This is a genomic window from Planococcus sp. YIM B11945 (assembly GCF_050864155.1).
Taxonomy (GTDB): Bacteria; Bacillota; Bacilli; order Bacillales_A; family Planococcaceae; genus Planococcus.
Genome location: NZ_JBOZWR010000003.1, coordinates 230,687 through 692,059, shown reverse-complemented (window position 1 = coordinate 692,059; position 461,373 = coordinate 230,687). Strand labels below are relative to the sequence as shown.

Below are 461,373 nucleotides of genomic sequence, written 5' to 3'. Positions count from 1 at the left end.
AGCAAACGGCCTTGCTCGTCCATTTCGTAATGGGTGATGCCTTGTGCGTAAACCCATCCGTGCGGCAATTTCAATCCGACGCGGTGAGGGCTGTCGCCAACCACTTTTCCAAGTTCGTAATTGATGACCACGTTGCGGATAAAAGCTCCTGCATTAAAAAATGCTTCGTTAAAATGCGTGGCGTACGAGCCGTTGGTGGTTTCCAGGTGCAGGTAGACATCTTTGCCTGCAAAGGCATCCAGTTGAACCTGTAATTTTTTCACTTCTACTAATTCCATAATGCTCCTCCTCAACAATCCTTCTTTTTTTAGTATAGGCAAAAAATCGCAGAAATGCGAAAACGATGCTTTACCAGAAAAGAAAGAATGTTAAGATAAAGAGAAACTTCATTTAGTGGGATTTCTTCCCACTAAATGTTAGTTGATCCAATCGGGTTTTTAGGGTCAGTAGAGCTCCCGCTTGAAATAAGTGGGAATCTTACTGACCGTTAAAACGGGATAAAAAGGAAGAATTAAACAATAAGAGAACTAAAGGATGATTTTGTGAAATTATTAATGAAATTTGTGTTTTCGGTTGTCGGTATTCTGCTTGTCAGCGGGCTTCCGACCTTATTGACGGGCATGCTTGCAGGAGAATTTCCTATAGCCGAATATTTCCGGACACTGGGAATGGTACTGAGGGATTTATGGCCGCTTCAAGACCTTTCCGTCTATAATTACCGGATTCAGCAGGAAATGCCGGTATTCCCAAAAATTCTTGAATACATAAGCTATTCGCTTCAAATTCTATTTTTGGCGCTTGCAGCAGCGGTATTTTTTGCAATTGTCTTTACGGTAGGGACGATGCTGCTTGGAGAGAAGCTGCGCGACCGCGTGAAAATGGCGCTTTATTTTTTGGAGTCGCTTCCGGATTTGTTGATCATTATGCTGATGCAGCTAGCGGTCATTTTCTTTTTCAAGCAGACGGGCATACTCGTTTCCAAAATTGCGGTGCTTGGGGATGACCGGATCTACTGGCTTCCGGTTTTTTGTCTCGCTTTATTGCCGACGATTCAGCTTTACCGGCTATGCATGCTGACGTTTCAAGAAGAAGAGCGGAAAATGTACGTGGAATTGGCGCGTTCTCTCGGATTTTCGAGGGTCTTCATCGTGTTGGTTCACATGTTCCGAAACGCCATTATCAGCGTTTTTTTCCAGTCCAAGAAAACGATGTGGTTTATGCTGTCGAATCTTTTTGTCTTGGAATTGATGTTTAATTTGCCGGGAATTATGTTGTTTTTGAAAGAGAATATGACGCCCCAAATGTTTATCGTAACGGTTTTCAGCTTTTTCTTGCCTATGTTCTTACTATATAACATCGGTGAATGGTTTTTCCTTCGCCGCTTCCGTGGAAAGGAAGTGGCGTAAATGTGGAAGCAGCCTTATTTTATCATCGGTTTTTCTATTCTAGCCTTTTTTCTGGTTGGCAGCTTTGCTTATGAATGGATTTTTGGGTCAGTGCCAAGGCAAATGCGCTTTATTATGGAAAACGGCCGCACGCTAGAAGGCGCGCCGATATCTCCGAAATGGGCGTATCCGTTCGGGACCGACCAATTCGGCTACGATATGATTGGGAAATTAATCATTGGAGCCAAATACACAATCATTGCCGCGCTGGCCATTGCCGCACTACGCATGCTGATTGCGGTGCCGCTCGGCTATGTGCTTGGTACGTATTTGCAGCGGCAACGTTCATGGATCGGCGGCTTGGCCGATTCGCTGCATTACATCCCGCTGTCTATTTTTGCGTCGTTCTTGCTGATGCCGGTTTTGTGGATGCCTGAAGGCGGATTTACGACGACCATTTGGGAGCGAATCGCCCTGCAAGTGGTGATCATGGCCGTTCTGACCGTACCGATTGTCGCTGTCTTGATCGGCAATGAAGCAACGCTTTTATACCGGCAAGAATACGTGGAAGCTTCACGGGTGCTAGGCGCCAGCCGCTTCCGCATCATCCGCAAACATCTTTATCCGCAAATGAGAGAAAAGATGGCTGTTCTTTACGGTCAGCAAGTGATAGAGACGTTTATCGTGCTTGCACATTTAGGCTTGCTGGACTTATTTCTCGGCGGCACAAAAGTCAGCTACGAGCCGATGTTTGGCGATCCGCCTATGTCCATATCGTATGAATGGGCCGGCATGTTCGGTTCGACGTTCCGCTATCTCCAAAGCGCCCCGTGGATGCCGCTCGCACCGGTGTTGTTTATTGCACTGGCGATTTTAGCTGTCTCCTTCATGATGGAAGGCTATTTGCGCTCCAAAAACCCAAGAGTGAAAAAGCGCCGCTTGGCTCCGCAACGAGAAGAAACAATCGAATGGAACCGCCAACAGCTGCGCGAAAAAATGGTGCAGCTAAAAGACCTTCACGATGTGTGAAGGTCTTGTTTTTTGTGGCGGATCCAAAAGTTTTTCTGAACTCCAGCTCTTTGTAAGTGGATTCCTTATCAATATAAAAAAGAGGCCGCAACAGCAGCCTCTTTTCAAATGTGCTTAAACTTCTGTAACTTCAATTTTAGGTGTTTCAAATTTATTGGCAGCGCCGTGCATAACTGGGCCGACATATTCGTTCAATTTCCAGCCGTGCTGGATGGCAGCAGAAACAAATGTTTTCGCATCGATGACTGCATCTTTGACGGATTTGCCGTTTGCCAAGTTCGCTGTGATGGCAGCGGCGAATGTGCAGCCGGCGCCGTGGTTGTAAGTGGTATCCGTTTTTTCAGAAGTCAACAAGTAATGGGTCGTGCCGTCGAACAGCAAATCTGCCGCTTTTTCATGCTTCAGCTGTTTGCCGCCTTTGATGACCACGTATTGTGCGCCTTCTGCATGGATTTTTTCAGCAGCTGCTTTTAAGTCTTCGACCGTTTGCAGCGTGCCGAGGCCTGACAATTGGCCGGCTTCCACCAAGTTTGGCGTCACGACTTTTGCGATTGGCAACAGATGCTTGATCATGGCGTCGACGTTTTCAGGGAACAGCACTTCATCTTCGCCTTTGCACGCCATAACCGGGTCGATTACGACATCGGTTAAACCGGACGCTTTGATGGCTTTGCCGGCCATTTCGATAATATCCACTGTCGGAAGCATGCCGGTTTTCAAGGCATCAACGCCTGTAGAAAACGCCGTTTCCAATTGAGCGTGAAGCGTTTCAACAGGAATCGGGTGGATGCCGTGGCTCCAGCCGTTTTCCGGGTCCATCGTGACGATGACCGTCAAAGCGTTCATGCCGTAAGTTCCGTGTTCCTGGAACGTTTTTAAATCTGCTTGTATGCCGGCTCCGCCGGAAGTATCCGATCCTGCGATCGTTAATGTCTTTTTCAGTGTCATCGTTCAAACCCCTTTTAGATAGATTGTCTTTATACTATTATTTTATCAAAAATCAGAACATTTATAAAGAATCCGGCTTTTGCGGAAGCATCAAAACGGCGGCGGTTCCGGCGCTCAAAGCAAAGAAAACGAAAACTGCCGAAGCCATCAGCCAATTGCCGCTTATGAAAAGACCAATGGACAGGATCAATGTTAGAATGGAAACAGCTAGCACGAAGAAGGCAAGACACCCCATGCCGGCTCGTTTTGCTCCTTCAGAAGCACTAGAACCATTAGTTGAAGATATCGTTTTTATTTTTTCACGCCAGTCGGCCATCGTTATCGCCCCTTTTTCCTATCCTATCATGGGGCGTTAATGAAATGAATAGAAAGAGGGATGCTATTTGGCAAAAGATCCAAAGTTGACAGAAATTGAGCGTTTATTAAACGAAGTAAAAGGAAAAGAAGGTACGAAGGAATCCGGTTTTTGGCGCTCGGCCAAAGTGATGATGGGCGTCTTCCGCAATTCGTTTTTAGTGCTGATTGTGGTTCTCCTGCTGCTTTTAGTGGCGCTGCCGCTCGGCACGTGGTGGATGATCCAAGGCTCGACCGCGACCGAAAGCAAAGGCGTGTTTTTGGAGCAGATCCAGGATTTGAATGAATTATCGACAGCCGAAGCATTTTCGAAAGTGATCATCGAGCGCCAGGACAATAAGCTCTTTGGCAAGGAAATCGGCATCGACTTGCCGGGCACTAAACGCCAGCTGCTCGTTGTCGTTCCAGGCTCGGTGCGCGCAGGCATTGATTTTTCGGAACTTACGGAAGATGACATAAAGCTGGACGAAGAAGCAAAAACAGCTACGCTGACATTGCCGCATGCGAAAATTCTGGGCGGCCCTGAAATCTTCATGGACCGAGTGGAGGTGTATTCGTACGATGGGCTGTTCCGGGAGAGCGCTGATATTTCTGAAGCGTACGACATTGCGGAAGAAGCACAAAAATTAATAATTGAAGAAGCGACCGGACAAGGGGTTTTGAAGACGGCGGAAACCAATGCGGCCCGTTCGGTGCAGGAAATGTTCACTTTGGTGGAGTACGATGTGAAAGTTGAATTCGAAGACTGAGGAGTGTCGTCTATGACGAAGCAGATTTTTCACAATGACTGGCAGGAAGTCGTCGGGCAAGAATTTGATAAACCGTACTATTTGAAGCTGCGTGAGTTTTTGAAAAAAGAATACGCACAGGAAACAGTCTACCCGGTTAAAGAAAACATTTGGTCGGCGTTTGAACATACGGCTTTTAAAGACGTTAAGGTGGTGATTTTGGGGCAAGATCCGTATCACGGACCTGGCCAAGCGCACGGCTTGAGCTTTTCGGTGCAGCCGGGTGTGTCGCATCCGCCAAGTTTGCGCAATATGCTGAAAGAATTGGAAGAAGACCTCGGCTGCCAAAAGCCGAAAGACGGCACGCTGACGAAATGGGCGGACCAAGGCGTCATGATGCTAAACACGGTATTGACGGTTCGCACTGGCCAAGCCAATTCGCACCGCGATCAAGGCTGGGAAACGTTTACAGATGAAGTGATTCGCAAGTTGTCGGCGAGAAAAGAACCGGTCGTATTTGTGTTGTGGGGACGTCCCGCCCAAAAGAAAAAAGCGCTGATTGATTTGGAGCGTCACGATGTCATCGAAGCGCCGCACCCGAGCCCGCTCAGTGCGAGCAGAGGATTTTTCGGCAGCCGCCCATATTCAAAAGTGAACGAATTGTTACAAAAGCGTGGGAACGAACCGATCGATTTCTGCTTGGCTTGATGCGGTTTTTGCCAAGCGTGTTAAAATAGTAGGGACTAAAACGAAGGGGGAGGTATCATGGCTGTCGCACCTGCGCGTATTTTGAGTGAAATCGAAAAGCATGCACGCCAAGCACGGACAGAAGATCCGGCAAAAATGCGTGAATCCGTCGCTGCCATTCGGGCTTTATGCAATTTGCTGTTGGACGAAGACGACCGCAGCCAGGACAAATTGCCGCGTGCTATGCCGCTAGCGTCCCCATCTCCGGCGCCTCCCATTTCATTGGCTGAAAACAAGCTGAAGGAAGAAGATGCGAATGGAGATTCATTGTTCGATTTTTAAACGGAAAGAGGAGTAAACATGAAGTTTTTCTTGATTGCCGGAGCGGTTAATGCTTTTTTATCGGTCGCTTTAGGTGCATTCGGTGCGCATATGTTAGAAGGCCGCGTTGCCGATAAATACATTGCCACATGGCAAACAGCGGTGCAATACCAAATGTTCCACGCCTTAGGGCTGATTGTTGTGGCATTATTGATGGGCTCTGCGTTTATCGGGCCGATTGCCTCGCTGAACTGGGCAGGTTATTTATTGCTTGCCGGAATCGTGATTTTTTCAGGAAGCTTGTACGTATTGAGTTTAACAGGCATTAGCATTTTGGGCGCCATCACACCGATCGGCGGGGTTGCGTTTTTGGTTGGCTGGATTATGTTGATCGTTGCTGCAGCAAAAGCATTATAAGAAATGGGGCGGCTCGCTTAAGCGGGCTGCTTTTTCTATTGGAAATTGTCTTTGGAAAGTATTTTGGTTGTTTTGGAAAGTATTTTGCGTAGATTGGAAAGTATTTTGGTTAAAACGGAAAGTATTTTGATCAAAACAGAAAGTATATCCAATTAAATGGAAAAACAGCGTCAGAGACAGGTCATTTTATTCGAAAAATAACATGCGGATAGTAAATATGTGGTTCCGGACAGTATTTCGCCCATTTTAGACAGTATTTTAATGAAACCGGACAGTATATCCAATTAGTTGGAAAACAGGACGGCCTATGCAGTAGAAAAGCAGCTTAAACCCAACAAAAAAACCGCCCGAGGGCGGTTTTTAATCATTACACTTCCAAAAATTTAGCCAAACGGTCAGCATCTAAGCGGGTCCCGACGTAGAATGAACCGAATTCAGCGTAGCGAGCGCTCACTTCGTCAAAACGCATTTCGTAGATCAATTTTTTGAATTGAAGAACGTCGTCAGCGAAAAGTGTAACGCCCCATTCGTAGTCGTCGAATCCGACAGAACCGGAAATGATTTGTTTTACTTTGCCGGCGTAGCTGCGGCCGATTTTGCCGTGGGACAGCATCAATTCTTTGCGCGTGTCCATTGGAAGCATGTACCAGTTGTCTTCGCCGTCGCGGCGTTTGTCCATCGGGTAGAAGCAAATGTATTGTGAACGTTGAAGTTCAGGATACAAGCGCGCGCGGACATGCGGGTTTTGGTATGGATCTTCGTCGGATTTTCCGGCCAAGTAGTTGGAAAGTTCAACAACCGATACATAGGAGTAAGTCGGAACTGTATAAGCGACCAATGTCAGCTTGTTGTATTCCGTTTCGAGTTCGCGAAGTTCGTCCATCGTTTCGCGAAGCAGCATCAACATCACATCGGCTTTTTGGCCAACGATTGAATACAAGGCATGCGCTCCGGTTTTATTTTCATCCGCTTGGTTGACTTTTTCCATAAAGGCTTGGTATTCGTCAATTGCGAATTGGCGTTCTTCGTCCGTCAACATTTTCCATGAAACCCAGTCCATCGAACGGAAATCATGCAGGACGTACCAGCCATCTAATGTAATTGCTGCTTCATTCATTTCTAAACACTCCTTTTAATCTTGCTCTCTCCAAAATAGTTTATCACATCGACCTGGCAACTTCTTGCATAACAAATGGCTGTCACTAATTCGTCAAGGGTCTGGCGCCTTTTCAGCGGGGCGCGAGTCGGGTAAACTAAGAGGAAGCAATTGCTGAATAAGGAGACATTATTATGCCAGTATTTTCAGAAGAAACCGAGTGGCGGTTCTGGGACCAATCCTTGAGCGCCAAAAACCGCTCAGCACTCGAATCATTCGCTGCAGACGATACGCTTTGCGAGCTTGTAGGCTCAGGCAGAAGCTTGCCGACCGTCCGCACATGGGTCCACGATGACACTGTCGTGCTGGGCATCCAAGACCACCGTTTGCCGCATGTTGAAGCGGGTATGGAATTGTTGAAGGAACGCGGCTATCAGCCAATCGTCCGCAACTCCGGAGGTTTGGCAGTTGTGCTCGATGCCGGAGTGCTGAACATTTCACTAGTCTTATCGGAAAAAGAAAGCACGATCGATATTTCAGCGGGCTATGACTTAATGCTGGAACTGGTGAGGGCGCTGTTTCCCGAAGCGCCGATCGAAGCCTATGAAATCGTCGGATCGTATTGCCCTGGCTCGTACGATCTTAGCATCGGCGGCCAAAAATTTGCCGGCATTTCCCAACGCCGCATCCGCCGCGGGGTCGCGGTGCAGATTTACTTATGCATAGAAGGCAGCGGCGCTAAACGTGCGGAATTGATCCGCGATTTTTACGAAACCGCTCTAAAAGACGAAGAAACCAAATTCAGCTACCCGGAAATAAAACCCGAAGTGATGGCGTCGCTCAGTGAACTATTAAATAGAACGATTACCGTACCCGAAGTCGTGCTCGATTTATACGGCCTGATTAACATGCCACCGCCGCAGCCTCTGCTTCCAGAAGAAACGGAGCTGTACGCGTTTTACTTGAACCGGGTCGTCGAGCGCAACCAGAAAATGCTGCCGAAGCCTCTTGAGTGAGGAGAAGCGGCTCAAGTAAAATACAAGCTGGACGCTAAAACAAAAATCAACTTCATATAAAATATTTGTTGGAGGTGTGCCATGGGCTACGCAACACAAAAGTTAGCGGAAGAAAAAGTGTTTAAAGATCCTGTTCATCGGTACATCCACGTACGCGACCAAGTGATTTGGGATTTGATCAATTCGCGCGAAGTCCAGCGCCTGCGCCGGATCAAACAGCTTGGCACTTCGTATCTCGTGTTTCACGGGGCGGAGCACAGCCGTTTCAGCCATTCGCTTGGCGTCTATGAAATTGTGCGCCGAATTGTGGATGATATTTTTCATGAACGGCCGCAATGGGACGAAAGCGAACGCCTTGTTGTGTTATGTGCAGCGCTTTTGCACGACCTTGGACATGGGCCGTTTTCGCATTCGTTTGAAAAAGTGTTTCACGTGGACCATGAAGTGTTCACCCGGAAAATTCTTTTGGGGGATACTGAGGTCAATAAAATACTGTTAAAAGCAGCGCCGGACTTCCCGGGGAAAGTGGCGGAAGTCATTGCCAAAACGTATTCGAACAAGCAAGTAGTGTCGTTGATTTCCAGCCAGATTGATGCCGACCGCATGGATTATTTGCAGCGGGATGCTTATTATACCGGCGTTTCCTACGGCCATTTCGATATGGAGCGGATTCTTCGCGTCATGCGCCCGGTAGAAGACCAAGTGGTCATCAAATCGAGCGGGATGCACGCGGTTGAGGACTATATCATGAGCCGCTACCAAATGTACTGGCAGGTTTATTTCCATCCCGTTGCCCGAAGCGCAGAAGTGATCTTGCGCAAAATCTTGCAGCGGGCGAAAGAACTTAGCGAAAGCGGCTATCAATTCGAACAGCCGCCAACGCATTTTTTGGCATTTTTCAATAAAACCTTTACCTTGAAAGATTATTTGGCGCTGGATGAAGGCGTATTAATGACGTATTTTCAGCTATGGATAGGGGAACGCGATCCGATTTTATCGGATTTAAGCGACCGCTTCGTCAATCGCCGCCTGTTCCAATATGTCGATTTTGATCCCGGCAAAGATTACCGGAAACTCGGCGAGCTGGCTCAGCTTTTCCGGAAAGCCGGAATCGACCCGGATTACTACTTGATCGATGACTCAACCTCCGACCTGCCCTATGATTTTTACCGTCCTGGCGAAGAGGAAGAGCGCTTGCCGATTCATTTGCTGATGCCGACAGGAGAAATCAAAGAATTGTCGCGCTCTTCCCAAATCGTTGATGCCATTTCTGGCAAACGGCGCACGGATTATAAATTGTATTTTCCCGCAGAGCTGCTGATCGACGGCAAGAAAAAAGCCGTCAAGCAGCAAATCCTGCAAATGCTTCGAGAAGGAGGAGTATAATTGCTCCAGGAACACGCAAAAATAGTGGATTTTATTTCGTTGGCGGAAGGTGTAACCGGCCGCAAAAAACTGCAGAAGATGATTTACATACTGAAAAAGATGGGCGTGCCGTTTCAAGAAAAATACGAGTTTCATATTTACGGCCCGTATTCAGAAGAACTGACGGCGCGCGTTGAAGAATTATGCGATATGGGGTTTGTATCCGAAGAACGTGAAGACAAAGGCTCGTATGTGCAATACAAATACAGCGTGACTCCGGAAGGACTGGAATTCCGCAACACACTCAGCAAATCCGTGCTTAGCACCCAGCAGCAGGCGGTAAAACTGAATGAAAAAAGCGGCCGCTTTTTGGAATTGACGGCGACGCTTTTGTATTTTGACCATTTGGACCGTGCTGAACAAATTGATAAGCTTCACGTGGTAAAAGCCAAATTGAATTTCACGGAAGAAGAAGTCAGCCAGGCATTTGAATTTATTGAAGAACTGTCCCAATTGCAATAAAAAAACTCCCATCATGGGAGTTTTTGTTTACCTGTAAGTTAATAGGGATTTCTTGTTTTATTGATCGGAAAACAATTTTCCTTTTGTGCCGTAATCGGTTTTTTTCATGTCTTCAATAAAGACAACGACGTTTTCGATTGGGGCGCCGGTCGTTTCAGAAACGGCTTCTGTCACTTTTTCGACAAGTGCGCGTTTTTGGTCTTCCGTGCGGCCTTCGAGCATTTTAACAGTCACATATGGCATAATGGATACAGCTCCTTTTTTTGAGATTACCACCATCATATCAGAACGGAGGAATTGTACACTATGGCGAACGAAGAAAAACCAAAACAAAAAGTAGGCTTCACCATCATAAAAAACGATCCGACCGACGGGCATAAAGGCTACGGCATCGGTTCGTTATCATTGGAAAACGTCTCGCCGCTATTTATCGACGTGGCTGAACAGCAAGCCTTTATTGATATCGGTGCGATGCATGCGAGAAGCGAAGTGGAACGGGGCATTAAATTTACGGTCAACCGTGAAGATTCCGCTGGCGGCAAAGATTACTGGCTTGTCTGGATCACCATCGATTTCAATCCCGCCGGACCTTATTATGCGGGAGTGGCGGCGTGCGAAATGGTCGTCAACCGGGAAAAGCGGCGCGGCTATAAAATTTTGGCGGAGCACGTCAACTTGATGGACAAATCGATGAAGCGCAAAATCATCGTCGAGCACATGGACGCTTCGTCTAAAACAGTGCTGCGCGACTATTTGATGAGCCACAACGAAGAAATGTGGAACCGCAGTTCTGATCAGCTTCACGCGGATTTAAACGTTTAATTTCAATGGAAAAAAGAACGATTTGTGACAGTTGAAAATGCGTTCATTAGCAGTTGAAGTTGGGTGGAAAAGGAAGTACACTATACGTAGCTTTTAAATAGAAAGCTAGGACACCTGATCTGCGAGCAAGAGGTATGAGCCATTGCGATAAAGAGAAACTCAATCAGTCGGGGGTTCTCACCCCCGACTGATTGCTAGTTGATCCAATCGGACTTTTACGGCCAGTGCCTCCGCTTGGACAGTGGGGACTTATTGGCAGTTAAAGTATGACAACCCAAGCCAATGCCTCATGTCTCTTTCTCCGCTCCATCAGGATCAAAAAGGTTTTCTGTGAAGGGAAAAGGTTCCCTGTACAGGAAACCTTTTTGTTTTGGGGAATAATAGAGCGGGCAGCGGGTAAAGAACGGTGTAGAAAAAATTATTGCACTTTCTGCGAAAAGACTTATACTTTTAAAAGTATGTGAAAAAAAGAACATTACATAATAGAAATTATTCTGAACGATAAAGGAGTTTGATTATAGATGGCAGGATTTTGGTATACAGAAAAACAAACGGAAAACTTCGGCATTACAATGAAAATCAACAAAACGCTTCACACGGAACAGACGGATTTTCAATACTTGGAAATGGCTGAAACTGCGGAGTGGGGCAACATGCTGTTTCTTGACGGCATGGTCATGACTTCTGAAAAAGACGAATTCGTTTACCACGAAATGGTCGCGCACGTTCCATTGTTCACGCACCCAAACCCAGAAAACGTCTTGGTTGTAGGCGGCGGAGACGGCGGCGTAATCCGTGAAGTATTGAAACACCCATCTGTGAAAAAAGCTACGCTCGTCGACATTGACGGCAAAGTGATCGAGTACTCGAAAAAATTCTTGCCATCTATCGCGTCAGGTCTTGAAGACGCACGTGTTGAAGTGATTGTTGGCGATGGCTTTATGCACATTGCGGAATCTGAAAACAAATATGACGTCATCATGGTGGATTCAACTGAACCGGTTGGCCCTGCGGTGAACTTGTTCACAAAAGGCTTCTACGCTGGAATTTCACGCGCATTGAAAGAAGACGGCATTTTCGTGGCACAGTCTGACAATCCGTGGTTTAAAGCGGACTTGATCGAGCAAGTGCAAAAAGACGTAAAGGAAATCTTCCCGATTACAAAATTGTACTTGGCGAACATCCCGACATACCCGTCAGGCCTTTGGGCATTTACAATTGGTTCGAAGAAATACAATCCATTGGAAGTGCCGGCTGAGCGTTTCCACGACATTGACACGAAATACTACACGAAAGAATTGCACAACGCAGCATTCGTTTTACCGAAATTCGTGAAAGATTTGGCAGGCGAATAAGCGATGCGATTTGACGAGACGTATTCTGGAAAAGTGTTTATCAAAAGCCATCCGAATTATGAAGAATCCAAAGCGGTTCTTTACGGCATGCCTATGGACTGGACGGTCAGCTATCGTCCCGGATCCCGTTTCGGCCCGAATAAAATCCGTGAAGTGTCGATCGGCCTTGAAGAGTACAGCGCGTACTTGGACCGTGAACTTGGCGATGTGAAATTTTTTGACGCAGGCGACATTCCGCTGCCTTTCGGCAATCCAGAAAAAAGCTTACTGGAAATTGAAACGTACATCCATACATTGCTGAACGACGGCAAAATTCCAATGGGCATGGGCGGCGAGCACCTTGTTTCCTTGCCGGTTATGAAAGCTGTTGCCAGCAAATACGACGATTTGGCTATCATCCATTTTGATGCCCACACGGACCTTCGCGAAAATTACGAAGGCGAAGAATATTCCCATTCTACGCCAATCCGTAAAATTGCCGACCATATCGGACCGTCGAATGTGTATTCATTCGGCATCCGTTCTGGCATGAAGGAAGAATTCCAATGGGCAAAAGAAAATGGCATGCACATCTCCATGTTTGAAGTGCTTGAGCCGTTGAAAGAAATTTTGCCGACGCTTGCTGGGCGCCCTGTCTATGTAACGATCGATATTGATGTCTTGGATCCGGCGCATGCGCCAGGAACAGGCACAGTCGATGCAGGCGGCATTACATCACGAGAACTATTGGCATCAATCCATGCTATCGCGGCTTCTGACATCAACGTCGTCGGCTTTGATTTAGTGGAAGTGGCACCGGTTTACGATCATTCCGATCAAACTGCAAACACTGCAAGCAAGCTGATCCGCGAAATGATTCTCGGGTGGGTAAAATAAATTCAAGAAAAGCAGGACTGAAGCAAAATTCAGTCCTGCTTTTTTTAATGGCTATAAAATCGAGGCAAGAAGGTTTTATTTTGTTCTGAAAATAGGGAGTGGAAAGTATTTTGGCTTGTTTGGAAAGTATTTCGGGCAAAACGGAAAGTATTTTGGTGCAAATGGAAAGTATTTGGCCGTTTCCGGAAAGTATATCCAAATAACTGGAAAACTGAAGACTGAAGTGAGTGGCTAGCCGAGGGTCTTAATAGATTCTTCACAGCGAAAACGATAAGATGAAGTGGAATACATAATTGGAAGAGGTGCTCGCAATGGAATTGTATAAATGGATAGGACATCGAGACCAAGGCGTAGCGATTCTCGCTGCCTTGCCGAACTCGCGGCTGATTTACTTGATGAACGGCGAAGAATCGGTCATTCTTTTTGAATCGGAAGGAAGCCAGCCTGTACAAGGATTTGAAGGGTACGAAGTGCTGGATGCGGTCGGAGATATAAATGACGGGTTTTATGCAGTGTTCAATAACATTCCGGTTACAGAAGAAGGGCGCGAAGTTTTCGAATCGCGTTTTAAAAACCGGGCAGGAAAAGTGGAAGAAGAACCGGGATTTGCTGCGATCCGCGTTTTGCGTCCGAAGAACTCGGATACGTATGTCATCCTGACTTTGTGGAAAGACGAGCAATCGTTTAAGGACTGGCAGCAATCACAAGCCTACAACCATGCCCATGCGAAGAGAGGCACCGAAGACGGCATCGACAAACAGCCGAATATTTTTGCGCGCCCATCGTTCGTTACAACTTATACAAGATAATAAGTTAGCTGAAATAAACGGCTGCGCCAGACCGGTAATGGTCAAAAGGTGTGGCCGTTTATTTGTTTTGGCCGTTTTTTCACAGGAAGTGAATTTGAAACTTCATTGAAAAGCTCAGGGGATTCACGCTATAATAAAAAGGTTATAAAGAGACGGGGAGGCGGAGCGCATGCAGAAATCGGTGATGATTAAACTGACAACGATTATCCGCCAGCCGGATGTGGACGATCAAGTGATGGAGTTGCGTTCGGAAGGCACGTTGACGGAGAAAAACAACCGGCGCTATTTGCAGTATGCGGAGCAGCAGGAAGAACTAGAAATCCGGACAATCGTGAAACTGAGCGACGATGAAGCGGTGATCATAAGAAGCGGCGGTTTGCAGATGCGGCTTCCGTTTTTATTACATAAAGAACAGACGGGCAATTTGACCAATGCACAAGGATCGTTCATGCTGACGACCTATGCACATGAATTAAGTGTCAGCGAGACCCGGTTTAAAGTCCGCTATGATTTGGCGATGGGCTCTGCCCATGCTGGAGAATATGAAATGGAAATACAATTTACGGAGGGCAAACAATGAATGCAGTAGAAAAAGTGCAGCACGCCATAAAAATGGCCATAAGCGAAGCGATTGAAAAAGCGGAATTAACGACAGAACCAGTGGTTGTCCAATTGGAATCGCCTAAAGACAAAACAAACGGCGATTATGCGACGAATATTGCGATGCAATTGACGAAGCTTGCGAAAAAGCCGCCGCGTGCGATTGCGGAAGCGATTGTCGCTAATTTGGATAAAGACGCAGCGAATATCGAAACGATTGATATTGCAGGCCCGGGGTTTATTAACATCACGATCAAAAAAGATTATTTGCTGGATGTTGTAAAAACCGTTCTTGAGCAAATTGAAGATTATGGCCGCAGCACTTCAGGCGGCGGGGAACGAATTCAAGTCGAGTTTGTTTCAGCCAATCCAACTGGCGACTTGCACCTGGGACACGCCCGCGGAGCTTCCGTTGGCGATTCGTTGTGCAACGTGCTTGATTTTGCAGGATATGACGTGTCCCGCGAATACTATATCAACGATGCCGGCAACCAAATCAACAATTTGGCTTTATCAATCGAAGCCCGTTATTTCGAAGCGCTCGGAAATCCAGACTCCATGCCGGAAGACGGCTACCGCGGGCAGGATATTAAAGACATTGCCGCAGCGTTAGTTGCAGAACACGGCGACAAATTTGCCCACATGACGCATGAAGAGCGCTACCAAGCGTTCCGCCAGCACGGCTTAAAAGTGGAACTGGCAAAATTGCAAAAAGACTTGGCGGATTTCCGCGTGGAATTTGATGTATGGTTCTCAGAAACGTCGTTGTACGAAAAAGGCGAAATCGAAATTGCGCTGAACAAACTGCGTGAAAACGGCCATATTTTTGAAGAAGAAGGCGCGACTTGGTTCCGTTCGACCACATTCGGCGATGACAAAGACCGCGTGCTGATCAAAAACGACGGTTCGTTTACGTATTTGATGCCGGATATCGCTTATCACGAAGACAAGTTGTCCCGCGGCTTCGGCAAATTGATCAACATTTGGGGAGCCGATCACCACGGCTATATTCCGCGCATGAAAGCGGCCATCCAAGCAATGGGCTATGACCGTGAAACCTTGGAAGTCAGCATCATTCAAATGGTGCAGCTTTACAAAGACGGCGAAAAAATGAAAATGAGCAAACGTACCGGCAAAGCTGTGACGATGCGGGAATTGGTTGAATTGGTCGGTCTTGACGCGGTCCGTTATTTCTTCGCGATGCGTTCCGGCGATTCCCATATGGACTTTGACCTTGATTTAGCGGTTTCGCAGTCAAACGAAAACCCGGTTTACTATTCGCAATATGCCCATGCACGCATTTGCTCGATTTTGCGCCAAGCGGAAGAGCAAGGGTTTGCGCCATCGACAGAAAACTTGAACTTGCTGACGCACGAAAAAGAAATCGACGTTTTGAAAAAAATCGGCGATTTCCCGCAAGTGATCGCAGACGCCGCAAAACTTCGCGCGCCTCACCGCGTGACGACATACATCCAAGACCTGGCTTCCAATTTCCACAGCTTCTACAATGCCAATAAAGTATTGGATGCTTCAAACGAAGACTTGACGCGTGCGCGCATCGCTTTAATTACTGCGGTGAAAATCACGCTTGCCAATGCATTGAAAACAGTTGGCGTAGCAGCACCGGAAAAAATGTAAGAGACAAGAAATCGTTTTGGTGTATAATAAAGGCGAAATACAAATTTCATAGCCCATCATAAAGGTGCTTATGTCTAAGAACATGAGTTAAAAGGGAAGCCGGTTTGATTCCGGCGCGGTCCCGCCACTGTAAGTGATAGCAATCTGCAACATGCCACTGAAGCAACGCTTTGGGAAGGCGCAGAAAGCGTTGATCACAAGCCAGGAGACCTGCCTTTATGAAACACCCACACGCTTGCGAGGACAGGCCGGGATGCGCATGTTTTTTATGTCGTCCTTTCAATCCCTCGCAGGTTTAATGCGGGGGATTTTTTTTATAGAAACGGAGGATTTCATTTATGGTGAAGAAGTATTGGAAATTTGGAATTAGTGCAGGACTGGCAGCGGCGTTATTAGCAGGCTGCGGAGAAGAGGCAGCTCCGGCTACAGAAAAAGAGACAGCAACGGAAGCACCAGCTGCAGAAGCGGCATTTCCGGTAACGTTGACGGATGAAGTAGGCGAAGAAATTGTCCTTGAAGAAGAACCGGATGCAATTGTGTCGATGGTTCCTTCAAATACGGAAATTGCGTATGAACTTGGCTTAGGCGAAAAAATGGTCGGCTTGTCCGATTTTGATAATTACCCAGAAGAAACGGCCGATGTTGAAAAAATCGGCGGGCAAGAATTCAATGTAGAAAAAATCATCAGCCTTCAACCGGATATCGTTTTGGCCCATGAGTCAGGTCTTGGTGTAGGCGATGCCGGGCTTCAGCAATTGCGTGACGCAGGCGTAAAAGTTTTTGTGGTCAATAATGCTGAAACTTTTGAAGAAGTGTATGAAACGATCGAGACAATCGGAAAAGCCACAGGAGCGACAGAAGAAGCACAGGCTGAGATTGCGGAAATGAAAGAAGAAGTGGCTGAAATCGAAGAGCAGGCTAAAACTGTTAAAGAACCAAAATCCGTTTTTGTGGAAGTAGGGGCAGAACCTGAGATTTACACTACGGGAAGCGGCACGTTCATGGATGAAATGCTGACGATGATCAATGCTGAAAACGTAGCGGGAGATCTTAAAGGATGGGTAAGCATGGATCCAGAAGCGATTGTTGAAAAAAATCCGGATGTTATTTTAACAACGTACGGCTACTATACGCCGGATGCAACTGAGAAAGTTCTTTCGCGCAGCGGTTTTGGCGAAGTGACAGCGGTAAAAGAGAAAGCTGTGTTTGATGTAAACTCGGATATGGTGACCCGTTCCGGTCCTCGTTTGACGGATGGCTTGATGGAAATGGCAAAAGCGATTTATCCAGAGGTCTTTAGTGAATAAAAGCTTTCTAGCCTATATTGTCTCTCTCTTGCTTTTGGGTGGGGCTGTGGTGCTGGGTGTAACGGTCGGAACGGTTTCGATTTCTCCGAGAGTGATATGGAATCCAGGATCGGATGAAATGGCTGCCAATATTTTATGGAATATTCGCATGCCTCGAGTTGTGTTGGCTGGTCTTGTTGGCGCTTCTCTTGCGATTGCGGGGGCTGCATTCCAAGGCCTGCTGAAAAATCCGTTAGCGGACCCTTACACTTTAGGAGTGTCATCCGGTGCATCAGTAGGCGCCGTAATGACGCTCTTTTTCGGCATTTCAGTGCCTTTTTTAGGAATGTATACACTGCCGGTCATGAGCATGATCGGCGCGCTGTTGACGATGCTTGCCGTTATGGGTTTTGCGCGGCTCGTCGACCGGTCGATGAAAATGGAAACCGTCATTTTAACAGGAATCATTTTCAGTTCTTTTCTTGGTTCGGCCATCTCGTTAATGATCGCTTTATCGGGGGAAGAACTGCGCCAGATTATCGGCTGGCTGTTAGGCAGTGTATCAATGCGCGGCTGGCCTTATGTTCAAATGGCGGCTCCTTTTGTACTGATTGGCTCATTTGTTTTATGGTGGAACCGGCGTGAATTGAATGTCATGTTGTTCGGGGAAGAACGTGCGAGGCATCTCGGTGTCGACGTCAAAAAAAGAAAAGCGATGATTTTGATCGGTGGTTCGGTATTGGCGGGCGCGGCAGTTTCCGTTTCTGGAACTATTGGATTTGTCGGCTTAGTGGTGCCGCATATGACCCGGCTGTTATGGGGATCTGATCATCGGCATGTGCTGTCATTATCGTTAATTAACGGAGCGGCATTGCTCATTCTTTGTGATTTGGTGTCACGGACTATCATTTCGCCATCAGAATTGCCAATTGGCGTTATCACTGCATTTATCGGAGCGCCAGTATTTGCGTTAATCTTTTTCCGCCAACGAAAAGGGAGGGTTTAATATGCTGCAAATCACCAATTTATCTGGAGGCTATGGCGAGAAAAACATAGTCAATGATGTATCGTTCCAGGTCGGAAAAGGCCAAATGCTCGGGATTCTAGGGCCGAACGGCAGCGGGAAATCCACGTTAATGAAACTCATCAGCGGGATTTTGCCACCAAAAAGCGGAACAATAGAAATCGGCAGGAAACCGCTCAACGAATTTTCGCCAAAAGAACTGGCGTGCAAAATGGCCGTTTTGCCGCAGCTTCACGCCCATGCGTTTGAACATACTGTCCGTGAAACCGTTTCTCTTGGCCGCTACCCGCACCAAAGCGGCTGGTTTTCTTCGTGGTCAGAAGAAGACGAAGCGGCCGTCAAAGAAGCGATGGAATTGATGGATATCGAGCAATATGAACACACGCTGATCGACCGCATGTCTGGAGGCGAGCAGCAGCGCGTTTTTGTGGCACAGGCGCTGGCACAAGACGCTTCGATTTTGCTGCTCGATGAACCGACGAACCATTTGGACATCAATCACCAAAAAGAACTGCTTGATACCATCAAAAAACAAGCCATCGATAAAGAATTGACCATCGTATCGATTTTTCATGACATCAACCTCGCTGCGATGTATTGCGATGAGCTTTTGCTGCTGGATCATGGCCGCGTCGAACGAATGGGCGAGCCGCATGAAGTGGTCCGAGAACAAGACATCGAAGCCGTTTACAAAACAAGGGTCAGCAACCATCCCCATCCGGAACTGCCAAAGCCGCAAATCACTTTATTGCCGGGCATTGAACGGCAAGTTGAACCGTTTGTGATCAAAGCACATGATTTTGCTGCTTCTTCGGAATTTGTGTTATACGAAAGCCCGATTCCGTTAAAAACGATTTCGTCCGCAGTCGTCAATGCAGGGGCGGGCTGGTACCGCACTTTTATGAATCGCCACGTGCCGTATGATTATCATATTGACGACAGTGTGCGGGAAATGGCGGACTTTATTGCCAAACGCGGCTTTAAAGCGACGGATACCGTGGGCATGATGACAGCGGTCCACACTGAAGACGCCGTCATCCGGGAATATGAAGGAACTTTCGGTTCGGTGATCGTTGCCATTACGGCAGGTGTCGGCAATGCGGTCGATGTGTCCAAGGCAATTGAACGCGCAAGCCAAGTTGGCACCATCAACACATGGATTTTTGTCAACGGCCGCCTGTCAGATGAAGCGTTTATCCAGGCTATGGTCACCGCAACGGAAGCAAAAACGAAAGCGCTGCATAACGAAGAGGTAATGGACCCTCTGACAAATACGATTGCCACAGGCACATCGACGGACAGCTGTTTAGTAGCAGCGACGCAGCAAGGCGCCGATTTGCCTTATGCCGGTCCGATTACGGAACTTGGAAAACTGATCGGCTACGGAGTTTTTGAATGCACTACCCAGGCTATTCGGCAATACCGAGTCGTGAAACAGGCATGGTAACGCATATTGCGGCGATTGCCCTTGGACTTGTCTTAGACCGGCTCATCGGAGACCCGCCGGAATGGCCGCATCCTGTGCGCTGGCTCGGGACGCTTATTTCAACGCTGACGAAGAAGCTGAATAAAAGCCCGAAAGCATTTCGCAACGGATTTTTCCTTACGATGATTGTAGCCGGCTTGGCTTTTCTGGCCGCCTATTGGATTGTTTCATTCGGCTATTCGGTTCATTGGCTTGTCGGAATGCTTGTGGAAGCGCTTTTGATTGCGTCAGGCCTTGCCCAAAAAAGTTTACGCCTTGCGGCAGAAGACGTGTACCGGCCGCTTGTTGAAAAAGATATGGTCCAGGCGCGGCAAAAATTGTCCTGGATTGTCGGCCGCGACACGGAACAATTGAATGAAAGCGAAATCACCAGAGGCGTGGTCGAAACGGTTTCGGAAAATACGAGCGACGGCGTCACCGCGCCATTGTTCTGGGCATTTCTTTTAGGTGCTCCGGGATTGTGGCTGTATAAAGCGGTGAATACATGCGATTCTATGGTCGGCTACAAAAATGCGGAATTTGAACGCTTTGGGTACGCCTCTGCCAAAATAGATGATGTTTTAAATCTCATTCCAAGCCGCATCACCGGATTGCTTATTCTAATAATGACCAAAAACGAACGGTCATTGCCTATCGAAAAACGGATTTCTGAATGGCGCCGCGATGCCAAAAAACATCCAAGCCCAAACAGCGGCTGGCTGGAAGCGGCGACGGCGATCCAGTTGGGGGTTGAACTCGGCGGCATCAATACATATAAAGGCATCCGGTCGAACCGGGCGAAAATGGGGACAAAAGTAGTTGAACTGGAAGCGGACCATATCCGGGAGGCAGTCCGGCATATGCATATTGCCACTGGCTGGTTTTTTATTATATTTGCAGTAGGAGGGCTTTTGCTTGAACTTACCTGACCACGGGGCAAACCCCCATCTTTTATACGAGAAAGCGGGAATGGAACAGCCAAAACGCATCTTGGATTTTAGCGAAAACGTCCATCCGTTCGGGCCGCCTGCTTTTATTGAAGAAAGTTGGGCAGAAATGCGCGGGCTGATTGGCCGCTATCCGGATCCCGATGCAGAACCGTTTCGCAGCGCAGCGGCGAATTTCCACAGCGTTTCAGCCGAACAAATTGCAGCAGCGAACGGAGCGGCGGAAGTTTTTACGTGGCTTGCGCGCCGGTACCGGGGCAAACGGGTGGTATTGATCGAACCTGCCTTTTCAGAATACCGCAAAAGCCTAGAAGCAGAACAAGTCGAAATAAAGGCGGTGCAGTTAACGGCGGAAAGCGGCTGGCACTTGCCGATTGATGAAATCGCGCGTGCGGTTGCAGGCTGTGCCGCTCTTTATATTTGCAATCCCCACAATCCAACGGGTGTGAAAGCGCGTGTGGAAGACTTGCTGCAGCTCGCGCAACGTTGCCGGGAAGTCGGTTGTGAACTAGTCGTCGATGAAGCATTCATCGATTTTATTGGCGAACAAGCATCGATTATTCCCCATTTGCCCGAATTTCCGAATTTGATTGTTGTCCGGTCGATGACCAAGATGTACGCAATCCCCGGATTGCGCCTCGGATACGTGATTGCCGAGGCACCCTTGTTAAGCGAATTGACCAAAGGCGCAGCGCATTGGAACGTCAACGCGTTGTCCGCGAATATTGGCGCCTGCTGTTTTTCTGAATTTGAATACCGTGATAACGTAATCCGAGCGGCAAATCGTGAGCGGCAACAGATGACGGAATTTTTAGTGGAACATGGATGTTTGGTGACGAATGCTGCTGCGAACTTTTTAACGTTCCAGCTGCCGCATCCGGAACAATCCGAAGCGTTTTTCACGGCTATGCTGAAAGCGGGCATCGTGCTTCGGCACACCAAATCGTTTTGCGGCATGGACGGGCAGTGGTTCCGGATCGGCATGAAATCCGAAGAGCAGATGAAGGAGCTTCGGAAGGAGATGGCGAATTGGCTAAAGGGGCATTGATTTTCATCAGCGGCGGCGTCAGAAGCGGAAAAAGCGCATATGCTGAGCAAATCGTTCTTGCGTCCGGTGCCGCCCGCCGTATTTATTTGGCAAGCGGCCGCGCTGAAGACGCAGAAATGAAAGCGCGCATCTTGCGCCATCAACAGGACCGCAGTGGACATAGCTGGAAAACGATCGACCAGCCGGTAAATATGGCTGCCGCTGTCGGGGAAATCCAATCGGGCGACGCCATTTTATGGGATTGTGCCACAACTTGGCTTGCGAATGAACTGTATGAAGGCTGGGAACAGAATAATCCGTGTATTGCCCGCCATGGCTGCATGGAACAAAAATGGCTGGATTTGCAGGGGACATTAGCCGCTATGCTGCAACAGGCACACTTGCTGGTCGTGGTTTCGAACGAAGTGCTCGATGATTTTGTGCGTGACGAAGCATATCAAAAATGGCTAGGAACGATACATAGATGGTTAGCTGCAGAAGCCGGCCAAGCCATTGAAATGGAAAACGGGATCGCGTATAGAAGGAAGTGATTTTATGCGGGGAGTAATGATTCAAGGAACGGCTTCTGATGTCGGGAAAAGCATGATTTGCACAGCGTTTTGTCGGATCTTATCCGATAATGGCGTCAAAGTGGCCCCGTTCAAATCACAAAACATGTCGAACAACTCCTACGTAACTGTTTTGGGCGAGGAAATTGGGCGAGCTCAAGGCATACAGGCAGAAGCCGCCCGTACCGTGGCCACAGTCGACATGAACCCTATTTTGTTGAAACCTGAAAGTGGCATGAAATCTCAAATCGTTCTGTTCGGCAAAAAGCTTCAGACGATGGACGGCATGGATTACCGCTCCAACTTTTACGAAAAAGGGCTGGCGGCGATTGATCAAGCGCTTGGGAACTTAGCGAAGAATTTTACGCATGTAGTCATCGAAGGTGCAGGGAGCCCGGCTGAAGTGAATTTGAACGACAGGGAAATCGTCAATATGGCGGTTGCGGAACGCGCTGATGTACCCGTCATTTTAGTCGCCGACATTGAACGGGGCGGAGTTTTTGCTTCCATTGTCGGAACGCTTGCTCTCATGCCAAATCCGCAACGCGTCAAAGGGATTGTAATCAATAAATTCCGCGGCGACCTTCGGCTTTTTGAAGACGGCGTCGCTTTTTTGGAATCGTATACGAAGCTGCCCGTTGTGGGTGTCATCCCTTATATGGCGGATCATGAAATCGAGCAGGAAGATTCGCTGGGCGTCGCAGCTTTAACGAGAAAACAATCAGATTGCCCAATCGATATAGCGGTATTGAAACATCCTTTTATTTCAAATTTTACGGATATCGAACCGTTGCTGGGCGAATCGGATGTGGGGGTTCGCTGGGTGGAGTTTGCAAGAGAAATCGGCAACCCTGATATTCTTATTCTTCCTGGAACGAAAAGCACGATTGCGGACTTGCGCTATTGGAAGCAGCAAGGCATTGAAAAAGTCTTGTGGTCCTTAGAGAAGAATACGCAAATTGTCGCTTTGTGCGGAGGGTTTCAAATGATTGGTAGTACGTTATCGGATCCCAATGGGTTTGATGGAACGAAAGCGGAACTGGAACTTGGTTTTGGGCTCATTCCTGAAATGGCTACCTTTTTCACAGAAGAAAAATTCGTCAAAAGGCGCCGAGGTTTCGTGCAGATTCAAGGGAAAGAAGCCAAAGTGGAGGGATATGAAATCCATAACGGGAGATCTTCTGCTGTATCGAATCCACTGATTATCTATGAAGACAGCAGTGAAGGGTTTCAGCAAGGCAATATTTTTGGCACACATCTCCACGGCTTTTTTGACAGCCCGGAATGCCGGCAAGCTTTTTTAGCCCCTATTCGAGCAGAGAAAAAGTTGCCGACTCCTAAAGTGAAAGAGAGCCCGGACCGCTACAGCCGCTGGGCGGAGCATGTTAAAGCGCATATCGATTGGCGCAAAATTGAACAAATGATGGAGGAAAGCGGATGAGCCATCTAGGAACAGGCATGTTATTGGTGCTTCAGTTTTTCTCGGTCTTTCCGGTGAAAAAAGAGTTGCCGCTCGAGAAGAATGACGTAACGGCAATGTACGGCGTGCTGCCGGTTTTGGGTGCGTTGTTTGGCAGCCTTATCAGTGGGTGTGTGTTTGTTTTGTCGGATTACACCGATTTGAGTTCATTGCTGATGGCATTTGTGGTCGTTGTGCTGTCGCTTGTGTTGACTGGCGGCTTGCATATGGACGGCATGGCCGATGTTGGGGATGCGTACTTTTCTTATCAGGACCGAACCAAGCGCCTCGAGATTATGGGAGATCCAAGAATCGGTGCATTCGGTGCGATGGTGCTGATTTTGGCGATTGCAGGAAAAGTGATCGTGATAGCTGAAGCGATTCCGCATCTTTCTTTATTAGCGATTGCCGCTGTTCCTATTCTTTCGAGAACGGGCTTGCTTCTTTTATTCAGCGTGACGGAAAGCGCTAAAAAAGACGGATTGGCGGCTTTTTTTCAAAAACGGTCGAATCGAAAGCTTCTTTTCTTAGTGAGCATAGGCTATTTAGCAGCCGTTTTGGTTTTATTAGGAGTCGGAGCAAGCTGGGGAGTATCACTCGCTTTGATCGGAATGCTTTTGGCGTCATTTAAAGCGTATCGCCAGTGGTGCTTGCGGAATTTCGGCGGGATGACCGGTGATTTGTTCGGAGCTTACGTAGAAGGGACGGAGCTGCTGTTATGGACGACGCTTTTATTCTTCATTTGATTCGCCACGCACCGACGCGCGGGAATAAGTTGAAACAGTATATCGGCTGGACGGATGAACCGGTGTTGGAGTTTGAGGCAAAAGTGTTTCCTGACGTTGCGGAAGTGTGGGGCAGTGATTTGCTGCGCTGCCGGCAAACGGCAAAACGGCTGTTTCCGAATGCCTGCTACCAGGCAAATGCCGATTTTCGAGAATGCCATTTCGGTGAATGGGAACAAAAAACATACGCGCAGCTTGAACAAGACAACGCGTATCGAAAGTGGATTGATGATCCGTATTCGTATTCGCCTCCTGCTGGCGAAAGTTTAGCGGAAATGGCAGCGCGTGTGGAACGGGCCGTGCTGGCGCTTCCGGCAGGATATGAATTTACGGTTGTTGCGCACGGCGGCCCGATCCGTTATTTAATGGCACGAGGGAAACAGACGATGTTTCAGCAGCAACTTGCGCTTCACGGCACGCGCCATACGCTCGTGTGGCAAAACCGCCAAGCGTTTAAGGAGGGAGTAGCATGCATATCGTGTTCGGCGGAGCCTTTAATGGCAAACGCGACTTTGTAAAAGAACAATTGAAAAATCGCGACTGGGTTTGGCATGAAGCCGAACTGCCGAAGCCGTCTACTTCACATGTGGTAATTGCAGGAGTGGAAAATTGGGTGAAGCGCCGGTTGGAAGAAGGCATGGCGGAAGCCGAAATTTTGCAAGCGGTTCAGTCGCATGTATTAGAAAACACTCATCAAATATGGATTTTAACGGATATCAACCGGGGCATTGTGCCGCTTGATCCGATCGAACGCCAGCAGCGCGATACGGTCGGCAGGCTGTATCAATGGTTATTCAAACAGGCGGCGAGCGTGACTCGAATCTGGTACGGGATACCGGAACTTTTAAAAGGGGATGAAGGCATTGAAAATGTACACGAAGACCGGCGATAAAGGGCAGACAAGTTTAATTGGGGCGCGCGCTGATAAAGATGCGCCGCGCATTGAAGCATACGGGACGATTGACGAAGTGAATTCATTTATCGGCAAAGCGATGACGGAATTGGACCCGGTAAAATTTGCGGATATCCTTGTGGATTTGGAAGCCATTCAAAACGAATTATTTGATTGTGGCGGCGACTTGGCGGATGTCCGCAACACGCCAAAATTTAAAATGACTGATGAACCGGTTGAAGTGTTGGAAAAACGGATGGATGAATTGATGGAAGAACCGCCGCTTTTGGAGCGCTTTATCTTGCCGGGCGGATCACCGGCTGCAGCGACATTGCACATTGCGCGCACCGTCACGCGTCGGGCAGAGCGCCAAACGGTCACGTTAATGAAATCGGGCGAAGTGTTTCCGCAAGTCGTGCAGCGCTATTTGAACCGGTTGTCCGATTATTTATTCGTGGCTGCGCGCGTTGCCAATTCACGTACGGGCGTCCCCGACAACGAATACGTCCGCAGCGCCATCGTCTTTAAAAACAGCGGGCGCTCAGCGCAAAAAGACTGATGGATACTAAGAAACTGGCTTTGGCGGCAATGTTCATCAGTTTGTCGGCTGTCGGCGGCATGATTAAAATTCCGCTCGGCGTCACTTCCATTGCGCTCGACGCCATGCCGGCGCTCGTAGCCGTGCTGTTTTTTTCAGCGCCGCTTGCTGGTGTGATTGCAGCTCTTGGCCATATTGTCTCAGCGTTGATCGGCGGTTTTCCGCTTGGGCCGCTGCACGTAATTGTTGCACTGGAAATGTGGCTGGTCGTCTGGCTTTTTGCGAAATTGCATCAACAGGGGCGGAGCGTTTGGAAATGGCCAGCGTTTATTATTGGCAACGGTGTTGTTGCCGCGATTCCTTTTTACTTCTTGCTGTCGCCGGCCTTTTTCTACGCAACGGTTCCAGGGCTTCTGCTTGCCGCATCGATTAACGCGCTCGGCGCCCGGCTCGTCATGCCATTTATGGCAGCACGTTTCAGGGAGCGGGTGAAATAATGCGCCATGAATTAACTCTGGGAGAGTGGGTCGTTACTTCCGATAATTCAGCAGCCATCGGTGAAAAGCCGCTGGATGCGGTCCAAGCATCGGATGAAATGACCGCGAAATTTGCTGCGCGTGTTGCGCTGTTGGAACAATGGGCGGCTGGCAGCGAACCGGCTGCCGTGCTGCTCCATAATTTTAGCGGCGAAACACAATGGGCGCGCTATGTGGCAGGAATTGAAGAATTGTTTTCGGAGATTGGATTGACTTCGATTCAATTGGCGGGCAGTTCAGAGACGAATATGGAGACGATGCAATCCGGAGTGGCGGTGACGATGATGGGGAAACGGATTCGAGACCGGGTTGCGGAACCGCTCGAATGGTTTGTGTATGGCATGCCGCTCGCCGGACAAGAGGTTATTGAGAAAAAAGAACAAATCGCAGATCTGAAAAAAATTCAGCAAGCACAGGAATCGGGATTGATCGAACGCGTCTGGCCGGTCGGTTCAAAAGGCATTGCGATTGAAGCGGAAAGGTTGCTTGGTAAAACCATCGAAGCATTGCCTGCGATTGATGTTTTTGTTTCCGGCGGGCCGTCGACGTGCGTGCTGATCGGCGGACGAGAAGAGAAGATAGACGAAATGAAAAATCATTTCGGTGAGTTTTTTATTCCTTTACGGTAAACACCACTTTCGGGTGGTGTTTTTTTATTGAGTAGTGGAGTCCGCACACAACTGTCACTTCTTCTCCAGATTGCTTAAAGATGGCATGTTAGATGTTGAAAAATCACATTATCCGTTTGAGTGGTCTAGTAATTCATAACTAACTCTTGACGAAAGCGTGAAATTGCTTTTGAATAGATGAAAACCCTTTCAAATTTCCTATTGACTGAATGCTCATTCATATTTTATGATGAGAGCAGATTTATTATACTTAAACATAGTCCGCAGGAAACAATTTCAGGAATTTTTTAGAATACACATACCACAAGGGGGATTACCACATGGAGCCATTGCTCATAGCAAACTGGGTGTTATTTTTGGCAATAACTGCATATGCAGTTTTCCTGTTTCTTTATTTGCTGAAGACCAGGTACGACTTTATCAAGCTCGGCAAGAAAGTGGAGTTTGAGGAAAACTTCAACGAGCGCTTGCGGAAAGTAATGGTCAACGTCTTTGGCCAGAAAAAATTGATGAAAGACAAGAAGAGCGGAACGATCCACGTCATGTTCTTCTACGGATTTTTACTTGTGCAGGCGAGCGCCATTGATTTTATCATCAAAGGATTGGTGCCAGGAGCGCATCTTCCACTAGGGCCGCTTTACCCGGCGTTTACGTTTTTCCAGGAAATCGTTACGCTGACAATTTTGGTGGCTGTGGTGTGGGCGTTCTACAGACGTTACATTGAAAAACTGGTCCGCTTAAAACGCGGCTGGAAATCAGGCCTTGTGCTGATTTTCATTGGTGGTTTAATGGTTTCCGTTTTGATCGGAAACGGCGCAGGCATGATTTGGCAAGGACATGAAACAGCTTGGACTGAACCGGTTGCATCATTATTCGCAACGTTGTTCTCTGGGCTTCCAGAAACCGCTGCCGCTGCTATTTTTTACGTAATGTGGTGGGCGCATTTATTGTTCCTACTAACTTTCTTGGTGTACGTGCCGCAATCCAAGCACGCGCATTTGATCTTTGGGCCAGTCAACACGTGGTTCCACCGCGTCGACCATGTCGGCCGCTTAAAGCCGATCAATTTTGAAGAAATGGAAGACGAAGAAGACGAAGATGCCGTTCCATCGTTCGGCGTTGGGAAAATCACCGATTTCAATCAAGCGCAGATGATCGACTTCTATGCATGCGTAGAATGCGGACGCTGTACAAATATGTGCCCGGCAACGGGAACCGGCAAAATGCTTTCGCCGATGGATTTGATTACGAAACTGCGCGACAACTTAACAAACACCGGCGCAGTTACGACTCGCCAAAAACCATGGGTGCCGGCTTTGGCATTCAATAATTCAAAAGGCAATCAGCTGGCAATGGCTGCAGGCGCTGAAGGCATCTCAATCGATGAACTTTACAGCCCGAGCTTGATCGGCGACGTTATCACAGAAGAAGAGATTTGGGCATGTACAACTTGCCGCAACTGTGAAGACCAATGTCCGGTAATGAACGAGCACGTTGACAAAATCATCGACCTTCGCCGTTACCTTGTAATGACGGAAGGGAAAATGGACAAAGACGCTCAGCGTGCGATGACCAACATCGAAAAACAAGGCAACCCTTGGGGCCTTAACCGCAAAGAAAAAGAAAACTGGAGAGATGCACGTCCAGACATTTCCATTCCAACAGTAAAAGAAATGAACAAAGCAAAAGAAGAATTTGAATTTTTGTTCTGGGTTGGATCGATGGGTTCATTCGACAGCCGCTCTCAAAAAATTGCGTTGTCATTTGCCCGTTTGATGAACGAAGCAGGCGTCAAATTCGCGATTCTCGGCAACAAAGAAAAGAACTCAGGAGATACGCCGCGCCGCTTAGGAAATGAATTCTTGTTCCAAGAACTGGCAACTGCGAATATCCAAGAATTCGAAAAAGCGGGCATCACGAAAATCGTTACGATTGACCCGCATGCGTACAACATTTTCAAAAACGAATACCCGGACTTCGGATTTAAAGCGGAAGTTTACCACCATACGGAAATGCTGTTTGAACTGGTCCAAGAAGGCCGTTTAAAACCGCAATTCCCGGTCAATGAAAAAATTACGTTCCATGATTCTTGCTACCTTGGCCGCTACAACGACGTATACGATGCGCCGCGCGAGATTTTGAAATCAATCGAAGGCGTAGAATTGGTCGAAATGGTCCGCAATCGCCAAGACGGCATGTGCTGTGGAGCAGGCGGCGGCTTGATGTGGATGGAAGAAGACAAAGGCCACCGCATCAACGTAGCGCGCACAGAACAAGCGCTTGAAGTGAACCCGACAATCATCTCTTCCGGATGCCCGTACTGCTTGACGATGCTGTCAGACGGAACGAAAGCGAAAGAAGTCGAAGAAACAGTCGGCACATACGATGTGGCCGAGCTCTTGGAAATGGCCGTAATCGGCAATTCATCCCCTGAACTCGAGCCAGCAATCGTGCAGTAAGAAATAAAAATTGCAAAAAGCCCGAAAATTGGTTAAGATTCACCTATAGAGTAAAAAATTAAAAGGGAGTATAGCGCTCCCTTTTAATTTGGTTTAAAACCGAGCGAGCGTTCAGTCAATCATTCTGGCGCCAAGAAATGGCGCCAGAATGATTTGCCTCGAAGCTAGCGAAGCGATGCAACGCCCTTTCATGTTTCGAAGCTAGCGAAGCGATGCAGAAACTGGAGCAATGTTTTGTGGAATAACGACACCAAAATTTAATTCTTCTTAAACCTCAATATTTTTTTATTAACCACTGTAACCGTTTACAAAAAAGGGAGGAAAAAAGATCATGGCAAAAACAGTTATTCTTGATGGGGCACGTACAGCATTCGGTAAATTTGGAGGCAACCTTAGCACATTGACAGCAAGTGAGCTTGGAGCCGTCGCGATCAAAGAAGCAATGAACCGCGCGGGCGTTCAGCCGGAAGAAATTCAAGAAGTCATTATGGGGAACGTTTTGCAAGCAGGCCAAGGACAAATCCCTTCACGGCAAGCGGCTAAAAAAGCGGGAATCCCTTACAACGTTAAATCGGAAACAATCAATAAAGTTTGTGCATCCGGTATGCGCAGCGTGACACTTGCGGACCAAATCATTCGGCTTGGCGATGAAGAAGTGATCGTCGCTGGCGGCATGGAATCGATGTCAAACGCACCTTACTACTTGCCGAAAGGCAGATGGGGATTGCGCATGGGAGATGCTCAAGTGATCGACGGCATGGTCCACGACGGCTTGTCTTGTTCCTTCCACCCGGACCGCGTCCATATGGGAACTTACGGCAACTCGACAGCAGAAGCTTTTGCGTTGACGCGTGAAGCGCAAGACGAATGGTCTGCCCGTTCTCATGAGCGTGCGATTGCAGCAAAAGAATTGTTCGCTGAAGAAATCGCACCGATCGAAATCCCGCAAAAAAAAGGCGATCCGATTACAGTTGATTTTGACGAAGCCCCACGTGCCAATTCAACAATCGAAGCATTGGCAAAATTAAAACCGGCCTTCGGCAAAGATGGTACCATCACAGCCGGCAACGCGCCTGGCATCAATGACGGAGCGGTGGCGCTGGTCTTGATGAGCGAAGAGCGCGCAGAAAAAGAAGGCAAACAGCCGCTTGCACATATTTTGGCGCATACTGAAGTGGCCATTGACCCGCACCGGTTCCCGGAAACACCCGGAATTGTCATCAATGAACTATTGAAGAAAACCGGCAAAACGCTGGATGATGTCGATTTGGTGGAAATCAATGAAGCATTTGCAGCAGTGGCGCTAGCGAGTTCACAAATTGCCAAACTTGATGCTGAAAAAGTGAACGTCAACGGCGGTTCGGTCGCACTTGGCCACCCGATCGGTGCAAGCGGCGCACGCATCATTTTGACGCTTGCTTATGAATTAAAGCGCCGCGGAGGCGGCGTTGGCATCGCGGCCATTTGCTCAGGCGGCGGCCAAGGCGATGCAATCATGATCGAAGTTCCAAAACAGGAGGCAAACTGACAATGGCGATTCAAAACGTAATGGTAATTGGCGCCGGCCAAATGGGTTCCGGCATTGCACAAGTGTGTGCGCAAGCAGGGTTTAACGTGAAACTGAACGATATGAAACAAGAAGCATACGACCGAGGAATCGGCAACATTACGAAGAACTTATCCCGCAACGTTGAAAAAGGCCGCATGACAGAAGAAGAAAAAACGGCGGTATTGAGCCGCATTTCTTCTTCCCTTGATTTGAACGATGCGCATGATGCGGACATCGTCATCGAAGCAGCGGTTGAAAACATGGAAATCAAACACAGCATTTTCAAAACACTCGATGAAGTTGCGCCGAAACATGCAATTTTAGCGTCCAACACTTCATCACTTCCAATCACGGAAATCGCGGCAGTGACCAACCGTCCGGAACAAGTGATCGGCATGCATTTCATGAATCCGGTTCCGGTCATGAAACTGGTTGAAATCATCCGCGGCCTTGCTACAACGGACGAAGTATACAAAACTGTTGAAGAAATGACCTTGAAATTATCGAAAACACCGGTCGAATGCAACGACTTCCCAGGATTTGTTTCAAATCGGATTTTGATGCCGATGATCAACGAAGCGATTTTCACGCTTCAAGAAGGCGTAGCAACAAAAGAAGCCATTGACGACATTATGCGCCTCGGCATGAACCACCCGATGGGGCCGCTGCAACTTGCTGATTTTATTGGCTTGGATACGTGCCTGTACATCATGGAAGTGCTGCATGACGGTTTTGGCGACAGCAAATACCGGCCAAGCCCACTCTTGCGCCAGTACGTAAAGGCTGGATGGCTTGGCAAAAAAACCGGACGCGGATTCTACGAATACACTTAATATTTAGGAGGAACCGCAATGGATTTGCGATTCACAGAAGAACAGATTATGATGCGCGATATGGTGCGCAACTTTGCAAGAGAAGAAATTACACCATTTATCGACCGGATGGAAGCAGGGGAATTCCCGCGGGAAATCTTAAAGAAAATGGCTGACCTTGGGTTGATGGGCATTACCGCTCCCGAAAAATACGGCGGCTCCGAAATGGATTTCACTTCGTACATTAGCGCCATCCATGAATTGTCAAAAGCGAGCGCAGTCATCGGCGTTATTTTATCGGTCCACACATCGGTCGGCACAAACCCGATCTTGAATTTTGGGACCGAGCAGCAAATTGAAAAATACATTCCGAAATTGGCATCGGGCGAATACTTGGGCGCATTTGCTTTGACCGAGCCTTCTGCTGGATCAGATGCGGCAAGTTTAAAGACGAAAGCGGTTAAAAACGGCGACCATTATGTTATTAACGGTTCAAAAGTTTTTATTACCAATGGCGGCGAAGCTGATACATACATCGTATTCGCATCGACAAAGCCGGAAGCAGGTTCGCGCGGCATTTCGGCCTTTATTGTAGAAAAAGATTACCCTGGCTTGATCATTGGGAAAGATGAAAAGAAGATGGGCCTTCACGGTTCGCGCACCGTCCAATTGACGTTCGACAACATGCATGTGCCGGCTGAAAACTTGCTCGGCGAGGAAAATAAAGGCTTCAGCATCGCGATGGCCAACTTGAACGTCGGCCGCATCGGCATTGCAGCGCAAGCGCTTGGCATTGCAGAAGCCGCTTATGAATATGCAGTGGCTTACGCAAAAGAGCGCGAGCAATTTGGCAAACCCATCGCTGCTCAGCAAGGCATCGGCTTTAAATTAGCAGACATGGCGACTCAAGTAGAAGCGGCGAAACTGCTCGTTTACAACGCAGCAGATTTGTACGCACAAGGCAAAGACTGCAACAAAGAAGCATCCATTGCAAAATTGTTTGCGTCAAAAGCGGCGATGGACATCACGATCGAAGCGGTCCAAGTCTACGGCGGCTATGGCTACACCGAAGATTACCCGGTTGAGCGCTTGTTCCGGGATGCGAAAATCACTGAAATTTACGAAGGCACAAGCGAAATACAGCGAATTGTTATTAGCAAGCAATTACTAAAGTAATAAATTTATTGGAGCTAACAGCAGTCTGAGGCTTACATGAACAATAAACTAAACGATAACTAGAAGAAATAGCGGAAGGCGGCGAACAAGTTGGACAAAAGCATTTTGTTCAACTTGTTTGCGACGAAGCAGCGCAGCGATGCAGGAGCAACGTTTTTGCCGCGGAAAGCGTCCGCCTGGAGCGATTTCTTCAAATTGGAATATAACATATCCAAAACTAATGGAGGAATTAGACAATGAACTTTCAACTATCTGAAGAACACGAAATGATCCGCAAAATGGTGCGCGACTTCGCAGAAAACGAAGTAGGGCCGACAGCAGAAGAACGCGACGAAGAAGAACGCTTTGACCGCGAAATTTTCGACAAAATGGCTGAACTTGGCCTTACCGGGATTCCTTGGCCGGAAGAGTACGGCGGCATCGGTTCTGACTACTTGGCATACTGCATCGCAGTGGAAGAATTGTCACGCGTTTGCGCATCAACAGGCGTTACGCTTTCAGCCCATACTTCACTTGCTGGATGGCCGGTTTACACATTCGGTACGGAAGAACAGAAGCAAAAATACCTTCGCCCGATGGCTGAAGGAACAAAAATCGGCGCATACGGCTTAACAGAGCCGCAATCCGGTTCTGACGCAGGCGGCATGAGAACGACTGCGAAAGAAGACGGCGACGCTTACATCTTGAACGGGTCGAAAATCTTCATCACAAACGGCGGCATTGCCGATATTTATGTGGTATTCGCAGTTACGGATCCAGAATCAAAACATAAAGGGACGACTGCTTTTATTGTTGAAAAAGATTTTGAAGGATTTTCGGTCGGCAAAAAAGAGAAGAAACTCGGCATTCGTTCGAGCCCGACAACTGAAATCATTTTCGACAACTGCCGCGTGCCTAAAGAAAACATGCTTGGCGAACTTGGCCAAGGCTTTAAAATCGCAATGCAGACGCTTGATGGCGGACGCAACGGAATTGCTGCTCAAGCGGTCGGAATTGCACAAGGCGCAATGGACGCTGCAGTCAACTACGCAAAAGAGCGCGAGCAATTCGGCAAGCCGATTGCGGCAAACCAAGGCGTTTCGTTCAAATTGGCTGACATGGCGACGTCGATCGAAGCTTCACGTCTGTTGACTTACCAAGCTGCTTGGCTGGAATCAAACAAATTGTCTTACAGCAAAGAGTCGGCAATGGCGAAATTGATGGCTGGCGATACAGCGATGAAAGTGACCGTTGAAGCGGTTCAAGTATTTGGCGGATATGGCTACACGAAAGATTACCCAGTGGAACGTTTTATGCGCGACGCGAAAATTACGCAAATCTATGAAGGCACACAGGAAATCCAACGTCTCGTTATTTCCCGTATGGTCACTAAATAACCGGAGGTAATGGCGATGAATAAAAAGCGTGAAATACAGTCCTCCGTAAAAGACGAAAGCCTGATCGAGAAGCGCCGTGCGCAGATGATCCGCGGTGCTGTCACGCTTTTTAAACAAAAAGGCTTTCACCGGACGACGACACGGGAAATCGCAAAAGCAGCCGGCTTCAGCATCGGCACGCTGTACGAGTACATCCGTACAAAAGAAGATGTGCTGTATCTGGTCTGTGACTCGATTTACGATGAAGTCCACGTGCGCCTGGATTCACTCGACATTGAAAAAGGTTCGTTGGAAGTATTGGTTACAGCGCTCGAGCATTATTACGGCTTGATCGATGACATGCAGGACGAATACGTTGTCATGTATCAGGAATCCAAGTCGCTGCCGAAAGACGCGCTGCAATACGTATTGAAAAAAGAATTGGAAATGGTGTCGCTGTTTGAACGCTTGCTGACGGAATGTGTGGAAAGCGGCGAATTAACACTTTCGCCAAAAGAAATCGTTCTCGCGTCCCATCATTTATTCGTCCAAGGGCAAATGTGGGCGTTTCGGCGCTGGGCGCTCCGCGATTTCACCATTCAAGAATTTATTGCTATGCAAACTCAATTTCTTTTGCGAGGGATGGCAGGAGAAAAAATCTCGATACAGGGGGCTTAATAAATAATGGCGACAATACAAGAAGCAACAACTTATAAGCCGAAAAACCACATCCGGTTTGTTACGGCATCAAGCCTTTTTGACGGCCACGATGCATCGATCAACATTATGCGCCGCATTTTGCAAAGTGCGGGTGTCGAAGTGATTCACCTCGGCCATAACCGCTCGGTTGAAGAAGTGGTGAACGCGGCCATTCAAGAAGACGTGCAAGGCATTGCGATTTCTTCTTACCAAGGCGGACATGTGGAGTATTTCAAATACATGCACGACCTGCTGCAGGAAAAAGGCGCTGGCCATATCCGCATTTACGGCGGCGGCGGCGGTGTCATTTTGCCGCGTGAAATCGAAGAACTGGAAGCTTACGGCATTGCCGGCATTTTTTCTCCAGAAGACGGACGTAAAAAAGGGCTTCAAGGCATGATTCAGGAAATCGTGGAAGAAAGTGATTTCTCGACGGTTAAACCGAACCAGATTCCGGACAATTTATCGACGGAAAATCCGGTAGTGCTGGCAAACGTCATTACGGCTGTTGAAGAAGCGCATACACGCGATACAAACGTGGAAGAATTGCTGAACGCGGTTCGCGCGAAAAGCAACAATACGCCAGTGCTGGGAATTACCGGCACAGGCGGAGCGGGAAAAAGTTCGCTTACGGACGAGTTGATCCGCCGCTTTTTATCGGAACTTCCGGACAAAAAAATCGCGGTGCTGTCAATTGACCCGACGAAACAAAAAACGGGCGGCGCGCTTCTGGGCGACCGCATCCGCATGAACGCGATTTTCAACAAGCGCGTATTCATGAGAAGTTTAGCAACTCGTGGTTCCCGTACGGAAATTTCAAGCGCGTTAGGCGATGTCTTGGATGTCGTGAGAGCGGCTGACTTCGACTTGATCGTCGTGGAAACAAGCGGAATCGGCCAAGGAGATGCGGAAATCGCAAACTTCTCGGACGTTTCGATGTACGTCATGACGAGCGAATTCGGTGCGCCTTCACAGCTTGAAAAAATCGACATGATCGATTACGCCGATTTGATTGTCATCAATAAATTCGAGCGCAAGGGTTCAGAAGATGCACTGCGCCAAGTGCAAAAGCAATACCAGCGCAGCCGCGAACTGTGGGACCAGGAAATAGACAGCATGCCGGTATACGGCACCATTGCCAGCCAGTTTAACGATAAAGGCACAAACGCGTTGTTTGCCGCTTTGGTTGCGACCGTCAACGCGAAATGTGACACTGATTGGCAGACCGATTACGAAAAATTTGCAAAAACACAAAAAGAAAATTTGATCATTCCAAATGACCGCCGCTATTACCTGCGGGAAATTACTGACGCAGTCCGCGGCTACCACGCAAAAACGCAAGAGCAATCCCAATTTGCCCGCCGCTTGTTCCAACTTGAAGGCGCAATCGAAGCCGTCAAAGAAAAAGCGCCGGACGATGCACTCGTAGCATCGCTTGAATCGTTGGCAAACGGCGTCCGCGATGAATTGACCGTTGAGTCGAAACGGATTTTGGACAACTGGAAAGCGATGCAAGAAGCATACGCTGGCGATGAATTCGTCACACGCGTACGCGACAAAGAACTTCGGACGATTTTGCGCACCGAAAGCCTATCAGGCATCAAAGTGCCAAAAGTGGCGTTGCCGAAATTTCAGGATTACGGCGAAATTATCAAATGGGTTTATTTGGAAAATATTCCAGGTTCATTCCCTTATACGGCTGGGGTATTTCCGTTCAAACGCGAAGGGGAAGATCCGAAACGCCAGTTTGCAGGGGAAGGAACACCGGAACGGACGAATAAACGCTTCCATTACCTATCAAAAGACGACGACGCCAAACGCTTATCGACGGCGTTCGACTCGGTAACGCTTTACGGCGAAGATCCGGATCACCGCCCGGACATTTACGGAAAAGTCGGCGAGTCAGGCGTTTCCATCTGTACGCTGGACGATATGAAGAAATTGTACGCCGGCTTTGATTTGTGTGCGCCGTCGACATCGGTATCGATGACGATTAACGGGCCAGCACCGATCATTTTGGCAATGTTCATGAACACAGCAATCGATCAGCAAGTGAAGGTGAATGAAGAACGCCTTGGCCGCACGCTGACGCTTGAAGAATTCACAGAAGTCCGTGAAGGCACTTTGCAAGTGGTGCGCGGAACGGTTCAAGCGGATATTTTGAAAGAAGACCAAGGGCAAAACACATGCATCTTCTCGACTGAATTTGCGCTGCGCATGATGGGCGATATTCAGCAATACTTTATCGACCACAAAGTGCGCAACTACTATTCAGTTTCGATTTCGGGCTACCATATTGCTGAAGCGGGTGCGAATCCGATTTCGCAATTGGCGTTTACGTTGTCAAACGGCTTCACCTATGTGGAGTATTACTTGAGCCGCGGCATGAACATTGACGATTTCGCACCGAACTTGTCGTTCTTCTTCTCAAACGGCTTGGATCCGGAATATACGGTGATTGGCCGCGTGGCTCGACGCATCTGGGCAATCGTTATGCGCGATAAATACGGCGCAAACGAACGCAGCCAAAAATTGAAATACCACGTGCAAACGTCAGGCCGCAGCCTGCACGCACAGGAAATCGATTTCAACGATATCCGCACAACGCTGCAAGCATTGATGGCGCTGCAGGACAACTGCAACTCGCTTCACACAAATGCTTACGACGAAGCGATCACAACGCCGACGGAAGAATCCGTGCGCCGTGCGATGGCGATCCAAATGATCATCACAAAAGAGCACGGCTTGTCGAAAAACGAAAACCCGCTGCAAGGCGCGTTCATCGTTGAAGAAATGACGCAGCTTGTCGAAGAAGCGGTGTTGGCTGAATTTGACCGCATTAACGACCGCGGAGGCGTTCTTGGCGCGATGGAAACGCAATACCAGCGCGGAAAAATCCAGGAAGAATCCATGTTCTACGAAATGAAAAAACATACGGGCGAACTGCCGATTATCGGCGTCAACACGTATTTGAATCCGAACCCGCAGAGCGATGACGACATCAACGCTATGGAAATCGCCCGTGCGACAACGGAAGAAAAAGAAACGCAAATCAACAACTTGCTTGCTTTCCAAGCACGCAACAATTCCGAAGATGCGTTGGAGCGCTTGAAGCAAGTGGCTAAAACTGGCGGCAACATCTTCGAAGAATTGATGGAAACCGTAAAAGTGGCAAGCCTTGGCCAAATCACGCAAGCTTTATACGAAGTAGGCGGGCAATATCGCCGAAACATGTAAGGAAAAGCTGGAGCGGTCACATCTTGCTCCGACATGAAGACAGAATGCGCAAAATTCGTTGAAAAACGGTTTTGCGCATTTCCTTATGGCGAGAAATACGCACGCTCAGGAGAAAATACGCACGCTCGGCGAGAAATACGCACGCTCAGCGAAAGATATGCACGCTCAGGAGAAAATACGCACGCTCGGTGAGAAATATGCACGGTCAGGAGAAAATACGCACGCTCAGGAGAAAATACGCACGCTCGGCGAGAAATATGCACGGTCAGGAGAAAATACGCACGCTCAGGAGAAAATACGCACGTTCGGCGAGAAATACGCACGCTCAGCGAGAAATATGCACGCTCGGCGAAAAATACGCACGCTCGGTGAGAAATATGCACGGTCAGGAGAAAATACGCACGCATAGCGAAAATTCTCTGCTATAAGGGATAAAAAGTATAATTTATTTGACGAAAAGAAAATATTTTTAAAAAAAGAAGAAAACCCGCAAACCAATTAATTTCTTCTCTAACCGAACTCAGCCGGTCGTAATGGCCAGCTATCTTCGGTATAATAAAAGAAAGTTGACTGCAGACAAGCGGAGGATGATGTTCCATGCCCAAGATGATCCACTACATAATATTTATTCTCTGCATTGCTTCCATTGTCTTTTTATATGGAAAAGCACTTGGTTCCATTCCTTTTTTAGTTTTGTCTTTTTACCTGTTTTATTTTGGCTGGACGCAGTTAAGCAGTAGAAAAAAGAAAACACGCTAGCGTAGGGCTAACACTTTGTATATAATGAATTAAGTTAAGAGAAGAAGGGACGTGCACATATGAAAATCCGTGAATTATCGAAAGAAGAACTAATAGAAGAGTCATTCGTTGACTTGACATATGCAATGCTCGAAGAAACACATGAAACAAAAACGTATGCTGAACTAGTGGCAGAAATCGCAAACTTGCTTGACTGGTCTCAAGAAGAAATGAAAGAGCGCTTAGTTCAGTTTTATACGGACCTCAACATTGATGGCCGCTTTTTAATTTTAGGAGAAAACCGTTGGGGACTTCGCGAATGGTATCCTGTAGAACAGATCGAAGAAGAATCGGCTCCAACCGTTAAAGCACGCAAGAAAAAAGCGAAAACGTCGGATGACGACGATTTCGATGACATGGATCTTGAGTTGGAAGATGAATTGGAATTTGACGATTTTGATGAAGAAGATGACGAAGATGAGGATGAGGATGGCGGCATCACAATTGATCTTGGCATCCCAACTGACGAAGATGAAGACGAAGAAGACGAAGAAATCAAATTGCCGGAAGAAGTTGAAGTTCTCGACTTTGACGTAGAAGACGACGAAGATGAAGTGGACGTCGATGTTCTGGTTGAAGACATGGATGGCAACATCATCGACGAAGACGAAGATGAAGAAGACCTAAAGTAATCTGACTATTTATTTACCTTGACTTCTGGAGCTGAACTGGATAAGATTTTATTGGGCTCCTTAAAATCAGGAGAAATGATTCGTACAGTTTACGCGCTCCCTCTGCATGCAGCAGGAGGGGCGCTTTTTATTTTTTTAATCACGAGGAGGAAGCAAGCATGACAAAGTATATTTTTGTAACCGGTGGCGTTGTATCTTCACTCGGCAAAGGAATTACAGCCGCTTCACTAGGGCGTTTATTGAAAAACAGAGGGTTGAGCGTGACCATCCAGAAATTCGATCCTTACATCAACATTGACCCAGGAACAATGAGCCCGTACCAGCACGGAGAAGTTTTTGTAACGGAAGACGGCGCGGAAACGGATTTGGATCTTGGGCATTACGAGCGCTTTATCGACATCAATTTGAATAAATACTCGAATGTGACGACGGGGAAAGTCTATTCGACGGTAATTCAAAAAGAACGCCGTGGCGATTATTTGGGTGGAACGGTCCAAGTTATTCCGCACATTACGAATGAAATCAAAGAACGGTTGCTGCGCGCTGCGAAAACAGCGAAAGCGGACGTTGTGATTACGGAAATCGGCGGAACGGTCGGCGACATCGAGTCGCTGCCATTTTTAGAAGCCATTCGCCAAATGAAATCAGATTTAGGCCGCGAACACGTGATGTACATCCACTGTACGTTGATTCCTTACTTAGGCGCAGCCAAAGAAATGAAAACCAAACCGACTCAGCACAGCGTGAAAGAATTACGCAGCCTTGGCATTCAGCCGAACCTGATTGTCGTACGTACAGAACACGAAGTGCCGCAAGACATGAAAGACAAAATTGCCTTGTTCTGCGACATCAAGTCGGAAGAAGTTATCGAATCACGCGATGTTGACGTGATTTACGAAATGCCGCTTCGTTTGAAAGAGCAGCATATGGACCAAATCGTTCTTGACCACTTCGGCATCAAAGCGCCGGAAGCGGACATGACGGAATTGATCGCATTGGTCGACAAAGTGAAATCGTTGTCGAAAACTGTGCGCATTGGCCTTGTCGGGAAATACGTAGAACTTCAAGATGCCTACATTTCAGTTGTTGAAGCGTTGAAACACGCTGGGTTTGCCCACGATGCTGAAATCGAAGTGGATTGGATCAACGCGGAGCACGTCAATGCTGAAAATGTTGCTGAAATTTTAAGCAAGGTCGACGGCATCCTAGTGCCAGGCGGATTTGGCGATCGCGGCGTTGAAGGAAAAATCGTCGCTTCGCAATACGCGCGCGAAAACAACGTGCCGTTTTTCGGAATTTGCTTAGGTATGCAATTGGCTTCAGTTGAATTTGCCCGTAACATTATGGGATTGGAAGACGCGCATTCATCAGAATTGAATGGGAAAACGCCTTACCCAATCATCGACTTGTTGCCTGAACAAAAAGACATCGAAGATTTAGGCGGCACACTTCGTCTAGGATTGTACCCAGCCAAATTGGAAAAAGGTTCAAAAGCTCACGAAGCATACGGCGAAGAAATTGTGTACGAACGCCACCGCCACCGCTATGAGTTCAACAATGAATTCCGCGAGCAATTCGAAGCAGCCGGATTTAAATTCTCGGGCACTAGCCCGGATGGCCGCTTGGTGGAAATTATCGAACTGGCTGACCACCCATGGTTCGTCGCTTGCCAATTCCACCCGGAATTCATCTCACGCCCGAACCGCCCGCAGCCGCTATTCCGCGAATTCGTGCGCGCTTCACTTGAAAATAAATAATACAAAAGCCTTCCTGAGTTTTTTCAGGAAGGCTTTAACTGTTTTATGAATGATATTTTAATCAAAATAGAAAAGGTTCAGTATAGATATTCCGCAAAACAGCTCTGCGAAAACCGTGTGCTCCTGCAGGGTCTCCGCTGTCTTGCTCCATATTTTAAATAAAAAAATCATCCTTTCTGAAATGATGGTGTTAAAAAAGCTAGTTAACAGAAAAGGTGATTTTGCATGCTTTTTAAATGGATAGCTGCTTGTAGTGGAGGCGGCGACTCCTGGGGGAGCAGTGAAGGAGCAAAGCGACTGAGCGACACGGGCTGGAGCCACTGGACTGAGCGCAGGCGAGGGAAGCGGCAGAAGCCGTGCCCCCCGGAAAGCGTCCGCCGCAACGGAAAGCAGCCCTTCTCTTTCGTTCGTCCATTTCTCACTCAGCAAGCATTTCATCAATCACCAATTTCACCGCGTGATACACATACAGTGCACCCATGGCATGCGGCACGAGCGTGCGGCTGCCGTCGTCTGTCGGAAGCAGGCCTTTGTCGATTTTCAAAGACACGAATGCATCGGCCAAATCGGTTTCTTTGGATTCGGCAACGAGCATGGCGACGGGCAGGTGGGCGTCCGCAAGCCGTTGGGCAAGTTCGTCGCCTTCGTCTTTTTTCGCCAGGATCCAAATCCGGTCGGCGCTGGTAACGATGCTTTCGGGGCGCCATTCAGCGGCGCGCGGCAAGGGCTCGGCACCTTCGATGGCGGCTGCGAGCACGGCTTTCATTTCACCGAACGCGGCGATGTAAATCGTTCCTTTGCCGACTGCGGCCTGCGCCAAGACGCGGGCAGTGTCTTCGATCGCTTCTTCTTGCTGGGCGATTCGCTGGAACAAGCCAGTCAGTTGTGTCGTCATCATTTTCAAATGGGCTCACCTCAAAGATAAAGTATAACAGATAAGCCGAAAGATTAATAAAAAGCCCCACAATTTGGTAGAATGAAATAGAACAATCCCAGGGAGAGACGAAAGGGTGACTTTTCTTGAAAACCATATTAATTGTAGACGATCAGCCGGGCATCCGGCTTTTATTGGATGAAGTTTTTTCGCAGGAAGGTTTTCGGACAGTCACGGCAGGGAATGGCAGAGAAGCTTTGCAAAAGGCGGAAGAAGTGCGCCCGGACATGGTCTTGCTGGATATGAAAATGCCTGGAATGGACGGCATTGAGATTTTGAAAAAGCTGAAAATCGAACAAAATAAATTGCAGGTAATGATGATGACAGCATACGGGGAGCTCGATTTAATCGAAGAATCTATTTCTTACGGAGCCGTCCGCTACTTTACAAAACCGTTCGATGTTTTTGAAGTGCGGGACGCTGTCAAGAGCTTATTGGAAGGCCGATAGCTTCGGCAGTGGCGAAGCTATCCCAATTTTGTTATGATAAGAAAGATATTTATGTGATATCCAAGCTTAGGAGGAATTCGTAATGGCATTAGTTTCAATGAAAGAAATGATGATAAAAGGAAAACAAGAAGGCTACGCAATTGGCCAATTCAACTTGAACAACCTCGAGTTCACTCAGGCAATTCTTCAAGCAGCACAAGCGGAAAATTCTCCAGTCATTTTAGGTGTATCTGAAGGGGCAGCTCGTTACATGGGCGGCTTTACGACAGTTGTACATATGGTGAAGGGCTTGATGCACGATTATAAGATTACAGTACCGGTGGCAATCCACTTGGACCACGGATCCAGTTTTGAAAAATGCAAAGAAGCCATTGATGCTGGATTTACTTCTGTAATGATTGATGCTTCCCATCACCCATTCGAAGAAAACATAGAAATCACAAAACAAGTGGTTGAATACGCACATGCCCGCAACGTTTCAGTTGAAGCGGAACTTGGAACTGTCGGCGGCCAAGAAGATGACGTTATCGCTGATGGCGTGATTTATGCAGATCCACAAGAGTGCAAACAATTGGTTGACGCAACAGGCATTGATTGCTTAGCTCCAGCACTTGGTTCAGTTCACGGTCCTTACAAAGGTGAACCGAATCTTGGCTTTAAAGAAATGGAAGAAATCGCGAATCTTTGCGATGTCCCTCTAGTTCTTCACGGGGGAACAGGCATTCCAACAAAAGACATTCAACAATCTGTTTCTTTAGGAACAGCTAAGATCAACGTGAACACTGAAAACCAAATTGCATCTGCAAAAGCAGTTCGCGAAGCATTGAACAACGACGCAAATATGTATGATCCTCGTAAATATTTGACGCCAGCACGCGATGCCATCAAAGCAACTGTCATTGGGAAAATGCGTGAATTTGGTAGTTCAGGAAAAGCATAATCTAGTAGCATCATAAAAAACGATGAAAAAGAGAAGCGTCCGATAGGTCTCTTCTCTTTTTTACCTTAAACTAGCCGATAAAGCGGCAATACAATAATTGGAGGAAAAAACATGAAATTTTTTATTGATACAGCAAACTTCGATGAAATCAAAGAAGCTCACTCATGGGGCATTCTTTCAGGCGTTACAACAAACCCAACGCTTGTTGCAAAAGAAAAAAACGTGTCGTTCCATGACCGTTTGAAAGAAATTGCAGCACTTGTAGACGGTTCAATCAGCGGCGAAGTAATCGCCCTTGATGCAGAAGGCATGATCAAAGAAGGCCGTGAATTGGCAGCACTTGCGCCAAACATTACCGTGAAATTGCCAATGACGCCAGACGGCTTGAAAGCTTGTTCGGTTTTGGCTAGCGAAGGCAAAAAAGTTAACGTAACGTTGATCTTTAGTGCCAACCAAGCACTTTTAGCAGCTCGTGCTGGTGCAGCTTACGTATCGCCTTTCCTTGGACGCTTAGATGATATTGGCCACAACGGCATGGATTTGATCGCGACAATTTCCGATATTTTTGCGATTCACGACATTCAATCTGAAATTATTGCAGCCTCAATCCGCCATCCGCAGCATGTTACCGAAGCAGCACTTAACGGTGCCCATATCGGAACGATGCCATTTAAAGTAATCAAACAATTATTCCACCATCCGCTGACTGACAAAGGAATCGAAGCATTCTTGGCTGACTGGGAAACACGCACTGCTGAGTAACAGCAAAGGCGTGCTGCCCTCAAGCGAACGCATTTTGGCGCTTAGGTCTGCTGAACCAATCGAACTTTAACGGACAGTCCATCTCCCATTTGTAAAAGTGGGAGCTCAACTGTCCGTTAAAGCGGGATAAAAGGAGAAATTATATCTGATGGATGTATACAAAATAAAAGGCGGCAAACGCTTATCGGGTACGATCAAAGTGAATGGAGCAAAAAACAGCGCAGTGGCATTGATTCCTGCGTCCATTTTAGCGAATTCGCCTGTGAACATCGAAGGCTTGCCGGAAATTTCTGATGTCTGGACACTGAAAAACATTTTGGAAGAAATTGGCGGAGAAGTAACGTTTGAAAACGGCACGATGAACATCGATCCGACGCATATGATCGACATGCCGTTGCCAAACGGCAATGTGAAAAAGCTTCGGGCTTCTTATTACATGATGGGTGCCATGCTTGGCCGTTTCAAACATGCAGCGATCGGCTTGCCAGGCGGCTGTTTCTTAGGGCCGCGCCCGATCGATCAGCACATCAAAGGCTTTGAAGCACTCGGAGCAAAAGTAACGAATGAACACGGCGCGATTTATTTGCGTGCCGACGAACTGCGCGGCGCCAAAATTTATTTGGACGTTGTCAGCGTTGGGGCGACCATCAACATCATGTTGGCAGCTGTTTTGGCAAAAGGGCAGACGACGATTGAAAATGCAGCGAAAGAACCCGAAATCATTGATGTGGCGACTTTATTAACCAATATGGGCGCGAAAATCAAAGGTGCGGGAACAAATATTATCCGAATTGACGGCGTTGAAGAATTGCACGGCACCAACCATACAATCATTCCTGACCGCATTGAAGCGGGTACGTTCATGATCATGGCTGCCGCAGCTGGTGACGGCGTGACAATCGACAATGTCATTCCATTCCACATGGAGGCTTTGACAGCGAAGCTGCGTGAAATGGGCGTCGACGTTCAAGAAGGCGAAGAATCCATTTACATTCCGAAGTCGGAGAAATTGCAGGCAGTCGATGTAAAAACCTTGGTCTACCCAGGCTTTGCTACCGATTTGCAACAGCCGTTCTCGGTGTTAATGACGCAAGCAGAAGGATCGTCGATGATTACGGATACGATTTATTCCGCACGTTTCAAACACGTCGACGAACTGCGGCGCATGAATGCGAGCGGCCGGGTGGAAGGCAGAGCGGCGATTATCACAGGGCCGACGTCATTGACTGCAGCAACCGTAGTGGCTTCCGATTTGCGTGCAGGAGCGGCACTTGTGATTGCGGGGCTGCTTGCTGAAGGCGAAACCGAAATTCGTGAAATTTACCACATTGAACGGGGCTATTCTTCGATTATCGATAAGCTGCAAGGATTGGGCGCCGATATTCGCAGAGAGACAATCGACCCGGTTGCTACTGGGACTAAGCCTGCGCAAGATGCAAATTAAACCCTTTTGAGTCGTAAATTTATGCTACAATAATTGATATAAAGCGAAGCTTCAAGTGGAAATGCTTCCTCAAACTAAAGAAGAAGAAGAAAGCTGCATAAAAAATGGACTTAGATGTCAACAATGTGCTGAGATGGACGGCCTTGTCAAAGAGACCGCCGCGATTTTTTGCATAAAGCCATACCTTGGTTATGCCCGCAAAATCCGGAATCGTGCGTTTTGTTGAAAGCTGTCATAGCCTAGAGAAAAAACGGATTCTGGAATGAGCGAGTCCTAATCAAACTTCTAATTTGAGTCCGGCGACAGCCGGGCTCCTTCTTTACAATCTTTCCTAATCATTTTAAAGTGATCCTCATTTATAAAACCCAAAAAAAAGAATAAGAGTGGTGTCTGACGCATGGCAACAATAACAATTTCCGCTTTGGAAAACATGACGCTAAAAGAGCTTTACACTTTAGCGAAAGAATACAAACTGACGAATTACAGCAAATTAACGAAAAAAGAATTGATTTTTGCGATCTTAAAAACGCGTGCTGAACAAGAGGGCTTCTTCTTCATGGAAGGCGTACTTGAAATCATTCCTTCTGAAGGCTTTGGTTTTTTGCGTCCGATCAATTATTCGCCGAGCTCACAGGATATCTACATTTCCGCGTCGCAAATCCGTCGCTTTGACTTGCGTAACGGCGACAAAGTTTCCGGAAAAGTGCGTCCGCCAAAAGAAAACGAACGTTATTTCGGATTGCTGCAAGTTGAAGCAGTGAATGGGGAAGACCCGGAAGTTGCAAAAGAACGCGTCCATTTCCCCGGGCTTACACCACTTTACCCAGACCGGCACATCCGTTTGGAAACGACGCCGAAGCACTTGTCGACGCGCATCATGGATTTGGTTGCACCCGTCGGTTTTGGCCAGCGCGGTTTAATCGTGGCTCCGCCTAAAGCTGGAAAAACGATGCTTTTGAAAGAAATCGCCAATTCCATCACCACTAATCATCCGGAAGCGGAATTGATTGTGCTGTTGATTGACGAACGTCCAGAAGAAGTGACGGATATTGAACGGTCGGTTGACGCCGATGTGGTTTCTTCCACATTTGACGAAGTTCCTGAAAACCACGTAAAAGTGGCGGAACTTGTTCTTGAACGGGCAATGCGCCTAGTCGAGCACAAACGCGACGTCATCATTTTGATGGATTCGATTACCCGGTTGGCGCGAGCATATAACTTGGTTATTCCGCCTAGCGGGCGTACACTATCAGGAGGAATAGACCCAGCGGCATTCCATCGGCCGAAGCGCTTTTTCGGGGCCGCCCGCAACATCGAAGAAGGCGGCAGCTTGACGATTTTAGCTACGGCATTGGTCGAAACCGGATCCCGCATGGATGAGGTCATTTACGAAGAGTTTAAAGGAACGGGCAATATGGAGCTGCATTTAGACCGCAGCTTGGCAGAACGCCGCATTTTCCCTGCTCTTGATATGCGCCGTTCAGGCACGCGGAAAGAAGAACTGCTGATTGACGGAGCACAGCTTGAAAAATTATGGGCGATCCGCAATACTTTCTCAGATTCTCCGGATTTTGGAGAGCGTTTCTTGAAGAAGCTTGGGCAAACCAAGTCAAATGAAGAATTTTTTGAGCAATTAAACAACGAAATGAAAGTTCATCGAAGCAATAAAAAGATGATCTAAATAGTTGCAGAATGCCAAAGATTTTGGTATGATTATGAGAGTGAATTAAAACAGAGCTATTGCATATATGGCCTAAAGAGCCATGTAAGGCAATAGTCAAAATAGATTATCAAACTCTGTTCCAGATGGTTCAGGGCGGGAGGAGAAAACATAATGAAAACAGGTATTCATCCAGACTACAAAACAGCTACAGTAACTTGCTCTTGCGGTAACTCATTCCAAACGGGTTCTGTAAAAGAAAACATTTCAGTTGAGCTTTGCTCAGAATGTCACCCATTCTATACTGGACGTCAAAAATTTGCTTCTGCAGATGGCCGCGTAGATCGTTTCAACAAAAAATACGGCATCAAAGAAGAAATCAACGAATAATAATAACAAATATACCTGCCCCGCGCGAAAACGCAAGGCAGGTATTTTTTTTCGTTTTAAATGCGAAAAACGCCTTACATAATGAAAAAAATGACTGGAATTTTGGTAAGATAAAGAGGAAAACAGCAACAACTTTTGTGCGTTGCCGAGCGACATAAATCGGGATCCGTCGGGAAACAAGCTCTGGCGAAATGCTGAATATAAACTAATTTAAAATGATAAAGTGGTTGAAAGGGGTCTCTATATGTACGTCATGAAACAATCTGGATGGGTAGAATTGATCTGCGGAAGCATGTTTTCCGGGAAATCGGAGGAATTGATCCGCCGCGTTCGCCGTTCACAGTTTGCTAAACAAAAAATTGCGGTGTTCAAGCCAAAAATCGATAACCGCTATAGCGAAGAAGCCGTAGTTTCCCATAACGGCGCCACCGTTATCGCCTTGCCAATCAGCCACTCCGAAGAAATGTGGAACTATATAACCGATGAATTTGATGTAATTGCAGTGGACGAAGCGCAATTTTTCGACGACGGCATTGTGGAAAACGTTCAAAAACTGGCAGACCATGGCTACCGTGTCATCGTAGCCGGACTTGACCAAGACTTTAGAGGGCGTCCATTCGGACCGATGCCAACTTTATTGTCGATTGCTGAGCAAGTCACAAAATTGCAGGCGGTCTGCACAGTTTGTGGTTCTCCAGCTAGCCGCACACAGCGCCTGATTGATGGAAAACCGGCCGGGTCAGACGATCCAACGATTTTAGTCGGCGCTTCAGAAGCCTACGAACCCCGCTGCCGCCACCACCACGAAGTACCGGCAGGCGTTACGGTTTCTAAATTGTGAAATTCTGATAGATTAAAAAGGAAATGATTTTTATTTTGCTTTTAATCACTGATAGAGGATAAGCCGCTTCGGTCGCTCTGGGCAAAACTCTACGCGATTTATGTAGCGAGTAGTACTCCTGTCTCTGCATCGCTGCGCTAGCTTCGAACCAAAGGAATTGCCCCAAACTCCCTTTGAGGCAATTCCTTGCCTAGCCCCTGGACGTGCCGAAGCTAAGAGATTTCTTACTAGCAGAAGAGATGATTAGCAGAATCGTTCTACTACTGCTGGTAGGCTAGAAGATATGGAGCAAAACAGTATACCCGTGGCAAAATATGGCCAAAAGGTAGTTTTGGCAATATCTCTGCGACGAAGCAGCTGTTATGCAAAATACCGAGAGTTGAGAAAATGATTTAAAATCTACAAACAAGAATGACCAACAAAATAGAGGTGAGACCATGTTTGATCGATTACAAGCAGTTGAAGACCGATATGACCGTTTAAATGAACTATTGAGCGACCCTGAAATTGTCGGCGATACGAACAAGCTGCGGGAATATTCCAAAGAGCAGTCCGATTTACAGGAAACGGTGGAAGCCTACCGTGAATACAAAGAATTGACGTTACAATTAAATGACGCAAAAGCCATGTTCGATGATAAATTGGATGCGGACATGCGTGAAATGGTGAAAGAAGAAGTAAATGACTTGGAAGCACAATTGGCAACCGTAGAAGCGCGCCTGCATATTTTATTGATCCCGAAAGATCCGAACGACGACAAAAACGTCATTATGGAAATCCGCGGAGCGGCTGGCGGCGACGAGGCGGCGCTGTTTGCCGGCGACTTATACCGCATGTACAGCCGATACGCCGAGTCAAATGGCTGGAAAGTGACCATTATGGATTCAAATGCGACAGGCCTTGGCGGCTTTAAGGAACTGGTCTTTATGGTAACAGGAAAAGGCGCTTATTCGAAATTGAAGTACGAAAACGGTGCACACCGCGTGCAGCGCGTTCCGGAAACAGAATCGGGCGGGCGCATTCATACATCAACCGCAACTGTTGCTTGTTTGCCGGAAGTCGAAGAAGTTGAAGTGGAAATCCACGACAACGATATCCGTGTCGACACGTACGCTTCATCCGGAGCCGGCGGACAATCGGTCAACACGACAATGTCAGCAGTCCGGTTGACGCACATTCCAACCAATACGGTTGTAACGTGCCAGGATGAAAAATCCCAGATCAAAAACAAAGCGAGCGCGATGAAAGTATTGCGTGCGCGCGTATACGATAAATTCCAGCAGGAAGCACAAGCTGAATACGACGCAGTCCGGAAATCGGCTGTCGGCACCGGCGACCGCTCTGAACGAATCCGCACATACAATTACCCGCAAAACCGGGTAACCGACCACCGCATCGGATTGACGATCCAAAAGCTGGACCAGATTCTCCAAGGCAAAATGGACGAAATCATCGAAGCACTAATTGTGGAAGAACAATCAGCGAGAATGGAAAGCTTGAACAATGACTAATAAACGAATTTTTGAGGCCCTTAACGGGGCTTCTTCTTTTTTAAAAGAAAATGGACGGGAAGAAGCAGTGGCGCGGATTCTTTTGCAGCATGAACTGGGCATGTCGCATGCGGGGCTTCTCGCTTCAATGCGGGATGAAATAAGTGAAGACATGTACGAGCGTTTTTGGAACAAAATCCTAAAGCACGCGGCAGGGACACCGGTTCAGCATTTGACAGGCGTCGAAGAATTTTACGGCCGCACGTTTCACGTAAACGAAAACGTCTTGATTCCGCGGCCGGAAACAGAAGAATTAATAGAAGAAACTTTGCAGTTGATTAAGCGGTATATAACCAGTCCAACCCCTTCGATTGCTGATATCGGCACGGGGAGCGGCATCATTGCTGCAACGATGAAATGCGAAATGCCGAAAGCAATTGTAACTGCCACCGATATTTCTCCCGATGCATTAAAAGTGGCAAAGGAAAATACGCAGCGGCTCGGAGCGGATATTGCATTCAAACAAGGCGATTTGGCTGAACCGCTCTATGATCAAACATGGGACGTGATTTTGTCAAACCCACCTTATATCGCACACAGCGAAGCGCCGGAATTAGCGGACAGCGTTCGAGATTTTGAACCTCATTTGGCGCTGTTTGCGGAAAATGAAGGGCTTGCTTTATACGAAAAACTGGCACAGCAATTGCCGGATTTATTAAAAAAACCAGGAATTATTGGGCTGGAAATCGGGCATACACAAGGAAGAGCGGTTGAAGCAATGTTAAAAGCTGCATTTCCGGAAGCGAAGGTGTATGTTAAAAAAGATATCAACAACAACGACCGAATGGTTTTTTGTATAAATGCCTAATTGAGGATAACTTGTGCACAATATCGCCGATTTATCCACAAACGGTGGATAAATAAGTGAAAAACCAAAGACAATAGGAGATGTTCACATGGAAACGAAAACCATTCTTGTGGATAAGTATGTTAATAAAGAAGAAACTTATTCCCAAGCTGTGGAAATGTTAAGAAATGGCGAAGTTGTCGCTTTTCCGACAGAAACGGTTTATGGGTTAGGGGCGATCGCCACGAATGCGGAAGCAGTTGACAAAATTTTTAAAGCGAAAGGCCGGCCAGCGGACAATCCGTTGATCGTGCATGTGGATTCAAAAGAAACGGCCATGAATTATGCTGTGAACGTGACTCAAAAAGCCGAAAAATGCATGGAGGCTTTTTGGCCAGGTGCACTGACGCTCATTATGAACGCCAAACCGGAAACGTTTGCGAGCAACGTGACGGCTGGGTTGGATACAGTAGGCATCCGGGTTCCAGACCATCCCGTGGCTTTGAATTTGCTGAAGCGCCTGCAGCTGCCGATTGCGGCGCCGAGCGCTAACACGAGCGGCAAACCGAGTCCGACACTTGCGGAACATGTTTTCCACGATATGAATGAAAAGATTCCATTAATCTTGGATGGCGGAGCGACATCTATCGGCATCGAGTCAACGGTGCTGGATATGACGTGTGAACCACCTTGCATTTTGCGTCCCGGACAAATCACAAAAGAACAAATCGAAAACGTTATCGGCTTAGTCCGCTCGTCTTCGGATATAAAAAGCAATGCCCCGAAATCTCCAGGCATGAAATATTTGCATTACGCGCCGGAAGCACCGGTATACTTGATTGAAGAAGATGTGCGGTTAATTGAAATGGCCATCGACCACCTTCATAATGAAGGGAAAAAAGTGGCAGTTTTGAGCCACCATGATTTTCACGATGCGGACTATGGTTTTCCGTTAACCGCTGAAACGCTTTACGGCAGCTTGCGGAAATGCGATATGCTTAATGTCAATTTGATTTTAGCTGCTGTATCAAAAGAACGGAAAAACGAAGATGCGATTTTAAATAGATTGGAAAAAGCGGCTGACCACAAATGGTTCAGCTAACTTTCAGAAAGCGGGTTGTAAGATGAATATTTTCTTTGTATGTACAGGAAATACGTGCCGAAGCCCGATGGCTGAAGCTATACTGACAGCAAAACAATTGCCGGAAGTAGAGGTCCGTTCAGCCGGCCTTTACGCGGCGCCAGCCCCCTTATCTCGTAATGCTCAGGCTGTACTGGCTCAGGAAAACATTTCGTTTGAGCACATGGCCAAATCGGTTCGGCCAGAAGATGTGGAATGGGCAACGCTCATCTTGACGATGACGTCAGGGCATAATCAGCTGTTGATGCAAGGCTATCCCGAAGCAGCCAGCAAAATTTATACTTTAAAGGAATTCGTAGATGGTTCGCGGGACGATGTGTCGGATCCATACGGCGGATCATTATCCACTTATCAACAGACGTACAACGAATTAAAGCAGCTAATTGACAAACTGGCAGTTAAAATAGCGGAATAACCTCCAAAACATACAGGCCCGGAGCGGCTTGTATGTTTTTTTGCATAAAAATGATAGAATTAAAATAGGTAAGAACAAATTTGATAGGAACCGATAACAGTAAAAGAAAAGAGGGTTTTTATATGAAAATCGCAATTTCATCCGATCACGGCGGGAATGTCCTGCGCAAAGAAATCGTGAATTTATTGAACGAACTAGGCATGGAATATCAAGATTTTGGACCACATACAGACGACTCTGTCGATTATCCGGATTATGCAAAACCAGTAGCTGAACGGGTGGCCAGCGGCGAATTCGACCGCGGCATCTTAATTTGCGGCACGGGCATCGGGATGTCCATTTCAGCCAATAAAGTCAAAGGCATCCGCTGCGCGCTTGTCCATGACGTATTTAGTGCAAAAGCGACAAGAGGCCACAACAATTCAAACGTCCTGGCAATGGGCGAGCGCGTAATCGGCCCTGGCCTAGCGCGTGAAATCACTAAAACATGGCTGTCGGAAGAATTCGAAGGCGGCAGACACCAAAACCGCGTTCAGAAGATTTCGGATATCGAAAACCAAATCAACTGACTTAAAGGAACTATCTAAGTTGAACTTAAGAATCATCATTTCGTATACCGCTTCGGTCGCTTAGGGCATGGCTCCCGCAATAAGCCGAGAAGACCACTCGTCTTATTGCTTCGCCTAGCCCGTGGGCGCGCCGAAGCTAAGAAAGTTTTAACTATCAGAAGAGACGACCAGCAGGATCACTCTATTACTGCTAGCAGGCTAGAAGATATGGAGCAGAACAGCGGAGAAAAGCATACTGTTTCTGCATCGCTACGCTAGCTTCGAAACATGAAAGAGCGTTGCTCCTGCATCGCTTCGCTGCTTCGTCGCAAAGACATCGACCGAACTACCTTCGGTCAATGTCTTGCCCGCGGCAAGCGCAGCTGTTTTGCGGAATATCTCTAAAAATCGGGAACCGAATTTATATAAAGGGAGTGGCTGAGATGCAAACGTTATGGCAATTGCAGCTTGAGGAAACTTTGAGTGAACTGGAACAGCAGATTCAATTCAGAAAAGGCCAAGTGTTTGTAATCGGCTGCTCCACATCGGAAATAGCAGGAAAGCGCATCGGAACTGGGGGCGGGTTGGACATTGCGGAAAGCATGTTTGAACCGCTTGAAAAATTCGCTGCCCGCCACAAAATCTTTTTGGCGTTTCAAGGATGCGAGCACATTAACCGTGCATTGACTGTCGAACGCCAAGCTGCTGAAAAATACGGCTGGGACCCGGTTTCTGTCATTCCGGTCGCTAAAGCAGGCGGTTCGATGAGTGCTTATGCGTTCATGAACATGAAAGACCCGGTCGTCGTAGAAGAAGTCCAGGCGCATGCCGGAATCGACATTGGACAAACAATGATTGGCATGCATTTAAAAAGAGTCGCCGTTCCAGTGCGAACTTCTGTTAAACTAATAGGGGATGCGATTGTATCCGCTGCCACTACCCGTCCGAAATTAATCGGCGGAGAGCGGGCGAGCTACACAAGGGAACTTGTTCAAACACAGGAGGGGTATATGAATGGAATTGATTAAGGCGCAAGATGAAGCAGTATTTGAAGCAATGAATGCAGAAAAAAATCGGCAAGAAGCGAATATTGAATTGATTGCCTCAGAAAATTTTGTATCTCAAGCAGTTATGGACGCACAAGGTTCAGTATTAACGAATAAATACGCAGAAGGATATCCAGGCAAACGCTATTACGGCGGCTGCGAATACGTGGATATCGTCGAAAATATTGCAAGAGACCGCCTGAAAGAAATTTTTGGGGCAGACCATGCAAACGTTCAGCCGCATTCTGGCTCTCAAGCGAATATGGCTGTTTATACAACCATTTTAAAGCAAGGCGATACAGTACTTGGCATGAACTTGAACCATGGCGGCCATTTAACTCATGGCAGCAAAGTCAACTTTAGCGGTATGACTTATAATTTTGTGGAATACGGCGTAGACGAAGAAACGCAATTGATCAACTACGACGTTGTCCGCCAAGCGGCAATTGAGCATCAGCCGAAATTGATCGTTGTTGGTGCCAGTGCGTATTCCCGCGTCATCGATTTTGCGAAATTCCGTGAAATTGCAGATGAAGTCGGTGCTTACTTGATGGTGGACATGGCGCACATCGCAGGACTCGTTGCAACGGGTGCACATCCAAGCCCCGTGCCGCATGCGCATTTTGTGACGTCTACTACGCACAAAACGCTTCGCGGGCCTCGCGGCGGATTGATTCTTTGCACAGAAGAATTTGCGAAAAAAATCGATAAAACCATTTTCCCGGGCATTCAAGGCGGGCCATTGATGCATGTCATTGCGGCAAAAGCCGTTGCATTTGGCGAGGCGCTGGAGCCGGAATTTACAACGTATATCGACCAAGTAGTAAAAAATGCCAAAGCTTTGGCTCAAGGATTAATGGAAGAGGGCATTCAAGTCGTATCAGGCGGCACCGACAACCACTTGTTCTTAATCGATCTTCGTTCATTGAACTTAACAGGCAAAGTAGCTGAACATCTTCTTGATGAAGTCGGCATCACGACCAACAAAAATACCATTCCGTTTGATCCGGAAAGCCCATTTGTAACGTCTGGCATCCGCATCGGAACACCGGCGGTTACTTCGCGTGGCTTCAAAGAACCGGAAATGAAAGAAATTGCAGGCATTATTGCGCTGCTGTTGAAAAATCCAGAAAATGAAAATGTGAAAAAAGAAGCAGCGGAGCGCACTGCGAAGCTGACCGCAAGTTTCCCATTATATAAATAAGCTAAATATAGCTGCTTACAAGCAAAGAAATTGTTGGCAGCTGTATTTTTCTCCGTGTTGATTGGTTTCAAAGTTCTACAGCTGAAGTTTCCCCTTATTGAATACATAGATGAAAGAGGTGCAGTAGGTGCACACACGTGGATTAGAAAATGAAAGGCGATTGATCATGGACTGGCTGCGCCGTCTTGGCGTGGAATTTCATACAGGTTTCATCGTTGTGAATTCCGGCAAAGACGACCATCCTGTCGTTTATGCGAATGAGGCTTTTTACAAGATGATCGGGTACACCGAAAAAGAAGTTCTTGGCCAAAATGGCCGTTTTTTGCATGGAGACAAAACCGATCGCTTTATTAGCCAAGAAATTCGGAAGTGTTCGGAAACGCAAACAGCTGGAGTTTTTGAAATCGTCAATTACCGGAAAGACGGATCTCCATTTTGGAATGAAATCACCATTCAGCCGCTGCCTTTTCCGGAAACCGATCTGCAGTTGACACTGATGCTGCAGCGCGATATAACAGACCGAAAGCGTTCTGATGCGCTCATTAAATTGCAGCAAGAAACGTACGATGGCATTGAAAAAGGCTATATGCTGAGTGCTTTGTTGCAAAAAGCGTGCAATACGGCAGAGTCGTTTTTCCAGGATGGCACAAAATGCACGATTATGCTTGTCGATGAAGACAACCGCTTCCGCATTGGAGCGGGAAATTCCATGCCAAAAGAATATCGCGACGCTGTCGACGGCATGCTGGCGGAAGAGCAAATGGGGACATGCGGCGCTGCTTTTCACAAAAAAGAATTGGTTGTCGTAGAAAACATGAAAACGCATTTCTTGTGGCGAAATCTTCATGATCTCGTCGATGAATTCAATTTGATTTCGAGCTGGTCGATGCCCATTTTAAGTGCAGCGGAAACACCCATCGGCACATTCGGCATTTATTTTTCGGAGGCAAACAAACCGCATAAAAAAGACTTAAACTTTCTTCAGCAAATTGCGTCGATTGTGGCAGTGACTATAAAATATTCCCAGCAACAAGTGGAGATTTTGCAATTAGCGTATACCGATCAAGAAACGGATTTGCCGAACCGCCATTATTTCAGAAACGAACTGGCCGAAATGATCAAAGAAAAAAAAGAAGGATTTATTGCCTTTATTTCAGCCGATGAATATACGAAAGTCATCGACCAATACGGCCACCGGGCAGGGGATGCACTTGTGTTCGAGTTCGGCAAGCGCTTTAGCCGCCTTAATTTGCCGGGCGAGCCGCTTTTAGCCAGGTTCTCAGATTCTACACTTGCGTTGTTTTGCATGACGCCATTGGATAAGGTACCGGATTACCTCGAGATGATTGCCCAAGCAGCAGCAGAGCCTGCGGTGATTCGGGATTTGGAACTGTTTGTTACGTTGAAAATAGGAGTAGCGCTCATTACGCCGCAGCAGCAGGATGGCGAAGAGCTGATCCGTTATGCGGACAGCGCCCTGTCAAAAGCCAAATTGCGGGCGGGCGAATCGTTTTGCTATTACGAAAATGAGCATGATGAATTTAGTATGAAAGACTTGCGAATTGCCAATGAATTGACAGCGGCGCTCCGGAAAGAAGAAATCAGCGTTCATCTTCAGCCGAAAGTGGATTTGGCAACTGGAGAAATTCTCAGTTTTGAAGCGCTGGCACGCTGGTATTCCGCGGAATTGGGCTTTGTAGCTCCGGATCTTTTTATACCGGCTGCGGAGAAAAACGGCAAAATCCACTTATTGGAGCAATCCATTTTAAAGCAAGTGTTGACGTGGCTGAAAAAACGCCAAGATCAAGGAATCCGGATGTATCAAGTGGCAATCAATGTCTCGTCCGACCATTTTTTCCATCATTCTTTTATTCCGCATCTTGTGGACGCCATGGAGCATTATGGAATTGATCATCGCTGGATCCAACTCGAAATCACTGAACGCATTGGGTTTGTTGATATTGAAACGGCTTATAAAGTTTTCAAACAGTTGAAGGCATACGGCTTTTCCAGTTCGGTTGATGACTTTGGAACCGGCTATTCATCGCTTAGCTATTTGCAAAAATTGCCGGTCAGTGAAATCAAAATCGATCGGTCGTTTATTTCCAATATGCACGAACCCGCAACATTGGCGATTGTCCGCACTATCGTTCAATTAGCGGAAAACTTAAACATGTTGGCGGTAGCTGAAGGAATTGAAACCGAACAGCAGCGGAAGCTTCTTGAGACGCTTGGATGCAAAGTAGGCCAAGGCTATTTGTTTTATAAACCAATGCCGCTTGAAGAAGCAAATCGATTGTAAACCGGAGCAAAAATGCTCCGGTTTTTTGTTTGGATGCATTCACCCCCAAAAAAACTGAATACTTGTAATGCTTCTCTCAATCACTCGGAGGGCTAAATTTCTGATATACTATTTAAGATAATGTGTGAAAAGGAGAGATTAGCCATGGGTAAAGTTTATGTTTTTGATCATCCGTTGATCCAACACAAATTGACGTACATCCGCGACAAATCGACTGGAACAAAAGAGTTTCGGGAATTGGTTGATGAAATAGCGACGTTGATGGCTTTTGAAATTACGAGAGATTTGCCGCTGAAAGAAATTGAAGTGGAAACTCCAGTTCAAATGGCAACATCAAAAGTTTTAGCGGGAAAAAAATTGGGCATCGTTCCTATTTTGCGCGCTGGCATTGGCATGGTAGACGGCATTTTGAAACTGATTCCAGCTGCGAAAGTTGGCCATATCGGTTTGTACCGCGATCCTGAAACCTTGCAGCCGGTCGAGTATTATTTGAAATTGCCATCCGATGTGCAAGAACGCGAGTTTATCGTAGTAGATCCGATGCTGGCAACAGGCGGTTCTGCGATTGAAGCGGTTAATTCTTTGAAAAAACGCGGTGCGACGAAAATTCGTTTCATGTGCATCATTGCGGCACCGGAAGGCGTCGAAGCATTCCAAGAAGCGCATCCGGATGTGGACGTTTACATCGCCGCATTGGATGAAAAGTTAAACGACCATGGCTATATCGTTCCAGGGCTCGGCGATGCCGGAGACCGTTTGTTCGGAACGAAATAAAAAAAAGAGGTTGATTAGGTTGACGAAAAAGTGGAAGGTAATGACGATATTCGGCACGCGTCCGGAAGCGATCAAGATGGCTCCGCTCGTGCTGGAACTTCAAAAGTATCCGGAAACGATTGAGCCGCTTGTTACCGTTACTGCCCAGCATCGGGAAATGCTCGACCAAGTGCTGGAAACGTTTCAAATTACGCCAGATTATGATTTGAACATTATGAAAGAACGCCAAACTCTCAGCGATGTTACTGTCCGCGGATTGAATGGGCTGGATGAAGTCATGAAAACAGCACAGCCGGATATTGTATTGGTGCATGGTGATACGACAACAACATTTGTCGCTAGCCTTGCCGCTTTTTATAACCAAATAGCTATCGGGCACGTGGAAGCAGGGCTTCGCACACATAATAAGTACTCACCGTACCCGGAAGAAATGAATCGCCAGTTGACCGGCGTCTTAGCCGATATCCATTTTTCGCCGACTGAAAAATCAGCGCAAAATTTACTGGCAGAAAACAAAAAGCAAGAAACGATTTACATTACGGGCAACACGGCGATCGACGCACTCAAAACAACGGTTCGGGAAACATACAGCCATCCGATTCTTGAGAAGATCGGCTCGGACCGTATGATTTTATTAACGGCCCATCGGCGTGAGAACTTAGGGCAGCCAATGCGTAACATGTTCCGTGCCATCAAGCGGCTCATCGAAGAGCACGAAGACATCCAAGTGGTCTATCCGGTACACATGAATCCTGCTGTCCGTGAAGTGGCGGACGAAGTGCTTGGCCGAGACCCGCGCATCCATTTGATCGAACCGCTTGAAGTGTTGGATTTCCATAATTTCGCTGCGCGTTCTTTCATTATCTTGACGGATTCCGGCGGGGTGCAGGAAGAAGCACCTTCGCTTGGCAAGCCGGTTCTGGTGCTGCGCGATACAACGGAGCGCCCGGAAGGCATCGATGCGGGTACGCTGAAACTGGCAGGGACTGAAGAAGAAAATATCTATGGTCTTGCGAAAGAATTGCTGACTGATCCTGCTGCTTATGAAAGAATGTCGCGTGCGTCCAATCCGTATGGAGACGGAGAAGCCTCCCGCCGAATTGTAGAAGCGCTGCACGAATACTTTAGAGGGAAATAAAATTTTGAGCGGCTAATACAGCCGCTTGGACATTAGTTAACAAATTTGTCAACAATATGTCGGCGTGAAATCGCTTGTGAAGTTTTTCACGTCTACTAATTGACATGATTTTACCCCTATTGTATGCTTACAAAGGGTATGCATGAGAAGGTTTTCATACATAAAGATGTTGTTCTGAAAGCCTGATGCGACTGCTCTTTTTTAGAGATAAAATGTCAAATCAAAACGAATTTCGAGGGGTTTATCATGCGCCCAACAAAAAGTCCCTTACAAGCAATGGCGCTTTACAGTGCCATTCTCTCACAACTTGTCGGGTCCGTGCTCATCGGTCTATTCACAGGTATGTGGCTCGATGAACAATTCGGAACCGCCCCGCTTTTCTTAATCATCTGCCTGCTCGCAGGTCTAGCCATTGGCGTGTGGGCGATGCTTCAAACCGTCCAAAAATTCGAATCAGGAGACAAGTGAAAAAATGGATGGACTCAGGGAGATTTATACAAGACTCAAAAGAATGATTTATTTCATCCTGGCGGCTTTCGTCATAGGTTGGGGATTTACTCCATATCAGACGATTTTTGCAGGTCTTATAATCGGAACTTTGTTCGGCATTTATAATATGTGGATCCTGGTGCGGAGGATGGAAAAGTTTGACCGGGCGGTGGCAGAAGGCTCGAAGGTTCGTTCGCTTGGAACGGCATTACGGTTTGCTTCGGGGGTTGCTGCTGTGGCGATAGCACTTTTATTCGCAGAGCACATCCATTTGATCAGTACGGTCATCGGCTTGATGGTTCCGTATGTTCTGCTTTTGGCAGAACGAATTGTTTATCACGTGAAACACTATTAGATTGTGGAAAGAGAGGTGAAACTATCGTGGATCATGGAGCTCCTATGTATCATGTGTTCGGTTTGTGGTTTAACTTATCGAACGTAATGATGCTTATTGTAGCCGCTCTTATCGTGTTCCTAATTGCATTTTTTGCTACACGGAGATTGCAGCTTAAACCGACAGGTATGCAAAATTTCATGGAATGGGTCATGGATTTTGTAAAAGGCCTTATCAAAAGCAATATGGACTGGAAAACAGGCGGACGGTTCCACGTTCTTGGAATTACGCTGATCATGTTCATTTTTGTTTCGAATATGTTAGGGTTGCCGTTTTCAATTATTATCAATGGAGACCTTTGGTGGAAATCGCCAACTGCTGACCCAACGATAACAATGACGCTTGCTGCAACAGTCATCCTTTTAAGCCATTATTACGGCATTAAGATGAGAGGATTGAAAAGCTATGCAGGGGGTTATCTTAAGCCGCTGCCTTTCTTATTGCCGCTTAACATCATTGAAGATTTCGCAAATACGCTGACACTTGGTCTGCGGCTTTACGGAAACATTTACGCCGGGGAAATCTTGCTAGGTTTATTGGCAGGCCTTGGCGGCACCGGTATTGTAGGATTTGCTTCAGCTATCGTTCCGATGATGGCATGGCAAGGGTTCTCGATCTTTATCGGGGCAATTCAAGCATTTATTTTTGTTATGTTAACGATGGTTTATATATCGCATAAAGTAAGCGACGACCATTAAGTATAAAACGCTCAACCTGAGCACAAAAAAACAACTATCCTGAGGAGGACACATTAAATGACAGGTTCATTAGGTTTATTAGCAGCAGCAATCGCAGTAGGTTTGGCAGCACTAGGCGCAGGTATTGGTAACGGTCTTATCGTATCTAAAACAGTTGAAGGTATCGCTCGTCAACCAGAAGCACGCGGAGTACTTCAAACAACAATGTTCATCGGGGTTGCATTGGTTGAGGCATTGCCAATCATCGCTGTAGTTATCGCGTTCATCACAATGAACCGTTAATAACGAAAAGCGCCAGCGCCCGTAAAGTCTGGGCGCTGGAGTCTGGACACTGAATTTGAACAATAAAAAGGGCTAAATGGCGAGGATGCTTCGGTGTATTTTTCGCCATTTATGCTTATCTCTTTTAACTTGATATTTGAAAAAACATCTTAAACTTTAGATCTTACTATAGAAGAATGTGAATTTAGGCTCTTGAAGGGAGTGAAACAATCGTGTTTTTTGATTATCTTGTACTTGGTGCAGCAGAATCGCATGCGCCTAAGTTTTTGAATACTGGAGACATCATCGCAACACTCGCGGTCTTCATCATTTTGATGCTCTTGCTGAAGAAATTCGCTTGGGGCCCGTTGATGGGTGTTATGCAAGAACGTGAAAACTTGATTGCTGGTGAAATTGAAACGGCTGAAAAGAGCCGCCTAGAATCACAAAAATTGCTTGAAGAGCAGCGCAACTTGTTGAAAGAAGCGCGTACACAAGCTCAGCAAATCGTAGAAAATGCTAAAAAACAAGGCGAAGTTTCGCGTGAGGATATCATTTCGAATGCTCGTGCTGAAGCAGGCCGCATGAAAGAATCGGCAGTCCAAGAAATCGCGAACGAAAGAGAACAAGCGCTTTCTGCAGTCCGTGATGAAGTTGTGGCATTGTCAATGCTTGCAGCGTCGAAAGTATTGGGCAAAGAAATTTCTGAAGAAGACAACCGTCAGTTGATAAACGAAACGATTGCGAAGGCAGGCGACGGTCGATGAGCCAAGTCTCAGAACGTTACGCACTAGCATTGTTCCAAACCGCACGCCAGCACAGCGTTATCGAATCAGTGGAGCAGGATTTGCGCGAAGTGAAACAAGCGTTCATGGCAAATCCTGAACTTATGGAACTTTTGAAGTCCCCTTCACTGGCAGCAGATAAAAAAAGAGCAGTCATCACGCAATTATTCGGCCAAGCAAATGAGTTTGTGTTGAATACGCTGCTGTTGATCGCAGACCGCAAACGGTTGGATGAAGTCGTTGGCATTGCAGACGCCTTTATTCAATTGGCTAATGAAGCAATGGGCATTGAAGATGCGAAAGTTTATTCAATCCGTCCGTTAACAGAAGAAGAACGTGCCTCTGTCTCCTCCGTTTTTGCAAAAAAAGTTGGAAAACAAGCATTGCGAATTGAAAATATCATTGACCCGTCTCTTATTGGTGGCATGCGCATTCAAATCGGAAACCAGATTTATGACAGCAGCATCAGCTCGAAACTTGAGCGCCTACAGCGTCAATTGATCGGTTAATTTTAGAAATTATGAGAGGGTGACATACATGAGTATCAGAGCTGAAGAAATCAGCGTTTTAATAAAGCAGCAGATTGAAAACTATCAATCTGAGATGAAAGTCGACGACATCGGTACAGTAATCACAGTCGGTGACGGTATCGCTCGCGTTCATGGCATCGACAACGTTATGTCCGGAGAACTTGTTGAGTTCCCGAACGGCGTAGTTGGTATGGCACAAAACTTGGAAGCCAATAACGTTGGTATCATTATCCTTGGCCCATACACAGACATCAAAGAAGGCGACGAAGTGCGCCGTACTGGCCGCATCATGGAAGTTCCAGTAGGTCCGGAACTTATCGGCCGCGTTGTAAACCCAATCGGACAGCCAGTTGATGGCCTTGGCCCGATCCACACTACAAAAACTCGTCCAATCGAAAGCCCAGCTCAAGGCGTTATGGCCCGTAAATCGGTACATGAACCGCTTCAAACTGGTATTAAAGCAATCGATGCATTAGTGCCAATCGGCCGTGGACAGCGCGAATTGATCATCGGTGACCGCCAAACAGGTAAAACTTCTGTAGCGATCGACACGATCTTGAACCAAGCTGACCAAGACATGATTTGTATCTATGTAGCAATCGGACAAAAAGAATCGACAGTACGTAACGTAGTAGAGACTTTGCGCAAAAACGGCGCACTTGACTACACAATCGTTGTAACGGCATCAGCTTCTCAACCGGCTCCATTATTGTACCTTGCTCCTTACGCAGGTATTTCAATGGCGGAAGAGTTTATGTTTGATGGCAAACACGTATTGATCGTCTATGATGACTTAACAAAACAAGCTTCGGCTTACCGCGAATTGTCACTTCTACTTCGCCGTCCGCCAGGCCGTGAAGCATACCCAGGGGATGTTTTCTACTTGCACTCCCGGTTGTTAGAGCGCGCTGCAAAATTGAACGAAACTCTTGGAGCAGGTTCAATCACAGCGTTGCCATTCGTTGAAACACAAGCAGGGGACATCTCAGCTTATATTCCAACAAACGTAATTTCAATCACTGACGGACAAATCTTCCTTCAGTCTGATTTATTCTTCTCGGGTGTACGCCCGGCGATCAACGCGGGTCTTTCTGTATCACGTGTTGGTGGTTCAGCACAAATTAGTGCGATGAAAAAAGTTGCGGGTACATTGCGCCTTGACTTGGCAGCGTTCCGTGAACTTGAGTCATTCTCTCAGTTCGGTTCTGATTTGGATCCAGCAACTGCTGCGAAACTTGAGCGCGGGAAACGTACTGTTGAAGTATTGAAACAAGACCTGAACAATCCGATCAAAGTTGAAAAACAAGTTGTTATTTTCTACGCTTTGACTCGTGGATTCCTTGACGATATCGCTATCGGCGACATTCAACGTTTTGAAGCTGGATTGACTAGCTGGCTGGATTTGAACCACACAGAAATTTTGGATCATATTCGCACAACGCAAAAATTGCCATCTGATGAAGCATTTGCTGCTGCAATCAACGAATTCAAACGCACATTCGCTTAATTAGACCAATCCTTTCGTTCGAATAAGAATAAAAAATAATAAGGTGGTGAAATACCAGTGGCATCTTTACGCGATATAAAAAACCGAATTACCTCTACTAAGAAAACAAGCCAGATCACAAAAGCTATGCAAATGGTTTCTGCTTCGAAATTGAACCGTGCGGAAGTAAACGCGAAAGCGTTCGTTCCTTACATGGGCAAAATTCAGGACGTCGTATCTGCAATTGCTGCAGGATCGAGTGACACTAGCCACCCGATGATGAATACACGTCCGGTTCAGAAAACCGCATACTTAGTCATCACATCGGACCGTGGATTAGTAGGCGGGTACAACAGCAACATTTTACGTACCGTAATGGCTAAAATCCGCCAACGCCATACATCCAACGATGAGTTTGTTATTCTTAGTATTGGCCGAAAAGGTCGGGATTTCTTTGCAAAACAAGGAATGACGATTCTTGAGAGCAAAATTGCGCTTCCGGATCATCCTACATTTGCAGACATTAAAGAAATTACGCAAAAAGCTGTTGGTATGTTCTCAGAGGGTACGTATGACGAAGTTTATATGTACTACAATCACTTTGTCTCAGCAATTCAACAAGACGTTACTGAAAAGAAAGTTCTGCCGTTGACGGATATCCAACCATCAACGTCTACTGCTTCGTATGAGTTCGATCCATCGGCAGAAGCGATTTTGGAAGTTCTTCTTCCTCAATATGCAGAAAGCTTGATTTTCGGTGCGGTTCTTGACGGCAAAGCAAGCGAACATGCTGCTTCTATGACAGCAATGAAGAGTGCAACCGACAACGCAAGTGATTTGATTAACGGATTGACACTTGTATACAACCGTGCGCGCCAAGCTGCGATTACTCAAGAAATTACAGAAATCGTCGGCGGAGCTGCAGCTTTAGAATAAAGGTATACATGTTGAACTGGGAAAATGATTCTATACACCGCTTCGGTCGCTTTAGGAAGAGCAAAGAATATTGCTCCTGCGCAAGCTCGTCGCCAAAGAGGTCCCCAAATCCTTTGGGTTCCTCTTTGGCTCCCGCAATAAGCCGAGAAAAACACTCGTCTTATTGCTTCGCCTAGCCTTTGGACGCGCCGAAGCTAAGAGATTTCTTACTATTAGAAGAGTTGATCAGCATAATAGCCATATTACTGCTAGCAGGTAGGAGATATGGAGCAAAATAGCGGAGAAACCCGTACTGTTTCTGCATCGCTACGCTAGCTTCGAAACATGAAAGAGCGTTGCTCCTGCAGTGCTGCGCACTTCGTCGCAAAGCTACCGGTCGAAGTACCTTCGACCAATAGCTTCGCAGCTGTTTTGCGGAATATCTATAAGTGGGGATCATTAGTTCAACATATATAGTAAAATATGCAGACAGTCCTCCCACTATTCAAGCGGGAGTCCTGCTGCTGTAAAAAAAGAATGACCGATAGACAAAAGTAAGACAGGAGGGAACAGCATGAACACAGGACACGTTCTTCAAGTTATGGGTCCGGTTGTAGACATTCAGTTTTCAGAAGGCCATCTTCCAGAAATCTACAACGCCCTAACTGTAACTATTAATCGTCCCGGACAAGCGCCTACTACTTTAACTTTAGAAGTGGCACTACACCTTGGTGACGATGCAGTACGCACAATCGCGATGGATTCCACTGATGGATTGCAGCGCGGTTCAGTAGTAACCGATTTGGGCAGCGCAATCACTGTTCCAGTTGGAGATGTAACATTAGGCCGTGTATTTAACGTACTTGGCGAAGTAATCGATTTAGGGGAAGAAATTCCAGCGACTGAACGCCGCAACCCGATTCACCGTTCAGCACCTACATTCGAACATCTTTCTACACAAGTTGAAATCCTAGAAACAGGTATCAAAGTAGTTGACTTGCTTGCCCCTTACATCAAAGGTGGTAAAATCGGTCTTTTCGGTGGTGCCGGTGTAGGTAAAACAGTTCTTATTCAAGAATTGATCAACAACATTGCTCAAGAACACGGCGGTTTGTCTGTATTCGCTGGTGTTGGTGAGCGTACGCGCGAAGGGAACGACTTATTCCACGAGATGAGCGATTCCGGCGTTATCAAGAAAACAGCAATGGTCTTCGGCCAAATGAATGAGCCGCCTGGCGCACGTATGCGTGTTGCTTTGTCCGGTTTGACAATGGCTGAATATTTCCGTGACGAACAAGGCGCGGACGTACTCCTGTTTATCGATAATATCTTCCGTTTCACTCAAGCAGGATCTGAAGTATCAGCGCTTTTAGGCCGTATGCCATCTGCCGTTGGTTATCAGCCGACTCTTGCTACAGAAATGGGCCAATTGCAAGAACGTATTACAACAACTAGCACAGGTTCAGTAACTTCTATCCAAGCGATTTATGTACCAGCCGATGACTACACGGATCCGGCTCCGGCTACAACTTTCGCTCACTTGGATGCAACAACTAACCTTGAGCGTAAACTATCAGAGATGGGCATCTATCCTGCGGTGGATCCTCTTGCTTCGACTTCTCGTGCATTGTCGCCTGAAATCGTTGGAGAAGAACATTACGGAATTTCTCGTCAAGTGCAAGAAACGCTTCAGCGCTACAGAGAGCTTCAAGATATCATTGCCATCCTTGGTATGGATGAGTTGAGCGACGAAGACAAGCTAACGGTTAACCGTGCACGCCGCGTCCAAAACTTCTTATCTCAAAACTTCCACGTAGCTGAACAGTTCACGGGCCAAAAAGGTTCTTATGTTCCAGTACAGGAAACTATTAAAGGATTCAAAGAAATTCTTGAAGGCAAATACGACCACTTGCCTGAAGATGCATTCCGCTTAGTCGGGCGCATTGAAGAAGTAATCGCTAAAGCGAAAAGCATGGGCGTAGAAGTTTAAAATAAGGGACCAGGAGGGAAAAAAATGAAGACCATTGCAGTCAATATTGTCACTCCCGACGGCCCGGTATACGATTCAGAAGTCTCTATGGTAATTGGGGTTACCGCAACAGGTGAAATGGGAATTTTGCCTGGCCATATCCCGACAGTTGCTCCTCTTGGGATCGGAGCAGTCCGGTTGAAGAAAGACAACTCAACGGAATTGGTTGCTGTAAACGGCGGATTTCTTGAAGTTCGCCCTGAAAAAGTAACCGTTCTTGCCCAGTCTGCAGAACGCGCGACAGATATCGATCTTGCCCGTGCACAAGAAGCTGCCAGACGTGCCGAAGCGAGACTTCAGGCGAATAAAGACGAAGTCGACTTTAAACGAGCTGAACTTGCTTTAAAGCGTGCGATGAATCGTATCAACGTTTATGAGGGTAACATTTAAGAAAAACGAAAACGGCCGTTCAGCTTAAGTTCGAGGAGTTGGCCGTTGGAGTTTGGACACATATGAAACGAGCGGGCAGAAGGGCTTTTAACTTTTGTCCGCTTTTTTTATTAACAATTGAAAAGGGGTGCTTTCCGTGGAAACAATGATTGGACAGCAAGCATTAGTTTCGATATTCAGCCATATCTTTTTTACCGGTGTTGCATTTTATGCGCTGCGTGCCGTGATGTTTGAAAAATGGATTCGGAAACAGCATGTCCTGCAAGCGCAGATTCTATATATTTTCTTAAGCATTGCCATTGGAACGATGGTCTCGACATTTTTCCTTAATATTTCTACATGGTCTCGACAATTGCCATATTTATTCTAAGATGCGGTTTTGCCATGGACACGAAAATCGCATCTATGGCAAAACATCACCTTCCAGATATTCCCCGGGAAATATTTTAAATTACAGGTTTATACAGGAGAATGCTAGGGAAATAAACCTTGTAATGATATTGTAACAATTGCTGAAATTTCTTTTGGAAGACGGACATAAAGCGGGTTGTTCCTACGAATATTATGGTAATCTCAAAAATTTATCAAGAGTAGGCGCAAAGATACTTGTTTATTTATTAAAAAACAGGTACTATAAGTAAGGTTTTGTTTCTAATAAATGACATTGGACTTTTAATGTACATAAAGTACATATATATATTATTAAACATATGGAGGGCATACCAGTGGATCAGATTATTGTAAAAGGCGGTCAACAATTAAAAGGGAAAGTTCGAGTGGAAGGTGCTAAAAATGCAGTATTGCCAATTTTGGCAGGTGCGTTGTTAGCTTCTACTGGAAAAAGTTACTTGAAAGAAGTACCTAATTTAGCGGATGTTTATACCATTCAAGAAGTTCTGAAAAGCTTAAACGCAACAATTGAGTATTCACCAGAAAAGAACGAAATGGTAATTGATGCATCCCAAACATTATCAAGTGAAGCGCAATTCGAATATGTAAGAAAGATGCGTGCTTCAATCTTGGTAATGGGACCGATTCTTGCACGTAATGGATTCGCTCGTGTTGCTCTACCAGGCGGCTGTGCAATTGGATCACGTCCAATAGACCAGCATTTAAAAGGTTTTGAAGCAATGGGTGCACAAATTACTTTCGGAAACGGCTTTGTCGAAGCTAAAACAACGGGCCGTTTGCGGGGAGCAAAAATCTATTTGGATTTCCCAAGCGTAGGGGCAACTGAGAACATCATGACTGCTGCTGCTTTGGCTGAAGGCGTGACCATCATTGAAAACGCAGCGAAAGAACCGGAAATCGTTGATTTGGCTAACTACATCAATGAAATGGGCGGCCGCGTTGTCGGCGCTGGAACAGATATTATGAAAATTGAAGGCGTTAAAGAACTTCATGGCGCAGAACACTACATTATCCCGGATCGCGTTGAAGCTGGTACATTTATGGTAGCGGCAGCGATTACAGAAGGCGATGTTATCATTGAAAATGCCGTTCCTGAACACATGGCAGCATTGATTTCGAAGCTTGGTGAAATGGGCGTCGATATTCAAGAAGTAGAAGAAGGCCTACGCGTTCGCGCTTCTCGTCCTCTTCGTTCAATTGATATCAAGACAATGCCTCACCCTGGCTTCCCGACAGACATGCAATCGCAAATGATGTCGTTGATGCTGACTGCTCAAGGAAACGGAATCTTGACGGAAACTGTATTTGAAAACCGCTTCATGCATGTGGAAGAATTCCGCCGCATGAACGCTTCTGTAAAAATTGAAGGCCGCTCGGTTATCATGGAAGGGCCATCGAAATTGCAAGGCGCTGAAGTTGCTGCTACAGACTTGCGTGCTGCTGCTGCATTGATTCTTGCTGGACTTGCTGCAGAAGGCATTACACGCGTCAATGAGCTTTACCACTTAGATCGCGGTTACGTTAACTTCCATTTGAAACTTGCAGCGTTGGGCGCAGATATTGAACGCGTAACGACTGAAGAAGCAAAGGTAGAACAACTGGTCTAATTCCATTTAATTATTCAAGCCTGTGAGCGATTCAGCCCACAGGCTTTTTAATTTATTTAATAAAATTAAAATATTTTAAGTTGAACTAAAAAATCGATTTTACAATCCTCTTCGGACGCTTTAGGCAGGCTGAAGCTAAAAATTTTTAAATACGAAAAGAGAAGACCATCACAATCGTTCTATTCCTGCTAGCACGTTAGACGATATGGAGCAAAATAGCGGAGACGCCTGCGGAATATCGTCAACCTAAGATAGTAAGTTCAATTCATATAGGTGCAACTTCCTTTCTTTCTATTCAGAAAATGACCATAGACCCTGAAATAATAATGTGATTTCCATCTCGTCTATGCTAAAATAATCAGTTAGAGAGCCTTTTTTATACATATAGCGGCATAGAGATGGAAGGGGAAACGAAATGATGTTTTCAAGAGATATAGGGATTGACCTCGGGACGGCAAATGTCCTGATTCACGTAAAAGGCAAAGGGATTATTTTAAACGAGCCTTCAGTCGTGGCAATGGACCGGAACACAAACCGTGTGTTGGCTGTTGGAGAAGAAGCGAGAAAAATGATTGGGCGTACACCGGACAATATTGTCGCCATCCGACCGTTGAAAGATGGCGTCATTGCCGACTTTGACGTAACGGAAGTCATGTTAAAACATTTTATCGATCAATTGAAAGTAAAAGGCTTCATGAACAAGCCGCGCATTTTGATTTGCTGCCCGACAAACATTACGAGCGTTGAGCAAAAAGCAATCCGGGAAGCAGCAGAAAAATCCGGGGGCAAGCGCGTCTACCTTGAAGAAGAACCGAAAGTGGCGGCAATTGGAGCGGGCATGGATATTTTCCAGCCAAGCGGCAACATGGTCGTGGATATCGGCGGTGGAACGACAGATGTAGCGGTTTTATCCATGGGCGACATTGTCACTAGCGAATCGATCAAAGTGGCAGGAGATGTCTTTAACAACGATATCCTTCAATACATAAAACGACAATACAAGCTGTTGATCGGCGAACGTACAGCTGAAAATATAAAAATTGAAATCGGTACCGTATACAAAAACAACCGCAAAGAAGAAATGGAAATCCGTGGCCGTGATTTGGTAACGGGGCTTCCAAGAGTCATCACCGTTCATTCGGCAGAAATCGAACAAGCGTTGAAAGAATCCGTCAGCTTGATTGTAGAAGCAGCGAAAAGCGTTTTGGAGAACACACCGCCTGAATTGTCGGCAGACATTATCGACCGGGGCGTCTTTTTAACAGGCGGCGGCGCGATGCTGAACGGCTTGGATCAATTGCTGGCGGAAGAATTAAAAGTCCCTGTCTTTATTTCCGAAAGCCCAATGGATTGTGTGGCGCTTGGTACTGGCATCATTTTAGACAGCATGGACAAAAATTCCCGCAGAAAATAAGCGGATGGACCGAAAGTACAAAAGCCGAACAACGAATTATGGACCGGACTTTTACTATTTAAGTTGTATTAAGTTTGAAGGTATTGATATTCTTTAAAACAGCCGCTTAAACCCGTGTACTCTTGATTTTTAAGTTCAACTCACATAGATAAAATTTAGCATAGGACAGAAGCGCTTTTTCTAGTATAATGGCAAGAAACGAAACTAGAGTTTGCTTGGCTTTTCACATAAGAATTCTTGACAATGAAATGCGAAAGCCACCAGTGGCGTGCATCAATAGAAAGGTTGACTAAACGAATGGCTGAAACGAACAAAAAGACTTCTCTTCGGAAACAAGCTAAAGAAGAACGGCCAAAAGAAACAAAACCGAAAAAAACGGGTTGGGTCCGCATCCGCTTGATTCCAATATGGCTGCGCATCATCATCGTCCTCTTGCTGCTGGCTGTAGCCGCAATACTTGGCGTCATGGTCGGTTATGGGATTATTGGCGACGGAGAGCCTCAAGATGCCTTAAAATGGGAAACGTGGCAACACATTTTAGATATCATGAGCGGAAAAAAATAACTTCCGCTCTTCTTTTATTTTAAAAAGGAGTTGGGTTATATGTTGACGGTAGAACAAATTCAAGCGATCTTGCCGCATCGGTATCCATTTTTGATGGTGGATCGCATTTTGGAAATTGAAGCTGGGAAAAAAGCGGTGGGGTTAAAGAACGTCACGGCGAATGAAGAATTTTTTAACGGGCACTTCCCGGGCTATCCGGTGATGCCAGGAGTGCTTATCGTGGAAGCGTTGGCGCAAGTGGGCGCTGCAGCGGTATTGCAGTTGGAAGCCAATAAAGGGCGCTTGGCGTTCTTTACAGGCATCGATAATTGCCGCTTTAAACGCCAAGTTGTCCCCGGCGACCAGCTTCGTTTGGAAGTAGAACTGACGAAACTGCGCGGTTCGATGGGCAAAGGCCATGCGATTGCAACAGTAGACGGTGAACTGGTTTGCGAATGCGACATTTTGTTTGCACTCGGGCCAGTTGCCGAAAAATAAAAAAAGCCGTTTGGAAGTGATTTCACTTCCAAACGGTTTTTTTTTATTTTTTTTACGAAGTAGCCTCGTCTTTTCGCAAGCCGGGGCGTGTCCGCATATCTTCTTCAAACCGGTTCAGCAATTCTTCTCCTTCGAGCCCATCTTCAAGCAGCTCCGATAACAGCATTTCGGCGTATTTCCGGCGGGCGCGCGTCAACGTGCCATGCATCAAGACAGAAAGGTGCTCGCCCAGTTCTTTGACGGAATGGATGGTTACGTGGAAAGGTGCCGGTTCATTGCCTGGATAAGAAATGACCACTTTCACGTCAAAACCATCGCCTTTTTCATGCAATTGTTGAAACGTTTCCAGGTGTTCCAAATCCATAAGCATTTCCAATAGCCAAGACCGTTCATTGTTTTCTTTATTAATAATGATTCCGTCATGGAGCGGAAAATCCACGACATTTTCATTTTCGACAACTCCAAGCGACATCATTTTAAACGTTTTCACGTATATCCCTCCAAAACATGCTTTTTTCAAGTATAGCATAGCCGATATTTTCAGGGCGACAATTCAGAGAGTGTAGACTTGTTGGGCAAAAGTTGCCAAAATCCATTTTTAATTGCACCTGTCTTTTGGCTGAAGAACCCAAGGCAGTTCAGGAAAAAACGCGAAATTCTTTTTGGGCAGTGTTGAAAAACGAATTATAGGACGCCATTACTGGGCATAAATTGTTTTTCCGGTTTTGCGAAAAATTCAATCTTCTTAGTATGCTTAAGGCATTCGAAAGGAGGTGAATTGATGAACCAAGTCGGAATTGTAGGGCGCTTGACGAAGGATCCCGTCACGCGCGTACTTAATGAAGGCCGTGTACATACTTCCTTTATCGTCGCGGTCTCGCGGAATTACAAAAACCAGAAAGGGGAGGTGGAAACCGATTTTGTGCTTTGTTCGACCTGGGGCCGGCCAGCTCACAATGTATCAAAATACTGCCATAAGGGCTCGCTTGTGGCGGTGACAGGACGTTTGCAGTCCCGGCATTACGACAAAGAAGACGGCACCCGTGTTTACGTCACGGAAGTGCAAGGCGACCAAATCCGGTTTTTGGATAAACGCAAGCAGGTAGAAGAAACCGCCCACCAGCAGCCGGAGCCGCAGTCTGTAGAAGACTTTGACTTCCAGCCGCCAGGGACGGAAGAAATAAGAATATAACATTGGATTAGGAGGCACTTAGAATGCCAAAAGATGTGCAATTGCAATTGGAAGTGCATATGGAGCAATTGATCAAATTGACCGCATTGCTTCATCGGCGCTTGTCAGAGGCGGAGCGGGAACTAAGTGAATTAAAGGCATTTTTCCGTTCCGCTGAAAAGGGCGAGTAAGGTTCATTTCTAGTCTAAAAAGGGGAATTCGGCCAGGTGGGGACCTGGCCGAATTATTATAACGTATACGTAAAGAGATCTTTCAGTTCGTTATCCGACAACTCGGTCATCCATTGGCTGGATTGTATAAATTGATCGGACATTGTTTGTTTTTGGGTTAACAAGGCATCGATTTTTTCTTCAATCGTCCCGATTGTCACAAATTTATGGACATGGACAAATTGCGTTTGCCCGATGCGGTAAGCACGGTCAGTCGCTTGGTTTTCAACAGCTGGGTTCCACCATCTGTCTGCATGCAAAACGTGAGTCGCAGCTGTTAAGTTAAGGCCCGTGCCTCCTGCTTTTAGCGACAAGATGAAAATTGGAAATTCGCCAGCTTGGAATTTGGCTACGAGGGTATCACGCTGCTGTTTCGGCATGCTTCCGGTCAAAAATGGAACTTCATGGCCGTACAATTCATTGATCGCCTGCTGCAGCAAATGCCCCATGCCGATGTACTGCGTAAAAATCAAACATTGTTCTCCACGCTCTGCAATTTCCCCAGCCAGAGTCACAATGCGCTCCAGTTTTTGAGAACGGGGCATGATTTCTTCGGCGGAAGAATACGGCTCTTTCAAGTAAAGCGCCGGGTGGTTACATAACTGCTTTAATTTGCTAAGCATCTTCAAAACATGGCCTTTTTTCTCGAATCCTGTGAGCGTCTCCATTTTTTGCACCGTATCTTGCACCAAGCCTTCGTACAAAGCGGCTTGTTCCGGCGTCAGCGGGCAATACTCCAACTGCTCTAGTTTTTCAGGCAAATTGAGCTGCAAGTCCGGATCTTTTTTCGTGCGGCGAAGCAAGAAAGGCTGGATGCGTTGGCGCAATTTTTCTTTATGCGCTTCGGAATCATCGCGCTCAATCGGGATCATGAAGTTTTCTTGGAATTGCTTGATCCGGTACAAATAGCCTTTGTTAATAAAATCAAAAATTGACCATAATTCGGACAAGCGATTTTCAATCGGCGTCCCTGTCAATGCGATATGGTGGTCGCCTTTGAATTTGCGGATGATGCGCGATTGTTTCGTATACATGTTTTTGATGTTTTGTGCTTCGTCGAGCGTGATGCTGGCCCAGTGGAGCCCTTGAATTTCTTCAGCGTCGGACGCGGCAATGCCGTAAGTTGACAGCACGACATCCGGGTTTTCCACATGGATAGATTTCGTGAAGTCATCGCCTTTCGGCCGCGTTCCGCCGTAATGGGTCGCGACTTTCAAATCTGGCGCAAAACGGGCCAATTCTTTTTGCCAGTTGCCCAGAACAGACGTCGGGCAAATGATCAACGACGGCTTGTCCGGATTTTTTCCATGGATATGCAGCAAATAAGCAATCAGCTGAACCGTTTTTCCAAGCCCCATGTCATCTGCTAAGCAAAGGCCAAAGCCTTCTTGGCGCATAAAGACCAAATAATCGAATCCGGTTTTTTGGTAAGGGCGAAGTTCAGTCTGCAGATTTTCAGGAATCGGCGTTTCAGGCAAGTCGCGTTTGTCGAGAAGTTTATCCAACAAAGTTTTAAGTGATTTGTTCAAATGGAATTCAACAAGCGGATCTTCCTCATCGACTGCGTCATCCAACATGATTTCCGGTACGTTCTGGAACAGCATGTCTTTGATCGTCCAATCGGCGTCTTCCGCTTCTTCGATCAGTTTCCGGAGATGCAAGAGCAAATTCGAATCAATGCGAACCCATTCATTGCCGACACGGATAAATTCCTTGTTTTCCGAAACCAGCTGTTGGAAATCCTGCATGCTTAATTCGTGGCCATTCAATGAAAACTGCCAGTCAAAGCGAATAATTTGATCCAAGCCGACTACAGACGCTTTCCTGATCGGTGAATGGACATTGGCTTTCACCCGAACTTTTGCTTCCTGCACGGCTTGCAGCCAAGAAGGGATGGAAACTTCAATGCCAAATGCCTGCAAAATTTCCGCGTCATTCCGCAAGAATTCCAGCACTTCGGCATCCGTCCATTCGCTGTGGTACAAGCGGTCATCATCAAAACCGTCAACGGAAGGGCACAAGCTTAAAAGAAGTGCTTGTTTCGTCCGAATTTCATTGGTATGAGCCCGCCATTTTTCCGGCAGCACTTTGCTGATCGGTTCATCTGCCCGGCGCTTTGACGGCGACCAATACACGGCGCCGCGCTTTGAACGAAGCACCACTTTAAACGACCACAACGGCGTAGTATCGGGTTCGCTCAGCTGGACGGCAATCACATAGTCGTCGTCGGTTGGCAGCCCGTCCCAGCCCGCGTTTTGGATGAAATGCTGCAGGTACGGCAATTGTGCAGGAGATAAACCTTTTTGGCGAAGCTGATGTTGAATCGTATCGCTCAAAAAGCTTCGCGTGTCTTCATCGCCGTATCCGTTATCAATCAGCACTTCTTCTCCAGATACGCTGACATGGTCCCATAAAGCAGGATCGTTCAGCGAATCGGCGACTTTGCCGGCAAGGGACAGCCAAGCTTCGTCTTCAGCCCGCTGCCCAGTAAATGCTACATAATGGTGAGGTTCACGCTGAAACAAGCGCACAAAATCTGCTGGCGTCAACACAAGATCCAATCCGTCGGTGACCGATTTCAAGCCGAAAAAGCTTTCCTTGTCCAGAAAATACAAATAAGGGCTCCAAATCTCGGGGGGAATGCGGTTGCCGACTTCATTGACCGCTTGAATGCGAAATCCTTCAGTCCGGGTGATTTTCAGGTAATAGGCGCGGCTTCCTTCTGTTTGGAATTGATTCATAAGAGATTTCCTTTCTCGATTTCTTCCTGGAGCGCACGAAGGCGTTTGTTTTGCGTTTGGATTTCCGTCATATACGCAGTCCAAAAGTCCATCTGGCCGCTTTTCTTGCACGCGGCTTTCATCTTTTTCCAGATCCGTACGGCTTGCTTATAGCTTGTGCGGTTGCGTTCTTCAAGATGCGCAAACGCATAGCGATGGTAAAGCGGAAGGGCGAATTCCGGAGCGGCGTGTTGCACTTCCTTCAACCCGCATTCTTCTGCAAAATAAAGCGGCGAATTATGCATGTGATGAAGTTCCGCCCATTGTTTATACAGTTGTTTTTCAATTAAATAAGTGGAATAAGCGGGCAATCCGTAATGGCCAAATTGCTTGAACAAGTCTTCCCAATCCGCTTCGCTCAGCTCGATCAATGAAAACAGCCGGCTCAGCGTGCGGACGTATTGCTGGCGATACTGGGTATACAAGCCTTCAAACAAGAACGTACGCACATATGGTTTGACTGCCATTAAGATGGCGGATAAAGCTTGGCTATGATCTTCGCTTTCGGCAAGAACTGCCAGCTGCACCCAATCGTTTGTTTCATCCGGAGCAATTTTACTGACCGCAACCTTGTCTTTTAGCAAAATGGCGAAAAAAGCCTGGATGCGTTCATCCGGTTTTGAAAAAGCGGCCACTTCGTCGATCCGCAGTTTGTGATTTGTGAACAGATTTGTCCAAAACAATTGATAGACCGCAAAACGCTGTGAAAAAGAGCCGCCGTTCGCTTCGGCAAATGAACGGACCAGTTTTCTCAAAAAATCAAAAAAAGCATCCGATTCAAAGGTTCGGTGCTGCAGGCGCAATTGGGCCAACAGCTCTTGCAGTTCATGAAGTTCGTCATCAAACCAAGTTTTAAAGAACGAATGGTGGACTTCTTTTGTTCCGCTGATATACGTATCCCATACTTCCGAGAGCGACAGAAAGTGGGCAAATGTCCGGTATAAGACTTTCCATTCCCGCTCAAGCGGAACGTAAGAAAGCGCATTTTTCAAGCGGCCTTCGTACATTTGCTCAAAATAAAAGTAATTGCGTGTCGTGTAGTCGGGAATCGGATCGCGCCAAACGCTGCGAATTAACGCCGTCCATTGCTGAGGCGACCGTTTGTCCGAAACGAGCGACAGCTGCTCGTTTTGCCGGCTGCGCCAAGAGGCCACCCATTCTGAGAGTGAACCAATTTTTTGGTACAGCGCGAAAATGACCGCGAGCCTGTGCCGGCACATGTCGTCTTGCGGGCAGGCGCAAATTGCCGTGAGGTTATCAAAATTGAGGATAACCTTAACAGCGTGTGCGTCTTTAACAACCGCTTCTAACAGCAGCCGTTCTTCATTAAACGAAAGAATCTGTACGCCGTCATGGCGCACTAAAAAGACTGCTTTTCGAACCATTTCTTCATCCATCTCTCGCGTTGGATGAAGCGATTTGTCGATAGCAGCCATATAATTGTGAATCGTATCATCGAATCGTTGTGCCAGGGATTGAACCGTAGCCATATGCATCGCCCCAAAATAAAACTTTCCTTCTATTATACGGCTTTCGCATGGCTCCGTAAACGTTAAAGGAAAGTTAATCGCCGTCTTTCTGTTGAGATGCAGTTAATAATCATTCGATATCTTTTGTGATTTTTTTGAAGGCCGGGGTTAATTGAGCGGGCGGCATGGCGGAAAGGCAGACAAAGAGGTAGCGGAATGGTTCCGAATCTAAAAGCTCTTTATTAGAAAAATAGAGGGCAATTTCTTTTTGTGAAACGTTGATGTTGGCTCGAAAAGATTTCAAGGACTCGTGAAACTCCAGGACAATTACCTTCCTCTTCATTTCTATGTACGAAAAAATGAAGAATGGCCGGCATAAAATGCTAAATTGACATTTTATTTATTTCTGTCCCCAAAATATGTAAAATAAATGGTGGAAAGTGGATTTGGGTTGTCGACTATGGAATTAGGGATGGGAGAATGGCATTGAGCGATTCATATGTATTGAAAATAGCAGATTTGCATACTGTGTTGAATCCAAAAGAAATTGTGCATTGGGAAGTTTTTTTAAAGGGAGTTTCTTCCCGCTACGAAAAAATTGACTGGAACGTCACTGCATCGGCAGACGGATTAACACTCGAAAATGTTCATCTGTTTTATGGGCAGCTGCATGCAGTAGAAATTGATTTTCGAAAAGGGCAGATCGTTTTTTATAAAGGTGGGGCGGCCAGCAAAGAATTTACGGAATTTCTGACAAACGCCCTGGCGAATATGTTCGTCCACATCAATTCAGATCAACTGCATTTTTTGGTAGCATCAAAATACTCGTTGCAAAAATAGCGAAACGAAGGCATTCTTTAGGGAGAAAAACAAAGAGCCAACACCAAAAAATTAGAAAAGCGCAAACAAGTTTTCCTTGCGCTTTTTTATGTTATAAACAAGATAAATGTGGTATAGTAGACGTAGTAAGAATATTCTAAAAACTGGGAAAGGGGGAAAAGTCATGCTGCAGATAAAAGTGCTTAAGCCGTTTTATACAAAAAGAGAAGGGCATTTGGTGAAGTTTGTATTCGCCTACCAGTATTTCTCAATTTTAAAAGACGATGAGCTGTTTCATTTTATCCCAGTTGAAGGAAAAGAAATCATCGTCAACTTGAATACCTTCCAAGTAGAAAACCTTTCAGAAGTGTTTGTCTTCCAAAAAGGCAATAGATTTATCCGCTTGCCGCTTTATCAACTGCTGCTCGTCTCCGATATCCACATGCATCTACAAACCATTTTGCAGGAAGAGAAGTCGGGAGTGACCGAAGTGAACGATTCAATCAAAACAGAAGCTATGGACGCAATCGAATTTTTGGAACATGAAAACTTTGAACGAATGATAGACTACGCCTTGTCGATTCGAGATGAAGCCATGTTTCATGACTTGCTCGAACAACAACAAAATATTGGAGGTTTGTAAAGTGAAACTAGCCTATGGATAAAAACGTCTGCCGCCGAGAAAGATAAAGCAGGCGTTTTTGCGTGGGATAAAATACAGCAAAAAGCCCTTTTCCTCACTAGATGGAAAAGGGCTTTTAAAAGTTGTAGTTACTCATAAGTCACCTCTACATTAATGTGAAAAAGTTCAAGATCATCATAAATACTGCTGAACCGACCAATCCCAATGCAAGATCTTCTCCGCTTAATTCCAATACTTTATCAAAATTCATTGCCATCCGCTCCTTTAATAGGGATTTAATAGTAAGAAGATCTTACAAAAGTTATAAGATGGGTGTTTTTATAACTTGTTCTTAGTATAAGGTATATCAAAATTTTATCATGATTCAAAATAACTAAAAATTCTAAAAAAATCAAAAATATGTTTAACTAGCAAGTACGAAAGGAATATAGGCGCAATCAGTACATTGCATTGAAATAATCGCCCTATCTTGCTACATTGATAGTAAGTTCTTTGCATAGTGAAGAAAGCAGCATCAAAAAGAGGAGTGGTTGGTTTTGCGGACATTGCCAAAACGGTTACAAATAGGGGATACGGTCGGCGTCATTGCGCCTTCAAGCCCGCCGAACATGGATGACTTAAAGAAAGCGTTGCTTTTTTTGGAAGGCATGGGATTGAACGTCAAGCTTGGCAAGTCGGTCGGCGCAGAAAACGGCTATTTGGCTGGCGAGGACGATGCGCGCCTAGCGGATTTTCATGACATGTTCGAAGACAAGTCCATCACAGGCATTTTCTGTGCACGCGGGGGATACGGCTCCAGCCGGTTTACCGATCGCATTGACTTTGATTTGGTCAAAGAAAACCCGAAAGTGTTTTGGGGCTACTCGGACATCACGTTTTTGCATACGGCAATTGGGGAATACGCAGGTTTGGTGACGTTTCACGGGCCGATGCTTGCAACGGATGTCGCGTTAGAGCAATTCCACGAACGGAGCGCTCGCATGTTCGGGCAATTGTTTGCGCCGTTTGAACTGCATTACAGCGAAGAAATTGCGCCGCTTACGACAATTCGCGGCGGCGTGGCCGAAGGTGAATTGGTCGGCGGCAATTTGTCGATGATCCGCGCTGGAATCGGCACGAAATTCGAGCTCGACACGAAAGACAAAATTTTGCTCATTGAAGATATCGGGGAAGAGCCTTATAAAGTAGATGAACGGCTCAATCAATTGAGAATGGCACGGAAATTAGAAGGCGTAGCCGGCATTGTGATCGGGGATTTCCAAAATGCGGAGCCGACCAATCCAGATGCTACGTTAACGATGGAACAAGTATTCAATGATTATTTCAGCAAATTGAATGTGCCAGTCGTCCATGGCTTTAAAATTGGCCATTGCGAACCGCATTTCTCGGTGCCGCTCGGCGCAAAAGCGCGCCTTGATGGAGACGCCAAAACCTTGACAGTGTTGCCAGGAGTCGAGTGATAAGAAAGGCCCAAATGTCTTTTCAGGGAAGATAACCTAAAGGCGCCGCTTCCTGCGGCAACGGTTATCTGATCCACCTCCTGTGTCCATCCGGCTGGCACTGGAAGCTAGACACCGGGCCGGCTTATAATGCCGAGGGTCTAATCTACAGAGTCTGAACAAGGAAGAACAAAGCCGTTTTAATTTGTCCCTGCGTTATAGGTGAAATCAGCCTAAAATTGTGATATAATAAACTGATATTGTCACAAAGAGAGGCGTGGATAACGATGGCATTTCAACCGCATGAAAAAGAAGTATCCGAATTTGTTGCAGCCCGTAGAATTGGTGAATGGATTTCTTTCACTCGCAATGGAGTAGAAGTAAACGGCACCATCTTTAAAATTATGGACAACTCGGTAATCGTTGAGATTTCACCGGAAGATGCAAAAGAGATAGGCGCGGCTTCAAACATGACCGTGATTTCCCATAAGAAATACACACCAATCGAAGCTTAATCGAAACTCCCGCTATGCTGCGGGAGTTTTTTTATGCAGAAAAGCGGGATTCTCCACAGAAAATGAAGGCAGTGAATAGCTATTTCTATGCCATTCGACTCAAAATGTGAAAATACTAAAAAATCACGTTGTCCGTTCGTTTCAATGCTTCCTGTTTTTTGGTAAAGTAAAGTATGCAGAACAAACGATGCACTGAAAGGACTACAGCAAATGATATTTGACTTTAAATTTTGGCATTATTTTGCCCGACAGGGAGAACTCATACATAATCTGCAAAACGCGAAAATGCATAAATTCAATTCTCGGCTTTCTTGGATATTGTTACTGGGTGTCCTGGTATTTGTGCTGCGCGAAATTTGGGGGATGGACACCGCAACGTTGACACCGCTTTTAGCTGCAGGTCAATGGGATGAATATACGCTTGCCCGGTGGATTTCGCTTGCGGGCACATTGATTTGGGCCGGGATATATTTGGCTTTTCATTCGTACGGCGTCGCTTTTTTGTTTGCAAAACTCACCAAAATGACGTGGCAATCCGCTATCGTCATGCAAAGCTTTGTGGTGGCAATTCTCGTCATTGAAAAAGCGCTTATGCTGGTTTTATTTTTAATGGTCGGCTATACAACGGTATTGTCGATGTTTTCATTCGGACCGCTTGCCGCTACGTTTATTGACATTCCGTTTCTGACGTATTTTTTCAACCAATTGACTGTTTTCACGGCGTTGATAATTGCCATTCAATATCGTTTTGTCCGGAGCTTCACCGAATATTCGCCAAAACGGATTTTGTTCATCTTAATTTTGCTGCATGTCTTCGTCGCTTTGATCATTGCTTCGCTTAGCTATGTTCCAGTCACTGATATGCTGGAAGGCTTTACGAGAGAGGGGGCGAGTTTAGGTGAATAAATTCTTTTTCATCGGATTGTCTATTGCCATCACTGCCTTTTTAGCTGCCAACGCGCTGCTGTTGTTCGGGGAAAAAAGCCTCGTAGCCAAAGAAGTATACGTCAGCGAATACGAACGCACTTATGCGAATGCATACACGGAGAAAATGGCCAAAGAAGCGGTGGCAGCACCGCTTGCCACTACAGAAATTTTCGTGCAAGACACTGAAGCGATCGACCGCTGGCTTGTAAAAGAAGGCGACTCCGTCGAAGCGGGGACCGAACTGGCTTCGTTAAATGAAGCAGAATCCGAAGAACAGCGGACCATTTGGGAAGCCGAACGCGACGCGCTTCAAGCAGAAGCGGACGAAGTGCTGCTGTCGCTGAGCAATTTGGTGTTGGAGCGCCCGACTTCGGATGTGCCGTTTACGGAAAGCAATACATCCACCGACTCAATTACGACGCCTGACGGAGATACCGTCGATTTGGATATTAACCTGGACTTCGGCGTGGAAGTGCCGCAAGACGCTCCATATGCCGCAGCCATTGCTGCAGGCGAACAGCGCTTAGCGGCGATTTCCTCGGAATTGGCGGTCGTCGAAGCCCAGTTGAACCAAAGCCCGGGGAACCCCGCGCTGATCAGCCCGGAAGCCGGCATCGTCTCGTCGATCAACCGGGATTCCGAACCGATGAGCATCGAAATCTATTCGAACGACAAAGTCTTCGTCACGTATGTGATTGAAGATGAATGGCAAGACGTCACCGCGCAGGACCGTGTGTTTGTCCATGCGGAAGGCGTAGGGCAGGCCGTGCCCGGGACAGTATTGAGCGTTTCGCAAATTCCGGCCGAAGACTCGAAATGGCTGGAAGCGTACAACGCGCTTGATCCCGTCAAGCAGAACAACCCGATAGCCATTTACGAAGTTCAAATTGCAACCGACGCGCCGCTTGAAGCCAACCTTCCATTCGGCAGCACGGCGAACGCCTCGATTGTGACGAATGAAGCCGCGGATGCCGTGGCACTGCCCGAACCGTGGATCTTTGACCGAACTGAAACAGCAGGCTTCGTCCATACACTGCAAGGCAACGGCCGGGCTGCAACGGCTCCTGTCACCATCAACTTCCAAGTGGACGGCAAAGCGGTGCTAGCTGAAGGCGTCACACCGGGAACCATTGCGGTGCACGAAGATACGCTCCAAAACTTTAAATCTGCACCGAAAGTATTTATGCCGTTCATCAGCGAACAGCCAAATATCGATCTCGCCAAAAACACCAACTGGCGGAAATATGTGGAATATTTGTTGACTAGATAAGAATGTGAAAGCCCCTTGGAAGTTACTCTTTCCAAGGGGCTTTCTTGTGGGTTGAGTTACGACAAAAACGCAGCGAGTTACGACATACTCAGCTCGAATTACGACATCCGGCACGAATTACGACCTATCAGTTGTGAATTACGACATACTCGGCATGAATTACGACAAACAACTAGCGAGTTACAACAAACCAAGTGAGCGGACCCGGTGCCGAGTTTCGACAAACGGGCGACGAATTACGACGTACCCGACTTGAATTACGACAAACGCCACGTGAATTACGACGTACCCATCCCGAATTACGACAAACACCTCTCGAATTTCGCCCTCACAACCCTTGGTTCGTTTCTACACCCCTAACCCAAACCCCAAATGGATGCTTTTCGTCATGGCGAAAAGCGAAAAACCGAAGCAGCCTTCGACTGGAAATAATTGCTTCATGAAGTTTCCGCGTTTCTACCTGCATTACCCCTCTCTCTACCCGCATTATCTCACTCCATACCCGGCAAATCAGCTCCACTACCCGCATTCTCGCCCCAAAACCTGCATCGGTTTACTTTTCTTCTCTAACAGAGTAAAATGTACCATTATTTCAATTGGCGAAAAGAGGAAAAACAGCTTGAAACTTTGGAGAGTTTATGTGATTTTGACGCTTGTGATGCTGGTCTGGGGATTTAATTTGCCCATGGTCAAATACTTGGTCAGCTATGTTGAACCGGTGACGCTCACGGCATTCCGTATTTTTGCGGCGGGCGTTTCGGTTTTTATTTTGCTTGCCGTGTTCCGGCTGCTGCGCTGGCCGACAAAGCGCGAATGGAAGTTTATCGTGCTCGGTTCATTGTTAAATGTTGTGGTGCACCATTATTTTGTGTCGCAAGGGCTGGCGCTGACGAGCGGTTCGAATGCAGGATTGGTGTTGGGGACAGGGCCGATGCTGACGGCGGTCCTCGTGTCGCTAATTTTGCGCAATTACCCGTCTAAACTGCAATGGATTGGTGTCATCATCGGTCTCGTCGGCGTCTCGTCAACAGTTTTAGTAGGAAGCGGCGGAGCGAGCGGGATGAATCTGGGCGATGTGTTTGTCTTTTTGGCCATTTTGTCGCAAGTGTTCAGCTTTTTGGTCATTTCAAAAATTGCGGGAACACTGGATCCGCGGTTGATGACCGGTTATATGTTTATTGTCGGATCGGTATTTTTATTTGTTCTTTCTCTCATTCAGGAACCAGGTGAAATTCAGGCATTTGCCGATGTGCCCAATCTGTTTTGGGCCGCTTTTGCGTTCTCGGCGATGTTCGGCACCGCGGTCGGCCATATGCTGTACAATTATTCGATCGGCCAGGCCGGACCGACAAAAGCCGCCATTTTCATGAACCTCAATACCTTGTTTTCGCTCGTCAGGGCAAACGTGATTCTCGGCGAAGAAATCACGGCGCGCCATCTTTTCGGGCTCGTGTTGATCGTCATCGGCGTGCTGTTTGGCTCCGGTGCAGCGGAAGATCTTATGCGCAACCGGAGAAAGCGGCTAGGCCATTAAGCTATTTTTTTATTAAAACCACTTGTATTTGTTTTTTTTGGTACTAATATAAGAAATAAGAACGCTACATTAGGAAATGGGGATTAGCATGCCTTTAACTTTGAATCCACGCGCCGAGGCGCTTGCCGTATCGGGGATCCGCCAATTTTTCAATCAGTTGGTCGACTATCCCGATGCGATAAATTTAACAATTGGCCAGCCGGATTTTCCGACGCCGGAAAAAGTGAAGCAGGCGGGAATAGAAGCCATCGCCGCCGATTTAACGAGTTATTCCCACAACGCGGGGCTGCTTGAACTGCGCGAGGAAATCGCCGCTTTTTTCAGCGGCCGCTACGGGCTTACATACGAGCCGAAAACGGAAATCATCGCAACCAATGGCGCGAGCGAAGCGTTGGATTCTGTTTTCCGGACAATTTTAGATGCGGGCGATGAAGTGATCATTCCAGCACCCTGCTATACCGGCTACGTGCCGATTGTCTCGTTGAACGGCGGAAAAGCGGTGCTGCTCGATACATCGGATACGGGACTTGTGCCGACAGCAGAGCGGCTAAAAGCCTTGATTACGAATAAAACCAAAGCAATTCTTTTCAATTTCCCTTCCAATCCGACAGGGGTGACCATTTCGAAAGAGCAAATGGCTCCGCTTGTCGACGTATTAAAACAGCATGAAATTTTCCTCATTTCCGATGAAATATACAGCGAAAATTCCTTTGAAAGCAATCACGAATCATTTGCGTGCTTTGATGAAATAAAAGACCGGACATTTCTTGTGCAAGGCTTGTCCAAATCGCATTCGATGACCGGATGGCGGATGGGTTTTTTATTGGGGCCAGCCCAATATATGGCGCACGTATTGAAAGTCCATATGTACAATTCGGTCTGTGCTTCATTGCCCAGCCAGCATGCGGCGATCGAAGCGCTCCGGAACAACCGCGACGCGCCGGAAGAAATGAACCGGGCGTATAAAGAGCGGCGCGATTTTGTCTATGGGAAATTAATCGATATGGGGCTCGACGTCGTGAAGCCGAGCGGCGCATTTTACATTTTTCCATCGATTGAAAAATACAATATGACTTCATTCGAGTTTGCGACGCGTTTATTAAAAGAAGGGGGAGTGGCGGCTGTGCCAGGTTCGGCGTTTACCGAATTTGGCGAAGGCTTCCTGCGCATTTCCTATGCTTATTCAATGGAAACATTGGAACGGGCGATGGCGCGCATGAGCGAATGGATCAAGACACTAGAGTAGAGAAAAAGGAGGGCTTACAAGTGGCGACATTATGGGGGACACCAGACAAACTGCAAGAATTGCTATGTGAACTTGTTAGCTGGAAAAGCATGACCTTATCAGACGGAGAAGTCGATTTTGCTGAACGCTTAAAAGAGAAACTGAATTTATTGCCATACTTCCAAGAAAATCCGGACTATTTAGCGCTCGGCGAAGTCAACTGGGGCCGCCAGTATGTGACCGCACTCTACAAGCATCCCGAAGCGGTCGAAACAGTGGTGCTCATCAGCCATTTTGATACGGTCCAAACCGAAGAATACGGCGACTTGGAGCCGCTCGCATGTTCACCGGTCGAACTGACGGAAGCGTTCAAAGCAGTAAAAGATGAGCTGGACCCGGACGCGCAAGCGGATCTGGAATCCGGCGAGTATTTATTCGGCCGCGGCACGATGGACATGAAAGCGGGGCTTGCGCTCCACATGGCGCTCATCGAAAAAGCGGCAGCGGAAAAATGGGAAATCAATTTGCTTCTCATGACCGTGCCTGACGAAGAAGTAAACTCAGCTGGCATGCGCTACGGCGTATCCAAATTGCTCGATTTGGAGCGGGAGCACGGCCTTGAATATATTTTATTCCTAAACGGCGAACCAGTATTTGCCCAGGAGCCGGGAGATAAATCGCATTACCTTTACACCGGCACCATTGGCAAAATCATGCCGTCTGCCTTGATCTACGGCAAAGAAGCGCACGTCGGCGAACCGTTGAAAGGCATTACGTCGAGCTATATTTCGAGCTATTTGACGCGCCGCATGGAATGGAACGAAGATTTCCAGGAAACCGTCTACGGCGAAACGACGCCGCTGCCCGTCACGTTGACGCAGCGGGACATGAAACTGCATTATTCCACGCAGACCCCTTACCGGACGTCTGCGATGTATAACGTCTTTTTGTTCAAGCGCAATGCCGAAGAAGTGTTTGACATTTTCGAAAAAGCCGCAATGGATGCGGCAGCCGAATGCTCGCGCGATTACCGGGCGATGTGCGAACGCCAAAACGTCGAACCGATCGGCGACATCCGCGTGCTGCGTTTTGAGGAGCTCATGAACTACGCCATCGAAAAATTCGGCATCGACTACGTCAACGAATCGCTGTACGAAACGATGATGCATCCGGAATGGGACGTCCGCGACAAATCGCTGCATATCGCCAACGACTTGCTCGTCAACTGCCAGGAACTCACGCCGGCCGTCGTCACGATGTTCGCGCCGCCGTATTACCCGGCCGTCAACTCGTCTGAAGACGAGCTTGTCCAAGCCTGCGTCAAAAACGTAACCGAAAACGCTATGAATAAATTCGGCCTTGAAATTGAACAAGTCCACTTTTTCAACGGTATTTCCGATCTCAGCTACGTCAACTACAACGATGAAAACGAAAGCTTCACGGTGTACGAAAACAACACGCCAATCTACGGCGACACCTACAGCATCCCGTTCGAAGCGATGAAACAGCTCAACGCGCCCGTCCTAAACGTCGGCCCATTCGGCAAAGATCCGCACAAACGCACCGAGCGCCTGCACATCAAAAACACATTCGAAGAAATGCCTGTATTGCTAGAAGACATGATTCTTTCCATAGGAGTGAAAAGCCGCATTTGATGCGGCTTTTTTTATTTGGGGGTGAGGGGGAAGACTGTCTGTTAAATTGATGAAACTGCCTGTTAAATTGCTAAGAGTGCCTATTAAATTAGCCGAACTGCATGTTGAATCGGCAATACTGCATGTTAAATCATTGAAACTTCAAGAAGCAAATTTTTCCAATACACGCTCCCTATGGTTTAACGCTTTTCGCCAAGGCGAAAAGCATCCATTCAAGGGGTTTGATCAAAGAGTGAAGCTTTTTATGGGAGTTCATGTTAAATTGCGAAGACTTCATGTAAAAAACGTAAAACTGCCTGTTAACTTGTGAGAACTTCATGTTAAATCGTCAACAATACATGTTAAATCCGTAAAACTTCATGAAGCAACTTTTTCCAATACACTCTTTCCATGGTTTAACGCTTTTCGCCTTGGCGAAAAGTATCCATTCAAGGGTTTTGCAATGGAGCAGGAAGTGAAGAGGAAATCTAAAAAACAATTGGATGCATTTCGCTTTCGCGAAATGCGAAAAAGCAGAGAAGGCGTAACTCATTGCCTGTTTGTCGTAATTTGTGCTAGGTATGTCGTAACTCGTTTTCCATACGTCGTAATTCACCTCAATTATGTCGTAACTCAGTATCCAATTGTCGCAATTCGGCGTTTTTTCCATTTATAAGATTTGATTCAATCTCATCCACTCAAAGTGAGAAAACTGCATCAAATCTCATTTTTGCCCCTTATAGAGCATCCAAAAATAGAATTTGTAAATTTATGGAATTTATTAAAGGGAGCTGATAGAATGGGGAAAAGGGGTGGGAAAGTGATTATCAAACATCGAAATAAGCCGGCAAAAATCGCGGGCTATGAAGCGCTGTTAAAAAGGCTGCCAGCTCATCATGAAAAAAGAAGAGCAATTCAAGACCACTTAAACAATGCGCGGGCAGGGCTGGGAGGAGAAGAACGCGTAGACCGGCTAATGAAAGCTTTTGATCCGCCGTATCCGTACTTATTGCTGCAAGATGTCGAATTGCCAAACGAATGCCAAATCGATTTGTTGCTCATCACGCCCGGGACACTCGTTTTGATGGAAGTGAAAAACATTGCCGGGAGGCTGCGTTTTAGCGAAAATCCGAGCGCACTGCACCAGCTCGCGCCGACGGGAGAACTCAAAGGATTGAAAAGTCCCGTCGTCCAGATGGAAACCGCCGAAATGAAAATCACCAAGCTGCTTGAGCACCTCGACTTTCCACTGCGCATCCAAAGCGTTATCATCATTGCTTATCCCTCTCAAATTGTTGAAAACGTCCCGCCGGGCACCAAAATATGGAGCGCCGATGAGGTGTTGATTCGGCTAAATCAATTGGAAATGCCGAAAAAAAGAATCACCACGGAACAAATGAAAACGGTAGGCGAGTATTTTCTTTCGGTTCAACAACCATACAATCCGTTTCCGCTCGCGCCGAAATTCAGCATTCTGCTGGATGAAATCGAAAACGGGGTCTATTGCCCGCGCTGCCGGCTGAGAAAAATGGACCGCTTTGTGCGGAAATGGGAATGTAAAAGCTGCTACTTGCTGAGCAGCGACGCCCATTTTGACGCCATTGAAGAATGGTTCATGATCTGCAAACCTACCATCACCACAAAAGAATGCCAAAAATTCATCGGTATCGCTGATCTCGACACCGCAAAACGCATACTCAAACGAATGGGGCTTGCCGAAATCGGAGGCAGACGAAACCGCCAATACACACTAAAGTATTTAAATAAAACCGAATGAGAGGAAGGCTTTTCGCCATGGCGAAAAGCCTATTTTTGTTTTGTGGGAGATGAAATATGAGGAGTGCATGTAGAAATGCGAAAACTGCCTGTTAAAAGGGGAGAAGTGCATGTTAAATATTCAAACCTACATGTTAAATCGTTAAAACTACATGTTAAATCGTCGAAACTTCATGAAGCAAATATATCCAGGTGCAATTCTCAAGTAGTAAAAGGCTTTTCGCTTTAGCGAAAAGCTTCCTTTTGGCATTTGGGTTTTGATCTGGGGGTGATGCAAATTTAAGAAGTGCATGTAGAAATGCGGAAACTGCCTGTTAAAAGGGGAGAAGCGCATGTTAAATATTCAAAACTACATGTTAAATCGTTAAAACTGCATGTTAAATCGTCGAAACTTCATGAAGCAAATATTTCCAGCCAGCCACCCAAGCCGCCCAACCCGCCAACCCACCAACTCAACCTAACCAAGCTATCCCCAATCCCCCTTCACTCAACCCCGCATCCACGATACAATAAAACAATACACACACCGAAAAGGGAAGTGGCCAACTCATGAAAATCAGAAAAGCCTCCATTCACTCTGTCGAATTTCCATTAAAAGAACCGTTCATTATCTCGTACGCCACCTATCCCACCATGCCAGCCGTCATCATCAAACTCGAAACCGATACCGGACACATCGGCTACGGAGAAGCGGTGCCGGATGCCCATGTGACAGGCGAACACGAAACGGCAACTTTTGAAGTGCTGCGAAACGTTTTAATTCCAGCAATCCTCAACGAAAGTCCGTTCGATATCGAACACATCCATCACAAAATGAACGCAGTCATCGTCGGCAATCCCGCTGCCAAAGCGGCCATCGACATTGCGTGCTTTGATTTGATGGGCAAAGCGGCGAACCAGCCCGTGTACAATTTGATCGGCGGACGCGCGCATGACAAAATCGAATACGCGAAAGTATTAAGCATCGAAACGCCGGAAACGATGGCTGAAAAAGCAGTGGAAGCTGTCGCACAAGGTTTCAGCAGCCTCAAGCTGAAAGTGGGAACGACGGATTCCACGCAGGATATCGCGCGCATTTATGCAGTGCGCCACGCAGTGGGCCCGGATATGCCGATCCGGGTCGACGTCAACCAAGGCTGGAAAACGGTGGGGCATGCGATTCAAACAATCAACCGCCTGACTGATGCAAACTTGGCTTGGATCGAACAGCCGATCCGCATGGGCAATATTCAAGGACTTGCAGAAGTCCGAAGAAAAACCGCAACGCCGATCATGGCGGATGAAAGCGTCCACTCGATGGAAGATGTCCTCGACATCATCCGGTTCGAAGCCGCTGATTTTATTAACATCAAACTCATGAAAGCGGGCGGAATCTATCCCGCGGTTGGGATGGCGAAAGCGGCAGAAGCGGCAGGCATCATCGCGCAGATCGGTTCGATGGTGGAGTCGTCCGTCGGCTCAGCAGCTGGCTACCACGCCGTCATGTCGCGGCGCAACATCGAATCCGCGGAACTTACCGGACCGCTTCTGTTCAAAGAAGAAATCGGCGACTTGCACTTCGCACCGCCGTTTGTCCATTTGACCGACAAACTAGGGCTTGGTGTCAGAGTGGACGAGCAGCAGCTGAAAAAACTCACCAAAAAATTTGCAGCGATTGACGGGAGCGAAACAAATCATGGACGTTAAACAACAGATTCAGGAATATTTTAATCATTTCCACGCCCATCCTGAAACCAGCTGGAACGAAGTCGAAACGACCAAAAAACTGGCGAGCATCATGGAAGAGCTGAATATCAAGCATCAAACCTTCTCTGATGTAACGGGATTGATTGCAGAAATCGGCGAAGGGCCGGAAGTTGTAGCCGTACGTGCCGACATCGATGCACTTTGGCAGGAAGTGGGCGGTGAGCTGCGTGCGAACCACTCATGCGGGCACGACGCCAACATGGCGATGGTGCTCGGTGCGCTTCTTTACTTGAAAAACGAAACTTTGACGAAGCGTATCCGGTTTATTTTCCAGCCGGCAGAAGAAAAAGGCAACGGCGCGTTGTCGATGATTGACCGGGGAGCAGTCGAAGGAGTTACCCATTTATACGGCGTCCATTTGCGTCCGATTGAAGAATTGCCGTTTGGCAAAGTGGCGCCGGCGATTTACCATGGTTCGGCAGCCTTCTTCAACGGGAAAATCATAGGAGTTGATGCACACGGTGCGCGTCCGCAGCAAGGCAAAAACGCCATCGACGTCATTGCAGCCATTCACCAATTCCTAAAATCCATTTACTTTTCACCGTTTGAATCCTATTCCGCAAAACTGACGAATATCCAAGCGGGCGGCGAAAGCTTGAACATCATCCCGGGAAGCGCATCGTTCGCGATTGATGTGCGGTCGCAGAAAAACGAGCTCATGAGCGAACTGAGAACGCGGATCGAAGACGGCATCAACGCTATCGCGTCGCTTTACGGTGTCGAAATCACTTATAACTGGAGCGATTTCACCCCGGCTGCCGAAGTGGCCGAAGAAGCGTTGATGATTGCGGACGCTGCCATCCGTTCGGTTATTGGCGATGCCAATACAGCGCCGGCAGTCGAAACGACCGGTGCAGATGATTTTCATTTTTACACGATCAAAAACCCTGAACTAAAAGCGGCGATGCTTGGCATTGGTGCCGATTTGGCTCCCGGTTTGCACCACCCCGATATGAACTTTAACCACGGCGCGCTGGATATCGGTGCCCGTGTCTTAGCCGAAACTTTAAAAGCAACGTGATGCCGCCCTTTGTCTATTTCTTTTGGAATAGATAAAGGGTTTTTACATATCCTAACAATTCGAACTATGATTTTGCCATAACAATCCCAGCTTTTTCGTGTTACAATTTCCTTATGAAAAAATTAATCGTCGTTCTTATATTGCTTAGTGTTTTATTCGTTTCTTCGGGACAGACATACGAAGAACAAACCCTTATCCCGACTTTGGAAAAATATTTGGCGTTCAAGCCATTCGAAGGCTTGTTGAGCTATTTGCATATTCCGTATTACGGAACCGTTATTTCGATCGAAGAAAGAGGCTATTTTGCGTTCGTTGAATTTTTAATTCGAAAAGGGGCGCATTTCTTAATGTTTGCGGCATTGGCTGTCGCCGTCTTGATTTTATTGCCGAAACCGCGTTTTTGGCTAGCTTTTTCAATTACGGTCGTTCTGGCCGTACTTGATGAATTTCACCAATCGCTGACCGGCGGGCGGACGCCGACTGTGCAGGACGTCATGCTCGATTCATTCGGGGCTTTTGTGGGGTTGAACGCCTGGCTGCTTTTTACAAAATTTTTGTTTTTAAAAAGTAAAAGATGATTCAGCAGACATAACTTGTTATTTTTTCACAACAACTGGAAAATAAGCAGAAGGAATCTTCTTTTTATTGTTAAAGCCTTGTAAAATTAGGGTGGAAAACTAAACAATTCCTTAATATGGTCTATGTTAAACTAAGAGAAATCACATAAATAGAAGCGATTCACTATAAAAATATCAAGAAATTATGTATACTTATTAAAGTTTGCAAAAAGAAAATCTAAAACAATTGAGGCGAGTTTATGAAAAAAGTATGTGTAGTAGGATTAGGCTATATTGGATTGCCGACGGCTGTCATGTTTGCCAATCACGAATACATGGTCCACGGTGTGGATGTTGATGCAAAAACAATTAAATTGCTGTCTTCTGGACAGATTCATATTGAAGAACCGTTTCTTCAAGAATATTTAAATAGCGCTCTTGAAAAAGGGACATTTACAGTTTCCAACAAACCTGAAACTGCAGACATGTTTATCATTGCGGTTCCTTCTCCAATTGCTGAAGACAAAACAGCAAACATGGATTATATCAAAGCAGCGACAAAATCCATTGTTCCTTTCGTAAAAAAAGGCGACTTGGTTGTATTGGAATCGACTGTGCCGCCGCGTACTGTACTGGACGTCATGATGCCAATCCTGGAAGAAACCGATCTGGAATTAGGCACGGAACTGCTGATTTCGCATTCTCCAGAACGTGTTATCCCTGGAAAGGTATTTGAAGAGCTCGTTAAAAACAACCGAATTATCGGCGGATTGACAGAAGAATCTGCTGAAAGAACGGTTTCGTTTTACGAAAGCTTCGTAAAAGGCGAATTTTATTTGACGGATGTAACGACAGCGGAAATGGTGAAAGTGATGGAAAACACTTACCGTGACGTCAACATTGCATTTGCCAACGAAATTGCCAAAATCAGTGAAAGCCTTGGAGTGGATGCGTGGGAAGCGATTTCGCTGGCGAACCAGCATCCACGCGTGAATATCCATACGCCGGGCCCTGGTGTAGGCGGGCATTGCATCGCCGTCGATCCTTGGTTCTTAGTGGAAAAAGAAACGGAATTGTCGCGGATTATTCAAATGTCCCGTTTTACTAACGACAGCATGCCGAGTTTTACGGCTGATAAAATCGAAGAAATGGTCCACGATATTCCGAATGCGAAAATCGCCGTTTTCGGTCTGGCGTTCAAAGGCAATATCGATGATATCCGCGAAAGTCCATCAATGGATGTTTTGGCCGGACTGCGGGCAAAATCGTTAACGTACAGTGCATTTGATCCGCACGTCAAAGAAAACAAAGTGCCTTTCCAAACGCAATCCATGGAAGAAGCGCTAAAAGACGCGGACGTAGTAGTCGTCTTGACAGACCACAACATGTTCAAAAAACTAGATCCAAAACTTGTGGGCCGTGCTATGCGCCACCGCATCGTATTTGATACAAAAAATGCGATTGACCGCGTGGGCTATGAAGCAGCTGGCTTCCAAGTATTCCGTCTTGGCGACGGGAAACGCAACCCTAAAAAAATATTGAAAAACGAGTTTACAAGCAATTAAAACGGTTTTTTGCGTGTGGGGAGATGATGAATAATGAAAGAGCAGATATTAGGTGTGAACGTCAGCGAGCAATCAGAAGAGGAGCTTCTTCGATTAATCAATGATGATATTGTTCATGGAAGAAAATCACGTATTGTGGCCATCAATCCGGAGAAAGTGATGATGGCTTCCCAGGACGAGCAACTGAAGGCGCTTCTGAATGAATCAACGTATCAAATCCCTGACGGCATCGGCATTTCAATCGCTTCTCGGATTTGCAGGGGCATGGTAAGAGGCAGAGTGACGGGCATTGGGATGATGGACGGGCTATTGCGCCTTGCCAATCAACAACGGTATCGGATTTTTATGTATGGTGCTAAACAAGAAACTCTGCACTTGGCAGCGGCTGCTATCCAAAAAAAATACCCAAATCTCGAGATTTCTGGCCTTTTGGACGGCTATGTCCAAGACCGGCAGCAAATCATCCACTCAATCAATGCGGCACAGCCGCATATTTTATTTGTTGCGCTTGGCAGTCCGAAACAGGAATTGTTCATCCGTGAAAATATGGGCAAATTAAAGGTGAATATTTTCCAAGGGGTAGGCGGCAGCTTTGACGTCTACAGCGGACAAGTGAAACGGGCTCCGGAAGTGTTTCAAAAAACAGGGACCGAATGGCTATACCGCCTCTTGTCCCAGCCATCTCGAATCAAACGGCAAATGGCATTGCCTCAGTTTATTTTCAAAGTCATGCGTGAGAAGAAGGTGAAACCGCTATGAAAGTGCTCCACGTTATCAGCGGCGGCGAAACCGGCGGCTCCAAAAAACATTTGATCCAACTATGCCAAGGAGCTCCGTTTGATGCGGAGCTTCTTTTATTGACGGAAGGGCCGTTTGCGGAAGAAGCCAGAAGCCACGGAATCAACGTGACGGTTATTTCCCAGAAAAGCCGTTTTGACCGTTCTACACCCCAAAAAATTCTGGCGTTTATTCAGCAGAATGGCTTTTCGCTCGTCCATTCGCACGGGGCACGCGCCAACTTTTTGATCAATTCCATCCAAAAGAAATTAACGGTTCCTTGGGCGGTAACGGTCCACAGTGATCCTTCGCTGGATTTCCTGCATCAGCCGAAAGTGGTCAACCAGATCTTTACCCATTTGAACAAGCGGGCGCTCCGAAATGCCGGCCACTTGTTTGCGGTATCGGAAGAATTTAAGAACATGCTGATGAAAATAAATATTCCTGCGGATAAAATCACGCCGGTTTTCAACGGCATTGAATTTCATGAAGCAGTGCCAAGCTATAACCGAAGCGAAATTAGGAAATCGTTAAACACGGAGCTTACCGATTTTGTCTACGTGATTGTCGCGCGCCTTCACCCGGTAAAAGGGCACAATTATTTGTTGGATGCGTTTAACGAGCTCTCCGTCCCGAACCGCAAACTGTGGATTGTCGGAGACGGGGCGTTGCGGAATGCATTAGAAGAACATTCCGAAAAACTGGGGCTCGAAAACCGAGTACAGTTTCTAGGGCCGCGCAAAGACATCAATGAATTGCTCTTTGCTGCAGATGTGTCTTTGCTGACTTCATACAGTGAGAGTTTTCCGTTAGTGTTATTGGAATCCGCGGATATGGCAACACCGGTGATTGCAACAGATGTTGGCGGCGTCAGCGCATTGGTGAAGCCAGGGGAAACTGGCTGGATCATCGCGCCCGGCAACAAACCCGCTTTGATCCGGGCAGCAGAAGAAGCTGCTGCGGCTGATACCGACGGGATGGGACGTTCGCTTCGGGAATTTGCAAAAGAAAACTTCTCGAATGTGAAACTGCAGCAACATTTATATAGCTCTTACCTAAAACTTATAAATAAAGACTAGGGAAATTTACCCTTTTTTGTTTGTGACTGTCCGATTGCTTTTTCGGGACAAAACACCTAAATATCAATCTTTTTAAGGCCTCCAAGATGTTTTTTGGAGGTTTTTTTGCGTTCTTGTAATAAAACTGTAATGTTTATATTATATTTTTAATGTTAAAATCGAAAAAGCCTAATAATATGTTTAGTTATTCCAGAAAAGGGGTAAAACGCAGCTCGTGAAAAAAAGAATCATTTTAGGGACTTCGTCTTAGCGTCATGGTCTATTTTACGTAACGTCTGAAACTTTATTGGAATGAGAGCTATTAATGCAATACCGGAACCGATAGAAAAAGTTTCATGCAGTGCGTTTGTATCCGGAGTAATAAATAAATATCTTTTTAGTCATTTTTTGTTTGCAAAAAGAACTAAACCGAATATACTAGGTAAGAACAATTAATGATTTGTAAAAAATAGCAAATAACGGGGGAAACATTTTGAAAAAATTAACAAAAATTATGACGATGATCATGCTTTTTGGACTTTTATTTACAGTAGTACCAACAGTGCCAACAGAGGCTGCTTCGGATGATTTTACAGTGAACGTAAAATTGATGAACAAATTAGGGTTATCAAGCACCTTCTACTTTACGCCAAAAGGCGAATCGGTATTGAAAGAAAATAAGAATGTTGTATTGACTAAAGATAAAAAATACACGGTTCAACAAACATTAGGGCTTTTCACGATAAAAGATGGCAGCAAAGTAATTGCTTCCGCTCTGGCAAAAGTAACGATTGAACCGAAAGTTTATTCCAAAGCCAATCATGTAATCTTGGCGAATACAGAATCTAAGACGGTTTCTTATCCGCATATCGGGACAATTGTGTTCCGCGCTTCAGGGCTAAAAATCCAAGCGGTCAACAGCTTGTACTTTGAAGATTACTTAAAAGGCGTCGTGCCAGCGGAAATGTCCGCAAGTTGGGGAAGCCCAACTTCTAAAGGAATGGAAGCTTTAAAAGCGCAAGCTATAGCGGCGCGTTCATACGTGTTTTCAAAAATGAACCAAACTTCGTTGGAAATCGATGACACGACAACCTATCAAGTGTATTCAGGGTTTATTTGGGATAAATTATCTCCGAGCTATAATGCCAACTACCAATACTCAAATCAAGCGGTCGATGAAACAAAAGGACAAATCTTGACCTATCAAAAAACGGCTACGACAAAGGGGTTTGTCACTGCGTATTTCTCTTCCAGCAACGGTGGCCAGACTGAACTTCCGGAGCAATATTGGACGGGGAAATTGCCGTATTTAACAGAATCAAAAGAAGATGCATTTGATAAAACAAGCGTTACGTGGAAACTGAACTGGATGAAGCAGCAGCTGCCGGCAACGGTCGATTTAGCAAAACCGGCTGGATGGTGGACGACGGCCAGTGAAGCAAACTTAGCAAGCGCAGTCGATTTGAAAAGCCGCACCGCGTTCGAATCATACAAAAACTATGTGCTAAAAGAGTTGAAAAAGAAAGACCCGGCGATTGACTCCATTAAAATTGCTTCAATCGACAATATCCAAACGAAAAATTACAGCAATACCGGAAAAGTTGCCGAGACAAAAATCGATCTTTCTTATTACGTGAAAAACACCAACGGCAAATTTGATATGGTGCCAGGAGCAGCTTCGCAAACTTTATCTGGCGCAACTCGCTATGATACTGCCGTTGAAATTGCAAAAGAATACGTAGGAACGGGGAAAGCCAACACACTTGTCATCGGCCGTGGCGATGTTCCGGCAGATGCGCTGGCAGGAACAGTACTTGCCCATAAACACAAAGCACCGATTTTAATGGTCAAGCAAAACAGCATTCCGGCAAGTGTTCAATCCTTTATGGAAGAACAAACAAACAAAGGTGCGACCGTCTATCTTCTTGGAGGGAAGGTTGCCATTTCCGCGGAAGTGGAAGAGGAAATCCAATCAAAAGGATTCAACACAATTCGGATTTCCGGCAAAGATCGGACTGGGACATCGCTAGCGATAGCGAAAGAAGTGGGAAGCTTCAGCAAAGTGATTTTTGCAACAGGCGATGATAATTCTTCGGATGCGTTGTCTGCATCCTCGTATGCAGCATCAAAACAAATCCCGATCATCATTCAAAAAGGACAAAAAACAGCTGCTCAAACAAAAACGTTCTTAGCTGAAAACGGCACGTCTTCCGCGATCTTAATCGGAGGAACGGCAGTGATTTCAGAAACGGTAGAAAATGAATTAGGTCTAGCGGGTTTGAATACCAAACGAATTAGCGGGACAACTCGTGTTGATACTAGCATCGCCATTAACAAAGAGTTGCCATTAACAGGTGCCAACATTGTGATCGGAAACGGCTACCAGTTCATCGATGCTTTGGCTGGTTCGGTATTGGCTGCTAAAACAGGATCACCAATTTTGATGGTCCATCCGGAAGTGAAAAACTTGCCAGTTGATTTCTTTGAAGCATTGGCGACAAAACACCAAGCCTATTTCCTTGGCGGTTCACTTGTCATTACCGATGATTTGAAAACTGGCATCAACAAATTTATTGCAGGGGCGTTAAAGGAAAACAAAAGCACGATTGAATTTAAAGGATCCACGGGATCAACAATGACCACTTTCCGCACAACTGTCGGGGGCACCAATTTAATGAGTACCGATTTTGATATTCTTAACCAATCTGACCGTTTCGTCATGGATGGTGCAGGGTTTGGCCACGGAATCGGCATGAGCCAATACGGCGCATTATACAGAGCCAAAGCGGGCCATTCAGCAAAAGAAATTCTTGACTTCTATTTCCAAGGCGCCGCGATTCAACAAACGACAAGCTTTATCAACTAAAACCAAAAGACCGGCTGCGCAGATTTCCAATGCGCAGCCGGTCTTTTCACTATCCGATCAAAATGTTATGATAAAAGCAGTGTGAAAAAAAGGAGTTTATTATGACAAAACTTTCTCGTTCTCAACCCATTGCCGTTAGTTTAAGTGTTGTTTCACTATTATTGCTTATAAAATTAGCCGTCTTCCGGCATCAGATCTACGGGGACCTTTCGGTGATCCGGTTAGTATTCGTTGAATTTCCGATGTGGATGCTCATACCAGCGCTGGTGTTTGCAATATCTCGGAAAATCAACTTTCTCGTTGCGCTGGTCTACAACCTGATTGTTTCGGCATTGCTTGTGGCCATCCTTTGGTACGACCGCTATTTTATGACGATTCCGTCATACTTTGATTTAAAGCAAAGCGGACAGGCTGGATCGGTCATGGAAACAGTCAACTTGTTATATTCTCCATGGGATGCGCTTTTCTTCTTGGATATTTTCGTCTATATCGCGGTGATGATCACCGTGCGCAAAGTGGCCGTAAAAGCGTCGAGCCGGAAAAAGCTGGGAGCTGCTGCAGGTGTTCTGTTGCTGTTTGTTGCAGTTACCACGATATTGGCGCTTCAAAAGCCGATGCTGGATGTGGCGCTGTTTGCCAAAGAGCAAGGTTTTGGGCAAACTCAGCTGGCACAAGCCTACCACCGGGGCATTGGAAAAGGGTCAGCTCAAGTTATTACGCTGACAGATCCGCAGCTTGAAGAGTTAAAAGGCAATAAATTTGTGCCATATGAACAGCATGACCAATTTGGCGTTGCCGAAGGCCGCCATTTATTTACAATTCAAGTGGAATCGCTTCAAGGGTTTGCGATCAACCAAACCATCGATGGCCAGGAAATCACACCGCACCTCAATGAATTGTTAAATGACAGCCTTTATTTCAATCAGATGTTCCAGCAAATCGGAGCGGGCAATACGTCTGATGCCGAATGGCTGCTGCACACATCGCTTTATCCGAAAGGAATGGAGCCGACTGTCAATTTCCTGAATGGCGAAAAAATCCCGTCGCTTGTTCATTTGCTAAATGACCGGGAGTATTACACGACCACTTATCATGCTGACAAGCTGGACTACTGGAACCGGAAAGAATTGTATCCGTCTCTTGGCTTTCAAAAAGCTTACAGTAAAGTGGACATTCCGCAAGAAGACGTTCTGGGATTAGGGACGTCTGATAAAGGCATGTTTAAATTTGCTGAAGAAGAAATCAAAAAACAGCATGGCGAAGGCAAGAACATTTACGCAAACTTGATTACCTTAACGAGCCACACGCCGTTCGCCATTCCAAAAGATGAGCAGCTGCTGAAGCTGCCGAAACAGTTTGAAGACACGTATACCGGCAATTATTTACAGTCGCTTCGGTATGCGGATGAAGCAATTGGCCAGTTTATCGCATTTTTAAAGCAAGAAGGCTTGTATGAACAATCGGTGATTGTCGTAAACGGAGACCATTCGGGGCTTCATGGTACGCCGATGACAACAAAAGACAATCAATTGATGGCGGAGCTTTTGGGCCGCACTTATACGATAAAGGACCGGTTTACATTGCCATTTATCGTTGCAGGACCGGGCCTGTTTGACGGAGAAATTGTTTCTCATTTTGGCGGACAAATCGACATGATGCCAACCATCTTAAATCTTTTTGGAATCAAACCGGAAACGCCAATGATCGGCCATAATATGCTGCAATACGAGAATAATTTGCTGACGATGCGCTATTATTTATCGGGCGGCTCGTTGATGACGGGCGAAGAAATCCTGCTCGGAGAAAATGCCCGATTCCCGAAACGGTATTACAATTTTGAAACTATGAAGCGTATAGAGGCTATTCCAGATAGCGTAGACGAAAAGAGCAAAAGTATACAAGAAATTGTAAATTATTCGGATATGCTTTTAAAACAATACTTGAATGAAGAAGAAGATGACGTAGTACCCGGATCTAAGTAAAACTTAGATCCGGGATTTTTTTTCCTGTTTTTTCAAAAGGAAGTGGTAAAGTCCTGAGAAGTCAATAGTTAATAAGTAGAGCTATAGGCCCGTTAATTGACTTGTATTTACTAAAAAATTATAGGAAATATGGGTAAATCCTCTTTTACCCACTTTAATTATGAGATAAACTCATTAGAAGGGCTCATTTTTCCCTTAAATGGTAATATTCTCTTGTTTACATCAAAAAATCACTGTAGTATAAAAGATAGAAAGAGGGGAATTGAGATTGAAGAAAAAAGTTCTACTTGCATTCGTACTGCTATTTGCACTTGTATTTAACCAAAACCTTCCAAATGTAAAAGCAGCTACAACAAAACCCACAGTCGTTCTTGACCCAGGCCACGGAGGAAAGTATGGAGGTACAGTCGGTTATTCAGGTAACCGAACCGGTTATTATGAAAAACACGCAAACTTGGAAGTTTCTAATCGTTTAAGAGACGAATTAGTGAAACTTGGCTTTCAAGTGAAAATGACCCGTTCAACCGACAAGCTATTTTCAAGTTCTTCAGCTAGCACAGACTTAAAAGAACGTATGAAAGTTGCGAATGGTTTTGTAGCCGGAAATAACGACAATTCAATCTTTATTTCGGTTCATCATAACGCAACGTCTTCTCCGACATACGGAGGATACGAAACATATTATTTCAACAGCAATTACCCAGATCGTAATTATCCGGCAGACCCTATGCAGACCGCCTATTCACCTGAAAGTCAACGCCTTGCAAATTTAACGCATAGCACGGTATTGTCAAAAGGCGTGAAAGAAGGGCGAGGAATTGTTCCTGGCGTCCTGTATGTTACAAGATCCGCCCAAATGCCATCTATACTTTTGGAAGTTGGCTATATGTCCAACCCGACAGAAGAAGCAATGATCAAAACATCAGCTTTCCAATCAAAAATCGCTAAGGCCGTTGCGGAAGGCGTCAACAAATTCTACAACGTCTATGTTGTCAATGACGCAAAAGGCAAAGCTTTAAAAACATTTTCATCCAAAACAGATGCGCTGAACTTCTCGAAATCGGTCAAGTCCAGCTATGTCATCTACAAGAAAACGGGTGAAGTGGTCGGCAGTACACCACCGCCAACTAATCAACCTGCACCGCTTCCAACTCTTGCATTCGGTGTTTATCACTCTGCAACTGAAATGAAAGATAATTTGTTTGCAACTGAAAAAGATGCAACAGCTTACGCGAAAAAATGGAAAAATACGCGCGTTGTCAATTTAAAAGATGGCACCGTATTATGGTCTAATTATTTGCCGCAAAAATACATCGTCAAAGATGGCAGCGATAAAGAACTAAAACGTTTCTACCAAGAACAACAAGCCGTTGACTATGCGAAAAAACAAGCAAAAGCATCGGTGATCGACAGCTCAATCACGGGTGGAGATGCATTCATTATTTGGTCTGATGCCAAAGCGAAAAACTTTATCGTGCGTTCAAAAGACAAAGGCGATATGGTCGCACTTTACAACCGCGAAGAAGCGAAAAGCTATGCGGCTCTTTGGCCGAACTCGGAAGTATACGATGTTTGGGCGAAGAAAGCCATTTACACAAATGCCAATAAAACAAAATACTCGTACAGCGCCAAAGACATTTACGCAAAAGATCGCCTTTTGACGGCAATCGAAGTTTCAAAACATCTTTATCCAAGCGGTTTTGCTTCGTCGAAAAAACAAAAGACAGTGGTCATCGCAACTTCCCATGAATACGCAGATGCTTTGTCGGCTGGTCCGCTCGCTTCTTACTACGGCAATGCGCCGATTTTATTAAACAAAAAAGACAAATTATCTGATGCGGTTCAAGCAGAATTGAAACGCTTGAAAGCCAACCACGTGATTTTGGTGGGCGGGACAGTGGCGCTTTCTGCAGATGTAGAAACCAAAATTAAATCATTGGGCATGAAAGTTGAACGCCTATCCGGTGCGACGCGTTATGAAACCAATGAAAAAATCAACAGTAAAATGCCGAATGCTGATGGTGCCTTAGTCGCTTCAGGCGGCAACTACCCAGATGCACTGACAGCGGCAAGCGTTGGTGTTGTGAAAAACTGGCCAATCGTGCTGGTGAAAGATAAAATGCCGGCAAGCCTTCAAAAAGCTTATGGCGACCAAGTTGTAATTGTCGGTGGAACCACAGCGGTATCGACGCAGCTTGAAGAAGAAGTTGGCAAAAAAGTCGGGAAAGACAATGTTGTCCGATTGTCCGGCGCAACGCGCTATGATACATCCAATGCCGTTGTTTCATATTTCAGTGAAGATTTTGTTTCCAATGAATTGATTGTGTCAGTCGGAACCAACTACCCGGATGCTTTAGTGTCGTCTGCTTTGTCGGCGAAATACAAAGCTCCGCTCATTTTGACAAAAGACGCCAGCATTCCTGAAACAGTTAAGAGCTTGGTGAAAACACAAAGTACGGAAAAATTGATCAACCGCACGAATTATGTCGGGGGAACCATCTCGAATAGCGTGAAAACAACAATTAACGGATTGCAAAAATAAAGAGGTGGAAAAGATGAAGAAAATGAATGCAGTGCTTATCGCTGCTCTTTTATTAGCTGGCTGCGGCACCGCTGCTCCTGAGGCAGAAAAACAAGACGCAGTCAACGGATCAACCAATGAAACAGCAGAAGTAGAAGAACAAGAAGCAGTGGCAGAAGAGGCAACAACTGAAGCCGCTATTCCAGAAACAATCGATCCAGAATCCATCGAAGAAACCGAAGCGGCAGAAGAGGTGGAAGTGACCACTCCTTCAGGAATTCAAGTTTATATGCCGGAAGCCGGATTGGTGAAGAAATTCACCGTGGATTCGTTTGATTTGGTCCGCGAAGTGAAAGAAGTACAAGGCAATAAAGTGCTCGAAGAAGTGGCGTTCGGCGACATGAAAGCCGTTCAAGTAACCGAATGGACAGAAACGGGCATGAATATGCTGATCGATACAGCTGAACTTTCAGGCATCAAAGACATTTCGATTGAAGGCCTTGTTCCGACAAGCGCTCCGATTAGCGTGATTAACGAAGAAAACAACGAAGCATCCGAATGGCAAGTAGTCGGGCCTGCCGAAACACTTGAAACGCCGGCTGGCACATTGGAAGACGTAATCGCTGTTTCGCAAGTGACAACTTCCGAAACATCCGATCAAGTCACGACCATTACTCAATACTTTGCGCCTGGCCTCGGCTTCGTCAAAGAAACATCAACGGTTAAAAACGGAGACAACGAGCAAACTTCTGTCGTGGAACTCGTTAGTTACGAATAAAAGTGCATTAAAAACCGCCTGCAGTTATGCAGGCGGTTTTTTTTTCGGGAAAAAAGAAAAATAAACACACAAACTTCTTTAGATCTTTATAACTAAAATAAACCGTTTTAAAGTTATCAGAAAATATAGAATAAAACAGTGTTATTACACGTTATTTCATGAGAAAAAGAAGAATCCCCTTAATTATACGGAAAAAATTTCAAAAATAATCCATTGATGTAATACAAAAGTTTTTTTGAAAAGTTATTGACACAATTGCAAGACTATTGATACTATTTAAATAGTGGAGAAATCATACATATTGTGGAAACATGTGGTATCTATTTCTCTATAAAAAACTATTGGGAGGCAATACAGTGCATAATAGTTCTAAGAAATGGAAAAAAATCGCATCAGTCGCTATGGTCACAAGTCTAATTGCGAGCAACGGCGTAATGACAGCTAGTGCTGCCACAAATCAGAGTGCAAAAGATAGTGAAAAAGATCTAGGTGCAATTAATGTGTTGTCCAATGCAAAAGCGGAGTTAATTAAAAAGCTTGAGAGCTCTAAAAAGACAGACATTGCTAAAGAAAAGGCAATTGAGCCTAACAAAGAAGTTCGGGTTATCGTAGAAGTAGAAGGAAAATCCGCTGTTGAAGTAGCTTCTGAAAAAGGTGTTCAATATAAGGAATTGGCTTCTGCCGATAAAACAAAAATCGAGAAGCAATTAGTCAGCACACAAGCTGCGGTTAAAAAGACGATTACAACTAAAAATATTGATTTTAAAGCTCAACACGAATATACAACTACATTTAACGGATTCAGTGGTGTCGTTAAATATAGCGAAGTAGAAAAAATCAAAAACTTGCCAAACGTTAAAAACGTTTACTTGTCAAACGAGTATGAAAGACCAGAAGTTACTCCTGATATGACAACAAGCCATGACTTCATCCAGTCTCGCCAAGCATGGGCGGACAGCAAATTGAAAGGTGAAGGAATGGTCGTAGCGGTTATCGACACAGGAATTGACCCAGACCATAAAGATTTTAACATTACAGATGCATCAAAAGTGGATCTGACAAAAGACAGCGTATCTAGCATCGTTTCTGCTAACGGCTTAAAAGGCGCTTATCAAAACGAAAAAGTTCCTTACGCTTATAACTATTACGATAAAAACGACGAAATCAGCGACAGCTCACCAGGCGCTTCTATGCATGGTATGCACGTAGCTGGTACAGTTGCGGCTAACGGCGACGAAGCTAACGGCGGCATCAAAGGCGTGGCTCCTGAAGCTCAAGTGCTAGGCATGAAAGTTTTCAGTAACGACACAAACTTCCCATCTACATTCTCTGACATTTACTTGGCAGCGATTGACGATGCAATCAAATTAGGCGCAGATGTATTGAACATGAGCTTGGGCTCGACTTCTTCATTCTACGAAGAAGACAGTGCTGAAGACAAAGCCATTTCAAATGCAGTAGCAAACGGAATCGTTGCTTCAGTTTCTGCAGGCAACTCAGGAACAATCGGCTACGGCTACGATAACGCTCATTACGACAACCCGGATTACGGTGTAGTCGGCGCTCCGGGATTGAATACTGACACAATCCAGGTAGCGGCAACTGGAAACTTAGTAAACCACTTTACACACGAAGTTGACTTCGGCAACGATTTGAAAGTCACTGGCTACGGCGTAGATGACTGGTCAAACTTGAAAGACATTGATGTAGTAAGCTTGAAAGGCCTTTCTGGAAAACCGGGTGCACTTGGCGGACCGGCTGATTATGAAGGAATTGATGTTAAAGGCAAAGTTGTATTAGTTGAACGCGGTGAGCATACATTCATCGACAAAACAAACTATGCTGCAGCGGCTGGCGCAGCCGGAATCATCGTTTACAACTCAGCAACTGCCACGAACTTCTATAAAGACCAAGGCGGCTGGGATATTCCGTTCATGAACATTGAACGCGCAGGCGGACTTGATTTAGAAAAAGCATTAGGCGCTAATGAACTTGACGGTGCTGTTAAACAAACGGCTAAAGAAGAAGGGCCTGAAGTAGGGCGCGCAACTGATTTCACGTCTTGGGGCGTAACTCCGGATCTTGAATTCAAACCGGAACTTTCTGCACCGGGCGGAAACATCTACTCGACTCTAGAAAACGACAAATACGGCGTTATGAGCGGAACTTCAATGGCAGCTCCTCACGTATCTGGTGGAGCAGCATTGGTTCAGCAGTACTTGAAAAACGACGATCGTTTTAAAGGCTACACACTTGATGCACGCACGAAACTTGCGAAAAAATTATTGTTGAACACTGCCGACGTAACGACAGGCGAAGGCGGAGACACAATTTCTCCACGCCGCCAAGGCGCTGGTATGATGCAGCTTCATTCAGCTGTAAATACGCCAGTCATTGTTACTGAAAAGCAAACGGATGAAGCAAAAGTAAACGTCAAAGACTTTACTGATTCATCATTCTCGTTCACCTTAACTGCTGAAAACTTAACAGGCAAAGCGGCTACTTATAAAGTAGACACTTCTGTATTGGCGGATATGTTCGCAGAAACAGGATCTGTCACTTATAACCAAATGAAATCCGGAGACTTGAAAGGCGCTAAAGTAACAGCTCCTGCAACAGTGACGGTGCCAGCTAACGGCAAACAAGAATTCACTGTTAAAATCGATATCAGCGAAGGACAAGTCCAAGGCGTTGATAAAGACGGCAAAGAGAAGTTCAAGAAAATCGAACAAAACGTATTTGTTGAAGGTTTTGTAAAACTGCTTGCTGAAGATACGGTTGCGCCGGATCTAGTTGTTCCTTACATCGGCTTCTACGGTGAGTGGGACAAACCAGAAGTATTGGATGCTTTCGGACCTGAAGAAAAAGACGAAGTGAAGTTCTATAACGACATTTACAAACAACTTGGTATTACAACAGACGCTGATGATGGCAAATATTTATTAGACCTAGTAGAAGTTGATGGGAAACTTGTTTATCCAATTTCTCCAAACGGGGATAACTTGTCTGATAAGATCAACGGTATCTCAACATTCTTGCGTAATGCTAAAGAATTCGAAACAAATATTTTGGATAAAGATGGCAAAGAGTTGACGACTGTCAACGTTGAAAACAATGTCATCAAAAACTATTACAATGGTGGAACTGGTTCATACATCAGCTACAACGATGACCGTGCTTGGAACGGAACAGTAGGCGGCGAAAAAGTGGAAGATGGTTTGTATCAATATGAATACAAAGCAAAAATCGACTACGAAGATGCTGAATGGCAAAGCAAGAAATTGCCAGTTTACGTCGACACAGTTGCTCCAACTGGAACAGTATCAGTAGATGAAAAAACCAACACATTAAACTTAACCTTTACTGATGAAGGGGTAGGAACTTCTTATTATGAAGTTTATGTTGATGGAAAACGTTTAGGCGGAGACAAAGGAACATTCGATGCTACTCAAAAGTCAATCAAATTGTCTGATTACGATGTAGATGGCAGCCAAGTCAATGTAGTGAAAGTAGTTGCAGTCGATTATGCGTACAACGCTGGTTTGATTGCCAACAACATTGACGACTCAGCTAAACCGGTTATTTACTTGGATGATGCGGGCCCAGCTCCACTAGGCTTGTATGGCACTACTAAGATTCCGGTATCTGGTTATATTGATGAAGAATTATTGGCTTCATTGACAGTAAACGGAAAACCAGTTGATTTTACTGAAGGAACTGGAGAAAAAGACTTTGTTTTCAATACAGTTGTTGAAGTTTCAGGTGAAGGCCGCCATGACATTAAGATCAAAGCGACTGACGTAAACGGCAATGTTTCTGAAATCGCACGTCCGGTCTTTGTTGACTTGACGAACCCAACTATTGGAACAACAGCTCCTAAAGTTGTAGACAACGACAAAAAATCAGTTTCATTTGACGTAACAGTTAAAGATAACTTTAACTTGGTTAAATTGACGCTTGATGGCGACGTTCTTTACAACCAAGACGTTTATGATGAAGTGAAAATTCCTAATCCAATCGCGAAAACTGTTACAGCAAATGTTGATTTGGAGCCAGGCGTTAACACATTCACACTTGTTGCTGTAGATGGCGCTGGCCACAAAGTGACGAAAGAAGTGAAAATTGAACGTTCTGTAAACGATCTTCGCGTAGAACGCGTTAAAGGATCTGACCGTTATGAAACTGCTGTGGAGTTGAGCAAAGAAGGTTGGGAAACTTCTAAAGTAGTAGTTCTTGCACGCGGAGATAACTATGCCGATGCATTGGCGGGTGTTCCTTTAGCTAAGAAATACGATGCTCCATTATTGCTTTCACGCACAAGCAAATTGCCTGGATCAACATACGATGAAATCAAACGTTTGAAAGCTGAGAAAGTTTATGTTCTTGGTGGAACTGGAGCGATTTCTGACGCTGTTATCAAACAATTGAAATCTGATGGAATTACGGTTGAACGAATCAGCGGTAAAGATCGTTTTGAAACGGCAGCGAAGATTTCTGAGAAATTCGGTAAAGCGGATTCTGCAATCATCGTAAGCGGCGAGAACTTCCCAGATGCATTGAGCGTAGCAAGCTATGCTGGATCTGAGGGGCTTCCGATCTTGTTGACTCGTGAAAACACATTGCCGAATGCTACAAAAGCAGCATTGGTTAAACTTCAAACGAACCGCAGCCTAGTGATCGGTGGTACATCTGCAGTTGGCAAAACCGTTGCTGACAGCTTGCCGAATGCTTACCGCATCAGCGGAGATACTCGCTACGATACTTCTCTAGAAGTAGCTAAATACTTCGGAAAAGATACGGATAGAGTTTACGTGGCAACTGGCACATCTTATGCCGATGCTCTTGCTGGCGGACCATTAGCTTCTCGCCACGAAACGGGCGTGTTCTTAGTAGGAAAATCAATTACACCTGAATTGGGTGAATACCTGCAAGACCACCATGTTGAGTATGCGAAAGTTATCGGTGGAACAATGGCAGTATCAGATAAAGTTGTACAAGAACTTAACGACTACTTGAAAGACAAATAAGAACGAAAAAGAGGCAAAGCGCAAAATGGCGCTTTGCCTTTTCTTTTGCCATCCGGCCAATACTCTCTATTAATAGAATAAAGTAAAACTTAACATAATTCATATTGTTCAAAAAGAAGGATAATGATAGAATAAATAAGGAAACGTTTTCAATTTTTTATCATTTATTTCCACATATTTACTGCTTCATGGTTCAAGTGGGTCTAAAGTAACAATTGCTTTCGAATTGGTCTCCAGTAGGAAAGCGCAACCAATAAAAAAACACAATGGGATGGTGTACAATGCCGAAGAAGATTTTTTCAAGCGTAATGGCTGCTGCTTTAACGTTAACAATGGTAGGAGTTCACGAAACAGCTGCGGAAACAACGAACGCTGCAGGAGATTTTAATTTAACGATCATGCACACAAACGATACACATGCGAATCTTGACAGTGTTGCAAAACGAGTTACACTAGTAAACCAAATTCGTACCACGAACCCAAATAATCTTCTTTTGGACGCAGGGGATGTTTTTTCTGGGACGCTTTACTTTAACGAATTCCAAGGACAGGCAGACCTTGATTTTATGAATTTGATGAAATACGATGCCATGACTTTCGGAAACCACGAATTTGATCTTGGCGCTAATGCCGATGGCCATAAGGCGTTAAGCGAATTTATTAAAGGGGCGAAATTCCCATTCGTTTCGGCAAACGTTGATTTTTCAAAAGATGCAAATATAGCTAGCCTTCAAAACGATGAATACACAGCTGCAGCAGAGAGCGGCGAAATCTTTAACGGGATGATCAAAGAAATCGACGGGGAAAAGGTCGGAATTTTTGGTTTGACTACGGAAGAAACTGCTTCGATTTCAAGCCCGAAAGATGTAGCCTTCACTGATTACATCGAAGCTGCAGAAGAAGCAGTCGAGTATTTTGAAAAGCAGGACGTCAACAAAATCATCGCTCTTTCTCATTTAGGCTATGATGACAACAAAGAAATCGACAATGACCAAGAATTGGCAAAAGCGGTTCCTGAAATCGATGTTATTGTAGGCGGACATACGCACACGAAAATAACGGATCCTGAAAAAGATAAAGAAGGCGTGCCGTTAACAGAAGACAAAGCTAAAATCGGAAATACGGTAATTGTACAAGCTGAACAATACAGCAAATTCTTAGGTGAATTGGACCTAACATTTAACGATGAAGGAGTAATCACTTCTTATGCTCGCCAACTTCACGAAGTTGCTATGGCAGAAGCTAATAAAGAAGCGGCTGACAAGCTGGCTCCTTATGCTGAAAAAATTGCTGGCTTGAAAAATCAGCCAACAGGCGCAACGGCATCCGTTGCACTTAATGGCGGCAGAAATGAAGGCGGCGTACGCCAAAGCGAAACAAACCTAGGCAACTTAATCACGGACGGCATGTTGGCTGGAGCGAAAAAAATCGATCCTGAAACAGTTATCGCGGTTACAAACGGCGGCGGGATTCGCGCTGGAATCGATGAAGGAGAAATCACGGTCGGCGAAGTATTGACGGTTATGCCATTCGGCAACTCGCTTGCCATCATGAACTTGACTGGAGCTGAAATTAAAGAAGCTCTTGAAATCAGCGTAAAATCATATCCAGCAGAAAGTGGCGGATTCTTGCACGTTTCTGGGTTGTTCTACAACTTTGACGGAAAAGCGCCAGCTGGCGAACGTGTCTTGACGGCTTACTTAGACAATGGCGAAGAATTGACGCCAATTGAAGATACTAAAATGTACAAAGTGGCGACAAACACATTTACTGCTAAAGGCGGAGACTTCCACACGTCTTTCCAAAAAGCGTATGAAGATGGGCGCGTAAGTGAGCCGGGCACGATCGATTATGAAATGTTCATTGACCACATCAGCAACCTTAAAGAAGTAGCACCTGAAGACGAAGGGCGCATTACACAAGTTCGCTTCTCTGGCGACAGCCGCTACGAAACAGCAATCGCGGTCTCTAAAGAAGGCTGGAAATCATCAAAAACAGTAGTCATTGCACGCGGCGACCAATTTGCTGATGCATTGACAGCTACACCACTTGCTTATAAAGAAGACGCTCCAGTTCTTTTGACGCGTTCAAACAAATTGGATGCAGGAGTTAAAGAAGAACTGAAACGTCTTGGCGCTGAAAAAGCGATCATCCTTGGCGGCACAGGGGCCCTTTCTAAAGAAGTAGCAGATGAAATTAAAGATACCTTAGTCGGAAGCCAAAAAATTGAGCGCATCGGCGGAAAAGACCGTTACGAAACGGCTCAAAAAATTGCATTCCGTTTAGGGTCATCTGAATCGGGAGCAATCGTTGTAAACGGATTAAACTTCCCGGATGCATTGTCTGCAAGCTCATTTGCAGCGATGAACGAACTTCCAATTTTGTTGACAAGAACAGACAAAATCCCGGCAGCTACAGAAAAAGCGCTTGAAGATATTGACTCAACACTAATTATCGGTGGAACCGTAGCCGTATCTGAAGCGGTTGAAGAATCACTTCCAGATGCAGACCGTTTAAGCGGCGCAAACCGCTACGAAACATCTGCAGTCGTTGCAGCAACCTTGTTTGAAGACGCAGCAGTTGGCTTTGCCTCAAACGGCACTGGCTTTGCGGATGCATTGACAGGCAGCAGCTTGGCAGCGCATTATGAAGCGCCAATGCTATTAGTTAAACAAAACTCAGTCTCTGCAGAAGTCGATGAATTGGCTTACGACTACTGGACAACATTCACAACAGGCGGAACAAAAGCTGTTTCACCAAAAGTCGTAAAAGAATTGCACCAATAATAAAATAAAAGAAGCTGGGGCCATACCGCTATATAGCGAGGTGGCCTCTTTTTTAGCGTTTTTAACCTTGCGGACAATATTTCGTTGATTCCGGATAGTAAATGAAAAAAGCAGACGCGTATGGATCGTGTTTGATGGGAAAAAAGGCTAAAAGAAAGTATTTGCTCCGAATTGGAAAGTATTTGTGCTAAAACGGAAAGTATTTAGGCCGAAATGGAAAGTATTTTGCCCAAAACAGAAAGTATCGCCAAAAACTAGGAATTCAAAAGTGATTTCTGCAAGAGGAGATGTCTTTTTTAGCATTTTTAACTTTCTTGGACAGCCAATAAATGAAAAAAGCCGAAGCGCCCACTGCGCTTCGGCTTTTTCTAATAGGAATCGACGTCTGATTGGGACACATGCCAATCAGACATGCTTCCAGCGGCTATATTGTCGTCTAAAGTTTTAATGACGAACGGCATCGGGCTGTTGATGTGGCGGAAGCCAGCTTGTTTCAACGCCTGATATCGGAAACTGCCGTCAATCGCCCAGCAATTCAGCGCATCGCCGCTAGCGAATGCACGAACTGCGCGAAGCATGTCAGCGAGCGCCTTTTCTTCGTTTGCTCCCCAAATGTCTACAACCGTCGTAAACGCGACGCCTTTTTGCTTTTCGGTATGAAGCACCACAAATGCAGCAGAGTCACCACTACGCTCAATCACGCACACTTGATAATCCTTGCTGGGGTGCATCAAAAAGCGGCGTTTGATGTAATCTGCGCCGCGCACCGCGTGAAGCGGGTACTGGCCGGAAAAGCGCTCGTACAAGCGATCAATCACATCTAAATCAGCAGAACCGATTTCCCGCACGGAATAGCTGCTTTTCAAGTTTTGAAAAAGGGAATAAACGGCATTGACTGGTTTATTCAAAATCGACAGCGCTGGAAGTTTCGACGCAATCAAGGCACCGGGTTTATTGATGGCCAAAAACCGAGGCACATTGCCGAGGTCCGCGCCTTTTGACACGGCGATGAAGACGTCTTTCGCTTTTTGGGCAGGGAAGCCGTAAAGAACATCAATCCGTTGCAACTGGCATTCTTCGAGCATGCGCGACACGATTGCTTTGTAGATGCCGCGGCCTTGGTAAGCGGGATCGACCATGATGTCGACGCGTTCGCCGAGGAGAACGGGCTGGCCCTGGCGGCGTGCCGGGATTTTCAAGCACGCCGCATGTCCGACAAGGTGGCCGTCAAGTTCCGCGACGACGATGACCGGAGCGCCGTAAGAAAATTGTTCGAACTTCCATTGCCATTCGACGAGGCTGCGGGTTTTTCCAAAAACCCGCTGATAAAGCGCATTAATGGCTTCCGCATCGCCGTCTTGGTACGTGCGGATCATAAAAGGTCGCCGCCTTTTTTAACTAAATCCTCTCGTCTGGAGGCTACCGCCAATAAAGCAAAGAACGACAGCGTGAAAATATCGGATTCCCATAGGTTGTAGATAATCCCCATAAAGTACGCGCCGAGCAAGATGCTGGCGGTGATGGTGTACAGGTAGCTTTCTTTATGTTTTTTCACAAATCTGAACAAAATCGACAACAAAAACAACGCGAAAGCGAGTACGCCGAGCACACCGGTTTGAACGATGATCTGGATATATTGGTTATCGGAATAGAAATTGCGTCCGATTTCGTATTGCGGGTAAATTGGCGATGATTTGGACAGCGTTGTGGAATCGCCGAAAGTAGCGAAACCGGTGCCGATGATCGGGTAATCCATGAACACTTCAAATCCTTTTTTGACGATGTACAAGCGGCCGGAGCTTTGGCTGCCGGTTACGGTTTCTTGGCTGAACGTGCTGCCGATGCGGTCGGCGAATCCGGACTGGCCGCCAACGTCAAACTGCTGGATGTTGGTCACTTGTTGGGTGCCGGCATCGGTGCTTTCAATGTAATTGGTCAACAGGTTGATCGGCAAAACGATAATGACGAGCGCTACTGCCAAGTATTTTACAAAGTCCAGCGCAATGAGCCATTTACGGGTCAAGACGACAAACGCCACAGCGGCGATGAAAAAGCCAATCCATGTGCCGCGGGAATAGGTCAAGACCAAAATCGCGATGGCGAAAAAGTTCAAAATGTCCATAGAGCGGCCGCTGAATTCCGTCAGTTTCTTTTTGGCTGTGTAAAATAGCACAAAGGCGAACAGCAAGTATATGCCAAGCACGTTCGGGTTGCCGAGCATGCCGTAAATGCGTACGCGGTTTTTCGCCGAAAGCGGCAAGGCTTGCCAGCTTTCCGGCAAGAACAGATTGCGGATGGACAGTTTTTCAGTAATTGCTTGGATGATAATCAAAATAGTCGTCCAAACAAAAATCCATACCAAGTTGACGAGGTCGACCCGCGTAATGTTTAAGCGGTATACGATGTAATAAACGAGGTAGAAAATCGTAAACGCCCGCAATTGCTGAATAATGTTGACTGGGCTGACTCCCATCCATAGTGCGGAAACAGCGCCGATTAACAAGAATGCGAAAAAGGCGTATTCGAACAGTTTGAATTGGAACAGCGATTTGAGTGATTTTCGGTTCATCCAGAACACCTTGAACAACGCACCAAAAACGATAGCGTCGGTGACAAATTGCAGCCCTGGATTGTATTCGATGACAAAAACGCGGATCGGGATGTAGACAAACAGCATTAAAATCCCTTTTTTCGGATTTAAAAACGCATAGACGAACAAAGCGAGCGTCAATACATAACCGAGTATCCTGATTTCAGTATAGCCAATTACCATAAAGGCCAGCAATGCCACTAGCCAAAACCATTTTTCATTTGTTTGTTTAAAAAGATTCATAATGCCCTCCACCTGCAAAGTAATTTATCGGCTCTCATAAAAGGCCCGTTTGAGTTTAATGTTTTTGAATATCGCCCACCAAAGCGTGATAGTTCGGTTAGCTTGTTTAAAATAGCGGTAATACTCAAGATCTTTCTTTTTCAGATTGCCTGCTGATTCGATAAACCGTGCAGGAGTGCTTTCGATAAACGTTTCTACATATCGGACGTTTGGATCTTTGACAAGCGAGGCTTTAATGTTCGCCAGCGCCAAAAAGCCGTCAAACGCAATTACTTGCGACTTGAACGCTTCCGTCGCTTTCTTCTTCGCGCCAAACTCCTGCGTAATGTCCATAACGCAGTTAATAAATTCCGGCGGAACCGGGCAATTAATTTCATACTCCCGCACGAGCAGCGGCTTATGCGCCGTCGTTTTCAAAGCATCTGCCAACAAATGGGCGCTGAAGACATGATCCGGGTGGGCATCGATCAAACTGGTCGTATAAATAACGTCTGGCTTTACTTTTTCGATCAATCCCCGAAATGCATCGGATGAGGCGACATCTTTCATGTTGCCATCGGCATATTCCATGTAGGTGATTGCAGAAATGCCGAGCAGGTCTTTAATGGAAAGAAGTTCTTGTTTCCGGACGTCCGCCAGGCTGGGTTTTGCTTGACCGTCTGCGGAGTTGCTGTTGTTGCCGTCGGTAATCACTGCAATATGGACGTTTGTGCCGTTTGAGGCGTATTTGCGGATCATGCCGCCAAGGCCGATCGTTTCATCGTCAATGTGCGGCGCAAAAATCAGCACTTGCTTGGCGTTCTCGAGCGGAGTTGCGCTTTTGTCGGAGCGGTAAAAGCTCTTTAACGACAAGGCGACGGCGGGAGCCATCACCGGCGTTGCAGTATTCATAACCAGTTGCTTCATGTACGAAAAACTCCTTATTTCTTTAATTTTGCCAATAAAAGCTTAGAAATCGAAGTGCGCATCATTAAAATCGCTAATCCATAAGACGCAGCGCCGATCAGAATAGTTACAGCAAAACGGATGTAAACGTTCCAGGCACCGATGACAAAGTGAGATGCCCACAGCGCGAGCAGCATAACGATTGTAGCCGCAACGATTTTTGTGGAATCTTTCAGCAAAAAGCCGACATTCAGACGGCCTTCCGTTTTCCAAAACACCACCAAGTTCAAGAAGAAATAAACAAGTGCCATGACGGATGAAGCGAGCGGTATGCCAAGATAGGAATCAAACAGCTCGATGAACAAGAAGTTCAACGCCACGTTCAGCGCAACGGAAAACAAACTGATGCGCAAAATGACATGGCCTTTCTTTTTCGAGTAGAACGCTTTGTTCAAAATGTTTTGCAGGCTGAAAAACAGCACCGATCCCAAATACAAATAACCGACTTTCGCGGTTGCAAGCGTCGCATCCGCGGTGAAAGCCCCACGTTCGTAGACGATGTGGATCAAATCTTCCATGAGCCACATCATACCCGCAATCGCGGGCAAAAGAATCATCAGCGTCAGCATCAAGCCGTTTTCGATGCCTTTTTTAAAGCCTTCTTGGTTGTTCGTGGCGATCGTTTTGGCGAGCATCGGGAAAATGATCGTCCCAATCGTCACGCCGATGATAGCTTGCGGGAAATGCACAATATTTTTTGCGTAATTTATGTAGTTGATCGCCGCCTCGTTAAACTGGCCGGCGAAAATATTGTCGATCGTCAAGTTGACTTGGCCGACCATGACCGTAATGGCCACAGGAATAAAGACGATGGAAAACGGTTTAAGTTCGTCCCAATCGATTTTGCCGATGATTTTGTGGCTGCCTTTTGGAATGAACCAAAAGCGCTTGATCACATACGACAACAGCGAACCGGCGAGATAACCGTAAGCAAGCGAGAACGCGCCAATTTGATCGGAAAACAAAATTCCGCTGAGAATTGTACTGCCGATGACCAGGATTTGCGAAACGACGGAAAGCGAGAATTTATTCTCCGCATCAAGGTACGCTTCGTAAACCGAGTTCAACGAAACAAGAAACACCGCAATAAAGAAAATGACGGACAGCGACACACTTAAATCGATTGCTTGTGCAGAAAGCTCGGGGTACATGAACGGCAGCAAGACTGGACTCAGCAATACCCCAAGAGCCGAAACTACGAATCCAAGGATCATCGTTCCCCGGATGATTTGAGAGAAATGGTGGTGCCCTTTGTTTTCAGCAGCAGCATGTATGTAACTTGGGACAAAGGCATTTTTCATGCCTGTGGCAAAAAAGAGAATAAACATATTCGGCAGCGTAAAGGCGGCAAAATACGCCATGGCCTGATACGAATCGCCAAAGTAAAACGCGATGATCATATCGCGGGCCAAACCGGAAATTTTTAAAAACAGTGAAGCGATGACAAACAAAATGCTGGTTATTGCTAGTTTTCTACCCAAACCAAAATCCTACTTTCTAAAAATATTCATTATAATAGGAAGGAACACTGCGCATTGCAAGCCACACCCTATATTTTATCATGAACGGCATGCCAAAAAATGCCCAATTCCATATCTTTTACAGCAACTTATTGAAAGCTGCTAGTTGTGAAAAGAACATCCTTTCATTATACATAGCTTATCACGGTGCGTAAATAATTGTTCGGTAGGAGAGGGGAAGTCTCATAAGCTAATTGAAAACCAGTATTTACAAAATTATTCGGTCCTTTGGTCAATAAATTGAAAATTTAGACAAAATATTATCAAAAGTCCCGGCTCTTCTTGTATAATGGTTTTAATTACCTAAAGTTTTGGAGGTGGGAGCAATTTGACGAGAAAATCGATAATGAAAATGCTGGTGTGCTTATTGCTGGTGGGGGCCATCGTCTTGCCGCAGGCAGCTGTTGCGAATGCCTCAGGCGGCGACCTCGTAATGGTGCAAGTAGGCGAACGGGGGCCAGGCGTACCAGGCAAACAAGAAGCGGATCCGGACTTTTCCGGCAGCACTGCGGTTTTGGTTGCCGGCCAATCGGATTTAAAAGGCAATTTAGCAATTCATTTTACCGATGTAACGGTGGCCAAACTGCTCATTAGCAAAAAACCACTCAAACTGGACATGGTGCCGGCCGATTTGACCTTGTCTGCAGCGAACATTAAAGAAATCGCCTCAAAAACCGGCAGAGTCTTTACCCTTCAAATCAAATACGAAGATGCAGCGAAAGTCGGCGGCCGTACAGCCATCACCGACCAAATCGAATTCGGCTTTAAAAACGTCGACGGCGACAAACAAGCCGTCAACTTCACTGGCGCTGCGAAACTAAAATTCAACGTCAACAGCAGCGCGGCCAACTGGTACGGCGCCAAAGAAGAAAGCGGCCAGTGGAAAACAGTCAGCGGCAAAAAAGGATCGAATTTTTTTACCATCAACATGAAAAAGCCGGGCAATTACGCCGTTGTATCGAATTAAAGAAGAGAGAGCAGTCTGCATTCGTGTGGGCTGTTCTTTTTTGCGTAGGTGCGGGTAAAAATGGGAATGATGCGGGTAGAGCGGTTAAGAGTGCAGGTAAGAACGTAATAGTGCGTGTTAGAAAGCAAAAACTTCATGAAGAAAATTTTGGCAATTGTATTATGCCATATTGCATGCTTGATTTGTTATTAAAATGATAGATTTTTGATGTGCGGGAAGCAGAATAACGGCTGGATGAAATATTATTTAGAATCCGGTCCTTTTAGTACGGGAACTTTACGGCCAAATTTGGTAAAGTGGTTAAGATTGATTATGCAGCGGAAAATTAATATACTTGAAACAAACGTATTGGTTATTTTTTGCTAAAATAATTAAGAACTGGATTTCCTTGCCAATCATTACTTTTTCCAAAAGAGTTGAAACTCTTCCCATTGTCATACGTCTATATAATGACCATTCTAAAGAAGTGAGCTGAGTGAATGAATAAACGAGTTAAGAACAAAAAAGAATATGCGCAAGCACGCAATCGAAAGCTTATGACCGTGTGGTCGCTGGTTTTATTAATAGCCATTGCTTTTGGCGGCTATTTCTTAGTAGCTACGCCGGATTCGTCAGCGGAGCTCATCAGCAAGCATGAAAAGTTTGCCGGAAAAACCTATGCCGGCTTTGATATCGCATCAGAAGACATCACGCTGACCAAAGAACCGGAAGCGCCGGTCGTGGGAACCGTTGAAGATGTTCGTGAAAAAGTGGAAGAGCCAGTAGAAGTGCCGGAAGAAATCACAGAAGAAAAAATTGAAGATGTAACCGAAAGCGCGGCTCCGGTCGAAGCTCCTGAAAAAGACAAAGAGCTGATGATCACCAACGCGAAAACGTTCGTTTACACGATCTACACCGACTTGGAACAAGGGTCCGGATTTTTGTACAACACGAAAGGCGACATTTTGACAAACGCCCACGTGGTGAAAGACGCTTCGTATATCACGTTGAAAAACAGCGCTGGCCAGGAATTTAATGGCCAGGTCATCGGGATTTCCGAAAAAACCGACGTCGCACTCGTGCGTGTGGAGGAATTGGCCGGCAAAGAGCCGATGAAAATGGAAATGTCGAAAGTCGACAGCGGAACAAAAGTATTCGCACTGGGCAGCCCGAATAACGTCAGCAACACCGCCACAGAAGGCGAAATCACAGCGACAGGCAAAAGCTTCACAGACGACTACACATACAGCGATTTATACGAAATGAACGCCTTGATCAAAAAAGGCTCGAGCGGCGGTCCGCTGATCGACGCGGATACCGAACGCATTTTAGGCATCAACTCCATCATCCTGGAAGAAAACCCGAAAATCGGCTACGCGATCCCGATCTACACGGTCGCTGACCAGTTGAACAAATGGGTGAATGACCCAATTACGTACGAAGAAGAAGAAGTCGTATTGCCGGATGTCAAAGACGCTTATTTCTCGAAAGACATCTTGAGCGACTTTATCAAAGGCTACTACGAGCTGCTGCCATATTCACTGAATGACAAAGGCTTGGAATACTACCGTTCGTACTTGCTTCCTGGAAGCCAAGGCGAACAAGAAGGCATCAAATTGGTGGATGAATATGGCGTAGAAGGACGCGTCTTTGATGTTGTCGAAACGGCCATCCAAAACGTCAACATTGCCGAAAAGGAAGCGACCGTCGAAGCGGAAGCAGTCTTCACTTACCACGATCCGAAAACCAAGAAAATCACTGCCATCACGCATCAAAAAGTGTATACCGTCGTTATTGATGAGTACGGAGATTACCAGATTAAAACGATTGAGAATAAATGATAAAGGGCCGGGAGATGTTCTCCTGGCCTTTTTTTGTTTGAGTTTCTTCTATATAAATGGGTGAGGGTGTTAGGTGAGTTAGGCGGGGTTTGGGTTGGCGTGGGCTGGGAAGAACGTAGGGCGTAATTCAGGGGGGGTGGGGCGTAACTCAGAGGCCGTACGTCGTAACTCGTGTTTAGTTTGTCGTAACTCAGGGCTCGTATGTCGTAATTCATGCAGCGTACGTCGTAACTCATCCGAAGTTTGTCGTAATTCGCTGAGATGGGCTCGAAAAAACCAGGAATGGATGCATTTCGCTGAGGCGAAATGCGAAAGGGCAAATAAGGATAATAAATCTCTTAGGTTCTCAGGTGATGATGAAGATAGGTGGATATGCCGTAATCCATATGGAGTATGTCGTAACTCGTGGGGCGTACGTCGTAATTCAGACGCCGTACGTCGTAACTCGAGAGGCGTAGGGCGTAACTCAGGCCATGTTGATCGTAATTCACGCCGATTACGTCGTAACTCGCAATTCCTCGTTCACGCCCTAATAAAAAAAGGCACTGAATCAGTTTGATTCAGTGCCTTTTCCGATAATAATTAGTAGCTTCTGTAGCTATGGAAGTGTGATTTCCAGTAGTTTTCGCTCAAGCTTCTTACTTCTGATTTAGCGCCGCCTGCATGGACGAACTGGTTGTTGCCGATGTAGATCCCAACATGTGAGATGCCAGCGCGGTATGTGCCTGCGAAGAAGACCAAGTCTCCTACTTGAGGTGATGAAACTTTTGTTGTTTCAGCGTACTGAGACAAGGTAGTGCGTGAAATGTTTTTGCCGGCTTTTTTAAATACATATTGCGTGAAGCCGCTGCAGTCAAACCCTTTTGTTGTTGTTCCGCCGAACACATAAGGAATGCCTTTAAGGCCAAGTGCGATATCAACAACTTTTGAACTGGAAGCGCTGTTTGACGCTTTCTTTACAGTTGAAGTAGTAAGCAACGTGCTAAGTACCCAACCTGTTTTTGAACCGGTTTTGACTTTGTACCAAGTTTGGCTGCCGGCTTTCTTTTGTTGTGAAGCAGTAGCAGTCGCGCCTTTTTTAGCAGTTACAACAATTTTATATTTCGTGCCGGCATCAGTCCGGACATTGGTGTTTGATTTAAACTTAAACGTTCCAGATTTAGCAGTCGCTTTGCTTGAGCTCGCCGCTTTTTTCGCGGTTGTCGCTTTTTTAGCAGTTGTAGCAGTTACCAATGAGCTAAGTACCCAACCTGTTTTTGAACCGGTTTTAACTTTGTACCAAGTTTCCTTGCCGACTTTCTTTTGATGAGTTGCTGTAGCCGTTGCGCCTTTTTTAGCAGTTACAATAATTTTATATTTTGTGCCCGCATCTTGGCGGACGTTGGTGTTGTATTTGAATTTATATGTACCGGATTTAGCAGTCGCTTTACTCGTGGCAACTTGCTCAACCTCTGTGTTTGTTTCTTGGCTTACTTGAGCAGTAACTTCTGATTTAGAGTGGATCGCTGCTTCTACATCCGTGGCTGAGTTAGATAGTATCAATGAACTTGCGGCTAAAATTGTAAAGATTAATTTTCTCATCGTTTTCCCCTAACATTTTTTGTTATCCAAGAATAAGGATTTGTGCTCTCTCTCTGATACCAACTATAGGGACTATAGATACAAAAAACAATGTCCAAACGATTGCAGTAATGTTACATTTTTATTACAGAGAAAATTCAAGACCGGAAAGCCTGCTATATCAACGTTTTTGGCATGAAAATAAATTCCTGAAATAGGTTTAAAAAAATAAAAAAACGGAAATATAAGGGTTTATTTTTAAATATGAGTACTTATTTAGATAGAAAAACTGTAAATGATTTCTATAAAAAGAGACAGATTAACTTAGTAAAAGAGAAAAATGATTCATTCGGTGATGAGAAAGAGGAGAGGAAATAAAAGCTTTATACCTGAGTGGGGATCTTCCGATATATAAGGATGAGCATTTTGAGTAGCTGGGTATTATAGATTATATGCTGAGTAGTAGTTTAATAATGCTTAAAAATTAAATCACAAAAATATTATTTCGATAAATAATTATATGATTTAAAAGTATATTATTGATAGATAGCTCAAAGGATTTGCTGGAATTAAGATTATCGCTGCTGCCAGACTGTTGTGAGCGCCTCTACAATGGCAGTGAAAGCAGTTTGCGTCAGCAAACTGTTCCATCTGGCTTTTGAACTGGAGCGAGTGTGAAGTGGAGTTAAGGGGAACAAGCACGATTGTCGTAATTCAAGCTGGGTTCGTCATAACTCGTCCAGCAGCTATCCAACCCATAAAACCAAAACTGGATGCATTTCGCTAAAGCGAAATGCGAAAGAACAAATTCCGGTTTGGTGATTTTCTTTTTAAGCAACTACTCCTTAAAAGCGTTTGTCGCAATTCCGGGGACATTTGTCGTAACTCACAAGCTGTTTGTCGGAACTCGTGGGGATGCGTAGTAAATCATGGGGGTAAGGGTTGTATTTCTGCTTACTGATTGGCAGAGGCGTGCAGAAGGATGAGTCAGTCGGAGCTAATTCGTCGTAACTCACAAGCCATTTGTCGCAACTCGAGGAGGGTAGGGCGTAACTCGGAAGATTTTTGTCGTAGCTTACAAGTGATACGTGGTAATTCAGGGGTAGAAGGTCGAATTTAGAATTACCGCTTGGCAAAGCGCGCAGAAGGGGGTGCGTAGTCATTTGAAGCTAATTCGTCGTAATTTAAAGCACTTGTGTCGTAATTCACGGGGGATATGTCGTAATTCGGGTTAGGTTTGTCGCAACTCCAAAAAAACACCATACAAAAAGGGCATTGAATCGATGGATTCAATGCCCTTCATCATTTATTAAAATGTTCTGTAGCTGTGGAAATATTTTTTCCAGTACGAGTCGTTTACGCTTCTTACTTCTGACTTAGCTCCGCCAGAGTGGACAAATTGGCCGTTCCCGATGTAGATCCCAACGTGTGAGATGCCAGCGCGGTATGTACCTGCGAAGAAGATCAAATCACCTGGTTCAGGAGTCGTGACTTGCTTCGTTTCAGCAAATTGCGTAAGCGTTGTGCGTGAAATGTTTTTGCCGGCTTGTTTGAAGACGTATTGCGTAAATCCGCTGCAATCGAAGCCTTTTGTAGTTGTTCCGCCGAACACATAAGGAATTCCTTGAAGTGAGAGGCCGATTTGAACGACTTTTGCATTTGAAACAGTGTTCGCAGCTTTTTTAACAACGAGTGGTGTAACCAATGAGCTCAATACCCAGCCTGTTTTCGAACCGGCTTTTACTTTGTACCAAGTGGCGCTGCCGACTTTCTTTTGGTGAGTAGCAGTAACTTTAGCGCCTTTTTTAGCTGTCATAACGATGCCGAAGTTAGTGCCAGCGTCTTTGCGGATATTAACATTAGATTTAGTAGTGAAAGATCCTGTTTTAGTGGTTACTGCAGGAGCAGCTGCAACTTTGGAAACCAATGAGCTAAGAACCCAGCCCGTTTTCGAACCAACTTTAACTTTGTACCAAGTTTCTTTGCCGACTGTCTTTTTGTGGGTAGCGGTAACTGTCGTGCCTTTTTTAGCGACTGTGACAACTTTATATGCTGTGCCCGCGTCTTGGCGAATGTTTGTGTTTGCTTTTGTTTTATAATTACCAGACATCGTAACTGCCTTGCTTGCTGCAACTTGCTCAATGTCCATTGTGTAATCGTTGTTTGTAGCTTCATATGCGACAGCAGAAATTTCTGCGTTTGACTGAGGGTGGTTTGCTGCTTTTATATCCGAGGCTGAGGTTGAAAGTATCAATGAACTTGCTGCTAATACAGTGAAGATTAATTTTCTCATTGTTTTCCCCTAACGTGTTTTGTTATTCGAGAATAAGTATTAAGTACTCTCTATCTGTTATTTACTATAGGGACTTTAGTTGCAAATAACAATGTCAGTTTGATTGCATTTATGTTACATTATTGTTACAGTTCTATTTTATTAAGAGAAACCCAGTCGTAGCAAGGGTTTTGAGGCAATCAAATAAATGATAAAAATGTTTAGAAAAACAAGAAATAGGTTAATTAAATAAGTTTACGACTGAAAACGTATTAAAAAATGTCTCTTTTATTGTAAATTATTTCTAATAAAGAAGTAGAAAAAGCTCTGTACAGTTGGTGAATTTATTTTTTAAGATGAATGGATCCGAAACAGACTACTTTTTTTGCTCTATAAAGGGAGAATTTGTGTGGAATTTATTTTGTAATATTAGGTGGGTATAAATAACCTATTATTAAATAAAGAATTATAAATTAGAAGATTAATAAACTACTAAAGAATTATTAAAACTATAGTAATAAATAATAATTTGATAATTTAGAAAGTAGAAGAAAAGAATTTATTTCTATTGAGCTTTACGCAGGGGAACGACGAACATTTTGAACAAAACCTATAATTGAAGAGAAATGGAAAGGGTCATATAAAAAAATTGACTCGTTTCTCTGTGGAAAACTGGATCATGAAAATCTTGAACAAGAACATACAGCAATCCGTGCGGTAAAAAACAAATTTACAGAACAAATTGGTTGGTGATTTACTTTTCAATTTACGAGTTCCTTCTATATAAATAGGAAACGATTTAAGATAGGGAGCTTTTTGCCGTCCGTGCTAAACTTTCCAGCGGAATTCAAAGCGAGAATGTCGTAATTCCGACGCTGTTCGTCGTAACTCGATTTAAAGTATGTCGTAACTCAAGAACTATACGTCGCAACTCGTATCCGATAGGTCGTAATTCAATCTAGGTTTGTCGTAATTCACTAAACGATTGTCGTAACTCAAGGGTTATTCGTCGTAACTCGGAGCGACGGCACGTTGTCCTCTGACTATGCCATTAGGTCGTAACTCAATCCGAGTAGGTCGTAACTCAAGGGTTGTTTGTCGTAACTCAATCTGAGTATGTCGTAATTCGTGGGGGATACGTCGTAATTGGGCGACAAAAAAGGCATTGAATCAAAAGATTCAATGCCTTATCTATTATAACTTCTTAGAAAGTGCGGTAGCTGTCGAAGTATTTCTTCCAGTAAGAGTCGTTTACGCTTCTTACTTGGGATTCAGATCCGCCAGCGTGGACGAATTGGCCATTGCCGATATAGATCCCGACGTGCGAGATTCCAGCGCGGTACGTGTTTTTGAAGAAGATCAAGTCTCCGGCTTCTGGAGTTGTTACTTTCTTCGTTTCAGCGTATTGCGTAAGAGTTGAGCGTGAAATGGATTTTCCAGCTTTTTTGAATACGTATTGCGTGAATCCGCTGCAATCGAATCCTGCAGTAGTTGTTCCGCCGAATTTGTACGGAATGCCTTTAAGGCCGAGAGCAACATCTACAACTTTTGAGTTTGATGTTGAGTTTGAAGCTTTTTTGACAGTTGCTTTTTTAACCAATGTGCTAAGAATCCAACCTGTTTTGTTGCCGGCTTTTACTTTGTACCAAGTTTGTTTGCCGACTTTCTTTTTGTGGGTAGCTGTAACAGAAGTGCCTTTTTTCGCCATTTTGACGATTTTGTATTTAGTGCCCGCATCTTGGCGGATGTTTGCGTTGACTTTCGTTTTGTATTTTCCAGACATCTTAACGGCTTTGCTTGATGCAACTTGCTCGATGTCTAATGTGTAGTCAGTAGTTGTAGCTTCGTATGTGATCGCAGAAGTTGCTGCGTCTGAGTTTGAGTTGTTGGTTGCTGCTTGTGCATCCGTGGCTGAGCTAGATATGATCAATGAACTTGCTGCTAATACGGTAAAGATTAATTTTTTCATTGTTTTTCCCCTAACATTTTTTGTTATCCAAGAATAAGGATTAGGTGTTCTTTGCTCTGTTCCTTACTATAGGGACTCTAGGCCTGAAAAACAATGTTAATTGGGTTTCAATAACATTACATTTGTATGACAAAAGGATTATATGCTTAGAAACGTTGATATACCAGTATTTTATAAGGATCTAAAAACCGATAAAAAAGGTTTAAAAAATAAAAAAATGGATAAAACCCTGGAAATTGAGCGAAAATAAGTTTTCCTTATGTTTAAATATATGGATTTTACTTCAATATTTATAAAGAATTCATCCGTTAATTTACTTTTATTAGTGGTTTTAGGAACTCGATTTCAAAAAACCTTATAGATACTTCCAATAAAATTAGGGTTTTTTCAAATTATTACCTTTAAATCCTATTAAAAGACATTCCATCACCATTCTTAAACAACTAGGCAATCCTGAAGAAAACAGGAGTTTCGGCTGCCTAACTCCGAAAAAATTAAAACAGGATAATATGACTACTTGGAATATGAAATTAAGAGAATTCTGAATATAAATGTTAAGATTTAATTATTCAGAATATAAATAATAATTTATTGATATAATGAGATATTTTTATTATCATATTAAACCTTTTGACATGTCCATTTCTGCTGCTTTTAAGGTAAAATATTCAAGGCATGTCTGCATGTGAAGGTTAAGAGAGAGAGGGAATAGAAGCATGGTGATTAGATACGATTACATGGACTGGCTGCGGGTATTGTCCATTTTTGTCGTCGTAGGCATTCATGTAGTGTCGAAAATTACAAGTTCCGTACCGCCGGATGAATGGGCGTGGCAATTTGCGAATGCGATTGCGGTTGGCCTTCGCTGGTGTGTACCGGTCTTTTTTATGTTAAGTGGAGCGCTTTTGCTCACCCGGAAGAAAGAAGAATCCATCCGGACATTTTTAAAAAAGCGTTTGATGAAAGTGGTCATTCCGCTGTTGTTTTGGAGTTTCGTTTATATCGCGTTTAACGTGTTTGGCAAAGACGCTTCCTATACATTTATGGAAATGATCCAAGCGATTTTGAACGATGAAGTTTATTTCCACTTGTGGTTTCTTTACGTCATCATCGGCCTGTACTTGATGGCGCCGTTTTTAAAAATCTTGGTCCACAACATGACGCAAAAAACCTTTTTTTGCTTTTTGGCGTTTTGGTTTTTATTCTCCAGCGTTTTGCCGTTTCTCCAGAAGTTCTGGGATATGAAAGTGGCGGTTTCGCCCGGCCTGTTTGAATCCTACATCGGCTATTTTATGCTCGGTGCGTATTTGATGCTCTATCCGATTCACCGGAAATGGCTGCCGCTGCTCGCGCTGCTTGCGGTCGCCGGCTATTTTGCGACGCTTTTTGGCACCGAGTATTTGGTGGGAATCGACAACAAACACGACGAATTCTTTTACGGCTACTACCGGCCGAACACGCTCGTCATTGCCATTTTCATTTTTGTTTTATTCCAAAACCTGTCCAATCGAATAAAACCGAATGCTTTTGTTACGCAATTAAGCACTGCGACCCTCGGAATTTATTTGCTGCATCCGCTTGTCCAAGCGTATCTTTACCGGATTTTCGGGATTCATGAAATGACGATCCATCCGACCGTGGGTGTGCCGCTGACTTGGATCCTCATTTACTCCATATCGTACGGCATCATTTACGCGGTGCAAAAAAGTTCGGTGTTGAAAAAGCTGGTTCCGTAGAAAAGTTTTAGTAGTGGAAGAGAAGGGGAAAGTAAAGGAAACCCCTATTAGAAAGGAGGGCAGCTATGGCAAAACGATATGATTATATGGACTGGCTCCGTGTGTTGTCCATCTTTGCTGTGGTTGGCATTCACGTCTCATCGAAAATCATCAACAGTGCCCCTCCAACTGAATGGGCTTGGCAATACGCACATGTCATCAATTCGGCGCTCCGTTGGTGTGTGCCGATCTTTTTTATGCTCAGCGGAGCGCTTTTGCTGACAAGGCGGCCGGCCGATTCGATTTGGGATTTTCTTAAAAAAAGACTGACGAAAGCGTTCATCCCGCTCCTATTCTGGAGCTGCATTTATATTGCGTACCGCGTGTTCGAGCAAGGGCATTCTTATACCTTATGGGAAATGGTCAAATTGATCCTCAGCGAAGATGTCTACTACCACTTGTGGTTTCTCTACACGATCATCGGCCTGTATGTGATGGCGCCGTTCTTGCAAATTCTCGTCCACAACATCAACCAAAAAGCCTTCCTCTACTTTTTAGGATTCTGGTTTCTGTTTTCCGGCGTATTTCCGTTCTTCCCGAAATTCTTCGAGTTCGAAATGGCGTTCACCGCCGGCCTGTTCGAGCCGTATATCGGGTATTTTATGCTGGGCGCTTATCTCATGCGCTATCCGATTTCGAAAAAACGCTTGCCGCTCCTTGCCGCGCTTGCCGCAATTGGCTATGTGGTGACTTGGTACGGAACCCTTTATGTGACCGAACAAGAAGGCAAATTTGACGATTTCTTCTACGAGCATTTTTATCCGAATAACGTTGTCATCAGCTTGTTTATCTTTGTGTTATTCCAGCACCTGGCACCGCGAATCAAAAGCAGCCCGCTTATCACGCGGCTCAGCACCGCCACACTTGGCATTTACGTCATCCATCCGCTCGTCCAAATATACCTAAACAAATTGTTTGAGTTCAACGAACGCGCGATCAACCCAGCCATCGGCGTCCCGCTAGCTTGGGTTGTCATTTACTTTGTCTCGTTTGGCATCATCCTGGTACTGCAGAAAATACCGGTGGTGAAGCAGATCGTGCCGTGATGCGGTGTTCGAGTTACGACAAAACGTCTGCGAATTACGACGTACTCGAACTGAATTACGACAAACTGAACGAGTTTCTTCTATAAGAAGTAAAGTTAATGCAAAAGGAAGCAGCCCAGGGGAGATGGGCTGCTTCCTTTTTTGATGTGGCGAGTTAGGATGAAATGTGTGTGAATTACGACAAACTAGGCACGAGTTACGACAAAGTGTCCACGAATTACGACAAATGACTAGCGAGTTACGACAAACAACTGGCGAATTACGACGAACAAGCCACGAGTTACGCCCAACCCCTACACATACTCATATACAGTCCCACGCGAACACCCCCTGCGCGTCAACTTCATTTTCTTCAGCAAATAACGGGCAGCGTGCTTGTCTTTCAACCGCAAAAACGCGCGGCACTGTTCATTGGAAATCTCCGGCGAGATAAACTCGAACCAATCTTGCAAGGCGCGTTCGCGGCCGTCTTTGAATTTCACTTGGCACACCGCGCAGCCATAAACGCGTTCGCTCACTTTTTTCGCCTGCGCACCGCAAATTCCACACAGCACACCGGTCTTCAAATCGTCTTTATTAAACTGAAACTTCTGGGCGTAATCGATCTTGGGGAAAGGGACATGATGTTCCAGTAGGCGTCTACCGGCGGAGGCCGCGTTGATCGGCTCGCTATTACGGGGAATATTAGAGATAAAACGATTTAACGATTGTCCATAAACGATGGGCACATTAACCGGCGCCTGAACAACCAAAGTCGCGGCATTGGGCAGCACAATCACCGGAAAAACCGGCAAAGCAATATGCAATCTTTGAAATAAAACCTCGAGTTCCTCACACGCGCCAAGCACTTGGGAGATGGGGGAGTGATAGCCATTCGGCTGGCCATCGCCAAACGTCTGCTCCAGATGAAACGTCTCTTCATTAAACTTAAGCGTGCCGTTAAAATTCTTCACTTCCAACACGAGCGCATAATGCGGCGTAAGCACAAGCGTATCAATCTGGCAGCCGCGAACTTCCGTCTGAAACTGAAAATCGCAAATAATGGCGGCCTCCGTTTTCCCTCGCATCTTCCTCAGCCGCTGGTCAATCGACACTTCGCCTTCATACCCCATCTTCACACGATACAACTCTTGCTCAACTTTCTTCCAGCTCGCATGCCTCTCTGGAATCCGCTGCAGCAACCGGGGCAGCGTCTCCAACAAATACGGTTTTTCTCGCCTCTTCAAAATCATAGCATTCCTCCTTTTCACCAGTATACCAACAAAATCTATTTCCCGGGGAATAAAATCTAAATAATCAGATATCTATTTCCCGGGAAATAAAAAATGAGTTTTTTCTATAGAAGGTGTGCTTTATTCCCTTAAACGACACCTTCAGTAATAAAAGCAGTTCGCGCAGGCGAACTGTTCCATATAGCCCTTGATCTTAAATAAGCAGAGAAGAAAAATTCAAAAGACTGATTGGATATGCATTTCGCTAAGGCGAAATGCGAAAAACCCTATTAGTTATTGAGTAGAAGGGAATTATGTCGTAATTCAATACTCGTTTGTCGTAACTCGGAACTCGCACGTCGTAATTCGCACATATTTTGTCGTAACTCACATCCATTAGGTCGTAATTCAACTTCAACTTGTTGTGAGCCAGAAAGCAACTTCTTCTATAGAAGGAACTTAAACAAAGATCGTAATTCAACCCCCATTTGTCGTAACTCATCACTTGTACGTCGTAATTCGCAGACGCTTTGTCGCAATTCGCGGACAATACGTCGTAATTCGAGGACACTTTGTCGTAATTCACTCAGATTAAGTCGTAACTCGTCTCACTTATGTCGTAATTCGCCAGAGCCAAGTCGCAATTCGCCCACCCCACATCCCCGACAAACCCCACCAAAGACCCACAAAAAGTAAAAAACAAACAAAATATTTAGAAAAATGAATTATTTAACCTAGTTTTAACGTACTCTCACTACCATAAGTACTAGTATCCATTAAAAAAGGGGTGTAAGTATGAAAGGGATCATTTTAGCAGGTGGAAATGGTACGCGGTTATACCCGATCACGAAAGTGATTTCGAAGCAGTTGCTGCCGATTCACGACAAGCCAATGATATTTTACCCGATGTCGGTATTGATGCTGGCGGGCATAAAAGACATTTTGATCATTTCCACGCCATCCGATTTGCCACGCTACATCAAACTGTTCGGCGACGGCAGCGACTACGGCATCAATTTGGCGTATGCAGAGCAGGAAAGTCCGGACGGGTTGGCCCAAGCGTTCATCATCGGCGAAGAGTTTATCGGCGACGACAACGTGGCGCTCATTCTCGGCGACAACATCTTCTTCGGGCAAGGCTTCACCAACATGCTCCAGGAAGCATCGGCGCGTCCGACCGGAGCCACGGTATTTGGCTATAAAGTAAAAGATCCGCAGCGCTTCGGCGTCGTGGAATTTGATGAAGAGCAAAACGTGCTTTCTGTCGAAGAAAAGCCGGAGTTCCCGAAATCCAATTTCGCCATCACTGGCTTGTACTTCTATGACAATAACGTCGTCGACATCGCCAAAAATATTAAACCATCGGCACGCGGCGAGCTCGAAATCACCGACATCAACAAAGAATACTTGATTCGCAACCAACTCAAAGTCGAACTGCTCGGCCGTGGGTTCGCATGGCTCGATACTGGGACGCACGAATCGCTAATGGAAGCGTCCAACTTTATCGAAACGGTCGAAAAGCGCCAAGGCTTTAAAGTGGCGTGCCTGGAGGAAATTGCATTCCGCATGGGCTATATCGACAAATGGAAACTGCTCGAACTTGCAAAGCCGCTCATCAAAAGCGATTATGGCCAGTATTTGGTGGACATCGCCGAAGAGGAGTATGAACATACGCTGGACCTCGGAGGTGTAAGATGAGCGCGAAAACGATTCTTGTCACAGGTGGCCTCGGCTTTATTGGCTCAAATTTCATCCATTACATCCTGGCCAAATACCCGCATTATAAAATCGTCAATATGGACAGCAAAACGTACGCGTCCGATCCCGACAACTTGCGCGCGTTGGAAATGAACCCGCGCTACACGTTCTATCAAATCGACATCCGGGATGCCGGAGCGGTAAGAAAAGTGTTCCACCACGAACAAATCACGGACGTCATTCACTTTGCGGCTGAATCGCATGTCGACAACTCCATCAAGAACCCGGGCGTTTTCGCGGAAACCAATGTGATCGGCACACTGAATTTATTGGAAGCAGCGCGGGGCTTGTGGCAAATCGGGCCATACGAACCGAAAGAGCCGTTTAAAAAATCGCGCTTCCACCACATCTCGACCGATGAAGTGTACGGCACGCTTGGCGACAATGGGTTCTTCACTGAAGAAACTCCGTATGCGCCGAACAGCCCGTACAGCGCAAGCAAAGCGGGATCGGACCTCCTCGTCCGCAGTTTTTACCATACGTACGGGCTCAATGTCGTAACGACCAATTGCTCGAACAATTACGGTCCGATGCAGCATGACGAAAAACTGATTCCGACGATTATCCGAAAAGCGCTTGCAAACGAAGAAATCCCCATTTACGGCAATGGCCAGAACGTCCGCGATTGGCTATATGTCGGCGACCACTGCGTGGCGATCGACAAAGTGTTCCATACCGGCAACGAAGGCGAGACTTATTTGATCGGCGGAAACAACGAAAAAACCAATATCGAAATCGCCGGACACATTTGCGAATACTTGGATGAGCATTTGCCAAAAGGCGAAAGCTACAAAAACCAAATCCGGTTTGTCAAAGACCGGCATGGCCATGACTTTCGCTACGCCATAGACGCAACGAAGCTGCAAGAGGAATTCCAATTTTTCCCTGCTGAAACGTTTGAGTCAGGGCTTGAAAAAACGATCGAGTGGTACATCGAAAAATACAAAGGTGCGGATGTCTTATGGAAAATGGGTTAGTTCACTTTGATGTAATAAAAGACGAGCGGGGAAGCCTCATTTCGCTCGAACAAATAAAAAACATTCCGTTTAATTTGAAACGGGTTTATTACCTGTACGACTTGAAAGACAGCGAACCGCGCGGCTTCCATGCGCATAAAAATTTGCGGCAGCTGATGGTCTGCATGAGCGGGTCGTGCCGGGTGGTGCTGGATGACGGCAAAACGAAAAAAAACGTGGTGCTGGACAGCCCTGAAAAAGGCTTGTTGATCGATTCGATGGTTTGGCGCGAAATGCATGATTTTTCAAATGAATGCGTGTTGATGGTCATGGCCAATGAGTATTACGAAGAAAGTGACTATATCCGGGATTACGATGAGTTTAGAAAAACGGCTAGAGGTGAAGCAATTTGATCATTCCACAAGAAGTTGATATGGCTATTCGTGTATTCAAATATGAAGATCAGGATAAGGAAGACTGGGATGCGTTTGTCGAGCGTTCAAAAAATGCGACATTTCTTCATAAAACTGATTATTTTCATTACCATAAAGATCGGTTTGACGATTGTTCGTTGCTGTTGAAGCGGAATGGACAAATACTGGCGTTGTTGCCCGGAAACATTGAAGGCACTACATTTTACAGCCACAAGGGCATGACGTATGGCGGTATGCTGCTGTTGCCGGAAACGGAAATAGAGGATGTCGTGGAGTACTTTAATACAGTAAACCGCTTTTTACAGGAAAAAGGCATTGAACGTGTCGTTTACAAGGCAATACCGCACATTTACGCTGATGTGCCTTCTCAGGAAGATGAATATGCGTTATTCCAGCTCGGTGCAAATCTTATAAGCTGCGGCATTTCGACCGCATTCCAATCGAATGCAAGACTTCCTTATCATTCAAATCGAAAAAAAGCGATCAAAAGAGCGCATAATCAAAATCTAGAAATTCGTCATGAAGGATCTTTGGAAGATTTTTGGCCAGTATTAGAAGAAAATCTGCAAAAAACCTTTTCTGTCAAACCGGTCCATACATTAGAGGAAATCAAGCACTTGAAAAAATTATTTCCGGACAATATTAAAGTAGTTACGGCATACAAAGATAATAAATGTGTCAGCGGCCTAATTATGTATTTAACGGACAATGTAGCCCATTTGCAATACTCTTCGGCTAGCCCGGAGTGGAAAAAGATTGGGGTTCTGGATCTTCTTTTAGACGTTGTCATTAATGAAGCCATGGCGACGAAAAGATATTTCGATTGCGGCGTATCCGTTGAAAATAATGGGCACATTTTAAACGAAGGGCTCCTTGCTTATAAAGAAGGCTTTGGCGGAAGGGGCATCGTCTATCAGCAATACGAATACCTTACAGCCAATCAAATCTGCGATTTGGAGGAGGGGTACGGATGATTCCTTTTTTGAATTCGAACATCAATGCCCAGCCCGAAACGGAATTAAAGCAAGCCGCGTTTTCCGTCACGCAGTTTGAGGACGCGGACCGAGCGGATTGGGACGCATTTATCGAGCGGTCGAAAAATGCCACGTTCCTACACAAAATCGATTACTTGCATTACCACAAAGACCGCTTTCCTGATTGTTCACTCCTGCTTTGGAAAAAAGGCAAACTGTTCGCATTAATGCCGGGCACGACAGAAGGCAATGCGTTTTACACCCACAAAGGGCTGACGTACGGCGGGCTTTTGCTGTTGCCGGACGCGAAAATGGAAGACGTCATTGAATGCTTTAACGCCGTCAACCACTTTTTGCAGGAAAAAGGCATTGAACGAGTCGTCTACAAAGCGATTCCGTACATCTATGCTCAACTGCCGGCGCAAGAAGACGAATATGCGCTGTTCCGCTTGGACGCCAAAAGGATCAGCAGCGGCATTTCGACCACCATCCAGCTTGATGCGCGTTTGCCTTACCACGCGATGCGGAAAAAAGCGATCAAACGGGCGGTGCAAGCAAACTTAGAAATCCGGCTTGATGCGCCGATCGAAGATTTTTGGCCGATTCTCGAAGGCAATCTCCAAAAAAACTTCGGCGTCACCCCGGTCCACAGTTTGGCGGAGATCAAGCAGCTGAAAGCGGCGTTCCCGGAAAATATCCGCGTGTACACGGCGTACAAAGACGATGAATGCGTCGGCGGCCTGCTCATGTACTTGACCGACCGGGTCTCCCACTTGCAATACTGCGCGGGCAGCGACAAAGGAAAAGAACAAGGCGCGCTCGATCTGCTGTTCGACTTTGTCATCACGGAAGCGGCAAAAGACAAAAGCTATTTTGATTTTGGCGTATCGGTGGAAAACGGCGGACATTATTTGAACAAAGGCCTCATTGCCCAAAAGCAAGGATTCGGCGGAAGAGGCGTCGTCTACCAACAGTTTGAATACCGTACAGCCAATCAAATTGGCGATTTGAAGGAGGAATGCTGATTGATCCCTTTTCTGGATTTGAAACAGATCAATGCCCAATACGAATCGGAACTAAAACAAGCGGCTGCCCGTGTCATTGACAGCGGCTGGTACATTTTAGGGAAAGAAGTCGAAGCGTTTGAACAGGAATTCGCCGCATACTGCGGCGTCGATCATTGCATCGGCATCTCCAACGGGCTCGATGCCTTGAAGCTCATTTTAAAAGCGTACGATTTTGGCGCAGGAGATGAAATCATTGTGCCGTCAAATACGTACATCGCCTCGATCCTCGCCATTTCAGAAGTCGGCGCAACGCCGGTTCTCGTTGAGCCGGACATCACGACATATAACTTGGATCCAAAGCTCGTAGAACGGGCCATTACAAATAAGACAAAAGCGATTCTTGCAGTGCATCTGTATGGCAGAGCTGCCGATATGAAAGCGCTCGGTGAAATCGCTAAACGGCACGGATTGAAACTGATCGAAGATGCCGCGCAAGCACAGGGGGTTCACTATAAAGGACATAAAACCGGGAATTTGGGCGATGCCGCAGGCTTCAGCTTTTACCCCGGCAAAAACTTGGGCGCACTGGGAGATGCCGGAGCAGTGACAACAAACGACCCGGTACTTGCCGCAAAAATCCGCGCGCTCCGCAATTACGGCTCAACCGTCAAATACGAAAACCTGGAAAAAGGCTTCAATCACCGTTTGGACGAAATGCAGGCAGCATTGCTTCGCGTAAAACTGCCGCATTTGGACAGCGAAAACGCCCGCCGCCAGGAAATCGCTGCACAATACGCAGCGGAAATCCGCAACCCGGCGATCGAATTGCCTGCCATGCCGGATGATTTTCAGGAAAGCGTCTGGCACGTCTTTGTCGTCCGGACCGAAAACCGCAAGCAATTGCAGGAGTATTTATTGAAAAACGGCGTGCAAACGATGGTCCATTACCCGATTCCGCCGCATAAGCAACAAGCATACAGTGAGTGGAACGGCCAATCGTTCCCGGTTTCCGAAAAGATCCACGCCGAAGTGCTGAGTTTGCCGATTTCACCGGTGCAGTCAAAAGAAGACACGGCTTACATCATTGAAACAATCAACCAATACCAACTAGAGGAAGCAGCCGAACGGAGGGTGGAGAATGGTCATAGCATCTAACGTGAAAAACGCCTTAGCCGATACAACTTCGATCAAATCGATTGCGCTGATTCACCGCAATATGGAATATGGCGGAATCGAAACCTTGATCGTCCGCATGGTCAAATGGCTGTGTGATAACGAATTCGACGTCACGCTGTTTTTATTCAGCAAAGGCGGGCCGCTTTTGGAGCAGCTGGAAGGCGTCCCGAACTTGAAAATCGTCGCCTACGAAAACAAACTCGACTCCCGCTTCAACTCACGATTTATGACGAAGCTCGTGTCGATGAAATTCAAAGACAAATTCGATTTCATCTATTCGTTCAGCCCGACGTCGTTTTTGCTGTCGTATATGCTGCCGGGCAACAACCGGCTGTCCGGCGTCTACCATCCGGAAACGTACCACAAAGACTATATGGAGAGTTTGAAACGAACCTTGAAGCTGCTGGACAAAGACTATTACTCGAAACTGGTATTTATGACGCCTTCCGTGAAAATAAAAACGGCAGAGCGCTTTAAAGAGCCGTTGAACGATTATATTTTCCCGCTGCCAATCGATTTGTACGAAGTGGAGGACAACTACGGAAATTACAAATCCCGGCGCATCGTATCGATTGGCCGGTTGACCGATTTTAAAACCTACAATTTTTACATGGTCGACATCATGGAGCGGCTCATTCAAGTGGATCCGACATTCACTTACCACATCTACGGCTACGGTGAAGACGAAGAAAAACTGAGAGAACGCGTCAATGCGTCTTCAGCAAAAGACCATATCTTCCTCCACGGCAAGCTGAAATACGAAGACATTGGAAAAGTTATGAAAGACACGTTTTGCTTTGTTGGTATGGGCTCGAGCCTCATCGAAGCGTGCGGCTACGGAGTGCCAGGCATTGCCGCAAAGATCAACGACTGGGACGCGATCACGGAAGGCTATTTCCACCAACTGCCGGCTTACGAATGCGGGGACACGTTCCGTGACGAGTTCAACGTCTACAAAGTGGAAGACTTGATCCTCCAATTGATGATCAATCCAAAAGAAAAATACGACCAAATCGCCAATCAATGCAAAGAAAAGATAAAAGAATTCGAAAGCGACAGCGTCATGGAGAACTTTATCCGGCTGGCCGAATCACAAAAGGGGCGCAATTAAATCGTGTGAGTATGACAGGGGTTGCTGATATTCCGTAAAACAGCTGCGCTTTCCTGCGGGCGAGCGCCAAGCCTCCTCAGTCGCTGCGCTCCTTGCGGGGTCTCGGCTGTCTCGCTTTCCCGCGGGAGTCTCCGCTGTTTTACTTCATATCTTCTAGCTAATTAGTGGTAATACGTTGCTATTAAAGAAAATCTATTCTATATAGTAAGGAATCTCTTAGCTTGGACTTGTCAGCAAAACCATTCACCTTACGCAAAACCGAATTTGAGGGAAATCAGATGAAAAAAACCGCTGTGTTCATCATATTATTCGCGCTCATTTCCAAAGTGCTTGGCTTTTTTCGGGATATCTTATTGTCGTATTTTTACGGCGCATCGCCGATCAGTGATGCGTACCTCATCTCGCAAATCATACCGAGCACGATATTCGGCCTCATCGCAGCCGGGATCGCCACCAGCTACATCCCGGTGTTCTCGCGGGTCGTCAACGAAAAAACCGAACGTTCGGCAAACTTGTTCAACAACAACGTCGTCAATTTCCTGATGATATTGTCGACCATCATCATCCTGGGCGTCGGGATTTTCACCGAACCGCTCGTCAAAGTGTTCGCTTCCGGATTTACCGACGAATCGTTTGAACTGGCCGTCCGCTTCACAAGAATCAGCATCATCGGCATTTACTTTACCGGCCTCATTTTCCTTTTTTCCGGTTTTCTGCAATTCAAAGATAGCTTCCTGATCGTGGCGCTCAGCGGCATTCCGCTGAACTTAATCTTCATGCTGTCGATCGCGCTCAGTTCAAAAATGCACTCGGACATTTTGCCGATCGGCTACGTCATCGCGCTCGCCGTGCAATTTGCCGTACTCGTGCCGCTCATTTTGAAAAAAGGCTACCGTTATCGGACCGTGTTTGACGTCAAAGACCGTTACATGAAAAGCATTCTGTTGCTTGCAATGCCGGTCATCTTGGGAACGTCTGTCGACCAAGTCAACGTTTTGGTCGACATGACGCTCGCTTCCCGCATCTCTGTCGGGGGCGTCACCGCGTTAAGCTACGCAAGCCGCTTGAATTACTTGATCCAAGGCATTTTCGTCTTATCAATTGCAACACTCATATTCCCGCAGTTGTCCCGCATGGCTTCCGTCCGGAACATTGACGGAATCAAAGATTCATTAAAGCAATCGATCGTCGCTATCAACCTGCTCGTTATTCCGACAAGCATCTTAATGCTTTTTTTCTCGCAAGAAATCGTCGAATTGCTGTTCGGGCGAGGGGCATTTGATGGGGATGCGCTTGTCATGACCACCCAGGCGCTCTTTTTCTATACGATTGGCATGATCGGCATCGCGCTGCGCGAAATTTTATCAAAAGTGTTCTACGCACTGGAAGACACCAAAACACCGATGATCAACGCCGCCATCGCCATGGTCTTGAATATTGTCTTGAACCTCATCCTGTCACGCTATATGGGTATAGGAGGCTTGGCGCTCGCTTCCAGCATCGCTGCACTCATCGCCGTTTGGCTCATGGCGCGGAGCTTGAAGAAAAAAATCGGCGTGTTTGCCGACCGGGCGCTTTGGGCCACTTCAGGAAAGATTCTCTTGGTGTCGCTCGCCAGTGTGGCATTGGCGAAAACCGGCTATGTAATTTTAGGCAACGGCAACACCATTGCGCTAATTGGGTTCTTGGCAGTCGCCGGAATCGTTTACGTGGTGATACTTTTTGTATCAGGGATAAAAGAACTAGAAGACATAACTAGATTAGTTCAAAGTAAAATAGGAAGAAAGTAGTCTTTGTTGATAAATAGCACAATTCTATCAGCAATCCAGTTAAATTTACTAAATAGTCGGAAAATTTATCTGGGAACTATACGAGAAAAGAACTATAATTAATTTGAAGAAAGCAAAGAGTTATCAAAAGAGCGAGAAAAATTCGGGGGAAGAGGGTAGATCGTGTGATAATGGACTATGAATTCTATAAAAAGAAACTCGAAAAGAATTACAGCCGGGACTTAAAAGACATAATCGCGCAAGCCTATCTGACCGACGATCTTGGCCCCTCAATGGGAGCTAAACAACTCGGCATCCCACGCCAAGTTTTTGTCTATTTTGTTAATCACTACGAACTGCGCGACCTGAAGCTTGAACAAATTAAGAAAAAAACGTTTGTATAGAACAACGCTTCTATAAGGAAAGTCTTCCGTACAGGGAAGGCTTTCTTTTTTGGTAGAGTAAGGAAAACTGTTTTGGTCGTAATTCGCTGGCCGTATGTCGTAATTCTCGGCCAATACGTCGTAACTCATCCAACTCCCAACCTCTCTACCACCCCCATACGTCCCCACCTTAATATGTTATTTCTGTAAAATCAAATTTCTATCTTTCAATTATTGGAACCTTCAAATATAATAAAAAAGTTAGACAACACAAAATTTTAAGGAGATGGAACATGTCGATTCAAAAGAAAGCGGCTTTAACAGCATCGGTAGCAATTCTGGCGTTCAGCGGATTTGTCACAGCTTCAGCAGACAGCAAAGTGGGAACGAAAACGGTTCACAATCACTACCCGTACCACACCTACCATAACTACAAATCAAAAGGTGCAGCTAAGAAAGAAGTCTCGCTCCGCATTCTGGGAACATCCGACTTACATACAAACTTCGTCAACTACGATTACTACCAGGACAAAGTTTCCAATAGCCTCGGCTTAGCAAAAACCGGTGTATTAATAGAAAAAGCGCGCGAGGAAAGCAAAAACACTTTGCTGTTCGATAACGGCGACCTGATCCAAGGAACCCCGCTTGGCGGCTACAAAGCAACCGTCGATCCGATTGAAGAAGGCGAAATGCATCCAGGATACGCAGCACTTGAATCTCTTGACTTTGATGCCTCAACTCTCGGCAACCACGAGTTCAACTTTGGCCTGACGTATTTGGATGAAGTATTGGACGATGCACCATTCCCTGTAGTGAATGCAAACGTTTACAATGCAGAAACCGGCAAAAACCAATTCAATCCATATACCATCATTGAAAAAGAAGTTACCGACAAAAAAGGCAAAAAGCAAACGATCCAAGTAGGGGTGATCGGAGTTGTTGCTCCACATATCATGAAATGGGACCGCGTAAACTTGGAAGGCAAAGTCGTAGCAAAAGATGCGGTTGAATCCGTGAAGAAATTCTTGCCGGAAGTGAAAAAAGCGGGAGCGGACGTCGTCGTTGTTCTTTCCCACTCAGGCATGGGCGATGAAAACTACGAAGTTGGGGAAGAAGACATCACGTACCAACTGACTGAAGTAGAAGGCATCGATGCCATCATCACCGGCCACAACCACGAAGTATTCCCAGGCGCTTACAAAGACCTGCCAAATGTTGACCAAAAACAAGGGACGATCAACGGCACGCCAGTTGTCATGCCAGGCAAGTTCGGCAGCCATTTGGGAGTTATCGATTTGACGCTTGCTCCAAAAGGGAAAGAGTGGGAAGTCGTGAAAGAAAAAGCGGAAGTGCGCGCAATCGATGCAAAAACCGATGAAGTTTCTGAAGAAGTCGTCGAAGCGGTTCAAGAAGCACACAAAGCGACAATCGACTATGTCCGCAGCCCAGTTGGCGAAACAACAGCGCCAATCACGAGCTATTTCTCACTGGTAAAAGACGACCCATCGATCCAAATTGTCAACAACGCGCAAACGTGGTATGCGAAACAGCAGCTAGCGGGCACAGCTAACGCAGACTTGCCAATCCTGTCAGCAGCAGCTCCATTCAAAGCAGGTGGACGCAACGGCGCTGAATACTACACCGATATCGCAACCGGTGAAATTGCCATTAAAAACGTGGCCGATCTTTACGTATTTGACAACACCGTCTTCGCACTGAAAATGACCGGAGCGGACGTCAAAGAATGGCTGGAAATGTCAGCTGGCCAGTTCTACCAAATCGATCCGAATAAAACCGGCGAACAAGCACTCGTCAACAACGACTACCGCACATACAACTTTGACGTCATCGACGGTGTTACGTATGAAGTCGATGTCACGCAGCCAGCAAAATACGACATTGACGGAAAACTAGTTAATCAAACCGCAAACCGCATCAAAAACCTTTCGTATAATGGGAAAGCAGTAGCGGCTGACCAAGAATTCCTGGTCATTACAAACAACTACCGTGCAAGCGGCACGTTCCCAGGAGTTCGCAACGCATCCGAACGCATTGACTTTGCATACGAAAATCGCCAAGCGGTCATGGACTACATGGTCGAATTCGGCACGATCAATCCATCGGCCGACAGCAACTGGAACTTCGCTCCAATTGAAGGCAACCCAACACTTGTTTTCGAAACAGCACAAAAAGCACAAAACATGATTCCAGCAAACAGCGGCATCACGTATATGGCACCAGCAGCAAACGGATTTGCCCAATTCAAACTCGAAACCGAATAAATAGTAAAAATTTAGCCACCCACATTAATGGGTGGCTTTTTTGATAAATCCAATTTTAAAACCTTTTAAACTGGGCAAAAAGAACCGGAAATAATAGGGTTTCAACCGAAAAAATAAAACGCCATAAAAAAAGTCGGGAATTATATGAAAAAACTACTAGTCAAAATGTCCCTAAGGCTATATACTAATAATATCCAAAAGAATTCCAAATAAAAATTTACTACTAACTTATAGAAGGCGAGTTGAGTTCATGGAGAACTACGAATACTATAAAAACAAACTCGAAAAGCAACTAAACCGCGACATAAAAGACATCATCAAATCATTCTACATCGATAATCAGCAAGGCCCTTCTGTAAGCGCAAAAGAACTCGGCATTCCGCGCCAAGCTTTCATGTATTTTGTCCAACAATTTCAGTTGAAAGATCTTCGCTACGGTGATTCCAAAAAAAAAATTCTAATTTAAACGAATAAGCATCACACAAATGCATTCTCCCAAAAAGAGAATGTTTTTTATTTAAAGAAATCCATTCCCACTCTATTCCAACCGATTATTAATTTATAGGTTAATAAAAGAATAAATTACAATAAATTCTAAATAATTAAACTTTTTAACCTATATCTATTTACGATTCTACAAAGTTTTTATAAAACTTGAATAGGAATACGCAGTTACTTCCGGTACAAAGAAGGATATATTATTGGTAATACCTTTAGGGAGTGATTCTTATTATTATTAAAGACTTATACAAACTACGGTTGACATGGTTGGAAATAATACACGATGATGCCCAATGCCCGGAAATGAAAGAAAAATTGCGACTTAAAATGGACTTTTATCGCCAAAGATTATCAAGTTAAAAGTGAGCGTTTACAAAATTGAAGAGCTGCATCTGGAAACCTAATAAGGTTCTCGGATGCAACTCTTTTTTTGCTGTACGCTTGAGCGGGCAGTTCCATATTGATCTTTTCTCTTGAACCGCCTAGGAAGTGAAGAAAAAACAGTTCTCATCCTAAAGTGAAAAGAAAAATGGATGCATTTCGCTAAAGCGAAATGCGAAAGAGCAAGGGATAAGCTGCTTTTTGACAATCTTGCATATAAAAGTGGGGATGTTTGTCGTAACTCACTTAGAGTATGTCGTAATTCGTGGCTCGTTCGTCGTAACTTAATGAGCGTATGTCGTAATTCAGTACCAGTACGTCGTAACTCAAGCCCCATTTGTCGTAACTCATGATCAGTCACTCCAACCACAAAAAAAAGGCATCCCCTCATAAAGAGAGAACGCCTCATCAAATTACATACCCAAATGCTCTTTCAATGCACCTTGGATTTCAGCCAATTCGGCATCATCCATCATGTAATACCAAATCCCATTAATCGTATCTCCATAGCCGTCTTCGACAATGATCTGATCCACTTTGCCAACCGCATCACGGTAATTGCCTTGAACCTCAACCATTTCATCAAACGTCATATTCGTACGAACGTTGTTTCCAAGTGCATTGAAAATGTCTTTATAGTTCAACAAACTATTCACCGAAGCGCCTTCACGAAGCACTCCTTGAATCACTTGCTTCTGGCGATCCTGGCGTCCAAAGTCGCCGCGTGGATCTTGTTTTCTCATCCGGACATACTCCAATGCTTTTTCACCGGACAAGTGGAGATTCCCAGCAGCAAAGCTGTCAAAAGCCATCGGGCTGTTAATATCCACACCGCCAACCGCATCAACAATGTCCTTAAAGCCTTCCATGTTCACTTGCACAACATAGTCAATCGGAATATCAAGCAAATTCTCAACTGATGCCATTGACATTTCAATGCCACCAAAAGCGTAAGCGTGGTTAATCTTATCCGTCGTACCATGTCCAACAATTTCCGTATACGTATCACGCGGAATCGAAATCATCTTCGTCGACTTTTCCGTCGGGTTGACCGTCATCACAACCATTGTATCCGAGCGGCCGCTGTCGCCTTCGCGTTCATCAACGCCAAGCACTAGGACTGAAAACGGATCTTTTTCATCAAGAACAACTTCCTCAGTCCGTTTCTCAGAAACTTCTCGCTTGATTGGTTCATGTATTTCCTCAAGCGTATTCGTCAAGCTATTATAAACCGTAAACATATAAACGCCGATCCCCACAACGATTAATCCCAATATCCCGACAATCCAAGGCCATTTTTTCTTCTTGGCTTTTTTGTTTCTTCTGCTCATCTTGTTTCCTCCATCATTCGGCTATAAAATAGCTCGATAAACTGTCCGCCCAAATTGCGGCGCCCTCACCATTCGGATCTGAGTCCTCAGTCAAGTAATCTTCAAGGGCTGGGTCCTCTGTATCCGGCCAATTGGACCAATGATTAATATAAGCGTAATCGTTCAAATTTGCAAACTCTTCCAAAGCTTCAACTTGCGCTAAATAAAACTTCGCTTGAAATATCGGCTGTGGGGGATGAAGGACCAGTGCCGCATCACTCACTTCAGCTTGTACTTTACCTAAAAATTTCTCGATCACAAATTGTTCATCTTCAATCGTGACATTTCCATTATCCTTCAATGTGAAAGGCTCCATTAATACAACGTCATAGCCTTTGGAAAGATCCACATCTTCTTCAAGAAACTCAAGAGAAGTTCCATCAAACGAAATCGTTTCCGCTTCCACAAAATCACCATAAGCTTCCTCCAATGAATCCATAAGCAATTTCGCATATCCGGGCTCGCCGTCTTCCATAACAGAAGAGCCAACGATCAACAGCTGGACTTTTTCGCCAGCTTTGTTGCGGTTTACAAAAACTTCTCGGACTTGCTCATCCATAGCAGCGGTCAACTTCTCAAATTCTACTTGAGAACTGCCTTCGCTTACAGGTTCTTCCGCTTCAGCCGGTTCTTCTTTTTGTACTTCAACTGCAGGTGCAGAAGAATTACCACTTGCAGAGGCTAACTTGTCTTTCCATATAATGTAGCTAAATACTAAAACTGCAAGGCACAATACAATTAGAACAAATGCTCCTAAATTTCTCAAATTCATACAGTTCTCCTCTCCAAAACGTTATTTTCTACACACTAACATAGCATAAATCCATCCTTTAGCCTATAAATCTTTTTAAAAATGGAAGTTCCTAAAGTCTTGCATTATGCTATACTAGCATAAGTTGTTTTAAAAGACCCTAAAAGGAGCCACCAATTAAATGGAAGAAACCATCAGTTTACAAGATTTATTTAAGACATTAAAAAAGCGCATCGGATTGATTGCGCTGTTAACCGTTTTAGCGATTACCATTGCAGGTGCTGTATCGTTCCTGTTGCTGACGCCGATTTATGAAACATCGACGCAAATTCTTGTTAACCAAGAAAAAACAGATGCTGCAACAGCAATAAACCAAAATATTCAAACCGATTTGCAATTGATCAATACATATAGTGTAATCATTAAAAGCCCGGCTATCCTTGATCAAGTCGTAGAGCAACTCAACTTGGATATGTCAACGGATGACTTAAATGGAAAAATCACGGTTGCAACAGCCGAACAGTCACAAGTAGTTAACGTATCTGTTCAAGACTCTAACCCGGCAGTTGCAGTTGACATCGCCAATACAACAGCTGCTGTTTTCCAAGAGGAAATTCAAGAATTGATGAATGTCGACAACGTCTCGATTTTGTCTAAGGCGGTATTAAAAGACAACCCAGCTCCAGTAGCGCCAAACCCACTGATGAATATGGCCATTGCAGCTATTGTCGGTTTAATGCTGGGTGTCGGAATTGCGTTCCTGCTTGAATATTTGGATACAACGATGAAGAACGAACAAGATGTAGAAGATATTTTAGGGATTCCGCTCTTAGGAATTATTTCTCCTATTAAAGAAAAAGCGGAATTGACCGAGAAAACACCGGAAACATCCAGAAGAAGGGCAGGATAAGTTATGGCAAGAAAGAAAAAAGTATTACAACAAACAGCACGCAAACTGATTACGTTCACGACACCGCGTTCTTACGTAGCGGAGCAATTCCGGACGCTTCGGACCAACGTTACTTTTTCATCACCTGATGCAGATATACGCACGATGGTCATTACATCAGCTGCTCCTTCAGAAGGAAAGTCAACAACTTCTGCAAACTTAGCGGTTGTTTTCGCACAAGAAGGCAAGCGGGTATTATTGGTAGACGGCGATATGCGCAAACCGACAACCCATTACACATTCCACATGGGGAATACGATCGGCCTTTCAAGCGTTCTAACTCGCCAAGCGAAAGTGGAAGACGCTGTACGACCGACTGCAGTAGAACGTTTGGATCTGATGACATGCGGACCGATTCCTCCGAATCCGGCAGAATTACTTGGATCCAAATCGATGGATGCGCTAATTCATCAGTTAAAAGATATATACGACTTAATCATTTTTGATGCACCGCCTGTATTGTCCGTAACGGATGGCCAGATTTTAGCGAACAAATGCGAAGGCGCGATTTTAGTGGTCAGTTCAGGAAATACAGAAAAAGAAATGGCATTAAAAGCGAAAGAAGCACTTGCTTCATCTAATGCACGCATCATCGGAGCGGTCTTGAATAACTATGAACTTGCGAAAGACAGTTACTACTACCAATATTACGGCTCAACTGAGTAAAAAGGATTTCCTTTTTACTCTTTTTACTGGCATAAGGAGGAATTGACAACAATGATTGATACACACGCACATATACTGGCTGGACTTGATGATGGCGCTGATACGATGGAACAAACGAAACGATTGCTTGAAAAAGCGGTCAACGAACAAATTACTGGCATCATTACTACCCCACATGCTTTTCATCCGAATTTCACAACCGATATACCAGCTCTTCAAAGGCAGTTAAAACTGACCAATGATTATATAGCAGAACAAAATCTCCCTATTACTCTTTACAGTGGACAGGAATGTCGATTGACTGAAAAGTTACCTGACCTGCTAGCTACAGGTGGAGCGTTGACGTTAGCTGGATCGCAGTTTGTATTACTTGAGTTGCCTTCTTCAGGAGTTCCCGGCTATACAGTACCGATAATCCAGAAATTGATCACTGCAGGCTATGTACCGATTATTGCGCATGCAGAACGCAACCAAGGAATTATCGAAAAACCGGAACGATTAAAAAAATTGTTGCTTCACGGCGCACTTGCTCAAGTGACAGCTGGATCTATAGCAGGAAGCTTTGGAAAAGCAATCCAGAAAACTGCAATGACGCTGATAGATGCAAATTTAATTCACGTTTATGGATCTGATGTCCACAATTTGGAAACACGTCCATTTTTATTTAATGAAGGGTTAGATTATCTCGAGAAAAAGAACCGTCACGAAATTATTGATATTATGCTTGAAAACAACGATAGAATTTTGTTGAATGAAAATATGCATGTACTAGAACCTCAAGCTATTTCGAAGTCTAAATGGTGGAATATGTTTTCTTAAAATACTTGTAATTATTAGAAAGGTGTCGAAAAAAGTCGAATACTTTTTTGATATTAAGGACTATATATGATAAAAAAACCCTATCATTTCCAAATACTTGTGTGCTAAACTTGGAAAGCAGTTAATACATACTGTGAATAAAGTAATAGTAATTGAAAGGGTTGACCCATTTGTCACTAAAGCGAAGAGCGCCATTTTTAGTAATAGTCGATTCATTTATTGTTTTTTTCTCGATTTTCCTCGGCTTTTTCTTGCTTCATCCATTAACAAACGTATTTGAAAATAAATTTTTAATGACGAGTGCACTGACTATTTTTGTAGCTCATCATGCACTAGCCATATTTTATGGTCTTTACCGAAAAGTTTGGGAATATGCGTCAATTGGAGAGTTAGCATCGATTTTTAAAGCTGTGACATGGTCGATTATTGCAGTAGCAGCTGTGCAGTATTTTGTCAGTGGAGATATTCTATTCCGAGCATTAGCAATTACTTGGATGCTCCATCTATTATTAATCGGAGGGTCGCGTTTATCTTGGCGTTTAGGTCGAGATATAGCATATAGTCGAAAAAATCCCGAACTAAAAAATACTATGATTATTGGAGCTGGAAAAGCAGGTACTTTAGTAGCTCGCCAATTATTAGATAACCCGGAAAACGGTTTGATTCCGATTTTATATATTGACGATGATATTAGGAAACAAGGATTTGAAATTTTTGGTATTCGTGTAGTACGTGGAGGTATAATTGATATTGCTGATATTGCAAAAGTAAACAATATCGAACATATTATTATCGCAATTCCTTCGTTAGGCAAGCTTGAAACTGCTGAATTAATACAGAAATGTTTTGACACTGGAATTCATACGCAGACCATTCCTCGAATAGAAGATATTATGACTGGTAAAGTTTCTGTAACAGATATCCAAGATGTGAAGATAGAAGATCTTCTTGGTCGTGAAGAAGTAAATTTGGATATGAATAAAATAGCAGATCAGTTAAATGGAAAAACTATACTCGTAACTGGGGCTGGAGGTTCTATTGGTTCCGAAATTACACGACAAATTGCTCGCTTTGGACCCGAAAAGTTATTGCTTTTAGGACATGGGGAAAACTCAATTTATCTAATAGACATGGAATTACGTAAGATTATTGCTCCTGAAACTGAAGTAATTCCAATTATTGCAGATGTTCAAGATCGAGAACGGATTATGGATATTATGGCAATGTATCAACCGGATGTTGTATATCATGCAGCAGCTCATAAACATGTCCCGCTTATGGAGAAAAATCCTATGGAAGCAGTGAAAAATAATATTTTTGGCACAAAAAATGTAGCAGATGCCGCTCATATCCATGGTGTTAAAAACTTTGTAATGATATCTACTGACAAAGCGGTTAATCCGCCAAATGTTATGGGAGCTACGAAGAGATTTGCTGAAATGATTGTTCAAAATTTGGCAAAGCGCAGTGATACAAAGTTTGCTGCAGTACGTTTTGGCAATGTTCTTGGTTCACGAGGCTCAGTGATTCCATTATTTAAAAATCAAATAGCAGCAGGTGGGCCTGTTACAGTAACTCATCCTGATATGACTCGATATTTTATGACCATTCCTGAAGCATCCCGTTTAGTAATCCAAGCAGGTACGCTAGCAGAAGGCGGAGAGGTCTTTGTACTTGATATGGGGGAACCTGTGAAGATTGTAGATCTTGCTAAAAACTTAATCCGACTATCGGGATATACTGATGGGGAAATTGGAATTGAATTTGCAGGAATTCGTCCTGGAGAAAAGATGTTCGAAGAGCTTTTGAATTCTGATGAAATTCAGAGTGAAATGGTATTTCCTAAGATTTATATAGGGAAGGCTAATCCGGTAGCAGAAGGAGAATTAATGATACTTTTACAAAATTTTCCTGAAATGAATAATAAAGAAATAAAAGAAGTACTTGTGAGTTTAGCTAATCGTAAAAATGTAGAAACAATGAGTTTTTAAATTAAAGTGACTTTTATATGAACTATATAATTATTAATATTTCGATATTTTTCTTTTAAATTCGAATTCCTAGTAAAAGAAATTTCTTTGATTAAATAGTCTTAAATCAAGTGATATCAAATGGATATTAACAATTATGATCTAAACTAGAATTTAAGTAGGTGTAAAGTGAATAATTATATTAAACTTTTAAAAACAAATGGTACGCGCCAGATTGTTAGAAAAATTATGAAGCGAAGTTTAAATAAGCTTATATATATAAAATATAAGCATTTCTTTAAACAGAAAAAGTTTAAGAGAAAAGAATTTCTTACTCATTATACAAGTCAAATGAATTTTTTTTATGATATTAAAACAAAAAAAAATATTAAACAATTTTATATAAAAAATCCTTTAATATCTAATGAAGTTTTAAAAGAAGCAGAAACAGTTTTAAATCATGAATTTGAAATATTGGGTTCAAAAAGGATCCCTCTAGGAGAGATTATAGACTGGAATAAAGATTATATTAATAGTTACATATGGGAAAAAAATTACTACAAGGAAATTGAAATTATAAATTACAATAAAACTTTTGATGTGAAATATCCTTGGGAATTATCACGTTTTAATCATTTGTTTGTGTTAGGAAAAGCATATTGGATTACCGATGATTTGAAATATTATATTGAATTTAAACAACAAATAAAGAGCTGGATTGAACAAAATGAATTTAATTACTCTGTTAACTGGACTTCTACTATGGAAGTAGCAATCAGAGCAGCAAATTTAATTCATTCTTACTATCATTTTAGCGATTTAATAGAAAATGATTTAGAATTTAAAGAAATGTATAATATAAATTTATATTTACATGGTAAATACATTGCTGATAACTTAGAAAATTACGATAGTATAAGAAATAATCACTATATTTCCAATTTGGTGGGATTAATTTATCTAGGTTTTTATTTTAAAAATGGTAAGACTTTAAGAGAAGCAACAACATGGCTGGAAAAAGGCATTAAAGAACTTGAAAAAGAAGTTAAGGTGCAAATAAATACAGATGGAAGTTCTTTTGAAACATCAACATCATATCACAGACTTGTTTCTGAATTTTTGTTATACAGCTATATTTTGTGTGAAATAAATGGAATAAAATTAAGTGAAAATTATAAGGAAATACTTTTTAAAATGCATAAATATTTAATTTATGTTACTAAACCAAATAACCAGTCTCCTCTAATTGGAGATATAGATAATGGGCGGTTCATAATAATTTCAAATTTATTCTGGGATAAAAGAAATTTAAATCATACATTAGATTTATTTGGAAAATATTTTAATTATGCTCTTCCAAAATTCTTACATATTTCAAAAGAAGAAAGTGTGTGGATAAATAAAAAAACGGAAGATTATGGAATTAAGCCTTCAGAAAATCTTATTAAAGAAAATGAATCTTATTATGATGCAGGAATTTATAAACTGACAAATAATATCTTCTTTTGCTTAGTTAGGTGTGGAGAGCTCTCAATGAGAGGGCAAGGCGGTCATAGTCATAATGATCAATTAAGTATCGAATTAAATATAAATGGAGAAGATTTTTTTATTGATCCTGGTTCTTTTACTTATACTGGGTCAGTAAAAGAAAGAAACAGAGATAGATCAACTTCTAATCATAATACGTTGGTAATAAAAGGAATAGAGCAAAATACTTTTGATGATAATTTGTTTTTAATGCAAGAAGAAACATTTTCACAAGTTCTTATGTTTAATGGAGTTTTTTTTAAAGGTGAACATTATGGTTATGTCAAAAAGGGGCATGGAACTCATACTAGAACCATAGAAATATTAAATAGTAAATTTGTGATAATGGATAATTTGAGTAATAAATTGGATCATGAAAATGTATTTCAACATTTTATTTTAGACCCTAATATCACAATACAAAAAGCTCTAAATGGAATTATATTGAAAAAAAATAAAGTTAGAGTATTTTTAGAAGTGAAAAAAGTGATTGTAGAAGATACAACTGTGTCTTATGGATATGGGAGTAAAATACCTACCAAAATACTTAAAATTCCTTTTCAAAAAGAGATTTCTCTAATAGTGTTATAAATTATTTAGCGCTTGAAAAAGCCTTTAATATTAGAAATTATTAAAAGGATGAATACTATCAAAAGAAAAATCGCATTTTTATTGCCTACCCTAACATATTTACTTGCTCCTTTACTTAGCATTTTATTACTCCCTCAAATTACAGCAATGATTTCACCAGGACAATATGGAGAATACAATTATTATTTAATTATCACAAATTTAATATTAATGTTTTTAATTATTCCTTCAATAAATACTGCAAGTTCCAGATTCTTAAATAAAAGTTTCTTGGACTATGAAGAAGATAAAGCAAAAATTAGTGTTTTGTTAATTATAGTAAGTCTAGTTTTTTTAATAATATTATTTCTTTTTTCTTTTTTCATCACTCATTCAATTCTGTTTATCTTTGTAGGATTTTCTTTACTATTGATTAATTTAATCAATATTAGAAAAACTATATTGAGAACAAATGGGGATACTGTTATTTTCTCTTATTTAAATATTGCAACGCTATTGTTTCAATATGGATTTATTTTTGCAGCAATTGTTTTAGATAAGTTGAATGTTTATTTGCTTATTTCAGGAGCATTGATATTTAATGCTGCATATATTCTTTATTATATCTATACAAATAAACATAGTTTCATTAAATTATTTTCAAATTTACCCAAAGACTATTCCAAATTGAAAAAGTTTATACTCCCAGGTATAGGTATAAGTATATATGGGTTATTGTTATCACAAAGTGACAGACTAATGATTAAGTGGTTAATCGAAGATGGAGAAAAGTACGTCGGAATTTTTTCAGTTAACTATGCAGTATATGCTCAATCAATTGAAATAATTATTGCCCTGTTTTTCTTGTATATCCCAAATATTTTATATCCAATCTACGAGAGTAAAAAACTAAGTTCTTTTTTAACAGCATTAAAACTTTTTCTGAAATTATATATTATTGTTGCAGGGTTTGTAGTGATCTTTTTAATTTTTAATTATGCGAAAATCAATGCATTAATTTTTCATGAATCCTATTTTTTACAATCTAAAATTTCTATTTATATTCTTTCAGGGCAATTTTGTTTTGGGATGTACAGAATTATTACAAACTATTATGCAGTAACTAACAATTTGAAAAACTTAAATAGAATATTGATGTTAACTACTATCATCAATATTCTCTCAAACCTAATATTGATTCCAATTATAGGTTTTGAAGCAGCGGCAATCACTACCCTGGCTTCATATTTTTTCCTTTTTGTTATTTCTTATTTAAAAGTAACAAAAGCCGGAAAGGTGAAGTTATTAGATAAGCAAGATTTCTTTTTGTTGATTTTAATACTAGTACTTTTAATCTTTATTAAACCAGCGGAAAATTATGAAATAAACTTAAAACTTTTTATCGAGATTTTTTCTAGCTTTTGTTTAATATTTATAGCTTTTTGTCTTATATATGGAAAAAAAATGATGAAAATATTTAAAGAAATAAAGTCGAGGAGGATAATATGAAAGTATTATTTATATCGTCACAGATATTTAAAAAATCTAGTTCTGCCTCTATTAGAAATAATTCTCTCCTAAACGGTTTCATAAAAAATAATGTGGAAGTAGACGTTTTAACCTTAGAATACCCAAGCGCATTTGAAGATGAATACTTTCAAGAGAATATAGAGAACAAAATTAAAGTCTATCAATCTAAGCCGAAAATTTTATATAAATATTTAGAAAAATCTTCTTTACCAGTAGAGCGAAATTTGAAATTAAATAAAAGAGAAAAAACTCTAAATAAATTAAAAATTAAAATCAAAGATTTATATTTTTTTCCTGATATGGATAAAGAATGGATTAAAAATTATAATAAAAAAGTTTTAAAGAATAATTATGATTTTGTTATTTCTTCTTCAGATACTAAAACAGCTCATTTTATTGCTCGAAATATTTTGAAGGAATTTAATAATGAAACGAAATGGATACAAATATGGGGAGATCCATGGGCAAATGACATTAATTTAAATAACAGTCAAAAGAAAAAAGCTATGTATTGGGAGTCATTGTTTATTAAAGAAGCTGCTCAAATTTATTACGTATCAAAACCGACTTTTGAAATGATGACTAATAGCTATCCGAAATATTCTAGTAAAATGCATTATATGCCAAGAACCTATTTGACAGAAGTACAAAATAATAATTTGAAGAAAAATGCCAGTACATTAAATCTCTTATATACAGGTTCTTTGAATAGTAATAGAAATACATTAAATCTTTTAAATGCAATTAAAACAGAAAATGAAAAATTAAATAAATATATTAAACTTAATATTTTTGGTGTTTGTTCTCCTGAAATTAAAGCCGAATTTAAAGAATACAAATTTATTACATATCATGGAATTGCTAGTTATAAAAAAATAATTACAGAATATTCTCGTGCAGATATTTTGTTATTTATTGATAATGGCAATAAAACTACCCAAATTCCGGGCAAACTATTTGATTATTTTGGAACTAACATTCCTATTCTGGCGGTAGTTGAAGATTTAGAAAGTCCTGTAACCAAGTTTATTGCTTCTACGCAACGGAGTTTAATACTTAAAAATACTCCTACAGATCTTAGAATAGATACTATTTTTAATCTCAGTGAACAACCTATATTAAAAGAGTATTCTGGTGAAACATGTGCAAAAAAGTTAATTATGAATATGCAGAGTTTATAAGGGCAAATATTTTTGAGCTATAATTAAGTGGGGAAAAGGATTTGAAGTTAGATATTCTTCATTTTTAAGTTAAAAAAGGGGTATTTTATGAAAAAAATTTTACTTTTAGATAGTTCTTATCCGTTAAATAGTAGAAATACAAGATTGTTAAAAACTTTGGAAAAAAATTATGAAGTTTCTTTCATTACTTGGAATAGAGATGAATCAGTAATAGAAGATAATGAGTTTGAAAATAGGATATTTAATAAAAAATCATTATATGGGAATAAGAAAAGTAAATTACTAAATCTCTTATCATACTATAAATTTATAAAAAAAGAGATTAGAGCTAAAAAACCTGATATTCTAATTACCTCACACTGGGATATGTTCTTTATCGGCAGTCTACTAAAAACAAAAAAAAATTATAAAATTATTTATGAAAATTTGGATATACCAGAAAGCAAAAATAGAATTGTAGAAATATTTTTAAAGAAAGTGGAAAAGTTTTTTTTGAAAAATGCTGATGGTATGATTGTAGCTTCAAGATTTTTTGTTGAAAAGTATAGTTTTAAAAATACTTTAATATATGAGAATTATCCTTACAAATATAATTTATTAGAAAATAAAAAAGAAGTATTTAGTGGAGGTAAAAGAACTATTGCTTATATTGGAACGGTAAGATATTTTGAAGTATTTAAAAACTTTATATTAGCTTTTGCCAATGATTCTAATATAAATATGATGATTTACGGTGGAGGGCCAGACGAAGAAAAAGCAAAGAAGTTTTGTGAAAAAAATTCAATACTTAATATAAAATTTAATGGTCCTTACAACTATAAAAATGTAAATAGTTTTTATAATCAAACAGATTTGGTATGGGCAGCATATCCGAGTGATTCTGAAAATGTGAAATTTGCTATTTCAAATAAATTTTTTGAAACCTTATCATATAAAACAGTTGGTATCTTTTCTGAGAAAACTGCTTTAGGAGATTTAGTTAAGAAAGAAAATATAGGTTTAGTCGTAAATCCGTATGATCCAGTAAGTATAAGATCAGTTGTAAGTAACGTGATGATAAAAGACTTAGAAAATATAAAAGAAAATATTACAGAGTATACACAATGGGGAAATATTTTTTGGGAAGATAATGAAAATCGTTTACTTTATTATATTAAGGAAATTGAGAAAATATGATTTGGCTGATGCATTTTATTATTGTTGCTTCTTTATTTTTACTATCAAAAAAAGTTGGAAATAAAAACTTTTATACAATCAGTATTTTTATATATATAACTTTTATTTTTGGGCAACGTTGGATGACCGGTGAAGATTTTCCGGGGTATTTATTATATTATTTAATTAATTTTCAAGGTACGGAATATGGATATGATTTAATTCAAGAATTCTTCGTAAGTAATAAATTATATTTTGGGCTTTTAGTATTTCTTATTTATTTAATAACGCAAATTAATTTTTTTAACTTATTTAGGAAATTCGAACAAAAAGATTTGCTGATTTTTTTATATTGTTTAATGGAAATATTTTTTATGGAAATGTCACAAATAAGACAATGGCTTGCTATAAGTTTCTTTGTAAATTCCTTTTATTATATTTATACGAATAAAAAAATAAAGGCAATAATATTTTTACTGATAGGAGCTAGTTTTCATAGTTCAATCCTATTTTTGATACCTTTTCTTATTTTTAAACCGAAATTAAAATTAAATATATATCTATTTATGTTTTCAATATGTTTAATTCTTCCATTTATCAATATAAAATTATTTTTAGGTCCTTTTGAAGATGTTTTTTATTCGAACTATTTTGATAGTGTGTATGATGTGAAATTAGGTTTTTCTCATTCTATAAGATATTATACAATTCTTTTTTTAACATTATTTTATTTATATAGAATAAAAATTGATTTAAAAAGACATTTGAGCTATCAAATAATAAATGGTCACTTATTGTATTTCATACTTTACGGTTTAAGTTTCTATTTTGCTCCTTTTATGAGATTATCTTATTTTTTTAAAGTTTACGAAATCTTTTTTTTAATTTATTTTATTCCTTATATTACTGTGATAAATAAAACTTTAATTAAAAGATTAGTGGTGTGTATTACATTATCTCTATATTTAGTTATTTCTATTCTAGATCCATATAATATAACTCGCTATGAATTTAGAATGCTTCAATTACATGAAAATAAAAGTAAAACAGAATTATTTAGCGAAATTGAGTTATTCTATTTAAATTAAGACTCTTATTTAATAATTTATTAGGGGTGTAAAATGCTAGTTTTAAAAAGAATCATCTTTTATTTCCTAGACAATCTTTTTAGGAGTTTACCGTCAAATTTTTTATCTAATAAAATTAAAACATATATCTTAGTAAAATTAGGTGCAGAAGTAGGCAGAAATTTATATTGTGAACCTGATGTGCTTATTAAAGGGCACAATTCTCTTTTTCTCGGAAATAATGTAGTAATTAGTTCATTTACAGTTTTAACAGCAGGTGGTGGAATAAGAATTGATGATGATGTGATGATTGGATATGGATCAAAGATACTTTCACAAAACCACCTAATACCAAAAGACCGCAATATGAATATTCGAAATACTGGTCATGTAAACGGTGAAGTAAGTATTGGTAATGGAGTTTGGATAGGGGCAAATGTGGTTATTCTTCCAGGAGTTAGGATTGGAAAAGGAGCTGTCATTGGAGCTGGAGCTGTTGTAACAAAATCAGTTGAAGAGTTTTCGATATATGTCGGTAATCCAGCAAAACTTATAAAACGCAGGTAAATTTATTATAAGGAAATGATTATGTGAAAATTTGGCTTTGCAAGCACAGTGAACCAATACCAGTTGATTTAAATAGTAGGTTGTATCGAGTAGGTATGATTGCAGATTCTTTAAGGAAAAAAAAGCACGAGGTTTTCTGGTGGACATCTGATTATAATCATGTGAAAAAGAATAGATATACCAATATAGATATTTTACCAAATGGAACTGCATTAATTTTTGGTAGAGGAATAGAATATAAAAAAAATATTAGTTTCTCCCGAATAATAAATCATACTCAAATAGGTTCGCAGTTTACTAGAAGAATGAATAAAGTTGAGTATCCAGATGTAATCTATACTACGATACCAACATTAGATTATGCATATCGAGCTGTGAAATTTGGTAAAAAAAATTCTATACCGGTAGTTGTAGATATTTTAGATCTTTGGCCAGATGTATTCTTAGATTTAATACCTTTAGATTTTTTGAAGAAGGACTGGATGTTTTATTTGAGCAATAAGAAATTGGAATTCATATTAACCAATGCTGATTATATTATAGGGATAACCGAAGAGTATTTAATGTGGGGATTAGATAAAATTAATGCAAGGTTTGATAAGGATAAGCATAAGGTTTTCCCAATAGGTTATAAAAGGGAGAAAACAAATATAACTAGTGAAAAAAAAGGTAATAAATTTAAAATTATTTTTGCTGGAACAATTGGTTATCATTTTGATTTAAATACTGTTTTTGAAGCTGCAGCACTTTTAGAAGAAGATAATATCGAATTTAATATTTTAGGTGATGGAGATCTTCTAGAGCAATATAGAGAGAAATATTTAAAATACAGTAACATAAATTTTTTAGGATGGACAGAAGGAGATATTACTACTTCTCATTTAATGGCCAGTGATATTGGAATTGCACCCTATAATAATTCTAAAAATTTTATTCTTAATATTCCTAATAAACCATATGAATACATTGCTTATAACTTGCCGGTTTTAACTTGCTTAAAAGGAGCTACAAAAAAATTTTTAGAAACACATGATATTGGATACTTCTATGAAGAAAAGAATTCAGAGAATCTTGCGGAAAAAATTATTGAAATCAAAAATAATAAGGACTTGTTAAATTTAAAAAGAAAGAATTGTGAAATTACTTTTAAGAATAATTATAATGCCAGTACGATATATGATGAACTTGCTGAGTTTCTTGAAAAAGTATCTATGGAAGATAAAAGTACAAAAATGAAAAAGGAGAATTTAATTTGAAAAAAATGTGTGTTATTGGTTTAGGGTATATAGGTCTTCCTACTGCAGCAATGTTTGCAAATAATGGATGGAATGTAGTCGGTGTTGATATAAATACAGAGGCAGTTAAAGCAATTAACTTAGGTAAAATTCATATTGAAGAGCAGGGTCTTGAAATATTAGTTAGTAATGCTGTGAACAAAGATAATTTGATAGCGAAATTTGAAGCTGAAGATGCAGATTGCTTCATAATTGCTGTGCCTACTCCTCATCACGCAGATAATACTGCCAATTTAGATTTTGTAGTTGAAGCAGTAAAATCAATAGTTCAATATGTGAAAAAAGGAGATATTATTATAATAGAATCAACAATTCCACCACGAACTATTAATGACGTAGTAGCACCTATCTTCTCGAAAGAGCAATGGGATGTTGGTAATGATATATTTTTAGCCCATTGTCCTGAAAGAGTTTTACCAGGGAAAATAATAAAAGAGTTGGTAGAAAATAACAGGATTATTGGTGGGATAAATAACATATCTACTGAGAAGGCTGCCGAAGTTTACGAATCATTTGTGACTGGTTCTATTTTAAAAACCTCTGCTTTAAGCGCTGAAATGTCTAAACTTATGGAAAATACATATCGTGATGTAAACATTGCATTGGCTAATGAGTTAGTCAAAATTTCTGCTGAATTAGATTTGGATGCGTTAGAAGTGATAAAACTTGCGAATCATCATCCTAGAGTAAATTTACATTCTCCAGGACCTGGAGTAGGAGGACATTGTTTAGCGATAGACCCATATTTTATTATTGAGAAAGCTCCAAACGATTCAATTTTAATTTCCAGTGCTAGAGCTATTAACAATTCTATGCCGGAATTTGTAGTTGAACAAATTAAAAAATTAGTACCTAATAAGTCAGCTAAAATTTCGATTTTAGGATTGACTTATAAGGGGAATATAGATGACGTTCGAGAAAGTCCGGCTATGGATATTATAAAGTTATTACAAAATATAGGTTATAATATAGGGTTCTATGATCCACACGTAAAACAGGAACAAGTAAATTTTTATTTAGGCAGTTTTGAAGAAGCAATAATAGATTCTGAGTGTCTGATTGTTTTAACAGATCACAATGAATTTATAAGTTTAGATGAGCATTTAATTTTAAGTAAAATGAAAAATAAACTTATTTTTGATACTAAAGATTGCGTAAACATAGTTAATTCTTCAATTAATTATATTAATTTTAGCAATTTAGGTTCATTAGCAAAAAAATGCAGAATAAATAGCCTGTTGTAACAAAGATATTTTTTAAAAATTAAGTAAAAGTTGGTTGATTAAATGAATAAAAAAATAATGACAGTTTTTGGTACACGGCCAGAAGCGATAAAAATGTGTCCCTTAGTACAAGAACTTAAATTAAGAGAAAATTTAGATACGGTAGTTTGTGTAACCGGTCAACACAGAGAAATGTTAGACCAGGTATTAGACGTTTTTAAAATTGTGCCTGAATACGATTTGTCAATTATGAAAGATAAACAGACTTTATTTGACGTAACAGTTAATATTCTTGAAAAAATGAAGGTTGTCTTAGAAGAAGTGAAACCGGATGTAGTTTTAGTACATGGTGATACTTCAACAACTTTTGTTACAGCATTAGCATGTTTTTATTTAAAAATCCCAATAGGTCATGTTGAAGCAGGACTTAGAACATACGATATTTATTCACCATATCCTGAAGAGTTTAATCGTCAAGCAGTTGGAATAGTAGCAACATATAATTTTGCCCCCACTCAAACGTCAAAAGAAAACTTGTTAGCTGAGGGAAAAAAAGCTTCTTCTATTTTTGTTACTGGTAATACAGCAATCGATGCATTAAAAACAACTGTTAGAGAAGAATATTCTCATAACCAGCTAGAATGGGCTTCTGATAGTAGACTCATAATGATTACTGCTCACAGAAGAGAAAACCAAGGCGATCCTATGAGAAATATGTTTAGAGCTATTAAAAAAATAGTAATTGAAAATCCTGATATTAAAGTGATATACCCTATCCATATGAATCCAGTCATAAGAGATGCTGCATCCGAAATATTAGGAACTCATAGTAGAATTCGAATAATCGAACCATTAGAAGTAGTTGATTTTCATAACTTTCTATCAAAATCATACTTAATTCTTACCGATAGCGGAGGCATCCAAGAAGAAGCTCCAAGTTTAGGGAAACCAGTATTGGTTATGCGTAATACAACAGAGCGTCCAGAAGGAATAGCAGCTGGAACATTAAAATTAGTAGGCACTAATGAAGAATCCATATATTTATCCTTTAAACAGTTATTAGAAGATAGAAAAGAGTATGAAAGAATGAGTAAAGCTAGTAATCCGTATGGGGATGGATTCTCAAGTCAAAGAATTGTGGATATATTATTAGAAAATATTTGAAAATCACTGATGATGAATTATTCACATAAAAAAATTTAATGGAAAAAAGAATTATTTAATTTTACAAGAGAGTAGAGAAATGCCACATATGAAAAGGTTATTTGATTTTACTATAAGTTTTCTTGTACTAATCAGCTTGTCCCCGGCTATCCTTTTAATTGCTTTTCTGGTTAAGAAGAAAATAGGATCGCCTGTCCTTTTTAAACAACAAAGACCTGGTTTAGAAGGTAAGCCATTTGATGTTTATAAATTCCGCTCAATGACGGATGAAAGAGATGATAAAGGTGCTTTATTGCAAGATGATGTTCGGTTAACTTCATTTGGTAAATTACTTAGGAAGTTAAGCTTAGATGAATTGCCGCAATTATGGAATGTGCTGAAAGGCGATATGAGTTTTGTGGGTCCACGTCCTCTATTAATGCACTATCTAGAACTGTATAATAAGACCCAATTGAAGCGTCATGACGTACGTCCAGGCATAACTGGTTGGGCTCAAGTCAATGGAAGAAATACGATTTCATGGGAGAAAAAGTTTGAATATGATGTGTGGTATGTAGAAAACCAATCATTTTGGCTAGATATGAAAATATTGTTTTTGACTGTACTTAAAGTTTTTAAATCAGAAGGAGTTTCACAAGATGGGCATGTCACAATGACTCCGTTTGAAGGAAATGCAACTTCTAGGGGGACTGAAAAGTGAAGATTATTTTGATCGGCGATAGCGGACATGCGAAAGTTATCTCCGATAATATTAATTCGACTGGAAACCAAGTAATCGCGAGACTTGATGATAAATACAAAGAACTTTTTCAAGAAGATGGTTGTTGGTTTGGACCTTCTACTGCAGTACATGTCCTTCTTGAAAATGGAGATGCTAAAGTAATAGTAGCTATTGGATCTAATTCAGTCAGACAAAAGATTGTTAAGCGACTTTCATTGGAAGAAAATCAGTATGCTACCGTAATCCATAAAGATGCAATTGTGAGCCCGAGTGCTACAGTTGGTCATGGAACAGTCGTAATGCCTGGTGTAATAGTGAATGCAGCTGCAGTCATAGGGAACCATGCTATTTTAAATACTAGGCTTGTAATTGAACATGATTGCATTGTTGGAGATTATTCCCATGTTTCTCCTGGTGTAATGGTGACTGGTGGAGTTCAAATTGGCGAAGGTGTTCATATTGGAGCTGGTGCTACCGTCATCCCTATGAAAAAAATCGGATCATGGAGCACTATAGGTGCTGGGTCTGTTGTTATTGAAGATATAGAAGATTATTCAACCGTAGTCGGAGTTCCTGCTCGCGTAATTAAAAAAGAACAAAATGCAGTGGATACTGTTAATCGATAAAATTAGGAGCGATTGCACTTATGTCAGAACGAATATTTCTATCTTCCCCTCACATGAGCGGGAAAGAACAGTCTTATATAGAAGAAGCTTTTACTACAAACTGGATTGCTCCTTTAGGTCCCAACGTTGATGCTTTTGAAAGACAAATTGCAGATTACGTCGAAGTGGCAGATGCAGCTGCAACTAGTTCAGGTACTGCTGCGATTCATCTAGCATTACAATTGTTAGAGGTAGGGGAAGAAGATACTGTATTTTGTTCGACTCTTACTTTTATTGCAAGTGCAAACCCTATTCTTTATACTAGAGCAACTCCAGTTTTTATCGATTCGGAAGAAACAACTTGGAATATGTCACCAGTGGCGTTGGAAAAAGCGTTGACTGAAGCTAAACAAAACGGCAAGTTGCCTAAAGCTGTTATTATAGTAAATCTATACGGCCAAAGCGCAATGATGGACGAATTGGTAGCTTTATGTGACAAGTATGGTGTTCCGATAGTGGAGGATGCTGCTGAATCGCTAGGATCTTTTTATAAAGGAAAACCAAGTGGAACATTCGGCAAGTTTGGCGTCTTTTCCTTTAATGGAAACAAAATCATTACCACTTCCGGTGGCGGAATGCTAGTTTCTAATGATGTAGAAGCTTTAAAACAAGCTCGCTTCTTAGCAACTCAAGCCAGAGATGCAGCGGTTCATTACCAACATAGTGTAGTGGGCTATAACTATCGCTTAAGTAATATCCTTGCAGGTGTGGGCCGTGCGCAGTTGGAAGTATTAAGTGAACGGGTTTCAGCGCGGAGATCCGTATTCAATCGTTATGTAAAAGAACTTGGTGAAATTGATGGTTTCAATTTCATGCCTGAACTTGAAGATACGTATGGCAATCGCTGGCTGACTACTCTAACACTTGATCCATCTAAAGTGAAGATTTCTCCTTATGAACTAATAGAAGAGCTGAGTAAAGAAAATATCGAAGCGCGTCCTGTTTGGAAACCGCTTCATATGCAGCCATTATTCAAAGGATGTAAATTCTATGCGCACGACGAAAAAGATATCGTAAGTGAACGGTTATTTGAGCAAGGTTTATGCTTGCCTAGTGGCTCGAATATGACTCAAGAGCAGCAAGAGAAAGTAATCAGCAAGATTAAGCAAGTTATTGGAGTAGAAAAACCTTCATTTCAGTCAGCAGAATAATATTTATATATAAATAAGCCAATCAATTAGTAGTTAACTAATTGATTGGCTTATTTTTTTGAAATCTTTACTCATTTTTAACTTCTATGCACTACTCTTATTCTTAGAAGAAAGATTGAAGCGGAAATGAAGGTTCCTTTTTAGAATATTTCATTGAAGAAAAGAGGTTAGGATAATGGATAACCTGCATACCTTTCAGAACTATGATCAAAAAGGGGGGAATTTAAAAAAGGATAAATATGAAGTGTTTAACTATGAACATAATTCCGGCACTATTAAGCATACATTCATAAAAAGACAAATCCCGCTAAAAGTTGAAGGAGTTACTTATTATGACCTTATAACTCCTGGTGTTTGCGGTGGTCCGGTTATAGCCGAATGCCAAGAAGATGAGAAGTGGGATTTAGTATATGATTTTGTCCAAGCGTTTGAAGAGTACTGTATAAAAAATAATATCGTAAGTGAAATTATCCACTTTAATCCTTTCTTATTAAACGCAGTAGATTTCTGTGAGTATTATGAGATACAGTGTACAAAAGAATTTATGCTGTTTTTGAATAAACAACCTATTGTTACAGGGAATTTTAAATATTGTATAGGAAAAAAGATTTGGAACGAGAAGATATACAGAGAATTGTGTATCAAGGCCAATATGGGAGCTTCTGCAGATGAATTTCCAGCTTATAGAACAAAATATTAATGCATTGTTTGAAAAAACTTATTAATATTTGTCGATTCTAATAATGGTGTAAACGCTAAACTAGAGAGAGCAATTTTTCACAATTAAGACAGAGCAGTTTTCCACAAATAAGATTGACCAATTTCCCAACAAATATGACACTTTTAATAGGCTACAGCTAGTTTATTGAAAGTGAGGAAATTGGAGTGAACAGATTCATGAAATACGCAGAAGTTCGACAGCTAGAAGCAGCAGGGTTTTAGATAGTGAGTTTGCATATTCACTAGAAAACTTAAGTAGTGATAATTAAGCGAACATAGGCAAAATTTAGGGAGTGCTTTTAAAAAGGAGATACAGGGAAATCAGGTTGCGTCGTATTCGGAACCATCAATGCCGAGCCGCCTATTTGCTTTATTTTTTCGTAATTAAATCATCTTGACCGATTTCATTTTTCCGGCGCCCTCCTATCCGAGTCTTAACCAATATCTCTTGGAGTTTCTTAAAAAGACCTACATAAGAAGCGTAATTTTAAAGCGCGATCCATTGGACTGGTTTTTCGTCCAGTGGATTGCGATTTTTTTAGTTGCAGTAATGCATGACTACCATCTTTTTGTAAAGAAATAAGACAAAAATGATCCAGTGAAGCAAAGAAAAATATTAGATAGAAAATATTTCAAAATAGTTAGACAAATAAATGGGGTTGCCTATATAATTAAGTAGGTAATAGGGATTAGTTTGGAAGGAATGGCTAATATTGGGGGATTAATGCGATTCAGGATTTGGCTGTTAGCTGTTAGAGAGCTGACTTTGATCGTTGGTGTAGAGAGACAACTGGGTATTGCGCAGCTGAAAACAAGAAGGAGGACCCTCCGTTATGGGTAATGAGCGAGGGCGGCACCGGTTTTATTAAAAAAAAGTGGTTTTCAGGCACTGGGTGCTTTAAGGAGGTGAGTGAGATGTGAGCAAGCGGACAAAAAGAAATCCCCGGGTGTGTTAGTCTGGCCGACCGACACCCGGAGAACGAGTTGGAGTATACCAACTAAGGTTAGTATACTCCTTTTTTATTGAAAAAAATAAGCTTTTAGTAAAAAGGGGGAGAACGATTGAGAACGAAACGAAAACAAACAGTGAAATTGAAAAAAGAATACGCGATTTTGCAGGAGACGGTGGTCATTTTGCCGGAGTTTGACGAGAACGGGAATTTGCATGCGCTGCTATGCAACCGTGAAGAGATTGCGACGGTTGGCATGAGTCCGTTTAACTTGATCGACCATAACCTGCGCTATCTTGGATCGAGCCACCGCGGCGCGATTGTGGGAGCCGGTGCGTTGCTTGGAAATGTCAGCATGAGTCCGATCGTCTTGAACAAAGAACTAGACATTATTCTTTTCCCTTGCACATCGCCGTCGCGGGAAGACTGCGTCTGGTTTTCCTTGCAGCATGTCGTCGATTCGGTAAACCTTGGCGAGAAAAGGACGCAAGTGAACTTGAGCAACGGCAGTTCGGTCATCGTTCACGTCAGCAAATACACATTCGACAAAAAGGTCCAGCGCGCCTACGAGCTGAGGTATAAGATGCAGGAGCGCCAGCGGGCATTCGGCAATCTCGTGAATGAGCCGGCGAGTACATATCATTTGACGAAGGACGTGCATGCGTTGAATTACGTGAAGGGCGGGCGGCGGAAGTGAGTTTGGGTGATTGTGGGGTAAGGTGAATAGATGGAAGGAGAGCTGCGTTCTGGGACCATTTAGGTTTCTGGGGTGTGGCTTTTTTGTGGGGATGGATGAGGTTCGTGGTAATTCGATTAGGGTAGGGCGTAATTCATTGGGGTTTTGTCGTAATTCGAGGGCGATAGGTCGTAACTTGTGAGGGATTTGTCGTAATTCATAGCGATTACGTCGTAATTCAGCAAGAGCTATCAAGTTTTAAGGAGATAAGGCGTTAGCCTTCTTTTAGCTGGCCGCGTTAGCGGACAGTTCCATTATGGGGTTTAGGGGTTAGGGTAAGGAATGACGTGGTTGGTCGTAATTTGGAGGGGGTTAGGCGTAATTCGAGTGACTTATGTCGTAATTCGTGGACGGTTTGTCGTAATTCTGGCAGTATGTCATAACTCGGAGGGGGTACGTCGTAATTCATTTGGAGTTTGTCGTAACTCGAGGTGATGGATGTCCATTCCCGCTTCTTTTGAGAGAAATGAGAGCGAAGAAGGTTTAATGTGGTGTGTATTCAGGGAACAATCAGATTAGCACCACTTTCTGTTCGAGGAACTTTATTTAAGGAGGTAGAGAAGATGAACAACGCAAGCCAAGTAAAAGTAATGGGAGACCAGCAAGTTATCTTTTTCAAAAGCCAGGACGATTTTGCGAAAGCGCTGAGAGAAGGTACAGGGTTAGTGGAGCAAGTCGATTTTACTGATGAACAAGTGGAAGAATAACAAGACAGGGCAGCTCCTATGTGGAGTGCTTTTTTTATTTACATAGAAGTTTTTAGAACCTACATGAATACTGAAACCAAAGCAAGAAGATTGTTATACATAAGAAGGGGAGTTTATCAAAGCGCTATCCATCTGACGGATTCATTCGTTGGTTGGGTAGCGCTTTGTATTTTGCTGGCGAGAACTTTATTAAAATTTAATAAAGGAAGCATAGCCATTTCATAAATTAATCATACAATAAAACCATATATTTACTTATATGGTGCAAGCGTTTAGAATTAGGTGAGCAATTGTGATAATAGAATTATTTTACAGAAAATGAAATGGCAAACTATCAATATGATATCATTATAGTTATATGTTTATTAAGGATGAGGAGTTGCAGAAGTTCATGGAAATGAAAAGGCGGATTCGCCCAGAATTGGAAGGGTTGCGCACCATTGCGGCGTTGTTGGTAGCAATCTATCATATCTGGTTTAATCGGGTGTCAGGCGGAGTGGATGTTTTCTTTGTGGTGTCGGGGTTTTTGATTACGACGTCGCTATTGTCGATGTACCGGAAAAACGGAAAAATCTTGTATTTCTCCTATATTGTGAAATTGATGAAGCGGCTGTTGCCGACAGCGTGGCTGATTGGCATTACGACGGTCATCGCGAGTTTATACATATTGCCGGTTTTCAATAAGCAGCAGAACATCAGCGAGTTTTTGGCTTCTGCGTTTTATTTTCAAAACTGGCGCCTGTCGATCGATTCGGTTGATTACTTAGCACAAAACAATACGGCTTCACCGTTCCAGCATTTTTGGGCGCTGAGCATTCAGTTTCAGTTTTATTTGGTGTGGCTGCTGGTATTTTTTGTGGCAATCAATCTCTTGCGTTTTGTCTCAGGCAACAACATCAAGCGCATGCTGATTGTCGTGATTTCGGTTTTGGCGGTTGCCTCGTTTGGCTATTCGATTTACTTAACCGCAGTCAACCAGCCGGTCGCGTATTACCATACGTTCACCCGTGTGTGGGAGTTCGGCATCGGCGGGATTGTGGCGCTGACGATCCACAACCGGGTGGTGTCGCCGCGAGTGGCCTGGTTCTTCGGCTGGCTCGGGTTGATCGGACTGATCAGTTGCGGCATCTTGCTGCAAGTGTCTTCGCTATTCCCAGGGTACGCCGCGCTTTGGCCGGTCATGTCCGCGGTATTGATCATTGTAGCGGGGAATTACTCCACGAACTTCAGTGCATTCCGGCTGCTTAGCTGGAAGCCGCTGGTGAAGTTCGGCAGCATTTCTTATGCATTTTACTTGTGGCATTGGCCGCTGTTGATTTTTTATTATGCATTGTTTGAGACCGAAACGGTTTCATTGCCGCATGGCTTAGCCATTATGTTGGTCGCCGCAATTTTTGCGTATGTGACGATTTACGGCTTTGAGCTGCCGATTCGGAATGTGCAGCTGTCCGTCTGGAAGACCGCCAGCGTTATCGTGGTATTGTCAGGCGTGATCTGGATGTCGACATTTGCGTACCAGGAAAACTATATGGTCAATCCGATGAACTCGGAGCTGTTGGGCGAGAGTTTTGCGACGCATCCGGGAGCGGCTGATTATTTGGACGACGGCCGCTTGACGCCAGCCAATGAATTTGACGAAGCTTATTTGCCGAGCTTGGAGTTTGTGAAGCAGGACCGCTCGGAGATTTACGAAGACAAATGCTTGCTCGGGAAAGGCAAAACCGAGCCGAAGCTTTGCGAATACGGCGAGCTGACCGACTATGACTACACGGTCGCGCTTGTCGGCGGATCACATTCCGCCCACTGGCAGCCGATGCTGGTGGAGCTGGCAAAAGCGCACAATTTGAAAATCGTCACGTACTTAAAAGGCAATTGCCGATTTACCGAAAACAACGGTGCGCCTTATGAAGACTGCGACGAGTGGTTCGCGAACGTGAAAAAAGAACTCGTGAAAGACAAGCCCGATTTGATTTTCACCATCGGCGATGTCGGCAGCACGAAAGATAAGTTTGATCAAGTGGATGACGGGTTTATTGACGCGTGGAAATTTGCGGAAAATGAAGACATGCCGTTGTTCTTGGTGCGCGATACGCCGTGGTACGACGAAGTGGTGTTGAAATGCCTCGGTGAACATGCAGACGACCCGGAAAACTGCAAAGCGAAACAAAGCGACGTCATCCGCGACGTCAACCCGCTGACGCAAGTGGACTACATGCCGGAAAGTGCGACGACGATCGACTTGACGGATTATTTCTGCGACGGGGAATCGTGCCATTATGTGGTGGGCAATGTCGTCACGCATTTTGACAGCAACCATTTAACGGCCACGTTCTCCCGGAGTTTTGCGTCGGTGTTTGAAGAGCCTGTGCTTGAGGCATTGAGGAAATAGGATGATTTGGAGCTGAGTTGATGGCCTGTTTGGGCTGTTGGCTTGGCTTTTTTTATTGGGGACGGGAATAGGGCGTAATTCGGTAACCATTTGTCGCAACTCGTGATGTATTGGTCGTAACTCAGTGCGCGCTGGGCGTAACTCGTGACTGGTTTGTCGTAATTCGAGCTGGTTACGTCGTAATTCAGAGGGAATCGGCGTAAGCCTTTTTTAGCTGGCCGCAATAGCGGACAGTTCCAATTAGGGTTTGGGTGAGGGAGTGAAGAAAGTTCTGAGAAGCTAACTATAGAGAGGGAAAGATGGATGCATTTCGCGAGTCGCGAGTCGCGAAATGCGGAAGGGCTAGATGGTTTGTCGTAATTCAAAGCTGATTGGTCGTAACTCATCTCTCGTTTGTCGTAATTCGAGTGGATTAGGTCATAACTAGTTAGGAGTTTTGGAACGGCGTCAGCCTTGTTTTGGCTGACCGCGCTAGCGGACAGTTCCAATTGGGGGTGGGTCGGGAGATTATGCTTGTTGGTCGTAACTCAGGGCGATTAGGTCGTAACTCGGCGTGCAAAGGTCGTAATTCGGAATTTATGTCGTAATTCAGTGGCGGATGGTCGTAATTGGGGATGATTATGTCGTAATTCCATGCGGGTTAGTCGTATTGAGCAGCACGATTTTTTTAACGGTAAAAAAAGAAGGGAGAGTTCTAGTGAATTATTGGTAAAAAAGTACTGTTTATTCTAAATAGAAAGCCTTATAATCGTGAGATAAAGGGATTTATTAGAAATTCATCCTTGTTTTGATAGATAGCTTTCATCTGCCTTAGCGAAGAGGAGAATGAGCCAGTGAAAAAGATAGCGGTAGTGGTTGTGGTTTTATTGGCAATGGCAGCATGCAACACGAAAGAAAATGTGAAAAGCTCCTGAAAAACGGAACTGAGGGCAGTGGCATTCGAAGTTCATGTACCAACAGATGCCTTAAACGACTACGGCTATCTTGATGCTTTTATTACCTTGGAAAATTCTGGCGATAGAGTGGCGGTAGTGAACGAGGGTGATTTTGCCTTGTACAAAAAGGCGAGCGATGCAAAGTTTGACATCGCAATCGACTTTGTCGGCGCTGATGGAAAACCTTTCGACGTAGCATTAGAACCATATGAGCTGGCTTATGTTTTTGGCTCTTTTGATATGTCGGGGAAAAAACCAGCGGGAGCAGCGATTAATCTAGAAGAATACGAAATGCGTTATTTGGGGGATGCAAAAGTCAAAGAGGATTCCGTTGCGGTGCAGCTTGATCTGGAGAATAAATTTCCGGACCTGGTCGGTTCTTCTTCAAGCGTCATTCTATCCGCTTCAACGGTAGATGCAATACCTTTGAATGCTGATGGGGGTTTGTTTTTTACTGTCTATGGTCCGCTTGATGATAAAACCGCTTATGTGCGAGTGGAAAATGCAACGGATAAAAAGCTTTCTTTCGATCCCGCGAATTTGTATGTCTACGACTCGACAAAGCATTACGGAATTGACCCAAATGCGGCAAATAGAGCAGTTGAAGGAACGATCACGTTAAAGCCAGGAGAGATTGTCGATTATAGCGAGGTCTTTCTATTGGAAAATGCATCCTATGAAAATATGGCCGAAATTGATCAGAATCTTTTCGGGGCAATGTATTCTCCGGAAGATGCTGGGGCTGTTTATGGGATTTATTATGCTGATGAAGCCTTGCCTGAGGATTTTGGAGATTATGAGTGAGGAGAGAAATGGATGAAAAAAAAGTTATTTTTATTAGTGTGTTTACTGGTTGTGAGTTTAATGGCGGCAGGGTGTTCTTCGAGTGAAAGCAAAGCAGGGGGAAGAGAAGTGGATTCTTCGGTAGCGAAGGAAGCGATCGATCAAGGGAAGTTGGCTTTGGCGGATGCGGATTTAGAAAAAGCTAAAAGCAATTTCAAGCTGGCTTTGTTAGAGGATGCAAAAAATGCCGAAGCTAAACAGTGTATGGGGCTAATAGAGAAGTACGAAAAATTTGTGGCGGCAGTGGATGAAAAGGACACAGACACTGCAGCTAATACTTTGGAACAGCTTAAAGCAGATGACAAGTTTGCGCTAATTGAAGGAATGGCGAAAGAGCCGGAAGAAAAGCTGAACGGTCTTGTGGCAGAGTTGAAAGAACTGGATGCTAAGATTGCGGCGTTGGGCGAGTTGTATAATCCTGAGGATGAGAATTCGATGCCTGACGAACTCTATCTTGTGAAATCAGAAGAATTATTGGCAAATCCGCTTCTTACACCAAAACAAAAAAAGACAGTGGAAAATTTTAAAAATGCTGCTACGGATAGAGCGAACAAATTATTAGCGATAGAAGAAGAGAAAATGAGAGCTGCGGAAGAGGAACAAGCTGAAGCGGCGGCAAGTGAAGCAACAGCTGGAGTGGATATGCCCTTCCCGATTGGCACGTCGCTTAAAGAATTGATAGGTTCTTATGGTGATCCAACGTATGATGATTATTTTATGGGGGCAAGGCTCGTCGTCTTTAACAACGAGGATGGCTATTATTTTGGTGATGCTACAGAAACCGTGACGGGATTCATGATCGCCAATCCCAATATCGGCGTGTTCGGAACCCATGTCGGGATGACACCGGCAGAAATCAGCGGCATTCTCGGTGAACCGTCAGGGTCTTATTTGGATGAGAGTGAAACGCAAAGCTTCGTTGTCGACTATTATATGGAAAACTACAAGATCTTCTTCTTTTCAGATGAAGAGGGAGGTCCGACTACGTCGGTTAATGTTATTAGTAATTAAGGCTAGCGTTTTGAAAAGCTAGCGTTACCCGTAACGGCATTGTTGAAGTGAAGCTGCAGTCTAAAATCTTTCGAGATTATAGACTGCAGTTTTTTATTGAATATAGAATCTCAGTAGCGGACAATCGGCTCACGAAGTTTAGTAAATATCGAATCCGGCAATTCCCCCTGTAAGAAGAATTACAGAAAGGAAGCGGTGAGGCATGCGGAAATTCTTTTTAGGCATGGCGGATGAATTGCTGATTGTCGAAGAAACGACTGAAGGGTTTGCGGCATCCGCTCATTTGCAAGGGACGCAGCCCGTTCATTTGGCTGTGGATCCACAGGACGAACAGGTGCTGTATTGCGCGGCTTACGGGAACGGACTTTGGAAAAGCGAGGACGGCGGGAGAAACTGGCGGGCAATCGGGCAGCCGAACCGTTATCACGGATCCGTAAAAGGGCACGGCATAAGTTCGCCTTTTCTTACCTTTGTAGCTGTGCATCCGAACCGGAAATCGGTGGTTTATGCGGGCACCGAACCGAGCGCTGTTTATTGTTCAGAAGACGGAGGAGTGAAATGGACTGAGTTCAAAAACATTCAATTGTTGCCTTCAAAAGATACGTGGCAATTTCCGCCGCGTCCGTTTACACACCATGTTCGGTGGATTACCCCGAGTCTTCTGAATGACAATCATCTTTATGTATCGATTGAATTCGGTGCTTTTATTCGAACGACTGACCACGGCAAGACCTGGCAGGACCGGCCATTGGTGAGTCCGCTTGATACGCATACGCTGCTGACGCATCCCGAGGCACCAGGTCGGCTTTATGCGGCAGCTGGGGATGGCCTGCTGCATAAAGGGCATTCGTATGCAGAAAGCGAAGACGGTGGAGCAAACTGGACGTACAAGAGCGAAGGGTTGGAGGCGCATCCTTATTTGTACAATATGGTGCTGCATCCGGAAAACCCGGATGACCGCCTCGTGTCCGCTTCAAAAAATGCCCAGCAAGCGCATGCTTATCCTCAATATTCCACGGTCTACCGGAAAACCGGGGATGGCCCGTGGAAGGAATGTGCTGCTGGACTGCCTTGCGAAGGTTCATACAGCCACGAGCTTGCGGCAGACCCGAAAGAGCCAGGCGTCTTTTATGCTTTGAACAACCAGGGGCTGTACCAGTTGCGGCCGGAAGATTCAGAGTGGCGCAAGTTGGACTTGGAGTGGAAAGGGAAGTATGATAGGCAGCATCCTTCTTTTTTGGTGGTGTTGGGTTGAAGATGAGGTGGGTATTGAAAGGATGGTCGTAATTCGTGGAGTGTAGGGCGGAATTCGGAGGGGATAGGTCGTAACTCGCTGGGAGTTGGTCGTAATTTGAGAGCGATATGTCGTAATTCACTGCTTGTTTGTCGTAACTCGGCGAAGCCCACGGTTTTCAGCTGACCGCTTCAGCGGGCAGTTCCAATTAGGTTTTTTGGGTTTTGTCGTAACTCGTGGAGCATAGGGCGGAATTCGGAGGGGATACGTCGTAACTCGTGAGGAGTTGGTCGTAATTCGAGAGCGATACGTCGTAACTCAGGAGTGGTACGTCGTAATTCGCTAGGATTTGGTCGTAACTCACTCCTACTATAATAGTTTGAAATGAAAAAGCCTATTTCCTCTCAGCTATAAAGGGGAATTAGGCTTTTTGCCAGCTAAGCCTTATCGAATTTTTTATTGATCGATTCCTGGTAGATATCCGCGTACGTGGAGGAGTCACCAATTAGCGCATCGCAAAAGGCAGCGACATCGGTTCCCGTGACTGCCAATACACCTTTTCCGGCAGCGGCGCCTTCTTCGAAGAAGGCGAGAATTTCGGAGAGGAGGCCGGTGCCTTCATTTAATTCCACAGGGCCGACTTTGAAGAGGTATTTTTGGATTTCTTTGTAGACGATTTGGTAATCGTGCGGAAGTGTTTTGACCCGCGCCACATGGGCTCGCCATTCTTTTTTTTCTTCGATCAATTTTTTGATGCTCATGATAGCCCTCCTAATTTTCGTGCGACGTTGTTGTTGAGTTGGTCACGCCATTTGTCCCGGTACGTTTTTGAGCCTTCCTCGCCGACAAGTGCTGCGCAGAAGCCTTTGATGTCATCTCCGAGTACTTCATTAACGCTTTGGCCGTCTGCAGACGTGACTTCGAGAAGTTCAAGGGCATGATCCAAAATCGGCATCAAGTTGCGGCCGGTGAAATCTCCGTAAATCCAGAGGTGGTTCATGATTTTATTCCAAGCTGCTTGGTAGTCTGCCGGCAAAAGTTTTGCCCGTTCTTCAAATGCTTTCATTTCTTTTGTCATATCGCTTCCGGTTATTTTTTCTAAAAAATTCATCGCTATTTCTCCTTTCTATTTTGCTTGTAAGTCGCTTAGCTTCATGGATATGAAGTTCCACTTTTTCCAAAAAAGTTCAAGCTGCTCCTGGCCAGCTTCGGTGAGCGTATAGAACTTTCTCGGCGGTCCCACTGTGGATCGCTTTTTCTCGATGTCTACGAGTTTGTTTTTCTCAAGCCGCATTGTAATCGTGTAAACCGTGCCTTCGACGACATCCGTGAAGCCCAGTTCCCGCAGCTGCCGCGTAATTTCATAGCCGTACGTTTCTCCGCGGCTGATAATTTCTAGCACACAGCCCTCGAGTACGCCTTTTAGCATTTCTGTAATGTTTTCCATTGGGATCACCTGTTTAGATTCTGATTTTTAGTACGTTTTATCTTTGTTATTAAGTAATACTTATTACTAGTATATAGTAATACTAACTAGTTGATTTTGCAAGTGTAAATAGTTTGATAGAGGCAACTTTATTACGTAGAGGATGGTAAAAGTAGGAACTCGAGAGCGGTAGGTCGTAATTCAGAGGAAGTTTGTCGTAATTCATGGGGGGATGTCTTAATTCGGGGGTGATTGGTCGTAACTCATGGAGGTTATGTCGTAATTCAATTCGCGTTTGTCGTAATTCATGAAGCTAGCTGATCCGGCTAGTTGGAGGATGCTGCAAGATTTGTTTTGGTTTTAAGCTGGCCGCTTTAGCGGACAGTTCCATATGGTCGTTGCGAAGTGTATGAATAGGTGAAGAACGCGAAGAACCCCATCCGGCGATTGCGAAAATCGCCGGATGGGGTTTGTTAAGAGATTCTTTCAATAATACGGACAGCCGCTTCCCACTGTTTAAAGCGGGTTCTTCATTCAGTAGACGGTAAGCAGATCCGGTTTTTTGCCTTTCATCAACTGAAGGTTCTCCAAGGCATAGGCCACATTCAATACTTTTTCTTCTTCAAATGCAGGGCCCATGATCTGCAAGCCAATCGGCAAGCCGTCGCGCACGCCGCATGGAATGCTCAAAGCCGGCAACCCGGTTAAGTTTCCAGGGCCCGTAAAGCGGATCACTTCATCCAGGAAACTCAGCGTTTGGCCGTTGATGTCTACCGTGCTGTCGCCGATCAGCGGCGGCAAGAACGGCAGCGTGGGGCTGATGATGACATCTACTTGCTCAAATGCCTGCGCAAACTCATTGCTTAGTTTCCGGCGGATTTGCTGGGCTTGCAAATAATCCACGGCCGTCACCAATTCACCAAACTCCAGCAAGAAGCGGGTATCTTCTCCAAACATTTCGGGATGCTTGATCAAATTCTGGTGATGGATGGCGCTGGCTTCAGATGTAATGGTGACGAGTTCGGCATATTCCGCTTGCGAAAGCGACGGAATTTTAACCGGTTCAATCCGTGCCCCGAGCTTCACCAATTCGTTTATCGCGTTTCGCACAGCTTCATCGACGCGTTTGTCGACATTGCGGAAAAAGTACTCTTCATTGATGCCGATCACTTTGCCTTTCAAGTCGTGGGATAGCCCTCCGCTGTAAATTTTGTTCGGCTTGTTGACAGAAGTTGGATCTTGCGGGTCATAGCCGGCCAAGGTTTCCAGCAGCAGCGCGGCATCATAGACCGTCTTGGTCATGGGTCCGATATGATCGAGGCTCCAGGCCAGAGGGAAACAGCCAAACTTTGAGATTCTGCCGTGGGTCGGTTTCAACCCGATAATGCCGCAGCTGGCAGCGGGAATCCGGATGGAGCCGCCTGTATCGGTTCCGAGAGAGGCGATGGCCATATCGGCGGCAACGGCGGCTCCGGAACCGCCGCTTGACCCGCCCGGAATTTTGCTGAGGTCCCACGGATTGCGGCAAGCACCGAAATGCGGATTGGTGGTCGTTGCACCCCAGGCATACTCGTGCATGTTCAGCTTACCGGTAAAAATCACACCTGCTGTTTTCAACTTGGATACGACCGTTGCATCATAATCAGGCACAAAATTTCGGTGGATGCCGGAGCCCATGGTGGCTGTTTCGCCCTTGAAATACATAATGTCTTTCAACGCCATCGGGATGCCGTGCAGGGGACCTCGGTAATGACCGTTTGCCATTTCGCTTTCTGCCGCTTTTGCCGCCTGTCTCGCTCCTTCGGCTTGAATTTCGATATAAGAATTCACGTGGCCGTCGTATTGGTCGACATTTTTCAACACCGCTTCTGTTAACTCAACCGGGGAAATGTCTCTGTTTTTCAACAGCGGAGCCAGTTCACCAATCGATTGTTTCGCTAAGTCCTGCGTCATTTCCCATCACCTCCCGGCACATGGGTCAAGCCGATGTCGTAGTCGGCAAGCGCTGCTTGGTCCACTGTTGCGCGCATTTTTTCGAATACAGCCCACTGATTCACCAACATTTCCTCATGGTGCGCCGGTACGTCGATTCCTTTGTCTTTCAGGATTTTTAAAATGTTCTGTTCCATTCTTTTTCCTCCCATTCAAATTAGGTTGAAAGATTATGTAAGAACTAAGATGATATTATCTACTTTACCATATTAGTTAGAATATTTTGTCTATTTAAAAAATAATGAGATGAACAGTGGACGGCCGGTTCTGCCCATAAACTTGGAATCGCATCCCTATGTGGAAAACGATTTGAGCCCGTTTGACTTGATTGGCCTAGCCTACGCTGCTTATATCCGTATTTGCCCTTGCTATTATATGCCAATATTCTTAAAATATAGGTAGAAGTTGTAAATAGACAGGGGTGCAAAAGATGAAGCTAAATGTAGAGCAGCGCCGGATCGTGGAGCTGGAGCCCACAGGGCCGATGCTGGTAAAAGGGGTGGCGGGGTCTGGGAAGACGACGGTCGCCATACGGAGGATCCAGTTTTTGATGGATCATTATTGCCACGAAGAAGATGATCGGATTTTGCTGGTTACGTATAACAAGACTTTGCTTCATTACATTAAGCACCAGTACGAGCGGTTGGCGGATAGTGCGCAGGAGGAAGCGGAGCGCTTTTTTGCGTCGGATGCAGATGTGGAGATTGTGACAATCGACAGCTTGATGTATAAGGCGTTTAAGAAATACCAAAAACGGACCGGCAAAAAGCTTGAAATTGCTTCTATCGAAAAGATACATAAAACGATGATTTTAGCGATTCATGAAGTGAAAAAATCTTATCCGGATTTGAAAATGCTGTCGCCGAAAAACAGCAAATTCCTGCTAGATGAGGTGGAATGGATTTATTCGTGTGCCATGGAAGATGTGGAGACGTATCAAGCGGTGGACCGCATCGGCCGGGCATCGGGCAATAGCGGGACGCCGCAGAAATTGTTGAAGAATTCCCAAACGCGTGCGGCCATTTTTGAAGTGTCGCAAATTTTTTGGCAGCTGCTTGAAAAAGAAGGGTTCGTGACGTTCAAGCAGATGAACCTGCAGGCGCTGACGGAAGTTCGCCGGAGCGATTCGGGCCTTTACACGCATATCATCATTGACGAAAGTCAGGATTTGACGCGCGTTCAGCTGGAGTTTTTGAAAGAACTGTATAAGGAAAAAGCGCATTCGTCGCTTATGTTTGTGGCGGACAATACGCAAAGCATTTACCCGCTGTCGTGGCTCGGAAAAGGCCGGCCCTATACGACGATCGGATTTGACATGAGCGGAAAATCGAGGACGCTCAGCAAGAATTACCGGACGACGACGGAAATTTCGACGGCGGCATTTCATTTGATCGAAGCGGACGAAACGATTCAGTCGAATGTCGATTTCGTCAAACCGGCTTTGATTGACCGCCACGGCCATCCGCCGATTTACCGGTTCTTTTTGACGCCGCAGCAGCAAATTCAGTTTTTGGCGAATGAAATCAATAGGTTGAAAAATGATTATGCACTGTCAGATATGTGCATTGTGGCACGCAGCAACCGCAATATTGAAAGCGCAGCTATTGATTTGGACAAAGCGGGCATTCCGTGTGAGGTGCTGCAAAGCCACGATCCGGATTTTGAATCGGATAAAGTGAAGCTCGTGACAATGCATTCGATCAAAGGGCTGGAGTTTAAAGTGATTTTTCTCATCGATTTGAACAGCGGGTTGATTCCGCAGGATTTGTATGCGGACGCAGAGGACCAAAAGACAGTAGAGTCGGATGAGCGCAAATTGTTATACGTCGGCATGACGCGGGCCAATGAGCTGCTGTACATGTCGTCGGTGAAAAAGCCGTCCAGTTTTATTAAAGAAATTGACTTCCGCCATTTGCGGATGACCAAAGACGCGTCGCTGCGCCCGTTCGAATCGATCAGCATGACGGATTACCGGTTGACGGAAGGGCTTATCGATCTGCATTCGAAAGAAGAGCGGACCCGGCAGTGGCTCATGCGCGAGTTGAATGAAACCTATGGCTATCCGTATGAATTGATGCAGCTGGAATTTCCGGTGCAGCAGTTTTCGAAAAAAGGCTATTGCGACATTGGAGTGATGGTGCATTCTGACGGGGAAGAGCGTCCTTATATCATTGCAGAAGTGAAACGCTTCGGCAGTGGCATTGAAGATGCGGTGACGCAAGTAAAGTCGTATCTGGCAGCGGAAAGCCGTGCATTTTATGGCATCGCGACCGATGGGCTGGAAGTGAAAATCATCGACCGGCAAGGCGAAGAAGTACAGGACTTGCCGAAATGCCGCGCGCAGTTTTTGCCGGATACGAAAAGCCGGCGCGTGTATATGAATTTCAAGAACGGCCGGCAGTATGAGTATGCGGAAGATCAAGATTCAGGTGGCGACATTGAAGTGAAAGAAGCGGGACAAGATGTGTTGCTGCAAGTGCACGAAATGGTAGAAGTGCCGCTCGTCGGAAACGTTGCGGCCGGCCTTCCGACGCTCGCAACTGAATCGTACGAAACGATGCATGTCTTGCCGCGCGAGTGGGTGGTGTCTCCGAGTGAGACGTTCTCATTGACCGTCACCGGCGACAGCATGACCGGCGCCGGCATCGACAAAGGCGATATCGTGATTGTCCACCGCCAAAATTCTGCATCAAACGGCGACATCGTCATCGCGGTCATTGACGGCGAAGCGACGATGAAAAAATACATGCCGATGGGCAGCGAGATTTTATTAGTGGCGGAAAACCCGAGCTATGAGCCGATTATGATGCGCAGTGAAGATGTGTATATTAACGGACGTGTTATCGGGGTTTTGAAGAAATAGATAGGTCGAGGCGTGATCGGATTGGCTGGAAATGGCTGATTGGGTTGCGTCTTTTTTTGTGTGGATTTTGGGGATTGCAGGTAGAGATGGAGGGATTGCGGGTAGAGCGAGCGATTTGTTAGGTAGGGATATGGAAAGTGCAGGTAGAAACGTGAATAATGCAGGTAAGAATGCGAAAACTTCACGAAGTAAATATTTCCAGTGGGGAATTTCTGAGATTTAAAGCGATGACCAGCGTTTTTTAAGCTGGCCGCTTTAGCGGGCAGTTCCAATTTGAAATTGCTCAGGGAGTGAAGAAAATTAGGTGAGTTAAAAGATTGATGGATGCATTTCGCCAAGGCGAAATGCGAAAGGGCAGGAAGAGGTCACATTTCAATAGCTGTTTGTCGTAACTCAGGGAGTGTATGACGTAACTAGGGAGACGAAGGGCGGAATTCGTACCCGATTGGTCGTAATTGACCCTTACAATAATGCGTAGCATAAAAACATACTTAATTTAATGACATTTCATTCATTAAATTGTAATGCAAATGTATTGCTGTCGTCATTACAATCCGTTATAATTTTAAGTAGAGCGAAGGGGGCATTTTAAATGGTTACAAAAACAAAAAAAGCCACTGTTCAAGTTCGGGTTGATGAAGATGTTAAAAATCAGGCAGTAGAAGTATTGAATGATTTAGGAATGGATACGAGTACCGCAATCAATGTATTCTTGCGGCAGGTTATCGCGGAAAATGGTTTGCCTTTCCAGCCAACAAAAGCTCGTTTTAATAAAGAAACCTTGAATGCGATTCAGCAATCAGATGAAATGGTTAAAAATGGCGTTATAAATCGAAGCAAGTCAGTAGATGATTTATTCAATGAAGTGCTAGGGGAAGAAGAGTAATGTTGTCAGTGGATTTTCCCACTCAATTTAGGAAAGATCTTAAACGATTAAAGAGACGCAATTATGACATGGATGAGTTGAAAACAGTTATGAAGATGATTGAAGAAGAGGTCGAGCTTCCAGAAGAAGTATACCGGGCTCATAAGCTGCATCCGACAAAAGAGTACCGCGATTGCTGGGAATGCCACATTAGCGGACGAAATAGCGATTGGCTTTTAATTTATAAATTTTATCCGGCGGAAAATTTGGTGGTGTTTATTAGAACAGGAACACATGCCGATTTGTTTTAAGGCAGGTTCACGATACAGAGAGATTATGTTGGCAGGCAAAGAAAGCCGCAGCTAGAAACCTTAAAGGTTACTTGCTGCGGCTTTCTTCGTTTATGGAATCGTGTAAGAGTTGGAATTGCTTTTTGTGGTCAACTCCATATGAAGAATGTGGTGAGCAGCTGTAGGGTTTGTCGTAACTCGAGGAATGTAGGGCGTAACTCGGAGTGGGTTAGTCGCAATTCGTTGAGCATAGGTCGTAACTCAATGCTGATATGTCGTAATTCATGACTAGTTTATCGTAACTCATGACGTCCGATTAAGCGACGCCCAGCGTTTTTTAGCTGGCCGCTTTAGCGGGCAGTTCCAATTTGGGGTTTGGTCGTAACTCAGTGGAAGTTTGTCGTAATTCGAGGGGCATAAGTCGTAACTCGCCCAGGTTACGTCGTGATTTGAGTGGCGCATGTCGTAATTCACAACTCATACGTCGTAACTCGCCCCAGCTACGTCGTAATTCAGTAAGCAAGGTTAACACCATCAACCAAAAAAAGAGCACGGTCCGCTCAATTGCGGACCGTGCTCTTCCCCATCATCCAAGTGAAAAGCCCAAGTACATCAAGCCATTTCTTGCTCTCGACGCCATCAGCATCGCCAGGCGTTCGAGTTCTTTTTGCGTCATTTGGTGCTTCCGGAGTTCGCCTTCTGTGGCCACTTCTTGTTGCGTGTTGATGACCTGCACGAAACTTTTTTCCAACTGTTGGCGCAGCTGGAACGCACGGAGCATCAGGATGCTTTGCTGTTCTGATTTTTCGTAGCCGAACAGCTCTTTCGACTGCCAGTAGAGGGCTTTTAATGCGCCATTTTCGGAGTCCCGGATGAAAGGCTTGAGCGGTTTGGTCGGATGGTCGTCCTCGAACCAGATGCGCTGCATGCTTAGGCGCTGTTCGGGCACGCCGAGTTTGTAGTAGTGATTCAGGAAAGATGCAATTTTATCGAACAGCGAAAAGGCTTGCCGGAAGACGTTCTTCAGCTGTTCGGTTTTATTCGGCTCCTCTGCTTTTTGGTGGAGCGCTTCGAACAGCGTCCAGCGAAGTGCCGTGTATTCAGAAACCAGTGCATCCATATGGCGGATGAGGAAAGCGTCCTGATTTTTGTCAACGCCTTTTGGCTTGTAGCGGAGCGCGTCGACTTTCATCATGCGCCCCGGATCGATTTCATTTGTGCCATTCAGCAGCAGCTTGTGTTCTGCACACCAGTCGCGGTAGTCTTTCTCGCGGCCATCAAAGAAGTTCGGTTTGTAGCCTGTCACATCGACTGGCCCGAGTTTATTCAGCATCGTCTCCGCAAGCTTCAAGCGTTCCGCGTAAAACGCGCGGCCGCTTTCGTCGTCGATTTTCTCATGCGAGCGCCGCAGCAAACTTCTAGCGGCATGCAGCGCCTCAGCCTTCTCAACCGGATCCCGCAGAAACGCGGAATAAAACACGAGACCCCATCCCCGTTCGCCTTCTTTTCGTGAAAACGCAGGATCATCGTCCGCTTCAATCATTTCCTCGACCACTTGAAGCCCTTCGATGGAGCGGCCCAAGTGAATCAGCGTCTCAGCATAATTCAAGCAGATTTGATTCCAAATAATCGGCGGCACTTTGCCGCGGAACTGGAAATGAATGCTTTCAAACAAAAACAGCTGGCGCTGCTTGAGTGGGCTGTTCCATTCCTTCAGCAGCTGATGGCGAATGCCAAGCTGGCCGCATTCGAGCAGCACCGCAAGCGGATACGCCGCCTGGCCTTCAAGCTGCTTTTTCAAGTGATCGATCAGTTTCTCGAGTTTTTCCGGTTCCTGGTTCGTCTTCTGAAACTGCTGCAAAAGCAGCTGTGCTGCCTGATAGACTTCGTTCGTCTCAAATTGAGCGTAATTATCGGATTGGATAATGTCATTTAATGTCGCCATGGGAACCCTCCTGGAATTATGCTGTCGATTCGTTTTGATATATCTATTGTATAGGAAAGAAGTGGAAGGTTCATCCTTGTTAGGTGTCGGCGGATTTGGAAGTGCTTGTTAAATTTCGAAAACTTCATGTAGAAGAGATGGAAATGCATGTAAAGGGTTCAAGAATGCAGGTAGAAATGCGAAGAGTGCTTGTTAAGGAGCGTAAACTTCATGAAGAAAATATTGGCAGGAGAAATGTCTCTCTTTTTGACAGGAGGCGCGCGGGGAGTACCAATCAGTCTTTTGGTTTTGAGCAGGAAGTGAAGAAAAATAAGTTAGCTAAAAAAATGATGGATGCATTTCGCTGGAGCGAAATGCGAAAGGGCGGAAAAGCTCGTGGCAGTTGATCGTGCGGGAAGGGAATGTCGTAATTCAGAACAGGTAGGGCGTAACTCAGCGGCCGTTTGTGGTAACTCGCGAGCTGCAGGTCGTAATTCGGAATGAGTTGGTCGTAACTCACGAGCATTATGTCGTAATTCGAGAGCCGTTTGTCGTAATTCAGCGACACCCAGCGTTTTTTAGCTGGCCGCGCGAGCGGGCAGTTCCAATTTGGGTTTAGGTTTTGGCCTTGGTTTTTTGTCGTAACTCGGACACGAGTTGTCGTAACTCACCGTTCGTTTGTCGTAATTCAACCCGGATACGTCGTAACTCGTGATTTTGGGCGTAACTCGAGCCCGGTTTGTCGTAATTCGCATCGATTAGGTCGTAATTCGGCGGAGGGCTAGTTAAATTTATCGGTCTTTTATAGTCCTGTAATTATTTCTTTTTTATGATAGAAAAAGACTATCTATTTCCAGTTTAATGGGCAATAATGGATATTACAAAGGTCGTTTGAATGGGGTAAAACGAAATGTTTAAAAGGCTTTATTCAAAAACTTTTTCAAAAAAGAATGAGGATGTGGAGACATGCAGGTGAAAAAGACTTTCCCGTTAATGGTCATCAGTTTTTTGTTGTTTTTCTTTGTTTTATCAACTGATGTGGTGGCGGACGGCTATTCGATTGAGCCGGAAATTGCTAAAACAAACACGAGCTTGCTGTTCGATAGCAAAAAGGAATTTGACAGCCAGGAATTGATTGTGAAATTCGAAAAAGATACAACGGCTGATCAAAAGAAAAGGCTATTAGGCCCGGTCCGCGGAACAGAAATTTCGAGTTTATTGGGCGGCGAAGTTTCGCTGGTTTCATTGCCAAAAGGCGCTAATTTGAAAGCGGCGGCGGATCTTTTGCTGAAGCAAAAAGCGATTGAATTCGTGCAGCCGAATTATGAAATCGAGCAAACGTACACACCGAAAGATTCGGGCTTTAAAAAACAATGGCATTTGAATAAGATTCAGACGCCGAAAGCGTGGGATTCAACAAAGGGGTCATCAGGCATCACGGTCGCTGTGATTGACAGTGGCGTCCAAACGAGCCACCCGGATCTAAAGGGGAAAATCGTTTCACCTTATAATGCAGTGACTGGTGGGAAGACGTTTCCTGTCGATGAGCACGGGACGCATGTTGCTGGCATCATTGCCGCTTCAATCAATAACAAAGGCGTAGCCGGAGTTGCGCCGAATGTGAAAATCATGCCGGTTAACGTATTCCAAGGTTCAGGCGCATACTCGTATGATGTGATAACTGGCATCGTATATGCGACGGACAAAGGGGCAAATGTTATCAACATGAGCCTTGGGGGTTATTATTACGATTATACGTATGATCTGGCGACGGCCTATGCGAAGGACAAAGGGGTCACTGTCATCGCCGCAGCAGGAAATGACAATACTTCCGCCACTGTTTACCCGGCAGCTTATTCTTCGGTGATCGGGGTCAGTGCGACGAATAAAAACGACCGAATCACGTATTTCTCAAATTACGGCAGCTATATTGACGTTTCAGCGCCTGGAGAAGATATTTATTCCACTGTCACTGGAAGCTCTTATGATTACATGGATGGAACGTCTATGGCAGCACCGGTAGTTTCGGGAGTAGCCGCATTGGTGCTGTCGAAAAATCCATTGCTGAGCCCTGACCAAGTGGAAAGCATTTTGGAGAGTTCTTCTAAAGATTTAGGGAAAAAGGGATGGGACAGTCTTTTTGGTGCTGGACGTGTAGACGCTGCAAAAGCGCTGAGCAAAACGACTGCGCCGTTGTCCTCTATTACTGGATCTTCAACATTTACCGCTTCTGGAAAAAATAAAACCGGCATTAGCTTCACTGCCCAAAAAGGCAAGACAGTTTCGGTTTTTGTCGAGGATTCTAAAGGCAAGCTTGTTAAAAAGCTAATCAACCCGAAAAAATGGGGCGGCGGCAAAGCATCGGCTTCATGGGACGGTAAGATGGAAAACGGGCTTTACGCACCGAATGCGACATACACTGTAGTCGCGAAACTGACGAACGGCAAAGAAAACGTCTACAAAAAGAAAACGGTCAAGCTGACCAACAAAGTCAAGCCGACGATCAAAGTTGGTTCGTCCGCTGTGTTCTCGCCGCCTGTAAAAGGCAAACTTGCCGTATCGTATGAACTTAACCAAAAAACTTCGGTTACGGCAAAAGTCTACGACAGCAAAAACAAAGTGGTCAAAACCCTCTTTACGAACAAATCCGTCAACACCAAAACCGGCAAAGCGGAGTGGAACGGCACCAACAGCAAAAACCAGAAAGTGAAAGACGGCACATACAAATTGGTGTTGTCCGGTGTTGGAGCCAATAAAATCAAATTGGCCAATGCCAATATGTCGATTAAAATCGATACTACTAAACCGACTGCATCAACTTCTGTATTAGCTTCTCCGTTCAAAATGGACGGCAAGTCGAAAGATGCTGTAAAAGTCACGTTTAAAGAAAAAGTGACGATGACTGCCTATGTCACGACCGACAAAGGCGTAAAAGTAAAACGCTTAACGAATAATAAATCCTATAATGCAGGCGTGACAACGCTTAAATGGGACGGCAAAAACGACAATGGAAAATGGGTTGCAGAAGGCAAATACTTATACCAAGTGGAAGTGAAAGATGCAGTAGGCAATTTATTGACGGCCAAGTCGAAAATCTTTGATTTGCAGGATTGGCAAAAGCCGGTTATCACAGCTGCGAAAGAATTCGCATTGAAGAAAGAAGGAAATGCTTCATTCAGCTATACGCTCAACAAACCAGCTTCCGTGACAGTCGAGATCTTAAAAGACGGCCAAGTTGCGAGAACGATTGAAATGGCAGCAGCGAAAAAAGCCGGAGCGAACGCATTCGTCTGGGATGGCAAAAGCCAAGACGGTGTGCTGCTTGCAGATGGCACGTATCAATACAAAATCACAGCAGTCGACAATTACAAAACATCTGTTTCTGCGACAGGAACTATGAAAGTCGTGTTGACCGAAGTGGAAGTTGAATACCCATCAGTCGTCCAGCTTTACGACGACTACGGCAGCGATGTTTTCTATAAATTGTCGCAAGACGCAACGGTCACGGTTGAAATCCGTGACAGCTACGACGATCCTATTCGGACCATCCAACTCGGATCGCAACAAGCCGGCAAAAATTCTTTTTACTGGGACGGCTTGGATGAAGACGGATATAACTACTGGTACAGCGATTGGTTCACTTACGTCATCAAAGCGACAAACGCGGCCGGCAACGTAAAAACCGTAACAGGCAAAATCAGCAATGACGAATTGCCAAACTGGCTCGTGTCCCAAACCTATTCGTTTACGCCGCTTGGCGACTACTGGTGGGAAAATACAAAGCTGAACCTGGAAATCGACGTAAAAACGCCGGTTACGATGGACTTGTTTGTGTTTGATGAGTATTATAGCGATGCCGTAAAAGATTTCAAAACGTACAATTTGGTAAATGAGATGAACAAAAAAACCTACACCAAATTAGACACCGATCTCGATTATTACATCATTTTATACACAGACGCGCTAGGCAATGAGTATGTGTACGAAATTGACGAATACGACTACACGCCTTACAGTTCACAGAAAATGAAGGCTGCTGAAGTTAAGGCGATGCGCGAATAAGATAGAAGGGAGAGGAAGCCGATTGCTGGCTTCCTTTTTTTGTTTGGAGTGGGAATGGCGTAATTCGAGGCAATTATGTCGTAATTCAGCTGGCTTTTGTCGCAACTCGCGAACTCTAGAGCGGAACTCGAGATGGATTGGTCGTAATTCAAGAACATTTTGTCGTAACTGAACGTCGCCCAGCGTTTTTAAGCTGGCCGCGAGAGCGGGCAGTTCCAATTTGGGTTTAAGGTTTTTGTCGTAACTCACTAGGAATTTGTCGCAATTCGTTTTCATTTTGTCGCAACTCGCAAGGGATAGGTCGTAACTCGCACGTTTTGTCGTAATTCAGATTAGGTTTGTCGCAATTCATCACTATTTTGTCGCAACTCATCCCACAATATTCTCCTCCGTGGTAAAATAGAGAAATACTGTAAAAGGAAAAGGATGTTCAATTCATGGGATTTCTGACTAAAGCTTCGCGCTTTTTGATAAGGCAATTGGATGTGGCGCTTCTTGTGGTGCTGCTTTTGGTGAAAGTTTATATTTTTTCTGAAGAAAGCGGGACGCTCTTTATCACGCTTGAGCCACTGGAGTACATAAAAGAGTTTTTTGCCTGGCTGACCGGCAAAGAAACGGAATTGAATATTTTTGAAGGGGTCGCCATGATCAGCCTCGGCACGATTTTATTGGCAACGTTTTGGATTGTATTTTTGCGGGGCAGAAAACGCCTTGTCGCGATTTTTATCATGAACTTGTTGCTGTCGTTTGTGATTTTGGCAGATGTGATTTACTTCCGCTATTTCGGCGACATCATTTCGATCACGGTGCTTATGCAGATGGGGCAGATGGGCGATGTCGGCGACAGCGTCTTTGCACTGTTTAGCTGGCGCGATTTGATTTTCTTGGCGGATGTTCTGTTGATGATTCCGCTTCTCATCTTTTATTTCCGGAAGACGAAAGGCATAACCCCTCCGAAACATTCGTTTGTTCCGAGACTCGTCACGGGTCTGCTGGTTTTATTCGTAGGTTATCAGTTGACGTTTGTGCCATTCAACAAGTCGATGGAAAATGGCGGCGAGTGGCAGTTCAACAAGCTGATTTCGAACATGCGCGTGTACAATTTCACGGGGCTGCTCGGGTTTCACGTCGCCAATATCGACCGCTACATCAACGACAATTACATCAATAAAAAAGTATACAGCGACGAGGAAGTTGACGCTGTTGAAAAGTGGCTGGGCGAACGCACGCCGGCAGCGAGCTCGTATTCAGGAATGGCTGAAGGAAAGAACGTCATCGTGCTGCAAGTCGAAGCGCTGCAGAATTTTGTTATCGACCGGAAAATCAACGGCGATGTCATTACGCCGAATTTAAACCGGCTTATTAAAGAGGAAGCGTTGTACTTCCCGAATTTTTACGAACAAACGGGGCTGGGGCGGACGTCTGATGCGGAATTTCTGTTGAATACGTCGCTTTATCCGACTGCTAAAGGATCAGCTTATATGCTTTATCCAAAAAACACATTCGACAGTCTGCCGAAAGCGCTAGAGGAAAAAGGATATAACACGAACGTCTTCCATGCGTACGAGCCAAGCTTTTGGAACCGGTACATCATGTACAATAACTTTGGCATTGATACATTCTTCAGCCAAAAGGATTTTGGGAAAGATGAAAAAATCGGCATGGCAATAAACGACAACGATATGTTGAAGCAATCATTGGCGAAAATGGAAAAGCTGGAGAAGCCGTTTTATTCGCATATCATTTCGTTGACGAGCCACCACCCGTTTGAAATGCCCGACCAATACAACGTGCTCAATATGGAAGGCTATGGCCATTACGACAAACGACATTTCCGCAATTACCTGCAGTCGATCCATTTTGTGGACCAGGCAATCGGGAATTTTGTCCAGGACTTGAAAGACAAAGGCATGTGGGACGACACGATGCTGGTGATTTTCGGCGATCACAGCACTGGGCTGACGAAAGACGACCCGGCATTCGGTGAATTTGCGGATGCAAAAGAAGCGCTCAGTTATTTTGAAGCGGACAAAAACGTGCCGCTCATTATGCACGTTCCGGGTGTAGAAAAGCCTGAGAGGTTTGACCAAATCGGCAGCCAAGTCGACATGGCGCCAACGATTTTGGATATCATCGGCGGCCCAGTAGAAGACCAGCACTGGCTCGGCCGCAACCTATGGGATATGGACAACCGGCAAGCTACGTTCCGCGATGGCTCGTTTGTAACGGAAGATCTGACATTTATTGCCTCTTCTGACGGTGCCTTTTCAAAAGGCGCCTGCTACGACCGTGCTGCCGGGAAAACGGTGGACGTGGAAGCGTGCAAACCGATTCATGCGAACGGTGTTGAGGAATTAAGAATGTCGGATGATGTGCTTGATGGAGACATGATTGAACGATTTAAGAAATGAATAAAGCAGTTTGAAGAGCTGTATCTGGGAGCCAAGGTGGTTTCTGGATACGGCTTTTTTGTGGTTTTTTTTTTGAGATGGAAAGCTGAGTGATGAATGTTGGAATTCCAAGTAGATGCATACTGCCGGCTGGCCGCAACTCAGGGCCGGGTAGTCGTAATTCAGGAGGGGTTTGTCGTAATTAAGGCGAGTTTTGTCGTAACTCGGTGGCCGTTTGTCGTAATTCCGATATAATTTGAGCTTTAGAAGCTGTACAAATGAATGATAATAAAATGAGAATTATGGAAATATTAATCTGAGTTGTTTTTCTTATTATTTTTTAATATTAACCATATAAATGAGTACATAGTATTATATTTAGTACCTGACTTATGTTATATAGTTAGTCCTGCAAGTAAGAAATTGATGAGAAAAACAGAAATCGATTCTTTATTTGAAAAAGGCAAAAATGTCGAAAGATGTTGACGCAAAGCTACAGGTCTACGGTTATACAACTATGACGGCTGGGTTGCTAAGAGTGAAGGGTGAAAACGCAATTTTTCATTTTAATAGATCTTCTACCCCACCCGCAATTTGGGAGGAAAATATAATGACAACAATGTTTAAGAAATTCGCAACAGGAACGGCTGCTTTGGCTTTAATGACTACGGTGTTTGCTTCTACTACGATGGCAGCAGAAGGTACATCAACTACTGAAATCCAAGGTGCTGAAAATGTTACGATGACTGGCGTTTCAACATCAAATTTTGGAATGGTGCAATTATCGGGTGCCACTCAAACCACTACTGCACAACTTGATATTGCAAGCATCATTGATGCAAGAGGAACTGGCGATGGCTGGAACGTAACAGTAAAAGCCCAGCCACTTAGCCTCACAGAAGACGGAAGTGTATTAAGCGAAAACAAACTGACTCTTGCTGTGCCGACAGTCCAAAAAGTGGATGGCGGTTCATCCGAAGTAAGCACGATCGCAACAAGTGGTGGAAACATCGACAATGCAAATGGAGTGAACATTTTAACTGCTCAAGGTAATGGCGGTATGGGAAGCTTTACAATTGATCCGATTGCAATGACGTTAACTTTGCTTCCGAAAGAAGTTTTTTCCGGCAATTATTCAACAACTGTTTCAGTCGAATTAACGAATGGTCCACAATCTTAATTTAAATTCCGTGCCATGTCTTTGGGACATGGTTTTTTTTTGAAAATTATTCGAACTACAACATCCAACCATTCAGGAGGAATTTCATGTACATACGTATTTTTGCTTTTCTTATATTTTCACTTATGCTGCCAACCTTGGCGTTTGCAGAGGAGTCTTCGCTTCAAGTCGAACCGATTTACCCCGAAAACCAAGTGCCAGCCACTAAAGGCTACTTCGATTTGAATGCCAAACCGGGCGAGCAAATGACGTTAATGCTGAAATTGGAAAACACCAAAGACACGCCAATCAACGTACGTGTCGAAAAATCAAATGCGTACACATCTCCGGCCGGCGGCATCTTTTATGAAGCTGAAACAACTTCAGAAGATACCGAGTTGCTTGATGGCGGCATTCACTTGGTTGATTATATGGACGTGAAAGAAACAGTAACGATTCCGGCGAATGAAACCATGGAATTGCCGATTCAACTGACAGTGCCGGAAATTTCTGGTGAGACGGTTCTTGGCGGTATTAAAGTGACTGAAGAAACAGTGAAGGAAGACAGCGAAGAAGTGGGAGAAGACGAAGCAAACTTTGTCATTAATACAGAGACAACGTATGCGGTGGCGATCCAGCTGAATTTACCTGGTGAATCAAAAGCGGATTTCTCTGTTGGCACTGCCGGTTTTATTCCCACTACGGCTCAAGTTTTTGTTGAAATGGCAAACAACGCAGATTTGATCCAAGGCAATGTGTCGGGCACGTACGCTGTACAGGACAGCGAAGGAGCGGAAATGTTCAGCGGCACGATGGATTCGTTCATCATGGCGCCAAAAACCAAAATCCGTTATCCGATTGCGTGGAACAATAAACAGCTTGAAGATGGCGACTACACGCTGGTCGTTAACGGCAAAGCCGGCGGCCAAGAGTTTGCGGTCAATGAAGCATTCTCGATTTCAAATGATGAAGTGCAGGAATTTGCAGAAACGACAAATCCAGTTGCTGAAACAGACGAAAAAGAAAAAGGCGGCATACCGACTTGGGTATGGATTGCTGTTGCTGTGCTGTTTGGACTGGCGATGTTCTTGTTGGGGAGAAGAAAGAAAAAGTAAACAGATTGGCTTTGATAGAGGAATGCAGAGGCTATATATTCATCTATTTTTAAAATGAAAGTAAAGTAAAATCCACATCCGGCTGCCGGATGTGGATTTTATATTGAAGATAGAACGTGAGCTTTTTGATATAAAAAGAGAAAAAATTTAATATGGTGAGTAAGAGAGTACTGTCGGAAGCGGCTTTATTGGTGCTTCGAGGCGATACTTAAGCATAGTTTTAAACTGAGCGCTTTAGTTGGCAGTTTGTGCCTTTGATGCTGATTGGGAAGTGAAGAAGCTAAAGTAATTTTGAGAAATGCGTGTATATTAAATTTCTCGTTGTTCAATGAAGATGACTTTAAAAACTCACGTATGCTGATTTAATTATTCTGAATAGTCTGTTAATTTGTTAATAATAATGATAAAATTAATTCGAAATAAAACAAAGCGAAATAAAACAAAGCTTTCAAGATAGAAAAAGGGTACAGCAAGTGAACAAAAAGCGGCTGGATTAGATAGGAAATGAAGAAATAGTCCATTTTTATGTTTTTTCGGAGAAGTATATGCTGCGATTAGTAATATCATAATCCATTAGTTGATAGAGGAAGTGAATGAAGTAATGGATATTTTGCATTTGTGTCTATGTGGTCCAGTTACGGATAGTTGGAATTACCAAGAAAACTTGCTTACAAAATATCATAAAAAACTAGGACATACTGTTACGATTATTACTTCCCGATGGATTTGGAATAATAAAGGAGAAATGACTTTAAGTGAAAAAACAGATTACATTAATGAAGACGGAGTTAGAACGATACGTCTGCCCATACGCGGAAAGAATAGGTTGGATAAAAAGTTTAAGAAATATGATAAATTATACGCCTCTATCTCTCAGGTAAAACCAGAGATAATTTTTATTCATGGATGCCAATTTGTCGACATGAAACAAGTAGTTAAATATATAAAAAATTTTCCGGAAATACAAGTATATGTAGATAATCATTCTGATTTTTTTAATAGTGCTACTAATTGGGTGTCAAAAAATATTCTCCATAAAATAATTTGGAAGAAATATGCCAAAGATATAGAACCATATACTGAGAAGTTTTATGGCGTTTCACCAGCTAGAGTTAATTTTCTTATTGATATGTATAAAATAAATAAGAAAAAAGTCGAATTATTAGTCCTAGGAGCTGACGATGAAAAAGTCGAGGAAGCAAGAAGTACTAGTGTCGTCAATGAAGTTAGAGCTAAATATAATATAAAACAAGATGATTTTTTAATAATAACCGGTGGAAAAATAGATAAAAACAAAAGACAAATTTTACTTTTAATGAAAAGCGTTGCTGAAATTAAAAAGCCTAACGTTAAACTTCTAGTATTTGGATCAGTTGACCCTCAATATAAAGAGGAGTTTAATAGTTTGTTAAACGAAAGTATAGTATACACTGGCTGGATTAATCCAGAGCACACCTATAGATACTTTTATGCAGCAGATTTGATAGTATTTCCGGGATTGCATTCAGTTTTTTGGGAACAAGCAGTTGGTCTCGGTAAGCCCTGTGTATTTAAATATATTGAAGGTTTTGATCATGTAGATTTAAATGGTAATTGCCGTTTTTTGTTTAGTGAGAAGATCAGTGAAATGAAGGAATTAATTATTGAAATTATAAACAATAAAAAAATGTATAAAGATATGGAACGGATAGCGATGAGTAAAGGCATCATACAGTTTTCTTATAAAAATATAGCTGAAAAAAGTATCCAGAGCAATCAGGAGTGAAAAAGAGTAAACCAATCGAATTAGTTATGGGGGAAACAAAAAAATTTACGCCTATCTATAAAATTTAAGTTTAAAAGAACGTGTTTGGAAATAGGGAATATACCTAGACGATTACGATAGAATAGCAAGGAATAGTGAAAATGCATGCTTGAATAAAAAGGATAGGCCAAAAAATCATCATACATGATTTTTTGGCCTATCCCTTTTGCAGCGAGTCTCTGGCCGCTCTAGTTTGTCATGTTTCGTCATCCACTTGAATTTCAATAATATAAGTTAGCCCAAATATAATCAAAACTTACTAACAGTATAAAGCAAGAGGAGAAAAATAGTTATTCTTTATTTTTATCTCTTGATCAACTAAATTGCTTATTTTATACAGCTGCAAAATTAAGTAGATAAATGCTGCGAAGTAGTATAAAATTTATTAATAATAAACTGAATATTCTGATATATAAAAAGTGAATCATGTATTTATCAGTGTAATCAGTGTGGAATTTAAGATTAAATAAGTGCGAAAAGAAAATCTGGGGGGAATAAGGATGATTTTAGTTACAGGAGGGGCAGGTTATATAGGAAGCCATGCAGCAGTGGAATTGTTAAATGCTGGATATGAAATTGTAGTGGTAGACAACTATTCTAATAGTGAAAATGGTTCTATTCATCAAATAAAGAAACTGACAGGAAAAGATTTTCCTTTTTATCAAGTTGATTTGCTGGATTATGACTCGTTGGATAGGGTCTTTAAACAGCATGAAATCAAAGCAGTCATGCATTTTGCCGGTTTAAAAGCAGTTGGAGAATCGATAGAAAAACCGTTGGAATACTATCGCAATAACCTCACTTCAACCATACAGTTATGCGAAATTATGAAAAAACATAAGGTTAAAAAATTAGTGTTTAGTTCATCGGCTACTGTATATGGTACCCCTCAAAAAGTACCAATTGATGAAAGTTTTCCATTATCCGCTACTAACCCTTATGGGCGCAGTAAATTGATGATTGAAGAAATTTTAAATGACCTTTACCATTCCGACTGTTCGTGGCGAATTACGATTTTACGGTATTTCAATCCGATCGGCGCCCATGAAAGCGGAGAAATTGGTGAAAATCCCATTGGCACCCCCAATAATTTAGTGCCTTATATTACTCAAGTGGCTATTGGCAAAAGAGACCAACTTCAAGTGTATGGCAATGACTACGAAACAGTAGATGGAACTGGAGTCAGGGACTATATTCACGTGGTTGATTTAGCAAAGGGGCATTTAAAGGCGCTAATTTATTTGTTTGAAAATAAAGGAATTGAAACTTTTAATCTAGGAACGGGACAAGGCTATAGTGTTTTAGAGATAATCGATAAATTCACTGCAGTTACGGCAAAAGAAATACCCTATCAGATTGCTGCAAGGCGTGCAGGAGATATTGGTATTTGCTACGCAAATCCAGAAAAAGCAAAAATCCTTTTAGGATGGCATGCTGAAAAAAGCTTGGAAGAAATGTGTATAGATGCTTGGAGATGGCAAACAAAAAATCCAGAAGGTTTCCAATCGTCTGTATACAGCAAACAACAATTTTCTTTTGGAAAAGGCGACAAGAAAGGACGCAATTACGAAACAAAATCTTTATAGAAGAATTGATTAAATGAATGTGGGGGGAAATTAATGAAGGTTCTCCAAATCAACTTTGTATGTGGGATTGGAAGCACTGGAAGAATTGCGACAGATATTCATTCACTACTGGTGGAAAAAGGATACGAAAGCTGGATAGCTTATGGCCGAGGTGAACCCCGAAATTGCAATAATGTTTTAAAAATTGGCAGTAAAGCAGATACGTATTTGCATGTTGCAAAAACAAGGATATTTGATAAACATGGATTTGGATCGAAAAAAGCGACAGAAGTATTTATTGATAAGGTAAAACAGCTTAACCCAGATATCATTCATTTACACAATATACACGGTTATTACATTAATGTTGAAGTTCTATTTAATTATTTGAAAGAATCAAACAAAAAGGTTTTTTGGACTTTGCATGATTGCTGGGTTTTTACCGGCCATTGCAGTAATTTCGATTATATAGGGTGCAATAGATGGGAAACCGGGTGTTATGAATGTCCTCAAAAAAAAGAATATCCTAAAAGTTTAGTAAAAGATAATTCTTTTGAAAATTATATAAAGAAAAAGGAACTCTTAACAGGAATTAAAAATATGACTATTATCACACCCTCCAAATGGTTGTCAGCATTAGTAAAAAAATCGTTTTTAAAAGACTATCCTGTAAAGGTCATCAATAACGGCATAGACTTAGCTATTTTTAAACCAACGCCTACTTCGTTTAAGAAAGAAAACAACTTGGAAGAGAAATTTGTCATTTTAGGAGTCGCCAATGTATGGGGAGAAAGAAAAGGATTGCATTATTTTATAGAATTAGCCAATAAAATTGAGCCAGATGAAGTTGTGGTATTGGTAGGTCTCACGGAGAAACAGATTAAAAGTTTACCAAAAAACATAATAGGTATAAGAAATACAGAAAGTGCCAAACAATTAGCGGAAATTTACACTTCTGCGGATATATATGTAAATCCAACCTTGGAAGATAACTTTCCGACAACAAACCTAGAAGCATTAGCTTGTGGAACTCCTATAATAACTTTTAATACCGGCGGGAGCATCGAAAGCAGCTTAGAGCCAATAGGTACTATTGTTGAAAAAGGCAATATTGAAGAGCTAATAAAAGCCATAAAAAAAATAAGGAATAATGAGGAATTAAATTACACAGATAAGTGCATTGATTATGCCTATAGAAACTTTAACAAAAATGATCGATTTAATGACTATATTTTTGAATATAACATGGAAGCAGAATGACTTCATTATAAAACAGCTATTTTAAAAATAGAGAACATAATAAAATGCTGCATATGGGAGGCCAATATGAAAAAAGCATTAATAACAGGCGTAACCGGACAAGACGGCTCTTTTTTAGCAGAATTTTTATTGGAAAAAGGATATGAAGTACATGGTATAGTTCGGCGGAGTTCTTCCTATAATCAAGAGCGATTAGAAAAGATCATAAATCGTGAAAAATTGTATCTGCATTATGGAGACGTCACAGATACATCAAGTGTTATTCGCATTATTAATGAAACAAAGCCTGATGAAATTTATAACTTAGCGGCTCAATCTCATGTGCGTGTTTCGTTCGATATGCCCGAATACACTCAAGATGTCGACGCTGCTGGAACCCTGAAGATTTTAGAAGCTGTAAGAATGCTGGGATTAACAAGTAAAACTAGGATTTATCAAGCATCTACTTCGGAATTATTTGGAAAAGTTCAAGAAGTTCCTCAGAAAGAAACAACGCCGTTTTATCCGCGATCCCCTTATGGAGTTGCAAAAATATACGGGTTTTGGATTACCAAAAACTACCGTGAATCTTACAATATGTTTGCAGTCAACGGTATTTTGTTTAATCATGAATCCGAACGGCGTGGGGAAACTTTTGTTACACGCAAAATCACTCTTGCTGCAGCACGCATTGCACAAGGAAAGCAACAAATACTAACTTTAGGAAACTTAGATTCGTTGCGTGACTGGGGATATGCTAAAGATTACGTGGAATGTATGTGGTTAATGCTACAACATGAAAAACCTGAGGACTTTGTCATTGCCACTGGTCAAATGCACACGGTTAGAGAGTTTGTTGAACTAGCATTTAAACATGCTGGTATTGAAATTGAATGGTCAGGAAAAGGGATAGAAGAAAAAGGAATTAATAAAACTACTAAGGAAGTAATTGTAGATGTGGATGCGAAGTTTTTTAGACCAGCCGAAGTGGAGCAATTGCTGGGAGATCCAACAAAAGCACAAACGCTGTTGGGGTGGAATCCTACAAAAACTTCTTTTGGAGAGTTAATAAAAATTATGATTGAAGCAGATTTACAAAAAGTGGCCAAAGAGGTAGAAATTAAGAAAATGTTCGAATGATTAAAAACTATTAAGTGCTTTTTCAAAGATAAAAAAAATAGGTGAGGGAAATGAGGTTGAAATATGCGGGTTTTATTCGTAACGCATTATAGTAATCTTTACGGGGCTAACCTTTCATTGCTTTACCTGGTCGAAGAACTAAGAGATTTTTATAACGTGAATCCGCTTATCGTATTGCCTTCAAAAGGGCCGTTACAACAAGAATTAGTGAATAAGAAAATTGATTATGAAATTTTTCCGTTTAAATCATGGGTATCTACTAAACCGCATCATTTGAAAGGAATCGTTAAATTTGAAATAAATAAATATTACGGAAGGGAAATTAGCAAAATAATTAAAGAAAAAAAATTTGATATCGTTCATACCAACTCGAGCGTAACTCCAGTTGGGGCATTGGCTGCTAAGTACTCTGGAGTAAAACATATTTGGCATATACGTGAGTTCTTGACAGAAGACTACGGATTATATTTTGAAAGGATAGGATTTTCTACCAATTTCATTAATAATTATTCAGATAAGGTAATTTTTATTTCTAAAGCTTTGTTGCACAAATACAAAGATAAAATTGACAAGGAAAAGCAAGATATGATTTATAACGGAATAAAACCTTTAAAGCTTCAAGGAATAAAAGAAACGGTTAATGACTCGGTAATAAAGTTATTAATTGTAGGTACATTAATAAAACAAAAAGGGCAAAGAGAAGCAATAGAAGCGGTAAAACATTTAGTGGAGACAAAGAAACAATCCTATATTTTAAATATTGTAGGAGATGGACCTGATAGAGTTGAATTAGAGAGATTGGTCCAGTTATATAAGTTAGAAAATCACGTGGTTTTTCATGGATATCAAAAAGACACATCTATGTTTTACATAAACAATGACATAACTTTGATGTGTTCGGATAAAGAAGCTTTTGGTAGAACTACTATAGAATCTATGTTGGCTGGAACGCCGGTAATCGGATCAGATTCAGGAGCAACATCTGAAATAATTAGAAATAAAGAAACCGGCTTATTATTTAACCCTAAAGATCCCAAAGACTTAGCCAGTAAAATTTTAAGTTTAAGCGAAAAAAAAATAATTGGGAAAATGGGTGAAAAGGCAAAAAGGGAAGTGGAAGCTCATTATTTATCTAATATAAATACAGAGAAAGTTTTCAATTTGTATATGAAAATAATGAAGGAAAATTAGTATGCTTGATAATATTTCTTAACAAAGGAACAAAAACAGAGGCACCTTAATAAAACGTCTACTGAAAAGAGTGTTCTTATGAAAATAGCTTTTTTTGACGTAACTAATACCGGCCATCATTGGTTTTATAATTTAAATTTAATTCTATATACAAAGGAAAAGTACGATGTTGTTTACATCACAAAAAACATTACAGAAGACCAATTACGAATCCTTAAAGAAAACAATATTGAAATAGATTTAATAAAAGAGAGCAACAATTACAAATTTCTCCCGAAACTAATGAAACAGTTAACTACATGTAAAGATTATTATTTTGCGAAAAGTGTAGCGAAGAAAAAAGGCGTCGGTATTTTTGTGAACTTATATTTTGATCAATATATTTTACCGTATTATTTCGATTTTAAAAAAATTAAAACCATTAATATTCTTCATTGGTATCCACACAACAAGCTCAAAATTAAGTTCTTGTCTTTATTAAAGAAAGATAATAAACATCATTTCTTAGTACACACTAATGAGACGAAAAAAAATCTAGAACTAATTAATAAAGAATTAAATGTGACGAAGCTAGATTACCCCATCAAAGAAAAGATCAGTATTAAATGCAATAGAAATCAAATGATAAATGCTCTTAAATTGCCGATTGAATTAGTTGACGCCAGAACACTTCTTTATTTTGGTGGTACTCGACACGACAAAGGAGTAGATATATTAATAGAGTCCTTAAAATTCGTAAATTCAAATATATCCCTTTTAATTGTAGGAAAAGAAGAAACTTTTACAAGAAATTTTATACAGAGTAAAATAAGTGAGCTTAAGGTGGACGTTAAGGTCTATATGGTATTGAAATATATTCCAGAAGGAGATGTACTTAAATATTTTTATATTGCTGATGCTATTGTTTTGCCATATCGCAAATATTTTAATGGAGAAAGTGGAATTCTCACTGATGCTATGCAACTAGGTAAGCCAGTTGTTCTGCCAGATATAATTCATTTTCCTCTTATTAAAGAAAAATATCGAAATTGTGAGATTTTCCAAGCAGAAAATCCATTAAAGCTGGCAGCTGCAATAGATGAAGTGTTTCTAAACTTAAAGGAATATTCGATAAAAGCAAATAAAGCTAGTATTACTTTTAGAAGAGAAAGAAATCCAAAAAGTTTTGCGGAGAATTTTATAAACGTTTTAAAATAAAAGATGTATGTTTAAAGGTGCATAGTTAGCGTTGATTTTTTCATTTGACCACCAAAGCAGTAAAGAAGAGTGTATGGAAGCTGCCTAAACAATAAACTTGCAGGGAATATGAAGACACCATAAAATCACAAAATAAAAATACGTTTGAAATAGCCATCCTTTAATTTTACATTTAAAGGGATGGTTTTTTGAATTTAAATAAGTTGGTTAATCTTAGAAAGAAAAGTCTAATATCAAATAAATACATATTGATAAACAATTCATATTAAGGTAGGATAAAATAAAAAATCTGATAATTTAGAAAATTAAAAAAACTAATTGTTTTTTCATTTTCTTATTCAGTATTAAAACATAAAGGCATGTAGAAAAACTAAAAAGATATAAATTTCAAAAAAAATGAGGAGGTTCTTATGTTTACAAAAACTTTCTTAGCACTGATTATCTTTCTTCTTCATCTTCTGCTCTTTCCATATCTAATTGTAAAAGATGATCCTTCTTTATCCTATAATACAGTTTCAATAGTAGCATATATTATCATCATTTATTCTACTTCTAAGCTTTGTTATCTTACATTGAAAAACAACCAAAGAGTATTAGAATTATCATTTTGGGTATTTACCTACGTATTTATGGGGTTAACTCCTTTCGCACATAGTGTTTCTAACCATTATTCATGGGAAGGTAATTATACTGCTCTTGAAGAGCTTACTGGATTAAGCATCGTCCTTATTGGGATAGCAGCATATGAAATCGGTATATTAATTAGCAGAATATATCAAACTACTAGTCAAAAAAAACAAATGATGGATACTTCCCAGATTAAAAAAATTATGGTGATCAATAAAAAAAGGCTTTATGTTATGGCTTTTTTATCATTGACTTTAACCGTTTTATTATTGCTGAATTTTGGTGGCTTCTCTACGTTATTTATTACAAGGTTTGAAAGATCTGCCCAATACAATGAATATGGTAAAGCTGGATCTTTAATATTAACTAATTTGCTTAGAGTCCCACTTTTTGTGTGCTTAGTCATTACTATTTTTATCTACAAAAATGAAATAGATAGCAAAATGAAATCAAAGTACTATTGGATAGTGTTTGCTTTAATTGTCTTGAACTTGATTATTAGTAATCCGCTGTCGAATGCAAGATATTGGTTTGGAACTTTAATTATTGCTTTATTTATGAGTATGTTCAAATGGAAAAAATACTTCTTTGGTATATGGACAATCGCTTTATCTATATTTTTAGTGGGAGTATTTCCATATTCCGATATATTTCGAGTTTCAAGAGAAAATAGTATTTCTTTAAATACATTCCTTTATCAAATAACACAAAGTGGAGATTTTGATGCTTTCCAGCAGATTTTGAATGCTGTTCAGTATACTAAAGAGTTTGGAATTGCCGGTGGCACTCAACTTATAGGAGCTCTTTTATTCTTCGTTCCTAGAAGTTTGTGGGAAAGTAAGCCACTTGGTTCTGGTCAATTAATATCTGAAGCAATGGGCTATGAATATACAAATTTGTCATTGCCGTTATGGGGAGAGAGTTTACTTAACTTTGGATTTTTAGGCGTGTTCTTTGTCTTTTTCTTATATGGGTTTCTTACAAGTAAATTACAGAAAAAATTTATCAGAGATTTAGAATTTCCAAAGGTAACATTTATAAAAATATTAATTCCTTTTTTGATGGGTTATCAGCTGTTTTTATTAAGAGGAGATTTAATAAACGGAATATCTTATATGTCCGCTTATATTTTATTTGCCTTTTTATTTACTAAATTTTTGAAATTCAAATAATCATTCTAAAAAGAGGGGGAGAAGTATGAATTTAGAATCGAAAATATACGTTGCAGGGCATAGGGGGTTAGTTGGATCGGCAATAGTGAGAAATCTAAAAAAAATGGGATATCGAAATTTAGTTCATCGGACAAGCAAGGAACTTGATTTAACTCAACGTAATAAAGTAGCTCTCTTCTTTGAGGAAGAAAAACCTGAGTATGTATTTTTAGCCGCAGCTAAAGTGGGAGGAATTGCTGCCAATAACAATTATCCTGCTGAGTTTATAAGAGATAATTTATTGATTCAAACAAATGCAATTGACGCTGCTTATCAAAACGATGTGAAAAAACTTTTGTTTTTAGGAAGCACTTGTATTTATCCAAAGAACACTCCTCAACCGATGTGTGAAGACTCTTTATTGACTGGAAAACTAGAGCCAACTAATGAGCCATACGCAATAGCCAAAATAGCAGGGATTAAAATGTGCGAGGCATATAACAAACAATATGGAACTAATTTTATATCTATCATGCCGACTAACTTATATGGGCCGAATGATAATTTTGATTTAGCAAACTCTCATGTTTTGCCTGCCTTAATTAGAAAGTTTCATGAAGCTAAAGTTAATGAATCTCCTACCGTTGAAGTATGGGGAACGGGTTCTCCAAGAAGAGAGTTTCTTTATTCGGATGACTTGGCAGAAGCAGCAGTGTATTTAATGAATACCTATAACGACAATGAAATTGTCAATATAGGTATTGGACAAGACATTTCTATACACGAATTAGCTGAAAAAATAAAAAAAACAGTTGGGTATCGGGGGGATATTGTGTTTGATCCAACTAAGCCGGACGGGACTCCTAGAAAATTAGTGGATGTTACTAAGTTAACCCAATTAGGATGGAAAGCTTCAATTTCACTTGATCACGGTTTGCAGTTAACGTACGAGTGGTTTTTAAAGAATTATAATCTTGTATCTCCTCATCCGAACTAATTGAGAAAAATGAAATTACCTTTGATTATATCGGTTACTGCTCAATAATACTTTTTAACAAATTTGATTATAGAAAGCAGGGGTTAAATGAGTGCCCGTAAAAAAATAGTTTTCGTCGTCAACTACTTTTATCCTGATTTAGCCTCTACAGGTCAACTAATGACTGAATTGTGCTTAGAGTTGCAACAGGATTTTGAAATAACGGTAATTGCTGCTCAGCCTGGATATGCAGGAGAAGTGATCAAAAAAGATCTGTTTTTTGAAAAAGATAAGTTGGAAAATATAGAAATCATTCGCTTAAAGCTTCCGCCACTTAACAAAAATTCAAAGACAAGTAGATTGAAGTACATCACCTCTTATTTTTTTTTAGCGACCTCTGCTCTCTTGAAAGAACGGAAGATAGATATTATATTTACAATTTCTCAGCCGCCTGTTTTAGGTGGTTTAATAGGTTCAATAGGGAAACTTCTAAAGAGGTCAATTCATATATACAACATTCAAGATTTCAACCCAGAACAAGCAGCTGTTGTATCGTATACAAAAAACCAAACAGTTTTGAAACTAGCTAAGGCAATCGATAAATTAACTTGCCGTTATGCTGATAATATTATATTGGTTGGCCAAGACATGAAAGAAACATTAAAGCATCGTTTTAAAAATAAAAATGTCCCTAAACATTCTGTAATTAATAATTGGACTGATGAGTCAGAAATTCTACCGCTCCATAAAAGTCATTCCGTAGTAGCTGGGTTTTTAATGAAATATAATTTACTAAATAAATTTGTGGTGATGTATTCCGGGAATTTGGGGTTATTTTATGATTTGGAAAATATCATGAAAGTTGCAAAGGAATTTGAAAAAATAGATGACCTAATGTTTGTATTTATCGGAGAAGGCGCGCTAAAACAAAAAATGGAGGAATATGCGAAAATAAACCAAGTTACTAACGTCTTATTTCTTACATACCAGCCGAAAGAATTTATTCGTTATTCATTAAACGCAGCCGATCTTCATCTGGTTGTAAATCAAAAAGGTATTAAAGGAATTTCGGTTCCAAGTAAAATTTACGGTGTCATGGCTGCAGGCAAGCCCATATTAGGCGTTTTAGAACAAGGAAGCGAAGCGGCAAGACTAATACTGGAAAGTCAAGCTGGAGTTGTAGTAGAACCTCAGGAGTATAACGGAATTATTAGTTCAATTGATTATTTTTACAAGCAAGACAAAGAAACTCTTGAAAAAATGGGAAGAAACGGGAGACTATATTTGGAAAACTATTTTACGAAACAAGCATCTATAAATAAATACCGTATTTTATTTAAATCCTATTAAATATTAGGGAAAGATTAGGTCAAGAAGGTAAGTAAGTATGACAAGTAACCTTAAGAATTCATCACAATTCGTTAAGCAATTAATGGCTACCGGTAAAGAATTACGTTTTTAATAGCGCGTTATTAAGGAAATTCCCCAGCAATGCTGCGGTAAATGATTCTGGTGATGTGCCAGAGTCTTTTTTTGTGCTTTCAAAATTGTTGATTAGTAGGATTAGATGAGTTGAAACTTATGAGAGATTTTAAAATTAAATTAGTAAGATCCCTGCTTATAAAATGTTAATGATCTCTAAGGCAAGATTTAGTGGAGGACAAGCGATATCCTCCGAAGAAGTAGACTCTTTTTTTCTCGATATTACTCTAAAAATCTCGAGTTTCTCCACTAGTTTTTCAAAAAAAAATATTTTTTTTATTATATTAGTTTCATAATATTAGAAATGCGAAAATTAGAAAGATATTATTAAAATATTAGAATTATAAACGCGAAAAAATATTACCGTAAATTGGTAAAAACGGATATACACGTTCTTTACGTTTTGGGAAATATTAGAGACTTTTTAGGATAAATTAGTGACGATAGATTAAGAAAAGCTTATAAAAAATAGTTTAGTAATCTACTAAACTAAAGTGAAATGACGAGGCTTTTTGAAAAACTATTATAATAAATTAAATAGACTGAATATTCTAAAATTATAGAAAATTTATATTGTATTTTTTTTGGAATTAAAGTATTATTCAATCATCGGTTTTATACTTTGTATTTTTAGAAAAAAGCTTTGGGTTTTACTAAATTTTTATTCTAAATTCTAAAAAAAAACGCTTTTGAATTTTATAATTCGAGGGAGGTTATGATATGAGGTTGGTACTTTTATCTGGTGGTTCTGGTAAACGACTTTGGCCACTTTCAAGCGATGCGAGATCTAAACAATTTTTAAAAGTACTTAGCGATTCAGATGGAAACAAAGTTTCTATGCTACAAAGAGTTTGGGGGCAATTACAAGATGCGAATCTAGCTGAAAAATCTATTGTTGCTACCAGTACTTCGCAAGCTGACATGATTAAAACGCAGTTGGGAATGGATGTAGAAATCGTAATGGAACCGGAAAGAAGAGATACTTTTCCAGCTATTGCTTTAGCAGCAGTGTATTTATATTCCGTCTGTAAAACTAGTTTGAATGAAGTTATCGGCATTCTGCCTGTTGATCCATTTGTTGAAAATCATTTTTATCAGAAAGTAAAGGAAATGGAAAATGCATTGCTTACTTCAGAAGCTGATTTAGCTCTTATTGGTGTAACTCCCACCTATCCTTCTACAAAATATGGATATATTGTATCTGAAAAAAATAACAGTATACACTATTCAAATGTAGATTATTTTAAAGAAAAACCAACAGCAGAGCAAGCAGAAGATTTAATAAGTAAAAAGGCTTTATGGAATTGTGGTGTTTTTGCTTTTAAGCTAGGTTACATCATTAAGTTTTTAAAAGAAAAAAATATACCTGTTGAGTATAACAAGTTATTAAAGCGCTACCACACTTTGGTTAAATCTAGTTTTGACTACGAAATTGTAGAAAAAGCCAAACGTGTTATATCGCTCCAATATGATGGATATTGGAAAGACTTGGGGACATGGAATACCTTAACGGAGGAAATGGCAGGATGTATTACAGGAAATGGAATTATCGATAAAGAAGTGGAGAATTCACACATTGTCAATGAATTGGATATTCCAATCACTTTACTAGGGTTGAATAATATAGTGGTTGCTGCCAGTCCAGATGGGATATTAGTAGCTGATAAGGAAGCGAGTACTAAAGTTAAAGAATACTCTCAAAAACTGAATAATCGCCCGATGTATGAAGAGCGGAGATGGGGATGGTATCGTGTACTTGAATATACCAAATACCCCGAGGGGAACCAGGTTCTTGTGAAACGGCTAGGCGTAAATGCGGGAAAGCATCTTAGCTACCAAATGCATTATAAACGCAGTGAAGTATGGACGATTATTAAAGGCGAAGGAGTCTTTGTTTTTAACGATCAACTGAGCCACGTAAGAACTGGCGATGTTCTTCATATACCACTTTCAGCTAAACATACCCTTCGTGCCACTACGGACATGGAGATTATTGAAGTACAAACAGGAAGTGAATTAGTTGAAGAGGATATTTTTCGAACAACTGATAAGTGGGAAGAAATTGAAGCCTTTTGCAGAGTAAAAGTCACTGTAAGACCTACATGAAAATAGTGTATTAAAATTTATTAGTTTCTTTTAAGGGAGGGATCCGCTATGACAGAAGAAGCTTTTCATTTAAAAAAAGTTATCAGTGTATTAAGGAACAATATCTTACTAATATTTTCAGTAATATTGCTTTCTATTTTAGTCGTTGCAATATATTCGTACTTAATAGTGAATCCGCTTTATCAATCTTCTACTGAAATTTTAGTGAATCAAGATCGACAAGATATTACGCAACTGCCTGAAGAAGTGATTCAAGCAGATTTACATCTTATTAATACCTATGGCGATATTATGAAAAGCCCAACAATTCTTAACCAGGTTATAGAACAAGTAGGATTGAATTATTCTGCTGAACAGCTTAGTGGAAAAATAACTCTTCAAAGTACCGACGAGTCACAAGTTATCAAAATTTTAGTTGAGGATGTAGAGGCAGAAGCCACTTTATCCATTGGAAATGAACTAGCCAATGTATTTCAAGGTGAAATTGAAGAGCTAATGAGTGTAGATAACGTTTCTATATTATCACCAGCCGTCCTAAGCAATAATTCTTTTCCTGTAGAGCCAAACCCGCTTTTAAATCTTTTTATAGCAGCGCTTGTTGGAACAATGCTCGGCATAGCACTAGCTTTCTTAATGGATTATTTTGATACTACGCTAAAAACTGAAAATGATGTGAAGGAAGCTCTTGATATTCCCGTTTTAGGAGTTATTTCACCTGAAATAAACAAAGACAAAACAACTAAACGTAAATCCGTTACTTTAGAACGCAGGGAGGCTTGAATATGGATAAAAAAAAGAGTGGTTCATTGAAATCCACTAATAACCTAGTGGTTCAGCATACCCCAAAATCTTTTATATCTGAGCAATATAGAATCTTACGAACAAATCTTCAACTCTCTATACCAGACTCTACTATCCGTACGATTGTCTTTACTTCTGCATCTCATTCAGAAGGGAAATCAACTACTATCGCAAATTTAGCTACAGTCTTGGCCATGGAAGGCAAGCGAATATTGTTAATTGATGCAGATATGCGCAACCCTCAGTTGCATTCTATTTTTCATATAGAAAACTTCAGAGGGCTTTCAAATGTTTTAGCATTGCAAGTTCCTATAAAAACTGCAATTCAAGCAACAGAAATAGACAACCTTGATTTGCTGCCCGGTGGATCAAATCCGCTCAATCCTTCAGAATTGCTAGGCACAGAAGCAACGGCTTCATTATTGGAGCATGTTAAATCATTATACGATCTTGTGCTAATAGATGCTCCTTCAGTCTTAGCGGTTGCAGATAGCAAAGTACTTATAAGCAAATGCGATGGCACTATATTGGTAGTTGATTCAGGTAAAACTGATAAAGATCTAGCCTTAATGGCAAAAGAAGCAATTCTATTATCGAACCCCAATTTAATTGGAGCGGTAATCAACAATTTTAAATTGTCTAAAGAAAGAGGAAGTTTAATGTATCAAGGCGCTAAAGAAAAGAGATGAAGTGTAGAAGTGTTCCACTGTTGTTTCATTTGAATTTAAAGAAGCTTAATTTTGGACAAAAAGTAAAGGAAACAAGTATATCTACTGATTATTTGGAAACTAGATTTCCACCTGTAATGAAAGCACTGCTTTAAGAAATGCAGTTTATTTTAAATATAACTCCCATTCAACGTTATGAAAAAGATAATGGCTGATGGTAATCAAGATCTAATATGACACTTGTAGGCTGTTACATATTAACTCTAGAAATTTATGTGTTTCTTTATAAATTCGAAATTGAAAGAGGAGGGGACTTAAACTAACAGATACATGTGATCAATTAAATCAACTAAAAAATCTATGCTAGTAACAGTTTTTTAAAAAAGAGCGGTGACATAAAAGATATGTTACTGACTTCTTGGCGAATGAGCCTTGACTCATGAAGAGGGGAAAAAAGAAGTTAGAGAAATGAATAGAAAACTCTTTGTTTTGAGAAACGCCTCGATATTCTAATATTGGAGGTCACCTTATGAATATTACAATAGTTGGAACAGGCTATGTTGGTTTAGTAACCGGGGTTAGCCTTGCAGAAATTGGCCACCGTGTAAATTGTTTCGATATAGATGAAGATAAAATAAAGAAATTGGGTCAAGGAATCTCTCCAATATATGAATGCGGATTACAGAGGCTAATACTCAAAAATATTAATGAAAATCAGTTGTTTTTTACAGCAAATAAACAAGAAGCATTTTTGAATGCCGATGCAGTGTATATTGCAGTGGGAACTCCTGAAAATGATGATGGCTCTGCTAATTTAACTTACGTCGAGGAAGCAGCAAAAGTCATTGCAAGCCAATTAGAGAAAGATTCAGTAATCGTAATAAAAAGCACTGTACCGGTAGGGACAAATGAGAAAGTGGAGAAAATTATTAATGCCCACCTTGTTAATAATATTCAGATAGATATGGCCTCCAACCCTGAGTTTTTAAGAGAAGGCTCAGCCTTGGATGATTCTTTCTATGGAGATCGGATTGTAATTGGAACTTCTAGTGAAAAGGCAGTAACAGTCTTAGAAGAAATTAATAAACCGTTTAGAATCCCTATTTATAAAACAGATATTAAAAGCGCAGAGATGATTAAATATGCTTCCAATGCATTTTTAGCGACAAAAATCAGTTTTATAAATGAGATATCCAATATATGCGAATTGTTGGATGCCAATATCGAAGATGTAGCAAAAGGAATGGGGATGGATAAAAGAATAGGCAGCCAATTCTTAAAAGCAGGAATTGGTTATGGAGGTTCTTGTTTTCCGAAAGATACCAAAGCTTTAATACAGATTGCCGGGAATTTGAATTACGATTTTGAATTGTTAAAAGGTGTAATTAATGTAAATAGAAATCAGCAAGTATTGTTAATTAAAAAGCTTAAAGCTATTTACCCCACTTTAGTTAACAAAAAAATTGCTGTATTAGGTCTTGCATTTAAGCCAAATACAGACGATGTAAGAGAATCGCCAGCCATATTGGTGACTGAAGAATTGATTAAGCATGGAGCGAAGGTTTTAGCCTACGATCCCATTGCTATGGAAAAAGCGAAATTAGTTTTAAATGCTAGCGTTCAATATCGTTCTACTATAGAAGAAACTATTTTAAACAGTGAGGCAGTGTTAATCCTTACTGACTGGGATGAAATTAAAAATATGAATCTAGAGTTATTTAAAACGATGAAAAATCCGCTTGTTATTGATGGACGGAATTGTTTTTCTTTAAATGAAGTGAAACGATATGCTATTGACTATTATTCGATTGGCAGACCTTCAGTGGAAAGAATAATCACAAAAGCTTCGGTTTGATTATTGGAATACTGAAAAGTTGAAGGTGGGGAAAAACTTGTCAATTATAAATATAAAGAAAGAGCCTGTAGTCGGGGAACAGTCGGCTAATTCCTTAGAGAATTTTTATGTTCGTCGAACAAATTTTTACATTTATTCAAAAAATTTGATTGATATAATGGGTTCTTTTTTTGGGATCCTTTTACTTCTGCCGTTCTTTATTGGTATTTCGATTTTGCTGAAATGCGAAGACAATAAAGCCTCGGTCATTTTTCGCCAAAAACGAATCGGTCAATACGGAAAACCTTTTTACATGTACAAGTTTCGTTCTATGGTGGATGGAGCGGATGAAAAACTTAAATGCAATAGTGAATTATATGAAAAATATCTTAGAAATAATTACAAGCTAAATCCAGAAGAAGATCCGCGCATTACAAAGGTAGGAAAATTTTTAAGGAAAAGTAGTTTAGATGAATTACCCCAATTAATAAATGTATTGAAAAGAGATATGAGCTTAATTGGGCCACGTCCAATAGTGGAAGTGGAATTAAATGAGTATAACGAGAAAAAAACGATATTTCTTTCGGTTAAACCTGGAATAACAGGATATTGGCAAATAAGAGGAAGGAGTTGTGTGGGATATCCTGAAAGAACCGATTTAGAACTGTATTACATTTATAATCAGTGCTTATTATTGGATTTAAAAATATTGCTTATTACAATAATAATAGTTTTTATTAGAAGAGGAGCATACTAAGTTTTAAAGGAAGAATTGCTTTTGTAAAAAAAACTAAAGGGAAACTATTTGGCAAAGGAGAGAACCGCATGGTCTCTCAAATAGAAAAATTAGTTAATAAGCCTTTTATTAAAAACGTAGTAATTGTAATGACTGGTACAGCGTCAGCCCAAATAATTTCAATGCTTGCTTCGCCGATCATCACTCGGTTGTATGGTCCTGAAGCATTTGGTATTATGGGTACTTTTATAGCGATAATGGGTTTATTTACACCGGTTGCTGCATTAACTTATTCCAATGCAATTGTCTTGCCAAAAAGCGATGCTGATGCAAAAGCATTAATTCGTTTATCCATAGGCATTTCGGTGATTTACGCCTTTGTTTTAACAGTGCTTCTCCTAGTTTTTAATGATCGTATTGTCTCGCTTTTTAAGATGGAAGAAATGGGTGCTTTTATATACTTATTACCTATTGTTATAATTTTTGCAGGCTTAACACAAATAGCTGAGCAATGGCTTATTCGAACAAAACAATTTAAAATAACGGCAAAAGTAACATTTCTTCAAGTATTAATAAATCAAGGCAGTAAAATTGGAATTGGTTTTTTTGTTCCGATAGCGGCAGTTTTAATTTTTTTAACGGCTATCAATGATGGGATGAAAGCTTTTATGATGATTGGATTTGCAAAAAAATCAGCATATGAACCTAACTATGGTGAAAATGAAAGTTACACATCCGTTTTAAGTGTGGCAAAAGAACATCTTGACTTCCCATTATTCAGAGCTCCTCAAAGTTTAATTAATGCTGTTTCACAAAGTTTGCCTATACTATTATTATCAAGTTTTTTTGGGCCGGTAGCTGCAGGGTTTTTTGCTTTAGGTAGAACTGTCCTTTTTTTCCCTTCTCACATAATTGGGAAGTCAGTGGGAGATGTCTTTTATCCGCGTATAGCAGATGCAGCCAAAAATGAAGAATCTTTATCTTTTTTAATTAAAAAAGCGACAATTGCATTAGCGTTGATTGGTACCATTCCTTTTGGCACTGTAATAATATTAGGGCCGTGGCTTTTCAGTTTGGTGTTTGGGGCAGACTGGGGCATGGCTGGTGAATATGCAAGGTGGATTGCATTTTGGTCATTTACGAATTTTATAAACCGGCCAAGTGTAGTTGCTCTTCCAGTTTTATCTGCCCAAGCTTTTCACTTGGGATATACAGTTTTTATGCTAGCTGTATGGTCCACGTCAATGGCTACCGGATACTATGTGTTTTTAAACGATGTAACAGCTGTTGCTTTTTGGGGAGTAACGGGGTCCTTGTTAAACCTAGGGCTTATTTTGATTACTGCTCGCATCAGCAAAAAATATGATGCGAAAAAATCTATGAAGAATGAGTAAGGGATATTTAGTTTAATAGAAGATACGATGAGGTGACTCTGGTATTTTGCTGAGTCGCCTTCTATTTATATTGTTTATATGAGGAACTGAGTAAAGCTTTTTGTCGTAAGTGAGCATCTGTTTGTTTATCGTAATTCGCGATGGTTGTTCATTATGCTATGCTAAAAGAAAACGAACGGATGATAGCATGAAAGCATATATACTAACTATCCAAATGATCGATATGGAACCGCCGGTTTGGCGGCGCATTGTCCTGCCGGCTGGGGTGACGTTTCAGCGGCTGCATGCGGTTATTCAAAATGTCACGAATTTTCAAAGTGAATACATGGATTTTCCCCAGCATTTTCATGAGTTCCGGCTGCCGGAAGAAAATTTATTGATTACCAATGAACCGGACATTTACGAAAAAGCGAAAAAGAAGAAGACGGTGATGGTCCGTAAGCCGCAGTCGACAAAGATTGATGTGTTTTTGGAGAAGTATGGCCGTCTTGAGTATCGATATGATTTTGGGGACAATTGGGAATTTGAAATTCAGCTGGAGGAAATCGTCGACGATTTCCATTTCGGCTATCCGGTTTTATTGGACGGGGCAGGCGATGCACCACCGGAAGATGTTGGTGGGGTTCACGGATTTCGGCACATGCTTGCTGTACTCGCGGATAAAACGCATTCTGATCACGAGCACATGCTTTGGTGGAGCAAAGAACAGCGCTTCCGGCCATATGATCGTGGCAGGATTAATGGCTTTTTGCGTGAGATGAAGCTGAAAAAGACCGAATGGGATAAAATCAACCATGAGAATTACCGGATAATTTCGGATAAGTATTATGTGGAAGATGAGAAAATAGCGCAGAAGCCGCTGCCTGATGGTTTCGAGCCGAAACTGTTTTTGTCATATGTTGATGCCTGCACAAATTTATACGGTGTGGTGCCGCTTCAGAAAATCATCGACATATTTAATAAGCAAAACTCGAAATGGTATTTGAATCTTAACCAAGTTTTCCAAGTGCTCAATGGGCCGGAGCGGGAAGAGCGGGCGAAGACGTCGATTGCTACATTAAACGGGTTGGAGTTTGCGCATGCTTACGTCTTGCACGAAGATGCGAAAGACCAAATTTTGAAAGAACAAGGTGAGAAAGATTGGCATGTGCCGAATAAATCCGAGCTGCTTCGTTATGCAGATGCTTTCTATATAGAATAGACGCCAGTTTACACTGCGCTTCGCCGCGTGCTGGAACCGTATTTTCCGAAGTTTCACTCGACCGGCGTGGACAGTGCCATCCATAAATTTGCGATGAACATTCAATTGGACACCGGTTTTAATAACTCGTTGATGGGTTTATTGGCCGAAGTTCAAGTCTCAGACGAACGGGACATCAAAGAAATCGCCGGAAAAGCCATCAACTTCTCGAATCATCACCGCCTCTGGGCAAACCGCGGACATTCGCCGAAAGAACTTTCTAGTAGTGGAAACTTAATGCCGCTTCCGAAACACGAATTTGTCATTCAGGGAACCGAGTCAAAAGTCGGACGGAACGATCCTTGCCCGTGCGGGAGCGTGAAGAAGTATAAGAAGTGTTGCGGGAAGTGAATAAATGATTGTAGAACCCAGAGAGCGGGAACGCTTTCTGGGTTCTTTTTTATGAGGTTGTGATTTGGCGGGGAGTGAAGAAAGTGCGGCGAACTTTCTTGCGTGAAAAGAAAGATGGATGCATTTCGCTGGCGCGAAATGCGAAAGGGCAGAGCGCGGTTTGTCGTAATTCAAGGCACGTACGTCGTAACTCGAGCCAGCTATGTCGTAATTCGTCCGGGCTATGTCGTAATTTGAGGCTGGTACGTCGTAACTCGCTATCGTTTTGTCGTAATTCAAACCCCGTTTGTTGTAACTCGGCTTGCGTTGATCGTAATTCGCCAGCGACGCCAGCGTTTTTTTAGCTGGCTGCGATAGCAGACAGTTCCAATTATCTTTTAGGGTTTTGGTAAGGAAGTGAAGATATATGAATAGTTTGTCGTAATTCAAGACGCGTATGTCGTAATTCATTATCGTTTGGTTGTAACTCGTCTCGGCTATGTCGTAATTCGCGGCTGGTACGTCGTAATTCGAGCAAGTTTGGTCGTAACTCGCCGCCCAGCCAACTAACGCCTTAGTCGTAATTCGTCCGAGCTATGTCGTAATTCGCAGCATATACGTCGTAACTCGAGCGCAATACGTCGTAATTCGCGCACATCTCACACAAAAAAAGCCCGATCCCTCATAAGGAGAACCAAGCCCATCTACAATATCGCTTGCACAAAAAACTGCGACTGCACGTAATTATACGTCACTTTCGAAAAATCGAACGGTTGGCCGTTGGTCAAATGGAATATCGATTCCACATACAGCTTCGGATCGCCCGCTTCCAAGCCCAAATACTCTGCTTCTTCTTCGTTTAACTTATCCACATGCAAGAACGTGTCGGCAAAACCGATATTCAATCCCAATCCTTCCGTAATGTAGTTAAAGATCGATTCCGAGATGATCTCGTTGTTCAAGTACGTAATGATGGATTTATTGAAATACGATTCTTCCAAACAAAGCGTCTGTCCTTGGATAAACCGGACTCTTTTTACGTAAAAGACATCGTCATCCAGGTTGACGTTTAAATTCAGCGCCGCTTCTTTGGTCGGCTTGCGGACGTCTAGGACGATCACTTTCGACGTGATCTGAAATTCTTCCAATGTTTTTTTGAATCCTTGGTTGGACAGCAGGCTGATATAGCCTTTGCGTTTATGCCGCCGGACAAAAATGCCACTGCCCCGTACTTGGAAGACGACGCCTTTTTTCTCTAAAAGCTCCAACGCTTTGATGACGGTGCTTTTGCTGACGCTGAACTGGCTCATCAACTCCTGCAGCACCGGCAGTTTATCGCCTTGCTGCATTTTGTGTTCTTCAATGTAGTTTTCAAGTTCGTCGGCGATGTGTTCGTACTTTAACATAAACATTCCTCATTATTTAAGTGATAAACAGATTACGCAAATTATAGCATAAACTCGCCGTTAGCTCTCTCCTTAAATTATAAACACATAATATTTTTGTTAGGTACTTGATTAATTGTACCGGTACAATTAGAATGAAAGCGTGAACAAAAAAGGGGGGCTAGCAATGGCTGAAAAAATTAGAGATTATTCAAAACTTGCGAAAGATATATTGGAAGCTGTAGGCGGAGAAGAAAACATCGTCAGCGCAGCACGTTGTGCGACTCGGCTTCGGATTGTGTTGAAGCGTTCGAAACCGGAAGCGAAAGCGGCGGTTTCGGAAATGCCGGGCGTCATTACGGTAGTTGAAACCGGCGGACAATTCCAAGTGGTCATTGGCCAGCACGTGGGGGAAGTGTACGAAGCGTTTTCGAACTTGGTCCAGCTGGATACATCAGCGGAACCCAATGAAAACAAAGGAACCATTTTAAATCGGGTCATTGCAACAATGTCCGCTGTTTTTGCACCGTTTGTTTATATTTTGGCCGCAGCAGGTATTTTGCAAGGGGCATTAATATTAATCAATTTATTATTTCCGAGCTTCTCATCGACAGGTACATATGAAGTGTTCAGTTTCATTTCGTGGGCGCCGTTTACGTTCTTGCCGATTTTTATTGCCATAACGGCAGCAAATCATTTTAAAACCAATCCGTATATCGCGGTAGCAGCGAGTGCAGCACTCGTCAGCCCGACGTGGACGGAAATCGCAGGGAGAATTGCTGCGGGCGAACAAGTGACGTTTTTGGGGCTTGCGTTGTCGGAAACGGTTTACACTTCTTCAGTCTTGCCGCCGCTTTTCTTAGTGTGGCTGTTGTCGTACGTTGAACGCTTTTTGAACAAACGCATGAACGAAGTGATTCGGCCGTTATTCGTTCCATTTTTGTGTTTGGTCATCATGGTGCCATTTACGATTCTGTTGATCGGGCCGCTTTCCACAATGGGAGCAAACGGCATTGCCAACGGCTACAACTTCTTGGCTCAAAACGCACCGGCTGTAGCGGGTGCATTGATCGGCGGATTCTGGCAAGTGCTCGTCATTTTCGGAATCCACTGGGGCGTTACGCCGATGGTCTTGGCGAACTTTGATTTGTATGGCCGGGATTCGTTCCAGGCATACCAGACGATTGCGGTTATCGCACAAATCGGTGCGGTGCTCGGCGTGATCATCAAATCAAAAAGCCAGGAAACGCGCAAGCTGGGTGTGTCCGCTGGAGTGACCGGAATTTTCGGGATCACCGAGCCTGCTATCTACGGGATTACATTGAAATTCAAGAAGCCGTTTATTTTCGGCAGCATCGGTGGTGCAGTTGGTGCCATTACGGCCAGTTTCTTTAATCCTAACTACTTTGCGTATGCCGGGCTTCCGGGGCCGCTGACAATTGTCAACGGCATCAGCTCTGAAGTGCCATCGTCGATTTGGGGGATTTTGATCGGGACGGCGATTGCCATCGTGCTGCCGATTGTCTTGATTCAAATTTTTGGATTTGGCGAGAACCCGGTGAAAGATGCAGCTGCAATTCCGGAACAAGACGTGGTGAACATGAACGAGGAATTGATTCATGCGCCGCTTAGAGGCAAAGTCATTCCGCTTTCGGAAGTGGCGGATGAAGTGTTCAGTTCAGGGGCAATGGGGCAAGGAGTTGCGATCGAGCCGCTGGACAATAAATTATACGCGCCATTTGACGGAACGGTTGTCATGATCGCGTTGACGAAACACGCAATCGGCTTGCGTTCAAATTCAGGCGTCGAACTGCTTGTGCATATCGGAATCGACACGGTGAAGTTGAACGGCGAACCGTTTACGCTGCACGTGGAAGATGGTGCAAAAATCAAAAAAGGCGATTTGCTGATTACATTCGACCGGGAATTTATTGAAAACGAAGGCATTAAAATCACGACGCCTTTGATCATCACGAATACGCAATCGTATAAAGAAATCATCGTTGAAAATATTAAAGACAGCTTGGTCAGCCAGAAATTGTTGACGGTTGTCAAATAAGGAGAGATTTGAATGGGTAAATTACCAAACAATTTTTTATGGGGCGGCGCGCTAGCCGCTCACCAATTTGAAGGCGGATGGAACCAAGGCGGAAAAGGGCCGAGCGTTGTCGACGTTATGACGGCGGGCGCACACGGCGTGCCGCGGGAAATCACTGAAACGATCGAAGAGGGCAAATTTTATCCAAACCACGAAGCCATCGATTTTTACAATAAATACAAAGAAGACGTTGCACTGTTTGCTGAAATGGGCTTGAAATGCTTGCGCACGTCGATCGGCTGGAGCCGCATTTTCCCGAAAGGCGACGAAGCGGAGCCAAATGAAGAAGGCTTGCAGTTTTACGACGATTTGTTTGATGAATTGCTGAAGCACGGCATCGAGCCGGTCATCACGCTGTCCCATTTTGAAATGCCGCTGCATTTGGCAAGAGAGTATGGCGGATTCCGCAGCCGGAAAGTTGTCGACTATTTTGTGAAGTTTGCGGAAGTAGTCTTCACCCGCTATAAAGACAAAGTGAAATACTGGATGACATTCAACGAAATCAACAACAAAATGGACGTCCGCAACCCGATCTTCTTATGGACCAACTCAGGTGTTACGGTCAAAGAAGGCGAAAACGCCAAAGAAGTGATGTACCAAGCTGGGCACCACGAATTGATTGCGAGCGCATTGGCAGTTTCCACTGGTAAAGCAATCAACCCGGATTTCCAAATCGGAGCGATGGTTTCGCATGTGCCGATTTATCCGTATTCGTCCAACCCGGCGGACGTCATGCTGGCTGAAGAAGAAATGCGCCAGCGTTACTTTTTCCCGGATGTCCACGTACGCGGGTATTACCCGAGCTACGCGTTGAAAGAATTTGAACGCGAAGGCTACAACATCCAGTTTGAAGAAGGCGACGAGGAAATTCTCATGAACGGCAAAGTGGATTATTTAGGCTTCAGCTATTACATGTCCACAACCGTCAAAAGCGACATCGAAAACGACAATTCAGGCGATATCGTCAACGGCGGCTTGCCGAACGGCATTGAAAACCCGTACATCCAATCGAGCGACTGGGGCTGGGCGATCGATCCAACAGGATTGCGCTACGCCTTGAACCGCCTGTACGACCGCTACCAAATCCCGTTGTTCATCGTCGAAAACGGCTTTGGTGCCATTGACACGATAGAAGAAGACGGCTCGATCCACGATGTGCAGCGAATTGATTACTTAAAATCGCACATCGAAGCATTGGAACAAGCGGTTATTCACGACGGCGTCGACTTAATGGGCTACACGCCATGGGGCATCATCGACATCGTGTCGTTTACAACCGGCGAAATGAAAAAACGCTACGGCATGATCTACGTCGACCGCGACAACGAAGGCAACGGCTCCATGAAGCGAATGAAAAAAGGTTCGTTCGAGTGGTACAAGAACGTGATCGAGACGAATGGCGAAGAGTTGGAAATCAAAGTGAAGAGCAAGTGATTGTGGGCTGTATCCGGGACCTTTTGGGGTTTTGGGTATGGCTTTTTCTTTTGATGGAGTGGAGAAAGGATGGATGTATTTCGCTGGGGCGAAATGCGAAAGGGCGGGGAGGGGTTGGTCGTAATTCATAGGCGAGTGGGCGTAATTCAGGAGGCGTAGGTCGTAACTCGTTGTTGGATTGTCGTAATTTGAGAAGGTTGCGTCGTAACTTGTGAGCCGTTGGTCGTAATTCATCGCAAGTATGTCGTAATTCGCCGGTAGCGATCAAGTTTCCAGTGGAAGCGGCGCCAGCCTTCTTTAAGCTGGCCGCGCAAGCGGACAGTTCCATATGGATTTTGGTTCGGGTGGGGAGTGAAAAAAGTGCTTTTAGCCTTCTCATAGGAAAAGAAAGATGGATGCATTTCGCTGACGCGAAATGCGAAAGGGCAGGGCGGTTTGTCGTAATTCGTAGAGCGTAGGTCGTAACTCAGTGCTCGTTTGTCGTAGCTCAAGTCTAATACGTCGTAATTCACGCCCCGTTTGTCGCAATTCAAGTCCAATAGGTCGTAATTCGCATCGGCTATCAAATTTTGGGCGATCGGCGCCAGCCTTCTTTTTAGCTGGCCGCGCGAGCGGGCAGTTCCATATGGGTTTTGGATTTTGAACTTGGGGCGGCGAGATAATTTGTCGTAACTCGTGAGGCGTTTGTCGTAACTCAAGTTCCGTAGGTCGTAATTCGATGCTCGTTTGTCGTAACTCGTCGCTATTCTGTCGTAATTCGCTGACGCTTTGTCGTAACTCAAGCCCCGTTTGTCGCAACTCCCCGCACGTACGTCGTAATTCAACGCCGATACGTCGTAACTCGCGACCAAACCCCAACAAAAAAGAAGCCCATCCCAAATGGGACGAGCTTCAATAATCACCGTACGTGCATTTCGTTCGGATGTGAGCCGTTGCGGCGGTCTTTGTTCAATCCGTTGATTTGTTCCACTTCTTCGTCAGTCAATTCAAAACCAAAGACGTCGAAGTTTTCTTCGATGCGTGAAGGTGTTACGGATTTTGGAATAACGATCGAGTTGTTTTGCAAATGCCAGCGCAAGATGACTTGGGCTGTCGTTTTGCCGTGCGCTTCGGCAATTTTAACAATAGTTTCGTCTTTCAGCGCTTCGCCGCCTTGGTCAAGCGGGCTCCAAGCTTCAACAAAAATATTGTGTTCTGCGCAGAATGCTTTTAATTCCGCTTGGTTCAAGTACGGGTGGCATTCGACTTGGTTCAAGACCGGTACCACTTCGCACTCTGCAAGCAAACGTTCCAAATGCTCGATTTCAAAGTTGCAGACGCCGATCGCTTTCACACGACCGTCTTTGTATAATTTTTCAAGCGCCTTGTATGTATCGATGTAATTATCGAACTCAGGCGTTGGCCAGTGGATCAAATACAAGTCCACGTAGTCCAGTTCCAATCGCTCCAAGCTTTCTTCGAACGCACGCAATGTGTTTTCGTAGCCTTGGTCGCTGTTCCACACTTTTGTTGTGATGAACAATTCGCCGCGGGGAACGCCGGCTTCTTGAATCGCTTTGCCGACACCTTTTTCATTTTTGTAGATCATTGCCGTGTCGATGGAGGTATAGCCGACTTCAATTGCTTTCGCTACTGCAGCTGTCGCTTGGTCGTCTTCCACTTGCCAAACGCCAAATCCGAGCTGAGGCATTTTTATGCCGTTGTTTAACGTTACATAGTTCATACTGAATGGCTCCTTTTCTCTGTAAATTGAATTAATTGCCAACTGGCTATTTTATTGTAAACGATTCGAGTCTAAAAGTAATTTCACAAGACTCGAATCGTTTTGTCGAAACTCGCTAAAGGGTATACTAGCAAGAGATTTTATTTTCTAAATATATACCCAATTTGGGCAATCCGATATAAAATAGAAAACAGAACTTATTCTTACACCTTAGAAAAGGGGCGTACACGTGGAAAAAATCACATTTGAACTTGAAGAAGCAACGATCTACGATATCCAGCAAGCGTTTGAAAATAACGAACTGACTTCTGTAGAATTGGTGCAGGCCTACTTAGACCGCATTGAAAAATATGACAAGCACGGCCCGAAAATAAATTCAGTGTTGACGCTCAATCCGGATGCCTTGAAAATCGCGGAAGAGTTGGACGGGATGCGCGGGCAGGAAGGGCAAGGCCCGCTGTACGGGATTCCGGTTTTATTGAAAGACAATATCGACACAACGGACGATATGCCGACGACGGCCGGAACAATTGCGCTTCAAGAAAATTACGCGATCGAGGATTCGTTTGTGGCGACGCAGCTGCGCCAGGCAGGTGCCATCATCCTTGGCAAAGTGAATTTGAGCGAATGGGCGTATTTCATGACGGAAAACGTGCCAAGCGGCTTTAGCAACCTCGGCGGCCAAGTGAAAAATCCGTACGGGGTGGAAACGTTTGAAGCGGGAAGCGTCGGCGGTTCAAGTTCCGGCACGGGCGCAAGCATCGCATCGAACTTTGCAGTCGTCGGCATTGGCACGGAAACGTCGGGTTCCATTTTGAGTCCGGCCAGCGCCAATTCGATTGTCGGCATCAAACCGACTGTCGGACTCATCAGCCGCACGGGCATCATTCCGATTGCGGAAAGCCAAGATACAGCGGGGCCAATGGCGCGGACGGTAGCAGATGCAGCGATCCTGCTTGGCGTGGTGACCGGAGTGGACGAGCGCGACCTAGCGACGGAAGCGAGTGTCGGCAAAGGATTGCTTGACTATACGCCGCATTTGAAAGTGGATGCGTTAAAAGGCGCACGCATCGGCCTTGACCGCTCGTTCTTGAGCGATGAAGGCAAAGACGAGCGCATCGTCATGGAGCAGGCAATCGGCGAGCTGAGATCGCTAGGTGCGATCATTGAAGAAGTTGAGATTCCGAAGCATGAATTTGATTCGAAAGTGTTGTGGTACGAGTTCAAGCGCGGCGTCAACGACTACTTGAGCCGCGTATCAAGCGACGTGCCGGTGAAATCGCTCGAAGATGTCATCGAGTTCAACCGCGAAGACCCGGTCATCCGGATGAAGTTTGGCCAAGTGGAACTTGAAAAAGCGCAGGCGTTGAGCGACGATCCGCAAGATCCGACTTATTTGGAGCATCGCGAAACAGACCTCCGCACGTCGGCTGCGGAAGGCATCGACCGTGTCATGGCGGAGCATAATTTGGATGCGTTGTTATTCCAAAACAACCACGGCGCGGCAATGCCGGCAAAAGCGGGCTATCCGTCAATCACCGTGCCAGCCGGCTACACGAATAAAGGCATGCCAGTCGGCATCACGTTCAGCGCCCTCGCATGGAGTGAGCCGCGTTTGATTGAGCTGGCGTATGCATATGAGCAAGCAACGAAAAAACGAGTCGCTCCTAAATTTGAATAATAAGCAGCCGACCTCATTGGATTTGAGGCCGGCTTTTTTTGAAGCGTGCACAAGTTTCGCTGAACGTGCGTATTTTCGCGTGAGCGTGCATAAGAATCGCTGAGCGTGCGTATTTTCGTGTAAGCGTGCGCAAATTTCGTTGAGCGTGCGTATTTTCGCGTGAGCGTGCACAAGATTCGCTGAACGTGCGTATTTTCGCGTGAGCGTGCACAAGTTTCGCCGAGCGTGCGTATTTTCGCGTGAGCGTGCACAAGTCTCGCCGAGCGTGCGCAATCTCGTCAGCCTTTCCGCTTTTCGCTTGCGAAAAGCATCCATCTTCATACTTGCCTTTGTTCTGAGGACAACAATTCGTTTAGCTCAAAAAGAAACGGGAACACTATAGGTGAACTGGAAAATGGAGGAGGAAGTCGCATGAAGCAAAACATTGGAACGATTGATTCAATGGTTCGCATCACCTGTGGATTGACGCTGCTTGCCTGGTCGATCGCCAAAATGGCAAACAACAAGCCGTCAGGAGGGCAGCTGTTTGTTTCGATGATGGGCGCGCAAAAAGTTGCTGAAGGGATTGTCCACTATTGCCCGTTAAAGGAAGCACTCGGCATGGACAAATCCCAATCGAGAATGGTGTAACCGGTTTTATTTCTCTTCATGAACAATGCAACTGATAGTGAAAACTAAAAGGAGGCAATAAATCATGAAAGTTACTGAAATTATGACGACAGATGTAGAAACATGCACTCCCGACACGCCGATCCAAGCAGTGGCCACACAGATGATGACGCTCGATGTCGGCTCGATCCCGGTTGCTGAAAATGGCCGGCTCGTCGGCATCGTTACCGACCGCGACATCGTTGTCCGCGGAATCGCCGCCCAATTTGCGCTCGACACGCCAGTCGGCCAAATCATTTCATCTAACTTAGTGACAGGCACAGCCGACATGGACATTGAAGACGCCGCAACACTCATGGCGTCTAATCAAATCCGGCGCCTGCCGATTGTCGAAGACGGCGATCGATTGGTTGGCATCGTGGCACTTGGCGACGTAGCGGTAAAAGATCCGTCCGACCAACATGCGGGAGCTGCGATAGAAGACATTTCTAAACCTGCTGAACCGAATGAATAAGTGAATCTTAAATGTAACAGTTTTGATTAAACAGCCAACCGTGAAATCGAAAGATTTCACGGTTGGCTGTTTTTGTTTGAGCTGTTGCTAGACTAACAAAACAATTTTTTTACTCCTGCATTTTAAAATCAGTAATCGCTTTCAATGGCTTAACCGCAATGATTGAAGAAAAAAGAGAAGAAATCGCCTCTACTAAATTATCTGAAAAAATAAAAAACTTTACGAAAAAGTATTGATTAATTTTCTAAACATGGTATTTTAATAAAAAGACAGAATATTCGAACTACTGGTTCGATTATCGAACCGGAAAGGTTGAGGAATAATGACTTCTAAAACGGTTGATAAAGCATTAAGCATACTGGATGTTTTTACAGTAGATTCCCCGACCTGGGGATTGCGGGAATTGTCGAGGCGCGTAGATATCAATCACACAATTGTTCATCGGATTCTCACGACATTTGAGGAAAAAGGCTATTTGTATTGCAATCCAGATACGAAAAAATACGAATTGGGCATTAAATTTATCGAATTGAATAATGTAGTGGAAGAACATTTGAATATTTTTGATTTGATTCAACCGATTATGAAGAAAATCGCAATGGATGCAGGAGAAAGCGTCGTCTTCACCATTCTCGACGATGATGAAGGGGTGTTCGTGAAAATCGCTGAAAGTGAACAAAAAGTTCGCTTTGCGGAATCAGTGGGAAAACGAAATCCTTTGTATATTGGCGCTTCACACAAAGTGATTTTGGCGCATCTTCCTATAGATCACCAAGTGAAAATTATTGATCAAGGCATTCAAGAAGAAGACCGGCATATCAGCTCAAAAGAAGAATTGCTGGCCTTGCTTGAGGAAATAAAGCAAAAAGGCTGGTGCTACACAGCGGGAGAAACGTTTGACGATGTTGCTGCTTTTTCCGTTCCGTTATTCGATAACAAGCAAATGATAATGGGGTCTTTATCAATTGCTGGACCGCGTTATCGGTTTTCATTAGAACAATGCGAGGAAATTCTTCCGATGCTAAAAGAAAATATCGATAAGATGAATTCCATTTTAAGCAAAGTCTCTTTTCCTTCTAGAAGGAATTTTACTAGCACAAAAAACCTGTAAGAAAGGGGTGAACAAAATTTGGATAAGATTTTGGAAATCAAAAATTTGGTTACAGGCTACCAAGGAAAAGATGGATTTGTAAATGCGGTCGACGGTGTGTCCTTTGATATTCAAAGAGGAGAAACAGTATGCATCGTTGGAGAGTCGGGGAGCGGAAAGAGCGTAACCTCCATGAGCATTATGCGGCTAGTTGAATTTGAGAACGGAAAGATCCTCGAAGGAGAAATAAAGTTTAACGGCGAGGAGTTAGCTGCGAAAAGCAATGAAGAGATGAGGCAAATACGCGGGTCGAAAATTTCGATGATTTTTCAGGAACCGCTGACAGCCCTCAATCCCGTTTTTACAATTGGCAAACAGATTACGGAAGCCATTCTCTTTCATCACAAAATCGGGAAGAAAGAAGCTTGGAGGCGAGCGGAAGAATTGGTGCGCCTTGTTGGGATTTCAGATCCAAAATCCCGATTAAAGCAATATCCCCACGAACTTTCTGGAGGAATGAGGCAGCGCGTGATGATAGCCATTGCACTCGCATCTGAGCCCGAACTCCTCATAGCAGATGAACCTACAACTGCACTGGATGTCACCATAGAAGCGCAAATTTTAGAATTGCTGCGCGGTTTGCGCAAAGAACGAAATATGTCCATTATGCTCATTACCCATGATATCGGAGTAGCAGCAGAGATGGCCAATCGCATCATTATTATGTATGCCGGAAAAATAATGGAAATAGCAAAAACGGAAGATATTTTTGATCAGCCGTTCCATCCGTATTCCCAAGGGTTATTGGAATCCGTTCCGCGAATGGACGGAGAACGCGGGGTTCCGCTTCATTCCATCAAAGGTTCGATTCCAAGGTTGAACGAAGTGCCAAAAGGCTGCAGGTTTTCGCCGCGCTGCCCTTTTGCCACTGAAAAATGCCATAACGAACTTCCTCCCCTTGAAACGAGAGGGGATCGGCAAGTCGCTTGCTGGCGGGTCGACTATCTTTTGGAAAACAACTTATTGCATCACCAAGCCAGAGGAGGTGAGTTGAATGGATCGCAGTCAAGAGAATTCTCTTATTAATCAAGCAGAACCTTTGATAAGAGTAGAGGATTTGCAAAAGCACTTTACGATCAAAGGTGGACTAGGGCGTTCGAAAAAAGTAGTCAAAGCAGTAGACGGCGTCTCTTTCACAATTTATAAAGGAGAAACATTGGGGCTTGTCGGTGAGTCGGGCTGCGGGAAATCCACCCTAGGCAGAAACATTTTGCGGCTGCAAGAACCGACTGGCGGCAAAATTTTCTTTAACAATCAAAATATATTGACCTATAAAAGGCATGAACTCAGAAAGCTGAGAAAACAGCTGCAAATCATTTACCAAGATCCATTTAGTTCACTAAATCCGCGGTTTACCGTGGGTGAAATTATAGGTGAAATGTATGACATCCACGGAATAGCAAAGGGGGCGGAGAAAGAAAAGAAAGTAAAAGAAATGATTGAACTGGTTGGCCTGGATCCAAGCCGCTATAACAGTTACCCGCATGAATTTTCGGGCGGCCAGCGCCAACGGGTCGGAATTGCAAGAGCTTTGGCGTTAAATCCGGAATTTGTGGTAGCAGACGAACCTGTTTCGGCGCTTGATGTTTCCGTCCAGTCTCAAGTCATCAATTTGCTGATGAACTTGAAAAAAGAATTGGGATTAACCATGCTGTTTATTGCCCATGGTTTGAATGTTGTCCGCCATATTTCTGACCGGGTTGGCGTGATGTATTTAGGAAGAATCGTAGAGCTTTCGGAAACCGATAATATTTTCGAAAGTCCTGCTCATCCTTATACTGCGGCACTTTTATCAACTGTTCCTGAAGCGGATCCCCGTATGAAAAAAGACCGGATTGTGTTGAAAGGAGAAGTTCCTTCTCCGGCAAATCCGCCATCCGGCTGCCATTTTCGGACAAGGTGCCCACTGGCAACAGAAAGATGTGCGCGGGAAGCCCCGCCATTGAGCGAAGTCCGTGAAAACCATTTTGCGGCCTGCCACTATCCGCTGCAAAAAGGCCAAACCCTTAAAGCAGCAATAGAAGCGAAAACGCAGCAAAAAGAGCCAATTCCACTTTGATTCAAAAAAATAAAACCACTAAAAGGAGACAAAAAACTATGACACAAAAAATTGAAAAGCAAGGAAATCCAAAAAATTACGATGGGTACAAATCATTTCAATACTTAGAAGCCGGAACAGATTACAAAGAATACAAATTGTCGAAAGAAAACGATCGCGTCACTCCTTTTGTTTATCCGGTTTCAGCTGATGAAGAAGAACAAGTACAGCGCATCATGCAAGAAGATTACATGGTGTCCATGCATGAGCATACGTTCATTATGCCGGACAACTTGCAGCAGTTTTATGAATTCAGACGGCAAGGGCGCGATTGGACAGCCTTTGAAGCATTAAGCCAATCAGGACTTGATGTTATTTTTGAAAACTTTATGGACGGCACCGCAATGGTCACTTCTCAAGCCGGCTGGAAATGGTCAGACGTGATTCATGACATCGGCATCCGGTATAGCGATATTGCCCATCAAGATATGGTAATCAAAGCAGAACGCATATCCGATTTGTACCGGGCGAAAAAAGAAGGGAAAATTGCTTTTGTCGGCGCTTTGGAATCTTCGACGATGATTGAAAACGAACTGGATCGTTTGGATATTTTATACGGATTCGGCATCCGGACGATGGGTATTGTGTATTCGGAAGCCAACCAATTAGGCGCTGGGTTGAGAGAGCCGAGCGACGGAGGCTTGACTGTATTTGGCAAGCAAGCCGTGCGCCGGATGAATAAACTCGGCATCACGATCGATGTTTCCCACGCCGGTGACCAAACCTCATTGGATACGATTGAAACGAGTGAAAAACCAGTGACCATCAACCACGCGGGAGCGCGTGCTTTATGGAACACGAAACGATTAAAGCCGGATGATGTGCTGATTGCTTGTGCGCAAAAAGGCGGAGTGATTGCGATTGAAGCGGCTCCGCACTCCACCATTACTGAAAAGCATCCAAGACACAATATCGAATCGTTTATGGAGCATTTTGAATACACGGCGAACCTAGTGGGCATTGACCACGTGGCGTTTGGGCCAGATACGTTATTTGGAGATCACGTCGGTACCCATGATTTGCTTTCAGGGCAATTATCAATCAAAAGTGCTCAAATGGCCAATATGCAAAAAGTGGAGTATGTAGAAGGATTGGAAAATCCGGCAGAGTGTTTCCCGAACATCATCCGTTGGCTCGTGAAAAAAGGCTACAGCCGCGAAGATATCCGCAAAGTCGCAGGGGGCAATATATTCCGAGTGCTTGAAGCTACGTGGGCAAAATAATTTAATATCTGGGGGGATGATAATAATGAGGAAAACAAAATGGTCTAGTTTGTGGCTGCTGCTAATTTCGCTTGTTCTTCTTGCTGCTTGTTCTTATGGAGGAGGGGATACGGCTACTTCCGGTAATGAAAGTGAAGGAGGAGCAGCCGCTGAACCTAAAAAGGGCGGGAAGGTGTCCATTCCGATTGTGGCCGACCCTACCTTTAACCCGTGGCATCCGAATGCTTATGCTGAGTCCAATGTAGTAAACCGGGTTTTGTTTTCAGGATTAACCCAGCCCGGAGAAAATTTGGAGCCTGTCGCTGACTTGGCGGCTGAATGGGAAACATCAGAAGACGAACTGGAATGGACGTTCCATCTAAGAGACGATGTTCTATGGCATGACGGTGAAAAATTTACTGCTGAAGACGTTGCTTTTACCTTTAACGAAATTGTATTAAACGAAGAATTGGGCGCAAACAATACGTCTTATTTCCAGAATTTAAAAGAAGTTCAAGTAGTGGACGAATATACAGCTAAGTTCGTATTAGAGAGTCCGCTGGCTGCATTGCCGGCATACTTGAGCTTTAATACAGAAATCATTCCGAAGCATATTTTCGAAGGGCAAGACCCGTGGGAGCTGACTTCTTTCAATAAAGAAAATCCAGTAGGCACTGGAGCATACAAATTGAAAAGTTATACTTCCGGACAAAATGTCGTTCTGGAACGCAACGAAGATTTCTATGGAGATGAAGCGCTTTTAGATGAAGTGGAATACAAGGTGCTTGCCGACGTTAATACACACGTGGCTCAGCTTCTAAGCGGCGAATTATCCATTTTCGCATTGGATGACCTTTCTTCAATCGACAGAATCGAAAATGCGGACAATGTCAGTGTTTTTGCAAGAGAAACTCCGCGCTTTTTCTGGATCATCACCAATCAAAACGAAGAAAAGTATCAAGATGTCCGTGTCAGACAGGCAATTCTTCATTCGATTGACCGCCAAAACATTATCGACACCGTTCTAAAAGGCTATGGAACCATTGCAGATGCGGGCATCGCGCCAGCGCTTGAAGAATACTATACAGACGATGTAACCCGTTACGACTATGATCCCGAACGCGCCAAAGAACTGCTGGCTGAAGCAGGGTGGGAAGATACGGACGGCGATGGAATTGTCGATAAAGACGGAGAACCATTCACCATTGATTTTGAAATCGGCATCCAAGGAGACTTGGAGGCTGTGTCTCAAATGGTCCAGCAATACTTGGTGAAAACAGGTTTTGATGTCAAGCTGAATGCGATGGAATGGAACGCCATGATTCAAGACGTCGTTGTCAACCGCGACTACGAAATGAGCTTGAACTGGTGGAGATATCCGGCAGATCCGGATTTATCAGCTTACATGCATTCCAATGCGGTAAAAGGCAATAATATCCCAGGCTACCAAAACCCTGAACTGGATAAACTGCTGGAAGCAGGGGCGCAGACCAGCGATGTAGAAGAACGCAAAAAAGTCTACGTTGAAGCCCAAAAACTGATGGCAGAAGAGCTTCCGTACATTTTCCTTTGGTACCCGCAAGAAGCGCAAGTGCGTGCCAATAACTTAAAAGGCGTGCCGGATATGGCATTTGGGGATGCTCTCCATTATATCCATAAATGGTACATCGAAGAATAAAACCAAAGAATGGAAGTGTGCTGAAAAGTGCACTTCCATTTACTAAATATGGAGGGAGAAGGAGATGAAATGCTAAGATTTCTGCTTAATCGATTGGGACAAAGTATCGTATTGCTGCTGATCGTTTCAATCATCACTTTTTTTCTGATTAATCTTGCTCCGGGCGGACCGGCCAGTACGATGCGCATGGATGCAACTCCAGAAGAGAGGCAAGCGATGGTTGAGAAATTAGGACTGGATCAACCGATCATGGTCAGGTATGTGGATTGGATTACCAATGCGGTTCAAGGAGATCTTGGCACTTCTTTTACTTCAAGTGAACCTGTTCTTCAGCGAATTATGGAACGCCTTCCTTATACCATTGAATTGACGATTTTCACAATTATTATTTCGGTATTTTTTGGAATTCTCTTTGGGGTCATGTCCGCGATCAAACGCGGAAGGGCGCAAGACCATGTCATCAACTTTGTCAGTGTTATCGGCTTATCTGTTCCAGCCTTTTGGCTTGGCCTCATGCTGATTCTGCTGTTTTCAATCACGCTTGGCTGGCTGCCTTCATCTGGAGTAGGGCCGCGTGGTGCTGAATTTGATTTATGGGGATGGATTTCCCATTTGCTGCTGCCGGTTCTGATTTTGACGACGACGGTGCTGCCGCATATTGTGCGCTTCACGCGGTCCTCGATGCTTGAAGTCATTTCACAGAACTATATCCGTACAGCACGCGCAAAAGGAGCAAAAGAATCGATTGTTTTGTACAGCCATGCACTGCGGAATGCGCTAATTCCCATTATCACGATTATCGGAATGCTGATACCGCGTTTATTGAGCGGAGCGGTCATCACAGAAGCAATTTTTGGCTGGACGGGCATCGGAACGTTGATCATCGAAGCGGCTAGAGGACGCGATTACCCGCTTGTTATGGGAGTTACCGTTGTCATAACGATTGTCGTGGTTGTTTGCAATTTGCTCGTGGATGTTCTTTACTCCAAAGTTGATCCACGCGTTAAAAATGTTTAAAGCCAGGAGGTGAAACAGAATGGTAGTATCTACAAAAACGACGTTGACTGATGAAATCCCATTAAAGCCGAGCCAAGGAAAACCCAGCATTGCTAAAGCTTTGCGTAAAAATAAAGTGGCTAGTTTTTCTCTTTGGTTTCTGATTCTCATCCATGTAGCCGTGTTTCTAGGTCCGGTGCTTTGGACAGTAAGCCCTGAGGAACTGCAGGAAGCAGGTGCACTGGCTGGTTGGTCTTTAAGTCATCCATTTGGGACGGACGATTTAGGGAGAGATGTCTTGGCACGAATGCTTCATGGCGGAAGAGTTACATTAATCGTCGGATTGGCGGCTATGCTTTTTTCCTTATTGATTGGAACGGTTGTCGGAGCATGTGCCGGTTTTTTTGGCAAAGTGGTCGAGGCGATCCTAATGAGAATAACAGAAGCCATGATGGCGATTCCAACTTTTTTCTTCATTCTGGTCGCACTTACTGTATTGGGAACCAGCCCGGTAATGGTGGTAGTGGTCATTGCGTTGGCCGGTTGGATGGAAATCGGAAGGGTAGTTTACGGCGAAACCTTAAAATGGAAAGAATATGAGTTCGTGGAAGCCGCCAATGCTTCCGGAGCGACACCGATACGTATTTTAACCAAGTACATTATTCCTCAAATTGTTCCATCCATTATCGTTTCAGGAACATTGACGATTGCGGCGGCTATCTTAACAGAAAGCGCGATTAGTTACCTCGGCTTAGGAATACAAGCTCCGACAGCGACTTGGGGCAATATGCTGCAAAACTCGCAGCAGTACATTTGGACAGCGCCCGTACTCGGAATTTTGCCAGGAGCTGCCATCACTATTGTGGTGCTTGCCTACAACTTTTTAGGAGACGGATTGCGCGATGCGCTCGATCCGAAATTTGTGAAAAAATAAAAAGAACTGGAGAGATGCGATTTGTTTACAACAATCAATGGCAACAAGCTTTATTATGAAATTCATGGAAATCCAGACGGCGAGACAATTTTCTTTATCCACGGTGCTCCGGGGCTAGGCGATTGCCGCGGCGATATAAAAGCTTTTTCGCCTCTGGGAGATCTGTATCGCCTAGTATTTATGGACATGAGAGGCTCCGGAAGGTCAGAAGGAAATCCGCCGTTCACTCATGAGCAATGGACAGCGGATATTGAGGAAATGAGAAAATCGCTTGTGGGTGGACCGATTAAAATTTTGGGCGGTTCTTATGGAGGATTTTTAACATTGGAATATGTGTTGCGTTATCCCGATAATGTGACGCACGTATTGCTTCGAGATACGGGGTCAAACAGCAGCTTTGACCACCTTTCGGTAGACCGTGCATTAAACAGCAATTTGCCCGGAATAAAAGAAGATGCCATTCGCCGTTTGTTCGCGGGGAAAGTGGAATCAAATGAAGAATTAAAGGAAATGTTTGCCGCCATTCAACCGCTCTACACGGTGAAATTTGATGAAGAAGCGGTGAAAAAACGATTGGATTCTATTTATTACCGGTATGAAACGCATAATTTTGCGTTCCGCTACAACAAAGCCGAATTTGATTTGGACAATGATTTGCATAAAATTGCCGTGCCGACTTTGGTGACCGTGGGCAGGCACGATTGGATTACGCCTGTTGAATGTTCGGAACTGATAGCCGAGAAAATTCCAAACTCCCAATTGGTGATTTTTGAAAATAGCGGACATTCTCCTCAACAAGAAGAAAATGAAGCCTACTTGCAACTGGTTCGTGAGTTTTTAAGCCAAGTTTCATCGCCGATCGGAAAATAGCCATTTCAGCTCGGTTAGTAATCGTCGGCAATAAAGGAGGCAACCAATGGACAAAAAAATACGCATTGCTGCAATAGGGGATATCGCCGTTTTGCAAAAGCCTAAAAAAGACATTTGGAAAGGAATCATGGGACAAGCCGATTTTTGTTTGGCAAATTTAGAAGCGCCGATCGTAGAAACGCCTGGTCCACCGGCAGATAAAATGGTTCGCATGAAGCAGCCGGCAGAAACTGCTTCTTGGCTGAACGATTTGCATATAACGGCTGTGTCGCTGGCCAATAACCATATGCTGGATTGGGGCGTGGAAGGGCTAAAACAAACGTGCCGTTTTCTCGAAAAAGCGGGAATTCGCCATACGGGAGCAGGAGATAATCTAGCTGAAGCGATAAAGCCCGTTTTAATCGAAAAAGATGGTTATAAGATTGCGTTTATCTCGTGGTCTTCAGCTGTTCCGCCCGGATTTCGCGCGATAAAAAATCGGCCAGGAATTGCAAGCGTTCGGATAAAAACGTCTTTCCATATTGATTCAAGCATCTTGGATGAACAACCAGGTACACCGCCATGGATCCAGACGGAACCGATTGAAGAGGATATGGTTTTATTGGAAGAAACCATAAAAGCCGTGTCGAGGGAAGCAGACTTCGTTATTTTAGCCATGCATTGGGGAGTGCCTCCTCAATGGAGCTCTGTACCTCAAGATCCCATTGCCGAATATCAAAAGATAGTTGCCCAGCGTGTAGCGAATGCCGGAGTGGATGTTGTGATCGGCCATCATTCACACGCGCCTTATGGTCTTGAAACCTTTCAGCCGGAAAACGGCGAGCAAAAAGAAATGCCGGTTTTATACAGCTTAGGCAATTATATTTTCCATCCTGAATTTTTTGAAGGAGGCCTTGATGTTTCGCCATTCCCTATTCCTTATAAGATGGAAATGGTGCCTGAAAATCACCAAAGTTGTTTAGCGGAACTTGTGCTTGTGCCAAATGGCCAGAAGTTGAAACTCGAAAAGATTGTCTTATACCCTGCTATGTTGGATGAAATTGGCGAGGCGATAGAAGGAACGGCTCAGCAAAAACAACAAGTAGCGGAAAGGCTTCAGCATTTTTCGGCCATACGAGGAGCAAAAACAGCATTGGAAAATCAAAAGCTTGTCTTAAACTTCGATTAAAGAGGGGTTAAATGTCTGGAATCATAAAGGAGGAGTATGATGGAAGAAAATTTAGCCGCTTCTGGCGTTGGCTATGGGCTGAACACCATTCCTGAAAAAATGAAGGCGGTCATTATCCGTGAACATGGCGGGCCAGAAGTGCTTTCGATTGAAGAAGTTGAAACTCCGAAACCAGGACCGAATGAAGTGCTGCTGAAAGTAGAGAATACGGCATTAAATCATTTGGATGTATTTGCGCGGGAAGGATTAAAAGGGCCAGGTGTCCCTAAAATGACTTTGCCGCATATTACCGGAGTGGATATTGTCGGAAGCGTCGCCGCATATGGGCCAGGAGATGCCGATCAACTAGCGGTAGGGAAAAGAGTGTTGGTCAATCCGTCATTTGGCTGTGGTTCGTGCAGGGCGTGCAGAGCCGGCGAACTCAGCATGTGCCCGGATTATAAAATTGTCGGGGAGCATGTATGGGGAGGCCTTGCAGAATATGTGGTTGTGCCTGCACGGAACATTATTTCAATTCCAGACCATATCCCATCAGAAGTGGCCGTCGCAGTTCCGGCTGTCTATACAACCGCTTGGCGAGGCGTCGTTACGGTTGGAAAAGTCAAACCGTCGGATACCGTTTTAGTGATCGGGGCTTCTGGCGGATTGGGATCAGCCCAGCTTGATATTGCTGTAGCGGCTGGCGCCACAGTGATAGGAGTTGCAGGAAGCGAGGAAAAGCGCAAGAAATGCTTGGAAATGGGAGCAAAGGCCGTGTTTGATTCTCATGGCGATTGGCAAGAGGAAGTGATGAAGTGGACGGGAGGCACCGGAGTTGATCTTGTCTTGGATTCTGTTGGCAAGCCCACTTTCCGAAAAAGCTTAAATTGCTTGGATTTTGGCGGCAGACTGGTGCTGTCCGGCGCTACTGCTGGCGATTTCCCTGAAATCAGCATCCGCGAAATTTACCAGTGGCACCGCCAAGTGCTTGGAGCTCCCATGGGCAATTGGGAAGACTTTTTGCAAGTGACGGAATGTGTATGGAACGAGAAATTGCATCCACAAATTCATGCCGTCTATCCGTTAGAAGACATCGCAGCTGCCGAAGTAGAATTGGATAAAAGAAAGCACTTCGGGAAGATTGTTATAAAAGTAAGCAACTAAAAAATAGCCGCTTTCGAAATCTATTGATTCCAAAAGCGGCTATTTTTAGTTCACCGAACCATATACAACCCAGCAATCGCCGCATAACAAATTCCCCACAGCAAAACCGCAAACCCCGTATTGTTTTTCAGACTGATTTCAAACGGGCTTTTCCGGCTCAGCGCCGCCATGAGCAGGTTCACTCCAGAAAACGGCGAAATCAAGATGGCGGCCATCCAGCTGGAAAGCAGACCGAGGCTCAAGTAAAGATGGTCTTCTAAAAATAGCGGAGAATCACTCAGTGTAATCGCCAAGATGGTGGCCGTGATGACCGGATGCAGCCCGACAATGGACGGAACAATCATAAGAAGCGCGATCAACGGGATCAAAAGCAAAACGTTGGTTATGTTCAAAACGTCGAGCAAGTCCAAGATCCATCTGTCGGCTCCGTTGTTCAAAAGCGCAGTGCCGAAAGCGCCGGCGACGATGAACAGCGACAACTCGTTGCCCATGCCGGGAATCCGGGCTTCGAAAAAGGACCGGTAGCTTTGAATAAATTCTTGTTTCGTGCTGAAAAACAGCGTCCAGACAACCGACATGACGATCGATACGAGTGGAATGACCGTCAGCACCGACAAGCCGGTTGTGTTTTCTACAATCATGATGATTGCGGTGATAAAGGCGACGACGAGTGCCAGTTCCGCCACTTTTCGTTTCGCTTTGGCCAATTCCATAGGATTGGTCGCAGGCATATCCATCGGAATTTCTTCGCGAGACTTTCCTTCAAGAAAAAAGCCGGTCAGCAAAATGATCAAGGCAAGCGTGATGCCGACAGGGGCGAGCTGCAGCCACGTAACATTGAAATAAGCGAGAATGAGCCCGACGGAAATGAAATAAGGAGACCACAGAAACGCCAGCACGAATCCACGGCTCATCGCTTTGATTCGCAGCATGGAATAAGGCTCGAACGATTTCGTGTCAGTCAGCTGATACAAAATGGGCAAGGAGCCTACGTTCATGATGGCGCCGATAGTAGCAGCGGAAACGGTTGAAAATAAATAAAGATGATTGGTTTTCTTAATGTAATAAGAAAAAATCACTTCTATGTATTTCAAGTAGTTGCCTTGCTTGATCGGAATGGCGAGAAGCGGCACGAAAATAAAAATGGCGAGTACGTTGGCATTCGTCTGCAAGCCAATGAAAAACGCGTGCATGCCGAAAGGGCTCAAGTCCATGAAAAGCGCACCAAGCGTCAGTGCCAAAATCAACGCTTTTGGTATCCGGTTCAAATAAGGAAAAAATGACAACAAGGCAATCAGCGCAAATAAGCTGACGAAAGTGGCGGCATAAGAAAACGGAAAAAAGATTGCGAATAAATACGTCGCGCCCATAAGCAAGGTGCTAAGAGGTCTTAGTAGCGGTTTCATTTTGGCACACCTTCTTTTTTTGATTGTTTTTATTTTGCCAGATAAATCGGCGGACGTCTTGTGCAAGGCTCGGGAAAAAATATGTTTGCGCGATGTGAATGACGGGTAATTATAGTTAGCATTCAACAGAGGCCAATGAACTGTACTGTGCAGGACGTGGTCTTTTAATTTGGTTTTGTAAAGTGGTATGATGGTTTTTTGAGAAATTCGCAGATTTTCTTAAAGCTTTTATTATCATAAAAATCCAAGTGCAGGATAGGAGCATATAGAGCATGAGAAAGCAGCAAGAAATTGAAATTCCGTTTTTATTGGCACTTCTTCCGCTGATCGTGATGATCGGCATGATGGCTTTTACGATTGTTAAGTTTGAAGGCAGCCCGCATATTCCGCTGGCGGTTGGTTCGATTGTGGCGGCATTTATTGCCTGGCGCCGCGGCTATCGATGGCAGACAATTGAGGATGGCGCCTATAAAGGGATCCGCCTTGCGCTGCCGGCGATTTTGATCATTATCGTGGTCGGCATGATCATCAGTTCGTGGATTGGCGGCGGTGTGATCGCGACGATGGTGTATTATGGTTTGCGAATTATCACGCCGTCTTTGTTTTTATTGACAATCTGCGTCATTTGCGCGATTGTGTCGCTGGCGATCGGCAGTTCGTGGTCAACAATGGGGACAATCGGTGTTGCAGGAATGGGCATTGGCATGAGCATGGGAATTCCTGCTCCAATGGTGGCCGGTGCGGTCATTTCGGGTTCGTATTTTGGAGATAAGATGTCGCCGTTGTCGGATACGACGAATATGGCAGCGGGGATCACCGGAACGGACTTGTTTGAACACATCAAACACATGGTGTACACGACGATTCCGGGCCTAGTGATTGCTTTGGGCGTTTACTTTTTCTTGGGGCGCAAGTTTGCGGGGGCGTCGATTGACGATGAGAACATTCAAGGGATTTTGACATCGCTGAGCGAGCAGTTTATCATTTCGCCTTGGCTGCTGCTTGTGCCGGCTGCACTCGTTGTGCTCGTGGTCATGAAAGTGCCAGCTTTGCCTGCACTAGTGGCGGGTGTGTTCTTGGGCTTCTTGTGCCAGATTTTTGTCCAAGGCGGCAACGTCGGGGATGCGGTCAATACGCTGCATGACGGCTTTGTGATTGCATCAGGCAACGAGATGGTCGATGAGCTGTTCAACCGCGGCGGCATTGAATCAATGATGTTCACCGTGTCGCTCGTTATTTTCGCGATGATTTTTGGCGGGATTTTGGAGCAGACGGGCATGCTGAAATCGATTGTCACGCAAATTTTGCGCGTGGCCCGTTCAGCGCGAAGCTTGATCATTGCAACGATCGCTTCGGCATTTTTCACCAACGTCACCGCATCGGAACAGTATATTTCGATATTGATTCCGGGACGGATGTACGCAAGGGCGTACCAGGACAAACGGATGCATTCGAAAAACTTGTCGCGGGCGCTTGAAGACGGCGGAACGTTGACGTCGCCGTTTGTTCCGTGGAACACGTGCGGTGTGTTTATTTTGGCAACGCTGTCGGTTCATCCGTTTGCATATGCGCCGTACGCGGTATTGAACTATTCGGTGCCGATCATTGGGATGCTGATGGCGGCAGTCGGCTATAAAATTCAATTTTTGTCAGCGAGCGAGCTGAAAGAAACGCGGGACCGGCAAGCACGGCTAGACCGGGAAGCTGCGGAAGACCTATAGGAAAGAACGTGCAGCGGCTGATGGCCGTTGGGCGTTCTTTTTTTGTTGGTCGTAATTCGGGTGGTGTTGAGCGGAATTCAGAGGTGGTTTGTCGTAATTCGTGGGCAAATGGTCGTAACTCGGGAGCGTTTTGTCGTAACTGCTTGTAGAAACGCGAATAGTGCATGAAAGAATGACGATACTGCATGTTAAAGAGCCAAAACTGCATGTTGAAAAGCAAAAACTTCATGAAGAAAATATTGGAAAATGAAAAGCAAAAGCCGATTGGCTGGCATTTCGCTTCGGCGAAATGCAAAAGTTCTTGTAAACTATCCTAAAAAAACGTTAACTTTAATGATGTTTTGATGCTATAGTATCTTTATATAGTGAAAATTTGGGAGTGAACAAGGTGTTAATGAAAATAGTAGGATCGTTGTTTAGCAAGAAAGCAATCGATCAACAAGTCCCAGAAGGATATATGATATGTCCATGCTGCGATGGTACAGCCATCGATGATTTCCGGAATGATTGCAATGAGTGCAAACATACGGGAGTGATAAAGAAACCGAATAAAACGCTTCAGAATGTATAAGGTGTATTGATGCTGCTCTAGCGTTTGTCGTAATTCACCATGGATAAGGCGTAATTCCGCGGAGGTATGTCGTAACTTGTTGGCGGTTGGTCGTAATTCAATCCTCGTTTGTCGTAATTCGGGCCGAGTATGTCGTAATTTAAGAACGGTTCGTCGTAATTCAGGTGACGCCAAGCGTTTTTAAGCTGGCCGCGCGAGCGGGCAGTTCCAATATGGTTTTTATCTTTGGGCTCTTATGCCGTAATTGGCTGCTCGTTTGTCGTAATTCGAATGAGATAGGGCGTAACTCGTGGCCGGTTGGTCGTAATTCAATCCAAGTATGTCGTAATTCGCGGACGTTTGGTCGTAATTCGCTCGCTTTTAAAAAACCACACTGCCCTAAACACTTTCGAAAGTGTTCGTGGCAGTGTGGTTTTTTGTCCATTCCTGCTGGTTTTATTCGGAGCGCCAAGGGTAGAATGGAAGAAAGCGGTCTATTACGTTGAGGAGGAAATTCCTGTGAATAAAAAATACATTTTATCGATCGACCAAGGCACAACGAGTTCGCGCGCGATGTTGTTTAACCACGAAGGCGAAGTGGTGGAGACGGCGCAACAGGAGTTCCAGCAGTTTTTCCCGAAACCGGGCTGGGTGGAGCACGATGCCAATGAAATCTGGACATCGGTTTTGGCATGTATCGCAGAAGTGCTGCGAAAAGCCGATGCGGACCCGGGCGAAATCGCGGGGATCGGCATTACGAACCAGCGTGAAACGGCGGTTGTTTGGGACCGGACGACCGGCAAGCCGGTGTATAAGGCGATTGTTTGGCAATCCCGTCAAACCGATGCGATTTGCCGGGAACTAAAAGAGCAGGGACATAATGATTTGTTCCGCAAGAAAACCGGGTTGTTGATCGATGCGTATTTTTCGGGGACGAAAGTGAAATGGATTTTGGACAACGTCGACGGCGCCCGTGAAAAAGCGGATAACGGCGAGTTGATGTTCGGCACGATCGATTCGTGGCTCGTCTACAAACTAACCGGCGGCAAAGAACACATCACCGATTACAGCAACGCATCGCGGACGCTGATGTACAATATTTACGATTTGACGTGGGACGATGAACTATTGGAGATTTTGACGGTGCCAAAAAGCATGCTGCCGCAAGTAAAGCAGTCATCTGAGATTTACGGGCATACCGTCAACTACCATTTCTTCGGCTTTGAGGTGCCAATTGCGGGCATTGCCGGCGATCAGCAAGCGGCGCTGTTCGGGCAGGCGTGCTTTGAAAAAGGCATGGCGAAAAACACGTACGGCACTGGCTGCTTTATGCTCATGAATACCGGCGAGCAAAGTGTGCAGTCGGAGCATGGTTTATTGACAACACTTGCATGGGGAGTCGACGGCAAAGTGGAATACGCCATCGAAGGCAGTATTTTTGTAGCGGGATCCGCAATCCAGTGGCTGCGCGATGGGCTGAAGCTGATCGACAGCGCGCCGGAAAGCGAAAAATACGCGGCGTCCGTCGATTCGACCGAAGGCGTCTACATGGTTCCGGCGTTTGTCGGACTCGGCACGCCTTACTGGGACACCGATGCGAGAGGCGCGGTATTCGGCTTGACGCGAGGGACAACAAAAGCGCATTTCATCCGAGCGACGCTTGAGTCGCTCGCGTATCAAACAAAAGACGTTGTCGATGTCATGATCGAAGAAGCGGGCATCGAAATGAAAACATTGCGCGTGGACGGCGGGGCTGTGGCGAACGATATGCTGATGCAATTCCAAAGCGATATGCTAGATGTCCCAGTGGAGCGCCCGGGCATCCAAGAAACGACGGCGCTTGGTGCAGCTTACCTGGCAGGCCTTGCGGTCGGATTTTGGAAAGACAAAAAAGAAATTGCGCAGCAATGGAAAGTGGAAAAAACCTTCACTCCGCAAATGCCGGCCGAACAAAGCGAAGAGCTTTACGACGGCTGGAAGCGTGCGGTAGAAGCTACTCGGAGCTTTAAAAAATAAAACAAGCTGATAGTGTGAAACTTTATCAGCCTCAATCCTCGGACTTCGCAGGAGAATGAGACAGACCAAACTAGTGTAGCAGAGATATTCTGCAGCTGGCTTTGGTCTTTTTTGTTGAGAAGAAGAGTGCTGAAGAAGTGTGGAAAATGCATGTTAAAAGTGTAGAAATGTATGATAAAATGCGAAAATTGCATGTTAAAACCGGAAAACTTCATGAAGAAAATATTTCCAGCAGATAAAATAAGAAGTTCCCCAAATCAAGGAATTTATTTGGAAATAAACCAATAAAAAATAACTATAATGTAAATATATGTGATATTATTTATCTAGTATTTTTATCCTATAGCAATTCTCCTAGGTCAGCTGTTTCACAATTTATAAAAAGTTGTAAAAGTAGCCAAAGGTTGAATAGTTGTGGTGTAGAAGTAAAAAAGAGAAATTAGGGGGATTTAAAATGAAATGCGAAAACTGTGGCCACGAACAAGCTAGTGGCAAGTTCTGCGGAAAATGCGGAAACGTTCTTACAGCAGGTGGGACTCCTTCTTATCAAGCTGTACAGGAGCAACCAATAAATACGGCTCAGTCGGCAGCAGCGGCGCCTGCTTATCAAGCACCGGCTGAACCAAGTATCCATGTTGAAAAAGTAAAAGAAACGTCAAAGCAGTATTGGAATTATTTTTTAGTGCATTTGAAAAAGCCATCTTCCATTCTTGAAAACCACCATCAGCACTTTATCAATGGATTAATTACTTTTGGGATTCTTGCATTACTGACGGCATTAGGGTTATACGATATGGTTAGTTATTTTTTTGGACCTGTCGATGATTTTGGAAGTGTGTTCGAACAAGAAAGCTTAAAGCCTTCATTCTTTAAGATTTTACTTTATACAGTCATTTCAGTGGCAGTAGTTTTTGCACTGTCTATCGGTTCGCTATTTGCCATTTCTAAGTTTTTTGGCCCCCAAACTCAAATTAAATCTCTTGTAGCAATGTTTGGTACTTACCTTATTCCAGTAATATTAGTTATGTTGGCTTCTTATCTTTTATTATTAATCGACTCAAGAGGCGTTGGCAGTAGCTTATTCTTTTTAGGTCTTCTTTTCAGCATATTCATTTTGCCTTTGTTTTTGATTACAACATTGGTTAGCCGAAGCGCTCACCACATTGATGCTTTCTACTCGTTTATTGCTTATATCGTTCTTTTTACTGTGGGTCTTTCAATTGTTCTAACTATATTTGCGGACTCATCGATTAGTAATTTTATGGCTGAGATAATGGACTACTCGTCCTTTTAAGATTTAAGGCAGAAGAGGTGAAAAGAAATGAAGAAATTTTGTACAAATTGCGGACACGCCAATAATAGCTCCAATCAGGTTTGCATTGAATGCGGAACTCCGTTTGCCAAAGAACCAAACGGGACTCAGCACAATGGTCCCAAAAAACCGATGCCATTCAAGACGAAACTGATTGCCGGCATCGGGGTTGTTTTACTGGCGTCACTCATCGGATTATATTCATGGGGCACGAAAACAGCCACAGCCGAGACAACCGTATCCAAGTTTTTTGAAGCATTGCAGGAAAAAGACGCAGCCGCATTAACGAAGTATGCTGCTTTATCGAACGGCGAAGAAATAACCGAAAAAGAAGCTTCGGCGTTTATTGATTTATATCAGAATTTAACGCAGATCGAGTTGGAAGATATGGCGACAATCGAAAAGAAAGGCAAAGTTGCCGGGATTTTCGATGCTCACAAAGTCATTTTATCTACTCAACAAGTTTCCTATTATTTTCCGTATGAAGGCTTAAGCTTAAAATTAAACGGCAAGAATGTTCCATCCGTACAAAATGAAGATGAATATGTTTTCTCGGGGATTGTCCCTGGCAATTATAAAGCAGAATTTATTTTTGATGATGAAAAAACCGAATTTGCTTATCCTTTTGACTTGACTGTAGAAAGCCAATGGGATTCTTCCAACATAGCGTCACTTGAAGAAGAATTGCCAATCGGCTCAACGACTTTCCAAGTGACGGTTGGGGATTATTCAACAGATTATGAAAGCAAAATTATCGTCGGAGATAAAGAGTTTGAGGTAAACGAATACGGTGAGACCGAATCCGTTGGACCATTTCTTTTGGATGGAAGCATGAAAGTGCTAGCGAAAGTTGAGTTTCCATGGGGAGCCGAAACTTCAGAAGCAGTTCCGATCGACGATGACTACATCAGCGTCGACATCCCTAAGTTAAATGAAAAAGCTGAAAAGGAATTGATTGATCAATTTGCCTTGTTTATGGAAGAACATGTTGAAGCGAGGGGAACTCGTAATGCTTCTGTCTATACGACATTAACGCCGGGGAATTTAAAGTCAATGGCGGATGAATTTGACAGTTGGAAAGACTCGGAGTACTTTTTTAAAGGCTCTTTAACAAAAATTAACTTAGACGGCGAATCTATTCAACTTTCGTCTGAAGGCGTTAGTGTCGATGCTGAAGTAGTGGGAAATGCCGCTTATTACTATCAATCCGATACACCGGAAATGGAAACGATCAAATCCCAAATCCACGCCGTATTTACTTATGATAGCAACAAGAAAAAATGGTTGGTCGATGAAGTTTCGGAGTATCAAAATTATGACAGGGAATTTATCGTTGAACCGTTGCAGTCTTTAGAAGGATCGAAAAAAACTTATGAAGTCAAAGGTTCTACAGATCCTGTAAACCGCAATGCAGAGGAATCTGTACAATCCGCGGATTTAACTAGCGAAGTTGAGTATTTCATGGGTGAATACAATGCTTCTAGTGTCATAGCCATGAATGCTGGTGATTTTTCTTATGTTTCTTTCTTAATAGATGAGAATGGCCCGAAATGGAAAGAATCTGCTGATTACATTGATTATGTATATTCAAAAGGAATTACTGAAGAATGTCTTGGAACAACTGTAGAGAAAATTGAAACAATCGATGACGCGACGATAAAAGTCACGACAATCGAAAAATATCATATTTACGGAACCGAAAAACCCGGAGAAAAAACTTTCCGGTCGGTCAACCTTCTTAAAAAAGATGGAAGCAGCTGGCTAGTTAATAAGCTCATTTCTACTACTGAAATCTAATTACTTAATTTGTCTATCACTATGGTGCACAGAAAAAGCTGCCTCGGGAAACATACTCGAGGCAGCTTTTTTCACTTATTCTTTATAATAGGTTCCATTAAAGGCGACAGCCGTGCCGTGCCAATACGTGCATTCGAACGATTCGTTGATCTTGATCGCATCATCAGATATGGAAAACTCCAATATACAGCCTTCGGCATCGTTATAATAAGCGGTATCGCCTTCGATTGTGGAGGTCCCAGCGATATCACCTACATGTCCTCCGCTTTCCACATGAAGATTGAAATCGAAACTATCATCTGCAGTTTGGTTAATCGATAGATTTCCATCAAATCCCTCTACAATTGACCAGTTTCCAGTTAAATTAGCAGTGGCTTCTTTCTGATACTCTTCTGGAAGCCATTCGTTTGGAACATCATAAACAATTTCAGTACTATCAGCATAGACGCCTTCAAAATACCTGGCATCTTCATAAGCTAAAATATAAATTTTTCTGCCGTTTTGAGAAACTTCATTAATTATATTCGCTTGCATTCCGGTTTTTTGGATATAACTTCTGTATTCTTCTTCTGTAACTTTCATGTCTTCATTGTCTGGATCTACCACTTTTAATCCGTCTAGCAGCCAATTTCCATCTTCTTTTACAGCCGTAAAGTATGCGGTGCTTCCTCGGTTGTTAATAACATCGCCAAATTCGATCGTAGAAATCACCAGTTTGTTGTTGCTGTTTTCATGAATGGTAAAGCGGATGTCAAAGTCGACAATAGGAAAGACGGGCGTGTCGCATTCGCAATAGAAATATTCAGCGCTTTCTTTAAGTGGACCATCAGCAAAACGCGTGGTCGCAAAGGGCAATAACTCCGGCCGCAATATGCTGAAATCTGGCGGGTTGCTCCCAGCACTCCATTGGTACTGCTCGCCCATATCATTATAGGCATCAAAAACGCCCTCCCATAGCTCGGTTATAATTTCTTTTGCTTCTTCATGCACCAATTCTTTTTGGATGCTCGCCAGTTTTTGAGGTGTAGCTTTTTCCTCTTCTTTTAGTTCTAATTTATCGCTTAATACCGTTTTAGAGTCTTGAATAATAAAGTGGTCATAAAGAAAAATGGCAGCTCCTCCTATTAATAAAACCATCAAGACATTTAAAGTGAATTTTTTCATTGTATCCTTCTTTTGTTAAAAAAACCATTTATATAAGTTGATTATACTAGTTTTTTACAAATTTAATATATACTTTTTCCTATAAAATATTGTGTGATGTTAAATAAAGAAGGGTTTTATTCAATTAATTATGAGAGGGCAAAGGAGAATAACAAAAGAAGCATCATAGTTTATGTATTCTACAAATTGCCATCTTTCTCGATATTCGGTATCTTTTTACTAGGTGATAAAATTTGCGGAAAAATTTAACTGTTCTTTTAATATTTACTATAAGCATTTTCTTTTTATATAATGTATGGACTCCGCCGAATTTATTGGCTAAAAATCAATTTCTGGTGATTGCTCACCGGGGAGCAAGTGCCGAGGCGCCGGAAAATACAATTGCTGCGTATAAACTGTCGGAGAAAATGGGCGCAGATTATATTGAAATTGATTTGCAAATGACGAAAGATGGCGAGTTGGTGGCGATGCACGATTCTTCTGTAGACAGAACGACCGACGGCAGCGGCAAAGTAGCCGAGCTGACTTTGGCTGAAATTAAGCAATTAGACGCGGGATCTTGGTTTTATGAGGCGTTTCCTAAGAAGGAAAATAAGGCATTTGAAGGGGTTCAAGTGCCGACGTTGCAAGAGGTTTTCAAGGAATTTGGCAGCGACGCCAATTATTACATAGAAACGAAAAAAGGTGACAATGCATTTGAGATGGAGCGGGAATTAATCAAGCTGCTTTCGCAATATGGATTGCTGGATGGTTCACAGAATAAAGGCCAAGTGGTCATTCAATCGTTTCACAAAGAAAGCTTGAAGTTTATCCACAAACTTAATAGCGACATTCCGTTGATTAAGTTGGAATACGATGAGGAAATAGCTGATATGTCGAAAGCGGAACTCGAAGATATTTGCGAATACGCGGTTGGGATCGGTGCTTCTTATACGAAAATTGACAAGGGCTATATTAAGAAGGCAAGAGCAGAAGGCTTGCTGGTTCATCTTTTTACTATCGACAATGCGAACGACGTTAAAAAGGTGAAGTCGTTGGGAGCGACCGGTATTTTTACGAATGACGTTCAGCCAATTAAAGAAGCTCTTGAAAGGTGAAGCAGACAAAAGCAGCCCAGGCTATTTTGTCTGCATTTTTAATTTCCTTTTTTATTTAGTCACTCTAAACTTAGTGGAATCGAAAGGAGAAGGAGCGTCCCTTGGAGAATATTACAAGACGAAACTTATCAGAAATGAGGGCGGTTATCATAATGAAATTTATGCTTGCCTTAATATGGGCGGTTTTTATACTAGTGGCCACGTGCAATAGCGATGCAGCTGCATTCCTATACGAACAAACCGTGAATTTCAACGTGAACCCGAGACCGAATTTTTCCAATCTGTTTATTCTCTATGACATTGACTTTGGGGATAATTTTTATTTGATCCAAAAAATCGGACATACGCTGGCTTTTGGCATTTTGTATGCGTTAGTTTTTGGGTGGCTGAAAAACTTGAACAAAGCGTTGCTTGTTTGCGGATTGTTCGCGCTTTTCACTGAAGTGGTTCAATTGTATTTCGAGCGCAGCGGCCGGTTGTTTGATGTCGGAGTTGATTTCGTGGGGATCTTATTGGCTTATAGTTTGTGCAGATTATTGAATTCGCATTCCCAATCGGCAGCGGTGAAACGATAGAACTCTTTATCAGTCATTGCAATAAGTTAGGTGATATAATATCATTTGTATCTTTATCGACGAAATTTGAACAGAAAAGGAATACTTATTATAATGCAAAAACACCAATTATATTCATGGGCCGCGGTTCTGCTTTGGATGGCCTTGATTTTTACTTTGTCCCATCAGCCGGCTATTGAATCGAGCCAGTTGAGTTCAGGGATTACCGAAATGGTGATCGCTGTATTGAGGAATTTCATGTCTGATGCACGAGAACATGTGGACCTGCTTCAGCACATTGTCCGAAAAAATGCGCATTTCCTGATTTATCTGGTGCTTGGAATGTTGACGCTTTATGCGCTGCGAACGGGCGGTAGCCGAGGCATCCGCTGCTCGCTTGCTGCTTTTGGTATTTGCGCGCTGTATGCCATGACGGATGAATTCCATCAATTGTTCATCGATGGCAGGAGCGGGCAAGTGAGCGACGTGCTCATCGACAGTTCCGGCGCTTTGATTGGCATTGCCGCATTTCTGTGGTGTAGGCGGCTGTTGAAAGCGAACCGGAAAAAAGAAAAAATTATCCATAGCTAGGATTCAGAAAGAAGCTTTTTCGCTGCGGCATAAAGCTTCTTTTTTTGATTGCGTGAAGAAAAGTGAACAGTGCTTGTAGCGAGCTTGAAACTGCTGGTAAAGATTGAACTAGTGCATGTAGAAATGGGGGAAATGCAGGTAAAAAGAAGAAAACTAGATGAAGAACATATTTCCAGCTGCGCGTTTTTTAGTTTTAAGAGTTTATTCGCCCCTATTGCCTTATGTTCTGTAGGGAACAAAACCGGGTATAAGGCTTGTAACAACCTAATAAAGGAAGGTGTTTCGAGTGGCAGAAGGGCAAAACATACCGCGTGCAGGGACGATCATTTTTACGGATTTGACGGTGGATGGAGCAGATGAGGCACGGGATTTTTATAAGAAAGTGATCGGCTGGGAACATAGCGACCTCAGTATGGGGGAGTATGATGATTACGTGATGACGGCTCCGGGCGGCGAAGGAGTTGCGGGCATTTGCCATCAGGCGGGTGCCAATCAGGGATTGCCGCCTGTATGGCTGGTTTATTTTGGGGTCGCGGATTTGCAGGCGAGTTTGGAAGCGTGCCGGACAAATGGCGGAAAAGTGCATACGGAACCGAAAGAAGCCATTGGGCCGGGCAGTTATGCGGTCATTGAATACCCGGCGGGGTCGTTTTGTGCGCTTAGCCAGTTGTGAAAGGCGGTAGGGCGTAACTCGTGGACGGTTTGTCGCAACTCGCGGATAGGTCGTAATTCAGTCGGATTAGGTCGTAATTCGCTCCGTTCGTCGTAACTCGTTGGTGATTGGTCGTAATTCACGCTCTGTTTGTCGTAATTCGCAAGGCAAATTGATCGCAAAGCAGGTGAGATTATGGCAGGGGAACTCATTTTGGTGCTGGAAGAGTATGAGACGTCGTTTACGGTGCGGTTAATCGATCGGAACGGAAAAGTGTATAGCCACAATTACTTTTCGGAAATTCCGGACATCGCGAATGTCCGGACATTGATTGCGACGCTGACGCATATTTTCGGAAACTTCAATCGGGTCACATACAGCAAAGACATCAAGTCGATTTGGGACCATGAAGCGCGTCCGGATGCGTTCGGAAAATTTATGGCGGAGCTGTTCGCTTCGCAAAACAATTCCAGCAACAAGTACCAGGCATGGGAACAGTTCAGCAACTTTTTGGAGGAATTGGAAAACGAAGCGCACCGTGATTATACGGCAGATTTGCCATTTTAAAAGGCCCACGCAATAAGCGTCGGCCTTTTCTTGTTTATTGCCACACACATTTGTATTTATTCGAAGAAGTTACTTCGATTTCGAAAATGCTGATCAATTCGCACATGCAGTAAAACGCGCGCAAATTTTTGGCGGTAAAGTTCCGGATGCGATTGTCGTCTACATATACGACTGTTTTATCTTCTTTATCGAGAAAGCGTTTTTCGATATAAAGCGGAGCATTTTGCAAGCGCCCTATACCTTCCTTAGCTTTAATATACGTGGAATACTGGTAAATCGATCCTTCAATATATTCGTCTTCCCAAGAAAAAATCAAAATCAAATCGTATTTTTCCATGAAATGAATGGTTTCTTCTCTTGTTTCCAACATCGACTCCAGCGTTTGGGCAATAAATTTTTTCATGACATCTAAATTCTCAGAAACCTGTGTTGGTTTTCGTTTAAAAATAAACATTTAAAGCCCCTCTTTCTGAAGAACGACAGCAGCATGGAGTGTTGCTAGTTCATCGTTCTTACGCATGAATAGATTTTATATGAATTACTTTTATTTACATCTACATAGATATTATATACTTTAATCACATAAAGAAAAATAGGTTAATTTACCTATATAAAATAAAGTTCTTTTTGACTAATGCAAAAAATAAAACACCGCATTTTACATCTGCGGTGTTTTCATCTTTGCTTATTTGATTTCATTTAATGATAGCAGTTCTTCAAGGGATGTTGTGAACGTCGCGTGAAGGGAAGTGTTGAGCTCATGCAGCCGCTTGGCATGTTTTGGCTGCACGCCTGTAATAAAGACGTGGACGCCCATTATTGAAAGCGACTGGAACAAGCTGTGAAGGTGAACCAAGCCATCTGGGCAAATTTCGTCCATAGCCGTTAAATCAAAAATGGCTTTGTTAGGGTCGGCTTCGTATACGGTGGCGAGTATTAACGGTGTGATGATCTCCATTTTTTTCGGATCGATTCGGCCGAACATTGGGATTAGAATTTGTTTTCTGCCAAGGCGAATGCAAGGAGCGGATAGTTCTTGGACCCTTTTCAATAATTCGTCAGTGCGTTCTTTTTCCATCAGCAAATCGTAATTGGTTTCATTGAGCCGCGTGCGAAGATGAGCCAATTGTTTCGAGACCCGTTCAAACTGGCGGTCTTTTGGAATTGCAATGACGTGGGCAATTTCGCTGTTCTGCCATTTGCAGTAGACATCCATTAACAAAAGCTTGCCATCTGGCAATTGGAAAGTCAGTTCGACGCTTTTTTTTCCATCTTGTCCGGGGTGAAGAAATTCCACTGCTTTTTGGCGGCTTCCTTCGTCTAGAAGGCCGGTGAAAACAGGGGATTCGCCAAACAGCGAAAGCGCTTGTCCGGAACTGCCAAGAATAGAAAAATCACGGGTTAACTTAAAAAACGGCAATGGCCATTCTTCATAATCTTGTGGTTCCTTCATCGTTTCGCTCCTTCCTTGTCTGAATCCATTGTTGAAGCTGATCCAAACTTTTCAGCACAACGGCTCCTTGAGCTTCCGCTTCCGACAAATCAGCAAGGCTAACCGCTCGGCCCCCGATTAGCGTAGTGGGAATTTTTTCGAGCGTTTGAAACGCTTGAATGTATGATTTGATCAACGGCAGCCGGTTAATTAATGCGGCGGATAAGCCGACAACATCCGGCTGCCATTCCCGAGCTGCATCCAGCGCATGGGCAAGCGGCAAGTTTGGGCCTAAATACCGAACGTTCCAGCCATTCTCGCGGAACAGGCAGGCAACCATTTTTAATCCTAAATAATGGTCTTCGCCTTCAAAGCCCATAATCATCGCTTTGCCAGCCGCTTCTTTTTCTAGTTGGCTTCGTTCGTCAGTGGCTGAGATGACAAAATCACAGACCGCAGTCCCTAAATGTTCATCGGCTACACTGATTTCATTTTCCTGCCATAACTGCCCAATGCGGTACATCGCAGGAGTCAATAAATGATGGAAAAGCTCATTGCGTGAATGGGTAGTTAAATATGTGCGGACGATGCTGAGAGCATGGTGATCATCTCCGGATAAAAATACATCCGCTAATTCTTCTGGTGTTATCGACATATCGTCCTCCTTAGTTGTTGCCAAGTAATTGAATGGCTTGCTCCAGGCAGTGAAGCATAAACGCTTCTTCATCGAGCTCTGTTTTTCCGGGGATGATGGCAATCAGCCGTTCAAAGTTGTCGATGATCAAATGTGTTCCTACGTTGCGGCTCGAAAGAACAGTTTCCAACCATTTTGTATAGTCTAAAAACAGCTGGACTTGATTTAACGAATAGGCGCTTTCCAAATGGTCCAGGTGGTGCATATTGTCTTTTTCGGTATGTATGATGCCGTTTTCGCCAAACCGTTCGATCAGCTGAGGATGAGCGGCATAGATGCTTTCACGAGCTTCTTTGGCGATTTGCTGCTTCACAAGCGCTATCATTCTGCGACCACTTCGTATTGGTGGACTTTTGGGACGATGCCTGCGAGTTGCTGGTCGGGATACTGCTTTTCCAAGTCATGGATTTCTTTAAATTCCGCGCTTTTGACCCAAGCAAGGTAAGCGGCTTTTGTTTTCCATTCTAAAAAAACCGTCAATTCGTTCGGTTTTTTCGCGTTTTGAATAAGGCGAAAGGAGTGAAAACCTTCTGCTGCATCGACGCGTCTGGAACGATTCCGGTAAATATCGATCACTTCATTAATTTTTTCATGAGGCACAACTACAGTCGACGTTACAATGTACATCTTACGACCCCTTTGCATGCGAATTCTTTCATAATTATAACACTTTGAAAATGTAATAAAAAGAAAGCGCCTCGGGACGATCAAATGGCTGTAAATTAGGAGAGAGAGGAGGCGATGGACAAAGAGACTAATAGACATAATAGAAAAAGGATGATTTTGTTGATAAATTTAGGCGATTACCATTCTTTTTAACCTAGTTTTAACCTACCCCCAGTAATCTGGAAAGACCTCTACGTATTGAAACATTCACTGGCTTTAACCTCCATACCATCCGGAACATCATGCAACTTATGAGATTACTTAGGAAATCAGGTTAGATCTGATTTATTAAAAACTGAGAGGGGAAAAGAAATGAGCAAAATGCAAATGAAGATTTACAATTACTCTCCGATTCCTGTTCAAAATCTTCTAACCATGATCGATGGATACCGCAAAGGAAAAAACCGCTACGGCAGCGAGTATTATTCCGTGTTAAAGGAGTTGGACACGTATAATTACGGCGACATGCAAGTTCAGCAGGCTTATCAATTGAAAGAAATGCGACGGCTTATTCGGCATGCGAAAAAAAACAGTCCGTTTTACCAGGAGTTTTATGCGGGCATTGATGTCGAGTCTATCCAGACGTTGGAAGATTTAAAAAAGCTGCCAGTTTTGGAAAAAGCGATGGTCCGAAACAATGGGAAAAAAATGTTTACCATTTCGGAAGAAGAAGGAGTTTCCTCATCGACGAGCGGCACAACAGGCACTCCGCAAAAAGTAATTTTCACTAAAAACGATTTTCAGAAACGGATGGCGTATTTGGACCATTTTAAAAAACAGCACGGCGTGATTAATTTGGAAATGAGGCGGGCGTCTTTCAGCGATCAGCAATTTGTTCCCCAAACTCAAAAATCATCGATTTACTGGCGGGATAACCTGTCTGCTAAACAGCGCTTGTACTCAGCGTTTCATTGCCAGACGCATACCGCAGAATATTTGGCTCAAAACTTAAACGAATATAAGCCAGAGTTTATTGACGGATTGCCTTCATCCATTTATGCAATCGCCCAATGGATCAACCAAAACAATTTTCAACTCTCCTATCGCCCAATTGCGATTTTTCCTTCCGGCGAGACGCTTTACCCACATTACCGGGAAGAAATCGAAATGGCGTTCGGCTGCCCCGTACGGGACCAATACGCTTCGTCCGAAGGGGCGCCTTTTATCATTGAATGCCCAAGCGGTAATCTTCACTATCATTTAATGACAGGGATTATTGAAACCATGCCGGACGGCAAAATGCTTGTCACATGTTTCCATACGTACGGAACCCCGCTTATCCGTTATGAAGTAGGGGATGTCTTGGAGTGGGAACATCCACATAAAACATGCGAATGCGGTTCCGCTCACCCGCTTGTGAAAAGCTTAAAGGGGCGGACTAATGATTACCTGATCTCCAAAAAAGGAGAACGGTTTACCGGCGTCTACATGGCGGTCAATAGCGAGTGGGTTGTCCGGAATGTCCAAAAAATCCAGTATATCCAACACGATGAAGAAACAATCGAGACGTTGATTGAAGTGGTCGAAGGAAATAAGAATTTAGCTGTAGAAGCCGTCCGTGACAAGTTGGAATACTTGTTCGGTGATGAGATGAATTTAATTATCCGGACTGTCGATCAAATCCCGCCTCAACGAAACGGCAAACACCGCCTCATCATCAATCATCTGGCTCAACAGGCCGGGAAATAAAGCAAACAAAAAAGGTCGGCTCTGAATTTTGAGCCGGCCTTTTTCATCTGTCCCTTTATGCGGTTGCATAGTCCTGATCCCATTCTTTCGGGTTCGGGCCGTATATATTCGTTCCAGCTTGGCTATCTAGTACCGAGAAAATAAACAGCACAATCCAGCCGATAATCGGAATCAAGCACAGCAAAATCCACCAGCCGCTTTTGCCGATATCGTGCAGACGGCGGATTGTCACGCTCAAAGTTGGAATAATAAGAATCAAAGAAAATAGTCCGGACAGCAATCCTGTGTCTTCCGTGATATCTAAACCGAGCACCATATCAAGAATGGTCAAAACGATGCTGATGATGGCCGTAATCAGAATGAACATCCAATATTCTTTCCGTCTTGACCGGCCGCTAAACACAAACGTCTTTTTAAATACATCTACGAATTCCTTCATAAAGTCACCTCCTGTCATAAGTATAAACTCCTGCCAATTATATCAATTCCGTGACTATTTTCATAGACTCAAATTTTGAATTCTAGCTAATTTATAAAATTTTCTAAAAATGCTTTTCACAAAGTGGTATAGTATGTGGGAAGTTACTCTTTTTAGAAAAGGATGGGTGCCAACATGGGTGAAACAAATCAAATTACTGAAACATACGGCCGCACGGTTTATCAATTGGCGGGACATGGCAAGCGGAACTTCGCAGTTTTAATGGAAGCATTTCAAGCGGTGGACGATTCGTTCGAAGGCGATCGATATGGCACAGGAAAAGTAATTGAGGATTTTCAGGACAAAATGGCGAAATTGACCGGCAAAGAAGCAGCTGTCTTTTTCCCAAGTGGCACGATGGCGCAGCAAATTGCATTGCGCATTTGGTGCGATGAAAAAAGGCTGAAGAAAGTGGCATACCATCCGCTTTCACATTTGGAAATTCATGAACAAGATGGCTTGAAAGAACTGCATGGCATCCATCCGGTATTATTGGCAGACAAAGACCGGGTCATCGAGCTGGAAGACATTACGGGAATGGAAGAAGAAGTGGCGTGTGTGTTATTGGAATTGCCACAGCGGGAAATTGGCGGACAGCTGCCGAGTTTTGAAACACTGGTGAAAATTTCCGAGTATTGCCGGGACAAAGGCATCCGCCTTCACTTGGATGGAGCGCGTTTGCTGGAAATCTTGCCATACTATGAAAAAACGGCGGCTGAAGTATGCGTGTTGTTCGACAGTGTGTACATTTCGGTATACAAAGGAATAGGTGGAATTACCGGTGCGGTTCTTGCGGGAACCGAGGAGTTTATGGCCGAATCAAAAGTCTGGAAGCGGCGGCACGGAGGCGATTTGTTCAGTTTGTATCCGTACATCGTCACAGCAGATTATTATTATGAGCAGCGTGCCGGCAAAATGGGCGAGTATTACGAAGCGGCGAAAGAACTAGCCGAGTTGTTTAATGCGGGTGAAGGGGTTTCAACTGTGCCGGAAACACCGGTTTCCAACATGTTCCATCTCTATTTTTCAAAATCGAAAGAGCAGATGATCGCTATTCTAGCTGAAGTGCATGAAGAAACCGGCGTTGGCGTTGTACATTATTTAAATGAAGTGGATGATCAAACTTCTTCGTATGAAATGACGCTTGGCGACTTGTATTCGGCCATTCCAAAAGAGCGCGTTACTCAAGCCATACAATTGCTGAATGAAAAAATGCAGCGTGCGAAGTGATAGGGGGAATGGCGATGAAGTTTTTTGCAGTGCTTTTGCCCATGCTTGATGCTGAAAAAAGCAAGGAGTTCCGGCCTCAGCACTTGTCTTTTTTAGACGGGATGAGAAAAGAAGGGCATGTTTACGGAAATGGCCGATTCACCGATGGTTCCGGCGGGCTCGTCCTTTACCGAGCGGCTTCTTTTGAAGACTGCGAGGCATTGGTGAAGAAAGACCCTTATATCCAGCATGGAGCCAGGCGGTATGAAATTCATGAATGGGACGCTGTATGGGCAGATTAATAAGAAAAGACCAAGCGATTTTGTCGCTTGGTCTTTGAACTTTTCGACAAGGTCCCATATTGAATGAATAACCCCAACCGGACCGGCCACTCCGCTTTCCGTGGGCACGGCCTTAGCCAAGTTTTGACCGAAGCCTGCGAGGACAAGGCTTTGCGACGAAGCTAGCGCAGCGATGCAGGAGCACAGGTTTTAATTCACTCGCAAGGCTCGCTCCAGGGTCTGCGGCTCGTGCTGGCCCCACAGGAGTCTCCGTGGCCGGTCCGGTTGGGGCGACACTTTAGATTCAAGGCGACACTTTTAATAAAAGCAATCTTATACAAATAAAAAAAGAAGCTTGTTGCTTCTTATCCCTTCTACACTTAGGATCCGGAGCATAAGTGTAGAAGGGATAGCGAAGTGCCGAAATCCACTCGGGCGTTTCGTCCGAGTTAGTTCGGCGAGCCCGCGGAAAGCGTCCGGCTGAAGCCCAGGATCCGGGATATCACTTCTATTCATGTATATAGATTTCTTCATCTTGCTAAAAGTTTTTTTGTCAACAAAATTAGACCAAGCGGGTTTGTCGCTTGGTCTGATTTAGTTAGTAGATTGTAGTCCCGTCGAATTTCCACGAGCGCCTGCGCTTTTCTTATTGTCCAGACTCCAGTGCCTAGCTCTTCGGGACATAAGCCAGCCCGGCTGTGTGGCAAAGAACGCCACTTCGCCGGTCTGTCTTATGCCTTTCAGAGCTGGACAGGCACTTCCGCTTTTCTTACTGTCCAGACTCCGGCGCTCAGATTCTCAGGGTCATAAGCCAAACCCCCTATGCGGCTGAAAACACGCCGCTTCGGGTGTTCGTCTTATGCCCGTCGAATCTAAACGAGCGCCTGCGCTTTTCTTAGATCCCGGCTGCTTTTTTCAACAACTCATTGCGCAGTTTGTTTTTCCGTTTTTCGTATTCTTGTGCATAGGAATCAGCTGTGGATTCGGAGTAGCCGTTTGCCTTCAGGTCTTGCTTCATGGCTTCAAGCAAAGCGTAGAAGATTTGGTCCGTCCGTTTTTCCAAATCGGCAGCGGCGGCTGTGTATTTGTTATAAAAATAAGGATAACTTATGGTTTTGTTTTTGGTTTCCTTGCCGTGGAATTCTTCTTTGGCCACGTCAATTAAATCGTAAATGCGGGCTTTGGATTGTACTTCAATATCGACCATGGCTGACTGGTACTTTTGTTTAATGTGTTTAAGGGAAGTGCTGTTTGTGGAGGAATTGGTCGTGCTTTTTGCTCCAGATGCTTTTGCTTTTTCGACAGGCGCTGTTTTTTGATTGGCTACAGCCACAACTTCGATTTTTTTAGTTGGCGCCATCTTGGCTGCAAAGACGTCCACCATAAACTCGCGTGGTTTGAATAAATTGAAATCATCCATGTTATCACCTGATGAAGCGACCGGTTCGTCTTTGCGGATCAAGTTCCCGAATTCATCTAAAATGATTTTAGATCCGTCGGACAGTTCAATCACGTATTCTTCATTGGTGATATCATCCACTTCAGCATCTGCGACATCGTAATCTTTAAACTCAAAAAGGTACACCAAATATCCTCCTAAACAAAAGAGGGCCATGCCCAAAAAGAGCCCGACTTTTTTCATCTCCTTGTCCTCCTTAGTAGAGAATTCTGACCAGGGGCTTAGCAATTAAGAAGTAATATTAAATTATCTGAATTGATTGAATTTTAACACAAATTATAATTTTAATCTATCTTATTTGATTAATTAATATTAATTTGATGTTAAATCGATGCCATGCAATTTGCATGAGGGGGTTGGCAAGCAAGAAGCAGCTGCAGAAGGTTAGGTAAAAAGAATAAAAAAAGCCCTTTTATAGGGTTTTTGTAAATTAGATGAAATCAAATCAGCGACCAAAACATAGCTCTCGGGAGCTGAACCGATAAAGTCAAACAGATAACAAGTTGAAACGCTTAATGTAGCCCGGGGGTGTGGAACGATAAGGGAGTAGTCATCTTTATCCAAGATTTGGACTTGTTTGTATTGCAAAAAGAAAAAAACTTCAGTTTATACAATAAACAAAAAACCACTATAGGAAGGAGAAGGGGACGATGCTTTTAGACTTTAATAGCGTAAAAATCGGAGAAGGTGGTATATTAAGTAGGAGAAGGTTTAAAAAGCCCCCTTTTCTTTTCTATGCATGACTAAGCGTGCGGGGCATAATAAAATTATTCAAATAGATAAGGGTAGGTGTAGGAGATGCAAGTAAAAAAAGCTATTATTCCGGCTGCAGGGCTAGGAACTCGGTTTTTGCCTGCCACAAAAGCGATGCCAAAAGAAATGCTGCCAATCGTAGACAAACCGACGATCCAGTACATAGTGGAAGAAGCGATCGCATCGGGGATTGAAGACATTATTATTGTAACAGGCAAAGGCAAACGGGCAATTGAAGACCATTTCGACCATGCGTATGAACTAGAGCAAACCTTATTAGAAAAAGGAAAGCTCGATGTACTCGACTCTGTTATGGAAACTTCCAAAGTAGAGATTCATTACATTCGCCAAAAGCAGCCGCTCGGGCTGGGGCATGCCATTTGGTCGGCGCGCAATTTCATTGGAAACGAGCCATTTGCGGTATTGCTCGGAGATGATATTGTTGAAAACGACGATCCATGCTTAGCGCAATTGATGCGCCAATACGATAAAACAGGCAATAGCGTTATCGGTGTAAAAGAAGTGCCAGACAACGAAACGCACCGCTACGGCATTATCGATCCACTGACAACAGACGGAAAGTTGATGGAAGTAAAGCGTTTTGTTGAAAAGCCTGCTGAAGGCACGGCTCCATCAAATTACGCCATCATGGGGCGCTACGTATTGACTCCGGAAATTTTCGATTTTTTAGGTGAACACCAATTCGGAGCTGGCGGCGAAATCCAGTTGACGGATGCGATTGAAAAGCTGAACAGCATTCAATCCGTGTACGCTTATGAATTTGACGGCCAGCGCTTTGACGTCGGCGAAAAATTCGGCTTTATCGAAACTACGATTGAATTTGCGTTGAAACGCCCAGAACTGCGCGAGCCATTGCTTGAACTGTTTGAGCGGAAATTAAAGGAACTGAATATGGAAAGCAAGTAAGTAAACGAGGCCGGCGCTAAATCGATAAACTGATTTAGTGCCGGCCTTTATTATTGATGCTTTTTGAGTCCAAAAGAACGAGCAGCGAGGTGAGGAGATGCTTGAACAATTCGATCTCATTTTCTACAAAGGCGAAACGCCGATTGCCCGGGCCATTAAACGATTGACGAATAGCGAATACAGCCATGTCGCCATGGTCATCGATCCGCTTCATCTTGTGCAGCTCGATTGGAAAACACCGGTTTCGATTCAACATTTGGCCTATCCCATCAGCCAGTACGATACGTACCGGTTAAAAACCGCTTTGACCGATGAAGAAAAAGTGAAAGTCATTTTGTTTATGCGCGAATGGATTTCCACCGGCTATGATTGGAAACTGATCTTCAGCCGCTTTTTTAATATTTTGTTCGGGACGCCCATTATCAGTTCCGTAAAACGTTACAATTGCGATGAATTGATCGTCGACGCTTTCAGGCATGTCGGCGTCAACCTCATTAAAGACGATGTTAAAATGACGCCGGACACGCTGGCGAAAAGCGAGCTGCTTTATAAAGTAGCGGCAAAATGAAGTTGAAAAGGGCAAGAGGAAAATTCCTCTCGCCCTTTTTATCACTTTGGAATCGTCAGCACTTGGCCGACCCGGATCAAGTTGTAATTGGTAATTTTATTCGCAGCGGCAAGCTTGGCAACGGTAATGTTGTATTTCTTGGCGATGCTGTAAAGCGTGTCTCCGGCTTTGACGGTGTATTTAACGGTTGTGGCAGGAGGCGTTGTTTTGCCGGGGATGGTCAAGACTTGGCCGACCCGGATCAAGTTGTAATTGGTAATTTTATTTGCCGAAGCCAACGCGGCAACGGTGACGCCGTGTTTTTTAGCGATACTGTAAAGTGTATCTCCGGCTTTGACGGTATATTTTGTGCCGGTGTTAGGCGCCGCCGGCAATTTTAACAGCTCGGACACGGTGACAAATTTATAGCCTTTTGCTTTCAGTTTCGAAATCATGCCAGGCAAGGCACCAGGTGTTCCGGATGCGCCTGCTCCAGTGTGCATCAAGACGATAGTGCCTGGAACAACGTTATTGACCACTTTGTTTGTGATGGCTGTGGCGGAAACACCTTTCCAGTCCAATGTGTCGATGTTCCATTGAAGGGTGTGCGTGTAGCCGCTAGCACCGACTGTCGCCAGAACAGATGCATTAGAAGCCCCGAACGGCGCTCTAAATAGTGGCTTCGTCGATTTTCCCGTGATTTTCTTGATGGCAGCTTCGGTTTTATCCAGTTCCGTTTTGCGCTGAGCCGCTGTAAGTTTGGTAAAGTCAGGGTGCGAGTAGGAATGGTTGCCAAGCAGATGCCCTTTTGCCACGATGTTCTTAATCGCTTGCGGATGCTTTTCCGCTCCGGAGCCGGTTAAGAAAAACGTTGCTTTTACGTTGTTTTTGGCTAGAATATCCAAGATTTTTTGGATGTTCGTGCCATCCGATCCATCATCAAACGTCAGGGCGATCACTTTGCTCGTTGTGTTTCCTTTCGTAATAAATTTCGAACTGGCTGCTTCGCTTGATCCCGAGAAAGATAAAAAGGTGAATAAAACCAATACGACGACCGCAACAAGCTTAAACCACTTGGTACTCATTTCGCACACCCCTTATAAAATTTACACTATAAATAGCGTATGTAAGGAAGGAAGTCGAGGGTGCTTTTAGGTGCATCTGCTGTTTATTTTTCAAAAATTTTTATTTTGAGTGGTATATATTTATTATATCACGGGATAGATTGTAAGGCTATCTAATTATCTTTTTACTCTGATAATTAAAGCGGGCTTGTTTTGCTGATTTCATTGATAGTCTGCTAAGTTAAATTACAAGCCCCCGTTATCCAGTTGCCACAATGATTCGCACATTAAAATGGGCCGGTATTTCCTAAAAAAAGACGTTCAATTTCCAGCTAATTGGATTTACTTTCCGAAGCGGGCCAAATACTTTCCAAGTTGACCGAAATACTTTCCAATATACAGCAAATACTTTCCAAAACAGGAGAAATACTTTCCAACGCTTCATTAGATATTTCATCGAGGAAAAGATTTACAAAGAAACTGGCAAAGTTTATAGTCTAATTATTCAGATATTAAGTAGGAGAGGGAGGGGTTATGGTGCAAAAGAACAATGGCGTGGTAAGTGAAACGGGGTATAAGCAAGAGCTCAAGCGATCGCTGACGTTTTGGGATTTGATGATTTATGGACTCGTGTTTATGGTGCCAATTGCGCCGTTTGGGATTTACGGAGTGGTGGCGCAAGGATCGAACGGCATGGTGGCGCTGGCGTATTTGATCGGGATGGTGGCAATGATTTTTACGGCGCTCAGCTATGCGACGATGTCGGAAGCGTTTCCGATCGCCGGTTCGGTTTATTCGTATGCGCAGCGGGGAATAAATGATTCTGCTGGATTTATCGCAGGCTGGCTGATTTTACTCGATTATATTTTTGTTCCTGCTCTTTTATATGTAGTCAGTGCGGCGGCGCTTCACGATATTGTGCCGGAGATTCCGTTAATTGTTTGGCTCGTGCTGTTTATCGCCATCAATACGGTGATCAACATCATCGGGATCGAGTTTACCGCCCGGGCGAATAAAATCATCATTGTCCTTGAATTGATCGTCTTGGCGATTTTTGTGGTAGTGGGAGTTCTCGCGATCGTTCAAGGCGTCAACGGTGCGGAATTTACGTTTAAACCCTTGTATGATCCAAATGAATTCAGCTTAGGGCTGGTCATGGGCGCCGTGTCGATTGCAGTATTGAGTTTTTTAGGGTTTGATGCCATTGCGACCCTGGCGGAAGAATCAAAAGGCGGCAAAAAGGCAGTTGGAAATGCCATTATTGTCTCGTTATTGGTCGTTGGCGTTTTGTTCATCATCCAAACGTGGGTGGCGGCTTTGATTTGGCCGGATTATACAAGCTTTGAAAATGCCGATGTGGCGTTTTACCAGATTGCTGAAATTGCAGGAGGGGCTTGGCTCAAATGGCTGACGATCATCGCAACGGCAGTAGCATGGGGGATTGCGGACGCCTTGGTGGCGCAAGCGGCCATCTCACGGGTCTTGTACAGCATGGCGCGCGACCGGAAATTGCCAAAAATCTTGGCGAAAGTGCATCCGAAATTCAAGACGCCGTATATCAGCACCATGCTAGTAGCGATTATTTCATTGATCGTGACGTCGTTTTTTGCGAACCGAATTGGCGAATTGGCGTCGGTCATAAACTTTGGCGCACTTACTGCGTTCTTGTTTTTGCATGTGTCCGTTATCGTGTATTTTATTGGCAAAAAGAAAAGCAAAAACTATATGAAGCATTTGATTTTGCCGGCCATCGGCTTTGTGATTATCGCGTTTGTTTGGTATAACTTGGATGCACTGTCCAAACAATTAGGTTTTATCTGGCTCGGAATCGGCATTGTTTATTTGATTGTGTTAAAAATGACAAAGCGTGATACCCGCATCAATTTAGATGAATAAGGAGGAACTGGATTGGAGTTATCAGGCAATACGATTTTAATTACGGGCGGGGCTACAGGCATCGGCCTTGCATTCGCATCGCGCTTGCTCGAAGCGGGCAATCGGGTCATTGTGGTCGGCCGCCGGGAAGACAAGCTGAACGATGCCAAGGCCGCTTACCCGGAACTTATAATAAAAGCATGCGACGTGTCAAACGAACAAGATCGCCTTGCTTTGGTGGAATGGGTGCTGACTGAACATCCGGAAGTCAACGTCTTGGTCAACAACGCCGGCATCCAGCAGCGCGTGAATGTGGCGCGTGCGGATAAAGACTGGCCATTCTACCAAAACGAAATCGCGATCAACGTGGAAGGGCCGATCCATTTGAGTTTGCTGCTTGTGCCTCATTTTCAAAAGCAAAAACGGGCAGCGATCATCAATGTATCTTCAGGGCTTGCCATCCGTCCGGGCGGATGGGTGCCAATCTATAGTGCCACGAAAGCGGCTATCCATTCGTTTACGCAATCTTTGCGCCTTCAAATGGAAGATAGTTCAGTCCGAGTGATTGAAGTGCTGCCGCCAGCGGTCAATACCGACCTCGGCGGTTCCGGGCTTCATACGTTTGGGGCGCCGCTCGACGATTTTGCGGATTCGGTGGTGGACCGGATCAAACGCGGCGATCTGGAAATTGGCTACGGGGACTCGGAACAACGGCTTCATATGGCTAAAGCGGAAAACGATCTCAGCGCAAAAGCAGCATGGGATAATTTCCGAAAAAATAATCCGGATTTTTAAGGTATTCAAGACCCAGCATCTCGCTGGGTTTTTTCATTGCCTTGACATTTAAGGGAAAGAGTGATGAAAAGAATTTACAAAAACGATGGATTTTTATCGAGGTAGGTGAGTATTTTTTGGTGATTAATAGTACAATTATAAGCAAAAAGGAATTTGTGCGTTTATCAAAGCTTCTCCAATTCCGTTTAATTTGCAAAAAGCTGTTTGACTGGATAGAAAGAAGGATATACACAATAAGGCACTAATACAATTCTGATAGAAAGATGGTTTTATTTTGAAGTTATCCAAATGCTTACTAGTTCTTTTGCTGGCGGCTTCCGTTGCTGGCCCAACGAGCGCAAAAGCCGATTCGGTAAAATTTCCACAAGAAAACAATCCGGTGATGAATGAAAGTTTGACATTGGGCTTGTATTCCAATGAATTTACAAATTGGCCAATAAACCAACTGCTTTCAATCACCGATGATAAAGCTGCCGTACATACGTTAACCCCGAAACAGCTCGTTAAGTCGGGGAGCGGACTATCGTTGAAAATGCTCTACGCACCTGCTGCCAAAAATCGGCCGGATCTGCTGCTCTATATGGAATTTTTCTTGGAAGATGAACGTGGCCATTTAGTGTTCGATACATATGCAATGTATTCTGAAACTGCCGCAACAACTATTGGAATGGAATTCGACAAGCGGTATGTGGATCAGGAGTTTATTTTCGTCCGTATGGGCATATTGGAGAATTTCGAAGATGAAGAGCCTTCCGGCATCACATTTAAAAAAATTCGTAATCCATATTTCCAAGGAATCAAAAGGCCAATCAAAACCGATACCGTGCTGATGAGCAACGAGTCATCGGACGGGTTTACAAAACAATCGAGCGGCTCGATTTCACTAAAATCCTTAAATGAAAAAATGACGGTTTCTGACGAATTGTCGAAAGATGCCTATAAGGTAGACATCGTCCCTGAATTTGAACCTGGGAATGCCAAAACGCCTACAGTAAAAAGTACACAAAAAGCTTTGGTGAAAGCTGCGAGTGTGGGCACCAAGAAAAAATTTTGGACGATGAATGTCATGACGGAAGCAACCAAACAAATTGAAGCGGAATTAAAATATAGTAGCGCCCACAGCGAGATTTGGGTAAATAATAACGAAATTACCGCGGTTCAAGCAAAAGCGATGGGAGATGAATTTGAAAAGAAAATTTATCCCCTCATTACCGAAAATTTTGCAAAAGAGCCGGATGTTGACCGCAACGGAAAAGTGTCCATTCTTGTTTACAATATTCAAGATGGATTTGAAGGGAGCGGCGGCTATGTTGCCGGGTATTTTTACTCACAAGACCTTTACCAAGTCGCTGAATCGAATATGAGCGAAGTTTTTTACATGGATACTTATCCGACAATGGGCTATTCAAAAGCCGCTTATAATGTGAAGAAGTCTTTTTCTACGCTTGCCCATGAGTTCCAGCATATGGTCAACTACAATGAGAATGTTTTAATCGAGGACAATCCTGAAATGGAACTATGGCTGAACGAAGCCATGTCAATGGCGGCAGAACAAATGTATTTGGGAGCTCCGTTAATGGACCGCATTGAATACTACGAGCAATCCGAGGCGATAGCCAATGGCCATTCATTGCTTTACTGGGATGACGCGGGCGATACATTATCCAACTATTCGTTGTCTTACTTGTTCGGCCAATACTTGAGAATCCAGTCGGGGCAAAACGAAAAAGTATACAAAGAATTGCTCATGAATACCAAAGAAGATGAAGCGGCTTTGAAAGAAATTATTCAGAAGTACATAAAAGCAGATAAAACATTGGGGCAATTCTTAACTGATTTCCGTTATGCACTTTTGGTAAATGAACCAACGGGTTTATATGGCTTCAATGGCGAACCGGCATTGTCCAAAATTGCAGCCCCATTGTATAAAGGAACGCTGCCGCGGACGATGCGCGGCGGAGGGGCGCTTAATGTGCCGGTCACAGATGTGAAAAACGTGAAAACTCCGGCAGATAAAGGGAAATCTGTGCAATACCGTTTAGTGGACGGAAAAGAAGCAAATCGCATTGCTGGCACAGACCGCTACGCGACGGCGGTAGCCATTTCAAAAGCAGGATGGAAAACTGCGGACACGGCCATACTGGCAACCGGTTTGGATTTTCCGGATGCGCTGGCAGGCGGGCCTCTTGCTTATAAAGAAGGGGCGCCGGTTCTTTTGACAAAACCCGGAGCCTTAACTGAACTTACGAAGCAAGAACTGATTCGCTTAAAAGCGAAAAACGTCATTATTTTGGGAAGCAAAGGCGCAGTATCTCTGGAAGTGGAAAAGCAGTTGGAGGGGATGGAGCTAAACGTGGAACGGATTGGCGGCGCCAACCGCTTTGAAACGGCAGCAATGATTGCCGAACGGCTGCCTTCCCAGCAAGCGATTTTAGCATTCGGCTATAACTTCCCGGATGTCTTGTCCATTTCACCGTATGCGGCCAAAAACGGCATTCCGATTTTGTTGACAAGGACAGAAAAATTACCGGCGGAAACGAAAGAAGCTTTAGCCGGCAAAACGAAATCGATTGTGGTAGGTCAAACTGGCGCAATCAGTGACGAGGTCATGAGCCAGGTGCCGAAGCCAGTACGTTATGGCGGGAAAACGCGGTACGAAACCGGCAAAAAAATCAATGAAAATCTTGCCATGGGCACGGGCAAAGCCTTTGCAGCAACGGGCATTAACTTTCCGGATGCACTGGCTGGATCGGTTCTTGCCGCCAAGCAAAATGCGCCGATTTTGTTGATGAATGGCAAGTCCGTTCCTATGCCTACGCGGGAACTGCTGCCGAAATACCAAGCGTTCTCGATTTTTGGAAGCACCGGCGCGGTCGGCGATCCCGTGAAGTGGGAAATGGATTGGGTATTGAACAAGCCATAAGTTCTATTTAAAAAAGCAAACTGGCTGCGAGGTTTTCGCAGCCAGTTTGCTTTTTTGTTTTAGAGAATTCCAGTGCATTCATTTCAAACTTGAAAACTGAGAAGCGCTTTTTGCAGTGCTGGATACATAGGAAGTAGCCGTGTACTGGTTGCGTTCGAAACGAACGTTTTGGTAATTGGTAAATTCAAGTTTTCTGAACGTATTGTAGCGAATGAATTTTGTGAAGTTCGAAGCCGGAAACGCTTTTAACGGAATGGAAGCGGTATAGGAAATATCTCCGCCTTTGCCTTTCACTTCGAATGCGAAGACGTATTCTTCGTTGAGGTTGGTTTTGTTTCTAAAAACCAAGCCGTTGACTTCGTCCGTATAATCGCCGAATACTTGGAATTCCAAGGAATCTCTTTTCCCGGTCAGGTGCTCGTTTTTATAAAGGGCGAGCATCGGCACACGGATGTGTTTGAATTCTCCTTGGAAAAACGGAACGACCATATATGGCAAATTGTTTTTTATTACATAATGCTTTGATTTCTCGTGCTTGTTCCATTCGACCAGTGCCTCGATGCTGGCGTATTTGCCTTGCAAAAATAGGCGGTAAATCACTTTGCAAATCGGATGGAAAAAATTCTTCGAGATGTCGTAGCCAAGGTCTTTGGCGGTATCTAAGGCCTCTTGGAATTTATCATAATACGCTTGTTTGTCGGTGCTTTGTGAAAAGTGAGCAGGATCGAACAGCTGGGTAATAAAATCAAATTCATACAAGCGGTTTAGCACAATTTTTTCTTGTTCGACCGGCAATTTTTGTTGTTTAATGTGTTCAATCACTTTAAGGTTGGTATCCATTTTTTCAAAAATGTCAGTTTGGTTGGTCAGTGATTCGCCATTTTCGTCTAGACGGTTTAAGTAGGAAACGGCTTTTCGAGTAGTGGAAGCTTTGTTGCTGTGCAATATGACGTCCATGTAGAATTGTTTGTCTTCTGCGTATTTCATATGCGGAAAACGGATATTGTGGTCGATCAACAGCTGCCGTTTCATCATTTTGGCATTCGATCCCATATGATGGAATATGTTCGGAATGGAACAAGGCGGCACACTTCTTCGTTCCACAATGGATTGATGTTCTCCGATAATTCGATATCCCGTAGATGTGGCTTTGAGTGTTTTGCCAACGACGTAATCGTCGCCCGTTTCTTCTAATAAAGAAGTCAACACTTCAAGAGCTTCCGGGTCTAGCCAGTCGTCAGCATCTAAAAAACAAATAAAGTCTGAACTTGCCAAGTCGATTCCGACATTTCTCGGGTGAGCAGGGGAACCGGTATTGTCCTTGAGAAAAACGGCGACAATGTCTTTGTGCTGTTCCGCGTAATTCCATAAAATTTCCCGCGAGGAATCAGTAGAGTGGTCATCTACTAATATAAATTCGATGTTTTCAATATGGAGAGATTGGCTTATCACAGAATCTATTGTTTTTGATATGAACTTTGAAGCATTGTATACGGGCGTGACTACGGTCACAGTTTTTTTTCTATTTAAAGACTCTTTGTTTTTCACATAATACCCGTGTTGATTATAGCGAATGTTTTCTTCGTTGAATTCTGGGGCATTCGATTTTGTCATTTAATCATCCTCCTTCGTAAGTCTAAGTATATCATTTATTTTTCTGAAAATTAAAAATTTGGTAAATATGCTTCGAAAGTATTGGCCACCCTATATCTATTCCCTAATTCTTGAATAAAAAACAGGCCATAGGTTTTTCCGATTTATTAAAATATACGTACATTTACTTATCTATTTTTTTTATGGTCTAGCAAAAATAAAAGGAATATATTAAAATTAAAAAGAAAATTCTAAAAATTCTTTCAAAAAATTCTCGAAGTCTTGGCAAAAGGGATGAGGGACATGGCAATATTGATATGTGGCGGCGCGGGTTATATCGGCAGCCATACAGTGAAAGAACTTATAGGGAAATACGAAATTATCGTTTTAGACAATTTGACAATGGGACATCCTTTTTTAATCGATAAGGAGGCCACTTTTGTTCAAGGGAGTTTAGGGGATCCCGCAATTCTGGATCGGCTCTTTACCGAACATGACATTGATGCAGTATTTCATTTTGCTGCCAATAGCCTAGTGGGAGAATCTGTCTTAAAACCGTTGATGTATTATCAAAACAACGTCTGTGCTACGGTGACTTTGTTGGAGAAGATGGTAGAGCATGGCATCGGGAAATTCATCTTTTCATCCACGGCGGCTGTATACGGAATTCCGGAAACGGATGCCATTACGGAACAAACGCTGAACAACCCCATCAATCCTTACGGAAAATCCAAGTTGATGATTGAGCAGATATTAGCTGATGTGGCTCATGTTCATAAGTTGAAATACGTCATTTTGCGTTATTTTAATGCAGCGGGTGCTCATGCATCTGGGGAGCTTGGCGAAAGCCATGATCCCGAATCGCATCTCATTCCGATTGTCTTGCAGCATTTAATGGGCCAGCGCGAAAAAATAGCGGTTTTTGGCAACGATTACGATACCTCCGACGGAACGTGTGTAAGGGATTATATTCATGTAACCGATTTGGCTCATGCTCATATACTGGCTTATGAAGGGTTGGTGAGCGGAGCTGTTTCAAACGAGATTTATAACCTTGGCAATGGCACGGGATATTCTGTGAAAGAAATCATCCGTATTTGTGAAGAAGCCACGGGCAAAACTGCGGTCATTGAGTATGCCGAGCGGCGCCCAGGTGATCCCGCAATACTGGTTGCTTCTTTTGAAAAAATCCGTAAAGACTTGGGGTGGAAACCGGTTTATGGCTTGGAGGAAATTATAAAAAGTGCTTGGAAATGGCATTCTCGTATTCATCATCTGAAACTCGAATCCGGTCGATAATATCCAAAAGAAGATTAACTATTTTTCGGCAAGGTGTGTTTGGCAAATTGCTCTTCAAAGGAGAGTCTTATGGCGAAAATAACCGTTGCTATTCCCGTTTACAATGACGGACAGTTTATTGAGAGATGCATTGACAGCATATTAACTCAATCGTTAAGCCAAGAGTTAATCGAAATCATTTGCATTGATGACGGATCAACCGACGATAGTGCGCAAATTTTGGATGACTATGCTTTAAAATACCCAAACGTAAAAGTAGAGCATCAGGCAAATTCGGGTTCGCCAGCAGGCCCACGAAATAAAGCCATTTCCATGGCGAGCGGGAAGTATATTTACTTTGTGGATGCGGACGACTTTCTGGGGAAACAAGCACTAGAAAAAATGCGCGAAGTTGCCGAAAAACACAATTGCGATGTAGTTATCGGCAAATACAAAGGGGTAAATCGAGGAGCGCCGACTGGGGTTTTCAGAAGAAATCCGGAAGTGTTTCAATTCTTTGGTTCAAATGCGATGTACTCAATTAGCGCCACAAAAATGTTTAAAATGGAATTGCTCCGAAAGGAAAATATCCGTTTTTCTGAAGCGACCAATATTGGAGAAGACCACGGGTTTACCGCCTCTGCCTATATTCATTCAAATGCCATTGGCCTTGTTAAAGATTATGACTGCTATTATCAAACTCGTTACGTGGAAGGAAACAGAACTCAGCTGACGAGCCAGCAACCCAACTTTGATAAAATCGCTTTTTTTATTGAAGAAACATTGAGGACGATCGCTTCGTTGAATTTAGAAGAAGAAAAAATTCAAAAGGGCTTGTTTCATTATTGGGATCGTTTGCTAAACTTTGAAATTCCTAATGTGCTTAGCAAGTTCCTTACTCCGGCTGACAGACAGAAAATCTCGCGCAAGTTTAGCGAAATTGCGCACACATACAGTGCGGAAGAGAGCTTTTCGCTCTTCCCGCCTAATCAAAGAATAAAATTCCGGTTGCTTGAAAAGGGAAGAATAGAAGACTTGGCTGATTTCCTGCAGGCTGAAAAAGTCCAAACCGGATTGAGGGTGTATAAAGGGGAGTTGTATCCTGCTCCTCAAAGTGCTTTTGAAGTGGCTCTAGAAGAAGGAGTCAATTTAACGAATGTGAACAAATTGCTGCCTTTTGTGTTAAATTCCTATTTCAGAAACAATACTTTAATGCTGGAAGGTTATCTATACCATTCCAGGTTTTATGACCCCAATCAATCCTTGTTGTTAAGGGTTATAAATAGAGAGACAAAAGATAATTATTTGGTAAAAGTGCAAGAAGGGCTGTTGCCTGAAAATCGGTCTCAGCCTTTACTGAAAATACCAGCGGCTCGGGAAAAATACAGTTATTTTCATGTGTCTGTCTCCTTTCCAACCATAGTAAATTTTGAAACAGTCCATCGTTTTGATTTTAATGTAATAGCGGAAGCGTCGGGCTACATAACAGAGGAACGATTGAGAGTGGACGAATCCCATTTTCATGAGAGCGTGTTTTTAGCCCATCACCTCTTTACGGAATCTTATACCGAAGCAAAGCCGTACAAAACGACGATGGGTAACTTTTCTCTTGAATTGGGGAAGCCGGTGGATCTGAATAAAGCCTTTAAATTCAAAGAGGCATTTATGGCGGTGGAGGCGCTTGATTTAAAATGCTTTTTTAAACTAAAAACCAATTATTTTTTACACTTGGAAGAAGCAGATCACTCTTTTCTCTTTGTGGAGAATGCTGTTTTTTCTGCCTCACAGACCATTGTGGTGAAAAGGCCGGATGCGTATGTAGTCTACTGTGATTTTCCCATTGCAAAATCAGATAAAAAAATGCTAGCGCGTGCTGAACAGGTTCGGCTTTTAATAAATGGTTTTGAATTTGCGATTCCAAATTTGTTAAAGAAGCAATAACGGCACAGGTTTATCTGCATAAAAGAAAGAGGGAGCCTATTGAAAAAAAGTTTGCTGTCGATCTTTAACACTAAACCGGAAACAAAAAAAGAAAAAGGTTCATTAAGCAAAACTCCGATTTTTATCTTTAATTCCTTGAATGTGAAGCGGGGCGGATTAACAAAAGCCGTCATGAAAAAAGCGAACATCTTCAGCGAAAAATCGGATGATGTTACTTTTTTAACGTTTCTTTATCAGCGAACCCATAAAAACATCATTGAGGAACTGCATCAAACCAATAAGCTGGATAGAAAGGTGCGCGTCTTTAATCTATTTCTTGATCTGGATCCGTGGAAAAATGAAAAAAACTCTTCCAAAAAAGTCCATGAAGGAATGGAAATAGAAGAAAAAGGCTTTATCAAGTTTGAAGATGTAAAAGCAAAAAATTTGTCTTACCGGTATTATCAGGACGGGATGTACAAGAAATACAAAAAATTTGATAAGAATAAAAAGATAATGTATATCGATTATATGACGGACAGCCGCCAACGGACACACCGCGAAGAATTCGACAGCACGGGCCGTCTCTTGCGGATCCGCCATTTTGATATTTATACGAATAAACCTCGGTTGGACCGTTATTTTAGCCGAAACGGCAAATGTTTTTTAACAACTTGGATCAATCCGGATAACGAAAGCTTAGGGCGCTGCCAGTTGTTTGCGCCTGCTCCAATGGAGTTTTTGAAGTTTGATGACTTGGCAGTTTACTGGGTCAACATGAAACTGAAAGAATTTAAAAATCCTGCGCTTTTCTGCGATTCCCGAAAAATGGATAATATTACGATTAAAGCAAAAGCAAAAAATTTAACCCGGTATGCTACAGTCCACAACAATCACTTTAGTGCACCGTATACGGTAGGCGCACCTATAAAAGGTTCGTTTAAAACACTATTTGCTAATATCGATAAATACGACAAAATTATCTTTTTGACGAACGAACAAAAACAAGATGTCATCGACGAACTTGGTTACCATGAGAATTTTGATGTGATTCACCACGAGGCTTCTAAGCTGGATGATAGCCGGTTAACTGAAAAATCTCTGGATAGCTACAATCCGTATCTTGCGGTCTCACTGACACGCTATAATTCACAGAAAAGCTTGGATGAAGCCATTCATGCCTTTAAATTTGTTTTGGAACAACTTCCTGAAGCAAAATATCATATTTTTGGTTTTGGGGAAGATGAAGCCAAACTTCAAAAAGTGATCAATAAATTAGGCATTCAAGAAAGTGTTGTGTTAAAAGGGTTTTCCAATGATCCGGTGGCCGATTACCAGAAAGCCGCTTGTTCAGTTTTAAGTTCAAATTACGAAGGTTCCCCTTTAGCGGTAAATGAAAGTTTAGCCGCAGGGGTGCCAATTGTTACTTATCAAATGAAATACGGGCCAAAAGACGTTATCCGAAACAACGTCGATGGGTTTTTGGTGGATAGAGGCGATCGGCAAGAATTGGCGAAAAAAATCGTCGAAGTGATGAAGTCACCGAATTTGCGAAAAAAACTTTCCCGAAATGCAATGGAGATTGTGGATCGATTCAGTGAAGAGAAATTCCGGAAAGCGTGGTTCAGCCTTGTAGAATAAGCCGGTGGAGAGAAAGGCAAAAATGCGTACGGAGTGTTGTTTAGGTTGGTTAGCAAAGCCTTGTAACAGAAAAAAGACATTCTGGAATGAACCAGAAATGTCTTTTTTCTGTTACTTTTCTTTAGTTCCATATACAGCAGCAATAACTTGCTTTGTTGATTCTCCTGTTGAAAAGGTATTCCAATGGTTTCGGAATTTTTCAATTGTTTCAAAATCAATCGAAGGATCTTGGATATGCTCGATGATTTCAGCGGTAGAAGTTGCCATGGGACCAGGGAAAAACAACTTGCTTTCAGACCAGATTCCTTGTGTTGTGCTATAAGCCTCTAAATCATAGGTAAAGAAAATCATTTTTTTGCCAAGCAATGAGAATTCAAAGGAAAGAGACGAGTAATCGGTTATCAAAATATCGCTGGCAGCCAATAATTCGTTAGCATGAGGGTAGTCGCTGACGAAAAGGACTCTTGGGTGAGATGGTACTTTTGCCAATTTCTGGACAGAAGGATGAAGCCGAATTAAAAGAACATGGCTTTCATCCAATTTCTTTAAAAACTCGTTTACATCAAAACGCAGATCCATCCTCTGCAAAAGGCCTTTTCGGTAAGTCGGAGCATACAATACCGTCTTTTTTCCTTTTATGGACGGGTAGGCATCTTCAACCTTTAGCTGGCCGGAACGGATGGCGTGGGCATCGAAATAATAATCGGTTTGAGGGACACCCGTATAAAGAAAACGGCTGCTGTTTAAATGAAATGCTTCACTGAAAATATCGGCCATTTGTGTTGAACCAACCGGAAGAAATTGAAACTGATCATATACTCTCTGGAAACGCTTTTTGGCTCTTTCACTACGGCTAGAGGTATGGGGTTCGCTCCAACCAAATTTTTTTATGGCGCCAGCCGCATGCCATAATTGCACGCATTTTACGCCTTTGCGGAATCTGACCGCAGACAAAAATCCTGCATAGTTGTCAATGAAGACATACTTGGCTGTAGCCAAATGGTAGCAGGACACGAATTGTTCCAATAGATTCGTTGATTCAAAAGAATAAATTTTCTTTTGGTCGCTTGGAATTGTTGAAAAATCAATTTTGCATTTTTTTTGATTTAGGAAGATGAGCGGCTGTGGATTCGAATGCGCTAACTCCGTTGCGATGAAAAAAGCATTGTCTCCAAATGATGATAGAAATACGGTTTTATTCCGGAGCGGAACTAATTTGCAGCATAGGAAAACTATGCGGAATATGAAGAGGTAAAGCGTGATTAAACCTTCTTTTATCATTGGTTGTTCAGCAAGTCCATCTTAATCTTCGTTGTAGAAATTCCGTCAGTTCTTGGCAAGTAAACAACTTCACAGTGATCTTTAAGCTCATCGAATTTGCCTTCCCAATCTGAACCCATGACGAAGCAATCAATTTGGTGTTTTTTGATGTCTTCTACTTTTTGTTCCCATGTATGTTCAGGGATGACTTCATCCACATAGCGGATGGATTCAAGAATCATTTTTCGTTCTTCGAATGCATGATAAGCAGCCTTGCCTTTTAAGTCATTAAACTCATCAGAAGACAGCCCAACGACTAAGTAGTCACCGTGCTCTTTGGCTCTTCTCAAAATGTTGATATGGCCATGGTGTATTAAATCAAATGTTCCATACGTGATCACTTTTTTCATATATCTGTTCACTCCACAAAAGATTATTTTCTATTCATTGTTAAAATGTTATGATTCTATATTATATGTTATCATCTTTAATAGCTATTGAAAATACGGAGCAAAAGAGGACCGATTTATGAAAGTATACAATAATAACATTCAAATATTGGATGAATCCATACAACGCATTGATTTTTTCGAATCGGAATGCGGAATGGAGTTCACTATTGAACTCAACTATATCACAAATGAAAAGCCGCTCAAAATCGGAAGAGCCCCTATGGACGATCAAGTGCTCTTTAGTATTCCAAGAGGCAACTTTGAAGTGCTGGTATATGTTAAATCCGGAGAAATTTTAGCTGTCCTTTTACAACAGGAACCGAATTCTAGTTTTAAAGCAACTGCTACTTCGTATAATCTGATCTTCGAACCTTCTTCTGAACTCATATCATTTACACAAACCGGTGAAACTTCCTTTTCCATAATTGATAATAGCGGTAAAGCATTATTTAGTATACATGATTTTGCTGCTTTGCATGCCCCTGAATATGTATACCCAGTTGACCTTGGGTTGAAAACAGTGGAGTATCGGTTTCTTCTTTTAGGCAAAGTCCAGTATGCCCAGTATTCAGCTTTTGTGATGTATGATTTGTTCAGAAAAGAACTGTACACAAAAAATGTGCAATTTGACGTTGAATCAAATGCTGGAGGACTTGACTTTAAACTGATCAGTCCGGAATTGCTTGAAATTTCAGCAGGAGCCGATAAAATTGCCATCGAATTTCAGAAAGTTACGGCGAAAGCGAAGAAAATTTTTGAGTTTTACGAATTGTCAGCCATGCGCAAAGAACATTTGCTAAGCATTATCGAGATTAACGGCTTTCATTATTACGTTCATAACAGAGCGAGCGGAACTTTTATTACCCGGGGGAACCCTACGGTTGCAACCGGTTTTAGAGCTAAAATGCGCGCGCGGTTTATGGGAAGCCATCTTTATATTTTTGGCCGCAATACGCATTATGCGTACCGAGCAAGCGGGAAATACGAGCATCTCTACATAGAAGGTACAGAAGAGCCGATTGCAAAATTCAAGCGTCCGTTGGATATGAAGCTATTAAGACGGTATGGCTATTTTAAAGTTCCGGTTTCTTCATTAAATGTGGATTTGAATGCTCCTAAAAATTTATATATCGGAAATGGAAAAGAGATTATTCATAATTTAAAACTTAAAAATGGAAAGCAGCCTGCACGGACTACTGCGTTCAAGAAAGAGAATGGCATTGTCCGGTTTGTTTCAGCTACTCCCCGCGGCAATATCTCTTCCGGTATTTCAGAAGACATGCAGCAGTTTGCGTTTTCGAGAAGAGTGGCAGACAAACTCAGCGGGCTAAAGACGAACAAGCGCATGTTAAGAGCGTTCCGCCGAATTTTTGTCTTGATCGGGCGGCTGCCGAAAAAGCAAAAGTTGGTCGTGTTCGAAAGCTTTCACGCCAAGCAGTTTAGCGACAGTCCGCGTGCAATTTATGAATATATGAAAGATCACCATCCTGACTTTAAGTTGTTGTGGAGCATCGACAAAGACGCTGAGAAAATGTTTAGAGATTTTCAGGTTCCATTTGTGCGCCGTTTTACATTCCGGTGGTTTCTGACGTTTCCCCGTGCAAAATATTGGGTAAATAATGTGAGGCTCCCATCGTGGATGCCAAAACCCCACAATACTGTTTACCTCCAAACTTGGCACGGTACACCGTTGAAGAAACTTGGAATCGATATTGGAGAAATCCATATGCCCGGCACGAAAACGAGCACATACAAAAAGAATTTCGTGACCGAAGCAGCCAAATGGGATTACCTTGTTTCCCCCAACGCCTATTCAACAGAAATTTTCAGAAGAGCATTCCATTATTCAGGTAAAGTCATCGAATCCGGCTACCCCCGAAACGATATTTTAACGAATCCCAGCGAAGAGTTGACAGCCAATCTCAAGAAAAAACTTGGAATTCCTGCAGAAAAGAAAATCATGCTTTATGCGCCAACATGGCGCGATAACGAATTCTACCAAAAAGGCAAATACAAATTCGAGTTCCAATTCGATCTTGAAAACTGGAAAAAAGAGTTTGGCCAGGAATGGGTTCTGTTGTCCCGCATGCATTATTTGGTTGCGGAAAACTTTGATTTTTCAGCGCATGAAGGAACGGTTTATGATGTTTCATCCTATCCCGATATTCGTGATCTGTATTTGATTTCCGATCTAATGATTACTGATTATTCTTCGGTCTTCTTTGATTATGCAATTTTGAATCGGTCAATTATTTTCTTTATGTATGACTTGGAGCAATACAGGGACGAGCTTCGTGGATTCTATATTGATATGGAAAAAGAAGCGCCTGGACCGATTGTCCAATCTGAAGAGGCGTTGTTCCAAGCTATGCACGAAGGCGCAACTGCTGCAGTTGAAACCAGTCATGTGTTTCAAGCTTTTAGAAGAAAATTTGCAGCTTTGGAAGACGGCCGTGCAACAGAACGTGTCGTTAAAGCTTTCTTAGACCATACAAGTGAATAAGGAATACCGTTTTAGTTTTCGGAATCAAGAGTTTAAAAAAATAGTAAAAAAAGTGGTGTTAATGGATTTATAGATGTAAAAAGAACTTGCTATAGACGCAGAAATGAGGCCGCCCAGTGATCATAAACAAACAAACTATCCATCGCCTTCTTTTTACTCTCATGGGGCATACGCCGCGAAGAGAAAAATTGGTAATGTTCGAAAGTTTTCATGCAAAGCAATACAGCGATAATCCGCGTGCTATTTATGAATATATGAAAGAGCACCATAAAGATTATGAATTGCTTTGGAGCATCGATAAATCAGTGGAGGGCGTATTTAAGGAACTTAACGTCCCTCACGTCGTCCGATATACATGGGATTGGTTTAAGACCTTTCCGCGTGCTAAATATTGGGTAAACAATTGCCGTTTGCCAGGATGGATCCCGAAACCGGAAAATACGGTTTATGTCCAAACATGGCATGGCACGCCGCTTAAGAAACTCGGTGTGGATATTGAAGAGGTGCATATGCCGGGGACAGAAACCGAATTGTATAAAAAGAATTTTATTGCCGAAACGCGGAAATGGGACTATTTGGTTTCCCCAAATCCATATGCTACGAAAATTTTGACGCGGGCCTTTGATTTTAAGGGGACGGTCATCGAATCTGGCTATCCGCGAAATGACGTTTTGTCGCTTGCGTCTGAAAGCATCATTTCCAATTTAAAAGAAAAGCTTGGAATCCCAGTCGATAAAAAAGTGATGCTCTATGCTCCTACTTGGCGGGACGATGAATTTTATAAGCGTGGACAATACAAATTCCAATTTCAGTTTGATTTGCATGAATGGCAGCGAGAATTCGGCGATGAATGGGTCTTGTTATCCCGCATGCATTATTTAGTCGTCGAAAACTTCGATTTTTCGGAATACGAAGGTTTGGTTTACGATGTTTCGTCTTACCCGGATATTCGGGACCTTTACTTAGTATCAGACATGATGATCACGGATTATTCATCGGTATTTTTTGATTACGCCATATTGGATCGGCCGGTTATTTTCTTTATGTATGATCTTGAAAAATACAGAGATACGCTTAGAGGATTTTATATTGACATTGAACACGAGGCACCAGGCCCGATTGCCCAAACGAAAGAAGAGCTGTTCCAAGCGATTCGTGATTTGATTCAATCGCCGCCTCGCTCCAATGCATTCAAAGCTAAATTTTCTTCTTTAGAAGACGGCCATGCGACAGAACGGGTAGTTCAAGCTTTCTTGAAGTAAGGGGATAAAGTGAAACTGCAGCCAGCGGGAATCCACATTCCTGCTGTTTGTAAGTGGAGCTAATCCCACTTTTACGGTCAGCGCTCCGAATGGGGAGAACTGACCGTAAAAGCGGGATAAAAAGCGAGTAAGTGGGGAATACTAATGAAATCAGCAGTTAAAATTTTGAAAGAACAACTTCAAAACTTCTATTTAGTTAGAAGGCTTTCTGTTTATGAGTTGCGGAGTTTAACGAGCGGCAATTATTTGGGAATGGCGTGGGAAATCATTAACCCGGCCATACAAATCTTGATTTACTGGTTTGTGTTTGGGTTCGGAATCCGCGAGCGGGAACCGGTCGGCGAAATTCCTTACTTCCAATGGATGTTTGCCGGTATATTGGCTTGGTTTTTCATCAATCAGGCAGTCATGAAATCATCAAAATCCATTTACAGTAAGATTAGAATGCTATCCAAAATGAACTTTCCAATGAGCGTCATTCCAAACTACGTTATATTCGCGCAGTTCTATCCGCATTTGTTTATATTGGGATTAGGAATGATTATCCTCCAGTTTTTAGGCTATCCTATTTCGATTTTTTATTTGCAATTGCCTATCTATATTGCGGGGTTACTGGTGTTCTTATTTGGCTTGGCACTCATTTTGTCTACGTTGACGACTATTATCCGGGACGTGCAAATGGTGCTGCAATCAGTTATGCGCATGCTTTTGTATTTGTCGCCAATTTTATGGCCGCCGACTTTGCTGCCAGATGCCATGCAGCCTTATATGAAATTAAACCCTTTTTATTACGTAATAGAAGGCTATCGGTATTCATTGCTTGGAGAAGGCTGGTACTTTCTTGAAAATCCAGTGTATACAGCCTATTTTGTAGGGATTATCCTCCTAACGTTTATAATAGGTTCATATTTGCATGTGAAATTCAGAAGTCAATTTATTGATTTCCTCTAAATTGGAAGTGATGTACGTGAAGAAAACAGTAGAAGTTCAAAACGTTTCAAAAAAATACAAGCTATTTAAGAAGAAGTCTGAGCGGCTTCTTGATTTGGTTGTTCCGTTTAAGGAATACGGAGAAGATTTTTATGCGCTGCAAAATGTTTCGTTTGATGTAGAAGAAGGGTCCATTGTAGGGCTAGTCGGAGTAAATGGTTCGGGAAAGTCGACGTTGTCAAATATTATTGCTGGAGTCATCCCGCCTACTTCTGGATCGGTAAAGAACAAGGGCAATATTGCGTTGATTGCTGTCAACGCAGGTTTAGACAATAGTTTGACGGGCAGAGAAAATATTGAACTGAAACTCCTGATGCTTGGATTTTCACAAAAAGAAATCAAAGCAATGGAAAATGAAATTATTGAATTTGCGGAGATTGAAAAGTTTATTGATCAGCCAGTTAAAACCTATTCAAGCGGAATGAAATCCCGGTTAGGATTTTCAATATCGGTCCGGGTAGATCCAGACATTTTAATCATCGACGAAGCTTTGTCAGTAGGAGACAGCGCATTTGCAGAGAAGAGTTTCCAAAAAATGATGGAATTTAAGGACATGGGCAAAACGATGTTTTTCGTCAGCCATTCAATTTCGCAAATGAAAAAGTTTTGCGAGAAAATTTTGTGGCTGGAATTTGGCACTGTCAAAGCATACGGAGATGCCAAAACGGTATTGAAAGATTATGAGCAGTTTTTAGACGATTACAAGAAAATGAACAAAGAAGAGAAAAAACAATATCGCGATGCCGCGTTGAGCAGGCAAGCGGGTCAAAAATAAAAAACTTGGAAACAGCAAGAAACTGTTTCCAAGTTTTTTAAATTTTTCGGTCTCGTTTTAATTCGATTTTGCGAATCGCGCGTTTCTGCTTGTAAACTTCTCCGACAAATATAGGCAATTGAAGCATTCGCTTAATGCGGAGGGGTTGGGTAATCAAACGATGCAGCCACTCTAAATTATGGTCCAGCCAAAACTTAGAGGCTCTTTTTACATTTCCGGATAAGACATCAAAGCTTCCTCCGACACCCATGAGGACAGAATGGGGAAATAAATGTTTGTAAGAAGCTATCCAATTTTCTTGCAGAGGAGCGCCAAGGCCCACAAAAACAAAATCTGGGTTAGTGGCTGCTATTTCTTCAGCTACGTCGAGGCCCAATCCCGAATAGCCATGTTTTGTGCCGGCCACTTTAAAGTGGGGATAGAGCTTATTTGCCTGTATCGCTGCGTTTACAGCAACGCCTTCTTTGGCGCCAAAGAAAAACACGGATTTTTTTTTGTCGCTTGCATAGGATAAGAAGGTATGGACGAGGTCATAGCCGGTTATTTTTTCTGCTAATGGTAAATTTAATATATTTGAAGCAATCATAATTCCAGAACCATCAGGAACGATATAATCTGCTTTGGAAATAGATTCTTTATAAGCAGGCGATTTTTTTGCGCTCATTATAATCTCGGGATTAGCGGTTACGATAAAAACGTTTTTTTGGTGCTGTTCAAGTTCTTGATAAACCTGTTCAAGAAATTGATCTCTTGCTAAATTATCTATAGGTATTCCTATAATATTTAACTTCTTAAAAGCCAAAAAGTTCACCTCCTGCAATGCGGATTTATACACACTAAATAATTATCTAAGAAATTATAGCTTGATGGACAAAGTTAATCAAGAAATAGTCAATTGAAAATATTTGGCCAGCAGCATCTGGTTTATCCGTTTTTTTGCTTTAAAACTGGTAAATCGATATACTTTATTTAAAGGAATATCAATAGTGGGTTTTGTTCTTTCGTGGATAGGCGGAATCGGTTTCGAAAGAAGTTAAAGCAAGGATGTTTACCAAAGTCAGTTATTTGGTTAATACTAAGTAAGACTTGAAATTCCATTGAAAGTTGCATCCTATCTTAAGTTTTTGTAAATTATTTTTGAATAAAGTATACATACACTATTAAGTCTGTTCTAAAACATAAACATTTGTTTAAAGCTATTACAACTATGCTAAAAATTATTTTTTATTTTGAAGGGAATTGGTTTTATTGTTTAAAAGAATTACTCAAAATTACGTTGTTACCTCTACGCTTCCTGTTGACTATGGCGGCCGGACAAAGGCGCTGCTGCAAAGAACAAAAAATTTAAGTGAAAAGTTAAATATGAAATTTACGTTGGTTTCTACCAATTACCAGCCTAATTATTATAGAAATTATGAAATTTTCCGGGAAAAATCCTTAGTTGATGACAAAGTGGACTTTTTAAATGTGTATGACTTTTTTTCCGGCAGAGATTATAACTACAAGGATACCCTTTACCATCCTGTGGATATCGAAGGCTATATGTGCGTGGAGATTGACAAAGATCAAAATTACCGCTATTTCAAAGATGGCTATTATGAGCGGTACCGATCTTATAATCCGAAAACAGGGAAATTGAAATTCGAAGATGTTATGGACGTTTATACTCGAAAGAGAAAAGAACGGCTTGAATACAATAACTTCGGCGTTTGCCATAAAAAAATCGTTTATAAAAGAAATACCACAAATAAGCTGGAAGAATTTTTCTATGACGATAAAGGCCAAGTTTATTGTATTTTCAGTTACAATGGGACCGACGAAAACAAACTAGTGCGGGTCTATTTAAACCATAATAACAAAATGCTAATGTTCGCCACTGAGAAAGATTTCTTCCAATACGCATTTGATCAAATTCTTCAGCCTGGCGGAGTCACGTTCTGTGATGCCCGGCTACTCGACAAACCGTTATTGAACTGCACTGTAAATACAAAAAAACTATTTGTTTTGCATAATTCCCATAACATAGATGGCACAATTACCAAATCTTATAAGTACTTAATCGACAATGCGGATAAAGCAAGCAAAATTATTGTGTTAACCCAAGAGCAATTAACTGATCTTCTGGAACTAGGAATTAGCTCGGAAAAATTGACCGTAATCCCGCACAGTATGGAAGAGAAGCCACTACTTGCAAAACCTCGGAATCCTGAAAAGAAATTTGTCTTTATTGGCAGATTGGCTGCCCAAAAGCAAGTCCATCATATTGTTCAGGCGTTTAGCCAAGTAGCTAAACAATATCCAGACTACAAGCTGGAGATTTATGGCGATGGGGAAGATTTTGCGAGTATAGCCAAATTAATAGACGATCTAGAGGCAAGAAATTCGATAAAAATGATGGGCAAGACCGATGACATCCCTGGTGTCTTCCGAAACGCCATTGCATCCTTAATATCGAGCCATTACGAGGGCTTTGGCCTTGTTATCATGGAAAGCTTGCATTACGGCTGTCCTGTCATTTCCTACGACTTCAAATACGGACCGAAAGACCTTCTGACTCCTGGTGAAAACGGCTATATTATTGAAAAAGACAATGTTGACATGCTCGCTGAGACAATCATTAAAATGATCCACAATCCAATCAAAGATGTTACGTTATCTAGCGATTATTATTTGTCAAACACCATTGAAAAATGGGGACAATTGCTGAAACAGTTTTAAACAAAAGCCGCTCTTGATGAGCGGCTTTTTAGTTGTGCAGTTTGAAGCTAAATTTTGTAGGAGCGGGTAAAGAAGAAGAGAAGATATTTCTGAGATGTCCGAATCTACTTAACAGGAGGCTTTCAAATGGCAGACAGCACTGAACAGCGCGACGAGTATTTAAAAGGCCGGCCAAGGACAGGAAAGGCGAGATTTCATGTGATGCCTGATGATGACGGCTGGGCCGTGAGAAAAGAAGGTGAGGAGGAAATTCTGTCTATTCATGCTTCGAAATTGGAAGCGGCAGAGGAAGCGAAACGATTAGCTAAAGAAGCCAGCACTGTAGCTTTTCTACACTATGAAGGCAAGTTGGAAAATAAGCGAGAATAACTCAAGCTTAGCCATGAAGAACTCACCTTCATGGCTTTTTCATGTTGAAAATCCATTTCACAAAGTTATTTATTTTAAAACTAAAAATAAACACTAAAAACTTATTGACTTTAAAAAACATTTTGATTATTCTAACAGAGAGTAAAATTGTATACAGTCGACGAAATAGGAGGTGGCATTAAAAATGGTTGTTCAAGTGAAAAAGCGAGCGACGTTAAAGACTCAGGTTTATGACTTTTTAAAAGAACAAATTATTGCAGGTCAGTTAAAGCCGGGCGAAAGGTTGATAGAAGAAAAAATAGCAGAAGAGCTTGAAGTGAGCCGCAGCCCGATTCGTGAAGCCATTCGGATGCTTGAAAAAGATGGCTTGTTATACGTGAACCGTTCAGGCGGCGTTACAGTCGTCGAGCCGACGATTGTGGATTATCAGCATTTATACGAATGCCGTATCGAAATAGAGCCGTTGGCCGCTTTTTACGCTGCGGAACGCCGCACCAATGAGCAGCTTGAAGTTATCCGCCATTCTTTGTTGAAAGCAGATCTAAAAATAGACCAAGCAGAAGCGAACGAAACCAACGTCAACTTTCACGAAGCCATTGTCGAAGCAAGCGGCAATCCATTTTTGGTTTCTATGCTTTCTCAAATACGAGGAGTTAATAGTTTTTACAGAAGAGCCATTTTAAAAGAAGATCCACAGCATTTAAAAGAGGCAATGCTAGAACATCAGAAAATTTTCCAAGCCATTGCCGACCAACAGCCGGAACTCGCGAAAACTTTGATGCAACAACATATTGAAAACGATTACAAATTATTTATTAAATTAAGTTTGAACGTTTAGGGGGTACACGGATGACGAAGAAAAAACCATTAGAAGGCATTACTATCTTGGAGTTAGGAAATCTTGTAGCCGCTCCGTTTGCCGGGAAAATCTTATCAGAGTTTGGTGCGGAAGTAATCAAAGTCGAAGAGCCGGCTAAAGGAGATCCGCTGCGAAATTGGCGTGTCATGCACAACGACATGTCGGTTTGGTGGTATGTCCAGTCGCGCAATAAAAAATCGATTACGGTCAATATGAGAGAACCGGAAGGACAAGCCATCATCAAACAGCTTGCAGAAAAAGTGGACGTTGTCTTAGAAAACTTTAAACCCGGTACATTAGAACGGTGGGGGCTAGGACTAGAGGATTTGAAAAAAGTTAATCCATCGATTATCATGACGCGCGTTTCCGGTTATGGCCAAACCGGCCCTTATAAAGAAAAACCGGGTTTTGGAAGCGTCGCTGAAGCCATTGGAGGCCTCCGCTATTTGACGGGCTATCCGGAATTGCCTCCGGTGCGAGTCGGTATTGCGATTGGCGATTTGGTGGCCGGCTTGTATGCCGTCATCGGTACGCTGTTAGCGCTTCGCGCACGAGAACAAGACCCGGAAAAAGAAGGGCAATTGGTGGATGTGGCATTGTACGAATCGGTGTTTAGCTTATTGGAAGGCATACTGCCTGAATATGATTTAACAGGGGTCGTGAGAGAACGGACAGGCAGCACCCTTCCCGGAATAGCGCCTTCGAATACATACGAATGTGCAGATGAAAAACACGTCGTCATCGGGGGAAATGGGGATAAAATTTTCCAACGGTTAATGACAGCTGCAGGACATAAAGATATCGCACACGATCCGCTATATTCGACGAATCAAGGCAGAGCAGATAACGCGGAGTTTATCGATGGCACGATCGAGTCTTGGACTAAACAGCACACACTTAAAGACGTGCAGCGTATGCTGGACGATGCGTCTGTTCCAGTCGGGCCAATCTACGGAATCAAAGAAATTGTGGAAGATGAACATTACAAGGCAAGGGGCATGCTCCAAGAAATCACATTGCCGGATGGCACAAAAACCTTAGTGCCGGGCATCGTGCCTAAGTTGTCGGAAACTCCGGGAGAAATCAAGTGGAGCGGCCCGAGCTTAGGTGAACACAATCAAGAAATTTACACGGAATTTATGAACTTTAGTTTTGAAGAATTTAAAGAGCTGAAAGACAAGGGGGTCATTTAAATGCCGGAAGTGAAAATTATCGATGTCAGCCCCCGAGATGGACTACAAAACGATCCGAAACTCATATCTGCAAGTGAAAAAAGCCAGCTCGTCCGTTTATTGCTGAATGCCGGCATCGATGCGATTGAAGTCACTTCGTTCGTCCATCCAGGAAAAGTGCCGCAAATGGCTGATGCAGCAGAAGTTTTGCAAGCGGTTACAATCGATGAGCAGCTAAACGCCATTGCGTTAATCCCGAATATGAAAGGTTATGAGCGGGCAAGACAGCAAAAATTAACAGAGGTCAACTGGGTGAGTTCTGCTACTGAAACATTCAATCAGAAAAATATTGGGCAATCAGTGGATGAGAACTTTAAACAATTTGAGCAGCTCGTTGCGCAAGCAAAAAAAGACGGCATCAAAACATGTTTTTCAATTGCTGTGAGCTTCGGCTGCCCTTATGAAGGGGATGTGCCGGAAGAACAAGTCTTGCGCCTTGCACAACGGGCCATCGCAGCTGGGGCTGACCGAATCGGCATAGCCGATACGATCGGCATTGCTGTTCCAGATCAAGTAACGCGCTTGATGGAAAAAGTTATGGATATCGCTGGGGATACACCAGTAACGATTCACTTGCACGATACACGGGGGCTTGGTTCTGCCAATGCCTATGCTGCCTATCAAGCGGGCGTACGCATTTTTGAAAGTTCCGCATCCGGCATCGGAGGCTGCCCATTTGCACCTGGGGCTGCTGGAAATTTAGCAACAGAGGATTTGGTTTATTTGTTTCACCGGATGAACATCAGCACTGGAATCGATTTTGATAAATTATTAGCGGCCGCTGACTACGCTGCAAGCCTTTCTTCAAAAAATCCGTTAGGCCGCATCCGCCACGTTGAAAAACAACAAACAAAGGGGAGATTAGCATGAAAAATTGGATGAAAACATTGACGTTCTTATTTATTTCGGTACTTTTACTGTCTGGTTGCAATACATCAACGCCGTCATCAGATGGAGCAGCAGCAACTGGCGACGGCTATGAAAAAGCAACAATCCGTTTAGCTTATAACTTGCCGCAAGATCACCATATTGCAAAAGGAATTGAACAATTTGCAAAAGACGTCACAGAAAAATCAGGCGGTGCAGTGAATGTGCAAGTGTATCCTGCAGGCCAATTGTTAAGTGACAAAGACATGAACCAATCGATCTTAACGGGCGGCGTCGAAATGGGCGTCAACTCGTCGACTCTTTGGGCAAGCACCGTTCCGGCAATGGGCATCTTCGATGTTCCTTATGTCTTCAACAATTACGAAGAAGCTGGAGAATCGCTAAATGGTGAGTTCGGGGATAAACTTCGTTCAGCAATGGAAGAAAAAGGCGCGAAAGTGTTGATGTTTGCCGATTACGGTTACGCGCAATTCGCTAACAACAAACGCCCGCTGGAATCGCCAGCAGATTTTAAAGGGTTGAAAATCCGCAGCATCGGCGATATTCCTTCTGAAATGATCAAAGCTTACGGCGCTTCGCCGGTATTCATGGGCGGCGGAGAAGTTTACATGGCGCTTCAGCGCGACACAGTCGATGGAGCCACATCTGGTACAACTGCCATGGTGCAGCGAAAATACGACGAAGTGACAAAATATTTAACGATCAACAACTACGCGTATTTGGAATTTATTTTGGCCATCAACCAAGCGTACTGGGACAAGCTTCCTGAAAAAACACAAACCTTGTTGATGGAAACCGCACAGGAAACGGAAACGTGGATCCGTGAACAAGCGAAAAAAGAAGATGCAACAACCGCAAAACAATTGGAAGAAAAAGGAATGGAAGTATATGTAGTTCCTGAAGAAGATTTGCCAGAATGGAAAGAAGCGGCAAAACCGGCAATGGATGCATTTACGAAAAATGCGGGAGATTTAGGAAAAGAATTGCTTGAATTAGCGGAAGAACAGTGAGGGGGAATTATGTATGAAGACCGTTTACAAAGGAGTCGACACGCTAATTAAATTGGGAGCCTATATTTCAGGCTTCCTCATCATATTGACGACTGGCATGATTTTTTATGAAATCCTTTCAAGAACCTTTTTTAACAGCCCGACGATTTGGGCAACCGAGTTATCCATTTACGCCATTATCGGCAGCTGTTTTTTTGGCAGTGCTTATGCCGTTCGAACGTATTCACACATCACAGTCGACTTATTAATCAATAACGTCAACGACCGTTTTAAAACTCTTTTAGCGTATGCTTCAAATGCGTTAGGATTGGTATTCAGCCTCATTTTCACTTATTCAGGCTTCCACCATTCGATGAATACATTTGAATTAGGGGTTACTTCGTCTTCGTTATTGCGCATTCCAATGTATTTGCCGGAGCTGTTTCTTCCGCTAGGCGGAGTGCTGCTGTGCTTGGCATTTGTTATGCAAATCATCGACGGCGGCATACATAAAGGAGGAGAACATATATGAATGCTTTTTTTGTCGGCGGGCTGGGTACGCTCTTGCTGCTCGGTTTGCCTGTCGCATTTGCCCTTGCGCTTTTAGCGGTTCTGGGAATGTACTTCTTCAACGGCGGAACGTTCGCGTTTATGCAAATACCGATTATTTCGTATAAATCGTTGGATGATTTTTCGTTAACGGCGCTGCCGATGTACGTGTTGATGAGCCAAGTGTTGGTAGTAAGCGGCGTAGGACGAGATTTGTTTGAAATGGCAAGCCGCTGGTTCCGCCATTTTCCAGGCGGGCTGGCTATTGCGACCATTTTCTGCTGTACGATTTTCTCGGCCATTTCGGGTTCTAGTGTAGCGACTGCGTTGACAGTTGGTGCAGTAGCGCTGCCGGAAATGGTAAAACGAGGATACCGCAAACGCCATGTGCTCGGATTGCTGGCAGCTGGCGGTACGCTGGGCATTATGATCCCACCAAGCGTTCCCATGATCATTTACGGTTCGGTAACAGGTGAATCGATCGGGAAATTGTTTATGGCAGGGATTGTTCCAGGGCTGATTTTAACTGTAGCTTTTATGGCTTTCGCCGCTTTCCAAGGACGCCATCTTAAAGAAACGCCGGCTTCGTGGCCGGAACGAATGGAATCACTGAAAAAGTCTATCTGGGGCTTGCTGCTGCCACTGATCGTTATTGGAGGGATTTATACCGGGTTGTTTACGCCGACAGAAGCTGCGGCAGTCGGTGTAGTCGCCAGTTTTGCGATTGCGGCATTTGTTTACCGAAACTTGACCAAAGAAAACTTTGAACAAATTGTGATTTCCACTGTAAAAACAAATGCGATGATTTTATTCATCATCATCGGCGCTATGTTGCTTGGCTATATCATGACGATTTTGCAGATTCCACAAGCCATCACGACGTATGCAACGTCACAAGATATCTCTCCTTGGGTCATTTTCATCTTTATCAATGTCGCGTTATTGATTCTTGGGATGTTTCTGGAAACCATTTCAATTTTGGTTATTACACTGCCGATTCTATTCCCAATCATTACGGCGTTGGGATTCGATCCGATTTGGTTTGCGGTTATTATGGTTATCAATATGGAGTTGGCGCTGATTTCGCCTCCAGTCGGGCTCAACCTTTTCGTATTAAAAGGGTTAGATCGATCGAATACGATTGATGAAATTGTTAAAGGCGTCATTCCTTATGCTCTTATCATGTTAGCGTTTATGGTTGTCTTATCGTTTTTCCCTGAAATTGCTACATTCCTTGGCGACAACGTAGAATAACTGGCATACAGAAAACCGCTCGCTATGAGCGGTTTTTTTCTTTGAATAAAATAATTGAATTTGTCGTCAGAAAAGTTTAAAAAATAAAACAGCTTAGTTTATAATTTTAATTAGAACTTTTAAAGGAGGAAATCTGCATGATACATATCGATAAAGAAAAATTAGTGGCAACGTTTTCAATAGTCGGGGCGGATCCAGAAACAGGAGAAGTCGGCGTTGCGGTGCAATCAAAATTTTTGGCAGTGGGAGCGGTTGTGCCATGGGCCAAAGCGAATGTCGGTGCTGTTGCTACGCAGTCCTGGGCGAATACGTCTTTTGGGCCAAAAGGTTTGGCGCTTTTGGAATCGGGATTATCGCCGGAAGAAGTTATTGAGAAATTGACTGCTGACGATCCCGGCAAGAACTTGCGCCAAGTGGCAGTCATCAACCACAAGGGTGTGGCGAGCGCTTTTACCGGAGAAGAATGTTTTGATTGGGCGGGGCATAAAGTTGGGAAACATCACTCGGCACAAGGCAATATTTTAGTCAGCGAAGAAACGGTCACGGCGATGAGCGAGACGTTTGAAGCGGCAGAAGGCTCCTTAGCCGAACGTTTGCTGGCAGCGCTGGCTTCTGCGCAGCGCGCCGGAGGCGACAGCCGCGGCAAGCAGTCTGCTGCCATCTACGTATTGCAGGAAGGTGCAGGGTATGGCGGTTATAATGACGTGAAAGTTGATTTACGGGTAGACGACCATCCGGAGCCGATCGAAGAATTGCAGCGCTTGTATGAGCTGCACAAACTGTTCAACACACCAACAGAAGAAACCGCACCAATTGAAGGCGACGTATTTGAAGAAATCAAACAGCAATTGGTTAAACACGGCTTCTTGAATTCACCGCACCAAGAAAGCTATGAGGGCGAAGTGAAGGAAGCGTTGAAAGCATTCACACTAGGCGAAAACTTCGACGACCGCTGGAGTGAAGAAGCTGAGATTGATGTGAAAGTATTGGAGTTTTTGAGGAATAAATAAAACGAAAGCCGCTCCTTGTGAGCGGTTTTTTTGTTGGCGAACTGTGAAAACTCTCTTATGAAGTGCGGAAAAAATGGTTTGAGGTGCGAATGCTTAGGCGTGAGGTGTGGAGCTTCTGCTGCGAGGTGCGTTCAGCAAAAACTGGTTAAAACAAAAAAACCGGCAGCTCCCCTTGGGAACTGCCGGTTCAGGCATTTCTTAATTGACTTGTTTTTTCCGGAACTTCGCAAATACTTCGTAAACGATCGGCACGATGACTAGCGTCAACAAGGTTGAGCTGATCAGGCCGCCGATTACTGTAATGCCGAGGCCTTTGGAGATCAATCCGCCGCCTTCTGCGCCAATAGCGAGAGGGATCAACGCGCCAACTGTTGCCAGAGCGGTCATTAAGATTGGACGAAGGCGTGTAGATCCTGCTTCAAGAAGTGCTTCACGGGTAGTGAAGCCTTCTTTTTCTTTATGGATGACACGGTCCACCAGAACGATGGCGTTTGTTACAACAATCCCGATCAACATCAAGACACCGATCAAGGCGTTGACGCTTAACGGCTCATCTGAAATCCAAAGGGCTACCAATACACCGATAACGGTGAACGGCAACGAGAACAAAATGGCAAGTGGTGCAAGTGCACCACCGAACGTTACAACAAGGACGAAGTAAACGATGGCAATGGCTGCCAGCATTGCAAGGCCGAGCTGTGTGAACGATTCATTGATTTGCTCAGTTACGCCGCCATGGTCAATTGTGACGCCGCTTGCCAAATCAAGGTCGTCCACTTGGCCATCAATTTCAGTTGTAATTTCTGCCGCGTTGTTGCCAAGCACTTCTGCGGATAGAGAAGCGTACATTTGGCCGTCTCTGCGATTGATGGTATCCGGCGATTTGCCTTCTTCGACGGTTACCACATCACCAATTGAAACAGTGGATCCAAGCGCCGTTGGAAGTTCAACGTCTGTTATATCATCAATCGATCCATATTCGGCTTTCTCGACTTCAATATAAACATTAATTTCTTCGCCTTCGTGCGCCACGGTCGTCAAGACAGGGGGGTCGCCAGCACTGCTCAGCGCCATGCCGATTTGTGCGGATGTTAAGCCGGCGTGGCCCAATGTTTCTTGATCCGCAACCAAGGTGTATTGATCATAAGCTTCTGAAAGGCTTGACTCAACTTTTTCCAAGCCTTTATTGTCTTCCATAATCGGCTGGATATCATCAATGGCTGATTGGATATCTTCAATATTGTCGCCGTAGACAAACAATTCAAATCCTGAAGAGCCTGTGGCTGCAAAATTCATTGTTCCCCATTCGCCTGAATCCGTGTTGCTGTTTAATTCTTCGACAAGCTTGTCGCCTTCATCTGCAAAGTCTTCAAACTCGCTGTCGTATTCAATAAAGAAGAGTGCCGAGTTGTCGCCGCCTCCACCCATTGCACCCATCGGATTTCCTCCGCCAAGTGAATACTGGTAAGAAGTGACGCCTTCGCGTGCGTCCACCATTTTTTCTGCATCAAGCGCAATTTGTTCGACATCGTCGCGCGTTTGGCCAGGTTCCGGGCTGTATGTGGCCATGACCATTTTCTGTTCTTCTTCCGGCAAAAAGCTGACGCCGATAATCGGAACTAAGAAGAAACTAGCTGCCAACAAAACAACTGCGCCGCCAAACGTAATGATTTTATGGTTTAATGTCCATTGCAGAATGCCTTTATAGCCATTGGCCATTTTGCTTGGTTTTTCTTCATGTTTGTTTGTTTTATTCGTTGCTAAATTTTGCAATTGCTTGCCGTACATTGAGTGGGCAAGCATCGGTACGATGGTTACCGCTACCAGCAATGAAGCCGATAAGGCAAACACCACTGCCAAGGCAAATGGCAAGAACAATTCGCCAATTTGTCCGCTGACAAGTGCAAGCGGCAGGAATACCGCAATCGTTACGACTGTTGAAGAGAAAATCGGGATGAACATTTCGCGTGTTGCTTCCCGGATCAATTCTTTGCCGCGTAATTTTTCGCCAGGAAGAGACATGCGGCGGTAAATGTTTTCAATAACAACAATCGAGTCATCGATAACGCGGCCAATCGCCACAGTTAAGGCGCCGAGCGTCATGATGTTTAACGTGATGTCCATTTGGTTCAATAAGAAAATTGCCATCAATAACGACAATGGAATCGAAATGATCGAAATGATGGTGGTTTTAAAGCTGCGCAAGAACACCAAAATGATGACCACAGCGAATAAAATACCGAATAACGCTTTGCTGAGCATCGTTTCTACCGATTGTTCGATCGGTTCAGCTTGGTCAAACGTTGACGTGATCGTCAAATCGTATTCTTTTGCAAGATCTGCAGTCAGGTCTTTCACAGCGTTCACGACTTCGACCGTATTGGCTTCAGGCGCTTTTACTACTTGAATGCCGATCGATTCTTCGCCGTTAGTGCGGGAAATCGATTCCACTTCGCTGACCACTTCAATATCCGCCAATTCGCTTAACGCGACAGTCGGAATTTCTGTAGGAACAGGAAGCGTGGCTCCGGGTGCAGCGGCTGCAACTCCAGCCTCAGGAGGCGTTGTCCCGGCTGCGGCAGTTGGATCTGATGGAGCACCGGCAACTTGCCCAGCGCCAGCACCTGGAGAAGCTCCAGCTGGTGCAGCAGCTTGTGGAACCGCTGGGATTTGAAGGTTTTTCAAATCATCGACGGTTGCAACGTTGCCGTCAATAACCAAGTTTTTCATTTCACCGTCGAAATTTGTCAACCCAAGCGGGAATGAAATGTTAGACCCTTGGATCAATTGTTGGATCGTTTCTTCAGTTAATCCATATTGTGCAAGCTTTTCCTCATCAAAAGCCATGGTGGCTTTTTGTTGGCGCTGTCCAGAAACTTGCGCATCGGACAATCCTTCGACGCCTTCTAATTCTGGAAGAATGTTTTCTTCAACCATCGTCGTCAATTCTTCTGATGAATGTTCCGGATCGCTGATGCTCAGCGCCAATACCGGGAAGGCATCTAAGCTGATGCGGGAAACTTGCGGTTCGTTTGCCGCTTCAGGCAATGAGACTTCAGCAAGTGCCGATTCAACTTGGCGGGTAGCTTCATCCATATCGGTTTCAAATGTAAATTGGATTTGCAAAGTCGAGGCATTAGCCATCGAAGAAGACGTCACCAATTCCACACCGTTCAAATTTTGGATGCGCTGCTCAAGTGGAACAGTCAGTTCTTCAGCAATTTCATCGGGTGCTGCTCCGGGATATGTAGTAACAACCGTTATAGCAGGAATGGTGATGTTAGGAATGGACTCTTGTTTCATCGTCAATCCTGCGTACAGGCCCGCCACGACAACCATAATCGTCAAAATCCAAATGGCGAACTTGTTTCGTAATGAAAAATCAATAATTTTCTTCAACTGGTACACTCTCCTTCAAATAAAATGAAACTGTAATCAGTTGGATGCCGCTCCCGCAAAATCGTGTGAACCGTTAAAGCGTGATAAACGTTTCCAACCGGTTAATTTCTTGTTCCAATTGCTTTTCTTGTTTCAAGTAAACGAGCAGCGCTTCAATTAGGAAGCGTTGCGGTTCTTTTTTGTTGAGTTCTTCTTTTAATAAATGAAGAGAGGGCAGGAGCCTTTCTTTATCCAAAACGGCCTTTTGGATTTTCGCTTCCAGAGTGTGCAATAGTTCTTCCTGTTCATCGAACACAGAGGACTCGCCGGTTAAAACGGGTGTCATGTTGCCGAGTTGGCTAATAATGGCATCCATGCTGGCTGCAACAAAGTCGCCTATTTTGCTTGCGGAAACGTGCTTATTTTCAAAGATTAGCGTGATGAAATATTCCCGCAGCATCCCTTCTAAGACCGTGATCAAATCGGGGAGGAAAGGTTCAATTTGAGCTCCGTAGGCTTCCAGCAAACTTTTTTTATGGAAAGCCATTGTGGAGTAGCGCAGTTCTTGGAAAAGGCAGGCAATTTGATCGTTTTCACCGGGAGGGAAGTCTTTGAAAACCATTACGAAAAATTCTCGGTCCGCAAGCGTACGCTCGATTTCAAACGTCAGTTTCCGGCTGAACACTTCTGAACGGCTCATCGCTTCTGGAAAACGCAATGCAGACGTTTCCGCAATAATTTCTTTTTGGTACTGTTTTAAAATTTCGATAAACAAACTTTCTTTTGAATCGAAGTGTTTATAGAAAGCTCCTTTCGAAATGCCAGAAGCCTGTGCAATCTCGTTAACAGATGTCTGATGAAACCCTTTTAAGGAAAAAAAATGAACGGCCTGGTTCATTAATTCTCTTTTTTTGCTCATGCTACTCCTCCTTGGAACCAATCGGTCAAAAAAAGTAACCATTTGGTCACTGCCTTAGAGTAAAGGTTTTCAAGGGGTGCTGTCAATTTGTTTTACCTTAAATTCTATGTCGATTTTGTGGCTGTTAAAACATTGGAAAAGATGCAAAGAAAACCGCGTTTATGAAGGAAGGCATACGTTTCCGAGTAGGGGGTATTTCATTAAATAAGACGGTTTTATATTTTAAGTTGGGAGGAGGAAGGGAATCTGTGAAAAGGCACATTACAGAACCGGTAGTAGAAATGCGGCCAGAACAGCCATATGCAGGAATTGCCATACAAGCGACGCTAGCGGAATGGGGAAAAGTCAATGAACTCATAGAAGAAATCTTTAAATGGCTTGTCGCCAAGGAGCTGGAACCTGCGGGGGCTTTGTTTTACCGTTACTGGATTATCGGAAATGAAGAAGAACAGTTTCATGTTGAGGTGGGCGTGCCAATTGAACGAATGATAGTTGGGGATGAACGGGTAATTGCCAGTTCCTTGCCGGGAGGCGCGTATGTCACCGCATTGCACCACGGGCATCCAGATGGTCTTGATCAGTCATTTGCGGAATTGGAAAAGTGGGCGCAAAAAGAAGGGCTCGAGTTGGATAAACGGTATGAAGGCGAAACCGAAATCTGGAACGGCCGGTTTGAATGCTATTTGTCGGACCCGTCAATTGAACCGGATCTCAATCGGTGGGAAATCCAGCTTTCGTTTTTGCTGATGCCTGACGATGCCGCCTGATAGAGAAAAGACACCTCTTTGCACGCTGGATTTGTCCAACATGCAAAGAGGTGTCTTTTACAAGGGGTAAACAATTTATGTATTATGTCTGCCTCTGACTCTCATGTAGTAGTAAAGCATTTCGTGCATGCGCGTCCGCTGTTTTTGCAGGGTGTGGATAGAGACGTTGACTTCGGCTGAAACCTGGTATTGGTCATAGATGAGACGGGTCTTGGTAGGTGAAATAAATTCAATGCGGTATTCTTGGTTGAAGATCCAGACGCATTCCGGGTGAGTTGGAGATTTCGTGGGGTAAGCCGCTACTCCGTCTTCTGAGATGAGGATCGTCGTCTTTTTATGCTGCTGCAAATTATGCCGTGTCGCTTTCACCCGGCCGTCATACGTAGATGCATACAGCATGCAGGCTTTGTTAATAAGTGAAAGTGCTGAGTAAGGAGAATAAAGAACTCCATGTTTCGTCACAATTTTCGATTTGCTGCCTTTTTCAAAAGAAGATACTACAAATAAAACAGAACGATCTATTAAGTTTTCGTCATAAGCTTTCAACAACTGATTCCCCTTTCTTGTTCTGTGTAAATTTTACCATTTAGCTTATACAGAGGCAATCGATTTTTCTGAAAAAAGGATGTTTTTTGTAAAATAAATAGTCGATACGTATTGTTTTAATTCCTTAAAAATGGAATTAGGTGATGCATAAAGCATGGTCGATAGTTAGCCGCATTACGGTTTTTCTTTTATAGTGGACTCACCCGGGAATCAACCGAACGTTCAGAAGGAAAACAAGTGGAGCATTTTGAATTAGTAATGGCGCAATATACGCCGATGGTTTCGGCGATTATTCGGAAACTGCATATTTACCGGGATCATGACGCATTCCGGCAAGTCGGCTATGTGGCTTTATGGCAAGCGTACGACCGCTTTGATGAAGAGAAAGGCAACTTTACGCCGTTCGCTTACCGCAGCATCCATGGAGCTATGCTAGACGAATTAAAACGCCAATCGCGGATTTCGGCAACTAGCGTCATAATGGAAAATAACAGCTTTGAGTGGATTGAAGACAACCGAACAGAAGACACCTTGCCTGAATGGCTCGATGAAGTGGTCTTGTCCCAAGCAGAACGCGAGCTGTTGGAGCAATTGTTTGTCCAAGGAAAAAGCGTCTCGGAACTTGCAGTTGCCCATGCTTTGTCGTTGGCAGGAATGAAGAAGAGGAGAGAGCGCCTATTGAAAAAAGTGAAAGAGCAGCTTGAAACGCTCTGAATAAAATAAACGAGCGAGCAATCAAGTTTTTTATGGTGCAGAGCACTTATGAATTGTATAATAATGGCACATCGAGAAAAGGAGGGCTAATAAAATGGGGATGCTTCCCGGCATGATTAACAATATCTTTTTCATCATTTTTCCGATCATTTTATACCAAATGTTCGTGACTGCCGGAAAGCGCAACTTTTTTGTCAGCCATCGGATTTCTTTGACTGTATTATTTTCGATTTCCATCATTTTGTGCATGAGCTTTCCTTATCAATTTATAAATGATGATTTTATCTTTGACTTGCGGCAAGTTCCGAATATTGTCGGCGCATTATATGGAGGGCCATATGTGAGTGCTGTTCTGTTTGTGGTCATGGCGATTTGCCGGTTGATTGTCGGCGGCGACGGAACTGATATTGCCATTTTGAATCAATTCGTCTTAGCCGCAACGGTCCCATTTTTGCGGCCTGCCTTTATGCGGATGAGTTGGCTATCTAAAATTTCAACTGTTTTTGTTATTTCTTTCCTGTCGCTGGTGTTCAACATTACCGGTGGCGCTTTGCTTTTCGGCCATCCCATCACCAACTTATTTGATATTTGGCTTTTGTTAATGGTCAACCAAGGCGTCGTCAGCGCTTTGGCGGCTTTGCTGATCGAACACATCCAGCGGCAAGAATACATGCTAAATTCGTTGTTGAAGCATGAAAAACTGGAGACGGTGAGCCATTTCGCAGCAGCCGTTTCGCACGAATTGCGAAATCCGATCCAAAGCATAAAAGGCTTTGTCCAGCTGCTGCAGTCTTATGACTACAATCGGGACAAACAGCTGGAATTCCACGATACGATTTTAAAAGAAATCAATGCGGCCGAAAGTCTGATTGACGATTATTTGATTTACGCCAAACCGACATATGGGCAGCTGGAAACAGTTTCTGTTTTCGATGAAGTCCGCCACATTTTGAAAGTGACCGGACCGTATGCGGCAAGTCGGCAAATTGAAATTCGCCTTGAAGATTCCGAAACAGATGCCTGCATCAAAGCGGATCGCCAAAAATTCCATCAAGCACTCATCAATATTTTGCGCAACGGCATTGAAGCGATGCCGACTGGCGGAACTTTTTCCATCCGTGTCACTTCCAATAACACGAAAGCATTTATCGAGTTGGAAGACGAAGGAATCGGCATGACAAAAGAAGAAGTGCAGCGCCTGGGCGAACCTTATTTTTCAACGAAGATCAAAGGAACCGGCTTAGGTATGATGGTCACCTACAGCGTCATTCACCAAATGAATGGAGACATTCTGGTGGAATCCGAAAAAGAAAAAGGAACAACTTTTACCCTTGTTTTTCCGGTGTGTGAACTAAAACTTGAAGAGTGAATACACGGGCTGCCAAGATTTTCTCTGCAGCCCGTGTATGTGAGAAATGAAATGAAGATAGGCCGTTCGGCGTCGGAATTTTTGCTGTTCACTGTTATGATTTAAAGCCATCCGCTGTTGCAGATGACTTTTTTGGTAAATATAGATGCTCAGGAGGGAAATACGCACGTTCAGCGAAAAATACGCACGTTCACGAGAAAATACGCACGTTCAGCGAAAAATGTGCACGCTTAATTTCCAAAACGACAAAAGCCCGTTCACCAGCAGTCCACTGGCGAACGGGCTTTTGCTTTAATCCGCTAGCAAGGTTAGGGATTCATCAGCTTCCTGACAAACGGCAGCACTGATTGTTCTTTTAATTTCGCTTCGAACATGATATCGGCATCGGTGCCTTTTAATAGATAAAGCAGCTGGTTGAAATCCTCTTCGGACACGAGATCATGATGCCGAAGGTCGGTGAATCCTTCTTTGCCGGTACTGATGTGGATTTTCGGTGTCCCAAAGCCGTTCCATGTTGCCAAAATTTCTGCAAAGTCGACCGGCTCGCCGTCGTTGTTGACATTATGGTGATGGATATCGAAGCAAACAGGCACACCGCACATTTTACTGACGTCAAGCACATCGCGCACCGTGAATGTTTTGTCATCGTTTTCCAGCCGCAGCTTTTTTTTGATGCTGTCCGACAACGTGGCATACACTTTAGCAAACCGCAGTTTGGCGGCTTCTTTGTCGCCATATGCACCGCCGGTATGCAAAATGATGTCGTTGCCGCCAAGCAGTTCGATCAGTTTGTCATGGTATTCCAAGTCTTGAATCGATTTTTCCACCACTTCGGGTTTTTGCGAATTCAGCACCGTATACTGCCCGGGATGCACTGATACTCTCATGCCGTGCTGTAATGCCAGCTGGCGGATTTCATCGGCAATCGCTAGGAAATCCGCATCTTCCCACCAAATCCAATCGTTCACTGGATGCGTCGAGAGGGGGACGATCGAACTCGATGCCCGGTAAAACAAAATATGGTTTTCAATATTCCACTGAACGATTTCTAACGTCGTCTGCATGTTTTTCAAGGTCAGTTCTTTTATTTTCCCCGTGCCTTCAGCAGCAGCTGTCGCAAGGCGCAGTGTTTTAAAGACGGTTTTTAATTCGGTGTTCATGCAGGCATAGCCTAATCTCATTGTAGTCAACTCCTCTATTCTGCTATACCCCATCTTCTCCATGACATTCCTGCTTTCATGTATAATGGGAAAAAACAAGCACAAAGGAGGAGCGGCGATGAGAGCAGAAATACTTCACCAAGAACAAGGCTACATCGCGACGTTTGAACACCATTTTTCACAAGGAGCAGATGCAGTATGGGCGATGCTGACGGACAATGAAAAGTTGCAGCAATGGTTTTCGGAACTAAGAGTAGGCGAATTGGCTAAAGGCGGTTTCATGAATTTTGATATGGGCGATGGCACGGTAGAAAAAATGCTGATTACGGATTTGCTAGAAGGGCACGTATTAGCATTCGAATGGGCAGAGGACCATGTCCGCTTTGAAGTGGAAGAAGAAAATGGTGGAGCGTGTTTGCGGCTGATCGAAACCATACGCCGCATTACTCCTCAAACGCCAAGGGATCTTGCCGGCTGGCATGTATGCCTGGATGTCATCCAAGCACTGCTCGAAGGCAACGAAATCCAGCGTGGCCAGGAATGGGAAGTGCAATATCCTGAATACAAACGGCTGATGGAAAGCATGAGCGTGGAATTGGAATAAAAAACAAAAGGGGCTGTCCCAAAAGGGGCTTACGTCCATTCCAGCGGACGCTTTCCGCGGGCTCGCGCCGAACTAACTCGGGCGAAAAGCCCGAGTGGATTTCGGCACTTCGCTATCCCGCAGGAGTCGCCGCTTCCATTCCCGTCAGCTAGTTAAAAAACCGACAAAGAAAAGAAATCCTTTTCTTTGTCGGTTTTATCTTTTTTAGTTATGGGACAGCCCCTTTTTAATGTTCCGGGTAGTAAACGAGCTGTGGGGCAGGTATTTGCCCAGTTCCGGATAGTAAACTGAAAATCTCTACTCAATCGCGAACTCAAAAACTTGCTGGGCATGAAATTCGCCGTTTTCATACGTGCGTTCAGCAAAGGTGACGTTATTTTCGTAGTCAATGAGGACGATGGAAGCCGAACGTGTTCCGTATTCCGGTGTTTTGATAAACATGGCAGACAACTTGCGCTCAAATTCCAATCCAATTCCAGTTTTCGGCAAAACGGCATCGGTTGCTTGCTCTGCATTTGCGAGAATCGCAAAAATAGTGTCGAGGTGAAGATTTTCATGGAGAGCTGTGTATTCACTCAACAACTTTTTCCCTTTCACTACTTTTGGCCATGGCGTGTTCAAAAAATGATTGCTGAGTCCATGCGTGCCGGCTGGAACTTCCACAGCTGCCCCTTGCAGGTTATTGTAATAAAACAATTGGTCAGCCGTGCCGGCAAGTACATTGAAACCGGTGTAATCGGCCGGTTCTAATGTATTTAGAAACGTTTCCGCATGCTCACTTCCCACTAAAAAATCCTTAACAATGGCGCCGCGTGAAATTTTGCCCGCTTCTGGTTTAGAAGGATCCCGGTAATTTGTCAGGGCCGCAAACCGGCCAGTTTTCGTAATTCCCAGCCACGTGCCGCCTTGAAGCAAATCCCGGCCTGCCAAAACAACGGGTTCGTCTTCCCAAAAATGCGCAGGCTGTGATGGGCGATTGTAAAATTCGTCGCGATTGGCGGCAACGATCAACTTGTACTTTGGATGTTCATTCAGTTGGAAATTGATCAAACACATAAAAGCCAGCCTCCTTTTGCCCCTTATTATATAGAAAAGAGCAAATGGGTGACAGAAGAAGCGGCTGCTCTTTTGAAGCTTAATAAAATTAATTCTGTTAAAATCAAATAATTAGAGAAAATAAGAAGTAAATAAAGTAAACTGATGATGAAAGAAGGAATAAGGAACTAATAAACGTGATTTTATTTGAAGATAAAAATACCCAGTTAGAGCGCGTGTTATAAAGGGTAATTAGAACTAAAATCCATTTGATTTGCTAGAGTTGCTAAAGGAGAGTGTAGAAAGAGTGCGCGAAGAACAGCAATTGTTGGACTTGGCCATTATGGCCGACGAGCATATTATGGTCGTTGATGCTAAAGGCATTATAATGCGTGTTAATCAGCCATGGATGGATTTTTGCATAGAGCACCAAATAGAAGAAGAGCTGTGGAAAGCCGGTTCTGATTATTTCAGTTTCTTGGAAAAAATGGGTTTGAAAAGCGAACTGGCCGTTTTTCAGCAAATCTTGAACAATGAAAAGGATGAACACCGCCAATTATATCCGTTTCACTTAAAAAATGGAGAAACCCAGTGGCTATCTGTAAAAGTACGGCCCATAAAAAAAGATAATGACCAAGTTCAGGGCATTTTCTTTTCTCATAAACCGGTCACTTTACATACGATGGAACCAATTACGGCAGAAAGCGTTTTGGAAAGTATGACGGATGGTTTTTATTTGTTGGATGACCAGCTTAAATTCAATTACATCAATGATATAGCGGCGCAATTGCTTTCTTGCAAACGGGAGAATGTAATTGGGCAAGAGGTTTTTGAGGCATTTCCGGAGATAAGAGGCAGCGTATTTGATAAAGAATATACCAATGCCTTAAAGTTCAAAAGTAAGGCGGAAATTGAAGAGTACTACGAACCGTTGGATATGTGGGTCAGTAAAAAAGTTTATCCGCTCAAACGAGGCGGTTTGGCCGTATATTTCCAAGACATCACGGAACGGAAAAAGGCAGAAGAACAGCTCAAGGAATTTGCCTATTATGATTATTTAACTGGGGTGCCAAACCGCAGGCTCATCATGGAAAAAGCTTCTTCTTATATTGAAAAAGGGGAAAAGTTTTCGTTCTTCTATATCAACTTGGACAATTTGAAATTTGTCAATGCTCTTTATACTTACAGTGCGGGTGATACTGTAATGAAAAGCGTAGCGAAAAAACTAAAAACCTTAAATTCTTTGAAGTGTGAAATTGGACGTTTGGATGGGGATGAATTTTGCGTGCTGTACCGCCCGTTCAAAGAAGAGCGGCTCGAAGGATTTGCTGCTCGCTTGAAAGAGCTTTTCGAAGAGCCGTTTGTTTTGGAAGGATCGCAAACAGTGCGGATAAACGCCAGCATTGGCATTTCTTGCTACCCTTTTGACGCAAAGAAAATGGATGAATTGGTGTCGTTTAGCCAAACGGCGATGTACGAAGCCAAAAAAATCCATGGTTCATCATCTGCCTTTTTTCGACCATGGATGCGGGAGGAACGGGAGCGGACAAGCAAAATTGAAGAAGGGCTGTCTGGAAACCTTGATGCAGTCGGTTTTGAATTTGCCGTTCAGCCGCAAATCGATGGCGCAACAGGCAACTTGTCAGGTATTGAAGTGTTGTCGCGCTGGCATCACCCGGAACTCGGGTTTATCTCGCCATTAGAATTTATCAAAATTGCTGAACAAACCGGCACCATCGCTTCTTTGACCACGCATTTATTGAATAAGGTTTTTGCAAAGATCAAAGAATGGGAAAAACAGTTTGGCTGGCATCTTCGGACAGCCATCAACATGACGCCTTCTCTCTTGACCAATCCTGCTTTTTTCGCTGATTTTTTTGAGTTGATCGAACGCTACGGCATTCAACCGGAATTATTGGAAATTGAAATCACCGAACAAGCAGAACTGACCTATTCGGAACGAACGCTTGAAAACCTGCAGTATTGCAAAGAAAAAGGAATATCAATTGCTATTGACGACTTTGGTACGGGCTTTTCGATGATTTCGTATTTAACCCATTTCCCGATCAATAAAATCAAGATCGATAAGTTCTTTGTTCAAAAAATTGGCGTCGATATTAAATCAGAAGCGTTATTGAAATCGTTGATCCATTTAGGAAAAAGCATCGGCTGTGAATTGTTGGCTGAAGGGGTGGAACGCCAAGAAGAAGTAGAATTTTTAACGGAAAACTCGTGCACCATTTTCCAAGGCTACTTGTTTGATAAGCCGATGAGAACTATAGATTTTGAAGAAAAATATTTAGTGAAGCCCAAAGTGATCATTGAGTAAGCAGCGGGTTCAATGAACAAGAAAAGGGGGGTGCCGAGTGAAAGAAGCCATTAAATTTCCTATAAATCAAATAGTATTGAACGAAATCGATGATATGATTTTTGTGAAGCGCGTCGATGGGGATTTTAATTTTGTTTATGAATTTATCAATCAAGCCGTATTGGACAAAACGGATATGGATTTTAGCGCAATGGGGAAATCGCTGGAAGAAGCTCATCCCGATCTAATATGGCTGGAGCTGGAAAAACAATACAACGAAGTGTTGAAGCAGCGCAAAAAGCTTTCTTTTGAAAAAATTTATGATTCTCCTTCTGGTGAAAAAATTTACTTGATGAAAAATTCAACACCGATTTTCGATGATTTAGGAAACTGCACCCATATCGTCTCCATTGTGAAAGACGTAACGGCCCAAAGAAATTTGGAATTAAAGAGGGTGCAGACATCCGAAAAACTGAGCGAAATGCAGTCTCAATACCGCTCGCTTTTCGACAATAATGTCGATCCGATTCTCATTATCGGTTTAGATGGGAAAGTCCGTGGCGGAAATGCCGCAAGCGATCAGTTAGGCGGCTTTTCAATAGCTGAATTGAAAGGCAGTGATTTCTTATCCTTTATTGAATCGGAGGATAGAGAACGGGCTAATCGCTATTTTTCTCAAGCCACCGAAAGGAAATCCGAAGACTTTCGCGCGAAATTTGTCGATAAATTCGGAGAGGCGTTTAGTAATCTAATCAAATTCAATGCCATCGAAGTGAAAGATGAAATAGTAGGCATCTATGCCATTTTAAAAGATATGAGAGAGCTCGACAAAATGTCTTATAAATACATTCAAAGTGATAAACTTTTCCGCATCATTGCTGAAAATGCGCACGATGTTATAGCTCTGATCAACCACCGCCGGGAATTTTTATACGTATCGCCTTCAAGTGAAGATGTTTTCGGCTATCTGCCCAATGAATATACTGGCAAGATGCCATTTTATACAGCGCATCCAGAAGATGTGCCTTTAGTGGAACAGAAGTTGGTTCAGGCTGTACAAAGCGGCATCACCTGCAAACTGAGGCTGCGCATTCAGCACAAAGTGAAAGGCTGGATATGGTCAGAACTCCACGGAACCCCGGTTTATGATGAACATCAGAAATTTAAGCATATGGTGATAATTGTCCGTGACATCACTTTGCAAAAAGAATACGAATCAAAACTGGAGTTTTTCGCCTATCATGATTCGTTGACGGAACTTCCAAACCGCCGCTATTTTATGGAGCGGTTATCCGAAGAAATCAAACAGCTGGGCAAAACCGAAGAGCGGTTTGCACTGATTATGCTCGACATCAACGATTTCAAATCCATCAACGATGTATTCGGGCATGAAACTGGTGATTACGTCATTAAGGAATTCGGGAAACGGCTGGAAGAAGCCAAAGGACAAAACAGCATCGCAGCACGTTTAGGAGGCGATGAATTTGTTGTATTGGCTGGAAAAGTGCAAAGCGAAGAAGAGGCGCTTGCTGCCGTAGAACAGATTTTAAAGGCATTGGAACTTCCTTGGCATATTCAAAATTCGCCGCTTCAAGTGACAACGAGCATTGGCATTGCAATGGCTTCGACAGAATGTGCTGACGCCTCGGCATTATTGAAACAAGCCGATTTAGCTATGTATAAAGCTAAAAATGCCGGGAAAAATTCATATCAATTTAGCCGTCTTTGAGAAATCATACTCAAAGGCGTTTTTTTATTTAAAAAACGATAAGGGATTTTGTTATGAGTATTTAGTCACGTCGATTAAGCGAGAATTGAATCTGTTGACCTTATCTGGAGTTGAAAATATTAGTTTTTTATCAAGAAAATAATAAAAAATATATATTTGAATTTTCTGATTTAAAAGTGTTTTAATTTTATGAGATAAATGTTATGATTTTGGTAAATCATAAAACCTAGTAAAAAACCAAAAATTGTAAAATTATTATTTGAAAAAGAAAAAAATGACACTTTTCTCCTGTATTTTATTTTCGAACTAATTTCACTTTATGGAAATCATTGGAAATATTCGTTGTCTTAACGGGAAGTAATGATTATTCGTTAGTAGAGGTGTGTATATATGGCCAACTCCACACAGAATTTTTTTGCGATTGTCAAAGTTATTTTTCTGTTTTTTATTGTTTGGTTTTTTTCAGGTTCCGAGTCTCAATTCAGGAGTGCGGAAACTGGATCGGAAATCATTAGCCTGACGGATGCCACTGATCAAATCGAGCTGGATCAGCAATTATATCTTTTAGAAGATCCAAAAGGAGTTTCCACCATTGAACAAATGACTAAAACTCCTCTGGTTTTTGAATTCATTCCAAATTCAGAAGGCATTCCGAACGAAGGCTTTACGTCTTCCGTATATTGGCTTCGGTTTGACATCCAAAATAGAGCTCCAGATAAAACATGGCTTCTTGAAGTGGCGGAGCCTTCGCTGGATAGCGTCACGCTTTATTCAAAGAATGCCACAGGCGGGTTTTCCAAAGAAGAAATCGGACGTAAATTTGCCCTTGATGAAAGAGAGAATTTTCACCGGCATTTAGTATTCGATTTGAAAGCGGAGGCTAATGCAACGGTAACATTTTATTTGCGGGTCAAATCCAGCGGGCCGATGCAAATACCGTTGACCATTTGGGATGAAACGGTTTTTGAAGAAAATACCCGGCATGCCAACGTATTGATTGGGTTGTTCAGCGGGATTGCAATGGCAGCAGTATTTTATTATTTGATGCAGTTTTTTAAACAACGCCAGCGCAGTTACTTGTACTTTATCTTTTTCCTGCTGTCGATGTTTTTTGTGCTGACGTCCATGGCGGGAATGAATTTTGCTTATTTGTGGCCAAAGCTTCAATGGTGGAACGAACATTCGGTGTTGTTCTTTATCGGTGCAAGCAGCGTTTTTGCGTTGTTGTTTGCAGAAAGCTTTTTAGATATACGCCGCCATTTCCCGCAAACGAAGAGGTTGATCCATTCATTGAGTGCGGTGAATACCGGATTAATAATCGTTTTGTTTTTTTCCTATGAAGCGGTCCGGCTCGTTATCCCTCTGTCGTTTATGGTAACGGTCGGTACCCTTTTGGCAGCGGCAATCGTATGCTTTAGAAAAGAAATAGTGTACGCACGCTATTTAGCTGCCGCACTGCTGTTGCTTTTGGTCGGCAGTTTACTTTCTTTCCTGCAGACGACGGGCATTTTGCCATTAATGGAACGCGTACAGTTTGGCGCTTATTTAATTGTTTTTGTAGGGGTTTTGCTGACCGCATATTCTTTAGCCGATAAATCGTTTGTCAAAGAACAGGAAAAACTGGAAAGAGAGCGAAAAGCAATTGAGCGCCAACGGATGGCCATGGAAACGCTAAAGCATGCGAATGAACGAAAAGATGAGCTGTTGGCTATAACGGCGCACAGCTTGCGCACTCCGCTTTACGGCATGATCGGAATTGCCGAATCGATGCAGGAATCAGCTGCCGTCAGGATTCCGCCGGCGATGAACAGCCAGTTGGGCCATATTATCTCGAGCGGAAAAAAACTGGCCCATATGATCAACGACATTTTGGATTTCTCAAAGCTGAAACAAAATGCGCTCGATATCCACGTTGAACCGGTGGACCTTAAAGGAATGGCTGAGACGGTCATCGCAATTTGTACGCCGCTTTTAAAAGAAAAAAAAGTGAAGCTGTACCAGACGATTCCCGCAGGTTTGCCTAATGCCATTGCCGATCCCGACCGCGTCCAGCAGATTTTGTACAATCTTGTCGGTAACGCGATCACGTACACGAGTTCGGGTGAAATTGTCATTTCAGCTAGGAAAATCGGAAGGCAAATAGAAGTATCTGTGAAAGATACCGGTATGGGCATTCAAGATGACAAACTTGCCGATTTGTTTGAACCGTTTCCAAAAGCCGAGAAGAAGGCCGGAGAATTTGGGGGCGTCGGCATCGGTTTGAACATTACAAAACGCCTTGTGGAATTGCAAGGAGGGAGAATCGATGTAGATTCAGAAGTAGGGCTTGGTTCAACGTTCAGTTTTACACTGCCGATTTACGTAAACGAAGAAATGGAAGAAGAAAAACAAACAAAATCTCCGAACATTGAAGAGCTGACAGCATCCCAATTGGCAAGCACTATAGCCAACCGCAAAAAAAACAAACGGCATATTCGAGTGCTGGTAGTAGAACACGAAGAAGTAAACCGGCAGATGCTGATTTACCAGCTGATGCAGGAAGGCTATAAAGTGACAGGAGTCAGTGAAGGAAAAGAAGCGCTGCAAATACTCGAGGATCAACCGATGGATTTGATCATTTTGGATTGGTCATTAGGTGATATGGCAGGAGATGAGCTTTGCCGGCAAATTCGGGTGAAATTTACGTTGACGGAGCTGCCAATTTTGATGCTGTCAGATAAATCAGGGCTGCAAGAAAAAACAAATGCCTTTACAGCAGGTGCCAATGATTACTTGATCAAACCATGTGACAAGGAAGAATTTTTGCTGCGGGTCGAAACGCTCGCCAATCTGCGCAGCTTGACGCAAGAAATTACTAACCTTAATTATTTCTTGGAGCGAAATGTTAAAGAGCGGACAATGGCGTTGGAAATCACCAATATGAACCTGGTCACTGTCAATGACGAGATCCAGGAAATTGAAAAATCCAGAAACGAGATGCTTTCTACCATTTCCCATGAATTAGGAACTCCCATTACGTTGATCCATAGTTATATCCAAGCGGTTAAAGAAAGTTTGATTGATGAAAAAAATCCTCGTTATCTTGACATGATCCACAATAAATTGCTGCTGCTAGAGCGATTGACCGAAGATCTTGTGGAGCTTGGAAAGTACAAGTCAGGCAATATGACGCTCCGCTTTGAGCAAATGCAGCTCGGCGCCTGGTTGGACCGTCTAATCCAAGGGATCGAATCGGACGTTAAGCAAAGCGGTCGATTTTTTGAACACATCGAAGTCAAACAGAAGCCGTGGGAAAAAAATCTCGTTTTATCGATCGACGTGGACCGTGTAGACCAAGTGTTCTCAAACGTCTTATGGAATGCGGTCAAGCACACGTCTTCTGTGGATGGGAAAATCACCATATCTGCCGAGGTTCATGCACGCGGTCGAGATGGTTCTGTATTGGAACATGATGATTTTGATGCTGAAGTCATTATCAAAGTGGCGGACACTGGGTGCGGAATCGACAAAGAAGTGCTGCCGCATATTTTTGATCGATTCTTCAAAAAGGGAGACTCGTCCGATTACAAAGGAAGCGGCCTCGGATTGGCCATCGCAAAAGAAATCATTCTTTCACATAAAGGGGAAATTTGGGCTGAAAGCGAAGTCGGAAAAGGCAGTGTGTTTTATATCGCCTTGCCGTTAAGTTATTGAGGGGAAAATGGGAGGGAAAACCATGGCCAATGCCACTGTGTTGATTGTTGAAGATGAAGACGGAATCCGCGAATTGATGCGTTTGTTTCTCGTCAAGAAAGGCTATCAGGTTCTTGAAGCAGAAGATGGTTATGAAGCAATGGATGTATTGGCTAAAGAAAATCCCGACTTGGTATTGCTCGATATTGAAATGCCCGGCATGAATGGTTTGGAAGTATGCGAGCAAATTCGCATGCAAACGAAACTGCCGATTTTGTTCGTCAGCTACCGGAAAGAATTGACGTATAAAATTCAAGGACTTGAAGTGGGCGGCGACGACTATATAACCAAACCGTTTGATTTTAACGAATTAGAAGCACGCATTCGGGCCATTTTGAGAAGAAATGGCTGGAAAAATGGAGAAGAAGAAAAGTTATCGGTGCTGGAATTCAACGATATGCACATCCATATCGATGCACGTGAACTTTTTGTGGGCGGAAAGCCGGTGAGGTTATACCATAAAGAATTTCAGCTTTTGCTTCTCCTTGCCCAAAATCCGAACCGGGTATGGACCGCCGAACAATTATACGACCGGGTTTGGGGCTATTATTCGGATGGCGATGTCCAAACGGTAAAAGTGCACATTAGCAATCTCCGCCGAAAAGTGGAAAAGGATCCAGCCAATCCCATTTACATCCACACTGTTCGAGGCTTTGGCTATAAATTCACGGTTTCGTAAAACTGATTTCTATATGCCGTGGACGCGACGAAGCTAAGAAATTTCTTGCTACCAGAAGAAATTGCCACCATGATTGTTCTATTACTGCAAGCAGGCTGGAAGATATGGAGCAGAACAACGGAGAAGCCCTTATTATTTCTGCATCGCTATGTTAGCTTCGTGATAGGAAAGGACGCTGCTCCTCCAGCATTGCACGCGTCGTTGCGAAGCTATCGATCGAAATAACTTCACCCAATAGCTTCGAAGCTGTTTTATGGAATATCAGCAAGCCAAAAAGTAAAGTTCAATATATATATATAGACACCTATAAAAATAGCTTCCGCAATTTGCGGAGGCTATTTTTTTGCGTTAAAGCTGGCATGAGTTTTGTGCTGCTGGAATTGATCGCAACGATCTGCTTGCCGCCAACGGGCAGACTTATGCATTTTCTTGAGCAAGTTCTCAATACGAGAGTACCGAAAAGAAAAAATTTTAAGCTTTCTCAAATTCGTATTTAGAAAAAATCAAATATTTAAATTATTTAACTCATTTTTAACCTTGGCTCTTTAGTATTGGGTCAAATGAATGACAGAGAAAGGGGAAGAAAAAAGATGGTTCAAAATAACTACAAATTACCTAAAAATCAGCAGCTTGGGGACTTTGAGAAACAAACGGTCTTTAAACAAGCTAACGCAATTGACGTTTATGAACCGAATAGCGCGATATTCGGCATTCCTCAAAATTTAGTCGCTTCTATGACCTATCTGTTTGGATTTTTTTCAGGAGCGATTATTTTATTGTTTGAAAAGAAAAATCACTTTATCCGGTTCCATGCCATGCAGTCGATTTACCTCTCTACCATTTTTTTAACAACTTATATGGTGCTTGGCATGCTTCCGCTGGTCGGTTGGATATCTGGCGTCATCCTTTCGCCAATCGGCTTAGTTCTTTGGATTATTCTTATGCTGGACGCCTTTAATGGCAAATATATAAAAATCATCTACATTAGCAAACTTGTGGAGAAACACTTTTCATGAAAAACAGAAATACCCTTTTCCAACCAATCCAAACTAGAGGTGAACTTGATGGAAAGTACATTCAATATTAAAGAGTTTTTAGGAGCTCTACGCAAAAGGCTTCCCTTGATTGCAGCTATAACCATCCTCTTCGTCGCTTTAAGCGGAATTATTAGCTACACGCTAATGAAGCCAATTTACCAAGCTTCTACACAAATCTTGGTCAGCCAAAACGTCACATCGGTTGAAGATTTCAATACGCAAAGCATTGATGCCAACCTTCAATTGATTGGCACTTATAACCTTATCATCAAAAGCCCGGCCATTCTTCGAGGTGTTATCGAAGAATTAAAGCTGAATGAAACGGTCGAGACTTTGAATGAACGCATTACCGTAAGCAGTACCGAAGGCGCTCAAGTCGTGATTGTGGATGTGCAAGATACAAGTATGCAACAAGCTGTGCTTATTGCGAATACTACCGCTTCTGTTTTTCAAGAGGAAATCCAAAACTTGATGAACGTCGACAACGTGAACATTTTGGCTCCTGCTGAAATGCCAATCAATCCAGAACCCATCAAACCGGATCCTCTTTTCAATATGGCAATCGGAGCGGTAATCGGTTTTATGCTTGGAACAGCACTTGCCATATTATTAGACCAGCTCAACACAACTATTCGAACAGAAGAAGATCTCGAAGAAATCATTGGTCTCCAAGTTCTGGGCATTGTCAGCACCATGAATGGAAACAAAGACTTGAAAAGAACAGCCGTTAAACATGTGAGAGAGGAGGTCGTTGAAGATGATGAAGATGAAAAAATCCAAGCGTCAAGCAACCCGAAAATTGGTGGTTCGTACTAATCCGCAATCCATTTTAACTGAGCAATACCGCACCATCCGAACAAATATCAACTTTTCGCTGCCAAGCAATGACATGAAGACGCTTCTTTTTACTTCAGCTTCTAAAGAGGAAGGCAAATCAACCACCTCAGCCAACATGGCCATCGTCTATGCCGAATCAGGAAAGAAAGTTTTGCTTGTTGATGCGGATATGAGGCGGCCGACTTTGCATCATACGTTTCAAATGAGCAACAAACTGGGCTTGTCGAATTTGCTTTTGAGAAAGGGCAGATTGCAGGATACCGTCAAACGAAGCGGCGTTAAGGGACTGGATCTTCTCATGTGCGGCCAAATTCCTTCTAATCCGGCGGAGCTGCTTGAATCTTCTGCAATGGAAGACTTGATGCTGGAAATGAAAGAGCGATATGACTTAATTATTTTCGATTCACCGCCTATTCTTTCGGTAACAGATTCTAAAATTCTTGCTAATAAATGCGATGGCACCGTTTTGGTGGTGAGCACAGGCAAAACAGAAAAAGCAAGCGTTGTAAGGGCTCGCGATGCACTGGCAACTGCGAAAGCGTTCATTGTCGGAGTTGTCATGAACAATTACAAAATCAATAAAAACAATCACTATTACCAAAATTACAATCGTTGACGTACTTCCAAATTGAAAGATGAGAAGGGGTAATCGAAGTGACGATAAAGAAGAGATTCATTTCATTATTCATCATTGACTCGCTCATCATTCTTTCATCGATTTACGCTTGCTATTTGTTTTTAAATCCTTATGTCAATGTTTTGCGCAATGAAATGCTGTTCATCAGCGCGCTAGCCTTATTTATAGCCCATCACTCCTTTGCTTGGCACTATGGGCTATACCGGAAAGCGTGGTCATATGCATCAGTTGATGAGCTGAAATCCATTGTCAAAGCAGTGTGTCTCACGATGTTTGTGGCATCGGTTATGCAATATGCATATTCTGGAAACTTGTATGTAAGGACGCTGATTCTTACATGGATGCTTCTTATTTTGTTTATAGGGGCTTCTAGAATCTCATTGCGCATTCTCAATGAACGGTCGATCAAACGGAAACATGTTAAAGCGAGCAGAACCATGGTCATAGGGGCCGGGCAGGCTGGAAGAATGATAGTAAGGCAAATGCAGCAAAATCCTCAATGGGATCGGAATCCCGTGTTGTTTGCGGATGATGACAAAACAAAATGGGGATTGGAAATTTACGGAGTCGAAGTCGTTGGGGGCATTCAAAACATTCCAGATTACGTAGTCAATCACCGCATCGACCAAATTGTCATCGCCATTCCGTCACTGTCAAAAAAAGCCATGGCGGATTTAACGAAGTTATGCATTGATACTGGTGCCAAAACCCAAACCATTCCCCGAATCGAAGATTTGATGACTGGAAAAATCACGGTGAGTGATATTCGAGACGTCAAAATTGAAGATCTCCTGGGGCGCGAAGAAGTCAAATTGGATATGGAAGCAATTAAAGAGAAGCTGGAAAATAAAACTATTATGGTGACAGGTGCAGGGGGCTCCATTGGATCCGAGATTTGCCGCCAAATTAGCAAGTTTCAGCCTTCCCGGATTCTTTTGCTCGGGCATGGTGAAAATTCCATTTACAACATCGACAAGGAATTGAGAGGGAAATTGTCTCCGGAGACCGAAATTGTGCCCATCATTGCCGATGTCCAGGACCGGGAACGAATCCATACGATTATCGGCAAGTTTAAACCGGATATCATTTACCATGCGGCAGCACACAAGCACGTTCCATTGATGGAAGCGAATCCGCTCGAAGCCGTCAAAAACAATATTCTCGGAACTAAAAATGTAGCAGAGGCCGCTGACAAACACGGAGTCGGAAACTTCGTTCTTATTTCGACAGACAAAGCAGTCAACCCTCCAAATATTATGGGCGCTTCCAAACGCTTTGCTGAAATGGTTATTCAAAACCTTGCAGTTAGAAGCGAAACGACGTTCGCAGCTGTCCGTTTTGGCAATGTTCTTGGCTCACGGGGAAGTGTCGTTCCGTTATTTCGAGAACAAATTGCAAACGGCGGGCCGGTAACGGTAACCGATCCAAAAATGACCCGCTATTTCATGACAATTCCTGAAGCCTCGCGCCTGGTCATTCAAGCGGGTGTTCTAGCCTCAGGGGGAGAAGTTTTCGTTTTGGACATGGGAGAACCCGTAAAAATCGTCGATTTAGCCCGCAATATGATCAAGCTTTCGGGTTATGAGGAAAGCGACATCAAAATTCAATTCAGCGGCATGCGGCCAGGCGAAAAACTGTATGAAGAACTGCTCGATGAAAGCGAAATTCAGTCTGAAAAAGTGTTCCCGAAAATTTATATCGGCAAAGCGACTCCGATCAGCGCGATGGAGATGAACCACATTTTGGAACGCTTGCCGGAAATGTCGGAAGAGGAAACCAAATCGACATTGCTGCGGCTGGCAAACCGCAAGGCGAAAGAAGAGGGATGGAAAGAAGAATGGAAAGCCGAAGGCGAATTCGCATAAGAACGGAAATCGGCTATCGAACAAGCAGAAAAAAACAAAGGAAAGCGGAAAAGAAGCTTTTGGCCATCTCTACTAAAGACCAAAATCATCTCTCCAATTAGCCAAGTCTCCTATTGCTGCTTGTTGCCAATCGTTTGAGGGTTCCTTTCTATACGCTGAATCATTGGCCGGCAAAAAAATCATTATAGGAGGCAGCTTGGATGAATGATCTGAAAATGAAAATTTACAACCATTCTCCAATCCATATTCAAAATCTTCTTACCAGCCTAGCAGGTTATTGGATTACAAAAAGCCGCTATTCCAGAGTTTATTACGCATTTTTGAAAGAACTGGAACGTATGGATTTTACAAATGCTGCTGCTGAACAAAAACACCAAGAAGTCGAACTGCAACAACTGATTCGTCATGCAGTCCAAAACAGCTCTTTTTACCAAAAATTTTATAAAGGGATTGATATAGAATCCATAAAGACGCTTGAGGATTTAAAAAAGCTGCCCATTCTGGAGCCTGAAACGGCAAGGCAAAATATCGAATCGATGTACACCATACGGGAAAGCGCAGCAGTGGTTTCCTATACAAGCGGCACATCGGGTACACCGCTCAAATTTTTGTTTACCAAAGAAGATCACCAAAAAAGGATGGCTTTTCTCGATTTTTTTAAAAAACAGCATGGCGTTGTGAATTTGCAAATGAAAAGGGCTTCGATCAGCGCACAACATTTTATTCCCAAAAATCAGCAAAAGAAAGTATTTTGGCGCGATAACCATTCTAGCCGGCAGCGGTTGTATTCGGCTTATTATTGCACCGAAAAAAGCGCCCAAGAAGTGATTGAGAACTTTGAACTGTACAGGCCGGATTTTATCGATGGACTGCCTTCAGCAATTTACGAATTAGCGAAATGGATCAACCAGCGGAAAATCACTTTATCTTTTCGGCCTATTGCTATTTTTACAACGGCGGAAACGCTGTATCCGCTTTGGAAAAAGGAGATTGAGGAAGCTTTTGGCTGTCCTGTCCGGAATCAATATGCAACTCCGGAAGGCTCTCCGTTTATCACGGAATGTCCAAAAGGCAATCTTCATTACAATATGCGCTCAGGGATCATTGAAACAACGGATGAAGGCAATATGATTGTTACGGGATTTAATACGTATGGAACGCCGATTATTCGCTACAACATTGGGGATCGCCTTGAATTTCCAAGGGTGGCTAAGCGATGCGAGTGCGGTTCTGCACACCCCGTACTCGAGGAAGTTCAAGGCTGGAGCGATGATTTTCTCCAAGCCAAATGCAAAAGAAAGATCAGCCCTTTTTACTTCTCGATGGCCAGCGGGCACTTGGCGAATGCCATAAAAAAAATGCAATTTATCCAGAATTCCCTGGAAGCAATCGATGTCTTAATCGAAGGGGATGTGAATTATACCAATTCAATGACGGAGGTGGTTCATGAACAAATGGAATATGTTTTTGGAACGGATATGGTTTTCAATATTCGTATTGTGGAACAAATTCCAATACAGCCGAATGGCAAGTTCAAGCTTGTCATCAACAACATCACATGATTTAGTTGTAAACCGACCTTATCAGGAAAACTGGAGGAATTGGCATGCAAGACTTAAAAATGAAGGTATATGAGAGCTCACCAATTTTCATTCAAAATATTTTAGCAAGTTTGGAAGGGTTTAATAAATCCAGAAAAAGATTCACTGACACTTACTATCAGTTTTTAAAAGAGCTGGAAGAGCGCGATTATACAAACGCTGAAAAAGAGAAGCAGTACCAAGAACAAGAAATGCAAAAATTGATAAAACATGCAGCAGCCAATAGCCCATTTTACCAAGAATTTTATAAAGGGATTGACATAGAAACGATTAAAACATTAGAAGACTTAAAGAAACTGCCCGTTCTGGAAAAAGATTTGGTGCGGGAGCGCATTACTTCTATTTATACGATTCCGGAAAAAGGGGCCATGAGTTCGAAAACGAGCGGTACATCTGGCACGCCGATCAAATTTGTATTTATAAAAAATGACATTCAAAAGAGAATGGCCTTTCTGGATTTTTTTAAGAAGCAGCATGGTGTCGTCAACTTAGAAATGAAGCGGGCTTCTTTTAGTTCAAACCCATACATTTCGCAGACCCGACAGAAAAACGTTTACTGGCGGGACAGCTACTGGAACAAGCAACGGCTTTATTCAGCGTTTTATTGCACGCCGCAAACAGCCGGGAAATATGTAGAAAACTTAGAGAAATACAAGCCCGACTCTATCGATGGATTGCCATCTTCCATTTATGAAGTTGCCCGCTATATTAACGAAAACAACATCACGTTATCCTTCAAACCGATTTCCATTTTTCCGACTGCTGAGACTCTTTACCCCCATTACCGAATGGAAATCGAGAAAGCCTTCAATTGTCCTGTACGCAACCAATACGCTTCTTCGGAAGGAGCGCCTTTTATCACCGAATGTCCCTACGGGCAACTGCATTACAACTTAGCATCTGGCATTATCGAAACAGGCGAAAATGGAGAAATGCTCGTTACCGGATTCCACACCTATGGCACCCCATTGATCCGATACAAAATCGGGGATTGGATCGATTTTCCAGTGAATCCAAAACCTTGTAAATGCGGATCCACTCATCCAGTAGTCGAAAACATACATGGCCGAAACGTCGATTTTCTTTATTCCAAAAACAGAGGGAAAATCACTGCTCTTTACTTGTCGATGTCTACGGCGAAACTTCCAAGTGTCGTGAAGAAAATGCAGTTCATCCAGAATTCGATAGATGAAATTAATGTGCTGGTTGAAGCAGGTGAAGGCTTTACACCAGAAATAACAGCGGGATTCCATGAAGACTTGAAATTTTTCATCGGCCGCGACATGAAGTTCAATATCCAATTTGTTGATGAAATACCAAAACAAGCGAATAGCAAATTCCGCCTGGTGATCAATAATATAGAGCCCAATTTATTGGCTAGCTTAATAGTTGGTGAGGAGTGGAGAATATCAAATGAGAGCGTTGCAAATGAAAGTATACGAGAAGTCCCCAATCTATTTTCAGAACATCTTAACGAGTTTGGACGGTTATCGAAAAATTAAGGAGCGCTACCAAAAAACATATTTTACGTTTTTGAACTTCTTGGAAAAAAGCGATTCCAACGATTTAGAATCTGAAGTCAGCTACCAAGAGCAGGAAATGAAAAAATTGGTTAGGCATGCAGCAGCCAACAGCCCGTTTTATCAGGAATTTTACGCAGGCATCAACTTGAATGAGATTCAGACACTTGAAGACCTGAAAAAACTACCGGTCCTTGAAAAAGAGATGGTACGCCAAAATATTGCTTCGATGTACACGATTCCAGAAGCGAAAGCTTTAGTGTCGCATACCAGCGGGACTTCGGGAACACCAATGAAGTTTTTATACACAAAAGACGACATCCAAAAACGAATGGCTTTTCTTGATTTCTTTAAAAAACAACACGGTGTGATCAATTTAGAAATGAAGCGGGCGTCATTCAGCTGCAACCGCTTTGTTCCAAGAAAACAGAAAGCCAAAGTGTTCTGGAGAGACAATGTATTTTTGAAACAGCGGCTTTATTCAACTTACGAATGCCAGGAGCAAAACGCCGCAGTATTTGTAAAGAATTTGGATGTTTACAAACCAGAATTTATCGATGGATTGCCTTCAGCGCTTTATGAAGTGGCTAAGTACATCAACGACAACGAAATCACTTTATCGTTTACGCCAACAGCGATTTTCCCAACGGCAGAAACACTTTATCCCCATTACAGAAAAGAAATTGAGAAAGCCTTTAACAGTCCAGTCCGCGATCAATATGCATCAAGTGAAGGTTCTCCGTTTATCACAGAATGCATTCATGGCAGATTACATTACAATATGAAATCAGGAATTATCGAAACAACAGAAGACGGAGAAATGGTTGTCACTTGTTTCAACACATACGGCACACCGCTTATTCGCTATAAAATCGGAGATCACGCAGAATTCGATATGGAAACAACGAACTGTGAATGCGGCTCATCCCATCCAATCGTCAAAGAAATTTACGGCCGGACAAACGATTATTTAGTCTCAAAGAAAAAAGAAAAGTTTACGGCGTTTTACTTGGCGATACAAAGCGAAAAGTTTTCAACTTCTATCCGGAAAATGCAGTTCATCCAAAATAATCTGGAGCAAATAGAGGTGCTGATTGAAAAAGCAGAAAACTACACAGATGAAATGACCGGCATTGTCCGAAGCGAAATGGAATATTTGTTTGGAAATGACATGAAATTCAACATCCACGTTTTGGATTGCATTCCGCCTCAGCCCAATGGCAAATACCGGTTGGTCGTCAATAATTTGCCGGAAGAGGCTAGACTTTAACATCCGTTTCAAAAGATAAACAGGTAAGCCGAGGAAAATGAAAAGCGATTGTTAAGGTCTAATCTAAATAAACTGAATTTTAAGATTAAAATGCAGAAATAATCAAGGATGGGGTGAAGAGATTGATTTTTGTTACTGGATCAGCTGGATTTATTGGATATACATTAGTTACTCATCTTTTAAGCAAAGGCTTAGAAGTAGTAGGACTGGATAATTTGAATGATTACTACGAAGTGTCTTTAAAAGAAGCCCGCTTAAAAAAACTTCAGCAGCATCCCGGCTTTACGTTTTATCAGGAGGACATACAAAACGCCGATTCGTTGGAATCGATTTTTGAAACCCATGACGTTGATGTGGTGGTTCATCTTGCAGCACAAGCGGGCGTACGGTATTCGCTTGAAAATCCACAAGCCTATATCGACTCAAACATTGTCGGCTTCATGAATATTTTGGAAAAGTGTCGGCATCACAAAGTGAAGCATTTGATTTATGCATCTTCCAGTTCGGTTTACGGAGCTAATACTTCCCTGCCATTCTCAGTACACGATAACGTCGACCACCCGCTTAGCTTGTATGCAGCAACCAAAAAAACCAACGAACTGATGGCGCATACGTATAGCAGTTTGTATCAGATCCCAACAACGGGACTTCGGTTTTTCACTGTTTACGGCCCTTGGGGAAGGCCGGATATGGCACTTTTTAAATTTACGAAAAACATCATTGAAGGCCATCCCATTGATGTTTACAACAATGGCGAAATGATGAGGGATTTTACATTCGTCGAAGATATTGTTGAAGCGATTTCGCGGCTTATCGATAAACCGGCTAAATCCAATGCTGATTGGTCGGGCATGGAACCAGATCCAGGCACAAGCTATGCGCCATACAAAATCTACAATATCGGAAACAATAATCCAGTGAATTTGATGGATTTCATTGAAGCCATTGAAGAAAAGCTTGGCATTGAAGCGAAAAAGAATTTTATGCCCATTCAAGCCGGCGACGTACCGGCCACTTATGCGGATGTTGAAGATCTCTACAATGAGATTGGCTTCCGGCCGCAATACTCCATCAAAGATGGAATAGGTAAATTCATCGACTGGTACGTAGATTATTACCATAAAGTCTCTAAAGTAAATTGATTTAACTAAAACGAGGTGTCTACATGCATATCGTATTGGCTTTCTTCCTGTTGCAGATTCTTTTTACTTTTTTAGTGAAGGATTATATTCCGGATTTGCGCGTTTATGGAATTTTGATGGTGTTGTCGAGTATCGTTGCCATTTCCATCTTTCTCTTCCGGACGGTTGAACGGAAATGGCTTTGGCTGATCTATACAGGATTCGCTATCAGGGTTCTCACTTTGTTTGTCGATCTGTATGTTCCTTCAATCAGCATTTTTTCCAGCGGGTCGGATTCGGAATATTTCCACACAGCATCCGTCAGCATTGCAGAAGGCTTGCTGCCTGTTTCTGCAGGCAGAACCTACTATGTGCCATTTTTATCGGGAATTTACTATATGATTGGCGACCAACGACTATATGCCCAGTTCTTGAACATCGCTTTCTGGGTCTTTTCCGCAGTGTATTTGTTGAAATCGTTCCGGTACTTAAAAGTAGGGAATCAAGTAACGTTTATATCCTTAGGAATCTTCGCATTAATGCCAAACAGCATTTTCATGTCGAGCATTCTCCTAAGAGAATCGATCATTGTATTTTTAATCTCCATGTCGCTGCATTATTTTCTTTTATGGTTTTACGAAAGAAATATCCTTCATTTTATTCTGGCGGCGATACCGGCTCTCGGGTCTATGATTTTCCATGCTGGAATGGTCGGATTTATCATCGCCTATGTTCTGGCATTTATTTTTATGACTCAAGAAGGAAGAGCGAGCGGAAAAAAGAAATCGTCAAAAGTTCTTTATCTCTTGTTTATCGGCCTATTGCTTGTTGTATTGTCCATGAACAATGAATTGTTTTTAGGGAAGTTCCAAGATTTTGGAGAAGACGGAGTAGATAGCATCAAGCTCGCCGGCAATGGAGGCTCGGCGTACTTGACGAACCTTGAAGGCATTAGCGGTCTTGCCATTTACGCGGTAGCACCGATCAAGATGATTTATTTCATGTTTTCGCCGCTGCCGACCGACTGGAGAGGCTTTGGCGATATTATCAGCTTCCTGATGGATTCTTCAATCTATTTCTTTTTGATAGTGGCAATCGCTATTGGCTTGATCAAAAGCGATATGTCGATACGGAATAAAATCATGATTGCCACGTTCATTTTTATTACGGTTTTCATTTATTCGTACGGAACCGGGAATGCCGGTACAGCGATTCGGCATCGCAACAAATTGCTTCCGATGCTGTTGATTTTGTTCACCATCGTTCAAAGCAGATCAGCCGTGAAGTTGCCTGAAGCCATTACCAAGCATATAAAGGGCGCTAAAAACGAACGGCTGGCCAACTATAGGGTGGCTGAAGTTGCAACCTTGCGAGAAACCAGAGATATAAAGTGAACCATACGAGAAAGTGACTTGGAAAAAAGGGGAGAAGAGGGAGAATGATGGAAAATCTTAAAATTGCAGTAGTCGGATTAGGGTACGTCGGATTGCCGGTAGCTGTCGCATTCGGCCATAAACATCCGGTAATCGGATTTGATGTAAATGAACGAAGAATCGAGACGTTAAGAGAAGGCTTTGATTATACCAACGAAGTGACGACTGAGGAACTTGAAAAAACGCACATTGATTTTACGGCTGATCCAACCAAATTGAAAGAAGCTGGATTTATCATCATCTCCGTTCCAACGCCAATTGATGAACACAATCAGCCGGACTTGACGCCTCTATTAAAAGCGAGCGAGATGGTTGGCAAGAACATGAAAAAAGGGGCCGTCGTGGTTTATGAATCAACAGTGTATCCAGGAACGACGGAAGAAAAGTGCATTCCGGCTTTAGAGAAATTTTCAGGGCTGGAAGGCGGAAAAGAATTTTTTGTCGGGTATTCTCCTGAACGCATCAATCCAGGCGATAAAAAACACACATTCACAAAAATCAAAAAAGTAGTTTCAGGCCAAAACGAGGCTGTCCTCGATTTTGTGGCAACGGTCTACGGCAGTGTCGTAGAAGCGGGGGTTTTTAAAGCAACGTCAATCCGTGTAGCAGAAGCTGCCAAAGTGATTGAGAACACACAGCGCGACGTCAACATTGCGTTGATGAATGAAATCGCTTTGATTTGCGACCGTTTGGAAATCGATACATGTGATGTGCTGGAAACAGCAGGGACGAAATGGAATTTCCTAAAATTCTATCCAGGCCTTGTTGGTGGGCATTGCATCGGTGTCGACCCGTATTACTTGACGCATAAAGCCCAAGCCGTCGGCCATTATCCGGAAGTTATCCTTGCCGGCAGAAGAATCAACGATGGCATTGGACGCTATATTGCGCGGACGCTTGTGAAAAAAATGATTCAAAAAAATATGCCTGTCCAAGGCGGCAAAGTGACGGTTCTTGGACTTACGTTCAAAGAAGATGTGCCGGATCTGCGGAATTCGAAAGTGGTCGACGTAATCCGGGAACTGCAGGAATACGGGATTGATGTCCAAGTGCACGATTCTTGCTGTGAGTCTCAAGAAGCTGAACGCCAATATGGCTTGGCTTTAACTCCAAAAGAAGAGTTGGCTCCAGCGCATGCGGTCATTTTAGCGGTTGCCCATACAGAGTATAAAGAAGCCGGTTGGAAGCAATTTGATAAATTGTTGCTGGATGAGCAAGGCATTGTTTTCGATATAAAGAGCACACTCGATAAAAAGGCGAAACCAGAAAAAATCGAATTATGGAGGTTGTAAATTGATGGAGAATCCGAAAATTTTACAACTGTGTGCAATTGATCGGACTGTCGATTCTTTTTTAAAACCTCTGATCGTCAAGTCGATGGAAGAAGGATACGAAGTCCACACAGCTTGCACTGACACGGGAAAATTCGAAGAACTTGAAGCCGAAGGGCTGCAAATGGCCGCTATTCCGATTGACCGCAGCATCCATCCGATTAAGAACGTGAAAACAATCATCCACCTTTACAAACTGATTAAAAAAGAGCAATACGACATTGTCCATGTCCATACGCCTGTCGCCGCGTTGCTCGGCCGAATTGCTGCAAAATTGGCTGGCACCAAACACATCATTTATACGGCCCATGGCTTTTATTTCCATGACGGAATGAAGAAAAATGAGTACCGTTTGTTTTTCGGTATTGAAAAATTTGCAGCGAAATGGTGGACCGATTGGCTGTTGTTGCAAAGCAGGGAAGATTACCAGCTCGCGTTAGACGAACGGTTTAAACTGACCGACCGGACCATCCACTTGAGCAACGGCGTTGATATTTGGAATAAATTCCATAAGGATCAAATTGCGCCAGAGGATTTGGAAACGGTTAAAAAAGAATTGGAGATTCAAGAAGGGGATGTCGTCTTTTCTTTTATCGGGCGCCTTGTTCAAGAAAAAGGCATTTTTGAACTGGTGGAAGCATTTAAACAGGCGGCAGAAGAACATCCAAATATCAAGCTGATTGTGATTGGCGGGTTGACCAAGACGGAGCGGGATCAAGAAAGCTATGGCAAATTGGTTGAACAAATGGAACATCCTGGAATTAAGGCTCTTGGATTTAGAGAAGACATTCCGCTATTGATGGCGTTATCGGATGCCTATATCCTGCCTTCTCACCGCGAAGGGCTGCCGCGATCGATTATTGAAGCAATGGCCATGGAGAAGCCGATCATTGCAACGGACATAAGAGGATGCCGGGAGCAAGTTTTCCCTTGGCAAAACGGGCTGCTTGTCGAAAAAGAAAACGCTGTCCAATTGGCTGAATCCATAAAGTTGCTGGCAAAAGATGAAGAATTGCGAACCAACTTTTCAAAGAAAAGCCGTGCAATTGCAGAAGAATTGTTTGATGAAGAGAAAGTATTGGAGAAACAGCTGGACTTGTTCCGCATGTTGACGGCCAAGCCGGCAGAGGTTGTCAAAAAACGGCGGGCTCCCATTACAAACTTTTCCATGCGAGCTGCAGAACTGGTTTTTGCAACATTGCTGCTATTTCTCTTATCGCCGATTTTCCTAGGTATTGCGCTTTTGATCAAGCTGGATTCGGCAGGACCGGTATTTTTTAAACAAGAAAGAGGAGGAGCCGGCGGACGCCATTTCCTTATTTATAAATTTAGGACAATGTACCACAATCACCCAAAAGGGGATCTGGATATTAAAGTATTGGCGACAGATGAACGGATCACGAAGATCGGTTACTTTCTCCGAAAAACCAGCTTGGATGAATTGCCGCAGCTATTCAATATTTTAAAAGGCGAAATGACGTTTGTCGGTCCGCGGCCAGCGTTAACCACACAGACTGACAATTACGATGACTATCAAAAACGCCGTTTGGCAGTGAAGCCGGGAGTAACGGGGCTTGCTCAAATCAATGGAAGAAATGCATTGTCATGGGAGGAAAAAATTGCTCTCGACATCGACTATGTTCAAAAAAAATGCCTGAAGTTTGATTTGTATATTTTGCTCCAAACGGCTTATGTAGTGCTGAAGTCCGAAGGCGTTTATGAAGATTCTTTAAAATAATTACGCAAGCTCAATAGGAAGAGAGGGAGAGTATGAATTTATTAATCTTGTGTGCCGGCCGGAGAGTAAAAATCGTTCAATATTTTAATAGGGAACTGGAAAAGTCCGATGGCTTGGTCTTTTCGACCGATATGGATATTTGTGCTCCTGCAATCTATTTTTCGAGCAAGTTTTTCCATGTATCCAAAATAGATGAGGAAAATTATGTGGACGATATTTTGCAAATTTGCATTGAACAGAAAGTAGATGCCTTGCTCTCGTTAATCGATCCGGAATTAGGATTAATCGCTTCGAACCGGGAGCGGTTTGAAGCGCATGGGATTTATCCGATCCTTTCTCCTTTGCCGATGGTTGAGATGAGTTTTGATAAATTCGCAATGCATCAATTTTTAATTGAACATGGGCTGCCCTCGGTTCCAACCTACGACAACTTGACGAAGGTAGAATCAGCGATTGGAAAAGGAGAAATTGCATATCCGCTAATTGCAAAGCCAGCTAATGGAAGCGCCAGCCTCGGCATTCAAAGCATTGAAGATGAAGCAAGTTTTTCGCATTTCCGGGAAAGCCCATTGCGGATGGTTTATCAGCCATTTTTTAAAGACAAAGAATACGGCGTGGATGTTTACGTGGACCTCTTAACTGGCGATCTAGTTGATTTGTTTATTAAAGAAAAGCTGTGCATGCGAGCCGGTGAAACCGATAAATCACGCTCTGTCCATAACCGGGAAATCGAGCAGCTCGTGTCCTCTTTGATTGCAAAAACTGATTTTAGAGGGCCAATTGATATTGATGTATTTGAACGCAATGGCCAGTTTTATATTTCTGAAGTTAATCCAAGGTTTGGGGGAGGCTATCCCCATGCCTATGAATGCGGGGTGAATTTCCCTCGGTACATTATTAATAATCTGAACGGCATTGCGAACCCTCCTTACGGTGGGTTTGCCTATAAAGAAGGGAAAATCATGATGAAGTACGATGATGTGATTTTAATATGAAAATAATCTCGTCAAATGGACTGCCTCATGAATCTTATCCAACGAATGAAGGAGCAAAAAATGAGTTTATTTTTTTATCAACTCCCCATATGACTGGGAATGAAATGCAGTATATCGCGGAAGCCTTTGAGACAAATTGGATTGCGCCATTAGGTCCGAATGTTGACCGGTTTGAAAAAGATTTGGCCACCTATATTGGAGCGAAAGGAGCTGCGGCTCTTTCCTCGGGAACAGCTGCCATCCATCTTGCACTTGAGCTGATCGGGGTCGGCAAAGGAGACCGGGTTTTTTGTTCAACGCTGACGTTTGTAGCAAGTGCCAATCCGATTCTTTATTGCAGAGCTGAACCGGTCTTTATTGATTCGGAAGAAGATACATGGAATATGTCGCCGCATGCGCTTAGAAAAGCATTGGAAAAGTCGGTGAGAGAAGGAAAAATTCCAAAGGCCGTCGTGGTGGTCAATTTATACGGGCAAATTGCAAAAATGGATGAGATTCTATCGATTTGCAACGAATACGATGTGCCCGTCGTAGAAGACGCAGCGGAATCGCTTGGTTCAACTTATAAAGGCAAAAAAAGCGGGACATTCGGGAAATTTGGGATTTTTTCTTTCAATGGCAATAAAATTATCACCACTTCTAGCGGTGGAATGCTGGTATCCAATGACGTGGAAGCGGTAGAACATGCCCGCTATCTCGCATCCCAAGCAAAAGATCCAGCCCCTCATTATGAGCACAGTGTACTCGGTTATAATTACCGGTTAAGCAATGTGTTGGCAGGCCTCGGACGGGCTCAATTGGAAGGGATAGAAGAACGCGTAACGGCAAGGCGCACCATTTTCAAACGCTATGAGCAAGCATTCAAGAGCCAGGCAGCCATTGGATTTCAGCCGGAACTGGAAGGCACGTTTTCGAATCGGTGGCTAACGGTCATCACGTTAAATCCAGAATCGACTTCCTTAAAACCAAACGAGCTTAAAGGTGAGCTTTTTGCGAAAAATATTGAATCGCGACATATATGGAAGCCATTGCATACCCAAAAACTTTTCAAAGACGTTTCATTTGTTTCCCATGAAGAAGAAGCTCCAATAAGCGAGCGGTTGTTTAAACAAGGACTATGTCTCCCTTCAAGTTCAAGCATGACAGTGGCGCAACAAGAGCGAGTGATCCAAACCATCGAGAACTTATTGTCCTAACTGAATTTGGCGGAGAAGACAATAGGAGGATGCGCTATGTATGAAGTGTTGAAACGGTTATTTGATGTCATCGTCTCCTTGGGCGTGCTCATTTTGCTGTCTCCGTTATGGGCCGCAATCGCGGTTATCATCAAAACCGATTCGGAAGGGCCGGTTTTATTTAAACAAAAGCGGGTTGGCAAAGACAATGCGCTATTTCAAATTTATAAATTCCGGACAATGGTCGTTCATACGCCTGATGTGGCTACGGATAAATTAGAGAATCCGAAAGATTATATTACCAAGTCCGGACATTGGCTAAGAAAGACGAGCCTTGATGAGCTTCCTCAATTGATCAATATTTTGGGTGGGGAAATGTCATTTGTCGGGCCGCGGCCTGCACTTTATAACCAGTATGAATTGATTCGAATGCGCGAAGAAATGGGCATCCACAAATTGGTTCCTGGATTGACTGGATATGCTCAAGTGAAAGGCCGTGATTTGATATCGGATTTTGAGAAAGTGTCTCACGACGGCTATTATGCAAGAAACAAATGCTTTCAGTTGGATATGGCTGTTCTTTTTTGGACGGTCAGATGCGTAGTGAAAGCAGAAGGCATACGAATGGATTTTTGAGGAGAAAGCCGTGCTATAGGAGCCGGCTTTTTTCTTTAGGCAGCCGAATGTCTAGTTTGCTGGCAGACTGGGTATAAGAGAATATAGAACAAAAGGAGGAGATGGCTGTGGAGATTCAAGCAGGCAAAGATTTGCTGAAAGACAAATACGGGAATTACTACATTATCTCGAATGCAACCGGCGATGAATTAACAGTCGTTAATGTCGCCGTCTATTATGCGTTTAATCAAACGCTGGACGCCAAGCTTCTTGAAAAAGTAGGGCAAAAATACCCGAACAAAGTGGCGATTGGCAAGTATATTGCAGACCTAGTGGAAGAGCATATCGAACGGCTGGAAAACTCAGAGACGGAAGGGAAAATTTATCCTTTTAAAGAAGTCCAAATGAAATACAAACTTCATGTCAAACCAATTTACGACAAGTCGTTGCACATTTAAATCAAGGCGCAAAAGCTTTTATGCTTTTGCGCCTTTTTGATGTAACTCTTAACCCTAAATTACGTCTACTTTGAAAAAGGAGCGGGTTCCGATGCGATTCTGGAAAGCGGGAAGTCTGGCTGGTTTGCTGGTGCTTGGCGCTTGTGGGATGAACGTTGCAGATGAAGGAGCAGCTGCTGCAGGTGAAAAGGCTGTTCAGCAAGCAAGTGAAGAGAAGGCGGAAAAAGAAACGTGCAACCGGGAAGTAGATGCTTTTGCTTTTTTCATGGCAGACGGGACGACGGCGCATTTTAAAGGTGAAGGCAACGAATTTGCAGAACTGGATATTCGGACAGTGTATTTGGAAGGCAACCACGTGGCGGTTTATGAAGACAACGGCGGAACGGTTATGCTGCGGGTCTATCACCTGGGCGAAGACCGGATCGAACTGGTGAAAGAAGAGCCAGAATTTTATGAAGAGTACACTCCTTCCCTAGAGGAATTGGAGGCATTAACACCAATTTCCACCTATTTGGAATTCCCGATGAAAAAGGGCGATGTGGTAAACAACCGAACCATCGTAGATCTGAAAGCGGATGTTGAAACGCCATACAAAACGTTTAAACATGCCGTCGTTTTTGAAGAAAAAACGGAAAGCGGCATCAACCGTTCGTATTTTGTGGAAGGGTTTGGCGAAGTGAAACGCGAATTCATCATGGAAACGGACGATGGCCCGTTCACTGTTACATCCAGCCTGGAATCGATTGAATGACATCAACACCCCCGCGCTTAATTGTACGGGGGTGTTCTGCATCTTCTAATAAAAGATGCGGCTCTTCTAGAAATAGTGTAAGCTATTGTCAAGATTAGCGATAAAGGATTGAGGAGAATGAAACAAACAGTAACTGCGAAAGATGTTGCGAAACTTGCGGGCGTTTCCCAGTCATCGGTATCACGTGTATATTTTGAAGGAGCAGCGGTTACGGAAAAGACAAGAAAAAAAGTCTTGGCAGCGGCAGAACAGCTTGGTTACCGCCCAAATGAATTTGCCCGAAGTTTGATTACGAACCGGACCAAAATCATCGGTTTAGTGATGAAAGGTGTTCAAAATCCGTTTTATCCTCAAGTGCTAAAGCAATTTACATTGGCATTTAAGGAGTTTGGTTATAGTGTGTTGTTCGTCCATACGAATAACGACGAAATTCAAAATGAAGATATTGAAACTTTGTTAAACTACAACGTGGCAGGAGTCATCATAACCGACGCTACGATGTCTTTGGCTGTAGCGGAAACGTTCAAACAAAACAAAATACCGTTAGTCTTTTTCAATCGGAAATTAACGAGTGAAGATTTTTACTCGGTTTGCTGCAATAATTTAGCAGCGAGCCGCAGCATTGCGAAATTTCTTCTTTCAAAAGGTGTTTCGGAACTGGCGTATATTGCCGGAAACAGTAACACGTCTACCAGTTTGGAGAGGGAAAAGGGCTTTAGCGAAATTCTTGAAAATTATCCGGTTTCTTACGAAAAATATTCAGCTGATTACACGTATGAAGGCGGCTACGATACAACAATCCAGCTCATTAACGAAAAACGTTTGCCGTCCGCGTTTTTTGTAGCGAACGACATCATGGCGCTTGGCGTTATGGACGCTCTTCGGAAAAATGCGTTCAGCATTCCGGAAGACATCAAAGTAATTGGGTTTGACAACATCGAAATGGCTTCTTGGCCAACGTACCAATTAACCACGTGGGAGCAGCCAATAAAAGAAATGGTTGAAGTGACTGTCCGCTATTTACTGGACGAAATCAACGATTACACGGGATTGGCGCAAAATGTAGAACTGGCCGGCGAATTAGTGGAGCGGCAATCAACATAGATAAGGGTTGACATTAAGGAATAATTCGAATATTCTTTGAGTTAGCGTGATGTTTTGCATACGTATTCAAAATTTGGAGGGGATTTAAATGGTGAAAGTTTTAAAAGCTGGAAAGTCTCAAGAAGAAGTAAGCGCCAACGATTCGAAAGTGTCGCAAATTGTTTCGGATGCTTTGAAAGATGTGGAAACAAAAGGCGATCAAGCCGTACGCGAGCTTTCCGAGAAGTTTGATAAATGGGCTCCTGAAGCCTTCCGTTTGTCTGATGCGGAAATAAATGAAATCGTTTCCAAAGTGCCGGACGATGTCATCGAGGATATCAAGTTTGCCCAAAACAATATCCGTAAATTTGCGGAAGCTCAACTTGCTTCGTTGAACGATGTGGAAGTTGAACACATTCCTGGCGTCATTCTTGGCCATAAAAACATTCCTGTCAACAGCGTAGGCTGCTACATTCCAGGGGGCCGCTATCCAATGGTAGCTTCAGCGCATATGAGCGTTTTAACTGCAAAAGTCGCTGGCGTTAAACGTGTAATCGCTTGCACGCCGCCGATCAACGGCGAAATTCCAAATGCAACGATCGCAGCCATGTTCCTAGCTGGTGCTGATGAAATCTACTTGCTTGGCGGAATCCAGGCAATGGCAGCGATGGCGATTGGAACGGAAACAATTGAAGCGGTGGATATGATTGTTGGACCAGGGAACGCATTTGTTGCTGAAGCTAAACGTCAACTTTACGGCCGTGTCGGAATCGACTTGTTTGCGGGTCCGACTGAAACATTAGTGGTAGCGGACCATACAGCAGATGCGGAAATGATTGCGACTGACCTTCTTGGACAAGGCGAACACGGACCTACTTCTCCTGGAGCGTTGATTACCACTTCTGAGCAATTGGCTGAAGAAACGGTGAAAGAAATTGAACGCCAGCTTGAAACGCTGCCGACTGCAGATGTCGCTCGAGTATCGTGGGCTGACTACGGGCAAATACTGCTTGTTGATTCGATTGAAGAAGCGCGCATTGAAGCGGATCGCTTAGCATTCGAACACGTTGAAATTTTAACGGAAGACCCGAACTACTTCCTGGAAAACATGACAAATTACGGCTGCTTGTTCTTAGGGCCTGAAACAAACGTGGCATACGGCGACAAAGTCATCGGAACAAACCATACATTGCCGACAAAAGGGGCTGCACGATATACTGGCGGACTTTGGGTGGGCAAATTTATCAAAACGGTCACGTACCAAAAGGTAACGACTCCAGAAGCCAGCGCTTATATCGGCGAATACGCAGCGCGCCTTTGCCAATTGGAAAACTTCGCGGGCCATGCTGAACAAGCACTTCTCCGTGTAAGACGCTATGGGAAAAAACAAACTACGTAAGAACTATTATAATGAAACAGTGGAATGGCTCCATTCCACTGTTTCATTCACTACATAAACTTCCTTATGGAGGATATAAAAGTAAGCGTTTTCTTAGAAAATGATCTTATTCCTTAGTTTAAGTGCAAAAAATTATTTTATGGGGTATTGGAGGGTTTTTATGTTAGGCATGATCGGGTTGTTTGGTGGTTTGGCATTATTGATTTATTTGACGATGAAGGGCATGAACCTTTTGATTGCAGCGCCGATTACGGCTTTATTAGTGGCCTTGCTGAATGGCTTGCCTGTTTTTCCGCAATTGGCGGGGGAAGGCGCAGCTAACTTTTTAACAAATTACATGACAGGATTTACCGGGTTCATCGCATCTTGGTATTTAATGTTCTTGACCGGTGCGATTTTCGGTAAAGTAATGGAAGACAGCGGCGCTGCTGACAGTGTATCCAAATGGATCGTCAGCAAAATTGGGATGAAACGCGCAGCGCTGGCCGTGGTCCTAGCATGTGCGGTCTTAACATACGGCGGTGTGAGTTTGTTCGTTGTTGCCTTCTCGGTTTATCCGATGGCGCTTAGCTTGTTCAAGCAAGCGGACCTTCCGAGAAGATTTATTCCGGCAGCTCTCGCTTTCGGTTCCACTACGTTCACGATGACGTCAGCGGGATCTCCGGAAATCCAAAACTGGATTCCGATTGAATTCTTAAACACTACACCATACGCTGGCTGGGAAGTCAGTGCGATTGTCGCAGTCTTCATGATGGTCTTCGGCTACTGGTGGCTGAAGAAAATGATCAACAAAGCGATGAAAAATGGCGAGCGATTTGTAGCTAGAGAGTCAGATGTGACTGGCGAAGCGCGAAAAGAATTGCCGAATCCGCTTCTTAGCATGATTCCTTTGCTAATTGTATTAATCATTTCGTATATTTTCCATGATTCTCTCGGAACTTCCGCTTTGATTATTGCATTGAGCGGCGGGATTCTCGCCACTTATTTGATCAATCGGAGATTTTTCCGAAACATTGGCCATGCGTTCAGCGAAGGGGCATTAGGTGCCGTGATCGCGATTGCTAATACCGCTGCAGTTGTTGGATTTGGCGGAGTAGTCAGAGCGACGCCAGCATTTGAATCGGCAGTAGGCGTAATGACCGGTATTCCGGGAAGCCCGCTCATTGGCGGAGCATTAGCGGTTGCGGTCATTGCGGGGCTTACCGGTTCATCTTCAGGCGGGCAAGCAATTGCCTTGCCGCTTCTTGCACCGCATTACTTGGACATGGGCGTGAACGCGGAAGCCTTGCACAGAACCGTTGCCATTTCTTCCGGTTCACTCGATTCTTTGCCGCAAGGTGGATATGTTGTGACAACGATCCGTTCAATTGCCGGAGAAACTCATAAAGACGCTTATCCAGCGTTTGGAGCATTAACTGTTGTGGTGCCATTTATTGGCGCAGCGTTGGCAGTCATCTTGTTCTCACTCGGAGTAGGCATATAAGTAAATCAAATGCCCAACAAACCTGGCTTTTTGTGGTTGTTGGGCATTTCTCGTTATACATACTAATTTTGAAGAGGTGGAACGTATGGAAAAGTTATCAATTATTGGAGCAGGAACGATGGGCCATTCAATTGCGTTGTCGGCAGCTTGGGCAGGGAAGCATGTGAACGTTTATGGCATCAATGAACAAGACGTTGAAAATGCAGATAGAGGTTTAATGAATAAACTTAAGGTGATGGCAGACAGCGGCTTGTTTACGGCAAGCGAAACCGAGAAGATTCGAGGCAACATTCGATTTTCTATAGTTCTTGAAGAAGTGATTGCGGATTCGACATTTATAATTGAAGTGATTCCGGAAGTGCTTGAAATGAAACGGGAAATGTACAAAAAAATCGAACATCTCGTGGGGGAAGACGTCGTCATCGCGAGCAACACGTCCGGCTTCAAGCCGAGTCTTTTGGCGAAAGAAATGACGCATCCGAACCGATTTGTCGTGACGCATTTTTGGAATCCGGGCCACTTGATTCCGTTGGTGGAAGTGGTTAAAGGCGAATACACCGATGACGAAACGGTGCGGCGCGCGATGCACGTATTGGCAGAGATGAAGAAAAAACCGATTTTATTGAATAAAGAGATCCCCGGATTTATCGGCAACCGTTTACAGTATGCGTTGTTCCGCGAAGCGCAAGCTTTGCTGGATGCCGGCGCTGCTACGAAAGAAGACATCGACGCTGCGGTAACATATAGCATCGGACGCCGTTTGCCGATAACCGGACCATTAATGACGGCCGATATGGGTGGGCTTGATGTGTTCTCGGCCATTTCGAATTATTTGTTCGAAGACTTGAGCACCGATCAGCGTTCTGGCGAAACCTTGACACGCCTTGTGGAAGAAAAGAAATTTGGAGATAAAAGCGGTGAAGGGTTTTATCATTGGGACAAAGCAGTTTCAGAAAAATTGAACGCTGAACGCGAGCAAATCTTGATCCACTTCCTGAAAAATGATTTGAAAGCAAATGGGGAGGGTACAGAATGACTGCCTACTTCTCAGAATTGGAAGGAAAGACTGTGATCGTTACTGGCGGAAGCAAAGGCATTGGCAAGGACATTGCAGAAACCTTTGCAAAACTGAAAGCCAACGTCGTGATTTCAGGGCGAGACGAAGCAACGCTAAATAAAACCTTAGATGAATTGAAAAGGTTCAACAGCAATTGCATCGCGTTTGCTGGAGATTTAAGCGATATAGAACAAGTGAAACGCATGGTGGAGGAAGCGGCTGCTGCTTTTGGAACGATTGATGTATTGATTAACAATGCAGGAGTCAATATCGCAAAACCAGCCATGGAAGTGACGGAAGAAGATTGGGATACGGTCTTGGACTTGAATTTGAAGACCGCTTTTTTTGCGAGCCAAGCGGCTGCGAAATACATGCTTGAGCAAAAAAGCGGACGCATCATCAACATCGCTTCGCAAATGGCGTTTGTCGGCTATGTAAAACGGGCGGCTTATTGCTCGAGCAAAGGCGGCTTGGTCCAACTGACAAAAGCGTTGGCCGTTGAATGGGCGTCTCATGGCATTCGCGTAAATGCCGTGGCTCCGACATTTGTGGAAACGGAATTTACGGCAGCAATGTTTGAAGACACGGCTTTCAAAAAAGATGTAGAAAGCCGCATTTTATTGGATGGCTTGTCAAAGCCGGAAGACACTACAGGCGCCGTATTGTATTTGGCATCAAACTTGGCGAACTTCGTTACCGGCGAAACCATTCGAGTGGACGGCGGCTGGACGGCTATATGATAGAGGAGGATAACGGAATGGAAGGAAAAGTATTGTTTATTACAGGAGCTGCCCGTGGGATCGGGTTTGATATTGCAACAGCCTTTTCTGAAGCGGGTGCGAAAGTGGTCATTTCCGATTTGGCGCAAGACACAGTGAGTGATGCGGTTAGCCGGCTTTCGGGTGAAGCTTCGGGCATCGTTTGCGATGTGACAAAAGAAGAAGACATCGAACGGGCGATTGAGTTTACCATAGAAAAATACGGCCGCATTGATTTTTTGGTGAATAATGCAGGCATGCAGCACGTGTCATTTATTGAAGAGTTTCCGACAGAGAAATTTGAATTGATGATCAAAATTATGTTGACGGCTCCTTTTGTAGCAATCAAACACGCGTTGCCGCATATGAAAAAACAAGGTTTCGGCCGAATCATTAATATGGCTTCCATTAACGGGGTCATTGGCTTTGCCGGAAAAGCGGCCTACAATTCCGCTAAACATGGCTTGATCGGGTTGACTAAAGTAGCTGCCCTTGAATCGGCAGCTCACGGCATTACGGTCAACGCCATTTGCCCAGGCTATGTCGACACACAGCTCGTGCGCAATCAGTTTGCGGATTTAGCCAAAACGCGCAATATCGAACTTGAGCAAGTGCTGGAGGAAGTTTTGTATCCATTGGTTCCGCAAAAACGCTTGCTCGATGTAAAAGAAATCACCGATCTAACGCTTTATATCGCCAGCGAATCCGCTAAAGGGATGACCGGGCAAGCCGTTATATTGGATGGCGGCTATACGGCGCAATAAAGGGAGAATTGAAGAAGAATACAAAAAAGAGCCCATTTCACTTGATTTAAAAAGGGCTCTGAGCTTGTAGACGAAAGAATTTTTATCGAAATTAGGAAGTAGTTATACAAGCATAGCATTGGAATTCCGAATCCTGCGCTTCAGCCGGACGCTTGCCGCGGGCTCGCGCCGAACTAACTCGGACGGATGCCCGAGTGGATTTCGGCACTTCGCTATCCCGCAGGCGTCGCCGGCTTACGCTTCGGATTCTACGTGTAGAAGGAATAAGAAGCGACAACCTTCTTTTTTTGCAGGTGATCGGTTATTTTCATTAAATGTCTTGCCACAAATTCGAAGCGACGCCCCAACCGGACCAGCCACGGAGACTCCTGTGGGAGCAGCGAAGCGACACGAGCCAAAGACCATGGAGCGAGCCTTGGCGAGTGAAGCGGCTAAGGCCGTGCCCACGGAAAGCGCAGTGGCCGGTTCGGTTGGGGTTATTCATCCCTATCCATTAATGCTGGAATTTTTCTATAGCCTGAGAGCCCATTTCACTTGATAGAGTGAAATGGGCTCTTTTTTCAATCAAACAAGAATTTCTTTTGATAAGTCGACGATGTATTTTAATTTATTCCATTGCTGTTCTTCAGTCAGCAAATTGCCGTGGTGGGTGGAAGCGAATCCGCATTGCGGCGATAAGCAAATTTGCTCGAGCGGCACAAATTGTGCAGCGTCTGCAACACGTTTTTTGATCACTTCTTTGTCTTCCAGTTCACCGTGTTTAGAAGTGAATACACCGAGCACCACTTTTGCGCCGCCTTTTGGAATGTGGTCGAGCGGTTGGAAGCTTCCGGAGCGTTCGTCGTCATATTCCAAAAAGAAGCCATTGACGTTTTCTTTGGCAAACAGCGTCGGCGCAATCAACGCATAGCTTCCTTCAAATGCCCAGTCTGACTTATAGTTGCCGCGGCATAGGTGAGTGGTCACGTATAAATCTTCCGGTTTTCCGTCCAAAACGCCATTTGCTACGCGCAGCGCCAAATCGATTAAAAATTCGCGTGGGTAGCGTTTGTCATTGAACGGAATGTCAGGCGACGAAAGGCCAGCGATGTAAACATCGTCCAGTTGGATATAGCGGGCCCCAGCATCATAAAACGTTTGAAGGGCGTCGCGATATGCTTGAATCACATCTTGCGCATACACTTCGATATCAGGATACAAGTTCACATCGCGAATGCCTTCATTGAAAAATTGGTTCGGGCTTGGAATCGTCAGTTTTGGAACTGCACGGCCTGCGACAATTTCTTTGAATTCGATAAAGTCTTTGACAAATGGATGATTCGGATTAAACGAGATTTTTCCGATATTGCGCACATCATATGCTTCGGTCTCGCCGTGTTTAAATTTATACCCAGTTTCCGGAGTATAGCCTTCAAAGCCTTCAATATGAGACATAAAATCGGTATGCCAAAACGTGCGGCGGAATTCGCCATCGGTAACGGCTTGAAGCCCAACTTCGATTTGCTTGTCGACAATGCGCTTGATTTCAGTTGTTTCAACTTCGCGCAATTGTTCAGCCGTGATCGTGCCGTCTTTAAATTCTTGGCGCGCTTTATGTATCGATTCTGGGCGGAGCAGACTGCCGACATGGTCAGCTTTAAATGGTGCTTGGACAGTGGTAATGGACATAGTAAATTCCTTCTTTCTTTTTCTGATTTCAACAAAAAACAGGGACTATCTTCAATAAAGAAGAAAGTCCCTGTTACGGAAAGCGTTCTTCTCATCTTTTAGGCAAATCGCCTATTGGAATTAGCACCGTACCTAAACAGGCGGTTGCTGAGACATCGCAGGGCCAAATCCCTCCGTCTCTCTTGATAAGAAACTAGCTATGTAATTGTTTTTGCTGCATGTTATTTAGCTTAGAGTATTTTACAAAGAAGTGCAAGGGGAAAAGTTGAAATAGTAGGGAAATTTGGCGAAATAAAAGCGGCTTTGGGTTTTGACTAAAGCCGCTTTTGATATAAGGTGTATATGAGCTTTAGAAAATAGAGGTTAAATCAAAACCAATGCTTGTTCCGAACATTTCTCGAGGAACAATTCGGTTTCTTCCGTTCCACGCATATCCATTCCCGCCAAAAGCTCCTGGATTCGCTTTACCATTGCGTGTCCTATTCCTTCTCCTTGATAAGAAGGGTTTACCGACAAGTGGTGGATGGTAAAATGGCCATTCGCCATTTCAACTCCGATCAATCCGATGATCGCTTCGCTTTCTTTCCAAAAAAACAATTGCCAATCCGGATTTGTTTGATATAGCTGCATGGTAGCCCGAAGCTTTTTCAGCTCGCGTTCTTTCGGCATGAAAGACAACAATCCCATGGCAATTTTTTCACAAGACTTTTTATATCGTACCAACATAATTATACGTTCATCTCCATCTTAAGAGGTCTTTATCCAGCTGTTCATCTAACCAATACAGAATATTCCCCGTACATAAATTTATAAACATAAAGCGTGAAATAAAACATGGGCTGCTTAATTGTGCATTAAGCTCGGATTGAAAGGGATCTGAATCGTTTGGCAATAAGGGCATTTCGTGTAAGCTTTTTGTTTTTCAAGTTGTTCGATGTAGTTCTCGCAGTCAATAAATTCCCTTTTTTCCGCCGGTGTGCCTAAAAAACCACATCGATCTCCCGCAAACTGTCTTTTATGAATCCGTTTTTTCTGATGATCGACAAAGTAATTCAAGGAGACCCCATCCTTTCTTACTAAAATATAAAAAGCCGAAAAGAAGCCCTCGAGACGAGATTCTTTTCGGCTTTGTTAACAGCTCTATAGTCTGTAACATTACACCAAATGTTGCACTTTCTATTTAAGAATAGGCTTAAAAAATATTTTAAATATTGACTGCTTTTATAAAAACTAAATCGGAAACGCTATTGTTTTCCTAATACCTTTATAATAGTTGATTTTTATTAAAAAGTACATATAATTATCTAAATATTTAATAAAATTATAAAGGATCTAAAATCTACTTACCATTCGTAAGCAAAATACATGTATTAAAATGGAAAAATCGCTACAATGAAATGGACAAGGAGTGAAAAGAATATGCCAACAAAGAAATACGAAAATATCCCGTTATCCGTGCTGGACTTAGCACCGGTAAATGAAGGCAGCAATGCCACAGAATCGTTTAAAAACAGTGTCGAATTGGCGCAGCATGTCGAAAAGTGGGGGTTCACGCGCTACTGGCTTGCTGAACACCACAATATGCCAGGCATTGCGAGTTCTGCTACATCGGTCTTGATTGGCCATATTGCTGGAGCGACTGAAACCTTACGGGTCGGATCTGGCGGCATCATGCTGCCAAACCATGCGCCGCTTGTGATTGCAGAACAGTTCGGGACACTTGAAAGCTTGTATCCCGACCGCATCGACCTTGGGCTTGGGCGAGCTCCGGGGAGTGATCAAGCGACTGCGTATGCACTTCGCCGGACGCTGCAAAGCAGCGGAGATGATTTTCCGGAGCATGTAGCGGAACTGGAACAATATTTTTCCGAAAATCCGACAAGCCGAGTTCGGGCTTATCCGGGAACCGGTTTGAAAGTGCCTCTTTGGCTTTTGGGATCTAGCGGCTTTAGTGCGCAGCTAGCAGCATTTAAAGGGTTGCCGTTTTCATTTGCCAGCCACTTTGCCCCTGATTTTACAATGCAGGCCCTGCAGTTATACCACCAGAACTTTAAGCCGTCGGCGGCCTTAAAAGAGCCGTATGCGATGGTCGGCGTCAACGTAATTGCGGCAGATTCGCAAGAACGGGCAGAATGGCTCGCGACTTCCCAACAGCAGCAAATGTTTGCGTTGATGAGAGGCATGCCTACCCAGCTGAAAGCACCAATCGACCGGTTAGAAGACGAGTGGAGCGATCGGGAAATCGCCATCTTCCGCGAGAAACTCGATACCGAATCGATGATTGTCGGTACACCTGATGTCGTCCGTGAAAAATTGCGGAACTTCATCTTGAAGACAAGAGCCAACGAAGTCATTATCAATTCACAAATTTTCCATCAAGAAGACCGGCTGCGCTCATATGAAATTGTTGCAGATCTGATGGAATAGAAAAAATCCCGTTCAATTGTGAACGGGATTTTTTTCAGTGAAAAACACCTCTTGATACAAGAGGTGTCTAATAAATTAGTGAAGATCCTTTGTTTTGGCTTCTTCACGCTGAACTTCTTCAAGAATATCGTCATCCTCATACGGTGCATATTCAGGTCCGCCTTCACCAATCATATTAACTGCTGCCATGTAATCTTCATCCAGTTGCCGAACAACATCTTTCGGAACTACACGGGCGCGATCCACTTTCAACTACCTCCTTCTTTTGGCTGTGGAAAATGAGGGCGATATTCTCTTTCTACATCTATTATACAGAGTTTTCAGTTTTCTTGATAGCATTCGTACTTATCGTGCTGGTTATTTTTAATAGAAGCTTTAGAAAAAAAGAAAACCTGTAAAAGTGTCAGCTTTTACAGGTTTTATTGATTCTCTGCTGCTTTTGAATTCAAGCTCATCGTTTCGAAAAAGACGGAAGGGGAAGCGGCGTTCCATTCTTTAGACGTCTCATCCTTTGTACGCTCCGGCAAGATGCTGTAGGCCAATTGGGTGCGGGGATCATCCGTCACCGGCAGTTTCACGAACGGACCAGCAGGAGTCAGCCAGTTTAATTGTTCATTTCGATTGGCTGTAGCGAATTCGATCCACTTGTCTTCATCAGCTTCAGTTGCAAAAAAAGGATTTTCTGAAATCATTGTCCAAGACTGGGCCGTATGTTTAGGCGGCAGCCAAAAATTCTTTTTGAGTACATCTTCTTCAAATGTAAGAGCAGGAATCTCATGGCGCAATTCGAGGACAGGTGTACCGATGTCCAGTGGAATCGTCCGTGAAACGTAAATATTGCCTTGAAGAAGTTGGTTATTGCTAGCTGTTAGTGTGCCAAAAGGATTAACGGTTGGATCCAAGCGATAAGCTTCTTCTGCGACGCTCGCTACCGGCACTGGATTCCACGACTTCAAACTTTTGGCATCCATACCTTTGGCATCCAAAGATAAAACATAAGGCATCCAGCTCGTGTTCTTCACTTCTTCAAACAAAACCGAGACGCCATTTTCAAGCGTCCGTTCGACAAGCGTATAGGAACCAAGTGTTAACCCAAACAAAGATATGCTTTGTTTATGAACGACATCCGTAGCATTTTGCGTTATCTCCGGTTTTTCTAGCGTGAAAAACGTCGGCTTTACGATTGCCAGCGATAAGCCGTCGCTTGTATAGACTTCTTGCTCATTTTTCAAAAACATCATGCCTGCTAATAAAATCAACACCATGAAAAATACGACCGATACCAATATTACTGCTTTTCTAAACACGTTTTCACCTCAGCTGTTTTGTTGCTAAACTTTCTACATTATAACATGAGCAAGTATGAGGGATAGGCGGGAGTTATGTGCAAGAAATGAACAATCTTTCAGGAAACAAAAAAGACGCCCGAAGGCATCTTTTTACAAAACTTTTTCGAGAAAATCTCGCGCACGTTCTGTTTTAGGATTGTTGAAAAATTCTACCGGATCTCCGTCTTCGACCAAAACGCCGTGGTCGAGGAATATGACCCGATCTGCCACTTCACGGGCAAAGCCCATTTCATGGGTAACGACAGCCATCGTCATGCCGGATTTCGCCAAGTCTTTAATAACATCAAGTACTTCTTTGACCATTTCCGGATCGAGTGCCGAAGTCGGTTCATCAAACAGCATCAGCTCGGGTTCCATCGCAAGTGCGCGTGCAATGGCGACCCGCTGTTTTTGGCCGCCGGACAGGCTGCTTGGATAGGCTTTTTCTTTTTCGGCCAACCCTACGCGCTTCAACAAAGCTCGTGCTTTTTCTTCAGCAGCCGCTTTTTTTTCGCCTTTTACTTTCATAGGCGCATACGTTAAATTTTCCAGAACGGTCATATGCGGGAATAAGTGAAAATGCTGGAACACCATGCCGATTTGCTGACGGATTTTTTGGTTATCTTTATTGGTTTCCATCAAATTTTGGCCGCTGATTAAAATTGTCCCGGAAGTCGGCGTTTCCAGCAAATTTAAGCACCGAAGAAATGTGGATTTGCCGGAACCCGATGGCCCAATAATCGATACTACTTGGCCTTTGTTGATTTCGGTTGAGATATTTTTCAAGACTTCGTGCTTGCCAAAGCTTTTGTGCAAGTTTTCCACTTTAATCACTTTTTTTCAGCCTCCGTTCGAACATTCTCCCCAGTACAGTTAATCCCATAACGAGGCACCAATAGATGAGGCCGACAAAAAGCAACGGTTCAAAGTTGCGGAACAAATCGGCTCCAACTACTTGTGCACGGCGCATTAAGTCCAAATAGCCAATGGTCGAAACAATGGCGGATTCTTTCGTTAATGTGATAAATTCATTCATTAGGGCTGGCAAGATATTTTTCAACGCCTGCGGCAAAATGATGTCTTTCATCATCGCCCGGTATGGAATCCCGAGCGCGTGGGCCGCTTCCATCTGCCCTTTGTCGACAGCTTGAATTCCGGCACGGATAATTTCCGAAATATAAGCGGAAGAGTTTAACCCGAACGCTAAAATAGCGGCCAAAAATGCTGTAATGTTATAGCCGGTCAATTGCGGGATCGCGTAATAAATGATCATTAGCTGTAAGATAAGCGGCGTCCCACGGAATACCGAAGTATATGCATCGGCAAACCATCGCAGCGGCTTGTTGTGGCTAATTTTGCAAAGCGCCAATAGAGTCCCGAGAATGGCCCCTAAAATAATGGCAAAGAATACGAATTTTAATGTAACCCATATTCCTTGCAGAATAAATGGAATGTACGGCACCATTTGCGAGAAATCCAAATTCATAGTTTACATCTCTCTTCCAATAATTATAATTTTTTATTATTCGGCTTGTTCGCCAGTTAACCATTTGTCTTTCATTTTTTGAAGATCGCCATTTTCTTCTGCTTTTTTTAAAACTTCGTTAACGTCATCCACTAAGTCGCTGCCTTTAGGGAAAGCAACGGCCATGCCTGGTGAACTTGTAGTTGGATCGTCAAAGCTCGTCAAGTCCTGTGCTTTCACATATCCTTCACCAGCTGCTTTATCCATGTAAACGGCATCGACGCGGCTGCTGAGAAGTTCTTGGATGAGAGCACCGGATTCGTCGAGCGCTTTGATTTCATAGTTAATGCCTTCAGCTTCTTTGATTTCGTTCGCGCCTTCTTCTTGGATCGAGCCTAGCTGGACGCCAAGCACTTTGCCTTCCAAATCTTCTAATGTTTTAATTGGCGAGTCTTTTGTGGTGATGAAAATTTCTCCAGAACGGTTGTATTCAGTTGAAAAGTCGACGTTTTGTTTTCTTTCTTCAGTTGCGGACATGCCAGAAAGCACCATGTCAATGCGTTTGTTTTGAAGCGCCCCAATGAGCCCGTCAAATTTCATATCGTTGATTTTCAATTCGTAGCCCAGTTCGTCAGCAATATAGTTGGCAAGATCGATATCAAAACCTTCAAAATCGCCCGATGGATTGCGCGATTCAAATGGAGCGAAATCAGCGGATGTGCCCATTTCCAATACTTTGTCATCTTTAGAACCGCCCGATTCTCCAGAAGGGGTTGCGGAATCGCTGCCACATGCTCCTAAAAATAAAGCCACTGAAGCGGCCATTGCCAAAAATGCATTGCTTTTTTTCATGTTAAGTTCCTCCAATGTTTTTTTTTGGATATTTATTCGTTAAAGTGAATTTTAACAGACGCTTTTATATTTGTGAATACTCCTTCCGCATGTTTATAATTAATTATGTTTTCAATCAATTAAACTGTCAACTGTAGAATATAAAAAGAACTCATTTCATTGGTATATGGGCTAAATAAACAAGATAATTCATTTTTAATATAGTAAAAGGCGTTGCCTTATCAGCAACGCCTTTAAATGATCTTAAAGTAGAGTGTGTATAATTATTCAGTTCAAAGATGCATAAAGACCGTGGGTGTTACCAAGGAAAATCAAAAATAGGGAAGGTTTCAAACAATGGACCTTTCTTAAAGGATTTCCCAATGCCTTTGTTTCGCAACCGTTAGAAGTTTCGGTTCTGGGCGGACAGCAACTGGATGGCCAACAAGTTCCAGAACGGGAAGGTCGGAAAAGCTGTCTCCATAAGCATAGCTGTTTTTCCAATCGATTTCTTGCCCTTTCAAGGCGGCTTTTATTTTCTCGGTTTTTAGCTTGCCTTGAATATGGGAAAGAGGCGCTTTATGGTTCAAAACGTTATTTTTATAAGGAATTTCTGTGCCGATAATGGTTTCGATCGGTATTTCTTTGGTGACCGCCCGAAGAAGGGGCGTGAATGCTCCGGATACGAGCATGACGTAGTCTTGGTCAGCAACGTGCTTTTTCAAGCGCTCCATGACGTTCGGGTTCATGTCTTCATGCATTTTCTCCGCAATTTCGCTGAAATAACTTTCCAACTCGGGACGGGAAAACGTTTCGAGGGCAGCTAAATATGCTTCGACTGATCGGGCGCGCATTTTCTTTACGGGATAAATTTTAAGTTTACTGCCGATGTAGGAAGGAATAATGGCGCGGTAAAACTGTCGGTAGCGGGCGCTATGCACCGGGTGTTTTTTCAAATGGTCCATCATCAACTGAAAAGTTTCTTTTGAATACAAAGTTCCATCAAAATCAAATATGGCAACGCGCATGGAATCACTCCGGTTCTTGAAAATTGGTTAGTTCTATCATAGCCGAAAGGATGCGTCCCTTCTAGTGATAGCTGCTAAGGTTTACTCTGCTTCTTGCGCTGGGTATAGAGGAGAAAACAAGTGAAAGACGCTAATAGGAGGGTTTTGGATGCAAAAACAACGAATTACGGTCGGTTACGTGGAACTGACAAGTGAAGAATCAGATCGCTTATTTGACGAAGTGACAAAAGATAAACAAGTTGAGAATTACGGTGATTTGCAACTGTTAATGAATGACTTTGACTCTCGGATCGTGGAACCGGAAACAAAACCGCTCGCAGACATACTCGATGCTAAAGAAGCACCGACGGAAGAACAAACTAAAGGCGAGCGCTACATTGAAATCTTCAACAAACTCGAAGAAGATACTCGCTACCGCATTAAATCTTCCAACCAAGAATGATCCAACCCGCACAAGCCGCTGCTTGTGCGGGTTTTGTTTTGTGGCGAGAATAAGGGGACGCAAGTAAATGCCGAGGAGCGCATACGTTTCTTAGGAGAGCAGGTTCATTTTTCAACTTACTTGAGCATTTATTTGCGAAAAATGATTGCTCTTTACGTTAACGTCAATGATAAACTGAAACCAATTAAAAAGAGAAGGCAGGGAGCAAGCGATGAAGACGATTCGGGAAGTGGCGGTGGAGTTCGGCATGACGGCGCGGACAATCCGTTATTACGAAGAGCTGGGAATGCTGAAGCCTGAACGCACCGGCACAAAGCAACGTTTGTATGCGAATAGCGAACTTGCCAAATTGAAACTGATCGAGCGCGGCAAGCAGTACGGGTTTACGCTGGAAGAAATTAAAGAAATGGTGCTGCTGTTTGATGCCGACCGTTCCGGTGAAAAGCAATTGGAGCGGACCATTGAATACGGCACGAAGCAAATAAGTGCTATGGAACAGAAAATCTGCGAACTCGAGGCGATGAAGGCGGAAATGAAAGAACTGCTCGACGACTTTACAAAACGGTTAAGTGATTTGAAAGCAAACAAACCATAAAAAGGGGTGGGCAAAATGGTTCAAGTAAAAGGGGAGAAAACAAGTGCTAAGCGCAATTTTTTTCAAGGCGACCAAACGCTGCAATTGATCTTGAAAGAACGGTTAGCTGGGGAAATGCTTAATTATGCAGACCGGGAGCTGGCAGCATTCGGAGAACTTTGTGCCAATGAAATCGACGAACGTGCCCGCCATACCGACAGAGAAGGTGCACCGAAACTTGAAAAATACGACCGGTTTGGTGACGACGTTTCGCACGTCTGGGTCAACAAAGGCTATAAGAAAACGGTGGAAGAAACGTACCGGACTGGTATTGTTGGCTATATCCATAAAGATATTCCTGAACTAGGGAAGAGAGGCAATTACATTTACAGTTTCGCACAAGGCTATTTATTATCTCAGACGGAACCTGGGTTTTATTGCCCGGTAACGCTGACGATGGCAACGGCTTATTTGTTGGATCATTTTGCGGACGAGAAACTCAAAGCGCGATTCCTGCCTCACATTTGCGCAACCGGCGATGTGGAGCTGTTCGAAGGGGCGACGTTTTTGACGGAGCGGCAAGGCGGCTCGGATGTCGGCGCGAATGTTGTGCAGGCGGTAAAAGACGGAGAGCATTACCGGCTGTATGGGGAAAAATATTTCGCGTCAAATGCGGGCATGGCCGGAGTTGCGATGGTGCTGGCGAGGATTGAAGGAGCACCTTTAGGGTCGAAAGGATTGACGCTGTTTGCCGTACCATGGCGCTTAAACGGAAAATTGAACAACATCAAAATCCGCCGATTGAAGGACAAATTGGGTGTGCGCGCGGTGCCGTCAGGCGAAGTGGAGTTTGAAGGAGCGCTCGCCTATGTGGTGAGAAATCCCGCAAACGGTTTGAAATACATGATGGAAGCACTCAATTTGTCGCGAATTTGCAATGCCGTCGCATCCATCGGCATCATGAAACGAGCGTTGACGGAAGCTGCCGAGTATGCGGAGCGCCGAGGTGCATTCGGCAAACGTTTGGTGGAATTTCCAATGGTCCAAGATAGCTTGATGAAAATGCGCGCTAAACAGGAAGTGGAAACGGCTGCGGTTTTTGACCTCGTTGCGTTATACGACCGGGTAACAAAAGGCGAGGCGACGCCGGAAGAAACTGTGCTGAGCCGCTTGCTTATCGCCATTTTGAAAAAAGAAACTGCTGAACAAGCCATCCATTTTTCCCACGAAGCGATTGAAATGCACGGCGGCAATGGCTATATCGAAGATTTTGTCACGCCACGCCTGCTGCGCGACGCCCAAGTATTGACCGTTTGGGAAGGAACGGCGAATATCCTCGGCCTCGAATTGGTCCGGCTCGTCAATAAATTCAACGCGCATCACGTGTTTCTTGGACATGTGGCTGAGCGATTAGGCAAGCTTAAAGCAAATGAGCAAGTGGCGTTTATCCATGAGAAAGCTAATAGCTTGCAGCTTGAATTAGAAGCATTTGCAGCAAGCGATGCAGATATGCAGGCATTTGATGCCAAGCAGCTGATGCAAAAAATGGCGTGGCTGTTCGAAAGCGTCATTGCGCTTGAGTGGGCAGAAAAATACGGCGAGAAGTATACGGCGCTTGCGGAAGTGTTTATTGAAACCGCGTGGACTGCCCGGAAGACTGGCGGCGAAATGACCACCGTAAAACATTTTGATCTCATCATGCAAAACACCCGCTCATGAGCGGGTGTTTTTACTTATGAGTGTTTTGCTGCACATCACCTCAAAATCTGTCTCGCTTCCGCCACATCAAAAAGCGGCAGCTGGCAAACGGAATGTTCGCAAATATAAGCAGCGAATGGCCGGTCGGCGTGGATTCGGCTATCTGTCATTGCGGCAGTTTCAGGAGCAGCATCTTTTTTGGCCTCCAGCCACACATCAAACGGACGGAACGACGTGCGGAGAAACTCGAACAGCTGCTGTTTGGCAGATGGATCTGCACCGCTGATAACGATTTCCTTGCCGCCGGCCTCAAACGCCATGCGGGCAACGAGCAGCGTCAAGACGGCTGAAGGGTAGCGGACGGCTTCATCTGCAAAAGAAGACATCGCTTGGTCGGCTTTTTGCAGCAAGCTGTTGTCGCCGGTCAGTTTCGCAAGGCGCCACAATTGAAGAATTGCGATTCCGTTGCCGGAAGGCATGGCACTGTCAATGATAGATTTGTCCCGGACGATGAGCGATTCCGTGTCTTTGTCGGTAAAGAAAAAACCGAAATGCTCTTCGTCGGCAAAGCGTTCAAACAGCAAGTCCGCTAGCAGACAGGCTTTTTGGATATGGGAAGCATTTCCAGTAGCTAAATGCAATTCCAAATGGCCCGCCAGCAGATGGGCGTAATCGTCGAGATACCCAAAATGCTTTGCCTCGCCGCCGCGGAACCGGGCGTATAGCTGACCTTCTAGCCACAATTCCCGGTCGATAAACGCGGCTGCTTTTTCGGCCAGTCTAATAAACCTCGGTTCTTGGAAAGCGGCGCCGGCTTTAGCCAAAGCGGCAATGCACATGCCGTTCCAGGAAGTAAGAATCTTGTCATCCAAATGGGGGTATTCACGTTCTTTCCGTTCAGACAGCAACAAAAAGCGGCATTCTTCAAGCTGCTGCTCGAGTTCATCCAAAGTTAAACCGTATTTTTCGGCAATGACGGGTTTATTCGTTCCGATCAAGTTCGGGATGTTGTCGCCTTCAAAATTCCCTTGCCGGGTGATATTGTGCACTTCGTTGTAAAGCACGGCCTTTTCGCCTAATAACGATTCGATTTCCAAATCGGACCACACGTAATAGGTGCCTTCTTCTCCTTCGGAATCAGCATCGATCGCGGAATAAAACCCGCCATCCGGATGCAGCATCTCTCGCTCCAAAAACTCAATCGTGTCGTAGACGATTTTTTTGTAGCGGGCATTCGGTTCAATCAGATGCATTTCGGTATAGACTTTGAGTAGCTGGGCTTGGTCGTATAGCATTTTTTCGAAATGGGGAACGAGCCAAATGGGATCGGTCGAGTAGCGCGCAAAGCCGTAGCCGATATGGTCATAAATTCCGCCGTCTGCGATGGAGTCGAGCGTTTTCTTGACCATATCAAACGCTTTTGGTTCATTGGCCAGTTGGAAATAGCGCAATAAATAAAGCAGCTGGCTCGGCGTCGGAAATTTTGGAGCTGCGCCAAACCCGCCGAATTCGGCATCAAATTCGCCTTCGAGTATAGAGTAGGCGTGCTTTAAAACATCAAATGGAATTGCGTTTTGAGAGCTGGAGTTGTCGGGCTGCAAAGCAGCAGTCAATTTTCCAGCGATGTCCGAAATTTTTTCACTGTCGTTTTTGTACACATGGATCAGCTGCGGAAGCACATCCATCATACCTGGCCGACCATATTTTCCGGTTTTTGGAAAATACGTTCCGGCGTAAAACGGTTTTTGCTCCGGCGTCAAAAAAACATTCAATGGCCATCCGCCTTCACCGGTCAGCATTTGGCAAATATTCATGTAAATCGAGTCGATATCCGGGCGCTCTTCCCGGTCGACTTTTATGGCTATGAAATAATTGTTCAAAAGCGCCGCAACTTCCGTGTCTTCAAACGATTCATGTTCCATCACATGGCACCAATGGCAAGTGCTGTAGCCGATGGATAAAAACACAGGCTTGTTTTCGCGCGCTGCGCGTTCAAAAGCAGCCGCTCCCCATGGATACCAGTTCACCGGATTGGATTCGTGCTGCAAAAGATATGGAGACTTTTCCTGCGTAAGCCAGTTTTTTTCGGCGCTCGGACGCGCATCGACGAGCGGGTCTTTCTCAGGAATGTTCATTTGATCAATCCACCTTTTTATCGTTTTTCAATCGAGTATCTCCACAAAACCAAGCGTGCCATCGATGCGGATGCGGGTGCCGTCTTTTATTAAATTGGTGGCATTGCCTACACCGACTACAGCTGGAATGCCGTATTCCCGGGCTACCACCGAACCGTGGGTCATCATGCCGCCGACTTCTGTCACAAGGCCGACCGCTGAAGTGAACAACGGTGTCCAGCCGGGATCGGTGTAAGGCGCCACTAAGATTTCACCGGGGTTTAGATTGGCGTCTTCTGCCCGGAGGACAACCCGGGCAATGCCTTCAATCGTACCCGCCGATACCGGCGTTCCGAGCAAAGCTCCGGACGGCCCTGCCCTATTCGCCAGTTGACCGTTGATGGCTTCGCCGTCACTGGTCAAAATCCGCGGACTAGCCAATTGATGATTTCGCTCATGTTCTTTTGCTCGCTTTTCGATTAGCGCATCGATCTCTTCCAACTTGCGATTTTCCAGTAAACCTGCCAGCTCTTCAAGCGTCAAATAAAACACGTCGTCTTTATTCGTAAGAAAACCACGATCTACAAGGCTGCGAGCTTCTTCCAACAATACCCGTTTATAAAGAAACATGAGCCGGATCAATGCAAATTTATGGTGTTCCCGCATCCCCATTAAGTGGCGGTACAGTTTAACCGCCCGGGCGACCTGCACTTTTTCGAACCCATCGAATTGCGCAATGATTTCCAGTGCCGTTTCATCTGCTTCAATCGCACCTTGCAAAAATTTGCTCCTATGTTCACCCGGCGATGACGTTTGGATATGGCTGATAATGAATGGAAGCAGTTGCAGCGGGTCCTCGGCCCAACGAGCCTTGGCGATGTCAATCTCCCCAGCACAGCGGGTGCCATATGTGTGAAGGAATCGATTTAACTGCTGCTGAAATTCCAGGCCGCCGGAAACAAAAGGCAGCTTTTGATAAAACCCATTGTCCTGGGATTCGCGCAATAAAGCGACGAGTTCGGGATGCGGCCGCGCTGCATCGGCCAAATCCCCGATCTCCAATCCCATTTCCGTTGTCACGTTTCCAGGGAGCGATTTGTACAGCCGGCTCAACAACAGTGCCGTATGATCGGAGCCAACCGCTCGTTCTAGTTTTTTTTCCAAAAAACCGGAAGCGATAACAGCAGCAATAAAATAAGGGACGATCTTGGACAAAACGTCAGGAAACATTCTTTCCATCTCGCTTTGAATCAAGCGGATTCTTTCAGCTCCTGAGGAAGCAAGCAGCCTTTCCTCTGCCTTCTTAACGAGTTGATCAATAAATTCATTTACCTTTTGAGGAGCTAGTGCCGGATTTTTGATCAATAAATTTCCGGCGACTTTTGCCGCAGCAGGAACAACGAAAGGCGCAATTCTTCTAGCTACACGGAAAGCGGCTTTTTTGGAAACGGTGAGGTGTTGAAACTCTTTTCGAGTCATGGCTTCCCTCAGTGCAGAAGCGAGCAGTGGATCCATCCCGCCAACTAATTTCAAGATGCGCCGGCGGACAGGCGGAATCACGATGGCGTTTGTAAAATCTGCAAATGCCCGGCCGCCTGCTTCGCGCAAAATCCGCTTTTCAGGAGCGAGCCGTTCGTTAAAGAAAAAATGGGTGACGTTGCTTAACAGGGAAAGGCCAAGCGGCTTGATGGGAGCGGTCATCATCTGGATGTAGCCAAAATTGATGAAAACATGAAAGTTGGCGTCTGAAAGTGCGGGCAAGGGGTAAAGCGACGTAATCGGCCGGCTTTGAAGAATAAAAAATTGCTTGTTGGCATATGCCCATTCGATGTCTTGGGCGGACCCGTAATGAGTTTCGATTTGTTGGCTAATGGCGGCCAACTCAAGTATCTGATTGTCCGGCAAGGCTTGTGCAATTTGCGCTTCTAGGGGAAGAGATTTAGTAATCGTGCCGCCTTCGGGCAGCGAGTAAATCGCGAGTTCTTTCGTTGAAACTTGTTTTTTGACGATTTGGCCCTCGCGCACTTGGTACAAATCCGCCGTGACAAGGCCAGCCACTAGCGCTTCGCCGAGCCCGTAGCTTGCATCGATTGAAATGGTATGGCGATGCCCCGTAACGGGATCCGCTGTAAACAAAATTCCCGACACATCGGGAACCACCATTTCCTGGACTACGACCGAAAGAAAAACCGACCGATGGCCAAAACCGTTTTTGGCGCGATACGAAACGGCGCGGTCGGTGAACAGGGAAGCCCAGCACTGTTGCACTGCCTGCAGCAGCGCTTCTTTACCGAGAACATTCAAAAATGTATCTTGCTGGCCAGCGAACGAAGCGGTCGGCAAATCCTCTGCGGTCGCGCTCGACCGGACCGCATAAGCTTTTTCCGGGCCAGACGAGTGCCACTTGGATAAAATGGCGTTTTTTATTTCTTTCGGCATGTTAAGCGCCGTAAGATGATGGCGGATTTTTGTGGCCAACTGGCTGATTTGATCTAAATCGTTATAGCTGACTTCATCCAGCTGCACAAAAAAATGGTCCATTTCGCTGCTGGATGCAAGAAAAGTGCGGTAAGCGAAAGTTGAGACGCAAAATCCAGCGGGCACAGAAAAGCCCGCTTTTGCCAGTTCTCCCAAGTTTGCTCCTTTGCCGCCGACAAGGGGCAAATCGGTTTTGTCGATTTCTGTGAAGTCTAATACATACCGTTCCATGAAAAACACCTCCACGTATGGCTTGTTCACATGGTTCTTCTACTTGAACAGCAGGAAATCCTCTTTTTGGAGAGGAGTTCCAGTAAATTGGATATACTTTCTGTTTTCAACAAGATCTTTTCTGATATGGTGAAAATACTTTCCAATTTCAATATCCATTTTATCGCGGAAATCTCACGGGATTTGGCTTCGAATTACATAATCACCATGAAAGACGGCTCCATTTTGCCAATTAGCCAGAGTTACACGGCCAGCGTCAGGGAGCGGCTTGGGTTTTAACGAGTTTATTTGCGGCTTTCTCATCTTTATTTGTAGAATTCGGGAGTTTATTTGCAGAATCCAAGCATTTATTTGCAGAAAATCAATCATTGTTTGCAGAAAATGGAGTTTTATTTGCAGAATCCAATTATTGGGCTGCAGATTTGTTTCACCCAGCATCTCTAAGGGGAAACCTTCTATATAAAAAGGAGTGATGGAGAAAATGGCGGAAGAAAATTATTTCCATTTTGAAGATGACCGGACGATTCCGAATAACCCGACGCTGCCGGTTATTTTTTACGAAGGGGCGTTCGCAGAAAATCCGGAAGACATTGAATCGGTATTCAACCGAAACAATTGGACGAATAGTTGGACGAACGGCGTTTTTGATTACCACCATTACCACAGCAACACCCATGAAGTGCTCGGCGTAAAATCAGGTTCAGCAACGATTCAGCTTGGCGGCGAATCCGGAAAAATGTTTGAGGTGACTATAGGGGATGTCGTGGTACTTCCAGCAGGCACCGGGCACAAAAAAATAAAAGCCACTTCAGATTTTCAAGTAGTCGGTGCTTATCCGGACGGCTTGAAACCGAATTTGAAAACAGGCGGATCTGATGAACGGCCAGTTGTCTTGGAAGAAATTTTGGATGCACCATTGCCGGAGAAAGATCCGGTATACGGAGAAGAAGGGCCGGTACTCGACAACTGGTCATAAAAAAGCCTTGGATTGCTTAGCAATCCAAGGCTTTTGAATTTAATAAATCAAAACAGGGGTTTTTCTATATTTACAACTTAATGGACAAGTACTTGGTTTCTAGAAAGGCTTCCAGTCCTTCTTGGCCGCCCTCGCGGCCGATGCCGCTTTCTTTCATGCCGCCAAAAGGAGCTTGGGCCGTAGACGGAGCCCCGTCATTCCAGCCGACAATGCCGTATTCCAAGTTCTCGGAGATGTAAGTTCCACGGGATAAGCTGTCGGTAAAGAAGTAAGCTGCTAAGCCGAATCGGGTATCATTTGCCAAACGGACAGCTTCTTCGTCTGTTTCATAAGCCATGATGGGTGCAACAGGCCCGAACGTTTCTTCGTTCATGACGAGCATGTCAGGGGTAGCGTTGACAAGAACAGTCGGGTTGTAGAAATAAGCGCCATTTTCAGCTTTGCCGTCGCCCCCTACCAACACTTTCGCGCCTTTTTCCACAGCATCTTGGACATGGCGAGCAGATTTCTCATAACCGTCTTGATCAACTAGCGGTCCAATTTGAACGCCTTCATCCATGCCATTGCCGACTTTCAATTTAGCCGTAGCTTCTTGCAGCCGTTTCGAAAATTCTTCCACAATGCCTTTTTGTACGTAAATTCGGTTGCCGCAGACACATGTTTGACCGGCGTTTCGGAATTTTGAAGCCATCACGCCTTCGATTGCCAAATCCATATTGGCATCGTCGCAAACGATCATAGGGGCGTGTCCCCCAAGTTCAAGCGATAAATTGAGCATGGTGTCCGCGCTTTGCTTCATCAACTCTTTGCCGATTTCTGTAGAACCGGTAAACGTCAGCTTGCGGACCGCTGGGTGGCTCGTGAAGACATTGCCGATTTTGCTGGCGCTGCCGGTCACTAAATTGATGACTCCTTTCGGAAATCCAGCTTCTTCCGCGAGTTCGTACATGCGTACAGCTGTTAGCGGAGTCAGTTTGGCTGGTTTTGCAACAAACGTACAGCCAGCAGCAAGCGCAGGCGCCATTTTTCGGGCCATCATTGCGGCTGGAAAATTCCATGGCGTAATCGAAACGACTACGCCGACCGGCTGCTTCAACACGTGGATTCGTTTGCCTTCTTTCGTTGCAGGCACAAGCCGGCCACAAGAGCGTTTCGCTTCTTCTGCAAACCAGGAAATAAACGATGCTGAATACTCGATTTCTCCCAGTGATTCTGCTAACGGCTTGCCCATTTCCTTCGTCATGATCTCGGCTACTTCCTGTTTTCGCTCGATTAATAAATCATGCCATTTCATCAATAAAGCCGCGCGTTCGTAGACAGTGGTTTTTGACCACGTTTTAAATGCTTCAGCGGCAGCATCAATTGCAGCTGTCGCTTCTTTTTCGCCGCCATTTGGAATCGTGCCGTATTCTTCTCCGGTAGCCGGATTGATGACGCTGATCAAGCCATCGCCTGACGTGGACCATTCACCGTTGATATAATGTTTGCCTTCCATTTGCGCATTGCCTCCTTTGATTAACTGATATCTTCTATATTTACCACTTTTCCAAAAACCTTAAACGGAATAAAAAGAAGGGAAATAAAGTGGAAAACAGTTATTTCTAAATTTTCTGTTTATCCAAAACAATAAATATGTTACGATTACAAAATCACTTTACTGTATTAGAGAAAGAGTGGTGCTCGAAGCAAGAAAACTAAACGAAAAGAGGAGAAAAAACATGGCTCAAATGTTGGCGATTACGATTTTGGTCTTAATTTTATTTATTGGTGAGATAGTCTCGATCCGTACTCGGGCCTGGATTCCCTCTATTTTTATCAGCGGGGTTTTATTCTTGTTGGGCTATTGGACATTTTTCCCGGCAGATATCGTTGCAATAGCAGGTGTACCGCCGGTTGTCGCCACACTACTTATCTATTTGCTAATTACCAATATGGGAACGCTATTGTCGGTTAGCGAATTGAAGGCCCAGTGGCGGACCATTTTGATCGCTTTGGCGGGAATCGCGGGAATTGTCGCCTTCTTATTCGGCATTGCGATGTTTATTTTTGATTTTGAAACTGTTGTTGTGGCAATTCCGCCATTAGTCGGTGGCGTTGTTTCTGCGCTGATTATGTCTGAGGGAGCAGAAGCAGCGGGCTATCCAACACTAGCTGTCTTTGCCATCGTCATCTACGTAATGCAAGGATTTGCTGGTTATCCGTTGACTTCGGTCATGTTGAAAAGAGAAGGCAGAAACTTGCTGACAAAATACCGCAATAATGAGTTGCACGAACGTAAACTCGTAGAAGATCAGCCGCCAAATCCAGATGGAGAAATAAGAGAACCAAAAATGTTTGCCAGAATGCCGGATAAATACAATACCGATTTCTTTAAATTTTTCCGTTTGGCTTTTGTCGGCTATTTGGCGTATCTCGTGTCGACCTTGGCTGCCCCGGTCGTTGAAATCAGCCCGTTTGTTCTGTGTTTGCTGTTTGGGGTTATTGCACGAAGTGTTGGATTTTTGGAGCGTCATCCTCTGCAAAAAGCCAATGCGTTCGGATTTGCCATCATGGGCTTGCTGTTGTTTATCTTCGATGGCTTGAAAAATGCAACGCCGAGCATGATGCTCGAAATCATTTATCCGCTAGTGGTTTGTATCGCCCTTGGCGTTATCGGGATGTACGTTTTTTCCTTTATCATGGGAAAACTGCTGAAAGTCAGCAAAGAAATGGCGTTTGCCGTTTCCCTTACCGCACTTTACGGATTCCCGGCGGATTACATCATTACGGTAGAAGTAATTAATGCTTTGACAAAAGATAAAAGAGAGCGCGAAGTATTGATGAGCCATATGCTGCCGCCAATGCTCGTTGCCGGATTTATTACAGTGACCATCGTATCGGTTATTTTAGCGGGTATTTTCGTAGGATTCTTATAAAACGGAGGAATGTTCATGATTCATGAAACAATAAAAAACGCAATTAAAGCCAATAGTGAAGAACTGATTCAAATTCGCCGAAAGCTTCACAGTGAGCCCGAATTGTCGTGGGAAGAAGTGAAAACCACGCAGTTTGTGTTCGAGTACTTGCAAAATTTAGAGATTGAATGCCGTAAAACGGAGCCGACTGGCGTCATTGGCGAATTAAAAGGAGGAAAACCCGGTAAGACAGTTGCTCTCAGGGCCGATATGGATGCTTTGTCGGTTGAAGAGTTGGACGCGGAGCTTTCTTACAAATCCAGTGAACGCGGCAAGATGCATGCATGTGGACATGATGCCCATACGGCCATGCTTTTAGCAGCGGCTAAAGCGCTTGTCGCCATCAAAGATGAAATACCTGGAACGGTGCGTTTTATTTTTCAGCCAGCAGAAGAAGTGGCGACTGGCGCAAAAGCGATGGTGAACCAAGGGGCGGTCGAAGGCGTGGACAATGTGTTCGGAATCCATATTTGGTCGCAATCCCCAACCCATAGCGTCTCTTGTACACCAGGGCCGTCGTTTGCTTCGGCCGATATTTTCAAAGTGCATTTTAAAGGGCGTGGTGGGCATGGCGCGATGCCGCAAGCTTGCATCGATGCAGCCGTCATTGCTTCTTCATTTGTCATGAACTTGCAGGCCATTGTGGCGCGCACCATAGATCCGGCAAAGCCCGCAGTGGTTACGGTAGGGAAAATGACGGTGGGAACGCGTTTCAATATCATTGCCGAAAATGCGGAAATCGAAGGGACGGTGCGCTGTTTTGACCCAGCCGTCCAAGACCATATTGAAAAACAGCTGCAAATTTATGCAGACCAGACAGCAGCTATTTATGGCGGCACTGCTAAGCTCGAATACATCCGGGGGACGCAAGCGGTGATCAATGAAGCGCAAAGTGCGGAACTTGTCCAGAAAGTGGCCGCTGCGGCATTTGGAGAAAGCCGTTTGTATGAGGAAAAGCCGACGATGGGCGCGGAAGATTTTTCGTTTTATTTGGATCAAGTCCCAGGCAGCTTTGCATTAGTCGGCAGCGGCAGTGAGGAAAAAGGGACGCAGTGGGCCCACCATCACGGCAGGTTTAATATCGACGAAGAAGCGATGGAAACCGGTGCAGAATTGTATGCCCAATACGCTTGGGCGTTTCTAAATCAGGATTAGGGAGAGGAAGCAAGTCATGGTACAAAGTGAAAACAGTTCGGTTTATCAAGAGTTAATGAAAGACTTTGATTCCAGTTTGTCGCGGGATGGAGTAAATGGAGAACGCCTGGCCAAAAGGCTGCATGAATTGTCGTTGATCGGTTACACGGAACCGGGAGGCGTGAAGCGGCCTGGGTTTTCCGCGGAAGAAAAAAGCGCCAAAGCGCTTGTGAAAAAATGGATGGCGGAAGCAGGATTCGCAGTCTCAGAAGACGGCGCAGGCAATGTTCGGGGGCGCTTGGAAGGAAAAGACGCTTCCCAGCCGGCAATCGCATCGGGATCCCATGTAGACAGTGTCCCTAATGGCGGAAACTTTGACGGGCCATTAGGGGTGTTGTCCGCTTTGGAAGTAGCGGAAGCATGGAAAGAAACGGGCTATGTCCCGGAAAAACCGTATGAAATGATTATTTTTACGGACGAGGAAGGTTCCCGGTTCAATAGCGGGTTGACCGGCAGCCGTGCAATGATAGGCGCGGTTACTGAAGAAGAAACGCAGCAGTTGCGAGATTACAACGGAGAAACAATGGAGCAGGTGCTGGCTAGCTATGGCAGTTCATTGCAAGGATTTAAAGAAGCAAAGCGGGACATGCACGAATTAGGCTTTTTCATTGAAGTTCACATTGAACAAGGAAAAAAGCTCGAACAGGCTAACCAGCCGGTAGGCATCGTCAGCGGCATTGCCGGACCTGCTTGGCTAGAAGCGGAGTTTATAGGTGAAGCCGGGCATGCGGGCAATACACCGATGATCGGAAGAAAAGACCCGCTTGTAGCAGCTGCGGCCTTTTTGCAGCAAATCCCAAATTTTCCTCCAGCAATAAGCGATACTTCAGTAGCGACAGTAGGGAAATTAGAGGTATTTCCAAACGGCATAAACGTCATACCGGAAAAAGTTATTTTACATGTCGATATTCGGGATATTTACGAAGAACCGCGTGATGCCTTAGTGGAACGGATTCAAAAGGAAGCAGAAACGGTCGCAGCTGCGCATGGTGTCCAGCTTGTCATCAAGCAGAACACAAAAATCCAGCCGGTGCCAATCGAAGCAGCGTACCAAACAAAGCTCACTGAGTCGCTTGAGAAGTTTGGCATCGCGCCAACATATATTCCAAGTGGTGCTGGGCATGACGCCATGATTCTCGGGCGCAATATCCCAGTCGCAATGTTGTTTGTAAGAAGCAAAGAAGGCATCAGCCACAATCCGAAAGAGTGGAGCTCGCTGACTGATTGTGTTATGGGAGTCCACGTATTAAAGGATTTTATTGAAAGAACCATGACTGAATAAGAAAACCGGCCAACTTTGGCCGGTTTTTCTTATTTTAGCTTAACAACAGAAAGATAATAAAATTTGCGCATGAAAGTAAGGAGATTACTGAGTTAATGAAATTTTGTGCTACAAAAAGAAAGGAAGTACCGCCTTTCTGCAAAAAGAAAGAATTATTAGTATTTTTTAGCAAATGATGAATATTTGATGACATACAGGGTATATATGTAAAAGAGAAAGAAATAATTAGAAAAAATTAGGAGGATGTTTAATGATTTCAACAAAAACTATTAATGAAAACCTTTCGTATTCCATGACAGAAACGAAGGCGATGAATGAGTGGCGCAGCTGTTTTTCTTCTGAATCGCCGAGAGTCGCAGAACTTGGAGAAAAATTCATTCGTTATTTCTTAAGAAATGCTACGCCAGAAGGGGTATTATTTAAAACCATTAAAGAAATTACAGGAGAATTGAATATGCCCCATCAAACTTTAACTAAAATCTTAAAAGCATTAGAAGATCATCAAATCATTTATCGCCGAAATGGAATCATCGGGTTATGGAAAGAATAAGTGAAAAAAGGCATTGCTTCTAAAAAAAGAAGCGATGCCTTTTTTATGTGCAAAAAATAAACTGAGGAGAGTGAAAGAATAAAAACTCCTCCACTGTTTTAGGTAATATTTACTAAAAGGTTTTAAAAAAGTTTTTATAACGCGATTGATTCTAAATTTTCTAAAATATTTAAGGGCTTTTTTATTTTATTCATAATAGTTATTTAGTATCACTTATTTTATTTATGTAATATTTGTAACTATATTAAGAGACTAAATACTTAAAAAATGCAAAAAAATATTAAAATATATGCAAAAAAGAGTAGATAGGACTAAAAATGTATGATATAAAGGAACTACAATTATCTGAATTTTTAGAAATGGTAATGAAAAAAATTTTTAATTCGTTAGGAGGCTCGTCAATGAATGAACAACTGGTAATTTTAAATATGCTTAAAAATCTAAGAAAACGATTGAACATAATTCTTGTTATCACATGTCTTTCAGTGGGCGTTGTCTGGTGTCTAGTAGAATATGTCATCACGCCAAATTACGAAGCCACTGCCCAAATTTTAATTGACGATTTGGCGAAAGAAAATTTAGAAGGAAGCTCAGTTCCGAGCGATCCTGACCCTCAAATGGTGGATGCTTATCGGGTGATTATCAAAAGCCCAGACGTTCTAAATGAAGTAATCAGGGCTTTAAAGCTAGACTATTCTGTTTCGGATTTGCGTAATAACATGATGGTCACCAATGCAAGCAATGCCGCTGTATTAAATATTACGGTATCAAATGAAGATGCCCAAATGGCGGCAAGTATCGCAAATAGCATCACCGCTGTCCTCCAAGATGAACTGTTGAATATAGAGACCGAAAACGTCACTGTCATTTCAAATGCTTCTGAAGAAAGTGCCTTTTCTTTAATGAAAGAAAATATGATTTTTATATTGGGCATAGCGGGGGCTTTTGGATTGATTGTGGGCATCTTAGTGGCTTTCATTATTGAAATGCTGAGCACCGTCTTTAAAACTACTGCTAGAGGCCGAAAGAAAAAAGAGGCCAAATTACAGACCGTCTTTAAATGATTTTCAGGAGAAAACAGGGGTGAATAGTATGTATGAGGTCGTTTCTGTACATCACCAAGTACAGTGGCAAAAAATTATGGATCTGTTCCAGATCAAGGAAATATTTTATACGGCGCCCTATTGCTTAAGCGCGATCAAATTAGACCCAGGCGAGCCTCTTCTGTTTTATTACAGTGATGAAGACGGAGAAGTGGCTTACCCGTTCATCAAGCGGCATATAAACGAAGGAGCCGTTTCTTGTTTTGATATCACCACCCCTTTTGGCTACGGCGGCCCTGTCGTAAAAATAAAACAAGATTCATTTAAGTTGATCGAGAACTTTCGAAAAGCGTTTACTGAATTTTGCCGGGAAGAAAAAATCATCGCCGAATACATCCGCTTTCATCCGTTAAAAGAAAATGCCTTGTTTTTTGAAAAGCACTTAAAATTGATGCAGGTCTACGACACTTACACCATCAACCTGCAACAGCGATCGCCCTTTCCTTTAGAAGTGAAGGAAAATAAAAAAAATGACCTGACGAGTAGCATCGAAAAAGATGTCGTTGTAAAAAAACTGGGCACTGTTCGCCATATGTTTGATTTTTTAGTATTGTATTATTCTTCTGCCAGACGAAGAGAAGAAGCTGACAGCTATTATTTTTTTACCGATGATTATTTTGAATCCTTAATTAGCTCCATCGGCCCCAATCTTCACTTGTTCGGAGCTTATTATAAAGACAAGTTAATGTCTGCTTGCTACGTCTTAGCAAAAGGCGACACCATTTTTTACCACTTAGATGGCAGTTTAAATGAACAGGAAGCGGTTCCTGCAACTCAATGCCTGCTATTGAAAATTGCCGAGTGGGGGAAAGAAAACCAATTTGACTTTTTTCATCTCGGAGGCGATCTTCATCCGGAGAATGGACAGGGCAGGAAAATCAAACAAGAAATAAGCAATATGAAGCCTTCTACATTCTTCATCGGACACTATGTACATGATGTGCCGACTTACAACAAAGTCATTGCAGCTCAAGATGCCGACATCATCAAACGTTACCGAAACGGTTAGCTGATCAAAATGATTATTTAGTATGCTTAGGAGGAAGGATTATGAGATACTTGCAGTATAAAGGGTTGTTGGAAAGAGAAAATAAAAAATCATTGAAAAAGATTATGTATGAAATTTGTGTGGTTGAAGGCTTAAACGCTACTCGTGGCGCTAAGAAACTGGGAATCGCGAAAGAAATTTTCATGTATTGGCGCCAATATTACCGGTTTGAAAAAAGGCAGCTGCTATTCGATCAAACCATTGAAGAAATCAGCGAACTGAAATACACGTACGCAGATGAAGTCGAAAACTATGATTTTAAAAAGCCGTTGGAATACGAAAACGAAGAATCAGTCCAAGGTTTAGATGAAGTGATTAAACGCTCCATCGAGTATTACAAGTTTTTGCATTATAAGAGTGAGGGCCTCGCAATCGAAACCGCGAAACTTCCGTTATATGAATTCAGCCACCATGTAGTGGAAGGCTACCGGAATAAAACACTAAAAGAGGAAATAGCGGGCCGAAACGAAGGGTAGCTCAGCAATTGATTTAGAAAGGCAGGATTCAAGTGAGTTATGGAAGGGTTTACTGAACGGGCAATTGATACAATAAAAAACGTGCCGTCTGGAAAAGTGATGACCTACGGACAAGTAGCGGCACATGCCGGAAGCCCGCGTGCAGCAAGACAAATTGCCCGCATACTTCATAGCATGAGTGCAAAGCACGAATTGCCATGGCACCGCATCATCAATGCACAAGGGAAAATTGTCCTCAACGACGAAGAGTCTCGTTATACGCAGCGCGCATTGCTGATCAAAGAAGGGATTAAAGTTAGTGAGAGTGGATTCGTTGATTTGAACCTGTACCGGCACGATCCTTTCGGCAATTAGTTTCTTCGCTTCAGTACAAGACCGCAATTCCCACATCCGAGTCTTACACCACGCTTCAGTGAAAAATAAAGGCTAGTTTGAAAATCTGAAGAATCTTTCGGGTTTTTTCTTTTTGGATTCGCGTTAGAAAAATTTCAAGCATGGGTATAAAACTAAAAATAAGTATTGGAGGGGTTAGATGAATCGAATATTTGGCGTTCTTGTCGTTATTGGTGTTCCATTAGCGATAATTGGCTCATTTATGCATTGGCCAAGCATTGCGATGTTTGTAATTTGTTCAGTAAGTGTCATAGCCCTTTCAAGTTTTATGGGACGTGCTACTGAAAGTTTAGCAATTGTCAGCGGTCCGCGAATTGGCGGACTTTTAAATGCGACATTCGGAAATGCAGTTGAACTTATAATTTCTATCTTTGCATTAAAAGCAGGTTTAATTGGAGTGGTTCTTGCATCATTAACGGGTTCTGTTTTAGGAAATCTGCTCCTTGTCGGGGGGCTTTCTTTTTTTCTGGGCGGCATTAAGTTTAAACGGCAAAAATTCAATGTCCATGATGCTTCGCACAACTCTGGCTTGTTGATATTTGCAGTGGTTGTCGCTTTTGTCATTCCAGAAATTTTTTCAATGACGATGAACGAAAACGAAACCATTTACTTGAGTGTGGGCGTTTCCATTATCCTGATTTTGCTTTATTTAGCGGGACTTGTATTTAAGTTAGTTACGCACCGCGGGGTATACGCACATGCTGACGTGAACAATGCAGAAGGAAGTGAGCACGAAGAACCGGAGTGGGGCAAAAAGAAAGCATTGATTATCTTGTTCGTGGCCACACTAGTGGTCGCGTTTGTATCCGAAAATTTAGTCCATACATTTGAAGCGGTAGGGGAACAATTCGGCTGGTCGCAATTGTTTATCGGGGTCATCATTGTGGCCATTGTCGGAAACGCTGCCGAGCATGCTTCGGCACTCATCATGGCGATGAAAAACAAAATGGATGTCGCCGTGGAAATTGCGATTGGTTCGACGCTTCAAATCGCCATGTTTGTAGCGCCTTTGCTCGTCATCATTTCGTTGTTTATGCCTCAACAAATGCCGCTTGTTTTTACCATCTCCGAGCTTGTCGCTATGATTACGGCCGTCTTTTTGGCAATCAACGTAATGAACGACGGAGAATCGAATTGGTTTGAAGGCCTAACGCTATTAGCAGCTTATCTGATTATGGGAATCGGTTTTTATTTCTTATAAGAAGGGCTTTTGTCACCTGAAAGGCATTTAATCTTCCTACGATATGGGAACTCATGGTAAAATAAAGCGACTAATAAAAGGCGGTGATCCTCATAGGAATAGTATCTTTGAATACGAAGCATTTAAATCAATTTGTAGAAGAAGTGGAACTGAACGCAATTCAAGCATTTGCGGAAGTGGCACATCAGCGGATGCATGAGAAAACGGCTTTAGGAGCCGACTATTTAGGATGGTTGGATTGGCCATCTCAAATGGATCAAACCGAATTGGCGCGTCTTGAAGAAACTGCGGCACAAATCCGTGGCAAAGCGGAAATTCTTATCGTAATTGGCATTGGAGGTTCTTATTTAGGGACTAAAGCGGTCAATGAACTGTTGGGCTCTTCATTTGGATCAAATGAAACCGAGATTGTTTATGCGGGCCAAAATATCAGCGGTAAGTATATGGAAGATTTGTTGAAATACATCGATGGAAAAAGCGTGGCATTAAATGTTATTTCTAAATCCGGGACGACGACTGAACCGGCTATCGCATTTAGGACGCTGCGCAAATGGATGTACGAGACGTATGGCGAGGAAGCAGCAGAGCGCATCATCGTTACAACCGATAAAACAGGCGGGGCCCTTCGCAAAAATACAGATGTTAACGGCTATACCAGCTTTGAAATTCCCAGCGATATTGGCGGAAGATACTCGGTATTGACGGCGGTCGGTTTGTTCCCGTTGGCCGTTGCAGGAATTGATATCCGCGAATTGCTGAAAGGGGCTGCGCAAGCAGAACAAGAATTGCAGTCAACGGATTTTGATTCAAATGCAGCTTATGCTTACGCGGCGTACCGCCAAATTCTTAACAACCGCGGCTACTCCATCGAAGTCCTAGCGAGTTTTGAACCGGCAATGAGTGCGTTCCACGAGTGGTGGAAACAATTGTTTGGGGAAAGCGAAGGTAAACAAGGAAAAGGCGTATTCCCAGCATCCGTTGTTTATTCGACTGATCTGCATTCAATGGGCCAATACATGCAAAATGGCCGCCGTTCATTGTTTGAAACAATGATCAGCTTCCAAGAAGACCAGGAGTCAAGCCCGATTCCATTTGATGAAGGCGATGAAGACGGTTTAAACTATTTAGTGGAAAAAACCTTGCATGAAGTCAATCAGCAGGCATTAGATGCTACGGCTCTTGCCCATGTTGAAGGCGGCGTACCGGTCATCACGTTAGAAGTCGGCCGCGTTGATGCCTACCACACGGGCTACATGATTTACTTTTTCATGAAAGCTTGTGCAATGAGCGCCTACTTATCCGGCGTCAATCCATTTGACCAGCCGGGAGTGGAACTGTACAAACAAAACATGTTCCGTTTGTTAGGAAAACCAGGATACGAAAAGTAAAATAAACCACGAGTGGCAGAGTTTATATGCTACATCTCTGCACATACAAAAAAGCCAGTGCTTCCTAATTAGGAGCACTGGCTTTTTAAATTTGTTATTAAGCTTTAAAAGATTTTACAGACCAAGGTTCAGGAAGTAAATCTTTGGCCACTTCGTGTTTTACAGACCAAGGTTCAGGAAGCAAATCTTTGGCCACTTCGTGTTTTACAGACCAAGGTTCAGGAAGCAAATCTTTGGCCACTTCGTGTTTTACAGACCAAGGTTCGGGAAGCAAATCTTTGGCCACTTCGTGCTTTACAGACCAAGGTTCGGGAAGCAAATCTTTGGCCACTTCGTGCTTTACAGACCAAGGTTCGGGAAGCAAGTCTTTAACTACTTCATGCTTTACAGACCAAGGTTCAGGAAGAAGATCCTTAGCTATTTCAGTGCTTTTTCCGCTATTTACACCAGCCAAGCTACTCACTGTTAGTAAAGCGGCAAACGATAAAAAGATTATTTTTTTCAATTTTCTCACTCCTCATTAAAAGTCATCAATTTTTTATATGCTTGTGTTGCTTTGTAAAAGGCTTGAGCTGATTTCTCAAAATGACCTAATTTATTGTAAGTATTTCCTAAATAACCGTAATAAAAACCTATTTCAAAAAATTTATGATGAGATTCAAAAATTGGAATAAGTTTATCAACAATATATTCTTCAAATTTTGAGAAATCATCATTTAAATAATAATATAAAGACATAAATTCTATATACACTTCTTTAAAGAGATTATTTGAAGGTGTATCTAAACTCAAGTTCTTTTCAATTAAGATATTATATCCTTTTGAAAGAAGATCCTCGGCAGATTCCATGTCACTCATTTCAATATGGCATTTAATAAGCATACAATAATCCATCAAAATATGAGAAGTATATTCTGGGGGAGTATAATTTAATGCATTTTCTAAGTGATAAATCGCCAACTCAAAATTTTGAAACTGAAAATAAAAATAACCATAATTATATTCAGTACTGAACTTTAATACATCATTATCCAACTTTTGTCCAATTGTTAAAGCATGTTTATAATGTTCTTTAGCTGTTTTAAAGTTACCTACTCTTCGTTCATTGATAGCGATGTTCAAATGGCATTCAGCTATTCGTTTCGGAACGAACTCTTGCTGATAAATTTTTAAAGCCAATTCCGAGTATTTATATGCTAGATTATAAACCCAGCATTGGGTAGCGGTAAGGCCAATGGAAAAATAGAGATCACCTAATTCAGAAGCACTAAGAGAAGGTGGCGAAATTTTTTCTGCCACTAAATAAGTTTTCAAAGCTTGTTCATAATCGTTTAAAAGATAATCATAATTTCCTTTATACTTTTGAAATAGATAATATTGTTCTTGGTTCATGAATTCTTTAAAGCGTTCCATATCTTTGATTTTTTCTTCTGCACTATCTAAATCACCCGTGATGTTAAAATACCGAATTTGTTGAACACGATATTCCAATTCAACATCTTCGTCAATGTGAAGAAGTGGATGATCATGAATATCTGCGTATTGCTCCATGATTTTCCCTTTATTTTGCGGGTTCAACAAGGAAGTTTTAAAATTTTTTACTAGTACTTTTCCGATGGGGTTATCCTTCGGAGCAAGTGGAATATCCAGTTTCTTGCATAGCGCCTGCAAATCAGGAAGAGAAGGGGCTTTGGTGCCGGCTTCAATCTTTTTCAGCTCTCTTGAAGGGAGAATTCCTGAGGCGACTTCTTCAATGCTCATTTTGCTTTTTAATCGATGATATTTGAGGCGTGTTCCAGTGTCCATTAATTCTCTCCTTTCCGTTTGCATGGGCAGCGCATCAATCATCCATGAAGGAGAGTTCGTGTCAAAGTTCACAGGTTTTTTCGGGAAATAGTAAACAGAAGGTTTTTTGAGTACGATTTTTACCGCCTCCATATCTCTGACTTTATTATGAAGAGTTTATCTTTAATTCATAATATCATCAATTTTCAAAATAAAGTGCTTTTAATTTACTTATTTTTGTAATTAAATAAAAAAAGGAAAATATGCCTAATGCAAAAGCTTAAAAAAATAAAAGTCCGTTTTTATGAATGATTTTAAGATAAAATTATCATCTGTATTTGCTCCAAGTATTAGTGAAATATTTCTCTGGATATCTTTAGTTTATTATATGTATTAAAGGGGAAATTTAACAAGAGCTTTTTGATGCTTATATAGCACTATTTCGACACTGGAAATATTAATTTTTTAAATAAGGCCGTCCTAAAAGGTAGTGAATAATCCAGATTGGCAGGTAAGAGGGATCAGCAGAGAAAGTATAAGTCTATTCATATAGGGGTTAAATTTAAGGTTTTACTTGGGTGCGTTTAAGAATATTCCTTTTTCAAAAGCCACTCGTCAATGAACGGTTATACTGAATGCATTTAGCAAGAACGTTTAAAAAAACTTCCAATAAGGGTAAAGGAGTTAAAAGAGCGATTTTCAAATGGAGGTTTTGTCAATGGAAGCGGAAAACCAAGTGATTGCAGTCGTATTTTCTGAACAAGAAGCGTTAAACAAGATAGAAAATCTAAAACGCCAAGGAATTAATGAAGGCGATATACACGTTATGGCACAAAATAAAAACAATTTTGATGAAATTGAGCAGGCAACAGACGTTGATACAGAAAAAGCTGCTTCAGCAAAAGGAGCTTTCAAAGGTCTGTTTACAGGCGGAGGAAGCGTTAAAGAAAGCATTAAATCGATTGGCCTAAGCGATTCCGAAACAGACCGGTATACCGCCGATGTAGCTCGCGGAGGTATTTTAATTTACGTGAAAGACAATTGGAAAGGGCCAATCGATGTTTTGGAAGAAGGCGGTTTCCGTGATCGAGATGGCAATCCTGTAGAACCTTCAACAAACGAATTTGTTAATTCGGTTGATAATACTTATGATGAGCAAGAAGACCGGTACGAACGAGGAGAATCGTTCCAGCAAGACCCAAACTTAATCAAAGATCAAGAACACCTCACTTTCTCTGCCTATGACAAGAAAGACGAAAAGTGATAAATGAAATTGAGAAAAAGCCAAAGCCCTTTCAAAAAATTGAAAGGGCTTTGGCTTTTTCTCGTTTTGCCACTCGAATTTTGTTTCAGCTCTTATTACTGGATCAGCTAAATGAGCTATTGTTGCAAGAAAGTTACGGTTTTGTAAGAGCAGCGAATTCAGGTTTTAGCTTTTAGGTCGTTCGGGTACATATACTCTAAGACGATTAACGGGAGGCTGAATTTAATGGAATCTACAAATCGCGAATATTCAATTGTTTACAGTCAAGAAGAAATGCAAAGCAAAGTGGAAGAATTAAAAATGAAAGGTTACACCGAAGGCGATATACACGTTCTTGTAGAAAATGATTCGATTCTTCATAAAGAAGATAAGCAAAGCGGGATCCATACTCATCAAGCTAATTCAGTAGGAAGTTCTTTTAAATCCCTTTTTACAGGGAAAGATGCAATCCATACAGAACTGGCTAAATTGCAGCTGGATAAAAATATTGCAAATACCTATGAGCAAGATTTGCACAATGGGGCCATTCTCCTTTATACCGACCGCAAAATTTTGGAAGGCACTGGCGAAACAACTTCAGGAGCTCGCAACACAGCAGTTGCCCCATTTGGCCGTGATGTAGAGCGCGATGAAATGCGCCATGATGATGCACATATTCATGACAAAGATGTCACTCCGGATGTTCCGGCAGCGCGTGCTAAAACGAATGAAATTTATACGAGCGACGTTTCGCGCGAAGACCAGCACGGGGATGCAGGCTATGGAGACAAAACGCGTGATTCCCGTTTGCAAGGAGAGAACATCCATCCGACAGGAGGCACTTCTCCTAAAGATGAAACTGCCATCAGCGAAAAAACAATGGATCATGAACCGGCTCTGCAATCTGCTGAAGGCCAAGATAATTTAAATCGCGAAGAAGGCATCAACCGCCGGCAAGATGAACAATCTCCAGGAGTTGATCCGAACTTAGGACCGGCCCCGTTTGGCCGTGATTCAGAAGAAGAGCATTTGATAAACAATCAGCAAGAAGATGACTTAGGGGAAGCGCATGATTCTCGAGAAGAACAACGATTAGAAAAAGAGCGCAATAAAAACGATCATACACCGCCGACGCAACGATTATTCTAAATGAAATGGCCCCTATAAACGGGGCTATTTCTCTAGTGTTTTTAGGCAAATAAAAAAATCCAGTCAGAAGACTGGATTTTCATTTTCATTTTTTAGGTTTTGTTGCATCTTTGAATTCACCGATAGTTTCTTGGAATTCACCTTTTGCTTTATCCATTTTGCCTTCGGCTTGTTTTTGGTGATCGCCAGTTGCATTGCCAACTTGGTCTTTAATTTCGCCTTTGCCTTTGCTTACGGCACTTTTTAATTTATCAGAAAAACCGCCTTTATCGCTCATTGCTAGACCTCCTTTAGTTGTTTGCCTAATCTTTATATAACCTATTCGCAAAAAACTAAAACATGTAATGCGGTTGCCATACAACCAACTTGTATGTAGAGAATTGGGAATTGGGCATTAAACAAAGGTGGATAAGGTAGTCTTGGCGCAATCTTGGACACTGCTGCAAAGATCTTGCTCCGCTAATCTTTTGAGTGTGTGAAACGGCGTATAAGGATTTTGGGCAACTCCTTGGCGCACAATAGAGTGTTGATCCATTGATAAGTCAACTAGTAAACCAGGGCAAGAAATAAATTTAGCTAATTCGGCACGCAACGTATAATCCATTTTCAAGACAGCTGCTTCATCCCAAGGGCTCCAGTCTGTTTTAATGGCATAAAACTGCAGTTGGCCGTTCATGTTGATTTGCACCTCTAGTCAAAGTTATTGTAATTTTCTAATTATATATTTATTATATCATAATTCCTAGAGAATGCTAGATGTTTATTATGGTTTGCCTAAGTAGTCCTATAGAAATTTTGTCTGAGACAGTATAAGGTTTTACATGTTAGTCTTATGCTATGGCTGCAAATCGGCAGTTCGAAAAAATGAGCAATTGCATACGCTTTGATAAACGCCACAATTATGAATTTCACCTGTTTTTCGAAGATTGCGCTAGGGAATATGAAACTTTCACTAGGGAAAAGCGTCTAGTCTATTGCAATCATGTAAAACTTTCCAAGCAATGTTTTATTTCCTTTGGAGAAGTGCTATAATAATACTGGCTTCCCATGTAGATTGAGAAGTATAAAGGAGGAAAGATATGCTATACCTTACATTGGTGGTGGCATTTATCGCTTCGCTTGTCCTGACTCCAATCGTAAAGCGACTGGCTTACAGAATTGGAGCGGTTGACCGTCCAAATCATCGAAAAGTTCATGCGAGAATTATGCCGCGTTTAGGCGGATTAGCTATATTTGGTTCATTTTTGATTGGGTATTTTATTTTGCGACCAGAACAATCAGTTTCTAATGCGGTAACTGAGGCTTTCATTCCAATTGAAACAGCTATCATTATCGGCGCTTTTATCATCATTATTACCGGTGTTTTAGATGATATGATGGAGATATCAGCGAAAGCCAAATTGCTTGGCCAATTGCTGGCAGCCGGCATTGTTGTTATTGGCGGAGGCTTGGAAATTTCATTCATTAACTTACCGTTTGGTGGAGAAATCGACTTTGGTTATTTTAGTATTCCGTTGACGATCCTCTGGATTGTCGGCATTACCAACGCCGTCAATTTGATTGATGGCTTGGATGGATTGGCAGCTGGTGTGTCTACGATCGCTTTGATTACGTTATCCGTGATGGCCTATATTATGGGAGACGTCTTTGTTATGTCGTTAGCCGCAATCTTGGCTGCGAGTTCAATCGGATTTTTATACTATAATTTCCATCCCGCGAAAATTTTCATGGGAGATACTGGCGCTTTATTTTTAGGTTATATGATTTCAGTTTTAGCCTTAATGGGCTTTAAAAACGTAACGATTGTTGCATTGATTATCCCAATCATCATGCTTGGCGTGCCAATTTCGGATACATTCTTTGCAATCGTCCGCCGCTTGCGTGAAAAACAACCTTTGTCCGCACCGGATAAATCGCATTTGCATCATTGTTTATTAAATGTTGGTTTTTCGCATAGCCAAACGGTACTTATCATTTATGGAATCGCTGCACTTTTCGGATTGGCAGCATTGCTGTTTTCCCAAGCAACGTTATGGGGTGGCATACTCTTAATCGGTTTGATGTTGCTTGCAATCGAATTATTTGTTGAAGTAGTGGGGCTTGCAGGAAAGAATTACCGGCCGTTGATCAATCTCGTGAGAATGATCGGAAAATAAAAAGGACTGGACTTGAAGCAGATGCTTTCGGTCGAGTCCTTTTTATTTTCAAACTCTAAAATTTTTACTATATAAAAAAAACCTCACAGCAATTACTGTGAGGTTTCTTGTTCTTGTGGGTATTCAGCAAGTTCTGTCTCACTGTTGTCGGACATGCTTGATGTATCCGGTTTTAAGCCAAGGTGGCTTTGGAGAATATCTTGGACTTCTACAAGCGACTCTTCGTTGAGCTTCCAGTAGTAAACCCCGGTCGACATGTCGTCAAATCCGTCTACTGTCAAGGTTTCAACATTGGGTTTACCGCCTTTGGCGTATTCGAAAAATGCTTGCATATCGTTAAACGTTAAATTTGTTTTCATGTTGTCGCCGACTACTTCAATGACGTTGCCATATTTTGTGATGGAACCGGCAGATAGCGCTTTGTCCATGATCGATTGCAAAATCATTTGCTGGCGCTTCCCGCGTTCGATATCGTTATCGTAGTGGCGGGTTCTAGCTAGAGCTAATGCTTGGCTGCCGTCAAGATGCTGAATTCCTTTTTTAAGTTCAATGGCATTTTTTTGGTCGTTTTCATCTTGCTCTTTTAAATCATAGGGAACTTCCGCTTTAATGCCGCCGAGTGCATCCACTATATCGATAAAGGCATCAAAGTTCATGCGCATATAATAATCCACGGGCACATCTAATAACTCTTCAACGCTCTCAATTGTAGAACTTGGCCCGTTATAGCCGTATGCATGTGTAATTTTGTCTTCATGGCCAGCATCTGGAATGTATGTGTACGTGTCACGCGGAATGCTGACGAGTTTCACTGATTTTTCTTCATTGTTTAATGTGGCAAGAACCAAAGCGTCGGAACGGGTATTGGTATCCGATTGTCCCCGCTGTTCACTGTTGTCAACGCCAATAAACAAAATGGAAATATCGTCGTGCAAAGGTTCGACTTTTTCTTCTCTCAGTTCAGACATTTCTCGGTCTTTAAGAGATTCGAACGCCCCATCTGCAGCATTTTCTGCTTTTTTGATCAAATAGATTCCATAAGCAGATCCGCAGATAAGCAATGACACTGCTAACGTTAAAATCACCTTGATAGCCATTCGTTTTCTGCTTGATTTGGTCTTTCGGTATTTTTTCCGGTTCATGGTTATGGCTCCTTTTTTAGGAATGGCTAACCGAGTATTCAATTCGATTGATGCAACTATCCTGAAACTGCATGTAAAAGCGCAGAAAAATTCGCGGTTTACAGACTGATTTTATTGTACGGTTTATTATACAGCGATTTATGTTGAGAGTAAACGAAAAGAACTAGGAGATTTTAAATTCGAGAAATTCTTTTTTCGCACCTCTAATATCAGCTTGTCCATTCGTCAATTCATTGACCCAGGCAATAAAGTCCGGTTCTTTTTCAGCAGGAACGTGGACAAAAAGCTCTACGCCGTCCGTGTACTGAATATCGCTTAATGGATACTCTGATTGCCGGATTTCGTTCTCCACTTTTCCAAGCCAAGTATAGTCGATGGTAATTTTCATCAAATGATGGAGCCGGCGCTCAACAATGCCAGAGGAGGCAAGCGCTTCGGTCGTGGCTTTGCCATAAGCGCGGATCAGCCCGCCGCCGCCCAGTTTTATTCCGCCGTAATAGCGGGTGACAACGACCACGACATCTTTCAATCCTTGTTTTTTTAGCACTTCCAGCATAGGAAAGCCTGCAGTGCCGCTCGGTTCACCGTCGTCGTTTGCTTTTTGGATGGAATCGTATTCACCAATCAAGTAAGCGGAGCAATTGTGTGTGGCGGAGCGATGAAGGGTTTTAATGGAGTCGATAAACCGGATCGCTTCTTCTTCTGTTTCTGCCCGTGCGGCATGTCCGATGAAACGTGACTTTTGTATAACGATTTCCGCCTCCGCTAATTCACCCACGGTCTTGTAATTCTCTCGCATTTTAACGCCCCCTGTAGTAGAATGTAATCAGATAATTTGTAATATGTTTAATTATACGGAATTGCTTATATAGTGATATACTTAGACAAGTTCTTGCAGGTACAAGGTACGAAAATCTTATACACATTAGCATAGTTAGTATAGCTAAGGCGGTTTTGAAATGGCTAATAAAAGCGATCGAAAAGAGCTGGATTCCATTTTCGATAATTTAATTGAAACGTTGGAACAAACAAAACAAAAAATCTTTGCTATCAGTGAACAAAGTCGCCGGCAATACGAAGTTTTGAAAGATGAACTAGAAGACGTGCGCATTAATATTTCCCGCATTATAAAAGCCGGTGACGGTTTGGAAGAAAAGACCCGGACAGCACGCCGGAGGCTCGCAGAAGTTTCTCATTCGTTCAATACGTTTACAGAAAACCAAATCAAGCAAGCGTATGAGCAAGCAAATGATCTGCAAATTGAGCTTTCCGCCAACCGCTTGGAAGAAAAGCAATATCGCCAAAAAAGGGATAGCCTGCAGCGGCGCCTTCAAACTTTATTGCAAACGATTGAACGGGCGGAGAGGCTAGTCAATCAAGTGAACGTAGCAACGAATTACATGACTTCGGATTTAGAAGAAGTGGATGACGCAATTGATAATACAAAGCTAAAGCAAGATTATAGCCTGCGCATTATCGAAGCGCAAGAAGAAGAGCGGAAACGCTTGTCCCGTGAAATCCATGATGGTCCTGCTCAAATGATGGCCAACGTATTATTGCGTTCAGATTTGATAGAGAGAACGTACCGGGAAAAAGGGCCGCAAGCTGCATTCGGAGAAATTACTTCATTAAAAGAAATGGTGCGGGAAGCACTTACGGAAGTAAGGCGCATCATTTACGATTTGCGGCCAATGGCTTTAGATGATTTGGGCCTTGTGCCGACTTTGAAAAAATATTTGGATACCATTGAAGACTACAATAAAGGCATTCGGCTACATTTTCATTCGGATGGCCCCGAAACGCGGCTGCCGAACAATTACGAAACATCTATTTTCCGATTGGTGCAAGAGGCGGTGTCAAACGCGATCCGCCACGGAAAAGCGACTGAAATTGAAGTGAAGATTGAATGGGCGCGAAATCAAACCGCTATTTCGGTTAAGGACAATGGCTCTGGATTCGATCAAAGCATTGTGAAAAATCAATCGTTCGGGTTGATTGGTATGCGTGAAAGAATTGACTTAATAGAAGGTGATTTTAAAATTCATTCTTCACCGGGAAATGGAACAATATTAATGTTTCAGATTCCATTCAAACTGGGTATATAAGATACGGTATTCGAGGAGGACAACATAATGACAAAAATTATTATTGTAGATGATCATCAACTATTCCGTGAAGGAGTAAAACGAATTTTAGACTTTGAAGATTCTTTTGAAGTTGTGGCAGAAGGCGGCGACGGGACTGAAGTCCTCAAATTATACGAGGAGTACAGACCCGATGTTATTTTAATGGACATCAATATGCCGCAAAAAAATGGGGTAGAAGCAACAGGGGAATTGATGGAGAAATTCCCGGATGCGAAAGTCATTATGCTGTCAATTCACGATGATGAATCCTACGTTACACATGCACTGAAAACAGGTGCTTTGGGGTATATGCTAAAAGAAATGGATGCAGAAGCGATCATCCAGGCGATCAAAGTGGTCGCAAAAGGCGGATCTTACTTGCATCCGAAAGTTACGCGCAATTTGGTGATGGAGTTCCGCCGTTTGAGCGAACGTGAAAACAAAGGATCTTTCCATCAAACCGAAATCCGCCGTCCGTATCACTTGCTGACAAAACGCGAAAGCGAAGTTTTGCAACTGTTAACGGATGGGCAAAGCAACCGTGTGATCGGCGAAACCTTGTTCATTTCAGAAAAAACGGTCAAAAACCACGTTTCAAGCATTTTGCAAAAAATGCAAGTGAATGACCGTACACAAGCGGTCGTAACAGCCATTAAAAACGGCTGGGTCGAAGTTCGCTAATAAAAATGAAACCCTGCAGCTTTTGCTGCAGGGTTTTTCTATCTATTCTTTCGTCACAGTTTCTTCATTGAATTAGGCAACTTGCTGTGGCACAATGAAACGCAGGAGGAATGCATGATGAAAAAACTGATTATACTTGCTGGCCTTGCTTTTGTCCTTGCCGGGTGTTCAGACTCAGCAGAACCTGCGGGAAATGGAAACACGGCAGATGACGGCAATTCGGCAAATGAAAATAACGCAGTCGACCATGGTGTAGAAGATGAGTCGGTCGGGTTTACAATGGACGATGAAGGAAAAGTGGAAGAAGCGGAAGTTCCGGAACAAGAAGCTGAAGATATTCTGGCAGCTTACGGTGAATATATTGCGGCGTTTAACGCAGAAGATTTGGCGCGCTATATGAACGTTATCGCGGAAAAGCCGGATGGTTTTGACCGGGAAGAAGACAAAGCCTCTTTGGAAGAAGCGTTTAAAGCATATGATACAACTTACACGACCAGCAATGAAACCATTGTCGAGTACGATGAAAATCGAGCTGAGGTGTTTGCAGAAATTGACGTATTGGTCAAAGAACCGAATACGGAAAGAAGCACCGACCAAGCAGGGCGCCAAGTTGTCGTGTTCAAAAAAGAAAATGAAGCATGGAAAGTAACCAGCCTCCACTTTATCGGCAATTCAAATTAATTTTCCAAAAGAGGGTTTGCAGAATGTGTGCAAAGCCTCTTTTTCTCTGGCTTTTTTGGTAAACTAATACAGAAGGCGGTTGCATCCAAGAAGCACTTTTTGATGGAGTTCTACTATTATAAAGCGCGCCTACAGCTCTGTTCATCCTGCCCTCTTATTTTAAGCAAGAGAGGAAGATGCAAATGAAAGAATTGCAGGAATTTTTATTTGGGCGTATTTGGCTAAGGGAATTCACGCCGTTTCCCAAAGAGGAAATCGACTCAGCTATTGAAGCTGGACTGATTCATGCAACAAACGGCATCAGTGCAAAAGGGGAATGCCGCAGGTGTTTAGAAACCTCCCAACAAAAAATTATCTCTTTTCCATGTGCCAAATGCCAAATGACTTGTTTTTATTGCCGGCACTGCATAAAAATGGGCCGCGTCAGTTCTTGCAGCGAACTGATCACTTGGGCGGGACCATCTCCGAAATCCTCAACACACCATTCGTTTACTTGGAATGGAAACCTCACTTCTTTACAACAAAAAGCAGCCGATGAAGTAGTAAACAGCCTGGCTGGGCAATCATCCCATCTTGTCTATGCAGTTTGCGGAGCGGGAAAAACCGAATTATTATTTCCGGCCATTTGGCAGGCGCTGCAACATGGCAAACGGGTCTGCCTTGCTGCACCGCGCACCGATGTTGTCTTGGAATTGTCTCCTCGCATTCGAGCGGTTTTTCCAGGGACGGTGGTTCATACGCTTTACGGGGGATCACCTGAGGAATCGGGTTTTGCCGAAATCGTCATCGCCACCACGCATCAATTGTATCGGTTCCAGGAAGCGTTTGATGTAATGATTGTAGATGAAGCGGATGCATTTCCGTATTCGTTCGATTTATCGCTTCAGCGGGCAGTCCAAAAAGCCAAAAAAGAAAAAGCGCCAATTGTTTATGTTTCCGCGACGCCCTCGAACCGTTTGCAGAAAACCGTCCCTAACCAATCGCGGATTTTTAGGCGGTTTCATGGCCATCCGCTGCCCATCCCGAAGTTCGTTTCATTATGGAGCTATAAAAAAGCGTTCGCTAAAAATAAAATCCCAAACAAGTTAGCCGTGTGGATCCGCCAAAAAATAGCTGGTGAAGAGCCATTTATGTTGTTTTTCCCGACGATTGAACTGATAGAAAACGTGATTCCTTTGATGAAAACGTTAGATTCCCGCATTGAAGCGGTTCATTCGCAAGATCCGCTACGAAAAGAGAAAGTTTTGAAATTGAGGAACGGGGAAATTCCAGGAGTGCTGACTTCGACCATTTTAGAGCGAGGCATTACCATTCCAAAAGTTCACATTGCCGTTATCGGGGCGGATGAAGCGATTTTTGAGGCATCCGCTTTGATCCAAATAGCGGGGCGCGTGGGAAGATCAGCGGACTTTCCAACAGGAGATGTGATATTTTTCCACAACGGCATAGCCAATCAAATGGACAAAGCAAAGCGCCAAATTGCTTCCTATAATAAAGGAGGGCAATGATGGATTGTTATTTATGCGGCCGTGCCATAACCGTGCAGCCAAGCTGGAGAGGCATTTTTCTGAATGAACTAACCCAAGTGGCCTGCAGCGTCTGCCAAAGCAAGTTTGAAAAAATTTCCGGAGACAGCTGTCCGATATGCGGATTTCCGGGAGAAGGCATGTGCCCGGATTGCCGAGTTTGGGAAACGACGGAGTATGCAGGTTTGATTCAATCCGGAAACTGTTTGTACCGCTACAATGAAGCGATGCAAGATTATTTGCATCAATACAAGTTTTTGCAAGACGTTGTACTGGCTGAAGTATTTGCAGCCGAGTTGCATAAAACACTCAAGCCAGTAAAATCCGCAATTGTTCCCATTCCCATGCATCCCGAAAAACTAAAAGCCCGAACCTTTTCCCAAGTGGATTGCCTGTTGGCTGCAGCAGGCCTGCCATTTACACATCTGCTCAAGAAAAGCGAAACGGTGCAAGGGAAAAAATCAAAGCAAGAACGGCTGTCTTCTGCCGCATTGTTCAGCTGGGATGGAAAAGAAGTTCCAGAAAAAGTGATTCTTGTCGATGACTTATACACAACTGGGACTACCATGCGCCATGCTGCAAAAGCATTAAAAGAAGGAGGGGCGAAAGAAATCCACTTGTTTTCGCTCATCCGCGGATAAAAGCCTCTGCATTTAATGCAGAGGCTTTCTTAGGTTCAGGCAAGATAGCCGTCTCCGCTTTTCTTATTGTCCAGAATCCAGTGCCTAGCTCTTCGGGTCATAAGCCATCCCGGCTGTGCGGCAAAGAACGCCGCTTCGCCGGTTTGTCTTATGCCTGTCAGAGCTGAACAGGCACTTCCGCTTTTCTTTGTCCAGACTCCGGCGGCTAGCCCCTCGAGACGCTTCGGTCGTAATTCATGGGAACCGCTGCTCCTGCAGCACTATGTGCTTCGTCGCAAAGCGATGGCCCAATTCCTTTGGTCCATCGCTTGCTTGTCGGGGCAAGACAGCCACCTCCGCTTTTCTCAATGTCCAGACTCCAGTGCCTAGCTCTTCGGGTCATAAGCCATCCCGGCTGTGCGGCAAAGAACGCCGCTTCGCCGGTTTGTCTTATGCCTGTCAGAGCTGAACAGGCACTTCCGCTTTTCTTTGTTAATGTTCGTAAATCATTTTTCGGGTCATGCCGCCGTCGATTGTCAAACACTCTCCCGTAACAAACGAATTCCGCGGGTCACACAAAAATAGGCAGGCACGTGCTATGTCGTCTACTTTGCCAACTCGTCCGCTCCAATGCTGGCTGTGGTCAACGTTTCGCAGCTCTGATTGTTCGCCGGTATGGATCCAGCCGGGGGCAATGGAGTTGACGCGGATTGCGTTTTCACTCAATGTGGCCGCCAATGAATGTGTCAATCCGTAAATGCCGCCTTTTGAAGCTGAATAGGTTTCAGTGTTCGGCTCCGACATGAAAGCTCGTGTCGATGCCATATTGACGATGGCGCGGAGATCCCCGTTCATATAACGGGCGGCTTCGCGGCTGCAAATAAACACACTTTTTAAATTAGTATCGAGGACATGGTCCCAATCCGATTCTTCGATTTCCCAAATGGATTTGAATTCTGAAATGCCGGCATTGTTGATCAACACATCGATATTTCCGTAGTCTTCATGGATTTTAGAAAAGACATTGATGACTTCATTGAAATTTCCGACATCGCAGCGCCTTGACTCGACTCCTTCAAGCGCGACGTCTTCCAAATCGAGTCCAATAACACGTGCACCTTCTGCTGCAAAATGTTGGGCAATGCTATTGCCAATTCCATTGGCGGCTCCAGTAACTACAACTAATTTATCTTTAAACATGGCTTCATCTCCTTATATTGTGTTTACCTGATTTAATATTCTGCAAAACTTTTTACGTTTTAAGCAGGATTAGATAGGGAACATAGAGAATGTAAAGAAAGATACAAAGAAGGAGGAGTTAAGATGCTACAATTTAATATTAAAGCAGATAACGTTGAAGTGACTCCCGCAGTCCGCGAGTACATTGAAAAGAAAGTGGACAAAATCGAACGCTACTTCCCAGAAGGCACTAGCGCTACTGCAATGGTTTACTTAAAAGCAATTAATCACAGCCAAACAAAAGTGGAAGTCACTATTCCAATGAAAAACTTAGTGTTGCGTGCTGAAGAACGGCACGATGAATTGTATGCAGCAGTAGATTTGATCGTTGGTAAACTTGAACGTCAAATTCGAAAATATAAAACAAAAGTTAACCGCAAATTCCGTGATCGTGATGGAATAGGTGTTGCATTTGCAGCAGCGGAAAACGATATAAGAAATCAAAACGAAGAAGCCGAAGAAGAGGAAGATTTGACAATTGTGCGTACGAAGCAATTTGATTTGAAACCGATGGATGAAGAAGAAGCGGTATTGCAAATGAATATGCTTGGCCATAATTTCTTTGTTTTCACCGATGCCGAATCTAATGGCACAAACATTGTTTACAAACGAAAAGACGGCAGCTACGGCTTAATTGAAACAAGCACGATGTAAATCGAAAAAATGCTTCTCTTATAGAAGCTTATAACAAAAGGCGCATTGGATTTATTCCATTGCGCCTTTTCACGTTTTTTTGAGGAGTTGTAATTTCGAAATATCACCGACTTTTCCATGTGCTGAGAATTGGATGTTTGCACGGTTATGTATGCAGTGTTAAAATAAAGAGTGAGTTTTTTGATGTAGTAGCGGTACGTTTATGTGGTTTTTAAAATTCCGAATTTTTTTGTTGCACAAAGAGAACACTATAAAAGCGAAAGCGATCCGGTCTCCAGTTTTGGCGCACCGGACACTATGCAGGGAGCGGTTATTAATGCTTGGAGTATTGAATAAAGTATTCGACCCGAACAAACGGGACTTGAAGAGATTTGAAAAAAAAGCAGACGAAATTGAAGCATTGGCTTCACAATTCGAAGCTTTATCTGATGAACAATTAAAAGGGAAAACTGAGGAATTTATAAAACGCCATGCAGCTGGTGAGTCGCTGGATAATTTATTGGTTGAAGCTTTTGCAACAGTGCGTGAAGCTTCGAAGCGCGTACTTGGAATGTTTCCATTCCGCGTGCAGATCATGGGGGCCATTTCACTTCATGAGGGCAATATTTCTGAAATGAAAACCGGTGAAGGTAAAACTTTGACTGCGACCATGTCGGTTTACTTGAACGCTATTGCTAAAAAAGGCGTCCATGTTGTTACGGTCAACGAATACTTGGCCAGCCGGGATGCCGAAGAAATGGGCCGACTTTACGAATGGCTTGGCTTGAGCGTCGGCTTGAATATGAACAGCTTGACCAAAGATGAAAAACGCGAAGCGTATGCTGCGGATATCACGTATAGCACAAACAATGAACTGGGCTTCGACTATTTGCGCGACAATATGGTTCTTTACAAAGAAGAAATGGTTCAGCGGGAGTTAAACTATGCCGTCATCGATGAAGTGGATTCCATTTTGATCGATGAAGCACGTACGCCATTGATCATTTCAGGGCAAGCTGCAAAAGCGGCCCAATTGTATATGCAAGCAAATGCGTTCACCCGCATGCTGACTAAAGAAGAAGACTACACGTATGATGAAACGACAAAAGGTGTTTTATTGACGGAACAAGGAATTGAAAAAGTCGAGAAAGCTTTCGGCATCGACAATTTGTTTGATATTAGCCATGTCCGTTTGAACCATGCCATCAACCAGGCATTGAAAGCACATGTAACCATGCACGTAGATGTGGATTATGTCGTGCAAGAAGGAGAAGTCATCATTGTCGACCAGTTTACTGGGCGTCTAATGAAGGGCCGCCGTTATTCGGACGGATTGCACCAAGCCATCGAAGCAAAAGAAGGGCTTGAAATCCAAAACGAATCCATGACCATGGCGACGATCACATTCCAAAACTATTTCCGGATGTACAACAAGCTTTCCGGTATGACAGGGACAGCCAAAACGGAAGAGGAAGAATTCCGCAACATCTACAACATGAACGTTATTACCATTCCAACTAATAAGCCGATTATCCGTGATGACCGCGTGGATTTGATTTATGCGTCGATTGCCGGAAAATATAAAGCGGTTGGAGACGATATCGCAGAACGGCATAAAAATGGCCAACCGGTTCTTGTCGGGACAGTTGCCATTGAAACTTCTGAAATTATTTCCGATTATTTGACAAAAAAAGGAATTAAGCATGCCGTGTTGAATGCGAAGAACCATGCGCATGAAGCGGAAATTATCTTGAATGCCGGCCAAAAAGGTGCAGTTACCATTGCAACCAACATGGCAGGGCGCGGGACAGACATTAAATTGGGCGAAGGCGTTATTGAAGCAGGCGGATTAGCAGTAATCGGTACCGAACGCCACGAATCACGCCGTATTGACAACCAGCTGCGAGGCCGCTCAGGGCGCCAAGGAGATCCAGGTGTCACTCAATTCTATTTATCGCTAGAAGATGATTTGATGCGCCGGTTTGGCTCTGATGCCATGCGCAACATGATGGGCAAACTGGGCATGGATGATTCCCAGCCGCTGCAATCAAAAATGGTGACGCGCTCTGTGGAATCGGCTCAAAAACGCGTAGAAGGAAACAACTTCGATGCACGGAAACGTTTGCTTCAATACGACGATGTATTGCGTCAACAGCGTGAAGTCATTTACAAAGAGCGTTTAGAAGTTTTGGAAACAGACAATATGCGTGGTCTAGTTGAAAAAATGATTGACGGCTCCATTGATCGCCTGGTATATACGCACACTTCTGATGAAAAACCAGAAGCGTGGAATTTGAAAACTCTTGCTGAAACCATTGCAGCGAATTTGCTTCCAGAAGAAACCATTACAGAAGCACAGCTGCAAGGAAAATCACAAGAGCAGATTATCGACTTGCTTAAAACCGAAGTCGTTAAATTTTACGACCAAAAAGAAGAAGAAATGTCACCTGAGCGTATGCGTGAATTTGAAAAAGTCGTTCTTCTCCGGTCAATCGATTCAAAATGGATCGACCATATCGATGCCATGGATCAATTGCGCCAAGGAATTCACTTGCGTGCGTATGGACAAAACGATCCGCTTCGCGAATACCAAAATGAAGGATTTGCGATGTTTGAAGCGATGGTGGAAGCGATCGAAGAAGACGTTGCCAAATACTCCATGAAAGCGGAAATTCGCAACAATTTGGAACGCCAAGAAGTGGCAAAAGGGCAAGCGGTCAATCCGAAAGAAGATGGACCGGCAGTGAAAAAGAAAAAAGAGCCAGCGCGTAAAGAAGTTGTAATTGGGCGCAACGATGCATGTCCTTGCGGCAGCGGCAAAAAATACAAAAACTGCCACGGGGCAGCATCATAATAAAAGCGCAAGCGCCCAACTCCAGCCCGGACAAACACTGGGGGTTGGACAATAAGCAAGACAAAAGACCGAAGAGCAATTGCTCTTCGGTGTTATTTTGAGGAGGAACATATACATGATGGACTTAGCAGACATCCGCAACGAGCTCGACAAATCAGCCAAGAAATTGGCGGACTTTAGGGGGTCTCTTTGACTTAGAAAACAAAGAGGCTCGAATTCAAGAATTAGATGAAATGATGATCGATCCCGATTTTTGGAACAACCAAGAATCCGCTCAAGTAGTCATTTCTGAATTGAACGGCTTGAAAGAAATCGTTAATACCTACCACGGCTTTACAGAAACTCAAGAAAATTTAGAAATGACGCTTGAGCTGCTTCGCGAAGAAGAAGATGCGGAGCTGCACGAAGACTTGAGTTCAGAAATGAAAACGTTCATGTCCGAATTGAGCGATTACGAACTGCAAATGTTGCTGAGCGAACCGTACGATAAGAACAACGCCATTTTGGAATTGCATCCAGGAGCCGGCGGTACAGAGTCGCAAGACTGGTGTTCGATGCTATTGCGCATGTACACGCGCTGGGCTGAAAAGCGCGGTTTCAAGGTTGAAACGCTCGATTACTTGGCGGGCGATGAAGCGGGAGTTAAATCCGTTACACTGGGCATCAAAGGCCATAACGCTTATGGCTATCTAAAAGCAGAAAAAGGCGTTCACCGGCTTGTGCGGATTTCTCCGTTCGACTCATCAGGGCGCCGGCATACGTCGTTCGTCTCGTGTGAAGTGATGCCAGAATTCACTGGCGAGATCGAAATCGATATCCGGACGGAAGATTTGAAAATTGATACGTACCGGGCAAGCGGCGCCGGCGGGCAGCACATTAATACGACGGACTCTGCTGTACGGATTACCCATTTGCCGACAGGAGCTGTCGTTACGTGCCAACAAGAACGTTCACAGATTAAAAACCGCGAAAAAGCGATGCAAATGCTGAAAGCAAAATTATATGCGCTGAAAATTCAAGAGCAAGAAGAACAATTGCTTGAAATCCGCGGTGAACAAAAAGAAATTGGCTGGGGAAGCCAAATCCGTTCTTATGTGTTCCACCCATATTCCATGGTCAAAGACCACCGGACAAGTTTTGAAACAGGAAATCTGCAAAACGTTATGGACGGAGACATTGACGGGTTCATCAATTCCCTTCTGCGTTCTAAAATGCAATAAGATTAACATAAGAGCCTTGAAGCTTTATTTGCTTCAAGGCTTTTTCTATCCCCGCTTCACCCGGATGAAGTTCACAATCATGCTGCCATTTGTTATACTCTGACAGGGCTAGAGTGAACATAGAATGGAAAGAGGCAGTTACAAATGAATAAAAAACAACAACGCGGCCATAAAGAACCGCATCCGGTCATCTCCGCTGTCTTAGATTACGCTAGCGTAATTATTGGAGCGGCAATCGTCGCCATTTCATTTAACGTGTTTTTGCTGCCGAACGAAGTTGCATCCGGCGGCGTCAGCGGCATCAGTACTATTTTAAAAGGGCTCTTTGATTGGAAGCCGGCCTTTGTCCAATGGGCATTTAATATTCCGCTGTTTATTGCAGGTGTTATTTTACTGGGCCGGAATTTCGGTATCAAAACAGCGGTTGGGACGATCTTTTTGCCGCTTGTCGTGTATTTGACGGAAAGCTGGGAACCATGGACGTTGAATCCGCTTCTTGGCGCGTTATTCGGCGGAATTATGGTCGGTTTGGGGCTTGGCATCGTATTTCGTGGGAAGGCTTCGACGGGCGGAACCGATTTAGCAGCGCAGATTATTACCAAGTACACCGGATTGACACTCGGCACAAGTATTGCATTAATTGATGGTTTTATTGTGCTGGCTGCAGCAATTGTATTCGACATCGAAAAAGGCCTTTATGCTTTGGTTGGGTTGTATGTGACCACGAAAACCATTGATTTGGTGCAAGTTGGATTCGGCCGTTCGAAAATGGTCTACATCATTACGAACAAACAAGTGGAAATTCGAGATGCCATTTACGACGAAATTGACCGCGGCGTTACCAAGTTGACCGCAACCGGCGGCTACACGGATTCAGAAAAGCCAATCATCATGGTGGTCGTGCATCAAACGGAATTTACGCGCTTGAAGCAATTGGTGAAATTGATCGATCCGTCAGCGTTTGTCATCGTTTCCGACGCATCCGAGGTCCTCGGCGAAGGTTTTAAACGACCTTAAATTTGGTATACTTTATAATAGTAGAGAAAACGACTTAGGGAGGCAGCTTGGATGAAAAAAGGACTCATGGCGTTATTGTTTGGATCGTCACTTGTACTGGGGGCTTGCGGCGGCGGAGATTCGGCTGAACCGGCACCAGCACCAGAAAAAGGCGGCGGTTCAGGGGACTCTTCAGTAGATGCAGAGCAAGTTGTTCAGCAAAATTGCATTTCCTGCCACGGTGAAAACTTAGAAGGATCAGGCAATTTTCCGGCGTTGAACAATGTGGGATCACGGCTGTCACAAGATGAAATTCGAGAAGTCATTGATAACGGGCGAGGCGCAATGCCAGCAGATATCATCCAAGGCGAAGAAGCGGATGCAGTTGCTGAGTGGCTTGCAAGCAAAAAGTAAACCGGCTGAAAAGCCGGTTTTTTTGATGCGCAAAATTTCACCCAATAACAAAAAGTTATTTTTAATTACAAAAAACATAAGCAAAAAAGTACAAGAAAAATACCGAGTTTCATACTTAAGGCACATGTTATATGACAATAACAAAAAGAAATGAAACATAACTGTAATAAAAAAAGAGGTTTAAGGTGTTATAATATATCAGTCGGAAATTTTTAATGAAAAAAGCAAATTGGAGTTATTCCAATAAAATAGGTGGTTAAGAAAAATGATTCAAATGAAGAATGTTTATAAGAAATATCCGAATGGAATCGTTGCTCTAAACGGACTGAATGTTGAAATAGAGCAAGGCGAATTCGTATATGTCGTAGGGCCGAGCGGCGCCGGGAAATCGACATTCATTAAGATGATGTATCGTGAAGAACGTCCTTCTTCAGGGCAAATGTTAATAAACGGTGTGGATCTTGCAACACTTAAAAATAAAAAAGTTCCGTTGCTGCGCCGCCAAATCGGTGTTGTGTTCCAGGACTTTAAATTATTGCCAAGATTGAATGTATATGAAAACGTGGCATTTGCATTGGAAGTAATTGAAGAAACGCCAGAAGTTATCCGCAAACGGGTAATGGAAGTGTTGGATTTAGTAGGATTAAAACATAAAGCGCGGATGTTCCCGACTGAATTGTCCGGCGGGGAACAGCAACGGGTATCGATTGCCCGTTCAATCGTCAACACGCCGAAAATTGTGATTGCCGATGAACCGACTGGAAACTTAGATCCTGAAACTTCGTGGGATATTATGAATTTATTTGAACAAATCAATGCGAAAGGCACAACGATTTTGATGGCCACGCATAACCGTGAAATTGTAAACGCGATGAGACACCGTGTAATTGCGATAGAAGGCGGCTTGATTGTTCGGGATGTAGCTGGAGGTGACTACGGTTATGAAGGGTAGAACTATAACGCGCCATTTCAGAGAAAGTTTGAAAAGTCTAGGGCGCAACAGCTGGATGACATTTGCATCTGTAAGTGCTGTAACGGTAACCTTGTTGTTAGTCGGTGTGTTTGTCTTAATCATGATGAACTTAAACAAAGTAGCCGATGATTTAGAGAACGATGTAGAAATCAAAACTTTCGTTTCGTTAGAAGCTGATGATGCAAGAACAGAAGAACTGAAAACAGCCATTCAATCCATGTCGGGTGTAGAATCCGTTGAATTTTCAACAAAAGAAGCCGAGTTAACGGATTTGGTTATGGATTTTGGCGATGAGTTAAGCTTATTTGAACAAAACAATCCATTGCTTGACGTGTTTTATGTAAAAGCAACAGATCCACAAAAAACTGAGCAAGTGGCAACTGAACTTGCAAAACTTGATGGCATCGAAGACGTGAAATACGGAGAAGGAAAAATCGAAAAACTGTTCAACGTATTGAACACCGGCCGCAACGTCGGTTTAGTATTGATCCTTGCATTGTTGTTTACCGCAATGTTCCTTATTTCAAACACGATCCGCATCACAATTGTCGCAAGACGGCATGAAATTGAAATTATGAAATTGGTAGGGGCAACCAACTGGTTCGTCCGTGTGCCATTCATTCTAGAAGGCATGTGGCTTGGGCTGCTGGGATCGATCATCCCGATTGCTCTCGTATCGACGCTTTATTACCAAGTTACGGATTTTGCACAACCGAAATTGAGCGGAGAAATGATTCAATTGCTTGATCTTACTCCATTCATTTATCAAGTAAGTGCATTGATTTTAGTGATGGGCGTATTCATCGGAGTATGGGGCAGCTTTATGTCCATCAGAAAGTTCTTACGAATTTAAGCAATCTGTATTATAATAGAAAAAAATTAGAGAGAGAAAAGAACGTAAATCCGAAAGGGGAAAACGAACTTGGGCTCGAAGTCAAAATGGATGTTGTCTGGAGTTTCCGCCGTACTCGCCTTAACGTTGCTGATGCCATCTGTTAATGCCAGTAAGTTGAGTGAACTGGAGCAGAAACAACAGGAAATGAAAGAGCAAAAAAGCGAATTAAATTCCAGCATTCAAAATAAAGCTGAAAAAATCAACAAAAATGAGTCGAAATTAGAAAAGCTTATGGGGAAAATCAAAGAATTGAACCATAAGATTGATGAAACTTCAGCGAAAATTGAACGGGTGCAAGGTGACATCAACGTGACCAAAGAAGAAATCGATGAGTTGAAAAAATCGATTGAAGAGTTGGAGCGCAAAATTGCAGAGCGGGAAGAATTGCTGAAAGAACGTGCCCGCGCCATTCAATTGAGCGGCGGCTCCGTGGATTACGTGGACGTACTGCTTGGAGCAAATAGTTTTGTCGATTTCATCGACCGTTTTTCTGCGGTGAATACATTGTTGGAAGCGGACCGCGAAATCATGCGTGAACAAGCGGAAGACAAAAAAATGCTGGCAGAACAAAAAGCGCAAGTGGAAGAAAAGCTTGCAAAACAAGAAGAACGCCGAGCGGAATTGGAACAGCTTAAATCTTCATTGGACGGCCAAAAGAAAGAACAAGCCGGCTTAGTGGAAGAGTTGAAAGCAGAACAAAGACGTTTGGCAAAAGAAAAATCCAGTCTTGAAGACAAGCGCAACGACGTCATCAAGATCAGTGCCGATCTTGAAAAGAAAGTGGCAAAAGAGCAAGCGCGCCTAGCTGAAATTGCCAGAAAAGCGGAAGAAGCGGAAAAACGCAGATTGGCAGCTCAACGTAAAGCCGACGCGGCTTCTTCAGCTAATACGTATGTTGCAGCAGCTCCAACAGGATCTGGATTTATCAATCCAGCTTCGGGAAGACTGACTTCAAACTTTGGCGGACGCAACATTGGTGCAGGAAATGAAAATCATCGCGGCATCGATGTCGCTGTCGGCATGGGCACACGCGTTTCTGCATCAGCTGCAGGGCAAATATCATACGCAGGGGCAATGGGAACATACGGCAACGTCGTTATGATCACCCATTCGATGAATGGCCAAATGTACACGACCGTCTACGCACATTTAAGCCAAATTCATGTTTCGGTTGGACAATCTGTTACCCAAGGCCAGCAAATTGCAGCTTCGGGAAGCACAGGCCGCTCTACCGGCCCTCACTTACATTTTGAAATTCATATTGGGCCATGGAACAGCGCACGTTCGAATGCGGTCAACCCAATCAATTACATCAACTAGAAATAATGCCGGTATCCTTGGATGCCGGTTTTTTTATGCCCCGGCAAACAATTTTCGTTGCAGGCCAATAGTGGAATCAGTGCGGTGATTTATCGTATGATGAAAGGGAACGGAGTGAAAAGAGATGTCGAAAAAAATACTGGGCTTGTTGTTGATTGCGGTTTTAATTGGAGCGGCAATTGCAGGAGTTGTCAAAAATAACATAGAAAAGAAAGAAACGGAAAGCACCGTTTCCATTGGTACGGATGTAGAGTTTCTTGCGACAAAAGAAGGCTTGGCAAAAGGAGAAATTGCTCCTGATTTCGAATTGGAAACGTTAGAAGGCGAACCGGTCAAACTTTCGGATTATCAAGGAAAAAAAGTGATCTTAAACTTTTGGGCTTCTTGGTGCCCACCTTGCCGTGCGGAAATGCCGCTGATGCAAAATTATTACGATGAAGTGCAAGGCAAAGACATTGAAATTTTAGCCGTTAATTTAACAACGGAAGACCGTGGTATGAAAAAAATAACGAACTTTGTTGAAGCAAACAAACTCACATTTCCGATTCCATTGGATAAAGAGGGCAAAATTGGCGATATCTATCAATCTGTAACGATTCCGACCACTTATATCCTTGATGCGGAAGGACGTGTGCAAAACAAGCACATTGGGCCGATGGATGAAAAGACGATGAGGGATTACATTTCGAATTTGGAATAAGGGGATGATTGCATGCGTTCGATCGAAACAATTTCAGTTCAAACAGCTAAATTAAAAGAGCGGAACATACAGCCAAAAGTGATGCCAGTTTACCAAACTTCAGCTTTTTCTTTTTCTTCCTTAGAGGAAATGGAAGGTTATTATGATGGCAATGGCACCTATTTGTATTCGCGTACTGCCAATCCAAATACAGACGCACTTGGCCAGGCGGTTGCCGATTTGGAAGAGGCGCCAAGTGGCGTAGCCGCTTCTTCCGGTATGGCTGCGATCTTTGCCGGCCTATTGTCTGTAGTCAGTACAGGGGACCATATTCTAGCTGCTGAGGATGTGTACGGCGGGACGTTTCATTTATTAAAAGAAGAACTCATCCGAATGGGCATTCAGGTTCATTTTGTCGATTTTTCATCAAGAGATGCAATTGAACAGGCGTTGATCGATTTTCCGGAAATCAAATTAGTTTTCAGTGAATCGATTACCAATCCTTTTTTGCGGCTCGAGGACATTCCGGCGTTATGCCAGTTAAAAAAGCAGTTTGATGTTAAAGTGATGATCGACAATACATTTGCAACTCCTTACACGGTTAAGCCTTATGGCCTTGGTGTTGATTTGGTGGCTCATAGCGCCACGAAGTATTTAGGCGGGCATGGCGATGTAACGGCTGGAGTCTTGGTCGGCGATGCTGATTTACTTGCCAAAGCAGAAGAGCGAATCTCAAGTCTCGGAATGAATTTGAGCCCTTTTGAAGCATGGCTTACGGTTAGGGGAATTAAGACGTTGGCGCTGCGGATGAAAGCTCAAACGGATAATGCGCGCTCGATTGCAGCGTTTTTGAAAGGAAAAGCACGCGTTTGGTACCCCGGAAAAGGGGCTATCGTGACGTTTGAATTGCCGGAAGATGCAGATGTGTACCGATTCTTTTCATCGCTAGGCTGGATCGAAATTGTGCCGACATTGGCGGGCGTGGAAACGACGGTTTCTTATCCATATGGCACTTCACACCGAGCACTATCCGATGAAGAAAAAGAAAAAATTGGAGTGACAAAAGGAATAGTCCGCTTGTCAGCGGGAATTGAAGGAACGGAAGATATATTGGAGCAATTGGCTGCTGCATTCGAAGAACTGAAAAAGTAGTGCAGCATCCTGGTTTTCTTTGGTACAATGATAAGAAACGTGTGTTGCCGGCGATGGGAAGGTGTAAAACAAGTGATAGTTGATGCGTTGCTCGACATAGGAAGATTTTTTATCAATCCGGTTTTTTACATAGCGCTGCTCGTATCTGTTCTTTTGGGATACTTCCGGGTGAAAAAAGAACGGAAACTGTTTAGGACCCGCATTGTGTGGGGATGGACTGAATTTGTTGGCATGTTAAAAGACGGATGGCTCTTTGCGTTGATTTTATCCATTCTTTTTGCGGGAATCGGTTTAACGGTTCCGGTTGAATGGCTGATTGCATTAAGCATCGTAAGCATTGTGGTAATGATTTCTGGTTATTATCACGTAGGTTCATTTGTTTACTTGGCTTTAGGAGCAGTTGTACTCGGCTGGTTGATGAAGGCAAATGGCTGGTCCCTGAATTTTGGATTTTTAACGTACAATGGATACGCCATTTCGTGGGAATGGCTGCTGCCGGTTGCTTTGATAGCCGGAGCGGTTGTCGCAGTGGAAGGCTGGCTCATCCAAAAACGCGGGGAAGTTTCCGCTTCTCCTGATCTTCAAAAATCAGCACGCGGAATGACGGCTGCTTTTTACACAGCTAAACGGCTATGGCTTCTTCCAGTATTATTAGTGGTTCCGGGTTCGCTTCTTGAATCGTATGCACCGTATTGGCCGCAATTGCCAATTGGAGAAAGCAGCTTTTCATTGATGTTATTTCCAGTCGTTTTCGGTTTTCAAAGCCGAGCCCGAAAAACCTTGCCTGTGTATTTGTTTCCGGTGATTGGAAAATGGGTTTTATGGTTAGGCGGCGCTATAGCCGTTTTAGCTTTAGGTTCACTGTTATGGGCGCCGATGGCATTGGCGGCGCTCGGCATTGGCGCAGCTGGCCGCCTGTTTATTACCATCTATTTTGTAATGAAAGAAAGACAAGGCAATAATGCAGTGGCTCCTCAAGCGATTGGCGTCATGATTGTCGACGTTCTTCCTGATTCACCTGCCGATAAAATGGGTCTAGTGCGCGGAGAAGTCATTCGGAAAGTGAATGGCTTGACGGTTTCCAACGAAACGGAACTATACGAAGCGATTCAAGTGAATGCCGCTCATTGCCGATTGGAAGTGCTTGACCATAACCGCGAAGTTCGGCTTCGCCAGCATGTGATTTTCCGGCATGACCACCACCGGCTAGGTTTGATTATAGCCAATTAAGGAGACCAAAAATGGAATCGATCGTCACGAAATTTTTATTGTCTTTACTGGTTCCGGGGCTGCTCGTAGTGCTGTTCACGAGAGTGACTTTCCACCATGTTGTTGGGCTGGTCTTGACGGTTGCATTAATTGCGGCCGCTGTTTACGCAGGGTACACGAATACGTGGTTTCTATACGTCGTTAACGCCGCTTCTTTGACTGCAGGATTTTGGTATTCAACAACGATGTTCAATAAACGCAAAAAAGCCGAATCTCATGAAAATGAGTGACGGCTTTTTCTTTTGGTTTCATTAAAATAATAAACTGTAAATCGCCAGTACGGCTATGGATCCAAGGACAACGACCATGACGTTGGCGCCGGCAAACGCCAGAGCGAATGCAGCGATTGCGCCGATGATCCCGAACCAGATGTCTTCTTGAATAAAAAACACAGCCGGAAAAATAAGAGCGCCGAGAACGGCAAACGGGATGTTGCGCAGCACATGTTGGACAGGAGCCGGCAGTTCCCGGCCTTCCAGAAACGTCAGCGGAACCGCGCGCGGGATGTACGTGACGACGGCCATACCTAAAATCATCCACCAAAACCAGGATTCCATTATGCTTTCACGCCTTTCAAAGTAATAAGTTCAATGATGATGGCAGAAGCGAGCGTCGAAACCATAATTGCCCAGCCGGTCGACAGCCATTCGGTAAAAAAGAACAACGAGTTGATAAGCGCAGCGATCACAGCCAGGCTTACTACTTTCCGGTTGCCGCGCATAGAGGGGACAAGCAGCCCGATAAACATGGCGTACAGCGCAATCGACATGGAGAGCTGCAAAAATTGCGGCAAGTTGGCGCCGATCAAATGGCCGACTGCGGTAAAGAGCACCCAGCTGCCGTACGAAATCAAAATGACGCCGGCAGCAAACGGAGTCCGGAGCCTGCCGCCGGATTGAGTGGCCAAAACGGAAAAGGATTCGTCCGTGATGCCAAACGCGTAAAGCGCTTTTTTCCACCGGGCATCCGGCTGCATCTTTTCATTCAGTGCCGCCGTCATAAGAAAATGGCGGATGTTGACGATGAACGTATTGATTACAATGACTGCCGGAGAAACTCCCGCTGCAATCAAGGAAAGCGATATGTATTGAGCGGCTCCCGCAAACACGAAAATGCTCATTGCCGTTGCTTCAATAATGGAAAGCCCCGTTGTTTTGGCAAGCAGGCCAAACGTGATGGCGATAGGGAAATAGCCAATGGCAATGCTAGTCCCAGCTTTCAGGCCAGCAGAAAACCCGCGTCCGTCCAATTTCCTCACTCCTTAATTAAAATTATTTCTCTTTTCCAAAACGGGATAAAGAGTGTAAAGTAATTATAATAGCATATCATAAAATCAAGCAGTATAAAGGATGGAAAATATGACTGATTTTCTCTCATGGGAGTATATATATGAACTGACTCAATCTTACCGGGCGCTTGGTCCCGTTATCGGATTTTTGCTTCTATTTGTTGAAGCATTTCTTCCTTTCTTGCCGTTGTTTGCATTTGTGGTTGCCAATGCGACGGCTTACGGATTCTGGTTTGGATTTTTGCTGTCCTGGGCTGGGACGGTCGCGGGCTCTTATGCAGTATTTTTAGTAGTCCGGAAATTCGGTCAAGCCCGCTTTTTGAATTTTATGACCCGGCATAAAAAAGTGCAGCGGCTTATCCACTGGGTAGAGCGAAATGGATTTGGTCCGCTTTTCTTGCTTCTCTGTTTTCCGTTTACGCCTTCTGCTCTGGTTAATTTAGTGGCAGGCCTCTCCAATCTTCGCCGGCATTATTATTTGCTGACGCTCGTAGCTGGCAAATTTGTCATGGTATTTGTCGTGACCTTTGTTGGCTATGACATCCGTGCGTTATTCACCCAGCCAATCCGGACGGCAATTGTAATCGTGGTCATTGCGCTGCTCTATATTATCGGCAAAATTCTTGAAAACCGGATGAACAAAAAAGCGGAAGACGATTTTCGCAGAGCGGCCGAAGACCTTAAAAAGCAAAAACAGTAAATACGCTTAAGTGGCTATTTTAATGCTTTTCCTATAAAATTAAGAACAAACGTTCTACAAACAGAGAGGTGATTTTGTGTCTTTACGAGTCGTATATGGACGCGCTGGTTCTGGAAAGACCCGGTTTATGCAAGAAGAAATCGTTGAAGAACTGAAACGCCAAGCAGATGGCGGCTCGATTTTCCTCATCGTGCCTGACCAAATGTCGTTTTCAACGGAGTATAGTTTGTCGACCGCTGATGGCATGAAAGGAACCATCCGGGCGCAAGCCATGACGTTCAAACGGCTGGCCTGGCGGGTGCTGCAGGAAGTGGGGGGGATCAGCCGCAAAGAAGTCGATCTGTTCGGTTACCGGATGCTGATTCGCAGCTTGCTGGAAGAACACAAAGAAGATTTCCAGCTGTTCCGCCGTGCTGCTGGCAAAAGAGGCTTTACCGACCAAGTCGAGCAATTGGTCAAAGAATTTTCGCGTTATTGCGTGGACTGCGGGGAATTGGTGAACATCCGTGCGTCGTTGACCGAAGCGGGAGCGCCGAGAACGCTGCTGGACAAAGCGACGGATTTGGAATTGATTTTGACGGAAATCGAAAGCCGGCTTGGCAAAGTGTTTGTCGATTCCGAAGGGCATCTCGCTTTATTGTCTGAAAAAATCCGACACTCGGATATCGTCAAAGATGCCGTCATTTATTTAGATGGCTTCGTGACGTTTACAGCACGCGAGTTTGAAATTATTTTCGAATTGATGAAATATGCTAAGTCGGTGACAATCGCGTTGCCAATGGACAGCGGGACCGACCCGAATGATGAGCAAGCACTGTTTTATCAAGCGGCGTTAACTGGACAGCGCCTTGTTGACCAAGCGCGCAAAGACGGCGTCGAAGTGGACCATTCTGTTTATCTGCAGGAACAGCGCCGTTTTAACAATTCCGATCTTTTGCATTTAGAAGAGCATTTTGATGATTACCCGCTGCAAAAAACCGAATCGTCAGGCCATGTTTCCATCATTGAATCCGCCAACCGAAGAGCGGAAATGCATGCGGTGGCGAGAAACATCCGGAATCAAATACGAACTGGGATGCGCTATAACGAAATCGCCATTTTGTACCGGGAGCCGGAAGCGTACGACGAATTGATCAATACCATTTTTCCTCAATACGATATTCCGTATTTTATTAGCCGAAAAAAATCGATGCTGCATCATCCGCTGATCGAATTCAGCCGCTCGGTTTTAGAAGCAGTGCTGTCTAATTATGCCTATGAACCGGTATTTCGCGCGGTCAAAACGGATTTGTTTTTCCCCGAAGGCAGTGTGTCGAAATGGCGCGAAAGAAGCGACGTTTTAGAGAATTTCATCATCGCAAACGGCATTTATGGTGAACGCTGGTTTGAAGAAAAACGCTGGTTTTATAAAAAATACCGCGGATTGGAATTCCATACCGGCATCCAGACAGATGAGGAACTAGCGATGCAGATGGAATTGCATGCCATCCGTGATTTGATCCGCGAGCCGCTTGCCCGTTTGAAAGACAGGCTGGACCATTGCGTTACTGGAAAAGAAATTGCAGAAGCGTTGTATGTCTTTATTGAAGAGCTGGATGTCTACGCAAAAATTCAGCATTTGAAAGAGCGAGAAGAATTCGAACACCGCTTGCTTGCAGCAAGTGAGCATGAACAAGCCTGGAACCAATGGATCGGCGTATTGGACCAGTTTGTGCTGATGTTTGGCGACAAAGAGCTTGACCTCGCGACAGCAGTGAAAATTTTGGACGAAGGATTTGAAACGCTGGAGTTTTCACGGATTCCAACTTCCCTCGATCAAATTACCGTGTCTAAAATTGATTTGGCAAGGCTGATGGGCATCAAATCCGTCTTTGTCATCGGTGCAAACGACGGCGTTTTGCCAAAGCGGATCGAGCAAGAAGGCTTGCTGACCGATACCGACCGCGAATGGTTTGCGCGAATTGGGATTGAGTTGGCGCCCACTTCGAAAACCCGTCTTATGGACGAAACGTATATGGTCTACCGGGCATTCACGTCCGCTTCTGATTTGCTGACGGTTTCTTATCCGATCGCCGATGAAGAAGGGAAAGCGCTGCTGCCTTCCTTGTACATTCCGAAATTGCTGGATATGTTCGGCATTGAAGCGGACCTTGCCGTCATCGACCCGGAAGAATTAAAAGAAGCATCCCATTTGGATTATATTTCGCACCCTAGAGCGGCTTTGTCGTATTTGACGTCACAGCTGCGCGGCGGAGATTTGAAAGCCGAGTGGCGTGCAGTGTTGGCTTATTACCAGGAAGATCCTTTTTGGTCTTCGGTCATCATGCGGCTTCAAGAGCCGTTAAAGCCGAATAACGCGGAGACGCTGCGCGAAGATGTGGCTGAGCCGTTATACGGTACGCCGATTTCTTCAAGCGTATCGCGGGTTGAAACGTATTTTGGCTGTCCGTTTGCACATTACGTGGCGTATGGCTTGCGGCTTGAAGAGCGCAGCCAGTATAAGCTGGCGGCTCCTGCAATGGGTGATTTGTTTCATGCCGCCATCAAATGGATTTCCGATGAAGTCAACCGGCTTGATGTGTCATGGTCCAGTTTATCGCAAAAGCAATGCCGGGAATTGGCAAAACAAGCGATGGAGCAATTGGCGCCTTATTTCGTCAACCACATTCTCATCAGTTCGCACCGCTACCGGTATATTCAGCACAAATTGGAAGGGATTATCCGGCAGACCGCTTTTATGCTCAGCAAACACGCAAAAGTCACCGGGTTTGCACCAGTTGCGCTCGAAGTCGGCTTCGGCCCGAAAGAAACGATTCCCGCGCTGGATATCGAGTTGAAAAAAGGCCGGAAAATGAATGTGAGAGGCCGGATCGACCGCATTGATTCCACAGAAATCCACGGCAAACCGTATATCCGCATTGTCGATTATAAATCGTCCAAGCAAGGATTGGATTTAAGCGATGTTTACCACGGCCTGGCGCTTCAGACATTCACGTATTTGGATGTCGCGTTGACGCATTCGGACCGCTGGCTCGGCGAACAAGCGGAACCGGCAGGCGTCCTTTATTTCCATATGCACAATCCGATGCTGAAATTGACGAAATTGATGACAGCGGAAGAATTGGAAGACGAAGTCGCCAAGTCGTTTAAAATGAACGGCCTCGTAGTGGAAGACCCGGACGTCATCCACGCCATGGATGAAGAAATTGACGGCTATTCAAATATCATCCCCGTGCGGCTGAATAAAAACGGGAGCATTTCAAAATCCCAGTCAAAAACAGTCCTTAAAGAAGACATGGAATCAATCCGGAGATTTGTCCGGAACAAACACCAAGCTGCCGGCAATGGCATTTTGGATGGGGATACCCGGATTATTCCGTACAAAGTGAAAGAAGACACACCTTGCCAGTTTTGTTCGTACCGGTCCATCTGCCAGTTTGATCCGGCAGACCCGGACCAATCGTTCCGGAAATTGCCGGCTTTGCCTGCGGATAAAGCAGTCGAACTGATAAGAAAGGAGGCGGCAAGCGATGATTCCGATAAAACCAGCTGACGCTACTTGGACTGATGAACAATGGCAGGCAATTTGGGCGAAGGGGCAGGACATGCTCGTTTCTGCTGCTGCCGGTTCTGGCAAGACCGCCGTCTTGATTAACCGGATGATTGAAAAAGTGCTGGATGAAACCGATCCGATTTCAGTGGATGAATTGCTGGTGGTGACGTTCACCAATGCTTCGGCTGCTGAAATGCGCCACCGGATGTCCGATGCACTGGAAAAAGCGATGATCGAAAATCCGCAGTCCAAACATTTGCGCAAGCAGCTGCGTTTGATCAATAAAGCCCAAATTTCGACGCTGCACTCGTTTTGCCTGCAAGTGGTAAAGCAATACGCGTACCTACTTGAAATCGATCCCGGTTTCCGCATCGCCAATGAAACGGAAGCCGCACTCTTGCGGGACGATGTGGTGGAAGCGGTATTGGAAGCAGCGTATGAAGGAGAAAAGGCGGAGGCTGTCTACCGATTGGCAGACAGTTTTACGTCTGACCGCAGCGATCAGGCGATGGAAGTGCTGTTGACGAAACTCTATGATTATTCCCGGGTGCACCCGGATCCTGACGAGTGGCTGAAGCATGTGCCCGCTCTTTACGAGGTGCCACCCGGCGCTTCGATTGATGAATTGCCGTTTATCGATGATTTGAAGATGACAATCCGCCATGCGCTTGAAGAAGCGCTGCATTTAGCGCGAGAAGGCAAAGAACTCGCGCTGGATCCGGAAGGGCCAGCGATTTTAGCCGATACGTTTGCCATGGATGCTGTTGTCATCGATACGGCAATCGCCAATTTAGAAGATTCATGGGAAAGCGTTTATGCGATGGCCCGCTCGTTCACATGGCAAAAAGCAGGGACAATTCGGAAAGACTCGTGCGATCCGGCTTTGGCGGAGGAAGCAAAAGCGAAACGCAATCAAGTGAAAAAAATCGTCAATGACATTTTCGATGCATATTTTGTCCGGTCGCCAAAACGGCTGCTTGATGAAATGCGGGAAATGGCGCCGCTGATGCAAACTTTAGTGGAATTGACGCAGGCTTTTGCAGAACAATACAAGGCATTGAAAGTGGAGCGGGCGCTTGTCGACTTTTCCGATTTAGAGCATTACGCGCTGCAAATTTTATCAGACGATGGCAAGCCTTCCGCAATCGCTGAAGACTACCGGAAACTTTTTAAAGAAGTGCTGGTCGATGAATACCAGGATACGAATATGCTGCAAGAAACTATTTTGAATCTCGTGAAATCCGGAAACGAAGCGAACGGCAATTTGTTTATGGTTGGCGATGTCAAACAGTCCATTTACCGTTTCCGTTTAGCAGAGCCGATGCTGTTTTTGGGCAAGTATGGCCGTTTTGGAAAAGAAACGGACAATACAGGGCTTCGCATCGATTTGAATGCCAATTTCAGAAGCCGGGAAACGGTTTTGGACGGCACCAACTTTATCTTTTCACAAATCATGGGTGAACGGGTCGGGGAAATCGATTATGACGATGCGGCTGCGTTAAAAGCGCTGGCGCCTTATGACGGGGAGCATCCGCCAATTGAACTGGCATTGATTCACGAACCGGAAGGCGAAGAAGAAACGGCGGCTGACGACGATTTTGAAAAATCGAAATGGGAAGCCCGCTATATCGCCGGAAAAATCCGTGAACTGATAGAAGAGGAGACGCTAGTCTTTAATCCGTGGAAACAAACGCAGCGAAAATTGGAATACAGTGATATTGTCGTCTTGATGCGTTCCATGACATGGTCGGGAGACTTTGTCGATGAATTCAAAATGGCAGGCATACCACTATACGCGGAACTAAGAGGCGGCTATTTTGACGCCTTGGAAGTTATGATCATGATGAATACGCTGCGGGTGATCGATAACCCGTACCAAGACGTTCCGCTCGTCTCCGTGTTGCGGGCGCCGTTTATCGGTTTAAAGGAAAATGAATTGGCAGAAATCCGTTTGGCAGCACCAAACGCCACGTTTTACGAAGCTGTTAAAATGTTTATCCGCTCTGGTACCGGCATTGATCCGGCAGCTGCGGAAAAACTTCAGCGATTCGTGCTGCGGCTTGAAGATTGGCGGAATTTGGCGCGCCGCGGCTCGCTTTCCGAATTGATTTGGCAAGTGTATTTGGATACCAATTATTACGAAATGGCCGGGGCGATGTCGAACGGCAAACAGCGTCAAGCGAATCTTCGCGCATTGCATGACCGGGCATTGGAATATGAAAAAACGTCTTTCCGCGGCTTGTTCCGCTTTTTGCGTTTTATCGACCGCATGAGAGAACGCGGCGATGATTTAGGTACGGCAAAATCGTTGAGTGAAAAAGAAAACGTCGTGCGCTTGATGACCGTCCATAAATCGAAGGGCCTCGAGTTTCCGGTTGTTTTTGTTGCAGGTATGGGCCGGAACTTTAACGAAATGGATCTCCGGAAATCCTATTTATTCGACCAGGAATATGGACTTGCGGTAAAAGCGGTCAATCCGGAAACGCGCATCGAGTACACATCATTGCCGTTTTTGGCTGTCAGAGAAATAAAAGAACTGCAGATGAAAGCGGAAGAAATGCGCGTGTTGTATGTAGCGATGACACGAGCCAAAGAACGCTTGTATTTAACCGCTTCTGTCAAAGAAACAGAAAAGCTGTTCGAGAAATGGAAAGTCGCTTCCAAAGAACAGCGACTTCCTGACTTTGTCCGGTCGCGCGCCAAAGGCTATCTGGACTGGATCGGGCCGGCTTTGTCCCGCCATCCGGATGCAGCAGAGACGCTGAATCAAAACGGCAATATGCTGCCTCACGCATCGCGTTTCCATATCGATGTGATTGAAACGCGTTCCCTTCTGCCTACAACCTTGGATTTTACGCAATTAACAAGCGTGGCGGAAGGGGAGGGGAATTTCACGGAAGAAATCCATAATCGTTTTGACTATCGGTATCCATTTGAGCACGCGGTGGAAAAGCGCTCGAAGCAATCGGTTTCGGAAATGAAGCGCCTGCAGATGCTGCAGCGGCTGGATGAACCGGAATCGTTCATTCAAACGGCAACGGCTGAACGGAAAACGCTTTTCACTCGTCCAGACTTTATGCAAGAAAAACGGTTGTCAGCGGCAGACGTGGGAACGGCAGTCCATGCGGTCATGCAGCAAATTCCGCTGGACCGAAAATTATCCGCTCCTGAAATCAAGGAATTTGTCGAGACTTTGGTCGGCATGGAGATTTTGTCGCCAGATGAAGGCAAAGCGGTGCGGATTTCGGAAATCGAACGGTTTTACGACAGCAAAACGGCCGATCGGCTTATGAAAGCTAAGCAAATCAAGCGGGAAGTGCCGTTTACGTATGCCAAAGAAGACGAAGAAGGAGACCGCCAAATCATCCAAGGGATAGTGGATTGCCTTTTTGAAGAAGAAGACGGCTGGGTGCTGCTCGACTATAAAACGGACCGCATCGGGCAATTAGCAGATGTCCAAAGCGAAATGGCTGCTCGGTATACAGTACAGTTAGCGGTCTATCAAGATGCGGTGGAAGCGATTTTGCGCATACCGATCACTGAACGGCTGTTGTATTTGTTTGCAGCGGGCAATGAAGTGAAGATTTAGGGGGATTCGATTGAAATTACAACCTGTAGCATTAACCGAGCGAGTGGAAGCCATTGACTTAATGAGAGGTTTTGCACTCCTGGGCATATTGCTGATTAATATGCTGACTTTCCATTCGCCATTATCTTACGTAGATCCATATTCCTATTTCGATCAACCGTGGGACAGTGAAATCTATGCGTTTATTGATATTTTTATTCAAGCGAGTTTTTATCCGCTGTTTTCGATGTTATTTGGCTATGGATTGGGTATACAATTTTTGAGAGCGGAAGCAAGACGGCAGCCATTTATGCCAATGGCAGTCAAGCGGCTGCTGGTTTTGCTGGCGTTCGGAATCATCCATGCGTTTTTGATTTGGTATGGAGATATTTTAATTACGTATGCCATCATGGGTCTTTTGCTGCTCGGCATGATCCGGCTTCCTTCCAAAATGCTTTTAGGGTTAGGGGCGGTTATATACATCCTTCCACACCTGTTGATTCTGCTATTGATGTTTGTAGCAGTGGCGGCTAATCCGAATTTTTATACGGGCATTCAAGAGGTTCAAAGTTCGATTGATGCGTATTCGGCGGGAACGTTCGCAGATATTTTCAGCCAGCGATTAAGCGATTGGCTGTACAGCAACGGACCGTTTAATTTTGTGATTTTGATTGTTACAATCTTGCCGTTTTTGATGGCAGGCGTTGCAGCAGCAAAATGGCAATTGATTGAACGCACGAAGCAATACCGCAAATTATGGGTGTTTCTTGCCGTTGGTTCATTGGCGATTGGATTGCTTTTAAAAGCAACGCCATATTTCATCGACAATAACTACGCTTTTGTGTATTTGCAAGATATTTTTGGCGGACCGCTTTTAGCCCTTGGCTACGCATCCATCATTACGTTGATTGCGCAGTCCGGCGGTGTACGAAAAGTTTTGCAGCCGATTGCAAAAGCAGGAAGAATGTCTCTCACCACTTACATTGCCCAATCGATAATTGCGACATTTATTTTTTATTCTTATGGATTGGGATTGTATGGAAAAGTGGATCTTTTGACAGGTACGTTGATTGCGGCCGGAATTTTCGTCATTCAACTTATTTTTGCCGAGGTGTGGTTCATGAAATTTTCTAAAGGGCCGCTTGAAATGATTTGGCGAAGATGGACATACGGAAAAAATATTGAAAAAAGCAACAATTTAAAACGCTGAATGTGTATAATGAATGGAATCAAAGAAAAGGAGTGTTTAATGAATGAAGCTGTTATCGTTTCGCTATGAAGGAAAAGAACGTTTTGGACCGAAAGTGAAAAAAGAAGAAGCCGTATGGGATGTATTAGCAATACAAGAACAATTAGAGGTTTTACCATCTTTTCCGGCACAGCTGATTGAAGGGATATCACAAGGGATGGAGTTTGTGGAGCAAATCCGGAAATTGACGGAAGCTGCTGCCCAATCCGAAAACCCGGACGATTTCAAACACTCTTATACAGAAATCGAATGGTTGGCGCCAATTGCGAGAACGCCTAAAAACATCATCGCCATTGGCAAAAACTATGCGGACCATGCAAAGGAAATGGGTTCTGAAGCACCTGAAGATTTAGTGGTCTTTACAAAATCGCCTACTAGCATTGTTCCAGATGAAGCGACCGTCTCGGTTCACAGCGATTTGACAGATTCCTATGATTACGAAGGCGAGCTTGCGGTTGTCATTGGTAAAGCTGGACAATCGATTCCAAAGCCGCTGGCGTATGATTACGTATTTGGCTATACAATCGCCAATGACTTGACGGCCAGAGATCTGCAAAGCAAGCACCAGCAATATTTTATAGGCAAAAGCTTGGAAGGCTCGTGCCCAATGGGGCCATACTTGGTGACAAAAGATGAAATTCCAGAAGCCCAGGATTTATCCATCGTCACCAAAGTAAACGATGAAGTCCGCCAAAACGGCAATACCGAAAATATGATCCGCCGTGTGGATGACATCATCGTTGAAGTTTCAAAATATGTGGCATTAGAACCCGGAGATGTTATTTTGACAGGAACGCCTGCGGGAGTCGGAAAAGGCTTTAACCCGCCGAAATTTTTAAAAGCAGGCGACACCGTGAAAGTTTCTATCGAATCAATCGGCACGCTCGTCACATATTTGTCATAACGCTCAACTTGTCCTTTAGCCCTTTAGTTATGCTAAACTGGTAAGGACTATATTATAAAGAGGTGACGTTATGGACTTTTTAGTGAATAATACGCATGTGCACATCACAACATGGGTCATCGGAATCGTGCTGTTTTTAATCGCCGCATCGATGCACCGCGAAAGCAAGGGCCGCAAAATTCTTCATATGGTCTTGCGCTTGTTCTACATTTTGATTATTATCACCGGTTTGGCGTTATTTATTGAGTATTCTTCAAGTGACGCAATGCAATACGGCATGAAGTTCCTTTTCGGCATATTGACAATTGGCATGATGGAAATGGTATTGGTTCGTTCGAAAAAACAAAAACCGACAACGATGTTCTGGGTTTTATTCCTGGTATTTTTAATTGTCACGATGTTCTTCGGTTTCAGATTGCCAATCGGCATCGACTTTTTATGAAATCGCTAAGACAGGCGCTTTATGCGCCTGTTTTTTTATGTGGTAAATTTCACAGTTTAGACGAAACTGGAGTTAGAAATGAGGCTTTCTCGATGTTTGGATGGCGGCTGGAGCAGGAGTTTGTTAAAATTAATCGGGTGGAACGGAATAACGTGGCCTCATTGAAGGAGGATTTTCAAATTGAAAGCAAAATGGCCAATCAGCATGTTCGTTTTGATGCTGTTAGTGAGTTTGATGAATCCTGCATCCGCAGCTGAAGAAACGCGGTCGCTGCAGGACGAAAGTATATATGATGTGTTAGTGGACCGTTATTTTAACAAGCAAATTCAAAATGATTTTAACGTGAACGGTTCCGATCCTGCCGCTTTTACCGGCGGAGATTTTGAAGGGCTGGTCAGTGAAATTGGCCACATTCAGGAAATGGGTTTTACCGTTCTTTCAGTTGGCCCCGTATTTTCTGCGGATACATACGATGGCAAGCAAGTGATTGATTACTCTAAATTGGAACGCCATTTTGGCACATCGGAAGAGTTTCAGGCCTTGATCGAAAAAAGCCATGACTTGGACATGAAAATCATCATAGACGTCCCAACGCAGCAGCTTAGCCCGAACCATGTATGGGCGGCAGAAAATCCCGACTGGTTTATGGACAATGAAGACGGAACCGTCGCGCTTGATCTATCAAATCCGGAAGCGCAAAAAGCGCTGGCTTCAACGTTTGTGGATTTTGCTGAAAACTACAAGATCGACGGGCTGCGCTTGCAATCAGCAGACCGGTTGGATCCGAAATTCATAGAAGAATTCTCAGCGGCGATGAAAAATGTGCGGAGCATGTACATTTTGAGCGACCAGGAAATGGAACCTGTTGCTGGCCTTGATGCAGTTGTGGCTCCGGGAGTTGAAAAGGCACTTCGGGATACGTACAAAAACTTTGACCAAGACGAAGCCGCTTTGGTTGAAGTGATGGGCGAGACTGAAAATGAGCTGATCCGAGTGGATTCGCTTTTAACTTCACGGTTTACATCTGACATTGTTAAAGATAAAGGCTATCCTCCCACACGCTGGAATTTGCTCTTTACACAACTGCTTACCATGCCGGGAATTCCGGTAGTCCAATACGGTTCTGAAATTGCAATGAACGGAGAAGCTGTTCCGGAATCGCACCAAATCTTGGATTTGGGCGTCGAGCAAGAGCTGGTTGACCATATCACGAATTTGATGTCGCTCCGCAATTCATCCGAAGCGCTGCGCGTCGGGGAGCTTGAAATGCTTCATGAAGAAGACGGCTGGCTCGTTTACAAACGCTCGAACGAAGATGAAACATGGATAGTGGCCATTAACAATTCTTCGGAAACAAAAAGCATCAGTTTGCCGGCGGATATCGTGGGCAGCGATAAAGAAATCCGTGGATTGTTCGAAAACGATATTGTCCGCCAAGAAGCAAATGGGGAATATCAAATTACATTAGACCGAGAAGTAGCAGAAACGTTTCACGTAACAGAAGAACGTGGATTCAACAAAGCTTACATTGCGGCTTTGATTGTGTTGTATGTCGTCTTCCTCGTGTTCTTGCGCATTGTCTGGAAAAAAGGAAAACAGCGAAAAGCGGACGAAGCGGCTAAATCGAAGGAATAAATGAAAAAAAGCACTGTCTCTTTTAAAGGGGCAGTGCCTTTTTTATTAGGATAGGTCTTTGTTTAAAAAGAAAATGCCAAGCGTTCCAGGACCGGTATGGGCCCCGATGACCGAACCGATTATATGGACTTCCACATCTTTCGGCTGGAAATGTTCTTCGATTTCTTTTTTTGCAATAGAAGCAAATTCTTCATCATCGCCGTGGCAAATTGCGATAGTTTGCTTGTTCAGCTTTTCGCCGCGTTCCGCCATCAATTCCATCATGCGTTTCACAACTTTTTTGCGTCCCCGCAATTTCTCGATTGGCACGAGCCGCCCTTCTTCCACGTGAAGAAGCGGTTTAATGTTCAATAAGCCGCCAACAAAGGCGCTTCCTTTTGAAATCCGGCCGCCTTTTGCCATGTAATCCAAATCTTCTACTGTAAACAAGCTTTCCAGATGGTCTGCCATTTTGCGGGTACGTTCGATAATTTCGCCGAGTGGATGGCCGGCATTCCGCAATTTTACAGCTTCTTTTACAAGCAAGCCATACCCAAGGGAAGCCGCTTTTGAATCGAGGATCGTCAATTTCAAATTTGGATGGTCTTCACGGACTTGTTCTGCGACCATAACGGCAGTGTTGTAAGTTCCAGACAGTTCAGATGAAAAGGCGATGTAATAGCCTTCATCCCCGTCTTTTGCCAACTGTTCAAAAGCGGACAGCATTTCTTCTGGAGAAGCTTGTGACGTTTTCGGCTGGACGCCTGTGCGGATCGCATCGAATACCTTTTTGGAATGGATGGTGCGGATGTCTTCAAATTCTTCATCGCCAATATGGACGCGAAGCGGAAATAAAACAACTTGTTCTTTTTTAAAAAAATCTTTTGGTAAATCAGAAGCGCTGTCTGCAAAAATTCTCATTGCAATCCCCCTATTTTTTATAATTTCAAACGCTCAATCAGCAATTCGGCGATGCCATCTTCGTTATTGGTCAACGTGATTTCATTGGCAATAGATTTCAGAGGGTCAATGGCATTTCCCATGGCAACGCCTACTCCGGCATAGTCCAGCATTTCCATATCGTTGTCTTCATCCCCGAAAGCGATGATGTGTTCTTTTGAAATGCCGAGTGATTTCGATACGCGGTCGATGCCAACCGCTTTGCTCAAGCCGCTTTTGACGATTTCAATTACATGCCAAGGCGCTCCCCAGCGTCTATGGTCGATCACTTCTGCATGGACAGACGACAAATGATCATGGATGAGCGGCACTTTGTCGATTGGTGCATGAATCAGCATGGATGTCGGATCCGCTTTTAAAAAGTTGCGCAAATCGCCAGTAGTGATGGAAGGATCCCCATAACGGAAAATATCCATTAACTTTTCATCGTGGTAGTGAACATACACGTCATCCAGCACTTCAGCTACGATGTTGTAAAAATTAAAGTCGTGCATTGATTCAACCACTTCATGGACAACGTCCAACGAGATAGGCGTGTGGTGCGTTCCCCATTTTGCATCATTCGGATGATGGACAAAAGCGCCATTAAAATTGACGATAGGTGTGGTTAAGCCAAGTTCTCTATAATAAGGTTCGCTCGAACGGTAAGGCCGCCCTGTAGCAATCATTACCTGATGTCCTGCATCGAGAGCTTTCCCGAGAGTCGTTTTCGTTTTATCTGAGATGACTTTTTGATCCGTCAATAAAGTCCCGTCCAAATCAAGGACAATCAAATGTGGTTTCATAAGTAAACGTCTCCTTTCTCTATAAGTACAGTGTAGCGATAAGTGGCGCGTTTCGTCAAAAAAATTTCATATTAATTCCCTATAAGCCGAATTAAAGAATTATCCGTTTTTTCAACGCTTCGGTCGCTTTGGGCATGGCTCTACTCTCTTTATGTAGCGAATAATGCTTCTACATCGCTTCGCTAGCTTCCAAGCAAAAGAACTGCCCTAAACTTTCTTTGTGGCAATTTCTTGCCTAGCCCGTAAATGCGCCGAAGATAAGAGATTCCTCGAAGCAATATGAAACTGCTTGCAAGGGACTGTCCCATAACTACAAAAATAAAAAAACGACAAAGAAAAGGATTGCTTTTCTTTGTCGTTTTTAAGCTAGCTGACGGGAATGGAAGCGGCGACTCCTGCGGGATTTCGGCGCAAGCCCGCGGAAAGCGTCCGCTGGAATGGACGTCAGCCCCTTTTGGGACAGCCCCTTAAAACTTGTATACTATAGTTCAGCAAATAAATCATAAAGGCTCAATCATGGGTGCCGGATTGTTTGCCGGTTTTTGAGAACATTGGTACGATTAAGGAAAAGGATGTGGGTAAAGTGAAAGTTGAACGTGAACAATGGGGAGGCATCCCTTTGCTGCATATAGCGCCCGAGAACGGTTTTAATGCAAAATTGCCCACTGTGGTTTTTTTTCATGGCATCACTAGCGCCAAAGAACATAATTTGCATTATGCCTACCAATTAGCGGAAAAAGGCATCCGTGTTTTATTGCCGGATGCACTGTTGCATGGGGAACGGGCAGAAGCTTTAACGGAAATGCAGCTGATCGTACGGTTTTGGGAAATTGTGCTGACTTCTATAAAAGAGCTCGACTACATAAATGAAACTGCCCATGCAAAACAATTAGTGGCTGGCGAAATCGCCATTGGCGGAACGTCGATGGGCGGCATAACTACGTTAGGTGCATTGACGGCCTATCCATGGATCAAAGCAGCGGCGGTGATGATGGGAGCTGGAAATTACGTCGAGCTGTCGAATGCCCAAATCACGCAATTTGAATCACGTGGCTACAAACTGCCTATTACAATAGAAGAACGTGAGCAATTGCAAAATACATTAGCGCTATACGACAGCACAAAACATCCGCATACCTTTAATCGCCGGCCATTGTTTTTCTGGCACGGCGAACAAGATCCCGTCGTTCCATTTGAACCGACCTTCAACTTGTATACTTCATTACTAGAGGAATACGCCGAAGTGCCGGAACGGCTCCATTTTATGCGCGAAAAAGAATCGGGGCATGCGGTCAGCCGGCAAGGGATGCTGGCAGGAACAGCTTGGCTTGCTAAGCATGTAGTGGAATAGGCAAGTAAATTTCATTTGACCGGAAAGTTTGTTACTATTAAAGGAACAGAAAAAGGAGGGATTCTTATGGATCAAGATATGCGCGATAGCATTATGGGTGCATTAGAACAAGTTATTGACCCTGAGCTTGGCGTTGACATTGTCAACTTAGGCCTCGTATACGATGTAGATATGTCAGAAGAAGGATTTACTGTCGTAACTATGACATTAACTTCAATGGGGTGCCCTATGGGCCCGCAAATCGTCGATATGGTAAAACAGGCATTATACGAATTGCCTGAAGTGTCCGAAGTCGATGTGAAAATCGTTTGGCAGCCAGTATGGGGCAAAGACAATATGTCTCGCTACGCCAAAATGGCGTTGGGAGTCCGATAAACACCTATTGAACAAACCTGTTTGGATTTATTCCAAGCAGGTTTTTTTCGTGCTTCGCAATTGCCATTTTTCAAGAAATCTCCTATAATTGAATTAGTCAATAAAGGTCAAACTCTATGGGGAGTGTTTAGAATGGTTCGAATGAACACAGAAGACCAAAAAACGCCATTAGAGCAATACGGGCGCAATATGATAGAAGAAGCCCAATCGGGGAAAATGGATCCGGTGATTGGACGGGACCAGGAAATCCGCAACGTGATCCGGATTTTATCACGAAAAACAAAAAACAATCCAGTCTTAATCGGTGAACCGGGAGTCGGGAAAACGGCGATTGTGGAAGGGCTTGCCCAGCGCATTGTCCGAAACGATGTGCCGGAAGGCTTAAAAGACCGGGTCATCTATGAACTGGATATGAGTGCGTTGATTGCAGGGGCGAAATACCGAGGTGAATTCGAAGAGCGCCTGAAAAGTGTATTGAAACAAGTCAAAGACAGCGATGGCCAAATTATTTTGTTCATCGATGAAATTCATACCATTGTCGGCGCCGGAAAAACAGAAGGTGCGATGGATGCAGGGAATATGTTGAAACCGATGCTAGCTCGAGGGGAATTGTTCTGCATCGGCGCTACAACACTTGATGAATACCGGCTGCATATTGAAAAAGATCCAGCACTCGAGCGTAGATTCCAGCAAGTCTTAGTACGCGAACCTTCTGTGGAAGACACGGTTTCGATTTTGCGCGGACTAAAAGAGCGCTTTGAACTGCACCACGCGGTTCGCATCCATGACCGGGCGATTGTCGCCGCCGCCGCGATGTCCAACCGCTACATCACAGAGCGGTTTTTGCCGGACAAAGCGATTGATTTAATTGATGAAGCGTGCGCGATGATCCGCACGGAAATCGATTCAATGCCGCAGGAACTGGACGAAGTGACGCGGCGCTTGATGCAGCTGGAAATCGAAGAACAAGCTTTGATGAAAGAAAAAGACACGGCCAGCAAAACACGGCTTGAAACGCTGCGAAAGGAAATAGCTGAATTAAAACAATCGTCTTCGGGCATGAAAAAACAATGGTCCGAGGAAAAAGAGTCGTTAAAGCAGATTCAAGTAAAACGCGAGAAATTGGATCAATATCGGCGCCAACTGGAAGATGCCGAAAACAAATACGATTTAAACGTGGCTGCGGAACTTCGCCATGGCAAGATTCCACAATTGGAGAAAGAATTGGCGGTGTTGGAAACAGCATTGGAAGTGGATGGAGCAGAACGGCTGCTCCGTGAAGAAGTGACTGAAGAAGAAATTGCAGGGATTGTCGCACGGTGGACAGGTATTCCAGTGACCAAATTGGTCGAAGGCGAGCGGGAGAAATTATTGCGCCTCGATGAAACCTTAAAAGAACGGGTTATCGGGCAAGATAAAGCGGTCTCTTTGGTGACCGAAGCCGTATGGCGTGCACGGGCTGGCATAAAAGATGAGCAAAAACCGATTGGTTCGTTCATTTTCCTAGGGCCGACAGGTGTCGGGAAAACCGAACTGGCGAAAGCCTTGGCATCAAATTTATTTGATTCGGAAGATCATTTTATCCGCATTGATATGTCCGAATACATGGAAAAACACAGCGTATCGCGTCTTGTAGGAGCGCCTCCCGGCTATATCGGCTATGAGGAAGGCGGGCAGCTGACTGAAGCGGTCCGGAGAAATCCGTATTCGGTTGTACTGCTTGATGAAATTGAAAAAGCTCATCCGGACGTTGCCAATATTCTGTTGCAGATTTTAGACGATGGCCGCATCACTGATAGCCAAGGGCGGCTTATCAATTTTTCGAATACCGTGGTGATCATGACTTCGAATATCGGTTCTGCTTTTATTGGAGAAGAAAACAACGAACATAATATAGAAGACATTGTCATGGCGGAACTGCGGAAGCACTTCAAACCGGAATTGTTAAACCGGATTGATGATATCGTAATTTTCCATTCACTGAACAATACACATTTCTTCGGCATTGCGAAAAAAATGCTTGCTGATTTAGCAAAACGCATGAAGCAGCAGCAAATCGAACTGGCAGTTGATGACTCGGTTATTGACTATATAATAGAAGCAGGAACCGATCCTGTCTTTGGAGCACGCCCTTTAAAACGCTTTATTCAACGTGAAATCGAAACTAAAATAGCACGAGAACTGATTAAAGGGGATATTGCGCCAAATACAGCCATTCAATTAGCTATGGATGGCCAGCAATTAAAAATCAACAAAAAAGAAGCGTAATCCGATAAACGGATTACGCTTCTTTTTCTTAATGCTTTTCTGGTGCTGGGCTGTCTGGAATGATTGACGAAATGATGAAGATCAATACGGCAACACCCAAAGAAACATAAACACCTAACATAAAATCGTAAGGTACGTTTTGAACAGCGCTCACTACGTAATTAAGCATGGATATTAATAAAAATGACCAAAGAAAGGTTCCAATAAATTGCATCTAGTTTCACCTCAACATAAAATATCTCCATCTATCATAGCATACGCACCTTCTGACAGAAAGGATGATTCATGATTTTACTGATATTTTGTCGGAAGTATGTCAATTGGTTGAAATCCATGCTTAAATGACGTATTATTAATACCAGGTACTAATATATGATGATAAATGAAACGAAATGAAAAGAGGGACCAGCGATGAATGCAGGAATACTCGGTATCGGCAGATGCCTGCCCGAAGATAAATTGACCAACTTCGATTTGGAAAAGCGCATGGATACATCTGACGAATGGATCCGGACGATGACTGGCATTGAACAGCGCCGAATTGCACGAGATGAGCAAGACACTTCGGACATGGCAAGAGAAGCCGCTAAAAAAGCCATTGCTGACGCAGGGATTGATCCAGCAGAGATCGGTTTGATTTTAGTTGCAACCGTGACTGGGGATCAGCCATTTCCATCTATGGCATGTATGATTCAACAAGATATCGGTGCAGTCCGTGCAGCAGCGATGGATGTATCAGCCGCTTGTGCAGGATTTATGTACGGTGTGGTGACTGCAAAACAATTTATCGAATCCGATGTCTATAAATATGTGCTCGTAGTAGGGGTAGAAAAACTTTCGAAAATTACCAACTGGGAAGATCGCAACACTGCTGTTCTTTTTGGTGATGGCGCAGGTGCAGCGGTTATCGGAAAAGTTTCAGAAGGGCGAGGCATCTTATCGTTCGAACTTGGAGCAGATGGCAGCGGCGGAAGCCATTTGTACCAGGAAGGCAAGCATTTGGTCATGAATGGCCGCGAAGTGTTCAAATTCGCTGTCCGTCAAATGGGCGAATCTGCAGAAACGGTAATTGAAAAAGCGGGTCTGACAAAAGAAGACGTCGATTTCCTGATTCCGCATCAAGCGAACATCCGCATCATGGAAGCGTCTAGAGCACGTCTGGATCTTCCGGTTGAAAAAATGTCAAAAACGATTCATAAATACGGCAATACGTCCGCGGCTTCTATTCCTATTTCTTTGGTAGAAGATGTGGAAGAAGGCCGGATTAAAGATGATGATGTTGTAGTCATGGTAGGTTTTGGTGGCGGCTTAACTTGGGGCGCTATAGCTATGAGATGGGGTAAATAATTGGATATGCGAAAGGAAGAAGATAGAATGTCGAATCGTCGTGTAGTCATTACAGGTATGGGTGCAGTAACACCGTTAGGAAATAATATTGAAACCACTTGGGAAGGCATTAAAGCGGGGAAGTCGGGCATTGGGCCATTAACTAGGTTGGATACAGAAAAATACCCAGCAAAAATTGCTGGGGAAGTAAGAGATTTTTCAATTGAAGATTATGTTGAAAAGAAAGAAGCGCGCAAAATGGACCGCTTTACGCATTATGCACTGGCTGCTTCGTTTATGGCGATGAAAGATGCAGGCCTTGAACTGGATGAAAAAACCGCATTGCGTACTGGAGTGTGGATCGGTTCTGGAATCGGCGGAATGGAAACGATTGAAAATCAAATGGATGTACTAAACGATCGCGGGGTTCGCCGCATCAGCCCGTTTTTAATTCCGATGATCATTCCCGATATGGCTTCAGGCCAAGTATCCATTCACTTGGGGGCAAAAGGAATCAACTCATGTTCAGTAACTGCGTGTGCATCCGGAACAAACTCCATCGGGGATGCGTTCAAAGTGATTCAACGTGGAGATGCAGATGCAATGATTACAGGAGGCGCAGAAGCGCCGATTACTCGTCTATCTGTCGCAGGATTTACTGCGAACACCGCTTTAACGACGAACGAAGATATGGCGACTGCTTCTCGTCCTTTTGACAAAAACCGCGATGGATTTGTGATTGCAGAAGGAGCCGGCATTGTCATTCTGGAAGAATACGAACATGCAAAAGCGCGCGGGGCTAAAATTTACGCTGAAGTAGTAGGATATGGCTCAACCGGAGATGCCCACCACATTACAGCACCAGCTCCAGGCGGAGAAGGTGCGGCGCGTGCTATGGCTCAAGCGATTGAAGATGCCGGAATTGAAAAAACAGCAATCGGCTATATTAATGCTCATGGAACGAGCACGCCTTATAACGATTTATACGAAACCATGGCAGTCAAGACGGTATTTGGGGAACATGCATACAAATTGGGTATGAGTTCAACCAAATCTATGACGGGGCATTTGCTTGGAGCAGCTGGCGGCATTGAAGCCATCTTCACAGCTTTAGCATTAAAAGAAGGCATCATGCCTCCGACAACCAATTACGGAACACCCGATGAAGAATGCGATTTGGACTACGTACCAAACGAAGCACGCAAAGCGGACTTGTCCTATGCCATGAGCAACTCATTAGGCTTCGGCGGCCACAATGCTTCACTGGTATTCAAGAAATTTGAAGAATAAATAGAAATCCCCGTGCTGTGAGCAGCACGGGGATTTTTTATTTGCGTTTGCGGCCAAGGCCCATCGCGTTTTCCATTTTTTTCAGCGTCTTGTTTGCCAAAAAGTTGGCTTTTTCAGCACCGCGGTCAAGAATCACATCGAGTTCTTCAGAACCAAGCAGCTCTTGATAGCGCTCTTGAATGGGGGCGAGGTGTTCAGTAACGGCTTTAGCTACAGATGCTTTAAAGTCGCCATAGCCGGCTCCATCGTATTTTGCTTCAAGTGCTTTGATGGTTTCTCCTGTAAGGGCAGCTTCGATCGTTAACAAATTAGAAACGCCAGGCTTGTTCACCGGATCGAATCGGACAATGCCTTCGGAATCAGTTACTGCGCTCTTGATTTTCTTTTCAATGGTTTTTAAATCATCCAATAAAGTGATGATGGCTTTTTTGTTTGGATCGGACTTGCTCATTTTTTTCGCTGGGTCTTGGAGCGACATGATGCGGGCTCCGTTTTTAGGAATTCGGATTTCCGGAATCGTTAAAACATCGTTAAATTTTTTATTGAATCGCTCTGCCAAATCACGTGTCAACTCAATGTGTTGCTTCTGATCGTCGCCGACAGGCACCACATCTGTTTGATAAAGCAAAATATCTGCAGCCATCAATGGGGGATAAGTAAGCAAGCCTGACGATACAGAAGCATTCTTAGCGGATTTGTCTTTGTATTGAGTCATCCGCTCAAGCTCGCCGATTGTGGAAATGCATTGCATCATCCATCCCGCTTGAGCATGGGCTGGCACTTCCGACTGGATAAACAGTGTAACTTTTTCTGGATCAATGCCGACTGCCAAATAAAGGGCAGCAAGCGCTTTGATATTTTTTCTCAGCTCGAGCCGATCTTGCGGCATTGTGATTGCGTGCTGGTCGACAATGCAAAAAATACAATCGAATTCATCTTGAAGATCGGTAAATTGTTTAAATGCGCCGATATAGTTTCCTAAAGTGACTGTACCGGTAGGCTGGACGCCTGAAAAGATTTTTTTCATCCATATTCCTCCTCATAATAAAAAAACACAGCACACATCCCCTGTAAAAAAGGGACGAATGATGTGTTTTTCCGCGGTACCACCCTAGTTGCCAATCTATGGCCACTCTTCTTCGTAACGTGAAGATCACGAAAACGGCTACTAGTCTGTTCACCGTTTTAGCTCAAAAGCCCATTCAATGCAGTTCTCTATCTGTTTTCACCAGCCACAGACTCTCTTATAGAAGAAACCGCATCTACTCTTCTTTCTCATCGCCTTACTATTAGACTTAATTATAATACAGTAAAGATTTTTGATGCAACAGTTATAATTCGTAAATGATGAGGGAAATACCCATAAGGATCAATGTTACAACTCCGATGATCAGCAAAGGTGCGCTTGAAAACGGAAGCAATTCTGACGGTGGGCGAATTTCATCATCTTCCATTGTGGTTTTTGTTTTGAAAATTTTTCGCATGCTCATAGCAAAGATGTCAAAAACTCCATTGCGGATAACAAAAACCCACAATCCGAAAAAGACTAAGATGCCCCCATAAGCAAAAGAAATATTAATATAGGACAATAGCGAAAGATTTTCGGATCTAAAAAATATTGTCAGGAAAATTATTCCTTGAATAATTAAAATGCCAATTATTGTTTTTTTCATTCAGCAAAACCTCAATTCTTCTCTAGTGTAGAAGAATTTTTACAAAAAATCAAAAAAAAATTGGTTTAATTTCGAAAAAAATGGGTTTAACAAATCCCTTTGTACAAGTATTTTGCGTAATGTAAATGTCATACTATTGTTACAATGGCGTAAATGATTCTAAAAAAGTACTGTACAATAAAAAAAGATTATGTATAATTAAAAGTGTACCAAGTTTTCAGAAAATTTAAGGGGGACAATCGAGTGAAGAACAGAAAGTTATTTTGGCTGCTAAGCCTAGTATTGGTTCTTAGCGCATTCCTAGCTGCTTGCGGCGGGGGCGGTTCTGATACATCAACAGAACCAAAAGAAGACACAGAAAAACCAGCTGAAGGGGATGCCGCAACTGGCGAACTTGATGCTACACAAGAATTGAACTTGATGGACAGCGCTGAAATTCCTTCAATGGACTCAGCTATCGCAGAAGACCAAGTGTCATTCATCGTTTTGAACAACGTAAACGAAGGTCTTTACCGTTTAAACAAAGATAATCTTGCTGAGCCAGCTGTTGCTAGTGGAGAGCCTGAAATCAGTGAAGACGGCTTAACGTATACTTTCAAACTTCGTGAAGATGCTAAGTGGTCGGATGGTTCACCTCTTACTGCTAAAGATTTCGTTTTCTCTTGGCAACGTGCTATTGACCCAGCTACTGGATCTCCTTACGGTCCTTACATGATGGCTGGAACAATTAAAAACGCTACTGAAATTTCTGAAGGAAAAATGGACAAAGCTGAACTTGGAGTTAAAGCTGTTGATGACTACACTCTAGAAGTTCAATTAGAGCGTCCAACTCCTTACTTCTTGTCTCTAATGTCATTCGGAACATTCTATCCACAAAGCGAAGCATTCGTAACTGAAAAAGGCGATGCTTATGCTTCAAACTCTGAAAACATCCTTTACAACGGACCGTTCACTTTGACTGAATGGGATGGCACTGGATTATCATGGGTTTACAAAAAGAATCCTGAATACTGGGATGCTGAAACAGTTAAACTTGAAACAATCAACGTTGACGTTGTAAAAGAAACTTCAACTGCTTTGAACCTTTACCAAACTGGTGAAAAAGACCGCACTGGACTTTCAAGCGAATACGCTATGCAGTACGCTGACGATCCAGAATTGATCAAACAATTGAACCCATCTGTGTTCTACTTGAAATTCAACCAAGAACGCGGTGGCAAAGAAACACCACTTGCTAACGTAAACATCCGTAAAGCAATCGCTACATCTTTCAACAAACAAGATTTAACTGATGTAGTATTGGCAAACGGTTCACTTCCTGCAAATGGTCTTGTACCAACTGATTTCACTTTCGATGAAAACAAAGGCGACTTCCGTGATGTTAACGGCGACATGCTTAAATATGATGTAGAAGCTGCTAAAAAATACTGGGAAACTGGTTTGAAAGAACTTGGCGTTACTGAACTTAGCTTAGAACTTCTTGGAGGAGACTCTGAACTTTCTAAGAAAATGGATGAGTACATGAAAGCACAAATGGAAGAAAACCTTGAAGGTTTGTCTATCACGCTTAAAGAAGTACCATTTAACGTACGTCTTGAGCTTGACGAGTCACAAGATTACGACATTCAATTCGCTGGCTGGGGCCCTGACTATCAAGACCCTATGACATTCGTTGACTTGTTCGTAACTGGTTCTTCACACAACTTGATGTCTTACTCTAACGAGAAATTCGATGATCTAGTTGCACAAGCTAAAGGTGAACTTGCTACTGATGCTGCTGGACGTTGGCAAGCAATGGCAGATGCAGAGAAAATCCTTATTGAAGAAGACGCAGCAATCGCGCCTGTATACCAACAAGGTCAAATGTCTCTACAAAAGCCATATGTACATGACATCGCTCAACACCCATTCGGCGGAGATTACAGCTACAAGTGGGCGTACATTTCAGGTAAAGAATAAAAAGCTTGCTTAAAAGCGAATATGAAGGGAGTATATCGCCAATTGGAGCGATATACTCTCTTTTATACTGAGGGAAAATTCACCGAATAGTTTTGGTTTTTAGAAAAAATTACAAAATAAAAAAATTAAAAGAAAACGCTTTTATTTATAGAGAGAAGCTTATAAAATGGATATATTCTTTCAGGAGGTGCAGTAATGTTAAAATATATAGGTAAACGATTGTTTTATATGCTAATAACATTAGCGTTGATCGCTACAGCCACGTTTTTCTTAATGAAGGTCCTGCCTGGTTCCCCTATAGCTTCCGCATCTAAACTATCCCCTGAACAACGGGCAATAGTAGAAGCAAGATATGGCCTAGATGAACCCGTACCAGTTCAGTATTTCAAATACATGGCTAACATGGCGCAAGGTGATCTTGGTGTTTCTTTGAACCAATTCAAAGGGGCAGATGTTACCGATTTGATTATTAGCCGAATCGGGCCATCAGCACAAATTGGTTTCCAAGGCATGCTGTTCGGAACTGTAATCGGTATTCTTTTCGGAATGGTTGCAGCGCTAAGGCAAAATACGTGGATAGATTATACGAGTACCACCGTCGCCATTTTTGGAATATCGATACCATCCTTTGTTTTTGCTTCCATGCTTCAATATTTCTTCGCCATTCAATTGGAATGGTTCCCGGTAGCTCTATGGAAAGACGGATTCATGTCGAGCGTTCTGCCATCTCTTGCACTTGCAATGGGGCCATTGGCAATTGCTGCCCGCTTTATCCGTACTGAAATGATTGAGGTTTTAAGTTCAGATTATATTACGCTTGCAAAAGCAAAAGGCGCGACAGGAACAGAAGTGGCTTTTAAACATGCATTCCGCAACGCCTTGATCCCGCTAATCACAGTTTTAGGGCCAATGGCAGTAGGGCTTCTAACAGGGTCTCTAGTTATTGAACAAATTTTCGCAATCCCGGGAATTGGCGAACAGTTTGTAAAAGCAATTATGGTTAACGACTTTGCAATTATCATGGGAACAACAATGTTCTTCTCAGTCTTCTTGATTGCGGTCATTCTTTTAGTAGATATTCTTTATGGAGTAATCGATCCGCGGATCCGTCTCTCAGGAGGTAATAGTTAATGACTCAAAACTTGGAAAAATTTCCGAAAGGATCATTTGAACGAATTACAATTGATCCCAACCAAGCCGAACGTATTTCTAAACCAAGCGTAAGCTTTTGGCAAGATGCTTGGATGCGCCTTCGAAAAAATAAAGGAGCGGTTTTATCACTAATCCTCTTTTTACTGATTTTGATTATGTCATTTGTTGGGCCAATGATCAGCCCGTTTGAACCAAATCATCAAACCATTACTCACGCAAACTTGCCTCCGAAAATTCCTGCACTAGCTGGATTGGGAATTTTTGATGGACATGGTTCATTGGGCGGCAAAGATGTCGACCTTTACGAACTGAAAAAAGTAGATGTGAATTATTGGTTTGGTACTGACGGCCTTGGCCGCGATATGTTTGGACGTATTTGGGAAGGAACACAAGTTTCTCTTTTCATCGCATTTATGGCAGCTTTGATTGATATGCTGATCGGCGTATTATACGGTGGGATTTCCGGTTATTTTGGCGGCCGGATAGACGACGTTATGCAACGAATTGTTGAGATTTTGATCGGTATTCCAAACTTGGTTATTGTAATCTTGATGATCATGGTAATGGATCCCGGCATCACAGCGATTATTATTGCGATTGCCATTACGGGTTGGATCGGGATGTCCCGAGTTGTCCGTGGGCAAGTCTTAAAATACAAAAACCAAGAATTTGTTCTCGCTTCCCGTACATTAGGGGCAAGCCACTCACGAATTATCAGCAAGCACTTATTGCCGAACGTTTTAGGGATTGTCGTAATCAACACAATGTTTACCATTCCGGGCGCGATCTTTTTTGAAGCTTTCCTTAGCTTTATCGGACTTGGCCTTCAGCCGCCCGACGCGTCGCTTGGAACGCTAATTAATGACGGTTATAAGCTAATTCAGTATCAGCCGCATATTTTGATGTTCCCTGCAGCTTTATTGAGCATCATTATGATTTGTTTCAACTTGATTGGTGACGGTCTGCGCGATGCGCTCGATCCGAAAATGAAAGATTAAGGAGGAAAGCGAAAATGGAAAAGATTTTACAAGTTAAAGATCTTGAGCTTTCCTTTCACACATTTGCTGGTGAAGTGAAAGCAATTCGTGGCGTTAATTTTGATTTGTACAAAGGGGAAACGTTGGCGATTGTTGGAGAGTCTGGTTCTGGCAAGTCCGTAACCACAAAATCGATTATGCGTTTATTGCCTGAAAACTCTGCGGAGTTCAAAAATGGTTCCATTATGTTTGGCGGGAGAGACCTGACAAAATTAAAAGACAAAGAAATGCAGAAAATTCGCGGGAAAGACATCTCTATGATCTTCCAAGATCCGATGACATCGCTCAATCCTACAATGCCGATTGGCAGACAGATTACCGAGCCGCTTTTGAAACATCAAAAAGTGGGCAAGGCAGAAGCGAACCGCATTGCCATTGATTTGTTGAAACTTGTTGGGATGCCAAAACCGGAACTTCGGATGAAGCAATACCCTCACCAATTTTCAGGTGGGCAGCGCCAGCGGATCGTTATTGCAATTTCTTTGGCATGCAATCCCCAAATCTTGATTGCAGATGAGCCGACTACGGCGCTTGACGTTACCATCCAAGCGCAAATTTTGGAATTGATGAAAGATCTTCAGAAAAAGATTGATACATCGATCATATTCATTACGCATGACCTTGGAGTTGTGGCAAACGTCGCGGATCGAGTTGCAGTTATGTACGGAGGCAAGATTGTGGAAGTGGGGACGGTAGATGAAATTTTCTATAACCCTCAGCATCCATATACGTGGGGACTGTTAAGTTCTATGCCTTCTTTAGATGCTGATGATGCTAAGCTATATGCAATACCTGGAACGCCGCCAGATCTTTTGGCTCCGCCAAAAGGGGATGCATTTGCACTTCGCAGTGAATATGCATTGCAAATTGATATGGAACAAAACCCACCATTTTTCAAAGTGAGTGAAACTCATTCTGCTGCTACTTGGTTGCTGCATCCGGACGCGCCACATATCGATCCGCCTGAAGCAATCATCGAACGGATGAAAAAATTCCCTGGAAGCAGATACTATGAAGGAAGTGCGGTATGATGGCAGAAAAATTATTGGAAATCAAAAACTTAAAGCAGCATTTTAACGTTGGAAAACCCAATGAAGTGAAAGCCGTTGATGATATCTCCTTCGATATTTACCGCGGTGAAACACTTGGATTGGTTGGAGAATCGGGCTGTGGGAAATCGACTACAGGCCGCTCTATTATTCGCTTGTATGATGCTACTTCTGGCGATGTTTTTTACGAAGGCGAAAACGTCCACGGAAAAAAATCCAAGTCAGATTTAAAGAAATTCAATCGAAAGATGCAAATGATTTTCCAAGATCCCTACGCATCTCTTAATCCGCGTATGAAAGTTATGGATATTATTGCAGAAGGCATTGATATCCACGGCCTAGCGAAAAATCCAACTGAACGCAAAAAAATGGTTTTTGATCTTTTAGAGACAGTTGGTTTGAACAAAGAGCACGCCAACCGTTACCCGCATGAATTCTCAGGCGGCCAGCGCCAGCGCTTAGGCATTGCACGTGCACTTGCTGTAGAACCGGATTTCATCATTGCCGATGAACCGATTTCAGCACTTGACGTATCAATTCAAGCCCAGGTCGTTAACTTGCTAAAAGAACTGCAAGAAGAAAAAGGATTGACTTATTTGTTTATTGCCCACGATTTATCAATGGTGAAATACATTTCAGACCGCATTGGCGTAATGTACTTCGGGAAAATGGTGGAGCTTGCTCCTGCTGATGAGTTGTATAAAAACCCGATGCATCCTTATACGCAATCCCTGCTGTCTGCAATTCCATTGCCGGATCCTGACTATGAACGCAACCGTGTCCGGGTCGCTTATGATCCAGCCACGCATAAATACACGGATGGCGACGATGTGCGCATGAGAGAAATCAAGCCTGGCCATTTTGTCCAGTGCTCAGAACGTGAATTCGAAGCATTGAAAGCGACGGTAAAAGCATAAAACGCAAGCGATGCCAGAAATTGGCATCGCTTTTTAATTTCTTTCAATTTATAGAAAAAATGTTAAAATGAAAGAAGATTGATTGAGAGGGTGTAGGACAACATGAAAGGAATTCGATGGGCAACACTTGGTGTTATGTTATTAAGCACGGGAATAGCGGCACCGGCATATGCAGCAGATGATAAAGAAGCTGCTGATTTTACTACGCGTACATATGAAACAAATGAAATCGATTCAAATGTTATAGCTTCATCTGAGTTGTTTAAATACAGTTCGGGACTGACTTTTGAATATCCGGACGCAGTGCGGGGGATTTTTGTCACCGGGCATTCTGCTGGCGGAGACCGCTTTGAGAAATTGGTGGACCTAGTCGACACGACTGATTTGAATGCCATGGTCATTGACTTTAAAGAAGACTTCGGATATTTGACTTTCCGGCCAGAAAAAGATTCAAAGTTGGCAGCACTTGAAATTGGGCAGCCTTACATAAAAAATCCGCGGGCTGTTTTAGAACGCATGGAAGAAAAGCAAATCTATCCGATTGCCCGCGTGGTTGTTTTTAAAGATTCGGCTTTAGCAGAAAAACGGCCCGACTTGTCGTTTGTGGATGGAGAGTCTGTTTGGAAGAATGGACGCGGTGAATCATTCGTTAACCCATTCTTAAAAGAAGTGTGGGATTACAATGTGCAAATCGCAATTGAAGCAGCTAAACTTGGCTTTAAAGAAATTCAATTTGACTATGTCCGATTCCCGGAAGGGTTTGAAAATAAGACGGACACCCTGGATTTTTCAATGGGAGAATATGAAAAGGCAGGGCTTGATCCGGTCCAGGCACGTGTAGAAGCTGTTACTGATTTTGTGGCCTATGCACGCGAACAGCTGAAACCGTATGATGTACAAGTTTCAGTTGACATTTTTGGCTATTCTGCGACGCTTCCAGAAGCGCCTGGAATCGGCCAAAACTTCTCGAAAATTTCCGAAAATGTCGACGTCATTTCGTCCATGATCTACCCAAGCCATTGGACTTCTTATTTCGGTATTGCAAAACCAGATTTGGAACCGTATAAGCTGATTTCGGAATATGCCAAAGTGGAAAACAAAAAACTAGGTGAATTAAAAACCCCACCGGTTTCTCGTCCTTGGCTGCAGGATTTTACAGCTTCCTATTTAGGTGCAGGGAACTACTTAAATTACGGCAAAACGGAAGTGGAGGCGCAAATCAAGGCATTGAATGACAATGGCATTGATGAGTACTTATTGTGGGACGCTGCCAATACCTATTCGACTGGCGTCGATTATACCCCGTAAATTCAATAGATTTTCAAAAGAGCCTTTTCTATGTGGAAGGCTCTTTTGAATGCAACTTTTTTCAAGTAGAAACGTACTAATAATTAAGGAATGAATTTTCAAAAAGAAATTGTAATTGAGAATAAAAAATTCCGGAATAATGTTTAAGTATAAAAGTATACGGGTAAAAAAGTAGTATACTTAAAAGAAGGTAGTTTATTTATAACAATAATGTGACAGTCTCTAACCTTTTTTTTTATTTTTATGTCAATGGTATATTCAAGATAAGTTAAGTATTGTATAATGAATGTAAAGCTTCTAGATTATATTGATTCTAATTTAAGAATAGATTAGTTATTTCCCGAATTCGAAAGGAAGTGTTCACTTATGATGGTAACGTTATTTACTTCTCCAAGCTGTACTTCTTGCCGAAAAGCTAAAGCGTGGTTGGAAGAACACGATATTCCATATACAGAACGCAATATTTTTTCAGAACCGTTAACAATTAGCGAGATTAAAGAAATTTTACGTATGACTGAAGATGGAACTGATGAAATTATTTCAACGCGTTCGAAAATTTTCCAAAAACTGAATGTAGATGTTGAGAGTTTACCACTTCAGCGTTTATATGAACTAATCCAAGAGCATCCAGGGTTGCTTCGCCGTCCAATCATTATGGATGAAAAGCGCTTGCAAGTAGGATATAACGAAGATGAAATCCGTCGTTTCCTTCCTCGCAAAGTACGAGCATACCAGTTGCTCGAAGCGCAGCGATTGGTAAACTGATAATAGCTTTTAAGCTGCCCAACCTTTATGTAACCATAATGGATCGTTGGGCAGCTTTTCTTTATCCACTATTGTTGCATTTTTTAAATAATTACACTAAACTACTAATTACTTGATGTGCAAGTTGTTATCAGGCAGAAACTTTTCCATTGGGACTCAAAGACGATATAATTAACTTAGCAACAAGGCACGGCTTATGAGGTGATCCTCTTAGTCCAATTCGAAAGGAAAGGAGAGGTGTAAAATGGAAATTGAACGCATAAATGACAACACAGTCAAATTTTACATTTCCTATCTAGATGTAGAAGAACGCGGGTTTAGCCGCGATGAAATTTGGTTTAATCGAGATAAGAGCGAAGAACTTTTTTGGGAAATGATGGATGAAGTGAACGAAGAAGCTGATTTTATTATGGAAGGCCCTCTCTGGATTCAAGTTCAAGCGATGGATAAAGGACTTGAAGTCACAGTGACAAGAGCTCAACTAACGAAAGACGGGCAAAAACTTGATATGCCTGATGATATAGATGAACGCCGTAAAATGTTCTCAAGCGATGATTCTGCAGCTCCGGAGTTTGATGAATTTGAACCGGTTTTTGATGAGCCTGACCTCAAAAAATTAGAATACACTTTCGCGTTTTCTGAAGTGGATGAGTTGTTGCCAATCGCACGCCGCTTGATATATGTGCCGATTGAAACAGCGCTTTACCATTTTGAAGGAAAGTATTATTTATATGCAAGTTTCGACGAAGTGTTGCACTCTGACGATGACGTGAAAAACCACATTAGTATATTTACAGAATACTTACATGCAACTCCGGTTACGATTCACCGTCTGGAAGAGTACGGCAAAGAAATTTTCAAAGAAGATGCACTTTCAAATGTGCTTCACTATTTCGGATAATAAATTCTCTTTCTTGAAAACGAGCAAAAAAGACACATTGGGTAAATCCAATGTGTCTTTTTTTGCTTCCATTCATTTTCTATTGCTTAGTTGAAAGAGTTTTCTTACAATTAAAAAAAGGAGAGTGATTGGCATCTTACTAGCTTTAACAAGCGAGAAGCAATTAATCAATTTGGCGAGGCCCTACGAGAGGAAGGAATTGTTGGCGATGAGGAAAGGCAGTTTGTTTTATTGTCCTGGATGCAATGCTCCGGTCAGATTAAAAGTTGGCGAAATTAAGATCCCTCATTTTGCACATGAAACCCGTTCTTTATGTGAAACTTACAGCGAACCAGAATCCACTATGCACCTGCAAGGAAAGTCTCTTCTTCATCAATTCTTCACACGCAAAAACTTCTCAGTTGAACTCGAAAAATACTTGCCGCCTATCCGCCAGCGGGCAGACTTACTCGTAGAAGGCCAGACAGCGGTTGAATTCCAATGCAGCCAACTTCCGGCTGAACACATTCGCAGCCGCACAGAAGGCTATAACAGCCTAGGCATACAAACGATATGGATTAATGGCTTGCAAGAGACTATTAATGAAGGAATTCAGCTGCTCACTTTGCCCGCTTGGAAACAAGAAGTGTTGAAAAAACAGAAAAACCGAACTTATTTAATCGGTTTTCAACCGGAGCAGGACCGTTTTTATTATTGTTCCAATTTACTGTACGTCAGTGGCAATCGGTGGATCGGCAAAGTTAAATCTCTTTCCGCTAGTAAGCAAGTTTTTCCGTTTGCTGTTCCGAAGCGACTGACATTTTCGGAATTCACTACTGCCTATACGTTCTTTTTACAAGCGCGAAAGAAATTCATCAAAGCTCAATTTTATCCCGGAAACAAATTCCGTAATCCATACTGGCGCAGTTGCTACGAATTAAAATTGGATCCAAGCGATTTGCCGTTAGCGATAGGCGTTCCGGTGCCAAACGCACAGGCCATTCCACTTCATGCAGTATTGTGGCAGCTGCAAGTGTTAGAAGCGGCTGACAAGGGCTCTTCGTTTTCTTCTAGGATTCATTTAAAACAATCGCTGGCCCGGTTTGATTGGACTCCTGAAGCAGAGTCTTTAGCCGCTGCTTATGTAGAGATTTATCATTCGCTAAAAAGCGTCAAAGAAAATACCGACGAATTTCTTGAAACATTATATCGTATTTATTGCAAATACTTATGAGAATTGAGAAAATAACAAGTGGTTCGACATGCGAAAGAGTCGCATAAAGGAGGATTTACAATGGCCAATAAAACATTGACAAGAAATGAAGTGCCGGCTGAGTTGACATGGCGCTTAGAAGACATTTTTGCTACAGATGAGGCATGGGAAGCGGAATTCAAAGAAGTTGCTGCCCTTGCTGAAAAGTCCTCGTCTTACCAAGGGACATTAACTCGTGGGGCAGAAGCTCTTTATGCTGTATTGGTTTACCGTGATGAATTGTTTGAACGTGTTCAACGTCTTTATACATATTCGCATATGCGGTATGACCAAGACACAACCAACTCGAAATACCAGGCGATGGATAGCCGCATGAAATCGTTGTATGCCAAGATTTCTGCTGGAATGTCTTATTTGACGCCAGAAATTTTAGCGTTAGACGAAGCTGTGTTAACGGAGTACATCAACAGTCACGAAGGGTTGAATTTGTACCAGCAAGCAATGGAAGAATTGAATGCCATGCGCCCTCATGTGTTGCCGGCTGAACAAGAATCTTTGCTGGCACAAATGGCTGAAGTCGTGGGAGCTTCCTCGGAAACATTCGGCATGCTGAACAATGCCGATTTGGAATTCCCGACGATTGAAGACGAAAACGGCGAACAAGTTCAAATCACCCATGGCAATTACAGCCGCTTCTTGGAAAATAGCGACCGCCGCGTACGCGAAGATGCGTTCAAGGCAGTTTACGCAACGTACGGCAAGTTCCGCAATACGTTTGCGTCTACTTTGTCAGGAAACATTAAGCGTGACAATGTGAGTGCGCGCATTCGCAAATTCGAGTCAGCGCGCCAAGCGGCTTTGGATGATAACCACATTCCGGAGACCGTTTACGATAACTTGATTGAAACGGTCCATAACAATCTGCATTTGCTTCATCGCTATGTGGCGCTCCGCAAAGAAGTGCTGGGCATCGACCAAGTGCATATGTACGATATGTATACGCCGCTTGTGCAAGAAGTGAAGATGGAAATTCCGTATGAAAAGGCGACAGACTTAGTGCTGAAGGGCTTGGAAGCGCTGGGCGATGAATATACCGGGATTGTTGAAAACGGCTTGAACAACCGCTGGGTGGACGTGTATGAGAACAAAGGCAAGCGCAGCGGGGCGTATTCATCGGGCGCATATGGTACAAACCCATATATCTTGATGAACTGGCAGGACAACGTCACTAATTTGTTTACGCTAGCCCATGAATTTGGCCACAGCGTGCATAGCCATTATTCGCGCAGCAATCAGCCGTTTGTCTACAGCAATTATTCGATTTTTGTAGCAGAAGTGGCGTCGACTTGCAATGAAGCGTTGCTAAACGAATACATGGTGAAAACAACTGAAGATGACCAGGAACGCATTTACTTGCTGAATTATTGGCTTGACGGCTTCCGCGGCACGGTATTCCGCCAAACGATGTTTGCCGAATTTGAACACTTGATGCATCAAATGGATCAAAACGGGGAAGCGTTGACAGCTGAGCGCCTTACGGAAGTGTACTATGAGCTCAATAAGAAGTATTTCGGAGAAGAAGTGGCGGTGGATGAGGAAATCGGTTTGGAATGGGCGCGCATTCCTCATTTCTACTATAATTATTACGTTTACCAATACGCCACAGGATTTAGTGCGGCTACAGCCTTGAGCAAGAAAATACTCGAAGAAGGGCAGCCTGCAGTCGACCGCTATATCAATGAATTTTTGAAAGCCGGAAGTTCTGATTACCCGATTGAAGTATTGAAAAAAGCTGGCGTGGACATGACTTCGTCTAAACCTGTAGAAGATGCCTGCAAAGTATTCGAAGAAAAACTGGATGAATTAGAAAAGCTTTTATTGAAAAAATAATTGTAGAGAAGAAAGCCGATTATAATGATTGGCTTTCTTTTTTTGTTTTATTAATATAGTATTATGTGGTGTTACTAAGCTATTCTGTATTAACCAAATGCTGATAAGCATCTTTTGGTGCAGATTTTCTGTTTTCTGAAATAGCGTAAGAGACGGATGAAAATCCGTTGAAAACACTAATGAAACGGAAATCTTCATGAAGGAAACGAGAAAAAAGGGTTATGTCAAATTTGACGGTTTTGTGAAAATCTTTGTGAATTATTGCATTAACAATTATTTCGTGATAAGGTTAGGTTGTGAAATAAATCACATACAAACATACACCCCTTTGTTTGAGCGTGAACATTTCTCCCATCCCCTTTGTGTAATAGGAAAGGCGCCTTCCGGACGTGGAAGGCGCCTTTCGCTTTTTAGAAAAGCGCAAATCACTGTTTATACTTTCTAATCAATCAAAGAAAAAAACCGACCCGCATATAGCGGATCGGTTATTTTGCTTTCCACAACGTATCGTCGGATAAGCAGATGCGCTCCAGTTTTTGTTGGAGCATTTGTTTCTTCAATTCCCGCTCAGCAGTTTGTTCAGAAATGTTATATATAGAGGCAATTTCTCTAGTTGCCATCGTCGAATATTTTGCAAATAGGACTTCTAATGAAGGAGGAGTCTGCCGGTTTAAACTTTCGTTTCCAAGCATTTCCTGTAAAATGGTTTGATAAACATCATATGGATAAAGTCCAGATACTTTAACGCCTTCGTCTTCTATGCATTCATTGAAAAAAACAATGCTCGGCACTTCGCTAACTTCCATTTCACGCGTAATTTGCAAATCGCATTGAAAAGCTTTTGCGGTATGAACTGAATGAAAATCACGTTTAAATTCTTCTTGATCCAATTGGGATTCTTCAGCAATTTCCAAAAGAATGGCATAAGACGAAACATCTTTTGTCTTTAGCAGCAAGTGCTCCTGCAATTTGTGCAAAAAGCGATTGCCTGCCCGTTTCCCTTGAAGTTCTGCAGCTTTGACTGCAACCGAAGCGAGTACAGGGTGAGAAAGATTATTGGTATCTATAATGGACGTTTTGTTGATCGAGTTTAAATTTGAAAGCTTGGTGCTTAACACTACACGCATGGAGAAATAATGGCCGTATTCGATTTGAAGTTTACGGATGATTGCCTGCAATTCCCAACATTCGGAATTGAGCGGGTCCATAAAAATGTATAATTCCAAAGGCTTGAGCGAATTTGCTTTTTCAGTAATCTCTTGCGCATAATCCAATTTACTCACGACAACTCCTCCTCACTATCTTGTTCATTGACCATGTGATGCGCCGTCAGAACAAGGCGATTATAGAAGGTTTCACGAAATTTCCCGGTCAATCCTACTTCATCCATGGCTTCGCTCATGCACTCGAGCCACGCCTGTGCGCGTTCCGGAGTGATAGGAAATGGATGATGCCGGGCTTTTAGCCTGGGATGACCATGTTCTTCCGAATAAATATTGGGTCCACCTAAATATTGAGTCATAAACTGTTTTTGTTTTCTCGCAGTTTCTGTTAAGTCCTTTGGGAAAATAGGCTGCAGCTTTGGATGCTCAGCCACACGAGCATAAAATGCATCGACTAACCGTGACAGTCGTTCCGCACCAATTTCGTCGTACGGAATTATCGGTTTTCCAGTCATCATTGTGTCTCCTTTGCTTTAGCTGTAAATTCATTCTAACAACGAAGAAGAAATTTCTCAAACAAATCGACTGCTAAGAAGTGGACGCGAAATGGAAACAGATGTAAATTATTTGTATAAACTGTTTAGTGGCGCGCAGTAGCGGCTTTCATAAAGCGTGCAATTTTTTTATCGGCAGGGCGAGAAGGGATGTTGTGTTGTTGTAAAAAATTCTCAAACTTTTGTTTTCCTGATGCGGCATCGCTCACTTCATACTCCAATTCGTAATCTTCCACTCCGTTGTACAAAGAGTGATCAAGCACCAGCAATCCGCCTTCATATTCAAACTCGATGCGGTGCGTGATCAACGAACCGATCGGGCGGAGCCGCTTCCACTCAATTCCTTCTGTACTTAATACAGCCAGAACTTCTAAAGCATCAAATGATACAGAATGGCGGATGTTTTGAGCTTCTTGAGCAGTAAGAAAATCAGTTATTTCGTAATTTCCTTCTGCAGCCGGTGTTTTCAATGTGCATTCAAAGCGATCATTTTTCTTTCGGATGCGAAGAGCGAAGCGCTTTTCTTTTAATTGAAAATCCGATGTATCAAAATATTGATTTTCTTGCGTTTGGGCATCGCTTGGACGAAAATTAAAAAACGCCAAGAGTTCTTCGTAATTTTCTTTTGTCAGCATATTTTTGAACTCAATTTCAAGTTCTTTAGACATGTCATCACCTCTTTATTGATTTTATTATCGGATAGATTTCCGCAAACTGCAACGTTTGGCAGAGCTGTGCTAAAATATGACTATTAGGAAGGTTTTTGCGAAATGGAATGTCGAGTTTAGGGATTTCGATTTTATCGCCATTTTGCATAAGAACCAGGATCGCTTTTGTGAAAGGGAGATTGCATTGCGCAAACTTGTTGAAGCAAGAAAAGGAAAAATGACAGAAACCGAAATCCACTTTGTTGTGGATGCTGCCGAGCCGGCAGTCGGCATTGAAGCTTCGGGACGAATGATTGCAGATTCGGAAAACCGGGCATTTGTATATTTGCTCGATAGCGGCACAAAATTTATCTACTTGCAGTTTTCAGAAGCCGTTTGGCCAAGTTTAGCCGAAGCGCTAGAACGTGAAACGGTGCCTTTGCTTATGTATGGGCAGCAAATCTTGCCGCTTGTGCGTTTTCACGAGGAATTGTGGATGTTATTAGAGAACATAAAAGATAATACAAACTATAGCGAGACATTTCGTTTGGCTGTAGAAACAGTTTTTGATGAGGCGCTTGCTTCACGAATGTAAACAGAAGTGAGGGGGACCACTGATGGGCCAATGGGATCGTTTTTTAGCACCGTACCAACAAGCAGTCGATGAATTAAAAATAAAGTTCAAAGGCATGCGCAGGCAATTTGAAACCGAGAATACGAATTCACCAATAGAATTTGTGACTGGCCGCGTAAAACCGTTGGCCAGCATATACGATAAAACGCTCGAAAAAGGCATTCCGTTTGAGCCGTCGGAAAAGCTTGCCCACGAATTGCAAGATATCGCCGGACTCCGAATGATGTGCCAGTTTGTCGGGGACATCAAAACCGTGGTTTCGCTGCTGCGCCAACGCAATGATTTGCGCATAGTGGAAGAAAAAGATTATATTTCCCACGAAAAACAAAGCGGTTACCGCTCTTACCACGTCATTGTCGAGTACCCGGTACAGACAGTTAAAGGAGAACAGTTGATCTTGGCTGAGATCCAAATCCGGACGCTTGCCATGAATTTTTGGGCATCCATTGAGCATTCCCTTAACTATAAATACAAAGGTGTTTTCCCCGAAGAAATCAAGCTTCGGCTGCAGCGCGCAGCGGAAGCCGCATTTCAGCTAGATGAAGAAATGTCGAAAATCCGGGATGAAATCCAAGACGCGCAAGCTTACTTTAGCGAATACAAAGAATCGCCCAGCACGCATTTTCCTGCTGAACGGGAAGGAGAGCGAAAAAAACAATGAAATTTTTTATTATGTCGAGAACCGATGATTTATCAAATGAATTGATGGCCACGGCACGTGCATATCTTGAAGATTTTGAAATGGTCTGGGATGAGGAATCGCCGGACGTCGTGTTATCGATTGGAGGCGACGGCACGCTTTTGCACGCTTTCCATAAATACCGTGACCAATTGGCTTCCGTGGCCTTTGTCGGCATACATACCGGCCATCTTGGATTTTATGCAGATTGGAAGCCTATTGAAATTGAAAAATTGGTATTGTCCATTGCCAAAAAAGATTATGAAGTCATTGAATATCCATTGGTGGAAGTTACCATTCACTATCAACATTCAGACAAGCCGGCGGTTTACCTGGCATTGAATGAATCGACTGTAAAATCGCCGGAAGTAACGCTCGTTATGGATGTTTTTCTGAACGAAAGCCATTTTGAACGTTTCCGGGGAGACGGTTTGTGCATGTCGACGCCATCGGGCAGCACGGCTTACAACAAAGCGCTTGGCGGGGCAATTATCCACCCGTCATTGCAGGCGATGCAATTGACCGAAATGGCCTCCATTAACAACCGGGTGTTCCGGACCGTGGGATCACCACTCGTCTTGCCAGCACATCATCGTTGCGTCCTGCGTCCAGTCAAAGCGCCGGACTTTATGGTGACGATCGATCATGTGCAATTGCTACATAAAGACGTTAAATCGATTGAATACCGAGTCGCTGATGAAAAAGTTCGCTTCGCGCGCTTCCGTGCATTCCCGTTCTGGAAACGCGTGCACGATTCGTTCATTGACAGCGATCTGTGAGGGACGTTAAATGAAACCATTCCAATTATCGTATACCGCAGCTGAACCGATTCTGCTTCGGGAGGCACTTGGCGGCTGGGGCATTTCGAAACGCACGTTGGCGTCTGTGAAATACAGTGGCGGCCAGCTTTTAGTAAATGGCAAAGAAGTAACGGTCCGGCATCTTTTGCAAAAAGATGATGCCGTGACCGTTATTTTTCCGAATGAAGAACTGGGTAAAGGCTTGGTCGCTGAAGCGGGGCATTTAACGATTGTTTATGAAGATGAAGCTTTGTTGATTGTCAATAAGCCTAAAGATCAAAACACCATCCCGTCTCGTGAACACCCATCTGGAAGTTTGGCTAATATTGTGGCGCATTATTTTGAAACCGAAAAGATACCAGCGACGCTCCACATCGCGACAAGGCTTGACCGGGATACGTCTGGCCTCGTATGCATCGCAAAAAACCGCCATATTCATCATATGCTTTCCATGCAGCAGCAGGAAAAAAAGATGAAACGACGGTATCAGGCATTGGTGCATGGCAAGTTGCCGGATTCCCATTTCAGAATTACGGCTCCTATCGGCCGGAAAAGCACAAGCATCATTGAACGGGAAGTTCGGTCGGATGGGCAATTTGCCGAAACGGAAATTCAAGTAGTTAATGAATACAGAAACTTTTCCCATTTGTTGGTGCAGCTCAACACAGGAAGAACACATCAAATCCGTGTGCACCTTTCCCATATCGGCCATCCGCTTTTAGGGGATGACTTGTATGGAGGAAAACGGGACTTGATCGGCCGGCAGGCGTTGCACTGTGCGGAATTGGATTTGATTCACCCGACAACGGGGATGTCTTTGCATTTTTCCTCTCCGCTCAACGAAGACATGGCGGACTTGGTTCAACGGTAGTGATGAAAACGGTCGGAATAATAAGGTTGAGCCGACGGAACGGAGACAACTGTTTTTTCCGGAAATTGAAAAGCGGAAAGCGATCCGCCAAATACACAGCCGGTATCAATATTGACCGTATTGTTGATGATATAAGGTTCCGACGTAGGGGTGTGGCCGTAAACGATTATTTTTTGGCCTTTATAATTTTTGGCCCAGTCGCGGCGGACCGGGCGGCCATTGGCATCAATTTTTCCAGTGGTGTCGCCGTATAGGACAAAAGAGGCAATGCCTTTTGAAATCGGTTTGCCGATCATGTCTTCTTTGATGCCGGCATGAGCCACGACCAACTCTTCGCCGAATTCCAAGTAAAGCGGCAGCTTTTCATAAAATTGCACGTAGCGGGCACGGAATTGCTGCTGCTCTTTTTTGTTCAGCCGGTGAAACTCATTGACCGTTGTTTCGAGACCGTGGGCAAGATGTACTTTATTGCCTTTGAAAAACCGGTATAATTTATTGCAGTGGTTCCCCGGGCAATAATAAAGGCTCCCGCGGTCTTGCATGGAAAACAAGAGATGGAGCACTGCCAGTGAATCCGGGCCGCGGTCCATGGCGTCTCCGACGAAGACCAGCTGGCGGCCTTCTGGGTGGACGTAATGGCTGTTTTCTTTTTCGTAGCCAAGAATAGTAAGAAGTTCGATTAATTCGTTAAAGCACCCATGAATATCTCCGATGATGTCGTATTTCATTCTAATCACCTCATTGGCCAGATTGCCTATTTGCTTAAACCTAGTGTAACGTATAGAATACGATAGTCGAAAGGTAAACACTTGAAAGGAGGGAGCATACATGATGGAAGAAAAAACAGTTCGCGACGAAGAATTGAATGTAGAAATATTGCTGGATTTAATAGAACGCAGGGAGCTGGAAAGCTTCAGAGAAGAATTCTTATCTTATCATCCATACGATCAAGCTGTGTTTTACGAACAAGTTGAACCAGAAATACGCGCGCTGCTGTATCAGTATCTCTCTCCAAAAGAAATGGCTGAAATTTTTGAAGCCGTTGAATTGGACGACGAAGAATACGAAGACCTATTCAAAGAAATGAATTCGCTCTATGCGGCAGACCTTCTCGCCTTGATGTCTTCCGATGATGCAGTGGATGTGTTAAATAATTTAAACAAAGAGCAAGTGGCGAGCTATTTATCGATTATGGACAAAGCAGCCGCCCGCGATATCAAAGATTTGCTGCATTATGAGGAATACACGGCCGGATCTATTATGACAACGGAGTTTGTTGCCATCCCGCAAAATTCTACGGTCCGTTCAGCCATGAACATTCTTCGAAATGCCGCGCCGAACGCGGAAACGATTTACTATGTCTTTGTAATCGATGATGACCGCAAACTAACTGGCATTGTCACGCTGCGTGATTTGATCATAGCTGATGAAGATACGTTGATTGGCACGATCATGAGCGAACGCGTCGTCAGTGTGTCAGTCAGCGAAGACCAGGAAGAAGTGGCTCGCATGATTAAAGACTATGATTTTCTTGCGATGCCGGTTGTAGATTTTCAAAACCATTTGCTTGGAATCATTACCGTCGATGATATTATTGACGTGCTTGACGAAGAAGCATCGGACGATTATTCAAAACTAGCCGGTGTCACTGATATGCAAAACTTTGACAAAGGGCCGTTTACAGCTGCAAAAAAACGGCTGCCATGGCTGATCTTGCTGACATTCCTCGGTATGCTGACCGCAAATTTAATGGGCTTGTTTGAAGCGACGCTTGATCAAGTGGCACTGCTTGCAGTATTTATTCCATTGATTGCCGGCATGGCTGGAAACAGCGGAACACAAGCGCTAGCTGTCGCCGTGCGTGGTATTGCGACAGGGGACATTGAAGAAGAAAGCAAACTCAAGCTATTGATGAGGGAAGCGGGAACGGGTTTGATTACCGGTGTGGTCTGTGGCGTGGTCGTGATTGGGTTGGTGTATTTCTGGAAAGGCGAATTGCTGATCGGCATTTTGGTCGGAACAGCGGTCATGAGTTCCATTTTTGTAGCCACACTTGCCGGCTCATTTATTCCGCTCTTGATCCACCGCATGAAAATCGATCCAGCAGTAGCATCAGGACCGTTTATCACTACGTTGAATGACATCATTTCGATATTAATTTACCTTGGCCTAGCTACAACTTTTTTAAACCAACTTTAGAAAAGTGCGAATTGCACTTTTCTTTTTTATAGGGTAATATTAGTACCAGGTAATAAGTTGAGATAATAATCGGTACAGGAGGAATATAAATGTCGATATCATTAGAAGGAAAAACGTTTGTAGTTATGGGAGTTGCGAACAAACGCAGCATTGCCTGGGGAATTGCCCGTTCTTTGGACCAATCAGGCGCCCGATTGATTTTTACATATGCAGGGGAGCGCTTTGAAAAGTCGGTCCGCGATTTGGTTGCTACATTAGATGGCAACCATGAGTTGATTTTGCCTTGTGACGTTACTAGCGACGAAGATGTCGAGAAATGTTTTAACACAATCAAAGAAGAAGTGGGCACCATCCACGGATTGGCGCATTGCATCGCATTTGCCAAAACGGAAGAGTTGGCCGGCAACTTCTCGGATACATCAAGAGACGGTTTCTTGTTGGCGCAAAATATCAGTTCGTATTCGTTAACTGTCATCTCGAAATATGCGAAACCGCTGATGGAAGAAGGCGGCAGCATTGTAGCGTTAACGTACATTGGCGGCGAGCGCGTAATGCCGAATTACAACGTTATGGGCGTAGCAAAAGCATCGCTTGAAATGTCGGTCCGCTATTTGGCAGCAGATTTGGGCAGAAGCGGAATCCGCGTCAATGCCATTTCATCTGGCCCGATCCGCACGCTTTCTTCAAAAGGCGTCAGCGATTTCAACTCGATCCTTCATGAAATTGAAGAGAAAGCACCGCTTCACCGCAACACAACGCCTGAAGAAGTCGGCGATACAGCCGTATTCTTGTTCAGCGAAATGTCCCGCGGCATTACAGGAGAAACCATCCACGTCGATAGCGGCTACCATATTCTTTAATAATTATAGAAAAAGCAGATCAGCCTATGCGCTGATCTGCTTTTTTAATTGATTTTATTACATTACTTGCTTTTCCATCGATTTGTGGGGAATTCCCGCGTCGTAAAATTCGTCGGACGTGATGACATAACCTAATTTTTCATAAAAAGGAATGGCGTACGATTGGGCATTTAGTTTTAAGCGGAAGTAGCCGTTTGACCGAGCGTATTCTTCCATGGCTTCCATGATGGCAACGCCGACATGCTGTCCGCGGTAGGATGGAAGTACGGCTACGCGTTCTACTTTGCCTACGCCCGGCTCATATTCCCGCATGCGGCCGGCAGCTATTGGCTGTGCAAGTTCGTAGCCGACGAAATGAACCGCTGTCCGGTCGTGTTCATCCAGTTCAATTGTTGCAGGCACGCCTTGTTCTTCAATAAAAACTGTTCTCCGAACCGCCAAGGCTTGTTCTTTTTCCAACGGGGTTTCAGCAATTTTAACTTTCTGCAATTATTGATCATCTCCTGTTAAACGGAACGTTTCGTAAGCAGTCCATGAGCCATCTTCAAGCTGATACAGCAAGTGGATGCGGTCGATGATTTCTTCGTGATTGACGCCGACCATTTTTAACTGGCCAAAAATATCGGCGTGTTCTGAATCCGATAATTTTTGGGAAATAGTAATGTGCGGAACATACGAATATTTTTCTTCCGTATTAAAGAAACCGGTGTTCAATGATTTGTGCAGCTCCAAAATTTCAGGAGTTGGATCCACTTTAAAATAAAGCGTATTCGTTAAAGGAGAAAATGAGCTAACGCGAGAAGCATGCAATTTAAATGGTTTATGGCTTTTAGCAATTTCCGCGATTTTTTCGGAAATCTCTTTAATTTGATCATCTTCTACTTCAAAAGCGTCTTTTAACGTCATATGAGGTGTAATCAATTCGTAATGCGGGTCATAGCGTTTTCGGTAGGAATTGGCTAAGTCTTGCAATTTTTTGGATGGAAATGCGGCAACGCCATATTTCATAGTAAAGCCCCCTTATCGGTTATATTCATATTATGTTTCTATTATAGCAAAGTGTCGAAAGATTGGAAAAGAACTATCACAGGCCGAAGTTTTGAATGAGCGCTCGTTTCAAATCCGGCTGCCAATGTTTCCACGTATGGTCGCCATCAAATTCCTCGTAAAAAAGAGAAAAGCCTTTTTGTTTCATCAAGTGGTTCAGTTGTCGGTTCGGCTCAAGAAAATCAGCTGTGCCTCCGGAAGTCAGCTTGACGGCCGTTTCGCCCGTACCGATGACGTGGTAGACCGTAAAAGAATTCGCCGAATTGAAAGCCGATACTTTTTCAAGCAGTTCATCGCTCACTTTAGGCGACTGCAAAATGACGCGTCCGAAAATATTCGGGTATTTTAAAGCGGCCATAAGTGAAACGGTAGCTGCAAGCGAGTCGCCGATCAAGGCACGCCCCATGCCAACTTGATAGGTTGGGTAGTGTTCGTCCAAATAAGGGACAAGTTCATGGGCCAAGAAACGCAAATACGCTGCGTGCTGCTCGCCGGTTGGTTCGTATTTATTGCTGCGGTCTTTGACGTTCTTGTAAGGTACGCCGACCACAATTAGGTTTTCAATTTCTTTGTTTTCCAGCAGTTCATCCACGACGCGCGGGATGCGGCCGAGCTGGAAATAATCCTTGCCGTCGGATGCAATGACAAGTGTGTATTTATATAACGGCGAATAATTGGCCGGCAGGTAGACTAGAAGCTGCATATCTTCCTGTAGTTCTTGGCTGTAAAGCGTTAAATCCTGTACATTTCCTCGATTCATGGTCGATCCTCCTAATCCGGTTTGTACGAAAATTGTAACATATTCCTGCAGAAGGGTATAATGGGGGAAGAAGGCATTTCAATAGAGAGAGGGGTTTTTCGATGGATGGTGGAAAATTTCGTGTGCATTCGGACGAAGTGACGAAAGCGACGCAAGACGCGCTTGTCAGAAGAGGCGTCACTAATGAGGAAATTGCTAAAATAGTTTTGGAGATGCAGCGTCCCTATAACGAGGGATTGACACTAGAACATTGTATGGAATCCGTAGAAAGCGTGCTGCGCAAACGGGAAATGCAACATGCTATTTTAGTTGGTGTCGAACTCGATGAGCTCGCTGAACAAGGCAAATTATCTCGGCCGCTTCAATCGATTGTCGGGGCCGATGAAGGCTTATTTGGCGTTGATGAAATGATCGGCCTTGGGGCTGTCTTAACTTACGGCAGTATTGCCGTCACCACGTTCGGCCATTTGGATAAAAATAAAATTGGTGTCATCCGCAAGCTAGATACAAAAGCTGGGGGGGCGGTCCATACGTTCCTTGACGATCTGGTAGCAAGTGTTGCAGCTTGTGCATCAGCACGCATTGCCCACCGAACCCGCGATTTGGAAGAGCAAGGCAAGACGTTTGAAGATTTGCCGCCGGAAGAAACAGTGCCGGAATCCCAAATTGAAGGAACGGAAACTTGAAGGCTATTCTAAATTCTTATTCTTAAAAAATGCCGCTCGCATCAACACTTGTGAGCGGCATTTTCCTTTTTTTCCTTACCTATCTTAATCGTTACAATAGCAATTTTATGGTGTAAAAGCAGACAAAAGTATATAGGAAATTCGCTATTCCCCTGAATAGAAAGTCATGATATGATAATTATTGGAATTATCTAATTAATCAGAAAAAAGGGGGAAGAATAATGGCGATAAGAAAAATGAATGCGTGGGCTGTGATTGCATTGGCGGGCTCTTTGATTTTGGCAGGATGTGGAAGTGAACCCGAAACAGAACCAAGCGGCAGCGGAAGTGAAACCGGCGGGGAATCAGCAGCTCCAGAATTTATCAGCCTATTAACGGGGGGAACCACGGGCACGTATTATCCATTAGGCGGAGCGATGGCACAGATCATTACAGACGAAACAGGCATTAAAACGACGGCAGAATCTTCTCAAGCTTCAGCTGCAAATATGACAGCTCTGGCGGATGGAGACGCCCAGATGGCATTTGTTCAAACCGATACGGCCTTTTACGCAGCAGAAGGGTCGAATATGTTTGATGGCGAAGTGATTGATACCGTTTCAGCGGTCGGCGCTTTATATCCCGAAACAATTCAATTGGTTACTACTGAAGGATCTGGCATTACTTCGTATGAGGATCTTGCTGGCAAAAGCGTCTCAGTTGGTGCGCCAGGCTCCGGGACCTATATCAATGCGGAGCAGCTGCTGGAAATCCATGACATGACAATGGAAGACGTGAAAGCCCAAAACCTGGATTTTGCCGAATCTCAGGAAAGTTTGCAAGCGGGGCAGATCGATGCGGCTTTCATCACTGCGGGCACGCCAACGGGAGCAGTGGAAAGTTTAAGTGCTTCTGCTGAAGTGGTCATTGTACCGGTTGAAAAAGACAAAGCGGATGCGCTCATTGAAAAATACCCGTATTACGCGCATGAAACCATTCCAGCGGATACGTACGGAATAGCGGAAGATGTGCCGACAGTTTCGGTGCTTGCGATGCTGGTGGCGCAAAATGATTTGCCGGAAGATGTCGTCTACGATGTAACAAAAGCGATTTTTGAAAACACCGACAAAATTCAGCATGCAAAAGCACAGCTTATCAAAGCTGAAACGGCATTGGAAGGAATCGGAATTCCAGTCCATCCAGGAGCTCAAAAATATTTTGACGAAGTCAATCCATAAAAAATAAGGAGACGATAAAGTTAGAGCTTTATCGTCGTTCTTTCTGTTTGCTGGCGAAGGAGAACCCACTATGGCAAGTTTAATGAAAAAGCGGACTTTTTACTTCTTTTTGGGGCTATTAGCAAGTTTTTTTCTGTTGATGTTCATGCCGCTAAAAGAAAATTACGTGTTTATTAACAATGAAAACAACCAAGTGGCCGCTTATTTGCCGCTAACTGATCTGTCTTTCCAAATCAAATACACCCACACTATTCATTTGTCCGATGTAATCGAAAGCTATCAAGTTCTCCAAGACAATACGCTGATGGCCACTGAATTGGAGTACGAGGACTTTAATATCGGCATGCCTTCAAATGCAGAAAAAGGCGAGCGGTTTGTCGAAAAGGACGGAAAGTATTTCATTAAGAATATGCAGAGGAAGATGCCGGAGTTTCGTTTGTTTATTGGTGATGTAGAATCGGAACTTTCATTGCTGACCAACCACGAAAAATTCGATTTAAAGAAAACGCTTGAACGCGGAACATCGTACACAGTAAAAGTTCAGCGTTTGTCCATTTTTCAGCAGCTGAAAGGAGAGAGTCTGAGTGAGCAAGAAAGTGCCGCCTGAAAAAAAAGAAGAGTTAAAATTGCCGCCTGAAGAGGAGTTTTCCTATATTTCGGAAGAACAGCAAAAAGAGCTGCTGCAAAAGTATGACCCGGAATTCAATACGCGGGATTTAGGCGGAATCGTAAAACACATCGTGTTTTTTGGCTTGCTGGCATTTTCACTATTCCAATTGTATACCGCAATCAACGGGCAATTTACAGCATATATTCAGCGGTCCATCCATTTAGGATTTGCGCTTTCGTTGATTTTTCTGCTGTTTCCAGCTTTCAAGCGAAAAGGCGATCGGGGGAAAGTGCCTTTTTATGATTATATTTTAGCTGGCTTGTCGATCGTCGTCGGCGCATACTGGCCAGTTATGTACAACGATTTAGTGTTCCGGCTCGGCCGGGTCACCGACATGGACTTTTTTGTCGGTATTTTGGCAGTGCTGTTGACACTTGAAGCCACTCGGCGGGCTGTCGGATTGCCGATCACCATCATTTCGTCGGCTTTTTTAGCTTACGCCTTTTTCGGTCCGTATTTCCCGGGGTTTTTAAAACACCGCGGCCAGGACTTGGATTCAGTGGTTCAACTGATGTTTTTTACAACAGATGGAATTCTTGGAACGCCGCTTGCGGTTGCCGCTACGTTCATCTTTGTTTATTTGCTGTTTGGGGCGTTTCTTGTAAAGACCGGAGTCGGCGAGTATTTTAACGACTTGTCCGTGTTGCTTGCGGGCCATTTGATTGGCGGTCCAGCAAAAGTTGCGATTTTTTCCAGTGCTTTGCAAGGCACCATTTCCGGCAGTTCTGTGGCGAACGTGGTGACTTCAGGCGCCTACACCATTCCTATGATGAAGAAATTGGGCTATAACAAAGAATTCGCCGGCGCCGTGGAAGCTACCGCTTCAACTGGCGGGCAGATCATGCCGCCAATTATGGGGGCCGCAGCCTTCTTGATGGTGGAATTTATCGGCGGCATCAGCTATTGGGATATTGCGAAAGCCGCTGCGATTCCCGCTATTTTGTATTTTGCCGGCGTCTGGATCATGACGCATTTTGAAGCGAAACGGGTGGGAATGAAAGGGCTGTCGAAAGAAGAAATGCCAGATCGGAAAGAAGTATTGAGGAAAATCCATTTGCTGATTCCGATCGTCGTCATTGTCGTATTTTTGATGGTCGGCGTTCCGACGATGCATGCTGCCCTTTATGGGATTCTCTCTACTGTGCTTGTCAGTGCCATCGACAAAGAAACACGGCTTAGCTTCATGGATATGGTCCATGCGCTCGTAGACGGGGCAAGAACAGCGCTGGCAGTTGGTGCTGCGACTGCAGCAGCAGGGATCATTGTTGGGGTAGTTGTCAAAACTGGTCTGGGCCTTAGTTTGGCTAATGGATTGATTTCGGCATCAGGGGGCAGCATCCTGTTGACGCTTTTCTTCACCATGCTTGCTTCACTGGTGCTCGGCATGGGATCGCCGACAACGGCCAACTATGTTATTACATCCACTATTGCGGCTCCGGCGATTATTGCCTTGTTGATGATTGACCAGCCCTTCGGTGCGGCTGTCCCTGTTGTGGTTGCCATATCTGCCCATTTGTTCGTGTTTTATTTTGGAATCATCGCCGACATAACTCCGCCAGTCGCTCTCGCGGCATTCGCGGCATCCGGCATATCAGGCGGAGAACCGATACGGACAGGCGTTATTGCAGCAAAACTAGCAGCTGCGGCATTTATCATCCCGTATATGTTCGTCTTGTCGCCAGCGCTGTTGATGATGGATACCTCTTGGCCGGAATTGATCTGGGTCATCGGCACCGCGTTTACTGGAATGATAGGGGTAGGTGCTGGATTAATTGGCTATTGGTATCGAAAACTTAATTGGATAGAACGAGTCATCACTTTTGCTGCCGGCATAGCTTTGATATATCCGGAAGGCATTTATTCGTATATCGGAGCAGTCGTATTTCTCATTCTTTTTGTTCTTCAATGGATGTCGCGCGAAAAGAAAGTGCCGCATACTTCAGAAGCATAATTAGAAAACCCGAAAGAAAGCAGAAGCTTTCTTTCGGGTTTTTTAAGTGGACTGGCACCAAATATTATTAAATTCCCTGTTTGATTTTATATAATGCGTATAAAAATGATATAATTATCAAAAAAATATTATTATTTAAGAGATCTTGCATTTTATACATATCATGTTTTACATAGCTTTTTCGCTTGAATCTCTGGCCATGCCATTGCAAAGAAGGAAGGCGATTAAATAGTTCTGTAAAATTTTTCTGAGAGTTCTTTATGAGGGAAAGAGAGGATAACCAACTGATGAATTACTAGTGAATTTGCATGAAGCAGCGAAATGTTTATCTAATTAGCCAAACACTCTTCTAGCATCATTGCAAAGGAGCAAGAGTCATGAAAAAGAAAATTTTGATCTATGGCGTTGGACCTTTCGGCAGTTTGTTCGCCGAACGTCTTTCGGAAGCAGGGCATTCGGTATTCCTGCTTGATCACGGAGAGCGGCAGCAAGAGCTAAAGACTTATGGTGTGATTACCGAAAATACGGAAACAAGGAAACAAACGGTGACCCGCCTTCCGGTTGTGGAGCGGCTTAATGAAGAGGATATCTATGATTTGGTCATTATACCGATGCGTAAAAATCGGGTTTCTGATATTTTGCCCGTTTTAGCGGCCAATAAAAAAATTCCTACCTTTCTTTTCATGATGAATAACGCAGCGGGGCAGCAGGAATTTATTGAGGCGCTCGGTAAAGAACGGGTAATGGCCGGTTTTCCTCATCCCGGCGGCTTTAAGAACGGGCATGTCATGCACATGATGCCAGTCGAAGAAGCGAAGCCCATGGTATTGCCGATTGGCGAAGCGGATGGAAGCGTTACAGCCAGAACCCGGGAAGTTGCGAAGGTGCTCAGTTCCATGCGTGGGTACCGGGTAGAAATTCGAAAAGATATGGACGATTGGCTGAAAACGCACGTTGCTTTGCTGATTCCAACATTGGCTCCAGCCGTTTACGCATGCAATACCGAATTAGAGCATTTTGCTGTTACCCGGGATGCTCACGTTTTGTTAAAGCGTGCGCTTCATGAATCATTGCAGGCAACTCAAAATGCTGGGATTCCCCTTGCTCCTCCAGGGCTCCGAATCATCGACCGGATTCCAGAGCCGGTTTTTGTTTTGGCACTTGGCAAATTGGCCAAAAGCTCGACATTCGAAAATGTCATGGGCCATTTAAAGACGGCCGCAGATGAAGTCGAACATTTAACAGATGAATTTTATGAAATGATATGGCCTGGCAATACACCGACGCCGACCGTAGATGAGCTGACGGAATACACTTATGGATTCAAAGAGCCTTTGCCGGTCGGATCGAAAAATATCCCGCTTCGATGGGGAGTCGTATACAGTGCAGCAATCGGAGTTGCCGCCTCTGCTGCCTTGATTGCGCTAATAAAAAAACAAAGAGAATACAGTGGCATGGATATCAATTAGCAGCATAAGCCATTTATTCAAAAAACACCGGAAGAAAGCGAGCAGCTTTTTTCCGGTGTTTGGTTTAGGCAAAATAAAAAACCGCCGCCCGAAGGCAACGGTTTGTGGAGCAAACTTTGTTCCTAAAGTTTGCCGTGGGTTTGGCACCCAATGATTCCTACTGGGCTCGAACCAGCGACCTCTACCCTGTCAAGGTAGCGCTCTCCCAGCTGAGCTAAGGAATCTCAATTTCCAGGACAAATATAATCATAATCGCCGCCGGAAAAAAAGTCAATACTATTTTCATAGGAAACAACTGCCAATTTAAACAGGGGACGAACCAGCGACCTCTACCCTGTCAAGGTAGCGCTCTCTTCGTGAGTCAAATGCCTACTCCGATAGAAAAACGCTCCACTCGTTCTGTGCACGGCCGTTTACGACGGACCAGCATTCAATTGCAGTCGCTGTCCCTTCAAAAGGTTCGAATTCCATCGACAAGCGGCCAAACAACGGCCCCCAAAAAGGAGCTGCTATGTTGTCCATGACCGTAGTATGCGGTACCCAATGATCGGGAAGATACAGGGGGTCTTGACCGCTGAATTCTCGGGTCGATAAATTGATGGAGCGATGCAGTTCAGTTAAGCTATGTGTCGAAACAGGCGATAAGAAAAATGTGCCTTTTTGCTTGAAAAATCCAAGCGAATCAAATGATAGCGGCAGTTGCTTGAAGTTTTCTGCCCATGGTTCCACAGCGGCTTTTAGATCAAGCGGCTTCGTTTGCTTGAACGATTGCAAGGTGAGGTGCGGCGGGAAGCTGGTTTCATTTTTCAAACTTGCCACTTTCCCTTGTTTTTGCATTTCTTCAATCTTCTTAGATGACGCGTAATCAAAACGCAGCACGATGACTTGCATGGAAATCCTCCTTTTTACTGGCCAACACTTCTAAATCCGGCATCCCGGGCTTGTTGTTCGGTACAAAACCATTGTTCCGGGTTGGTTTGTTCATATGAACCATCACTCGGCAAGTGATAGATTTTATTGCCGTTTCGGTTGATGTTGCCTTTGATGGTGCATTCGTTTTTGTTTTCTATAGCGTGTTTGGAAGTTCCATAGGCATCTTCGTTAAATCCACGATCGGTCGAGTAATTGTCGAACTCCCAAATGCCAATTTTGGCATCGCGCGCTTGTTGTTCTGTTTGTTCGAATTCATCCAAGTACCGGGTATTTGGCGGATAGACATAGGCAACGCGGGCCAAACCGGCTTCTAGCATTTTTTCTTGCACGCTTTCGCCGTCGACGTAAATGTAAGCGAGCAGCCGGTCGTAGTCATCGAATCGGCCGCCCTCGTCAAATTCAATCGATACGTCGCCGGAATTGATGATGCGCTTGTTTTCAGCGGTCGCTTCTTTTCCAAGCGGCTGCTCGCCGAGCGATGGATGATTGGTTTCCGGTGTATCGATCAGCAAATAGCGGACCGTTTGTTCTTTGCCTTCAAAGTCGATTTTGATGGTATCGCCATCAATAACGGAAACAACATCAACCTCAATCCGGTCGATTGTGCCGCCAGTGTCTGTTGAATCGCTTAACGTACAGCCCGAGAGCATGAACAGGCCAATCAATAGCATAAAGTATTTCATCAAAATTCCTGCTTTCAATGATCATTATATTTTGTCTAGATCAAGCTTGCAAACAAATGTTTGTTTCGGTACGGTTGAAAAAAGGGGGAGGACTATGCAAATTTCACTGCCGTTTTTTTACGATTTCGAACGGGCGCTCAACCGGCTGTCGCTGGACCCGCTGCACGCTGTCGATTTATCGGACAAAAGCGTCAAGGTGCCGATGGCTGAAAAGAATGTGGTTACAGTTAAAGCCGTCGGCACAAGCGAAAATCCGGTTTTTCTGATCGAAGGGGCACAGGAGCATCAAATGGATCATGTGAAAGAATTGTTTCATTTTCACCGGTCTCTTGAACCCGTCCATGAACATTTTCAGCATACTAATCTTGCTGCGCTTTTTGAAGAGCATAAAGGCACGCCGCTCGTCCGTGAGTTTTCGCTGTACGGGGCACTGATGAAAAGCATTATCCATCAACAGTTGAACTTGGCTTTTGCCCATACATTAACAAGCCGCTTTGTCCAAAACTACGGCGAAGAAATTGAAGGGGTTTGGTTTTATCCTGAACCTGCGGTTATTGCCGAACGGACTGTAGAGGAGTTCCGGGAGCTGCAATTCAGCACCCGAAAAGCGGAATACGTCATTGGCTTGTCGAAGGCGATTGCAGAAGGCCGCTTGGCTATCGAGAGCATGGCCGGAAAAGAAGACGATGAAATCGCGGAGGAATTGATTGCTTACCGAGGCGTCGGTCCATGGACCGCCCAGAATTTTTTGCTGTTTGGATTGGGCCGGCCGAATTTGTTTCCACTGGCAGACATCGGGCTTCAAAATGCCTTGAAAATCCAATGGCACCGGGAAGAAAAACCGAAAACGGAAGAAATCATGCGGCATTTGCCGGAATGGTCGCCGTATTTATCGTATGCGTCGCTTTATTTATGGCGCAGTTTGGAATAAAACACATGCAAAAATGCAAAACGCCTTTTTCAATGGTTTTTGAAAAAGGCGTTTTTATGTACTGATGCAACAGCCAATGAATAGTTTTTTCACTTAGGCGTTCGTCTCCATATCAAGCTGCGGTTCGTTGAAATACAAAAAAGTTTCTTGCTCCATGTCATCCAGTCGATTTTTGTTCAATCCAACTTCAAGTTCACCTGAAAAAATCGGTTCCCACCAGTTTGTGTGATCGTTCATGTTGAGTTCCTCCTCGATTTTCAATCTTAATTGTTTGACTATTCTATACCCCCAGAGGTTACACTGTTAAACAGAGAAACAGAATTTAAGCCTTTTGGCCTTAAGAGAAGAGGGATTTTATGATTTCAATCGGCATTATTGGAGCCGGCATTGTAGGAGAACGCATCATTAAACAAATTCAACAAGAAAAAGGCGTGAACATCGTTGCGGTATTTGATGAGCAGCCAGAACGGCTAAAGAAACTCCAAGAGCTTTATGGCGTGCCGATTGTCCATTCTCTTGACGCACTTCTTCATTCGCCGATCGAATGGGTGTATATCGGTACTCCGCCTTCAAGCCATGCTGAACTGGCGAAGCGTGCAGCAAGTGCCGGCCTTCATGTGCTAAGTGAAAAGCCGCTTGCGCACAACACACAAGACGGAGAAGCGATGGTAAAAGCAGCAGTGGATTCACGCGTTCATACCGCGATGCATTTTCCGTTGATGTACAGCCCATCGGTCAGAGAAATGGCGAAACGCATCCGGAACGGCAGTATTGGGAAAATCGTGCGCGTTGAACTGCAGACCTTTTTTCCGGACTGGCCGCGGGCTTGGCAGCAAAACCCATGGATTGCTTCAAGAAGCCAAGGCGGATTTGTAAGGGAAGTGTTTCCCCATTATTTGCAGCTGATCAACCGGCTTTTCGGAAGTTTGGAAATTCAATCCCACCACATTACGTATCCAGAAAACAAAGATCTTTGTGAAACTGGTGTGATTGCCCAAGCGATTGCTGGGGATTCCGGCATTCCGGTATTGCTTACCGGCCTTAGCGGAATTGGCCAAAAGGAATTGCTCGAGTTTACCGTGTATGGCGATGAAGGGGTGCTGACGCTTAAAAACTGGTCGGATTTGTATGTTTCCAAAAAATACGAAGAGCGGGAACTAATCACTGACTTTGTACCGGTCGCGTCTTTGTTTGAAGAAATGAAAAACCAATCTGCTTTATTGGTGCCATTTGAAGAAGGATTGGTTGTTCAACGCTCGATTGATTTTTTATTGGAAGAAAACAAGGAGGAGTACTAGATGAATTTCACGGCAACGGACGTTGAGCGCATAATCGAAGAACAGCACGATTATTTTTATACAGGCGCTACAAAATCGGCGGATTTCCGAATCGAGCAATTGGCGCGCTTAAAGCAAGCCATTAGCGCAAATCAAGACCGGGTGATTGATGCATTGAAAAAAGATTTGGGCAAAAGTGAGTTTGAGGCTTATGCAACGGAAATCGGCTTTGTGCTCGACAGCATCGGCAATATGTCGAAAAACTTAAAGGCGTGGATGGAACCGGAAAAAGTGAAAACACCCATCCATTTCCAGCCGGCGAAAAGCTTTGTCATTCGGGAACCGTTTGGATCAGTGTTGATCATCGGGCCATTCAATTACCCATTCCAATTGGTCATGGAACCGCTCATTGGGGCGATTATCGGCGGAAACTGCGCTGTTGTAAAACCATCGGAAGCAACGCCGAACGTCGCGGCTGTTATCCGGGACATGATTGAAGAAGCGTTTCCGCCTTATTACATCCGTGTCGTTGAAGGCGAGAAAGAAGAAGTGACGGCTTTGATTCATGCGTCGTTTGACTATATCTTTTTCACAGGAAGCGTCAACGTCGGCAAAGTGATCATGAAAGCGGCATCTGAGAAGCTGACGCCGATCACGTTGGAGCTCGGCGGAAAAAGTCCTGCAATTGTCGACCAAACGGCCAATTTGGATTTGGCGGCGAAGCGTATTGCGTGGGGCAAATTGATGAATACCGGCCAGACTTGCGTTGCACCTGACTATGTGTGTGTCCATGAATCTGTCAAAGATGAATTTATGAAAAAACTCAAAAAAACGATCGTCTCTTTTTACGGCAAAGATGCCCAGACGAGCCCGGATTTCGGCCGCATCGTCAACGAACGTCATTTCGACCGCTTAGCTAGCATTGTCCAAAAAGAAGCGGACCATATCGTTTACGGCGGCAAGCTCGACCGGGACGACTTGTACGTAGAACCGGTGATTTTGGACAATGTCGATTGGAACAGCCCTTCAATGGAAGATGAAATATTCGGTCCGATTTTGCCAGTCATTACTTATTCGGATTTTCCGAAACTGCTCGGCCAGATCCGGAAACTGCCAAAGCCGCTGTCCGCTTACCTGTTTTCAGAGAACGAACGCGCCATTCAATTTTTCTTGGACAAATTGCCATTCGGCGGCGGATGCATCAACGACACGGTTTCCCATGTCGGCAGTTCGTATTTGCCGTTTGGCGGCGTCGGCCCATCCGGCGTCAATTCCTATCACGGAAAAGCAAGTTTTGAAACGTTTACACATGGCAAAGCCATCATGAAAAAATCAACGAAGTTTTCAACGAATGTTTTGTATCCACCGTATAAACAAAAAGTGAAACTTGTGCGTACAGTCTTGAAATAAGCGGCCCTCGGGTCGCTTTTTTCTATTTTATAATTATACAAGGCGAACTTAAGAATCATGTTTTCATATACCGCTTCAGCTGCTTTGGGGAGAGCAAAGACAATTGTTCCTTTTCAGCATCGCTACGTTGTTTCGTCGCTGAGATATTGCCCAAAGTTCCATCAAGCCATATCGCAGACTGAAAGTCTATACATTAAGAAAAAGTTGGTATAAACCCCAACCGGTAGGGCCTCTTCGCTTTCTGTGGGCTCAGCTTCAGCCTCCTCGTCACTGCGTTCCTGCGGGGTCTACCGCTTTCGCTGTCCCACAGGAGTCTCGTGGCCGAACCGGCTGGAGCGCAGGTTCCAATATAGGTGCTGGAAAATGAATAATTATTCTTCAAACGACCTAACTATTCTTTATGTCTACAAGCTAAGATATTGCGGACTATCAATAGCCCTTACTATTAAGTTCAACTTGCCTGGATTTGATATGATAGGCAAAAGGAGTGACGGCAATGGCGGAACGGATATTGATCGTAGAAGACGAAAAAAGCATCGCCCGCGTGTTGGAACTGGAACTTACATTTGAAGGATATAAAACCGGCGTGGCTCATACAGGCGCAGAAGGATTGATTTTATTTCGCGAACAAGAATGGGATTTGGTGTTGCTCGATTTGATGCTGCCCGAAATTCACGGGCTCGATGTGTTGAAGCGCATTCGTTCGTCCGATGCCGGAATTCCGGTAATCTTGCTGACAGCGAAAAGCGACGTGAAAGATAAAGTGGCCGGGCTCGACCTTGGAGCGAATGATTACGTGACCAAGCCGTTCGAAATCGAAGAACTGCTGGCACGCATTCGGGCTAATTTGCGCTTATCGACAGGCAATGGCCAGATGGACATCCACCGGTTCGGGAATCTCGAAATGAATGAAAGCACGCGTGCCGTCTCGCGAAACGGGCGGGGCATCGAACTGACACCGCGTGAATTCGACTTGCTGTTGTACTTGCTGCAAAACGCAAAGCAGGTGCTGAGCCGCGAACAAGTGCTGAATGCCGTATGGGGATATGATTATTTTGGCGATACGAATGTCATTGACGTCTATATCCGGTATTTGCGGAAAAAAGTGGACGCTGGCGAATCCGAAACGTATATCCAAACGGTTCGCGGGGTGGGTTATGTATTGAAGGAGCAGGCAAATGAAACTGAGAAATAAAATTCATTTATGGTCCACGCTGCTGATGCTGGTTATTTTAATCGTGTTGATGATTATCATTTATTTCACATTTAGCCGCTTGTCGTTTTCGACGGAAATCCGCCAACTGGAAACGGAAACAGAAGCTTTGGTGACAACGTTCAATACCAATCCGATTGAAGATCCGCAGACGGTATTAAGAGCGTATGTCCCGCCAAGCGGATTGATCAAAGTAATGGATGGCGAGAACGAAGTGATTCCCGTGATCCAAGATGCAACGCTAGAGGAAGAGTTTCCTCTAGAAGTAACCGGACGTTCCGGTACGGTAGAGTCAGAGGAGGAGCGGTTTGCCTTTGTCAAAGCGCCGATCATATGGACAAACGGAGAAGTTGTGGATATCATCGTTGCCCAATCGATGCGGGAAGTAATGGACAATTTGCGGATTCTTCAGCTGGTGCTTGTGGTGGTTACGCTTTTGGCAATGATTCCGATTTTTTTCTCCAATGCGCTGTTAGGGAAAATCGTCACAAAACCGATTACCGAACTGACCGGCACGATGACACGCATTCGAAAAAGCGGCAGTTTTGAGAAATTGCCGATTGAGCATGCGGCGGATGACGAAGCTGGGCAAATGGGGAAAACATTCAATGAAATGATGGACCTTCTCGAAGAAAACTACCGGAAGCAAGAAGAATTTGTCTCCAATGCGTCTCATGAACTGAAAACCCCGCTCACGGTCATTGGCAGCTATGCAAAATTGCTGCAACGCCGAGGACTGAACGATCAACATGTGGCAAAAGAAGGCATTGATGCCATCCAAACCGAAACTGACCGCATGAAAAAACTGATTGAGCAATTGCTGCACATCGCGCGCCGCAGCGAATCCACGTTGGAGATAGCAGAAGCCGACGCCGTGGAAATCGTCAAACAAATCACAACCGTGATGGAAACATCGTACAACCGGGAAATTGAATTCGTTTCTTCAGAGCCGTCTGTTTACATCCAAACGGATATTGCTAAACTAAAGCAGCTTTTGTATATTCTGTTGGACAATGCGGTGAAGTACAGTTCAGCTCCCATCCGAGTAGCGATTCAAAGTGAAGGGGAGCTGATGATTCAAGTGCAGGACCACGGAATTGGAATTCCAAAACAATCGCTGCCACATATATTTGACCGTTTTTACCGGGTGGATGAAGCGCGCAACCGGGATACCGGAGGTTCTGGACTCGGTTTGTCTTTAGCGAAGCAGCTGGCCGATTCGCTTGGCGTGAAATTGGAAGTTGAAAGTGTGGAACAAGCGGGAACGACCGTTACGCTCATTTTCTCATCGGATTTTAATGTTGCGGCAGTACAATCAAATCAGGAGGGATGATGATGCGAAAAGGACTGTTGATGGCAGGAGCCACGGTTTTTTTAGGTGGGGCGATGCTGCTTTTTGTGTTGAATCAGCCAACTGGAGCCGATGAATTAAGCCGAGCGGAAGCGGAAGCGAAAGTGGCGGACATGTATGGCGGAGACATAGCGGAAACGCGTTCTGCAGGCAGCGGTTATGAAATCACGTTCGACCGGGAAGATGGGCGCTACGCTGCAATCATCAATAAAAAAACCGAGCACATCGAATCGGTTAAGCTCCTTGAAAAAATAGAAGTCGCGGAAACAATAACCGAAGAAGAAGCGGCTGCCATTGCTGCGAAAGAAGCAGAAGGCAAGCTGCAAGATGTGGTTTACTCCAAAGAACAAAACGAATTTCAAGTGACGATAGCTGGGGCAGAAAAAGTGACGGCGGTTGTTGTCGCAGCGGATACCGGAGAAGTGCAAAGCATCACGGAAAAAGCCAAGGCCCCTGAAACGGAAGATGGACCGGGACGGATCATTTCCGAAAAAGAAGCAGTGGAAATTGCGAAAAAGACGCTGGACGGCGAAGCCAGTGACGTGGAGTTTGTGGACACAGAGGATGGCGGCTATTATTTGGTCGATATTGAAAAAGACGAAACCGATCAGGAAGTGCGCGTCCAAATCCATGCGGTCCGAGGGGAAACGATGACCGTCGAATGGGACGATTAATCCAGTCCAATCATTCTGAGAAGCTTTTCATGTTTTTCTCATCAATTTCTCATAAAGCCTTAATGGTTCTCACAGAAGCGAAGGCTATAGTAAAGGTATACGAAATGAGGAGGAGAAATAATGATGAAAAAAACCATTTATATCGGGGCAGCTGCAGGAATGTTGGCATTTGGAGGAATCGTCTACGCCAATACGGATTCGGCAGAAACGCAAACTTCCGGGTTGGCAGCGAGCACAGAAAGCAACTTTATCTCGTTTGAAGAAGCAACAGAAAAAGCTTTAAACATTGCAAACGGGACGGTTACAGACATCGAACTAAACGCAAATAGCAAAACACCGAACTTTGAAGTGGATGTTTTCCATGAAGGCTATGAATACGATTTGAAATTCGATGCAGTATCCGGCGAAGTGTTGGAACAGAAGCGTGATAAAGATAACGACAACGATGACGATTCCGAAAACTTGCCGGCTTCAAGTGAATTGATCAGTTCAGATGAAGCCACCAAAGCAGCGCTTGCCGTTGCAAAAGGCACGGTCACTGACATCAGCCTGGAAAACGAAGACGGCGTGGCCACTTACGATATTGAACTAAAAGATGGCCGAACAGAATATGAAGTGGAAGTTAATGCTGTAGATGGCTCCATCATCAAAAACGAAACAGATGACAATGACGACGACGATCAAAACTAAAACAGTAAAGGAGCCTGCGGGTTCCTTTTTTTCGTGTTCGATCAGGTTTCAACTGGAATTTCCATGGAAATGGATAAAAAATGGCTGGCAACTGGCCATACATTCTGCAGAATGCCTTGGCTGTTCTAGTTTTGAACCTGATTTTCTAGAGTTTCTGCTGTCAGAATACGAATGATTTTGATATGATTAAAAGATCAGGGAGGCGTTCGGATATGAATTTTGAGTGGAATAAAAACGAAGCAGTGGATTTATTAAAAGGATTGGTGGAAATTCCAAGTCCTTCCGGTTACACGATGGACATTATGAAAATGATCCAGGAATCATTGGCTAACTGGAATGTTGACCATATCACGACCAATAAAGGCGGTGTCATCGCGACGATTCAAGGCAAGAACCAAAAACAGCACCGGCTTTTGACCGCACATGTGGATACACTTGGCGCCATGGTAAAAGAAATCAAACCGAGCGGGCGGCTGAAACTGTCGTTAGTCGGCGGGTTTACGTTCAATGCGATCGAAGGCGAAAATTGCTTGATTCATACCGCAGAAGGAAAAACCTTTTCAGGGACGATTTTATTGCACCATACAACCGTCCATGTTTACAAAGATGCGGGAACTTCTGAAAGAAACGCTGATACAATGGAAGTCCGCTTGGATGAAAAAGCATTTTCTGCTGATGACGTCCGCGGGCTTGGCATTGAAGTTGGCGATTTTGTTTCATTTTCGCCGAGGTTCACCGCAACGGATTCTGGCTATATCAAATCCCGCCATTTAGACGACAAAGCGAGCACGGCCTTGTTGCTTCAATTGGTGAAGCACCTCAGTTCTTCAAAAGAAGAGCTTCCCTTTACGACGCATTTTTACATATCGAACAATGAAGAAATCGGCTTTGGCGGAAATTCCAACATTCCTGAGCAAACAGTGGAATATATTGCGGTGGATATGGGAGCAATCGGAGACGGCCAAGCATCTGATGAATACACCGTCTCAATTTGCGCGAAAGATTCCAGCGGCCCTTACCATTATGGGTTGACCCGCCAGTTGATCGAATTGGCAAAAGACAATGGCATAGATTACAAAGTGGATATCTATCCGTATTACGGGTCAGACGCTTCAGCTGCCATTCGTGCCGGATTTGATGTTAAACATGCGTTATTCGGACCGGGAATCGAAGCATCGCATTCGTACGAACGCACGCATACCGATTCATTAAAAGCAGCTGCCGCTTTGCTTCGTGCGTATGTATTGTCGCCAATGGAATCTTGATCAGAAAAATAGTTTTTATATGAAGAAAGTATTAAAATAGCGGTTTTTTTGATATGATAAGAAGGTCAAGGAAAACTTCAGAGATTTTTGCATTCATTCGTTTATTTCCTGATTTTAAACTATGATGCCAGTTGGTTTAACTCATTCCACATTCAAAAAATTAAAAACAGGGTCAAGTTATTATTCGGAATTAGAAGGCCAGCACAATGAAAAGCGAACTGGCCGTCCGTTGTCCATGAAGGAGAAGGATTTTATTGAACAAAGCGTATGTTTTAGGTTCAAATTATTATATTGGTTTAAGCATTATTCGGTGTCTTGGAAAGAACAACATTCCAGTGGTGACCGTCGATTATTCGAAAGATGGCGCATATGGGCTTTATTCGAAATACTGTTCGGAAAACCTGATTGGCCCTCATTACCAGAGAGAATCGGCTGAATTGGTGAAATTCCTCATTTCGCGGGCAATTGCTGAAAAGGAAAAACCGTTTCTTTATCCAAGCTCAGATCCTTACGTAGAATTTATCGACAATCATTTTGATGAGCTGAAAGAGCATTTTTTGATTGCCCAAACAAAAAAAGGGCTCAATACGCATTTGATGAACAAAGATTTGCTGCACGATTTGGCAAGCAAGCACGGAGTGGCAGTTCCAGAGACGATGACTCCGGAATTTCCTTTTGATCCGGCGAAAGTGGAAGCGCGCATTGGCTATCCTTGCTTAGTAAAACCTGCGGATTCGCATCTTTTTGTCGCTCATTTCCGTACCAAGCTATTTAGAGTACAAAACCGCGAGGAGTTGGTAGAAGCGGTCCGGAAAAGCAAAGAAGCAGGGCTTGACGTCATCATTCAGCAAATGATTCCGGGCTTTGATGATTGCATGTATACATTTGACGTTTACATGAATCAGCAATCGCAGCCGACGCATTGGATGACATGCAAGAAAATTCGCCAGTATCCCATTAACTACGGCGCTTCAGTTTATACCGAACAAAAACACGTTCCAGAACTGTTTGACATTGGCGCTCCGTTCTTAAGCGCTATTGGCTATACGGGATTTGCGGAAATTGAATTTAAAAAAGATGAACGGACTGGAAAGTTTTACTTGATCGAGATCAATGTGAGAACAACTAACCTGAATGTTCTTTTGGCTAGTTGCGGCTTGAATATGCCGTTAATTGATTACCGTGAGTTAACTGGCAACCCGATGGCTCCGCATACCGTTTCAACTCATACAAAAAAAGCTTTTTGGTATTTGTATGAGGATTTACTTGCGATTAAAGGTTATATCCGTACAGGCCAGCTGAGCGCTTTCAACGTGCTGCGTTCGTTGGGGCGGAAAAAAGCCTATGCGATTTGGGACTTCAAGGATCCAAAACCTTTTTATAAGTTTATGGAGTTAAAAGGTTCTGCCGTTAAACGGAAGCTGACATCAAAAAAAGCATAAAGGAGATTTGAAATGATTAGCTGGTCCCAACTTATTTCATCTATGAAAATACAAAAAAATACAGTTCATGAAGACTTTGCTGTTCGCGGCATTGCTTATGATTCCCGTGACGTTCAAGATGGCTATGTGTTTGTAGCCATCAAAGGATTTGAAACGGACGGCCATAAATACATCACTGAAGCGGTCAACAAAGGGGCAAAAGCGGTTGTAGTAGAAACTTCTGATGCAGCGGACGGCTTTCCTCATGTCGAAGTAGCTAATTCGCGGATCGCTTTGGCTGAGCTTAGCTCCGCTTTCTACAACCATCCGTCTTCGAAAATCAACGTCATTGGCGTAACTGCAACCAATGGAAAAACTTCTACAACCTATATGATTGACCGCATCCTTTCCGAGTATTTTGGCAAAACGGGCCTTGTGGGCACGGTTATTACAAAAATTGGAGATTTGGTTTACCCATCCGAATTGACAACGCCTCAATCAACCGATTTGCAGGAAATTTTTTACCAAATGACTGAAAATGGCATTACGCATGCGACGATGGAAGTTTCATCGTCAGCGCTTGATTTGCACCGCGTTCATGGCATTGAGTTTGATATCGTCAGTTTGAACAACATCAGCAGAGAGCATATTGACTTGCATGACTCGTTCGAACAATACGTCGAAACCAAATCGCGCCTCATTACGGAAGCGAAGCCGAGCCAGTTTGCCATTTTGAATTTGGACGATTCGTACTCATCAGCATTGATTGAAAGAACGGATGCAAAAGTAGTGACGATCAGCACCAAAGACAAAAAAGCTGATTTGTATGTAGAAAATTTAGATTTGTCTACAGGTCAAGCGCAATTTGATGTGGTGATCAATCAAGACAGCACGCATTTAGCAAGCCGCAGATCGACTCCTTCTTTTTCATTGTCTCTTGAAACTTCAGGCATGCATTCTGTTTATAATGCGTTGGTTGCGATTGCAGCAGCGCTGCTTAGTGAAGTGCCAGTCGAGAAAATTCAAAAAGGATTGGAAACTTTCGAAGGAGTGGAACGGCGATTTGAACTCGTTTACGATGAAGACTTTAAAATTATCGATGACCATTTTGCCAACGCCGGCAATATTGATGTGACACTTGGTTCGGTCCAAAAAATGGACTATGACAACCTTGTGTTGGTTTATGCGATCCGGGGCAATCGAGGCAAAACGGTCAATCGCGAAAACGCCGAAAAAATAGCCGAATGGTCGAAGAAAATTGGCTATCAAACAATTATTGCGACAACCAGTTCATCGCATGTGACGGCAAAAGACCGTGTGACGGATGAAGAAATCGATGTCTTTATGCAAGAAATGGCGAATGCCGGCATAAATGTTGACCTTTTTGAAGAATTGGAAGATGCAGTAGCTGAAGGATTGGCACGTGCCCATTCGGAAGACGTTTTGCTTCTAGCAGGATGCCAAGGAATGGATTATGGCTGTGAGCTGACATTAAATGTCTTGCGCCAAAAACTAGCAGGCAACGATTTAGAGAAGTTGGAAAGAAAAGTGGGCAACCGGACTCTTAAACTGCAAAAATAAGAGGCCAAATGAAAAGAAGCCGTCTTCGGCTTCTTTTCATTTGGCGCAAAAAGACAATCCTTGTCTTTTTCTGCTGCCTTCTCTAAGATGAAGAGAGAAGATTAAAGGAGCGTAAATAATGTCAGACCTATTAAAAGATGAAATTAGCAGTAGAAGAACTTTTGCAATTATTTCCCACCCGGATGCCGGGAAAACGACGTTAACTGAAAAATTGCTGTTGTTTGGCGGCGCCATTCGAGACGCTGGAACAGTAAAAGGCAAAAAAACAGGTAAATTTGCGACATCCGACTGGATGGAAATCGAGAAGCAGCGGGGGATTTCCGTTACTTCATCGGTCATGCAATTTGATTATAGCGGCCATCGGGTAAACATTTTGGATACTCCTGGTCACCAAGATTTCAGTGAAGACACATACCGTACGTTAATGGCGGTTGACAGCGCGGTCATGATTATCGATGTGGCAAAAGGAATTGAAGCACAGACAGTCAAGCTGTTCAAAGTTTGCAAAATGCGCGGCATTCCGATTTTCACCTTTATCAATAAAATGGACCGCCAAGGAAAAGAGCCGCTTGAGTTAATGGAAGAACTTGAAGAAGTGCTTGGCATCCAATCGTATGCCATGAACTGGCCAATCGGCATGGGGAAAGAATTTTTAGGAATTTATGACCGTTACAACAAACGAGTAGAACCCTACCGTTCAGAAGGCGAACGGTTCTTGGACATTGACGAAGACGGCCAATTGATCGGCGACCACGATATGAAAAAAACGTCTTATTACACTCAAGCGTTGGAAGACATTGAATTATTGAATGAAGCAGGCAATGACTTTTCGATTGAACGTGTTAAAAAAGGCGAATTGACCCCGGTCTTTTTCGGAAGTGCACTCGCTAACTTTGGCGTAGAAACCTTCTTGGAAACGTATTTGCAATTTGCGCCATCGCCTCAGCCACGGGATACGAAAGAGCAAGAAAAAATTGATCCGGTTGATATGCCTTTTTCCGGATTCATCTTTAAAATCCAAGCAAACATGAATCCGGCGCACCGCGACCGCATCGCGTTTGTCCGCATTGTCTCCGGGAAATTTGAACGGGGCATGAACGTGACCTTGGCGCGCACCGGAAAGTCGTTCAAGCTTTCCCAGACGACGCAGTTCTTAGCGGACGACCGGGAAATGGTAAACGAAGCGGTAGCAGGCGATATTATTGGGCTGCATGATGTGGGGAATTATCAAATCGGGGATACCATCACAACGGGCAAGAAATTCCAATTTGAAGACCTTCCGCAATTCACACCGGAATTGTTTGTGAAAGTGACGGCAAAAAACGTCATGAAACAAAAGCATTTCCACAAAGGGATTCTGCAATTGGTCCAAGAAGGCGCCATTCAATACTACAAAACGCTCCATTTGGAAGAAGTTATTCTTGGCGCTGTTGGACAGCTTCAGTTTGAAGTGTTCGAACACCGCATGAAAAATGAGTACAACGTTGAAGTCCGCATGGAACCGATTGGCTCTAAGATCGCACGCTGGATTGAAAACGAAGCAGATGTCAAAGAATCAATGTCAAGCGGCCGTTCGATGCTTGTGAAAGACCGTTTTGACAATTTGGTGTTCTTATTTGAAAATGAATTCGCTACACGCTGGTTCCAAGATAAAAATCCGGATATCCGGTTGTACAGCTTATTGTAAGAATAGAAAACCTGCTTTCAGCAGGTTTTTTGTTTGCTCAAAAAGCATGTTGCAGGAACGGTTAAATTTGCGGAAAGGGCCGATTTTTTTTATGATTAAAGAACGATGTGAAAAGAGGGTATGAACAAATGAAAATAAGCGATTTTTCGATAAAGAGGCCAGTTTTTACAACTGTTATCATGTTTTTAATCATTATTCTCGGTGCTGTTTCATTTTTCAAAATTCCAGTTACACTCATTCCGGAACTCAATCCTCCGATTGGCGTTGTGGTGACCAATTATCAAGGAGCGAGTCCGACAGAAGTAAGTGAAAAAGTTACAAAACCGCTCGAAGCGAATTTATCGACTGTACCGGGACTGAAGTCGCTTCAATCGACCTCTCAAGAAGGGGCGAATTTTATTTTATTGGAATTTGATTGGTCCACTAAAATTGACGATGTGCAAAACGACATCATGCAGCGCATCGATTTAACTCCTATTCCTGAGGATTCCAGTAAACCACGTTTTCTGAAATTTGACCCAGCCCAATTCCCAGTCATTCAACTATCCTTGCGTGCTCAGGAAGAGGGGACGGATGTCCGTGTGTTGGCGGAAGAATTAGAAACGGAGCTTCTTCAGACAGAAGGAGTGGCAAACGTTAATATTTCAGGTTCGTTAATTGAAGAAATTCAAATTTTGCTGGACCAGGAAAAGTTAGAAGACAAAGGTTTGCAGCAAGCAGATATTGTTCAGCTGATCCAGGCCAATAATGTATCAATGCCAGGTGAGCCGATCGAAACAGATGATGGCCGCCAATTGACAACCCGTATTGTTAGTGCATTGACTACGGTAGAAGATATTGAAAATCTGGTTATCACAGTAAACCCATTAGATGGAAAATCTGTGACCATTGCAGATGTAGCAAAAGTCAACCTTGGAGAAATGGAGCGGAATAGTTCGACTCGTGCCAATGAAGAACCGGCTGTTTTACTTTCCGCTTTGCAGGAGTCAGGCGCCAATACGGCGGATGTGTCCGAAGCCTTCCAAGAAAAGCTGGATGAACTGTTGAAAGAAGACAAATTCGCAGGGGTTAAAGCGGACATCTTGTTTGACCAAGGTGACTATGTCCAGCTTGCTGTAGGAAACATTGGCCAGACACTTCTTTTTGGAGCTATTTTTGCTATGCTCGTGCTTTTTTTCTTCCTGCGCGGAATAAAGAGTCCGATCATAATCGGCATTTCGATTCCTTACTCTGTTATTGTGACGTTCGTTCTAATGTATTTTGCCGACTTTGCGTTAAATATTATGACCCTTGGAGCATTAGCACTTGGAATTGGGATGCTCGTGGACAATGCCATTGTGGTTATTGAAAATATCGAACGCCATTTAGCGCTCGGTAAAACACCGAAGCAAGCCGCGTCAGAAGGTTCAAAAGAAGTATCTGGAGCTATTATCGCTTCAACATTGACGACGATTGCTGTATTTGTTCCGGTTATTTTCATAACAGGATTAATTGGAGAGATTTTCTTTGAATTCGCGCTAACCATTTCATTTAGCCTTTTTGCTTCGCTTGCGGTGGCTTTGACCGTCATTCCGATGTTGGCTGCGCGAATGCTGGATAAGCCGAAAGGCAATATCGAAGCAAGAAAACGTCGTTCGAAAGGGTTGAAGAACTTTGAACGCTCTGTTATTTGGGCATTGCGAAATCGAATGGCCATTCTAATCACTACTCTAGTGGTTTTTGCTGCATCACTATACGGCATTTTCCAAGTAGGGACGGAGTTCTTGCCTGCTACTGATGAAGGTTTTGTCAGTGTTTCAGTCGAATTAGAAAACGGTTCTTCTCGAACTGCTACAGATGAGATAGTCAAATTAATCGAAGAAGAAGTAAAAAAAGAAAAAGATGTCAGCGTTTATGTCAGTTTGATAGGCGCTACACAACAATCGCAATCCCAAGGAACGTCCAGCTCTAATACAGCTGAAATGTATGTGAAATTAGTGCCGTTAGATGAACGCGACCGCTCGATTTTTGAATTTGTCGATGAGGTGCAGCCGCGTGTTTTAGAAAAAATCGGAGACCGTGCAGAAGTTGGTTTTAACCTTCAAACGGCTACCGGTTCCACTCCAAATACGTTGTCATTTACGGTTTCAGACACCGACAAAAATCGCCTTGATGATGCCGTTACAAAAATCAACGATGCATTAACCAAGCTGCCTGATGTCACAGAACTAACCAACAATCGCGACGAAACAATTGATGAAATCCAAATGAATATCAACAAAGAAGCGGCGACCGAGTACGGCTTTGCTCCAGCTCAAATTGCACAGACTGTCAACAACATTACACGGGGAGTGCCGGCTTCTCAAATTATTACTGAAGATGATGAAGTGGTAAGTGCCTTGGTTGAATACGATGAACAATATCGAAACAGTATTGGCAAGCTTGAAACTTTGAAATTACGTACGCCATCGGGCCAGTTTGTTCAACTTCAAGAACTGGCGGAAATTGATATTGAGCAAGGACCGGTAAATATTCAGCGAGTAGATCAGGCAGACAGTGTGTCCTTTAACTTGCAACACCGTTCTGATGAAAACCTAGGCGATATGTCAGACCGGGTAGACGAAGTGCTTGCAGATTTGAATTTGGATAGCGAAACGATGATAACGTTCGGCGGCGACCGGGAGCTGTTCGATAACGCAATCAACGATATGCTGTTGGCTTTGGCGCTTGCAGTTGTTCTGGTTTATATTGTTATGGCAGCACAATTTGAATCGTTCAAATATCCTTTTGTTATTATGTTTACGGTTCCGCTTATGGTGATCGGTGTGGCAATCGGGTTGGTAACTACCCAAACGCCAATCAGCATTACGGCAATAATTGGGATACTTGTGTTGGTGGGAATTGTTGTGAATAACGGAATCGTTCTTGTGGACTACATCAATCAAAGAAAAGCAGCTGGGATGGACTCCTATGAAGCAATTTTGACTGCTGTGCGCGATCGTCTGCGCCCAATCTTAATGACGGCTTTAACAACCATACTTGGTTTAGTTCCACTCGCTCTAGGTCTTGGAGAAGGAACGGAAATTAACCAGCCAATGGGGATAACCGTTATTGGGGGAATGATCAGTTCTACTTTCTTAACGCTATACATTGTTCCGATTATTTACAGCTTATTTGATCGTCAAACGCGTGATTTAAACAAAAAATAATTTCTAACTAAAAGTTGTTTGGCTGATTGCATAATGAGGCCAATCAGCTTTTATTTTTTTAAGAAAATCGTCGAAATATTTAGTATGATGGAAGGATAGGAGGGATTCGATGATAGAAATTGTGATTACTGGATTTCCGGGTTTTATTGCCAGCCAATTAATCCGAAAAATTGCCTTAGAGAATATGGGGATTTCTGCTATTATATTGCCCGCAGAACGTCAAAAAGCTGAGCAGCAAGCTACCTTGATCCAAAAGGAAACGGGATGCCGTCCACTTAAGCTGATTGAAGGGGATATCACGAAAGCCGGTCTTGCAATAAGTTCGGAAGATATTCAGTATATAAAAGAACGTACTATTGTATTTTGGCACCTCGCCGCCATTTACGATTTAGCTGTGCCACGTGAGGCGGCTTGGCTAGTAAATGTAGAAGGAACAAAAAACGTCAATGCCTTTGTCGCGGCTTTGCCCAAAGTAGAGCGCTATATGTACTTCAGCACGGCTTATGTGGCAGGAGCGCGGGAAGGGCAATTGCTGGAAAAGGAATTGATCCGTCCAGAGCGCTTTAAAAATTTTTATGAAGAAACAAAGTTCGAAGCAGAAGTATTGGTGGAGGCATTGAAAAAAACCGTTCCCACTACGATAATCCGTCCGGGCATTGTCCGCGGGCATTCCACAACGGGGCAGACGGTCAAATTTGATGGACCATATTTTTTCCTGAACATGATTGACCGTGTCCGAAAGTTGCCGTTTATACCGTATATTGGCCATTCGACAGCGTATATCAATGTGGTGCCAGTCGACTACATCATTGAAGCTGCAACATATTTGAGTGGGTTGACAGAGGCTGCTGGAGAAACGGTCCATCTTACCGATCCGAATCCACACCCCGTAGAAGAAGTATACCGGGCCATGGTCTTTCAAATGACCGGGAAAACACCGCGAAAGCGGATTCCCCATAAGTTGGCAGCCTGGTCTCTTTCGCTAGCAATGGTCCGGAAATCGCTTGGCGTGGAAGCCGAAACATTGGATTATTTAACGTGGCATGCCTCGTTTGATACGCATAATGCAAAGCGGCTGCTCGAGAAAAGCGGAATCGAATGTGCGGATTTTTTGGAAACCATCCCTGCCATGGTTTCCTTTTATCAACTCCATAAAAAAGACGGAAAGTTTCATGTAGCCATACAGTAAAACTTTTACACTAACTTAATAAGTGATATAATTAGTTTATAATTCAATAGACTTTTGACGTTCAGTCAAAGGGGAGTAGCTTTAGGGAAACCTATTTCATAGTCGTCAAGACGTGGCGTAAGCCATCGGTTATGATAGCGATTTTACATGCTTAGCGAGACCTTTGCCTTTTATTAGGCAGGGGTCTTTTTTGCTGGCAAAATTAGGAGGAGAAAGAATGGATACATCGATTTTATTGGAGTATGCATGGGTTCTGCTGGTACTAGTCGGACTTGAAGGGCTTTTAGCTGCGGATAATGCTGTCGTTATGGCGGTAATGGTCAAGCATTTGCCAAAAGACCGGCAGAAAAAAGCATTGTTTTACGGATTATTCGGAGCGTTCATTTTCCGGTTTACGGCACTCTTTATGATTACGCTCCTTGTTAATATTTGGCAAATACAGGCGATTGGAGCAGCCTATCTTTTATTCATCTGTATAAAGCATTTGATCGATCAGCGAAAAGACAATGATGAAGAAGACCATGCAGTTAAAGAAAAAGAGACCAAAGGGTCTAGTTTCTGGATGACGGTATTAAAAGTCGAACTTGCAGATATCGCTTTTGCCATTGACTCCATGCTTGCAGCTGTAGCTTTGGCCGTGACCTTGCCGCATCTAGGCGATTTTAATATCGGCGGCATCAATGGCGGGCAATTTTTCGTCATGTTAGCGGGTGGATTGATCGGAGTTGTCATTATGCGTTTTGCGGCCCATCAATTTGTGCGGTTATTGGAAACTTATCCTCAGCTTGAAACAGCCGCTTTTGTCGTCGTTGGATGGGTTGGGGTAAAACTTCTTGTCATGACCCTATCCCATGAAAATGTCGGCATTTTACCGCATGACTTCCCACATTCGACTTCTTGGACCATCACCTTCTGGGCAGTCTTGGTCGGCATTGTTGTCATCGGTGCATTGATTGGGTTGAGAGAAAAGAAAAAAGAAGATTTGAATTAACAATCCTCTGTAAAAAGCAGGACACCTCGGAATTTGGAGGTGTCCTGCTTTTTTTGCTGCAACATTCGGCGGTATATGGAAAGAAATCAATTAAAGAAAAAAAGACGGACAAAAAAAACGAGAAGCAAGCGAATACTTATAAAGAATTACGGCGCCCCTTTTCTTATCCAATTTCTGCCGGTACAATCAAGTAATAGTGAGAGATTGAAAAGAGGTGAACGGAATGCTGCTGTCGGCAATAACAGGGTTATTTGGACGAAAAGAGCAGTCTGCTGCAGAGGTGCTGGCGCTGCAAGCACAACAGGGTGACGAAGAAGCGCTGTCGGATCTGCTCAAATCTTATGGCCCGTTCATGAAAAAAACAGCAGCTCAAGTATGCAAGCGGTTTATAGACGATCACGATGATGAATACAGTATCGCGCTTGCCGCCTTTCATGAAGCCATTCAAAGCTATGAAGAAGAGAAAAACGCTTCTTTTTTGGCTTTTGCCCATATGGTTATCCGCAGACGAATCATTGATTTTATTCGCAAAGAAAGCGTGCGAAAAGAATACAGCCACGACTTTAACAGCCGCAGCGATGAGGAAGAAACGGCGAATTGGATTGAAGACAAGAGAGCCTTCGAGCAGTACACCATTCAGCAGCAAACGGAAAAGCGGCGCGAAGAAATCGGCCGCTATGAAAGTCTGTTGATTGAATATGGATTAAGCTATCGCATACTTGCAGACGTTTCCCCGAGCCACGAAGATGCCAGGCGAATGGCTGTCCAAATCGCGCAGCTCGTTGCGGAAACAGAAGATTACAAAGAGTTTTTAATCCATAAAAAAAAATTGCCGATAAAAGAAATTGAACAATTGGTCAACGTATCAAGAAAGACAATCGAACGCAACCGAAAGTATATTATTGCCGTTACACTGTTATTAATCAGTGATCTGCATTACTTAAAAGATTATTTAAAGGAGCGGTTACGCTGATGCATATGCAAAAAGGAATTTGTATAGAAGTAAAAGGCAACCGCTCTATTTTTCTTACCGCAGATGGCGAATTTATCCCAGGCACTGCTGTAAATGAAACAGCGGTGGGGGAAGAAGGCTATTTCCGGCCGCTAGCTTCCGAAAAAACGATTTTTTGGAAACCGATATGGGTGCCGCTTGTGGCAGTGCTTGCTGTTTTAGCTATCGTCTTTTCTATTGTTGCACCATCAGGAGAAGCATATGCATATGTACAATTGCAGATCAATCCAGGCGTGGAAATTGGCGTAAACGAAAAATGCCAAGTCATTTCCATTAGGGAATTAAATCCGGATGGCCATGAAGTGATCGGGAAATTAGAGGGGTGGAAAAACCAGCCGCTGGATACAGTTTTACAGCGGATTATAGACCTTTCCTTAACCGGATCAACAGAAGAAATGACCATTACGACAGTAGCAGGTGAAAATGCCAACTCGTCTCTAGAAAACATGGTAATGGCCATATCAGCAGATGCTTTGAAGAATAATGTCAACGTCCACCTCAAAAAAGCGACAAAAGAACAGTGGCGAAAATCGGTGAAAGAGAATGTTCCGGTCGGTCAATTTATCAAAGAATACGAGTCGATCAATCAAAAAAACGAGTCGCATCCGGAAAAATTAAAAGAAGAACCTCAAGAAGAAAAAACCTTAGAACCTAAAGAAACGAAGAAAGACCTCCCTGCTTCGGAACCGAAAGTAGAAGACCCACCTAGTGAAAAGCCGAACGAGGACAAAGAACCTAAAAAAGCAATGCCAGATGGTGCCGATCAAATCAAGTCAAATCCGCCGGTTCCAAAAGAGAAGCAAGTGATTCCTCCAAGGCAAAACAAGAAACCGCAAATCGTGCCGAACCAAAACAACAAGAAAGCAACTCCTCCCGGACATGAAAAGAAAAAAACAGAGGCACCTGGCAAAGTGAAACAGAAAGAAAAACCGCAACCTCCGGGAAAAGTCAGTAAACCCGAAAAAGCACAGCCGCCCGGAAAAGTAAACAAACCGGAAAAAGCTAAGAGCCCAAGCAAAGAGGAAGAACCCATAAAAGAAAAAGGGCCAAACAAAGAGAAGGAACCAAAAAAAGAAAAACCGAATGGCCCTGAAAAAGATAAAAACCATTCCGATGATGAAAAAGGAAAATCCGATAAATCGAATAAAGAATAGCAAAAAGTGAGTGACGTTCATCTGGTTAGTACTGAAAAAGTGCCTGAAGAGAGAGAATTTTTATATTCTCTTTCTTTTTTGTGATTCTTTTCATAAAATGAGTAAAGAACGAAAGCGGAAAGGAACTATCTCATCATGAATAAAACGTTTCAAAAAATTCGAAACGCAACTCCTGCGCAAGCTATCGTTGCGTATTATTTTGTAGCCATTGCGATTTCCTTTCTGTTGTTAAGGCTGCCCAACGTCCACAAACCCGGTGTCAAATTATCATTCATCGATACTTTATTTACGGCGGTCAGCGCCGTCAGTGTAACAGGGTTGACGGTAGTGAACGTTTCCGAAACGTATTCCGTATATGGGCTCATTGTCATTTTGTTTATTTTACAATTAGGCGGAATCGGCATTATGTCCATCGGCACATTTTTTTGGCTGATTATCGGCAAGCGTATTGGGCTGCGTGAGCGTCAGCTGATCATGGTGGACCATAATCAGTTTAATATGTCCGGCGTTGTC

General features: G+C 43.7%; 411 protein-coding genes, 1 tRNA gene, 1 pseudogene, 3 riboswitches and 1 other annotated feature (2 of these 417 only partly in view). Of the genes and pseudogenes, 326 read left to right on the top strand and 87 right to left on the bottom strand.

The window, feature by feature from the left end:
• A protein-coding gene (locus tag ACRRQV_RS07860; RefSeq protein ID WP_432529414.1) for a YojF family protein crosses the window boundary here: on the bottom strand, positions 1 to 278 show its 5' portion. 73 nt of this gene lie to the left of the window's left edge; only the first 278 of its 351 coding nucleotides appear in the window; it begins with the start codon at positions 276 to 278; the stop codon falls past the left edge of the window.
• 264 nt (positions 279 to 542) lie between these two features.
• Between ACRRQV_RS07860 and ACRRQV_RS07855 the strand changes: the two genes are divergently transcribed.
• Positions 543 to 1,406 (top strand): ABC transporter permease subunit, encoded by an 864-nt coding sequence (locus ACRRQV_RS07855; protein ID WP_432529412.1) that lies wholly within the window; start codon positions 543 to 545, stop codon positions 1,404 to 1,406.
• Positions 1,407 to 2,414, top strand: coding sequence for an ABC transporter permease (locus ACRRQV_RS07850; protein WP_432529410.1), 1,008 nt, complete (start codon positions 1,407 to 1,409; stop codon positions 2,412 to 2,414).
• A 114-nt stretch (positions 2,415 to 2,528) separates the two neighbouring features.
• Here ACRRQV_RS07850 and pdxK read toward each other — a convergent pair whose 3' ends face one another.
• On the bottom strand, positions 2,529 to 3,362 hold the full coding sequence (gene pdxK, locus ACRRQV_RS07845; protein WP_432529408.1) for a pyridoxine/pyridoxal/pyridoxamine kinase: 834 nt from the start codon (positions 3,360 to 3,362) through the stop codon (positions 2,529 to 2,531).
• 61 nt (positions 3,363 to 3,423) lie between these two features.
• A complete protein-coding gene (locus tag ACRRQV_RS07840; protein WP_432529406.1) occupies positions 3,424 to 3,678 on the bottom strand; it encodes a hypothetical protein in 255 nt (84 codons plus the stop codon).
• 67 nt (positions 3,679 to 3,745) lie between these two features.
• On the opposite strand from ACRRQV_RS07840, the gene ACRRQV_RS07835 reads away from it, so the two are divergent.
• The 4 genes from ACRRQV_RS07835 to ACRRQV_RS07820 are packed head-to-tail and all read left to right on the top strand — an operon-like array spanning position 3,746 to position 5,869.
• A complete protein-coding gene (locus ACRRQV_RS07835; RefSeq protein ID WP_432529404.1) occupies positions 3,746 to 4,465 on the top strand; it encodes a DUF4230 domain-containing protein in 720 nt (239 codons plus the stop codon).
• A 12-nt stretch (positions 4,466 to 4,477) separates the two neighbouring features.
• Entirely contained in the window at positions 4,478 to 5,152 is a 675-nt protein-coding gene (locus tag ACRRQV_RS07830) for a uracil-DNA glycosylase (RefSeq protein WP_432529402.1), read from the top strand.
• A gap of 57 nt (positions 5,153 to 5,209) precedes the next feature.
• Complete coding sequence (locus ACRRQV_RS07825; protein ID WP_432529401.1) at positions 5,210 to 5,473, top strand: YwdI family protein; 264 nt, start codon at positions 5,210 to 5,212, stop codon at positions 5,471 to 5,473.
• An 18-nt stretch (positions 5,474 to 5,491) separates the two neighbouring features.
• Positions 5,492 to 5,869, top strand: coding sequence for a DUF423 domain-containing protein (locus ACRRQV_RS07820; RefSeq protein WP_432529399.1), 378 nt, complete (start codon positions 5,492 to 5,494; stop codon positions 5,867 to 5,869).
• A gap of 367 nt (positions 5,870 to 6,236) precedes the next feature.
• Here the strand turns inward: ACRRQV_RS07820 and hemQ are convergent, their stop codons facing one another.
• Complete coding sequence (hemQ, locus tag ACRRQV_RS07815; RefSeq protein ID WP_432529397.1) at positions 6,237 to 6,986, bottom strand: hydrogen peroxide-dependent heme synthase; 750 nt, start codon at positions 6,984 to 6,986, stop codon at positions 6,237 to 6,239.
• A gap of 173 nt (positions 6,987 to 7,159) precedes the next feature.
• On the opposite strand from hemQ, the gene ACRRQV_RS07810 reads away from it, so the two are divergent.
• The 3 genes from ACRRQV_RS07810 to ACRRQV_RS07800 all read left to right on the top strand — a co-directional run bounded on the left by ACRRQV_RS07810 (position 7,160) and on the right by ACRRQV_RS07800 (position 9,868).
• Positions 7,160 to 7,981, top strand: coding sequence for a lipoate--protein ligase family protein (locus ACRRQV_RS07810; protein ID WP_432529395.1), 822 nt, complete (start codon positions 7,160 to 7,162; stop codon positions 7,979 to 7,981).
• Between the two features lie 81 nt (positions 7,982 to 8,062).
• Positions 8,063 to 9,367 carry an HD domain-containing protein gene (locus tag ACRRQV_RS07805; protein ID WP_432529393.1) on the top strand — a complete coding sequence of 435 codons (1,305 nt, stop codon included), beginning with the start codon at positions 8,063 to 8,065 and terminating at the stop codon, positions 9,365 to 9,367.
• The gene (locus ACRRQV_RS07800) at positions 9,368 to 9,868 is read left to right on the top strand and encodes a YwgA family protein (protein WP_432529391.1); all 501 of its coding nucleotides are present in this window, start codon (positions 9,368 to 9,370) and stop codon (positions 9,866 to 9,868) included.
• Positions 9,869 to 9,925: 57 nt separating this feature from the next.
• Here ACRRQV_RS07800 and ACRRQV_RS07795 read toward each other — a convergent pair whose 3' ends face one another.
• On the bottom strand, positions 9,926 to 10,111 hold the full coding sequence (locus ACRRQV_RS07795; RefSeq protein ID WP_432529389.1) for a 2-hydroxymuconate tautomerase: 186 nt from the start codon (positions 10,109 to 10,111) through the stop codon (positions 9,926 to 9,928).
• 63 nt (positions 10,112 to 10,174) lie between these two features.
• On the opposite strand from ACRRQV_RS07795, the gene ACRRQV_RS07790 reads away from it, so the two are divergent.
• From ACRRQV_RS07790 to ACRRQV_RS07645, 30 genes are all read left to right on the top strand, one after another.
• Positions 10,175 to 10,690: a YwhD family protein gene (locus ACRRQV_RS07790; protein ID WP_432529386.1), complete on the top strand. Its 516-nt coding sequence runs from the start codon at positions 10,175 to 10,177 to the stop codon at positions 10,688 to 10,690.
• Between the two features lie 521 nt (positions 10,691 to 11,211).
• Positions 11,212 to 12,045 (top strand): spermidine synthase, encoded by an 834-nt coding sequence (gene speE, locus ACRRQV_RS07785; protein ID WP_432529384.1) that lies wholly within the window; start codon positions 11,212 to 11,214, stop codon positions 12,043 to 12,045.
• 3 nt (positions 12,046 to 12,048) lie between these two features.
• Positions 12,049 to 12,921: an agmatinase gene (gene speB / locus ACRRQV_RS07780; protein ID WP_432529382.1), complete on the top strand. Its 873-nt coding sequence runs from the start codon at positions 12,049 to 12,051 to the stop codon at positions 12,919 to 12,921.
• Between the two features lie 311 nt (positions 12,922 to 13,232).
• On the top strand, positions 13,233 to 13,730 hold the full coding sequence (locus ACRRQV_RS07775; RefSeq protein ID WP_432529380.1) for an antibiotic biosynthesis monooxygenase family protein: 498 nt from the start codon (positions 13,233 to 13,235) through the stop codon (positions 13,728 to 13,730).
• A gap of 169 nt (positions 13,731 to 13,899) precedes the next feature.
• Positions 13,900 to 14,310 (top strand): DUF1934 domain-containing protein, encoded by a 411-nt coding sequence (locus tag ACRRQV_RS07770; RefSeq protein ID WP_432529378.1) that lies wholly within the window; start codon positions 13,900 to 13,902, stop codon positions 14,308 to 14,310.
• Entirely contained in the window at positions 14,307 to 15,968 is a 1,662-nt protein-coding gene (gene argS, locus ACRRQV_RS07765) for an arginine--tRNA ligase (RefSeq protein ID WP_432529376.1), read from the top strand. The genes ACRRQV_RS07770 and argS overlap by 4 nt, the downstream gene beginning before the upstream one ends.
• Positions 15,969 to 16,013: 45 nt before the next feature.
• A riboswitch (cobalamin riboswitch) is annotated at positions 16,014 to 16,200 on the top strand.
• 109 nt (positions 16,201 to 16,309) lie between these two features.
• Positions 16,310 to 17,275: an ABC transporter substrate-binding protein gene (locus ACRRQV_RS07760; RefSeq protein WP_432529506.1), complete on the top strand. Its 966-nt coding sequence runs from the start codon at positions 16,310 to 16,312 to the stop codon at positions 17,273 to 17,275.
• A gap of 16 nt (positions 17,276 to 17,291) precedes the next feature.
• Complete coding sequence (locus ACRRQV_RS07755; RefSeq protein ID WP_432529504.1) at positions 17,292 to 18,260, top strand: FecCD family ABC transporter permease; 969 nt, start codon at positions 17,292 to 17,294, stop codon at positions 18,258 to 18,260.
• A 1-nt stretch (position 18,261) separates the two neighbouring features.
• Positions 18,262 to 19,725, top strand: a complete 1,464-nt coding sequence (locus ACRRQV_RS07750; protein ID WP_432529374.1) for an adenosylcobinamide amidohydrolase — start codon at positions 18,262 to 18,264, stop codon at positions 19,723 to 19,725.
• Positions 19,719 to 20,672 carry an adenosylcobinamide-phosphate synthase CbiB gene (gene cbiB / locus ACRRQV_RS07745; protein WP_432529502.1) on the top strand — a complete coding sequence of 318 codons (954 nt, stop codon included), beginning with the start codon at positions 19,719 to 19,721 and terminating at the stop codon, positions 20,670 to 20,672. Before ACRRQV_RS07750 ends, cbiB begins: the two co-directional genes overlap by 7 nt.
• Positions 20,659 to 21,738 carry a pyridoxal phosphate-dependent aminotransferase gene (locus tag ACRRQV_RS07740; RefSeq protein ID WP_432529372.1) on the top strand — a complete coding sequence of 360 codons (1,080 nt, stop codon included), beginning with the start codon at positions 20,659 to 20,661 and terminating at the stop codon, positions 21,736 to 21,738. The genes cbiB and ACRRQV_RS07740 overlap by 14 nt, the downstream gene beginning before the upstream one ends.
• Complete coding sequence (locus ACRRQV_RS07735) at positions 21,720 to 22,268, top strand: bifunctional adenosylcobinamide kinase/adenosylcobinamide-phosphate guanylyltransferase (protein WP_432529370.1); 549 nt, start codon at positions 21,720 to 21,722, stop codon at positions 22,266 to 22,268. The genes ACRRQV_RS07740 and ACRRQV_RS07735 overlap by 19 nt, the downstream gene beginning before the upstream one ends.
• Positions 22,269 to 22,272: 4 nt before the next feature.
• Positions 22,273 to 23,727 (top strand): cobyric acid synthase, encoded by a 1,455-nt coding sequence (locus ACRRQV_RS07730; protein WP_432529368.1) that lies wholly within the window; start codon positions 22,273 to 22,275, stop codon positions 23,725 to 23,727.
• A complete protein-coding gene (cobS, locus tag ACRRQV_RS07725; RefSeq protein ID WP_432529366.1) occupies positions 23,724 to 24,491 on the top strand; it encodes an adenosylcobinamide-GDP ribazoletransferase in 768 nt (255 codons plus the stop codon). Before ACRRQV_RS07730 ends, cobS begins: the two co-directional genes overlap by 4 nt.
• Positions 24,464 to 25,048, top strand: coding sequence for a histidine phosphatase family protein (locus ACRRQV_RS07720; protein WP_432529364.1), 585 nt, complete (start codon positions 24,464 to 24,466; stop codon positions 25,046 to 25,048). The genes cobS and ACRRQV_RS07720 overlap by 28 nt, the downstream gene beginning before the upstream one ends.
• Positions 25,000 to 25,422 carry a bifunctional adenosylcobinamide kinase/adenosylcobinamide-phosphate guanylyltransferase gene (locus tag ACRRQV_RS07715; protein WP_432529362.1) on the top strand — a complete coding sequence of 141 codons (423 nt, stop codon included), beginning with the start codon at positions 25,000 to 25,002 and terminating at the stop codon, positions 25,420 to 25,422. The genes ACRRQV_RS07720 and ACRRQV_RS07715 overlap by 49 nt, the downstream gene beginning before the upstream one ends.
• Entirely contained in the window at positions 25,394 to 25,981 is a 588-nt protein-coding gene (locus ACRRQV_RS07710; protein ID WP_432529360.1) for a cob(I)yrinic acid a,c-diamide adenosyltransferase, read from the top strand. Before ACRRQV_RS07715 ends, ACRRQV_RS07710 begins: the two co-directional genes overlap by 29 nt.
• Positions 25,981 to 26,457, top strand: a complete 477-nt coding sequence (locus ACRRQV_RS07705) for an ECF transporter S component (RefSeq protein WP_432529358.1) — start codon at positions 25,981 to 25,983, stop codon at positions 26,455 to 26,457. The genes ACRRQV_RS07710 and ACRRQV_RS07705 overlap by 1 nt, the downstream gene beginning before the upstream one ends.
• Complete coding sequence (locus ACRRQV_RS07700; protein WP_432529356.1) at positions 26,457 to 27,125, top strand: alpha-ribazole-5-phosphate synthase; 669 nt, start codon at positions 26,457 to 26,459, stop codon at positions 27,123 to 27,125. The genes ACRRQV_RS07705 and ACRRQV_RS07700 overlap by 1 nt, the downstream gene beginning before the upstream one ends.
• Before the next feature lie 320 nt (positions 27,126 to 27,445).
• On the top strand, positions 27,446 to 29,584 hold the full coding sequence (locus ACRRQV_RS07695; RefSeq protein ID WP_432529354.1) for a (Fe-S)-binding protein: 2,139 nt from the start codon (positions 27,446 to 27,448) through the stop codon (positions 29,582 to 29,584).
• 331 nt (positions 29,585 to 29,915) lie between these two features.
• Positions 29,916 to 31,112, top strand: a complete 1,197-nt coding sequence (locus ACRRQV_RS07690; protein ID WP_432529352.1) for an acetyl-CoA C-acetyltransferase — start codon at positions 29,916 to 29,918, stop codon at positions 31,110 to 31,112.
• 2 nt (positions 31,113 to 31,114) lie between these two features.
• Positions 31,115 to 31,966, top strand: coding sequence for a 3-hydroxybutyryl-CoA dehydrogenase (locus tag ACRRQV_RS07685; RefSeq protein ID WP_432529350.1), 852 nt, complete (start codon positions 31,115 to 31,117; stop codon positions 31,964 to 31,966).
• Between the two features lie 18 nt (positions 31,967 to 31,984).
• The gene (locus ACRRQV_RS07680) at positions 31,985 to 33,121 is read left to right on the top strand and encodes an acyl-CoA dehydrogenase (RefSeq protein ID WP_432529348.1); all 1,137 of its coding nucleotides are present in this window, start codon (positions 31,985 to 31,987) and stop codon (positions 33,119 to 33,121) included.
• A gap of 90 nt (positions 33,122 to 33,211) precedes the next feature.
• The gene (locus ACRRQV_RS07675; RefSeq protein WP_432529346.1) at positions 33,212 to 33,361 is read left to right on the top strand and encodes a hypothetical protein; all 150 of its coding nucleotides are present in this window, start codon (positions 33,212 to 33,214) and stop codon (positions 33,359 to 33,361) included.
• Positions 33,358 to 34,497 carry an acyl-CoA dehydrogenase gene (locus ACRRQV_RS07670; RefSeq protein ID WP_432529344.1) on the top strand — a complete coding sequence of 380 codons (1,140 nt, stop codon included), beginning with the start codon at positions 33,358 to 33,360 and terminating at the stop codon, positions 34,495 to 34,497. Before ACRRQV_RS07675 ends, ACRRQV_RS07670 begins: the two co-directional genes overlap by 4 nt.
• Before the next feature lie 15 nt (positions 34,498 to 34,512).
• Positions 34,513 to 35,154 (top strand): TetR/AcrR family transcriptional regulator, encoded by a 642-nt coding sequence (locus ACRRQV_RS07665; protein ID WP_432529342.1) that lies wholly within the window; start codon positions 34,513 to 34,515, stop codon positions 35,152 to 35,154.
• A gap of 6 nt (positions 35,155 to 35,160) precedes the next feature.
• The gene (gene icmF / locus ACRRQV_RS07660) at positions 35,161 to 38,412 is read left to right on the top strand and encodes a fused isobutyryl-CoA mutase/GTPase IcmF (RefSeq protein ID WP_432529339.1); all 3,252 of its coding nucleotides are present in this window, start codon (positions 35,161 to 35,163) and stop codon (positions 38,410 to 38,412) included.
• Between the two features lie 85 nt (positions 38,413 to 38,497).
• Complete coding sequence (locus ACRRQV_RS07655; protein ID WP_432529337.1) at positions 38,498 to 38,821, top strand: hypothetical protein; 324 nt, start codon at positions 38,498 to 38,500, stop codon at positions 38,819 to 38,821.
• Positions 38,822 to 39,230: 409 nt separating this feature from the next.
• The gene (gene rpoE / locus ACRRQV_RS07650; RefSeq protein ID WP_432529335.1) at positions 39,231 to 39,842 is read left to right on the top strand and encodes a DNA-directed RNA polymerase subunit delta; all 612 of its coding nucleotides are present in this window, start codon (positions 39,231 to 39,233) and stop codon (positions 39,840 to 39,842) included.
• Between the two features lie 158 nt (positions 39,843 to 40,000).
• Entirely contained in the window at positions 40,001 to 41,599 is a 1,599-nt protein-coding gene (locus tag ACRRQV_RS07645) for a CTP synthase (protein ID WP_432529333.1), read from the top strand.
• A 418-nt stretch (positions 41,600 to 42,017) separates the two neighbouring features.
• On the opposite strand, the gene ACRRQV_RS07640 is transcribed toward ACRRQV_RS07645, so the two are convergent.
• Positions 42,018 to 42,497 carry a DUF2529 family protein gene (locus ACRRQV_RS07640; protein WP_432529500.1) on the bottom strand — a complete coding sequence of 160 codons (480 nt, stop codon included), beginning with the start codon at positions 42,495 to 42,497 and terminating at the stop codon, positions 42,018 to 42,020.
• A 122-nt stretch (positions 42,498 to 42,619) separates the two neighbouring features.
• On the opposite strand from ACRRQV_RS07640, the gene ACRRQV_RS07635 reads away from it, so the two are divergent.
• The 32 genes from ACRRQV_RS07635 to fabZ all read left to right on the top strand — a co-directional run bounded on the left by ACRRQV_RS07635 (position 42,620) and on the right by fabZ (position 72,374).
• On the top strand, positions 42,620 to 42,982 hold the full coding sequence (locus ACRRQV_RS07635) for a response regulator (protein ID WP_432529331.1): 363 nt from the start codon (positions 42,620 to 42,622) through the stop codon (positions 42,980 to 42,982).
• Positions 42,983 to 43,064: 82 nt separating this feature from the next.
• On the top strand, positions 43,065 to 43,922 hold the full coding sequence (locus ACRRQV_RS07630; RefSeq protein WP_432529329.1) for a class II fructose-bisphosphate aldolase: 858 nt from the start codon (positions 43,065 to 43,067) through the stop codon (positions 43,920 to 43,922).
• A 111-nt stretch (positions 43,923 to 44,033) separates the two neighbouring features.
• Positions 44,034 to 44,684 (top strand): fructose-6-phosphate aldolase, encoded by a 651-nt coding sequence (gene fsa / locus ACRRQV_RS07625; protein ID WP_432529327.1) that lies wholly within the window; start codon positions 44,034 to 44,036, stop codon positions 44,682 to 44,684.
• A gap of 148 nt (positions 44,685 to 44,832) precedes the next feature.
• The gene (locus ACRRQV_RS07620) at positions 44,833 to 46,128 is read left to right on the top strand and encodes a UDP-N-acetylglucosamine 1-carboxyvinyltransferase (protein ID WP_432529325.1); all 1,296 of its coding nucleotides are present in this window, start codon (positions 44,833 to 44,835) and stop codon (positions 46,126 to 46,128) included.
• 397 nt (positions 46,129 to 46,525) lie between these two features.
• Positions 46,526 to 47,809: a transcription termination factor Rho gene (gene rho, locus ACRRQV_RS07615; RefSeq protein ID WP_432529323.1), complete on the top strand. Its 1,284-nt coding sequence runs from the start codon at positions 46,526 to 46,528 to the stop codon at positions 47,807 to 47,809.
• Between the two features lie 153 nt (positions 47,810 to 47,962).
• Positions 47,963 to 48,178: a 50S ribosomal protein L31 gene (rpmE, locus tag ACRRQV_RS07610; RefSeq protein ID WP_432529321.1), complete on the top strand. Its 216-nt coding sequence runs from the start codon at positions 47,963 to 47,965 to the stop codon at positions 48,176 to 48,178.
• A 244-nt stretch (positions 48,179 to 48,422) separates the two neighbouring features.
• Complete coding sequence (locus ACRRQV_RS07605; RefSeq protein ID WP_432529319.1) at positions 48,423 to 49,019, top strand: thymidine kinase; 597 nt, start codon at positions 48,423 to 48,425, stop codon at positions 49,017 to 49,019.
• Between the two features lie 437 nt (positions 49,020 to 49,456).
• Entirely contained in the window at positions 49,457 to 50,530 is a 1,074-nt protein-coding gene (prfA, locus tag ACRRQV_RS07600; RefSeq protein WP_432529317.1) for a peptide chain release factor 1, read from the top strand.
• Positions 50,523 to 51,377, top strand: a complete 855-nt coding sequence (prmC, locus tag ACRRQV_RS07595; protein WP_432529315.1) for a peptide chain release factor N(5)-glutamine methyltransferase — start codon at positions 50,523 to 50,525, stop codon at positions 51,375 to 51,377. Before prfA ends, prmC begins: the two co-directional genes overlap by 8 nt.
• An 88-nt stretch (positions 51,378 to 51,465) precedes the next feature.
• The gene (locus ACRRQV_RS07590) at positions 51,466 to 52,458 is read left to right on the top strand and encodes an L-threonylcarbamoyladenylate synthase (RefSeq protein ID WP_432529313.1); all 993 of its coding nucleotides are present in this window, start codon (positions 51,466 to 51,468) and stop codon (positions 52,456 to 52,458) included.
• A gap of 22 nt (positions 52,459 to 52,480) precedes the next feature.
• Positions 52,481 to 52,912: a low molecular weight protein arginine phosphatase gene (locus tag ACRRQV_RS07585; protein WP_432529310.1), complete on the top strand. Its 432-nt coding sequence runs from the start codon at positions 52,481 to 52,483 to the stop codon at positions 52,910 to 52,912.
• Between the two features lie 122 nt (positions 52,913 to 53,034).
• Positions 53,035 to 53,481 carry a ribose 5-phosphate isomerase B gene (rpiB, locus tag ACRRQV_RS07580; RefSeq protein ID WP_432529308.1) on the top strand — a complete coding sequence of 149 codons (447 nt, stop codon included), beginning with the start codon at positions 53,035 to 53,037 and terminating at the stop codon, positions 53,479 to 53,481.
• 422 nt (positions 53,482 to 53,903) lie between these two features.
• Entirely contained in the window at positions 53,904 to 54,488 is a 585-nt protein-coding gene (locus ACRRQV_RS07575) for a TIGR01440 family protein (RefSeq protein ID WP_432529306.1), read from the top strand.
• The gene (gene glyA, locus ACRRQV_RS07570) at positions 54,475 to 55,710 is read left to right on the top strand and encodes a serine hydroxymethyltransferase (protein WP_432529304.1); all 1,236 of its coding nucleotides are present in this window, start codon (positions 54,475 to 54,477) and stop codon (positions 55,708 to 55,710) included. Before ACRRQV_RS07575 ends, glyA begins: the two co-directional genes overlap by 14 nt.
• Positions 55,711 to 55,837: 127 nt before the next feature.
• On the top strand, positions 55,838 to 58,012 hold the full coding sequence (locus ACRRQV_RS07565; protein ID WP_432529302.1) for an EAL domain-containing protein: 2,175 nt from the start codon (positions 55,838 to 55,840) through the stop codon (positions 58,010 to 58,012).
• 144 nt (positions 58,013 to 58,156) lie between these two features.
• Complete coding sequence (gene upp / locus ACRRQV_RS07560) at positions 58,157 to 58,786, top strand: uracil phosphoribosyltransferase (protein WP_432529300.1); 630 nt, start codon at positions 58,157 to 58,159, stop codon at positions 58,784 to 58,786.
• A gap of 19 nt (positions 58,787 to 58,805) precedes the next feature.
• Complete coding sequence (gene wecB / locus ACRRQV_RS07555) at positions 58,806 to 59,924, top strand: non-hydrolyzing UDP-N-acetylglucosamine 2-epimerase (protein WP_432529298.1); 1,119 nt, start codon at positions 58,806 to 58,808, stop codon at positions 59,922 to 59,924.
• Positions 59,925 to 60,170: 246 nt separating this feature from the next.
• Entirely contained in the window at positions 60,171 to 60,392 is a 222-nt protein-coding gene (locus tag ACRRQV_RS07550) for an AtpZ/AtpI family protein (RefSeq protein ID WP_432529296.1), read from the top strand.
• A 4-nt stretch (positions 60,393 to 60,396) separates the two neighbouring features.
• Entirely contained in the window at positions 60,397 to 60,768 is a 372-nt protein-coding gene (locus ACRRQV_RS07545) for an ATP synthase subunit I (protein ID WP_432529294.1), read from the top strand.
• Positions 60,769 to 60,794: 26 nt separating this feature from the next.
• The gene (gene atpB, locus ACRRQV_RS07540; RefSeq protein ID WP_432529292.1) at positions 60,795 to 61,505 is read left to right on the top strand and encodes a F0F1 ATP synthase subunit A; all 711 of its coding nucleotides are present in this window, start codon (positions 60,795 to 60,797) and stop codon (positions 61,503 to 61,505) included.
• A gap of 57 nt (positions 61,506 to 61,562) precedes the next feature.
• Positions 61,563 to 61,787, top strand: a complete 225-nt coding sequence (atpE, locus tag ACRRQV_RS07535) for a F0F1 ATP synthase subunit C (protein WP_432529290.1) — start codon at positions 61,563 to 61,565, stop codon at positions 61,785 to 61,787.
• A gap of 212 nt (positions 61,788 to 61,999) precedes the next feature.
• Positions 62,000 to 62,533 (top strand): F0F1 ATP synthase subunit B, encoded by a 534-nt coding sequence (gene atpF / locus ACRRQV_RS07530; RefSeq protein ID WP_432529288.1) that lies wholly within the window; start codon positions 62,000 to 62,002, stop codon positions 62,531 to 62,533.
• Positions 62,530 to 63,060, top strand: coding sequence for a F0F1 ATP synthase subunit delta (locus ACRRQV_RS07525; protein ID WP_432529286.1), 531 nt, complete (start codon positions 62,530 to 62,532; stop codon positions 63,058 to 63,060). The genes atpF and ACRRQV_RS07525 overlap by 4 nt, the downstream gene beginning before the upstream one ends.
• Before the next feature lie 28 nt (positions 63,061 to 63,088).
• Positions 63,089 to 64,588, top strand: a complete 1,500-nt coding sequence (gene atpA / locus ACRRQV_RS07520; RefSeq protein WP_432529284.1) for a F0F1 ATP synthase subunit alpha — start codon at positions 63,089 to 63,091, stop codon at positions 64,586 to 64,588.
• 57 nt (positions 64,589 to 64,645) lie between these two features.
• Positions 64,646 to 65,503 carry an ATP synthase F1 subunit gamma gene (gene atpG, locus ACRRQV_RS07515; RefSeq protein ID WP_432529282.1) on the top strand — a complete coding sequence of 286 codons (858 nt, stop codon included), beginning with the start codon at positions 64,646 to 64,648 and terminating at the stop codon, positions 65,501 to 65,503.
• A 553-nt stretch (positions 65,504 to 66,056) separates the two neighbouring features.
• The gene (gene atpD / locus ACRRQV_RS07510; protein ID WP_432529280.1) at positions 66,057 to 67,472 is read left to right on the top strand and encodes a F0F1 ATP synthase subunit beta; all 1,416 of its coding nucleotides are present in this window, start codon (positions 66,057 to 66,059) and stop codon (positions 67,470 to 67,472) included.
• 24 nt (positions 67,473 to 67,496) lie between these two features.
• Entirely contained in the window at positions 67,497 to 67,901 is a 405-nt protein-coding gene (locus ACRRQV_RS07505) for a F0F1 ATP synthase subunit epsilon (RefSeq protein WP_432529278.1), read from the top strand.
• A gap of 136 nt (positions 67,902 to 68,037) precedes the next feature.
• On the top strand, positions 68,038 to 68,271 hold the full coding sequence (locus tag ACRRQV_RS07500; RefSeq protein ID WP_432529276.1) for a DUF1146 family protein: 234 nt from the start codon (positions 68,038 to 68,040) through the stop codon (positions 68,269 to 68,271).
• 355 nt (positions 68,272 to 68,626) lie between these two features.
• On the top strand, positions 68,627 to 69,919 hold the full coding sequence (gene murA, locus ACRRQV_RS07495) for a UDP-N-acetylglucosamine 1-carboxyvinyltransferase (RefSeq protein WP_432529274.1): 1,293 nt from the start codon (positions 68,627 to 68,629) through the stop codon (positions 69,917 to 69,919).
• A 418-nt stretch (positions 69,920 to 70,337) separates the two neighbouring features.
• On the top strand, positions 70,338 to 71,333 hold the full coding sequence (locus ACRRQV_RS07490) for a rod shape-determining protein (RefSeq protein ID WP_432529498.1): 996 nt from the start codon (positions 70,338 to 70,340) through the stop codon (positions 71,331 to 71,333).
• Positions 71,334 to 71,630: 297 nt separating this feature from the next.
• Positions 71,631 to 71,897, top strand: a complete 267-nt coding sequence (locus ACRRQV_RS07485; protein WP_432529272.1) for a DNA-directed RNA polymerase subunit beta — start codon at positions 71,631 to 71,633, stop codon at positions 71,895 to 71,897.
• Positions 71,898 to 71,936: 39 nt separating this feature from the next.
• On the top strand, positions 71,937 to 72,374 hold the full coding sequence (fabZ, locus tag ACRRQV_RS07480) for a 3-hydroxyacyl-ACP dehydratase FabZ (protein WP_432529270.1): 438 nt from the start codon (positions 71,937 to 71,939) through the stop codon (positions 72,372 to 72,374).
• Positions 72,375 to 72,426: 52 nt separating this feature from the next.
• Here the strand turns inward: fabZ and ACRRQV_RS07475 are convergent, their stop codons facing one another.
• Positions 72,427 to 72,864 (bottom strand): YwpF family protein, encoded by a 438-nt coding sequence (locus ACRRQV_RS07475; RefSeq protein WP_432529268.1) that lies wholly within the window; start codon positions 72,862 to 72,864, stop codon positions 72,427 to 72,429.
• 291 nt (positions 72,865 to 73,155) lie between these two features.
• On the opposite strand from ACRRQV_RS07475, the gene ACRRQV_RS07470 reads away from it, so the two are divergent.
• Together ACRRQV_RS07470 and ACRRQV_RS07465 are read left to right on the top strand one after the other, a co-directional pair.
• Positions 73,156 to 73,566, top strand: coding sequence for a single-stranded DNA-binding protein (locus ACRRQV_RS07470; RefSeq protein ID WP_432529266.1), 411 nt, complete (start codon positions 73,156 to 73,158; stop codon positions 73,564 to 73,566).
• Between the two features lie 23 nt (positions 73,567 to 73,589).
• The gene (locus ACRRQV_RS07465) at positions 73,590 to 73,736 is read left to right on the top strand and encodes a hypothetical protein (protein ID WP_432529264.1); all 147 of its coding nucleotides are present in this window, start codon (positions 73,590 to 73,592) and stop codon (positions 73,734 to 73,736) included.
• A 56-nt stretch (positions 73,737 to 73,792) separates the two neighbouring features.
• Here the strand turns inward: ACRRQV_RS07465 and ACRRQV_RS07460 are convergent, their stop codons facing one another.
• The 3 genes from ACRRQV_RS07460 to ACRRQV_RS07450 all read right to left on the bottom strand — a co-directional run bounded on the left by ACRRQV_RS07460 (position 73,793) and on the right by ACRRQV_RS07450 (position 78,328).
• Positions 73,793 to 76,516 (bottom strand): DEAD/DEAH box helicase, encoded by a 2,724-nt coding sequence (locus ACRRQV_RS07460; protein ID WP_432529262.1) that lies wholly within the window; start codon positions 76,514 to 76,516, stop codon positions 73,793 to 73,795.
• The gene (locus tag ACRRQV_RS07455; RefSeq protein ID WP_432529260.1) at positions 76,513 to 78,045 is read right to left on the bottom strand and encodes a hypothetical protein; all 1,533 of its coding nucleotides are present in this window, start codon (positions 78,043 to 78,045) and stop codon (positions 76,513 to 76,515) included. Before ACRRQV_RS07455 ends, ACRRQV_RS07460 begins: the two co-directional genes overlap by 4 nt.
• 109 nt (positions 78,046 to 78,154) lie before the next feature.
• Entirely contained in the window at positions 78,155 to 78,328 is a 174-nt protein-coding gene (locus tag ACRRQV_RS07450) for a hypothetical protein (RefSeq protein WP_432529258.1), read from the bottom strand.
• Between the two features lie 182 nt (positions 78,329 to 78,510).
• On the opposite strand from ACRRQV_RS07450, the gene ACRRQV_RS07445 reads away from it, so the two are divergent.
• The 6 genes from ACRRQV_RS07445 to ACRRQV_RS07420 all read left to right on the top strand — a co-directional run bounded on the left by ACRRQV_RS07445 (position 78,511) and on the right by ACRRQV_RS07420 (position 83,637).
• Positions 78,511 to 78,864 (top strand): hypothetical protein, encoded by a 354-nt coding sequence (locus tag ACRRQV_RS07445; protein ID WP_432529256.1) that lies wholly within the window; start codon positions 78,511 to 78,513, stop codon positions 78,862 to 78,864.
• A 163-nt stretch (positions 78,865 to 79,027) separates the two neighbouring features.
• Complete coding sequence (locus ACRRQV_RS07440; RefSeq protein WP_432529254.1) at positions 79,028 to 79,486, top strand: transcriptional regulator; 459 nt, start codon at positions 79,028 to 79,030, stop codon at positions 79,484 to 79,486.
• A gap of 536 nt (positions 79,487 to 80,022) precedes the next feature.
• Complete coding sequence (locus ACRRQV_RS07435; RefSeq protein WP_432529252.1) at positions 80,023 to 80,946, top strand: S66 peptidase family protein; 924 nt, start codon at positions 80,023 to 80,025, stop codon at positions 80,944 to 80,946.
• Positions 80,947 to 81,212: 266 nt separating this feature from the next.
• Positions 81,213 to 81,440, top strand: a complete 228-nt coding sequence (locus ACRRQV_RS07430) for a DUF2187 family protein (RefSeq protein WP_432529250.1) — start codon at positions 81,213 to 81,215, stop codon at positions 81,438 to 81,440.
• A gap of 318 nt (positions 81,441 to 81,758) precedes the next feature.
• Positions 81,759 to 82,346, top strand: a complete 588-nt coding sequence (locus ACRRQV_RS07425) for a hypothetical protein (protein ID WP_432529248.1) — start codon at positions 81,759 to 81,761, stop codon at positions 82,344 to 82,346.
• The gene (locus ACRRQV_RS07420) at positions 82,339 to 83,637 is read left to right on the top strand and encodes an efflux RND transporter periplasmic adaptor subunit (RefSeq protein WP_432529246.1); all 1,299 of its coding nucleotides are present in this window, start codon (positions 82,339 to 82,341) and stop codon (positions 83,635 to 83,637) included. Before ACRRQV_RS07425 ends, ACRRQV_RS07420 begins: the two co-directional genes overlap by 8 nt.
• Before the next feature lie 180 nt (positions 83,638 to 83,817).
• Here ACRRQV_RS07420 and ACRRQV_RS07415 read toward each other — a convergent pair whose 3' ends face one another.
• Positions 83,818 to 83,949: a hypothetical protein gene (locus ACRRQV_RS07415; RefSeq protein ID WP_432529244.1), complete on the bottom strand. Its 132-nt coding sequence runs from the start codon at positions 83,947 to 83,949 to the stop codon at positions 83,818 to 83,820.
• 307 nt (positions 83,950 to 84,256) lie between these two features.
• On the opposite strand from ACRRQV_RS07415, the gene ACRRQV_RS07410 reads away from it, so the two are divergent.
• The 16 genes from ACRRQV_RS07410 (at position 84,257) to ACRRQV_RS07335 (ending at position 112,490) form a co-directional block, all read left to right on the top strand.
• On the top strand, positions 84,257 to 85,171 hold the full coding sequence (locus ACRRQV_RS07410; RefSeq protein ID WP_432529242.1) for a DMT family transporter: 915 nt from the start codon (positions 84,257 to 84,259) through the stop codon (positions 85,169 to 85,171).
• An 88-nt stretch (positions 85,172 to 85,259) separates the two neighbouring features.
• A complete protein-coding gene (locus tag ACRRQV_RS07405; protein WP_432529240.1) occupies positions 85,260 to 86,417 on the top strand; it encodes an aminotransferase class I/II-fold pyridoxal phosphate-dependent enzyme in 1,158 nt (385 codons plus the stop codon).
• A 20-nt stretch (positions 86,418 to 86,437) separates the two neighbouring features.
• A complete protein-coding gene (locus ACRRQV_RS07400; RefSeq protein WP_432529238.1) occupies positions 86,438 to 88,051 on the top strand; it encodes a M20/M25/M40 family metallo-hydrolase in 1,614 nt (537 codons plus the stop codon).
• Between the two features lie 799 nt (positions 88,052 to 88,850).
• Complete coding sequence (locus ACRRQV_RS07395; protein WP_432529236.1) at positions 88,851 to 89,807, top strand: nuclease-related domain-containing protein; 957 nt, start codon at positions 88,851 to 88,853, stop codon at positions 89,805 to 89,807.
• A 548-nt stretch (positions 89,808 to 90,355) separates the two neighbouring features.
• Positions 90,356 to 91,492 carry a mandelate racemase/muconate lactonizing enzyme family protein gene (locus ACRRQV_RS07390; RefSeq protein ID WP_432529234.1) on the top strand — a complete coding sequence of 379 codons (1,137 nt, stop codon included), beginning with the start codon at positions 90,356 to 90,358 and terminating at the stop codon, positions 91,490 to 91,492.
• Entirely contained in the window at positions 91,482 to 92,573 is a 1,092-nt protein-coding gene (locus tag ACRRQV_RS07385; RefSeq protein ID WP_432529232.1) for an amidohydrolase, read from the top strand. Before ACRRQV_RS07390 ends, ACRRQV_RS07385 begins: the two co-directional genes overlap by 11 nt.
• Before the next feature lie 113 nt (positions 92,574 to 92,686).
• Positions 92,687 to 93,151: a VanZ family protein gene (locus ACRRQV_RS07380; RefSeq protein WP_432529230.1), complete on the top strand. Its 465-nt coding sequence runs from the start codon at positions 92,687 to 92,689 to the stop codon at positions 93,149 to 93,151.
• Positions 93,152 to 93,390: 239 nt separating this feature from the next.
• Positions 93,391 to 94,695: a nucleotide sugar dehydrogenase gene (locus ACRRQV_RS07375; RefSeq protein ID WP_432529228.1), complete on the top strand. Its 1,305-nt coding sequence runs from the start codon at positions 93,391 to 93,393 to the stop codon at positions 94,693 to 94,695.
• Positions 94,696 to 94,728: 33 nt separating this feature from the next.
• Positions 94,729 to 95,454, top strand: a complete 726-nt coding sequence (locus ACRRQV_RS07370; RefSeq protein ID WP_432529226.1) for a WecB/TagA/CpsF family glycosyltransferase — start codon at positions 94,729 to 94,731, stop codon at positions 95,452 to 95,454.
• Positions 95,451 to 96,551 carry a glycosyltransferase gene (locus ACRRQV_RS07365; RefSeq protein ID WP_432529223.1) on the top strand — a complete coding sequence of 367 codons (1,101 nt, stop codon included), beginning with the start codon at positions 95,451 to 95,453 and terminating at the stop codon, positions 96,549 to 96,551. Before ACRRQV_RS07370 ends, ACRRQV_RS07365 begins: the two co-directional genes overlap by 4 nt.
• A gap of 472 nt (positions 96,552 to 97,023) precedes the next feature.
• Positions 97,024 to 99,396 carry a SpoIID/LytB domain-containing protein gene (locus tag ACRRQV_RS07360; protein WP_432529221.1) on the top strand — a complete coding sequence of 791 codons (2,373 nt, stop codon included), beginning with the start codon at positions 97,024 to 97,026 and terminating at the stop codon, positions 99,394 to 99,396.
• Positions 99,397 to 99,497: 101 nt separating this feature from the next.
• Positions 99,498 to 101,378 carry an LTA synthase family protein gene (locus ACRRQV_RS07355; RefSeq protein ID WP_432529219.1) on the top strand — a complete coding sequence of 627 codons (1,881 nt, stop codon included), beginning with the start codon at positions 99,498 to 99,500 and terminating at the stop codon, positions 101,376 to 101,378.
• 268 nt (positions 101,379 to 101,646) lie between these two features.
• Positions 101,647 to 103,920 carry an N-acetylmuramoyl-L-alanine amidase gene (locus tag ACRRQV_RS07350; RefSeq protein ID WP_432529217.1) on the top strand — a complete coding sequence of 758 codons (2,274 nt, stop codon included), beginning with the start codon at positions 101,647 to 101,649 and terminating at the stop codon, positions 103,918 to 103,920.
• Between the two features lie 13 nt (positions 103,921 to 103,933).
• Complete coding sequence (locus ACRRQV_RS07345) at positions 103,934 to 104,677, top strand: hypothetical protein (protein ID WP_432529215.1); 744 nt, start codon at positions 103,934 to 103,936, stop codon at positions 104,675 to 104,677.
• 356 nt (positions 104,678 to 105,033) lie between these two features.
• Positions 105,034 to 109,704 carry a cell wall-binding repeat-containing protein gene (locus ACRRQV_RS07340; RefSeq protein ID WP_432529213.1) on the top strand — a complete coding sequence of 1,557 codons (4,671 nt, stop codon included), beginning with the start codon at positions 105,034 to 105,036 and terminating at the stop codon, positions 109,702 to 109,704.
• Between the two features lie 281 nt (positions 109,705 to 109,985).
• The gene (locus ACRRQV_RS07335) at positions 109,986 to 112,490 is read left to right on the top strand and encodes a cell wall-binding repeat-containing protein (protein WP_432529211.1); all 2,505 of its coding nucleotides are present in this window, start codon (positions 109,986 to 109,988) and stop codon (positions 112,488 to 112,490) included.
• A gap of 368 nt (positions 112,491 to 112,858) precedes the next feature.
• Here the strand turns inward: ACRRQV_RS07335 and ACRRQV_RS07330 are convergent, their stop codons facing one another.
• From ACRRQV_RS07330 to murJ (ACRRQV_RS07315), 4 genes are read right to left on the bottom strand one after another with little or no spacing between them, the layout of a single operon-like run.
• A complete protein-coding gene (locus tag ACRRQV_RS07330) occupies positions 112,859 to 113,866 on the bottom strand; it encodes a GNAT family N-acetyltransferase (protein ID WP_432529209.1) in 1,008 nt (335 codons plus the stop codon).
• Positions 113,863 to 115,323, bottom strand: a complete 1,461-nt coding sequence (locus tag ACRRQV_RS07325) for an O-antigen ligase family protein (protein ID WP_432529207.1) — start codon at positions 115,321 to 115,323, stop codon at positions 113,863 to 113,865. Before ACRRQV_RS07325 ends, ACRRQV_RS07330 begins: the two co-directional genes overlap by 4 nt.
• Positions 115,324 to 115,347: 24 nt before the next feature.
• A complete protein-coding gene (locus ACRRQV_RS07320) occupies positions 115,348 to 116,229 on the bottom strand; it encodes a PIG-L deacetylase family protein (protein ID WP_432529205.1) in 882 nt (293 codons plus the stop codon).
• Between the two features lie 14 nt (positions 116,230 to 116,243).
• Complete coding sequence (murJ, locus tag ACRRQV_RS07315; protein WP_432529203.1) at positions 116,244 to 117,749, bottom strand: murein biosynthesis integral membrane protein MurJ; 1,506 nt, start codon at positions 117,747 to 117,749, stop codon at positions 116,244 to 116,246.
• 367 nt (positions 117,750 to 118,116) lie between these two features.
• Between murJ (ACRRQV_RS07315) and ACRRQV_RS07310 the strand changes: the two genes are divergently transcribed.
• Both ACRRQV_RS07310 and ACRRQV_RS07305 read left to right on the top strand, forming a co-directional pair.
• Entirely contained in the window at positions 118,117 to 118,755 is a 639-nt protein-coding gene (locus ACRRQV_RS07310; protein ID WP_432529201.1) for a hypothetical protein, read from the top strand.
• Positions 118,756 to 119,234: 479 nt separating this feature from the next.
• On the top strand, positions 119,235 to 120,575 hold the full coding sequence (locus ACRRQV_RS07305) for a S1C family serine protease (protein ID WP_432529199.1): 1,341 nt from the start codon (positions 119,235 to 119,237) through the stop codon (positions 120,573 to 120,575).
• A gap of 582 nt (positions 120,576 to 121,157) precedes the next feature.
• On the opposite strand, the gene ACRRQV_RS07300 is transcribed toward ACRRQV_RS07305, so the two are convergent.
• The 3 genes from ACRRQV_RS07300 to ACRRQV_RS07290 all read right to left on the bottom strand — a co-directional run bounded on the left by ACRRQV_RS07300 (position 121,158) and on the right by ACRRQV_RS07290 (position 126,376).
• Positions 121,158 to 122,156 (bottom strand): NlpC/P60 family protein, encoded by a 999-nt coding sequence (locus tag ACRRQV_RS07300; RefSeq protein WP_432529197.1) that lies wholly within the window; start codon positions 122,154 to 122,156, stop codon positions 121,158 to 121,160.
• Positions 122,157 to 123,444: 1,288 nt separating this feature from the next.
• Positions 123,445 to 124,428: an NlpC/P60 family protein gene (locus tag ACRRQV_RS07295; protein WP_432529195.1), complete on the bottom strand. Its 984-nt coding sequence runs from the start codon at positions 124,426 to 124,428 to the stop codon at positions 123,445 to 123,447.
• Between the two features lie 1,183 nt (positions 124,429 to 125,611).
• A complete protein-coding gene (locus ACRRQV_RS07290) occupies positions 125,612 to 126,376 on the bottom strand; it encodes a C40 family peptidase (protein WP_432529193.1) in 765 nt (254 codons plus the stop codon).
• 716 nt (positions 126,377 to 127,092) lie between these two features.
• Between ACRRQV_RS07290 and ACRRQV_RS07285 the strand changes: the two genes are divergently transcribed.
• Entirely contained in the window at positions 127,093 to 128,112 is a 1,020-nt protein-coding gene (locus tag ACRRQV_RS07285; RefSeq protein WP_432529191.1) for an acyltransferase, read from the top strand.
• Positions 128,113 to 128,177: 65 nt separating this feature from the next.
• Positions 128,178 to 129,197 (top strand): acyltransferase, encoded by a 1,020-nt coding sequence (locus ACRRQV_RS07280; protein ID WP_432529189.1) that lies wholly within the window; start codon positions 128,178 to 128,180, stop codon positions 129,195 to 129,197.
• Positions 129,198 to 129,490: 293 nt separating this feature from the next.
• Here the strand turns inward: ACRRQV_RS07280 and ACRRQV_RS07275 are convergent, their stop codons facing one another.
• A complete protein-coding gene (locus tag ACRRQV_RS07275; RefSeq protein ID WP_432529187.1) occupies positions 129,491 to 130,429 on the bottom strand; it encodes a nuclease-related domain-containing protein in 939 nt (312 codons plus the stop codon).
• 774 nt (positions 130,430 to 131,203) lie between these two features.
• On the opposite strand from ACRRQV_RS07275, the gene rfbA reads away from it, so the two are divergent.
• The 11 genes from rfbA (at position 131,204) to ACRRQV_RS07220 (ending at position 142,724) form a co-directional block, all read left to right on the top strand.
• On the top strand, positions 131,204 to 132,106 hold the full coding sequence (gene rfbA / locus ACRRQV_RS07270) for a glucose-1-phosphate thymidylyltransferase RfbA (protein ID WP_432529185.1): 903 nt from the start codon (positions 131,204 to 131,206) through the stop codon (positions 132,104 to 132,106).
• Complete coding sequence (gene rfbB / locus ACRRQV_RS07265; protein ID WP_432529183.1) at positions 132,103 to 133,143, top strand: dTDP-glucose 4,6-dehydratase; 1,041 nt, start codon at positions 132,103 to 132,105, stop codon at positions 133,141 to 133,143. Before rfbA ends, rfbB begins: the two co-directional genes overlap by 4 nt.
• Positions 133,128 to 133,535: a sugar 3,4-ketoisomerase gene (locus ACRRQV_RS07260; protein WP_432529181.1), complete on the top strand. Its 408-nt coding sequence runs from the start codon at positions 133,128 to 133,130 to the stop codon at positions 133,533 to 133,535. Before rfbB ends, ACRRQV_RS07260 begins: the two co-directional genes overlap by 16 nt.
• Positions 133,532 to 134,530: a GNAT family N-acetyltransferase gene (locus ACRRQV_RS07255; protein WP_432529179.1), complete on the top strand. Its 999-nt coding sequence runs from the start codon at positions 133,532 to 133,534 to the stop codon at positions 134,528 to 134,530. The genes ACRRQV_RS07260 and ACRRQV_RS07255 overlap by 4 nt, the downstream gene beginning before the upstream one ends.
• Positions 134,527 to 135,555 carry a GNAT family N-acetyltransferase gene (locus ACRRQV_RS07250; RefSeq protein WP_432529177.1) on the top strand — a complete coding sequence of 343 codons (1,029 nt, stop codon included), beginning with the start codon at positions 134,527 to 134,529 and terminating at the stop codon, positions 135,553 to 135,555. The genes ACRRQV_RS07255 and ACRRQV_RS07250 overlap by 4 nt, the downstream gene beginning before the upstream one ends.
• Complete coding sequence (locus ACRRQV_RS07245; RefSeq protein WP_432529175.1) at positions 135,556 to 136,692, top strand: DegT/DnrJ/EryC1/StrS family aminotransferase; 1,137 nt, start codon at positions 135,556 to 135,558, stop codon at positions 136,690 to 136,692.
• The gene (locus ACRRQV_RS07240; protein WP_432529173.1) at positions 136,676 to 137,824 is read left to right on the top strand and encodes a glycosyltransferase; all 1,149 of its coding nucleotides are present in this window, start codon (positions 136,676 to 136,678) and stop codon (positions 137,822 to 137,824) included. Before ACRRQV_RS07245 ends, ACRRQV_RS07240 begins: the two co-directional genes overlap by 17 nt.
• Positions 137,825 to 138,102: 278 nt before the next feature.
• A complete protein-coding gene (gene murJ, locus ACRRQV_RS07235) occupies positions 138,103 to 139,614 on the top strand; it encodes a murein biosynthesis integral membrane protein MurJ (RefSeq protein ID WP_432529171.1) in 1,512 nt (503 codons plus the stop codon).
• Positions 139,615 to 139,784: 170 nt separating this feature from the next.
• On the top strand, positions 139,785 to 139,997 hold the full coding sequence (locus tag ACRRQV_RS07230; protein ID WP_432529169.1) for a hypothetical protein: 213 nt from the start codon (positions 139,785 to 139,787) through the stop codon (positions 139,995 to 139,997).
• Positions 139,998 to 140,269: 272 nt separating this feature from the next.
• Positions 140,270 to 142,258 (top strand): bifunctional 2',3'-cyclic-nucleotide 2'-phosphodiesterase/3'-nucleotidase, encoded by a 1,989-nt coding sequence (locus tag ACRRQV_RS07225; RefSeq protein ID WP_432529167.1) that lies wholly within the window; start codon positions 140,270 to 140,272, stop codon positions 142,256 to 142,258.
• Positions 142,259 to 142,508: 250 nt separating this feature from the next.
• Complete coding sequence (locus tag ACRRQV_RS07220; protein ID WP_432529165.1) at positions 142,509 to 142,724, top strand: hypothetical protein; 216 nt, start codon at positions 142,509 to 142,511, stop codon at positions 142,722 to 142,724.
• Positions 142,725 to 143,553: 829 nt separating this feature from the next.
• Here the strand turns inward: ACRRQV_RS07220 and ACRRQV_RS07215 are convergent.
• The gene (locus tag ACRRQV_RS07215; RefSeq protein ID WP_432529163.1) at positions 143,554 to 144,471 is read right to left on the bottom strand and encodes a LytR family transcriptional regulator; all 918 of its coding nucleotides are present in this window, start codon (positions 144,469 to 144,471) and stop codon (positions 143,554 to 143,556) included.
• Positions 144,472 to 144,484: 13 nt separating this feature from the next.
• On the bottom strand, positions 144,485 to 145,282 hold the full coding sequence (locus ACRRQV_RS07210) for an SGNH/GDSL hydrolase family protein (protein ID WP_432529161.1): 798 nt from the start codon (positions 145,280 to 145,282) through the stop codon (positions 144,485 to 144,487).
• A gap of 160 nt (positions 145,283 to 145,442) precedes the next feature.
• Between ACRRQV_RS07210 and ACRRQV_RS07205 the strand changes: the two genes are divergently transcribed.
• The 23 genes from ACRRQV_RS07205 (at position 145,443) to ACRRQV_RS07095 (ending at position 173,027) form a co-directional block, all read left to right on the top strand.
• A complete protein-coding gene (locus tag ACRRQV_RS07205) occupies positions 145,443 to 146,171 on the top strand; it encodes a YveK family protein (protein ID WP_432529159.1) in 729 nt (242 codons plus the stop codon).
• A gap of 3 nt (positions 146,172 to 146,174) precedes the next feature.
• Complete coding sequence (locus ACRRQV_RS07200; protein ID WP_432529157.1) at positions 146,175 to 146,876, top strand: CpsD/CapB family tyrosine-protein kinase; 702 nt, start codon at positions 146,175 to 146,177, stop codon at positions 146,874 to 146,876.
• Positions 146,877 to 146,927: 51 nt separating this feature from the next.
• Positions 146,928 to 147,695 carry a tyrosine-protein phosphatase gene (locus tag ACRRQV_RS07195; protein ID WP_432529155.1) on the top strand — a complete coding sequence of 256 codons (768 nt, stop codon included), beginning with the start codon at positions 146,928 to 146,930 and terminating at the stop codon, positions 147,693 to 147,695.
• Positions 147,696 to 147,865: 170 nt separating this feature from the next.
• A complete protein-coding gene (locus tag ACRRQV_RS07190; protein ID WP_432529496.1) occupies positions 147,866 to 149,686 on the top strand; it encodes a polysaccharide biosynthesis protein in 1,821 nt (606 codons plus the stop codon).
• A 168-nt stretch (positions 149,687 to 149,854) separates the two neighbouring features.
• Complete coding sequence (locus ACRRQV_RS07185) at positions 149,855 to 151,783, top strand: alginate lyase family protein (RefSeq protein ID WP_432529153.1); 1,929 nt, start codon at positions 149,855 to 149,857, stop codon at positions 151,781 to 151,783.
• A gap of 48 nt (positions 151,784 to 151,831) precedes the next feature.
• Complete coding sequence (locus tag ACRRQV_RS07180; RefSeq protein ID WP_432529151.1) at positions 151,832 to 153,271, top strand: polysaccharide biosynthesis C-terminal domain-containing protein; 1,440 nt, start codon at positions 151,832 to 151,834, stop codon at positions 153,269 to 153,271.
• A complete protein-coding gene (locus ACRRQV_RS07175; protein WP_432529149.1) occupies positions 153,268 to 154,473 on the top strand; it encodes a hypothetical protein in 1,206 nt (401 codons plus the stop codon). Before ACRRQV_RS07180 ends, ACRRQV_RS07175 begins: the two co-directional genes overlap by 4 nt.
• 87 nt (positions 154,474 to 154,560) lie before the next feature.
• Positions 154,561 to 155,649, top strand: coding sequence for a glycosyltransferase (locus tag ACRRQV_RS07170; protein WP_432529147.1), 1,089 nt, complete (start codon positions 154,561 to 154,563; stop codon positions 155,647 to 155,649).
• Entirely contained in the window at positions 155,646 to 156,716 is a 1,071-nt protein-coding gene (locus tag ACRRQV_RS07165; RefSeq protein WP_432529145.1) for an EpsG family protein, read from the top strand. Before ACRRQV_RS07170 ends, ACRRQV_RS07165 begins: the two co-directional genes overlap by 4 nt.
• Positions 156,717 to 156,749: 33 nt before the next feature.
• Positions 156,750 to 157,262 (top strand): acyltransferase, encoded by a 513-nt coding sequence (locus tag ACRRQV_RS07160; RefSeq protein WP_432529143.1) that lies wholly within the window; start codon positions 156,750 to 156,752, stop codon positions 157,260 to 157,262.
• A gap of 23 nt (positions 157,263 to 157,285) precedes the next feature.
• Positions 157,286 to 158,518 carry a glycosyltransferase family 4 protein gene (locus ACRRQV_RS07155; protein WP_432529141.1) on the top strand — a complete coding sequence of 411 codons (1,233 nt, stop codon included), beginning with the start codon at positions 157,286 to 157,288 and terminating at the stop codon, positions 158,516 to 158,518.
• A gap of 5 nt (positions 158,519 to 158,523) precedes the next feature.
• On the top strand, positions 158,524 to 159,801 hold the full coding sequence (locus ACRRQV_RS07150; protein WP_432529494.1) for a nucleotide sugar dehydrogenase: 1,278 nt from the start codon (positions 158,524 to 158,526) through the stop codon (positions 159,799 to 159,801).
• A 42-nt stretch (positions 159,802 to 159,843) separates the two neighbouring features.
• Complete coding sequence (gene wecB / locus ACRRQV_RS07145; protein ID WP_432529139.1) at positions 159,844 to 160,944, top strand: non-hydrolyzing UDP-N-acetylglucosamine 2-epimerase; 1,101 nt, start codon at positions 159,844 to 159,846, stop codon at positions 160,942 to 160,944.
• An 88-nt stretch (positions 160,945 to 161,032) separates the two neighbouring features.
• A complete protein-coding gene (locus ACRRQV_RS07140; protein WP_432529492.1) occupies positions 161,033 to 161,644 on the top strand; it encodes a sugar transferase in 612 nt (203 codons plus the stop codon).
• Positions 161,641 to 162,291, top strand: a complete 651-nt coding sequence (locus tag ACRRQV_RS07135) for an acetyltransferase (RefSeq protein WP_432529137.1) — start codon at positions 161,641 to 161,643, stop codon at positions 162,289 to 162,291. The genes ACRRQV_RS07140 and ACRRQV_RS07135 overlap by 4 nt, the downstream gene beginning before the upstream one ends.
• A gap of 20 nt (positions 162,292 to 162,311) precedes the next feature.
• Positions 162,312 to 163,481, top strand: a complete 1,170-nt coding sequence (locus ACRRQV_RS07130; protein ID WP_432529135.1) for an aminotransferase class I/II-fold pyridoxal phosphate-dependent enzyme — start codon at positions 162,312 to 162,314, stop codon at positions 163,479 to 163,481.
• A 175-nt stretch (positions 163,482 to 163,656) separates the two neighbouring features.
• Entirely contained in the window at positions 163,657 to 164,181 is a 525-nt protein-coding gene (locus ACRRQV_RS07125) for a hypothetical protein (protein WP_432529133.1), read from the top strand.
• Positions 164,182 to 165,263: 1,082 nt separating this feature from the next.
• Positions 165,264 to 165,848 (top strand): competence protein ComK, encoded by a 585-nt coding sequence (locus ACRRQV_RS07120; protein WP_432529131.1) that lies wholly within the window; start codon positions 165,264 to 165,266, stop codon positions 165,846 to 165,848.
• 602 nt (positions 165,849 to 166,450) lie between these two features.
• Positions 166,451 to 166,594 (top strand): hypothetical protein, encoded by a 144-nt coding sequence (locus ACRRQV_RS07115; protein ID WP_432529129.1) that lies wholly within the window; start codon positions 166,451 to 166,453, stop codon positions 166,592 to 166,594.
• 391 nt (positions 166,595 to 166,985) lie between these two features.
• Positions 166,986 to 168,983 (top strand): acyltransferase family protein, encoded by a 1,998-nt coding sequence (locus ACRRQV_RS07110; protein WP_432529127.1) that lies wholly within the window; start codon positions 166,986 to 166,988, stop codon positions 168,981 to 168,983.
• 932 nt (positions 168,984 to 169,915) lie between these two features.
• A complete protein-coding gene (locus ACRRQV_RS07105; protein WP_432529125.1) occupies positions 169,916 to 170,722 on the top strand; it encodes a hypothetical protein in 807 nt (268 codons plus the stop codon).
• Between the two features lie 12 nt (positions 170,723 to 170,734).
• Positions 170,735 to 171,772, top strand: a complete 1,038-nt coding sequence (locus tag ACRRQV_RS07100; protein WP_432529123.1) for a hypothetical protein — start codon at positions 170,735 to 170,737, stop codon at positions 171,770 to 171,772.
• 202 nt (positions 171,773 to 171,974) lie between these two features.
• The gene (locus ACRRQV_RS07095; protein ID WP_432529121.1) at positions 171,975 to 173,027 is read left to right on the top strand and encodes a WD40/YVTN/BNR-like repeat-containing protein; all 1,053 of its coding nucleotides are present in this window, start codon (positions 171,975 to 171,977) and stop codon (positions 173,025 to 173,027) included.
• Between the two features lie 416 nt (positions 173,028 to 173,443).
• On the opposite strand, the gene ACRRQV_RS07090 is transcribed toward ACRRQV_RS07095, so the two are convergent.
• The 6 genes from ACRRQV_RS07090 to ACRRQV_RS07065 form a co-directional block, all read right to left on the bottom strand.
• On the bottom strand, positions 173,444 to 173,767 hold the full coding sequence (locus ACRRQV_RS07090; RefSeq protein WP_432529119.1) for a DUF1048 domain-containing protein: 324 nt from the start codon (positions 173,765 to 173,767) through the stop codon (positions 173,444 to 173,446).
• Complete coding sequence (locus ACRRQV_RS07085; protein ID WP_432529117.1) at positions 173,764 to 174,117, bottom strand: DUF1048 domain-containing protein; 354 nt, start codon at positions 174,115 to 174,117, stop codon at positions 173,764 to 173,766. The genes ACRRQV_RS07090 and ACRRQV_RS07085 overlap by 4 nt, the downstream gene beginning before the upstream one ends.
• Positions 174,118 to 174,132: 15 nt before the next feature.
• Positions 174,133 to 174,453: a PadR family transcriptional regulator gene (locus tag ACRRQV_RS07080; protein WP_432529115.1), complete on the bottom strand. Its 321-nt coding sequence runs from the start codon at positions 174,451 to 174,453 to the stop codon at positions 174,133 to 174,135.
• A 292-nt stretch (positions 174,454 to 174,745) separates the two neighbouring features.
• Complete coding sequence (locus tag ACRRQV_RS07075; RefSeq protein WP_432529113.1) at positions 174,746 to 174,922, bottom strand: hypothetical protein; 177 nt, start codon at positions 174,920 to 174,922, stop codon at positions 174,746 to 174,748.
• Positions 174,923 to 174,966: 44 nt separating this feature from the next.
• Complete coding sequence (locus ACRRQV_RS07070) at positions 174,967 to 176,385, bottom strand: amidase (RefSeq protein WP_432529111.1); 1,419 nt, start codon at positions 176,383 to 176,385, stop codon at positions 174,967 to 174,969.
• Positions 176,382 to 176,561: a hypothetical protein gene (locus ACRRQV_RS07065; RefSeq protein ID WP_432529109.1), complete on the bottom strand. Its 180-nt coding sequence runs from the start codon at positions 176,559 to 176,561 to the stop codon at positions 176,382 to 176,384. The genes ACRRQV_RS07070 and ACRRQV_RS07065 overlap by 4 nt, the downstream gene beginning before the upstream one ends.
• A gap of 293 nt (positions 176,562 to 176,854) precedes the next feature.
• Here ACRRQV_RS07065 and lexA point away from each other — a divergent pair, with 293 nt between their 5' ends.
• The 4 genes from lexA (at position 176,855) to ACRRQV_RS07045 (ending at position 180,463) form a co-directional block, all read left to right on the top strand.
• Positions 176,855 to 179,287, top strand: coding sequence for a transcriptional repressor LexA (gene lexA / locus ACRRQV_RS07060; RefSeq protein ID WP_432529107.1), 2,433 nt, complete (start codon positions 176,855 to 176,857; stop codon positions 179,285 to 179,287).
• Between the two features lie 31 nt (positions 179,288 to 179,318).
• Positions 179,319 to 179,510 carry a hypothetical protein gene (locus ACRRQV_RS07055; RefSeq protein ID WP_432529105.1) on the top strand — a complete coding sequence of 64 codons (192 nt, stop codon included), beginning with the start codon at positions 179,319 to 179,321 and terminating at the stop codon, positions 179,508 to 179,510.
• 369 nt (positions 179,511 to 179,879) lie between these two features.
• A complete protein-coding gene (locus ACRRQV_RS07050; RefSeq protein ID WP_432529103.1) occupies positions 179,880 to 180,173 on the top strand; it encodes a type II toxin-antitoxin system RelB/DinJ family antitoxin in 294 nt (97 codons plus the stop codon).
• Positions 180,173 to 180,463, top strand: coding sequence for a type II toxin-antitoxin system RelE/ParE family toxin (locus ACRRQV_RS07045; protein ID WP_432529102.1), 291 nt, complete (start codon positions 180,173 to 180,175; stop codon positions 180,461 to 180,463). The genes ACRRQV_RS07050 and ACRRQV_RS07045 overlap by 1 nt, the downstream gene beginning before the upstream one ends.
• A 565-nt stretch (positions 180,464 to 181,028) precedes the next feature.
• On the opposite strand, the gene ACRRQV_RS07040 is transcribed toward ACRRQV_RS07045, so the two are convergent.
• Positions 181,029 to 182,387: an LA2681 family HEPN domain-containing protein gene (locus ACRRQV_RS07040; protein ID WP_432529100.1), complete on the bottom strand. Its 1,359-nt coding sequence runs from the start codon at positions 182,385 to 182,387 to the stop codon at positions 181,029 to 181,031.
• Positions 182,388 to 182,482: 95 nt separating this feature from the next.
• Here ACRRQV_RS07040 and ACRRQV_RS07035 point away from each other — a divergent pair, with 95 nt between their 5' ends.
• The 23 genes from ACRRQV_RS07035 to ACRRQV_RS06925 all read left to right on the top strand — a co-directional run bounded on the left by ACRRQV_RS07035 (position 182,483) and on the right by ACRRQV_RS06925 (position 212,831).
• Complete coding sequence (locus tag ACRRQV_RS07035) at positions 182,483 to 182,773, top strand: hypothetical protein (RefSeq protein WP_432529098.1); 291 nt, start codon at positions 182,483 to 182,485, stop codon at positions 182,771 to 182,773.
• Between the two features lie 565 nt (positions 182,774 to 183,338).
• Positions 183,339 to 186,428, top strand: a complete 3,090-nt coding sequence (locus ACRRQV_RS07030; RefSeq protein WP_432529096.1) for a S8 family serine peptidase — start codon at positions 183,339 to 183,341, stop codon at positions 186,426 to 186,428.
• A gap of 437 nt (positions 186,429 to 186,865) precedes the next feature.
• Positions 186,866 to 188,839 (top strand): LTA synthase family protein, encoded by a 1,974-nt coding sequence (locus ACRRQV_RS07025; RefSeq protein ID WP_432529094.1) that lies wholly within the window; start codon positions 186,866 to 186,868, stop codon positions 188,837 to 188,839.
• Between the two features lie 431 nt (positions 188,840 to 189,270).
• A riboswitch (cyclic di-GMP riboswitch) is annotated at positions 189,271 to 189,355 on the top strand.
• A 73-nt stretch (positions 189,356 to 189,428) separates the two neighbouring features.
• Positions 189,429 to 189,998 (top strand): WxL domain-containing protein, encoded by a 570-nt coding sequence (locus ACRRQV_RS07020; protein WP_432529092.1) that lies wholly within the window; start codon positions 189,429 to 189,431, stop codon positions 189,996 to 189,998.
• Positions 189,999 to 190,084: 86 nt separating this feature from the next.
• Positions 190,085 to 191,092, top strand: a complete 1,008-nt coding sequence (locus ACRRQV_RS07015) for a WxL protein peptidoglycan domain-containing protein (RefSeq protein ID WP_432529090.1) — start codon at positions 190,085 to 190,087, stop codon at positions 191,090 to 191,092.
• 589 nt (positions 191,093 to 191,681) lie between these two features.
• Positions 191,682 to 192,857, top strand: coding sequence for a glycosyltransferase family 4 protein (locus ACRRQV_RS07010; RefSeq protein WP_432529088.1), 1,176 nt, complete (start codon positions 191,682 to 191,684; stop codon positions 192,855 to 192,857).
• Positions 192,858 to 193,396: 539 nt separating this feature from the next.
• Positions 193,397 to 194,482 (top strand): UDP-glucose 4-epimerase GalE, encoded by a 1,086-nt coding sequence (gene galE / locus ACRRQV_RS07005; protein ID WP_432529086.1) that lies wholly within the window; start codon positions 193,397 to 193,399, stop codon positions 194,480 to 194,482.
• Positions 194,483 to 194,515: 33 nt separating this feature from the next.
• Complete coding sequence (locus ACRRQV_RS07000) at positions 194,516 to 195,721, top strand: glycosyltransferase (protein WP_432529084.1); 1,206 nt, start codon at positions 194,516 to 194,518, stop codon at positions 195,719 to 195,721.
• 66 nt (positions 195,722 to 195,787) lie between these two features.
• Entirely contained in the window at positions 195,788 to 196,840 is a 1,053-nt protein-coding gene (gene gmd, locus ACRRQV_RS06995) for a GDP-mannose 4,6-dehydratase (RefSeq protein WP_432529082.1), read from the top strand.
• A gap of 63 nt (positions 196,841 to 196,903) precedes the next feature.
• On the top strand, positions 196,904 to 198,031 hold the full coding sequence (locus tag ACRRQV_RS06990; RefSeq protein ID WP_432529079.1) for a glycosyltransferase family 4 protein: 1,128 nt from the start codon (positions 196,904 to 196,906) through the stop codon (positions 198,029 to 198,031).
• Between the two features lie 78 nt (positions 198,032 to 198,109).
• Positions 198,110 to 199,228: a glycosyltransferase gene (locus ACRRQV_RS06985; protein ID WP_432529077.1), complete on the top strand. Its 1,119-nt coding sequence runs from the start codon at positions 198,110 to 198,112 to the stop codon at positions 199,226 to 199,228.
• Positions 199,229 to 199,638: 410 nt separating this feature from the next.
• Positions 199,639 to 201,027 carry a hypothetical protein gene (locus ACRRQV_RS06980; RefSeq protein WP_432529075.1) on the top strand — a complete coding sequence of 463 codons (1,389 nt, stop codon included), beginning with the start codon at positions 199,639 to 199,641 and terminating at the stop codon, positions 201,025 to 201,027.
• Positions 201,028 to 201,052: 25 nt separating this feature from the next.
• A complete protein-coding gene (gene fcl, locus ACRRQV_RS06975; RefSeq protein ID WP_432529073.1) occupies positions 201,053 to 202,003 on the top strand; it encodes a GDP-L-fucose synthase in 951 nt (316 codons plus the stop codon).
• A gap of 87 nt (positions 202,004 to 202,090) precedes the next feature.
• Positions 202,091 to 203,332: a glycosyltransferase family 4 protein gene (locus ACRRQV_RS06970; RefSeq protein WP_432529071.1), complete on the top strand. Its 1,242-nt coding sequence runs from the start codon at positions 202,091 to 202,093 to the stop codon at positions 203,330 to 203,332.
• 852 nt (positions 203,333 to 204,184) lie between these two features.
• Positions 204,185 to 205,570: a sugar phosphate nucleotidyltransferase gene (locus ACRRQV_RS06965; RefSeq protein ID WP_432529067.1), complete on the top strand. Its 1,386-nt coding sequence runs from the start codon at positions 204,185 to 204,187 to the stop codon at positions 205,568 to 205,570.
• 48 nt (positions 205,571 to 205,618) lie between these two features.
• Positions 205,619 to 206,350 carry a YveK family protein gene (locus ACRRQV_RS06960; protein ID WP_432529065.1) on the top strand — a complete coding sequence of 244 codons (732 nt, stop codon included), beginning with the start codon at positions 205,619 to 205,621 and terminating at the stop codon, positions 206,348 to 206,350.
• 2 nt (positions 206,351 to 206,352) lie between these two features.
• Positions 206,353 to 207,060, top strand: coding sequence for a CpsD/CapB family tyrosine-protein kinase (locus ACRRQV_RS06955; RefSeq protein ID WP_432529062.1), 708 nt, complete (start codon positions 206,353 to 206,355; stop codon positions 207,058 to 207,060).
• Positions 207,061 to 207,568: 508 nt separating this feature from the next.
• Positions 207,569 to 208,894 (top strand): UDP-glucose dehydrogenase family protein, encoded by a 1,326-nt coding sequence (locus ACRRQV_RS06950; protein ID WP_432529060.1) that lies wholly within the window; start codon positions 207,569 to 207,571, stop codon positions 208,892 to 208,894.
• Positions 208,895 to 208,946: 52 nt separating this feature from the next.
• Positions 208,947 to 209,630, top strand: coding sequence for a sugar transferase (locus ACRRQV_RS06945; RefSeq protein WP_432529490.1), 684 nt, complete (start codon positions 208,947 to 208,949; stop codon positions 209,628 to 209,630).
• A 68-nt stretch (positions 209,631 to 209,698) separates the two neighbouring features.
• Positions 209,699 to 211,003 (top strand): lipopolysaccharide biosynthesis protein, encoded by a 1,305-nt coding sequence (locus ACRRQV_RS06940; RefSeq protein ID WP_432529057.1) that lies wholly within the window; start codon positions 209,699 to 209,701, stop codon positions 211,001 to 211,003.
• A gap of 187 nt (positions 211,004 to 211,190) precedes the next feature.
• Positions 211,191 to 212,204, top strand: a complete 1,014-nt coding sequence (locus tag ACRRQV_RS06935; RefSeq protein ID WP_432529055.1) for a plasmid pRiA4b ORF-3 family protein — start codon at positions 211,191 to 211,193, stop codon at positions 212,202 to 212,204.
• A 27-nt stretch (positions 212,205 to 212,231) separates the two neighbouring features.
• Positions 212,232 to 212,594 (top strand): SEC-C metal-binding domain-containing protein, encoded by a 363-nt coding sequence (locus ACRRQV_RS06930; RefSeq protein ID WP_432529053.1) that lies wholly within the window; start codon positions 212,232 to 212,234, stop codon positions 212,592 to 212,594.
• 114 nt (positions 212,595 to 212,708) lie between these two features.
• Positions 212,709 to 212,831 (top strand): hypothetical protein, encoded by a 123-nt coding sequence (locus ACRRQV_RS06925; protein WP_432529051.1) that lies wholly within the window; start codon positions 212,709 to 212,711, stop codon positions 212,829 to 212,831.
• A 446-nt stretch (positions 212,832 to 213,277) separates the two neighbouring features.
• Here ACRRQV_RS06925 and ACRRQV_RS06920 read toward each other — a convergent pair whose 3' ends face one another.
• Positions 213,278 to 213,979, bottom strand: a complete 702-nt coding sequence (locus ACRRQV_RS06920) for a GntR family transcriptional regulator (RefSeq protein WP_432529049.1) — start codon at positions 213,977 to 213,979, stop codon at positions 213,278 to 213,280.
• Positions 213,980 to 214,145: 166 nt separating this feature from the next.
• On the opposite strand from ACRRQV_RS06920, the gene ACRRQV_RS06915 reads away from it, so the two are divergent.
• Together ACRRQV_RS06915 and bglA are read left to right on the top strand one after the other, a co-directional pair.
• The gene (locus tag ACRRQV_RS06915) at positions 214,146 to 216,017 is read left to right on the top strand and encodes a beta-glucoside-specific PTS transporter subunit IIABC (RefSeq protein WP_432529047.1); all 1,872 of its coding nucleotides are present in this window, start codon (positions 214,146 to 214,148) and stop codon (positions 216,015 to 216,017) included.
• Between the two features lie 12 nt (positions 216,018 to 216,029).
• Positions 216,030 to 217,490 (top strand): 6-phospho-beta-glucosidase BglA, encoded by a 1,461-nt coding sequence (gene bglA / locus ACRRQV_RS06910; protein ID WP_432529045.1) that lies wholly within the window; start codon positions 216,030 to 216,032, stop codon positions 217,488 to 217,490.
• Between the two features lie 230 nt (positions 217,491 to 217,720).
• Here bglA and ACRRQV_RS06905 read toward each other — a convergent pair whose 3' ends face one another.
• Positions 217,721 to 218,392 carry a hypothetical protein gene (locus ACRRQV_RS06905; protein ID WP_432529043.1) on the bottom strand — a complete coding sequence of 224 codons (672 nt, stop codon included), beginning with the start codon at positions 218,390 to 218,392 and terminating at the stop codon, positions 217,721 to 217,723.
• The gene (locus ACRRQV_RS06900; protein WP_432529041.1) at positions 218,389 to 219,213 is read right to left on the bottom strand and encodes an aldo/keto reductase; all 825 of its coding nucleotides are present in this window, start codon (positions 219,211 to 219,213) and stop codon (positions 218,389 to 218,391) included. Before ACRRQV_RS06900 ends, ACRRQV_RS06905 begins: the two co-directional genes overlap by 4 nt.
• A 229-nt stretch (positions 219,214 to 219,442) precedes the next feature.
• Between ACRRQV_RS06900 and ACRRQV_RS06895 the strand changes: the two genes are divergently transcribed.
• The 13 genes from ACRRQV_RS06895 to ACRRQV_RS06835 all read left to right on the top strand — a co-directional run bounded on the left by ACRRQV_RS06895 (position 219,443) and on the right by ACRRQV_RS06835 (position 233,256).
• Positions 219,443 to 220,894 carry an amidase family protein gene (locus ACRRQV_RS06895; RefSeq protein WP_432529039.1) on the top strand — a complete coding sequence of 484 codons (1,452 nt, stop codon included), beginning with the start codon at positions 219,443 to 219,445 and terminating at the stop codon, positions 220,892 to 220,894.
• A gap of 411 nt (positions 220,895 to 221,305) precedes the next feature.
• The gene (locus ACRRQV_RS06890; RefSeq protein ID WP_432529037.1) at positions 221,306 to 221,524 is read left to right on the top strand and encodes a YgaP family membrane protein; all 219 of its coding nucleotides are present in this window, start codon (positions 221,306 to 221,308) and stop codon (positions 221,522 to 221,524) included.
• Between the two features lie 64 nt (positions 221,525 to 221,588).
• A complete protein-coding gene (locus ACRRQV_RS06885; RefSeq protein WP_432529035.1) occupies positions 221,589 to 222,017 on the top strand; it encodes a CBS domain-containing protein in 429 nt (142 codons plus the stop codon).
• 322 nt (positions 222,018 to 222,339) lie between these two features.
• A complete protein-coding gene (locus ACRRQV_RS06880; RefSeq protein ID WP_432529033.1) occupies positions 222,340 to 223,128 on the top strand; it encodes an IclR family transcriptional regulator in 789 nt (262 codons plus the stop codon).
• A gap of 18 nt (positions 223,129 to 223,146) precedes the next feature.
• Positions 223,147 to 224,193, top strand: a complete 1,047-nt coding sequence (locus ACRRQV_RS06875; RefSeq protein WP_432529031.1) for an ABC transporter ATP-binding protein — start codon at positions 223,147 to 223,149, stop codon at positions 224,191 to 224,193.
• Positions 224,162 to 225,226, top strand: a complete 1,065-nt coding sequence (locus ACRRQV_RS06870) for an ABC transporter ATP-binding protein (RefSeq protein ID WP_432529029.1) — start codon at positions 224,162 to 224,164, stop codon at positions 225,224 to 225,226. The genes ACRRQV_RS06875 and ACRRQV_RS06870 overlap by 32 nt, the downstream gene beginning before the upstream one ends.
• 38 nt (positions 225,227 to 225,264) lie before the next feature.
• Positions 225,265 to 226,488 carry a dipeptidase gene (locus ACRRQV_RS06865; RefSeq protein WP_432529027.1) on the top strand — a complete coding sequence of 408 codons (1,224 nt, stop codon included), beginning with the start codon at positions 225,265 to 225,267 and terminating at the stop codon, positions 226,486 to 226,488.
• Positions 226,489 to 226,513: 25 nt separating this feature from the next.
• Positions 226,514 to 228,145, top strand: coding sequence for an ABC transporter substrate-binding protein (locus tag ACRRQV_RS06860; RefSeq protein ID WP_432529025.1), 1,632 nt, complete (start codon positions 226,514 to 226,516; stop codon positions 228,143 to 228,145).
• A gap of 48 nt (positions 228,146 to 228,193) precedes the next feature.
• A complete protein-coding gene (locus ACRRQV_RS06855; protein WP_432529023.1) occupies positions 228,194 to 229,162 on the top strand; it encodes an ABC transporter permease in 969 nt (322 codons plus the stop codon).
• Between the two features lie 19 nt (positions 229,163 to 229,181).
• Positions 229,182 to 230,075, top strand: coding sequence for an ABC transporter permease (locus tag ACRRQV_RS06850; RefSeq protein WP_432529021.1), 894 nt, complete (start codon positions 229,182 to 229,184; stop codon positions 230,073 to 230,075).
• A 21-nt stretch (positions 230,076 to 230,096) separates the two neighbouring features.
• Positions 230,097 to 230,945, top strand: coding sequence for an alpha/beta fold hydrolase (locus tag ACRRQV_RS06845; RefSeq protein ID WP_432529019.1), 849 nt, complete (start codon positions 230,097 to 230,099; stop codon positions 230,943 to 230,945).
• Between the two features lie 46 nt (positions 230,946 to 230,991).
• Positions 230,992 to 232,113: a CapA family protein gene (locus tag ACRRQV_RS06840; protein ID WP_432529017.1), complete on the top strand. Its 1,122-nt coding sequence runs from the start codon at positions 230,992 to 230,994 to the stop codon at positions 232,111 to 232,113.
• A gap of 39 nt (positions 232,114 to 232,152) precedes the next feature.
• Positions 232,153 to 233,256: a zinc-binding dehydrogenase gene (locus ACRRQV_RS06835; RefSeq protein WP_432529015.1), complete on the top strand. Its 1,104-nt coding sequence runs from the start codon at positions 232,153 to 232,155 to the stop codon at positions 233,254 to 233,256.
• A 50-nt stretch (positions 233,257 to 233,306) separates the two neighbouring features.
• Here the strand turns inward: ACRRQV_RS06835 and ACRRQV_RS06830 are convergent, their stop codons facing one another.
• Positions 233,307 to 234,626, bottom strand: coding sequence for a hypothetical protein (locus tag ACRRQV_RS06830; protein WP_432529013.1), 1,320 nt, complete (start codon positions 234,624 to 234,626; stop codon positions 233,307 to 233,309).
• 308 nt (positions 234,627 to 234,934) lie between these two features.
• On the opposite strand from ACRRQV_RS06830, the gene nhaC reads away from it, so the two are divergent.
• From nhaC to ACRRQV_RS06810, 4 genes are all read left to right on the top strand, one after another.
• On the top strand, positions 234,935 to 236,383 hold the full coding sequence (nhaC, locus tag ACRRQV_RS06825; protein WP_432529011.1) for a Na+/H+ antiporter NhaC: 1,449 nt from the start codon (positions 234,935 to 234,937) through the stop codon (positions 236,381 to 236,383).
• A gap of 1,069 nt (positions 236,384 to 237,452) precedes the next feature.
• The gene (gene glpK / locus ACRRQV_RS06820; RefSeq protein ID WP_432529008.1) at positions 237,453 to 238,949 is read left to right on the top strand and encodes a glycerol kinase GlpK; all 1,497 of its coding nucleotides are present in this window, start codon (positions 237,453 to 237,455) and stop codon (positions 238,947 to 238,949) included.
• 454 nt (positions 238,950 to 239,403) lie between these two features.
• Positions 239,404 to 240,243: a hypothetical protein gene (locus tag ACRRQV_RS06815; RefSeq protein ID WP_432529006.1), complete on the top strand. Its 840-nt coding sequence runs from the start codon at positions 239,404 to 239,406 to the stop codon at positions 240,241 to 240,243.
• A gap of 27 nt (positions 240,244 to 240,270) precedes the next feature.
• On the top strand, positions 240,271 to 242,058 hold the full coding sequence (locus ACRRQV_RS06810; protein WP_432529004.1) for a TcaA NTF2-like domain-containing protein: 1,788 nt from the start codon (positions 240,271 to 240,273) through the stop codon (positions 242,056 to 242,058).
• A 75-nt stretch (positions 242,059 to 242,133) separates the two neighbouring features.
• Here ACRRQV_RS06810 and ACRRQV_RS06805 read toward each other — a convergent pair whose 3' ends face one another.
• On the bottom strand, positions 242,134 to 243,222 hold the full coding sequence (locus ACRRQV_RS06805) for a hypothetical protein (protein ID WP_432529002.1): 1,089 nt from the start codon (positions 243,220 to 243,222) through the stop codon (positions 242,134 to 242,136).
• Positions 243,223 to 243,536: 314 nt separating this feature from the next.
• Between ACRRQV_RS06805 and ACRRQV_RS06800 the strand changes: the two genes are divergently transcribed.
• The 5 genes from ACRRQV_RS06800 (at position 243,537) to ACRRQV_RS06780 (ending at position 246,683) form a co-directional block, all read left to right on the top strand.
• Entirely contained in the window at positions 243,537 to 244,319 is a 783-nt protein-coding gene (locus ACRRQV_RS06800; RefSeq protein WP_432529000.1) for a glycerophosphodiester phosphodiesterase, read from the top strand.
• A 152-nt stretch (positions 244,320 to 244,471) separates the two neighbouring features.
• Complete coding sequence (locus ACRRQV_RS06795; RefSeq protein ID WP_432528998.1) at positions 244,472 to 244,894, top strand: VanZ family protein; 423 nt, start codon at positions 244,472 to 244,474, stop codon at positions 244,892 to 244,894.
• A gap of 93 nt (positions 244,895 to 244,987) precedes the next feature.
• Positions 244,988 to 245,464 (top strand): VanZ family protein, encoded by a 477-nt coding sequence (locus ACRRQV_RS06790; RefSeq protein WP_432528996.1) that lies wholly within the window; start codon positions 244,988 to 244,990, stop codon positions 245,462 to 245,464.
• 286 nt (positions 245,465 to 245,750) lie between these two features.
• Entirely contained in the window at positions 245,751 to 246,137 is a 387-nt protein-coding gene (locus ACRRQV_RS06785) for a VOC family protein (RefSeq protein ID WP_432528994.1), read from the top strand.
• A 174-nt stretch (positions 246,138 to 246,311) separates the two neighbouring features.
• Positions 246,312 to 246,683 (top strand): hypothetical protein, encoded by a 372-nt coding sequence (locus tag ACRRQV_RS06780; protein ID WP_432528992.1) that lies wholly within the window; start codon positions 246,312 to 246,314, stop codon positions 246,681 to 246,683.
• 34 nt (positions 246,684 to 246,717) lie between these two features.
• Here ACRRQV_RS06780 and ACRRQV_RS06775 read toward each other — a convergent pair whose 3' ends face one another.
• From ACRRQV_RS06775 to ACRRQV_RS06755, 5 genes are all read right to left on the bottom strand, one after another.
• Positions 246,718 to 247,137: a hypothetical protein gene (locus tag ACRRQV_RS06775; protein WP_432528990.1), complete on the bottom strand. Its 420-nt coding sequence runs from the start codon at positions 247,135 to 247,137 to the stop codon at positions 246,718 to 246,720.
• Positions 247,138 to 247,368: 231 nt separating this feature from the next.
• Positions 247,369 to 248,136 carry an STAS domain-containing protein gene (locus ACRRQV_RS06770; protein WP_432528988.1) on the bottom strand — a complete coding sequence of 256 codons (768 nt, stop codon included), beginning with the start codon at positions 248,134 to 248,136 and terminating at the stop codon, positions 247,369 to 247,371.
• On the bottom strand, positions 248,114 to 248,770 hold the full coding sequence (locus ACRRQV_RS06765; RefSeq protein ID WP_432528986.1) for a cobalamin B12-binding domain-containing protein: 657 nt from the start codon (positions 248,768 to 248,770) through the stop codon (positions 248,114 to 248,116). The genes ACRRQV_RS06770 and ACRRQV_RS06765 overlap by 23 nt, the downstream gene beginning before the upstream one ends.
• Before the next feature lie 10 nt (positions 248,771 to 248,780).
• Positions 248,781 to 249,134, bottom strand: a complete 354-nt coding sequence (locus ACRRQV_RS06760) for a hypothetical protein (protein ID WP_432528984.1) — start codon at positions 249,132 to 249,134, stop codon at positions 248,781 to 248,783.
• Positions 249,131 to 249,436, bottom strand: a complete 306-nt coding sequence (locus ACRRQV_RS06755) for an antibiotic biosynthesis monooxygenase family protein (RefSeq protein WP_432528982.1) — start codon at positions 249,434 to 249,436, stop codon at positions 249,131 to 249,133. Before ACRRQV_RS06755 ends, ACRRQV_RS06760 begins: the two co-directional genes overlap by 4 nt.
• 351 nt (positions 249,437 to 249,787) lie before the next feature.
• Here ACRRQV_RS06755 and ACRRQV_RS06750 point away from each other — a divergent pair, with 351 nt between their 5' ends.
• Positions 249,788 to 251,164 (top strand): phenylacetate--CoA ligase family protein, encoded by a 1,377-nt coding sequence (locus tag ACRRQV_RS06750; RefSeq protein WP_432528980.1) that lies wholly within the window; start codon positions 249,788 to 249,790, stop codon positions 251,162 to 251,164.
• Positions 251,165 to 251,219: 55 nt separating this feature from the next.
• Here ACRRQV_RS06750 and ACRRQV_RS06745 read toward each other — a convergent pair whose 3' ends face one another.
• Positions 251,220 to 251,603: a DUF805 domain-containing protein gene (locus ACRRQV_RS06745; protein WP_432528978.1), complete on the bottom strand. Its 384-nt coding sequence runs from the start codon at positions 251,601 to 251,603 to the stop codon at positions 251,220 to 251,222.
• A 174-nt stretch (positions 251,604 to 251,777) separates the two neighbouring features.
• On the opposite strand from ACRRQV_RS06745, the gene ACRRQV_RS06740 reads away from it, so the two are divergent.
• Entirely contained in the window at positions 251,778 to 252,872 is a 1,095-nt protein-coding gene (locus ACRRQV_RS06740) for a threonine aldolase family protein (RefSeq protein WP_432528976.1), read from the top strand.
• A 14-nt stretch (positions 252,873 to 252,886) separates the two neighbouring features.
• On the top strand, positions 252,887 to 253,153 hold the full coding sequence (locus tag ACRRQV_RS06735; RefSeq protein WP_432528974.1) for a YciI family protein: 267 nt from the start codon (positions 252,887 to 252,889) through the stop codon (positions 253,151 to 253,153).
• A gap of 874 nt (positions 253,154 to 254,027) precedes the next feature.
• Here the strand turns inward: ACRRQV_RS06735 and ACRRQV_RS06730 are convergent.
• Positions 254,028 to 254,774: a hypothetical protein gene (locus ACRRQV_RS06730; protein WP_432528972.1), complete on the bottom strand. Its 747-nt coding sequence runs from the start codon at positions 254,772 to 254,774 to the stop codon at positions 254,028 to 254,030.
• A gap of 201 nt (positions 254,775 to 254,975) precedes the next feature.
• Positions 254,976 to 255,170 (bottom strand): annotated as a pseudogene (locus ACRRQV_RS06725) (hypothetical protein); the annotation flags it as partial.
• A gap of 219 nt (positions 255,171 to 255,389) precedes the next feature.
• On the opposite strand from ACRRQV_RS06725, the gene galU reads away from it, so the two are divergent.
• Together galU and ACRRQV_RS06715 are read left to right on the top strand one after the other, a co-directional pair.
• The gene (gene galU, locus ACRRQV_RS06720) at positions 255,390 to 256,271 is read left to right on the top strand and encodes a UTP--glucose-1-phosphate uridylyltransferase GalU (RefSeq protein ID WP_432528970.1); all 882 of its coding nucleotides are present in this window, start codon (positions 255,390 to 255,392) and stop codon (positions 256,269 to 256,271) included.
• Between the two features lie 97 nt (positions 256,272 to 256,368).
• Entirely contained in the window at positions 256,369 to 256,839 is a 471-nt protein-coding gene (locus tag ACRRQV_RS06715; RefSeq protein ID WP_432528968.1) for a hypothetical protein, read from the top strand.
• A gap of 41 nt (positions 256,840 to 256,880) precedes the next feature.
• On the opposite strand, the gene ACRRQV_RS06710 is transcribed toward ACRRQV_RS06715, so the two are convergent.
• The gene (locus ACRRQV_RS06710; RefSeq protein WP_432528966.1) at positions 256,881 to 257,903 is read right to left on the bottom strand and encodes a LysM peptidoglycan-binding domain-containing protein; all 1,023 of its coding nucleotides are present in this window, start codon (positions 257,901 to 257,903) and stop codon (positions 256,881 to 256,883) included.
• 516 nt (positions 257,904 to 258,419) lie between these two features.
• Here ACRRQV_RS06710 and ACRRQV_RS06705 point away from each other — a divergent pair.
• The 3 genes from ACRRQV_RS06705 to ACRRQV_RS06695 all read left to right on the top strand — a co-directional run bounded on the left by ACRRQV_RS06705 (position 258,420) and on the right by ACRRQV_RS06695 (position 263,475).
• Entirely contained in the window at positions 258,420 to 259,778 is a 1,359-nt protein-coding gene (locus tag ACRRQV_RS06705; RefSeq protein WP_432528964.1) for an APC family permease, read from the top strand.
• A 12-nt stretch (positions 259,779 to 259,790) separates the two neighbouring features.
• Entirely contained in the window at positions 259,791 to 260,552 is a 762-nt protein-coding gene (locus ACRRQV_RS06700) for an SDR family oxidoreductase (RefSeq protein ID WP_432528962.1), read from the top strand.
• Positions 260,553 to 260,826: 274 nt separating this feature from the next.
• Positions 260,827 to 263,475 (top strand): cell wall-binding repeat-containing protein, encoded by a 2,649-nt coding sequence (locus ACRRQV_RS06695; RefSeq protein ID WP_432528960.1) that lies wholly within the window; start codon positions 260,827 to 260,829, stop codon positions 263,473 to 263,475.
• A gap of 78 nt (positions 263,476 to 263,553) precedes the next feature.
• On the opposite strand, the gene ACRRQV_RS06690 is transcribed toward ACRRQV_RS06695, so the two are convergent.
• The gene (locus ACRRQV_RS06690) at positions 263,554 to 265,089 is read right to left on the bottom strand and encodes a glycosyltransferase family 2 protein (protein ID WP_432528958.1); all 1,536 of its coding nucleotides are present in this window, start codon (positions 265,087 to 265,089) and stop codon (positions 263,554 to 263,556) included.
• Positions 265,090 to 265,371: 282 nt separating this feature from the next.
• Between ACRRQV_RS06690 and galE (ACRRQV_RS06685) the strand changes: the two genes are divergently transcribed.
• From galE (ACRRQV_RS06685) to ACRRQV_RS06675, 3 genes are read left to right on the top strand one after another with little or no spacing between them, the layout of a single operon-like run.
• Complete coding sequence (gene galE, locus ACRRQV_RS06685; protein ID WP_432528956.1) at positions 265,372 to 266,367, top strand: UDP-glucose 4-epimerase GalE; 996 nt, start codon at positions 265,372 to 265,374, stop codon at positions 266,365 to 266,367.
• A 33-nt stretch (positions 266,368 to 266,400) separates the two neighbouring features.
• A complete protein-coding gene (locus ACRRQV_RS06680) occupies positions 266,401 to 268,287 on the top strand; it encodes a glycosyltransferase family 2 protein (protein ID WP_432528954.1) in 1,887 nt (628 codons plus the stop codon).
• Positions 268,288 to 268,326: 39 nt separating this feature from the next.
• Positions 268,327 to 269,907: a glycosyltransferase gene (locus ACRRQV_RS06675; RefSeq protein ID WP_432528952.1), complete on the top strand. Its 1,581-nt coding sequence runs from the start codon at positions 268,327 to 268,329 to the stop codon at positions 269,905 to 269,907.
• Between the two features lie 111 nt (positions 269,908 to 270,018).
• Here the strand turns inward: ACRRQV_RS06675 and ACRRQV_RS06670 are convergent, their stop codons facing one another.
• A complete protein-coding gene (locus tag ACRRQV_RS06670) occupies positions 270,019 to 271,188 on the bottom strand; it encodes a CDP-glycerol glycerophosphotransferase family protein (protein WP_432528950.1) in 1,170 nt (389 codons plus the stop codon).
• Complete coding sequence (gene tagD / locus ACRRQV_RS06665; RefSeq protein WP_432528948.1) at positions 271,185 to 271,577, bottom strand: glycerol-3-phosphate cytidylyltransferase; 393 nt, start codon at positions 271,575 to 271,577, stop codon at positions 271,185 to 271,187. The genes ACRRQV_RS06670 and tagD overlap by 4 nt, the downstream gene beginning before the upstream one ends.
• Positions 271,578 to 271,695: 118 nt before the next feature.
• Here tagD and ACRRQV_RS06660 point away from each other — a divergent pair, with 118 nt between their 5' ends.
• From ACRRQV_RS06660 to tagH, 4 genes are all read left to right on the top strand, one after another.
• Complete coding sequence (locus ACRRQV_RS06660) at positions 271,696 to 274,122, top strand: CDP-glycerol glycerophosphotransferase family protein (protein ID WP_432528946.1); 2,427 nt, start codon at positions 271,696 to 271,698, stop codon at positions 274,120 to 274,122.
• Positions 274,123 to 274,283: 161 nt separating this feature from the next.
• Positions 274,284 to 275,384: a CDP-glycerol glycerophosphotransferase family protein gene (locus tag ACRRQV_RS06655; protein WP_432529488.1), complete on the top strand. Its 1,101-nt coding sequence runs from the start codon at positions 274,284 to 274,286 to the stop codon at positions 275,382 to 275,384.
• A gap of 144 nt (positions 275,385 to 275,528) precedes the next feature.
• On the top strand, positions 275,529 to 276,335 hold the full coding sequence (locus tag ACRRQV_RS06650) for an ABC transporter permease (RefSeq protein WP_432528943.1): 807 nt from the start codon (positions 275,529 to 275,531) through the stop codon (positions 276,333 to 276,335).
• Positions 276,336 to 276,351: 16 nt separating this feature from the next.
• Entirely contained in the window at positions 276,352 to 277,149 is a 798-nt protein-coding gene (gene tagH / locus ACRRQV_RS06645; RefSeq protein ID WP_432528941.1) for a teichoic acids export ABC transporter ATP-binding subunit TagH, read from the top strand.
• Between the two features lie 37 nt (positions 277,150 to 277,186).
• Here tagH and ACRRQV_RS06640 read toward each other — a convergent pair whose 3' ends face one another.
• Positions 277,187 to 277,951 (bottom strand): WecB/TagA/CpsF family glycosyltransferase, encoded by a 765-nt coding sequence (locus ACRRQV_RS06640; RefSeq protein WP_432528939.1) that lies wholly within the window; start codon positions 277,949 to 277,951, stop codon positions 277,187 to 277,189.
• Between the two features lie 560 nt (positions 277,952 to 278,511).
• On the opposite strand from ACRRQV_RS06640, the gene ACRRQV_RS06635 reads away from it, so the two are divergent.
• The 9 genes from ACRRQV_RS06635 to ACRRQV_RS06595 all read left to right on the top strand — a co-directional run bounded on the left by ACRRQV_RS06635 (position 278,512) and on the right by ACRRQV_RS06595 (position 287,017).
• Positions 278,512 to 279,867, top strand: a complete 1,356-nt coding sequence (locus ACRRQV_RS06635) for a glycosyltransferase (RefSeq protein WP_432528937.1) — start codon at positions 278,512 to 278,514, stop codon at positions 279,865 to 279,867.
• A 126-nt stretch (positions 279,868 to 279,993) separates the two neighbouring features.
• On the top strand, positions 279,994 to 280,236 hold the full coding sequence (locus ACRRQV_RS06630; protein WP_432528935.1) for a DUF2188 domain-containing protein: 243 nt from the start codon (positions 279,994 to 279,996) through the stop codon (positions 280,234 to 280,236).
• A gap of 172 nt (positions 280,237 to 280,408) precedes the next feature.
• The gene (locus ACRRQV_RS06625; RefSeq protein ID WP_432528933.1) at positions 280,409 to 281,074 is read left to right on the top strand and encodes a GntR family transcriptional regulator; all 666 of its coding nucleotides are present in this window, start codon (positions 280,409 to 280,411) and stop codon (positions 281,072 to 281,074) included.
• A gap of 11 nt (positions 281,075 to 281,085) precedes the next feature.
• The gene (locus tag ACRRQV_RS06620; RefSeq protein WP_432528931.1) at positions 281,086 to 282,288 is read left to right on the top strand and encodes a CaiB/BaiF CoA transferase family protein; all 1,203 of its coding nucleotides are present in this window, start codon (positions 281,086 to 281,088) and stop codon (positions 282,286 to 282,288) included.
• The gene (locus tag ACRRQV_RS06615; RefSeq protein WP_432528929.1) at positions 282,289 to 283,197 is read left to right on the top strand and encodes a hydroxymethylglutaryl-CoA lyase; all 909 of its coding nucleotides are present in this window, start codon (positions 282,289 to 282,291) and stop codon (positions 283,195 to 283,197) included. It begins immediately after the preceding gene.
• Complete coding sequence (locus ACRRQV_RS06610; protein WP_432528927.1) at positions 283,194 to 284,225, top strand: DctP family TRAP transporter solute-binding subunit; 1,032 nt, start codon at positions 283,194 to 283,196, stop codon at positions 284,223 to 284,225. Before ACRRQV_RS06615 ends, ACRRQV_RS06610 begins: the two co-directional genes overlap by 4 nt.
• 13 nt (positions 284,226 to 284,238) lie before the next feature.
• Positions 284,239 to 284,736 (top strand): TRAP transporter small permease, encoded by a 498-nt coding sequence (locus ACRRQV_RS06605; protein WP_432528925.1) that lies wholly within the window; start codon positions 284,239 to 284,241, stop codon positions 284,734 to 284,736.
• A complete protein-coding gene (locus tag ACRRQV_RS06600) occupies positions 284,733 to 286,007 on the top strand; it encodes a TRAP transporter large permease (RefSeq protein WP_432528923.1) in 1,275 nt (424 codons plus the stop codon). The genes ACRRQV_RS06605 and ACRRQV_RS06600 overlap by 4 nt, the downstream gene beginning before the upstream one ends.
• A 137-nt stretch (positions 286,008 to 286,144) precedes the next feature.
• The gene (locus ACRRQV_RS06595) at positions 286,145 to 287,017 is read left to right on the top strand and encodes a DUF1028 domain-containing protein (protein ID WP_432528921.1); all 873 of its coding nucleotides are present in this window, start codon (positions 286,145 to 286,147) and stop codon (positions 287,015 to 287,017) included.
• A 198-nt stretch (positions 287,018 to 287,215) separates the two neighbouring features.
• On the opposite strand, the gene ACRRQV_RS06590 is transcribed toward ACRRQV_RS06595, so the two are convergent.
• Together ACRRQV_RS06590 and ACRRQV_RS06585 are read right to left on the bottom strand one after the other, a co-directional pair.
• Positions 287,216 to 290,416 carry an efflux RND transporter permease subunit gene (locus ACRRQV_RS06590; protein ID WP_432528919.1) on the bottom strand — a complete coding sequence of 1,067 codons (3,201 nt, stop codon included), beginning with the start codon at positions 290,414 to 290,416 and terminating at the stop codon, positions 287,216 to 287,218.
• 73 nt (positions 290,417 to 290,489) lie between these two features.
• Positions 290,490 to 291,314 (bottom strand): TetR/AcrR family transcriptional regulator, encoded by an 825-nt coding sequence (locus tag ACRRQV_RS06585; protein ID WP_432528917.1) that lies wholly within the window; start codon positions 291,312 to 291,314, stop codon positions 290,490 to 290,492.
• Positions 291,315 to 291,562: 248 nt separating this feature from the next.
• Here ACRRQV_RS06585 and ACRRQV_RS06580 point away from each other — a divergent pair, with 248 nt between their 5' ends.
• Complete coding sequence (locus ACRRQV_RS06580; RefSeq protein WP_432528915.1) at positions 291,563 to 292,081, top strand: GyrI-like domain-containing protein; 519 nt, start codon at positions 291,563 to 291,565, stop codon at positions 292,079 to 292,081.
• A gap of 75 nt (positions 292,082 to 292,156) precedes the next feature.
• Here ACRRQV_RS06580 and ACRRQV_RS06575 read toward each other — a convergent pair whose 3' ends face one another.
• Positions 292,157 to 292,627, bottom strand: coding sequence for a competence protein ComK (locus ACRRQV_RS06575; RefSeq protein ID WP_432528913.1), 471 nt, complete (start codon positions 292,625 to 292,627; stop codon positions 292,157 to 292,159).
• A gap of 237 nt (positions 292,628 to 292,864) precedes the next feature.
• Between ACRRQV_RS06575 and ACRRQV_RS06570 the strand changes: the two genes are divergently transcribed.
• Both ACRRQV_RS06570 and ACRRQV_RS06565 read left to right on the top strand, forming a co-directional pair.
• Positions 292,865 to 293,341, top strand: coding sequence for a sigma-70 family RNA polymerase sigma factor (locus tag ACRRQV_RS06570; protein ID WP_432528911.1), 477 nt, complete (start codon positions 292,865 to 292,867; stop codon positions 293,339 to 293,341).
• A 94-nt stretch (positions 293,342 to 293,435) separates the two neighbouring features.
• Complete coding sequence (locus ACRRQV_RS06565; RefSeq protein WP_432528909.1) at positions 293,436 to 294,710, top strand: ATP-binding protein; 1,275 nt, start codon at positions 293,436 to 293,438, stop codon at positions 294,708 to 294,710.
• A 308-nt stretch (positions 294,711 to 295,018) separates the two neighbouring features.
• Here the strand turns inward: ACRRQV_RS06565 and uvsE are convergent, their stop codons facing one another.
• The gene (uvsE, locus tag ACRRQV_RS06560) at positions 295,019 to 295,891 is read right to left on the bottom strand and encodes a UV DNA damage repair endonuclease UvsE (protein ID WP_432528907.1); all 873 of its coding nucleotides are present in this window, start codon (positions 295,889 to 295,891) and stop codon (positions 295,019 to 295,021) included.
• 97 nt (positions 295,892 to 295,988) lie between these two features.
• On the opposite strand from uvsE, the gene ACRRQV_RS06555 reads away from it, so the two are divergent.
• The gene (locus ACRRQV_RS06555; protein WP_432528905.1) at positions 295,989 to 296,474 is read left to right on the top strand and encodes an SRPBCC domain-containing protein; all 486 of its coding nucleotides are present in this window, start codon (positions 295,989 to 295,991) and stop codon (positions 296,472 to 296,474) included.
• 297 nt (positions 296,475 to 296,771) lie between these two features.
• Here ACRRQV_RS06555 and ACRRQV_RS06550 read toward each other — a convergent pair whose 3' ends face one another.
• On the bottom strand, positions 296,772 to 297,530 hold the full coding sequence (locus tag ACRRQV_RS06550) for an NRDE family protein (protein ID WP_432528903.1): 759 nt from the start codon (positions 297,528 to 297,530) through the stop codon (positions 296,772 to 296,774).
• A 286-nt stretch (positions 297,531 to 297,816) separates the two neighbouring features.
• Here ACRRQV_RS06550 and ACRRQV_RS06545 point away from each other — a divergent pair, with 286 nt between their 5' ends.
• The 26 genes from ACRRQV_RS06545 (at position 297,817) to ACRRQV_RS06420 (ending at position 330,885) form a co-directional block, all read left to right on the top strand.
• Complete coding sequence (locus ACRRQV_RS06545; RefSeq protein WP_432528901.1) at positions 297,817 to 299,838, top strand: sensor domain-containing protein; 2,022 nt, start codon at positions 297,817 to 297,819, stop codon at positions 299,836 to 299,838.
• Between the two features lie 76 nt (positions 299,839 to 299,914).
• Positions 299,915 to 301,546 carry a diguanylate cyclase domain-containing protein gene (locus ACRRQV_RS06540; RefSeq protein WP_432528899.1) on the top strand — a complete coding sequence of 544 codons (1,632 nt, stop codon included), beginning with the start codon at positions 299,915 to 299,917 and terminating at the stop codon, positions 301,544 to 301,546.
• 390 nt (positions 301,547 to 301,936) lie between these two features.
• On the top strand, positions 301,937 to 305,239 hold the full coding sequence (locus ACRRQV_RS06535; RefSeq protein ID WP_432528897.1) for an ATP-binding protein: 3,303 nt from the start codon (positions 301,937 to 301,939) through the stop codon (positions 305,237 to 305,239).
• A gap of 22 nt (positions 305,240 to 305,261) precedes the next feature.
• On the top strand, positions 305,262 to 305,957 hold the full coding sequence (locus ACRRQV_RS06530; protein WP_432528895.1) for a response regulator transcription factor: 696 nt from the start codon (positions 305,262 to 305,264) through the stop codon (positions 305,955 to 305,957).
• A gap of 590 nt (positions 305,958 to 306,547) precedes the next feature.
• The gene (locus ACRRQV_RS06525) at positions 306,548 to 306,973 is read left to right on the top strand and encodes a DUF4870 domain-containing protein (protein WP_432528893.1); all 426 of its coding nucleotides are present in this window, start codon (positions 306,548 to 306,550) and stop codon (positions 306,971 to 306,973) included.
• 48 nt (positions 306,974 to 307,021) lie between these two features.
• Positions 307,022 to 307,810: a YveK family protein gene (locus ACRRQV_RS06520; protein ID WP_432529486.1), complete on the top strand. Its 789-nt coding sequence runs from the start codon at positions 307,022 to 307,024 to the stop codon at positions 307,808 to 307,810.
• Positions 307,752 to 308,447 carry a CpsD/CapB family tyrosine-protein kinase gene (locus ACRRQV_RS06515; protein ID WP_432528891.1) on the top strand — a complete coding sequence of 232 codons (696 nt, stop codon included), beginning with the start codon at positions 307,752 to 307,754 and terminating at the stop codon, positions 308,445 to 308,447. The genes ACRRQV_RS06520 and ACRRQV_RS06515 overlap by 59 nt, the downstream gene beginning before the upstream one ends.
• 38 nt (positions 308,448 to 308,485) lie before the next feature.
• Positions 308,486 to 310,333 (top strand): polysaccharide biosynthesis protein, encoded by a 1,848-nt coding sequence (locus ACRRQV_RS06510; protein WP_432528889.1) that lies wholly within the window; start codon positions 308,486 to 308,488, stop codon positions 310,331 to 310,333.
• Between the two features lie 200 nt (positions 310,334 to 310,533).
• Positions 310,534 to 311,895 (top strand): phenylacetate--CoA ligase family protein, encoded by a 1,362-nt coding sequence (locus tag ACRRQV_RS06505; RefSeq protein ID WP_432528887.1) that lies wholly within the window; start codon positions 310,534 to 310,536, stop codon positions 311,893 to 311,895.
• A 44-nt stretch (positions 311,896 to 311,939) separates the two neighbouring features.
• Positions 311,940 to 313,436 carry a phenylacetate--CoA ligase family protein gene (locus ACRRQV_RS06500; protein ID WP_432528885.1) on the top strand — a complete coding sequence of 499 codons (1,497 nt, stop codon included), beginning with the start codon at positions 311,940 to 311,942 and terminating at the stop codon, positions 313,434 to 313,436.
• Positions 313,348 to 314,724 (top strand): phenylacetate--CoA ligase family protein, encoded by a 1,377-nt coding sequence (locus tag ACRRQV_RS06495; protein WP_432528883.1) that lies wholly within the window; start codon positions 313,348 to 313,350, stop codon positions 314,722 to 314,724. Before ACRRQV_RS06500 ends, ACRRQV_RS06495 begins: the two co-directional genes overlap by 89 nt.
• A gap of 122 nt (positions 314,725 to 314,846) precedes the next feature.
• On the top strand, positions 314,847 to 315,866 hold the full coding sequence (locus tag ACRRQV_RS06490; RefSeq protein ID WP_432528881.1) for an NAD-dependent epimerase: 1,020 nt from the start codon (positions 314,847 to 314,849) through the stop codon (positions 315,864 to 315,866).
• Between the two features lie 23 nt (positions 315,867 to 315,889).
• Positions 315,890 to 317,239, top strand: coding sequence for a hypothetical protein (locus ACRRQV_RS06485; protein WP_432528879.1), 1,350 nt, complete (start codon positions 315,890 to 315,892; stop codon positions 317,237 to 317,239).
• Between the two features lie 47 nt (positions 317,240 to 317,286).
• Positions 317,287 to 318,570, top strand: coding sequence for a nucleotide sugar dehydrogenase (locus ACRRQV_RS06480; RefSeq protein ID WP_432528877.1), 1,284 nt, complete (start codon positions 317,287 to 317,289; stop codon positions 318,568 to 318,570).
• Positions 318,571 to 318,574: 4 nt separating this feature from the next.
• Positions 318,575 to 320,347 carry a sugar transferase gene (locus ACRRQV_RS06475; RefSeq protein ID WP_432528875.1) on the top strand — a complete coding sequence of 591 codons (1,773 nt, stop codon included), beginning with the start codon at positions 318,575 to 318,577 and terminating at the stop codon, positions 320,345 to 320,347.
• A gap of 32 nt (positions 320,348 to 320,379) precedes the next feature.
• Positions 320,380 to 321,342, top strand: a complete 963-nt coding sequence (locus tag ACRRQV_RS06470; protein WP_432528873.1) for an ATP-grasp domain-containing protein — start codon at positions 320,380 to 320,382, stop codon at positions 321,340 to 321,342.
• 89 nt (positions 321,343 to 321,431) lie between these two features.
• Positions 321,432 to 322,538, top strand: a complete 1,107-nt coding sequence (locus ACRRQV_RS06465; RefSeq protein ID WP_432528871.1) for a DegT/DnrJ/EryC1/StrS family aminotransferase — start codon at positions 321,432 to 321,434, stop codon at positions 322,536 to 322,538.
• Between the two features lie 36 nt (positions 322,539 to 322,574).
• Positions 322,575 to 323,153, top strand: a complete 579-nt coding sequence (locus ACRRQV_RS06460) for a sugar transferase (RefSeq protein WP_432528869.1) — start codon at positions 322,575 to 322,577, stop codon at positions 323,151 to 323,153.
• A 101-nt stretch (positions 323,154 to 323,254) separates the two neighbouring features.
• Positions 323,255 to 323,590, top strand: coding sequence for a hypothetical protein (locus tag ACRRQV_RS06455; RefSeq protein ID WP_432528867.1), 336 nt, complete (start codon positions 323,255 to 323,257; stop codon positions 323,588 to 323,590).
• Positions 323,591 to 323,681: 91 nt separating this feature from the next.
• The gene (locus ACRRQV_RS06450; RefSeq protein WP_432528865.1) at positions 323,682 to 324,341 is read left to right on the top strand and encodes a hypothetical protein; all 660 of its coding nucleotides are present in this window, start codon (positions 323,682 to 323,684) and stop codon (positions 324,339 to 324,341) included.
• A 117-nt stretch (positions 324,342 to 324,458) separates the two neighbouring features.
• Positions 324,459 to 325,445: a LacI family DNA-binding transcriptional regulator gene (locus ACRRQV_RS06445; protein ID WP_432528863.1), complete on the top strand. Its 987-nt coding sequence runs from the start codon at positions 324,459 to 324,461 to the stop codon at positions 325,443 to 325,445.
• Between the two features lie 88 nt (positions 325,446 to 325,533).
• Positions 325,534 to 326,823, top strand: coding sequence for a histidinol dehydrogenase (gene hisD / locus ACRRQV_RS06440; RefSeq protein WP_432528861.1), 1,290 nt, complete (start codon positions 325,534 to 325,536; stop codon positions 326,821 to 326,823).
• A gap of 160 nt (positions 326,824 to 326,983) precedes the next feature.
• A complete protein-coding gene (locus tag ACRRQV_RS06435) occupies positions 326,984 to 328,306 on the top strand; it encodes a GntP family permease (protein WP_432528859.1) in 1,323 nt (440 codons plus the stop codon).
• Between the two features lie 85 nt (positions 328,307 to 328,391).
• Positions 328,392 to 329,342 (top strand): 3-hydroxyacyl-CoA dehydrogenase family protein, encoded by a 951-nt coding sequence (locus ACRRQV_RS06430; RefSeq protein WP_432528857.1) that lies wholly within the window; start codon positions 328,392 to 328,394, stop codon positions 329,340 to 329,342.
• Positions 329,339 to 330,103, top strand: a complete 765-nt coding sequence (locus ACRRQV_RS06425) for an SDR family NAD(P)-dependent oxidoreductase (RefSeq protein WP_432528855.1) — start codon at positions 329,339 to 329,341, stop codon at positions 330,101 to 330,103. Before ACRRQV_RS06430 ends, ACRRQV_RS06425 begins: the two co-directional genes overlap by 4 nt.
• Positions 330,104 to 330,120: 17 nt before the next feature.
• A complete protein-coding gene (locus ACRRQV_RS06420) occupies positions 330,121 to 330,885 on the top strand; it encodes a 3-hydroxybutyrate dehydrogenase (protein WP_432528853.1) in 765 nt (254 codons plus the stop codon).
• 564 nt (positions 330,886 to 331,449) lie between these two features.
• Here the strand turns inward: ACRRQV_RS06420 and ACRRQV_RS06415 are convergent.
• Positions 331,450 to 332,553, bottom strand: coding sequence for a 5-methyltetrahydropteroyltriglutamate--homocysteine S-methyltransferase (locus ACRRQV_RS06415; protein WP_432528851.1), 1,104 nt, complete (start codon positions 332,551 to 332,553; stop codon positions 331,450 to 331,452).
• Positions 332,554 to 332,641: 88 nt separating this feature from the next.
• A riboswitch (SAM riboswitch) is annotated at positions 332,642 to 332,745 on the bottom strand.
• A gap of 171 nt (positions 332,746 to 332,916) precedes the next feature.
• Entirely contained in the window at positions 332,917 to 333,279 is a 363-nt protein-coding gene (locus tag ACRRQV_RS06410; protein WP_432528849.1) for a GNAT family N-acetyltransferase, read from the bottom strand.
• A gap of 693 nt (positions 333,280 to 333,972) precedes the next feature.
• On the opposite strand from ACRRQV_RS06410, the gene ACRRQV_RS06405 reads away from it, so the two are divergent.
• Positions 333,973 to 334,980 carry an LLM class flavin-dependent oxidoreductase gene (locus ACRRQV_RS06405; RefSeq protein ID WP_432528847.1) on the top strand — a complete coding sequence of 336 codons (1,008 nt, stop codon included), beginning with the start codon at positions 333,973 to 333,975 and terminating at the stop codon, positions 334,978 to 334,980.
• 75 nt (positions 334,981 to 335,055) lie between these two features.
• Here the strand turns inward: ACRRQV_RS06405 and ACRRQV_RS06400 are convergent, their stop codons facing one another.
• The 6 genes from ACRRQV_RS06400 to ACRRQV_RS06375 form a co-directional block, all read right to left on the bottom strand.
• Positions 335,056 to 335,232, bottom strand: coding sequence for a hypothetical protein (locus ACRRQV_RS06400; RefSeq protein ID WP_432528845.1), 177 nt, complete (start codon positions 335,230 to 335,232; stop codon positions 335,056 to 335,058).
• A 167-nt stretch (positions 335,233 to 335,399) separates the two neighbouring features.
• The gene (locus ACRRQV_RS06395; RefSeq protein WP_432528843.1) at positions 335,400 to 336,287 is read right to left on the bottom strand and encodes a hypothetical protein; all 888 of its coding nucleotides are present in this window, start codon (positions 336,285 to 336,287) and stop codon (positions 335,400 to 335,402) included.
• Positions 336,288 to 336,419: 132 nt separating this feature from the next.
• Positions 336,420 to 337,142 (bottom strand): amino acid ABC transporter ATP-binding protein, encoded by a 723-nt coding sequence (locus tag ACRRQV_RS06390; protein WP_432528841.1) that lies wholly within the window; start codon positions 337,140 to 337,142, stop codon positions 336,420 to 336,422.
• Entirely contained in the window at positions 337,135 to 337,794 is a 660-nt protein-coding gene (locus ACRRQV_RS06385) for an amino acid ABC transporter permease (RefSeq protein ID WP_432528839.1), read from the bottom strand. Before ACRRQV_RS06385 ends, ACRRQV_RS06390 begins: the two co-directional genes overlap by 8 nt.
• A 36-nt stretch (positions 337,795 to 337,830) precedes the next feature.
• Positions 337,831 to 338,625: a transporter substrate-binding domain-containing protein gene (locus ACRRQV_RS06380; RefSeq protein ID WP_432528837.1), complete on the bottom strand. Its 795-nt coding sequence runs from the start codon at positions 338,623 to 338,625 to the stop codon at positions 337,831 to 337,833.
• A 347-nt stretch (positions 338,626 to 338,972) separates the two neighbouring features.
• The gene (locus tag ACRRQV_RS06375; RefSeq protein WP_432528835.1) at positions 338,973 to 339,632 is read right to left on the bottom strand and encodes an HAD family hydrolase; all 660 of its coding nucleotides are present in this window, start codon (positions 339,630 to 339,632) and stop codon (positions 338,973 to 338,975) included.
• Positions 339,633 to 339,780: 148 nt separating this feature from the next.
• Between ACRRQV_RS06375 and ACRRQV_RS06370 the strand changes: the two genes are divergently transcribed.
• The 3 genes from ACRRQV_RS06370 to ACRRQV_RS06360 all read left to right on the top strand — a co-directional run bounded on the left by ACRRQV_RS06370 (position 339,781) and on the right by ACRRQV_RS06360 (position 342,367).
• A complete protein-coding gene (locus tag ACRRQV_RS06370) occupies positions 339,781 to 340,074 on the top strand; it encodes a hypothetical protein (protein ID WP_432528833.1) in 294 nt (97 codons plus the stop codon).
• Between the two features lie 211 nt (positions 340,075 to 340,285).
• Positions 340,286 to 340,669 (top strand): MerR family transcriptional regulator, encoded by a 384-nt coding sequence (locus tag ACRRQV_RS06365; protein ID WP_432528831.1) that lies wholly within the window; start codon positions 340,286 to 340,288, stop codon positions 340,667 to 340,669.
• Positions 340,670 to 340,684: 15 nt separating this feature from the next.
• Positions 340,685 to 342,367: an acyl-CoA dehydrogenase family protein gene (locus ACRRQV_RS06360; RefSeq protein WP_432528829.1), complete on the top strand. Its 1,683-nt coding sequence runs from the start codon at positions 340,685 to 340,687 to the stop codon at positions 342,365 to 342,367.
• A gap of 35 nt (positions 342,368 to 342,402) precedes the next feature.
• Here the strand turns inward: ACRRQV_RS06360 and ACRRQV_RS06355 are convergent, their stop codons facing one another.
• Positions 342,403 to 344,481 (bottom strand): thioredoxin domain-containing protein, encoded by a 2,079-nt coding sequence (locus ACRRQV_RS06355; RefSeq protein ID WP_432528827.1) that lies wholly within the window; start codon positions 344,479 to 344,481, stop codon positions 342,403 to 342,405.
• Between the two features lie 27 nt (positions 344,482 to 344,508).
• Complete coding sequence (locus tag ACRRQV_RS06350; RefSeq protein WP_432528825.1) at positions 344,509 to 347,169, bottom strand: phosphoenolpyruvate synthase; 2,661 nt, start codon at positions 347,167 to 347,169, stop codon at positions 344,509 to 344,511.
• A 126-nt stretch (positions 347,170 to 347,295) separates the two neighbouring features.
• Here ACRRQV_RS06350 and ACRRQV_RS06345 point away from each other — a divergent pair, with 126 nt between their 5' ends.
• Both ACRRQV_RS06345 and ACRRQV_RS06340 read left to right on the top strand, forming a co-directional pair.
• Positions 347,296 to 347,448, top strand: coding sequence for a LytTR family transcriptional regulator DNA-binding domain-containing protein (locus ACRRQV_RS06345; RefSeq protein WP_432528823.1), 153 nt, complete (start codon positions 347,296 to 347,298; stop codon positions 347,446 to 347,448).
• Between the two features lie 202 nt (positions 347,449 to 347,650).
• Positions 347,651 to 348,145 carry a hypothetical protein gene (locus ACRRQV_RS06340; protein WP_432528821.1) on the top strand — a complete coding sequence of 165 codons (495 nt, stop codon included), beginning with the start codon at positions 347,651 to 347,653 and terminating at the stop codon, positions 348,143 to 348,145.
• Positions 348,146 to 348,215: 70 nt separating this feature from the next.
• Here the strand turns inward: ACRRQV_RS06340 and ACRRQV_RS06335 are convergent, their stop codons facing one another.
• Positions 348,216 to 349,640, bottom strand: coding sequence for an NAD-dependent succinate-semialdehyde dehydrogenase (locus tag ACRRQV_RS06335; protein ID WP_432528819.1), 1,425 nt, complete (start codon positions 349,638 to 349,640; stop codon positions 348,216 to 348,218).
• 223 nt (positions 349,641 to 349,863) lie between these two features.
• On the opposite strand from ACRRQV_RS06335, the gene ACRRQV_RS06330 reads away from it, so the two are divergent.
• The 10 genes from ACRRQV_RS06330 (at position 349,864) to ACRRQV_RS06285 (ending at position 359,734) form a co-directional block, all read left to right on the top strand.
• Entirely contained in the window at positions 349,864 to 351,060 is a 1,197-nt protein-coding gene (locus tag ACRRQV_RS06330; RefSeq protein ID WP_432528817.1) for a hypothetical protein, read from the top strand.
• A gap of 18 nt (positions 351,061 to 351,078) precedes the next feature.
• Positions 351,079 to 352,254, top strand: a complete 1,176-nt coding sequence (locus tag ACRRQV_RS06325; RefSeq protein ID WP_432529484.1) for an amidohydrolase — start codon at positions 351,079 to 351,081, stop codon at positions 352,252 to 352,254.
• 16 nt (positions 352,255 to 352,270) lie between these two features.
• On the top strand, positions 352,271 to 353,575 hold the full coding sequence (locus tag ACRRQV_RS06320; RefSeq protein WP_432528815.1) for a M20 family metallo-hydrolase: 1,305 nt from the start codon (positions 352,271 to 352,273) through the stop codon (positions 353,573 to 353,575).
• Between the two features lie 250 nt (positions 353,576 to 353,825).
• Positions 353,826 to 354,125, top strand: a complete 300-nt coding sequence (locus tag ACRRQV_RS06315; RefSeq protein WP_432528813.1) for a replication/maintenance protein RepL — start codon at positions 353,826 to 353,828, stop codon at positions 354,123 to 354,125.
• Between the two features lie 401 nt (positions 354,126 to 354,526).
• Positions 354,527 to 355,189: a YveK family protein gene (locus ACRRQV_RS06310; RefSeq protein ID WP_432528811.1), complete on the top strand. Its 663-nt coding sequence runs from the start codon at positions 354,527 to 354,529 to the stop codon at positions 355,187 to 355,189.
• Positions 355,190 to 355,217: 28 nt separating this feature from the next.
• The gene (locus ACRRQV_RS06305; protein WP_432529482.1) at positions 355,218 to 356,237 is read left to right on the top strand and encodes a GNAT family N-acetyltransferase; all 1,020 of its coding nucleotides are present in this window, start codon (positions 355,218 to 355,220) and stop codon (positions 356,235 to 356,237) included.
• Between the two features lie 41 nt (positions 356,238 to 356,278).
• Complete coding sequence (locus ACRRQV_RS06300; RefSeq protein WP_432528809.1) at positions 356,279 to 356,752, top strand: hypothetical protein; 474 nt, start codon at positions 356,279 to 356,281, stop codon at positions 356,750 to 356,752.
• A 39-nt stretch (positions 356,753 to 356,791) separates the two neighbouring features.
• Positions 356,792 to 357,106: an MGMT family protein gene (locus ACRRQV_RS06295; protein ID WP_432528807.1), complete on the top strand. Its 315-nt coding sequence runs from the start codon at positions 356,792 to 356,794 to the stop codon at positions 357,104 to 357,106.
• Between the two features lie 178 nt (positions 357,107 to 357,284).
• Positions 357,285 to 358,346 (top strand): calcium/proton exchanger, encoded by a 1,062-nt coding sequence (gene cax, locus ACRRQV_RS06290; RefSeq protein WP_432528805.1) that lies wholly within the window; start codon positions 357,285 to 357,287, stop codon positions 358,344 to 358,346.
• Positions 358,347 to 358,444: 98 nt separating this feature from the next.
• Positions 358,445 to 359,734 (top strand): glucose-6-phosphate isomerase, encoded by a 1,290-nt coding sequence (locus ACRRQV_RS06285; RefSeq protein WP_432529480.1) that lies wholly within the window; start codon positions 358,445 to 358,447, stop codon positions 359,732 to 359,734.
• Between the two features lie 97 nt (positions 359,735 to 359,831).
• Here ACRRQV_RS06285 and ACRRQV_RS06280 read toward each other — a convergent pair whose 3' ends face one another.
• Both ACRRQV_RS06280 and ACRRQV_RS06275 read right to left on the bottom strand, forming a co-directional pair.
• Positions 359,832 to 360,239 (bottom strand): hypothetical protein, encoded by a 408-nt coding sequence (locus tag ACRRQV_RS06280; RefSeq protein ID WP_432528803.1) that lies wholly within the window; start codon positions 360,237 to 360,239, stop codon positions 359,832 to 359,834.
• 5 nt (positions 360,240 to 360,244) lie between these two features.
• On the bottom strand, positions 360,245 to 361,672 hold the full coding sequence (locus ACRRQV_RS06275; protein WP_432528801.1) for a helix-turn-helix domain-containing protein: 1,428 nt from the start codon (positions 361,670 to 361,672) through the stop codon (positions 360,245 to 360,247).
• A 565-nt stretch (positions 361,673 to 362,237) separates the two neighbouring features.
• On the opposite strand from ACRRQV_RS06275, the gene ACRRQV_RS06270 reads away from it, so the two are divergent.
• From ACRRQV_RS06270 to ACRRQV_RS06260, 3 genes are read left to right on the top strand one after another with little or no spacing between them, the layout of a single operon-like run.
• The gene (locus ACRRQV_RS06270; RefSeq protein WP_432528799.1) at positions 362,238 to 362,783 is read left to right on the top strand and encodes a general stress protein; all 546 of its coding nucleotides are present in this window, start codon (positions 362,238 to 362,240) and stop codon (positions 362,781 to 362,783) included.
• Complete coding sequence (locus tag ACRRQV_RS06265; protein WP_432528797.1) at positions 362,780 to 362,959, top strand: hypothetical protein; 180 nt, start codon at positions 362,780 to 362,782, stop codon at positions 362,957 to 362,959. The genes ACRRQV_RS06270 and ACRRQV_RS06265 overlap by 4 nt, the downstream gene beginning before the upstream one ends.
• Positions 362,960 to 363,008: 49 nt before the next feature.
• Entirely contained in the window at positions 363,009 to 363,911 is a 903-nt protein-coding gene (locus ACRRQV_RS06260; protein WP_432528795.1) for a general stress protein, read from the top strand.
• 85 nt (positions 363,912 to 363,996) lie between these two features.
• Here ACRRQV_RS06260 and ACRRQV_RS06255 read toward each other — a convergent pair whose 3' ends face one another.
• Together ACRRQV_RS06255 and ACRRQV_RS06250 are read right to left on the bottom strand one after the other, a co-directional pair.
• Entirely contained in the window at positions 363,997 to 364,188 is a 192-nt protein-coding gene (locus ACRRQV_RS06255; protein WP_432528793.1) for a CsbD family protein, read from the bottom strand.
• A 117-nt stretch (positions 364,189 to 364,305) separates the two neighbouring features.
• Positions 364,306 to 364,587 (bottom strand): hypothetical protein, encoded by a 282-nt coding sequence (locus ACRRQV_RS06250; protein ID WP_432528791.1) that lies wholly within the window; start codon positions 364,585 to 364,587, stop codon positions 364,306 to 364,308.
• 403 nt (positions 364,588 to 364,990) lie between these two features.
• Here ACRRQV_RS06250 and ACRRQV_RS06245 point away from each other — a divergent pair, with 403 nt between their 5' ends.
• Positions 364,991 to 366,067, top strand: coding sequence for a glycosyltransferase family 4 protein (locus tag ACRRQV_RS06245; RefSeq protein WP_432528789.1), 1,077 nt, complete (start codon positions 364,991 to 364,993; stop codon positions 366,065 to 366,067).
• 92 nt (positions 366,068 to 366,159) lie between these two features.
• Here the strand turns inward: ACRRQV_RS06245 and ACRRQV_RS06240 are convergent, their stop codons facing one another.
• Both ACRRQV_RS06240 and ACRRQV_RS06235 read right to left on the bottom strand, forming a co-directional pair.
• Positions 366,160 to 367,209, bottom strand: coding sequence for an LCP family protein (locus tag ACRRQV_RS06240; protein ID WP_432528787.1), 1,050 nt, complete (start codon positions 367,207 to 367,209; stop codon positions 366,160 to 366,162).
• Between the two features lie 163 nt (positions 367,210 to 367,372).
• Positions 367,373 to 368,008, bottom strand: a complete 636-nt coding sequence (locus tag ACRRQV_RS06235) for a YigZ family protein (protein ID WP_432528785.1) — start codon at positions 368,006 to 368,008, stop codon at positions 367,373 to 367,375.
• Positions 368,009 to 368,168: 160 nt separating this feature from the next.
• Between ACRRQV_RS06235 and ACRRQV_RS06230 the strand changes: the two genes are divergently transcribed.
• From ACRRQV_RS06230 to ACRRQV_RS06210, 5 genes are all read left to right on the top strand, one after another.
• Positions 368,169 to 369,314, top strand: a complete 1,146-nt coding sequence (locus tag ACRRQV_RS06230) for a sensor histidine kinase (protein ID WP_432528783.1) — start codon at positions 368,169 to 368,171, stop codon at positions 369,312 to 369,314.
• 27 nt (positions 369,315 to 369,341) lie between these two features.
• Complete coding sequence (locus tag ACRRQV_RS06225; RefSeq protein ID WP_432528781.1) at positions 369,342 to 370,016, top strand: response regulator; 675 nt, start codon at positions 369,342 to 369,344, stop codon at positions 370,014 to 370,016.
• Positions 370,017 to 370,133: 117 nt separating this feature from the next.
• A complete protein-coding gene (locus ACRRQV_RS06220; protein ID WP_432528779.1) occupies positions 370,134 to 370,697 on the top strand; it encodes a lipoprotein in 564 nt (187 codons plus the stop codon).
• A 182-nt stretch (positions 370,698 to 370,879) separates the two neighbouring features.
• Positions 370,880 to 372,205, top strand: coding sequence for a DEAD/DEAH box helicase (locus tag ACRRQV_RS06215; RefSeq protein ID WP_432528777.1), 1,326 nt, complete (start codon positions 370,880 to 370,882; stop codon positions 372,203 to 372,205).
• Positions 372,205 to 372,864 (top strand): ComF family protein, encoded by a 660-nt coding sequence (locus ACRRQV_RS06210; protein WP_432528776.1) that lies wholly within the window; start codon positions 372,205 to 372,207, stop codon positions 372,862 to 372,864. The genes ACRRQV_RS06215 and ACRRQV_RS06210 overlap by 1 nt, the downstream gene beginning before the upstream one ends.
• A 471-nt stretch (positions 372,865 to 373,335) precedes the next feature.
• Here the strand turns inward: ACRRQV_RS06210 and ACRRQV_RS06205 are convergent, their stop codons facing one another.
• Entirely contained in the window at positions 373,336 to 374,043 is a 708-nt protein-coding gene (locus ACRRQV_RS06205; RefSeq protein WP_432528774.1) for an SDR family NAD(P)-dependent oxidoreductase, read from the bottom strand.
• A gap of 123 nt (positions 374,044 to 374,166) precedes the next feature.
• Here ACRRQV_RS06205 and hpf point away from each other — a divergent pair, with 123 nt between their 5' ends.
• The 12 genes from hpf to ACRRQV_RS06145 all read left to right on the top strand — a co-directional run bounded on the left by hpf (position 374,167) and on the right by ACRRQV_RS06145 (position 386,717).
• Positions 374,167 to 374,736 carry a ribosome hibernation-promoting factor, HPF/YfiA family gene (gene hpf, locus ACRRQV_RS06200; protein WP_432528772.1) on the top strand — a complete coding sequence of 190 codons (570 nt, stop codon included), beginning with the start codon at positions 374,167 to 374,169 and terminating at the stop codon, positions 374,734 to 374,736.
• A gap of 316 nt (positions 374,737 to 375,052) precedes the next feature.
• Complete coding sequence (secA, locus tag ACRRQV_RS06195) at positions 375,053 to 377,569, top strand: preprotein translocase subunit SecA (RefSeq protein WP_432528770.1); 2,517 nt, start codon at positions 375,053 to 375,055, stop codon at positions 377,567 to 377,569.
• 118 nt (positions 377,570 to 377,687) lie between these two features.
• A protein-coding gene (prfB, locus tag ACRRQV_RS06190) for a peptide chain release factor 2 (protein WP_432529478.1) occupies positions 377,688 to 378,789 on the top strand; the annotation gives its coding sequence in 2 pieces (ribosomal slippage) (positions 377,688 to 377,759 and positions 377,761 to 378,789; 1,101 coding nt in all).
• Positions 378,790 to 378,933: 144 nt separating this feature from the next.
• The gene (locus tag ACRRQV_RS06185) at positions 378,934 to 379,806 is read left to right on the top strand and encodes a YitT family protein (protein ID WP_432528768.1); all 873 of its coding nucleotides are present in this window, start codon (positions 378,934 to 378,936) and stop codon (positions 379,804 to 379,806) included.
• 51 nt (positions 379,807 to 379,857) lie between these two features.
• On the top strand, positions 379,858 to 380,199 hold the full coding sequence (gene cccB, locus ACRRQV_RS06180; RefSeq protein WP_432528766.1) for a cytochrome c551: 342 nt from the start codon (positions 379,858 to 379,860) through the stop codon (positions 380,197 to 380,199).
• Between the two features lie 265 nt (positions 380,200 to 380,464).
• Complete coding sequence (gene ftsE, locus ACRRQV_RS06175; protein WP_432528764.1) at positions 380,465 to 381,151, top strand: cell division ATP-binding protein FtsE; 687 nt, start codon at positions 380,465 to 380,467, stop codon at positions 381,149 to 381,151.
• Positions 381,141 to 382,025: a permease-like cell division protein FtsX gene (gene ftsX / locus ACRRQV_RS06170; protein WP_432528762.1), complete on the top strand. Its 885-nt coding sequence runs from the start codon at positions 381,141 to 381,143 to the stop codon at positions 382,023 to 382,025. Before ftsE ends, ftsX begins: the two co-directional genes overlap by 11 nt.
• 90 nt (positions 382,026 to 382,115) lie before the next feature.
• Positions 382,116 to 383,387 (top strand): murein hydrolase activator EnvC family protein, encoded by a 1,272-nt coding sequence (locus ACRRQV_RS06165; RefSeq protein WP_432528760.1) that lies wholly within the window; start codon positions 382,116 to 382,118, stop codon positions 383,385 to 383,387.
• Between the two features lie 124 nt (positions 383,388 to 383,511).
• The gene (locus ACRRQV_RS06160) at positions 383,512 to 384,087 is read left to right on the top strand and encodes a TlpA disulfide reductase family protein (protein ID WP_432528758.1); all 576 of its coding nucleotides are present in this window, start codon (positions 383,512 to 383,514) and stop codon (positions 384,085 to 384,087) included.
• Positions 384,088 to 384,099: 12 nt separating this feature from the next.
• Positions 384,100 to 385,218 carry a trans-sulfuration enzyme family protein gene (locus tag ACRRQV_RS06155; protein ID WP_432528756.1) on the top strand — a complete coding sequence of 373 codons (1,119 nt, stop codon included), beginning with the start codon at positions 384,100 to 384,102 and terminating at the stop codon, positions 385,216 to 385,218.
• A gap of 72 nt (positions 385,219 to 385,290) precedes the next feature.
• Complete coding sequence (locus tag ACRRQV_RS06150; RefSeq protein WP_432528754.1) at positions 385,291 to 386,448, top strand: PDZ domain-containing protein; 1,158 nt, start codon at positions 385,291 to 385,293, stop codon at positions 386,446 to 386,448.
• A gap of 11 nt (positions 386,449 to 386,459) precedes the next feature.
• Complete coding sequence (locus tag ACRRQV_RS06145) at positions 386,460 to 386,717, top strand: DUF2198 family protein (protein ID WP_432528752.1); 258 nt, start codon at positions 386,460 to 386,462, stop codon at positions 386,715 to 386,717.
• 21 nt (positions 386,718 to 386,738) lie between these two features.
• On the opposite strand, the gene ACRRQV_RS06140 is transcribed toward ACRRQV_RS06145, so the two are convergent.
• Together ACRRQV_RS06140 and ACRRQV_RS06135 are read right to left on the bottom strand one after the other, a co-directional pair.
• Positions 386,739 to 387,044 carry an AzlD domain-containing protein gene (locus ACRRQV_RS06140; protein WP_432528750.1) on the bottom strand — a complete coding sequence of 102 codons (306 nt, stop codon included), beginning with the start codon at positions 387,042 to 387,044 and terminating at the stop codon, positions 386,739 to 386,741.
• On the bottom strand, positions 387,044 to 387,736 hold the full coding sequence (locus tag ACRRQV_RS06135; protein ID WP_432528748.1) for an AzlC family ABC transporter permease: 693 nt from the start codon (positions 387,734 to 387,736) through the stop codon (positions 387,044 to 387,046). The genes ACRRQV_RS06140 and ACRRQV_RS06135 overlap by 1 nt, the downstream gene beginning before the upstream one ends.
• A 109-nt stretch (positions 387,737 to 387,845) precedes the next feature.
• Between ACRRQV_RS06135 and ACRRQV_RS06130 the strand changes: the two genes are divergently transcribed.
• The 8 genes from ACRRQV_RS06130 (at position 387,846) to ACRRQV_RS06095 (ending at position 399,826) form a co-directional block, all read left to right on the top strand.
• Positions 387,846 to 388,475, top strand: coding sequence for a TVP38/TMEM64 family protein (locus ACRRQV_RS06130; RefSeq protein WP_432528746.1), 630 nt, complete (start codon positions 387,846 to 387,848; stop codon positions 388,473 to 388,475).
• Positions 388,476 to 388,551: 76 nt separating this feature from the next.
• Positions 388,552 to 392,028: a helicase-exonuclease AddAB subunit AddB gene (addB, locus tag ACRRQV_RS06125; RefSeq protein ID WP_432528744.1), complete on the top strand. Its 3,477-nt coding sequence runs from the start codon at positions 388,552 to 388,554 to the stop codon at positions 392,026 to 392,028.
• Positions 392,006 to 395,617 (top strand): helicase-exonuclease AddAB subunit AddA, encoded by a 3,612-nt coding sequence (gene addA, locus ACRRQV_RS06120; protein ID WP_432528742.1) that lies wholly within the window; start codon positions 392,006 to 392,008, stop codon positions 395,615 to 395,617. Before addB ends, addA begins: the two co-directional genes overlap by 23 nt.
• A gap of 10 nt (positions 395,618 to 395,627) precedes the next feature.
• Positions 395,628 to 396,806: a DUF418 domain-containing protein gene (locus ACRRQV_RS06115; protein ID WP_432528740.1), complete on the top strand. Its 1,179-nt coding sequence runs from the start codon at positions 395,628 to 395,630 to the stop codon at positions 396,804 to 396,806.
• 43 nt (positions 396,807 to 396,849) lie between these two features.
• Positions 396,850 to 397,749, top strand: coding sequence for a fumarylacetoacetate hydrolase family protein (locus ACRRQV_RS06110; RefSeq protein WP_432528738.1), 900 nt, complete (start codon positions 396,850 to 396,852; stop codon positions 397,747 to 397,749).
• A gap of 70 nt (positions 397,750 to 397,819) precedes the next feature.
• On the top strand, positions 397,820 to 398,191 hold the full coding sequence (locus ACRRQV_RS06105; protein WP_432528736.1) for a YisL family protein: 372 nt from the start codon (positions 397,820 to 397,822) through the stop codon (positions 398,189 to 398,191).
• Positions 398,188 to 398,448: a hypothetical protein gene (locus ACRRQV_RS06100; protein ID WP_432528734.1), complete on the top strand. Its 261-nt coding sequence runs from the start codon at positions 398,188 to 398,190 to the stop codon at positions 398,446 to 398,448. The genes ACRRQV_RS06105 and ACRRQV_RS06100 overlap by 4 nt, the downstream gene beginning before the upstream one ends.
• Positions 398,372 to 399,826 carry an alpha-amylase family glycosyl hydrolase gene (locus ACRRQV_RS06095; protein ID WP_432528732.1) on the top strand — a complete coding sequence of 485 codons (1,455 nt, stop codon included), beginning with the start codon at positions 398,372 to 398,374 and terminating at the stop codon, positions 399,824 to 399,826. The genes ACRRQV_RS06100 and ACRRQV_RS06095 overlap by 77 nt, the downstream gene beginning before the upstream one ends.
• 45 nt (positions 399,827 to 399,871) lie before the next feature.
• On the opposite strand, the gene ACRRQV_RS06090 is transcribed toward ACRRQV_RS06095, so the two are convergent.
• Both ACRRQV_RS06090 and ACRRQV_RS06085 read right to left on the bottom strand, forming a co-directional pair.
• A complete protein-coding gene (locus ACRRQV_RS06090; RefSeq protein WP_432528730.1) occupies positions 399,872 to 400,726 on the bottom strand; it encodes a DegV family protein in 855 nt (284 codons plus the stop codon).
• A gap of 17 nt (positions 400,727 to 400,743) precedes the next feature.
• Positions 400,744 to 401,550: a Cof-type HAD-IIB family hydrolase gene (locus ACRRQV_RS06085; RefSeq protein ID WP_432528728.1), complete on the bottom strand. Its 807-nt coding sequence runs from the start codon at positions 401,548 to 401,550 to the stop codon at positions 400,744 to 400,746.
• 574 nt (positions 401,551 to 402,124) lie between these two features.
• Between ACRRQV_RS06085 and ACRRQV_RS06080 the strand changes: the two genes are divergently transcribed.
• The 3 genes from ACRRQV_RS06080 (at position 402,125) to ACRRQV_RS06070 (ending at position 405,544) form a co-directional block, all read left to right on the top strand.
• A complete protein-coding gene (locus ACRRQV_RS06080) occupies positions 402,125 to 402,901 on the top strand; it encodes a serine aminopeptidase domain-containing protein (protein ID WP_432528726.1) in 777 nt (258 codons plus the stop codon).
• 66 nt (positions 402,902 to 402,967) lie between these two features.
• On the top strand, positions 402,968 to 403,276 hold the full coding sequence (locus tag ACRRQV_RS06075; protein WP_432528724.1) for a metal-sulfur cluster assembly factor: 309 nt from the start codon (positions 402,968 to 402,970) through the stop codon (positions 403,274 to 403,276).
• Between the two features lie 132 nt (positions 403,277 to 403,408).
• The gene (locus ACRRQV_RS06070; protein ID WP_432528722.1) at positions 403,409 to 405,544 is read left to right on the top strand and encodes an ATP-dependent Clp protease ATP-binding subunit; all 2,136 of its coding nucleotides are present in this window, start codon (positions 403,409 to 403,411) and stop codon (positions 405,542 to 405,544) included.
• A 28-nt stretch (positions 405,545 to 405,572) separates the two neighbouring features.
• Here ACRRQV_RS06070 and ACRRQV_RS06065 read toward each other — a convergent pair whose 3' ends face one another.
• Positions 405,573 to 405,758, bottom strand: a complete 186-nt coding sequence (locus tag ACRRQV_RS06065; RefSeq protein ID WP_432528720.1) for a YjzD family protein — start codon at positions 405,756 to 405,758, stop codon at positions 405,573 to 405,575.
• Positions 405,759 to 405,955: 197 nt separating this feature from the next.
• On the opposite strand from ACRRQV_RS06065, the gene ACRRQV_RS06060 reads away from it, so the two are divergent.
• Together ACRRQV_RS06060 and fabF are read left to right on the top strand one after the other, a co-directional pair.
• Complete coding sequence (locus tag ACRRQV_RS06060; protein ID WP_432528718.1) at positions 405,956 to 406,891, top strand: beta-ketoacyl-ACP synthase III; 936 nt, start codon at positions 405,956 to 405,958, stop codon at positions 406,889 to 406,891.
• Between the two features lie 27 nt (positions 406,892 to 406,918).
• Positions 406,919 to 408,160 carry a beta-ketoacyl-ACP synthase II gene (gene fabF / locus ACRRQV_RS06055; protein WP_432528716.1) on the top strand — a complete coding sequence of 414 codons (1,242 nt, stop codon included), beginning with the start codon at positions 406,919 to 406,921 and terminating at the stop codon, positions 408,158 to 408,160.
• 37 nt (positions 408,161 to 408,197) lie between these two features.
• On the opposite strand, the gene trpS is transcribed toward fabF, so the two are convergent.
• Positions 408,198 to 409,187, bottom strand: coding sequence for a tryptophan--tRNA ligase (gene trpS, locus ACRRQV_RS06050; RefSeq protein ID WP_432528714.1), 990 nt, complete (start codon positions 409,185 to 409,187; stop codon positions 408,198 to 408,200).
• 47 nt (positions 409,188 to 409,234) lie between these two features.
• Positions 409,235 to 409,448 (bottom strand) — a binding site (T-box leader).
• A 43-nt stretch (positions 409,449 to 409,491) separates the two neighbouring features.
• Positions 409,492 to 409,833 carry a DUF3899 domain-containing protein gene (locus tag ACRRQV_RS06045; protein ID WP_432528712.1) on the bottom strand — a complete coding sequence of 114 codons (342 nt, stop codon included), beginning with the start codon at positions 409,831 to 409,833 and terminating at the stop codon, positions 409,492 to 409,494.
• A gap of 243 nt (positions 409,834 to 410,076) precedes the next feature.
• On the opposite strand from ACRRQV_RS06045, the gene ACRRQV_RS06040 reads away from it, so the two are divergent.
• The 10 genes from ACRRQV_RS06040 to pepF all read left to right on the top strand — a co-directional run bounded on the left by ACRRQV_RS06040 (position 410,077) and on the right by pepF (position 422,003).
• Complete coding sequence (locus tag ACRRQV_RS06040; protein WP_432528710.1) at positions 410,077 to 411,792, top strand: peptide ABC transporter substrate-binding protein; 1,716 nt, start codon at positions 410,077 to 410,079, stop codon at positions 411,790 to 411,792.
• Between the two features lie 195 nt (positions 411,793 to 411,987).
• Complete coding sequence (opp3b, locus tag ACRRQV_RS06035) at positions 411,988 to 412,923, top strand: oligopeptide ABC transporter permease (RefSeq protein WP_432528708.1); 936 nt, start codon at positions 411,988 to 411,990, stop codon at positions 412,921 to 412,923.
• Positions 412,923 to 413,942 (top strand): oligopeptide ABC transporter permease, encoded by a 1,020-nt coding sequence (gene opp3C / locus ACRRQV_RS06030; protein WP_432528706.1) that lies wholly within the window; start codon positions 412,923 to 412,925, stop codon positions 413,940 to 413,942. Before opp3b ends, opp3C begins: the two co-directional genes overlap by 1 nt.
• Before the next feature lie 14 nt (positions 413,943 to 413,956).
• Positions 413,957 to 415,012: an ABC transporter ATP-binding protein gene (locus tag ACRRQV_RS06025; RefSeq protein ID WP_432528704.1), complete on the top strand. Its 1,056-nt coding sequence runs from the start codon at positions 413,957 to 413,959 to the stop codon at positions 415,010 to 415,012.
• A complete protein-coding gene (locus ACRRQV_RS06020; protein WP_432529476.1) occupies positions 415,012 to 415,947 on the top strand; it encodes an ABC transporter ATP-binding protein in 936 nt (311 codons plus the stop codon). The genes ACRRQV_RS06025 and ACRRQV_RS06020 overlap by 1 nt, the downstream gene beginning before the upstream one ends.
• Positions 415,948 to 416,049: 102 nt before the next feature.
• Complete coding sequence (locus ACRRQV_RS06015) at positions 416,050 to 417,255, top strand: putative glycoside hydrolase (protein WP_432528702.1); 1,206 nt, start codon at positions 416,050 to 416,052, stop codon at positions 417,253 to 417,255.
• A gap of 369 nt (positions 417,256 to 417,624) precedes the next feature.
• Positions 417,625 to 418,020, top strand: coding sequence for a transcriptional regulator SpxA (spxA, locus tag ACRRQV_RS06010; RefSeq protein ID WP_432529474.1), 396 nt, complete (start codon positions 417,625 to 417,627; stop codon positions 418,018 to 418,020).
• 244 nt (positions 418,021 to 418,264) lie between these two features.
• Positions 418,265 to 418,921, top strand: coding sequence for an adaptor protein MecA (gene mecA / locus ACRRQV_RS06005; RefSeq protein WP_432528700.1), 657 nt, complete (start codon positions 418,265 to 418,267; stop codon positions 418,919 to 418,921).
• 124 nt (positions 418,922 to 419,045) lie between these two features.
• On the top strand, positions 419,046 to 420,134 hold the full coding sequence (locus ACRRQV_RS06000; protein ID WP_432528698.1) for a competence protein CoiA: 1,089 nt from the start codon (positions 419,046 to 419,048) through the stop codon (positions 420,132 to 420,134).
• Positions 420,135 to 420,194: 60 nt separating this feature from the next.
• On the top strand, positions 420,195 to 422,003 hold the full coding sequence (gene pepF / locus ACRRQV_RS05995; protein ID WP_432528696.1) for an oligoendopeptidase F: 1,809 nt from the start codon (positions 420,195 to 420,197) through the stop codon (positions 422,001 to 422,003).
• A gap of 485 nt (positions 422,004 to 422,488) precedes the next feature.
• Here pepF and ACRRQV_RS05990 read toward each other — a convergent pair whose 3' ends face one another.
• From ACRRQV_RS05990 to ACRRQV_RS05980, 3 genes are all read right to left on the bottom strand, one after another.
• Positions 422,489 to 423,286 (bottom strand): ClpXP adapter SpxH family protein, encoded by a 798-nt coding sequence (locus ACRRQV_RS05990; RefSeq protein ID WP_432528694.1) that lies wholly within the window; start codon positions 423,284 to 423,286, stop codon positions 422,489 to 422,491.
• Positions 423,283 to 423,681, bottom strand: a complete 399-nt coding sequence (locus ACRRQV_RS05985; protein ID WP_432528692.1) for a globin — start codon at positions 423,679 to 423,681, stop codon at positions 423,283 to 423,285. The genes ACRRQV_RS05990 and ACRRQV_RS05985 overlap by 4 nt, the downstream gene beginning before the upstream one ends.
• A gap of 125 nt (positions 423,682 to 423,806) precedes the next feature.
• Complete coding sequence (locus tag ACRRQV_RS05980; RefSeq protein WP_432528690.1) at positions 423,807 to 424,388, bottom strand: CYTH domain-containing protein; 582 nt, start codon at positions 424,386 to 424,388, stop codon at positions 423,807 to 423,809.
• A 217-nt stretch (positions 424,389 to 424,605) separates the two neighbouring features.
• Between ACRRQV_RS05980 and ACRRQV_RS05975 the strand changes: the two genes are divergently transcribed.
• From ACRRQV_RS05975 to ACRRQV_RS05960, 4 genes are read left to right on the top strand one after another with little or no spacing between them, the layout of a single operon-like run.
• Positions 424,606 to 424,962, top strand: a complete 357-nt coding sequence (locus tag ACRRQV_RS05975) for a hypothetical protein (protein ID WP_432528688.1) — start codon at positions 424,606 to 424,608, stop codon at positions 424,960 to 424,962.
• 22 nt (positions 424,963 to 424,984) lie between these two features.
• The gene (locus ACRRQV_RS05970; RefSeq protein WP_432528686.1) at positions 424,985 to 425,662 is read left to right on the top strand and encodes a GTP pyrophosphokinase; all 678 of its coding nucleotides are present in this window, start codon (positions 424,985 to 424,987) and stop codon (positions 425,660 to 425,662) included.
• On the top strand, positions 425,659 to 426,459 hold the full coding sequence (locus ACRRQV_RS05965; RefSeq protein WP_432528684.1) for an NAD kinase: 801 nt from the start codon (positions 425,659 to 425,661) through the stop codon (positions 426,457 to 426,459). The genes ACRRQV_RS05970 and ACRRQV_RS05965 overlap by 4 nt, the downstream gene beginning before the upstream one ends.
• Before the next feature lie 10 nt (positions 426,460 to 426,469).
• The gene (locus tag ACRRQV_RS05960) at positions 426,470 to 427,351 is read left to right on the top strand and encodes an RluA family pseudouridine synthase (protein ID WP_432528682.1); all 882 of its coding nucleotides are present in this window, start codon (positions 426,470 to 426,472) and stop codon (positions 427,349 to 427,351) included.
• Here ACRRQV_RS05960 and prpE read toward each other — a convergent pair.
• On the bottom strand, positions 427,342 to 428,079 hold the full coding sequence (prpE, locus tag ACRRQV_RS05955) for a bis(5'-nucleosyl)-tetraphosphatase PrpE (RefSeq protein WP_432528680.1): 738 nt from the start codon (positions 428,077 to 428,079) through the stop codon (positions 427,342 to 427,344). The two genes, ACRRQV_RS05960 and prpE, sit on opposite strands and share 10 nt — an antisense overlap.
• Positions 428,080 to 428,179: 100 nt before the next feature.
• Here prpE and mgtE point away from each other — a divergent pair, with 100 nt between their 5' ends.
• Positions 428,180 to 429,550 carry a magnesium transporter gene (mgtE, locus tag ACRRQV_RS05950; RefSeq protein ID WP_432528678.1) on the top strand — a complete coding sequence of 457 codons (1,371 nt, stop codon included), beginning with the start codon at positions 428,180 to 428,182 and terminating at the stop codon, positions 429,548 to 429,550.
• An 89-nt stretch (positions 429,551 to 429,639) separates the two neighbouring features.
• Positions 429,640 to 430,410 (top strand): enoyl-ACP reductase FabI, encoded by a 771-nt coding sequence (gene fabI / locus ACRRQV_RS05945; RefSeq protein WP_432528676.1) that lies wholly within the window; start codon positions 429,640 to 429,642, stop codon positions 430,408 to 430,410.
• Positions 430,411 to 430,467: 57 nt separating this feature from the next.
• Here the strand turns inward: fabI and ACRRQV_RS05940 are convergent, their stop codons facing one another.
• From ACRRQV_RS05940 to ACRRQV_RS05930, 3 genes are all read right to left on the bottom strand, one after another.
• Positions 430,468 to 430,899 (bottom strand): GNAT family N-acetyltransferase, encoded by a 432-nt coding sequence (locus ACRRQV_RS05940; RefSeq protein WP_432528674.1) that lies wholly within the window; start codon positions 430,897 to 430,899, stop codon positions 430,468 to 430,470.
• The gene (locus ACRRQV_RS05935; protein WP_432528672.1) at positions 430,900 to 431,418 is read right to left on the bottom strand and encodes a YjcG family protein; all 519 of its coding nucleotides are present in this window, start codon (positions 431,416 to 431,418) and stop codon (positions 430,900 to 430,902) included. It abuts the gene before it with no gap.
• Between the two features lie 76 nt (positions 431,419 to 431,494).
• Positions 431,495 to 432,217, bottom strand: coding sequence for an alpha/beta hydrolase (locus tag ACRRQV_RS05930; RefSeq protein ID WP_432528670.1), 723 nt, complete (start codon positions 432,215 to 432,217; stop codon positions 431,495 to 431,497).
• A gap of 101 nt (positions 432,218 to 432,318) precedes the next feature.
• On the opposite strand from ACRRQV_RS05930, the gene ACRRQV_RS05925 reads away from it, so the two are divergent.
• From ACRRQV_RS05925 to ACRRQV_RS05905, 5 genes are all read left to right on the top strand, one after another.
• Positions 432,319 to 432,903: a phosphatidylglycerophosphatase A family protein gene (locus ACRRQV_RS05925; protein ID WP_432528668.1), complete on the top strand. Its 585-nt coding sequence runs from the start codon at positions 432,319 to 432,321 to the stop codon at positions 432,901 to 432,903.
• 221 nt (positions 432,904 to 433,124) lie between these two features.
• Positions 433,125 to 434,120: a TAXI family TRAP transporter solute-binding subunit gene (locus ACRRQV_RS05920; RefSeq protein ID WP_432528666.1), complete on the top strand. Its 996-nt coding sequence runs from the start codon at positions 433,125 to 433,127 to the stop codon at positions 434,118 to 434,120.
• 70 nt (positions 434,121 to 434,190) lie between these two features.
• A complete protein-coding gene (locus ACRRQV_RS05915; RefSeq protein WP_432528664.1) occupies positions 434,191 to 434,727 on the top strand; it encodes a DUF1850 domain-containing protein in 537 nt (178 codons plus the stop codon).
• Positions 434,705 to 436,741: a TRAP transporter permease gene (locus ACRRQV_RS05910; protein WP_432528662.1), complete on the top strand. Its 2,037-nt coding sequence runs from the start codon at positions 434,705 to 434,707 to the stop codon at positions 436,739 to 436,741. The genes ACRRQV_RS05915 and ACRRQV_RS05910 overlap by 23 nt, the downstream gene beginning before the upstream one ends.
• A 377-nt stretch (positions 436,742 to 437,118) precedes the next feature.
• Positions 437,119 to 438,210: a ketopantoate reductase family protein gene (locus ACRRQV_RS05905; protein ID WP_432528660.1), complete on the top strand. Its 1,092-nt coding sequence runs from the start codon at positions 437,119 to 437,121 to the stop codon at positions 438,208 to 438,210.
• Positions 438,211 to 438,361: 151 nt separating this feature from the next.
• On the opposite strand, the gene ACRRQV_RS05900 is transcribed toward ACRRQV_RS05905, so the two are convergent.
• From ACRRQV_RS05900 to ACRRQV_RS05890, 3 genes are all read right to left on the bottom strand, one after another.
• Positions 438,362 to 438,434: transfer RNA gene (locus tag ACRRQV_RS05900), tRNA-Val, on the bottom strand.
• A gap of 145 nt (positions 438,435 to 438,579) precedes the next feature.
• On the bottom strand, positions 438,580 to 439,101 hold the full coding sequence (locus tag ACRRQV_RS05895) for a 2'-5' RNA ligase family protein (RefSeq protein ID WP_432528658.1): 522 nt from the start codon (positions 439,099 to 439,101) through the stop codon (positions 438,580 to 438,582).
• A 14-nt stretch (positions 439,102 to 439,115) separates the two neighbouring features.
• Positions 439,116 to 439,826 (bottom strand): thermonuclease family protein, encoded by a 711-nt coding sequence (locus ACRRQV_RS05890; protein WP_432528656.1) that lies wholly within the window; start codon positions 439,824 to 439,826, stop codon positions 439,116 to 439,118.
• Positions 439,827 to 439,920: 94 nt separating this feature from the next.
• On the opposite strand from ACRRQV_RS05890, the gene ACRRQV_RS05885 reads away from it, so the two are divergent.
• Entirely contained in the window at positions 439,921 to 440,757 is an 837-nt protein-coding gene (locus tag ACRRQV_RS05885; RefSeq protein WP_432528654.1) for a DNA-3-methyladenine glycosylase family protein, read from the top strand.
• A 93-nt stretch (positions 440,758 to 440,850) separates the two neighbouring features.
• Here ACRRQV_RS05885 and ACRRQV_RS05880 read toward each other — a convergent pair whose 3' ends face one another.
• Complete coding sequence (locus tag ACRRQV_RS05880; protein ID WP_432528652.1) at positions 440,851 to 440,994, bottom strand: hypothetical protein; 144 nt, start codon at positions 440,992 to 440,994, stop codon at positions 440,851 to 440,853.
• A gap of 119 nt (positions 440,995 to 441,113) precedes the next feature.
• Here ACRRQV_RS05880 and ACRRQV_RS05875 point away from each other — a divergent pair, with 119 nt between their 5' ends.
• From ACRRQV_RS05875 to ACRRQV_RS05800, 16 genes are all read left to right on the top strand, one after another.
• Positions 441,114 to 442,055 (top strand): Gfo/Idh/MocA family protein, encoded by a 942-nt coding sequence (locus ACRRQV_RS05875; protein WP_432528650.1) that lies wholly within the window; start codon positions 441,114 to 441,116, stop codon positions 442,053 to 442,055.
• Positions 442,056 to 443,444, top strand: a complete 1,389-nt coding sequence (locus ACRRQV_RS05870) for an aldehyde dehydrogenase (RefSeq protein WP_432528648.1) — start codon at positions 442,056 to 442,058, stop codon at positions 443,442 to 443,444.
• A 496-nt stretch (positions 443,445 to 443,940) separates the two neighbouring features.
• A complete protein-coding gene (locus ACRRQV_RS05865; RefSeq protein WP_432528646.1) occupies positions 443,941 to 444,639 on the top strand; it encodes a response regulator transcription factor in 699 nt (232 codons plus the stop codon).
• Entirely contained in the window at positions 444,623 to 445,990 is a 1,368-nt protein-coding gene (locus ACRRQV_RS05860; RefSeq protein ID WP_432528644.1) for a HAMP domain-containing sensor histidine kinase, read from the top strand. The genes ACRRQV_RS05865 and ACRRQV_RS05860 overlap by 17 nt, the downstream gene beginning before the upstream one ends.
• Positions 445,991 to 445,992: 2 nt before the next feature.
• Complete coding sequence (locus ACRRQV_RS05855) at positions 445,993 to 446,682, top strand: PepSY domain-containing protein (RefSeq protein ID WP_432528642.1); 690 nt, start codon at positions 445,993 to 445,995, stop codon at positions 446,680 to 446,682.
• 120 nt (positions 446,683 to 446,802) lie between these two features.
• Positions 446,803 to 447,372, top strand: a complete 570-nt coding sequence (locus ACRRQV_RS05850) for a PepSY domain-containing protein (protein WP_432528640.1) — start codon at positions 446,803 to 446,805, stop codon at positions 447,370 to 447,372.
• A gap of 212 nt (positions 447,373 to 447,584) precedes the next feature.
• A complete protein-coding gene (locus tag ACRRQV_RS05845) occupies positions 447,585 to 448,637 on the top strand; it encodes a M42 family metallopeptidase (protein WP_432528638.1) in 1,053 nt (350 codons plus the stop codon).
• Positions 448,638 to 448,891: 254 nt separating this feature from the next.
• Positions 448,892 to 450,079 carry a carboxylate--amine ligase gene (locus ACRRQV_RS05840; RefSeq protein WP_432528636.1) on the top strand — a complete coding sequence of 396 codons (1,188 nt, stop codon included), beginning with the start codon at positions 448,892 to 448,894 and terminating at the stop codon, positions 450,077 to 450,079.
• A gap of 42 nt (positions 450,080 to 450,121) precedes the next feature.
• Positions 450,122 to 451,639 carry a Mur ligase family protein gene (locus tag ACRRQV_RS05835; RefSeq protein WP_432528634.1) on the top strand — a complete coding sequence of 506 codons (1,518 nt, stop codon included), beginning with the start codon at positions 450,122 to 450,124 and terminating at the stop codon, positions 451,637 to 451,639.
• 118 nt (positions 451,640 to 451,757) lie between these two features.
• Positions 451,758 to 453,326: a peptide chain release factor 3 gene (locus ACRRQV_RS05830; RefSeq protein WP_432528632.1), complete on the top strand. Its 1,569-nt coding sequence runs from the start codon at positions 451,758 to 451,760 to the stop codon at positions 453,324 to 453,326.
• Between the two features lie 128 nt (positions 453,327 to 453,454).
• Complete coding sequence (locus ACRRQV_RS05825; protein ID WP_432528630.1) at positions 453,455 to 456,514, top strand: efflux RND transporter permease subunit; 3,060 nt, start codon at positions 453,455 to 453,457, stop codon at positions 456,512 to 456,514.
• 109 nt (positions 456,515 to 456,623) lie between these two features.
• On the top strand, positions 456,624 to 457,703 hold the full coding sequence (locus ACRRQV_RS05820) for an SDR family oxidoreductase (RefSeq protein ID WP_432528628.1): 1,080 nt from the start codon (positions 456,624 to 456,626) through the stop codon (positions 457,701 to 457,703).
• Positions 457,704 to 457,920: 217 nt separating this feature from the next.
• Positions 457,921 to 458,694, top strand: coding sequence for a TerC family protein (locus ACRRQV_RS05815; RefSeq protein WP_432528626.1), 774 nt, complete (start codon positions 457,921 to 457,923; stop codon positions 458,692 to 458,694).
• 223 nt (positions 458,695 to 458,917) lie between these two features.
• Positions 458,918 to 459,667: an RNA polymerase sigma-I factor gene (gene sigI / locus ACRRQV_RS05810; RefSeq protein ID WP_432528624.1), complete on the top strand. Its 750-nt coding sequence runs from the start codon at positions 458,918 to 458,920 to the stop codon at positions 459,665 to 459,667.
• On the top strand, positions 459,667 to 460,860 hold the full coding sequence (locus ACRRQV_RS05805; protein ID WP_432528622.1) for an anti-sigma-I factor RsgI family protein: 1,194 nt from the start codon (positions 459,667 to 459,669) through the stop codon (positions 460,858 to 460,860). Before sigI ends, ACRRQV_RS05805 begins: the two co-directional genes overlap by 1 nt.
• 135 nt (positions 460,861 to 460,995) lie before the next feature.
• Positions 460,996 to 461,373 carry the start of a TrkH family potassium uptake protein gene (locus tag ACRRQV_RS05800; protein WP_432528620.1) on the top strand. The gene runs 972 nt beyond the window's last position, so only the first 378 of its 1,350 coding nucleotides appear in the window; the start codon lies at positions 460,996 to 460,998; its stop codon lies off the right edge, out of view.

Bases quoted from the DNA above. Each gene is read 5' to 3' on its own strand.
- ACRRQV_RS06550 (WP_432528903.1), bottom strand. From the start codon at position 297,530: ATGTGTTTGATCAATTTCCAACTGAATGAACATCCAAAGTACAAGTTG.
- ACRRQV_RS06155 (WP_432528756.1), top strand. From the start codon at position 384,100: ATGCGTTCGATCGAAACAATTTCAGTTCAAACAGCTAAATTAAAAGAG.
- ACRRQV_RS06105 (WP_432528736.1), top strand. From the start codon at position 397,820: ATGGACTTTTTAGTGAATAATACGCATGTGCACATCACAACATGGGTC.
- ACRRQV_RS06225 (WP_432528781.1), top strand. From the start codon at position 369,342: ATGACAAAAATTATTATTGTAGATGATCATCAACTATTCCGTGAAGGA.
- ACRRQV_RS06020 (WP_432529476.1), top strand. From the start codon at position 415,012: ATGGCAGAAAAATTATTGGAAATCAAAAACTTAAAGCAGCATTTTAAC.
- ACRRQV_RS05895 (WP_432528658.1), bottom strand. From the start codon at position 439,101: ATGCAAGTCATCGTGCTGCGTTTTGATTACGCGTCATCTAAGAAGATT.
- fabF (WP_432528716.1), top strand. From the start codon at position 406,919: ATGTCGAATCGTCGTGTAGTCATTACAGGTATGGGTGCAGTAACACCG.
- ACRRQV_RS07830 (WP_432529402.1), top strand. From the start codon at position 4,478: ATGACGAAGCAGATTTTTCACAATGACTGGCAGGAAGTCGTCGGGCAA.
- ACRRQV_RS06270 (WP_432528799.1), top strand. From the start codon at position 362,238: ATGGAAGCGGAAAACCAAGTGATTGCAGTCGTATTTTCTGAACAAGAA.
- ACRRQV_RS07325 (WP_432529207.1), bottom strand. From the start codon at position 115,323: ATGAATCTTTTTAAACAAACAAATGAAAAATGGTTTTGGCTAGTGGCA.
- ACRRQV_RS06635 (WP_432528937.1), top strand. From the start codon at position 278,512: ATGAAATTTACGTTGGTTTCTACCAATTACCAGCCTAATTATTATAGA.
- ACRRQV_RS07260 (WP_432529181.1), top strand. From the start codon at position 133,128: ATGGAAAATGGGTTAGTTCACTTTGATGTAATAAAAGACGAGCGGGGA.
- ACRRQV_RS07590 (WP_432529313.1), top strand. From the start codon at position 51,466: ATGGAAACGAAAACCATTCTTGTGGATAAGTATGTTAATAAAGAAGAA.
- ACRRQV_RS06530 (WP_432528895.1), top strand. From the start codon at position 305,262: ATGGCCAATGCCACTGTGTTGATTGTTGAAGATGAAGACGGAATCCGC.
- ACRRQV_RS07730 (WP_432529368.1), top strand. From the start codon at position 22,273: ATGCGGGGAGTAATGATTCAAGGAACGGCTTCTGATGTCGGGAAAAGC.
- ACRRQV_RS06880 (WP_432529033.1), top strand. From the start codon at position 222,340: ATGACTTCTAAAACGGTTGATAAAGCATTAAGCATACTGGATGTTTTT.
- ACRRQV_RS06240 (WP_432528787.1), bottom strand. From the start codon at position 367,209: ATGAACCGGAAAAAATACCGAAAGACCAAATCAAGCAGAAAACGAATG.
- ACRRQV_RS07630 (WP_432529329.1), top strand. From the start codon at position 43,065: ATGGCATTAGTTTCAATGAAAGAAATGATGATAAAAGGAAAACAAGAA.
- ACRRQV_RS07390 (WP_432529234.1), top strand. From the start codon at position 90,356: ATGAAAATCAGAAAAGCCTCCATTCACTCTGTCGAATTTCCATTAAAA.
- ACRRQV_RS05885 (WP_432528654.1), top strand. From the start codon at position 439,921: ATGCAAATTTCACTGCCGTTTTTTTACGATTTCGAACGGGCGCTCAAC.
- ACRRQV_RS06790 (WP_432528996.1), top strand. From the start codon at position 244,988: ATGCAAAAACACCAATTATATTCATGGGCCGCGGTTCTGCTTTGGATG.
- ACRRQV_RS06445 (WP_432528863.1), top strand. From the start codon at position 324,459: ATGAAACAAACAGTAACTGCGAAAGATGTTGCGAAACTTGCGGGCGTT.
- ftsE (WP_432528764.1), top strand. From the start codon at position 380,465: ATGATTCAAATGAAGAATGTTTATAAGAAATATCCGAATGGAATCGTT.
- secA (WP_432528770.1), top strand. From the start codon at position 375,053: ATGCTTGGAGTATTGAATAAAGTATTCGACCCGAACAAACGGGACTTG.
- ACRRQV_RS06070 (WP_432528722.1), top strand. From the start codon at position 403,409: ATGGTTCGAATGAACACAGAAGACCAAAAAACGCCATTAGAGCAATAC.
- ACRRQV_RS06585 (WP_432528917.1), bottom strand. From the start codon at position 291,314: ATGAGCAAAAAAAGAGAATTAATGAACCAGGCCGTTCATTTTTTTTCC.
- ACRRQV_RS07370 (WP_432529226.1), top strand. From the start codon at position 94,729: ATGAAAGAGCAGATATTAGGTGTGAACGTCAGCGAGCAATCAGAAGAG.
- ACRRQV_RS07080 (WP_432529115.1), bottom strand. From the start codon at position 174,453: ATGGAAAACATTACAGAAATGCTAAAAGGCGTACTCGAGGGCTGTGTG.
- ACRRQV_RS06410 (WP_432528849.1), bottom strand. From the start codon at position 333,279: ATGTTGGTACGATATAAAAAGTCTTGTGAAAAAATTGCCATGGGATTG.
- ACRRQV_RS06520 (WP_432529486.1), top strand. From the start codon at position 307,022: ATGGAAAGTACATTCAATATTAAAGAGTTTTTAGGAGCTCTACGCAAA.
- speB (WP_432529382.1), top strand. From the start codon at position 12,049: ATGCGATTTGACGAGACGTATTCTGGAAAAGTGTTTATCAAAAGCCAT.
- ACRRQV_RS07150 (WP_432529494.1), top strand. From the start codon at position 158,524: ATGTGTGTTATTGGTTTAGGGTATATAGGTCTTCCTACTGCAGCAATG.
- ACRRQV_RS07430 (WP_432529250.1), top strand. From the start codon at position 81,213: ATGGCATTTCAACCGCATGAAAAAGAAGTATCCGAATTTGTTGCAGCC.
- ACRRQV_RS06605 (WP_432528925.1), top strand. From the start codon at position 284,239: ATGAAGACCGTTTACAAAGGAGTCGACACGCTAATTAAATTGGGAGCC.
- ACRRQV_RS06340 (WP_432528821.1), top strand. From the start codon at position 347,651: ATGGCGGAAGAAAATTATTTCCATTTTGAAGATGACCGGACGATTCCG.
- ACRRQV_RS06740 (WP_432528976.1), top strand. From the start codon at position 251,778: ATGGGTGAAACAAATCAAATTACTGAAACATACGGCCGCACGGTTTAT.
- pdxK (WP_432529408.1), bottom strand. From the start codon at position 3,362: ATGACACTGAAAAAGACATTAACGATCGCAGGATCGGATACTTCCGGC.
- ACRRQV_RS06595 (WP_432528921.1), top strand. From the start codon at position 286,145: ATGATACATATCGATAAAGAAAAATTAGTGGCAACGTTTTCAATAGTC.
- ACRRQV_RS06775 (WP_432528990.1), bottom strand. From the start codon at position 247,137: ATGTTTATTTTTAAACGAAAACCAACACAGGTTTCTGAGAATTTAGAT.
- bglA (WP_432529045.1), top strand. From the start codon at position 216,030: ATGGGTAAATTACCAAACAATTTTTTATGGGGCGGCGCGCTAGCCGCT.
- ACRRQV_RS06435 (WP_432528859.1), top strand. From the start codon at position 326,984: ATGTTAGGCATGATCGGGTTGTTTGGTGGTTTGGCATTATTGATTTAT.
- ACRRQV_RS06295 (WP_432528807.1), top strand. From the start codon at position 356,792: ATGGAAGGGTTTACTGAACGGGCAATTGATACAATAAAAAACGTGCCG.
- ACRRQV_RS07490 (WP_432529498.1), top strand. From the start codon at position 70,338: ATGTTTTCAAGAGATATAGGGATTGACCTCGGGACGGCAAATGTCCTG.
- ACRRQV_RS05870 (WP_432528648.1), top strand. From the start codon at position 442,056: ATGAATTTCACGGCAACGGACGTTGAGCGCATAATCGAAGAACAGCAC.
- ACRRQV_RS05935 (WP_432528672.1), bottom strand. From the start codon at position 431,418: ATGAAATATGGCGTTGCCGCATTTCCATCCAAAAAATTGCAAGACTTA.
- ACRRQV_RS07040 (WP_432529100.1), bottom strand. From the start codon at position 182,387: ATGGCGACATTAAATGACATTATCCAATCCGATAATTACGCTCAATTT.
- ACRRQV_RS06990 (WP_432529079.1), top strand. From the start codon at position 196,904: ATGCGGGTTTTATTCGTAACGCATTATAGTAATCTTTACGGGGCTAAC.
- ACRRQV_RS06185 (WP_432528768.1), top strand. From the start codon at position 378,934: ATGAATAAAAAACAACAACGCGGCCATAAAGAACCGCATCCGGTCATC.
- ACRRQV_RS06475 (WP_432528875.1), top strand. From the start codon at position 318,575: ATGGAGAATCCGAAAATTTTACAACTGTGTGCAATTGATCGGACTGTC.
- ACRRQV_RS06360 (WP_432528829.1), top strand. From the start codon at position 340,685: ATGGTTCAAGTAAAAGGGGAGAAAACAAGTGCTAAGCGCAATTTTTTT.
- fabZ (WP_432529270.1), top strand. From the start codon at position 71,937: ATGTTGACGGTAGAACAAATTCAAGCGATCTTGCCGCATCGGTATCCA.
- ACRRQV_RS07470 (WP_432529266.1), top strand. From the start codon at position 73,156: ATGAACCAAGTCGGAATTGTAGGGCGCTTGACGAAGGATCCCGTCACG.
- ACRRQV_RS06300 (WP_432528809.1), top strand. From the start codon at position 356,279: ATGAGATACTTGCAGTATAAAGGGTTGTTGGAAAGAGAAAATAAAAAA.
- ACRRQV_RS06935 (WP_432529055.1), top strand. From the start codon at position 211,191: ATGAAAGCATATATACTAACTATCCAAATGATCGATATGGAACCGCCG.
- galU (WP_432528970.1), top strand. From the start codon at position 255,390: ATGCAAGTAAAAAAAGCTATTATTCCGGCTGCAGGGCTAGGAACTCGG.
- upp (WP_432529300.1), top strand. From the start codon at position 58,157: ATGGGTAAAGTTTATGTTTTTGATCATCCGTTGATCCAACACAAATTG.
- ACRRQV_RS06065 (WP_432528720.1), bottom strand. From the start codon at position 405,758: ATGCAATTTATTGGAACCTTTCTTTGGTCATTTTTATTAATATCCATG.
- ACRRQV_RS06955 (WP_432529062.1), top strand. From the start codon at position 206,353: ATGGATAAAAAAAAGAGTGGTTCATTGAAATCCACTAATAACCTAGTG.
- rpmE (WP_432529321.1), top strand. From the start codon at position 47,963: ATGAAAACAGGTATTCATCCAGACTACAAAACAGCTACAGTAACTTGC.
- ACRRQV_RS06305 (WP_432529482.1), top strand. From the start codon at position 355,218: ATGTATGAGGTCGTTTCTGTACATCACCAAGTACAGTGGCAAAAAATT.
- ACRRQV_RS06755 (WP_432528982.1), bottom strand. From the start codon at position 249,436: ATGTACATTGTAACGTCGACTGTAGTTGTGCCTCATGAAAAAATTAAT.
- ACRRQV_RS06765 (WP_432528986.1), bottom strand. From the start codon at position 248,770: ATGTCGATAACACCAGAAGAATTAGCGGATGTATTTTTATCCGGAGAT.
- ACRRQV_RS06710 (WP_432528966.1), bottom strand. From the start codon at position 257,903: ATGAGTACCAAGTGGTTTAAGCTTGTTGCGGTCGTCGTATTGGTTTTA.
- ACRRQV_RS06255 (WP_432528793.1), bottom strand. From the start codon at position 364,188: ATGAGCGATAAAGGCGGTTTTTCTGATAAATTAAAAAGTGCCGTAAGC.
- speE (WP_432529384.1), top strand. From the start codon at position 11,212: ATGGCAGGATTTTGGTATACAGAAAAACAAACGGAAAACTTCGGCATT.
- ACRRQV_RS07705 (WP_432529358.1), top strand. From the start codon at position 25,981: ATGGATACTAAGAAACTGGCTTTGGCGGCAATGTTCATCAGTTTGTCG.
- ACRRQV_RS06415 (WP_432528851.1), bottom strand. From the start codon at position 332,553: ATGTCCATTACCACTGTCCAAGCACCATTTAAAGCTGACCATGTCGGC.
- ACRRQV_RS06615 (WP_432528929.1), top strand. From the start codon at position 282,289: ATGCCGGAAGTGAAAATTATCGATGTCAGCCCCCGAGATGGACTACAA.
- ACRRQV_RS06690 (WP_432528958.1), bottom strand. From the start codon at position 265,089: ATGACAAAATCGAATGCCCCAGAATTCAACGAAGAAAACATTCGCTAT.
- ACRRQV_RS07355 (WP_432529219.1), top strand. From the start codon at position 99,498: ATGACAAAACTTTCTCGTTCTCAACCCATTGCCGTTAGTTTAAGTGTT.
- ACRRQV_RS06810 (WP_432529004.1), top strand. From the start codon at position 240,271: ATGAAGAAATTTTGTACAAATTGCGGACACGCCAATAATAGCTCCAAT.
- ACRRQV_RS06485 (WP_432528879.1), top strand. From the start codon at position 315,890: ATGCATATCGTATTGGCTTTCTTCCTGTTGCAGATTCTTTTTACTTTT.
- opp3C (WP_432528706.1), top strand. From the start codon at position 412,923: ATGACTCAAAACTTGGAAAAATTTCCGAAAGGATCATTTGAACGAATT.
- ACRRQV_RS06165 (WP_432528760.1), top strand. From the start codon at position 382,116: ATGTTGTCTGGAGTTTCCGCCGTACTCGCCTTAACGTTGCTGATGCCA.
- ACRRQV_RS06920 (WP_432529049.1), bottom strand. From the start codon at position 213,979: ATGTTAAAGTACGAACACATCGCCGACGAACTTGAAAACTACATTGAA.
- ACRRQV_RS07175 (WP_432529149.1), top strand. From the start codon at position 153,268: ATGAAAGTATTATTTATATCGTCACAGATATTTAAAAAATCTAGTTCT.
- ACRRQV_RS07300 (WP_432529197.1), bottom strand. From the start codon at position 122,156: ATGAGAAAATTAATCTTTACAATTTTAGCCGCAAGTTCATTGATACTA.
- addA (WP_432528742.1), top strand. From the start codon at position 392,006: ATGATTCCGATAAAACCAGCTGACGCTACTTGGACTGATGAACAATGG.
- ACRRQV_RS06230 (WP_432528783.1), top strand. From the start codon at position 368,169: ATGGCTAATAAAAGCGATCGAAAAGAGCTGGATTCCATTTTCGATAAT.
- ACRRQV_RS06900 (WP_432529041.1), bottom strand. From the start codon at position 219,213: ATGAACTATGTAACGTTAAACAACGGCATAAAAATGCCTCAGCTCGGA.
- ACRRQV_RS06730 (WP_432528972.1), bottom strand. From the start codon at position 254,774: ATGAAAAAAGTCGGGCTCTTTTTGGGCATGGCCCTCTTTTGTTTAGGA.
- ACRRQV_RS06145 (WP_432528752.1), top strand. From the start codon at position 386,460: ATGGAATCGATCGTCACGAAATTTTTATTGTCTTTACTGGTTCCGGGG.
- ACRRQV_RS07290 (WP_432529193.1), bottom strand. From the start codon at position 126,376: ATGAAAAAATTAATCTTTACCGTATTAGCAGCAAGTTCATTGATCATA.
- ACRRQV_RS07720 (WP_432529364.1), top strand. From the start codon at position 24,464: ATGGACGACGCTTTTATTCTTCATTTGATTCGCCACGCACCGACGCGC.
- ACRRQV_RS05845 (WP_432528638.1), top strand. From the start codon at position 447,585: ATGAATTTTGAGTGGAATAAAAACGAAGCAGTGGATTTATTAAAAGGA.
- ACRRQV_RS06870 (WP_432529029.1), top strand. From the start codon at position 224,162: ATGGATCGCAGTCAAGAGAATTCTCTTATTAATCAAGCAGAACCTTTG.
- ACRRQV_RS06600 (WP_432528923.1), top strand. From the start codon at position 284,733: ATGAATGCTTTTTTTGTCGGCGGGCTGGGTACGCTCTTGCTGCTCGGT.
- cax (WP_432528805.1), top strand. From the start codon at position 357,285: ATGAATCGAATATTTGGCGTTCTTGTCGTTATTGGTGTTCCATTAGCG.
- ACRRQV_RS07200 (WP_432529157.1), top strand. From the start codon at position 146,175: ATGGCAAGAAAGAAAAAAGTATTACAACAAACAGCACGCAAACTGATT.
- ACRRQV_RS07055 (WP_432529105.1), top strand. From the start codon at position 179,319: ATGGCTGATTGGGTTGCGTCTTTTTTTGTGTGGATTTTGGGGATTGCA.
- ACRRQV_RS06715 (WP_432528968.1), top strand. From the start codon at position 256,369: ATGCTTGAACAATTCGATCTCATTTTCTACAAAGGCGAAACGCCGATT.
- cobS (WP_432529366.1), top strand. From the start codon at position 23,724: ATGAGCCATCTAGGAACAGGCATGTTATTGGTGCTTCAGTTTTTCTCG.
- fsa (WP_432529327.1), top strand. From the start codon at position 44,034: ATGAAATTTTTTATTGATACAGCAAACTTCGATGAAATCAAAGAAGCT.
- ACRRQV_RS07810 (WP_432529395.1), top strand. From the start codon at position 7,160: ATGCCAGTATTTTCAGAAGAAACCGAGTGGCGGTTCTGGGACCAATCC.
- ACRRQV_RS06350 (WP_432528825.1), bottom strand. From the start codon at position 347,169: ATGGAACGGTATGTATTAGACTTCACAGAAATCGACAAAACCGATTTG.
- ACRRQV_RS06950 (WP_432529060.1), top strand. From the start codon at position 207,569: ATGAATATTACAATAGTTGGAACAGGCTATGTTGGTTTAGTAACCGGG.
- ACRRQV_RS06090 (WP_432528730.1), bottom strand. From the start codon at position 400,726: ATGAGAATTTTTGCAGACAGCGCTTCTGATTTACCAAAAGATTTTTTT.
- ACRRQV_RS06420 (WP_432528853.1), top strand. From the start codon at position 330,121: ATGGAAGGAAAAGTATTGTTTATTACAGGAGCTGCCCGTGGGATCGGG.
- ACRRQV_RS06610 (WP_432528927.1), top strand. From the start codon at position 283,194: ATGAAAAATTGGATGAAAACATTGACGTTCTTATTTATTTCGGTACTT.
- ACRRQV_RS06915 (WP_432529047.1), top strand. From the start codon at position 214,146: ATGGCTGAAAAAATTAGAGATTATTCAAAACTTGCGAAAGATATATTG.
- ACRRQV_RS06670 (WP_432528950.1), bottom strand. From the start codon at position 271,188: ATGATAAAAGAAGGTTTAATCACGCTTTACCTCTTCATATTCCGCATA.
- ACRRQV_RS06885 (WP_432529035.1), top strand. From the start codon at position 221,589: ATGAAAGTTACTGAAATTATGACGACAGATGTAGAAACATGCACTCCC.
- ACRRQV_RS07665 (WP_432529342.1), top strand. From the start codon at position 34,513: ATGAATAAAAAGCGTGAAATACAGTCCTCCGTAAAAGACGAAAGCCTG.
- ACRRQV_RS06860 (WP_432529025.1), top strand. From the start codon at position 226,514: ATGAGGAAAACAAAATGGTCTAGTTTGTGGCTGCTGCTAATTTCGCTT.
- ACRRQV_RS07405 (WP_432529240.1), top strand. From the start codon at position 85,260: ATGCCTTTAACTTTGAATCCACGCGCCGAGGCGCTTGCCGTATCGGGG.
- ACRRQV_RS06830 (WP_432529013.1), bottom strand. From the start codon at position 234,626: ATGGGCGCGACGTATTTATTCGCAATCTTTTTTCCGTTTTCTTATGCC.
- ACRRQV_RS07700 (WP_432529356.1), top strand. From the start codon at position 26,457: ATGCGCCATGAATTAACTCTGGGAGAGTGGGTCGTTACTTCCGATAAT.
- ACRRQV_RS07770 (WP_432529378.1), top strand. From the start codon at position 13,900: ATGCAGAAATCGGTGATGATTAAACTGACAACGATTATCCGCCAGCCG.
- fcl (WP_432529073.1), top strand. From the start codon at position 201,053: ATGAATTTAGAATCGAAAATATACGTTGCAGGGCATAGGGGGTTAGTT.
- ACRRQV_RS06215 (WP_432528777.1), top strand. From the start codon at position 370,880: ATGAAAGAATTGCAGGAATTTTTATTTGGGCGTATTTGGCTAAGGGAA.
- spxA (WP_432529474.1), top strand. From the start codon at position 417,625: ATGGTAACGTTATTTACTTCTCCAAGCTGTACTTCTTGCCGAAAAGCT.
- ACRRQV_RS06320 (WP_432528815.1), top strand. From the start codon at position 352,271: ATGGTACAAAGTGAAAACAGTTCGGTTTATCAAGAGTTAATGAAAGAC.
- ACRRQV_RS06130 (WP_432528746.1), top strand. From the start codon at position 387,846: ATGACTGATTTTCTCTCATGGGAGTATATATATGAACTGACTCAATCT.
- ACRRQV_RS06450 (WP_432528865.1), top strand. From the start codon at position 323,682: ATGCGATTCTGGAAAGCGGGAAGTCTGGCTGGTTTGCTGGTGCTTGGC.
- ACRRQV_RS07065 (WP_432529109.1), bottom strand. From the start codon at position 176,561: ATGGAACAGAACATTTTAAAAATCCTGAAAGACAAAGGAATCGACGTA.
- ACRRQV_RS07715 (WP_432529362.1), top strand. From the start codon at position 25,000: ATGCATATCGTGTTCGGCGGAGCCTTTAATGGCAAACGCGACTTTGTA.
- ACRRQV_RS07545 (WP_432529294.1), top strand. From the start codon at position 60,397: ATGGATGGACTCAGGGAGATTTATACAAGACTCAAAAGAATGATTTAT.
- ACRRQV_RS05825 (WP_432528630.1), top strand. From the start codon at position 453,455: ATGAAAATAAGCGATTTTTCGATAAAGAGGCCAGTTTTTACAACTGTT.
- ACRRQV_RS06835 (WP_432529015.1), top strand. From the start codon at position 232,153: ATGGAAGAAAATTTAGCCGCTTCTGGCGTTGGCTATGGGCTGAACACC.
- ACRRQV_RS07015 (WP_432529090.1), top strand. From the start codon at position 190,085: ATGTACATACGTATTTTTGCTTTTCTTATATTTTCACTTATGCTGCCA.
- ACRRQV_RS07140 (WP_432529492.1), top strand. From the start codon at position 161,033: ATGAAAAGGTTATTTGATTTTACTATAAGTTTTCTTGTACTAATCAGC.
- ACRRQV_RS07655 (WP_432529337.1), top strand. From the start codon at position 38,498: ATGGCGAGAAATACGCACGCTCAGGAGAAAATACGCACGCTCGGCGAG.
- ACRRQV_RS06160 (WP_432528758.1), top strand. From the start codon at position 383,512: ATGTCGAAAAAAATACTGGGCTTGTTGTTGATTGCGGTTTTAATTGGA.
- ACRRQV_RS06925 (WP_432529051.1), top strand. From the start codon at position 212,709: ATGGATGCATTTCGCTGGCGCGAAATGCGAAAGGGCAGAGCGCGGTTT.
- atpD (WP_432529280.1), top strand. From the start codon at position 66,057: ATGAACACAGGACACGTTCTTCAAGTTATGGGTCCGGTTGTAGACATT.
- ACRRQV_RS05965 (WP_432528684.1), top strand. From the start codon at position 425,659: ATGAAATTTTTTATTATGTCGAGAACCGATGATTTATCAAATGAATTG.
- ACRRQV_RS06110 (WP_432528738.1), top strand. From the start codon at position 396,850: ATGAAGCTGTTATCGTTTCGCTATGAAGGAAAAGAACGTTTTGGACCG.
- ACRRQV_RS07230 (WP_432529169.1), top strand. From the start codon at position 139,785: ATGGACTATGAATTCTATAAAAAGAAACTCGAAAAGAATTACAGCCGG.
- murJ (WP_432529171.1), top strand. From the start codon at position 138,103: ATGAAAAAAACCGCTGTGTTCATCATATTATTCGCGCTCATTTCCAAA.
- ACRRQV_RS07205 (WP_432529159.1), top strand. From the start codon at position 145,443: ATGGAAGAAACCATCAGTTTACAAGATTTATTTAAGACATTAAAAAAG.
- ACRRQV_RS07690 (WP_432529352.1), top strand. From the start codon at position 29,916: ATGGCAAAAACAGTTATTCTTGATGGGGCACGTACAGCATTCGGTAAA.
- rpoE (WP_432529335.1), top strand. From the start codon at position 39,231: ATGAAAATCCGTGAATTATCGAAAGAAGAACTAATAGAAGAGTCATTC.
- ACRRQV_RS06315 (WP_432528813.1), top strand. From the start codon at position 353,826: ATGATTTCAACAAAAACTATTAATGAAAACCTTTCGTATTCCATGACA.
- ACRRQV_RS07295 (WP_432529195.1), bottom strand. From the start codon at position 124,428: ATGAGAAAATTAATCTTCACTGTATTAGCAGCAAGTTCATTGATACTT.
- ACRRQV_RS06220 (WP_432528779.1), top strand. From the start codon at position 370,134: ATGAAAAAACTGATTATACTTGCTGGCCTTGCTTTTGTCCTTGCCGGG.
- ACRRQV_RS07275 (WP_432529187.1), bottom strand. From the start codon at position 130,429: ATGATTTTGAAGAGGCGAGAAAAACCGTATTTGTTGGAGACGCTGCCC.
- cbiB (WP_432529502.1), top strand. From the start codon at position 19,719: ATGGTAACGCATATTGCGGCGATTGCCCTTGGACTTGTCTTAGACCGG.
- ACRRQV_RS07335 (WP_432529211.1), top strand. From the start codon at position 109,986: ATGCCGAAGAAGATTTTTTCAAGCGTAATGGCTGCTGCTTTAACGTTA.
- ACRRQV_RS07095 (WP_432529121.1), top strand. From the start codon at position 171,975: ATGCGGAAATTCTTTTTAGGCATGGCGGATGAATTGCTGATTGTCGAA.
- ACRRQV_RS06275 (WP_432528801.1), bottom strand. From the start codon at position 361,672: ATGGAGGCGGTAAAAATCGTACTCAAAAAACCTTCTGTTTACTATTTC.
- ACRRQV_RS06840 (WP_432529017.1), top strand. From the start codon at position 230,992: ATGGACAAAAAAATACGCATTGCTGCAATAGGGGATATCGCCGTTTTG.
- ACRRQV_RS05980 (WP_432528690.1), bottom strand. From the start codon at position 424,388: ATGTCTAAAGAACTTGAAATTGAGTTCAAAAATATGCTGACAAAAGAA.
- ACRRQV_RS07375 (WP_432529228.1), top strand. From the start codon at position 93,391: ATGAAAAAAGTATGTGTAGTAGGATTAGGCTATATTGGATTGCCGACG.
- ACRRQV_RS06745 (WP_432528978.1), bottom strand. From the start codon at position 251,603: ATGAAGGAATTCGTAGATGTATTTAAAAAGACGTTTGTGTTTAGCGGC.
- ACRRQV_RS07670 (WP_432529344.1), top strand. From the start codon at position 33,358: ATGAACTTTCAACTATCTGAAGAACACGAAATGATCCGCAAAATGGTG.
- ACRRQV_RS06940 (WP_432529057.1), top strand. From the start codon at position 209,699: ATGGTCTCTCAAATAGAAAAATTAGTTAATAAGCCTTTTATTAAAAAC.
- ftsX (WP_432528762.1), top strand. From the start codon at position 381,141: ATGAAGGGTAGAACTATAACGCGCCATTTCAGAGAAAGTTTGAAAAGT.
- ACRRQV_RS06140 (WP_432528750.1), bottom strand. From the start codon at position 387,044: ATGGAATCCTGGTTTTGGTGGATGATTTTAGGTATGGCCGTCGTCACG.
- ACRRQV_RS06970 (WP_432529071.1), top strand. From the start codon at position 202,091: ATGAGTGCCCGTAAAAAAATAGTTTTCGTCGTCAACTACTTTTATCCT.
- argS (WP_432529376.1), top strand. From the start codon at position 14,307: ATGAATGCAGTAGAAAAAGTGCAGCACGCCATAAAAATGGCCATAAGC.
- ACRRQV_RS05805 (WP_432528622.1), top strand. From the start codon at position 459,667: ATGCATATGCAAAAAGGAATTTGTATAGAAGTAAAAGGCAACCGCTCT.
- glyA (WP_432529304.1), top strand. From the start codon at position 54,475: ATGGAATTGATTAAGGCGCAAGATGAAGCAGTATTTGAAGCAATGAAT.
- ACRRQV_RS06210 (WP_432528776.1), top strand. From the start codon at position 372,205: ATGGATTGTTATTTATGCGGCCGTGCCATAACCGTGCAGCCAAGCTGG.
- ACRRQV_RS07180 (WP_432529151.1), top strand. From the start codon at position 151,832: ATGAATACTATCAAAAGAAAAATCGCATTTTTATTGCCTACCCTAACA.
- opp3b (WP_432528708.1), top strand. From the start codon at position 411,988: ATGTTAAAATATATAGGTAAACGATTGTTTTATATGCTAATAACATTA.
- ACRRQV_RS07305 (WP_432529199.1), top strand. From the start codon at position 119,235: ATGAATAAACGAGTTAAGAACAAAAAAGAATATGCGCAAGCACGCAAT.
- ACRRQV_RS07695 (WP_432529354.1), top strand. From the start codon at position 27,446: ATGGAGCCATTGCTCATAGCAAACTGGGTGTTATTTTTGGCAATAACT.
- ACRRQV_RS07210 (WP_432529161.1), bottom strand. From the start codon at position 145,282: ATGAATTTGAGAAATTTAGGAGCATTTGTTCTAATTGTATTGTGCCTT.
- ACRRQV_RS06075 (WP_432528724.1), top strand. From the start codon at position 402,968: ATGGATCAAGATATGCGCGATAGCATTATGGGTGCATTAGAACAAGTT.
- ACRRQV_RS06380 (WP_432528837.1), bottom strand. From the start codon at position 338,625: ATGAAAAAAAGCAATGCATTTTTGGCAATGGCCGCTTCAGTGGCTTTA.
- ACRRQV_RS07455 (WP_432529260.1), bottom strand. From the start codon at position 78,045: ATGGCTACGGTTCAATCCCTGGCACAACGATTCGATGATACGATTCAC.
- ACRRQV_RS05855 (WP_432528642.1), top strand. From the start codon at position 445,993: ATGCGAAAAGGACTGTTGATGGCAGGAGCCACGGTTTTTTTAGGTGGG.
- prpE (WP_432528680.1), bottom strand. From the start codon at position 428,079: ATGAAATACGACATCATCGGAGATATTCATGGGTGCTTTAACGAATTA.
- ACRRQV_RS06370 (WP_432528833.1), top strand. From the start codon at position 339,781: ATGCAAAAACAACGAATTACGGTCGGTTACGTGGAACTGACAAGTGAA.
- wecB (WP_432529139.1), top strand. From the start codon at position 159,844: ATGAATAAAAAAATAATGACAGTTTTTGGTACACGGCCAGAAGCGATA.
- ACRRQV_RS05850 (WP_432528640.1), top strand. From the start codon at position 446,803: ATGATGAAAAAAACCATTTATATCGGGGCAGCTGCAGGAATGTTGGCA.
- mgtE (WP_432528678.1), top strand. From the start codon at position 428,180: ATGATGGAAGAAAAAACAGTTCGCGACGAAGAATTGAATGTAGAAATA.
- ACRRQV_RS06345 (WP_432528823.1), top strand. From the start codon at position 347,296: ATGGTGAAAATACTTTCCAATTTCAATATCCATTTTATCGCGGAAATC.
- prmC (WP_432529315.1), top strand. From the start codon at position 50,523: ATGACTAATAAACGAATTTTTGAGGCCCTTAACGGGGCTTCTTCTTTT.
- mecA (WP_432528700.1), top strand. From the start codon at position 418,265: ATGGAAATTGAACGCATAAATGACAACACAGTCAAATTTTACATTTCC.
- ACRRQV_RS07820 (WP_432529399.1), top strand. From the start codon at position 5,492: ATGAAGTTTTTCTTGATTGCCGGAGCGGTTAATGCTTTTTTATCGGTC.
- ACRRQV_RS06025 (WP_432528704.1), top strand. From the start codon at position 413,957: ATGGAAAAGATTTTACAAGTTAAAGATCTTGAGCTTTCCTTTCACACA.
- ACRRQV_RS05960 (WP_432528682.1), top strand. From the start codon at position 426,470: ATGAAACCATTCCAATTATCGTATACCGCAGCTGAACCGATTCTGCTT.
- ACRRQV_RS07125 (WP_432529133.1), top strand. From the start codon at position 163,657: ATGGATAACCTGCATACCTTTCAGAACTATGATCAAAAAGGGGGGAAT.
- ACRRQV_RS06780 (WP_432528992.1), top strand. From the start codon at position 246,312: ATGGCAGGGGAACTCATTTTGGTGCTGGAAGAGTATGAGACGTCGTTT.
- ACRRQV_RS06430 (WP_432528857.1), top strand. From the start codon at position 328,392: ATGGAAAAGTTATCAATTATTGGAGCAGGAACGATGGGCCATTCAATT.
- ACRRQV_RS05905 (WP_432528660.1), top strand. From the start codon at position 437,119: ATGAAAAAGAAAATTTTGATCTATGGCGTTGGACCTTTCGGCAGTTTG.
- ACRRQV_RS06205 (WP_432528774.1), bottom strand. From the start codon at position 374,043: ATGTTTAAAGATAAATTAGTTGTAGTTACTGGAGCCGCCAATGGAATT.
- ACRRQV_RS07000 (WP_432529084.1), top strand. From the start codon at position 194,516: ATGAAGGTTCTCCAAATCAACTTTGTATGTGGGATTGGAAGCACTGGA.
- sigI (WP_432528624.1), top strand. From the start codon at position 458,918: ATGCTGCTGTCGGCAATAACAGGGTTATTTGGACGAAAAGAGCAGTCT.
- ACRRQV_RS06235 (WP_432528785.1), bottom strand. From the start codon at position 368,008: ATGCGAGAGAATTACAAGACCGTGGGTGAATTAGCGGAGGCGGAAATC.
- ACRRQV_RS05915 (WP_432528664.1), top strand. From the start codon at position 434,191: ATGGCAAGTTTAATGAAAAAGCGGACTTTTTACTTCTTTTTGGGGCTA.
- ACRRQV_RS06795 (WP_432528998.1), top strand. From the start codon at position 244,472: ATGAAATTTATGCTTGCCTTAATATGGGCGGTTTTTATACTAGTGGCC.
- ACRRQV_RS07525 (WP_432529286.1), top strand. From the start codon at position 62,530: ATGAGCCAAGTCTCAGAACGTTACGCACTAGCATTGTTCCAAACCGCA.
- ACRRQV_RS07225 (WP_432529167.1), top strand. From the start codon at position 140,270: ATGTCGATTCAAAAGAAAGCGGCTTTAACAGCATCGGTAGCAATTCTG.
- ACRRQV_RS07365 (WP_432529223.1), top strand. From the start codon at position 95,451: ATGAAAGTGCTCCACGTTATCAGCGGCGGCGAAACCGGCGGCTCCAAA.
- ACRRQV_RS07620 (WP_432529325.1), top strand. From the start codon at position 44,833: ATGGATGTATACAAAATAAAAGGCGGCAAACGCTTATCGGGTACGATC.
- ACRRQV_RS07505 (WP_432529278.1), top strand. From the start codon at position 67,497: ATGAAGACCATTGCAGTCAATATTGTCACTCCCGACGGCCCGGTATAC.
- ACRRQV_RS07165 (WP_432529145.1), top strand. From the start codon at position 155,646: ATGATTTGGCTGATGCATTTTATTATTGTTGCTTCTTTATTTTTACTA.
- ACRRQV_RS06045 (WP_432528712.1), bottom strand. From the start codon at position 409,833: ATGAAAAAAACAATAATTGGCATTTTAATTATTCAAGGAATAATTTTC.
- lexA (WP_432529107.1), top strand. From the start codon at position 176,855: ATGAAGCTAAATGTAGAGCAGCGCCGGATCGTGGAGCTGGAGCCCACA.
- ACRRQV_RS07215 (WP_432529163.1), bottom strand. From the start codon at position 144,471: ATGAGCAGAAGAAACAAAAAAGCCAAGAAGAAAAAATGGCCTTGGATT.
- ACRRQV_RS07195 (WP_432529155.1), top strand. From the start codon at position 146,928: ATGATTGATACACACGCACATATACTGGCTGGACTTGATGATGGCGCT.
- ACRRQV_RS07045 (WP_432529102.1), top strand. From the start codon at position 180,173: ATGTTGTCAGTGGATTTTCCCACTCAATTTAGGAAAGATCTTAAACGA.
- ACRRQV_RS06425 (WP_432528855.1), top strand. From the start codon at position 329,339: ATGACTGCCTACTTCTCAGAATTGGAAGGAAAGACTGTGATCGTTACT.
- rho (WP_432529323.1), top strand. From the start codon at position 46,526: ATGGCAACAATAACAATTTCCGCTTTGGAAAACATGACGCTAAAAGAG.
- ACRRQV_RS06735 (WP_432528974.1), top strand. From the start codon at position 252,887: ATGAAGTTTTTTGCAGTGCTTTTGCCCATGCTTGATGCTGAAAAAAGC.
- ACRRQV_RS06760 (WP_432528984.1), bottom strand. From the start codon at position 249,134: ATGATAGCGCTTGTGAAGCAGCAAATCGCCAAAGAAGCTCGTGAAAGC.
- ACRRQV_RS07020 (WP_432529092.1), top strand. From the start codon at position 189,429: ATGACAACAATGTTTAAGAAATTCGCAACAGGAACGGCTGCTTTGGCT.
- ACRRQV_RS06375 (WP_432528835.1), bottom strand. From the start codon at position 339,632: ATGCGCGTTGCCATATTTGATTTTGATGGAACTTTGTATTCAAAAGAA.
- ACRRQV_RS06460 (WP_432528869.1), top strand. From the start codon at position 322,575: ATGTATGAAGTGTTGAAACGGTTATTTGATGTCATCGTCTCCTTGGGC.
- ACRRQV_RS07110 (WP_432529127.1), top strand. From the start codon at position 166,986: ATGGAAATGAAAAGGCGGATTCGCCCAGAATTGGAAGGGTTGCGCACC.
- ACRRQV_RS06980 (WP_432529075.1), top strand. From the start codon at position 199,639: ATGTTTACAAAAACTTTCTTAGCACTGATTATCTTTCTTCTTCATCTT.
- galE (WP_432528956.1), top strand. From the start codon at position 265,372: ATGGCAATATTGATATGTGGCGGCGCGGGTTATATCGGCAGCCATACA.
- ACRRQV_RS06515 (WP_432528891.1), top strand. From the start codon at position 307,752: ATGATGAAGATGAAAAAATCCAAGCGTCAAGCAACCCGAAAATTGGTG.
- ACRRQV_RS06770 (WP_432528988.1), bottom strand. From the start codon at position 248,136: ATGAAGGAACCACAAGATTATGAAGAATGGCCATTGCCGTTTTTTAAG.
- ACRRQV_RS07280 (WP_432529189.1), top strand. From the start codon at position 128,178: ATGGCAAAACGATATGATTATATGGACTGGCTCCGTGTGTTGTCCATC.
- ACRRQV_RS05920 (WP_432528666.1), top strand. From the start codon at position 433,125: ATGGCGATAAGAAAAATGAATGCGTGGGCTGTGATTGCATTGGCGGGC.
- ACRRQV_RS05975 (WP_432528688.1), top strand. From the start codon at position 424,606: ATGACAGAAACCGAAATCCACTTTGTTGTGGATGCTGCCGAGCCGGCA.
- ACRRQV_RS06815 (WP_432529006.1), top strand. From the start codon at position 239,404: ATGAAATGCGAAAACTGTGGCCACGAACAAGCTAGTGGCAAGTTCTGC.
- uvsE (WP_432528907.1), bottom strand. From the start codon at position 295,891: ATGAGATTAGGCTATGCCTGCATGAACACCGAATTAAAAACCGTCTTT.
- nhaC (WP_432529011.1), top strand. From the start codon at position 234,935: ATGAGAAAGCAGCAAGAAATTGAAATTCCGTTTTTATTGGCACTTCTT.
- ACRRQV_RS07115 (WP_432529129.1), top strand. From the start codon at position 166,451: ATGAACAACGCAAGCCAAGTAAAAGTAATGGGAGACCAGCAAGTTATC.
- ACRRQV_RS07160 (WP_432529143.1), top strand. From the start codon at position 156,750: ATGCTAGTTTTAAAAAGAATCATCTTTTATTTCCTAGACAATCTTTTT.
- ACRRQV_RS07825 (WP_432529401.1), top strand. From the start codon at position 5,210: ATGGCTGTCGCACCTGCGCGTATTTTGAGTGAAATCGAAAAGCATGCA.
- ACRRQV_RS06505 (WP_432528887.1), top strand. From the start codon at position 310,534: ATGAATGATCTGAAAATGAAAATTTACAACCATTCTCCAATCCATATT.
- ACRRQV_RS06015 (WP_432528702.1), top strand. From the start codon at position 416,050: ATGAAAGGAATTCGATGGGCAACACTTGGTGTTATGTTATTAAGCACG.
- ACRRQV_RS07460 (WP_432529262.1), bottom strand. From the start codon at position 76,516: ATGAATCAATTCCAAACAGAAGGAAGCCGCGCCTATTACCTGAAAATC.
- ACRRQV_RS06660 (WP_432528946.1), top strand. From the start codon at position 271,696: ATGAAAGTATACAATAATAACATTCAAATATTGGATGAATCCATACAA.
- ACRRQV_RS06335 (WP_432528819.1), bottom strand. From the start codon at position 349,640: ATGGAAGGCAAACATTATATCAACGGTGAATGGTCCACGTCAGGCGAT.
- ACRRQV_RS07100 (WP_432529123.1), top strand. From the start codon at position 170,735: ATGAAAAAAAAGTTATTTTTATTAGTGTGTTTACTGGTTGTGAGTTTA.
- ACRRQV_RS07605 (WP_432529319.1), top strand. From the start codon at position 48,423: ATGTACGTCATGAAACAATCTGGATGGGTAGAATTGATCTGCGGAAGC.
- ACRRQV_RS06750 (WP_432528980.1), top strand. From the start codon at position 249,788: ATGAGCAAAATGCAAATGAAGATTTACAATTACTCTCCGATTCCTGTT.
- icmF (WP_432529339.1), top strand. From the start codon at position 35,161: ATGGCGACAATACAAGAAGCAACAACTTATAAGCCGAAAAACCACATC.
- ACRRQV_RS06555 (WP_432528905.1), top strand. From the start codon at position 295,989: ATGAGAGCAGAAATACTTCACCAAGAACAAGGCTACATCGCGACGTTT.
- atpA (WP_432529284.1), top strand. From the start codon at position 63,089: ATGAGTATCAGAGCTGAAGAAATCAGCGTTTTAATAAAGCAGCAGATT.
- ACRRQV_RS06365 (WP_432528831.1), top strand. From the start codon at position 340,286: ATGAAGACGATTCGGGAAGTGGCGGTGGAGTTCGGCATGACGGCGCGG.
- ACRRQV_RS05970 (WP_432528686.1), top strand. From the start codon at position 424,985: ATGGGCCAATGGGATCGTTTTTTAGCACCGTACCAACAAGCAGTCGAT.
- ACRRQV_RS07795 (WP_432529389.1), bottom strand. From the start codon at position 10,111: ATGCCATATGTGACTGTTAAAATGCTCGAAGGCCGCACGGAAGACCAA.
- ACRRQV_RS06890 (WP_432529037.1), top strand. From the start codon at position 221,306: ATGAAGCAAAACATTGGAACGATTGATTCAATGGTTCGCATCACCTGT.
- ACRRQV_RS07585 (WP_432529310.1), top strand. From the start codon at position 52,481: ATGAATATTTTCTTTGTATGTACAGGAAATACGTGCCGAAGCCCGATG.
- ACRRQV_RS06965 (WP_432529067.1), top strand. From the start codon at position 204,185: ATGAGGTTGGTACTTTTATCTGGTGGTTCTGGTAAACGACTTTGGCCA.
- ACRRQV_RS05820 (WP_432528628.1), top strand. From the start codon at position 456,624: ATGATAGAAATTGTGATTACTGGATTTCCGGGTTTTATTGCCAGCCAA.
- rpiB (WP_432529308.1), top strand. From the start codon at position 53,035: ATGAAAATCGCAATTTCATCCGATCACGGCGGGAATGTCCTGCGCAAA.
- tagD (WP_432528948.1), bottom strand. From the start codon at position 271,577: ATGAAAAAAGTGATCACGTATGGAACATTTGATTTAATACACCATGGC.
- ACRRQV_RS07050 (WP_432529103.1), top strand. From the start codon at position 179,880: ATGGTTACAAAAACAAAAAAAGCCACTGTTCAAGTTCGGGTTGATGAA.
- ACRRQV_RS06985 (WP_432529077.1), top strand. From the start codon at position 198,110: ATGAAAATAGCTTTTTTTGACGTAACTAATACCGGCCATCATTGGTTT.
- rfbB (WP_432529183.1), top strand. From the start codon at position 132,103: ATGAGCGCGAAAACGATTCTTGTCACAGGTGGCCTCGGCTTTATTGGC.
- hpf (WP_432528772.1), top strand. From the start codon at position 374,167: ATGCTACAATTTAATATTAAAGCAGATAACGTTGAAGTGACTCCCGCA.
- ACRRQV_RS07485 (WP_432529272.1), top strand. From the start codon at position 71,631: ATGGCTGAAACGAACAAAAAGACTTCTCTTCGGAAACAAGCTAAAGAA.
- ACRRQV_RS06250 (WP_432528791.1), bottom strand. From the start codon at position 364,587: ATGAACGGCCAACTGCAGTTTTATGCCATTAAAACAGACTGGAGCCCT.
- ACRRQV_RS06060 (WP_432528718.1), top strand. From the start codon at position 405,956: ATGAATGCAGGAATACTCGGTATCGGCAGATGCCTGCCCGAAGATAAA.
- ACRRQV_RS05835 (WP_432528634.1), top strand. From the start codon at position 450,122: ATGAAAATACAAAAAAATACAGTTCATGAAGACTTTGCTGTTCGCGGC.
- ACRRQV_RS06865 (WP_432529027.1), top strand. From the start codon at position 225,265: ATGACACAAAAAATTGAAAAGCAAGGAAATCCAAAAAATTACGATGGG.
- ACRRQV_RS06385 (WP_432528839.1), bottom strand. From the start codon at position 337,794: ATGAATTTGGATTTCTCGCAAATGGTGCCGTACATTCCATTTATTCTG.
- ACRRQV_RS06310 (WP_432528811.1), top strand. From the start codon at position 354,527: ATGAATGAACAACTGGTAATTTTAAATATGCTTAAAAATCTAAGAAAA.
- ACRRQV_RS07645 (WP_432529333.1), top strand. From the start codon at position 40,001: ATGACAAAGTATATTTTTGTAACCGGTGGCGTTGTATCTTCACTCGGC.
- ACRRQV_RS06500 (WP_432528885.1), top strand. From the start codon at position 311,940: ATGCAAGACTTAAAAATGAAGGTATATGAGAGCTCACCAATTTTCATT.
- trpS (WP_432528714.1), bottom strand. From the start codon at position 409,187: ATGAAAAAAATCTTTTCAGGCGTCCAGCCTACCGGTACAGTCACTTTA.
- ACRRQV_RS07465 (WP_432529264.1), top strand. From the start codon at position 73,590: ATGCCAAAAGATGTGCAATTGCAATTGGAAGTGCATATGGAGCAATTG.
- prfA (WP_432529317.1), top strand. From the start codon at position 49,457: ATGTTTGATCGATTACAAGCAGTTGAAGACCGATATGACCGTTTAAAT.
- ACRRQV_RS06960 (WP_432529065.1), top strand. From the start codon at position 205,619: ATGACAGAAGAAGCTTTTCATTTAAAAAAAGTTATCAGTGTATTAAGG.
- ACRRQV_RS07240 (WP_432529173.1), top strand. From the start codon at position 136,676: ATGGTCATAGCATCTAACGTGAAAAACGCCTTAGCCGATACAACTTCG.
- ACRRQV_RS07380 (WP_432529230.1), top strand. From the start codon at position 92,687: ATGAAAAAATTAATCGTCGTTCTTATATTGCTTAGTGTTTTATTCGTT.
- ACRRQV_RS06465 (WP_432528871.1), top strand. From the start codon at position 321,432: ATGACTGGGAATGAAATGCAGTATATCGCGGAAGCCTTTGAGACAAAT.
- ACRRQV_RS07385 (WP_432529232.1), top strand. From the start codon at position 91,482: ATGGACGTTAAACAACAGATTCAGGAATATTTTAATCATTTCCACGCC.
- ACRRQV_RS05875 (WP_432528650.1), top strand. From the start codon at position 441,114: ATGATTTCAATCGGCATTATTGGAGCCGGCATTGTAGGAGAACGCATC.
- ACRRQV_RS05890 (WP_432528656.1), bottom strand. From the start codon at position 439,826: ATGAAATACTTTATGCTATTGATTGGCCTGTTCATGCTCTCGGGCTGT.
- ACRRQV_RS07680 (WP_432529348.1), top strand. From the start codon at position 31,985: ATGGATTTGCGATTCACAGAAGAACAGATTATGATGCGCGATATGGTG.
- ACRRQV_RS06805 (WP_432529002.1), bottom strand. From the start codon at position 243,222: ATGAAAAAATTCACTTTAAATGTCTTGATGGTTTTATTAATAGGAGGA.
- galE (WP_432529086.1), top strand. From the start codon at position 193,397: ATGATTTTAGTTACAGGAGGGGCAGGTTATATAGGAAGCCATGCAGCA.
- ACRRQV_RS06565 (WP_432528909.1), top strand. From the start codon at position 293,436: ATGGGGATGCTTCCCGGCATGATTAACAATATCTTTTTCATCATTTTT.
- ACRRQV_RS07250 (WP_432529177.1), top strand. From the start codon at position 134,527: ATGATTCCTTTTTTGAATTCGAACATCAATGCCCAGCCCGAAACGGAA.
- ACRRQV_RS07085 (WP_432529117.1), bottom strand. From the start codon at position 174,117: ATGAATTTTTTAGAAAAAATAACCGGAAGCGATATGACAAAAGAAATG.
- ACRRQV_RS06630 (WP_432528935.1), top strand. From the start codon at position 279,994: ATGGCAGACAGCACTGAACAGCGCGACGAGTATTTAAAAGGCCGGCCA.
- ACRRQV_RS07285 (WP_432529191.1), top strand. From the start codon at position 127,093: ATGGTGATTAGATACGATTACATGGACTGGCTGCGGGTATTGTCCATT.
- ACRRQV_RS07840 (WP_432529406.1), bottom strand. From the start codon at position 3,678: ATGGCCGACTGGCGTGAAAAAATAAAAACGATATCTTCAACTAATGGT.
- ACRRQV_RS07345 (WP_432529215.1), top strand. From the start codon at position 103,934: ATGAAGAAAATGAATGCAGTGCTTATCGCTGCTCTTTTATTAGCTGGC.
- ACRRQV_RS06100 (WP_432528734.1), top strand. From the start codon at position 398,188: ATGAAATCGCTAAGACAGGCGCTTTATGCGCCTGTTTTTTTATGTGGT.
- ACRRQV_RS07220 (WP_432529165.1), top strand. From the start codon at position 142,509: ATGGAGAACTACGAATACTATAAAAACAAACTCGAAAAGCAACTAAAC.
- ACRRQV_RS06535 (WP_432528897.1), top strand. From the start codon at position 301,937: ATGGCCAACTCCACACAGAATTTTTTTGCGATTGTCAAAGTTATTTTT.
- ACRRQV_RS06330 (WP_432528817.1), top strand. From the start codon at position 349,864: ATGGCTCAAATGTTGGCGATTACGATTTTGGTCTTAATTTTATTTATT.
- ACRRQV_RS05880 (WP_432528652.1), bottom strand. From the start codon at position 440,994: ATGAACGATCACACAAACTGGTGGGAACCGATTTTTTCAGGTGAACTT.
- ACRRQV_RS05830 (WP_432528632.1), top strand. From the start codon at position 451,758: ATGTCAGACCTATTAAAAGATGAAATTAGCAGTAGAAGAACTTTTGCA.
- ACRRQV_RS07790 (WP_432529386.1), top strand. From the start codon at position 10,175: ATGGCGAACGAAGAAAAACCAAAACAAAAAGTAGGCTTCACCATCATA.
- gmd (WP_432529082.1), top strand. From the start codon at position 195,788: ATGAAAAAAGCATTAATAACAGGCGTAACCGGACAAGACGGCTCTTTT.
- ACRRQV_RS07090 (WP_432529119.1), bottom strand. From the start codon at position 173,767: ATGAGCATCAAAAAATTGATCGAAGAAAAAAAAGAATGGCGAGCCCAT.
- ACRRQV_RS07805 (WP_432529393.1), top strand. From the start codon at position 8,063: ATGGGCTACGCAACACAAAAGTTAGCGGAAGAAAAAGTGTTTAAAGAT.
- ACRRQV_RS06355 (WP_432528827.1), bottom strand. From the start codon at position 344,481: ATGAACATTCCTGAGAAAGACCCGCTCGTCGATGCGCGTCCGAGCGCC.
- ACRRQV_RS06245 (WP_432528789.1), top strand. From the start codon at position 364,991: ATGCTATACCTTACATTGGTGGTGGCATTTATCGCTTCGCTTGTCCTG.
- ACRRQV_RS07330 (WP_432529209.1), bottom strand. From the start codon at position 113,866: ATGATCCGCACGTACCAAGACGGCGATGCGGAAGCCATTAATGCGCTT.
- ACRRQV_RS06405 (WP_432528847.1), top strand. From the start codon at position 333,973: ATGCCAACAAAGAAATACGAAAATATCCCGTTATCCGTGCTGGACTTA.
- ACRRQV_RS06620 (WP_432528931.1), top strand. From the start codon at position 281,086: ATGACGAAGAAAAAACCATTAGAAGGCATTACTATCTTGGAGTTAGGA.
- ACRRQV_RS05930 (WP_432528670.1), bottom strand. From the start codon at position 432,217: ATGAATCGAGGAAATGTACAGGATTTAACGCTTTACAGCCAAGAACTA.
- ACRRQV_RS07550 (WP_432529296.1), top strand. From the start codon at position 60,171: ATGCGCCCAACAAAAAGTCCCTTACAAGCAATGGCGCTTTACAGTGCC.
- cccB (WP_432528766.1), top strand. From the start codon at position 379,858: ATGAAAAAAGGACTCATGGCGTTATTGTTTGGATCGTCACTTGTACTG.
- ACRRQV_RS06850 (WP_432529021.1), top strand. From the start codon at position 229,182: ATGGTAGTATCTACAAAAACGACGTTGACTGATGAAATCCCATTAAAG.
- ACRRQV_RS07850 (WP_432529410.1), top strand. From the start codon at position 1,407: ATGTGGAAGCAGCCTTATTTTATCATCGGTTTTTCTATTCTAGCCTTT.
- ACRRQV_RS07130 (WP_432529135.1), top strand. From the start codon at position 162,312: ATGTCAGAACGAATATTTCTATCTTCCCCTCACATGAGCGGGAAAGAA.
- pepF (WP_432528696.1), top strand. From the start codon at position 420,195: ATGGCCAATAAAACATTGACAAGAAATGAAGTGCCGGCTGAGTTGACA.
- ACRRQV_RS06495 (WP_432528883.1), top strand. From the start codon at position 313,348: ATGAGAGCGTTGCAAATGAAAGTATACGAGAAGTCCCCAATCTATTTT.
- rfbA (WP_432529185.1), top strand. From the start codon at position 131,204: ATGAAAGGGATCATTTTAGCAGGTGGAAATGGTACGCGGTTATACCCG.
- ACRRQV_RS07070 (WP_432529111.1), bottom strand. From the start codon at position 176,385: ATGACGCAGGACTTAGCGAAACAATCGATTGGTGAACTGGCTCCGCTG.
- ACRRQV_RS06085 (WP_432528728.1), bottom strand. From the start codon at position 401,550: ATGAAACCACATTTGATTGTCCTTGATTTGGACGGGACTTTATTGACG.
- ACRRQV_RS06655 (WP_432529488.1), top strand. From the start codon at position 274,284: ATGGGGCATACGCCGCGAAGAGAAAAATTGGTAATGTTCGAAAGTTTT.
- ACRRQV_RS06480 (WP_432528877.1), top strand. From the start codon at position 317,287: ATGGAAAATCTTAAAATTGCAGTAGTCGGATTAGGGTACGTCGGATTG.
- ACRRQV_RS05925 (WP_432528668.1), top strand. From the start codon at position 432,319: ATGGATGGTGGAAAATTTCGTGTGCATTCGGACGAAGTGACGAAAGCG.
- ACRRQV_RS07685 (WP_432529350.1), top strand. From the start codon at position 31,115: ATGGCGATTCAAAACGTAATGGTAATTGGCGCCGGCCAAATGGGTTCC.
- ACRRQV_RS07170 (WP_432529147.1), top strand. From the start codon at position 154,561: ATGAAAAAAATTTTACTTTTAGATAGTTCTTATCCGTTAAATAGTAGA.
- ACRRQV_RS05865 (WP_432528646.1), top strand. From the start codon at position 443,941: ATGGCGGAACGGATATTGATCGTAGAAGACGAAAAAAGCATCGCCCGC.
- ACRRQV_RS06855 (WP_432529023.1), top strand. From the start codon at position 228,194: ATGGAGGGAGAAGGAGATGAAATGCTAAGATTTCTGCTTAATCGATTG.
- ACRRQV_RS06525 (WP_432528893.1), top strand. From the start codon at position 306,548: ATGGTTCAAAATAACTACAAATTACCTAAAAATCAGCAGCTTGGGGAC.
- ACRRQV_RS07640 (WP_432529500.1), bottom strand. From the start codon at position 42,497: ATGATGACGACACAACTGACTGGCTTGTTCCAGCGAATCGCCCAGCAA.
- ACRRQV_RS07575 (WP_432529306.1), top strand. From the start codon at position 53,904: ATGCAAACGTTATGGCAATTGCAGCTTGAGGAAACTTTGAGTGAACTG.
- ACRRQV_RS06455 (WP_432528867.1), top strand. From the start codon at position 323,255: ATGGCTGTGGAGATTCAAGCAGGCAAAGATTTGCTGAAAGACAAATAC.
- ACRRQV_RS07750 (WP_432529374.1), top strand. From the start codon at position 18,262: ATGCTGCAAATCACCAATTTATCTGGAGGCTATGGCGAGAAAAACATA.
- ACRRQV_RS07775 (WP_432529380.1), top strand. From the start codon at position 13,233: ATGGAATTGTATAAATGGATAGGACATCGAGACCAAGGCGTAGCGATT.
- ACRRQV_RS06260 (WP_432528795.1), top strand. From the start codon at position 363,009: ATGGAATCTACAAATCGCGAATATTCAATTGTTTACAGTCAAGAAGAA.
- hisD (WP_432528861.1), top strand. From the start codon at position 325,534: ATGGTGAAAGTTTTAAAAGCTGGAAAGTCTCAAGAAGAAGTAAGCGCC.
- fabI (WP_432528676.1), top strand. From the start codon at position 429,640: ATGTCGATATCATTAGAAGGAAAAACGTTTGTAGTTATGGGAGTTGCG.
- ACRRQV_RS05815 (WP_432528626.1), top strand. From the start codon at position 457,921: ATGGATACATCGATTTTATTGGAGTATGCATGGGTTCTGCTGGTACTA.
- ACRRQV_RS06650 (WP_432528943.1), top strand. From the start codon at position 275,529: ATGAAATCAGCAGTTAAAATTTTGAAAGAACAACTTCAAAACTTCTAT.
- ACRRQV_RS05860 (WP_432528644.1), top strand. From the start codon at position 444,623: ATGAAACTGAGAAATAAAATTCATTTATGGTCCACGCTGCTGATGCTG.
- ACRRQV_RS07320 (WP_432529205.1), bottom strand. From the start codon at position 116,229: ATGAAGCAACTGGTTATGAATACTGCAACGCCGGTGATGGCTCCCGCC.
- ACRRQV_RS07440 (WP_432529254.1), top strand. From the start codon at position 79,028: ATGCTGCAGATAAAAGTGCTTAAGCCGTTTTATACAAAAAGAGAAGGG.
- ACRRQV_RS05985 (WP_432528692.1), bottom strand. From the start codon at position 423,681: ATGACTGGAAAACCGATAATTCCGTACGACGAAATTGGTGCGGAACGA.
- ACRRQV_RS07025 (WP_432529094.1), top strand. From the start codon at position 186,866: ATGGGATTTCTGACTAAAGCTTCGCGCTTTTTGATAAGGCAATTGGAT.
- ACRRQV_RS06470 (WP_432528873.1), top strand. From the start codon at position 320,380: ATGAATTTATTAATCTTGTGTGCCGGCCGGAGAGTAAAAATCGTTCAA.
- hemQ (WP_432529397.1), bottom strand. From the start codon at position 6,986: ATGAATGAAGCAGCAATTACATTAGATGGCTGGTACGTCCTGCATGAT.
- atpE (WP_432529290.1), top strand. From the start codon at position 61,563: ATGACAGGTTCATTAGGTTTATTAGCAGCAGCAATCGCAGTAGGTTTG.